At 57.6% G+C, this 431849-nt stretch carries 516 protein-coding genes, 6 tRNA genes, 1 other RNA gene, 1 pseudogene and 1 riboswitch (2 of these 525 cut by a window edge); of the genes and pseudogenes, 254 read left to right on the top strand and 270 right to left on the bottom strand.

Annotated elements, in window-relative coordinates:
• Both ccsB and FZZ92_RS03880 read left to right on the top strand, forming a co-directional pair.
• Positions 1-276, top strand: partial view of a c-type cytochrome biogenesis protein CcsB gene (gene ccsB / locus FZZ92_RS03885; protein ID WP_226422625.1) — the 3' end only. 645 nt of this gene lie to the left of the window's left edge; the window shows 276 of its 921 coding nt (coding positions 646-921); its start codon lies beyond the left edge, outside the window; its stop codon occupies positions 274-276.
• Positions 277-965: 689 nt separating this feature from the next.
• Complete coding sequence (locus FZZ92_RS03880) at positions 966-1211, top strand: hypothetical protein (RefSeq protein ID WP_226422624.1); 246 nt, start codon at positions 966-968, stop codon at positions 1209-1211.
• A gap of 2316 nt (positions 1212-3527) precedes the next feature.
• On the opposite strand, the gene rpe is transcribed toward FZZ92_RS03880, so the two are convergent.
• Entirely contained in the window at positions 3528-4211 is a 684-nt protein-coding gene (gene rpe, locus FZZ92_RS03875; protein ID WP_226422623.1) for a ribulose-phosphate 3-epimerase, read from the bottom strand.
• 150 nt (positions 4212-4361) lie between these two features.
• Between rpe and glpX the strand changes: the two genes are divergently transcribed.
• The 7 genes from glpX to FZZ92_RS03840 all read left to right on the top strand — a co-directional run bounded on the left by glpX (position 4362) and on the right by FZZ92_RS03840 (position 11320).
• Positions 4362-5366, top strand: coding sequence for a class II fructose-bisphosphatase (glpX, locus tag FZZ92_RS03870; protein WP_115023262.1), 1005 nt, complete (start codon positions 4362-4364; stop codon positions 5364-5366).
• A 31-nt stretch (positions 5367-5397) separates the two neighbouring features.
• A complete protein-coding gene (locus FZZ92_RS03865) occupies positions 5398-6696 on the top strand; it encodes a glutamyl-tRNA reductase (protein WP_226422622.1) in 1299 nt (432 codons plus the stop codon).
• A gap of 121 nt (positions 6697-6817) precedes the next feature.
• Positions 6818-8113: a glucose-1-phosphate adenylyltransferase gene (locus FZZ92_RS03860; protein WP_166018315.1), complete on the top strand. Its 1296-nt coding sequence runs from the start codon at positions 6818-6820 to the stop codon at positions 8111-8113.
• Positions 8114-8263: 150 nt separating this feature from the next.
• Entirely contained in the window at positions 8264-9682 is a 1419-nt protein-coding gene (gndA, locus tag FZZ92_RS03855) for an NADP-dependent phosphogluconate dehydrogenase (RefSeq protein ID WP_226422621.1), read from the top strand.
• A 10-nt stretch (positions 9683-9692) separates the two neighbouring features.
• Entirely contained in the window at positions 9693-10406 is a 714-nt protein-coding gene (gene pgl, locus FZZ92_RS03850) for a 6-phosphogluconolactonase (RefSeq protein ID WP_226422620.1), read from the top strand.
• A complete protein-coding gene (locus tag FZZ92_RS03845) occupies positions 10387-10947 on the top strand; it encodes a CIA30 family protein (protein WP_226422619.1) in 561 nt (186 codons plus the stop codon). Before pgl ends, FZZ92_RS03845 begins: the two co-directional genes overlap by 20 nt.
• Positions 10948-10951: 4 nt before the next feature.
• Positions 10952-11320, top strand: a complete 369-nt coding sequence (locus tag FZZ92_RS03840) for a hypothetical protein (RefSeq protein ID WP_226422618.1) — start codon at positions 10952-10954, stop codon at positions 11318-11320.
• 1 nt (position 11321) lies between these two features.
• On the opposite strand, the gene ilvD is transcribed toward FZZ92_RS03840, so the two are convergent.
• The 3 genes from ilvD to FZZ92_RS03825 are packed head-to-tail and all read right to left on the bottom strand — an operon-like array spanning position 11322 to position 13960.
• Complete coding sequence (gene ilvD, locus FZZ92_RS03835) at positions 11322-12995, bottom strand: dihydroxy-acid dehydratase (protein WP_226397706.1); 1674 nt, start codon at positions 12993-12995, stop codon at positions 11322-11324.
• 44 nt (positions 12996-13039) lie between these two features.
• Complete coding sequence (locus FZZ92_RS03830) at positions 13040-13318, bottom strand: hypothetical protein (RefSeq protein ID WP_115023247.1); 279 nt, start codon at positions 13316-13318, stop codon at positions 13040-13042.
• 36 nt (positions 13319-13354) lie between these two features.
• Complete coding sequence (locus FZZ92_RS03825; protein ID WP_226422617.1) at positions 13355-13960, bottom strand: uracil phosphoribosyltransferase; 606 nt, start codon at positions 13958-13960, stop codon at positions 13355-13357.
• Positions 13961-14015: 55 nt separating this feature from the next.
• Here FZZ92_RS03825 and FZZ92_RS03820 point away from each other — a divergent pair, with 55 nt between their 5' ends.
• Together FZZ92_RS03820 and cobW are read left to right on the top strand one after the other, a co-directional pair.
• Positions 14016-14525, top strand: coding sequence for a pentapeptide repeat-containing protein (locus FZZ92_RS03820; RefSeq protein WP_115023243.1), 510 nt, complete (start codon positions 14016-14018; stop codon positions 14523-14525).
• 6 nt (positions 14526-14531) lie between these two features.
• Complete coding sequence (cobW, locus tag FZZ92_RS03815) at positions 14532-15662, top strand: cobalamin biosynthesis protein CobW (protein ID WP_226422616.1); 1131 nt, start codon at positions 14532-14534, stop codon at positions 15660-15662.
• Here the strand turns inward: cobW and FZZ92_RS03810 are convergent.
• A complete protein-coding gene (locus FZZ92_RS03810) occupies positions 15599-16465 on the bottom strand; it encodes a DMT family transporter (protein WP_226422615.1) in 867 nt (288 codons plus the stop codon). The two genes, cobW and FZZ92_RS03810, sit on opposite strands and share 64 nt — an antisense overlap.
• 89 nt (positions 16466-16554) lie before the next feature.
• Here FZZ92_RS03810 and FZZ92_RS03805 point away from each other — a divergent pair.
• Positions 16555-16796: pseudogene (locus tag FZZ92_RS03805) on the top strand (DUF389 domain-containing protein); the annotation flags it as partial.
• 77 nt (positions 16797-16873) lie between these two features.
• Here FZZ92_RS03805 and FZZ92_RS03800 read toward each other — a convergent pair.
• Together FZZ92_RS03800 and FZZ92_RS03795 are read right to left on the bottom strand one after the other, a co-directional pair.
• Positions 16874-17821 (bottom strand): SDR family NAD(P)-dependent oxidoreductase, encoded by a 948-nt coding sequence (locus FZZ92_RS03800; protein WP_226422614.1) that lies wholly within the window; start codon positions 17819-17821, stop codon positions 16874-16876.
• The gene (locus tag FZZ92_RS03795) at positions 17808-18713 is read right to left on the bottom strand and encodes an SdiA-regulated domain-containing protein (protein WP_226422613.1); all 906 of its coding nucleotides are present in this window, start codon (positions 18711-18713) and stop codon (positions 17808-17810) included. The genes FZZ92_RS03800 and FZZ92_RS03795 overlap by 14 nt, the downstream gene beginning before the upstream one ends.
• On the opposite strand from FZZ92_RS03795, the gene FZZ92_RS03790 reads away from it, so the two are divergent.
• The 4 genes from FZZ92_RS03790 to FZZ92_RS03775 all read left to right on the top strand — a co-directional run bounded on the left by FZZ92_RS03790 (position 18708) and on the right by FZZ92_RS03775 (position 20782).
• Positions 18708-19250, top strand: coding sequence for a TIGR00730 family Rossman fold protein (locus FZZ92_RS03790; RefSeq protein ID WP_226422612.1), 543 nt, complete (start codon positions 18708-18710; stop codon positions 19248-19250). The two genes, FZZ92_RS03795 and FZZ92_RS03790, sit on opposite strands and share 6 nt — an antisense overlap.
• The gene (locus tag FZZ92_RS03785) at positions 19250-19945 is read left to right on the top strand and encodes an SDR family NAD(P)-dependent oxidoreductase (protein WP_226422611.1); all 696 of its coding nucleotides are present in this window, start codon (positions 19250-19252) and stop codon (positions 19943-19945) included. The genes FZZ92_RS03790 and FZZ92_RS03785 overlap by 1 nt, the downstream gene beginning before the upstream one ends.
• 67 nt (positions 19946-20012) lie before the next feature.
• Positions 20013-20300, top strand: a complete 288-nt coding sequence (locus FZZ92_RS03780) for a hypothetical protein (RefSeq protein WP_226422610.1) — start codon at positions 20013-20015, stop codon at positions 20298-20300.
• A complete protein-coding gene (locus FZZ92_RS03775; protein WP_226422609.1) occupies positions 20297-20782 on the top strand; it encodes an HIT family protein in 486 nt (161 codons plus the stop codon). Before FZZ92_RS03780 ends, FZZ92_RS03775 begins: the two co-directional genes overlap by 4 nt.
• Here the strand turns inward: FZZ92_RS03775 and FZZ92_RS03770 are convergent.
• Both FZZ92_RS03770 and FZZ92_RS03765 read right to left on the bottom strand, forming a co-directional pair.
• Complete coding sequence (locus FZZ92_RS03770; RefSeq protein ID WP_226422608.1) at positions 20766-21167, bottom strand: hypothetical protein; 402 nt, start codon at positions 21165-21167, stop codon at positions 20766-20768. The two genes, FZZ92_RS03775 and FZZ92_RS03770, sit on opposite strands and share 17 nt — an antisense overlap.
• Before the next feature lie 17 nt (positions 21168-21184).
• Positions 21185-21421, bottom strand: a complete 237-nt coding sequence (locus tag FZZ92_RS03765; RefSeq protein ID WP_226422607.1) for a hypothetical protein — start codon at positions 21419-21421, stop codon at positions 21185-21187.
• An 889-nt stretch (positions 21422-22310) separates the two neighbouring features.
• On the opposite strand from FZZ92_RS03765, the gene FZZ92_RS03760 reads away from it, so the two are divergent.
• Positions 22311-22565 (top strand): hypothetical protein, encoded by a 255-nt coding sequence (locus FZZ92_RS03760; protein ID WP_226422606.1) that lies wholly within the window; start codon positions 22311-22313, stop codon positions 22563-22565.
• A gap of 772 nt (positions 22566-23337) precedes the next feature.
• Here FZZ92_RS03760 and FZZ92_RS03755 read toward each other — a convergent pair.
• The 4 genes from FZZ92_RS03755 to nrdJ all read right to left on the bottom strand — a co-directional run bounded on the left by FZZ92_RS03755 (position 23338) and on the right by nrdJ (position 26696).
• Positions 23338-23577, bottom strand: a complete 240-nt coding sequence (locus FZZ92_RS03755; protein ID WP_226397692.1) for a hypothetical protein — start codon at positions 23575-23577, stop codon at positions 23338-23340.
• A gap of 137 nt (positions 23578-23714) precedes the next feature.
• Positions 23715-24011: a DUF3104 domain-containing protein gene (locus FZZ92_RS03750; protein WP_226397691.1), complete on the bottom strand. Its 297-nt coding sequence runs from the start codon at positions 24009-24011 to the stop codon at positions 23715-23717.
• A gap of 209 nt (positions 24012-24220) precedes the next feature.
• Positions 24221-24307, bottom strand: a tRNA-Ser gene (locus FZZ92_RS03745).
• A gap of 58 nt (positions 24308-24365) precedes the next feature.
• Entirely contained in the window at positions 24366-26696 is a 2331-nt protein-coding gene (gene nrdJ / locus FZZ92_RS03740; RefSeq protein WP_226422605.1) for a ribonucleoside-triphosphate reductase, adenosylcobalamin-dependent, read from the bottom strand.
• Between the two features lie 118 nt (positions 26697-26814).
• Here nrdJ and FZZ92_RS03735 point away from each other — a divergent pair, with 118 nt between their 5' ends.
• The 4 genes from FZZ92_RS03735 (at position 26815) to FZZ92_RS03720 (ending at position 30191) form a co-directional block, all read left to right on the top strand.
• The gene (locus FZZ92_RS03735) at positions 26815-27495 is read left to right on the top strand and encodes a class I SAM-dependent methyltransferase (RefSeq protein ID WP_226397769.1); all 681 of its coding nucleotides are present in this window, start codon (positions 26815-26817) and stop codon (positions 27493-27495) included.
• A gap of 6 nt (positions 27496-27501) precedes the next feature.
• Entirely contained in the window at positions 27502-29148 is a 1647-nt protein-coding gene (locus FZZ92_RS03730; protein WP_226422604.1) for a peptide chain release factor 3, read from the top strand.
• 84 nt (positions 29149-29232) lie between these two features.
• The gene (locus tag FZZ92_RS03725; RefSeq protein WP_166018412.1) at positions 29233-29454 is read left to right on the top strand and encodes a hypothetical protein; all 222 of its coding nucleotides are present in this window, start codon (positions 29233-29235) and stop codon (positions 29452-29454) included.
• Between the two features lie 41 nt (positions 29455-29495).
• On the top strand, positions 29496-30191 hold the full coding sequence (locus tag FZZ92_RS03720) for a CPP1-like family protein (protein ID WP_226397687.1): 696 nt from the start codon (positions 29496-29498) through the stop codon (positions 30189-30191).
• 3 nt (positions 30192-30194) lie between these two features.
• Here the strand turns inward: FZZ92_RS03720 and hslO are convergent, their stop codons facing one another.
• Positions 30195-31112, bottom strand: a complete 918-nt coding sequence (gene hslO, locus FZZ92_RS03715) for an Hsp33 family molecular chaperone HslO (RefSeq protein ID WP_226397686.1) — start codon at positions 31110-31112, stop codon at positions 30195-30197.
• A gap of 14 nt (positions 31113-31126) precedes the next feature.
• A complete protein-coding gene (locus FZZ92_RS03710; RefSeq protein ID WP_226422603.1) occupies positions 31127-31765 on the bottom strand; it encodes an ABC transporter ATP-binding protein in 639 nt (212 codons plus the stop codon).
• 41 nt (positions 31766-31806) lie between these two features.
• Between FZZ92_RS03710 and FZZ92_RS03705 the strand changes: the two genes are divergently transcribed.
• Positions 31807-32256: a DUF3531 family protein gene (locus FZZ92_RS03705; RefSeq protein ID WP_115023212.1), complete on the top strand. Its 450-nt coding sequence runs from the start codon at positions 31807-31809 to the stop codon at positions 32254-32256.
• Positions 32249-32980: a 16S rRNA (uracil(1498)-N(3))-methyltransferase gene (locus FZZ92_RS03700; RefSeq protein ID WP_226422602.1), complete on the top strand. Its 732-nt coding sequence runs from the start codon at positions 32249-32251 to the stop codon at positions 32978-32980. The genes FZZ92_RS03705 and FZZ92_RS03700 overlap by 8 nt, the downstream gene beginning before the upstream one ends.
• Here the strand turns inward: FZZ92_RS03700 and FZZ92_RS03695 are convergent.
• Complete coding sequence (locus FZZ92_RS03695) at positions 32970-33410, bottom strand: hypothetical protein (protein WP_226397683.1); 441 nt, start codon at positions 33408-33410, stop codon at positions 32970-32972. The two genes, FZZ92_RS03700 and FZZ92_RS03695, sit on opposite strands and share 11 nt — an antisense overlap.
• 86 nt (positions 33411-33496) lie before the next feature.
• On the opposite strand from FZZ92_RS03695, the gene FZZ92_RS03690 reads away from it, so the two are divergent.
• Positions 33497-34216, top strand: coding sequence for a TIGR00297 family protein (locus FZZ92_RS03690; RefSeq protein WP_226422601.1), 720 nt, complete (start codon positions 33497-33499; stop codon positions 34214-34216).
• Here the strand turns inward: FZZ92_RS03690 and FZZ92_RS03685 are convergent, their stop codons facing one another.
• Positions 34217-34942, bottom strand: a complete 726-nt coding sequence (locus FZZ92_RS03685) for a sigma-70 family RNA polymerase sigma factor (RefSeq protein WP_226397681.1) — start codon at positions 34940-34942, stop codon at positions 34217-34219. It abuts the gene before it with no gap.
• Positions 34943-34971: 29 nt separating this feature from the next.
• On the opposite strand from FZZ92_RS03685, the gene FZZ92_RS03680 reads away from it, so the two are divergent.
• Positions 34972-35220, top strand: coding sequence for a PCP reductase family protein (locus FZZ92_RS03680; RefSeq protein ID WP_370630769.1), 249 nt, complete (start codon positions 34972-34974; stop codon positions 35218-35220).
• 3 nt (positions 35221-35223) lie between these two features.
• Here the strand turns inward: FZZ92_RS03680 and FZZ92_RS03675 are convergent, their stop codons facing one another.
• From FZZ92_RS03675 to FZZ92_RS03650, 6 genes are read right to left on the bottom strand one after another with little or no spacing between them, the layout of a single operon-like run.
• Positions 35224-35391 carry a hypothetical protein gene (locus tag FZZ92_RS03675; protein WP_170952109.1) on the bottom strand — a complete coding sequence of 56 codons (168 nt, stop codon included), beginning with the start codon at positions 35389-35391 and terminating at the stop codon, positions 35224-35226.
• Between the two features lie 54 nt (positions 35392-35445).
• On the bottom strand, positions 35446-36132 hold the full coding sequence (locus FZZ92_RS03670) for a GDSL-type esterase/lipase family protein (protein ID WP_226422600.1): 687 nt from the start codon (positions 36130-36132) through the stop codon (positions 35446-35448).
• A complete protein-coding gene (locus FZZ92_RS03665; protein WP_226422599.1) occupies positions 36129-37655 on the bottom strand; it encodes an ABC transporter permease in 1527 nt (508 codons plus the stop codon). Before FZZ92_RS03665 ends, FZZ92_RS03670 begins: the two co-directional genes overlap by 4 nt.
• Complete coding sequence (locus tag FZZ92_RS03660; RefSeq protein ID WP_226397678.1) at positions 37634-38338, bottom strand: phosphonate ABC transporter ATP-binding protein; 705 nt, start codon at positions 38336-38338, stop codon at positions 37634-37636. Before FZZ92_RS03660 ends, FZZ92_RS03665 begins: the two co-directional genes overlap by 22 nt.
• Positions 38335-39258, bottom strand: a complete 924-nt coding sequence (locus tag FZZ92_RS03655) for a putative selenate ABC transporter substrate-binding protein (protein WP_226422598.1) — start codon at positions 39256-39258, stop codon at positions 38335-38337. The genes FZZ92_RS03660 and FZZ92_RS03655 overlap by 4 nt, the downstream gene beginning before the upstream one ends.
• 27 nt (positions 39259-39285) lie before the next feature.
• On the bottom strand, positions 39286-40464 hold the full coding sequence (locus FZZ92_RS03650; RefSeq protein ID WP_226397676.1) for a pyridoxal phosphate-dependent aminotransferase: 1179 nt from the start codon (positions 40462-40464) through the stop codon (positions 39286-39288).
• Between the two features lie 86 nt (positions 40465-40550).
• Between FZZ92_RS03650 and FZZ92_RS03645 the strand changes: the two genes are divergently transcribed.
• From FZZ92_RS03645 to FZZ92_RS03630, 4 genes are read left to right on the top strand one after another with little or no spacing between them, the layout of a single operon-like run.
• Positions 40551-40952 carry a VOC family protein gene (locus FZZ92_RS03645; RefSeq protein ID WP_226422597.1) on the top strand — a complete coding sequence of 134 codons (402 nt, stop codon included), beginning with the start codon at positions 40551-40553 and terminating at the stop codon, positions 40950-40952.
• Positions 40949-41536, top strand: a complete 588-nt coding sequence (locus tag FZZ92_RS03640; RefSeq protein WP_226422596.1) for a uracil-DNA glycosylase — start codon at positions 40949-40951, stop codon at positions 41534-41536. Before FZZ92_RS03645 ends, FZZ92_RS03640 begins: the two co-directional genes overlap by 4 nt.
• Positions 41533-42729 carry a (E)-4-hydroxy-3-methylbut-2-enyl-diphosphate synthase gene (ispG, locus tag FZZ92_RS03635; protein WP_226422595.1) on the top strand — a complete coding sequence of 399 codons (1197 nt, stop codon included), beginning with the start codon at positions 41533-41535 and terminating at the stop codon, positions 42727-42729. The genes FZZ92_RS03640 and ispG overlap by 4 nt, the downstream gene beginning before the upstream one ends.
• Positions 42730-42763: 34 nt before the next feature.
• Positions 42764-44113: a S41 family peptidase gene (locus FZZ92_RS03630; protein WP_226422594.1), complete on the top strand. Its 1350-nt coding sequence runs from the start codon at positions 42764-42766 to the stop codon at positions 44111-44113.
• A gap of 1 nt (position 44114) precedes the next feature.
• Here FZZ92_RS03630 and FZZ92_RS03625 read toward each other — a convergent pair whose 3' ends face one another.
• A complete protein-coding gene (locus tag FZZ92_RS03625) occupies positions 44115-44282 on the bottom strand; it encodes a hypothetical protein (protein ID WP_006849887.1) in 168 nt (55 codons plus the stop codon).
• Between the two features lie 79 nt (positions 44283-44361).
• Positions 44362-47940 (bottom strand): transcription-repair coupling factor, encoded by a 3579-nt coding sequence (gene mfd / locus FZZ92_RS03620; protein ID WP_226397672.1) that lies wholly within the window; start codon positions 47938-47940, stop codon positions 44362-44364.
• Between the two features lie 402 nt (positions 47941-48342).
• Here mfd and FZZ92_RS03615 point away from each other — a divergent pair, with 402 nt between their 5' ends.
• From FZZ92_RS03615 to FZZ92_RS13110, 3 genes are all read left to right on the top strand, one after another.
• A complete protein-coding gene (locus FZZ92_RS03615) occupies positions 48343-48594 on the top strand; it encodes a hypothetical protein (protein ID WP_226422593.1) in 252 nt (83 codons plus the stop codon).
• Positions 48595-48955: 361 nt separating this feature from the next.
• Positions 48956-49108, top strand: coding sequence for a hypothetical protein (locus FZZ92_RS03610; RefSeq protein WP_226422592.1), 153 nt, complete (start codon positions 48956-48958; stop codon positions 49106-49108).
• Between the two features lie 515 nt (positions 49109-49623).
• Positions 49624-49758 (top strand): hypothetical protein, encoded by a 135-nt coding sequence (locus FZZ92_RS13110; RefSeq protein ID WP_255613917.1) that lies wholly within the window; start codon positions 49624-49626, stop codon positions 49756-49758.
• 92 nt (positions 49759-49850) lie between these two features.
• Here the strand turns inward: FZZ92_RS13110 and FZZ92_RS03605 are convergent, their stop codons facing one another.
• Positions 49851-50357, bottom strand: a complete 507-nt coding sequence (locus FZZ92_RS03605; protein ID WP_226397670.1) for a hypothetical protein — start codon at positions 50355-50357, stop codon at positions 49851-49853.
• Between the two features lie 231 nt (positions 50358-50588).
• Here FZZ92_RS03605 and FZZ92_RS03600 point away from each other — a divergent pair, with 231 nt between their 5' ends.
• Together FZZ92_RS03600 and FZZ92_RS03595 are read left to right on the top strand one after the other, a co-directional pair.
• Positions 50589-50888: a hypothetical protein gene (locus FZZ92_RS03600; protein WP_226422591.1), complete on the top strand. Its 300-nt coding sequence runs from the start codon at positions 50589-50591 to the stop codon at positions 50886-50888.
• 272 nt (positions 50889-51160) lie between these two features.
• Complete coding sequence (locus FZZ92_RS03595) at positions 51161-51388, top strand: hypothetical protein (RefSeq protein WP_226397668.1); 228 nt, start codon at positions 51161-51163, stop codon at positions 51386-51388.
• An 80-nt stretch (positions 51389-51468) separates the two neighbouring features.
• On the opposite strand, the gene FZZ92_RS03590 is transcribed toward FZZ92_RS03595, so the two are convergent.
• Positions 51469-51657, bottom strand: a complete 189-nt coding sequence (locus tag FZZ92_RS03590; RefSeq protein WP_226397667.1) for a hypothetical protein — start codon at positions 51655-51657, stop codon at positions 51469-51471.
• Between the two features lie 111 nt (positions 51658-51768).
• Between FZZ92_RS03590 and FZZ92_RS03585 the strand changes: the two genes are divergently transcribed.
• Positions 51769-51933, top strand: a complete 165-nt coding sequence (locus FZZ92_RS03585; protein ID WP_226422590.1) for a hypothetical protein — start codon at positions 51769-51771, stop codon at positions 51931-51933.
• A gap of 2650 nt (positions 51934-54583) precedes the next feature.
• On the opposite strand, the gene FZZ92_RS03580 is transcribed toward FZZ92_RS03585, so the two are convergent.
• Positions 54584-55339: a hypothetical protein gene (locus tag FZZ92_RS03580; protein ID WP_226422589.1), complete on the bottom strand. Its 756-nt coding sequence runs from the start codon at positions 55337-55339 to the stop codon at positions 54584-54586.
• 38 nt (positions 55340-55377) lie between these two features.
• Here FZZ92_RS03580 and FZZ92_RS03575 point away from each other — a divergent pair, with 38 nt between their 5' ends.
• The 3 genes from FZZ92_RS03575 to FZZ92_RS03565 are packed head-to-tail and all read left to right on the top strand — an operon-like array spanning position 55378 to position 57097.
• On the top strand, positions 55378-56115 hold the full coding sequence (locus tag FZZ92_RS03575; RefSeq protein WP_226397664.1) for a DUF475 domain-containing protein: 738 nt from the start codon (positions 55378-55380) through the stop codon (positions 56113-56115).
• Complete coding sequence (locus tag FZZ92_RS03570; protein ID WP_115023158.1) at positions 56105-56443, top strand: DUF6464 family protein; 339 nt, start codon at positions 56105-56107, stop codon at positions 56441-56443. The genes FZZ92_RS03575 and FZZ92_RS03570 overlap by 11 nt, the downstream gene beginning before the upstream one ends.
• A gap of 3 nt (positions 56444-56446) precedes the next feature.
• Positions 56447-57097, top strand: a complete 651-nt coding sequence (locus tag FZZ92_RS03565; RefSeq protein WP_226422588.1) for a hypothetical protein — start codon at positions 56447-56449, stop codon at positions 57095-57097.
• Between the two features lies 1 nt (position 57098).
• Here the strand turns inward: FZZ92_RS03565 and fmt are convergent, their stop codons facing one another.
• The 11 genes from fmt to FZZ92_RS03510 form a co-directional block, all read right to left on the bottom strand.
• Positions 57099-58115 (bottom strand): methionyl-tRNA formyltransferase, encoded by a 1017-nt coding sequence (gene fmt, locus FZZ92_RS03560; protein WP_226422587.1) that lies wholly within the window; start codon positions 58113-58115, stop codon positions 57099-57101.
• A 2-nt stretch (positions 58116-58117) separates the two neighbouring features.
• Positions 58118-59485: a TldD/PmbA family protein gene (locus tag FZZ92_RS03555; protein WP_226397661.1), complete on the bottom strand. Its 1368-nt coding sequence runs from the start codon at positions 59483-59485 to the stop codon at positions 58118-58120.
• A 2-nt stretch (positions 59486-59487) separates the two neighbouring features.
• Positions 59488-60897: a TldD/PmbA family protein gene (locus tag FZZ92_RS03550; RefSeq protein WP_226422586.1), complete on the bottom strand. Its 1410-nt coding sequence runs from the start codon at positions 60895-60897 to the stop codon at positions 59488-59490.
• 31 nt (positions 60898-60928) lie between these two features.
• The gene (gene acsF / locus FZZ92_RS03545; RefSeq protein WP_226407095.1) at positions 60929-61999 is read right to left on the bottom strand and encodes a magnesium-protoporphyrin IX monomethyl ester (oxidative) cyclase; all 1071 of its coding nucleotides are present in this window, start codon (positions 61997-61999) and stop codon (positions 60929-60931) included.
• A 66-nt stretch (positions 62000-62065) separates the two neighbouring features.
• Positions 62066-62503: a DUF2996 domain-containing protein gene (locus FZZ92_RS03540; protein ID WP_226422585.1), complete on the bottom strand. Its 438-nt coding sequence runs from the start codon at positions 62501-62503 to the stop codon at positions 62066-62068.
• 45 nt (positions 62504-62548) lie between these two features.
• Positions 62549-63022: a hypothetical protein gene (locus FZZ92_RS03535; protein WP_226422584.1), complete on the bottom strand. Its 474-nt coding sequence runs from the start codon at positions 63020-63022 to the stop codon at positions 62549-62551.
• On the bottom strand, positions 63019-63627 hold the full coding sequence (locus FZZ92_RS03530; RefSeq protein WP_226397657.1) for a flavin prenyltransferase UbiX: 609 nt from the start codon (positions 63625-63627) through the stop codon (positions 63019-63021). The genes FZZ92_RS03535 and FZZ92_RS03530 overlap by 4 nt, the downstream gene beginning before the upstream one ends.
• 3 nt (positions 63628-63630) lie before the next feature.
• The gene (locus FZZ92_RS03525) at positions 63631-65952 is read right to left on the bottom strand and encodes an RNB domain-containing ribonuclease (RefSeq protein ID WP_226422583.1); all 2322 of its coding nucleotides are present in this window, start codon (positions 65950-65952) and stop codon (positions 63631-63633) included.
• Between the two features lie 100 nt (positions 65953-66052).
• Entirely contained in the window at positions 66053-66370 is a 318-nt protein-coding gene (locus FZZ92_RS03520) for a TMEM165/GDT1 family protein (RefSeq protein WP_226397655.1), read from the bottom strand.
• Between the two features lie 2 nt (positions 66371-66372).
• Positions 66373-66705, bottom strand: coding sequence for a TMEM165/GDT1 family protein (locus tag FZZ92_RS03515; protein WP_226397654.1), 333 nt, complete (start codon positions 66703-66705; stop codon positions 66373-66375).
• On the bottom strand, positions 66695-67069 hold the full coding sequence (locus FZZ92_RS03510) for a YkgJ family cysteine cluster protein (RefSeq protein ID WP_226397653.1): 375 nt from the start codon (positions 67067-67069) through the stop codon (positions 66695-66697). The genes FZZ92_RS03515 and FZZ92_RS03510 overlap by 11 nt, the downstream gene beginning before the upstream one ends.
• A gap of 108 nt (positions 67070-67177) precedes the next feature.
• Here FZZ92_RS03510 and psb30 point away from each other — a divergent pair, with 108 nt between their 5' ends.
• Positions 67178-67285: a photosystem II reaction center protein Ycf12/Psb30 gene (gene psb30, locus FZZ92_RS03505; RefSeq protein WP_115023138.1), complete on the top strand. Its 108-nt coding sequence runs from the start codon at positions 67178-67180 to the stop codon at positions 67283-67285.
• Positions 67286-67295: 10 nt separating this feature from the next.
• Here the strand turns inward: psb30 and recJ are convergent, their stop codons facing one another.
• Complete coding sequence (recJ, locus tag FZZ92_RS03500) at positions 67296-69194, bottom strand: single-stranded-DNA-specific exonuclease RecJ (RefSeq protein ID WP_226422582.1); 1899 nt, start codon at positions 69192-69194, stop codon at positions 67296-67298.
• A gap of 53 nt (positions 69195-69247) precedes the next feature.
• On the opposite strand from recJ, the gene FZZ92_RS03495 reads away from it, so the two are divergent.
• The 3 genes from FZZ92_RS03495 to FZZ92_RS03485 are packed head-to-tail and all read left to right on the top strand — an operon-like array spanning position 69248 to position 71281.
• Positions 69248-70006 (top strand): HAD-IA family hydrolase, encoded by a 759-nt coding sequence (locus FZZ92_RS03495; protein WP_370631231.1) that lies wholly within the window; start codon positions 69248-69250, stop codon positions 70004-70006.
• Positions 70003-70314 carry a DUF565 domain-containing protein gene (locus FZZ92_RS03490; RefSeq protein WP_226397650.1) on the top strand — a complete coding sequence of 104 codons (312 nt, stop codon included), beginning with the start codon at positions 70003-70005 and terminating at the stop codon, positions 70312-70314. The genes FZZ92_RS03495 and FZZ92_RS03490 overlap by 4 nt, the downstream gene beginning before the upstream one ends.
• Before the next feature lie 10 nt (positions 70315-70324).
• Positions 70325-71281 (top strand): phosphoribulokinase, encoded by a 957-nt coding sequence (locus FZZ92_RS03485; RefSeq protein WP_226422580.1) that lies wholly within the window; start codon positions 70325-70327, stop codon positions 71279-71281.
• On the opposite strand, the gene FZZ92_RS03480 is transcribed toward FZZ92_RS03485, so the two are convergent.
• Complete coding sequence (locus tag FZZ92_RS03480) at positions 71245-71421, bottom strand: 50S ribosomal protein L32 (RefSeq protein WP_226407118.1); 177 nt, start codon at positions 71419-71421, stop codon at positions 71245-71247. The two genes, FZZ92_RS03485 and FZZ92_RS03480, sit on opposite strands and share 37 nt — an antisense overlap.
• An 87-nt stretch (positions 71422-71508) precedes the next feature.
• On the opposite strand from FZZ92_RS03480, the gene ftsH (FZZ92_RS03475) reads away from it, so the two are divergent.
• Positions 71509-73308: an ATP-dependent zinc metalloprotease FtsH gene (gene ftsH / locus FZZ92_RS03475; protein ID WP_226422579.1), complete on the top strand. Its 1800-nt coding sequence runs from the start codon at positions 71509-71511 to the stop codon at positions 73306-73308.
• The gene (locus tag FZZ92_RS03470) at positions 73305-76052 is read left to right on the top strand and encodes a UPF0182 family protein (protein WP_226422578.1); all 2748 of its coding nucleotides are present in this window, start codon (positions 73305-73307) and stop codon (positions 76050-76052) included. Before ftsH (FZZ92_RS03475) ends, FZZ92_RS03470 begins: the two co-directional genes overlap by 4 nt.
• 44 nt (positions 76053-76096) lie before the next feature.
• On the opposite strand, the gene FZZ92_RS03465 is transcribed toward FZZ92_RS03470, so the two are convergent.
• Positions 76097-76699, bottom strand: a complete 603-nt coding sequence (locus FZZ92_RS03465) for a peroxiredoxin (RefSeq protein ID WP_226422577.1) — start codon at positions 76697-76699, stop codon at positions 76097-76099.
• Positions 76700-76820: 121 nt separating this feature from the next.
• On the opposite strand from FZZ92_RS03465, the gene FZZ92_RS03460 reads away from it, so the two are divergent.
• The gene (locus tag FZZ92_RS03460) at positions 76821-77123 is read left to right on the top strand and encodes a hypothetical protein (RefSeq protein ID WP_226407124.1); all 303 of its coding nucleotides are present in this window, start codon (positions 76821-76823) and stop codon (positions 77121-77123) included.
• A gap of 46 nt (positions 77124-77169) precedes the next feature.
• Positions 77170-77243: transfer RNA gene (locus FZZ92_RS03455), tRNA-Met, on the top strand.
• A gap of 62 nt (positions 77244-77305) precedes the next feature.
• Here the strand turns inward: FZZ92_RS03455 and FZZ92_RS03450 are convergent.
• From FZZ92_RS03450 to FZZ92_RS03425, 6 genes are all read right to left on the bottom strand, one after another.
• Positions 77306-78355 (bottom strand): M23 family metallopeptidase, encoded by a 1050-nt coding sequence (locus FZZ92_RS03450; protein WP_226422576.1) that lies wholly within the window; start codon positions 78353-78355, stop codon positions 77306-77308.
• A 72-nt stretch (positions 78356-78427) separates the two neighbouring features.
• Positions 78428-78919 (bottom strand): tRNA (cytidine(34)-2'-O)-methyltransferase, encoded by a 492-nt coding sequence (locus tag FZZ92_RS03445; protein WP_115093888.1) that lies wholly within the window; start codon positions 78917-78919, stop codon positions 78428-78430.
• On the bottom strand, positions 78916-79464 hold the full coding sequence (gene cobU / locus FZZ92_RS03440; RefSeq protein WP_226422575.1) for a bifunctional adenosylcobinamide kinase/adenosylcobinamide-phosphate guanylyltransferase: 549 nt from the start codon (positions 79462-79464) through the stop codon (positions 78916-78918). The genes FZZ92_RS03445 and cobU overlap by 4 nt, the downstream gene beginning before the upstream one ends.
• 22 nt (positions 79465-79486) lie before the next feature.
• Positions 79487-80635 (bottom strand): proton extrusion protein PcxA, encoded by a 1149-nt coding sequence (gene pxcA, locus FZZ92_RS03435; protein WP_226422574.1) that lies wholly within the window; start codon positions 80633-80635, stop codon positions 79487-79489.
• Positions 80636-80648: 13 nt separating this feature from the next.
• Entirely contained in the window at positions 80649-81320 is a 672-nt protein-coding gene (psb32, locus tag FZZ92_RS03430; protein ID WP_115023113.1) for a photosystem II repair protein Psb32, read from the bottom strand.
• A 33-nt stretch (positions 81321-81353) separates the two neighbouring features.
• Entirely contained in the window at positions 81354-81761 is a 408-nt protein-coding gene (locus FZZ92_RS03425; protein WP_226422573.1) for a hypothetical protein, read from the bottom strand.
• Positions 81762-81823: 62 nt separating this feature from the next.
• On the opposite strand from FZZ92_RS03425, the gene FZZ92_RS03420 reads away from it, so the two are divergent.
• On the top strand, positions 81824-82474 hold the full coding sequence (locus tag FZZ92_RS03420) for a cofactor assembly of complex C subunit B (protein WP_226422572.1): 651 nt from the start codon (positions 81824-81826) through the stop codon (positions 82472-82474).
• On the opposite strand, the gene lptC is transcribed toward FZZ92_RS03420, so the two are convergent.
• Together lptC and metG are read right to left on the bottom strand one after the other, a co-directional pair.
• Positions 82419-83588, bottom strand: coding sequence for an LPS export ABC transporter periplasmic protein LptC (gene lptC / locus FZZ92_RS03415; RefSeq protein ID WP_226422571.1), 1170 nt, complete (start codon positions 83586-83588; stop codon positions 82419-82421). The two genes, FZZ92_RS03420 and lptC, sit on opposite strands and share 56 nt — an antisense overlap.
• An 8-nt stretch (positions 83589-83596) precedes the next feature.
• Positions 83597-85141: a methionine--tRNA ligase gene (gene metG, locus FZZ92_RS03410; protein ID WP_226422570.1), complete on the bottom strand. Its 1545-nt coding sequence runs from the start codon at positions 85139-85141 to the stop codon at positions 83597-83599.
• Positions 85142-85227: 86 nt separating this feature from the next.
• On the opposite strand from metG, the gene FZZ92_RS03405 reads away from it, so the two are divergent.
• The gene (locus tag FZZ92_RS03405) at positions 85228-87006 is read left to right on the top strand and encodes an FAD-dependent oxidoreductase (RefSeq protein WP_226422569.1); all 1779 of its coding nucleotides are present in this window, start codon (positions 85228-85230) and stop codon (positions 87004-87006) included.
• On the opposite strand, the gene FZZ92_RS03400 is transcribed toward FZZ92_RS03405, so the two are convergent.
• Genes FZZ92_RS03400 through rpmG (FZZ92_RS03390) form a run of 3 tightly spaced genes read right to left on the bottom strand, consistent with a single transcriptional unit; the run spans position 87003 to position 89498 of the window.
• On the bottom strand, positions 87003-89033 hold the full coding sequence (locus FZZ92_RS03400; RefSeq protein WP_226422568.1) for a ribonuclease catalytic domain-containing protein: 2031 nt from the start codon (positions 89031-89033) through the stop codon (positions 87003-87005). The two genes, FZZ92_RS03405 and FZZ92_RS03400, sit on opposite strands and share 4 nt — an antisense overlap.
• A gap of 10 nt (positions 89034-89043) precedes the next feature.
• Positions 89044-89265: a 30S ribosomal protein S18 gene (rpsR, locus tag FZZ92_RS03395; protein WP_006041316.1), complete on the bottom strand. Its 222-nt coding sequence runs from the start codon at positions 89263-89265 to the stop codon at positions 89044-89046.
• A 38-nt stretch (positions 89266-89303) separates the two neighbouring features.
• On the bottom strand, positions 89304-89498 hold the full coding sequence (rpmG, locus tag FZZ92_RS03390; protein ID WP_006851071.1) for a 50S ribosomal protein L33: 195 nt from the start codon (positions 89496-89498) through the stop codon (positions 89304-89306).
• A 126-nt stretch (positions 89499-89624) separates the two neighbouring features.
• Between rpmG (FZZ92_RS03390) and pheT the strand changes: the two genes are divergently transcribed.
• Positions 89625-92048 (top strand): phenylalanine--tRNA ligase subunit beta, encoded by a 2424-nt coding sequence (gene pheT, locus FZZ92_RS03385; protein WP_226422567.1) that lies wholly within the window; start codon positions 89625-89627, stop codon positions 92046-92048.
• Here pheT and rlmD read toward each other — a convergent pair.
• Positions 92038-93435, bottom strand: coding sequence for a 23S rRNA (uracil(1939)-C(5))-methyltransferase RlmD (rlmD, locus tag FZZ92_RS03380; RefSeq protein ID WP_226422566.1), 1398 nt, complete (start codon positions 93433-93435; stop codon positions 92038-92040). The genes pheT and rlmD overlap by 11 nt on opposite strands.
• A gap of 100 nt (positions 93436-93535) precedes the next feature.
• Between rlmD and FZZ92_RS03375 the strand changes: the two genes are divergently transcribed.
• Together FZZ92_RS03375 and FZZ92_RS03370 are read left to right on the top strand one after the other, a co-directional pair.
• Positions 93536-94030 carry an allophycocyanin subunit alpha-B gene (locus FZZ92_RS03375; protein ID WP_115023095.1) on the top strand — a complete coding sequence of 165 codons (495 nt, stop codon included), beginning with the start codon at positions 93536-93538 and terminating at the stop codon, positions 94028-94030.
• Positions 94031-94564: 534 nt separating this feature from the next.
• Positions 94565-95098, top strand: coding sequence for a YqhA family protein (locus FZZ92_RS03370; protein ID WP_226422565.1), 534 nt, complete (start codon positions 94565-94567; stop codon positions 95096-95098).
• 63 nt (positions 95099-95161) lie between these two features.
• Here the strand turns inward: FZZ92_RS03370 and FZZ92_RS03365 are convergent, their stop codons facing one another.
• Together FZZ92_RS03365 and FZZ92_RS03360 are read right to left on the bottom strand one after the other, a co-directional pair.
• Entirely contained in the window at positions 95162-96109 is a 948-nt protein-coding gene (locus FZZ92_RS03365) for a molecular chaperone DnaJ (protein ID WP_170952104.1), read from the bottom strand.
• A 78-nt stretch (positions 96110-96187) separates the two neighbouring features.
• Positions 96188-97732, bottom strand: coding sequence for a DUF3370 domain-containing protein (locus tag FZZ92_RS03360; RefSeq protein WP_226422564.1), 1545 nt, complete (start codon positions 97730-97732; stop codon positions 96188-96190).
• Between the two features lie 155 nt (positions 97733-97887).
• Here FZZ92_RS03360 and FZZ92_RS03355 point away from each other — a divergent pair, with 155 nt between their 5' ends.
• Positions 97888-98073 (top strand): hypothetical protein, encoded by a 186-nt coding sequence (locus FZZ92_RS03355; protein ID WP_115023087.1) that lies wholly within the window; start codon positions 97888-97890, stop codon positions 98071-98073.
• Here the strand turns inward: FZZ92_RS03355 and FZZ92_RS03350 are convergent.
• Positions 98058-98816 (bottom strand): sigma-70 family RNA polymerase sigma factor, encoded by a 759-nt coding sequence (locus tag FZZ92_RS03350; RefSeq protein ID WP_226422563.1) that lies wholly within the window; start codon positions 98814-98816, stop codon positions 98058-98060. The two genes, FZZ92_RS03355 and FZZ92_RS03350, sit on opposite strands and share 16 nt — an antisense overlap.
• Positions 98817-98853: 37 nt before the next feature.
• On the opposite strand from FZZ92_RS03350, the gene FZZ92_RS03345 reads away from it, so the two are divergent.
• The gene (locus tag FZZ92_RS03345) at positions 98854-99327 is read left to right on the top strand and encodes a hypothetical protein (protein WP_226397629.1); all 474 of its coding nucleotides are present in this window, start codon (positions 98854-98856) and stop codon (positions 99325-99327) included.
• A 20-nt stretch (positions 99328-99347) separates the two neighbouring features.
• Here the strand turns inward: FZZ92_RS03345 and FZZ92_RS03340 are convergent, their stop codons facing one another.
• Both FZZ92_RS03340 and FZZ92_RS03335 read right to left on the bottom strand, forming a co-directional pair.
• The gene (locus tag FZZ92_RS03340; protein WP_226422562.1) at positions 99348-100190 is read right to left on the bottom strand and encodes a DUF4922 domain-containing protein; all 843 of its coding nucleotides are present in this window, start codon (positions 100188-100190) and stop codon (positions 99348-99350) included.
• The gene (locus tag FZZ92_RS03335) at positions 100180-101097 is read right to left on the bottom strand and encodes a SpoIID/LytB domain-containing protein (protein WP_226397627.1); all 918 of its coding nucleotides are present in this window, start codon (positions 101095-101097) and stop codon (positions 100180-100182) included. Before FZZ92_RS03335 ends, FZZ92_RS03340 begins: the two co-directional genes overlap by 11 nt.
• A gap of 76 nt (positions 101098-101173) precedes the next feature.
• On the opposite strand from FZZ92_RS03335, the gene FZZ92_RS03330 reads away from it, so the two are divergent.
• Positions 101174-101902, top strand: a complete 729-nt coding sequence (locus FZZ92_RS03330; RefSeq protein WP_226422561.1) for an SDR family NAD(P)-dependent oxidoreductase — start codon at positions 101174-101176, stop codon at positions 101900-101902.
• Here the strand turns inward: FZZ92_RS03330 and FZZ92_RS03325 are convergent.
• Complete coding sequence (locus FZZ92_RS03325) at positions 101884-102279, bottom strand: DUF2237 family protein (RefSeq protein ID WP_115023076.1); 396 nt, start codon at positions 102277-102279, stop codon at positions 101884-101886. The genes FZZ92_RS03330 and FZZ92_RS03325 overlap by 19 nt on opposite strands.
• 111 nt (positions 102280-102390) lie before the next feature.
• Between FZZ92_RS03325 and FZZ92_RS03320 the strand changes: the two genes are divergently transcribed.
• Positions 102391-102621, top strand: a complete 231-nt coding sequence (locus FZZ92_RS03320; protein WP_115023074.1) for a hypothetical protein — start codon at positions 102391-102393, stop codon at positions 102619-102621.
• A 34-nt stretch (positions 102622-102655) separates the two neighbouring features.
• On the opposite strand, the gene FZZ92_RS03315 is transcribed toward FZZ92_RS03320, so the two are convergent.
• The 3 genes from FZZ92_RS03315 to FZZ92_RS03305 are packed head-to-tail and all read right to left on the bottom strand — an operon-like array spanning position 102656 to position 107568.
• Positions 102656-102928, bottom strand: a complete 273-nt coding sequence (locus FZZ92_RS03315) for a DUF4090 family protein (RefSeq protein WP_115023072.1) — start codon at positions 102926-102928, stop codon at positions 102656-102658.
• A 46-nt stretch (positions 102929-102974) separates the two neighbouring features.
• Positions 102975-106601, bottom strand: coding sequence for a methionine synthase (gene metH / locus FZZ92_RS03310; RefSeq protein WP_226422684.1), 3627 nt, complete (start codon positions 106599-106601; stop codon positions 102975-102977).
• 52 nt (positions 106602-106653) lie between these two features.
• A complete protein-coding gene (locus FZZ92_RS03305) occupies positions 106654-107568 on the bottom strand; it encodes a branched-chain amino acid transaminase (RefSeq protein WP_226422560.1) in 915 nt (304 codons plus the stop codon).
• A 65-nt stretch (positions 107569-107633) separates the two neighbouring features.
• Between FZZ92_RS03305 and cobN the strand changes: the two genes are divergently transcribed.
• Positions 107634-111362: a cobaltochelatase subunit CobN gene (gene cobN / locus FZZ92_RS03300; protein ID WP_226397624.1), complete on the top strand. Its 3729-nt coding sequence runs from the start codon at positions 107634-107636 to the stop codon at positions 111360-111362.
• On the opposite strand, the gene FZZ92_RS03295 is transcribed toward cobN, so the two are convergent.
• From FZZ92_RS03295 to FZZ92_RS03265, 7 genes are read right to left on the bottom strand one after another with little or no spacing between them, the layout of a single operon-like run.
• Entirely contained in the window at positions 111352-111906 is a 555-nt protein-coding gene (locus FZZ92_RS03295; protein ID WP_226407188.1) for a hypothetical protein, read from the bottom strand. The two genes, cobN and FZZ92_RS03295, sit on opposite strands and share 11 nt — an antisense overlap.
• A 27-nt stretch (positions 111907-111933) precedes the next feature.
• Positions 111934-112581, bottom strand: coding sequence for a PHP domain-containing protein (locus FZZ92_RS03290; RefSeq protein ID WP_166016554.1), 648 nt, complete (start codon positions 112579-112581; stop codon positions 111934-111936).
• A 1-nt stretch (position 112582) separates the two neighbouring features.
• A complete protein-coding gene (gene hemJ / locus FZZ92_RS03285; RefSeq protein ID WP_166016555.1) occupies positions 112583-113155 on the bottom strand; it encodes a protoporphyrinogen oxidase HemJ in 573 nt (190 codons plus the stop codon).
• A gap of 35 nt (positions 113156-113190) precedes the next feature.
• Positions 113191-114678, bottom strand: a complete 1488-nt coding sequence (locus FZZ92_RS03280; protein WP_226422559.1) for a cryptochrome/photolyase family protein — start codon at positions 114676-114678, stop codon at positions 113191-113193.
• 2 nt (positions 114679-114680) lie between these two features.
• Positions 114681-114968, bottom strand: a complete 288-nt coding sequence (locus FZZ92_RS03275; protein WP_115023056.1) for a hypothetical protein — start codon at positions 114966-114968, stop codon at positions 114681-114683.
• Positions 114965-116956 carry an excinuclease ABC subunit UvrC gene (uvrC, locus tag FZZ92_RS03270; protein ID WP_226397621.1) on the bottom strand — a complete coding sequence of 664 codons (1992 nt, stop codon included), beginning with the start codon at positions 116954-116956 and terminating at the stop codon, positions 114965-114967. The genes FZZ92_RS03275 and uvrC overlap by 4 nt, the downstream gene beginning before the upstream one ends.
• A gap of 9 nt (positions 116957-116965) precedes the next feature.
• The gene (locus FZZ92_RS03265; protein WP_226397767.1) at positions 116966-117448 is read right to left on the bottom strand and encodes a flavin reductase family protein; all 483 of its coding nucleotides are present in this window, start codon (positions 117446-117448) and stop codon (positions 116966-116968) included.
• A gap of 69 nt (positions 117449-117517) precedes the next feature.
• Here FZZ92_RS03265 and coaD point away from each other — a divergent pair, with 69 nt between their 5' ends.
• Positions 117518-118009 carry a pantetheine-phosphate adenylyltransferase gene (gene coaD / locus FZZ92_RS03260; RefSeq protein ID WP_226397620.1) on the top strand — a complete coding sequence of 164 codons (492 nt, stop codon included), beginning with the start codon at positions 117518-117520 and terminating at the stop codon, positions 118007-118009.
• A 1-nt stretch (position 118010) separates the two neighbouring features.
• Entirely contained in the window at positions 118011-119117 is a 1107-nt protein-coding gene (locus tag FZZ92_RS03255) for a hypothetical protein (RefSeq protein ID WP_115023051.1), read from the top strand.
• Here the strand turns inward: FZZ92_RS03255 and dacB are convergent.
• The 5 genes from dacB to dapF all read right to left on the bottom strand — a co-directional run bounded on the left by dacB (position 119062) and on the right by dapF (position 123905).
• Positions 119062-120366, bottom strand: coding sequence for a D-alanyl-D-alanine carboxypeptidase/D-alanyl-D-alanine-endopeptidase (gene dacB, locus FZZ92_RS03250; RefSeq protein WP_226397619.1), 1305 nt, complete (start codon positions 120364-120366; stop codon positions 119062-119064). The two genes, FZZ92_RS03255 and dacB, sit on opposite strands and share 56 nt — an antisense overlap.
• Positions 120366-120872: a DUF4330 domain-containing protein gene (locus FZZ92_RS03245; protein ID WP_226422558.1), complete on the bottom strand. Its 507-nt coding sequence runs from the start codon at positions 120870-120872 to the stop codon at positions 120366-120368. Before FZZ92_RS03245 ends, dacB begins: the two co-directional genes overlap by 1 nt.
• Positions 120873-120934: 62 nt before the next feature.
• Positions 120935-121651 carry a DUF1995 family protein gene (locus tag FZZ92_RS03240; protein ID WP_115023046.1) on the bottom strand — a complete coding sequence of 239 codons (717 nt, stop codon included), beginning with the start codon at positions 121649-121651 and terminating at the stop codon, positions 120935-120937.
• Between the two features lie 12 nt (positions 121652-121663).
• A complete protein-coding gene (locus tag FZZ92_RS03235) occupies positions 121664-122836 on the bottom strand; it encodes an aminotransferase class V-fold PLP-dependent enzyme (RefSeq protein ID WP_226422557.1) in 1173 nt (390 codons plus the stop codon).
• Positions 122823-123905, bottom strand: a complete 1083-nt coding sequence (gene dapF, locus FZZ92_RS03230; protein WP_226422556.1) for a diaminopimelate epimerase — start codon at positions 123903-123905, stop codon at positions 122823-122825. The genes FZZ92_RS03235 and dapF overlap by 14 nt, the downstream gene beginning before the upstream one ends.
• A 27-nt stretch (positions 123906-123932) precedes the next feature.
• On the opposite strand from dapF, the gene FZZ92_RS03225 reads away from it, so the two are divergent.
• Together FZZ92_RS03225 and leuS are read left to right on the top strand one after the other, a co-directional pair.
• Positions 123933-124154, top strand: a complete 222-nt coding sequence (locus tag FZZ92_RS03225; protein WP_115022083.1) for a hypothetical protein — start codon at positions 123933-123935, stop codon at positions 124152-124154.
• Between the two features lie 46 nt (positions 124155-124200).
• On the top strand, positions 124201-126810 hold the full coding sequence (gene leuS / locus FZZ92_RS03220) for a leucine--tRNA ligase (protein ID WP_226397615.1): 2610 nt from the start codon (positions 124201-124203) through the stop codon (positions 126808-126810).
• A 12-nt stretch (positions 126811-126822) separates the two neighbouring features.
• Here the strand turns inward: leuS and FZZ92_RS03215 are convergent, their stop codons facing one another.
• Positions 126823-128421: a glucose-6-phosphate isomerase gene (locus FZZ92_RS03215; protein WP_226422555.1), complete on the bottom strand. Its 1599-nt coding sequence runs from the start codon at positions 128419-128421 to the stop codon at positions 126823-126825.
• A 115-nt stretch (positions 128422-128536) separates the two neighbouring features.
• Between FZZ92_RS03215 and FZZ92_RS03210 the strand changes: the two genes are divergently transcribed.
• A complete protein-coding gene (locus tag FZZ92_RS03210) occupies positions 128537-129307 on the top strand; it encodes a helicase DnaB (protein WP_226397613.1) in 771 nt (256 codons plus the stop codon).
• 475 nt (positions 129308-129782) lie between these two features.
• Here FZZ92_RS03210 and FZZ92_RS03205 read toward each other — a convergent pair whose 3' ends face one another.
• Genes FZZ92_RS03205 through FZZ92_RS03190 form a run of 4 tightly spaced genes read right to left on the bottom strand, consistent with a single transcriptional unit; the run spans position 129783 to position 133016 of the window.
• Positions 129783-130022, bottom strand: a complete 240-nt coding sequence (locus FZZ92_RS03205) for a TIGR03643 family protein (protein WP_226397612.1) — start codon at positions 130020-130022, stop codon at positions 129783-129785.
• Positions 130023-130058: 36 nt separating this feature from the next.
• Positions 130059-130985 carry an N-acetylmuramoyl-L-alanine amidase gene (locus tag FZZ92_RS03200; protein WP_226422554.1) on the bottom strand — a complete coding sequence of 309 codons (927 nt, stop codon included), beginning with the start codon at positions 130983-130985 and terminating at the stop codon, positions 130059-130061.
• The gene (locus tag FZZ92_RS03195) at positions 130967-132664 is read right to left on the bottom strand and encodes a PDZ domain-containing protein (RefSeq protein ID WP_226397610.1); all 1698 of its coding nucleotides are present in this window, start codon (positions 132662-132664) and stop codon (positions 130967-130969) included. Before FZZ92_RS03195 ends, FZZ92_RS03200 begins: the two co-directional genes overlap by 19 nt.
• 1 nt (position 132665) lies before the next feature.
• Positions 132666-133016 (bottom strand): DUF1257 domain-containing protein, encoded by a 351-nt coding sequence (locus FZZ92_RS03190; RefSeq protein WP_226422553.1) that lies wholly within the window; start codon positions 133014-133016, stop codon positions 132666-132668.
• Positions 133017-133088: 72 nt separating this feature from the next.
• Between FZZ92_RS03190 and purN the strand changes: the two genes are divergently transcribed.
• Positions 133089-133649 (top strand): phosphoribosylglycinamide formyltransferase, encoded by a 561-nt coding sequence (gene purN / locus FZZ92_RS03185; protein ID WP_370629797.1) that lies wholly within the window; start codon positions 133089-133091, stop codon positions 133647-133649.
• Here the strand turns inward: purN and argC are convergent.
• Positions 133640-134713, bottom strand: a complete 1074-nt coding sequence (gene argC, locus FZZ92_RS03180) for an N-acetyl-gamma-glutamyl-phosphate reductase (RefSeq protein WP_226422683.1) — start codon at positions 134711-134713, stop codon at positions 133640-133642. The genes purN and argC overlap by 10 nt on opposite strands.
• Positions 134714-134850: 137 nt before the next feature.
• Between argC and ribBA the strand changes: the two genes are divergently transcribed.
• Positions 134851-136446 (top strand): bifunctional 3,4-dihydroxy-2-butanone-4-phosphate synthase/GTP cyclohydrolase II, encoded by a 1596-nt coding sequence (gene ribBA, locus FZZ92_RS03175; protein WP_226422682.1) that lies wholly within the window; start codon positions 134851-134853, stop codon positions 136444-136446.
• On the opposite strand, the gene FZZ92_RS03170 is transcribed toward ribBA, so the two are convergent.
• Positions 136447-136890 (bottom strand): peptidylprolyl isomerase, encoded by a 444-nt coding sequence (locus tag FZZ92_RS03170; protein ID WP_115022066.1) that lies wholly within the window; start codon positions 136888-136890, stop codon positions 136447-136449. It abuts the gene before it with no gap.
• A 40-nt stretch (positions 136891-136930) separates the two neighbouring features.
• On the opposite strand from FZZ92_RS03170, the gene mtnP reads away from it, so the two are divergent.
• Entirely contained in the window at positions 136931-137839 is a 909-nt protein-coding gene (gene mtnP, locus FZZ92_RS03165) for an S-methyl-5'-thioadenosine phosphorylase (protein WP_226422552.1), read from the top strand.
• Here the strand turns inward: mtnP and murQ are convergent.
• From murQ to dnaK, 4 genes are read right to left on the bottom strand one after another with little or no spacing between them, the layout of a single operon-like run.
• Positions 137821-138771, bottom strand: coding sequence for an N-acetylmuramic acid 6-phosphate etherase (gene murQ / locus FZZ92_RS03160; protein ID WP_226422551.1), 951 nt, complete (start codon positions 138769-138771; stop codon positions 137821-137823). The genes mtnP and murQ overlap by 19 nt on opposite strands.
• A 3-nt stretch (positions 138772-138774) precedes the next feature.
• Complete coding sequence (locus tag FZZ92_RS03155) at positions 138775-139218, bottom strand: DUF3110 domain-containing protein (RefSeq protein ID WP_226422550.1); 444 nt, start codon at positions 139216-139218, stop codon at positions 138775-138777.
• Between the two features lie 42 nt (positions 139219-139260).
• Complete coding sequence (locus FZZ92_RS03150; protein WP_226422549.1) at positions 139261-140193, bottom strand: DnaJ domain-containing protein; 933 nt, start codon at positions 140191-140193, stop codon at positions 139261-139263.
• Complete coding sequence (gene dnaK / locus FZZ92_RS03145; protein WP_115022057.1) at positions 140177-142168, bottom strand: molecular chaperone DnaK; 1992 nt, start codon at positions 142166-142168, stop codon at positions 140177-140179. Before dnaK ends, FZZ92_RS03150 begins: the two co-directional genes overlap by 17 nt.
• 153 nt (positions 142169-142321) lie before the next feature.
• On the opposite strand from dnaK, the gene pstC reads away from it, so the two are divergent.
• Genes pstC through pstB form a run of 3 tightly spaced genes read left to right on the top strand, consistent with a single transcriptional unit; the run spans position 142322 to position 145030 of the window.
• On the top strand, positions 142322-143269 hold the full coding sequence (pstC, locus tag FZZ92_RS03140; protein ID WP_115022056.1) for a phosphate ABC transporter permease subunit PstC: 948 nt from the start codon (positions 142322-142324) through the stop codon (positions 143267-143269).
• Position 143270: 1 nt separating this feature from the next.
• Positions 143271-144188, top strand: a complete 918-nt coding sequence (gene pstA, locus FZZ92_RS03135) for a phosphate ABC transporter permease PstA (protein WP_115022054.1) — start codon at positions 143271-143273, stop codon at positions 144186-144188.
• A 20-nt stretch (positions 144189-144208) separates the two neighbouring features.
• Positions 144209-145030 carry a phosphate ABC transporter ATP-binding protein PstB gene (gene pstB / locus FZZ92_RS03130; protein WP_226397764.1) on the top strand — a complete coding sequence of 274 codons (822 nt, stop codon included), beginning with the start codon at positions 144209-144211 and terminating at the stop codon, positions 145028-145030.
• A gap of 135 nt (positions 145031-145165) precedes the next feature.
• On the opposite strand, the gene FZZ92_RS03125 is transcribed toward pstB, so the two are convergent.
• Positions 145166-145252: transfer RNA gene (locus tag FZZ92_RS03125), tRNA-Ser, on the bottom strand.
• 53 nt (positions 145253-145305) lie between these two features.
• On the opposite strand from FZZ92_RS03125, the gene FZZ92_RS03120 reads away from it, so the two are divergent.
• The 12 genes from FZZ92_RS03120 to FZZ92_RS03065 all read left to right on the top strand — a co-directional run bounded on the left by FZZ92_RS03120 (position 145306) and on the right by FZZ92_RS03065 (position 156363).
• Positions 145306-145674: a 2Fe-2S iron-sulfur cluster-binding protein gene (locus FZZ92_RS03120; protein WP_115022051.1), complete on the top strand. Its 369-nt coding sequence runs from the start codon at positions 145306-145308 to the stop codon at positions 145672-145674.
• Between the two features lie 2 nt (positions 145675-145676).
• Positions 145677-146564, top strand: coding sequence for an inositol monophosphatase family protein (locus FZZ92_RS03115; RefSeq protein ID WP_226397602.1), 888 nt, complete (start codon positions 145677-145679; stop codon positions 146562-146564).
• A gap of 22 nt (positions 146565-146586) precedes the next feature.
• The gene (locus FZZ92_RS03110) at positions 146587-147765 is read left to right on the top strand and encodes an ATP phosphoribosyltransferase regulatory subunit (RefSeq protein WP_226397601.1); all 1179 of its coding nucleotides are present in this window, start codon (positions 146587-146589) and stop codon (positions 147763-147765) included.
• Positions 147766-147790: 25 nt separating this feature from the next.
• Positions 147791-148015, top strand: a complete 225-nt coding sequence (locus FZZ92_RS03105) for a ferredoxin family protein (RefSeq protein WP_115022046.1) — start codon at positions 147791-147793, stop codon at positions 148013-148015.
• Positions 148016-148115: 100 nt separating this feature from the next.
• The gene (gene htpG / locus FZZ92_RS03100) at positions 148116-150020 is read left to right on the top strand and encodes a molecular chaperone HtpG (protein ID WP_226422548.1); all 1905 of its coding nucleotides are present in this window, start codon (positions 148116-148118) and stop codon (positions 150018-150020) included.
• Positions 150021-150099: 79 nt separating this feature from the next.
• Complete coding sequence (gene rpmB, locus FZZ92_RS03095; RefSeq protein WP_006850205.1) at positions 150100-150336, top strand: 50S ribosomal protein L28; 237 nt, start codon at positions 150100-150102, stop codon at positions 150334-150336.
• 12 nt (positions 150337-150348) lie between these two features.
• Positions 150349-150909, top strand: coding sequence for a peroxiredoxin (locus tag FZZ92_RS03090; RefSeq protein WP_226397598.1), 561 nt, complete (start codon positions 150349-150351; stop codon positions 150907-150909).
• Positions 150910-150961: 52 nt separating this feature from the next.
• Positions 150962-152452, top strand: coding sequence for a glucosylglycerol-phosphate synthase (gene ggpS, locus FZZ92_RS03085; protein ID WP_226422547.1), 1491 nt, complete (start codon positions 150962-150964; stop codon positions 152450-152452).
• Positions 152449-153714 (top strand): ABC transporter substrate-binding protein, encoded by a 1266-nt coding sequence (locus tag FZZ92_RS03080; RefSeq protein WP_226397596.1) that lies wholly within the window; start codon positions 152449-152451, stop codon positions 153712-153714. Before ggpS ends, FZZ92_RS03080 begins: the two co-directional genes overlap by 4 nt.
• Positions 153711-154577, top strand: coding sequence for a carbohydrate ABC transporter permease (locus tag FZZ92_RS03075; RefSeq protein WP_226397595.1), 867 nt, complete (start codon positions 153711-153713; stop codon positions 154575-154577). Before FZZ92_RS03080 ends, FZZ92_RS03075 begins: the two co-directional genes overlap by 4 nt.
• Positions 154574-155389, top strand: coding sequence for a carbohydrate ABC transporter permease (locus FZZ92_RS03070; protein WP_226422546.1), 816 nt, complete (start codon positions 154574-154576; stop codon positions 155387-155389). The genes FZZ92_RS03075 and FZZ92_RS03070 overlap by 4 nt, the downstream gene beginning before the upstream one ends.
• Positions 155386-156363, top strand: a complete 978-nt coding sequence (locus FZZ92_RS03065) for an ABC transporter ATP-binding protein (RefSeq protein WP_226422545.1) — start codon at positions 155386-155388, stop codon at positions 156361-156363. Before FZZ92_RS03070 ends, FZZ92_RS03065 begins: the two co-directional genes overlap by 4 nt.
• Here FZZ92_RS03065 and csaB read toward each other — a convergent pair.
• Positions 156296-157429 (bottom strand): polysaccharide pyruvyl transferase CsaB, encoded by a 1134-nt coding sequence (gene csaB, locus FZZ92_RS03060; protein ID WP_370631242.1) that lies wholly within the window; start codon positions 157427-157429, stop codon positions 156296-156298. The genes FZZ92_RS03065 and csaB overlap by 68 nt on opposite strands.
• 27 nt (positions 157430-157456) lie before the next feature.
• Here csaB and FZZ92_RS03055 point away from each other — a divergent pair, with 27 nt between their 5' ends.
• The 3 genes from FZZ92_RS03055 (at position 157457) to psaK (ending at position 158356) form a co-directional block, all read left to right on the top strand.
• Entirely contained in the window at positions 157457-157753 is a 297-nt protein-coding gene (locus FZZ92_RS03055) for a DUF2499 domain-containing protein (protein ID WP_226422544.1), read from the top strand.
• The gene (locus FZZ92_RS03050) at positions 157743-158030 is read left to right on the top strand and encodes a DUF3593 domain-containing protein (protein WP_226422543.1); all 288 of its coding nucleotides are present in this window, start codon (positions 157743-157745) and stop codon (positions 158028-158030) included. Before FZZ92_RS03055 ends, FZZ92_RS03050 begins: the two co-directional genes overlap by 11 nt.
• Positions 158031-158098: 68 nt before the next feature.
• Positions 158099-158356: a photosystem I reaction center subunit PsaK gene (gene psaK / locus FZZ92_RS03045; protein WP_115022027.1), complete on the top strand. Its 258-nt coding sequence runs from the start codon at positions 158099-158101 to the stop codon at positions 158354-158356.
• Positions 158357-158408: 52 nt separating this feature from the next.
• Here the strand turns inward: psaK and FZZ92_RS03040 are convergent, their stop codons facing one another.
• Together FZZ92_RS03040 and dxs are read right to left on the bottom strand one after the other, a co-directional pair.
• Positions 158409-159596, bottom strand: a complete 1188-nt coding sequence (locus FZZ92_RS03040; protein WP_226422542.1) for an NAD(P)/FAD-dependent oxidoreductase — start codon at positions 159594-159596, stop codon at positions 158409-158411.
• Positions 159597-159609: 13 nt separating this feature from the next.
• Positions 159610-161541: a 1-deoxy-D-xylulose-5-phosphate synthase gene (gene dxs / locus FZZ92_RS03035; protein ID WP_226422541.1), complete on the bottom strand. Its 1932-nt coding sequence runs from the start codon at positions 161539-161541 to the stop codon at positions 159610-159612.
• Between the two features lie 80 nt (positions 161542-161621).
• Between dxs and ilvA the strand changes: the two genes are divergently transcribed.
• From ilvA to FZZ92_RS03020, 3 genes are read left to right on the top strand one after another with little or no spacing between them, the layout of a single operon-like run.
• Entirely contained in the window at positions 161622-163151 is a 1530-nt protein-coding gene (ilvA, locus tag FZZ92_RS03030; RefSeq protein WP_226397590.1) for a threonine ammonia-lyase, biosynthetic, read from the top strand.
• A 39-nt stretch (positions 163152-163190) separates the two neighbouring features.
• A complete protein-coding gene (scpB, locus tag FZZ92_RS03025; RefSeq protein ID WP_226397589.1) occupies positions 163191-163688 on the top strand; it encodes an SMC-Scp complex subunit ScpB in 498 nt (165 codons plus the stop codon).
• Between the two features lie 24 nt (positions 163689-163712).
• On the top strand, positions 163713-164009 hold the full coding sequence (locus FZZ92_RS03020; RefSeq protein WP_115022017.1) for a YggT family protein: 297 nt from the start codon (positions 163713-163715) through the stop codon (positions 164007-164009).
• On the opposite strand, the gene FZZ92_RS03015 is transcribed toward FZZ92_RS03020, so the two are convergent.
• Together FZZ92_RS03015 and FZZ92_RS03010 are read right to left on the bottom strand one after the other, a co-directional pair.
• Complete coding sequence (locus tag FZZ92_RS03015) at positions 163998-164483, bottom strand: hypothetical protein (RefSeq protein ID WP_226422540.1); 486 nt, start codon at positions 164481-164483, stop codon at positions 163998-164000. The two genes, FZZ92_RS03020 and FZZ92_RS03015, sit on opposite strands and share 12 nt — an antisense overlap.
• An 8-nt stretch (positions 164484-164491) precedes the next feature.
• A complete protein-coding gene (locus FZZ92_RS03010) occupies positions 164492-164821 on the bottom strand; it encodes a nucleoside triphosphate pyrophosphohydrolase family protein (protein ID WP_115022009.1) in 330 nt (109 codons plus the stop codon).
• A gap of 56 nt (positions 164822-164877) precedes the next feature.
• Between FZZ92_RS03010 and pyk the strand changes: the two genes are divergently transcribed.
• From pyk to ftsH (FZZ92_RS02995), 3 genes are read left to right on the top strand one after another with little or no spacing between them, the layout of a single operon-like run.
• The gene (gene pyk, locus FZZ92_RS03005) at positions 164878-166329 is read left to right on the top strand and encodes a pyruvate kinase (RefSeq protein WP_226422539.1); all 1452 of its coding nucleotides are present in this window, start codon (positions 164878-164880) and stop codon (positions 166327-166329) included.
• 13 nt (positions 166330-166342) lie between these two features.
• A complete protein-coding gene (locus tag FZZ92_RS03000) occupies positions 166343-167572 on the top strand; it encodes an ABC transporter permease (protein WP_115022005.1) in 1230 nt (409 codons plus the stop codon).
• Between the two features lie 59 nt (positions 167573-167631).
• Entirely contained in the window at positions 167632-169551 is a 1920-nt protein-coding gene (gene ftsH, locus FZZ92_RS02995; protein WP_115094014.1) for an ATP-dependent zinc metalloprotease FtsH, read from the top strand.
• Positions 169552-169602: 51 nt separating this feature from the next.
• Here ftsH (FZZ92_RS02995) and FZZ92_RS02990 read toward each other — a convergent pair whose 3' ends face one another.
• A complete protein-coding gene (locus tag FZZ92_RS02990; RefSeq protein WP_115022000.1) occupies positions 169603-169773 on the bottom strand; it encodes a DUF2256 domain-containing protein in 171 nt (56 codons plus the stop codon).
• The gene (gene clpP, locus FZZ92_RS02985) at positions 169770-170363 is read right to left on the bottom strand and encodes an ATP-dependent Clp endopeptidase proteolytic subunit ClpP (protein ID WP_115021998.1); all 594 of its coding nucleotides are present in this window, start codon (positions 170361-170363) and stop codon (positions 169770-169772) included. The genes FZZ92_RS02990 and clpP overlap by 4 nt, the downstream gene beginning before the upstream one ends.
• 81 nt (positions 170364-170444) lie before the next feature.
• On the opposite strand from clpP, the gene psb29 reads away from it, so the two are divergent.
• A complete protein-coding gene (gene psb29 / locus FZZ92_RS02980; protein ID WP_226422680.1) occupies positions 170445-171092 on the top strand; it encodes a photosystem II biogenesis protein Psp29 in 648 nt (215 codons plus the stop codon).
• Here psb29 and FZZ92_RS02975 read toward each other — a convergent pair.
• On the bottom strand, positions 171074-172429 hold the full coding sequence (locus FZZ92_RS02975) for a hypothetical protein (protein ID WP_226422538.1): 1356 nt from the start codon (positions 172427-172429) through the stop codon (positions 171074-171076). The genes psb29 and FZZ92_RS02975 overlap by 19 nt on opposite strands.
• A gap of 109 nt (positions 172430-172538) precedes the next feature.
• Positions 172539-172640, bottom strand: a complete 102-nt coding sequence (petN, locus tag FZZ92_RS02970; RefSeq protein WP_011364412.1) for a cytochrome b6-f complex subunit PetN — start codon at positions 172638-172640, stop codon at positions 172539-172541.
• A 72-nt stretch (positions 172641-172712) separates the two neighbouring features.
• On the opposite strand from petN, the gene clpS reads away from it, so the two are divergent.
• A complete protein-coding gene (gene clpS / locus FZZ92_RS02965; protein ID WP_115094018.1) occupies positions 172713-173009 on the top strand; it encodes an ATP-dependent Clp protease adapter ClpS in 297 nt (98 codons plus the stop codon).
• A gap of 1 nt (position 173010) precedes the next feature.
• On the opposite strand, the gene FZZ92_RS02960 is transcribed toward clpS, so the two are convergent.
• Positions 173011-173238 (bottom strand): hypothetical protein, encoded by a 228-nt coding sequence (locus FZZ92_RS02960; RefSeq protein ID WP_226422537.1) that lies wholly within the window; start codon positions 173236-173238, stop codon positions 173011-173013.
• Positions 173239-173312: 74 nt separating this feature from the next.
• Between FZZ92_RS02960 and FZZ92_RS02955 the strand changes: the two genes are divergently transcribed.
• Positions 173313-173588, top strand: coding sequence for a DUF2103 domain-containing protein (locus FZZ92_RS02955; RefSeq protein ID WP_115094020.1), 276 nt, complete (start codon positions 173313-173315; stop codon positions 173586-173588).
• On the opposite strand, the gene FZZ92_RS02950 is transcribed toward FZZ92_RS02955, so the two are convergent.
• Together FZZ92_RS02950 and FZZ92_RS02945 are read right to left on the bottom strand one after the other, a co-directional pair.
• Positions 173576-173755, bottom strand: a complete 180-nt coding sequence (locus FZZ92_RS02950; protein ID WP_226397585.1) for a hypothetical protein — start codon at positions 173753-173755, stop codon at positions 173576-173578. The two genes, FZZ92_RS02955 and FZZ92_RS02950, sit on opposite strands and share 13 nt — an antisense overlap.
• 174 nt (positions 173756-173929) lie before the next feature.
• Positions 173930-174082 carry a hypothetical protein gene (locus tag FZZ92_RS02945; protein WP_226397584.1) on the bottom strand — a complete coding sequence of 51 codons (153 nt, stop codon included), beginning with the start codon at positions 174080-174082 and terminating at the stop codon, positions 173930-173932.
• A 127-nt stretch (positions 174083-174209) separates the two neighbouring features.
• Between FZZ92_RS02945 and FZZ92_RS02940 the strand changes: the two genes are divergently transcribed.
• Complete coding sequence (locus FZZ92_RS02940) at positions 174210-174422, top strand: hypothetical protein (protein WP_226422536.1); 213 nt, start codon at positions 174210-174212, stop codon at positions 174420-174422.
• A 399-nt stretch (positions 174423-174821) separates the two neighbouring features.
• On the opposite strand, the gene ssrS is transcribed toward FZZ92_RS02940, so the two are convergent.
• The 3 genes from ssrS to FZZ92_RS02925 form a co-directional block, all read right to left on the bottom strand.
• Positions 174822-175005, bottom strand: a non-coding RNA gene (ssrS, locus tag FZZ92_RS02935) — 6S RNA.
• A gap of 7 nt (positions 175006-175012) precedes the next feature.
• The gene (locus FZZ92_RS02930; RefSeq protein ID WP_226398508.1) at positions 175013-176173 is read right to left on the bottom strand and encodes a 5-(carboxyamino)imidazole ribonucleotide synthase; all 1161 of its coding nucleotides are present in this window, start codon (positions 176171-176173) and stop codon (positions 175013-175015) included.
• Positions 176174-176225: 52 nt separating this feature from the next.
• Positions 176226-177098: a carbohydrate ABC transporter permease gene (locus tag FZZ92_RS02925; RefSeq protein ID WP_226398593.1), complete on the bottom strand. Its 873-nt coding sequence runs from the start codon at positions 177096-177098 to the stop codon at positions 176226-176228.
• 76 nt (positions 177099-177174) lie between these two features.
• Here FZZ92_RS02925 and aroB point away from each other — a divergent pair, with 76 nt between their 5' ends.
• Positions 177175-178290, top strand: a complete 1116-nt coding sequence (gene aroB / locus FZZ92_RS02920) for a 3-dehydroquinate synthase (protein ID WP_226398509.1) — start codon at positions 177175-177177, stop codon at positions 178288-178290.
• Here the strand turns inward: aroB and FZZ92_RS02915 are convergent.
• Entirely contained in the window at positions 178244-179476 is a 1233-nt protein-coding gene (locus FZZ92_RS02915; protein WP_226398510.1) for a class I SAM-dependent methyltransferase, read from the bottom strand. The two genes, aroB and FZZ92_RS02915, sit on opposite strands and share 47 nt — an antisense overlap.
• Between FZZ92_RS02915 and FZZ92_RS02910 the strand changes: the two genes are divergently transcribed.
• The gene (locus FZZ92_RS02910; protein ID WP_115021980.1) at positions 179475-180284 is read left to right on the top strand and encodes a TPM domain-containing protein; all 810 of its coding nucleotides are present in this window, start codon (positions 179475-179477) and stop codon (positions 180282-180284) included. The genes FZZ92_RS02915 and FZZ92_RS02910 overlap by 2 nt on opposite strands.
• Positions 180285-180300: 16 nt before the next feature.
• Here FZZ92_RS02910 and FZZ92_RS02905 read toward each other — a convergent pair whose 3' ends face one another.
• From FZZ92_RS02905 to FZZ92_RS02895, 3 genes are all read right to left on the bottom strand, one after another.
• A complete protein-coding gene (locus tag FZZ92_RS02905) occupies positions 180301-181017 on the bottom strand; it encodes a glycoside hydrolase family 104 protein (RefSeq protein WP_115021978.1) in 717 nt (238 codons plus the stop codon).
• 194 nt (positions 181018-181211) lie between these two features.
• Positions 181212-182309 (bottom strand): hypothetical protein, encoded by a 1098-nt coding sequence (locus tag FZZ92_RS02900; protein ID WP_226422535.1) that lies wholly within the window; start codon positions 182307-182309, stop codon positions 181212-181214.
• Positions 182303-183091, bottom strand: a complete 789-nt coding sequence (locus FZZ92_RS02895) for a TIGR04168 family protein (protein WP_370629828.1) — start codon at positions 183089-183091, stop codon at positions 182303-182305. Before FZZ92_RS02895 ends, FZZ92_RS02900 begins: the two co-directional genes overlap by 7 nt.
• Positions 183092-183204: 113 nt before the next feature.
• On the opposite strand from FZZ92_RS02895, the gene nadA reads away from it, so the two are divergent.
• Genes nadA through FZZ92_RS02880 form a run of 3 tightly spaced genes read left to right on the top strand, consistent with a single transcriptional unit; the run spans position 183205 to position 184900 of the window.
• Positions 183205-184137, top strand: a complete 933-nt coding sequence (gene nadA / locus FZZ92_RS02890) for a quinolinate synthase NadA (RefSeq protein WP_250398587.1) — start codon at positions 183205-183207, stop codon at positions 184135-184137.
• Complete coding sequence (locus FZZ92_RS02885) at positions 184134-184439, top strand: hypothetical protein (protein WP_226398514.1); 306 nt, start codon at positions 184134-184136, stop codon at positions 184437-184439. The genes nadA and FZZ92_RS02885 overlap by 4 nt, the downstream gene beginning before the upstream one ends.
• Positions 184440-184477: 38 nt before the next feature.
• Positions 184478-184900: a hypothetical protein gene (locus tag FZZ92_RS02880; protein ID WP_226398515.1), complete on the top strand. Its 423-nt coding sequence runs from the start codon at positions 184478-184480 to the stop codon at positions 184898-184900.
• Here FZZ92_RS02880 and FZZ92_RS02875 read toward each other — a convergent pair whose 3' ends face one another.
• Complete coding sequence (locus tag FZZ92_RS02875) at positions 184901-185134, bottom strand: hypothetical protein (RefSeq protein WP_226398516.1); 234 nt, start codon at positions 185132-185134, stop codon at positions 184901-184903. It lies immediately after the preceding gene.
• Positions 185135-185201: 67 nt separating this feature from the next.
• Here FZZ92_RS02875 and FZZ92_RS02870 point away from each other — a divergent pair, with 67 nt between their 5' ends.
• A complete protein-coding gene (locus FZZ92_RS02870; RefSeq protein ID WP_226422534.1) occupies positions 185202-186188 on the top strand; it encodes a ligase-associated DNA damage response exonuclease in 987 nt (328 codons plus the stop codon).
• Here the strand turns inward: FZZ92_RS02870 and FZZ92_RS02865 are convergent.
• Complete coding sequence (locus tag FZZ92_RS02865) at positions 186185-186445, bottom strand: hypothetical protein (protein WP_226398518.1); 261 nt, start codon at positions 186443-186445, stop codon at positions 186185-186187. The two genes, FZZ92_RS02870 and FZZ92_RS02865, sit on opposite strands and share 4 nt — an antisense overlap.
• 119 nt (positions 186446-186564) lie before the next feature.
• Here FZZ92_RS02865 and FZZ92_RS02860 point away from each other — a divergent pair, with 119 nt between their 5' ends.
• The 3 genes from FZZ92_RS02860 (at position 186565) to FZZ92_RS02850 (ending at position 191519) form a co-directional block, all read left to right on the top strand.
• Complete coding sequence (locus FZZ92_RS02860) at positions 186565-188220, top strand: ATP-dependent DNA ligase (protein ID WP_226422533.1); 1656 nt, start codon at positions 186565-186567, stop codon at positions 188218-188220.
• Complete coding sequence (locus FZZ92_RS02855; protein ID WP_226422532.1) at positions 188220-190697, top strand: ligase-associated DNA damage response DEXH box helicase; 2478 nt, start codon at positions 188220-188222, stop codon at positions 190695-190697. The genes FZZ92_RS02860 and FZZ92_RS02855 overlap by 1 nt, the downstream gene beginning before the upstream one ends.
• 609 nt (positions 190698-191306) lie before the next feature.
• Positions 191307-191519: a hypothetical protein gene (locus FZZ92_RS02850; RefSeq protein ID WP_226422531.1), complete on the top strand. Its 213-nt coding sequence runs from the start codon at positions 191307-191309 to the stop codon at positions 191517-191519.
• Between the two features lie 409 nt (positions 191520-191928).
• On the opposite strand, the gene FZZ92_RS02845 is transcribed toward FZZ92_RS02850, so the two are convergent.
• Entirely contained in the window at positions 191929-192111 is a 183-nt protein-coding gene (locus FZZ92_RS02845; RefSeq protein ID WP_226398522.1) for a hypothetical protein, read from the bottom strand.
• A 596-nt stretch (positions 192112-192707) separates the two neighbouring features.
• On the opposite strand from FZZ92_RS02845, the gene FZZ92_RS02840 reads away from it, so the two are divergent.
• The 6 genes from FZZ92_RS02840 to FZZ92_RS02815 all read left to right on the top strand — a co-directional run bounded on the left by FZZ92_RS02840 (position 192708) and on the right by FZZ92_RS02815 (position 195456).
• Positions 192708-192908 carry a hypothetical protein gene (locus FZZ92_RS02840; protein ID WP_115021953.1) on the top strand — a complete coding sequence of 67 codons (201 nt, stop codon included), beginning with the start codon at positions 192708-192710 and terminating at the stop codon, positions 192906-192908.
• 404 nt (positions 192909-193312) lie between these two features.
• Positions 193313-193513: a hypothetical protein gene (locus tag FZZ92_RS02835; protein WP_226422530.1), complete on the top strand. Its 201-nt coding sequence runs from the start codon at positions 193313-193315 to the stop codon at positions 193511-193513.
• 40 nt (positions 193514-193553) lie between these two features.
• Positions 193554-193946, top strand: coding sequence for a hypothetical protein (locus FZZ92_RS02830; RefSeq protein WP_226422529.1), 393 nt, complete (start codon positions 193554-193556; stop codon positions 193944-193946).
• Positions 193946-194494 (top strand): DUF1543 domain-containing protein, encoded by a 549-nt coding sequence (locus tag FZZ92_RS02825; RefSeq protein WP_226422528.1) that lies wholly within the window; start codon positions 193946-193948, stop codon positions 194492-194494. Before FZZ92_RS02830 ends, FZZ92_RS02825 begins: the two co-directional genes overlap by 1 nt.
• Before the next feature lie 374 nt (positions 194495-194868).
• Positions 194869-195183 carry a hypothetical protein gene (locus FZZ92_RS02820; RefSeq protein WP_136987693.1) on the top strand — a complete coding sequence of 105 codons (315 nt, stop codon included), beginning with the start codon at positions 194869-194871 and terminating at the stop codon, positions 195181-195183.
• An 81-nt stretch (positions 195184-195264) separates the two neighbouring features.
• A complete protein-coding gene (locus tag FZZ92_RS02815; RefSeq protein WP_226422527.1) occupies positions 195265-195456 on the top strand; it encodes a hypothetical protein in 192 nt (63 codons plus the stop codon).
• 1 nt (position 195457) lies between these two features.
• On the opposite strand, the gene FZZ92_RS02810 is transcribed toward FZZ92_RS02815, so the two are convergent.
• Positions 195458-195607, bottom strand: coding sequence for a hypothetical protein (locus tag FZZ92_RS02810; RefSeq protein ID WP_226398526.1), 150 nt, complete (start codon positions 195605-195607; stop codon positions 195458-195460).
• A 163-nt stretch (positions 195608-195770) separates the two neighbouring features.
• Positions 195771-196034 (bottom strand): hypothetical protein, encoded by a 264-nt coding sequence (locus FZZ92_RS02805; RefSeq protein ID WP_226422526.1) that lies wholly within the window; start codon positions 196032-196034, stop codon positions 195771-195773.
• Positions 196035-196242: 208 nt separating this feature from the next.
• Between FZZ92_RS02805 and FZZ92_RS13105 the strand changes: the two genes are divergently transcribed.
• Positions 196243-196365, top strand: a complete 123-nt coding sequence (locus FZZ92_RS13105) for a hypothetical protein (RefSeq protein WP_255613912.1) — start codon at positions 196243-196245, stop codon at positions 196363-196365.
• 6 nt (positions 196366-196371) lie between these two features.
• Here the strand turns inward: FZZ92_RS13105 and FZZ92_RS02800 are convergent, their stop codons facing one another.
• From FZZ92_RS02800 to FZZ92_RS02775, 6 genes are all read right to left on the bottom strand, one after another.
• Positions 196372-196587, bottom strand: a complete 216-nt coding sequence (locus FZZ92_RS02800; protein WP_350223173.1) for a hypothetical protein — start codon at positions 196585-196587, stop codon at positions 196372-196374.
• 170 nt (positions 196588-196757) lie between these two features.
• Positions 196758-197465: a triacylglycerol lipase gene (locus FZZ92_RS02795; RefSeq protein ID WP_226398527.1), complete on the bottom strand. Its 708-nt coding sequence runs from the start codon at positions 197463-197465 to the stop codon at positions 196758-196760.
• A 16-nt stretch (positions 197466-197481) separates the two neighbouring features.
• Complete coding sequence (locus FZZ92_RS02790) at positions 197482-197664, bottom strand: hypothetical protein (protein ID WP_226422525.1); 183 nt, start codon at positions 197662-197664, stop codon at positions 197482-197484.
• A 77-nt stretch (positions 197665-197741) separates the two neighbouring features.
• A complete protein-coding gene (locus tag FZZ92_RS02785; protein WP_226422524.1) occupies positions 197742-198398 on the bottom strand; it encodes a methyltransferase domain-containing protein in 657 nt (218 codons plus the stop codon).
• 3 nt (positions 198399-198401) lie between these two features.
• Positions 198402-198623 (bottom strand): chlorophyll a/b-binding protein, encoded by a 222-nt coding sequence (locus FZZ92_RS02780; protein WP_115021942.1) that lies wholly within the window; start codon positions 198621-198623, stop codon positions 198402-198404.
• On the bottom strand, positions 198620-199033 hold the full coding sequence (locus FZZ92_RS02775) for a hypothetical protein (RefSeq protein ID WP_226422523.1): 414 nt from the start codon (positions 199031-199033) through the stop codon (positions 198620-198622). Before FZZ92_RS02775 ends, FZZ92_RS02780 begins: the two co-directional genes overlap by 4 nt.
• Positions 199034-199179: 146 nt before the next feature.
• Between FZZ92_RS02775 and FZZ92_RS02770 the strand changes: the two genes are divergently transcribed.
• Positions 199180-199365, top strand: coding sequence for a hypothetical protein (locus FZZ92_RS02770; RefSeq protein ID WP_114989374.1), 186 nt, complete (start codon positions 199180-199182; stop codon positions 199363-199365).
• Here the strand turns inward: FZZ92_RS02770 and FZZ92_RS02765 are convergent.
• On the bottom strand, positions 199349-199540 hold the full coding sequence (locus FZZ92_RS02765; RefSeq protein ID WP_226422522.1) for a hypothetical protein: 192 nt from the start codon (positions 199538-199540) through the stop codon (positions 199349-199351). The two genes, FZZ92_RS02770 and FZZ92_RS02765, sit on opposite strands and share 17 nt — an antisense overlap.
• A gap of 50 nt (positions 199541-199590) precedes the next feature.
• On the opposite strand from FZZ92_RS02765, the gene FZZ92_RS02760 reads away from it, so the two are divergent.
• The 5 genes from FZZ92_RS02760 to FZZ92_RS02740 are packed head-to-tail and all read left to right on the top strand — an operon-like array spanning position 199591 to position 201707.
• Positions 199591-200076, top strand: coding sequence for a hypothetical protein (locus FZZ92_RS02760; protein WP_226422521.1), 486 nt, complete (start codon positions 199591-199593; stop codon positions 200074-200076).
• Positions 200073-200504 carry an NUDIX hydrolase gene (locus FZZ92_RS02755; protein WP_226422520.1) on the top strand — a complete coding sequence of 144 codons (432 nt, stop codon included), beginning with the start codon at positions 200073-200075 and terminating at the stop codon, positions 200502-200504. Before FZZ92_RS02760 ends, FZZ92_RS02755 begins: the two co-directional genes overlap by 4 nt.
• A complete protein-coding gene (locus FZZ92_RS02750; RefSeq protein ID WP_226422519.1) occupies positions 200494-201282 on the top strand; it encodes an ABC transporter ATP-binding protein in 789 nt (262 codons plus the stop codon). Before FZZ92_RS02755 ends, FZZ92_RS02750 begins: the two co-directional genes overlap by 11 nt.
• Positions 201283-201337: 55 nt before the next feature.
• Positions 201338-201538 (top strand): hypothetical protein, encoded by a 201-nt coding sequence (locus FZZ92_RS02745; protein ID WP_115021918.1) that lies wholly within the window; start codon positions 201338-201340, stop codon positions 201536-201538.
• Positions 201519-201707, top strand: coding sequence for a hypothetical protein (locus tag FZZ92_RS02740; protein WP_226422689.1), 189 nt, complete (start codon positions 201519-201521; stop codon positions 201705-201707). The genes FZZ92_RS02745 and FZZ92_RS02740 overlap by 20 nt, the downstream gene beginning before the upstream one ends.
• An 8-nt stretch (positions 201708-201715) precedes the next feature.
• Here FZZ92_RS02740 and FZZ92_RS02735 read toward each other — a convergent pair whose 3' ends face one another.
• On the bottom strand, positions 201716-202540 hold the full coding sequence (locus FZZ92_RS02735; RefSeq protein WP_115021916.1) for a metal ABC transporter permease: 825 nt from the start codon (positions 202538-202540) through the stop codon (positions 201716-201718).
• 32 nt (positions 202541-202572) lie between these two features.
• On the opposite strand from FZZ92_RS02735, the gene FZZ92_RS02730 reads away from it, so the two are divergent.
• Positions 202573-203910, top strand: coding sequence for a 1-acyl-sn-glycerol-3-phosphate acyltransferase (locus FZZ92_RS02730; RefSeq protein WP_226422518.1), 1338 nt, complete (start codon positions 202573-202575; stop codon positions 203908-203910).
• A 45-nt stretch (positions 203911-203955) separates the two neighbouring features.
• Here the strand turns inward: FZZ92_RS02730 and FZZ92_RS02725 are convergent, their stop codons facing one another.
• Complete coding sequence (locus FZZ92_RS02725; protein WP_115021912.1) at positions 203956-204711, bottom strand: metal ABC transporter ATP-binding protein; 756 nt, start codon at positions 204709-204711, stop codon at positions 203956-203958.
• Positions 204711-205601 (bottom strand): metal ABC transporter substrate-binding protein, encoded by an 891-nt coding sequence (locus FZZ92_RS02720; RefSeq protein ID WP_226422679.1) that lies wholly within the window; start codon positions 205599-205601, stop codon positions 204711-204713. The genes FZZ92_RS02725 and FZZ92_RS02720 overlap by 1 nt, the downstream gene beginning before the upstream one ends.
• A gap of 199 nt (positions 205602-205800) precedes the next feature.
• On the opposite strand from FZZ92_RS02720, the gene nth reads away from it, so the two are divergent.
• A complete protein-coding gene (nth, locus tag FZZ92_RS02715) occupies positions 205801-206454 on the top strand; it encodes an endonuclease III (RefSeq protein WP_226422517.1) in 654 nt (217 codons plus the stop codon).
• Here nth and FZZ92_RS02710 read toward each other — a convergent pair whose 3' ends face one another.
• Positions 206455-206739 (bottom strand): 2Fe-2S iron-sulfur cluster-binding protein, encoded by a 285-nt coding sequence (locus FZZ92_RS02710; RefSeq protein ID WP_226422516.1) that lies wholly within the window; start codon positions 206737-206739, stop codon positions 206455-206457.
• Between the two features lie 178 nt (positions 206740-206917).
• Here FZZ92_RS02710 and FZZ92_RS02705 point away from each other — a divergent pair, with 178 nt between their 5' ends.
• From FZZ92_RS02705 to FZZ92_RS02675, 7 genes are all read left to right on the top strand, one after another.
• Positions 206918-207151 carry a DUF3104 domain-containing protein gene (locus tag FZZ92_RS02705; RefSeq protein WP_226422515.1) on the top strand — a complete coding sequence of 78 codons (234 nt, stop codon included), beginning with the start codon at positions 206918-206920 and terminating at the stop codon, positions 207149-207151.
• Between the two features lie 77 nt (positions 207152-207228).
• On the top strand, positions 207229-207489 hold the full coding sequence (locus tag FZZ92_RS02700; protein ID WP_166016998.1) for a hypothetical protein: 261 nt from the start codon (positions 207229-207231) through the stop codon (positions 207487-207489).
• A gap of 222 nt (positions 207490-207711) precedes the next feature.
• Positions 207712-207912 (top strand): hypothetical protein, encoded by a 201-nt coding sequence (locus tag FZZ92_RS02695; protein WP_115021901.1) that lies wholly within the window; start codon positions 207712-207714, stop codon positions 207910-207912.
• Positions 207913-208163: 251 nt separating this feature from the next.
• On the top strand, positions 208164-208412 hold the full coding sequence (locus FZZ92_RS02690) for a DUF1651 domain-containing protein (protein WP_115021900.1): 249 nt from the start codon (positions 208164-208166) through the stop codon (positions 208410-208412).
• A gap of 327 nt (positions 208413-208739) precedes the next feature.
• Positions 208740-209009, top strand: coding sequence for a hypothetical protein (locus FZZ92_RS02685; RefSeq protein ID WP_226398540.1), 270 nt, complete (start codon positions 208740-208742; stop codon positions 209007-209009).
• A gap of 54 nt (positions 209010-209063) precedes the next feature.
• The gene (locus FZZ92_RS02680; protein WP_226422514.1) at positions 209064-209210 is read left to right on the top strand and encodes a hypothetical protein; all 147 of its coding nucleotides are present in this window, start codon (positions 209064-209066) and stop codon (positions 209208-209210) included.
• Positions 209211-209392: 182 nt separating this feature from the next.
• A complete protein-coding gene (locus FZZ92_RS02675; protein ID WP_115022107.1) occupies positions 209393-209560 on the top strand; it encodes a DUF4278 domain-containing protein in 168 nt (55 codons plus the stop codon).
• Positions 209561-210578: 1018 nt separating this feature from the next.
• Here FZZ92_RS02675 and FZZ92_RS02670 read toward each other — a convergent pair.
• Positions 210579-211169 (bottom strand): uridine kinase, encoded by a 591-nt coding sequence (locus FZZ92_RS02670; protein ID WP_226422513.1) that lies wholly within the window; start codon positions 211167-211169, stop codon positions 210579-210581.
• Between the two features lie 169 nt (positions 211170-211338).
• On the opposite strand from FZZ92_RS02670, the gene FZZ92_RS02665 reads away from it, so the two are divergent.
• On the top strand, positions 211339-211581 hold the full coding sequence (locus FZZ92_RS02665; RefSeq protein ID WP_170951180.1) for a hypothetical protein: 243 nt from the start codon (positions 211339-211341) through the stop codon (positions 211579-211581).
• Positions 211582-211644: 63 nt separating this feature from the next.
• Complete coding sequence (locus FZZ92_RS02660) at positions 211645-213030, top strand: serine hydrolase (RefSeq protein ID WP_226422512.1); 1386 nt, start codon at positions 211645-211647, stop codon at positions 213028-213030.
• 16 nt (positions 213031-213046) lie between these two features.
• Here FZZ92_RS02660 and FZZ92_RS02655 read toward each other — a convergent pair whose 3' ends face one another.
• Together FZZ92_RS02655 and FZZ92_RS02650 are read right to left on the bottom strand one after the other, a co-directional pair.
• Positions 213047-213262 carry a hypothetical protein gene (locus tag FZZ92_RS02655; RefSeq protein ID WP_136987689.1) on the bottom strand — a complete coding sequence of 72 codons (216 nt, stop codon included), beginning with the start codon at positions 213260-213262 and terminating at the stop codon, positions 213047-213049.
• Positions 213259-213450, bottom strand: a complete 192-nt coding sequence (locus tag FZZ92_RS02650) for a hypothetical protein (protein ID WP_226398543.1) — start codon at positions 213448-213450, stop codon at positions 213259-213261. Before FZZ92_RS02650 ends, FZZ92_RS02655 begins: the two co-directional genes overlap by 4 nt.
• A 98-nt stretch (positions 213451-213548) precedes the next feature.
• Between FZZ92_RS02650 and FZZ92_RS02645 the strand changes: the two genes are divergently transcribed.
• Positions 213549-213836 carry a hypothetical protein gene (locus tag FZZ92_RS02645; RefSeq protein ID WP_226422511.1) on the top strand — a complete coding sequence of 96 codons (288 nt, stop codon included), beginning with the start codon at positions 213549-213551 and terminating at the stop codon, positions 213834-213836.
• 488 nt (positions 213837-214324) lie between these two features.
• On the opposite strand, the gene FZZ92_RS02640 is transcribed toward FZZ92_RS02645, so the two are convergent.
• Positions 214325-214693 carry a hypothetical protein gene (locus tag FZZ92_RS02640; protein ID WP_226398545.1) on the bottom strand — a complete coding sequence of 123 codons (369 nt, stop codon included), beginning with the start codon at positions 214691-214693 and terminating at the stop codon, positions 214325-214327.
• Here FZZ92_RS02640 and FZZ92_RS02635 point away from each other — a divergent pair.
• Entirely contained in the window at positions 214693-215079 is a 387-nt protein-coding gene (locus FZZ92_RS02635) for a DUF393 domain-containing protein (protein WP_226422510.1), read from the top strand. The two genes, FZZ92_RS02640 and FZZ92_RS02635, sit on opposite strands and share 1 nt — an antisense overlap.
• Before the next feature lie 4 nt (positions 215080-215083).
• Positions 215084-215449 (top strand): hypothetical protein, encoded by a 366-nt coding sequence (locus FZZ92_RS02630; RefSeq protein ID WP_226422509.1) that lies wholly within the window; start codon positions 215084-215086, stop codon positions 215447-215449.
• Here the strand turns inward: FZZ92_RS02630 and FZZ92_RS02625 are convergent.
• Positions 215434-215727, bottom strand: a complete 294-nt coding sequence (locus FZZ92_RS02625) for a hypothetical protein (protein ID WP_115021885.1) — start codon at positions 215725-215727, stop codon at positions 215434-215436. The two genes, FZZ92_RS02630 and FZZ92_RS02625, sit on opposite strands and share 16 nt — an antisense overlap.
• A 313-nt stretch (positions 215728-216040) precedes the next feature.
• Entirely contained in the window at positions 216041-216901 is an 861-nt protein-coding gene (locus FZZ92_RS02620; protein WP_226398548.1) for an SDR family oxidoreductase, read from the bottom strand.
• Positions 216902-216966: 65 nt separating this feature from the next.
• Here FZZ92_RS02620 and FZZ92_RS02615 point away from each other — a divergent pair, with 65 nt between their 5' ends.
• A complete protein-coding gene (locus tag FZZ92_RS02615) occupies positions 216967-217377 on the top strand; it encodes a YccF domain-containing protein (RefSeq protein WP_226422508.1) in 411 nt (136 codons plus the stop codon).
• Here FZZ92_RS02615 and FZZ92_RS02610 read toward each other — a convergent pair whose 3' ends face one another.
• Positions 217378-217731 (bottom strand): hypothetical protein, encoded by a 354-nt coding sequence (locus tag FZZ92_RS02610; protein WP_226422507.1) that lies wholly within the window; start codon positions 217729-217731, stop codon positions 217378-217380.
• 465 nt (positions 217732-218196) lie between these two features.
• A complete protein-coding gene (locus FZZ92_RS02605; RefSeq protein ID WP_115021878.1) occupies positions 218197-218433 on the bottom strand; it encodes a hypothetical protein in 237 nt (78 codons plus the stop codon).
• An 85-nt stretch (positions 218434-218518) separates the two neighbouring features.
• Here FZZ92_RS02605 and sodC point away from each other — a divergent pair, with 85 nt between their 5' ends.
• On the top strand, positions 218519-219055 hold the full coding sequence (gene sodC, locus FZZ92_RS02600; protein ID WP_226398551.1) for a superoxide dismutase family protein: 537 nt from the start codon (positions 218519-218521) through the stop codon (positions 219053-219055).
• A 221-nt stretch (positions 219056-219276) separates the two neighbouring features.
• Here sodC and FZZ92_RS02595 read toward each other — a convergent pair whose 3' ends face one another.
• Positions 219277-219447, bottom strand: coding sequence for a hypothetical protein (locus FZZ92_RS02595; RefSeq protein ID WP_226422506.1), 171 nt, complete (start codon positions 219445-219447; stop codon positions 219277-219279).
• Between the two features lie 111 nt (positions 219448-219558).
• Here FZZ92_RS02595 and FZZ92_RS02590 point away from each other — a divergent pair, with 111 nt between their 5' ends.
• Positions 219559-219816, top strand: a complete 258-nt coding sequence (locus FZZ92_RS02590; RefSeq protein WP_226422505.1) for a hypothetical protein — start codon at positions 219559-219561, stop codon at positions 219814-219816.
• A gap of 96 nt (positions 219817-219912) precedes the next feature.
• On the opposite strand, the gene FZZ92_RS02585 is transcribed toward FZZ92_RS02590, so the two are convergent.
• A complete protein-coding gene (locus FZZ92_RS02585) occupies positions 219913-220158 on the bottom strand; it encodes an RNA-binding protein (protein ID WP_115022097.1) in 246 nt (81 codons plus the stop codon).
• A 244-nt stretch (positions 220159-220402) separates the two neighbouring features.
• On the opposite strand from FZZ92_RS02585, the gene FZZ92_RS02580 reads away from it, so the two are divergent.
• Positions 220403-220576, top strand: coding sequence for a hypothetical protein (locus FZZ92_RS02580; RefSeq protein WP_170951182.1), 174 nt, complete (start codon positions 220403-220405; stop codon positions 220574-220576).
• 23 nt (positions 220577-220599) lie between these two features.
• On the opposite strand, the gene FZZ92_RS02575 is transcribed toward FZZ92_RS02580, so the two are convergent.
• Both FZZ92_RS02575 and FZZ92_RS02570 read right to left on the bottom strand, forming a co-directional pair.
• Positions 220600-221793: a glycosyltransferase family 2 protein gene (locus FZZ92_RS02575; RefSeq protein WP_226422504.1), complete on the bottom strand. Its 1194-nt coding sequence runs from the start codon at positions 221791-221793 to the stop codon at positions 220600-220602.
• A 30-nt stretch (positions 221794-221823) separates the two neighbouring features.
• Positions 221824-222141, bottom strand: a complete 318-nt coding sequence (locus FZZ92_RS02570) for a DUF3303 domain-containing protein (RefSeq protein ID WP_115022096.1) — start codon at positions 222139-222141, stop codon at positions 221824-221826.
• 141 nt (positions 222142-222282) lie between these two features.
• Between FZZ92_RS02570 and FZZ92_RS02565 the strand changes: the two genes are divergently transcribed.
• A complete protein-coding gene (locus tag FZZ92_RS02565; RefSeq protein ID WP_166017014.1) occupies positions 222283-222453 on the top strand; it encodes a hypothetical protein in 171 nt (56 codons plus the stop codon).
• A gap of 246 nt (positions 222454-222699) precedes the next feature.
• Here the strand turns inward: FZZ92_RS02565 and FZZ92_RS02560 are convergent, their stop codons facing one another.
• Both FZZ92_RS02560 and FZZ92_RS02555 read right to left on the bottom strand, forming a co-directional pair.
• Positions 222700-223227 (bottom strand): DUF924 family protein, encoded by a 528-nt coding sequence (locus FZZ92_RS02560; RefSeq protein ID WP_226422503.1) that lies wholly within the window; start codon positions 223225-223227, stop codon positions 222700-222702.
• Positions 223224-224897 (bottom strand): protein adenylyltransferase SelO family protein, encoded by a 1674-nt coding sequence (locus FZZ92_RS02555; protein ID WP_226422502.1) that lies wholly within the window; start codon positions 224895-224897, stop codon positions 223224-223226. The genes FZZ92_RS02560 and FZZ92_RS02555 overlap by 4 nt, the downstream gene beginning before the upstream one ends.
• Before the next feature lie 65 nt (positions 224898-224962).
• Between FZZ92_RS02555 and FZZ92_RS02550 the strand changes: the two genes are divergently transcribed.
• On the top strand, positions 224963-225151 hold the full coding sequence (locus FZZ92_RS02550; RefSeq protein ID WP_226422501.1) for a hypothetical protein: 189 nt from the start codon (positions 224963-224965) through the stop codon (positions 225149-225151).
• Between the two features lie 27 nt (positions 225152-225178).
• Here FZZ92_RS02550 and FZZ92_RS02545 read toward each other — a convergent pair whose 3' ends face one another.
• The 3 genes from FZZ92_RS02545 to FZZ92_RS02535 all read right to left on the bottom strand — a co-directional run bounded on the left by FZZ92_RS02545 (position 225179) and on the right by FZZ92_RS02535 (position 225754).
• Positions 225179-225355, bottom strand: a complete 177-nt coding sequence (locus tag FZZ92_RS02545; RefSeq protein WP_170951184.1) for a hypothetical protein — start codon at positions 225353-225355, stop codon at positions 225179-225181.
• Between the two features lie 3 nt (positions 225356-225358).
• Positions 225359-225520 (bottom strand): hypothetical protein, encoded by a 162-nt coding sequence (locus FZZ92_RS02540; protein WP_166017019.1) that lies wholly within the window; start codon positions 225518-225520, stop codon positions 225359-225361.
• Between the two features lie 81 nt (positions 225521-225601).
• Positions 225602-225754 (bottom strand): hypothetical protein, encoded by a 153-nt coding sequence (locus tag FZZ92_RS02535; RefSeq protein WP_226407441.1) that lies wholly within the window; start codon positions 225752-225754, stop codon positions 225602-225604.
• Between the two features lie 106 nt (positions 225755-225860).
• Between FZZ92_RS02535 and FZZ92_RS02530 the strand changes: the two genes are divergently transcribed.
• The gene (locus tag FZZ92_RS02530) at positions 225861-226022 is read left to right on the top strand and encodes a hypothetical protein (RefSeq protein WP_170951186.1); all 162 of its coding nucleotides are present in this window, start codon (positions 225861-225863) and stop codon (positions 226020-226022) included.
• 110 nt (positions 226023-226132) lie between these two features.
• Positions 226133-226576: a tellurite resistance TerB family protein gene (locus FZZ92_RS02525; protein WP_226422500.1), complete on the top strand. Its 444-nt coding sequence runs from the start codon at positions 226133-226135 to the stop codon at positions 226574-226576.
• Between the two features lie 57 nt (positions 226577-226633).
• Here the strand turns inward: FZZ92_RS02525 and FZZ92_RS02520 are convergent, their stop codons facing one another.
• The 5 genes from FZZ92_RS02520 to FZZ92_RS02500 all read right to left on the bottom strand — a co-directional run bounded on the left by FZZ92_RS02520 (position 226634) and on the right by FZZ92_RS02500 (position 228012).
• Positions 226634-226783: a hypothetical protein gene (locus FZZ92_RS02520; protein WP_166017022.1), complete on the bottom strand. Its 150-nt coding sequence runs from the start codon at positions 226781-226783 to the stop codon at positions 226634-226636.
• Between the two features lie 78 nt (positions 226784-226861).
• The gene (locus tag FZZ92_RS02515) at positions 226862-227101 is read right to left on the bottom strand and encodes a hypothetical protein (RefSeq protein WP_166017023.1); all 240 of its coding nucleotides are present in this window, start codon (positions 227099-227101) and stop codon (positions 226862-226864) included.
• A gap of 29 nt (positions 227102-227130) precedes the next feature.
• Positions 227131-227298: a hypothetical protein gene (locus FZZ92_RS02510; protein WP_170951187.1), complete on the bottom strand. Its 168-nt coding sequence runs from the start codon at positions 227296-227298 to the stop codon at positions 227131-227133.
• Positions 227299-227377: 79 nt separating this feature from the next.
• The gene (locus tag FZZ92_RS02505) at positions 227378-227569 is read right to left on the bottom strand and encodes a hypothetical protein (protein WP_115021857.1); all 192 of its coding nucleotides are present in this window, start codon (positions 227567-227569) and stop codon (positions 227378-227380) included.
• A 77-nt stretch (positions 227570-227646) separates the two neighbouring features.
• Positions 227647-228012 (bottom strand): AbrB family transcriptional regulator, encoded by a 366-nt coding sequence (locus tag FZZ92_RS02500; protein ID WP_115021855.1) that lies wholly within the window; start codon positions 228010-228012, stop codon positions 227647-227649.
• A gap of 592 nt (positions 228013-228604) precedes the next feature.
• On the opposite strand from FZZ92_RS02500, the gene FZZ92_RS02495 reads away from it, so the two are divergent.
• Positions 228605-229060, top strand: coding sequence for a lipocalin-like domain-containing protein (locus FZZ92_RS02495; RefSeq protein WP_226422499.1), 456 nt, complete (start codon positions 228605-228607; stop codon positions 229058-229060).
• A gap of 19 nt (positions 229061-229079) precedes the next feature.
• On the opposite strand, the gene FZZ92_RS02490 is transcribed toward FZZ92_RS02495, so the two are convergent.
• Positions 229080-229337 (bottom strand): hypothetical protein, encoded by a 258-nt coding sequence (locus FZZ92_RS02490; protein WP_226398559.1) that lies wholly within the window; start codon positions 229335-229337, stop codon positions 229080-229082.
• A gap of 82 nt (positions 229338-229419) precedes the next feature.
• Between FZZ92_RS02490 and FZZ92_RS02485 the strand changes: the two genes are divergently transcribed.
• Positions 229420-230658 carry a cytochrome P450 gene (locus tag FZZ92_RS02485; protein WP_226422498.1) on the top strand — a complete coding sequence of 413 codons (1239 nt, stop codon included), beginning with the start codon at positions 229420-229422 and terminating at the stop codon, positions 230656-230658.
• Here the strand turns inward: FZZ92_RS02485 and FZZ92_RS02480 are convergent.
• The 7 genes from FZZ92_RS02480 to FZZ92_RS02450 form a co-directional block, all read right to left on the bottom strand.
• The gene (locus FZZ92_RS02480) at positions 230640-230894 is read right to left on the bottom strand and encodes a hypothetical protein (protein WP_115094127.1); all 255 of its coding nucleotides are present in this window, start codon (positions 230892-230894) and stop codon (positions 230640-230642) included. The two genes, FZZ92_RS02485 and FZZ92_RS02480, sit on opposite strands and share 19 nt — an antisense overlap.
• Positions 230895-230959: 65 nt before the next feature.
• Positions 230960-231184, bottom strand: coding sequence for a hypothetical protein (locus FZZ92_RS02475; RefSeq protein WP_226422497.1), 225 nt, complete (start codon positions 231182-231184; stop codon positions 230960-230962).
• Positions 231185-231196: 12 nt separating this feature from the next.
• On the bottom strand, positions 231197-231805 hold the full coding sequence (locus FZZ92_RS02470) for a hypothetical protein (RefSeq protein ID WP_226422496.1): 609 nt from the start codon (positions 231803-231805) through the stop codon (positions 231197-231199).
• Positions 231806-232415: 610 nt separating this feature from the next.
• A complete protein-coding gene (locus FZZ92_RS02465; protein WP_226398562.1) occupies positions 232416-233288 on the bottom strand; it encodes a phycobilisome rod-core linker polypeptide in 873 nt (290 codons plus the stop codon).
• A 197-nt stretch (positions 233289-233485) separates the two neighbouring features.
• Complete coding sequence (locus FZZ92_RS02460; protein ID WP_226398563.1) at positions 233486-233719, bottom strand: hypothetical protein; 234 nt, start codon at positions 233717-233719, stop codon at positions 233486-233488.
• 106 nt (positions 233720-233825) lie between these two features.
• On the bottom strand, positions 233826-234536 hold the full coding sequence (locus FZZ92_RS02455) for a response regulator transcription factor (protein ID WP_166017031.1): 711 nt from the start codon (positions 234534-234536) through the stop codon (positions 233826-233828).
• Positions 234537-234561: 25 nt separating this feature from the next.
• Complete coding sequence (locus tag FZZ92_RS02450) at positions 234562-234747, bottom strand: hypothetical protein (protein ID WP_115094134.1); 186 nt, start codon at positions 234745-234747, stop codon at positions 234562-234564.
• A gap of 8 nt (positions 234748-234755) precedes the next feature.
• On the opposite strand from FZZ92_RS02450, the gene FZZ92_RS02445 reads away from it, so the two are divergent.
• A complete protein-coding gene (locus FZZ92_RS02445; RefSeq protein WP_226422495.1) occupies positions 234756-234959 on the top strand; it encodes a hypothetical protein in 204 nt (67 codons plus the stop codon).
• A 46-nt stretch (positions 234960-235005) separates the two neighbouring features.
• Positions 235006-235725, top strand: a complete 720-nt coding sequence (locus FZZ92_RS02440; RefSeq protein ID WP_226422494.1) for a class I SAM-dependent methyltransferase — start codon at positions 235006-235008, stop codon at positions 235723-235725.
• On the opposite strand, the gene FZZ92_RS02435 is transcribed toward FZZ92_RS02440, so the two are convergent.
• Positions 235719-235904: a hypothetical protein gene (locus FZZ92_RS02435; protein WP_206339137.1), complete on the bottom strand. Its 186-nt coding sequence runs from the start codon at positions 235902-235904 to the stop codon at positions 235719-235721. The genes FZZ92_RS02440 and FZZ92_RS02435 overlap by 7 nt on opposite strands.
• A gap of 97 nt (positions 235905-236001) precedes the next feature.
• Between FZZ92_RS02435 and FZZ92_RS02430 the strand changes: the two genes are divergently transcribed.
• From FZZ92_RS02430 to FZZ92_RS02420, 3 genes are all read left to right on the top strand, one after another.
• Positions 236002-236484: a hypothetical protein gene (locus FZZ92_RS02430; RefSeq protein WP_226422493.1), complete on the top strand. Its 483-nt coding sequence runs from the start codon at positions 236002-236004 to the stop codon at positions 236482-236484.
• The gene (locus tag FZZ92_RS02425; protein ID WP_226398568.1) at positions 236468-236836 is read left to right on the top strand and encodes a hypothetical protein; all 369 of its coding nucleotides are present in this window, start codon (positions 236468-236470) and stop codon (positions 236834-236836) included. Before FZZ92_RS02430 ends, FZZ92_RS02425 begins: the two co-directional genes overlap by 17 nt.
• Positions 236837-236973: 137 nt before the next feature.
• Positions 236974-237201, top strand: a complete 228-nt coding sequence (locus FZZ92_RS02420) for a hypothetical protein (RefSeq protein WP_166017043.1) — start codon at positions 236974-236976, stop codon at positions 237199-237201.
• Positions 237202-237518: 317 nt separating this feature from the next.
• Here FZZ92_RS02420 and FZZ92_RS02415 read toward each other — a convergent pair whose 3' ends face one another.
• Positions 237519-237689 (bottom strand): hypothetical protein, encoded by a 171-nt coding sequence (locus FZZ92_RS02415; protein WP_226422492.1) that lies wholly within the window; start codon positions 237687-237689, stop codon positions 237519-237521.
• A 146-nt stretch (positions 237690-237835) separates the two neighbouring features.
• On the opposite strand from FZZ92_RS02415, the gene FZZ92_RS02410 reads away from it, so the two are divergent.
• The 6 genes from FZZ92_RS02410 (at position 237836) to FZZ92_RS02385 (ending at position 240903) form a co-directional block, all read left to right on the top strand.
• On the top strand, positions 237836-238063 hold the full coding sequence (locus FZZ92_RS02410) for a hypothetical protein (RefSeq protein ID WP_226422491.1): 228 nt from the start codon (positions 237836-237838) through the stop codon (positions 238061-238063).
• 7 nt (positions 238064-238070) lie between these two features.
• Positions 238071-238280, top strand: a complete 210-nt coding sequence (locus FZZ92_RS02405; RefSeq protein WP_226422490.1) for a hypothetical protein — start codon at positions 238071-238073, stop codon at positions 238278-238280.
• 141 nt (positions 238281-238421) lie between these two features.
• Positions 238422-238577 carry a hypothetical protein gene (locus tag FZZ92_RS02400; RefSeq protein ID WP_166017047.1) on the top strand — a complete coding sequence of 52 codons (156 nt, stop codon included), beginning with the start codon at positions 238422-238424 and terminating at the stop codon, positions 238575-238577.
• A gap of 267 nt (positions 238578-238844) precedes the next feature.
• Positions 238845-239801: an orange carotenoid-binding protein gene (locus tag FZZ92_RS02395; RefSeq protein ID WP_166017048.1), complete on the top strand. Its 957-nt coding sequence runs from the start codon at positions 238845-238847 to the stop codon at positions 239799-239801.
• On the top strand, positions 239791-240534 hold the full coding sequence (locus tag FZZ92_RS02390; protein WP_226422678.1) for a fatty acid desaturase: 744 nt from the start codon (positions 239791-239793) through the stop codon (positions 240532-240534). The genes FZZ92_RS02395 and FZZ92_RS02390 overlap by 11 nt, the downstream gene beginning before the upstream one ends.
• A gap of 48 nt (positions 240535-240582) precedes the next feature.
• Positions 240583-240903 carry a hypothetical protein gene (locus tag FZZ92_RS02385; protein WP_226422489.1) on the top strand — a complete coding sequence of 107 codons (321 nt, stop codon included), beginning with the start codon at positions 240583-240585 and terminating at the stop codon, positions 240901-240903.
• Between the two features lie 196 nt (positions 240904-241099).
• Here the strand turns inward: FZZ92_RS02385 and FZZ92_RS02380 are convergent, their stop codons facing one another.
• Both FZZ92_RS02380 and FZZ92_RS02375 read right to left on the bottom strand, forming a co-directional pair.
• Positions 241100-241354, bottom strand: a complete 255-nt coding sequence (locus FZZ92_RS02380; RefSeq protein ID WP_226422488.1) for a hypothetical protein — start codon at positions 241352-241354, stop codon at positions 241100-241102.
• Positions 241347-241634 carry a hypothetical protein gene (locus FZZ92_RS02375; protein ID WP_186570062.1) on the bottom strand — a complete coding sequence of 96 codons (288 nt, stop codon included), beginning with the start codon at positions 241632-241634 and terminating at the stop codon, positions 241347-241349. Before FZZ92_RS02375 ends, FZZ92_RS02380 begins: the two co-directional genes overlap by 8 nt.
• Before the next feature lie 476 nt (positions 241635-242110).
• Here FZZ92_RS02375 and FZZ92_RS02370 point away from each other — a divergent pair, with 476 nt between their 5' ends.
• From FZZ92_RS02370 to FZZ92_RS02360, 3 genes are all read left to right on the top strand, one after another.
• On the top strand, positions 242111-242380 hold the full coding sequence (locus FZZ92_RS02370; RefSeq protein WP_226422487.1) for a DUF1651 domain-containing protein: 270 nt from the start codon (positions 242111-242113) through the stop codon (positions 242378-242380).
• A gap of 70 nt (positions 242381-242450) precedes the next feature.
• Positions 242451-242630 (top strand): hypothetical protein, encoded by a 180-nt coding sequence (locus FZZ92_RS02365; RefSeq protein WP_137006815.1) that lies wholly within the window; start codon positions 242451-242453, stop codon positions 242628-242630.
• 420 nt (positions 242631-243050) lie between these two features.
• Positions 243051-244802 (top strand): gamma-glutamyltransferase family protein, encoded by a 1752-nt coding sequence (locus FZZ92_RS02360; protein ID WP_370629829.1) that lies wholly within the window; start codon positions 243051-243053, stop codon positions 244800-244802.
• A 16-nt stretch (positions 244803-244818) separates the two neighbouring features.
• Here FZZ92_RS02360 and FZZ92_RS02355 read toward each other — a convergent pair whose 3' ends face one another.
• Positions 244819-245211: a DoxX family protein gene (locus FZZ92_RS02355; RefSeq protein WP_166017052.1), complete on the bottom strand. Its 393-nt coding sequence runs from the start codon at positions 245209-245211 to the stop codon at positions 244819-244821.
• Positions 245212-245676: 465 nt separating this feature from the next.
• Between FZZ92_RS02355 and FZZ92_RS02350 the strand changes: the two genes are divergently transcribed.
• Positions 245677-245850: a hypothetical protein gene (locus FZZ92_RS02350; protein ID WP_226422486.1), complete on the top strand. Its 174-nt coding sequence runs from the start codon at positions 245677-245679 to the stop codon at positions 245848-245850.
• A gap of 97 nt (positions 245851-245947) precedes the next feature.
• Positions 245948-246787: a GNAT family N-acetyltransferase gene (locus FZZ92_RS02345; RefSeq protein ID WP_370631228.1), complete on the top strand. Its 840-nt coding sequence runs from the start codon at positions 245948-245950 to the stop codon at positions 246785-246787.
• A 29-nt stretch (positions 246788-246816) separates the two neighbouring features.
• Here the strand turns inward: FZZ92_RS02345 and FZZ92_RS02340 are convergent, their stop codons facing one another.
• Together FZZ92_RS02340 and FZZ92_RS02335 are read right to left on the bottom strand one after the other, a co-directional pair.
• Entirely contained in the window at positions 246817-246981 is a 165-nt protein-coding gene (locus tag FZZ92_RS02340) for a hypothetical protein (RefSeq protein WP_226398580.1), read from the bottom strand.
• Between the two features lie 549 nt (positions 246982-247530).
• Complete coding sequence (locus tag FZZ92_RS02335) at positions 247531-247974, bottom strand: hypothetical protein (protein ID WP_226422485.1); 444 nt, start codon at positions 247972-247974, stop codon at positions 247531-247533.
• 155 nt (positions 247975-248129) lie between these two features.
• Here FZZ92_RS02335 and FZZ92_RS02330 point away from each other — a divergent pair, with 155 nt between their 5' ends.
• Positions 248130-248306: a hypothetical protein gene (locus FZZ92_RS02330; RefSeq protein WP_166017056.1), complete on the top strand. Its 177-nt coding sequence runs from the start codon at positions 248130-248132 to the stop codon at positions 248304-248306.
• 130 nt (positions 248307-248436) lie between these two features.
• Entirely contained in the window at positions 248437-248628 is a 192-nt protein-coding gene (locus FZZ92_RS02325) for a hypothetical protein (RefSeq protein WP_226422484.1), read from the top strand.
• A 604-nt stretch (positions 248629-249232) separates the two neighbouring features.
• On the opposite strand, the gene FZZ92_RS02320 is transcribed toward FZZ92_RS02325, so the two are convergent.
• Positions 249233-249502 carry a hypothetical protein gene (locus tag FZZ92_RS02320; RefSeq protein WP_115021808.1) on the bottom strand — a complete coding sequence of 90 codons (270 nt, stop codon included), beginning with the start codon at positions 249500-249502 and terminating at the stop codon, positions 249233-249235.
• A 151-nt stretch (positions 249503-249653) separates the two neighbouring features.
• Here FZZ92_RS02320 and FZZ92_RS02315 point away from each other — a divergent pair, with 151 nt between their 5' ends.
• The 6 genes from FZZ92_RS02315 (at position 249654) to FZZ92_RS02290 (ending at position 252800) form a co-directional block, all read left to right on the top strand.
• Positions 249654-250436 (top strand): GTP-binding protein, encoded by a 783-nt coding sequence (locus FZZ92_RS02315; RefSeq protein WP_226422483.1) that lies wholly within the window; start codon positions 249654-249656, stop codon positions 250434-250436.
• A gap of 5 nt (positions 250437-250441) precedes the next feature.
• Positions 250442-251257: a metallophosphoesterase gene (locus tag FZZ92_RS02310; RefSeq protein WP_226422482.1), complete on the top strand. Its 816-nt coding sequence runs from the start codon at positions 250442-250444 to the stop codon at positions 251255-251257.
• A complete protein-coding gene (locus FZZ92_RS02305) occupies positions 251257-251967 on the top strand; it encodes a phosphoesterase (protein WP_226398585.1) in 711 nt (236 codons plus the stop codon). The genes FZZ92_RS02310 and FZZ92_RS02305 overlap by 1 nt, the downstream gene beginning before the upstream one ends.
• 68 nt (positions 251968-252035) lie before the next feature.
• Positions 252036-252293, top strand: a complete 258-nt coding sequence (locus FZZ92_RS02300) for a hypothetical protein (protein ID WP_226422481.1) — start codon at positions 252036-252038, stop codon at positions 252291-252293.
• 4 nt (positions 252294-252297) lie between these two features.
• The gene (locus FZZ92_RS02295) at positions 252298-252519 is read left to right on the top strand and encodes a DUF3721 domain-containing protein (protein ID WP_226398587.1); all 222 of its coding nucleotides are present in this window, start codon (positions 252298-252300) and stop codon (positions 252517-252519) included.
• A complete protein-coding gene (locus tag FZZ92_RS02290) occupies positions 252516-252800 on the top strand; it encodes a hypothetical protein (RefSeq protein ID WP_226398588.1) in 285 nt (94 codons plus the stop codon). The genes FZZ92_RS02295 and FZZ92_RS02290 overlap by 4 nt, the downstream gene beginning before the upstream one ends.
• A 16-nt stretch (positions 252801-252816) precedes the next feature.
• Here FZZ92_RS02290 and FZZ92_RS02285 read toward each other — a convergent pair whose 3' ends face one another.
• Positions 252817-252990 (bottom strand): metallothionein, encoded by a 174-nt coding sequence (locus tag FZZ92_RS02285; RefSeq protein WP_226398589.1) that lies wholly within the window; start codon positions 252988-252990, stop codon positions 252817-252819.
• 735 nt (positions 252991-253725) lie between these two features.
• Here FZZ92_RS02285 and FZZ92_RS02280 point away from each other — a divergent pair.
• On the top strand, positions 253726-254340 hold the full coding sequence (locus tag FZZ92_RS02280; RefSeq protein ID WP_226422480.1) for a helix-turn-helix domain-containing protein: 615 nt from the start codon (positions 253726-253728) through the stop codon (positions 254338-254340).
• Between the two features lie 360 nt (positions 254341-254700).
• Entirely contained in the window at positions 254701-256281 is a 1581-nt protein-coding gene (locus FZZ92_RS02275; protein ID WP_226398591.1) for an iron uptake porin, read from the top strand.
• Between the two features lie 98 nt (positions 256282-256379).
• On the opposite strand, the gene FZZ92_RS02270 is transcribed toward FZZ92_RS02275, so the two are convergent.
• Positions 256380-256610 carry a hypothetical protein gene (locus FZZ92_RS02270; RefSeq protein ID WP_115092966.1) on the bottom strand — a complete coding sequence of 77 codons (231 nt, stop codon included), beginning with the start codon at positions 256608-256610 and terminating at the stop codon, positions 256380-256382.
• A gap of 83 nt (positions 256611-256693) precedes the next feature.
• Positions 256694-257362 (bottom strand): Fe2+-dependent dioxygenase, encoded by a 669-nt coding sequence (locus FZZ92_RS02265; RefSeq protein WP_115025450.1) that lies wholly within the window; start codon positions 257360-257362, stop codon positions 256694-256696.
• A gap of 115 nt (positions 257363-257477) precedes the next feature.
• Here FZZ92_RS02265 and FZZ92_RS02260 point away from each other — a divergent pair, with 115 nt between their 5' ends.
• From FZZ92_RS02260 to FZZ92_RS02235, 6 genes are all read left to right on the top strand, one after another.
• The gene (locus tag FZZ92_RS02260) at positions 257478-258482 is read left to right on the top strand and encodes an extracellular solute-binding protein (protein WP_226422479.1); all 1005 of its coding nucleotides are present in this window, start codon (positions 257478-257480) and stop codon (positions 258480-258482) included.
• A gap of 141 nt (positions 258483-258623) precedes the next feature.
• Positions 258624-259208 carry a ferritin gene (locus FZZ92_RS02255; RefSeq protein WP_226422478.1) on the top strand — a complete coding sequence of 195 codons (585 nt, stop codon included), beginning with the start codon at positions 258624-258626 and terminating at the stop codon, positions 259206-259208.
• Positions 259209-259672: 464 nt separating this feature from the next.
• Positions 259673-259966 (top strand): 2Fe-2S iron-sulfur cluster-binding protein, encoded by a 294-nt coding sequence (locus tag FZZ92_RS02250; protein WP_226422477.1) that lies wholly within the window; start codon positions 259673-259675, stop codon positions 259964-259966.
• A 32-nt stretch (positions 259967-259998) separates the two neighbouring features.
• Positions 259999-260208 carry a hypothetical protein gene (locus FZZ92_RS02245; RefSeq protein ID WP_115025447.1) on the top strand — a complete coding sequence of 70 codons (210 nt, stop codon included), beginning with the start codon at positions 259999-260001 and terminating at the stop codon, positions 260206-260208.
• Positions 260209-260299: 91 nt separating this feature from the next.
• Positions 260300-261067: an alpha/beta fold hydrolase gene (locus FZZ92_RS02240; RefSeq protein WP_226422476.1), complete on the top strand. Its 768-nt coding sequence runs from the start codon at positions 260300-260302 to the stop codon at positions 261065-261067.
• A complete protein-coding gene (locus FZZ92_RS02235) occupies positions 261064-262023 on the top strand; it encodes an NAD(P)/FAD-dependent oxidoreductase (RefSeq protein WP_226422475.1) in 960 nt (319 codons plus the stop codon). The genes FZZ92_RS02240 and FZZ92_RS02235 overlap by 4 nt, the downstream gene beginning before the upstream one ends.
• A 47-nt stretch (positions 262024-262070) precedes the next feature.
• Here the strand turns inward: FZZ92_RS02235 and fldA are convergent, their stop codons facing one another.
• From fldA to FZZ92_RS02210, 5 genes are all read right to left on the bottom strand, one after another.
• Positions 262071-262580, bottom strand: a complete 510-nt coding sequence (gene fldA / locus FZZ92_RS02230; RefSeq protein ID WP_115025444.1) for a flavodoxin FldA — start codon at positions 262578-262580, stop codon at positions 262071-262073.
• Between the two features lie 990 nt (positions 262581-263570).
• Positions 263571-264119, bottom strand: a complete 549-nt coding sequence (locus FZZ92_RS02225; protein WP_115025453.1) for a Crp/Fnr family transcriptional regulator — start codon at positions 264117-264119, stop codon at positions 263571-263573.
• A 346-nt stretch (positions 264120-264465) separates the two neighbouring features.
• A complete protein-coding gene (locus FZZ92_RS02220) occupies positions 264466-266037 on the bottom strand; it encodes an iron uptake porin (RefSeq protein WP_226422474.1) in 1572 nt (523 codons plus the stop codon).
• Between the two features lie 70 nt (positions 266038-266107).
• Positions 266108-266632, bottom strand: a complete 525-nt coding sequence (locus FZZ92_RS02215) for a HupE/UreJ family protein (RefSeq protein ID WP_255613910.1) — start codon at positions 266630-266632, stop codon at positions 266108-266110.
• Positions 266633-266747: 115 nt separating this feature from the next.
• Positions 266748-266895: riboswitch (cobalamin riboswitch) on the bottom strand.
• Positions 266896-266999: 104 nt separating this feature from the next.
• Positions 267000-267341: a c-type cytochrome gene (locus FZZ92_RS02210; protein ID WP_226398040.1), complete on the bottom strand. Its 342-nt coding sequence runs from the start codon at positions 267339-267341 to the stop codon at positions 267000-267002.
• A gap of 164 nt (positions 267342-267505) precedes the next feature.
• Between FZZ92_RS02210 and FZZ92_RS02205 the strand changes: the two genes are divergently transcribed.
• Positions 267506-267955, top strand: coding sequence for a hypothetical protein (locus FZZ92_RS02205; protein ID WP_226422472.1), 450 nt, complete (start codon positions 267506-267508; stop codon positions 267953-267955).
• An 8-nt stretch (positions 267956-267963) separates the two neighbouring features.
• On the opposite strand, the gene FZZ92_RS02200 is transcribed toward FZZ92_RS02205, so the two are convergent.
• The 4 genes from FZZ92_RS02200 to FZZ92_RS02185 all read right to left on the bottom strand — a co-directional run bounded on the left by FZZ92_RS02200 (position 267964) and on the right by FZZ92_RS02185 (position 269860).
• A complete protein-coding gene (locus FZZ92_RS02200; protein ID WP_226407564.1) occupies positions 267964-268194 on the bottom strand; it encodes a hypothetical protein in 231 nt (76 codons plus the stop codon).
• A complete protein-coding gene (locus FZZ92_RS02195) occupies positions 268191-268499 on the bottom strand; it encodes a hypothetical protein (RefSeq protein WP_226422471.1) in 309 nt (102 codons plus the stop codon). Before FZZ92_RS02195 ends, FZZ92_RS02200 begins: the two co-directional genes overlap by 4 nt.
• Positions 268500-268533: 34 nt before the next feature.
• Positions 268534-269238, bottom strand: coding sequence for a 16S rRNA (uracil(1498)-N(3))-methyltransferase (locus FZZ92_RS02190; protein ID WP_226422470.1), 705 nt, complete (start codon positions 269236-269238; stop codon positions 268534-268536).
• Positions 269239-269554: 316 nt separating this feature from the next.
• Positions 269555-269860, bottom strand: coding sequence for a hypothetical protein (locus FZZ92_RS02185; protein ID WP_226398044.1), 306 nt, complete (start codon positions 269858-269860; stop codon positions 269555-269557).
• A 109-nt stretch (positions 269861-269969) separates the two neighbouring features.
• Between FZZ92_RS02185 and FZZ92_RS02180 the strand changes: the two genes are divergently transcribed.
• A complete protein-coding gene (locus FZZ92_RS02180) occupies positions 269970-270473 on the top strand; it encodes an HdeD family acid-resistance protein (protein ID WP_115025072.1) in 504 nt (167 codons plus the stop codon).
• Positions 270474-270693: 220 nt separating this feature from the next.
• Here the strand turns inward: FZZ92_RS02180 and FZZ92_RS02175 are convergent, their stop codons facing one another.
• Together FZZ92_RS02175 and FZZ92_RS02170 are read right to left on the bottom strand one after the other, a co-directional pair.
• Positions 270694-270978, bottom strand: coding sequence for a hypothetical protein (locus FZZ92_RS02175; RefSeq protein ID WP_226422469.1), 285 nt, complete (start codon positions 270976-270978; stop codon positions 270694-270696).
• 24 nt (positions 270979-271002) lie between these two features.
• A complete protein-coding gene (locus tag FZZ92_RS02170; RefSeq protein ID WP_226422468.1) occupies positions 271003-274647 on the bottom strand; it encodes a hydantoinase B/oxoprolinase family protein in 3645 nt (1214 codons plus the stop codon).
• Between the two features lie 105 nt (positions 274648-274752).
• Between FZZ92_RS02170 and FZZ92_RS02165 the strand changes: the two genes are divergently transcribed.
• From FZZ92_RS02165 to FZZ92_RS02155, 3 genes are read left to right on the top strand one after another with little or no spacing between them, the layout of a single operon-like run.
• A complete protein-coding gene (locus FZZ92_RS02165; RefSeq protein WP_370520005.1) occupies positions 274753-275724 on the top strand; it encodes a permease in 972 nt (323 codons plus the stop codon).
• Between the two features lie 13 nt (positions 275725-275737).
• Entirely contained in the window at positions 275738-276391 is a 654-nt protein-coding gene (locus FZZ92_RS02160) for a TIGR03943 family protein (RefSeq protein ID WP_226422677.1), read from the top strand.
• Positions 276388-277710: a hypothetical protein gene (locus FZZ92_RS02155; RefSeq protein WP_166017081.1), complete on the top strand. Its 1323-nt coding sequence runs from the start codon at positions 276388-276390 to the stop codon at positions 277708-277710. Before FZZ92_RS02160 ends, FZZ92_RS02155 begins: the two co-directional genes overlap by 4 nt.
• A gap of 145 nt (positions 277711-277855) precedes the next feature.
• On the opposite strand, the gene FZZ92_RS02150 is transcribed toward FZZ92_RS02155, so the two are convergent.
• Complete coding sequence (locus tag FZZ92_RS02150; protein ID WP_226422467.1) at positions 277856-278956, bottom strand: hypothetical protein; 1101 nt, start codon at positions 278954-278956, stop codon at positions 277856-277858.
• A gap of 73 nt (positions 278957-279029) precedes the next feature.
• The gene (locus FZZ92_RS02145) at positions 279030-279935 is read right to left on the bottom strand and encodes a metal ABC transporter substrate-binding protein (protein WP_226422466.1); all 906 of its coding nucleotides are present in this window, start codon (positions 279933-279935) and stop codon (positions 279030-279032) included.
• A 118-nt stretch (positions 279936-280053) separates the two neighbouring features.
• Between FZZ92_RS02145 and FZZ92_RS02140 the strand changes: the two genes are divergently transcribed.
• Both FZZ92_RS02140 and FZZ92_RS02135 read left to right on the top strand, forming a co-directional pair.
• Positions 280054-280743, top strand: a complete 690-nt coding sequence (locus tag FZZ92_RS02140; protein ID WP_115025352.1) for a metal ABC transporter ATP-binding protein — start codon at positions 280054-280056, stop codon at positions 280741-280743.
• Positions 280736-281524, top strand: coding sequence for a metal ABC transporter permease (locus FZZ92_RS02135; RefSeq protein ID WP_166017083.1), 789 nt, complete (start codon positions 280736-280738; stop codon positions 281522-281524). The genes FZZ92_RS02140 and FZZ92_RS02135 overlap by 8 nt, the downstream gene beginning before the upstream one ends.
• 195 nt (positions 281525-281719) lie before the next feature.
• Here FZZ92_RS02135 and FZZ92_RS02130 read toward each other — a convergent pair whose 3' ends face one another.
• The 5 genes from FZZ92_RS02130 to FZZ92_RS02110 all read right to left on the bottom strand — a co-directional run bounded on the left by FZZ92_RS02130 (position 281720) and on the right by FZZ92_RS02110 (position 285945).
• Positions 281720-281953, bottom strand: a complete 234-nt coding sequence (locus FZZ92_RS02130; RefSeq protein WP_226422465.1) for a hypothetical protein — start codon at positions 281951-281953, stop codon at positions 281720-281722.
• A 296-nt stretch (positions 281954-282249) separates the two neighbouring features.
• Positions 282250-282903, bottom strand: coding sequence for an OmpA family protein (locus FZZ92_RS02125; protein WP_226422464.1), 654 nt, complete (start codon positions 282901-282903; stop codon positions 282250-282252).
• A gap of 4 nt (positions 282904-282907) precedes the next feature.
• On the bottom strand, positions 282908-283588 hold the full coding sequence (locus FZZ92_RS02120) for a hypothetical protein (RefSeq protein ID WP_226422463.1): 681 nt from the start codon (positions 283586-283588) through the stop codon (positions 282908-282910).
• Between the two features lie 102 nt (positions 283589-283690).
• Positions 283691-284797, bottom strand: coding sequence for a glycoside hydrolase family 10 protein (locus FZZ92_RS02115; RefSeq protein WP_226398151.1), 1107 nt, complete (start codon positions 284795-284797; stop codon positions 283691-283693).
• A 152-nt stretch (positions 284798-284949) separates the two neighbouring features.
• Positions 284950-285945 (bottom strand): ribose-phosphate pyrophosphokinase, encoded by a 996-nt coding sequence (locus FZZ92_RS02110; RefSeq protein WP_226422462.1) that lies wholly within the window; start codon positions 285943-285945, stop codon positions 284950-284952.
• 41 nt (positions 285946-285986) lie between these two features.
• On the opposite strand from FZZ92_RS02110, the gene FZZ92_RS02105 reads away from it, so the two are divergent.
• Positions 285987-286502, top strand: coding sequence for a hypothetical protein (locus FZZ92_RS02105; protein WP_370631226.1), 516 nt, complete (start codon positions 285987-285989; stop codon positions 286500-286502).
• Here the strand turns inward: FZZ92_RS02105 and FZZ92_RS02100 are convergent.
• Complete coding sequence (locus tag FZZ92_RS02100; RefSeq protein WP_226422460.1) at positions 286499-287431, bottom strand: LCP family protein; 933 nt, start codon at positions 287429-287431, stop codon at positions 286499-286501. The genes FZZ92_RS02105 and FZZ92_RS02100 overlap by 4 nt on opposite strands.
• Positions 287432-287510: 79 nt before the next feature.
• On the opposite strand from FZZ92_RS02100, the gene FZZ92_RS02095 reads away from it, so the two are divergent.
• Both FZZ92_RS02095 and malQ read left to right on the top strand, forming a co-directional pair.
• The gene (locus FZZ92_RS02095) at positions 287511-288539 is read left to right on the top strand and encodes an NAD(P)-dependent oxidoreductase (protein ID WP_226422459.1); all 1029 of its coding nucleotides are present in this window, start codon (positions 287511-287513) and stop codon (positions 288537-288539) included.
• A 32-nt stretch (positions 288540-288571) separates the two neighbouring features.
• Positions 288572-290140 (top strand): 4-alpha-glucanotransferase, encoded by a 1569-nt coding sequence (gene malQ / locus FZZ92_RS02090; RefSeq protein WP_226422458.1) that lies wholly within the window; start codon positions 288572-288574, stop codon positions 290138-290140.
• Here the strand turns inward: malQ and FZZ92_RS02085 are convergent.
• From FZZ92_RS02085 to FZZ92_RS02060, 6 genes are all read right to left on the bottom strand, one after another.
• The gene (locus FZZ92_RS02085; RefSeq protein WP_226398061.1) at positions 290074-290994 is read right to left on the bottom strand and encodes a RodZ family helix-turn-helix domain-containing protein; all 921 of its coding nucleotides are present in this window, start codon (positions 290992-290994) and stop codon (positions 290074-290076) included. The two genes, malQ and FZZ92_RS02085, sit on opposite strands and share 67 nt — an antisense overlap.
• Positions 290985-291734, bottom strand: a complete 750-nt coding sequence (locus tag FZZ92_RS02080; RefSeq protein WP_226398062.1) for a pseudouridine synthase — start codon at positions 291732-291734, stop codon at positions 290985-290987. Before FZZ92_RS02080 ends, FZZ92_RS02085 begins: the two co-directional genes overlap by 10 nt.
• Positions 291731-292861, bottom strand: coding sequence for a HAMP domain-containing sensor histidine kinase (locus FZZ92_RS02075; RefSeq protein ID WP_226398063.1), 1131 nt, complete (start codon positions 292859-292861; stop codon positions 291731-291733). The genes FZZ92_RS02080 and FZZ92_RS02075 overlap by 4 nt, the downstream gene beginning before the upstream one ends.
• Before the next feature lie 7 nt (positions 292862-292868).
• Positions 292869-293591 (bottom strand): response regulator transcription factor, encoded by a 723-nt coding sequence (locus tag FZZ92_RS02070; RefSeq protein WP_226422457.1) that lies wholly within the window; start codon positions 293589-293591, stop codon positions 292869-292871.
• A gap of 85 nt (positions 293592-293676) precedes the next feature.
• Complete coding sequence (locus FZZ92_RS02065; protein ID WP_115025092.1) at positions 293677-294096, bottom strand: hypothetical protein; 420 nt, start codon at positions 294094-294096, stop codon at positions 293677-293679.
• 41 nt (positions 294097-294137) lie between these two features.
• A complete protein-coding gene (locus FZZ92_RS02060) occupies positions 294138-295331 on the bottom strand; it encodes an ABC transporter substrate-binding protein (protein ID WP_226398065.1) in 1194 nt (397 codons plus the stop codon).
• On the opposite strand from FZZ92_RS02060, the gene FZZ92_RS02055 reads away from it, so the two are divergent.
• Positions 295308-296537, top strand: coding sequence for a hypothetical protein (locus FZZ92_RS02055; RefSeq protein ID WP_226398066.1), 1230 nt, complete (start codon positions 295308-295310; stop codon positions 296535-296537). The two genes, FZZ92_RS02060 and FZZ92_RS02055, sit on opposite strands and share 24 nt — an antisense overlap.
• Here the strand turns inward: FZZ92_RS02055 and FZZ92_RS02050 are convergent.
• Positions 296515-298164, bottom strand: a complete 1650-nt coding sequence (locus FZZ92_RS02050; RefSeq protein WP_226422456.1) for an AarF/ABC1/UbiB kinase family protein — start codon at positions 298162-298164, stop codon at positions 296515-296517. The genes FZZ92_RS02055 and FZZ92_RS02050 overlap by 23 nt on opposite strands.
• 50 nt (positions 298165-298214) lie before the next feature.
• Here FZZ92_RS02050 and FZZ92_RS02045 point away from each other — a divergent pair, with 50 nt between their 5' ends.
• From FZZ92_RS02045 to FZZ92_RS02035, 3 genes are all read left to right on the top strand, one after another.
• The gene (locus FZZ92_RS02045; protein WP_226398068.1) at positions 298215-299618 is read left to right on the top strand and encodes an aminotransferase class I/II-fold pyridoxal phosphate-dependent enzyme; all 1404 of its coding nucleotides are present in this window, start codon (positions 298215-298217) and stop codon (positions 299616-299618) included.
• A 46-nt stretch (positions 299619-299664) separates the two neighbouring features.
• Positions 299665-300177, top strand: coding sequence for a septal ring lytic transglycosylase RlpA family protein (locus tag FZZ92_RS02040; RefSeq protein ID WP_226398069.1), 513 nt, complete (start codon positions 299665-299667; stop codon positions 300175-300177).
• Positions 300178-300251: 74 nt separating this feature from the next.
• On the top strand, positions 300252-301118 hold the full coding sequence (locus FZZ92_RS02035; protein ID WP_226422455.1) for a phosphatidate cytidylyltransferase: 867 nt from the start codon (positions 300252-300254) through the stop codon (positions 301116-301118).
• A 24-nt stretch (positions 301119-301142) separates the two neighbouring features.
• Here FZZ92_RS02035 and FZZ92_RS02030 read toward each other — a convergent pair whose 3' ends face one another.
• The 5 genes from FZZ92_RS02030 to FZZ92_RS02010 form a co-directional block, all read right to left on the bottom strand.
• The gene (locus FZZ92_RS02030) at positions 301143-301763 is read right to left on the bottom strand and encodes an LmeA family phospholipid-binding protein (protein WP_226398071.1); all 621 of its coding nucleotides are present in this window, start codon (positions 301761-301763) and stop codon (positions 301143-301145) included.
• Complete coding sequence (locus FZZ92_RS02025; protein ID WP_115025100.1) at positions 301756-302622, bottom strand: alpha/beta fold hydrolase; 867 nt, start codon at positions 302620-302622, stop codon at positions 301756-301758. The genes FZZ92_RS02030 and FZZ92_RS02025 overlap by 8 nt, the downstream gene beginning before the upstream one ends.
• Positions 302619-303719, bottom strand: coding sequence for an iron-containing alcohol dehydrogenase family protein (locus FZZ92_RS02020; RefSeq protein ID WP_226422454.1), 1101 nt, complete (start codon positions 303717-303719; stop codon positions 302619-302621). Before FZZ92_RS02020 ends, FZZ92_RS02025 begins: the two co-directional genes overlap by 4 nt.
• Positions 303719-306256, bottom strand: coding sequence for an ATP-dependent Clp protease ATP-binding subunit (locus FZZ92_RS02015; RefSeq protein ID WP_226398074.1), 2538 nt, complete (start codon positions 306254-306256; stop codon positions 303719-303721). Before FZZ92_RS02015 ends, FZZ92_RS02020 begins: the two co-directional genes overlap by 1 nt.
• A gap of 177 nt (positions 306257-306433) precedes the next feature.
• Positions 306434-306958, bottom strand: coding sequence for a GNAT family N-acetyltransferase (locus tag FZZ92_RS02010; RefSeq protein WP_226398075.1), 525 nt, complete (start codon positions 306956-306958; stop codon positions 306434-306436).
• Positions 306959-306961: 3 nt separating this feature from the next.
• Between FZZ92_RS02010 and lysA the strand changes: the two genes are divergently transcribed.
• From lysA to FZZ92_RS01985, 5 genes are all read left to right on the top strand, one after another.
• Positions 306962-308341, top strand: coding sequence for a diaminopimelate decarboxylase (gene lysA, locus FZZ92_RS02005; RefSeq protein WP_226422453.1), 1380 nt, complete (start codon positions 306962-306964; stop codon positions 308339-308341).
• Positions 308342-308363: 22 nt separating this feature from the next.
• Positions 308364-309194 carry a diadenylate cyclase CdaA gene (cdaA, locus tag FZZ92_RS02000; protein ID WP_226398077.1) on the top strand — a complete coding sequence of 277 codons (831 nt, stop codon included), beginning with the start codon at positions 308364-308366 and terminating at the stop codon, positions 309192-309194.
• A complete protein-coding gene (locus FZZ92_RS01995) occupies positions 309191-309973 on the top strand; it encodes an isoprenyl transferase (protein WP_226398078.1) in 783 nt (260 codons plus the stop codon). The genes cdaA and FZZ92_RS01995 overlap by 4 nt, the downstream gene beginning before the upstream one ends.
• Positions 309970-310965: a biotin synthase BioB gene (bioB, locus tag FZZ92_RS01990; RefSeq protein WP_226398079.1), complete on the top strand. Its 996-nt coding sequence runs from the start codon at positions 309970-309972 to the stop codon at positions 310963-310965. The genes FZZ92_RS01995 and bioB overlap by 4 nt, the downstream gene beginning before the upstream one ends.
• 908 nt (positions 310966-311873) lie before the next feature.
• Positions 311874-312299: a cupin domain-containing protein gene (locus FZZ92_RS01985; RefSeq protein ID WP_226422452.1), complete on the top strand. Its 426-nt coding sequence runs from the start codon at positions 311874-311876 to the stop codon at positions 312297-312299.
• A 14-nt stretch (positions 312300-312313) separates the two neighbouring features.
• On the opposite strand, the gene FZZ92_RS01980 is transcribed toward FZZ92_RS01985, so the two are convergent.
• Positions 312314-312466 (bottom strand): hypothetical protein, encoded by a 153-nt coding sequence (locus tag FZZ92_RS01980; RefSeq protein WP_170951076.1) that lies wholly within the window; start codon positions 312464-312466, stop codon positions 312314-312316.
• Between the two features lie 1111 nt (positions 312467-313577).
• Here FZZ92_RS01980 and FZZ92_RS01975 point away from each other — a divergent pair.
• Genes FZZ92_RS01975 through FZZ92_RS01965 form a run of 3 tightly spaced genes read left to right on the top strand, consistent with a single transcriptional unit; the run spans position 313578 to position 316083 of the window.
• Entirely contained in the window at positions 313578-314531 is a 954-nt protein-coding gene (locus FZZ92_RS01975) for a rhodanese-related sulfurtransferase (protein WP_226422451.1), read from the top strand.
• A 48-nt stretch (positions 314532-314579) separates the two neighbouring features.
• Positions 314580-315551, top strand: coding sequence for a DUF952 domain-containing protein (locus FZZ92_RS01970; protein WP_226398082.1), 972 nt, complete (start codon positions 314580-314582; stop codon positions 315549-315551).
• 34 nt (positions 315552-315585) lie between these two features.
• A complete protein-coding gene (locus FZZ92_RS01965; protein ID WP_226398152.1) occupies positions 315586-316083 on the top strand; it encodes a hypothetical protein in 498 nt (165 codons plus the stop codon).
• Here the strand turns inward: FZZ92_RS01965 and lipA are convergent.
• The 3 genes from lipA to FZZ92_RS01950 all read right to left on the bottom strand — a co-directional run bounded on the left by lipA (position 316068) and on the right by FZZ92_RS01950 (position 318022).
• A complete protein-coding gene (gene lipA, locus FZZ92_RS01960) occupies positions 316068-316967 on the bottom strand; it encodes a lipoyl synthase (RefSeq protein ID WP_226398083.1) in 900 nt (299 codons plus the stop codon). The genes FZZ92_RS01965 and lipA overlap by 16 nt on opposite strands.
• Positions 316968-317028: 61 nt before the next feature.
• A complete protein-coding gene (recR, locus tag FZZ92_RS01955) occupies positions 317029-317607 on the bottom strand; it encodes a recombination mediator RecR (RefSeq protein ID WP_226398153.1) in 579 nt (192 codons plus the stop codon).
• A gap of 97 nt (positions 317608-317704) precedes the next feature.
• Entirely contained in the window at positions 317705-318022 is a 318-nt protein-coding gene (locus FZZ92_RS01950; RefSeq protein ID WP_226422450.1) for a hypothetical protein, read from the bottom strand.
• A gap of 82 nt (positions 318023-318104) precedes the next feature.
• Here FZZ92_RS01950 and psbP point away from each other — a divergent pair, with 82 nt between their 5' ends.
• The gene (psbP, locus tag FZZ92_RS01945; RefSeq protein ID WP_226422676.1) at positions 318105-318686 is read left to right on the top strand and encodes a photosystem II reaction center PsbP; all 582 of its coding nucleotides are present in this window, start codon (positions 318105-318107) and stop codon (positions 318684-318686) included.
• Here psbP and FZZ92_RS01940 read toward each other — a convergent pair whose 3' ends face one another.
• The 3 genes from FZZ92_RS01940 to FZZ92_RS01930 form a co-directional block, all read right to left on the bottom strand.
• The gene (locus FZZ92_RS01940) at positions 318687-319634 is read right to left on the bottom strand and encodes an LCP family protein (RefSeq protein ID WP_226422449.1); all 948 of its coding nucleotides are present in this window, start codon (positions 319632-319634) and stop codon (positions 318687-318689) included.
• A gap of 69 nt (positions 319635-319703) precedes the next feature.
• A complete protein-coding gene (locus FZZ92_RS01935; RefSeq protein ID WP_226422675.1) occupies positions 319704-321803 on the bottom strand; it encodes a cation:proton antiporter in 2100 nt (699 codons plus the stop codon).
• A gap of 62 nt (positions 321804-321865) precedes the next feature.
• Positions 321866-323671 carry an ABC transporter ATP-binding protein gene (locus FZZ92_RS01930; protein ID WP_226422674.1) on the bottom strand — a complete coding sequence of 602 codons (1806 nt, stop codon included), beginning with the start codon at positions 323669-323671 and terminating at the stop codon, positions 321866-321868.
• A 54-nt stretch (positions 323672-323725) separates the two neighbouring features.
• Between FZZ92_RS01930 and FZZ92_RS01925 the strand changes: the two genes are divergently transcribed.
• A complete protein-coding gene (locus tag FZZ92_RS01925; RefSeq protein ID WP_226422448.1) occupies positions 323726-323920 on the top strand; it encodes a hypothetical protein in 195 nt (64 codons plus the stop codon).
• Positions 323921-323923: 3 nt separating this feature from the next.
• Here FZZ92_RS01925 and FZZ92_RS01920 read toward each other — a convergent pair whose 3' ends face one another.
• Entirely contained in the window at positions 323924-324217 is a 294-nt protein-coding gene (locus FZZ92_RS01920; protein ID WP_166017116.1) for an RNA-binding protein, read from the bottom strand.
• Between the two features lie 197 nt (positions 324218-324414).
• On the opposite strand from FZZ92_RS01920, the gene FZZ92_RS01915 reads away from it, so the two are divergent.
• On the top strand, positions 324415-324609 hold the full coding sequence (locus tag FZZ92_RS01915) for a hypothetical protein (protein ID WP_226398089.1): 195 nt from the start codon (positions 324415-324417) through the stop codon (positions 324607-324609).
• A gap of 20 nt (positions 324610-324629) precedes the next feature.
• Here FZZ92_RS01915 and FZZ92_RS01910 read toward each other — a convergent pair whose 3' ends face one another.
• From FZZ92_RS01910 to FZZ92_RS01890, 5 genes are all read right to left on the bottom strand, one after another.
• The gene (locus tag FZZ92_RS01910) at positions 324630-324878 is read right to left on the bottom strand and encodes a hypothetical protein (RefSeq protein ID WP_226422447.1); all 249 of its coding nucleotides are present in this window, start codon (positions 324876-324878) and stop codon (positions 324630-324632) included.
• Positions 324878-326659: a DEAD/DEAH box helicase gene (locus FZZ92_RS01905; RefSeq protein ID WP_226422446.1), complete on the bottom strand. Its 1782-nt coding sequence runs from the start codon at positions 326657-326659 to the stop codon at positions 324878-324880. The genes FZZ92_RS01910 and FZZ92_RS01905 overlap by 1 nt, the downstream gene beginning before the upstream one ends.
• A gap of 105 nt (positions 326660-326764) precedes the next feature.
• Positions 326765-327106 (bottom strand): phosphomannose isomerase type II C-terminal cupin domain, encoded by a 342-nt coding sequence (locus FZZ92_RS01900; RefSeq protein WP_115093026.1) that lies wholly within the window; start codon positions 327104-327106, stop codon positions 326765-326767.
• A gap of 13 nt (positions 327107-327119) precedes the next feature.
• Positions 327120-328700 carry an AAA family ATPase gene (locus FZZ92_RS01895; protein ID WP_226422445.1) on the bottom strand — a complete coding sequence of 527 codons (1581 nt, stop codon included), beginning with the start codon at positions 328698-328700 and terminating at the stop codon, positions 327120-327122.
• A complete protein-coding gene (locus FZZ92_RS01890) occupies positions 328697-332305 on the bottom strand; it encodes a UvrD-helicase domain-containing protein (protein WP_226422444.1) in 3609 nt (1202 codons plus the stop codon). The genes FZZ92_RS01895 and FZZ92_RS01890 overlap by 4 nt, the downstream gene beginning before the upstream one ends.
• A 269-nt stretch (positions 332306-332574) precedes the next feature.
• Here FZZ92_RS01890 and FZZ92_RS01885 point away from each other — a divergent pair, with 269 nt between their 5' ends.
• Positions 332575-332721 carry a hypothetical protein gene (locus tag FZZ92_RS01885; protein WP_226422443.1) on the top strand — a complete coding sequence of 49 codons (147 nt, stop codon included), beginning with the start codon at positions 332575-332577 and terminating at the stop codon, positions 332719-332721.
• Here FZZ92_RS01885 and FZZ92_RS01880 read toward each other — a convergent pair.
• From FZZ92_RS01880 to FZZ92_RS01860, 5 genes are all read right to left on the bottom strand, one after another.
• On the bottom strand, positions 332718-335957 hold the full coding sequence (locus FZZ92_RS01880; protein ID WP_226422442.1) for an exodeoxyribonuclease V subunit gamma: 3240 nt from the start codon (positions 335955-335957) through the stop codon (positions 332718-332720). The genes FZZ92_RS01885 and FZZ92_RS01880 overlap by 4 nt on opposite strands.
• Complete coding sequence (locus FZZ92_RS01875; RefSeq protein WP_226422441.1) at positions 335951-336631, bottom strand: metallophosphoesterase; 681 nt, start codon at positions 336629-336631, stop codon at positions 335951-335953. Before FZZ92_RS01875 ends, FZZ92_RS01880 begins: the two co-directional genes overlap by 7 nt.
• A gap of 67 nt (positions 336632-336698) precedes the next feature.
• Complete coding sequence (locus FZZ92_RS01870) at positions 336699-337034, bottom strand: hypothetical protein (RefSeq protein WP_226398098.1); 336 nt, start codon at positions 337032-337034, stop codon at positions 336699-336701.
• On the bottom strand, positions 337034-337354 hold the full coding sequence (locus FZZ92_RS01865; RefSeq protein ID WP_115025126.1) for an MgPME-cyclase complex family protein: 321 nt from the start codon (positions 337352-337354) through the stop codon (positions 337034-337036). Before FZZ92_RS01865 ends, FZZ92_RS01870 begins: the two co-directional genes overlap by 1 nt.
• Positions 337351-338100: a pyridoxine 5'-phosphate synthase gene (locus FZZ92_RS01860; protein ID WP_226398099.1), complete on the bottom strand. Its 750-nt coding sequence runs from the start codon at positions 338098-338100 to the stop codon at positions 337351-337353. Before FZZ92_RS01860 ends, FZZ92_RS01865 begins: the two co-directional genes overlap by 4 nt.
• Before the next feature lie 80 nt (positions 338101-338180).
• Between FZZ92_RS01860 and FZZ92_RS01855 the strand changes: the two genes are divergently transcribed.
• Genes FZZ92_RS01855 through grxD form a run of 4 tightly spaced genes read left to right on the top strand, consistent with a single transcriptional unit; the run spans position 338181 to position 340079 of the window.
• Positions 338181-338882 (top strand): lysophospholipid acyltransferase family protein, encoded by a 702-nt coding sequence (locus FZZ92_RS01855; protein ID WP_226422440.1) that lies wholly within the window; start codon positions 338181-338183, stop codon positions 338880-338882.
• 28 nt (positions 338883-338910) lie between these two features.
• Positions 338911-339438, top strand: coding sequence for a hypothetical protein (locus FZZ92_RS01850; RefSeq protein WP_115025128.1), 528 nt, complete (start codon positions 338911-338913; stop codon positions 339436-339438).
• A 48-nt stretch (positions 339439-339486) separates the two neighbouring features.
• Entirely contained in the window at positions 339487-339735 is a 249-nt protein-coding gene (locus FZZ92_RS01845; protein ID WP_114987834.1) for a BolA family protein, read from the top strand.
• A 20-nt stretch (positions 339736-339755) separates the two neighbouring features.
• Entirely contained in the window at positions 339756-340079 is a 324-nt protein-coding gene (grxD, locus tag FZZ92_RS01840) for a Grx4 family monothiol glutaredoxin (protein ID WP_115093059.1), read from the top strand.
• A 1-nt stretch (position 340080) separates the two neighbouring features.
• On the opposite strand, the gene FZZ92_RS01835 is transcribed toward grxD, so the two are convergent.
• Positions 340081-340353 (bottom strand): DUF6761 family protein, encoded by a 273-nt coding sequence (locus FZZ92_RS01835; RefSeq protein WP_226422439.1) that lies wholly within the window; start codon positions 340351-340353, stop codon positions 340081-340083.
• 74 nt (positions 340354-340427) lie between these two features.
• Between FZZ92_RS01835 and FZZ92_RS01830 the strand changes: the two genes are divergently transcribed.
• Both FZZ92_RS01830 and FZZ92_RS01825 read left to right on the top strand, forming a co-directional pair.
• Positions 340428-341195, top strand: coding sequence for a response regulator transcription factor (locus FZZ92_RS01830; protein ID WP_226398101.1), 768 nt, complete (start codon positions 340428-340430; stop codon positions 341193-341195).
• Positions 341196-341794: 599 nt separating this feature from the next.
• Complete coding sequence (locus FZZ92_RS01825; protein ID WP_170952217.1) at positions 341795-341932, top strand: hypothetical protein; 138 nt, start codon at positions 341795-341797, stop codon at positions 341930-341932.
• 2 nt (positions 341933-341934) lie between these two features.
• Here FZZ92_RS01825 and FZZ92_RS01820 read toward each other — a convergent pair whose 3' ends face one another.
• Positions 341935-342114, bottom strand: a complete 180-nt coding sequence (locus tag FZZ92_RS01820) for a hypothetical protein (RefSeq protein ID WP_226422438.1) — start codon at positions 342112-342114, stop codon at positions 341935-341937.
• A 215-nt stretch (positions 342115-342329) separates the two neighbouring features.
• On the opposite strand from FZZ92_RS01820, the gene FZZ92_RS01815 reads away from it, so the two are divergent.
• The gene (locus tag FZZ92_RS01815) at positions 342330-342716 is read left to right on the top strand and encodes a hypothetical protein (RefSeq protein ID WP_226398102.1); all 387 of its coding nucleotides are present in this window, start codon (positions 342330-342332) and stop codon (positions 342714-342716) included.
• Between the two features lie 183 nt (positions 342717-342899).
• Here FZZ92_RS01815 and FZZ92_RS01810 read toward each other — a convergent pair whose 3' ends face one another.
• The 7 genes from FZZ92_RS01810 to FZZ92_RS01780 all read right to left on the bottom strand — a co-directional run bounded on the left by FZZ92_RS01810 (position 342900) and on the right by FZZ92_RS01780 (position 348555).
• Positions 342900-343454 carry a hypothetical protein gene (locus tag FZZ92_RS01810; RefSeq protein WP_226398103.1) on the bottom strand — a complete coding sequence of 185 codons (555 nt, stop codon included), beginning with the start codon at positions 343452-343454 and terminating at the stop codon, positions 342900-342902.
• Entirely contained in the window at positions 343451-343735 is a 285-nt protein-coding gene (locus FZZ92_RS01805) for a hypothetical protein (RefSeq protein WP_226422437.1), read from the bottom strand. Before FZZ92_RS01805 ends, FZZ92_RS01810 begins: the two co-directional genes overlap by 4 nt.
• Positions 343736-343770: 35 nt before the next feature.
• Positions 343771-345327: a carotenoid isomerase gene (gene crtH / locus FZZ92_RS01800; protein WP_226398105.1), complete on the bottom strand. Its 1557-nt coding sequence runs from the start codon at positions 345325-345327 to the stop codon at positions 343771-343773.
• Positions 345328-345350: 23 nt separating this feature from the next.
• Complete coding sequence (locus tag FZZ92_RS01795; RefSeq protein ID WP_226422436.1) at positions 345351-346316, bottom strand: cation transporter; 966 nt, start codon at positions 346314-346316, stop codon at positions 345351-345353.
• A complete protein-coding gene (gene trmFO / locus FZZ92_RS01790) occupies positions 346313-347683 on the bottom strand; it encodes an FADH(2)-oxidizing methylenetetrahydrofolate--tRNA-(uracil(54)-C(5))-methyltransferase TrmFO (protein ID WP_226422435.1) in 1371 nt (456 codons plus the stop codon). The genes FZZ92_RS01795 and trmFO overlap by 4 nt, the downstream gene beginning before the upstream one ends.
• 49 nt (positions 347684-347732) lie before the next feature.
• A complete protein-coding gene (locus tag FZZ92_RS01785; protein WP_025362202.1) occupies positions 347733-347855 on the bottom strand; it encodes a photosystem II protein Y in 123 nt (40 codons plus the stop codon).
• 193 nt (positions 347856-348048) lie between these two features.
• Complete coding sequence (locus FZZ92_RS01780) at positions 348049-348555, bottom strand: gamma carbonic anhydrase family protein (protein ID WP_370631225.1); 507 nt, start codon at positions 348553-348555, stop codon at positions 348049-348051.
• Between the two features lie 86 nt (positions 348556-348641).
• Between FZZ92_RS01780 and FZZ92_RS01775 the strand changes: the two genes are divergently transcribed.
• The 3 genes from FZZ92_RS01775 (at position 348642) to FZZ92_RS01765 (ending at position 350163) form a co-directional block, all read left to right on the top strand.
• Positions 348642-348713: transfer RNA gene (locus tag FZZ92_RS01775), tRNA-Lys, on the top strand.
• 196 nt (positions 348714-348909) lie between these two features.
• A complete protein-coding gene (locus FZZ92_RS01770) occupies positions 348910-350076 on the top strand; it encodes an NAD(P)-binding protein (RefSeq protein ID WP_226422433.1) in 1167 nt (388 codons plus the stop codon).
• 13 nt (positions 350077-350089) lie between these two features.
• Positions 350090-350163: transfer RNA gene (locus FZZ92_RS01765), tRNA-Pro, on the top strand.
• Positions 350164-350869: 706 nt separating this feature from the next.
• Here FZZ92_RS01765 and FZZ92_RS01760 read toward each other — a convergent pair.
• The gene (locus tag FZZ92_RS01760) at positions 350870-351601 is read right to left on the bottom strand and encodes a GAF domain-containing protein (RefSeq protein WP_226398110.1); all 732 of its coding nucleotides are present in this window, start codon (positions 351599-351601) and stop codon (positions 350870-350872) included.
• A gap of 598 nt (positions 351602-352199) precedes the next feature.
• On the opposite strand from FZZ92_RS01760, the gene FZZ92_RS01755 reads away from it, so the two are divergent.
• Positions 352200-352403 (top strand): DUF1651 domain-containing protein, encoded by a 204-nt coding sequence (locus tag FZZ92_RS01755; protein WP_370631224.1) that lies wholly within the window; start codon positions 352200-352202, stop codon positions 352401-352403.
• A 698-nt stretch (positions 352404-353101) separates the two neighbouring features.
• Here the strand turns inward: FZZ92_RS01755 and FZZ92_RS01750 are convergent.
• The 4 genes from FZZ92_RS01750 to FZZ92_RS01735 all read right to left on the bottom strand — a co-directional run bounded on the left by FZZ92_RS01750 (position 353102) and on the right by FZZ92_RS01735 (position 354359).
• Positions 353102-353473, bottom strand: a complete 372-nt coding sequence (locus FZZ92_RS01750; RefSeq protein ID WP_226422432.1) for an rSAM-associated Gly-rich repeat protein — start codon at positions 353471-353473, stop codon at positions 353102-353104.
• A 97-nt stretch (positions 353474-353570) separates the two neighbouring features.
• The gene (locus FZZ92_RS01745; protein WP_370631240.1) at positions 353571-353651 is read right to left on the bottom strand and encodes a DUF1651 domain-containing protein; all 81 of its coding nucleotides are present in this window, start codon (positions 353649-353651) and stop codon (positions 353571-353573) included.
• A 47-nt stretch (positions 353652-353698) separates the two neighbouring features.
• On the bottom strand, positions 353699-354121 hold the full coding sequence (locus FZZ92_RS01740) for a hypothetical protein (RefSeq protein WP_226422431.1): 423 nt from the start codon (positions 354119-354121) through the stop codon (positions 353699-353701).
• Complete coding sequence (locus tag FZZ92_RS01735) at positions 354084-354359, bottom strand: DUF1651 domain-containing protein (RefSeq protein WP_226422430.1); 276 nt, start codon at positions 354357-354359, stop codon at positions 354084-354086. Before FZZ92_RS01735 ends, FZZ92_RS01740 begins: the two co-directional genes overlap by 38 nt.
• Here FZZ92_RS01735 and FZZ92_RS01730 point away from each other — a divergent pair.
• The gene (locus FZZ92_RS01730; protein WP_226398162.1) at positions 354337-354483 is read left to right on the top strand and encodes a hypothetical protein; all 147 of its coding nucleotides are present in this window, start codon (positions 354337-354339) and stop codon (positions 354481-354483) included. The genes FZZ92_RS01735 and FZZ92_RS01730 overlap by 23 nt on opposite strands.
• 145 nt (positions 354484-354628) lie before the next feature.
• Here FZZ92_RS01730 and FZZ92_RS01725 read toward each other — a convergent pair whose 3' ends face one another.
• Both FZZ92_RS01725 and FZZ92_RS01720 read right to left on the bottom strand, forming a co-directional pair.
• Positions 354629-354823, bottom strand: a complete 195-nt coding sequence (locus FZZ92_RS01725) for a hypothetical protein (protein WP_226398114.1) — start codon at positions 354821-354823, stop codon at positions 354629-354631.
• A gap of 288 nt (positions 354824-355111) precedes the next feature.
• A complete protein-coding gene (locus FZZ92_RS01720; RefSeq protein WP_226422429.1) occupies positions 355112-355474 on the bottom strand; it encodes a hypothetical protein in 363 nt (120 codons plus the stop codon).
• Positions 355475-355601: 127 nt separating this feature from the next.
• Between FZZ92_RS01720 and FZZ92_RS01715 the strand changes: the two genes are divergently transcribed.
• Positions 355602-355943 (top strand): hypothetical protein, encoded by a 342-nt coding sequence (locus tag FZZ92_RS01715; RefSeq protein ID WP_226422428.1) that lies wholly within the window; start codon positions 355602-355604, stop codon positions 355941-355943.
• Position 355944: 1 nt separating this feature from the next.
• On the opposite strand, the gene FZZ92_RS01710 is transcribed toward FZZ92_RS01715, so the two are convergent.
• The 5 genes from FZZ92_RS01710 to FZZ92_RS01690 form a co-directional block, all read right to left on the bottom strand.
• Complete coding sequence (locus FZZ92_RS01710; protein WP_226398158.1) at positions 355945-356025, bottom strand: hypothetical protein; 81 nt, start codon at positions 356023-356025, stop codon at positions 355945-355947.
• Positions 356026-358167: 2142 nt separating this feature from the next.
• Positions 358168-358347 carry a hypothetical protein gene (locus tag FZZ92_RS01705; protein WP_226422427.1) on the bottom strand — a complete coding sequence of 60 codons (180 nt, stop codon included), beginning with the start codon at positions 358345-358347 and terminating at the stop codon, positions 358168-358170.
• A gap of 63 nt (positions 358348-358410) precedes the next feature.
• Positions 358411-358611, bottom strand: a complete 201-nt coding sequence (locus tag FZZ92_RS01700) for a hypothetical protein (protein ID WP_226422426.1) — start codon at positions 358609-358611, stop codon at positions 358411-358413.
• A 322-nt stretch (positions 358612-358933) separates the two neighbouring features.
• Positions 358934-359191, bottom strand: a complete 258-nt coding sequence (locus FZZ92_RS01695) for a hypothetical protein (RefSeq protein ID WP_226422425.1) — start codon at positions 359189-359191, stop codon at positions 358934-358936.
• Between the two features lie 755 nt (positions 359192-359946).
• Positions 359947-360162: a hypothetical protein gene (locus FZZ92_RS01690; RefSeq protein WP_115025151.1), complete on the bottom strand. Its 216-nt coding sequence runs from the start codon at positions 360160-360162 to the stop codon at positions 359947-359949.
• 178 nt (positions 360163-360340) lie between these two features.
• Between FZZ92_RS01690 and FZZ92_RS13100 the strand changes: the two genes are divergently transcribed.
• From FZZ92_RS13100 to FZZ92_RS01655, 8 genes are all read left to right on the top strand, one after another.
• Positions 360341-360466: a hypothetical protein gene (locus FZZ92_RS13100; RefSeq protein ID WP_255613907.1), complete on the top strand. Its 126-nt coding sequence runs from the start codon at positions 360341-360343 to the stop codon at positions 360464-360466.
• A gap of 1161 nt (positions 360467-361627) precedes the next feature.
• Positions 361628-361816, top strand: coding sequence for a hypothetical protein (locus FZZ92_RS01685; protein ID WP_226398119.1), 189 nt, complete (start codon positions 361628-361630; stop codon positions 361814-361816).
• Positions 361817-362206: 390 nt separating this feature from the next.
• On the top strand, positions 362207-362353 hold the full coding sequence (locus FZZ92_RS01680) for a hypothetical protein (RefSeq protein ID WP_226422424.1): 147 nt from the start codon (positions 362207-362209) through the stop codon (positions 362351-362353).
• A 285-nt stretch (positions 362354-362638) separates the two neighbouring features.
• Complete coding sequence (locus FZZ92_RS01675) at positions 362639-363634, top strand: pectate lyase (protein WP_226422423.1); 996 nt, start codon at positions 362639-362641, stop codon at positions 363632-363634.
• A gap of 1713 nt (positions 363635-365347) precedes the next feature.
• Complete coding sequence (locus FZZ92_RS01670; RefSeq protein ID WP_226422422.1) at positions 365348-366064, top strand: hypothetical protein; 717 nt, start codon at positions 365348-365350, stop codon at positions 366062-366064.
• Positions 366061-366207 (top strand): hypothetical protein, encoded by a 147-nt coding sequence (locus FZZ92_RS01665; RefSeq protein ID WP_226422421.1) that lies wholly within the window; start codon positions 366061-366063, stop codon positions 366205-366207. The genes FZZ92_RS01670 and FZZ92_RS01665 overlap by 4 nt, the downstream gene beginning before the upstream one ends.
• Positions 366208-366499: 292 nt before the next feature.
• A complete protein-coding gene (locus tag FZZ92_RS01660; RefSeq protein WP_226398122.1) occupies positions 366500-366697 on the top strand; it encodes a chlorophyll a/b-binding protein in 198 nt (65 codons plus the stop codon).
• Positions 366698-367167: 470 nt separating this feature from the next.
• The gene (locus FZZ92_RS01655; protein WP_226398123.1) at positions 367168-367635 is read left to right on the top strand and encodes a hypothetical protein; all 468 of its coding nucleotides are present in this window, start codon (positions 367168-367170) and stop codon (positions 367633-367635) included.
• A gap of 11 nt (positions 367636-367646) precedes the next feature.
• Here FZZ92_RS01655 and FZZ92_RS01650 read toward each other — a convergent pair whose 3' ends face one another.
• A complete protein-coding gene (locus FZZ92_RS01650; RefSeq protein ID WP_115025159.1) occupies positions 367647-368129 on the bottom strand; it encodes a DUF427 domain-containing protein in 483 nt (160 codons plus the stop codon).
• 120 nt (positions 368130-368249) lie between these two features.
• Positions 368250-368648, bottom strand: a complete 399-nt coding sequence (locus FZZ92_RS01645) for a hypothetical protein (RefSeq protein WP_226398124.1) — start codon at positions 368646-368648, stop codon at positions 368250-368252.
• Between the two features lie 244 nt (positions 368649-368892).
• Here FZZ92_RS01645 and FZZ92_RS01640 point away from each other — a divergent pair, with 244 nt between their 5' ends.
• From FZZ92_RS01640 to FZZ92_RS01620, 5 genes are all read left to right on the top strand, one after another.
• Positions 368893-369180 (top strand): hypothetical protein, encoded by a 288-nt coding sequence (locus tag FZZ92_RS01640; RefSeq protein ID WP_226398125.1) that lies wholly within the window; start codon positions 368893-368895, stop codon positions 369178-369180.
• A gap of 6 nt (positions 369181-369186) precedes the next feature.
• The gene (locus FZZ92_RS01635; RefSeq protein ID WP_226398126.1) at positions 369187-369627 is read left to right on the top strand and encodes a hypothetical protein; all 441 of its coding nucleotides are present in this window, start codon (positions 369187-369189) and stop codon (positions 369625-369627) included.
• 155 nt (positions 369628-369782) lie between these two features.
• Positions 369783-370034, top strand: coding sequence for a hypothetical protein (locus FZZ92_RS01630; RefSeq protein ID WP_226422420.1), 252 nt, complete (start codon positions 369783-369785; stop codon positions 370032-370034).
• 41 nt (positions 370035-370075) lie between these two features.
• Entirely contained in the window at positions 370076-370993 is a 918-nt protein-coding gene (locus FZZ92_RS01625) for a histone deacetylase (RefSeq protein ID WP_226398128.1), read from the top strand.
• Positions 370990-371556 (top strand): pyridoxamine 5'-phosphate oxidase family protein, encoded by a 567-nt coding sequence (locus FZZ92_RS01620; RefSeq protein ID WP_226398129.1) that lies wholly within the window; start codon positions 370990-370992, stop codon positions 371554-371556. The genes FZZ92_RS01625 and FZZ92_RS01620 overlap by 4 nt, the downstream gene beginning before the upstream one ends.
• On the opposite strand, the gene FZZ92_RS01615 is transcribed toward FZZ92_RS01620, so the two are convergent.
• From FZZ92_RS01615 to FZZ92_RS01585, 7 genes are all read right to left on the bottom strand, one after another.
• Positions 371557-371892, bottom strand: coding sequence for a hypothetical protein (locus tag FZZ92_RS01615; RefSeq protein ID WP_115025165.1), 336 nt, complete (start codon positions 371890-371892; stop codon positions 371557-371559).
• Between the two features lie 63 nt (positions 371893-371955).
• Positions 371956-372471: a hypothetical protein gene (locus FZZ92_RS01610; RefSeq protein WP_226422419.1), complete on the bottom strand. Its 516-nt coding sequence runs from the start codon at positions 372469-372471 to the stop codon at positions 371956-371958.
• A 12-nt stretch (positions 372472-372483) separates the two neighbouring features.
• Positions 372484-373485: a hypothetical protein gene (locus tag FZZ92_RS01605; RefSeq protein ID WP_226422418.1), complete on the bottom strand. Its 1002-nt coding sequence runs from the start codon at positions 373483-373485 to the stop codon at positions 372484-372486.
• A 697-nt stretch (positions 373486-374182) separates the two neighbouring features.
• Complete coding sequence (locus FZZ92_RS01600; RefSeq protein ID WP_226398159.1) at positions 374183-375220, bottom strand: chlorophyll a/b binding light-harvesting protein; 1038 nt, start codon at positions 375218-375220, stop codon at positions 374183-374185.
• A gap of 1562 nt (positions 375221-376782) precedes the next feature.
• The gene (locus tag FZZ92_RS01595) at positions 376783-376980 is read right to left on the bottom strand and encodes a hypothetical protein (protein ID WP_115093525.1); all 198 of its coding nucleotides are present in this window, start codon (positions 376978-376980) and stop codon (positions 376783-376785) included.
• Between the two features lie 377 nt (positions 376981-377357).
• Positions 377358-377558, bottom strand: a complete 201-nt coding sequence (gene rpmG / locus FZZ92_RS01590; protein ID WP_115025170.1) for a 50S ribosomal protein L33 — start codon at positions 377556-377558, stop codon at positions 377358-377360.
• A gap of 778 nt (positions 377559-378336) precedes the next feature.
• Positions 378337-378864 carry a hypothetical protein gene (locus FZZ92_RS01585; RefSeq protein WP_370629812.1) on the bottom strand — a complete coding sequence of 176 codons (528 nt, stop codon included), beginning with the start codon at positions 378862-378864 and terminating at the stop codon, positions 378337-378339.
• A gap of 40 nt (positions 378865-378904) precedes the next feature.
• Between FZZ92_RS01585 and FZZ92_RS01580 the strand changes: the two genes are divergently transcribed.
• Positions 378905-379615 (top strand): putative 2OG-Fe(II) oxygenase, encoded by a 711-nt coding sequence (locus FZZ92_RS01580; protein ID WP_226422417.1) that lies wholly within the window; start codon positions 378905-378907, stop codon positions 379613-379615.
• Positions 379616-379657: 42 nt separating this feature from the next.
• On the top strand, positions 379658-379909 hold the full coding sequence (locus FZZ92_RS01575) for a hypothetical protein (RefSeq protein ID WP_115025171.1): 252 nt from the start codon (positions 379658-379660) through the stop codon (positions 379907-379909).
• Here FZZ92_RS01575 and FZZ92_RS01570 read toward each other — a convergent pair.
• Genes FZZ92_RS01570 through FZZ92_RS01560 form a run of 3 tightly spaced genes read right to left on the bottom strand, consistent with a single transcriptional unit; the run spans position 379872 to position 381143 of the window.
• Positions 379872-380666: a metallophosphoesterase gene (locus tag FZZ92_RS01570; protein WP_226422416.1), complete on the bottom strand. Its 795-nt coding sequence runs from the start codon at positions 380664-380666 to the stop codon at positions 379872-379874. The genes FZZ92_RS01575 and FZZ92_RS01570 overlap by 38 nt on opposite strands.
• Positions 380644-380877 (bottom strand): TIGR02450 family Trp-rich protein, encoded by a 234-nt coding sequence (locus FZZ92_RS01565; RefSeq protein ID WP_115025173.1) that lies wholly within the window; start codon positions 380875-380877, stop codon positions 380644-380646. Before FZZ92_RS01565 ends, FZZ92_RS01570 begins: the two co-directional genes overlap by 23 nt.
• On the bottom strand, positions 380877-381143 hold the full coding sequence (locus FZZ92_RS01560) for a DUF3764 family protein (RefSeq protein ID WP_115025365.1): 267 nt from the start codon (positions 381141-381143) through the stop codon (positions 380877-380879). The genes FZZ92_RS01565 and FZZ92_RS01560 overlap by 1 nt, the downstream gene beginning before the upstream one ends.
• A 145-nt stretch (positions 381144-381288) precedes the next feature.
• On the opposite strand from FZZ92_RS01560, the gene FZZ92_RS01555 reads away from it, so the two are divergent.
• The gene (locus FZZ92_RS01555) at positions 381289-381744 is read left to right on the top strand and encodes a Fur family transcriptional regulator (RefSeq protein WP_226398135.1); all 456 of its coding nucleotides are present in this window, start codon (positions 381289-381291) and stop codon (positions 381742-381744) included.
• Positions 381745-381762: 18 nt separating this feature from the next.
• On the opposite strand, the gene FZZ92_RS01550 is transcribed toward FZZ92_RS01555, so the two are convergent.
• From FZZ92_RS01550 to stpA, 6 genes are all read right to left on the bottom strand, one after another.
• Complete coding sequence (locus FZZ92_RS01550) at positions 381763-381957, bottom strand: hypothetical protein (protein ID WP_115025175.1); 195 nt, start codon at positions 381955-381957, stop codon at positions 381763-381765.
• A 120-nt stretch (positions 381958-382077) separates the two neighbouring features.
• Positions 382078-382473 carry a hypothetical protein gene (locus FZZ92_RS01545; protein ID WP_115025176.1) on the bottom strand — a complete coding sequence of 132 codons (396 nt, stop codon included), beginning with the start codon at positions 382471-382473 and terminating at the stop codon, positions 382078-382080.
• A 3-nt stretch (positions 382474-382476) separates the two neighbouring features.
• The gene (locus FZZ92_RS01540; RefSeq protein ID WP_226422415.1) at positions 382477-382656 is read right to left on the bottom strand and encodes a DUF3721 domain-containing protein; all 180 of its coding nucleotides are present in this window, start codon (positions 382654-382656) and stop codon (positions 382477-382479) included.
• A gap of 84 nt (positions 382657-382740) precedes the next feature.
• Positions 382741-383685 carry an arsenosugar biosynthesis radical SAM (seleno)protein ArsS gene (arsS, locus tag FZZ92_RS01535; RefSeq protein WP_226398136.1) on the bottom strand — a complete coding sequence of 315 codons (945 nt, stop codon included), beginning with the start codon at positions 383683-383685 and terminating at the stop codon, positions 382741-382743.
• 89 nt (positions 383686-383774) lie between these two features.
• A complete protein-coding gene (locus tag FZZ92_RS01530; protein ID WP_226398137.1) occupies positions 383775-383987 on the bottom strand; it encodes a hypothetical protein in 213 nt (70 codons plus the stop codon).
• Between the two features lie 83 nt (positions 383988-384070).
• Positions 384071-385288 carry a glucosylglycerol 3-phosphatase gene (gene stpA / locus FZZ92_RS01525; protein ID WP_226407769.1) on the bottom strand — a complete coding sequence of 406 codons (1218 nt, stop codon included), beginning with the start codon at positions 385286-385288 and terminating at the stop codon, positions 384071-384073.
• Positions 385289-385466: 178 nt separating this feature from the next.
• On the opposite strand from stpA, the gene FZZ92_RS01520 reads away from it, so the two are divergent.
• On the top strand, positions 385467-386771 hold the full coding sequence (locus FZZ92_RS01520) for a Rieske 2Fe-2S domain-containing protein (protein WP_226422414.1): 1305 nt from the start codon (positions 385467-385469) through the stop codon (positions 386769-386771).
• Here the strand turns inward: FZZ92_RS01520 and FZZ92_RS01515 are convergent, their stop codons facing one another.
• Positions 386772-387230, bottom strand: a complete 459-nt coding sequence (locus tag FZZ92_RS01515) for a hypothetical protein (protein WP_226422413.1) — start codon at positions 387228-387230, stop codon at positions 386772-386774.
• Between the two features lie 302 nt (positions 387231-387532).
• Here FZZ92_RS01515 and FZZ92_RS01510 point away from each other — a divergent pair, with 302 nt between their 5' ends.
• The 8 genes from FZZ92_RS01510 to FZZ92_RS01475 all read left to right on the top strand — a co-directional run bounded on the left by FZZ92_RS01510 (position 387533) and on the right by FZZ92_RS01475 (position 395589).
• A complete protein-coding gene (locus tag FZZ92_RS01510; protein WP_226422412.1) occupies positions 387533-388096 on the top strand; it encodes a glutathione S-transferase family protein in 564 nt (187 codons plus the stop codon).
• A gap of 205 nt (positions 388097-388301) precedes the next feature.
• The gene (locus FZZ92_RS01505) at positions 388302-389816 is read left to right on the top strand and encodes a hypothetical protein (protein ID WP_226422411.1); all 1515 of its coding nucleotides are present in this window, start codon (positions 388302-388304) and stop codon (positions 389814-389816) included.
• Positions 389817-389886: 70 nt separating this feature from the next.
• Positions 389887-391017, top strand: coding sequence for a phosphotransferase enzyme family protein (locus FZZ92_RS01500; protein ID WP_226422410.1), 1131 nt, complete (start codon positions 389887-389889; stop codon positions 391015-391017).
• Position 391018: 1 nt separating this feature from the next.
• Positions 391019-391594: a DOMON-like domain-containing protein gene (locus FZZ92_RS01495; RefSeq protein ID WP_226422409.1), complete on the top strand. Its 576-nt coding sequence runs from the start codon at positions 391019-391021 to the stop codon at positions 391592-391594.
• Between the two features lie 39 nt (positions 391595-391633).
• Positions 391634-392608, top strand: a complete 975-nt coding sequence (locus FZZ92_RS01490) for a transglycosylase SLT domain-containing protein (protein ID WP_226422673.1) — start codon at positions 391634-391636, stop codon at positions 392606-392608.
• Between the two features lie 43 nt (positions 392609-392651).
• Positions 392652-393323 carry a hypothetical protein gene (locus tag FZZ92_RS01485; RefSeq protein ID WP_115093511.1) on the top strand — a complete coding sequence of 224 codons (672 nt, stop codon included), beginning with the start codon at positions 392652-392654 and terminating at the stop codon, positions 393321-393323.
• 29 nt (positions 393324-393352) lie between these two features.
• On the top strand, positions 393353-394678 hold the full coding sequence (locus tag FZZ92_RS01480) for an O-acetylhomoserine aminocarboxypropyltransferase/cysteine synthase family protein (RefSeq protein WP_226422408.1): 1326 nt from the start codon (positions 393353-393355) through the stop codon (positions 394676-394678).
• 17 nt (positions 394679-394695) lie between these two features.
• Positions 394696-395589, top strand: coding sequence for a homoserine O-succinyltransferase (locus FZZ92_RS01475; protein WP_226422407.1), 894 nt, complete (start codon positions 394696-394698; stop codon positions 395587-395589).
• A gap of 6 nt (positions 395590-395595) precedes the next feature.
• Here the strand turns inward: FZZ92_RS01475 and FZZ92_RS01470 are convergent, their stop codons facing one another.
• Entirely contained in the window at positions 395596-396699 is a 1104-nt protein-coding gene (locus FZZ92_RS01470; RefSeq protein WP_226422406.1) for a DUF819 family protein, read from the bottom strand.
• An 8-nt stretch (positions 396700-396707) separates the two neighbouring features.
• Positions 396708-397040 (bottom strand): hypothetical protein, encoded by a 333-nt coding sequence (locus FZZ92_RS01465; protein ID WP_226422405.1) that lies wholly within the window; start codon positions 397038-397040, stop codon positions 396708-396710.
• 59 nt (positions 397041-397099) lie between these two features.
• Between FZZ92_RS01465 and FZZ92_RS01460 the strand changes: the two genes are divergently transcribed.
• Complete coding sequence (locus tag FZZ92_RS01460) at positions 397100-397684, top strand: alpha-ketoglutarate-dependent dioxygenase AlkB (RefSeq protein ID WP_226422404.1); 585 nt, start codon at positions 397100-397102, stop codon at positions 397682-397684.
• On the opposite strand, the gene FZZ92_RS01455 is transcribed toward FZZ92_RS01460, so the two are convergent.
• Positions 397675-398577 carry an AEC family transporter gene (locus tag FZZ92_RS01455; protein ID WP_226422403.1) on the bottom strand — a complete coding sequence of 301 codons (903 nt, stop codon included), beginning with the start codon at positions 398575-398577 and terminating at the stop codon, positions 397675-397677. The two genes, FZZ92_RS01460 and FZZ92_RS01455, sit on opposite strands and share 10 nt — an antisense overlap.
• Positions 398578-398757: 180 nt before the next feature.
• Between FZZ92_RS01455 and FZZ92_RS01450 the strand changes: the two genes are divergently transcribed.
• The 3 genes from FZZ92_RS01450 (at position 398758) to FZZ92_RS01440 (ending at position 400005) form a co-directional block, all read left to right on the top strand.
• Entirely contained in the window at positions 398758-398973 is a 216-nt protein-coding gene (locus FZZ92_RS01450; protein WP_226422402.1) for a hypothetical protein, read from the top strand.
• Between the two features lie 203 nt (positions 398974-399176).
• Positions 399177-399566: an AbrB family transcriptional regulator gene (locus FZZ92_RS01445; protein ID WP_006849603.1), complete on the top strand. Its 390-nt coding sequence runs from the start codon at positions 399177-399179 to the stop codon at positions 399564-399566.
• 163 nt (positions 399567-399729) lie between these two features.
• Positions 399730-400005, top strand: a complete 276-nt coding sequence (locus FZZ92_RS01440; protein ID WP_226422401.1) for a hypothetical protein — start codon at positions 399730-399732, stop codon at positions 400003-400005.
• 27 nt (positions 400006-400032) lie between these two features.
• Here FZZ92_RS01440 and FZZ92_RS01435 read toward each other — a convergent pair whose 3' ends face one another.
• The 4 genes from FZZ92_RS01435 to FZZ92_RS01420 are packed head-to-tail and all read right to left on the bottom strand — an operon-like array spanning position 400033 to position 403698.
• Complete coding sequence (locus tag FZZ92_RS01435) at positions 400033-400776, bottom strand: amino acid ABC transporter ATP-binding protein (protein ID WP_226422400.1); 744 nt, start codon at positions 400774-400776, stop codon at positions 400033-400035.
• Positions 400773-401747 carry an amino acid ABC transporter permease gene (locus FZZ92_RS01430; RefSeq protein ID WP_226422399.1) on the bottom strand — a complete coding sequence of 325 codons (975 nt, stop codon included), beginning with the start codon at positions 401745-401747 and terminating at the stop codon, positions 400773-400775. The genes FZZ92_RS01435 and FZZ92_RS01430 overlap by 4 nt, the downstream gene beginning before the upstream one ends.
• Positions 401747-402637, bottom strand: a complete 891-nt coding sequence (locus FZZ92_RS01425; RefSeq protein ID WP_226422398.1) for an ABC transporter permease subunit — start codon at positions 402635-402637, stop codon at positions 401747-401749. The genes FZZ92_RS01430 and FZZ92_RS01425 overlap by 1 nt, the downstream gene beginning before the upstream one ends.
• Positions 402637-403698, bottom strand: a complete 1062-nt coding sequence (locus FZZ92_RS01420; RefSeq protein WP_226422397.1) for an amino acid ABC transporter substrate-binding protein — start codon at positions 403696-403698, stop codon at positions 402637-402639. Before FZZ92_RS01420 ends, FZZ92_RS01425 begins: the two co-directional genes overlap by 1 nt.
• A 90-nt stretch (positions 403699-403788) precedes the next feature.
• Between FZZ92_RS01420 and FZZ92_RS01415 the strand changes: the two genes are divergently transcribed.
• Entirely contained in the window at positions 403789-404112 is a 324-nt protein-coding gene (locus FZZ92_RS01415) for a hypothetical protein (RefSeq protein WP_226407829.1), read from the top strand.
• A 15-nt stretch (positions 404113-404127) separates the two neighbouring features.
• Here FZZ92_RS01415 and FZZ92_RS01410 read toward each other — a convergent pair whose 3' ends face one another.
• Both FZZ92_RS01410 and FZZ92_RS01405 read right to left on the bottom strand, forming a co-directional pair.
• Entirely contained in the window at positions 404128-405690 is a 1563-nt protein-coding gene (locus tag FZZ92_RS01410; protein WP_226422396.1) for a SulP family inorganic anion transporter, read from the bottom strand.
• 30 nt (positions 405691-405720) lie between these two features.
• Complete coding sequence (locus tag FZZ92_RS01405; protein WP_226422395.1) at positions 405721-407034, bottom strand: FAD-binding oxidoreductase; 1314 nt, start codon at positions 407032-407034, stop codon at positions 405721-405723.
• On the opposite strand from FZZ92_RS01405, the gene FZZ92_RS01400 reads away from it, so the two are divergent.
• Both FZZ92_RS01400 and FZZ92_RS01395 read left to right on the top strand, forming a co-directional pair.
• Positions 406975-408072, top strand: coding sequence for a sirohydrochlorin chelatase (locus FZZ92_RS01400; protein ID WP_226422394.1), 1098 nt, complete (start codon positions 406975-406977; stop codon positions 408070-408072). The two genes, FZZ92_RS01405 and FZZ92_RS01400, sit on opposite strands and share 60 nt — an antisense overlap.
• A gap of 402 nt (positions 408073-408474) precedes the next feature.
• Complete coding sequence (locus FZZ92_RS01395; protein ID WP_226422672.1) at positions 408475-408741, top strand: DUF2811 domain-containing protein; 267 nt, start codon at positions 408475-408477, stop codon at positions 408739-408741.
• Here FZZ92_RS01395 and FZZ92_RS01390 read toward each other — a convergent pair.
• From FZZ92_RS01390 to FZZ92_RS01365, 6 genes are all read right to left on the bottom strand, one after another.
• Positions 408722-410365, bottom strand: coding sequence for a GMC oxidoreductase (locus FZZ92_RS01390; RefSeq protein ID WP_226422393.1), 1644 nt, complete (start codon positions 410363-410365; stop codon positions 408722-408724). The genes FZZ92_RS01395 and FZZ92_RS01390 overlap by 20 nt on opposite strands.
• 59 nt (positions 410366-410424) lie before the next feature.
• Positions 410425-410501, bottom strand: a tRNA-Met gene (locus tag FZZ92_RS01385).
• 46 nt (positions 410502-410547) lie between these two features.
• On the bottom strand, positions 410548-411516 hold the full coding sequence (locus tag FZZ92_RS01380) for an asparaginase (protein WP_115025200.1): 969 nt from the start codon (positions 411514-411516) through the stop codon (positions 410548-410550).
• A 17-nt stretch (positions 411517-411533) separates the two neighbouring features.
• On the bottom strand, positions 411534-412028 hold the full coding sequence (locus FZZ92_RS01375; RefSeq protein ID WP_115025201.1) for a CGLD27 family protein: 495 nt from the start codon (positions 412026-412028) through the stop codon (positions 411534-411536).
• 11 nt (positions 412029-412039) lie between these two features.
• The gene (gene rsfS, locus FZZ92_RS01370) at positions 412040-412396 is read right to left on the bottom strand and encodes a ribosome silencing factor (RefSeq protein WP_115025202.1); all 357 of its coding nucleotides are present in this window, start codon (positions 412394-412396) and stop codon (positions 412040-412042) included.
• Complete coding sequence (locus tag FZZ92_RS01365; protein WP_226422392.1) at positions 412389-413024, bottom strand: DUF3318 domain-containing protein; 636 nt, start codon at positions 413022-413024, stop codon at positions 412389-412391. The genes rsfS and FZZ92_RS01365 overlap by 8 nt, the downstream gene beginning before the upstream one ends.
• Positions 413025-413128: 104 nt before the next feature.
• Between FZZ92_RS01365 and carB the strand changes: the two genes are divergently transcribed.
• Genes carB through FZZ92_RS01350 form a run of 3 tightly spaced genes read left to right on the top strand, consistent with a single transcriptional unit; the run spans position 413129 to position 418562 of the window.
• Positions 413129-416452, top strand: a complete 3324-nt coding sequence (gene carB / locus FZZ92_RS01360; protein WP_226422391.1) for a carbamoyl-phosphate synthase large subunit — start codon at positions 413129-413131, stop codon at positions 416450-416452.
• A gap of 35 nt (positions 416453-416487) precedes the next feature.
• On the top strand, positions 416488-417153 hold the full coding sequence (locus FZZ92_RS01355) for a DUF3386 domain-containing protein (protein ID WP_166017195.1): 666 nt from the start codon (positions 416488-416490) through the stop codon (positions 417151-417153).
• A gap of 56 nt (positions 417154-417209) precedes the next feature.
• Positions 417210-418562 carry a sodium:alanine symporter family protein gene (locus FZZ92_RS01350; RefSeq protein ID WP_115025206.1) on the top strand — a complete coding sequence of 451 codons (1353 nt, stop codon included), beginning with the start codon at positions 417210-417212 and terminating at the stop codon, positions 418560-418562.
• 58 nt (positions 418563-418620) lie between these two features.
• Here FZZ92_RS01350 and FZZ92_RS01345 read toward each other — a convergent pair whose 3' ends face one another.
• Together FZZ92_RS01345 and FZZ92_RS01340 are read right to left on the bottom strand one after the other, a co-directional pair.
• Positions 418621-418854, bottom strand: coding sequence for a DUF6447 family protein (locus FZZ92_RS01345; RefSeq protein WP_226422390.1), 234 nt, complete (start codon positions 418852-418854; stop codon positions 418621-418623).
• A 49-nt stretch (positions 418855-418903) separates the two neighbouring features.
• Complete coding sequence (locus FZZ92_RS01340; RefSeq protein ID WP_226422389.1) at positions 418904-420649, bottom strand: ABC transporter ATP-binding protein; 1746 nt, start codon at positions 420647-420649, stop codon at positions 418904-418906.
• Positions 420650-420688: 39 nt separating this feature from the next.
• Between FZZ92_RS01340 and FZZ92_RS01335 the strand changes: the two genes are divergently transcribed.
• The 6 genes from FZZ92_RS01335 to FZZ92_RS01310 all read left to right on the top strand — a co-directional run bounded on the left by FZZ92_RS01335 (position 420689) and on the right by FZZ92_RS01310 (position 425333).
• Positions 420689-420886, top strand: a complete 198-nt coding sequence (locus FZZ92_RS01335; RefSeq protein ID WP_226422388.1) for an RNA-binding S4 domain-containing protein — start codon at positions 420689-420691, stop codon at positions 420884-420886.
• Between the two features lie 30 nt (positions 420887-420916).
• Positions 420917-421648, top strand: a complete 732-nt coding sequence (gene tpiA, locus FZZ92_RS01330; protein WP_166017363.1) for a triose-phosphate isomerase — start codon at positions 420917-420919, stop codon at positions 421646-421648.
• Positions 421626-422471, top strand: coding sequence for a dihydropteroate synthase (gene folP / locus FZZ92_RS01325; RefSeq protein ID WP_226422671.1), 846 nt, complete (start codon positions 421626-421628; stop codon positions 422469-422471). Before tpiA ends, folP begins: the two co-directional genes overlap by 23 nt.
• Positions 422468-423451, top strand: coding sequence for a GlcNAc-transferase family protein (locus tag FZZ92_RS01320; RefSeq protein WP_226422387.1), 984 nt, complete (start codon positions 422468-422470; stop codon positions 423449-423451). Before folP ends, FZZ92_RS01320 begins: the two co-directional genes overlap by 4 nt.
• 136 nt (positions 423452-423587) lie before the next feature.
• Positions 423588-424409, top strand: coding sequence for a hypothetical protein (locus tag FZZ92_RS01315; protein ID WP_226422386.1), 822 nt, complete (start codon positions 423588-423590; stop codon positions 424407-424409).
• 159 nt (positions 424410-424568) lie between these two features.
• Positions 424569-425333, top strand: a complete 765-nt coding sequence (locus FZZ92_RS01310; protein WP_226422385.1) for a hypothetical protein — start codon at positions 424569-424571, stop codon at positions 425331-425333.
• Between the two features lie 181 nt (positions 425334-425514).
• On the opposite strand, the gene FZZ92_RS01305 is transcribed toward FZZ92_RS01310, so the two are convergent.
• Positions 425515-429525 carry a magnesium chelatase subunit H gene (locus FZZ92_RS01305; protein WP_226422384.1) on the bottom strand — a complete coding sequence of 1337 codons (4011 nt, stop codon included), beginning with the start codon at positions 429523-429525 and terminating at the stop codon, positions 425515-425517.
• Between the two features lie 114 nt (positions 429526-429639).
• On the opposite strand from FZZ92_RS01305, the gene dapB reads away from it, so the two are divergent.
• From dapB to FZZ92_RS01285, 4 genes are all read left to right on the top strand, one after another.
• Positions 429640-430473, top strand: coding sequence for a 4-hydroxy-tetrahydrodipicolinate reductase (dapB, locus tag FZZ92_RS01300; RefSeq protein ID WP_226422383.1), 834 nt, complete (start codon positions 429640-429642; stop codon positions 430471-430473).
• 10 nt (positions 430474-430483) lie between these two features.
• A complete protein-coding gene (locus FZZ92_RS01295) occupies positions 430484-431134 on the top strand; it encodes a hypothetical protein (protein WP_115025215.1) in 651 nt (216 codons plus the stop codon).
• Between the two features lie 76 nt (positions 431135-431210).
• Complete coding sequence (locus FZZ92_RS01290) at positions 431211-431465, top strand: high light inducible protein (protein ID WP_226407866.1); 255 nt, start codon at positions 431211-431213, stop codon at positions 431463-431465.
• Positions 431466-431506: 41 nt separating this feature from the next.
• Positions 431507-431849: the start of an FAD-dependent monooxygenase gene (locus FZZ92_RS01285; protein ID WP_226422382.1), read on the top strand. 803 nt of this gene lie beyond the right edge of the window; only the first 343 of its 1146 coding nucleotides appear in the window; it begins with the start codon at positions 431507-431509; its stop codon lies off the right edge, out of view.

Below are 431849 nucleotides of genomic sequence, written 5' to 3'. Positions count from 1 at the left end.
GGCTTTCTGATGCTCACCGTGGGCATTGTCAGTGGCGCGGTTTGGGCGAACGAAGCCTGGGGAAGTTACTGGAGCTGGGATCCGAAGGAGACCTGGGCCTTGATCTGCTGGTTGGTCTATGCGGCTTATCTGCACACGCGTCTGAGCCGCGGCTGGCAGGGCCGGCGTCCTGCTTTTGTGGCTGTGGTGGGACTGGTGGTGATTGCTGTTTGCTACATCGGCGTCAATCTTCTAGGCATTGGTTTGCATAGTTATGGCTGGTTCTTTGGCGCGTAGTCATGCCAATGATGGTGTTTGACATGGATTGTTTTTTCCTAAAGAGATTTCAACCTAAGGGATACTTATTTCGAAAATATTACTTCCTCATGTTCTGGCTTATTCATGTGTTTTTATGGTCAAGAAATGTCTAAATACGATTCGCCTTGGCGTGAGCTTTTGGCGATGTGTGATCTGCGTGAGTAATGTTGTTCTTGGACATTGATGATTTGCAGGCTTTTCCGGGGCGAATATTATCCTCGTTGTTTTGCTGTAGTGGTCGTTATCTTCTTAAACAAATCCTGTCAGTTCCGCGTTCAATGATCAAGTGATTCTTTGATGAGGATTATCCGGCTTGCCCTATTTTGACAGCGTTGTTGTTTGTGATGGCAATGGGGAGAAGTATTCCAGCGCGATATGACTTCCATTGGCTTTCGCCTTCCTGATGAGGACAAGCCTCTTGGTGTCTTTCGTTCCCCCGTGTGATCAGTTTGTTGATCCCCCTTCTTCTCCCATTTCTCCTGTGGTTCTGCTCCCGTAGCGAGAGCTAGAGGGATAGCCCCCATGGAAAGGAGGAATCTGATGGGGGATACGAGGACGAGGGTGCAATCAATGACACACCACTGCTTTATGGAAGATGTGGAGGGCCTGACGAAGTTGTTGAACAGAGCTTTCTACGACCACAATTATCGAGAATTTTTTTGCCATCAATGACTGCCGCCACGCGCTTGATCAAAAAACTCGACAAAGCCTTGGCCAACTACGACAGCTTTGGAGACAACCCCGGCGCTCACGTTGAAGAGGTTCTTGGCAAGCTTGAGAAATCTCTGGACAACCTGCGCTCCAAGTCGAATCCAGATCACATGGCGAGGATCTACGTGGAACGAGACCGCGCCATGATCAAGCAGGTCATCCTGAACCGCGTCATGGCAGGTGATCTATCTGAAAGGGCCTGAACACGCCTCAGATCCCGCCACCAGTAATGCTAGATGTCGCAGTGGATTTTGATGTCGATGAGCTGTTTTGACCGTCACGATGCACACAGGCACTCGCTCTCATCATGGTGAATAACGGGTGCTTATTCAATTCGGATCCCCTCCAGAGCGATGTTTAACGAGGATGTGATTTGGGCTCAGTGCTAACTGGGGTTAATTCCGCTCTTCTCTAAAAAAAGTCTGTTCCGTAACGGAATAGTCAATGTCTGTTGTCGAGTTGAGAGTGGGCAATCCACTCCCGATGCGTGCGGACCCCGGCTCCTTTTATCCCTCAGTCAGCCGCCATAGACATGCATCACTGCTTCTAGGGCACCAAGGCCAACGAGGAACGTGCCTGCGAGAAGGGCGAAGTCTTTTCTTGAGTTAGCCACAGAGACGACGGTTGCTCCGGCGAATGCCAACAGTAGAAACCTAAAGGCAATGGGAAGGCTCAACGTTGCGGAAGGTGTATTTCTCTGATGAGTTTTGTAAACCCACTGCGGTGCATGGTGTTATCCGCTTGATACCAACTTTGAGTTACTTAATTGCTCTCAAGGGAGATATTCATGGCTTCTCCAAAACGGCCAACATCTCTTTCAAGTAAGCCTGCGTCAAAAAGACACGATTGCTAACGATATTTTTTCTAGGGGGTGAGATGGATGGCATACCTGTTACCTCCAGAACGGTGGATTGCTGTCTGCGACAGGCGCGATCAACCTTGCATGTCGTCAGTCTGAAGAAAACCTGTGGTGTGGGCTAGCTCCTGCCGATGTTCACCATGGTGGACTTGTGGGTCTGGCAGCGAAAGCGGCCGCCACAAGGGGATCGAGGCCTAACGGACTCTCCCCACCTCTGAGGGGGATCGAGGCCCACGTGGACTCTCCCCCACACCCTTCTTGTCAGCCCACTTCCAGTTGCCTTTGGGAACAAAGGTCAAAGTGACGCGAGGAGACACCAATGAAAGTGTGATTGTCGTGATCAACGACCGTTAACCCTTCAAGAAGGGCACGGTTATCGACCTTGCCTATGGAGCTGCTGATGCATTGGAACTTGATGAAGATGGTGAAGCCGTCGTCAGCCTTAAGGCTTTGGACTCATCGAGCTAGGCATCAATCCAGCAGAGATGAGATGTCTCCTGGATTGGCTTGCGCTTCATTAGAGCGATTTCACCTCAATTAGATGAGCAATGTCTGAGAGTTGTGGTGGATTTCTCTGCTTCCTCCGCTTCTGATCGAAGATAACGTTTCCGCTGTGCCGACTCCAAACCAGATAGCTGGACGGGATGTCTGGAGGGTGCGATCCGTTGAGGCCGATCAAGACCCCTTAGAAGTGGATGGATTCCTCGTCTGCTCATTGTCTTCTCCTTGGTTATGTGTGAATCTCGCGCTGTGACCTGTGGGTCATCGCGTTATTTCATGCTTTCATAATATCGATTTCTGTTTTGTGTTCAATATCACTGATTGTGGTAATTGCCGTCCTCGAGTTGTTCGGGTGACCCGACGTCCACTTCCTTCTGGTGCCTTCTTCTTACTATCACACAATCTTTAGAGGCAAGACAAATACATTGTTCAATGTGCTGCCACTCTGCCATTGATTTCAGCAAGCTATGCACAAGTAAAATGTTCAAAAAGGAAGGCCAACCCTGCCAGCAGGGATGGCCTGAACCTTGTTGGCGTTCTTTGAAGCTGAACGAAGCGTCTGGCTGTGTGGCTAGTTAGGCCAGTCAGGCAGCTTCTAAATTCTGCTGAGTTGGACCGTCGTCAGGCATTGGACGCCTCCGACTTCGACAGTTTCACCATCGTTCAGGCGATTGGTTGAATCATCAGTATTCCAACTCAAGTGGATACGCCGGAGAGCTGGACGTTGTTTGTAGACCGGTGTTATCAACAAGAAGGCAGTGGTGGGCCACTGCCTTTTTTCATTTGGCTTATGAGCTCAAGTGTTGAAGCACGGCACTGATGTTCATGCCTCCCTTGGCATATCCAGCAACAGCAAGTGCAATCACACCAGCGTTGAGGGCTAGGAATGCTGCAACTAGCTTGACTTCAACGTTCATAAAACAATTATCGGTGTCTCTTTTGCTGCACCGTGGCTCCAAATCTTTGGAGATGATGAAACTGTGGATTCCTCGAACGTTGAATCTTTTTGGGGCCTCAAGCCACCACTGGGCCTTGTTCTCTATGGCGTCAAGCCACCATCCGTGCTGAGCCCTCGCTTGAGCTCATGGTGTCTGCCGGCAATAAAAAAGCCCGGCAATGGATGCCGGGCTTGGTGCTATTGACGCGAACGACCTGAGGATCAGGCGAGAACAGCTTCTTTGCTGCTGCTGTTCCGGATCCCTTTGATGGCTTCAGCGTAATCAGGTTGGTTGAACACCCCTGAGCCGGAAACAATTGCGTTGGCGCCAGCTTCAATGACTTTCCAGGCATTGGCACCCTTGATGCCGCCATCCACTTCGATCCAGGGATCAAGACCTTTTTCGTCGCACATGCGGCGCAGGTCGCGAATTTTCTGTACCTGGCTTTCGATGAAGCTTTGGCCGCCGAAACCGGGGTTGACACTCATGATCAACACCAGATCGCAAAGCTCAAGGCAGTACTCGAGGGTTTCGAGGGAAGTCGAGGGATTGAGCACCGCGCCTGCTTTTTTGCCCAGGTCTTTGATCTGAGCGAGGTTGCGATGCAGGTGCGGACATGCTTCAACCTGCACCGAAATGATGTCTGCACCGGCCTTGGCGAAGTCGGGGACGTACTTCTCCGGTTCAACAATCATGAGGTGAACATCAAGCGGCTTCTGGGTGACGGGACGAAGCGCTTCGACGATCAGGGGGCCAATGGTGATGTTTGGGACAAAGCGCCCGTCCATCACATCCACATGGATCCAATCCGCACCTGCTTCGTCCACGGCTTTCACTTCTTCGCCGAGGCGTGCGAAGTCAGCCGACAGGATCGACGGCGAGATCACCAGGGGCTTGGTGCTCATGGAAGTGGAGCGCGAAATGCCGAGTGATTTTAGGGACTCCTGCAACCACTGATACAGTGAGCCGCGCTCAGACGTCGAGATCCACTGCGGCGGCGGCAAACTGCCCGTCCAGGAGATCTCGCCAACCCGTACCACCCCATCCGGAGTCCCGTGGATCAGACCCTCATTCAGGAAATTCTCGAGATCGTCGAGCAAGCCGCCATCGCTTCCGCCACGCTCTCCGGCAAAGGTCTGAAGGATGAAGCGGATGCATTGGCTGTTGATGCCATGCGCAAGCGCATGAATCAAATTCAAATGCAAGGTCGCATCGTTATCGGTGAGGGCGAACGCGACGAAGCTCCCATGCTTTACATCGGAGAAGAGGTCGGTACTGGCAATGGTCCTGGCGTCGATTTCGCCGTTGACCCTTGCGAAGGCACCAATCTTTGTGCCTACAACCAGCGTGGCTCAATGGCCGTTCTTGCGGCATCCGACCGTGGCGGTCTGTTCAATGCTCCCGACTTCTATATGAAGAAGCTGGCTGCGCCCCCGGCAGCCAAGGGCAAAGTGGATATCCGCAAGTCGGCCACTGAAAACATCAAGATCCTCAGCGAATGCCTGGGGCTTGCCCCTGACGAACTGACCATCGTTGTGATGGATCGTGCTCGTCACAAGGATCTGATCGCTGAGATCCGCGCTACCGGTGCACGGATCCAACCCATCTCTGATGGTGACGTTCAGGCTGCGATCGCCTGTGGCTTTGCCGGCACTGGTACCCACTGCCTGATGGGCATTGGTGCAGCACCTGAGGGTGTGATCTCTGCTGCTGCCATGCGCGCTCTCGGTGGCCATTTCCAGGGCCAGCTGGTTTACGACCCGGCTGTGGCTCAAACTTCCGAATGGGCTGACATGACCAAAGAGGGCAACCTGGCGCGTCTGACTGAGATGGGCATCACAGATCCCGACAAGGTCTACGAAGCTGAGGAACTGGCCTGCGGTGAGCATGTTTGTTTCGCAGGAAGCGGCATCACTGATGGTCTGCTCTTCAATGGAGTTAAGTTCGAAACGGACTGCACACGCACCAGCAGCCTGGTGATTAGCAACCTGGACAACACCTGCCGCTTCACCAACACCGTGCACATCAAAGACGGTGCCCAGAGCATTGCTCTGAGCTGATCGTCACTAACTGGTTGAGAGGAACGTCTCCATGCATATTGCCGTCGTCGGCCTCAGTCATCGCACGGCACCGGTGGAAATCCGGGAACGGCTCAGCATCCCTGAGCAGACCATGGAGACGTCGCTCCAATCGCTACGCGGTAATGAGCAGGTGCTCGAGGCTTCGATCCTCAGCACCTGCAACCGTCTTGAGATTTACACCCTGGTTCGGAACCCCGACCTCGGCGTGTCTGCTGTCAGCGACTTCCTCAGCAGTCATTCCGGCCTTGAGACAGGTGAACTGACCCCTCACCTGTTCAGCTTTCACCACGAAGACGCTGTCGACCACCTGATGCGGGTGGCAGCAGGTCTCGACAGTCTTGTGCTTGGGGAAGGACAGATCCTCTCCCAAGTCAAGAAGATGATGCGGCTCGGGCAAGAGCACAAATCACTGGGCCCGATCCTCAATCGCTTGCTGACCCAGGCTGTCACTACAGGCAAGCGGGTCCGCAGTGAGACCAATCTTGGAACGGGAGCCGTTTCAATCAGTTCAGCGGCCGTTGAGCTTGCCCAGCTGAAGCTTGGGCAGTCCCGTGGTCTTGATCAACTGGTCACCCTGGAAAGTGAGCAGATCGCTGTAGTTGGTGCAGGGCGCATGAGCCGTCTGCTGCTTCAGCACTTGCAGGCCAAGGGTGCTTCAGGGGTGGTGCTGCTGAACCGCACTGTTGCCCGTGCCGAACAGCTGTCTGCCGATTTCCCTGATCTTCCGGTTCAGTGCAGGCCGCTCTCCGATCTGGATCAGTATCTGAGCACCTGTTCCCTGGTGTTTACCAGTACCGCTGCGGATGACCCGATCATTGATGCGTCCCGGCTGGCTCCACTGAACCGTCGCAGCAAGCTTCGCCTGATCGATATCGGGGTGCCCCGCAACATCGCTGCTGATGCTGCCGAGGTTGACGGCGTTGAATCCCACGATGTGGATGATCTTCAGGAGGTCGTCGCCCGCAATCAGGAAGCTCGCCAAGCCATCGCTCGAGAGGCAGAGCAGTTGCTTCAGCAGGAAGCGCAGCAGTTCCTGGAATGGTGGGACAGCCTTGAGGCAGTACCGACGATCAACCAGCTGCGTTCCTCCATGGAATCGATCCGTTCGGAGGAACTGCAGAAGGCCCTTAGCAGGATGGGTCCTGATTTTTCAGCCCGAGAGCGTAAGGTTGTTGAGGCCTTGAGCAAGGGGATCATCAATAAGATCCTCCATACCCCAGTCACTCAGCTGCGGGCTCCGCAGACACGGCAGGATCGTCAACAGGCTCTTCGGATCGTGGAAAGACTGTTCAATTTGGAGGCCTCTTGACCTGTCGAGCCGTTCAGTCGCGAACTGAATCCCAGTAATCTCGACTGATTCTTCTCCAAGACGGTTCTTAAGCCAAAAACTCCGGTAAGTTCTTGCGGCAACGCCGATTTGGGATAACGGCATGAAGCGGGTTTTGGCCATCATTCTGGGCGGAGGTGCTGGTACGCGCCTGTATCCACTCACCAAAATGCGTGCCAAGCCGGCTGTCCCTCTGGCTGGTAAATATCGTCTGATTGATATCCCTATCAGCAACTGCATCAATTCCGACATCAACAAGATGTACGTGATGACGCAGTTCAATAGCGCATCGCTCAACCGCCATCTGAGCCAGACGTACAACCTCAGTAATTCATTCGGTGGAGGATTCGTTGAGGTTCTCGCCGCCCAGCAGACCCCCGATAGCCCTACTTGGTTTGAGGGCACTGCAGATGCAGTTCGAAAATACCAATGGCTTTTTCAGGAGTGGGATGTTGATGAGTATTTGATCCTTTCCGGTGACCAGCTGTACCGGATGGATTACAGCCTTTTCATCGAGCATCACCGCCGCACTGGTGCTGATCTCACCGTTGCCGCCCTCCCTGTTGATCCCAAACAGGCTGAGGCCTTCGGCCTCATGCGTACGGATGAAAACGGCACTATCAAGGAGTTCCGCGAAAAGCCCAAGGGTGATTCACTGCTGGAGATGGCTGTTGACACCTCTCGCTTTGGCTTGAGTGCAGATTCTGCCAAGGAGAGGCCCTATCTGGCCTCGATGGGCATTTACGTCTTTAGCCGTGAGACCCTGTTTGATCTGCTTGATAAGCATCCCGGCCACAAGGATTTCGGCAAAGAGATCATTCCCGAGGCCCTTGCAAGGGGCGACAACCTTCAGAGCTATGTGTTCGACGACTATTGGGAAGACATTGGGACGATCGGTGCTTTCTACGAAGCCAACCTTGCGTTGACCCAACAGCCCACACCCCCTTTCAGCTTCTACGACGAAAAATTCCCGATTTACACCCGTCCCCGGTATTTGCCTCCCAGCAAACTTGTTGACGCTCAGATCATCAATTCGATCGTTGGAGAAGGCTCGATTTTGAAGTCCTGCAGCATCCACCACTGTGTTCTTGGCGTACGCAGCCGGATCGAAAGTGACGTCGTTCTTCAGGACACGCTGGTGATGGGCTCTGATTTCTTCGAATCGAGCGATGAGCGTGCAGTTCTCAAGGAACGCGGTGGCATCCCCCTTGGTGTCGGTAAGGGCACCACTGTGAAACGAGCCATCCTCGATAAGAACACTCGCATCGGTTCGGGTGTCTCGATCATCAACAAGGACAACGTCGAAGAAGCGGATCGCTCGGATCAGGGTTTCTATATCCGTAATGGAATCGTGGTTGTTCAGAAAAACGCAACCATTCCCGACGGCACGGTGATCTGATCGGTCATCTGATCGTTGATTTGAACCCTTGTCAGGAAGGCCGTCGGCCCCGAAATCTGATGGCCCATTCCTGACATAACTTGTGTGATTTGCGGTCGAAGCGGTCCGGCCTCAACACACTGAGCACAGTTGTCAGTGGTCCTCCAGACCATGTCCAAGTCTCACTTCGGCCTCATCGGTCTCGGCGTGATGGGGGAAAACCTCGTCCTCAACGCGGAGCGCAATGGCTTCTCCAGCGTTGTCTACAACCGCACCTATGCGAAGACTGAAGACTTCCTGAATGGGCGCGGCAGGGAGAAGAACATCCAGGGCGCCACGGATCTTGAAGACTTCGTCGGCAAACTTGAACGCCCCCGCCGGATTTTGATGATGGTGAAAGCGGGCCCCGCAGTTGATGCTGTGGTGGATCAGCTTTCTCCCTATCTGGAAGAAGGAGATCTGCTGATTGATGGTGGTAACTCCGATTATCACGACACCGAACGCCGCGTGAAGCAGCTCGAAAGTAAGAGTTTTGGCTTCATCGGTATGGGTGTCTCCGGTGGTGCAAAAGGCGCCTTGGAGGGGCCAAGCATGATGCCCGGGGGGACGAAAGCCTCATATGAGGCCATCGAGAGCCTCGTGAACAAGATGGCGGCACAGGTCGAGGATGGCCCCTGTGTCACCTATATCGGCCCCGGTGGATCAGGTCATCTGGTCAAGACGGTCCACAACGGCATCGAGTACGGCATCGAGCAGATCCTGGCCGAGGGCTACGACCTGATGAAGCGGGTCAAGGGAATGACCGGTGTGCAGATGGCTGATGTTCTTGGTCAGTGGAATGCCACTGAGGAGTTGTCGTCCTACCTGGTGGAGATCACGGAGGTGTGTCTGCGCACCAAGGATCCTGAAGATGGAACCGATCTGGTCGAGAAGATCACGGATCAGGCTGGCCAGAAGGGTACGGGCCTCTGGACTGTGGTGACTGCACTGCAGATGGGTGCCTCGGTTCCCACCATCTATGCATCGCTCAATGCGCGTGTGATGAGCTCCATGAGGCCCCAACGGATGGCGGCTGAATCCATCCTCAAGGGTCCCGCAATCAAGGACTTTGATCTGGGGACGCCTGAGGATGCCATGTCTCCGTTGATGGATGCCACGGTGCTGAGCTGCATCGCCAGTTATGCCCAGGGCATGGAACTGCTACGCATTGCGTCCCAGGATCTCGACTATGAGCTCCACATGCCTTCCATCGCTCAGATCTGGAAAGGTGGCTGCATCATTCGCGCGCGCCTGCTCAAGCGGATTCAGGATGCCTTTGACGCTGATCCCCAACTGCCCAACCTGATGGTGGATCCTTGGTTCGCCGAGCAGATCAACCGCCGTCTCCCTGGCCTGGCCAAGGTGGTTGCCGGTGCTGCCGAAGCCGGCATTCCGGTTCCCTGCTTCAGCAGCACCCTCGACTACATCAACAGCTACCGCTCAGGTCGCCTTCCCCAGAACCTGGTTCAGGCGATGCGCGACTGTTTCGGGTCCCACACCTATCAACGGGTCGACAAGGAGGGAACGTTCCACACCGAATGGCTCAGCTGAGCGGTCATCCATGACGAACTACCGCGTCGAGCGGGCGAGGGATCCTCAGGACCTTGCCCGCCGGGCTGCCGAAACAATCGCTGCCCAGATCGATCTGGCCTTGGATCAAAGAGACCGATGCCAGATCGCACTTTCTGGAGGCAGTACCCCTGCCAGTGCCTATTCACTGCTTGGTCAGGAGAGGCTGCCCTGGGATCGGGTGGATGTGGTGCTGGGTGACGAGCGATGGGTCGCTGCTGAGGATGAATCCAGCAACGCGGGCATGTTGCGGCGCACCCTGCTCGCCCCTGGGCCTGGAGCTTCTTCCTCCTTCCACCCTGTGCCCACGGTGGAACTTGAGAGCCCGGAGGCCAGCGCTCACGCCTTTGCTGAACAGGTCTCCCGGCTTTGTTCGGGTGTCCCTCCCGTGTTTGATGTGATGCTGCTTGGGCTGGGCGACGACGGTCACACCGCCTCCCTTTTTCCCGGTACGGATGCTCCAACGGTTGTGGATCGCTGGACAACCATTGGTCGTGGCAAGGGCTTGGATCGGATCACCTTGACGGCTCCTGTGCTCAGTGCCGCCCGACAAGTGATTTTTCTGGTGAGTGGGGTCGGCAAGCAAGAAGCCTTGCGGCGCCTGCTGGATCCTTCTGAGTCCACCGAGCGCACTCCCGCACGCCTGGTTCAGCCTGCTAGTGATGTGCTGATCCTTGCTGATCAGGATGCAGCCGCCGGTCTCTGAACAGATTCTTTTCCAGGGCAGCGATTTCGCTGACTGGGCCAGCCTCAATGACACCATCATGGGCGGCCGATCCCGTGCGGGTTGTCATGTTTCCCAAGAAGGACTCGTTCTGGAGGGAGATTTGGTGGAAACCGGTGGCGGTTTTGTCAGCTGTCGCTCGCCCCGCCTCCAACCCCCGCTCGACCTTTCTCCTTTCTCCGCTCTGCAGCTGGATGTGGAGGGGGAGGGTCGAACGCTGAAGATTGCCATCGGTTGCCGTGATGGGGCCATGGGACTCACCGAATTGATTCCTGGTGGTCTGCGCTGGGTGGTTGATGCCGTAACTGATCCCGATGGGGTGACCCGGGTGGTGGTGCCTTTCACTCAGCTCAGGCCCACGGTGCGTGCCAAGCCAGTTGGTTTGCCGTTGCGCTTCGATCCCAGTGGCATCACGCGAATTCAGGTGCTGCACTCCAAGTTCGGCGATGCGGGCGATCTCAATCCAGGCTTTCGCCCCGGCTCCATACGAATGCTGATTCGATCCATCCGCGCCTTGCCCTGAACCGATGGACCTTCTGGTGTTGATCGCCAAGGCGGCCGACGTTTGTCTCAAGCCATGGAGCCATGCAGTGGTCTTGATTGACCCCTCAGCTCCTGAGCAACTCGACGACCTTCATGTGCGGATTGAAAGCCGGGATGGCGATGGCAAGCGCCATCCCGATCGGGATCTTGAGCTGGAGATTTATCGGAGTGGTGATGAGATCAATCTGATGCTCAGCTGGTGGGATCAACCCGAACGCCCAATGCTCTGGCATGGGCGACATCCGGTTTGGATGGATGGGGCCTCGGGCCAACGTTGCTCGGCGCCGCAGGATGCCACTCCTTTGGAGGCGCTGGCTCGACGCTTAAGGGCTCTGGTGCAACCGGCCATTTGACTCAGTCGTCGTGATCGGTTGTTGCGCCTCGGCTCGAGCTGGAGACGAGCCGTGCGTATTTGCCGAGAATTCCGTTGCGATAGCGCGGTTGCGGTTTGGTCCACCCCGCACGACGACGCTCCAGTTCGGCCTCATCCACGTTCAGTTGAAGCAGCAGTTGGTCGGCATCGACGGTGATGCTGTCACCTTCCTGAACCAGGCCGATGGTTCCTCCGACGGCGGCTTCTGGAGCGACATGGCCCACAACGAGACCGTAGGTGCCACCGCTGAAGCGCCCATCGGTGATCAGAGCGACCTTGTCTCCAAGGCCTTGTCCCACGATCGCTGAGGTGGGAGCCAGCATTTCCCGCATGCCAGGTCCACCGACGGGACCCTCGTAGCGGACGACGACCACGTCACCGGCTTTGATCTGCTTGTCGAGGATGGCAGCCAGGCATTTTTCCTCGCTTTCGAAAACCCGGGCCGGTCCAGTGAGCACAGGCGTTTTCACACCGCTGATCTTGGCCACGCTGCCTTCTGTCGCCAGGTTGCCCTTGAGGATCGCCAGATGTCCCTTGGCGTACATGGGGTCGCTGAGTGGACGGATCACGTCTTGCCCGGTGGGTGGTTCTCCTGGAACGTCCGCCAGAAGCTCCTTCAGGCTTTTTCCTTCGACCGTGCGGCAGTCCCCGTGGAGCAATCCGGCATCAAGCAAAAGCTTCATCACCTGGGGGATACCGCCGGCATTGTGCAGATCAACGGTTACGTAGCGACCGCTGGGCTTGAGATCGCAGATCACCGGCACCCGCTGACGGATTCGCTCGAAGTCGTCGATGCTCAGGTCGACACCGGCTGTGCGGGCAATGGCTAGAAGGTGGAGCACCGCATTGGTGGAGCCACCTACCGCCATGATCACGCTGATGGCGTTCTCAAACGCTTCTTTGGTGAGCAGATCGAGGGGGCGAATATTGGCTTTCACCGCCTCGACCAGCACCTCAGCGGAGCGCGCTGCACTGTCGGCTTTTTCCTCGTCCTCCGCAGCCATCGTCGAGCTGTAGGGGAGGCTGAGACCCATTGTTTCGATGGCGGCACTCATCGTGTTGGCGGTGAACATCCCGCCGCAACTGCCAGCACCCGGGCAGGCATTTTTCTCAACCGCGGTGAGCTGCGCTTCATCGATTTTGCCGCTGGTCAGCTGGCCGACAGCTTCAAAAGCGCTCACCACCGTGAGATCACAGCCGCCAAGCTTGCCGGGCTTGATCGTGCCGCCGTAGACGAACACCGACGGAATATTCATCCGTGCCATGGCCAGCATCGCGCCGGGCATGTTCTTGTCGCAGCCGCCAACAGCCAGCACGCCGTCCATGCTCTGGCCGTTGCAGGCAGTTTCGATCGCATCGGCGATCACCTCCCGACTCACCAGGGAGTACTTCATCCCTTCTGTGCCCATGGAAATGCCATCACTCACAGTGATGGTTCCAAACATCTGAGGCATGCCTCCGGCCTGTCGGGCTGCTTCCTCAGCCCTTTTGGACAGGTCATTGAGCCCCACATTGCATGGAGTGATGGTGCTGTAGCCGTTGGCAATGCCCAGGATCGGCTTGCCAAAATCACTGTCTCCAAAACCGACGGCCCGCAGCATGGCCCGGTTGGGAGACCGCTGAATCCCCTTGGTGACGGCGTCAGAGCGAAGCATGTAACGGAGCGGACCAGTGGCGATTAAGCCAACCTACCGAGCGCTCATCCTTCGCTACCGAGACCTTCAAGTTGGGCGCGAACGCGGGCGATCTCAGCGTTCAGTTTTTCCACCCGTTCCTCGAGGTGACCGTTGGGTGAGCTGTCCAGCACTTCAGAGCCGTCTTGCATTCGCGGCGCATGCAACATCGACTTCTGCACTCCATAGCGCCTACGCCTGTCGGCTTCATTCAAGAGCCACCAGGCCAGACCAGCGGCACCGAGCACTGCTCCGGTGACCAGCGTTGCAAGGGTGCCTGAGCCCGTGTCGTGCTGCTGGGCCATGGGTGCAATCAACCTGACTGAAGGTTAGTCACGCTCTCAACGTCTGAGGTTGAGCCGTCGCACAGGGTCACCGATTCCCGGACGAATCTCGCCTTGTTCACCCAGACCTTCGTCGATGCAAGCAGTGTGCAGCGTCAGGTCGGGAACGGTTTCTCCCAATAGCTTCAGCCCCGGACTGGCACACAGCGAGGTGATTAAACGCAGACGTCGCCCATCAACACCCTTGTTTTGCAGCTCCTGCAGGAGCTTGAGTGTGGCCTGGCCATCGCGGATCTGATCAATAAACAGAATCACCCCAGCGTTCGCCTCAATCTCCTGCGGGCATGTCCCTAAACAAAGGGATGCATCAGGTAGTACGGATCGTCCTCCTTGCCACAGCTCGAGGCCACCAGGAAGAACTGGGATGGCGATCAGGGGCACAGAAGCCTCAACGATGGTTCCTTCGGTGTCTCCGTCCATCCCGGGCACCGTGTCGCGACGATGGGGCAACCAGTCCCGCAGGGCTTCGTAGGTGAGCCAGCGGCCCAGTTCCTGCAGTGCAGTGGCATAAAGGGCTGGAGGTGTTTCCCGGTGCCGCAGCATCGTCAGCCAATGACCGATTAGTGGATGGGGTGGAACCACCACCCGCAGGCTCATGGCCATAACGACTCGCTCCGCTGGTGTTTGCCATAACGTGATTGCTCAAATTACCGGTCTCATGGGCGCCCTTCGACGTACGGCCTCGCTGCTGGCGGTGATCCTGCTGGGTCTCAGCACCATCTTCTGGCCTGAGTCGGCCGAGGCCATCACGGCTCCGGAACTCCGCGGACAGTTTGCAGTTCAGGAGATCAGCTCCGACATGCACGGCCTCGATCTCAAGGAGAAAGAGTTCCTCAAGGCAGATCTGCGGGAGGTGAATCTGAGCGGCACAGATTTGCGGGGAGCTGTGATCAACACCTCTCAACTTCAGGGCGCCGATCTGCGTGACGCCAACCTCTCCGATGTCGTCGGCTTTGCCAGTCACTTCGAAGGCGCCGATCTTCGTGGTGCCAATTTCACCAACGCAATGATGATGCAGAGCCGTTTTACCGACGCGCAGATTGATGGTGCTGATTTCACCAACGCCGTGATCGATCTGCCTCAGCAGCGGGCCCTTTGCGCAAGGGCTGATGGCTCCAACCCGATCAGCGGGGTGTCAACCCGTGAGAGCCTGGGCTGTCGTCCTTAAGTTTCCATGCCAAAACGTCTGCCGGTGACCGTGTTCACTGGCTTCCTTGGGGCTGGTAAGACCACTGTGCTGCGCCATCTGCTCACCCGCGGCGGCCAGCGTTTGGCGGTGATGGTGAATGAATTTGGCAGTGTGGGCCTTGATGGTGATCTGATCCGCAGTTGTGGGTTTTGCCCTGAGGAGGATGTGGCCGGCCGCCTGGTGGAGCTGAACAACGGCTGCCTCTGTTGCACGGTTCAGGACGATTTCCTCCCGACGATGGAGACGTTGCTTGAACGGGCGGATCAGCTGGATGGGATTGTTGTTGAAACCAGCGGCCTGGCCTTGCCACGTCCCTTGCTTCAGGCCTTGGACTGGCCCGCCATTCGCAGCCGTGTTCATGTGAATGGTGTGGTGACGCTGGTGGATGGCGAGGCCCTTGCGCAGGGCAGCCCTGTGGCTGACGCCGATGCGCTTGAGCGTCAGCGCGCCGAGGATCCCAGCCTCGATCACCTCACAGCCATCGACGAGTTGTTTGAGGATCAACTCCAGGCCGCTGACCTGGTCTTGATCAGTCGTGCCGATCGTCTGGACGCTGCGGCGATGGCTGATGTGAAGGAGGGAATTAGCAACAAAGTCCGACCGGGAACTGCTCTGCTTCCGGTCTCTCAGGGACAGGTGGAGACGGCTGTTGTGCTGGGACTGGAGCACCAGGCCACGCATCAGAGCCATAAGCACGAGCACCACGACGATCACCACCACGACCATGACCATGACCACGACCACGATCATCACGACCACACCCACGTCGAGATGGTCGGTAGCAACGTTCGCGTGGAAGGCGCCCTGGATCGGCAGGCTTTCGAGCAGCTGCTGCCCAACCTCGTTCGTGATCAGCAGGTGCTTCGTCTAAAAGGGCGCGTCTGGTTGCAGGGCAAAGCGCTTCCGCTTCAAGTCCAGATGGTGGGCCCACGGCTGAACAGCTGGTTTGAAGCTGCCCCCAGCCATGCCTGGCGTCCTGAGGTTGGCTGCGGTGCTGATCTTGTGGTGCTGGCGTTGAACAACACTGCAGCTTCAGCCGTGGAAACCGCTCTTCAGAGGCTTGTGCAGGCCACACCGGCCAAGGCCAGCACTGCAGCAGCAGCTCCGGGGAGCTGAATCGGATCACCTTCCATTCGGCCAATAAAAAGAGCCATCACCGGAGCCGTAGCCATCAGCGTGACGCCTTGTCCAACGGGCATGGTCTGCAACACGACCTGTTGCAACAGGATGCCCCCGTTGGTTCCGATCAGGGTGGCGACCACAAGCTTCCACTGCTCCTGCCGTGTCAGTGCTGATCTTCTCCAGGCCCCCTTCATCACGGGGATCAGACCAAGCCATCCCCCCAGCAAGCGAATGGCTGCCGTCTGCAGTGGCGTCAGTTCTGAGCTGATCAAGACATGACGGGCAAGAAAGGCTCCGCTCAGACCACAGATCACAGCGATGAGGGCCAATATCAGACCGCTGCTCAGTTCGGTGCCGATTTCACCCTCTTGTCGATGGCTTGCTTCCTTGGCCTGTAACGCGATCAGCACAACCGCGCCCGACACCAGGATGGCGCCAAGCCAGTTCCTCGAACTCAAGCTGTCCCCCATCACAAGGACTCCAGCGATGCTTGCCAGAACCGGTCCACTTGCCTCGACAGTGAGGGTTCGACGGGTGCCGAGTCGACGTAAAGCACCGAGGTAAAAGCTGTCTCCTGCAGCAATACCGATCAATCCGCTGATCAGCAGCAGCAACACAGCTTCTCCCTCGGTACCCCGCGGAAGCATGAGCAGTACCGGCAGAAACACCAGGCTTGCCAGGCCGTTTTTCAAAGCATTGAGCCGGATTGCCGTCACCCGACCCGATAGCGAACGCCAAAGAGCACTGGCTCCAGTCCAGGCCATGGCTGCACCGAGGGCCGCCAGCACTCCCGTCATCTCTTGATGGTGATCGTCGTGAAGTCTGCTGTGTCGTTCAGAACTCTGTGCACCATTCAGGAACGTGAGTGCTTGAGAGGCGAAAGGCGCTGGGGCACTTGCTTGAGAGCTTGTCGGGGCATTGGGCGGTTCATCTTGAAAGTCGTGTCCCGCGTACTGAGCTGTACGAAGCACGGATCGCATCATCCAAGCCTTCGCTTGGCTGTTTCATTCTTCTGATCAGCCAGCGGTGATCGCAACCCTTGGGTTGATCTCCAACAGCACGGCTGTCGTCATTGGAGCCATGATCGTCGACCCGCTGATGGAACCCATCCTCAGCTTGGCTTTTGGTTGAGCCGTCAGTGACGGGAAATTGATCCGACGTTCTGCTGTCTGTGTGTCTTTTTTCTATGGGGCTGAACAACAGTTTTATGTTGAAAGCGTCGCCTTGATCAGATTGGACGACAGCGTCCAGAGAGTCGTCGCTTTGTTGCTGTCGGATGCTTCTTCGGAAGGTTCAGTTGGGCTGAATTGATGTCGTCCGGGCCCCAGCAGCCCGTTGCTCCAGTAGGTGAATCCAGGCTGGTTGAGCTCTTTGTCGATGAGTTGCACCAAAAGACCTCCGGCCTGTTCAACGCTTTCCGTCAATCTCAATAGATCTCGGGCGACAAATCCAAACAAGGCCTGCCCCATGGGATTGGCTTGGCGACTGTTTCTGAAAAAACCCCCTGATGTCCGTGGAATCACCAGTCCTGGACTCCATGCCACCACGGGTACTCCAGGACTTTGACGATGAATCTCCTGAGCCATCAGCAGATTGCAGAGCTTGCTGTCCTTGTAGGCCTTATCAGCATTGAAAGGGCTTATGCCGTCCACCATGGCCGCCCCTGGCCCCTGGTGAATGCCCTCCATCGTGCCGAGTCCTGCAGGTTGGCCAACCCTCCCACCTCCAGTGGATGGGTTGTGCACCTCAGAGGCGGTGATGACGATGGCTCGGGCGTGCTCCTTCAATCTTTCAACCAGGAGTTGATGGGCCAAATGGTTCACCGCAAAGGTGAGTTCAATGCCTTGTTGACTCCAACGGGGTGAACGATGTCCGGCGTATTGCAACCCCGCATTGAGCACCATCGCATCGAATGTTGTGTGGCTCTGACGGAGGTGGTCGATCGCCTTGGCGACGGACCCAAGGTCTGCCAGATCTGCAACACAGGTCTGAACAGATCCAGACAACGCTGCTTGGGTTTGACCGGCCCGTTCTGCATTACGACAAAGGATGGTGAGCTCATCTCCACGGGCCAGCAGGATCTTTGCCGCTTCAAGCCCGATCCCGCTGCTTGCACCAGTGATCAGGACTCTGCGCTGCTCAGCTGTCGTCATGGACTTTGAACACGTAGAGATCAGCGTCACGATCGCTCACCACATACATCCTGTTCCGTTGCGGATCGAAGGCAATGCCCTCGGGTTTGCGGATCTGCCTTTCCTTGGCTCCAGTGCTGATGGTGAGATCAAGGCGCTGAAGAACAACATCACGTGTCCAGTCGTATTGGAACAGGCACTGACCTTTGTCGCTGGCAATCCAGATCGTGTCATTCCTGCTGTCGTAACTCAGCCCGGAAAAATCAATTTTGTCGGACTTGAGCCTGGGGTGATTGAACCCCTGGTCTGTTTGCAGCACCCTCGTTGAAAGAATGGTTGTGAGGGCGGGGTCGAGTTCGATCAACAGACCTGGTCGTTGCTCCTTGAAGACAAACACGTGGTCGTTGCTGGTGTTTACGGTGATTCCCTCCAATCCATTGTTGTCTGGGGGATCTGGGAAATAGTCAGCGATGGTGTCGTAGTTGCGCATGGCTGACAGGGGGCGGCGAGAGCGTTCACGCCGGGTGTTGAGATCCACCACCACGAGTGAATTTGTCGCCTCTTGAACCACGAGCAGTTCACTTTCGTCGCGGCGGATAGCAATCCCCTCCAGGTCGTCGAGGCCGATGAAGAACGAGTCGGCGACCGAAACCCTGCCCTTGAGGTCAAGGCGGAAAATCGCCTTGGTGTCATCACTGACGGTGTAGAGCGCTGATCCATCAAGGTTCAATGTCAGCCCGGAAGGTTCATTGAGGCCGAGCCCTGGGTCACGAATCCGGTGACTGCTCAGCAGTTCAAGGCGAGACGAGGTCATGTTCACAAGGTGCCATTCGAAGCGATTGTCTGCATTGATGTCGCTTCTGCCAGCCACTGCAGGAGAAGATGGACGGATCACGGCAGGGGCGTCATGCATCGGATCGCTGTGTATTGCGGCTCTCGGAGTGGAGAGTCTCTCTTGTTCAAGGCTGCCGCGAATGAGTTGGGCGCCTTGCTTGCCTCCGATGACATCTCCCTGGTTTATGGCGGTGCCCGGATTGGTTTGATGGGCGCCGTTGCTGATGCCGCTCTGGCTTCTGGTGGTGAGGTGATCGGGGTAATCCCTGAGCCGTTGATGCTCGATGAGGTCGTGCATACCGGCTTGACCCGTCTGGATGTTGTGGGCTCGATGCATGAGCGCAAAGCGCGGATGATTGAGTTGGCTGATGCGGTAATTGCAATGCCCGGTGGTCTTGGAACGCTGGAGGAGTTGTTTGAGGCATTGACATGGGCTCAGCTTGGTTTTCATGCCAAACCGATCGGCATGCTCAACGTCAATGGCTACTTCGACGCTTTGCTGAGATTTCTGGATGAAAGCGTCTCGACAGGATTCATGACGATGCAAAATCGAGCTCTTCTGGTGGATGCATCGACACCACAATCTCTTCTCAATCAACTCTTGAACGTGACCTGATGCCACGCACTGTCTTGCTCACCGGAGCCAGTCGAGGCATCGGTCGGTCCATTGCGAAGCGGCTCCTTGACGACGGTCATCGTCTCAGCCTCGGCTTGCGAGATCCAGATTCACTCAGGGGAACGGAACTTGATGTCGACCGTGTTGCCCATCATCCCTACGACGCCAGGGAACCCGCGAGTGCTGAAGCCTGGGTGGAGGCCACCATTCACCAGTGGGGACAGATCGACACCCTCATCCACTGTGCTGGAATTTTGCATCGCACCCCGCTGCTGTTTGCCAATGGCGAAGAGCGCGACCTGGATGAACTCTGGTCCGTCAATGTGATGGGACCCTGGTGGCTGACTCGCGCGACCTGGCCATTCTTGGCGTCCTGTGGCCATGGGCGGATTCAGGTTCTGGTCTCGATGAGTGGCAAGCGCGTCAAGGGTCGGATGGCGGGATACCCCGTTAGCAAATACGCCTTGATGGCGCTTTGCCAGAGCATGCGCAATGAAGGCTGGGACCAGGGGATTCGCGTGACCGCGATCTGTCCCAGTTGGGTCAACACCGACATGGCTCGTGCGGTGACGGCGGTACAACCGGCAGAAATGACCCAACCCGGTGACCTGGCGATGCTTTCCAGCACCCTGCTGTCGCTGCCGGATGCTTCAGTTCCCTTCGAGTTAGCGATGAACTGTTCCTTCGAAACCTGAATCTTCTGGTGACGAGGCTTTCCTGCTCCGGTGACGGCGCTATGGATGACTCAACGTCTTTACCGCGATGTGTCTTCTGGCGGCCATTGGCTTGCTTGCCCCACGCCTTGTCTTGGTGTTGATGTGGTTGATCAACAGCAGCTTCGTTCTCCAGCCATTCACTGGCACCAGTGTTCCCAATCCAGTACTTCCCGTTCTTGGCCTGTTGTTTCTTCCCACAACAACTCTTGGGTATTGCTGGGCAGTGGCGTCGTTTGGAGGAGTCTCCTCCTTCAGTGGACTGTTGGTGGTTTTGATCGGACTCATCATTGACTTCGGCTTGATCGGCAACGGCCGTGGAGCCGCGCGCCGTTGAACCGTGTTCCGTTAAACAACACCATCTCCGTGGAAAGCTGTGCCATTTGTCAGCTGCATGCCGACCCTGCAGCCCGACAGCGTTATGAGATTCGGCGGTCTGAGCTCTGGGTGCTGCGCCATCACCCTGACCCAGCCCCACTCACCGGCTGGCTCTTGCTTGATTCACTACGCCACTGTTCTGGACCTGTGGATTTCTCTGAGGCGGAGGCCTCAGACTGGGGACGCGCAGTAAGAGATGCCAGTCATCTTGTGAAGCAGATCACCGGGTGCGAGCGCGTGTATGCGATCGCCTTCGGTGAAGGTGCCCAACACCTTCATCTGCATCTCATCCCTCGACACCTCGATGAACCGGCCTCCAAGGCCTGGGCCGTTGCAGACCTTTATCGAGCCATGGATTCAGGTGATCGAGCTGCATCAGATCCAGCTGCTGTGGCCTCGTTAGTTCAACGCAGTCGTTCCTTAATCACCGCTCAGAGTTGAACCGCTTGCGCGTTTTGCTGTTGTTGATCCTGTGCTTCAAGCGGCCAAGAGGCCAGCCGAGGTGTTTGAGATGAATCAAGGTGTGGGCTGAGGCTTTAAAGCAGTTCTCGCTATAGCTGCCAGTGATCCCTATTTCTTTGAGGGTAAGCAGAAGCAATCGTTGCTCACGACGGGTTCCCCGACGACTAGCGAGGACGACAAAATCGCGATCGCGGAACTGTTGATCAATCGCTTCGATGTTGTCGCAATATCCCAGGGTGAGAGTTTGATCAATGGCGCGATACGCGGTGTAGATCCGCCCCTCGGGATTGTCCTTCAGAGTTTGCACCCGTTCGCTTAGGGCAATCACTGCTTCCATGACCGGCGCCTGGAGAGCTTGTTCCATCCGTTCGATCTGCACGATCAAAGACCTCCCACAGCCAAGCGTTCATCACAGGCACCCTCGTAAGCACGGATGGCTGCGCCGGGAATAGAGCCATTGCTCTTGAGTTGGCGCACTGAATGCTCAACGCACTGGAGCACAACACTGGTGAGCTCTCGGCCTTCGCATAGCGCCCAGCTGCGAAGCAGCACATGAAGGCTCGGTGGAACCGAGACCGTGAGTTTGACCTGGGTTTCGCGGGTGGAGGTTCTGATCATGACCCGTGTGCTGCCGAAGCAACTCAAGAGTACCTTCAAAGTCACCCGAAAGCAACTGCTGAGATTCTATGGGGTTGCTTCTGGGTTACTCGATAGAGGCCCTGCGCTTTGATCTGCTTTTGCGGCCAAGGGCCCCTCTGAGGTGTTGTGTCGTCGGGTAGGGCCAGGTCCCCCTCCCCCCGAAGCGTCTCTGGGGCTATCAGGCATTAAACAAATGAGCTCTTGCTCTGGGTGGATGTCAAAAGGTCGAACAAATAAATTGTTAAGCGACATGATTATTTGCAATATTGATGATCAGAATCCCGCTTGGCTTGTTCGAATCACCTGTGCAACAGAATGGTTGGATTGTTGTCAAGAATTTAACAATTATCACGGTTGCCGGAGCAATGCGTTGCTGGAAGTTCGCTATTATTTTGTTCGTTAATCAAGTTATTTCTGCTGTGATTGTTTTTAATAGACATTGGTTAAAGTCTTGCTCTAGGGTTCATGCTCCTGCCATGAATAATGTTAACTGTTCTATTGCCAAGTTGTTTTGTTGATGGTGGAAAAGTGTTGTTCACCCTTTCAGGCTTACTGCCTTGGCTTAGGCTCGCCGCAGGACACTTTCTGTTGTCGATCGTTCAATTCGAAGCCAACTGTCTCAGACGTTTTGAGTCTGATGAGCGATCTCTGATTGTGGTTAGTTGGAACTATTTTTAAAAGAAAATTCAACACCCTTGCGGTGTCGTTACAATCTATTGATAGTCTTAGAGACGCTATGGGTGCGGCTGCAATTCAGGCTGACAAGGTGGTCAATGTCAAAATGGCCGAGTCAGAGCACACTTTGCTGAAAGCGTATTGCGCCTCGGTAAACCGCAGCATGCAAGATGTGCTGAGGGATTTCACGTTGATGGAAATCCAGAAGCAACATTTCTGTTGTCGTCTTGTGCGCTCCTTGATGGAAGAGCATTGCGTCGATCACGACCCCAGGGTCGAGAAACCCTGTGCTGGTTATGCCTGTTACTACTGCCGACATGCAGAAGCCTGCAAGGCCGGCGAGACAGAATTGCTTTACATCCCCCGTCAGGAAATACGCCAACTGGTGACGGAGGAGTCGGCTTACATCTTCGACTTCGACGGAAGCAGCATCGACCGTCCGTCCTAAGCAGGCCAAGCCCACTCAAGTCTCCAGCCACGATAGATGTTTAGCTCGGCCGGAATTTCGCAATCGTTGGCTTCACTCCCATGCTCAAGCCCACTCCTTCCTGATCGATTGCAAGAACCGGTTCCGGTCCATCATTCGGCATACATACTTTCTACTAAGTGCCAAAGCCTGAACGCTGTATCGCCTGCGATTTGGTTCCGCAGAGATTTTCCGTGCTGCTTTGGCCCGTCAGCGAAGCCTCGTCTGCTGACGGATTGAGTCTGACGAGCGTCTAGGCGTCCTATTTAGCCGACCATGGCTAGGCCATCTAGAGGGGAATCATTCCGAGACTCGAACGGAATTTGTGAATGTCGAAAAATTGTCGCTGGCTTCGACGAAATCCCGCACTTTTCGGCTCATAGTGGTCGTGCCAAAGCTGCTATAGGGGCTTGGAAGCCGGGCAGAGCGATGTCCGACGAGAGCTGAGATTTGACCCTTGCTTCGACTGGGGTCAAGTCCGTTCTTTGTTAAGAGATTTGGTGCTGAACTCCATATTGTCTCCATGCCTATCAAGGTATGAACGTGGTCGAATCGCTCCGGTGGTGCATCGCCGTCGACCACAAACATTTCTTTGATACTTCAACAGTATTTTCGATCTATCATGCTCCTGGAGCTTGGTTGTCTGTTGAGGCCGTCAATGCAATGCCTGTTGTGGTGGAAGGGAGTGCGTTACTGACGCCCTGATCGAATGTTCAACGGAGTGCTGATAGCGCTGGGCTGCCCAGCACTTCCATCAACGGTGCCAGCGTCGCCGGAGTGTCGGAATCACCAGAAAATCCATCACCGCATACGTGATTAGGCAGGGGACGAAGCCCTTCTCCACCAGATCGCAAACTCGCCTTTGCGGATCCCATTCACAGAACGCCAGCTCAATCAACCAGAAGACCGCCACCTTGGCCGTAAATGACGTGAGGGCGAACCGCCATTCCGCTGCACTGAGACGCGATTCACCCAGCACAACAAACCCATGCATCAGCAGGAGTCTGCAAGATCTCCTGAATTGCTGGTGATGCCAATCAGTGATCCGTCACCAGTGTGTGGATGTTCGGCAATGTCTCCCCCCTTGCAATCAGCCTCCAGCTGTTCGGAGAAGGCACGTTTCTCGTGACCTCATCCCTTGTGCTTTTCGTAAATGGGGGTGCTGGTAGGCCATCCATCCATTGACCAAATCACATCCGTCACCTCGTCGGCATTAATCCACTTGATCGCTCCTGTATCGACATCAGCCACCTGGAACAGGGACGGGATCTTGGGGTGACGAGCGCTTCCCTCGCAAAAAATCACCTGGCCCATCCACCAATCACCCTGTTCGATGTGGTCACCACCAACGATCACGAAGTGTCCAGGGCGGACAAACAGGTATGGGGCGTCAGCTTTGACGGTGAGGATGCTGTGATCAACGGACATCTCTTACCTGGCGTGCAGTACAAGTGTACTGATAGCTAGGGAGCTGCCTGGTGGCAATAGCGGCTAAGCGTCCAAATTCCTTAGATCCGTGAAGTCGTCCCGGTGGGTATGGATGCTGAGCAGAGGTCGTTCGTTCTGGCGATTAATGGAATGTTGCGGATGTCCGCCAAATGCTTTCCAGCACTCGCTGGGTGCTTTGTAGTTGAAAGCGGAGAGGGTGGGATTCGAACCCACGGTGCCCGTGAAGACACGCTGGTTTTCAAGACCAGAGCCATAAACCACTCGACCACCTCTCCAGAGGGTGTCAGGTGCCTCGGAAGACACCTAACAACTCTATCGGGACGTGATGAGGTGTCAGCTCTCAGGCTTGGCCAGTGGGAGCAGGCACTTGTCTGAATCACAACCGGCAGGGCCCGCTTCGGTTAGCTCGCCCTGGTCGTAACGCTGTAGCGCCTCGAAGAAATCAATGCTGACACGACGCTTCACTACAGCGGATTGCAGCTCCTCATATGTGGCCAAATCGATTGGCTCAAAAGGCAATCGGGGGAAGGTGGCATTGGCATCGAATCGGGCCAGGAGTGCCGCAGAGATGTAGCCCTCTCCGTTCTCCATCGCCTGATGCAGAGCGTCGGCCAAGGGTTCAATTTCGTGCTCCCTGAATTCGATCGTGGCTGAGGTGTTGTGAGCGGTGTAATGCCGTTGCACCTGCATGTAGAAATCGAATTGAGCCATGGCACTAAAGCCATTGATGTCCACGGCATCAGCTCCAGGCAGATTCGCCCAGCTCACCTCGGTCGGGATCTCCACCAACCATTCGGTGCAGCGGGGATCAAAGGGATCGTTCAGCAAACGACCGTCCTCGTCCTTGTCGGACTGTGACGGCACGACGGTGTAGCCGTAGTCCATGCACGCCATGGCCACAGGATCGTCCTTACGGAAGGTGATCCGACGGATGAAACGCTGAGCCTTGGGGGGATGCCAGCCAGGGGCTGCTCCGGTGAGCAGGCTCTTCGTGCCTGCAGGCTGAACGGTGGTGCAGCGGTTGGGACGCCGTAGGCCCTGGCGGTCGCAGTAGTCCCAAACCGTTTGATTAACGATCTCTTTCCAGCGGCTCAGGTATGCGGCTTCCTGCTCCTTGAAGCGAAGGCCTTCCTCGGTCTCAGGGCGTCCGGCTTCCCACCAGCGCAGCCATTCAGATCCGAAGGCATGTACAAAGAAGTCGAACAGACCCGTGAAGCTGACACCCACGATCGGGTCCCACTCACGGCTCTGGCGATAACGCTCAACCTCGAAGCGATGGTTGAGCAGACAGGCCACCGACAGGGCTCCAGCGCGGAAGGCGTCGGCCTGCCCTTCCTCATCGCTGGGGTCGATCTGGTTGAGATGCACCTCGGCGAGGTTGCAGTGGAAGTCGGCACCGAGGATTTCGCCACAGGGGTTCAGCCCATAACGGCTGAGGCGGTGCTCCAGCTCCTCGGTTCCGATGGGGCCATGGTTGTCGGCCAGCCAACGACCGGCCTCTTCGCGACCTTGGTCGCAGTAAATCTCGATGAACTCACTGCGCAGTTCAGGGGTGCTGAGCAGATCGGCATTGGAGCGTGCAATGGCTTCGGGGGCGAACTGGATGGCGCCTTCCCCCGATTGGAACTGCTTGGTCACCGCCGCGTGCACCACCTCTTTGGTGGGTCGTGTGTGATAAACGCGGGTGTGATTGGCCATTCGGAGCGCATCACGCTCGGGATCGATCCGCCAGTTGCCGTCCTCGTCTTGCTGCCAGAGGTTGTCCTTGGAGGAAGCCGCGGCCAAGTCATCGGCAGCGAACTGACGCATGCCAGCACTGCGACGAATGTTGCCGGCAACGATCGTGACAGCGGCTTCGTCGATGAGTAAGCAGCACTCCACCGAAGTCAGGCGGCGTCCTTTGGCCTTGTTGAGCAGTCGGGCCACACGACCGTAGAGATCCTTCAACTTCACAGGATTGGCCATGCCGCCGAAACCTTTCAGGGTTTCCCCGACGGGGCGCACATCGCTGAGGTCTACAACGATCTGAATCGGATCGCCGTTGAAGCGTTCATCGCTGCTGAGCTCCAACATGAGCTGATAACTGTCCACCCAGCCGCGGCGGGTGTCGCCCACCTTGATGCTCACCTTGTTGCCATCAATGCTGTGGCTGCAGGCATCCTGACGCTCGGCTGCTGGTGTAATGCCGATGTCGCTGACGCTGAGGACTTCAAGGGTGTTGCGCACCACAGGAAGCCGATCGATCAGGTGCGGCTCAATGATGGCGCCCGTACCGCAGCCCATCATCGCCAGGTCCATCATCAGACTGAAGGCCTTCCAGTCGACGAGGTTGGTGGAGGTGCAGTTGTATGAGCCGGAGAAGTTCTCGGGCTGTTCGATCCACCGGGTTCCACCGATCCACAGCCAGCGGCCTGAGGGAAGAGCTTTCTTCTCGGCTTGCATGCGTGCCAAGAGGGCAACTTCCTCGGTATTGAGGTTGCCCAACTGACGGAGACCTTCGAGGTTTCTGCTGCCGACCTGACTCCAGCTCTCACGGCCACCAGGGGTTTTCCGACTGTAGGTGCGGTAGAAGACCGGGTTGGCAGCTGGTGCCGTTGCGGGGAAGTCGCCGAACCCGGCGACAGGTCCCGCAGAGGTCTCCACACGGTTTGGGGTGAGAGTCACGTGCGGTGCTGGATCAAAGGACAAGTAGCGAAACCCTAACGCCACCAATGGTGGCGGCAAGGTCTCTTCACCACCATCAACAGTGTCCCGTTCAAACTGGCCTCTGAATCAGCAGCAAATGATGCAGCGGTGCTTAGAGCCTGAGTTGATGAATGGTGATGCGCAGGTTCAGGCCTATGCCGCCGCTGACTTCAGTTCAGGCGATCGCACCACTGTTGAGGGGGTCCAGCAGCTCATCGATCGCACATCACCTTTGCCGCCTGAGCCGCTGGTGGTTGATCTGGGTTGCGGACCGGGCAACATCACGCTTCGGCTTGCCGAACTCTTTCCCCATGCACGAATCATTGGCATTGATGGTGCAGAAGCCATGTTGGTCTTGGCCCGCCAACGGGCGCAGCGGCAAAGCCTGGAAATTTCGTTCCTTTGTCTGACCCTCCAGGAGGTTCTGCAAGGAACTCTTCTGGGGAAGGCTGATTTGGTTGTCAGCAACAGCCTCTTGCATCACTTGCATCAACCCGACCTTCTTTGGAAGGTCACCCGAGGTTTGGCTGCTCCTGGTTGCCGAGTTTTTCATCGAGATCTTCGGCGGCCGGCGTCGTCTGCTGAGGTCCAGCAACTGTTGTTGAAGCACCTTCCGTCTGCTCCACGGGTGTTGCAGCACGACTTCGCCGCCTCTCTAGCAGCGGCCTTCGAGCCTCAGGAGGTCACCGCGGAGCTCCGCACGGTGGGTCTCGACCAGTTGGCGGTTGCCGCGGAGGACGACCGTTATCTGGTGGTGTCAGGCTTAGTGGACTCCTGAAATCCGATGAGCGGCAGTCAAGTGACCACCGACGGCGATCTGACCGAAGTTCTGGCCTCGGCGGTGGATCGCCGTCGCAACTTTGCAATCATTTCCCACCCTGACGCGGGAAAAACGACACTCACCGAGAAATTGCTGCTCTATGGCGGTGCCATTCAGCAGGCCGGTGCCGTGAAAGCGCGGGGTGAACAGCGCAAGGTGACCTCCGACTGGATGGAACTGGAGAAACAACGCGGGATCTCCATCACCTCAACGGTGCTTCAGTTCGATTACGACTCCACCACCATCAATCTCCTGGATACCCCAGGTCACCAAGATTTTTCTGAAGACACTTATCGCACCCTGGCTGCGGCAGATAATGCCGTGATGCTTGAGGACGCCGCCAAAGGTCTCGAGCCTCAGACCCGGAAGTTGTTCGAGGTCTGCCGCATGCGTCAGATCCCGATTTTCACCTTCATCAACAAGATGGACCGACCGGGTCGGGAACCGCTCACCCTGCTCGATGAGATTGAGTCGGAGTTAGGTCTGACACCCTGGGCCGTGAACTGGCCCATCGGCAGTGGGGAGCAATTTCGCGGTGTGATCGACCGTCGCAGCCGTGAAGTGGTTCTGTTTACTCGCGCTGAGCGGGGTAAACAGGCCAGCGAGCAACGCCTTTCTTTGGAGGATCCAGAACTGCGGGAGCTGGTGGAAGCCGAGCTCCTGGACCTGGCCATTGAAGAGATGGAATTGCTGGATGTGGCTGGAGCCGAGCTTGATATCGAGATGGTTCATGCCGGTGAGCTCACTCCGGTGTTCTTTGGCTCAGCCATGACCAACTTTGGGGTTCGCCCTTTCCTCGATGCCTTTCTCGAGATGGCGCAACGACCCATCGCCCGATCCAGCAGCGACGGCCTGGTGGATCCGCTGCGGGAGGGTTTCAGCGGCTTCGTGTTCAAGCTCCAGGCCAACATGGACCCCAGGCATCGCGACCGTGTGGCCTTCGTCCGGGTCTGCAGTGGTCGTTTCGAAAAGGACATGACGGTGAAGCATGCCCGCACGGGCAAGGCCATTCGCCTTTCACGACCCCAAAAGCTCTTTGGTCAAGACCGAGCCGTTGTCGAGGATGCCTATCCGGGAGACGTGATCGGTCTCAACAATCCGGGCATGTTTTCCATTGGAGACACACTTTATGTGGGGTCAAAAGTCGAATATGAGGGCATTCCCTGTTTCAGTCCGGAGATTTTTAGCTGGCTGCGGAACCCCAACCCTTCGGCATTCAAAAATTTCCGTAAAGGGGTGAACGAGCTTCGGGAAGAGGGGGCGGTGCAGATCCTCTACGACACGGATGAGAGCAAGCGGGATCCGATTTTGGCCGCTGTCGGACAACTTCAACTCGAGGTTGTTCAGCACCGGCTCGAAAATGAATACGGCGTGGAAACTCGTCTGGAGCCAATGGCTTTCCAGGTCGCGCGTTGGATCAACGGCGGATGGACCGAACTCGACAAGGTGGGTCGGATTTTCAATTGCAAAGCCGTCCGCGATGCTTGGAATCGTCCTGTTCTGCTGTTCAAGAACGAGTGGAATCTCAACCAACTCAAGGAGGATCATCCCGATCTTGAACTCAGCAGTGTTGCCCCTGTGGTGAGTGGAGTGGAGCCGATCAGTCTTTGACCCTTGCGTCGTTGTCCGCAGTGGGTCGCCTCACCCACACCTGCGCGTCCCGCTCGCCAGAATCGTGCTGCGACGACAACTCTCGTGAGTACGTTCTGGCTGCTGAAGAACAACGCTGACGGTGGCACTGAATACGTGTGTTTTCGCGGCGATGACGAATCAGTGGAAATGCTCGAGGGGTACCACCTGCCTCCACAAATGCCGTTGATCAAGCGTCGTTCCTGGTTGAACCGCGTTGATGCCCTCAGTTGCCGCAGCCGGCTAGAGCGAAGCGAAGGTTTTCGTCACGGTGCGCCCCTGTTCTGAACGGTCCCCGATACGCTCATCTGAAGAACCGGATCGACTCGATGGCAGCCCTTGGTGAATCTGGTCCCGACGCAAGCTCGGATGATCCTTTCGTTCGTCTCGGCCTGAGTCGTGATGCTGGTTTTGAACAGGTTCAAGCAGCCAAGGTTCGATGTCTGGCCGAAGTCTCAGGAGATGATCAGGCCAGGGCAAAAATCGAGGCGGCTTATGACGCTGTTTTGATGGCCCGTCTCCGTGACCGTCAGCAGGGTCAAGTCAGCGCAGCAGCAGCGACAGCATCTGAGCGGGAGGCGTCCGCAGGATCGCTGCCTTCGCTGCCTGCCCAGGTTCCGATGACCAATGTCTTTGCGAACCTCCGCAACAAGTTGCCGGATCCCTCCCAATCTCTCTCCGGCCTCAAGCCGGACTGGGCCCTGGTGGAGGGGCAGGGGCGTTCAGTGCGAATCATCGCCGGGATCATCGCCGTCGTTCTTCTGGTGATCTCTGCCGCCAGCATTCAGCTTGTTCTTGCTCTGGCCACGATCGGTGTTTTCCTCAGTCAGATCCGCCGTGGTCGTCGCCCGCTGGCATCCCTGGGATGGACATTGCTCGTGCTGAGCATTGGTTTGGCTGCAGGCTCATTGTTGAATCTGGCGCTGTCTCCCACCGCTTTCGAGCAGCTGGCGCTTAGTCCTCTTCAGATCCAAGCACTGCCGGCTGGTCTCTTGCTATGGGCTGCTGCTCTTTTTCTGGCTTAAGCCTCAGGCGGCTTCCGGCAACGCATCAATCAACTCCTGCAGTTCCGCAGCACTGACGTCATAGCGGTTGCTGCAGAAATGGCAGGTCAGCTCGGCGCCTCCATCCTTGTCACGCATATCAGAGAGCTCCTGTCTGCCGAGCAGCAGTAGAGCAGCCTTGCTGCGTTCACGGCTGCAGGGGCAAAAGAAACGAAGTTCCTGACTTGCTTCGGCGTCGTCGAGGGGCTTGGGATCAAGGTCGGGAAAAACATCCCGAAGAAGGTCCTCAAGCTGGTCGCCACTTTCGGCAAGCCGCTGACTGAACCCTGAAATTTCGCGGCAACGCTGTTCAATCAGCTCAACCAACGCCGGCTCTTCGGCAGCTTTGGGAAGGATCTGAACCAGGAGCCCACCACTGGCATGGATGCCTTGGCTGTTGATCTGTTCCCCCACAAACACGGCGGAAGGGGTTTGTTCGGAGTGCAGCAGATAGGAGGCAACATCCTCGCCAATGCCACCACTCACCAGCTCAACCGTGCTGTTGAAGGGTTCACCCTTCCCGTCGTCACGCATGACATGGAGATAGCCGGTGCCAGCAGCCTCCTTGAAGTTGAAGCTGAAATGGCCTGTCTCGTCCTTGATGGGATCGAGTTCAAGAGCAGGCTCTCCGACGTAGCCGCGAACAGTTCCATTGCGACCGGCATCCACCATCAAGCCTTTGATCGGTCCGTCTGAGCCAAAACGAAGATTCACCCGTGCGTGGCGAACCTTCATCGAACTGGCCAGCATCAGGCCAGCAGTCATGGCTCGTCCGAGCATCACGCTGGTGAGGAACGACAGCCCATGGCGCTCCCTTGCCTCCCGCAGGATGTTTGTTGTTGAGACCGCGACCAACCGGATACCGCCTTCAGCGGCTGTTGCGCGTACCAGCCGGTCGGCCATGTCCTCTCGGAAGCTCAGGGCAATGTAGTCATCGGTTCGAGCCGACCGCCCTGCAAGCGCAGTCGCTGGCAGTCCCAGTCCTGGAAGAGCTCAGGTTCGTGGGTGACCACGATCAGCACTTGCTCATGGGCCAGGTTGGCGAGTAAATCGAGCACGTCGCGACGGACCGACCAATCCAAGCCTGCGGTGGGTTCGTCCAGCAGCAAAACTTCAGCTCCTCGGAGCATTTGAACGGCAAGGGCGAGCCGCCGTTGTTGACCGCCGCTCAGTCGTTCCGGAGCCGTCGTGGTTCCGATTTGGCTGAGTCCGACGCGTGCTAGCACGTTGTTTTCCTGCTCATGGCCGAGTCGGCGATGCCCTAGACGCAGTTCCTGAGTGACGCTCAGGCCGAGGAAATGGCGTTCCGGAAACTGGAAGACGATGCCGCAAAGCCAGCGAAGCTGCCGGCGTTTCATGGAACTGCCATTCCAGTGGATGCTGCCGGATGTTGGCGACGCCAGTCCGCTGATGATCTCCAACAGCGAGGTTTTGCCAGATCCACTGGCTCCAGCGATCAGAAGCGGTCGTCCCTTTTGCGTCTGAAAACTGACACCGTCCAGGATGCGAGCGTCAGCCGTCGCGGGTGCATAGGTGATGCCTGAGAGCTCGAGCATTTGATCAGCTTGAACGATGATGCAGCTGTCGCAATGGCCCCATGGACATTCGTTTTCGTGAAGTCGATCCCTTCAATTGCTGGTTGTGGATTCGATTCTCGGAACCACCCAGTCAAGGGGAGCGGAATTATGTCGATGGTGTGTTCGATAGCTGGTATGTCATCGGACGTCTCGGTGGCTTCAATGCCGAGAACCTTCAGGTCCATGACGCAGGGGCTGATCTGAGTTGGATGACCTATGACGATGCTGCTGCTGAGTCGGCGATGCCGGCCCTGATGCACAACATGGGGCAGCTGGAATACCAGCAGGAATGGGGACGTTGCTGGGTGGATCTCGGGACCTCGGATGGTGTCGCGATTGACGTGCTGATCAATGCGCTACGCCAGTTGGATTCCGACGTGGTGCAGCTCGAGGAGCTTGTCGTTGGCGGGATCAACGAAAATTGGCCCGTGGAAGAGCATCCCGACAGCGTTTTCCCTGCTGGTGGCTGAACGCCGCAGGCTGCTCCTGACGCCGGATCGTTTGATGGCCGGTGCCCCAGTGCTGCTCAACACCGAAGAGCAGCATTACCTCAGGCGGGTGTTGCGTTTGCGCTGTGGTGGACGGGTGGATGTCACCGATGGTTGCGGTCGTCTATCAGTCGCAACACTGCTGGAATCCAACCTGCTTGAGATCGACCCGACCGCGGTACACATTGAGGCGCCGCCTCAACCTCAGCTTGGTTTGGCCGTGGCCCTGATGCGGCGGGGGATGGATGAGGTGATCCGGATGGCTTGCGAGCTCGGCATTGATCGCATTCAGCCAATCCGTTGTGAGCGCTGTGTTCCCCAGGCCGAACATCGACCGGAGCGCTGGGCCTCCATCGTTCGTGAAGCTGTGGAACAGTGCGAGCGGTTGTGGATGCCACAGCTGCTTGCTGTGGAGGAGTTATCCCAATGGATGGGAGATGACCAAGGCCAGCGTCTGGTGGGTGTGACCCGTGAGATAGAACCTCCGGCGTTGAATCAATGGTTGGTCCAAAAGGGCGACCCCCTTCAACTCACCTGGTTGGTGATCGGTCCGGAAGGAGGTTGGACGACCGCGGAGAAAAGATTGCTTACCGAAGCAAGCGTTCATCCCATCCAGCTGGGATCGTCGATCCTGCGAAGTTCCACAGCGGCGGTTGCGGGTGCGGTGGAACTGGTGCGTTGGCGCGATGGGCTGATCAGCTCTTGAACAGATCCTGGGCAATTCCTCGGAAGGATTTCAGAGCGGCTCCGGGACGACGGCTGCGCTGGCGCAATCCGCCACCTGGGGCGAGGTTGCTCGGAGCGAAGGTTGTGTAAGTAACGGCAGGACGTGATGCGTCCGCTGCGGCGAGTTCCGCTGCGATGGCTTCCGCAGTGGTCATCCCAGATGAGGACTGCGGACGGTCTTCACCCTTGGGTTCAGCAACAGGAGCAGCCTTGGCAACAGGAGCAGCCTTGGGAGCAGCCGCAGGAGCAGTGGCTGTGGGCTTGGGAGCCTCCAGCTTGGTGGTGGCTACCGAGGGCTCAGGTGTTGCTTGCTTCTCCTGGGAAGCCTCTTTCTGAGGCACCTCAAGGGTGGCCGGAGCGGCGGCGTCATCCAGGGTGAGGAAAAAGCCCTTGTTTCTGTTGAACACCATCCGGTCGACCAGAGAACGAACGAAAACGATTCTCCCTCTGCTAAGCCCGAAGGCAGGAGATGCTTAGGGCACTGCAACACGGTGTGATGTCTGGACTCTGGATTCAGGCCCTGGTGGTGAACACGGTCTTGATTGCTTTGGCGCAGCGAACACCCTTGCTCACCCGTAGTGGCTGGGTTCATGCGGCAGCGCTAGGCACGATCCTTTGGGGTTGTCTTGGTTGGTCGGGCTGGCTTGCCGTTGTGGCATACCTCAGCCTGGGAACTCTGGTCACCAAGATCGGTTTTCAGAACAAGCAGAGCCGCGGCCTCGCCGAAGCCCGCGGTGGTCAGCGGGGCCCAGAAAATGTCTGGGGTTCGGCAGCGGTTGGAGCGTTGCTGGCGTTGCTCATCGGCGCCGGTGTCGAGCCCCGCGCACTGCTGATGGTTGGTTTTGCCGCAAGTTTTGCCGCCAAGCTCGCCGATACCTTTGGCAGCGAGATCGGCAAACGCTTCGGTCGCACCACGATTTTAATCACTAGCCTGCGCCCGGTTCCGCCGGGAACGGAGGGGGCCATCAGCCTTGAGGGAACGCTGGCGAGTGCCGTCGGCAGCATTGTGATGACCCTCGTGATGCTGGCGCTTCAGCTGCTTCCCTCTTGGCCCTTGGCTGGGCTGGTGATGGTGGTTGGTCTGCTGGCCACCCTTGCCGAAAGCCTGCTTGGCGCCCTGGTGCAGGATCGCGTGGCCTGGTTGAGCAATGAGCTGGTCAATGCTCTCCAGACCCTGCTGGCCGCTCTCCTGGCCATGTTGCTGATGGCGCTTTGATCAGCTTGTCTGGATGGGCATCAGACCATCGCGCTGGGCCCATTGCCTCAGGAGCTTTAGTCCCACTTTCAGATGAATCCGCAAGGAGACACGGCTGCAGTTCAAGGCTTCAGACAGGTCTTTGATGCTCTTGCGTTCGATCAAGTGGGCCTGCAACACCTTGCCCGGCATGCCGTCCACTTGGTGCAGAACGCTTTTCAACCAGCTCAGTTGCTCATCGTCCTCGCAAGGTTGTGTTGGTTCCATATGGCTGGCACTCAGGTCGAAGACCTGGCTAGCCCCATGGCTCTGAACGGCAGCGGCCCACCGTTCAGGGCGTACAGACAGTTCTGCGGCAAGAGCCTGATCACTGAGGGCAGGTTCCTGGTTCTGTTCGCGTTCACGTTGAATCTTCTTCCCTGCGGCGTACAGATCCCGCAACCTCCAGGGAATCCGAATGGTTCGGGCACGATCGCGGCGGTAATGAAGGATCTGACCTGTGGCTCGAGAAAGGAGATAGCTGCTGGGTCGGATGCCCCGTTGTGGATCAAACAGATCAAGACCTCGAATCAACCCAAACCGCGACTCCTGAATGAGGTCGTCAAATTCCTCAGGCCCGCGTTTCTGTTGGCGACGGGCCGCACAGTGGGCCAGACCGAGGTGTTCAAGCACCTGTTGATTGCGCCGCGCAATGCAGGGGGGCAGCACGCGGCGGGATTCCTGCCGCAGGTGACGTTGTGAAATCAAGGGATCAGTGCAACTGATCCAACGGTTCAATGCTTCGCTTTCAACCGGTCGCCCCTTTGGTGCCGCAATTCGGCACGTTCGTGCCGGATCATGGGTGCAACGGTTTTGGTCGGATGGACTGGCAACCAGATGCCCTGGCAGCCCTTAAAAAAGATGTTCCTTTCTTCGTGCGTCCTGCTGTACGCAAACGCGTTGAGGCGATGGCGAATTCAGAAGGACGCTCTGACATTGATCTGAGCTTCTACCAGTCCGCAAAGCAGGCGATGGCGCCAAGCTGAGTTTCAGGTCGGGTCCAGATCGCAACGTCGAAGCTCTGGCTGGGTGAGCCTGTCAATAATCCGTGCCATATCAACGGCAGTCAGTTCACCGTTGTCGTCCCACTTGAGTGTGGTTTTGCGCTGGGCAGGGTGATTGCCGGAAGCGCGTTCTGCAGAGCGGTCAGGTCCCAAGTCTGATCACCAATGTCAGGAGGCCCACACATTAGTCGTTCTCGTGGGGGTCGTTTACATGCTGATAGGTGTTGATGTGTTATGCAGAGCGAGTCCGGCCCATTGGCGTAACGGCGCCCACTGATCCAGGCGCTGGTCCAGCCAGCGGTGTCCTTCGGCGTTGAGATGAATCCCATCGGGTTCCATCCAGGTCAACCAGTTGGGCTCCTCCTGCATCTCCTGATGCACGGGCAGGAAGGGAACATCCGCCTCGCGACATTGTTCCGCCAAGGCTGCTTCTGTCGCTGCGATCTGCCGATTGGTGTACCAGAGGCAGCCGGCAAAAGGCATGACGTGCTCATCCACTGCGGTGAGGCCCAGAACAAAGACCTGAATCTCCCGCTTCATTTCACCGAGGAGCTGGCTGATGCCGAAGGCATAGGCATCTACCTCTAGCTGCGGTCTGCCGTCGATCCGACCAACTCTGGCTGTGTCATTGAGCCCAACACTGAGTAGTAACCCGCCAGGTGTCTGTCGGCGCAGTTCTCCGCGACAGGACCACTCGCTCCGCCAACGGGACGCGACGCGTTCCAAGCCGTCTCCGCGTACGCCCAGTGGATAGACGACTGGAGCAGCAGGCAGATTCATCCAGCGCATGCGAAGCCTCTGGCACCAGCCGCCCTCCTCTCGGTCCCCCCATCCATGCACCCCACTGTCCCCCAACACGATCAACTGACGGGGGGCTTCGTTTGAACTGCTCATAACGCCATGGCTCGGCTGTTCCAGCTCCCCTGAAGACGTTCGCCCAGGCTCTCACCCAGCAGCGTGAGCACAGCAGATGTCAGCACGATCCAAAACACCAACCACCAGTGAAAGGAACTGAGGGCTTCCATCAGTTGCCAGCCAAGGCCGGCTCCCCCGACTAGTCCGATGATTGCGGTGTCGCGCAGGATTACATCGATTCGATAAATCGCATAAGTGAGGTAGGGGCGGCTGACATCAGCCAGCGGTCCATAGAGCCAGCTAACCCGTGGGGAAGCGCCGCAGGACTTCAGCGTCTGGGCGGAACGCAACCCTGTGTTTCGAATGTCGTCCATCAACACCCGTCCCATCACACCGCTGTGGTGAAGCCCAAGGGCCAGCCCTGCAAGGGCCAGACTCGGTTTGGCCAACATCAGCAACAGCAGTGCTGTGAGCGGGGCCGGGAGTAGTCGCAACGCTCCCCACAGCAACTCCTGGATCCGGAGGTTGGTCTGACCAGGCCAAGCCAGAAGCAGCAGAGGAGGCAAGCCCGTGGCAATGCAACCGGCGATCAGAGTGATCCATAACGTTGATGCAATCACCGCGGGCCAAGAGATCTCAAGGGCAGCACTCAGGCCTTGCGACCCATCCATCACGTTGGCGAAGAGCACAGACCACTGGCCGACAGGCCATGACAGCTGCAGATCCAGGTGTGTGCCCCAGGCGATGGCGATCAAAGGGCTCAGCACTGGAATGATCAGCATCCGCGACCAGCCACGCAGCATTCGAAGGCAACGATCGAGAATCACCATGGCGATGGCCAGCAACCACAGGCCACTCCACATCTCCTGAAACTGGAGCGAGCGCAGGCTGAGGCTGAGGTCCGTACCCAAGCCACCGAGGCCGAACACGCCAAGAATGAGTGCTGAGCGAAGCGCGCAGTCGAGTCGGTGGCCAACGTGGTTGCAAAGCGGCTGCGCCAGGGGAGGAAAAAGCCCCGTGAAGATGACGGCCCATGGTGCGGCGCCGCTGCCCTTGAGCACGGGGAGGGCAGGGGAGACATGACAGTCCACCTGATCAGCAATCACACGCGCCATCAGCACCGTGTAGGGAATGGCGATAGCGCAGACAGCAACCCAGCCATTCAGCCCGAACACCTGGAGCAACAACAGCCCCCAAATCAGTTCATGAACAGCTCGCAGGGGGGCCAGGCAGCGACGCAGAAGCACTGCTGGCCAGCTCACACCCGTCACAATCTCCGAAACGGTGATGGAGCAGAGGAGACCGAGTCCCACGCCGAGAACACTGCTGATTCCCCACGACAGCAACGCGATGACCAGGGTGATTTGAAGTCCGTTCAGCAAGCTTCCCAACACAACGGGATCGAGTGACGGATGCACCGCTGCAGCCGCGAACTCCTGCAGAAGAGGCAGCCCTCCGCCATGACCGTCCCTGAACAGCACAGCCACGATGCCAAGCAGGCTCAGGCCAGGTAGCAGTGGGATAAGCGGCAGCGCCGGTTTCAGTGTGATGCGTACAGCCATTCCATCTGATCACGATGAATCGTCTCCGGGGCCGCATCGATCACCAAGGCACCATGACGAAGCCCCAAAACCCGATCAAATCGATGAATTAGATCGGGGCGATGCAGGCTGATCAGGCACGCCGGTAAAAGCAGAAGAGTGTTGAGGACATCGTCCGCAAGGGTGGGATCGAGAGCCGAAAGGGGCTCGTCAGCCAAAACCATTTCAGGCAGCTGACGCAGCAAGCGGGCCAGGGCTACCCGTTGGCGCTGACCTCCCGAAAGCTCTCGAACGGGCTGATTTAAGAGTGAGGCATCCAGATTGACCTGGTTCATCACCTCGAGACAGCAGTCCTGTTCGAGGGGACCCATCAAGTTTCGAAGAGCCCAGAGCAGACCATGGCGTCCGAGGGCTCCACTGTTGATGTTCTGGATGACACTCAGTTCCTCCACCAGGCGAAGGTCCTGCCAGAGCGTGCCGATGCGCCGCTGTTGCCGCCGCGACAGGTGTTGATGGGGTTGCCCACACCAGTGCACCGATCCAGCATCGGGTCTCAAGGCCCCGTTGCAGAGCTTCAAGAGAGTGGTTTTGCCGGCGCCACTGGCACCGAGCAAAACCACCCGCTCATCCGCGCGAAGCGTCAATGTGATTGTTTGGAGCCGTTGACCCAGACAGGCTTGGGTCAGCTCCAGCAGAGCCGTCAACGGATCTTGCCGAGCTGCCGACCCACAGTTTCGATCATCACGTAGTCGCCGTCCTCAGCAGGGATAAAGCGTTCAGCACCGAACAACTCCAGAATCGCGGCACCATTTTCTGTCTCTGCCGATAGCTCCAACAACGTGGATTGCAGGTTGTCGGTGAAGCCATCGCCAAAGCGAGCATCAAGATCGGGGCGCACAACCCAGTGGTAATCCACGTAGGGCGGTGTCCTCCAGATCACCTTCACCTTGTCTGGGTCAACACGACCGTCCTTCACATTGCTGCGCCAGACCTGCTCATTCAAGGCACCCACCTCATAGGCACCGCTCTGCACCACGGCGATCGTGGCGTCGTGGCTACCACTAAAGCCGGGAGCTCCTCCCGCGAGATCGTCAGGTTTTACGCCGTTTTCCCCCATGAAGTACTGGGGCATCAGGCGGCCTGAGGTGGAACTCTGTGAACCGAAAGCCAGGCGGCGTCCTTTCAGCTCAACCAGTTGGTCTGCACTGGTAAAGGGGCGTAAACCACTTGCACCATTGGCGATGAACACGCTGGTGAATTCGGCATCTATATCCCGTTGTGCCAGCACGCGAGCGCCAGGCGTCTGAAGCCTTGCTTGCACGCCGGTGAGTCCGCCGAACCACACCAGATCAAGGCTGCCGGTGCGGAAGGCGCTGACCGCCGCTGCGTAATTACTGACCGGTGCATAACGAACGGGAACCTCCAGCTTTTCGCTGAGTTCCTCTGAGAGCGCGCCGTAGAGGCGATTCAGTTTCTCCGGGTTCTGGTCTGGGATGGCTCCGATCTGCAAGACGGCCTGTTTGGCGTCTTTTTCAGGAGCACTACAGCTGATCAAACTGGCCGCGATGGCCAGGCCAGTGATCAGGCTGGTGGCGATCACGGCCCGCTGTTCTCGTACAGACATACAGAGGTCGTAGAGGATCAGAGTGGGTCAGATGGCACTGAGCAGTCGCTTCAGACGCTTCAGACCATCGTTGATCGTCTCATCCGATACGGCACACGACAGACGGATGCAACGGTCGTCGCCGAAGGCGAGGCCTGGGACGACAGCCAGGCCTTCCTGTTCGAGGGCTTGGCGACAAAACTCCATGGAATCTGGTGCCCCGTCGGGCAGGCGCGGGAAGGCATAAAAGGCACCCTGCGGAGGAGTCAATGTGATGCCATCCAGCGCTAGTAGTCCTTCTGTGAGCAACGTGCGCCGATGGTTGTAACTGATCGCCATCTCTCGAACGCAGTCCCTGGATCCCTCAATCGCAGCCAAGGCACCCCGTTGGGCAAAGCTGCACACATTGCTGGTGCTCTGGCTCTGAAGTGCTGAGGCGGCCTTGATGACGGCTGCATCACCGGCGAGGTATCCCAGGCGCCAGCCCGTCATGGCCCAGCCTTTGGCAAAACCATTCACGGTGAAACAACGATCGCGGATCTCCTCGGCAATCGCAGCAAAGCTGCAGTGCTGTTGGCCGTCAGCCAGGAGATATTCATAGATCTCATCGCTCATCACCATCAGCTGGGGGTGACGGGCCACAAGTTCGGCGAGAGCCTCGAGCTCGGCCCGTGGCATGACCTGACCGCTGGGGTTTCCGGGTGAATTGATCACCAGAAGACGGCTGCGAGTGGTGATTTGCTGCTCCAGCAAGTCGAGATCCAGGTGGAATCCCTCATCAGCTTTCGTGGGGATGATGGTTGTGCTGGCACCAGCCAGGGCAGCCATCTCCGGGTAGCTCAGCCAGTAAGGAGCAGAGAGCAGCACCTCATCGCCGGGATTGAGCAGAACCTGGAACAGGTTGTAGATCGCCTGCTTCCCGCCATTGGTAATCAGAACCTGCTCAGGTTGGGTTGGAATCTCGTTTTCAACAGTCAGTTTGTGTGCGAGCGCGGCACGTAGATCTGGATCGCCCGATGCGGGGCCGTACCGGGTGAAGCCTGATGCGAGTGCCCGCTGTGCTGCTTCAACAATGAATGGGGGTGTGTTGAAGTCCGGTTCTCCTGCACTAAGGCTGCAGATGTCTTTGCCGCTGTCGCGGAGCGCTTTGGCCTTGGCACTGATCTCCAGCGTCAAGGACGGTTTCAGGGCCACGGCCCGATCGGAAAGTTCTGGCGGGCGTGGCATCAGTAACGCACCTCCCCGCGGCGCGTTTAAAACGACATCATCCTGCCTCAAATGGTGTCGCAGACAACCTTGATGTCACCGCACAAATGAACGCGATGCAGATCAGTTGGGTTCTGGCCGCTGATGACACCGGCAACCTTGGCCGCTTTTACAGCGACTTGTTCCAGGCCAGGTTGATTCCTGGGATAGCAGACCACCACTGCGTCGTTGAGTTTGGCAATGGAACCCGGCTTGAGATCTACAGGCCCTCGCGCAAGCGCTCTTTTCCCACGCGTGGGCGTGCGTTGGCTCCTTGTTTACGTTTGGATCCATCGCTAGATCCGCTGCCGGAGCTTCAAAGTCTTCTCAGCACGGCCCTTGAGCGTGGTGGATCACTTCTGGAGGAAGCGCGGGTCGAAGCCTTTGGTGCCGAGGCCTGGATCAAGGATCCTGAGGGCAATCCACTGTTGCTGCTGGCTCCCTTGGCCTCTGCTGATTCGATGTCATGACCGGTTTAAGCCTGGAGGATTGCCACCTCTGCACGGCCTGTGAACTGGCCAGCACGCGCCAGACAGTCGTCATCAGTCGCGGCAATCCAAACGCTGATCTGATGCTGATTGGTGAAGCCCCAGGAGCTCAGGAAGATGACCAGGGCATCCCTTTTGTAGGTCGCTCCGGACGTGCGCTTGATCAATTGCTACGGGAGGTGGACCTTGACCCCTCCCGTGATTTGTACATCTGCAATGCCATCAAGTGCAGACCGCCGAATAACCGGCGACCGAAGAAAGCAGAGCTGGCCGCCTGCCGTCCGTGGCTGAATCTTCAACTTGAGGCCATGAACCCCAAAGTGATTGTGCTCACCGGAGCAACCGCTGTGGAAGCAATCCTCGGGATCAAAGGAGGCATGACCCAGTTACGCGGCCAGTGGCAGAGCTGGAATGGACGGGCTGTGATGCCGATTTTTCACCCTTCGTATCTTCTGCGGAATCCCTCTAAAGCTGCAGGTGCTCCCCTAGATCTGACCCGACAGGATCTCGCCGCGGTTCGTCATCGCCTGTGCGAGCCTTGGACTGCTTCCAACTCAGCTCCATGACTGCCCTGGATCGGCGTTACGACACCAAGATCCACCGCCGTGTAACCCGCACCGTGATGGTGGGGGATGTGCCTGTGGGAAGTGAGCACCCGATCGTGGTGCAGTCGATGATCAATGAGGACACTCTCGATATTGAGGGGTCGGTTGCCGGGATCTTGCGACTTGTAGAGGCCGGCTGCGAAATCGTTCGGGTGACCACCCCTTCCATTGGTCATGCCAAAGCCATGGCCAAGATCCGGGCTTCGCTGAGGGCGCAGGGTTGCACGGTTCCCCTTGTGGCCGATGTTCACCACAACGGCATCAAGATCGCCCTGGAAGTCGCCAAGCATGTCGACAAGGTTCGAATTAATCCAGGTCTTTTTGTTTTCGATAAACCCGATCCAGACCGGCAGGAGTTCACCAAGGAAGAGTTCGAGGCCATTGGTGCGCGCATCCGCGAGACCTTTGAACCCCTAGTCACCCTGCTGCGGGATCAGAACAAAGCCCTGAGAATTGGGGTCAATCACGGCTCGCTTGCCGAGCGGATGCTCTTCACCTACGGGGACACCCCTGAGGGAATGGTCGAATCAGCGATGGAATTCGTTCGGATCTGCCATGAGCTTGATTTCCACAACATCGTGATTTCGATGAAGGCCTCGCGAGCTCCAGTGATGCTTGCGGCCTATCGGCTGATGGCAGACACCATGGACAAGGAAGGCTTCAATTACCCATTGCATCTGGGTGTAACGGAAGCCGGAGATGGAGATTACGGAAGGATCAAGAGCACGGCGGGGATCGCCACTTTGTTGGCGGATGGTCTCGGCGACACCTTGCGGGTCTCGCTCACGGAATCACCAGAAAAGGAAATTCCTGTCTGTTACTCGATCCTCCAGTCCCTGGGACTGCGCAAAACCATGGTCGAGTACGTGGCCTGCCCCAGTTGTGGTCGCACCTTGTTCAATCTGGAGGAGGTGTTGCACAAAGTGAGGGATGCGACCCAGCATCTGCAGGGTCTTGATATCGCCGTGATGGGATGCATCGTCAACGGCCCTGGAGAAATGGCTGATGCGGACTATGGCTATGTCGGCAAAGGGCCCGGAACCATCGCTCTTTATCGCGGTCGCGAAGAAATCGGCAAGGTTCCGGAAGCTGATGGCGTTGAGGCTCTGATCCAGTTGATCAAAGAGGACGGTCGCTGGTTCGAGCCTGCCTGATCTCGTTAGGGTGAAGACTCAGCCCTGAGGGGACATGGTCCGGAGTCAGCGCCTGAGTTCCTTTGTTCGGTCGACTCCACTGCTCCTGATGCTCGGTGTCGGAGGAGTTGCCACAGCCATTGGCATCAGCTCTCCGGGGTTCTCCCTGCCATCGGCTTCCGGCGGGTCGATTCATGACAGCCCCAAGGAGGTGATTGATCAGGTCTGGCAGATCGTCTATCGCGATTATTTGGATTCCACGGGCTCCTACGACGAGACGACTTGGCGTCAACTGCGCAGCGATCTGTTGAGCAAGTCCTATGGAGGCAGTGCTGATTCCTACGAGGCAATTCGTGGCATGTTGGCGAGCCTCGATGATCCCTACACGCGTTTTCTTGATCCGAAGGAGTTCAAGGAAATGCAGATTGACACTTCGGGAGAGCTGTTGGGTGTTGGCATCCAGCTCAGTCTCGACAAGGTCACCAAGGAGTTAATCGTTGTTTCTCCAATTGAGGGAACGCCTGCATCCCGTGCCGGGGTTCAGCCCAAGGATGTCATCGTTTCGATTGACGGTGCCTCCACGAAGGGCATGACCACCGAAGACGCTGTCAAGTTGATCCGTGGCCCAGAGGGGACCGATGTGGTGTTGGGACTCAGGCGCCAGGGTCAGGTTCTGAATGTGCCGCTGAAACGGGCGCGCATCGAGATTCATGCCTTGAAGTCCACGCTCAACACGGCCCCTAACGGCCGCAAGGTGGGCTACATCAGGCTTAAGCAGTTCAATGCAAACGCATCTCGTGAGATGCGAGAGGCCATCAAGGATCTTGAGTCTCAGGGAGCAGAGGGCTATGTGCTTGATCTGCGCAGCAACCCTGGCGGATTGCTTGAGGCCAGCGTCGATATTGCACGGCAATGGTTGAACGAGGGCACCATCGTCAGCACCCGCACTCGTGAAGGAATTCGCGATGTCAGGCGTGCGACGGGCAGCGCGATCACCGACAAGCCCCTTGTGGTGCTGATCGATCAGGGATCTGCCAGTGCCAGTGAAATTCTTTCCGGCGCACTTCAAGACAATTCCCGCGCTCAGCTCGTTGGTCAGACAACCTTCGGCAAAGGTCTTGTCCAAGCCGTGCGTGGCCTGGCGGACGGATCGGGCCTGACGGTCACAATCGCGAAATATCTAACGCCCAAAGGAACGGATATTCATAAGAACGGGATCCAGCCTGATATCTCTGCAGCGATGTCTGAAAAAGAAATCAAAAATTTCTCGATTGATGATTTAGGAACTCAGAGGGACAGCCAATACAGAACTGCAGAAGGCACCCTGCTGAAGCAAATCAAAGCAATGAAGGCTGGCACTACATTCCAGCCAGGCAAAGCCAATCTGAGTTACGCGTTGCCGTAAATCAGGAGATTGGCTGCATTAAGCCACCACCGCCACCACCGTTGGAGTCGTCATCGTCGGACGCTCCAGGTTGGAACAGTGCGTAGACACCGAGTGCAGTGGCACAGAAAACGCCGCTGATCAGTTCCAGAGAGACGCCACCGGCACCGATTTCGACGAATTCACCCATGTCCAACGGTTTTCGTTGCAGCCATTGTAACGAAGAATTGCGTGGTTGGTAACGTTTTTCTCAGAATTGACTTGAGGCCTCAGACCTCAACCACTTCCGCGTTCTTGGCACTCAGCTCCTCTTGGCGCTGCGCCTCGGTTTTGCCATCGGCATCGGGAATCTGGGCCGCCATCAATCGAAGCCACTCCATCAGCTGTTCGAGTTGCTTCTCCATGGGCAGCACTCCGAGACCACGGGCCATCACTTTGTGTTGGATGCCACTGCCGGCCTGATAAACCAAACGGCCGTGCAGGTGCTGGGGTAATCCCTGGCGTAGCAAGCGGAATGCCGGTTCTTCCATGGGGGTCTCGAACAGCACGTTGGGTTTTTCCGGTTTGATCCTCGAGAAGCCGCAGCGCTTCGCCAGAAGCTTGAGTTCCATCAACTGGAGAAGAGATACAACTGCAGCGGGCAGTGCCCCATAGCGATCGGCCCAACCCGCGGCAAGTTCCACGAGAGCTTCGGCCGTTAGGCAATCAGCAGCAGCTCGGTAGGCAGCGATTTTCTCGTCGGGGTCGGTGATCCAGTCGGCAGGTACGAAGGCGGTCACCGGAAGATCCACCTGGGTGTCATCAACACTTGGAATGTCCTGCCCCTGAATTTCGGCCAGCGATTCCTGCAGCATTTCCATGTAGAGATCAAAGCCGATGGTTTCCATCTGGCCGCTTTGCTGCACACCGAGCAGATTGCCCACCCCACGGATCTCCATATCCCTCATGGCGAGCTGATAGCCACTGCCTAGCTGGGCAAACTCTTGGATGGCGCGCAGTCGTTGACGGGCGTTATCGCTCAGCGAGGCGTTTCCGGGATAAAACAGCCAAGCGTGGGCCTGAATTCCACTGCGACCAACGCGGCCCCGCAGTTGATACAGCTGGGCCAAGCCAAAACGGTGTGCGTCCTCAATCAGGATTGTGTTGACGCGAGGGATATCCAGGCCACTTTCAACAATGGTGGTGCAAAGCATCACATCGGCTTCGCCGGCATTGAAAGCCACCATGGCGCTTTCCAGCTCGCCTTCGGCCATCTGGCCATGGGCCACCAGCAGTTTCAGGCCCGGCAGCATGTCTCTTAGGCCAGCGGCCACCTCTTCGATTCCTTCCACACGGGGAACCACGTAAAACACCTGTCCCCCTCGATCCAATTCCTGGCGGATGGCGCTACGTACGGCTTCAGGATCGAGTGAGGCCAAGTGCGTTTTGATCGGGCGACGCAATGGTGGTGGCGTCGTGATCAGGCTCATCTCCCGAACCCCCGAAAGACTCATGTACAGCGTTCTGGGGATTGGCGTTGCCGACAACGTGAGAACGTCCACGTCCTTCCGCAACACTTTGATTTTTTCCTTCTGGTTGACCCCGAAACGCTGTTCTTCGTCCACCACAAGTAGGCCTAGTTGTTGGAAGGCGGCTCCTTTGCTCAACAACTGATGCGTTCCCACCACCGCATCGATGGTTCCTTGCTTGAGTCCGTCCAGAATGTTTTTTCGCTCCGATGCTGTGCGGAAGCGATTCAACAGCGCCACCTTGATCGGATAGGGCGCAAAGCGTTCCGACAACGTCCGCCAATGCTGTTGGGCTAACACCGTTGTCGGTGCCAGCATTGCCACCTGCTTCCCGGCGGTGATTGCCTTGAAGATTGCGCGGATAGCGACTTCCGTCTTGCCGAAGCCAACATCACCACACACAAGCCGGTCCATCGGCTCCTCTTTCTCCATGTCCCGTTTCACGTCGGATGTGGCTTTCAGCTGATCTGGCGTTGGTTCGTAGGGAAATGAGTCCTCCATCTCCACTTGCCAGGGGCCATCTGTTGGGAACGCAAAACCAGCTGCTTGCTGTCGTTCCGCGTACAGCTTCACCAGGTCAAGGGCAACCTTGCGAACCGCCTTCTTCGCCCGTTCCTTGGCTTTGTTCCAGGCACTGCCACCCATGCGGTTGAGCTGAGGCGGCGTTTCACTTGTGGCGCGATATCGACCAAGGCTCCCCAGTTGATCGGCTGCGACGCGGAGAATTCCGTCGGCGTACTGAACCACGAGGTAGTCGCGAATGTCACCGGACATCGCAAGTTTTTCCAGAGCTTTGAACCGTCCAATTCCATGGTTCCGGTGCACAACAAAATCCCCGGGTCGCATCTTGTTGGGGTCGACGGTGCGGCTGGCCGCCTTGCGTCGACGACGGACGTACCCACTCGAACTCAGACTTTGCTGCCCGAAGAATTCACGGTCTGTCACCAGTGCAATCCGCCAAGCCGGCAGTTGCAGCCCCTCCAGTTCTGCAGTCCCCCTCACTTTCAAAGCAACGGGTGTGTTCTGCTCAATCAGTCGCGAGATGGCGTTGGTATCTCCCGCGTTTGGAACAAACCGACTGATGCAGTCGTGCTCTTCCAGCAAGGCAACAGCTCGACTTGGCTGAGCGGAGATCAACCACACAGCTGTGCGTTCGGTCTGAAATCCCTTGATCAGTTCTCCGAGCTTCCCGAATTGGTTGGGATAGGCCGGGACAGGTCGGCTGGCCAGATCGAAGCTGTTGGGGTGCTGGTCGACCTCCAGCAGTTCTGCCATGTCGAAGCCATGGAAGACCTCGGTCAACCCATAGGCGGCGTCGATGTTGCGATGCAGAACTGCAGGCCAGATCTGTTCGCACTCGGATTGATCGAGACCTGCCTCAGCAGCCATTTCAAGGTGATGCTCTTCAACGTGGGCAAGCCACTGCTGGCCGTGGGCTACTCCATGGCGACGTTCATCAATGACGATTGTTGTGGTGTCGGGGATGTAGTCGAGCAGGGAGGCTGGTTGCTCCCAAGCCAGGCCCATCAGCCGACGCATGCCTTCCGGCGTGCCACCGTCAAGAAGTTGTTCTGTGGCTTGATCCCCGAGGAGTCGCTCCAATCCATCAGGCATCAACGTGCGCAGCTGATCGGCTACAAGTGGTCCGAACCCCGTTGGAGTCAGTCGAAGAGCATCGACTGAATCAAGTGACCGTTGGCTTGCTGGGTCAAATTCACGCAGCTTGTCGAGTTCTTCGCCGAAAAACTCAAGCCGAACAGGCAGCTCACTGCTAACCGGAAAGATATCGACAATGTCGCCCCGACGGCTCCAGCTTCCTTCCTGCTCGATTGTTGTGACTCTCTCGTAGCCGAGCTGGGCCAACGTTTCGCCCAGCTCTTCCAGATCGACTTCATCGCCCTTACGAAGCGTGCGAGTCGTGCTCTTCAACGCATCTGGAGGTGGGAGATGCGGCTGGAGACAGCGTTCCGTTGCCACGATGGCCCATGACGATGCATCGGGATCACCCAACAGATCACTGAGAACTTGGAGTTGTCCCCAGATGATTTCGCTTGTGGGATCAAAGGGTTCGTAGGGAGAACCTTCGCTGGTGGGATACAGGCTTGCCTGGTTCCAGCCCATCAACTCCAGCAGTGCCGTCCAACGCCCTGCTTCCTCCAGCGTCGGGACCACCACCAGTAGAGGCGTGCCTCGACGTTGGGCGAGAGCACTGGAGACCAGTGCACGGCTGCAACGGCCTGCTCCGCGCATCAACAGACGATCGGCGCGGCTGGAGCGCTCATCGAGCTCACCGGTGAGTGCAGTTTCCCGCAACTTGGTCACCAGAGAACGCAGCGGCATGGAGGAGATTTCGGCAATCACCGATTTTCGCAATCCACAGGTGTCAAGTGAGGTTCGAGCTGAAAGCCAACCAGCTGTCCCTACAACAACCCAGCAAGCGAACCGTTAGGTGCATTCCCGTTCCCCTCGTCTCGTCTCTAAACGAGAGCCTCCTGTCAGCCCTACTGATTATTTGCAATGAGTTCAGGCTTAGAAGCACAGAGGCGAGATCAGTCTTCTAGCGATTTGAGGCTTGAAATTAAAACTCAAATATCACCCTGAAGCTCTTGATTTCTTTTTAATGGGAACTCTTCAATAAACTCAAAAGATGCTTTGAGTGCGTCTAATGATCCCCGTAAAAGCAACGAAAGCTACATGCAGCGGCCTGTTCAAATCTAGTTTTTAATCGGTATACCTACAACAATGACCAAGCACACTGACCGCATCACTCGCGTCACGAGTGCTCACCCTGAGGTTGACATCAATACTTTTCGAAAGCTTTTGGTTTCAAAGTACTTATTGGCAGCTAAAGACATTGATAATAATGTCGAGGATCTAAATCTAATCATGGAAGAGTTTACTGAGCTGTTGATTAAATCGGACGACCAACAGATTGAAGCACTCGCTGGTTGGACGTGGGACCTTGAGCCAGGAAGCAGTTTTCGCGCCATGTAGTTGATCTATAAAGCCAGCCGTACTGGGCCGCCGATGAGGGATGCCTGTCGGGTACGGCGCTCCTGTTAAAAGCTGTACTGCTCCGTTCCTTCATGTCTGATCAGGTCACTTTGTGGTCTATGCAGAAGAACGGAGTAACAAGGGTGGGGACGAGAGGATGGGGCAACTTCGCTTTGGGAGGGTGGCACAGGTGAACCGAAGGAGAATTCTCTCCTTCAAGTGCTGACGTCGCCACCGGCATCATGCGATGGATCAATGCCGATGAGGTGACGGATCTGATCTGGTTAATGGGTGGGTGGCCTGAAAGCGTCACGGTTGAGGAGAAGTTTTGTCAGGCTGAATTGCCCACTAGCACCTGTTCATGGCGACTGACCTCACAGCCGTCCTGCTCTCGTCAGTGTTCCTTGGGGTTGGCTTTGTTATCGCTAAGTACTTTCCCGAAGCCTCCCTGTTGGCAGGCGTGTTCCTGGTAGGGCTAGCAGTTCTCAATGTCGCCTTGGCTATTGTGTCTTGATCGGTCCGACGGATGACACTCAATCACCACCAATGGCGCAGGCTTAGGCACAAGCGCACAGATCATCCATGGCCGATCAGAATTAATTGGTTGACTAGGTCGTCGCCATCTAGCTGAATACCAACCCAGTCGGCACTCACTAGTTTCACAATTTAGTGATTTTGCTGCAACTACAAAGTTTATGGCAAGTACTCCCTATTCAATCAATAAGATGCGATCAGCTACGTTCCACCGGTCGATGCCGCGCTATCGCTGCCCGTCTTGCTGTTGTGGTCCAGCGCTTGTGCTGCACCCTCCGAAGGGGGTTATTCCGTTTTGTTCCAGCTGCGCGACTCCTTTACAGCGTCAACCACTGGTACGTCCGATCCCTTTGTTTGTGCTGCTGACTGTGGGAGCAGTACTCGTCGCGTCATCCATACCCATCATGTTCAATCCCCAACCACCTCCGAGATCCAAATCAGAGAAGCTGGCCTAGCGCCTGGTTTTCGGTTCAATACGGAAGTAATGGTGCATTCATGACCCTCGGCCGTTTTCTGATCTTTTTTGTGGTCGGGCTTGTGTTCGCAATCACGATTCCCCAGCTGAGCTGGCTCTATTGGGTTCTGGGAGCTTCTGCACTGTTGGTTGTATTCCAACTGATCCGCTCCTGACTTGCAGGAGCCCTCTGGTCGTCTGAGAAACCGCGAGGCAGCGCTGGACGAAGCTTCGGAGCTCTGGCTTGAGTCCAGAGGTTCGATTTAGCTCAAGACAACCAGCAAGCGTCGACTGAGAAGGTCAGAACGTCATGGGCATCACGATCATGAGCCTTTGTAATCGCAATGCAGGCCAATTGGCCCTCGTCAAAGCAGGATTTCGACTTGAGCACAAATTTTGCGGCGTCACTGTGGGACCAAACCGCTAAGCCCTGTTGTTGTGTTTCATCGTTGTAAATGTCCCAAAGATCAGCGAACCGTTCTGCTTCTGAACCATGCATAAACTCATCAAGAGCTTCATCTGCACCAACCTCACGGAACCGCTCAAGAAATGAGCGCATCAATGGATCGTCGATGACGTTGCTTGTGGCTATCGCACCAGTAATGCCCCGAACAGATGTTCGGACGATTCGATGCGGTTTGGTACGGGCGTCGATGATGACGATAGGGCACTGCAGATCCCAAGCACTTCGATTCTTGAGTTCGCGCCCTGCTTCGGACATATCGTCCCGAAGCGCACTGATCAACTGCCGGACAAGATGGTCGTGGTCTTCCATGATTTACTGTATCGTCAAGTACTCCTTGAAACATGAATAAGGTAACGATTGAAAACATTGAGATCCTGAATGAAGACTTAGGGCCGAACATGAATTGACAAACTACTTCCAAAAGTGACTGCTGATACAGCTCTTGGCACTGATCACAACGAAAAGATTGTGATCAGCTTCATTGCAGCCTCGCAATAGCCTGCCATCACTGATTATCAGCTCCTTCGATTGTATTCCAATATGCGTGCTTCAGTTGGATTCAGACTCACCTTCTCGAATGTTATTGTTTTATCACTGATGTTGTTCAGTGATCAATCACTGGTCCATGCTGGACCCTGCCAAAGTTATGAAGCAGCTTACAATCTAGAGGTAAAATTGCGTGAAGGCTTTTCGTTAGAGCAAGCAAAAGAAAGTGTTATCGAGCAGGATTACTCAGATGGTTCTGCTGCATGTTTTTCGAAAATCAAGCAAGAAATTAAACAAATGCCTTACGCTTTTCCCCTCGTTCATCGCGCTCTGTATAAGACAACTCGTCGATAATGTCTCCTAGGCTTAAGCGCCCATCTTCATGTCCTGAATCAGATTCAATCAGTCAACAGAAAATGGTTAAAACAGTCCTGATCACTAGCCACGAAGATTTAAGGCATATGTGCTCTTATGCTTCGATCTTAAGTAGAGACAAAGCAATGAACGAACCACTTTAAATATTCTCTGCTGATGAGTTGCTTGCGAGGTGCTGAACGGGATTTGTTTTAGTCAACGCATGAGGTACAATAAGACCACACGTTGTAAAGACCATTACAGAGTCGACAGTGCCAAAAACGATTGACCAGAAATCCAAGCACCTCGAGAAGGCTGCCGAGTTCTATCTTCGGGCTAAAGAGTTGATTGAAGTGAATGAAGACTGGCAGTCTTGCGGGTCTATGATTCTCAAGGCTCTTGCTGAAGAAAGAAAGTCTGAAAATACCGGTCTTCAGGTTATGAACGTTATTAAGTATCAAAAACCCAAGACCAAGCTTGAGTTTAGCTTCCGCAGTTGACATCTTCTTTCCAACAGCTTTGTTGCGAGGAGCTTCCTCGGTAACTACATCCTAAAGACACTGCTTGCGATAGAACTTCTTCAGTGCCAGATCTGATCACTGAAGCTGGCTTCTGCCAAAGCACGAAAAACTTCTTGCTTTTTTTCCAAAAGGAACTGCTGTTCTGCAGGGTCACCGCCACGCCAGTACGTCAGGGCATCACATGTGGTTTTGTATTCCAATCGCAATGCGGTGAGGTCATAGGAGAAGTGCGCAATCGCATGATCCATAGGACTCAAGCTTTTTTATATGTTACAGAAGGAGTCAAATGCTTGACGTATCAACTGATGCCGTCGTAACGGGGCGCTTTGATGTAGGTTTGTCTTGGTTGTCGATCCGCCTTGACGCTTCCGCTTCACCAGCAATTTGAAAAGCAGAAATTTGCTGCGGCAATTGAATCAGCTTCCGATCTTGATGAGATCAAAGGAGTCCCTGCCATGCTGCTGAATCTTTATTACCAGCAGTTCTCCGCAACGATCGATATTGCTGAAGGAAAATTGGGCTGAGATTTCATGTACCGACAGGTTTTTCCTGTCTTCAGTCGTAGTCCTGACATGTAATATCGAATCAAGTAATGCTATTCAACATGCAAACTTTGCATGTTTTTATTGAGTCTCTCTTGTGGATCAGAAATACCTCTTGAGTTCGTCAAAGATAAGCTTCATATTTATGGTATGAATTCAAGCTCTGTGTTGTAGGCCACTGACAGGGGCCACAGACAGAAGCCACAGACAGGGGCCATCTCCCCCTTCAGGAACGAAGCAGGGGAAATGGCCGGAATGCGCAGAGTTTTAGACGATTCACTCTGCCGCAATCGGCATGGACGCCGTATCTGTCCCTGCCGAAAACCTGTTTTAAGTCAGTGAATTGGAACCTTCCTGAGTCCAATTGCTTGTTTTAAGTTGACGTAGCCTTGGTATTTGAGTGATCCAAGAGTGTGCTTGTCCAGAAGCATGTCGTTTTACATAAATCTCAGTAGAGGACTGACTTAGTGACGGCTTGAGCTGTTGTTTCGCTGAATCGCCGAGGCTCTATTAAGACAAGCAATGGCTTGCTCGCGCGCTTTAGCGCTACTACAAAGCGTTGCAGCGCAGCGGGTTGCCGACAAGCAGAGCTAGGCCTTCAACCTGTTTTGCAGTTGGTTTTGCGTTGATTGGCTGTGAAGACGCAATAAAAAACCCAGGCTTTGAGCGTTGGCCTGGGTCTGGGGTGGTTGAAACCTCTTAGTTTTAAAACCGCTCTGCATGTATTTCGTGAGCGATGGCTGAGAGTTCAGCTTTCGAATTTGATGCGGCTTTGGCCGAGAAACAGTGCATGTTGTGTGACCGACGGTGATGCATCACCGGAGCGATTCGGCCACCTGAGTAGCTTGATCGCCCAGGCAGTGTCTTGCGATACACCACCAAATTTCTTAAGGAAGAATGGACTTGACCTCGGTCGAAGCCGAGGCCAAATCGCTGCTCTCGTCGGGCATCGCTCTGCCCGGCTTTCGGGTCCATCTAGCGACCCGACGACTCGATGATGGGCCGAAAAGTGCGTGGGTGTAGTGCCGCAGTGAGCACTTTCCCGAGATCCACAAAATGTCGGCTTGTTCCGAGATTTATGATAGGCCTAGTTGGTATAGGCGTGCCAATGCTGCCGCTTATTTACCACGTCAACTGGATCTCTCCTCCGTGAGCCCCTGGAAGGAGACACTCCCTGACTTGTTCCGAGGTTCGTAGTAGGGGCCCCATTCGACGGGTCTGCGGCCTGTCCACCAGGTCCCATTCCTTACGCAGCGACCATTCCCTGCGAAGTGATAACCAATGGCACACACGTAGTGATCATGCTTGTGCTGTTGCTTGCAATAGCCAGCGCCAAGAGCTGGTCCTGTCTGAATCCAATGCCCCCCCCGAACCGCAATTTTGAGCGGCATGGGCAGGCTGAGCTCCGATTGAAACAGCTTGAACGGCTGCCGAGGCGGCCACGAATGCTGAACGTCGTCCAAGCATGAGGCTGGAATCAATTGTTCCCACCCTGCTCAGGTCTAACTCTCTTGCCAGTGACCAAACCAAGCCTGATCCAGCTTCTAGCTGAGTGAACACCTGTGCGATGCCAGCAGACCAACGCTTGACCCGTCGATCGGACCGTTCGTGATGAAGATCATCGCCCCAGTCACTGTCGATCAGTGCAGATAGGTATGGCGTTCACTCCGCAGATAACGACACCCACAACGGATGACGGAGGACGTCATCGACGTTGTTGGAGTAGATCGTCGAGGTCCACGTTGCGTGTTGGGTAGCGGTCATTACCGTCTGCTTCACGTCGGCGACACAGGGACGAACCAATCGTGGTTCATAAGCGTGCTTCTGTGTGATCTCGGAGGCTGATGAGTCAATTGTTTCGATGCGCTGAGCGTCGGTTTCCCCAGCAGCCTGTCGGTCCCTGTAAGTCGCTGTCGCTACACCTCCTAATCAATAAGTGCATCTATTGCGTCGCTATGTGTTAATCGTATGCTTTAAGTAAAGCCTGTGACTTGGCGGCTTTTTTCTGCTTCTCAAACAGAGTGCAATATCAGATGTCTATGCGTGCGAAGAAATTGGGGAGTTTCATCAAAGCGGCTTAGGAGAATTTAATCTTTAATCAAAACGTTGTTTGAACTTTGCTTTCATTCATTGGTCAGCCTGTTCATGCGGATTACGCATACTCCTCGCCAATGTTCTCTAAAAATGACTCTTGCCAGTCATTATTTGATGGTCAGGAGCACGTTGTCCTGAAAGCCGGGTAGAGCGAGGCCCGACGAGAAGTGTTGAACCGTCTAATTTCCCGTGTGGATTGGGCGGTTGCTTCTTTTGAGCTCATCGGCTGCCTAGACCGCTTCGCTGCTGCCAGTGCGTACGAACTAATGTCTTCGTGGCGTCGGCCGATAGTTTCGTTGTCAGGCTTCATTGTCTACAGCAAAAATTAGTATCCAATTCTTGTCTGTGAAAGCAGGAATGATGGACATCCGCGCCGATCTTTTCACCCACAGCGTTCCAAGCAGTTAGGGCTAAGCCGGGTGATCCACATCAACAGCGTGGAGTTCATAGCAACGTTCTACCCATGCCCAACACCGGTGCAGCAGAAGACCCTCAAAAGTCAGTCATAGGTAGCAGTCGAAGGCTGACAACTCGGTAATTACGATGACTTGAGTGTCTGCTCCTCCAAGAGCATGTTGAATTGAAGCAGCTGTTCATCACTGAGCTGTTGTCGACTTGTCGAGCCGAGATGTTGTTGAAGAAATGCACGGGCCTGATCTGAGTTCCAGCCAAGCTGCTTCAACATCGAATCTCCCTGGTTCAGCAAGTCTCCACGGCGGATTGGCGCCGGGGCGGTGGAGGCATCATCGTTAGCTTGAATCAACTTGAGCTGTCGCAAATAGGCCACCAAATCGGCGTAGCGCGTGAGTTTGTGGCGGCTGCCAAGGCCAAATGCTCGCGTGAGGTACGCCTGCTCTTGCTCTCGCGTCCAACCGATGCGTCTGATTTCGAGGTCGATGGCGGTGAGCTCGTCGCTCCAATCGTCAGGATCCGTCGGTGTTTCCGAAGGTGGATCTTGGGTGTTGGAAATCTGTGGAGCGGCAGAGGGGGCAGGAGCAACAGGCTCTTGCGCCTCAATCTTCCGTGGCCGCTCTACTGCAACATCCTCTACCGCGAGATGGTCTGCTGCCTTTGAGCTTGAGTTGTCTTGGGGACTGACAGCAACCTGTTCCAGCCGTTGTGGAGGACTGATCTGAAGCCTGGTGTTGAGACGTTGTAACGCCCTTTCCTCAGCTTCTTCAGCCGTGGTTGCTTCGCCTAGGGCGCTGCCCAAAACAGCCCCGTCAGTTGATGCCTCAACCCTCACGATGCATCGGAGGGTATCGACGTGACACAGCTCGGCCCGGATCTGCATCGCAATGGAACAGCGCTTGCACTTTCTAGGCTGCCGCCATGGACATCACTTCGCTCCCCTCGCTTTCGGATTTCTTTGAAGGTGCCGACCAATGGGGAGAGATTTTTGCTCTACTCCCTGTGCTGGTGCTCCTGGAGCTGATCCTTTCGGCTGACAATGCCGTTGCTCTTGCTGCCATTGCCCGTAGCAGTCGTCAGCCAGAGCAAGAGCGACTGGCGCTCAACCTGGGTATTGGCATGGCTCTGGTGTTGCGAATCGCCCTGATCGTTGTCGCCCAATGGGTTTTGCAAAATACGTGGGTTCAGCTCTTCGCCGCTGCGTATCTCGTTTGGCTTGTGGTGGATCACTTCAAAAGCCGGTCGGACGATTCGGCCTCTGCTTCGGATGCCAATGGATCTGATCGCAGTGAACGTCCCTTTCTCAAGACCGTTCTGCTTCTGGCCTTCACTGATCTTGCCTTCTCCATCGACAGTGTCGCCGCAGCGGTGGCAATCAGTGATCAAATCCTGCTGATCAGTGCAGGAGCCTTTATCGGGATCGTGGCTTTGCGCTTCACGTCCGCCCTATTCATTCGCTGGCTTGACCTGTACCCGCGCCTTGAAACAGCTGGTTTCCTTGCCGTTGCTTTCGTTGCCTTTAGGTTGATCGTTCACGTCATCGTTCCAGACTTGAATCAACCCGATTGGTTAACGCTTCTGGTTGTGTTGGTTTTGTTTGCTTGGGGAATGTCAATTCGAACCAGTGATCTCGATCAAGACGAAAGCCATGCTTGTTGAGCTTCGCCACGTCAGTGGTGATTATTTAATCAACCGCGTTGATCTTGCAGACCCACCACACCCTGGACGATGGCTCGTCGTCAAGGATGAATCATTCCTAGTGATGCAACGTCGCCACCGCTACGCCCTACGCAACGGGCGCTATGTCATGGCGTCAGTAGCCTTAATGGTCAAACCTCAGTCTCGGCCTGCTGATGCAACGCCCTGGCGACACGGCTGGGTCATCGGCGACCCAAACTGTCGTTTCAATGCCCGCAGCCCTTTGTTGCGCTGTGCTGTATGGCCCGAGGGACCCTGTGAAAGCTGCAGTCATCATGAACTTCGTTGACCAATGAACGCTGAATGGCTCACTGGGCGTCTCTGCGCTGGTCATGGTGTCGCTTCCGGAACAAGCAACGAATCTCCTTATCCGGATGGAACGATTCGAATGCAAACTCCTGTATTCATGGCATTGGGTCTCGACCTAACTAACTGTTACTTCGGCACGTTGAATGTTGACTTTTCACCCCTAGAAGTTTCACTTTCGAATCCAGATCACCTGTTCGAGAAAGTTCGGTGGACAGAGCTCCATCCTCCTGAAACGTTCTCGTTCTGGAGTGTGCAAATCAAGGCACGAGAAGCTGAGGTTGTCGGGGGATGGATTTATTACCCCCATCCCGAAACAAAACAACGCCACTGGCAACCTCCAACAACATTGGAGCTGATCGCACCTCGATTGACTGGCGTGAATGAAGGCTGCACAATTCATCTTCACGATGAACGCAGACGTATCAAACTCGTGAACACGATTCGGCTTCGTGCACGGTTGCTTGAATTTCTCAAATTTAGAGTTCTTGCGTCTCAGCAAACATTCTTTGAGGCCGACAGCCTTGTGAAACGGCAGCAATGGCTCTCCAGCATGTTCCCCGAAGCCCTTCAACTTTCCGAACAGGATCTTGATCAGGTCTGGACTCAAGCGCGTTCGTTGTACACGGAATCCTGAATCAATCCACGTCGAAGCGATCTCCTTTTGTTGCCTTGAGTTGCTGCAATAAAACTGGCGCTGTGCTGCGTGCCTTCCCTTCCAGCTGAGCTTCGCGAATCAAAAGAGGACAGCCGGAACTGCTGACCACCAGGCCCTGATCCTCAAGCACCGCCAGGATTGTCCCTGGTGCATGTCCACCGGTGGACCATTGGCCCACAAGTTGGCGGCTGTTTGTGCTGAGTTGATCCTTCAACCGTTCGATCAACGGTTCACAGCGCAACACTTTCAGCCGTTTGCCTTGCCAATGGGTGAAGGCTCCGGGATAGAGCCCCATCACTTTGCGGTGAATGCTTAGAGCAGGGGCTGACCAATCCAACCTGAAATCCTGCTTCTCCAGCATGCGTGCATAGCTCGACTCCTCTGCCTGAGCACGCACCTTCAGCCTTGCCAATCTCTCTTGCTCTCGTCCTGGACCTGCCGCTTCAATCAATGGCATGGCCTGCACCATCAGCTCTGCAGTGAGGGAACTCAGACGTTCAGCCAGATCGATGGAGGTATCCAGCAACTGGATCGGAATCCTCTGCTCGAGGAGCACAGGTCCGGTGTCGAGTCCTTCTTCCATGGCCATGATCCCCACACCTGTTTCCTCGTCACCCTCAAGCAGGGCCCATTGAATTGGACCAGCACCCCGCCAGCGGGGCAGAAGTGATCCGTGACCGTTCCAGCAACCCAGGGGAGGTTGCTGCAAAACATCCTTGGGGAGAATTTGTCCGAAGGCGACCACCACTGAGGCATCGGCTCCGAGAGCAGCAAGTTCCTCCTTGCAATCTTCATCCCCTCGGATCCGTACCGGTGTGAACACCGGAAGTGACAGCTGTTCAGCCCTCGCTTTCACCGGTGATGGAACCAGTTGCTTCCCGCGACCACGCCGCCGATCCGGCTGTGTCACGACTCCCACAATCGTGTGACCAGCCTTATGCAAGGCATCAAGGGTGGGCACCGCATAGGCCGGTGTTCCCCAGAACAGAATCCTCAACGTCAGGCTTCGCCGGTGATGGACAAACCATCCACCCAAACGTGAGGGCTCACGCCGCGGTGGGTCAATTCGGCTTCAGATTCAAGGTGGGCAATACCGTTGAGAACAGTGCGGATGTCACCAGCAACCGTTGCAGCTTCAACCGAAACCCTTTCGCCGTTCTTGACCAACCAACCATCAAACGGCAGAGAGAAGGATCCCTGGGTGGCCTTGACACCGGCATGCAGTGCAGAAAGATCTTCGATCAAAACGAATGGCCCGGATTCTGTGCGGTGATTCAGGCTGCTGCCGCTCATCACCTCTGGATCGGAGCCGACCACGAACCAGTCCGGACCTACCGAGACCTTGGCTCCGAGGCCCGCGTGGCCGGTGGGCTCAACGCCGAATGCTCGTGCCGTGGCTTCAGAGTGGAGGAAGTTCTTCAGTGTTCCTCCTTCAATCAAGGAAAGACGACGGGTTGGCGTACCTTCGCCATCGAAGGCGGCGGCACTGATATGGCCAGGATGAAGTCCGTCATCGTGCAGATTCAAGAACGGAACTGCCACGTTGGAACCGATCGAATCACGCTGGCTCAGGCTCACACCGTCGAGCACCGAACGAGCATTGAACATGCTGCTAAAGGCACCAAGCAGGGAAAGAAAAGCCTCCGGTGTAAAGCAGACCCGGTAACTGCCGGTGTCGATAGGCCGATAGTCGAGATGACTGATTGTTCGCTCAACCGCTTCGCTGATGCAGCCTTGAACATCGAGTTCGCTGCTGCCGAGCCCAAGACGAACGGCTCCTCCACTTCGCGGCTTGCGGCCGGCCTCTTCGGCTCGGGCAAAAAGATAGAGGCTGGCTTGGGTGCGCTCCATCTGGCGCAGAGCCCCATCACTGTTCAGATAGAGGCTCTGGGATAGAGATTCCGCCAGGCCGTTGTAAGGCACAGTTTCAATGGCCCGGTGGCGGCTCAAGAGGTCTGCTTCTGCGTCCCGAAGCGTGTCCAGCAGAGGGAGGATTCCCTGGCGGGGTTGCAGTGGTCGATCCAGTTCTGGCAGTGGTGCCGTGGCCAGAGGTGAAAACTGAGGAATTTCGTCGGGGTTGCCAAAACGACTGGCCGCATGAGCCCCGACCAGAGCTTGCTCTAGCCCTCCATCAGAGAGGTCGGTGGTGCTGGTGATGCCGACCAGGCCATCGCTGTTCCAGACGCGAACTGTGATGGAACTCCGCTGTGATGCTTTGAGTTGCTTAGCTTCACCCCGGTCAACCTGAACAGAGCAATCGTCGCTGCATGCAGCACCGAGGTCCCAACAGCGAATCCCTTCTCGCGAGGCGAGAGTCTGGAGTCGATCTCGTAGATGTGTGGCGTTGAGGCTGTTGTTACTGGTCATCCTCAGCGGCCCCCAACTGTGATCGAGTCAACCTTGATGTGGGGTTGTCCGACGGTGACAAACACACTGCCGCTTACGGAACCACAGAACCCTGCAGCCAGTTCAAGGTCATTGGCACACATCGAAATCCGTGGCATGACCTCTTTGGCATCACCAATCAGCGTTGCTCCTTTGACGGGTTTGGTGAGTTTGCCGTTCTCAATCAGATAGCCCTCTTCAACGGAGAAGTTGAACTGGCCAGTCGGACCAACGCTCCCGCCTCCCATGGCCTTGCAATAAAGACCCCTATCCACGGATTCAATCAGTTGTTCAGGCGAATGGGATCCAGCATCGATAAAGGTGTTTCGCATCCGGCTGGCAGCTGCAAACGCATGGCTCTGACGTCGACCGCTACCCGTGCGTTTGTGGCCGGTGCGCAGTTCACCAGCACGGTCACTGATGAAGCGCTGCAGCACACCGTCTTTGATCAAGACAGTGCGCTCAGGTTCCATGCCCTCATCGTCCATGGACAAAGAACCGAAGGATCCACCACTCAAGCCTTCGTCGATTGCGGTGACGGCCGGGTGAGCAATGAGTTCACCCACACGGTCAGCGAATGGGGTTGTGCCGCGTTCGATCTGAGTTGTTTCGAGAAGGTGTCCACAGGCCTCGTGGAAGATCACACCGCCGAAGCGATTGGCTAGCACAGCTGGCATTTGTCCAGCATCCACGTAATCGGCACGCAACATCGTGCCGGCACTGTTGCAGACCTCTGCTGCACTGGATTCGGAATCCCAGTCACGCAGGTCGTCTGGTCGATCGGAACTGCCGTAGCGGCGGCCAATGCTGGATCGGTGATCTCCGTCGGCAGCCAGGACTGATAAGCCCGACGACTGATGCAATCGAATGTCTCTCGCGAAGGTTCCGTCTGATGCAGCGACCAGGACTTCCTGCCAATCGCGGGCGTAACTGCCGCGGCGAACCTGTAGGTGCTGGCCCAAGCGCTCGAGATGAGCAGTTCCCTGCAGCAGGCATTGGCTGGCTTGATCCAGGGAAGGGCAGCGATCAAGCCAATCCGCCTTCGCCAAGCCGTGGTCCGTCAGGGCCTTCAATCCTTCAAAACCTGCGGACCTGCTGAGGTCTTGGGGCTCAAGTCCCAGCATGGCCAGGGCCTGGTCAAGAGCACGCTTCAGTCCCGCTTCGCTGAGGTCATTGGTGCTGACAAAGCCATCGCGTCCTTCACGGAACACCCGCAGTCCTGCCCCACGAGCAAAGGATGGATTGACACTGGTGATCCGATCCTGTTCAGCGAGCAAACCGATGTGATCTGTTCGCTCGAGGAATACTTCCACCAGATCGGCTCCTGCAGCACTGCCGCGATGCAAGAGGGACTCCATAAGTCCGCGCCACTGATTGGAAAAGGCGTTGGTCAAGGAAACTCCTGAATTTGGCTGGGGAATACCCTCAGCGCACGGCTGGTTGAAAACGCTCGCTGTCGATCGCTGGCATCAGAAATAGCTTTGCCATTTCGGCACCATTACCGATCCAGAACGGCAGCTTCCGCAGCAACTTGACGGGAGCAATGGAATCGCTGGCGTCGGCCTGCTCCAAGGCATTGTTGTTGGCAACAAGGCGCTCAAGGCGAGTCCAGAACTTTTCGTTCTTGACGTCGAGGACGACGGGGAAGACGCGAGCAGATGTCTCGTTGGTTTTCTCAATCACCATTTTGTCGTAGGTGCGCGCATCAAGGCCAAGGGCCTCGTAGAACTCCTTGCGGGCAACGTCACGCACGTACATGGTTGCGAATACCGCCAGAAGGAAGAAGCGACACCAAAGTTTGGCGATCGGACCGCGGACCGTATCGGGTTGTGCCTTCATGAGAGCATCGAAGAAATCGCCGTGGCGGTTTTCGTCCTGACACCAGTTCTCGAAGAAGTTAAAGATCGGGAAAATCTTGCTGTCGGGATTCTTTTCGAGATGCCTAAAAATGGCGATGTAGCGCCAGTAGCCGATTTTTTCAGAGAGATATGTCGCGTAAAAAATGAACTTTGGCTTGAAAAAGGTGTAATCCTTGTTGGCGGTGAGAAAACCAAGATCAAGTTGCATGCCGAAGTCGCTCATTGACTTGTTGAGGAAGCCTGCATGACGAGCTTCATCACGAGCCATGTGAGCAAAACACTCAGCAAGAAGAGGATTTTTGGCCTTAATCCGACGACTCAGTTCCTTATAAAGAAGGAATCCTGAAAATTCAGAAGTGCAGCTTTGCTCCAGGAATTCGATGAAGACCTTGCGGGTCTCCGGGTCGAGCTTGTCTGCGGCTCCCTCAAATTCCTCGTTGCGAACAAAGTGATGACGGTTGTAATCCTTCCTGAATTCTTCGCAGATGGCTTCTAGTTCAGCCTCGTTTGGCTGAAGATCCATCGCCGCCATCGCCTCAAAATCGGTGGTGTAGAAGCGTGGGGTGAGGATTGTGTCCTTGACAGGATCCTTGATGGCTACAGCGCTGCCTTCGGCCACGGTGGTGGGAGGGACCATCAGTTGCGTTTCACGATCCTGCCAATGTAGGCGTGTCAGGACGACCCCCGAGCTCAAAACGACCGGTTAGTTACCTCCCAACCACTTTTGGCCGTTGAGGCGTTGCAACAGGCGAGAGACCAAAAGGGGCAGAGACATCCGCTTTTCGTCGATCAGGAAGCTTTCCAACAGGGTGGGGTCACTGCCGGGGTCAGCCAAGGCAATCACCTTTGTGCTGTTGATATCTGCCTTGGAGAAGCAGAGCCAGAAGCGGCGTCCACCAGGGAGTTCGCCGATGACCATTGGGCAATCCCCTCCAACCACGGGACGCTGACCATCCACGCGCTCCAGTCGTTCTGCTGTGATGTTGTGATCAGCCAGTTGTTTGGCGACGGCCGGCACAAACAGCGAGTCGATGAACTCTGGGAAGGGTTTGTCCTCCGGTTTTGGAGGCTTTGCTTTCGCCGCAGGCTTGGCAGGGGTCTCTTGACCTGAAGGCTCCTTCTCGACAGGGATTTCGCTCACCGATCCAGGGTTACTGCGGCAACTGTAAGCAGCCTGGTGCGTTGCTTACCAGTTCGCTTCAGGATCATCCCCCCAGTCGCTGTACTGCTGTGAGGGAGGTGGTACGGCGGAGGCTTGTGGATGCCGGGGCTCAGACGAAGGGCGCTGAATCACGCGATAAGCCACAGAAACCGTGGGAGCCGGTTCGCGCACATCCCTTTCAGGGCCAGGGTTTGTAGTGGATCTGCGGGCCGAATCGTTGACGGCTGATTCCGTCTCTTGGACGTTGGGATGAACAGGGGAATAGCGCTTTCGACTGAGAGGACGTTGCGCTGGCAACATCAGGAACACTGTGAGTGCTGCACCTGCAGCGCCACCACCGGCAGCGAGCGCTGTCCACGCACCCAGGGGCATGGCTGGGGTCGTCCAAACCAGCAAGCGAAGCCGAGTCTTGTCTCCGACATTGGTCGCAGAAAAGGCGAGCAACGCCAGTAGAGGAGCCAGGCAGGGGATCAGCAGTAGCCGCTGAAACGTGCTCATTCCAGTGGACCGCTCCAGCGATTCAACGGAGCAAGATCATCTTCCAGCCCATCGAATAGGCGCACCACAAGAAAATCCACCATCTCGTTCAACGACTCTGGCCGGGTGTACCAAGCCGGAATGGGAGCGGCAATGGTTGCTCCTGCTTCCGCCAGACCAGTGAGGTTGCGGAGGTGAATCAGGTTGAAGGGCATCTCCCGTGGAGCGATCACCAGTGGACGGCGCTCCTTGAGGTGAACATCCGCACAGCGCTCGATCAGATCAGCGGCAATTCCGGCGTGGATCCGTCCAACGGTTCCCATGCTGCAAGGAACGATCACCATCGCCCGTGTCCGGTAGCTGCCACTCGCGATGCAGGCGGCTTGATCATTCCAGCGATGGCATCTCAAATCTCCGCTTTCCACCCCAAGCCTGTCTCTCCAGAACTCGCTTTGCTTCAGGGGATCCACGGGAATGGACAGCCCCTGTTCGGCACGGAAGACCTCATGGGCGCCGTGGCTGAGAACGAGATGGACAGAGCGCCCTCGCTGTAGAAGCAACTGCAGGGCACGCTCGGCAAGGGGTTGTGCCGACGCACCGGTGACGGCCAGAACGTAGGGATGCATCACTCAGCGCTCGCTGAGGGAAACAGGCAGCGGCTCAGACGGTTCAAGCTCGGTGGAGACTTCATCGCCCTGACTGATGACCTCGAGATCGATCTGGTTGCGTAGAACATCAACATTGATCACACGCACCTGAACTTGATCGCCGAGTTGATAGGTCTGACGGTTCTTGCGACCGACCAAACGATTCTGTCGTGATCTGTATTCGTACCAGTCATCGTTGAGGGAGCTCACATGAACCAGGCCCTCAACCCGACTCTCGCCCACTTCAACGAAGAAGCCATAACTCTGAACACCACTGATACGGCCTTCCACCTGCTCGCCGATCAGCGGTTGTGCTGATCGGGCCTGGATCATCGACAGCAGATCTTTTTCAAGCTCCAGCACCTGCCGGCGACACGAATTGAGCCGCTGCACCGTGCGGTCGTTGACCAACCCATTCAATTTGTCGTCCTGGGATGCCGTGAACAAGGGCCAAGTCAGATCAGCGCCTGCTCCCTTGCTGCCAAGCTTCAAACGCGTCTTGTGACGCACGGTCGGACGATCTTTGGCGTCCGTCAACAGTGCAACGAGCATCTGTTGATTGACAAGGTGTCCGTAATGCTGTGTGGCACAGGTCCAAGGGGTGAGTGATGCGTCATGGCTGGCTGGATCACCTCCCTCTGCTGGGGAAGGCTCCTGCTCTGCATGGGACGTCTCCGTGGACGCCGCAAAATTGAGTGGAGGGAGCGCGTGACTGAGCTGTTGTTCAAGCACCCGTCGTTGGCTGCTGTCTTTGAACACCTGGATCAGCTCAGACGCTGACGGACAACCCTCGTCATCGAGTTCAAGGGGGAGGTCCAAGGCGATGGCCGTCTTGGCAACATCGGTCAAGACGTTGCCATCGGGTTCCTCAGCCTGAATGCTGATCCCGGGCAATTGGAGATCAATCCGGTGTGCAGTCCAGGCACGATCGGCACACCTCAGCAGAGGTTGGAGGAATGCATGGGGATCCTCCGGGTTGAAGGCGTCAACCCAGCGATGACGAAGACCGGATGGATCCGCACTGCGTAGATCACCAAGCGCCTCCAGCTGGGGTGGGCGAAGGTCCAGTTGCACAGCACCGAGGCTGCGCTCGTAGTCCAGCAGGAGAGTGCTGCAGAAACGCAAGGTCTCCAGTTGAGCCAACTGATCTTTGATGGGCTTAAGTGGCGCCGGAATGCTTCGAGCCTTTGGTTTGCGTTCCGCCAGAGCGATCAATTGATCAGGGCTCACTTCGGCTGTGGGGCGAACCGTGCTGAGCATGAACTCCCAGTCGCAGAGTTCACCATTGGCTCCGATGTCCAGTCGCACGCTGATGGCCTCGACATCTGTGCCGGTGGAGAAGCTCGTCGCTTTGTGAAGCGCGGGTGTTAGCAGGGGGTGCCAGACCTCACCAAGGCAAAGCGCTTCACCGCGATCTCGCAGACAAACATCGAGGCTGCTGCCTAATCCGATTCGCTCGCCCACGCTGGGCACGTGGATCCAGAGACGGCATCCGCCATCCTTGGCTTCAACATGCACTGCCGGCAAGCCCGGTGCATCCTCCTGCTTCCAGCCTTTGAGAAGGAGGCAGGGTTGTCCGGTCAGATCGACACGGCCCTTCGCCGCAGGAGTTTTGCCAGAACTACGGGGTGCCGCAGGACGATCTTGAAGCCCAGCCTTGGTCAATAAGAGGTCACGATCCGCTGCAGGGCCGCCGTTGAGCGGGAGAGAGCGCACCACACGACCGGCAGCAGCGTTTTGGGCCACGGGATAGCGGTCAATGTGCACCTCGACAACGCTTGAGATCTCGTCTCCAGGTAGATGCTCGGAATCCTCCGGTGGCAGTTCGATGCCAGCCAGCACCCTGTCATCAAGGGGGGATGCCAGTAACTGCTCGCCCTGTTGCTCCACCTGGGCCAGCAGAGAGCGGGTTGCACGCTCAAGGATGCACTGAACGCCGCCTTCAGGAGAGCGTCGTCGTCCGCCCTCGCGCGTTACACGCACCAACACGCGATCACCATTCCAAGCATGGTTGAGCTGATGATCCCGGATGTAGATGTCCTCACCACCGTCATCACGAATGGCGAAGCAGAACCCTTTGCTACTGCACCTCAGTCGGGCATCAATCAGATCATTTTCAAGTGGGCGCTTGAGTCCACCCTCGTTTGATCGTTCAACGACCCCGAGCTTCACCAGTGATGCGATTGCAAGCTCCAGCGACGCTTGATCCGTCTTATTGAGCTTCAGGATCTTGGCCAGCTGGTCTTGTTCAGAAGGATGCTCTGTGGAGAGCTGATCCAGTAGATCGGCAACCGTGAATTTCATCGTGGCGTACGCAGGAACCGACCATCAGGACCGGGAGAGAAGGAAGGGGTGGCCGACGCCGAACAGCTGGCCGTGCTGAGTCAACCCTTCAAACTTCACTTTAAGGCTCTGAAGTCTGATCCCCGTCTGAGGAGTTTTCAGCATCGCTGAACAGAGGCAGCAGCAAGCGACCACCAATCACGAGAAAACCGATGGAAGCAACCAACTGGAGAAGGTCGCTGGGAATCACTGTGGCGACGGATCCTCCTGCAAAGGCTCCAAGAAAGCTCGCGAGAACAAGCGCTGATGATGATCCAAGAAACACCGCCAGGGGGCGATTTGAAGTGCCGCTGATGGCGACGGTGGCGAGTTGGGTCTTGTCACCGAGTTCGGCCAAGAACACGGTCAAGAAGGTGGAAATCAGAAGGGGAAAATCCATCGTCAACTTGCAGCACTAAGCCATAAAGATCGGGCGGCTTGCAGGCCCAGCCAGATGCCAAGGGCCACCATCAACACTCCAGCCATCAGCTCCAGTCGCTCAGGAGGAAGCGTTTTGGCCAACCATTGACCCACGAGGACCCCCACAAGGCTGGACGCAATCAAAGCCAGCGCGGCACCGATGAACACCAACACCGGTGAGCCGGACTGGGCGGAGAGCAGCAGCGTCGCCAGCTGCGTCTTGTCACCCAGTTCAGCTACAAAAACGGTTGTGAAGGTGCTGAACAGCACGGCAGCGAAGCTCCGCGACTCGCTGCTTGTTTGCTCACTGGTCAACAGGACCTCCCGCTATCTGCGCGCGGTTGAACCTACGCATCACGCCACTGCGGCCGCCATAGGTGCTGCGGATCTGCTGGTTGCAACAGGCAATGGCGAAGCCGTCGAGTGCATCATCTGGAACGTGAAACAACCGCCCCAGCTCGCTGACGCGGCAGAAATCAGGACGCTCGTCGTAGATCCTGCAGCGCTGCCTGCCCGTGTCGTAATTGATGCACCAGCCATCTGCCCCCACCATGGCCAGATAGGTGCGCTGTTGATCTTCGCTCAAAGCCGCTAGAGCATCAGCACGTTCCTCTGGAGCGAGTCGACAACAGGCACCGCAGTGCTTGATGCAGGTCCACTGAAGCTTCTCTCTGGTCATCGCTGAGGCTGTGACAAGCCATCACAGAGAGAGGAACGAATTCGTCGATCTCGGGACAGAGCCCCGTAGCCTGGGAGGTGAAAAGATTTCGGACAGCGCTGCATCGTCATGGGCTTTGACATTCACCTGATCGCCAACTTTGCCGCCCTGGCGTTGATCACCATTGCCGGCCCCGCTGTCATCTTCATCCTCTTCTACCGCCGCGGCGCGCTCTGATCGCCTCTGCTTAGGGACGAAGCCCCAATCCAAGACAGGCTTCTTCCATCAACTGAACGACACGTGTATCCCTCGCCAAGTCGTCGTCACTGGTGAGGGATTTTTCTTGTTCAATCTTTGCCTGCAAGGTTTTCCCATCACCATTGGTGAGCGTGAGACCTGACATTTCGGTCCAGCAAGCTGTGTACTGACGGGTCCCGCGGTCGATCAGCACTAGCTCCGTATGGGCTCGAATTGCTTTGAGCTCCAGTTGAAGACGCTGTTCGCCCTGCCAACGGTTGATCGAAATGCTGTAAGCCACGTCACAGGATTCGGGTACGACCGCCGATGGATCCCATCGCCAGGCAATGGCTCGGCGCTCGCTGTCTCCCTGGCGGAGCCTGAGGGCTAGGTGTCCTCCTTTGAGGTCACGGCGCTCCTCAACGGTGACGCCCCGTGACCAGAACAACGGTTTCGGATGACCGATTCCAAAGGGAGCCAAGGATTGCAAATGCCGCCAGAGCTCCCAGTTCACGTCGTCTAAATGCAGCAGAGCATCGGGTTGCACGGGTCGGCCGAGGGCCTGGGTCATCAGCCAACCATCCGCCTGTTCGCAGAGGCGTTCATGCAGGGCATGCACATGCTCCGCTTTCACGGTGAACCCACCGGCGGCGGGATGGCCTCCAAAACGGGACAACAGATCACTGCAACTGGAGAGGGCCTCATCCACAGCAAATCCGACGGGCCCACGCACCGAAGCCCGTAAACAGCCATCACCATCGCCGGCAAGGAGAGCGGTGGGTCGGTGATATCGCTCCATCAGACGCGCAGCAACAATGCCAATCACCCCGTGATGCCAGTGGCTTTGCGCCAATAAAAGAAATGACGGGAGAGCATCACTTGTCTCCGCTTCCACGAGGGCCACGGCCTCCGCTTCAATCGCATCGCACAGATCGCGCCGCTGGCGGTTGAAATCATCACAACGTCGCGCCAGCGCCATGGCCGAATGAGAGTCTTCCGCTGTGAGTAGATCCACAACGAGCTTCGGTTCTCCTAAGCGACCAACGGCATTGATGCGTGGTGCAAGTTGAAAGCCGATGTCTTCGGCCGTTAGCGGACGTTCCCCGAGACCAGCTAGACGTTGCAGCGCTTGTAATCCCCTGCACTCGGAACGATGCAGATGATTCAGTCCCTCCAGCAACCAGCTGCGGTTGGCGCCTACCAAGGGGGCCATATCGGCCACAGTTCCAATGCAGAACAGATCCCGAGCCACGCGGATGGCCTCAGGTTTGTTCAGGGCTTCGGCCACGGCATGGGCAAGCACATAAGCCAGTCCAACCCCAGCCAGACCCCGATAAGGAGAGCCGTCCGGTGTAGTCGCTGGGTGAATCAGGGCGGCCATGGGCGGCCGTTTCGCCGGGATGGTGTGGTGATCAGTCACGATCACTTGCATCTTCAAGCTGGCGGCGAGATCGAGTGCTTCCCTTGCGGCAACACCGTTATCGACGGTGACCAAAAGTCGCACTCCGTCGTCATAGAGCCGCTGAACCATGGCTGGGTTGAGGCCGTATCCCTCATCCATCCGTGACGGAATCGCTGGCTCTGGATCGGCGCCAAGCGGGCCCAAAGCTCTCAAAAGGAGAGCTGTGCTGGTCATTCCATCGGCATCGTAATCGCCACAGATGGCCACGCGTTCACTGGCACGGCAAGCCTTAACCAAGCGCGCACAGGCTTGGTCGAGATCAGGGAAGTGATCGCTGGTGGGCGGCAGATCACTAGGTGAGAGGAACGTTTCCGCCTCGGATCGTGACGTGAAGCCCCTGCGACGCAGAACACACCGCAACGCCAGCGGTAAATCAAGCCCCAGCAATGGCGATGGTTCCACTACAGCCGGAAGGGACCAGGACCAGTGGAGGGGGACAGCCGGCAAGGGAACTCAACAGGCGGTGATGTCCCAGCATTGTGCCGTTGCTGGTCATCAAGGTGAACAGGCTTTCAGCGGTTTTTTGGGATGTGGATGGAACCTTGGCCGACACGGAAATGGAGGGTCATCGGCCAGCCTTTAACAAGACTTTCGAGGAGCTGAATCTTCCGTTTCATTGGGATGAAGAGCTTTACAACACGCTTCTGGCAATTCCTGGAGGGCTACGCAGGCTGAAGGTCCACGCTGAAGACCGTGGGGTGATGCTCAGCCAGGATCAATTGGATCAAGTGCGTGATCGCAAAAGGCTGCATTACCTGGAGCGCGTCCATCAGGGCCATGTGAAGTTGCGCCCGGGTGTCAGGAGACTGCTGAAGGAGCTGAACCGCGCCGGGGTGCAGCAGTGGATTGTGACTTCAAGCGGATCCGCCTCCGTGATGGCCCTTCTCGAGCAGATTCAGAACGACATCCCTCACTTCGATGGCGTCGTGACATCCGACGACGTTTCAGCAGGCAAACCTGCACCGGATGGCTACCTGCTGGCCCTCAACCGCAGTGGCGCCGATGGCGCGGCAAGTCTCGCTGTGGAGGATTCAGCGGCTGGTCTGTCTGCTGCAACTGCAGCTGGTCTGTGTTGTCTGCTCACCCCCTCCCCCTGGGATGCGTCTGCCCTGCGTGATGCCAGTAAAAATGCAGCGGCCGTGCTGGATCACCTTGGGGAACCGGGGGAGCCGGCGACCGTACGTTCGGGTCCCACTTGCCAGGACGGAACAGTGACGCTGAAGTATTTGGAGACTCTGCTGTCGGTGCCTGATCGATGAGCTCAATCCAGCGCACACGCCTGGCGGGCCTGCAGAACAGTTGGGGAGCAGTCCTTCGACGCAATTGGTCTGGTCCCTGGTGGCGACGTAGTGCGTCGTTATTGATTCTTCTACTTGGCTTTTTTATCGGCAGCAATCTCACAGTGCATTTGGCGAATGCCGTAGGGGTCAGAACGTTCACAGCCCTCTATGCCCTGATTGCCTGCGAACTTCTGGTGCTCTGGCGCCGTCGACTCCCCTGGCTCGACAACCTGCGGCTTGGTTTTGTTTATGCCGTTGTTTTGGAGGCCTTCAAAGTTGGATCCTGAGGGCCAACGTTTGATTCCGAGCGACGACCAGCAACGGTTGCTCCAGCACCTTGATCTGGGTGATGCAGTGACCTGGTTCGCAGAACAGCGCAAAACTGAGCGCCATCAAGTTGCTCTCGACCATTGGCATCCCGAAGCAGCACCGGATTGGTTGTGGTCGGTTGGATTGCCCCTTCTGAGTCTGGCGAACCAATGGCGCGGGCAACGCCGTCTGCTGGGGCTCAGTGCTCTCCCAGGATGCGGTAAGACCACCCTTGGGCAATGGATTGAAGCCGCCGGAAAGGTCTTGGACCTATCGATTCAAGTGGTTTCACTGGATGATTTTTATTTCGAAGCCGATCAGCTTGACGCAGCAATGCGCGGTAACCCCTGGGGTGTGCCCCGCGCGCTTCCGGGCAGCCATGACCTGAACCTTCTGCAGGATTGCCTTCTGCAATGGCGAGAGGGCCAAGACCTGTCGATGCCTTGTTTTGACAAAGCGAAGAGAAATGGCCGTGGAGATCGCAACGGTTGGCGACGCTGTGACGCCGACTTCTTGATTCTTGAGGGTTGGTTTGTCGGCTGTGAATCGACGATGGACCTTGCAACAGCAGAATCCCATCTCGAAACTCCTCTAACACCGGAGGAACTGGCGTGGCGCACAAAACTGCAACCCGTACTTGCCGATTACGAAGCGATCTGGAGCAGCTTCGATCAGCTCTGGCAATTGCGTGCTCGAAATTTCAACGCTCCTTTGCTCTGGAAACGCCAACAGGAAGCCACGCTTCAGTCTGAACGAGGAGCATCACTCTCTCCTTCAGAACTGGAACGTTTCATCCGAATGATTCTCTGCGCGCTGCCCTCATGCTGTTTTCAACAGATGCGCGCTGATGTTGTTGTAGAGGTCGATTCGGATCGAAGCTTGCGGCGAATCCACCTCCCCAACGCGATTCAGGATTCGCCGTCTTCGGCTTCACTCACTGGGTAGACAAAACCCTGAGCCCGGCCACTCAACACAGATTTGCCGATAGACATTGCACGCTGGGCGGCGACGGCAGCCTTGGACTTCCAAGTGGCGCTGCGCTGGTTGCGCTTGGCCTTGGATGTTTTCTTCTTCGGGACGGCCATTGCGCCTGGTGAATTTCCAAACTGAGATTGTCTCGTTTGGAACCCCCTTGCGTCAAATCGCTAGGCTCAACAAAGCGCAGCGTTGACGTGGCACCAGGTTCGAACAGCTCTAGTGGTTCCGCTTCTCCTCAGAAGGTTCAACCTTCCTCGATTCAGGGGTTCTGGAAGAAACAGGACACTGTGAGTTATTCCACCCTGCTGCGGGATATCGACGCAAAACAGATCAAGCAGTTGGATCTCGTGCCGGGCCAGAGGGAGGTCAGGGTCCAATACAACGACGGGCGACGAATCACTGTTCCCGTCTTCGCGAACGACAATCAGATCCTGCGCGCTGCCGAGAGCTCTGGCACATCCCTGACGGTCGTGGATGTTCGACGCGAACAAGCAGGTCGAGAACTGGTGGGAACCCTGTTTCTGGTGCTCCTGGTGGTGGTCGGTTTGTCTTTTTTGTTGAAACGTTCAGCACAAATGGCGAATCGTGCCCTGGGTTTTGGGCGCAGTCAGCCCCGGTTGAAACCACAGGAAGATCTGCAGCTTCGTTTTGAGGATGTCGCCGGAATCAACGATGCACGGCTCGAACTGGAGGAGGTCGTCACCTTTCTCAAGCAGCCTGAGGCGTTCATTCGACTTGGCGCCAAGATCCCCCGAGGCGTGCTGCTGGTCGGCCCCCCTGGGACCGGGAAAACCCTTCTAGCCAAGGCGATTGCAGGAGAAGCAGAAGTGCCCTTCTTCTCCATGGCAGCGTCCGAATTTGTGGAACTTTTCGTTGGTGTCGGCGCGAGCAGAGTTCGCGATCTGTTCCGCCAAGCCAAGGATAAATCCCCCTGCATCGTCTTCATTGATGAGATCGATGCCGTCGGTCGGCAGCGTGGGGCTGGAATCGGCGGGGGTAACGATGAACGTGAGCAGACCCTCAACCAACTCCTGACGGAGATGGATGGATTCGAGGAGAACTCCGGCGTGATCCTTCTTGCGGCCACGAACCGCGCCGATGTGCTGGATGCCGCTCTCCTGAGGCCAGGACGATTCGACCGACGCATTGATGTGGGCCTACCTGATCGGCGTGGACGTGAGGCGATTCTTGCGGTGCACGCCAGAACACGACCCCTCGATGACTCCGTCTCTTTGTCGGATTGGGCGAGCAGGACCCCCGGATTCTCTGGTGCTGATCTTGCCAATCTTCTGAATGAGGCAGCCATCCTCACGGCACGTCAGAACATGCTCCGCATCGGCCAGTTTCAGCTGGAAGGTGCCTTGGAACGCATCACCATGGGGCTGAGCAACCGCCCCTTGCAGGACACCGCAAAAAAACGCCTCATCGCGTACCACGAGGTGGGCCACGCCCTTGTGGCGACCCTTCTGCCGGCCGCCAATGCGGTGGATAAGGTCACGATTCTTCCTCGGGGCGGAGCCGGTGGATACACCCGCTTCATGCCAGACGAAGAGGTGCTCGATTCCGGTTTGATCACCCGCGCGTCGTGCCTGGCGGATCTGGTTGTGGCACTCGGTGGAAGAGCAGCGGAGCAAGTGGTCTTCGGCTCCCTCGAGATCACCCAGGGGGCTAGTGGAGATCTCCAGATGGTGGCTCAACTGGCCCGCGAGATGGTGACACGCTTCGGCTTTTCCAATCTCGGACCGATGGCGCTGGAGGGTCCGGGAGCGGAGGTCTTCCTCGGTCGCGACTGGTTCAACCAACGGCCTTGCTATGCCGAATCCACTGGCCAGGCCATTGATGCTCAGATCCGTCAGCTCGCCAAGAATGCCTTGGCTCAGGCGATTGCTCTGCTGGAGCAGCGTCGTGAGTTGATGGACCACCTGGTTGAAGTTTTGATTGCGGAGGAAACGATCAACGGTGATCGATTCCGCGAGATCGCCGGACTGCCATGAGACGCCTCCTCCTTCTGCTGCCGTTGGTTGTTGTCGCAGCCCGGATGCAGATCGAGTGGCTCTGGTTTGAGCAGTTCGGCTGGACCGACGTTCTCCTGAAGCGCTGGCTTCTGCAGTTTCTCTTTGCGGGGTTGGCGCTGCTGCCACTGATGGCTGCACGGACCTGGTCAAGACAGTTCAAGCACCACAACCTGACGTCAGCTCAGGGATGGCACCTGACCGGTTGGTCCTACGGGACAGCACTCCTGCTCAGTGGCAGTGTGGTTCTGATCAGCACAATGCTGACCCTTGATCTGGTGGCACTGACCATCCGTGATCCGTTTCAGCTGGGGGAATGGGTGCCGAGCCTGTTGCCTGACAACGGAATCACGGCTGCTGTGATTCTCATCAAAGCAGTGCTCATCACCGTGGCGATGGCCTGGCGTCGAACAAGCCCCTGGCTGGCACGGATCGTTGCAGGTTCACTAGTTGTTGTCGTCGCGCGAGCGTGGGGAATCTGGTCATTAGCCCTTTGGATCCCGAACAGTTCCCTGCAAGATCCCAGGCTTGGTGCCGATGTCAGCTTCGGCCTGGGACGCTTCGTGGGCTTGCATTTGGGGCTGGAGCTGCTGGTGCTGAGCACCGCGTTCACCATCTGCTTTGAACTCTGGCGTTGTCTCGCTAACTCGCAAGCCATCTCTGACTGGGCCAGTCCGGCCTTTTCAACGCGACAGCTTCAGTTGCTCAGAGTCCTGTCAGCTGTTCTGGTTTTGCAAACGGCCGGGTTGGTCTGGTTATCAAGGCACCAATTGCTTTGGAGCCAACACGGACTGGTGGCTGGTGCCGGCTGGCTTCAGGCTCACATCACGCTTCCGCTACGGGCTGCTGCCACGCTGCTGCTCGTTTTGATTGCACTGGCACTGCTCTTGCCTTGTCGCCAACGCCTGCGTCAAGGACTAGTTCTCACGTTGGCTTCGCTAGTGGCGCTGGAAATGGTGGCCACGCCACTGACGCGTTGGCTCCTGGTCCGTCCGCAGGAGATCAATCTGCAAGCTCCTTATCTGGCAGACGCAATTAAGGCCACCCGATGGGGTTTCCAGCTGGACCACATTGAACGTCAGGTCTACGAACCGCAGACAAGGCTCAGTGCTATGGATTTGAAGCAAGGCGCCAGCACTCTGGGCAATGTGCGCCTGTGGGATAGCGCCCCCTTGCTGGAAGCCAATCGGCAACTGCAACAGCTTCGGGTCTACTACCGATTCTCGAATGCGGCGGTTGACCGTTATCCGCTCAATCAAGACAGCGATTCGGCTCAACAGGTGATTGTTTCTGCACGTGAATTGGATCAGTCAGCGTTACCGAGGCGATCAAGAACGTGGCAGAACCGCCATTTCATCTTTACCCACGGCTATGGATTTACCGTTAGCCCTGTGAACGAACGCAGCAACGATGGTCTGCCCTCATATTTCATCAGTGATCTCGGTACAGAAACACGAATCAAGGGAAATGAGGCACTTGGAATCGATCAATCCGAGGTTAGAGATGCGATCCCTGTTGGCGATGCTGCTCTCTACTACGGGATGCTCCCATCTCCCTATGCAGTTGCTCCAACAGAGATTCCGGAATTCGATTATCCCGAGGGAGACCTCAATGTTGAGACCCACTATCGAGGTTCAGGTGGTATCCCTATTGGATCCTGGCTTCAGCGTTGTGCAGCGGCGGTTTATCTCCATGAGCCGCGACTGCTGACGACAAAAGCAATCTCCGCTGATTCAAAAATATTGATCCGTCGTGAAGTGAGAAGCCGTGTTTCAGCAATTGCTCCATTCATTGATTTCCGTGGTGATCCTTATCTGATTTCGATCCCGGAGACTTATCCCGAATCGGCTGGAACGATCGAAGCACGATCCGCGCAACGTCAACAGCATCAGTATTGGGTCGTTGAAGGTTATACCCACAGTTCCACGCTTGCCTACAGTGCGGCGGTCTCTTCCGACGATTCTGATCGGTATTTAAGAAACTCGGTTAAGGCCATCGTTGATGCTTACAACGGCAGTGTTCATCTTTATATCTCAGAGAAGGATGATCCGATTGTGAACGGCTGGGATGTCGCATTTCCAGGCTTGTTTGAATCCATGCAATCCATGCCGCAGCTGGTTCGTGATCACCTCAGAGTGCCTGAGGATTTCTTCAATGTTCAGGTCAACCAGCTAAAGCGATATCACGTCGAAGATCCAAGAATCTTTTACAGCGGTGATGATGTCTGGCAGGTCCCCAGTGAGATTTATGGCGGCGAAAAAGTCAACGTGGAGCCCTATCACGTTACGGCTCAGGTTCAGGGCAATGACAACTCGGAATTTCTCCTGCTTCAGCCTCTAACACCACTGGCACGGCCTAATCTCACCGCCTGGCTGGCTGCCCGAAACGATGGCGAGCACTACGGTGAATTGGAGCTGATCGATTTCCCAAAAGACAAGAACATTCTGGGTCCTGAACAGGTGCAGGCTCTGATTCATCAGGATCCGGAGGTCAGCAAGGTCTTTGGCCTCTGGGATCAAGGGGATCTTGAACTCGTCCAGGGCAATCTCTTGGTGCTTCCCCTTGGCGACGGTCTTCTCTACGTCGAACCGGTTTATCTGCGCACCAGCAAGGTGGGCTTGCCCTCTCTGGCACGAATCGTTGTCAGTGATGGTCGCTCAATCGCCATGGATCAAAGCTTGTCCCTTGCCTTAGAGCAACTCATGAAAAAAGCCCCACCCGTTTGAGGGGTAGGGCCGAGGTAACAGGTGAAAGGGCCTGCTTAAAGCAATCAGCCGATGGCGGAGAAATACTCCTTGGAGCCCTTGGGATCAGGCTTCATGGTCTTTTCACCAGGAGTCCAGTTGGCAGGGCAAACCTCGTCAGGATTGGACTGCACGTATTGGAAGGCCTGCAGAACACGCAGGGTTTCATCAACGTTGCGGCCCACGGGCAGATTGTTGATCGTGGCGTGCATGATCACACCATCGGGATCGATGATGAACAGCCCGCGCAGAGCAACACCCTCAGCGTCATCAAGGACGTTGTAGGCGGCGGAGATTTCCTTCTTCAGGTCAGCGACGAGGGGATAGTTGATGTCGCCCAGGCCACCCTGATTGCGCGCTGTCTGAATCCAAGCCAGGTGGCTGAACTGGCTGTCGACGGAAACGCCGAGTACTTCGGTGTTCTTGCTGGAGAAATCGGAATAACGGTCACTGAAGGCCGTGATTTCAGTCGGGCAGACGAAGGTGAAATCCAGAGGGTAGAAGAACAACACCACGTACTTGCCCCGGTACTGGGACAGCGTGATTTCCTTGAACTCCTGGTCCACCACAGCGGTAGCTGTGAAATCAGGGGCCTGCTGGCCAACACGCAGGCAACCGTTGTCGGTCATGATTGGAGGGAGAATGAATGACCTGAAGGCCGCAACCGACTTAACACGTAGTCGATTCGACTTCCAGTTTCACTTTTCAACCTATCACGGCTATGGCCGTCCGTCGCCATAAACTCAGACGATGACTGATCAACTCACGAGCTGGGACCCTTCACTGCTTCGAAAGTTCAGCGCTACAGGACATTTTCGTCTGCTGAACCAGCTGAAGGGAGATCTGCGCAAAAAGCCCTTGGATCGTGACCAACGATCAGGTCGGCTCAGAAGTATGGGTGTCAATCGCGGTTCAACCCGTCGTTCGGCGCCAGCGCGAAACGTCGAGCCAGCAACGGCACCAGCACCGACGGTCCAGGTGGATGCTCTAGCGAACCTGGATGATCAGCCGAAGTCATTTCGCGATCGACTCAATGCCATCGACATGCGCTGAGCCAGAACCCCGAGATGTATGATGGCGACTGGCCTGAAGGGCCTGCGTCAGAGTAGCTCAGCTGGTTAGAGCACAGGATTCATAACCCTGAGGTCGGGAGTTCAAGTCTCCCCTCTGACATTTATTCGACAACACTGGGGACAAGCCAGATGCTTGTTATTTCCGACTGGAGCGTTATCTGCTCAAGCCTTACGGGCAGGCAGCTTGACTAAAGGATTGAGGGCTGCACCACCGGCACGACGGATTTCAAAGTGAAGGTGGGGCCCTGTGCTTCGACCGGTACTTCCCATGAGAGAAATACGCGCGCCACGGGGAACAACCTGGCCTTTTTTGACAAGAAGGCGACTGTTATGGGCGTAACGGGTGGATTCACCATCGCTATGGGCGATTTCAACCAAATAGCCATAGGCACCGCTCCAGCCGGAGAACGAGACAATGCCATCCCGTGCAGCGATAACCGGAGTTCCTGTGTTGTTGGCGATGTCAATCCCTTTGTGCATCCGACCCCAACGCCATCCATAACCGGAGGTGAACACACCCTTTGTCGGCCACTGGTAACCAACAATCGGCGGCTTCAGGCTGTCAGGCTGGTCAGCTGTCGACAATGGAGTTTGCTGAGGCCAGGCGGCCCCGCCGCTACGGAGCGGGCGAACAGCGAGAACAGACTGACCTGAGGATGCGTTAGAGATCTGAAGTTCTCGACCGACCGTCAAGGCATTGAGCTGAACACCGGGATTAAAGGTCTTCAACTGCGCTTGGGTCACGCCATGACGCTTGAGAAATGCAGCGAGTGAATCACCCTGCTGAATTTTCGCGATAGTGCTGACTGGAGGTGGGGCCGAAACAGGAAGCGTTTTGCGTTCACTGGCTCGATCGAGAGACGACAGTGTCACAGCAACCACCCGAGCTGAATCAGGAAGAGCAAGCCAACTGGTTGGCTCGAAAACATGATCCGGAGAAACGCTGTTCAACGTCGCAAGTTTCTGTGCGTCCAGCCGAAGCAAATCAGCGAATCTGTTCAGTGGGGTCGACGAGAGAACTTTGAACCAAAGCTGCGTTGTGGTGTCTGTTGTGCTGGCGAGAGAAACGGGCTCTGGAGACTCAACAACTGAGTGTGGGGGTAATTCAGCGAGATTGAAGGTGGCGTTATCAGCAATTCCAGGCAGAGAGCTCCACACTCCCAGCGTCACAAAAGGGGTTACAGCAGTTGCTACGGCAAGCAGTGCGCGCATGAAACCCAACAGACGCGTTGAAGGTAACGAGCCGAACATCACAGCGCAAGGGGGATTGGAGCAGTGGTGTGATCACCACAACCTCAACTGCTGACCAGCCACGTAGGTCACCAGTGCACAGGCCACAGAAAGATTGAGGCTGCGCACGCCACCCTGGCCAGCGTCATCGGCGGCACCGGGCATCGGAATCGTCAGAATGGTGTCGCAGGCCTCGCGAACCGGGTCCGGCAGACCGGTGTCTTCACGTCCAAACAGCAGAACATCACCTCGTTTGAATTCAAATGAGGAGAGTGATGCACCACCGCGACGACTACAGCCGATCAACCTCTGCTCTGGCAGAAGTTGTGACTGGAATGCCGGAAAATCTGAGGCGATGGAGAGTTGTACGTGCGGCCAGTAATCGAGACCGGCGCGGCGAACGCTGCGATCATCGACCTTGAAACCAAGGGGTTCGATCAGCGTCAGCGGCACTCTGAAGGCAGCAGAGGTACGCGCAATATTCCCCGTGTTTGGTGGGATCTGTGGCTCGAACAGTGCAATACGCAGCGGCTCCATCTCAGTCATGGCACCACACGTCCAAGGGCATGAAGGTCAAGAGCCCGTCCCTGGAGAACAAGCCAGGCAGCATCGGCAACACGATCCAACTGTTGAGCGAGAGCTCCCAAACGGTCTCGAAACAGCCCACCAATACGTGTTGGAGGAACAACGCCCCATCCTGTCTCTTCAATCACGAGCACAAAAGTGCAGCGCGATGACGTGACGGCAGCGATCAGTCGTTCACACAGCAGGTTCCAGGCGGATGCATCGAGCTCCAAATGATGTGCGACAAAACCACCAAGGGCATCGATCAGCACGGACTGACCTGGCGACAGGGTCTCAATGACCTCCACCAGCTCAGCACCGGATTCAGCAACAGCCCAGTGCTCAGGACGACGCTGTCGGTGAGCATCAAGACGTTTCTGCCACTCAAGGTCTTCTGGTCGGGCAGCTGCCGTCGCGATGTACGTCACATCAGGGTGGTTGTGCAGCAGATGCTCTGCCCACCGACTCTTGCCACTGCGCGCTGGTCCGCTGACCAGAATCAAACCGTTGTTGATACTTGAAACCATGGGCTCGTTAGGGGCCGTTGGATCAACCACTGCCATTCATACCTTTCAAGGTCGCAACGGACGACGGAGAGACGCGGTTGAGATACCTGAAAATCCAATACTTAAAGATCGTCGCTAACACGACAGGGAAGGTCGCAATGAAGAGATTGACGAAACTCTGGCTGGATGGAAGGCCGAAATGCTCTGCGATTCCATCCAGCAAGACAGACCAGCCTTCAGGGCTGTGATAACCCACAAAGATGTCGGTGAACAAAATAATGGCGAAGGCCTTGGCGGAATCACTCAGGCCGTATACAGCCTCATCAACAAATCCTCGGAGAACCCGCAGTTCGTCGCGACTGATCAAGCACACAACCGCAAAAGCGATCAGACCTGCGAGATCAGCAAAGACGTTTTTGATCGCCTTCAGACTCTCCTCATCAGCATCATGTTTGAGCTCCGTCGCCTTCTCGGTGAGCTGGTCGCGCAACTGGACATCATCCAAAGGTGGCACACCTTTTAAAAACGCATCAAATTCCAGCTCCTGTTTGTAGAGGCGAAGCTTCTCAGCCGCCTTTTCCTCGAGCTGCGGCTTGGGGTAACTGAGGAACGGAAGTTCAGGTGAAAAGTGATTCACCGCAGGTGAGATCAGATACGTGCCGGCGATCTGCTGAACCAGCAAGGGAACCAGAATCAGCAAGAGCAGAACACGCAGGGAGATCAGCGTGCTGTCACGACGGCGTCGATAGCCTGCAACAACGTTGTCCTCAGTTGAGGGATCCAACTGCAGTCGAATACTGTCAAAGACACCCAGAAGTGAACGGGGCAGCGCGTCCGGTGAACGACTAATAGAGGGTGAGCCACTCGAACGTCGGGGTCCATAGCGGCTGACAACGGTTTCAATCAGTTGGAGTTGCCGTAGCTCCTGAGAATCAAGTTGCGCCCGTTGTTCAGAAAGATTGACCGCTGAATTGCGGCAAATGGCCAGTGCAGTTTTAAACCGGCGCAGAATCGTGGCCTGAACAGCTCTCGGTACGGAAAGCTTGAGGTCAGGGCGGATCTGCCGGTCTCCGTAATACTCCAGTTCCAGGCTCTGAATGAGCAGAGCCGCCTCGTAACCACGCTCAAGATCACTGGAGAATTCAACGGATTGATTGGAGCTGAATAAATTGATCCAGTTACGGCGGCTCATCTCAATCGTTCAATCAGCGCGAGAACACCCACCAGGTCGCCATCGGAATGATGGTTCCAAGCACCAGAAGGATGATGACCCATTTGGTGGCATCGCTCTCTTCGGTTTCCGCCTTGGTTGGGATGTTGGTGGGCAGGGTGACGCGTTCAATTTGCTGCGGGGGGCCCGGGTCTTCTCCACCTGAGAGAACTGTCGAAAGACGCGTCAGACCATCCACGGAAGCCTGGCGGTAGCGGTCCCCTTCCCGCAGGGGCACAGTCATCGTTGTGCGGGCGGTACTGGAAAGAAGGCTGGCGGGAAGCTGAGCTTCCAGCTCCTGATCCGCAACCACGGCGGATTTCTTGTTCTGAGTTTCGATCAACATCAACAAGAGAGGATTGCCAGTCGGAGAACTCCAGCTTTCGAGAAGTTCCTCACCAAAGTTGTTCAAACTGATGCCGTAATCCAGGCGACGCAGGGTGATCAGACGGGCATCCACCCGTTGATCATCAAAACTGCGTAACTTCGCCTCCAATTCGCCACGACTGGCACGGCTGAGCACATCCGCTTCGTCGATCACCAGTGTCTCCGGCAGGCTTCCGCCTAAGGCAGCAGGAGCTATCGCGAAGCTGGCAGGGGCCAAGAGAAGCAGACAGATCCCGAAACTGAGCAGGCTGGCCAACAGGCGTCGGGCGGAAAGGGACATCCCATCAAGCGTTACAACCTCCTCAGTCTGCCGTTAGCTGTCCAGCATGTCGCGGTTGAGGGCCTCAATTGCTTGAACGACCATGCGGGCCTCGTTGACGGGCAGAGACATTTGAGAGGTGAGTTGATCCAGGAATTCGGTCTCCTCCGGAGTGACCTTGCGATCGGCATGGACAAGATGAGCCGCCACGGCAAGGGCAGACTGCTGCTGTCTTGCGTTGAGCTGGGGAAGGGCGGATGCAATCAGACCATCAACTCCCTGGTCCCTCAGCAGCAGCAGCAACCGATCAAACAATTGCCCCATCGCAGCTTCAGAACTGTCGATGTAAAGGGATCGGTACTCCAGTTGACAGCGGAGGGCGTGTGCTTCATCCCTCCCGAGTCTTCCATCACAGGCAACAGCGGCTAGCGCTATGGCGGCAAAGGCCTCTTGAGTCGTCATGGCAGGGACATACGTGTCCGTATTTGAGCAGGATGATTGCGTTCTGACAGCCCCCATCGTTGATGCCAGCCCCCGCCCGTGTCGTTCTGATCTGTGCGCTCTTGTTGCTGGGTCTGACCGTGACAAATGCGGGGTTAGCGGGAACGGTCACACCAGACCTCCAAAGGGCAGAGGTTCTGGCAGGTATGGCATCGGTGGGACTGATGTTGGTAGCCGTTCTCTGGACAAGGGCCAACCCGAAATCAGCTGAGAAGGTGTCGTTGAAGGGAGAGCAGGGACTGGTGTTGTTCGAGCAGCTCAACGATGTTCAGAAACAGGAGCTGGCCTGGGGAAGTCACATGCTTCTGACAGCGACTCCAGCTGCTTCGGTTCTGGTGCTTTGGCGTCAGCAGGTTGTGTTGCGAAGGGGCCTGATCAGTCAGGACCCCTTCCAACCAGGAGCCATCACCAAGCGAGCCATGGACCGTGAACAGACCATCTCTCTCGTGAACACCACACTCTTTCCCGGTCGGGCCGAATTTGACGGGATGCTGCAGTCGCTTCCAGCAATTCTCGTGTGCCCCATGGGACAGCAGGGGGTGGTGATTGTGGGGGGCTGGTCGCCCCGTTGTTTCAGCCGCTCAGATGAGCGTTGGCTGGAGGGATGGGCCCAGCGACTCAGAACGACACTGGAGACCGAGGACGTTTCGCATCGGTCTTGGGATTCAGCTTGATCGTTGATTCAACACGCTGACCCGGTTGGCCGAAACGGATCTCGCCATCGTCAGTGATCGTGGCCTCCATCCTTGAGGCCCGCGTGGTCTGCTCCGGTTTCTTTCGGCGCAACACCACATCTCCATCTGCCACGACCCGTTCACTGTTCCAGTTCCAACTGCAACGGCGAGCTGTGAGGGTCTCCTGCTTCTGCTGCAGACGACAGTCGCTGGGGATGATCACCGTGCCGCTGCGTTCATCAAGCCTGAAACCCTTGCCTTGAACTGTGCTGTTCTGCAATTCAGCCTGTACCGGTTGCACGGACTGGAGCTGCTGCGCAGAGAACAACCAGCGCGTTCGGCCGGCGGTGATGGTGCCACGGTCGTTCTCGAGAAGAAGCGTGACCGGCTCCTGCAGATCGAGAAATCCCTCGCGGGTGTTGCCACTTAACCCTGAAGCACTGAGCTTCCGGCCATCGCGTCGAACAGCCTCAACCTGGCCCGGAGCCTGCATCAGACCGCTCCGCAAATTCCAGGTGCCGCTGCCACCACGCACCACTGTTGAATCAGGATTGTCGTCTGTGGGGGTGCTGTCATCGCTTGCCTCGTCTCGACGTTTCAGCTCTGTTGGACCGTCGAAGACCAAGAGTTCCGTGTCCTGTTGAAAGGCCAGTTCACGGGAACGGATTTGCGTCTGGCCATCACTCGCCATCGGCCTTTGATTGATCACCATCCGTGACTGAGTTGGCGTCCAAATCAAGTTGTCCCCCTTGATCGTTAGCCCCCGTTGGTTCAACTGACGGAGATGAACCGAACCTTCAAGAATGACGAGTTCACCATCCCTCAACACCGTGGCCAGATCAGCGTTGATCCGGTAGTGCGGTTGATCGTCGCGATACAAGATCCCCTGGGGGCGCCGCGCGCGAATGGTTCGACTGCTCAGGTCGTAGCGCGCCTCTGGGCTGGTCAAATCCCAGTCTCGATCTCCATTGTCGGCTCGCTGACTCAAATCCAGAGATCGAAAGACGAACGAAGGCGTGGGTTCAATCTTGGGCTGCCGGCTGGAACTGCAGGCGGCCAGAAGAGAGGTGGCTACGAGGGCTGCTGTCAGACCACAGCGAGACAGGCAATGCATGCTTTCCCTCAAAGCGGTTCATCCAGTTCCAACCGCTGCATCACCGGGGTTGGTTTGGGCAGGTCGGAACCGCTGCTCAGCCTGCCCCATATCAGCTGATTCGACCAGTTATCGGAATCAAGACACTGCCCCAGCTGGGCCAGGATGCGCTGACTGAGGTCTGGCAGCAGCGGAGCGAGCAGAAGACCGACGATGCGAGTGGTCTCCAACACAGCGAAAAGATCTTCGCCCACGCTGGCCTCTTGGCCGGGTTCTTTCATTCGGCTCCAAGGAGCGGTGTCATTCAGATGGCCGTTCGCTGCAATCGCCAATTGAAGAATCGACTCGGCCGCGGTCTTGAAGGCGAGATTCGGCATGGCGTCCATCACCGTGCTGACGGTTACAGCGGCCTTCTGAGCCAGGGGATGGTCAGGGTCAGTGGCAGCCCCGGCAGGGGGAACGCTGTCGTTAAACCACTTACGCGCCATCGATGACGTGCGGTTCAGAAGATTGCCGATGGTGTTGGCCAGATCGTTGTTGACCAAATCGACGAAGCGCTGCTGTTGGAAATCACCGTCGTCCCCGAATTGGATATCGCGCAACAGGTACCAGCGAACGGCATCGGTGCCGCATCGCTCCAGCAGCAATTCTGGATCCAGCACGTTGCCGAGGGATTTCCCCATCTTTTGCCCCTCGCGGGTGAGAAAGCCATGACCGAAAACCTTTTGCGGTACCGGCAGACCCGCAGACATGCACATGGCAGGCCAGAAGACGGCATGAAAGCGGAGAATGTCCTTGCCAATCACGTGGACGGAAGCGGGCCAACCGCAGGAGCCGAGTCGATCGAGAGACACCGGTTCTCCGTCATCGAGAAGTGCGGTCAGATAGCCAAGAAGTGCATCAAACCAGACGTAGAAGGTGTGGCCGGGATGATCGGGCACGGGCAGCCCCCAGGACACATTCACTCGGGAAATGGAGAAGTCACGCAGCCCCTGGGCGACAAAATTTCGAACCTCCTGACGTCTGCTGGCGGGAGCGATGAAGTCGTCCCGAGCCACTAACTCTTCAATGGCGGACTGGTAACGGGAAAGCCGGAAGAAAAGGTTCTCCTCATCGCGCCATTCCAGAGGCTTGCGGTGGATCGCACATGACGGGGACTCCGCCTCAGCAGGATCATCCTTGTATTCCTCGCAATCGACGCAGTACCAGCCGGTCTGATTGCCGACAACGATGTCGCCTGATGCCTTGACCCGTTCGTAGAACTGCTCGACCAACTTCAAGTGGCGCGGGTTGGTGGTACGCACGAAGCGATCCTCTGAAATCCCCCACTGCTTCCAAAGGTCGCGGTAGCGGCTGCTAACGCGGTCGCAGTGGTCCTGAGGACTGAGCTGCTGTCGTTCAGCCGTGCGTTGAATCTTTTGCCCATGCTCGTCAACGCCGGTGACGAAGGTCACCTCCTGCAGGCATAGGCGCTCGAACCGCGCCAGTGCATCGCAGGCCAAGGTCGTATAGGTACTGCCCAGATGGGGCCGATCGTTGACGTAATAGAGCGGAGTCGTAAGGGTGTAAGGCATCAGAAAAACTCGAACTCCGCTGCACCGCAGCGACGCCAGACTCTAACGATCATGCCCATCGCGATCCACTCCAAAAGCCCGTTTCCATGACGCACCGCGACGTGGTGGTTTGGGGCGGCGGCTGCGGGGGTGTCGCAGCCGCTCTGCAAAGCGCGAGATCAGGGGCTGTAACGACGTTGCTCACCCCAGGGCCATGGCTGGGAGGCATGGTGAGCTCGGCTGGAGTCTGTGCTCCGGATGGCCATGAGTTGAGTTGCTGGCAGACCGGACTGTGGGGCGCTTTTCTTCGACAGCTGGAACTGGAGGAACCGACGGGCCTGGACCACAACTGGGTGAGCTGTTTCGGATACCGACCGCAGACAGCGGAACAGATCCTGCAAGGTTGGGTAGCGGCTGAGCCGAAGCTTGAGTGGCGGGCCAACTGCAGGCTGGAGCAAGTCCACTGCCGTCAAGGCCACATCCACTCAGTTCAGATCCTCAAAGCGGATGGCGTCGAGACGGTTGCAGCGGAGGTCTTTATTGATGGCAGTGACCTTGGTGATCTGCTGGCCCAGACTTCGGCCCCTTTCCGTTGGGGTTGGGAAGCCAAGGAGCTCTGGGATGAACCCAGCGCACCTGAGCAATCAAGGCTTGAGAACCAGACGTTCTTCCAACGCCAACCGGTTCAGTCACCGACGTGGGTGGTGATGGGGCAATTGCATGGGGAGCTCGCTCAGCAGCACCTCAATGCAATTCCACGGGCCCCCTTTCAGCGCAGCACTGCCAATTTTGGCCTTGAAAAAACTGTCACCTATGGCCGTCTGCCGGGCGGCCTGGTCATGGTGAACTGGCCCCTGAAGGGCAATGACTGGCACAACGGACTCGGTCGGGCCATCAGTGCCGATACCCAGGAACGCGAAGATCTGGCCCATGAGATGCAGCGTCACAGCAAGGATTTTCTCGCTGCGCTGTCGGAATGCAGCGGCGGTTGGATTGGCCCCGGCAACGCCTTTCCTGGAGAAGACCCCAGCCTGGCTTTGATGCCGTACTGGCGTGAAAGTCGGCGCTTGATCGGCAGAACAACGGTGACGGAACGCGACCTGTTGCCGATCTCCAAGGGCGCCCTTCGTGGACCGATCCCGATCGATGCCAAGGGACGCTGCACCAGCATCGCTGTGGGGACCTACGCCAATGACCATCACTATCCCGGTGAAGACTGGCCACTGGCTCCGAAAAGTGTGCGCTGGGGAGGGCGTTGGAGCGGTACCCCGTTCTGCATCCCATTCGATGCCCTGATCTGTGATTCCGTTGCCAACCTGGTGATGGCGGAGAAAGGAGTCAGCGTTAGCCACATGGCCAACGGGGCAACCCGGTTGCAGCCGTTGATTCTGAATCTGGGCCAGGTGGCTGGTCTTGCAGCGGCCCTGTCCGTTCGACAGGGATGTGCCATTGGCGATCTGGCGGTCGATGAGATCCAGTCAGCCCTGATTGAAGAGCCACAAGCCCCGGCTGCAGTGCTCCCGATCTGGGACTGGCCCCACTGGCATCCGCACTGGGCGGAGGCCCAGAAGCAGGGCTTGGCTCAGCCGGATCAACTGGATGCATGGGCCGAATTGGCAGGCCGGCCATCAAGAGATCTGAACCAGCCAGGGTTGAATCAAGCGCCGAACCAGCGGCATGAGATCGCCTTAAACGGCGTGCTCACTGGCAATGCCGCAGAGGGATACGAGTTGAAGAGCGCTGATGAAAGCTGGCCTCTCATCACCCTGGAACCAGCGATTCATCACTGGCTTGCCTCCACTGATCACTCAGGTCAGAGGCTGAACCTGCGCGGGATCAAAAATCCATGGGGACCCTGGGTTCGGATCACCGGAGTTCTGGATTAACCGATTAGAAGCTGCAACTCCCCACGCACGGGATCAGCACAACCCACCCTGAGCTCCAGAGTGTCGCCTGGCGCTGGGTCTGTTGAGGCGACACATCCCACCAGATCCATCGCCAGGTCGCTGACATGAACCAGGGCCAATCGATCCTGGGGGCGCAACCAACGCAGGAATTGTGCTGACCAAACGGTGCTTTGACGCTCGGCGAACCACACCTGCTGCCAGTGGCGTTGATCCTCTCGACTGATCTGAATGGATTGGCGCAGAGGGTCGTCGAGATCGTCGATCAGTTCACCAAGACGCTCCTCCCCCATCGGTTGAACAGCAGAGAGCTGCGCAAGAATCTGCCGGTGGGTCACGAGATCTGCGTAACGACGGATCGGTGATGTCGCCTGCACATAGGCGGCCAATCCGAGGCTGAAATGGGGCATCGGTCGCGTGCCCTGTACGCCGCGACTCAAGCAACGCTTGATCGCCGCATCGCGTGCTGGACCCTCTGGAATCCGATCGAGTTCATCGCTGGAGGGCAACTCCGCTGCAGGTTGACTGCGGTACGGGAGCGGGAGGTCGTGCTGTTGCCCAAAGCTGGCCACAACTGCCCCCATCAGAAGCATCGCTTCACTCACCATCAAGCGGGATGGTGACGGGTCAATCACCTGCAGTGACAACGATTCATCGCAGCGGCGAAAGCGTCCTTCCGGCCGGTCAAACATCACAGCCCCATTGGAACGACGCCAGCGCATTCGCTGCAGCAACAGTCGAGACAGATCCGAGAGAGCCTCATCGCCAGGGGGAGCTAAATCGATGAGCTCATCACCGTCGGCATAGGTCAGTCCGTAGCGGGGTCGAATCCAGCTGCGCGCAATGCGGTGCTCTACCACCGCACCATCATCCCCAAGCCTGACGGCGACACTCAGTGCTGCGCATCGCTGACCGGCACGAAGGCTGAGGGGGCCAGCTGCCAACACGAGGGGCAGCATCGGCATGACCCCATCGGCGAGGTAGAGACTGGTGGCCCGTCGTCGGGCCTCCAGATCGAGTGGAGAGTCGGCACCAATGAGACGACTGGGATCAGCGATATGGATCCAGATCCAATCGCATCCATCACGCCGCTCGAGTGACAGCGCATCATCAATTTCACGGGTGCCCGCATCGTCAAGGCTGTAGGTCGCCAGGTGAGTGAGGTCGATGCGTTGCTCATCCCCCGGTTGATCCTCATCAGAGAGCGCAACGAGACGTTCCGCTTCCGCCTCCAGGTCGTGGGGAAAGCTGCGGGACCAGACACTGCCTCTCAGGGCGATCGGTTGATTGGGATCGAGCAATCCACGCACGATCAACCAGTGCCGCAGATCGGCGGCGTCCGACCCGATCGACAACGGGGTAGACCATTGCTGAAGCTCGGGGTCTGAGCTGACTGACGCGGGATTGTCTTTCAGCAAATGAATCCAATGGCTGAAGCGCTCATCCCAAACCTGGCCCAGTTCGAGGCGTTCATCGTCGCTGAGGCCTCGCTCCGCCTGCAGCAACTCGAGCTGCCGTTCTTCCTTCCTTTGCGCTTGGCGCTCAGAACGGCGCTGGCGCCGCTGGCTGGCACGCTCCTCGAGGGTCAGCGGTTGGAGTAAGCGGTCTCGACGCCAGCGGAACAACTGCTGGGACCCCTGCACCCAGCTCCACAGTGCTGCCAAACCTTCGAGGTTGAGGGGTGTCAGTACAAGCTCTCCCAGTTCGCAGAGGCTGAGTCGAGCCATTCCGCCTGGTTGATCTGTTTCAAGCAGCTGCCAGGCCTCAACAACAGCCCGGGCTGATGGGGCGCTGTCCTGCACCTGCTCGGGGGCGGGCAGAACGCTGTTATCGAAAAGATGATCCGGATCGATAGCAATTAGGTCTCGCAGGGGGAGGCCCTGATCCCGACGTTGACCGCCAAAAGAAACAACCGCCTTGCTGCCCTTGATGGACAGAAGACGGCCGATGAGTGGGGAACCCTTGAGAACAACCGCGACGGTGTCTCCGGGTTGGATGGAGTTGCTCAACGCCCGAGGTTCAACCTTCGGGGTTCACGAACGGCAGAAGGGCAACGATGCGTGCACGCTTGACGGCGTTGGTGAGATCGCGCTGCTGTTTAGCGGTCAAACCGGTGAGGCGACGGGGAAGGATCTTGCCCCGCTCGGTGATGAACTTCTTGAGAAGATCCACATCTTTGTAATCGATGGGATCACCGGGCTTGATCGGCGAGAGACGCTTCTTGAAAAAGGAGCTGGACATGACTCAGGAACGGATGGAGGAAAGACGGACCTGCAAGGTCACTTGATCTCCTTGTGGAGCGTGGACTTGTTGCAGTGGGGACAGAACTTTTTGATCTCCAGCCGTTCGGTGGTGTTCCGGCGGTTCTTTTCCGTCGTGTAGCGAGACACGCCGGGTGAACGCTTGGCGGGATTGGACCGGCATTCGGTGCACTCGAGAGTGATCACGATCCGGACGCCCTTGTTCTTGGCCATAAAGGACGTTGCGCCGCAGGTGCGAAGCGAATTGACAAACATCGAGCTTACCCCCTGACCCGACAGGCACTGAGCAGCACTCCAAGGGGGACTTCCTAAGATCACTCGCTGTCTGGCTTTGATCCGATGCGGGTATCCATCTCCTGGCTGAAACAGCTGGTCCAGGTGAATGAATCCGTGGACGATCTGTCGGAGCGTCTCTCCATGGCGGGCTTTGAGGTGGACGACGTTGATGACCTCAGCGCGCGCGCCCAGGGCGTGGTGGTCGGCCATGTGCTCGAACGGGACAAACACCCCAATGCCGACAAGCTCAGCGTCTGCAGCGTCGATGTCGGTGCCCAGGAGCCGATCCAGATCGTCTGTGGTGCCAGCAACGTTCGCGCCGGCATTCATGTTCCAGTCGCCATGGTCGGAGCGACCCTCCCGGCCGTTGGCTTGACGATCAAGGCCGGAGAACTCCGCGGAGTTGCCAGCAACGGGATGATCTGCTCCCTGACGGAACTGGGCCTGACGGAGCAATCCAACGGCATTGCCATCCTTGATGAGCTCCAGGCAACGCTGCCTGCGACGGGTGCACCAGTGGCGCCACTGCTGGGCCTTGATGACACCGTCTTGGAGCTGGCGATCACCGCCAATCGCCCCGACGGCCTGTCCATGGTGGGTATTGCTCGCGAGGTGGCGGCCCTGACCGGTGGGAGCTTGAGCCTGCCCCAGCTGGATCTTGATCCCAGCACCACACCGCTGACCACGGACATGGATGGCTGTTTTTACTCGATCACCAGGATCGAGGGCGTGGATGGCTCCAAGCAGTCACCGACCTGGTTGCAGCAGCGGCTTGAGCGCGGTGGTGTGAACAGCGTGAATGCGGTGGTCGACGTCACCAATCTGGTGATGCTGGAGCAGGGGCAGCCCCTCCACGCCTTTGATGCCGATGCGCTGGAACAACTAACAGGGCAACCGGTGGATGCCCAGAGTTTTGCTGTCCGTCCCGCTCGTGATGGGGAAAACTTTGTGGGTCTGGATGATCAGAAGCGCAGCCTCGACAGCCGCGTTCAGGTCGTCACCTGTCATGACCGTCCTGTGGCCGTCGCGGGGGTGATGGGGAGTCTCGAGAGTGGCGTGACCGCCCAGACACGGAAGATCTGGCTGGAATCCGCCCTGTTTGCACCACCGCGGGTTCGCCAGTCGGCCCGGGCCCTCGGGTTGCGCACGGATGCCAGCAGCCGTTACGAAAAAGGCTTGCCCGTAGAGATGACCCTGGCTTGTTCAGCTCGGGCCTCTGCATTGTTAAAGGAGGAGTTCGCCTGCACCGAGACGGGTCGCTGGGTTGGTGGGGATGGTCCCGCTGAACCCGCACCAGTGATGTTGCGGCGCAATGCACTGCATCAACTGCTTGGCCCTCTCGTCGGGCCGGACGGCGCTGAAGATCTGGACGACCGCAGCATCGAGACCTGTTTGACAGCCCTGGGCTGTCAACTCTCAGCCCTTGACGAGGGGTGGCAGGTCATAGCGCCACCCTCAAGACGCCAAGACCTGCAGCGTGAAGTGGATCTGATTGAAGAAGTGGCGCGTCTGGTCGGCTTCGACCGTTTCGGAACTCATCTGCCTGATCCGCTGGAACCAGGTGTACTGACACCGCGCCAGCAGGCGGAACGGCGCTTACGGCAGCTGTTCTGTGCGACGGGCCTTCAGGAAGTGACCACCCTGTCGCTTGTTCCGAGTTCAGAGCAAGAACAGCGCATAGCCATCAGTAACCCTTTGTTGGCCGATACCAGCCATCTGCGCACCAATCTCTGGGAGGAACATCTTCAGATCTGCGTGCGCAACCTGAAGGCATCCCAGCGCGGGTGTTCCGTCTTCGAGATCGGCAACACCTACAGCGGATCAGCTGAAGCGGTGAACCAAACAGCTGTACTCGGTGGCGTGATTTGCGGAGATCGCCGCCTCTCCATCTGGAGAACCAGTGGGAAGCCACAGGCACCGGACTATTTCCAGGCCCGTGGTGTTCTGACCCGGGTGATGGAAACCCTGCAACTTGAGCTGTCTGATCGTCGCTTATCTGACGATCCACGACTGCATCCCGGCCGGGCCGCCACCCTGGTCCTGGAGGGTCGTCCCCTCGGCTGTTTCGGTCAACTCCACCCTGCCCTGGCTGAGGAGCTGGATCTTCCCGAAGCGACATATCTGTTTGAACTTGATCTGACGCGTCTGTTGGATGCCGCCACCCGCAGCAACCGCTGGACCCCGTCCTTCAAGGCATACCCAACCGTGCCCTTCAGTGAGCGGGATCTTGCCGTCGTCGTCGATCGTTCCAGTGCAGCTGCGGACCTGATTCAAGCCATCCGCAAAGCGGGCAAGCCTCTGCTGGAGCAGGTGGAGTTGGTGGATCGGTTTGAAGGTGCGCAACTCGGTGATAACAAGGTCAGCCAGGCCTTTCGTCTGCGCTATCGCGGCAAGAACGAAACCTTGACTGACGACAAAATCCAGCCGGTGCACGACAAGGTGCGGGCTGCTTTAAGCAAGCAGTTTCAGGCCGAGCTCAGGAGCTGATTCGCTTCATCAGCGCCAACGACTCAAGGTGAGTTGTTTGGGGGAAGAAATCAACGGGCTGAAGAGTTTCCAGCTCGTAGGGGCCTGATGGTGCAAGAAGTTCTTTGAGATCCCTTGCCTGGGTGGCGGGATCACAACTGAGGTAAGCCAGCACTGCGGGAGGTTGCTCAAGAATGCTGGCTACCACGCGGCGATCGAGGCCCCGTCGGGGTGGATCCAGAACGAGGGCTTGGCAGTTCTCAAGCTGAGAGGTGAGCAAATCCGCCACATCACCTGGATGAAATTCACAGCGTGAGGAAAGGCCGTTGTGCATGGCGTTCAGCCGAGCCTGCTCCACAGAGTCGGGATTCAATTCCAAACCCTGAACATGAAAGCCAGCCTTTGCCAGGGGTAGAGCAATGGTTCCGACACCGCAGTAGGCATCGACCACGGTTCCGCCATCACATTGAAACGACAGCCAGTCAGTCAGCCGCTGAACAATGCGTTCCGCTTGTGATGTGTTCACCTGAACAAAGGTGGTGCTGCTCAGGGAAAGCTTGATGCCGCAGAACTGTTCCTCGATGGTCGACGAACCGGCGAGGCAGTGGGTCGTTCGACCGAGAACGAGATTGTTGGCCTTCGGTTGAAGGTTCAGGCAGACACCCTTCACCTCAGGCCATCGCTGAACCCAAGTCTGGGCAAGGTCCTGGAGTCCAGGAAGTTGGCCATGGCTGCTGATCAGAGTGATCAACACATCGCCAGTGGCGCTGGCCAAACGAAGGCCGAGATGACGCAAACCTTGGGCATCGATGAGGTCATGGTCGGCCGGCCAACCCCCTGCATCAAGGTCTTTTTTAATGGGTTCCAACAGTGCATCCAGACGTGGATCAAGCACCGGACAGTGATTCAGATTGACAATCTTGTGGGACCTGGGACGGAAGTATCCAGCTTTCAGGCGTCCGTTCTGGTCTCGCTTCAAAGGAATCAGGGCTCGGTTGCGATAGCCGAAGCAACGGTCGGCATCAACCAAGGGAGCCGCGGGTGCAAGGTTGATTCCTCCAATCCGCTGCATGGTCTGCTGGATCTGCTGCTCTTTCCAACGGGTCTGAGCTGGATCATCGAGACGTTGAAGTGTGCAGCCACCACAGTCGTCAGCAAGGATGCAAGGGGGACGGCGCCGAACCTCGGAGACGGAGATCAGCTCAACGCGTCGGCTCAGCCAGCGGGAACGTTGGCGTTGCTGGAGTTGAACCGTGGCACGCTCCCCTGGCAGGAGATCAGGCACGACAATCACCCAGTTGTTCCAACGGGCCAGTCCTTTTCCGTCACGGTCGAGGTCAACAGATTCCACCTCGATGGTGAGCCCCGGCCGCGGTTCACTGCTGTTCGAGCTGTCGGCGTAGGTCATGCTCAAGGTTCCCTGCCATTGCAATGGCGTAACACCCGGGCGGAGTTGGGTCGGGTGAACGGGTCGAGACCACTAAACTCCACGAAGCCTGCCCAGTTCCATGAGCGTTGTCCGGGATCTCATCCTCCAGGCCGATGACGATCTGCGGTATCCCACCAGTGGCGAACTCCGCACGATGGTGGATTTCCTTGACCAAGGCGCCATGCGCGTGTCCGTGGTCAAGGTTCTGACCGAGAACGAAAAGAAGATCGTCGACGAATCTGCCAAGCAGTTGTTTGGTCGTAAGCCGGAGTACGTCGCCCCCGGCGGCAATGCCTACGGTCAACGTCAGCGCGCCCAGTGCCTGCGTGACTACAGCTGGTACCTGCGCTTGGTCACCTACGGAGTCCTTGCGGGTAGCACCGAAATGATCCAGGAGATCGGCTTGGTGGGCGCACGCGAGATGTACAACAGCCTGGGTGTTCCGATGCCAGGCATGGTGGAAGCCATCAAGTGCATGAAGGACGCCTCCCTGGCACTTTTGTCGGAACAGCAGGTGAAGCTCACGTCGCCTTATTTCGACTACCTGATTCAAGGGATGCAAACGTCAACCTAATCCAAGGATCCTCATCACTTAAAACCGGGCGTTTAAGCCCGGTTTTTTAATGCCCAGCGGTCTCTTTTAAGACAAAGCACAAGACTCACCACGAGACGTGGCTGAGATCAATAAGTCAGCAGAGCGGTCTCAGTTGTCTTGATCAAGCCGCAGCACGAGTCTTGCAATAATTCCAGTACGGGAATCGAGAGACACATGAATAGGCCCCAAAACTCGAAATTCAGGACAAAAAACTCGCGTACCTGTGTCTACAGCAGGTACGCGAGCCTCAAAACGGCTGCAATCAATGCTTCTAGCAACTTGCGCACAAGAGCTGGACTGGACATGGACGAACGACAAACGGAACTATTGTTCGCTGGAATGGTTTGCAATCCATCTCAGGGATGATCCAATAAAAAAACAGCTTTTTGGGATCTTATTAATTAGCAAGCCTCGCGCATAAGACATGAGGCGAGACTGGCAATGAGTCACGCGTGAGACAAGTGAGTTCGTTTTGTGTTCTGTGCTAGCCGTGGAGGCTGCTGCGAATTTCCCATGGTCGCCCGTTGGATTGAAAGGCGGTTTGAGCGGCTCATCTGGAAATTTCGTCTGATCAGCATTGTTCCCGTCGTGCTGAGCCTTCTCGGCAGCGTCGGCTGCTTCGTTATTGGTGCGATTGAAGTCTTTAACGCTTTTCTCGTGATCATGCGAATGCCCTTCAGCACACAAAGCTTCGCTGCCAAAACCATCGCTCAGATGGTGGGCGGTGTTGATTATTTCGTCATCGGCATTGCCTTGCTCATCTTTGGCTATGGCATCTATGAATTGGTGATTTCAGACCTTGATCCACGCCTTGAAGGAGGCTCTGAACAACACACCAACATCCTTTCGGTGAACAGCCTGCAAAGCCTTAAAAACAATCTCTCCAACGTGATTGTTGTCGGCCTGATTGTCGCAGCGTTCAAAAAGACAATTGGTTTTGAGGTGAAAAATGCCACCGATCTACTGGCACTCAGTGGATCGGTGGTGATGCTGGCTCTCAGTGCCTGGTTGATTGTTCGGAGCCATGGGGCGGAAGAAAAGGGGTAGCGCAAAGGTCTCAGACGCGACTCATTGAGGATCCAGGCTTGCGTCTCGCCTTGGACGATTGCGCTAGCGATTGCGGTACAGCTCGCGCAGCAGTCGGTAGGCCTCATTGAGTCGACGCATCGCATCGGTTGATCCGCCTGCATCGGGATGTTCTTCCAGGGCCCGCTGTTTATAGGCATCCCGAATGGAGCTCAAGGTCACCGCTGTGCCCGCTCGCGTGGACAGGCCTAAGAGCTTGAGCGCTCCGTGGACCGTCATCGTGGACTCAAGAGTTTCAAAGGAGGTGACCTGACGGCTGCGACGAAAACGATTGACAAACCGGCGGATCAACGTCGGCATGCGTTCCGCCAGGGATGAGGTGGCGAATGGATCCTCAAGCGCACCTGCAACGGCCATCACCCGGCCTAGGGAAGGGTCACGGGACTCCCAGCCAGCACAAAGCGTCTCAACAGCAGCATTGGCCGCAGACCAGGTGAACGGCCGGCCATCACTGGCGTCAGTGCTGGACCAGACGTCGCGGGCTAGCCATGTCATGGAGGCTTCGATCACTGTGGGGCCCGGTGGTTGTCCATACAGAGATCTCCAGTGATCTTCAGCCGCAGCACTGGCATCTCGTAAATCAGAAGGATCAACCGTCGAAACCAAGGGATCGTTCTGAGCGGAATCTCGTTGCTGCGGCGACCGGAGTGTCGCTTTGAGCTGACCGGTTCGCTTGCTCACGAAACCTGGAAGATCAATGCCCGAAGAAACGTTGGCGGAAGGTGCGCTGGAATCGGGAGGTTGGCTCGGTTCTGCATTGTGGAGAAGACTCCCGGAGCCAATCAATACCAGACTCGTTATCTCATCAGTGCTGGTTGTCGCCTCTGGTTCACCCTCGTCCTTGACGGATGTTTCCTCAGGGCCTGTGCTGCCATCGCCTGGATCGAGCAGATCCTGCAAAAGCATTTCGAGCACACGCCCCCGAGAGCGTGCTCCGTATTCACCCTTGAGCTGGTCAATCAACTCGACCATGGGCTCTGACATCTCGACAGAGATCCGTTGACGTTTTGAGTCCTCGCCGCTCAAAAGTTCAGTCCTGCTCAGCGAAGGTTATCGACCCTGCAGCTGAAGCAACCACTGCTGCTGCGATTGGATCACCTCGCTGTAACGAGGACTGGTGGCAGGCACGATCGCAGGCGTCGAAGGAAGGGGTGCGGTGTTGCGTTTCTGCCGCATGGGAGCTGGCTTCACAACAACAGGCGTAAGCGGGGGTTGTGGCGGTGCGGTTTTGGGACCCACCTTGCGAGATTTGGTTTCAGCGAGTTTGACCTGGGCGTCACGCTGTTGCTGCTGGCGCCGGTGAAGCATCGCCAGTTGCTGTACAGGAACAACACTCAGCAGGTGGCCAGGTGTGGCATCAGCTGGGTAGACCAAACTCACCTTGACAGCCTTTGTTGTTCCAGGAGCGAGGTTGAGATCTGCCAGGGCCAGGCTCTCGCCTGAGCGCATGCCGACGTGGACCTCCTGAAGCGTCTGATCCTGAACAATCTGCAGCGATCCACGGAAGGCAGTGAACGTTTTCTTTCCGGAAACAACCGGGTGACTGAGCACCAGTTGATGGGGGCCCGCACCTGAAAGGTTGAGTGTCACGTCGTAACGAACGCCGTAGGTGCCAACATTGTTCAAAGCGGAATCCACCATCCGCGTTGTTAATGGATTGACCTGAATGTCGCGCGTGCCGAAGTGATGCCGCTTCGTACTGGTAAGGGGAACATGGAGTGCCCCCTGACCGAGATCATGGTGGATCTGGGCCTTGTAGGCATCGCCGAGAGCCACTCCAGCCACGCGCGAGAAGACCCTGCCCAGCTGGATTTCACGAATACGGTTGAGATAAATCCGTCCAGGCGCCAAGCGACCTGACTGCAGCACCGCAAAGAGATCGGAATCCTGTGCTGATTGCTCAGCAGCGACGACAGCCATGGTGAAAGGACCATTGCTGCGTCCCCTCAACAGACCGTTGGCGATGCCACGGGCAGGCAGCACGGTACATACCACGACCCGTCGTCCTCCAGCGGGTATCTCAAGACGATCGGGCAGTTTGCGGTCTAATTCACCGCGAAGTAGTTGAACGGCAGTGGCATCACCCGGTCCTGTATTCCAGGGACGCTTCCCCAGGGGCTTCACCCCCATCAGGCGATTTGGGTGATACGGCGCCTCAAAACTGTTTTTGACGGAACCACGGTCGAATTGAAGCGTGATTGGCTTCGATCCAGGATTCGTTGCAATCAGAGCCAGGGTCATCAAGCCCCTGGATCGACGTCCACCAAGCTTTGACAGGTCCTGGGGGTAGTACTTGTGATGCATGTGAACGCCGAACTCACCGTTGAAGGAGTAAGCGGCGTTGCGAAGCGGCTGGTTGGACTCAGCAGCGATGGCCGATCCGGGCGCTGTGTTCACCAGAATCCCTGGACCAGTGACAATCTCCGGCTGGTTTGAATGCAGAACCGGGACGTTGTTAAACGTCCCGTTTAAGGGGCGTGCACGCTGACCAGCCATCAAGGCGACGTATGCCTCGCCCCTTCTCTGAGAACCAAACTCAAGTCCCGCAAACGAGACGCAGAGCAAGACCAATATTGGGACTCGTCTGAGACTCATGAAGCGTGGTGTTGTGGTGTTCGCTTGGACGTCGACACCACAGTGCAGATGTTGTGAATCCACACCGTAGGTCCACCTCCTGCGAGAGCCAAGTGATTGAGGAGTCGCATCACGTCTGAAAATCCGTCAGGATCTAAGGGATTGCTTTTGCTGACATGCTTCCTCCTTTCTGCTGCAGCGGCACCACTGATCACGCAACCTTGCGCCGGCACCATCAGGAGCGGAAGCTGTCGATGCTGCGTTTTTGGAGGGATAGTGCTGAACGGCAACTTTCGGCCCTGAACGCCGCCATCAAGACACTCCAGGAACAAATGGACCGCGACACTCAAACCCCAGCTTGATCTTCGTTCAATTGGCTCGCGAGGCTTTGCAGGCCGCGTTTGACGCGTCGTTGAACCGTCATCGCTGAAATCCCGAGTTGTCGCGCTGTCTGCCTAAGGCTCATTCCATCGATCACAACCATCTGCAGAACACGTTGTTCATCTGTTCCAATCCTCAGGAACATTGATCGAACCCGCTGCCACGCTTCTGAACGTGCGACCAATTCGATTCCCTGCGGGGTGTCGTCGACCAGGTCATCGATGAACTCCACCCAGTGATGCTTGCTGCGGTACTGGTGAACGACCAGAGCATCAGCAGCGTTTAAGCAGCCTTCAGGGCTTCGCAGCATCCTCATGGCCCGTTCCTCAACGGCTCTTGGAAGGCGGATTACACCAACCTTGTCCCGTAGAAAGTGAAGAATGGCTCCCCGGATATGCGGTTTAGCGAAGCTGGGGAATGTCGTTCCTCGCTTGGTTTCAAATCGGTTTGAAGCCTTGATCAGTCCGAGACAGCCCACCTGCAGCAGATCATCTTGCTCGAGGCCTGTTTGCAGGGCGTAATGACGCGCAATGGGACGGACCAGATGCAAGTTGTCCTGAATCTGACGGTTCCAACGCTGGAGGCATTTCTTGTTCAAAGGATGCGAGTCGATCTCATCTCCAGCCTTGGCAGAGCGGGGTAAGCCTTGGCATCCGTGCCACCACGGCACAAACTCCATTCGGGACTCCTTGAGACCTGTTCCACTCACTACAAAGCGGGGCACTGAGAACGGGTCTAATGGAGATCATTTCTTTGTGGTCTTGAATCAGCGCGCCATCTGTGAATTGCTGGTGACCCGCCTGGGTCAAGAATCCTTCGAAGCCGACGCGACGATCTCGAGAATTCGTGGCTTTGATGGCAAATCACCATCACAGAACAACAATTTCTGTTGTGTTGATGCCAGCGACAAGCTCTCAGAATTCAGAGGATTGGTAGAAATCAACGGAAATCAGTATCTTTTCATCGCACAGATCAATTCCAAAAATCAACACCGTGCTCGGTTCATACCTGCCGAGGAGGTTCTTGCCGACCCCTCAGGAAAACCACGCAAAATGCAATCGATCATTCAGAAGATGATCCTCGGTCGTAATCGTGGGGTGGTGCTGATTCCCGAGTGCGAAGACGAAGCCATCGACGTCATCGCCGGTTTGATTGAACAGGGATTTCACGACTTGGCTTCCGACTATCGCGACGTGATTATCAGTCAGTTGGAGAAAGCAAAGGCCAAGGCCTGAGCCTCTTTGACTCACTGACTTCAGACCGCTTCAACAACAGCGCGAAGCAGGGCTTCTGGCCCTGATCGATGAATCCATTCACGATCGGATTCATCGGTACTCAGCAAGGACCCAGCAAAACCGAGGGCATTGACGCTGAAACCGCGAATGCCTTCTGTTTGACGCCGAACAATGGCCATCCATTGGCGTGACAGCAGAAAGTTATAGGCACCCCTTGGACAGCTGTCGTTTGACGGGGATCCCAGCCCGAGTTCTCCCGCAAGCGAAAGATAGATCCGGTGGAGCTTTTCACCTGTCAGGGGTGAAGTGAGCGGTGCAACACGACTGCTCCGGAACAGAGGGTCATCCGCCAGGGCCGTTGGATCTGCAGCACAACGTCGGAACCAATCTTGCCTTGCGCAAATCGGTTCCCCTGCTGCTCGAGGTAACAACTGCAGATGGCGATGCGGCTGACTGGCGCCAGCATTGGGACCGCTATTGAAAAACCACAATCCAGTGGTTGTTGCATCGACCAAGGCGACGGCACGCCAATCGTCAAGGGACAACCAACCGGTTTGGGGTTGCCAGGTCTGGGTTATCAGCAGCATGTGGGCGGACTGAACCGGATATTTGTTCAGAATCACCACGTGCGAATCGCCGATCCGTTCCACCTCCAGCCGTTGATCCCAGGGGAGGAAAGGATTTGGCTTGGGGCCTGCGGCTCGCAAGTGTTTTGGTGTTGCGCTAAGGAGATGGCGCAGCTCAAAGCTGGTGCCTCCCTCTCCCATCAGGTGCGTTAGCGAGGTCTTGAGCGGAACCAAAGCTCCGGATGCTTTCGCCTCAGCCGCAACGCCATTCGCTTGTCGGAGCAGTTCACTGGTCATGCCGTTTCAACCGTGCCAGTGAGGCTCCTGTGTAGTACCTGCCAAGAATTGCATTGAAGGAGAGTCCTTGACGGGCGAGTTGCTGGGCCCCGGTTTGACTCATGCTTGCGCCGAGATGGCCATGGGCTTCAGCACTGACTTGCTCGTTAGATGCATACAGGCTTTCCACAATGCCACCGGCGTAACTGAGGATGATCCCTCGGGTTTCCCAAGTAGCTGATCGACTGGCCTGGGTGGTGCTTGTCTCACCCGAGTACACCTGCCAGCGAGTCGTGTCGCCCAAGTGATATGCCGTTGTTGCTGGTCTTGCAAGATGCGCCAGGGCATAGGAGCGTGCTGCCACAGCTTGTGCCTTCAAGGCCTCTCGGTGCCACTGGCTGGGCATTTCTGCACCGACAACCGAGGCCACATAGGTTTCCAAATCCAGGGAAATCACGGCGAGCCAATCACGTTGGCTTTTGAGCAGAGATACATCCCCCAGATAGCGCTGTTGATTGATCTGAACGTGCCCTCCGGAGCAGTGAATCTCCTGTTGGGTGGATGAAGCGATTGTGCTGCCCAACTGCTGGGCAGGGACCACGGAGCCCGCATGGTTGCGACACAGGACGTTGCGACCCGGCCAGAAAGCTGTGACCGGCGTCTGGCTGACCAGACCAACTCGGATGTCCAGTGGAACGGCTTCAGCCCCCAGTGGCACCTTGGGAACGACGTTTTTAGGTGTTTGAACGGCCGCCGTTCTGGATGGGGCTGCGCCAGCGTCGGTTGAATCATCCTCGAGCAGCTCAAGCAGGCTGAGAGGCTTCTGGTCGGCTTGCTGAGGGAGAGGTCGTGCAAGCCAGCCCACCAAGGCGGCCATGAACAGAGCTCCGAGCGCTGCAGGGGGCCAGTAACGACTTCGATTCGCCACCAAAGGTGCTCGACGGAGCTTGCAGCCGATGATGCCCGATTTCCGTTAGACGGTCTCCACTCCGCAGCAAGATCACATGGTCGAAGCGTCCTCGACCGATTGGGTTGGCCTGGCCTTGGTGGTCGGTCCTGGTGGCATCGGTTCGGCGGTCGCGGCGGAACTGAGGCGGTCCTGTCCTGGCCTCAAGGTTCTGACGGCTGGACGTCATGGGCCATCAGCCTGCTCGCTGCGTTTGGACATCGAGAACGACAGCGATCTGGACGGTCTGGCCGCAACGCTGCGTACACAGACGCTGCCCCTGAGGTTGGTCTTCAACTGCGCCGGCCGTCTGCACGGACCTGAGCTTCATCCAGAAAAACGTCTTCAACAGGTCGACCGCTTCCAGTTGGAGCAGCAATTCGGAATCAATGCCATTGCTCCGATCCTCCTGGCCAAAGCGATTGAACCTCTACTGGAGCGGGATCAACCATTCCATTTCGCCAGCCTGAGTGCCCGGGTGGGCAGCATTGGTGATAACCGCAGTGGCGGCTGGTACGGCTATAGGGCTGCTAAAGCGGCGCAGAACCAGCTTCTGCGCTCTCTGAGCATTGAATGGTCCCGCCGCTGGCCCCTGGCCACAGTCAGCCTGTTGCATCCGGGCACAACGGACACAGCGTTGTCTCGTCCGTTCCAGAGCTTTGTCGCCCCAGAGAAGTTGTTCACACCCGAGCGAGCTGCCCGGCAGTTGGTGGAGGTGCTGCTTCAACAGACCCCAGCCAAGTCAGGAAGCTTTCTCGCTTGGGATGGTCAGTCGATCGACTGGTGAGCGTGTTGCTTCAGCTGCTCGAGGCTGACCACGTTCAGAGCTGTGTCTTCTGTCGCCTCTAACCGGACTAGGGGCGCAACGCCGTCTTCATAGGCCTGTTTCCATCGCGGTGCACAAACACACCAGTGATCCCCAGGTTTCAACCCGGGGAATTGAAACGCTGGCACTGGGGTCATCAGGTCATTGCCCTGGGCCTTGCTGTAACGGAGAAACTGTTCGGTCATCACACAGCAGATGCTGTGCTGGCCGTGATCCGTTGGATCGGTTTGGCAGAGACCATTGCGATACCAGCCCGTCATCGGCTCGCAACTGCAACTCTGAAGCGGTTCCCCGAGAACGTTGCTGGCCGGTGAAAATTCGGGGCTATTGCTGGACATCTGACTGCTGGAGAGAAGGGGAGTCTGCCCAAGGACTGGCACATTTTGATTCCAGACGGTTGACGAACCCCTAGGGGAGCGGGTTAAAGGTCATTCAGTCATGTCCACTCGATGGATTGGGAGTTCACTGAAGACGCTGCGTTTCTGGCGCTCTGCGATGCATTTCGCGAGAGCGGCGAAAGCTCACCGATCGAGTTCCTTGCCAATGGAGAGGGAGCTTTTCATTTCCAGGACCTGGCCCAGAACGCCGCAGGGGAAGGCCTTGATCTGAGTGAGTCCAGCGCCCTGGAGTCGTTTCAGCAGGAGGTGATCGACACGATGGAGAAGCTCTGCCAGGACTGAGTCAGGCAGAGGCAGTCTCTCCATCAGTCCGGAATCATCCGTAGAAGAAGGCGATCTCTTTGTCCTTCAGACCCTCCCATCCGGCCTCCTGCAGCCTCTGATTCAGAGTCTCCTGGTCGAAATGCTTGGCTCCGGTCTTGACCACCCGGTTGCGCATCGACTTAACAACACCACTACGAGCACGCTGACTCTCAAGATCCATCACCTGGTTGTAGAGAGCGAGCATTGCTTCGGGAATTGGACTTCCATCCAGATCAACACCCGCCTTGATGGCGGCATCAACACCATCAGGTCCGGCAATGGCCATGGTGAACAGAACAGGGCGCCTCAGGTTATGGGACGTCCTGCTTGGCTCAGGCGCTGAAGTACCGAGCTTGCGAATGAAGAGCTACGAGTGCTGTGGTGCTCTGCTCCGGTTCGAGCTGGTCGCTGGCGTCCATCGTGAGGCCGATCCGTTCGGCATCGAGCCACGCCAACTGCTGCCTGGAATCGGCCACATTGGGGCAGGCGGGATATCCGAAGGAATAGCGACTTCCGCGATAACGCTGAGCCAGAACATCCCGCAGCACCATGCCGTCGGGATCAGCAAAGCCGAGTTCCGCACGCATCCGCGCGTGCACCCACTCCGCCATCGCCTCAGCCATCTGAACGGCAAGACCATGGAAGTACAGGTAGTCGCTGTAGCGATCGCCCTTGAACAAGTCTTGCGCCACGACAGACGCCTTCTGTCCCATGGTCACGGCCTGCATGGGCAGCACGTCGGTGGGGCGTCCATCAAAATCCAGATCATTGAAGAAATCGGCGATGCAGTAGCGGTTGCCGGACCGTTGACGGGGCAGATCAAATCGGCCTAGTTCCCTTGTGCCATCGGCATCGAACACCCTGAGGCTGTTCCCATCGCGCCCCACAGGGAAGTAGCCGTAAACCGCCCGCGGGGTCAAGAGTGACTCGTCGATGCAGCGCTGCATCCACTCCTGCAACACCGGCTCCGCCTTCTCAGCCAGCATCGCCTCGTAATCGTCCCGGCTCTGCTCCTTCGTTTTGCGTAGCATCCACTGACCGGCGAACAGGGCATTGCGGTCGAGGTAGTCAAAGACCTCGGCAATGTCGATGTCGTCTTCGGTGATCACAGCAGACCCCAGGAAGGGCGGCTTCGGTGCGGCTTCAGCGGGGACAGCGTCAGATCGATCTGAGGTGACGGGAGGCAAATCCGCTGCTGGAGCATCCGTAGCGGAGGCGGAAGGCTCGACAGCCTCCTCAGAGAGTTTTGATTCTTCATCCAAGCCAACGCCCTGAGGTGCGTCTGCCAGGAATCCCTTGGAGTTGGTCCAGTTGTCGTTCCGCTTGGCATCCATCAACGCGTCCATAAAGCGCAGATCAGCGAAGGCATCTCGTCCGTAGATCACCTTGCCGTCGTAAACCTCGCGGCAATCCTTCTGAACAAAGCGTGGCGTCAGCGCCGCACCGCCAAGGATCACAGGAACATCGATTTCTGCATCATTGAAGGCCTGGAGGTTGTCCTTCATGAAGGCCGTGGACTTCACCAGCAGTCCGCTCATAGCAATGCAATCGGCCTGGTGCTCGCGCTGGGCTTCAACGATGGCTTCACAGCTCTGCTTGATCCCCAGGTTGATCACCTCATAGCCGTTGTTGGTGAGGATGATGTCGACAAGGTTCTTGCCGATGTCGTGCACATCGCCTTTCACCGTGGCGATCAGAAACTTGCCCTTGCTGGTGCTCTCCCCTTCAATCTGTTCCATGTACGGCTCCAGATGAGCCACTGCGGATTTCATCGTCTCGGCGCTTTGCAGCACGAAGGGAAGCTGCATCTGGCCACTGCCAAACAGCTCACCCACCACCTTCATGCCATCAAGCAGGAAGGTGTTGATGATCTGCAGGGGGGGATAGGTCTGCAGCGCCTCATTGAGAGACGGTTCCAGGCCGATGCGTTCCCCATCAATGATGTGTTGCTTCAGCCGTTCCTCGATTGGAAGATCCGCCAATGAGGGGCCTGACGCCCGGGCTTCTTTGGTGCTGACGCCCTCAAACAGCGTGGTGAGCTCGGTGAGCGGGTCGTAAACGCAGATGCCGTCGTCAAAGCGCCGGTTGTCGTTGATCAGATCACGACAGACTTTCTGGTGGTCTTCGCTGATCTTGATCAGCGGAAGAATCTTGGCGGGGCTGACGATGGCCGCATCCATGCCGGCTTGGCAGCAGTCGTGCAAGAACACCGAGTTGAGGGTGATCCGTGCCGCCGGTGACAGGCCGAAACTCACATTGCTGACCCCCAGCACCACGTGAACGCCTGGGAGGTTCTCCCGGATCATTCGAATGGAATCGACGGTCGCCCGGCCATTCAGGCGATCTTCCTCAATGCCAGTGGAGATGGGCAGCGCCAGAGGGTCGTAGAAGATCTCGTGGGCCGGGATGCCGAATTCAAGGGCGTCGCGATAGGCCCGTTGGGCGATCGCGAACTTCTTCTCAGCCGTTCTGGCCATTCCGTCTTCATCGATCGTGCCGACGACCACGGCAGCGCCGTAGCGCCGGGCCAGTTCAAGCACCTTGAAGAAGCGCTCATCGCCGTCTTCGTAGTTGGTGGAATTGAGGATGCATTTACCACCAGCCACCTTCAGGCCAGCCTCCATCTTCTGCCACTCAGTGGAGTCGAGCATCAGGGGAAGGTTGACGTTGGTGACCAGACGACTCACCAGCGCATGCATGTCCCGTTCGCCATCGCGACCGACATAGTCGACGTTGACATCGAGCACGTGGGCGTTCTCCTTCACCTGGCCGCGGGCCACCGACACCAAACCGTCCCAGTCCTCCTCCGCCAGCAGTTCACGCACCTTGCGGCTGCCGCTGGCATTGAGCCGTTCGCCAATGATCAGAAAAGAGTTGTCCTGGTAATACGGCGTGACGCCGTAAATCGATGATGCGGCCGGTTCATAGTTGAGGCTGGGGCGAACGTCCTCAGCCGTGGCGCAGTTCCAGCGGGAGGGGCGTTCCGCTGGCTTGAGCTCCTGAGCAAGTTCTGCCAGGCTGCCGATGTGGGCGGGAGTGGTGCCGCAGCAGCCACCGATCACCTGCACCCCGAGATCTTCAACGAAGTGCATCAACTGCATCTTCAACTCCACAGGGGTCAGGCGGTAATGAGCCACACCACCAATGTTTTCCGGAAGACCAGCATTGGGAATACAGCTGACGGTGAAGGGGGAATGCTCCGAGAGGTAGCGAATGTGCTCCTTCATCTGCTCGGGCCCGGTGGCGCAGTTCAGACCGAGGATGTCGATTGGGAAGGGCTCCAGGATCGACACCACCGCTGCGATGTCCGTGCCGACGAGCATGGTCCCAGTGGTTTCCATGGTCACCGACACCATCAGCGCCCGCCGCTCACCGGTGGCCTCAAATGCCTCTTCAATGCCCTGCAGAGCTGCCTTGATCTGCAGCACGTCTTGACACGTCTCAACAATGAACAGGTCGACGTTGCCGGCAATCAGGCCCTCGGCTTGCTCGCGGAACGAGGCCCGCATCGTGTCGAAGTCGATGTGGCCCAGGGTGGGCAGCTTGGTGGTTGGTCCCATGGACCCAGCCACAAATCGGGGTTTGTCAGAGGTGCTGAATTCATCGGCGATCTCCCGGGCCAGCTCCGCCGCCCGTTTGTTCAGCTCAAAGGCCTTGTCCTCAAGGCCGTACTCCGCCAGAACGATGGATGCCGCACCAAAGGTGTCGGTCTCGATGACATCGCAGCCCACCTCCAGGAACTTGCGGTGCACAGCCTTGACCGCGTCCGGTTTGGTGACGGCGAGGTTTTCATTGCAACCCTCCAGGTCTGGCCCACCGAAATCGTCAGCCGTGAGACCTAGGTCCTGAAGGCTGGTGCCTGTTGCACCGTCGAACACCAGAACAGGCCTGTCGGGACCGTGTAGATGGTCCAGGAAGCGGGAGGTGGTGAGTTGCCGGGTTGCCTGCGCCACCACCATTCCGTTCACTCCCGGGAAGACACCTAATCTTAGGAAAAGCTCAGGACGAACTTCAGGCGATCGGAATACGGTTCACCCAGTGCTCATAGGCGGGGTCCAGACCTTCGGTGATGGCCACAAGCTTGGTCTTCAAAGCATTCATCACGGGACGCTCGGCGTTCAGAACCGTGGATTCGATCTGCCGAATCGGCGTCACCTTGGCGGCCGTGCCTGACAGAAACACTTCATCGGCGATGAACAACTCGGTTTTGTCGACCGGCCGCTCGATCACAGGGATCTCCATCGCTTTCGCCAGCTCAATCACGCTGGCGCGGGTGATCCCCTCGAGGATGTCCTGATCGACCCCAGGCGTAATCAGTTGGCCATCGCGCACCAGGAAAAGATTCATGCCGCTGGCTTCGCTGATCTTGCCGCGGCTGTTCAGCAGCAGGGCCTCGTCGAAACCGCTCTGTACGGCCTCCGTCTTGGCTAGCGAACTGGTGATGTAAGCGCCGGAGATTTTGCCGCGCAACGGCAGCGAGCGATCCTCCTGGCGGGTCCAGCTGCTGATCCTGCAGCTCACCCCTTCCGGGGAGAGGTAATCCCCCAGGGGGAGTCCGTAGATCAGGAAATCGGTCTCAATGTTGTGCAGTCGCGGAGCGATGCCCAGATCACTGGTGTAAACGAAGGGCCTCAGATAGATCGGCTGGTCAGGCTTGTTGGCCCTCAGCATTGCGGTGAGTGCGGAGAGGATTGTCTCCTCACTCAGATCAGTCAGCAGCAACCTGGCGCTCTGGCTCAAGCGGCGTGCATGCCGATCAGCGCGAAACAACAGCATCGTGTCGCTGTTCTGCGGATCGGGAATGGCCCGCATCCCGCCGAACGCTCCGGTGCCGTAGTGCAGGGCGTGGGTGGCGATGGAGATCCTGGCCTCCTCGAAGGGAACGCACTGGCCCTGGAACCAGGCATAGGGCAGGAACTGATGCATCACCTTGATGAATCCGATCGCTGAATCTTCTCACCACCGGGCACCACGAGACGGAGAATGGAGCCATGCATCGTCTTGCCACCTGTCCGGGTCTGGACCCACCCGAAGACGTGGTGCTCGTCGAGCAGCCAGGCGCAGATGTGCTGTTCTTGACCAGCGCCGGCACAGATATCAGTTGCCTCGACGCCTGCCTTCCACTCACCCCGGCCTGGAACGAGCGGATCCGCGCGTTGCCCCTGAGTTGTCTCGAACACCCAGCTCAGCTGGACCACTACCTCAATACCACTGCCCAGGCGGCTCGGTTGATTGTGGTTCGACTGCTGGGAAGCCGTGGGCACTGGAGCTACGGGTTCGAGCAGCTGCAGCGATGGTGCAGTGATGCACCGCAACGGGAATTGATCGTCCTGGCTGGAACCGCCGACCAAACCAACGAACTCCATGGACTTGGCTCCTGCAGCCCTGAACTAGCTGATCAGCTGTCGGCACTACTGCGGGAGGGAGGTATCGAGAACATGGGCCAACTGCTGCGATGCCTCGAGGCCCTGCTTGACGGCAGCCCACCGTCCCCAAAGAGCATTGCGGTGGTGCCATGCCCTGACCCCATGCCCTGGGACTGGCGGGATGAATCCGGTGCCACGGTGGGAGTGGTGCTCTACAGAGCCCAGTTTCAAGCAGGTGATCTCGCCCTGGCGGATGCCTTGAATGACGCCCTGCGGAGGCAGGGACTGCGACCCTGTCTGCTCTGGGTCAGCAGCTTGCGAGACCCCGCAGTCCAGGCCGGAGTGCATGACCTGCTCCTGCAGCAACGGGCAGAGCTCGTCATTGCAGGCACGTCTTTTGCCTCGGTCCAGGCGGAACAAGCCGGCTTGGGCAGTCCGCTCTGGGATCGCCTGGATCGACCGGTGTTGCAGCTGCTCAGCAGCAGCCGCAGCCGTGCCCAGTGGCTGGAGAGCAGCCAAGGGCTCAATCCGATGGATCTTTCGCTGCAGGTTGTGATGCCGGAACTGGATGCGCGGATCACCACGCGCCCGTGCGCTTTTCGTGACCACCGGAAGGCCACCGGACCTCTAGCCACAGCCATTCCCTGCCTAGAGCCCGATTCAAGGGGGATTGGATGGCTTGCAGAGCACAGCCGCCGCTGGATCGAGCTGCGCCAGACGCCATGCGCTGACCGTCGTATCGCCATGGTTCTGGCCAACTATCCCGTCCGGGATGGCCGTGTTGCCAATGGCGTCGGTCTCGACACTCCTGACAGCACGTGGCGGATGCTCACCTGGCTGGCGGAAGCGGGCTATGGCCTCGGGACGGAGTCTTTGCCAAGCACGGGCGATGCCTTGATGCAACAGCTGCTGGCCGGACGGACCAATGCACCGGAGGGGCAGAACCGACCGCCGCTGGATCATCTTCCCCTTGCCATCTATTTGGACTGGTGGAGCACAATTCCTGAGCCGGCACGACGCTTGATCGAATCCCGATGGGGACCGCCGGAGAGCGCCTGCGATCTGGACGGAAGCAAGGGTTTTGCGATTCACGGGCTGCGCTTCGGCCACGTGCTGGTGTTGATCCAACCGGATCGTGGTTACGACGCTGATCAGATCGCTGATCTTCATTCACCAGATCTTCCACCACCGCACCGTTATCTGGCCCAATACCTCTGGCTACGCCAGGTGCATCAGACCCAGGTGATGTTGCATGTGGGAAAACACGGCAGTGCCGAATGGTTGCCGGGCAAATCGGTGGGACTGAGCGAGAGCTGCGGCCCCGATCTGGCCCTGGGTCCCATCCCCCACCTCTATCCCTTCATCGTCAACGACCCCGGAGAAGGCTCCCAGGCCAAACGACGTGGTCACGCCGTCGTTCTGGACCACCTCACACCTCCTCTCGGCCGTGCTGGGCTGCATGGACCATTGCAGCGCTTAGAAGGGCTTCTCGATGAACTGGTGGAGGTTCGTCAGCTCGGGGGTGAACGGGCGCGGGTGCTGGAACAGTCGGTTCATGCCACCTTGCTGACCCTCAACTGGCCTGGAATTCCCAGCGGGGAGGAGCTTCGACGTCAACCGGAACTCCTGGAGACCTGCCTGGATCAGGCAGAGACCTATCTCTGCGAACTCAAGGAATCGCAGATCCGCACCGGGCTGCATCGGTTCGGCGTCGCTCCTTCTGCCGCCGCAGCCGATGAACTGCTGATCGCACTCGCCCGCCCGCCCCGGCAAGGGCAGCCAGGGTTGCTGCAGGCCATGGCCCAGCAAGCGAGCCTGGCGTTCGACCCCTGGCAACAGGATGAAGGTGAGCGGCTGTCTGAGACCGACCAGAACCGGCTAAGCAGGCTGGGCGGCTCGGATTGCCGTCGGGTCGGAGATGGCTGTGACTGGCTTGAGCAGCAGGCGCTTCTGTTGATTCGACAGGTTGTCCACGGAGAACGAAGCGACGGGCTGGCCGAACCCTTCAAGAACTGGGACCCGGATGATCGCTGCCTGTTCAACCTCCGCAACGAGCTCTGGCCCCGCTTGAACGGTTGTGCCGGCGCCGAAAAATCGGCCTTCTTGCGGGGCATTCAAGGCCACCGCATAGCAGCGGGACCCTCAGGAGCTCCGAGTCGTGGACGTCCCGATGTGCTTCCCACGGGCCGAAATTTTTATTCGGTCGACCTACGGGGTTTGCCCACGGAAGCGGCCTGGGATCTCGGGCGTCGGTCAGCGGAGCAGCTGCTGGACCTTCATCTGCTGGAGCAAGGGGAGCCATTGCGCCATATGGCTTTATCGGTCTGGGGAACTGCCACGATGCGCAATGGCGGAGAAGACATCGCCCAACTGCTGGCCCTGATCGGTGTTCGGCCGGTCTGGGATGGCCCCACCCGTCGGTTGGTGGATCTCGAGGTCATTCCGGCTCGATTGCTGGGTCGCCCGCGGGTGGATGTGGTGCTGCGCATCTCTGGACTGTTCCGCGATGCCTTTCCCCAGTTGGTGGGCTGGGTGCATCAAGCCCAGTCGATGGTCGCAGTGCTCGATGAACCGGACTCAGTCAATCCTCTGGCGGGTCTGACCCGTGAAGGGGGACCCCAGGGCCGCATCTATGGATCAGCCCCAGGTGCCTATGGAGCCGGTCTTCAGGCCCTGATCGACAGTGGCAGCTGGGAGTCACGCTCAGACCTCGCGCAGGCTTTCCTCAGCTGGAGTCAGTGGTCCTATGACGGCTCCGACGCTCCCAGCCTTGATCGCTCCGGACTCGAGCAGGCACTGGGCAGGGTGCAGGTGGTTCTGCACAACCAGGACAACCGCGAGCATGATCTGCTCGATTCAGACGACTATTACCAGTTCCAGGGTGGGCTGAGTGCAGCCGTGGAAGAGGTGTCCGGGGCGCGTCCGCAGCTGTGGTTTGGGGATCACTCACGCCATGAACGGCCTCGGATGCACCATCTCGAGAAAGAAATCGACAAGGTGATGCGCAGCCGGATGCTCAATCCCCGCTGGATCGAGGGAATGATGCAACACGGCTACAAGGGGGCCTTCGAGATGGGGGCCAGTCTTGATTACCTGTTCGCCTATGACGCCTCCACCGATCGTGTACCCGATTGGTGTTACGGAGCACTCTGTGACCAGTGGTTGAACCAGCCCAGGATCCAGGAGTTCCTAAGCACCAGCAATCCCTGGGTGCTTAGGGATATGGCGGAACGACTTTTGGAAGCCTCGAATCGAGGCCTCTGGGGTACCGCAACTGCTGAACAGTTGCAGCTGCTGCAACGGCTGGTGAACAGCAGCGAAGCCAAGATTGAACGGGGCAGCCCTATTTGTTGAGATCGCGGACCATCTGACGGAAGGGATCGATTGATCCAGGCTTGGACGATGGTGCCGCGGAGCCAACCTTGGCCGTCGGTTCCGCCGGGGCCTTCAGCTCTTCCTTGCGACCAACAGGAGCTGCATCAGCCGCAGCAGGGGTATTAACCCCGGTGATAGCCGTGCCCTTGAGGCGCTGGCTCATCTCCTTCGTGCTCACCTGTTCAGCAAAGGTTTTCTTCACCGGCTTGGGAATGCCGGCTGTGATGTTGACGGATTCTTCCTTCTTGACGACCCCGCCAAGGCCTTCGCTGCGCTTCTCAAGCTTCTCGGTTTCGGCAGCCACCTCCATGATCTGTTCCTTCGTTCCGGGGCTGGCAGCCGTGCCGGGGAAGGTGCGGCGAATCGTTTTCGACTCCCGCATGTAGTTCACATCCCCCAGTGAGGATGAGGAATCTGCATCGAGGAAGAACTCCGCCGGCTTCTCCTTCGCTGGCTTGCGAGGCTCAATCGAGGAGTCGGACTCTGCGGAATCCTTTTTCAGCAGACGATCCAAGAAGCCCATGTCGACCGGAACTGAGATGGACCGAACTTAGCGGCCACGAAGGTCAATTCCATGGGTATCAGTGCCACACGTACGCAAAAGGCCAAGGTTGCCGAGCTGACGATCGATGGAGTCGCAGATCAACGGGCTGGCAGACCAGGTCGTTTGCATGTCGTAGTCGTACCAGGCCTCACCCCCATCGAAACCCAGCCGAGCCGCCTCGTTGATCAGAACGTCATGGTCAAGGCGATACCGGGCGGGATGAGCAAGGATCGCCAATCCGCCGGCGGCATGAATGGCCTTGACCACCGCCTCGGCACGCAACGGTTCTCCAACGACGGCATCACCGCGGTTGTAAGGCTGAAGTGCTGGGTGGTGCAGCTCAAAGCCGAGAGCCAGCACATGTACAAGGCATCCCTTCAGCAAAGCACTGATTTCCATCCCGCTCCAGACCATGGGACACACAGCACCGGCGCCGCGTTGCTGATCTAACCAGGCACGGATCTCCCTGTGGGCCTGGGAGCTGTGGTGATCCGTCACCGCCAGGTGCTGGAGCCCCAGCTCGGTGGCCTGTTGGATGAGCTCGAGAGGTTCGAGGCTTCCGTCACTGCAGACGGTGTGGCAGTGAAAGTTGTGCGTGGTGGGGCAGCTCGACGGTCCCACCTGCTCGAGGACGGCCTTGAGGGGGTGGGTCATCTCAGGCTTTGGCAGAGGCTTCAGCCCGCAGACGCCGCCAGCGGGCATAGAACTGGATCGACGCGGCCATGAACACCACCAGGGCAACGATGAACCAGGTCGCCGCGCTTGTGGGGAATTGCGTCTTGAACACCACCAGCATCACCACGATCACCAGCAGCAGGGTGGGCAGCTCATTCAGAGCCCGAAGCTGCTTGCCCGACCAGGCGCAGGTGCCCGCGTGCAGTTGGCCCATAAGCCGATAACAAAACACGTGATAGGCCAGCAGGGCTGCCACAAAAGCAAGTTTGGCGTGCATCCAGCCCTGCTGAAGCCAAGACGGTTGAGCCAACAGCAGGCCGATGGCCATCGAGACAGCCACAACCATGCCGGGCGTGGTGATGATGTTGGCGAGACGTTTCTCCATCAAGGTGTACTGATCCCGGAACGGCTGTTGCAGTTCCGGCGCCAGCTCCTCGGTTTCGACGTGGTAGATGAACAGGCGCACCAGGTAAAAGAGGCCCGCAAACCACACCACAACCCCAACGATGTGCAGGGTCTTGAACCAGAGGTAGGCCTCGGGCGAGAACGTCATCAACACAGCCGATCTGAAGCGACCTTACGCAGGGTTCAGGTGAGCCCGTCAAGAAAATCGCTGGCCCGGCGCTGATGGGCCAAGAGAGCATCAGGGCCCATGCGGTCCAGGTTTCGGGCCATCATCGCCAGCCGATATTGGCGACGGAAGAAGTCCTGATGGCGGTGGATGAAGGTCCAGAACAATCCATCCCAAGTGTCGCACCACTCCCCCTTGCGGTAGTCCGACATCTTGCGCACGTAATTCGAACCCGACAGATAGGGCTTGGTCGTGAACAGCCCACCATCGGCGAACTGACTCATTCCATAAACGTTGGGCACCATCACCCAGTCGTAGGCATCGACGAAAAGCTCCATGAACCAGGTGTAGATCCGGGTTGGATGGAATCCGCAGAGGAGCATCACGTTGCCCAGGAGCATCAAGCGTTCGATGTGGTGGCAGTAGCCGGTCTCGAGCGCATGACGGATGGCGTCATCAATCGGGGGCAGGCCCGTTGATGCGGTGTAGAAGGCAGAGGGAATCGGTCGGTCTTCGAAACCCCAGAAATTGCCCTTTCGCATCTCCACTCCATGGCGCAGGTACATCGCGGCCATGAACTCCCGCCAGCCGACGATCTGACGCAGAAATCCTTCAAGTGAATTCAAGGGAACATCGCCGCTCGCAGCTCGCTCCAGCGTGCGATCCAGCACCTGTTGTGGCGTGAGCAGACCGATGTTCAGCATCGGTGTGAGCACGCTGTGCCACATCACCCGGTGCTGGGTGCTGATCGCATCTTCATAGGCCCCGAACTCTCGCAACCGTTGGTCGAGAAACCCATCCAGCCAGCGGGCAGCTTCGGAATGGGTCACGGGGTAATGAAACGAATCCCAGCTGCCGATACCAGCCACACCCTCCTCGATCAGCTGCTGCCGCGCTTGGTCAACGGCTGCCGTCGAGCGCTCCACTGGTGGATCAGGAACAACGATGCCTTTGGGCAGCTTCTTGCGGTTATCGGCATCAAAACTCCAACGCCCGCCAACGGGGCCACCCTCAGGTTCGATCAACAGATCCAGTCGCTTGCGCTGCATCTCGTAGAAGCGACCCATCAAGGGCTTTTTGCCAGCAGCGAAGTGTTCATTGATCACTGCAGCTGGGGTGAGCAGCATCGGTGTGGGGACGATCTCTAGGCCGCATTGATGCCGCGATGCAAAGGCTGAGATGCGTTTCGAGAGGACGTCGTCCACCGGATCTGCCAGATAAAAAGAGCGGTATCCCTGGGCCACTAGATCAGCCAGGATCTCAGCGGTGTCACCCACCTGCCCCTGCAGAACGCGCAGAACGGTGAGGCCCTTGGCTTGAAGCATCTCGGCGTAGGCCGTCATCGATGCTCGATGAAGGAGAAGACGCTGCCGATGCACTTGCATCGGCCAGGTGGGGTCGGAACCAAAGAAGAGCGGATCCTCGATCAGGGCAACGGGACGTCCTGGACGAATCGCAGGGTGGTGCTCAAACAGCTGATGGGGAAAAACAAGGCTGAGGTCCACCGTCAGCTGTCCTCACCCGCAAGACGGCAGGCACGACGACCCAGGGCGGTGGCATAGGCCCGGTCCACAGGACCGGACATGGGGCTCAGCTGGCCGGCCCGGCAATTCATCACCACCTTTTCGTGATGGCCCTGCTGGTCGTTGAGACGCAGCACCAACTGCCAATGATTCTTGGCACTGCGGGTGATGCCGTCGGCACACACAGGCCCTGTGCAGAGGCCGGGAGAGGCCCAAACCGGGGTGGCGAATAAAAGCACTCCTGCCAGGGCCATGCAGAGATGACGGATCATGCGGAGAGTTCCTGAGGCTGTTCTTCTAAAGCAGCCCCGTCATCACCGCCGTCCCCGTCCTCGGAAGGGTGGAAGAAGTCATGGATATCGCGGGCCAGCGCGGGGCCCACCCCAGGCGCTTTGGAGAGGGTCTCGATCGACGCCAACTGGATGGCATCGATCGAATGGAAATGGGCCAGAAGATCCTTCACCCGCTTCGGCCCAACCCCTGGGATGTCAGACAGGCGAGACCGCTTCATCCGTTCTCCCCGCTGCTGGCGATGGAAGGTGACGGCAAAACGATGAGCTTCGTCCCGCAACCGGCGCAGAAGCACAACACCGAGCTGGTCAGGTTCACTCTCCAGCGGTTGGCTTTCACCCGGGAGAAAAACCTCTTCGCGCTGTTTGGCGAGCGAGCAGACGTTCAGATCCTCATGTAGATCCAGTTCGCGCAGGGCCTCCATCACGGCGGAAAGCTGGCCCTTGCCCCCATCGATCATCACCACATCGGGCCAGTCGTTAAGGCCGTCGGTTTGCAGCGCACTGCCGCCTTTGTGTCGCAGCGCCCCCACATCCACGCCCTCAGCTTTTGCCCGAGCCCAACGTCGAAAACGGCGACGCATGATTTCCGCCATCGCCATGAAGTCGTCGCTGTGGCCAGCTCGGATGCTGCTGCTGCGGATTTTGTATTTGCGGTAGTGCTGCTTGGCGGGCAGTCCATCAATGAACACCACCTGCGAGGCCACGGCATCGCTGCCCTGGATGTGGCTGATGTCATACCCCTCAATCCGCCGCGGCGGGGTCGGTAACTCCAGCAGCTGCGCCAGATCCTCCGTCGCCAAAGACTGCTTCTCCTGCCCCTGCTTGGCGCGGAGCAACTCAAACTCAGCATTGCGCTGAACCAGTTCGATCAGGTCGGCCTTTTGCTGGCGCTGCGGGCAGTGGATCTGCACCCGACGTTCCCGTTGTTCCGACAACCAGTCCTCCATCAGCGTCTGCTGGGGCAAAGCGTGTTGAACCAAAAGTTCGGGCGGAACCTCAACGGAATCCACCTGGCTGTAGTGCTCTTCAATCACGCGCTGCAGGATCAGGCCAGGCTCCAAACCAGACGCATCGGCGGTGTAGCCGAGACGTCCCACCAGCTTCCCGGCCCGCATCTGAAACAGCTGGACGGCCGCCAGCCGCTCATCAAACGCAAGGGCAAGAACATCACGGCTCACGGAAGAGTCCGGCAGGCTCATCTTTTGGTCTGCGGTGAGCTGATCCAGACCCTGAAGTTGATCACGCACGCGGGCTGCCGATTCGTAATCCATCCGCTCGGCGTAACGCCCCATCTGCTCCTGAAGCAGCTGCTGCAACTCATCGCTGCGGCCCTGAAACACCATCGCCACCTTGCGGATAGTGCGGTGGTAGTCCTCGGAGCTGATTTTTTCCTGACAAACCCCCGGACAGCGTCCGATGTTGTAGTTGAGGCAGGTGCGGTCGGGATACATCGGTCGTGGCCGCTGCCGCAGCGGGAAGACGCGTTTCACCAGGAACAGCGTGCGACGCAACAGCCCAACATCGACATAGGGCCCATAGAAGCGATCCAGGGGGCTGCGGAAACGACGGCGACGGGTGATGAAAATCCTTGGATAGGCCTCACTCCAGGTGATGCAGAGGTAGGGGTATTTCTTGTCGTCCTTCAGCAGCACGTTGAAGTGCGGCTGATGGTTCTTGATCAGGTTGGATTCAAGAACGAGGGCTTCCGCCTCGCTGTCGGTCACGATGAACTCGATCTCGCAGACCTGGCGCGTCATCAGGCGGATCCGTGGCGACAGATCGTGCCGACTGCGGAAATAACTGCGCACCCGACTGCGCAAGGACTTCGACTTACCGACGTAGAGGATCCGGTCGTCGCCGTCCCGCATCAGATAGCAACCCGGTTCAGCGGGAATCTCCTTCAGGCGGTATTCAAGACGTTCAGGCTGCGTCAGCAGCGGTGAACCGGGAGCTGGAACTGGATCCACCTCGTCAGCTCAGCCGCCGTAATTCCAGCCGGTGCTGGCCAGATTCAGCGCATCACCATCAGCGATTAGACGCGCTGTTTTCACTTCTCCAACAAAGACCGTGTGGTCACCGTGCTTGATCGCCCCCACGAGTTCGCACTCCACACCACCGACGGCATCGGTGAGGAGAGGCAAGCCGAGTTCTCCCTCTTCAAAAGGTGCCGCCTCAAAACGACCACCAAGCGCCTTTTGGGGCTTGAAGAAAACGGCAGCCAGATCTTTTTGGTCGGCCCGCAGCACATTCAGGGAGAACTTGCCGGTGGCTTCGATGATGGCGTGACTGCTGCTGTCGGCTCGAACGCCCATCACCACCAGAGGTGGTTCGAAGGATCCCTGGGTCACCCAGCTAGCGGTGAAACCATTGACCTCATCGCCGTTGCGAACGCCGCAGATGAAGAGTCCATGCGGGATCTTGCGGAGCAAGACCTTTTTGGCGTCAGCGTCGAGGCTCATGGCACGGGTGCGATGGACGAAATCTAAACAGCAATCCGCTGCATAGGATCCGCCCATCGCTGATTCCCGATGCGGGCGCTTTACCCAGGCAGTTTCGACCCCCTCACCAACGGTCATATGGACGTGATTGAGCGGGCGGTAAGTCTCTTTGGAGAAGTGGTCGTTGCCGTGCTGAGCAATCCGAGCAAGCGACCTGCCTTCACGATCGAAGAACGAATCGAACAGATCCGCACATCGACGCGCCATTTGTCTGGCGTTGAGGTGATCAGTTTCGATGGCCTCACGGTGAACTGCGCTGTCACCCATCGCGCCGACTTAATCCTGCGGGGCCTGCGAGCGATGAGTGACTTCGAATATGAGCTACAGATCGCCCACACCAACCGGTCGTTAGCGGAGGATCTGGAGACCGTGTTCATGGCCACGACTGCTCGGCACAGCTTCCTCAGCAGCTCCGTGGTGAAGGAAGTGGCCCGCTTTGGCGGATCCATCGACCACATGGTGCCGCCAGAGGTGGCGAAGGACCTCAACAGGCTCTTTAATTCGGCTTTCCCAACCAGCTGAGATGAACGACGTCCGGTTCACCGTTCTCGATCAACTCGACCAGTTGGAGGAAGTTGTTCTGGAAGGCAGTCGACTCCCTTTCACCGGCGGACGTCTGGTGAATGAAACAGATGCCGTGGAGCTTCTCGATGCCGTACGGGAAGGACTGCCAACAGATCTTGAGCGTGCCGCCAAGCTGATTGATCGGCGCGACGAGTTCATCAACACCGCCCGCAAGAGCGCAGAGGAGATCGTTGATCAGGCCCAGCGCCAACGGGAACAGCTGGTGAACAATGCCGCCATCCGCCAGGAAGCGGAGCGGCAGGTGAATGAGATGCGTGATCAGACCCGCCAGCAGTGTGAGCAACTGCTTCAAACGACGCGTCAGCAGGGCGCCAAGCTCGAACAGGAGATGCAAAGCAAGCTGGCACAGATGGAGCAACAGTTCTCTGCCCGCCGTCAGCAGCTGGAGCAGGAGGCCCTGGAGCGTCGCCAGCAGCTGGATCAAGAGGCGATTGAACTGAAGCGTCAGCACGCCGAACAACACGAAGCGAGCCGCCAACAGGCCCAGAAACAAATCCAGCAGATTGAGAAAAACGCTGTTGAGCTCAAGCGGCAACACGCAGATCAGCATGAAGCGAACCGCCAGCAGGCCCAGCTTCAGCTTCAGTCGATGGAGAAAGAGATTGCCGAGCTCAAGCGTCAACACCTTGAGCAACACGAGAACACCCGCCAACAAGCACTGCAGGACCTTGAAACCATCCGCCGTGAAGCCCTTCGCCTTCAGAAGGAAGGCCGCGACGAAGCCGAGCGGATCCACAACGATGCGCTTCAGTTCCGCCAGCAGACCCAGCAGCAGTGCGAATCGCTGATCCAGCGCAGCCGTCAGGAGGCTGCCGGTGTTCAGGATGGCGCTAACCGTTACGCGGAACAGACGCTGGGTGAGCTGGAAGTGCGTTTGAAAGAAATGGCCCAGGTGGTTATGGCCGGCCGTCAGGAGCTATCCAAGATTCAGACAATCCGTTCAGCCACCCCTGCGGCCAACGGTGGCGAGGATTCCAAGACCGTGCCGATTAGTCGCGCACACCGTGCAGCGTCCCGCCTGCGTTCCATGAGGGGCAACGGCTGACCCGCTGGCTTGCCAGAAGGATTTGAACCATCACGCTGTTGGGTGCATAGGCCCCGTTGGAGATCATGCTCACGTATCGGGGCCCATCAGCGGTTTCAAGAATTCCCGAAATCGAGCGAACACCGGTCAGGGTTCCTGTTTTGCCCCAAAAACGCCCTTGGAGCGACGTACCCCGGAAGTAGTTGCGCAGCGTTCCCCTCTGCCCGGCGATCGCCATCGACGCCTGGTAGTAGGCCCCTAGGGGATGTTGCGCCATGCGCCACAGCAGAACGGAGAGGGAACGACTGGTGAGACGGTTGCCCCTGGAGAGTCCACTTCCATCCCTCACCCGCAGACCCGTCATGGGAAGTCCCTGCGCCTGCATCCAACGGGTGGTAGTCAGGGCCGCACGATTCACGTCCCAAGCGTCTGCGGCTTCGCGCATCAGTACCTCGGCGGTGAAGTTATGGCTCTCCGTGTTGGCAAGGCTGAGCAGAGCATGCATCGGCGCTGAATCCTCGCTGTGCAGCACCACACTCGCTTCATCACTCCGCGCAGTTACCGCTTCTCGGGTCTGCTGGTCAACCATCTGAAGACGGATCTGCCCCCCCTGCTGACGGATGGTGGAATTCAGAATCCGCTGCAACCGTGCCGCTGGATCCATCACCGCCATATGCAGTGCATTGCTGGTGAGAGCGAGGCGGGTGATCGGAGCGCCATAGGCATAGGAGCGATCCGCCGGGTCCCAGTCGGCGGGCCACCAGCGCTGCCGCGGTTCCTCTCGCACCATCAACTGCACAGGCACTGTTGAAAGGCTGGTCGGGGTGCGAGAGCCGCCCTGGCCGAGCGCCACCATGGCGAACTTCTGGATCTCCGCAATGCTGAGGTCGGGATCCCCTTCCCCAACAATTTCAAGCGTCCCATCGGCATGACGCAACAACTGCGTTTTCAGCCTGAAGTCGGGACCGAGGCGATCCAGAGCAAAGGCCGTGCTGACCAGTTTTTGATTGGATGCTGGAACACGGGGAACCCCCCCGTTCAGATCAGCCAGCAACTGGCCGCGTTGATCCACAACGCTGACGCTCCACACCCGCTTTTCCGGACCTACAGCGGTTTCCAGGGCCGATTGCAATGCGGGACAAAGCGCTCCACCGGTGAGCAACGCCTGGCCTTGGCGTTGAACCACCGGTGGTGGTGCCAGCAACGGAGTTGCTGCCCTCAGAGGCAACTGGGGCGCCAGCAAAAGCAGCGTGAATAGAGCAGAGCGCATCACAGAGGCGTCACTCCACTGACGACACCGTTTAAGCGGTAGAGACGTCCTTCAAGCTCAACGGGGACACCCACCTTGAGCTTGGTCCCGCCGATCACAACACCTGAAGGTTTGATCTCCGCATTGGCCTCCATCACAAAACGAGCGTGTCGGGGGAGGGCGGTGCTGGGGGCATCAGCAACAACCACCGAACCATCGGGCTGAACTGCCGTCAGGGAATTGGTGAGGTCATCCACCGAAACCAAAGTCACACGGCCAGCTGGTTGGTTCCGTATCACGATGTTGAGCGCCGCTTCTTCCCGGGCTGAATTCAGCAGTTGCTCAGGATTGGCGCTGTACAGATGACGCACATCCACGCTGACCTGCACAGGCTTCAAGGCACCAGTCGCTTTCGCGACTGCATTAGAGAGCTTGGGGGACCAGATCACTCCACCCAGAGCTGCCAGGGCGACAACAGCTGCCACTGCATCGATGGGAGAAAAGGATCGCAGCCTGTTGAGCACCATCGAAGGGGAGCTTGGGCACGAACCTTAAAGAGTGTCTGATCCTGGATCAAGCCAACCGCATCTCAATTGCGAAGACCATCAAGGAAGCGATCAACACCGGAGAGCTGTTGCTTGATGCTGTCAGGATCTTCCCCAGCCAGCAGAGCTGCGGTGGTGTCAGGGTCCGGACGTTCGGGAAGCACCTCCAATTGCCGGTACCCATCGGGATCCTGACGATAGAGACGCCAGTCATCGGGGAAGCAGCGCATCAACGCTCCTCCATCCAACGGCTGGAGCCAATAGGCCTGTTGCCAACTGGCCACGAAACCCTTGCGGCGCTCCCGGGCCACGCTTCCGATCCCGACAGCGGCGTCTTCAAGACGTCCATTCAGCATCAGGATCACTCCAGCATGGTTTTCGCACAAGGCCTGGAACTCCTCGTAATCAGCGGGCGAAGGATTCACCGCGAGGAGCAGGCGCGTATCGGGAGTTGTGCTGTCCGAGCGTTTCAGCTGATTGAAGTCGAGAATCACGTCTTTGAGATCCTCCGCATCACGCCGCGCCAGGGCTGCAGCGCCGGCGTCGGGCCAGACCATCACCAGCTGTTGACCGGTAGCGATGAGTGCACGGGCCAGACGCACCGCCACCGGCAGCAGTCGCAACCCCTCAAACCGGAGGCTTGCTGCCCAGCGTTGGCCATCGCCAGAACCCACCGCTGCCAGGGCGGCTTGCAACATGGCCTCCTCGGCTGCGAGCAGATCCGCGGGGAGGTCGAGACAGGGGGCGTCGGATTGAGTCATCGCCAAAGCATGTCAGGGAAAAGCCCTCAATACGGATTCAAAACGGCCTGGAACGGCGTCGAGTTCCTGATCAGAGAGCCATGGGCCAAGGGTCAGGCGCAGCCCTGACTGCCGTTCAGGCTCGGGAATCCCCATGGCCGTGAGAACGGCACTGTCTGAGCTGCTTCCACTGCTGCAGGCGCTGCCACTGCTGCAGGCCACACCCGCCGCTGCAAGCCGCCGCACGAGGTCGCGACCCGGCAGAGGCATGCCATCGGTCGACTTCACCAGCAGCGCGATGTGGTGGGGCAGACGGCCTGACAGCGGGGGGCCGCAAAGCCGGAGCTGAGGAAGCTCCAGTAGGCGCTCAAGCAGTTGATCGCGTTGGCGGCGGATCTTCACTGCGCTGCCAGGGGGAACGGGATGCGTAACGGGGTCAAAGCTTGGAAGCACCTTCAGAGCTTCTGCCATACCGCTGACAAGAGCGACGGGTTCAGTACCGGAGCGCAGGCCATGCTCCTGTCCACCACCGCCCTGGAGCGTTGAGAGGGCAACACCTGGGGCGCGAATCAGCAGGCCCACGCCGCGGGGACCACGGAACTTGTGGGCGGAGAGGGTCAGCAAGTCGACCCCGAGCCGCACGAACGGAAAACAGCCCTGCGGTACGAGTTGGGTGGCATCGCTGTGGATCAAGATGCCGCGCTCGCGGCAGGCCTGGGCAACCTCGATCAGAGGTTGAAGCGCACCCACCTCACCCTGGGCAGCGGTCAGGGACACCAACCGCGTCGGAGCAGACAACAGCTGATCGAGTTGGTCCAGTCGCACCACCCCCTGCCCATCGACAGGCCATTCAGCAACGCTCCACCCCTGGGCCTCGAGTTGGTAAGCCGCAGCGATCACCGCTGGATGCTCCACTGCAGAGATCACCACACGGCCGGGAGCAAGACCCGCGGCACTGCCGAGAAGGGCGAGATGGACGGATTCAGTCGCCCCCGAGGTGACGATCAACTGATCCGCGCCGACACCAAAACGCTCAGCCATACGCCAGCGGGCCCGCTCGAGGGCCTCCGCAGCTGCCAGCCCTGCTCCATGAAGACTGCTGGGGTTCGCCCAGGCCGTTTGCTGGAGCTGCTGCATGACTGCGATCACCTCCGGCAGCGGCGGTGTCGTGGCGGCAGCATCGAGATACAGCTCAGGGCGTGTCACGCTCGAACCGCGCCTTGGTGCGTTGCTCCAGTGACTCACTGGCGAGATTGAGCATCGAATCGAGAGAGGTGGAGTTCAGAAAGTTCTGCACTTGCTCCAGGGCGGCCGCTTCGTCCTCTGGACTCGCTGCAGGCGTCACCTCTTTGGCGGGTGAGGAATTGGTGCTGACCTGGTTAACGGGACTGTCCTGGGGAGCCACGGCAGACGGACCAGGAACCAACTCTGGCGTCAGTACACCATCAAACACTGCCTCCGCCGGTCCAGTCATCAGCACCGAACCGCTTCGATCGCGCCATTCGATCATCAGCGGACCGCCGGGAAGTAGAACCTCGGCACAGTCATCGGCGAGGCCCAACAACAATGCCGCCACGAGGGTGGCGCAGGCTCCGGTGCCGCAGGCCAGGGTCGGACCTGCACCCCGCTCCCATACCCGGATCTCCAGACGCTCACGGCTGTGAACCTGAAGGAAATGAACATTGGTTTTGGCCGGGAACGCTGGATGCACCTCCAGGGCAGCTCCCCAGGCCTCAAAGGGAATGCTGGCGAGATCCTCAACGGGAACCACCACGTGAGGGTTGCCCATACCAACAGCGGCCACCCTCAGTTGATCGTCCTCCAACATCAGCACCCCCTGGGGCAGCCCGTCCTCCGGCATCAGTGTTGTGGGAATGCCTTCCGGCGTGAGGAACGGAGGCCCCATATCCACCCGCAACTGGCGGTCCGCCATGAGTTCAGGGCGAATCATTCCCGCGAGGGTTTCGATGTCCCAACTTCGTCCTGGCGCATCTCCATCGGTATCGGCCAGATAACGCGCCAGGCAACGAATGCCGTTACCGCACATCTCGGCCTCACTTCCATCGGCATTGATGATCCGCATGCGCAGTTCACCCTCCGCCTGAGCTGGAAGCGCCAGGATCAGACCATCCGCGCCAACACCGAAACGCCGATCGCAGATATGGCGCACCCAGGCGGGATCGGGATCACTGATGGCATCGGGGAGTTGTCCCTGCCGGCCCTCCACAATCAGGAAGTCGTTGCCAAGTCCCTGATATTTGCTGAACTGCAGCATGCGTGGCCGGTATCGCCCCTGAATCCTATGGAGACAGCTCCACTTGATCCAAGTCTTCCGGGGGTTCGGCTGCTGCAGAGCTGGATTCGTGAACAGCTGCCGCTCAGCATCGGGCTGGTTGGTCAAGAGCCCATCGAGGGGCGTCTGATCTGGCAGGACCCTGAATTTCTGGCCATTGAACGCATGGCAGCCAGCCGGCCCGTGCTGATCAATCGACGCCAGATCACTGTGATCCGCTCCCTCGGCTGAACACCAGGCATGTGGCACGATCGCAACCTTGCCGAGCGCTGGTTCCGTGAACGCTGCCAACCCTGCCGTCGACGCCAGTACGCAGAACGATCGTTACGACCCCGTAGCGCTTGAACAGCGCTGGCAGGACAGCTGGAAAACCGATGAGGTGGATGCCACCGACGAGAACAGTGACAAACCTGGCTTCTTTGCCCTGTCGATGTTCCCGTACCCATCGGGAAGCTTGCACATGGGCCATGTGCGGAATTACGTCATCACCGATGTGATCGCCCGTGTTCAGCGCATGCGCGGACACTCTGTATTGCATCCCATGGGCTGGGATGCCTTCGGACTCCCCGCGGAAAATGCCGCGATCGAGAGGAATGTCGATCCTGGGGACTGGACCGACCGCAACATTGATCAGATGCGGGCGCAACTGGATCGTCTTGGCTTATCGATTGACTGGAGCCGCGAACAGGCGACCTGCCACAGCGACTACTACCGCTGGACCCAATGGCTGTTTCTTGAGCTGCTCGAAGGGGGCCTGGCCTATCGCAAAAATGCCACCGTCAACTGGGACCCCGTCGATCAGACCGTTCTGGCCAATGAGCAGGTGGATGGCGACGGCCGCTCCTGGCGCTCCGGGGCCCTGGTGGAACAACGCCAGCTGAACCAATGGTTCCTACGCATCACCGACTACGCCGAACCGCTTCTTAACGGCCTTGACGCGCTCCAGGGCTGGCCGGAACGGGTACGCACCATGCAGGCCAACTGGATTGGCCGCTCCGAAGGCGCGGAAATCACCTTCTGCGTTGAAGGGGCCCAGGACCAGACGATCACCGTGTTCACCACCCGGCCCGACACCCTCGCCGGGGCGAGCTACGTGGTGCTGGCTCCGGAAAACGAGCAAGTCGACGACCTGACAAGCGCTGAGCAGACGGCGACGGTCGAAGCCTTCAAAAAAGAAGTGGCTCGGCTCAGCACGATCGAACGCACCAGCGATGACCGACCCAAGCGGGGTGTGCCCATCGGCAGTCGTGTCGTCAACCCCCTGACGGGAGCTGTTCTTCCGGTCTGGATCGCCGACTACGTGCTCGCCGAATACGGCACCGGGGCCGTCATGGGCGTGCCGGCCCACGACCAACGTGACATCGCCTTTGCCCAATCGAATGATCTGCCGATTCAGCAGGTGATCGATGCCGAGGGGGCTGCGGAGGCGATCGCCGCTGGGCAGGCTTGGACGGATCCCGGAACACTGATCAATTCAGGATCCTTCGATGGCACAGCATCAGCCGAGGCCAAGACGTCCATCACCAGCCATGGAGCGGAACAGGGTTGGGCCCGCAGCAAGGTCACCTATCGATTACGCGACTGGCTGATCTCCCGCCAGCGCTACTGGGGCTGTCCGATTCCTGTTATTCACTGCGATGACTGCGGTTCTGTTCCTGTGCCCCGAGACGAGCTACCGGTGGAACTGCCCCGGGGCATTGATCTTTCTGGGAAGGGTGGCTCGCCCCTGAGTCAGCAGAGCGATTGGGTCAACGTGCCCTGCCCCAACTGTGGCAAGCCCGCCAAGCGCGAGACCGACACCATGGACACCTTCATGTGTTCCTCCTGGTATTTCCTCCGTTTTGCGGATCCCCACAACACCGAAAAGCCCTTCACCAAGGAGGCGGTGAACCGCTGGTTGCCGGTGAAGCAGTACGTGGGTGGGATCGAGCACGCGATCCTGCACCTGCTCTATGCCCGTTTCTTCACTAAGGCGCTCAAGGATCGCGGCCTGATTGACATCAATGAGCCCTTTGAACGCCTCCTTACCCAAGGGATGGTTCAGGCAATCACCTACAGAAATGCGACAACCGGCAAGTACATCGCTCCTGCGGATGTGGCGGATCCAGAGGATCCCCGCGACCCCAACACCAACGACAAGTTGGAGGTGTTGTTCGAGAAAATGTCGAAGTCGAAATACAACGGCGTCGACCCTGCAGCCGTAATCGATCGCTACGGCGCTGATACGGCCCGCATGTTCATCCTGTTCAAGGCACCTCCAGAGAAGGATCTGGAGTGGGATGACGCCGATGTGGAAGGTCAGTTCCGTTTCCTGCAACGGCTGTGGAGGCTTGTTGAGGCGGGTGCCGCACGCATCGATTCCATGGAGCCGATGCAACGGTCGGATTCGCTTCATGAAGCCGACAGCGCCGTGCGTCGTGCCCTGCATCTCGCCATCGAAGCCGTCAGCGAAGATCTCAGCGATGAGATTCAGCTGAATACGGCGATCTCCGAGCTGATGAAGCTCTCCAATGCCATCAGCGCAACAGGCGTCGACGCCCTGAGTGATTCTGTGTTGCAGGAGGCCCTCTCCGGCCTGGTTCGCCTCTTAGCCCCCTTTGCACCGCACTTAGCAGAAGAGTTCTGGAGCCGCCTCGGTGGAATCGGAAGTGTTCATCGCCAAACCTGGCCAGCCCTCGATCCGTCGGCTCTTATTCAAGACAGTGTTGAACTGGTGATCCAGGTGAAGGGCAAGGTGCGGGGCAAGATTCAGGTTCCCGCTTCTGCCGACAAGCAAGAGTTAGAACGGCTCGCCCTAGCCAGTGAAGTTGCCGAAAAATGGTTGGAGGGCGCCGCACCCCGGCGGGTGATTGTGGTTCCCGGGAAACTGGTGAACCTGGTGCCCTGATACCAGGCGCAATCAACTCTTGCTGAACCGCATGGAAGCTGGTTTGCCCCAGTCCCCCTGAGCATTGAAACCCCGCTTGTTGCTGGTGAGATGACGCAGGATCCAGAAAATGGATTCATCGGTGCCATCCCCTAGGACCAGGCGGATCTCGTCGGCGGAACGGGCCACACCGTCGGCCAAGATCGCTTCCACACGGCCTTGCAGGTCGAGAATCGCCGCCGCTGCTTTTTTGCCTGCCTCAACGCCGGGCTGGTGGTAGGCATTGATGTTGACGAGTTCGCCGTACAGGCCAACGGCGCGCTCGAACAAGGCAATCAAGGAACCAAGGCGCCGGGCATCAAAACACCGCATGCTGATCGTCATGCTCTGGCGCCCACCCTCAGTGAGGGCTGAGCGGGTGCCCTGTAGGAATCCGTCAAGGAAGTCGCCGGGGCATTCGCCACCAATCACGGGGATGTCGCTGACATCCTCCAGAACCTCGATGAAGGTGGCGAAGAAGTTGTCGACACCATCACGAAGTTGTTGCACGTAGGCGTGCTGATCGGTGGAGCCCTTGTTGCCGTAAACAGCAATGCCCTGGTGCACCACCTCACCGTTGCGATCGAGGCGCTTGCCCAGGGATTCCATCACCAGCTGCTGGAGGTAACGGCTGAACACCTCCAGGCGATCGCGATAAGGCAGAACGACCATGTCGCGCTGACCCCGACCGCCGCCGGCGACAAACCAGGAGGCCGCCATCAAGGCAGCCGGATTCCGACGCAGATCCGCCTCGCGGGTGGCGGCATCCATCTGAGAGGCACCAGCGAGAAAGTCGCGGGTGTCGCAACCGATCAGGGCCCCAGGCAGCAGGCCAACGGCACTGGTGATGCTGGTGCGGCCACCGACCCAATCGAACATGTCGAATCGTTTGAGCCAAGCCTCGGACTGAGCTTGCTGATCCAACTTGCTGTTCAGCATCGTCACAGCGACAGCCTGACCAGCCCACTGGCCTCCATCCGCTTCAAGCCGATGGCGGGCCTGCTCCAAGCCGATATGCGGTTCGGGGGTTCCTCCCGACTTACTCACAGTCACCACCAGCGTGCGATCCAAGCGACCATCAAGACCCGCCAGGACGTTGCTCATCCCATTGGGGTCAACGTTGTCGAAGAAGTGGAAGGGAAGTCCCTGACCGGGGTTCTGCAGAGCTCGAATCATCAATGCCGGACCCAGACCGCTGCCGCCAATGCCGATCCAGAGCACATCGGTGAAGGCTTCACCGTTGGGGGCCTTGATCGTTCCGTTGATCACATCGCGCCCGAAGGCGGCGATCAACTCGATTTCCCGGGAGATGTGCTGCTGCAGCTCTGAGCTTGGAGCAAGTTCGGGAGTGCGCAGCCAGTAGTGACCCACCTGACGCTGTTCATCCGGATTGGCGATCGCTCCGGCTTCCAACTCCTGCATCGCGGTGAAGGCCTTGTCCATCCGCGGCTGCAACTGCTGCAGGTCTGCGGCGTTGACGTGCATTCGGCTGATGTCCAACCAGACCCCAAGATCATCGTGGTACCAGCTGAGATCACAGAAACGCTGCCATTGAATCTGAGCGTCGGAAGCGCTGAAATCCGGGAAGCTCATGCCGGGCGGGCGATGCAGTCTTGCTGAACGTATCCAGGATCTGACGGGATGCCCACGCAAAAGGACACCACAGTTAGTTTCATGTCACCTTCCACTGACCGGTTTTCCAGCCCCCATGGCTGAGTCACTGCGATTAACGACTGCGCTTCTGGCGACAGCAGCAAGCTTTTGCTTGATCGGACAGTGGGTACAACCCGTCACTGATCGCGAGAATCAGGTGCCTGTGGTTGTCGGGGACAGACTCGAGCCAACAGACTTTTCACCGGAAGAACTGAAGCTGCTGCAACGGCGCTTCGGTGTGCATGGCCCCCAGACACAGCTTGCCCAGCTGTTCACCAACAGCGTGGATCAGCTCAAACCGCTGCGCTCGCAAACGTTGGATCGCCTGCGCGAGCTGAAACCGGTCATCCTGCGCGAATCGAAGACGCATCGTGTCAACCCGATGCTGATCACAGCGGTGCTGTTCGACGAGATCCAGCATTCCAAACCGGGGGAGAGCCTCCCGTTCATCGCCCATTCCGGTCTGGTGAAGACCCATGGACCGGCCCAGATCGGAGTTTCGGAACTCATCCATCAAAAGCGACTGCCTGCGAATCCGACGCAGGAGGAGATCACCTGGGCCCGCAAACAGCTGCTGGACCCCGAGATGAACATCACTTTTTTGGCAGCGAAGTTCCAACGGCTGAAGCTGGCCCTTGGCCTGCCGGAGAGCTTGATGCTGCAAGCGAGTCGCTCGTATCTGGATGCCAAGGCGATCGCCACCCTCACTTATCTCCACAACGGAAAGCTGGATTACCCCTCTCGCGTGCTGGGCTACATGCAAGATGCTGAGCTGCACGGGTTGATTTACGGCGGCCGCCAACCCAACCCCGACATCACGGTTTAAGGCCATTCACGGGAAGAACTTGGCTGTGGATGAGCCCCAATCCAATCCCTGAGTCCGCCAATCCCTAAGTAAGGGGAGAAAAAGATGCGACGACCATCACCCATTTGGGGGATGTGAAAGCCCCGTTTCTGTTTTTTCATCGATCCAGTACGGCAGATCGATGAAAAACTGTTCTTACCACTTGCTTTTGGCTTGCTTCTCCCAACAGCAGCAATCGCTCAGGTAGCCCCCGAGGTGGCTGACCAGTGCAAAGAAGCCAGGGATTTCTATGGCTGCGTGAGGGCCTTTACGATTCCTCCCCAATCCAGATCTGACCGGGTCCCTCTTGCGGGAGTGATGCGGCCGGTGGCTACAGCGCTGTTCTCAGGCCCGAACCTCCGTAACTCAGGCTCAAACTTCTCGCCGGGCGTCATCCCGGCTGACCTTGTCGAGGGGATCCTGCGAGGCGTCCTGCGGTGAAATGAGGCAGTGCTGATTACTTGTGACAACTGGCCCGAAAACGCTCTGATCGGCTGGTGGCGGCATGTTTGGTTTGGCGGCCGCTCACCCGCTTGCGCCAGAGCTTGAACGACGACGATTTCATGTGTTGCCGCATCACAGCAATCACCTGCGGCTCGGAGAGTCCGAATTGATATTCAATCGCCTCGAAGGGGGTGCGATCTTCCCAGGCCATTTCAATGACCCGATCGAGGTCCTCGCTGGGGAGTGTTGTCAACGCGGCGCTAACAGCAAGCAAGAAGCTAACGACGCTTCAGGTCACGCAGAGGTCGCCAAGAGCCGCCAGCCGCACCTGAAGTTTCGACCAGTCAAAACTGCGCGGATCACCCCGTTCTCCGCCCAGATCCACATGGCGATGGGTCGTGATCGCCGCTGGAGGGAGATTGAAAGAACGGATCCAACCCGACAACACCAAAGCCAACGCGTCGTATTGCTGGGTCGTGTAGCCGGCATGGGTGCCATTGGCGTTCGCCCCCGACGACGGTGTTTCCAGGCTTAGGTGCAACGCGAAGTTGTTCACAGAGCCCTTGAGCTTCTTATTGGTGATCGCCCACTCACCCAGAAAAGCTGAAAAACCGGCGCCATAGGCGCGACTTAACGGGTCCACCAGATCCAGAACACGCCCGTCCTGCCCCACAAGCGTGTGATAGCTCACCTGATCCTCATCCCGCGGGTGGGGAGTCATGAAGGTGTTCAAGGCGGAACCGAGTGAATACACCGTCTCGTGCAGCACCACCACCCTGGGAGTGGCATCAATCCGACGACCGAACGCGTCTTGGTCGTAGCGCTCACCGAAATTGGAGGGATCGATCTTCACGAATGCACGCCAGGAGCTCGACCGGGCATCGAGCTGGTTCAGACGGGACCGCAGCGCGGTATCGACATCAGAGCATTGGCGAGCCAATGGAGAGCGCCACGAGCGCGACTTCGGCGGTAAAGGCACCGAGGAGGAGGGGTTCTCTTCCAATTGGCGACCGCGTTCCCTCCCCACCTGGTCGAGCAGCTCCATCAGGGACGGGCGAACCCCTGCATGAGACAGCCCACCTTGATCCACCAACACCCAGCCCACCAGGCCCAGCGCCAACGACCCTGCTGCTGCTGCAGTAATCGAGAGACCACGATGCTCCTGAACGCGACTCCGAAGACCGCTCCAATAACGACTTAAACGATCTCGAACCATCGATCCCGCAATTGCCGTTGTTCCGTTGTGCACCCAGGATCCCAATCCAACGACCAATGGTCCACACCTTTGTCAGGAAACAACTGGGTCTCCTTCAAGAGACTGCGTCGCGCGTAGGTGACGCTCACGCAGTCCTGCTGCTCCAACAGAGACGGGAGATCGCTGCCGCGACGCACCCGATAGCCATTGATCGCAAGCAACTCATCGCCCACCACAAGCCCAGCCCGTTGGCCGGGACTCTGGCGCCGCACCCGCTGAATTAAGGCGGCACCGTCTCCATCCTTGAGCGTGAGTCCATGGTCGGGATGCTTTAGCGGAACTGGATCCATCCGCAGCCCAAGAGCCTCCACGCAATCGATCAAGGGAAGAGCCTCAGGTTGATCAAGCCATTGATCCAGATCGGCCGCCAGGTCGGCATCCCATTGAGCCAAGGCGGCTTTGATGTCGTGGCGGCTGTAACCGCGAGCCTGACGGCCAAGCCTCAACCACAGTTCCCGCAGGATGGCCGCCATGGATTGACCACGCTGCCGTAGACGCACATCCAGGCAGAAGGCCACCGCGGCACCCAATCGGTAGTAGCTGATCTGGGTATCCCGCGACGCTGGCGTGGCCTTGTACAGCTTGATCCAAGCCTCACGGGCACTGGCTGCCAGCGATTGAACGGAGCAACCAGGTGACATCAACACGCTGGAGAGCTCCTCCCCCAGATCCTTGAGCAGGGTCGGTCGATCCGAACGCCCCGCCAGCAGGGGCAGGCTCAGGTCGTAGTAACTGGTGATCCCCTCGGCAAACCAAAGGCCCTCAGTGATCACCGCCTGTCCGTAGTCGTAGGGACGAAGCTCAACAGGTCGCAGCCGGCGCACGTTCCATTGGTGCAGGTATTCGTGGCCGATCAACTGCAACAGCTGCCGGTAGCCCTTGGGCTTGGCCAAGGCTGACCAACTGAACTGCAACACGGCACTGTGATCGTGCTCGAGGCCGCCATAGCCCTGGTCGAGCAGTTGAAGAACCAACTGATAGCGATCCCCAGCCGGAGGAGGAGTTCCCATCAATCGACAGGTTGCGCTGCAAACGCGCTCGATGTCGCTGAGGAAGTTCGGCGGCCAACCCATGGGCGGAGTGCCGATTAACAGCAACTCATGGCTGCAGGCCTGCACCGTGAAGGGTTCCGCCTGAAAGGGACCGGCATGGAGCGGGCTGTCGACGAGGGCATCGAAATCCGCAGCGATCCACCCCTCAGGACTGGTTTCAAGCGGCAGATGCACACTCCAGTGCTCCGGAGCCTTCACCGCAACGCGGTGGGGCGACCAGCGGAAGCCATCGATATCCATCGCCACAGCGGCGAGGCAGAGCGAGGCAAAATCAGGGTCCAGCAACCCAGTGCGGACGGTCAGATCCCATGCTTCAAGCTGATAGTTGAGCGTGAGCGGGCTCAGATCAGGAAGATCACACAGCCACTGGTGGGGCGCCAAACGACGCACCGCGAGCTCTTCGCTGTTGGCGAGCAGCTCCAGGCTGTGGAGGTGCTGAGCGTGATCGCGCACCGTGTAGGACCCTGGGGTCCACACCGGCAGCTGAAAGGTCTGGCGCCTCGTCTGGGGTGTCCATTGGATGGACACACCAATGGTCTGCGTTTCGGGATGGCTCAGATCGAGCCTGATCTGAACCGGGTCTGGCACGTCAGAGGGACTGCACGATCAGGTCGGCCGATCCCATCGCACCGAAACGCACCTCGTCCATGGCATGAAGCAGGGCATAGCGACGCGTCACCCGCTGCAACCGCTGTTCAAGCCCCGGCTGGCGGCTGATCCGTTGAATGTCGCCATGCATCACGATCGTGCCGTCCTCCCGCTGGGTCCAGCCGAGGGGCAGGGCATCGCCATGAACAGCAAGCACATCAACGGTGTGGGAATCGTCAGCAAAACCCTGCAATTCGGTCGTTCGCTCAACACTGAAGCCCTCATCACGCAGGGCCCGCACAAGTCGCTCGAGATCGGTAAAGACAGTCGGCAGGATGGAGAGATGGGACATGGACCGGACCCCGCTTTGACTGACCCTAGCCACAACATTCGAGCTGACCAGGCCCCCTTGCAGCTGGGGGTGATGGCATCCGGAAACGGCAGCAACTTCGAAGCCTTGGCCCAAGCAATCCAGGCGGGGAAACTCAATGCACGAATTCAACGGCTGGTGGTGAACAATCCAGGCTGTGGAGCTCAGCAACGCGCCGAACGTCTCGGGATTCCTGTGTCGGTGCTCGACCATCGTCTGCTCAAGAACCGACGCGAGCTGGACGCCGAACTGGTGCACCTGTTCCGCGCCGACCAGGTGGAGCTGGTGGTGATGGCGGGTTGGATGCGGATCGTCACCGATGTCTTAATCAGCGGATTTTCAGAACGCTTGATCAACATCCACCCATCGCTGCTGCCCAGCTTCCGCGGCATGGACGCGGTGGGTCAGGCCTTAGAAGCCGGAGTGAAGCTCACCGGCTGCACGGTTCACATCGTCACCGAGGAGCTGGATGCCGGACCGATCTTGGCCCAGGCCGCCGTCCCCGTTCTCGATGGTGATGACCACGCCACGCTTGCCAAACGGATCCAAGAACAGGAACACCTGCTCTTGCCGGCTGCCCTCGCTGGCCTGAAGCCAACCTGGCGTCAGGGATAGAACGACTGCAGAGGCAGACCTGTCTCAGGCGCGAGGCCGGCCATGAGGTTCAGGCATTGCACGCCCTGCCCCGCCTGGCCCTTGATCAGGTTGTCGATCGCACTCATCAACACCAGCTGGCCCGTGCGGGTGTCCACCTGAACTGACAGCAGGGCGCGATTCGTGTGCCGCGCCCATTTGGTGGCGGGGTAGGTGCCCACTGGGAGCACCTCAACGCAGGGATGGTGCCTGTAGATGGCGTCCAGAACGGTGGTGCAATCCTCAGCGGTGAGGCCGGGGTCGCGCAGTCGGGCATACACCGTTGAAAGCAGACCTCGAACCATCGGCACGAGGTGCGGCGTGAACTGAAGACGCACCTCCTGCCCAGCCACCTCCGTTGCCATCTGTTCGATCTCTGAGGTGTGGCGATGACCGATCACGCCATAGGGCGCAATGGATTCCGAGGCTTCCGCCAGCAACATCGCTTCCTTTGGCACCCGTCCACCACCGGAGGTGCCGGTCTTGGCATCAATCACGATGCCGTTCGTCTCAATCAGACCTTGTTTGAGAAAAGGGAGCAAGGGGAGCAAACTCGCGGTGGGGAAACATCCGGGAGCCGCCACCAACTTCGCCTCGGCGATCGCAGGGCCGTTCCACTCAGGCAGGCCATAAACAGCATTGCTGCAGAGCTCGGCATCCTTTCGATTGAGAGACCCGGCCTCATTGGCATACACCTGAAGCCACTGGTCGAGGGAGCGGTAGCGGAAGTCGGCGGAAAGATCCACAACCCGCACACCACGCTCCAGCAGTTGTGGCGCCAATTGGCATGCCAGGCCGTTGGGAAGACTCAGAACCGCGAAGTCGGAGCAGGCCGCAATCCGGTCGGGGTCTGCCGATTCCACCATCGGGTCATCCGGCAGGGGCAGGAAGGCACAAACAGAACTCCAGCGTTGGCCGGCACTGCGTTCACCGCCGAGAAAACTGACGGAAAGACCCGGGTGTCCCTGCAGCAGGCGGATGGTCTGAAGGCCGCCATAGCCGGAGGCGCCAATGACAGCAACCCGTCCGCCCTTCAACGTTGCCATCGCTTCAACCGCCGACGCTTTGTTGCCTGCCATTGAATCAACCAACCAACGGCTGATCGTACAGAGATCAATAATGAGGTCATCAACCGGCGACCAGGCTCCTGAACCCCAGTTCCCTTGACCCCGCGAACGATCCCATCGCGTTTGATGCCATCAGCGATGCCCTCGCGGCGATCCGAAATGGTGAGTGCATTGTCGTGGTGGACGACGAACAGCGGGAGAACGAAGGTGATTTGATCTGCGCTGCCCAGTTCGCAACTCCAGAAGCGATCAACTTCATGGCCACCGAGGCGCGGGGCCTGATCTGTCTCGCCATGGAGGGACAACGGCTGGATGAACTCGATCTGCCGCTGATGGTGGATCGCAACACCGACGCCAACGAAACGGCCTTCACGGTGAGCATCGATGCCGGAATTGAGCATGGGGTGACCACTGGAATCTCCGCCGAAGACCGCGCCGCCACAATTCAGGTGGCGCTCAATCCGGCCACGCGGCCGGCTGAACTGCGCAGACCCGGGCACATCTTTCCCTTACGCGCCCGCCCTGGTGGCGTGCTGAAGCGCGCTGGCCACACTGAAGCCGCCGTCGATCTGTCACAGCTGGCAGGCCTCAGCCCTGCGGGGGTGATCTGCGAAATCCAAAACAGCGATGGCTCGATGGCCCGGCTGCCGGAGCTGCGCAGCTACGCCGATCGGTGGGGGCTGAAGCTGATCAGCATTGCGGATCTGATCCGTTACCGGCTGGAGAACGAGCGGTTTGTCCGCCGACTGGCCCAGGCACAGATGCCGAGCCGTTTCGGGACCTTCCAGGCGGTGGGTTATCGCAACGAACTGGATGGTTCCGAGCATGTTGCTCTGATCAAGGGCGAGCCGAATGCCCTGCGTGAGCCCGTACTGGTGCGCATGCATTCCGAATGCCTCACCGGTGATGCCTTTGGCTCGCTGCGTTGTGACTGCCGGCCCCAGCTGGAGGCGGCATTGCGCCAGATCGAAGCGGAAGGGGAGGGTGTAGTCGTCTACCTGCGGCAGGAAGGTCGTGGCATCGGCCTGATTAACAAACTGAAGGCCTACAGCCTTCAGGAAGCAGGTTTAGACACCGTTGAAGCCAATGAACGCCTCGGCTTCCCAGCGGATCTCCGCAACTACGGCGTCGGCGCCCAGATTCTCTCTGACCTGGGCATCCATCGGCTGCGCCTGCTCACAAACAACCCGCGCAAGATTGCCGGACTTGGTGGCTATGGCCTTCAGGTAGAAGAACGGGTGCCGCTGGTGATGGACCCAGGCATTCATAACGCCGACTACCTAGCGGCCAAGCGGGAGAAGCTCGGACATCTCTTCGAATCTGAGAGTCCTTGTGTGGTTCTGGCGCTGGCGGTGAACGTTGGCCCGGAAAGCTGGCCCACCGTTCGCTTGGAAGTGGAGGGAATCGCGCATCGCCATGGCTTCAGCCTCGAGGCCCTGCATGAGCCCCGTCTGTTGGCGCTCTGGGACCGTCCGCAATTCGTCTGGAAATTGTACCCAGATGGTAGGGATGCCAGCCCCCTGCTGCAAAGCCTGGCGGCCCTGGCAGCTACCGAACGGGTGGGACTTATGCGGGTTCCGACCGAGCGGATGGCACTCCACCCGCCCCAGAATCTTGAGCGGGTGGAGCATCAGCTGAATGAGCTGATCGACATGAGCAGTGACGGACTGATCGAAAACGGCCCGTCACTCCTGCACTGGACGCGGCGCTGATCAGCCCTCCTGGATCGTCACTTTGTTGATCCGTGAGCCGTTGGAGAGCTTCAACACCACATCCATGTTGCCGGTGTGGCCAAACACCGTATGGACACCGTCGAGGTGGGACTGGGCCTCATGGCAGATGTAGAACTGCGAACCACCGGTGTTGCGGCCGGCATGGGCCATGGCGAGGGTTCCGGCCTGGTGCTTTTGCGGGTTGATCTCGCAATCGATTTGGTAACCGGGACCTCCGGTTCCAGCCATACCGCGGGCGCCCTCACGGCTGTTGGGGCATCCTCCCTGGGCCATAAAACCTGGGATCACCCGGTGAAAGGCCAGGCCGTCGTAAAAGCCGTCTTTCACCAGCTTCACGAAGTTGGCGACAGTGTTCGGGGCATCGGCATCAAACAGCTCGAGCTCGATCAGGCCTGCTTCGGTGTCCATCAAGGCCTTAGTCATGATCGCGCGAGCAAAACTGGAGTGTAGTGAGAGTAGTGGCATGGCAGATCTCGAGGGAGCCCGGGTTGGCGTCATCGGCGGTAGCGGCCTGTATTCGATTCCCGGCTTGAGCCAGGTGGAAGAACGTGCGATACCAACACCGTTCGGGGCGCCATCCGATCAACTGCGATTGGGAGAGCTTGAGGGGGTCGAGACCGTCTTCCTGGCCCGCCATGGCCGGCATCACCAGCTGCTGCCCAGTGAAGTGCCCTACCGGGCCAACATCTGGGCGATGCGTTCGCTGGGGGTGCGCTGGTTGATCTCCCTCTCCGCGGTTGGATCACTCCAGGGCCATTTGCATCCGCGGGACATGGTCGTACCGGATCAGTTCATTGACCGCACGCGTCAAAGGCCATCCAGTTTTTTCGGGAACGGCTGTGTGGCTCACGTCAGCCTTGCCGAACCTTTCTGCCCGCAGTTAAGTGCCCTACTGGCCGATGCCGCCGAGAAGGGCTTGCCGAAGGGGCAAAAGCTGCATCGCGGAGGAACGTATCTCTGCATGGAGGGCCCAGCCTTTTCCACCCAGGCCGAAAGCAATCTCTACCGCTCCTGGAGTTGTTCAGTCATCGGGATGACCAATCACACCGAGGCCCGCCTGGCCCGGGAAGCCGAATTGGCCTATGCCTCCCTGAGCATGGTCACCGACTTTGACTGCTGGCATGAAGACCATGACGCGGTCTCTGTGGAGATGGTGATTAGCAACCTGCAGGCCAATGCCTCGGCCACCGAACCGATCCTGAGCGGTTTGATGCAGCAGCTGAAGCAAAAGCCTCCTGCTTCGACGGCCCACACAGCCCTCGCCAATGCCTTGATCACGCCCAAGGAGCAGGTGCCTGCCGAGACCCGATCAAAGCTCGATCTGTTCACCTCCCCTTACTGGGGATCGTTCGATCAGGCCTCCATCAGCTGAGCTCCGCAGGAGGCCAGTGCCGAGCGAAGCTGCTGGTCATGCTGCTGAAGCAGCGCACATGCCTGGTCGACAGGCAAGTCAGCAGCAGCCATCAACAAAGCGAGTTTGACCGATCCGCCGGCGTCCTCCAGCAGCGTCAGCCCACGCTCCCGCTCGACACCGGCCAGATCCCTCAGGATCCGCAGCGATCGGTCCACCAACTTGCTGTTGCTTGCGGCTACATCCACCATCCGATTCCCATAGACCTTGCCGAGCTTCACCATCACCGAGGTCGACAGCGTGTTTAAGGCAAGTTTTGTGGCCGTGCCGGCCTTCATCCGCGTGGATCCAGTCAGCAGCTCAGGGCCGGTGAGCAGACGAATGTCGATATCGCAGGGAAGGGGAGCCTGCTCCGTCGGAACACAGGCCATGGCAATCGCCAGAGCGCCAATGCTTGTCGCAAACGCCAGACCGCCGCGAACGTATGGCGTGGTGCCACCTGCGGCGATCCCCACAAGACAGTCCTTGGAGCAAAACCCCCGCTCCTCCAGGTCAGCCCGACCGGCAGCCTCAACATCCTCGAGCCCTTCGGAACTGCGCAACAGCGCTGCTGAACCACCAGCGAGAACCCCCTGCACCTGCTCGGGATCACTGCAAAAAGTGGGTGGGCACTCCGCGGCGTCCAAGACCCCCAGCCGGCCTGAGGTGCCAGCACCGAGATAGAAGAGACGACCGCCGACACGAAGTCGCTCAGAAACGGCATCAACGGCCTGAGCAAGGTCAGGAGCGGCCGCGGCGACAGCCTCTTGGGGACGCCGATCCTCGTCCGCAAACAGGGCGACGAGCTCGAGGGTGTCGAGTTGATCCAAGCGTGAACTGCGCTGATTGCTCTGCTCGGTCAGCAGATGGCCGCGGTCGCTGGAGGGCTGGAGATCAGGGTCAAACAGAGCCATGGTTCAGAGCAGCCCCTCCAGCCGCCGACGCAGTTCATCGAGTTCAGGATTTGACTCGGGCTCGGTCTCCAGTCCCTGGCGCGCAGGTTCAGCGGCGTGTTGTTCAGGGATTGGGTTGTCAGGGTTGGTGTCGTCCTTCCAGCTGCTCACATCGCGGTTGCTCTGCGGCGGCGCCATGAAAAGGCGCTCCTCGTCATTGCTCGGCACAAAACCCGACTCGATCACGCGGGCCTCATAGCCGGCCTCACGACAAAACAAATCCACGTCTTCACGGTCCAGGGCCTCCACCGTCGGAACCGGAAAGTCCTGCGCTTCCAGAAGACCGGCATAACGCTCGGCATCGTCGGGGTTCTCAAACAGAAGAACCACAGTGCGTCCGGCAATTTCAAGCGAGTGGATGCCTTCACTATCCGTACCGGCATCAAAGAGCAGGACGTGGACGCGCATCGAGAAAACGTCAGATCAATCGGACCGGAGTCTCACCCATCGTCATCCAACCTGCTCGGATTCGCTCGCCAGTTCCTGAAGGCGGCGATAAAGAGCCCGTTCCGCATCGCCCAGATCTGAAGGAATCACCACAACAATCTCCACCAGTTGGTCCCCCCGTTCGTTCTCCAGCTGCAGCCCACGACCACGAAGTCGCAACAAGCGTCCGCTCGATGAACCGGGAGGAACTTGCAGCGTCACGGGCCCATCCAGCGTGGGCACATCCACAGCGCAGCCCAGAGCAGCATCTGGCGGAAACAACAGCAGCTTGTAGAGCACGCGAAGTCCATCGATCCGAAGCCCGTCTTCGGTCACAACCCGGAGCTGCAGGAAATGATCACGCCCCCCCGGGGCAACGGCCTCAAGTCGAAGTCGCCAGCCATCACCAGCGAAGGGCGGAGTGTTCAACTCGATCACCGTGCCGTCGTCGAGCGTCAGTTCCACCTGGGTGCCCTGAAGAGCCTGATCAGCGGTGAGATGAACGACCGATTCGAGATCCTCCACAGCACGCACGGGCGGTGGCGGCGGCGGTGCCGACACCGGAGGTTCAGTTCTTCTGGTTTCACTTCTGACGTCATCACCCCGGAAGGGTGGATCCGGCTCCATGTCGGACTCAGCCGTTGATGGCCCTGCCCCCCCGCCAAAAATCACGTCGAGATAGTCCTCGAAATCGGGGAACCCATGCGCGAAGGGATCGGCAACGCCCACAGCTGTACCACCGCCCCGTTGCCAAGCATCGCGGCGGCGGGGATCACTGAGCACCGCATAGGCCTCATTGACCAGCTTGAAGCGATCCTCTGCAACGGGATCATTGCTGTTCAGATCCGGATGCCAACGGCGCGCCTCACGGCGAAAGGCACGTTTCAGCTGCTGATCCGTGCAGTCGGGATCAACCCCCAGCAGAGACCAATAATCAGGATCAGCGGTAGATGTCATCGTCCCAAGGTGCAGAGTCACGACGGCTCAGGCCTCGACCGCGTTCACCCGGACGACTGGGGGGACCCCAGGGGTCGTCATCCCAATCATCGGCAAACAGCTCATCCTTGAGGGAACCGAGGGTGTTGCGAATCCCCTGAAGCGGACTGCCATCGCCCTGACGTTCCGCCGAAAGACGACGGTTCAGACCGAAGAGGGCCTCCTCAAGACCGCTTACACACAGATCCAGCTCCTGGAGGTCGTCGTTGGCGAGGCAGTCCTGCACATCGCGCATGGCCATTTCAACAGCCCGTTGCTGCCGTTCAGCGCCGTAGGGCCCCAGCTCCAGCGAAGCGTCCCGCAGACGCCGTTCCGCCTGAGCAAGCAACGTTTGGGCACGGTTGCGACGCTCGATTTGATTGCGTTTGCGCCGATCCTCATCGGCCCGTGCCTCCGCTTCCGCCAACAGAGCGGTCACATCCTCCTCGTTGAGATTCGAACCGCCTTGAATCGAAACCGACTGCTTGCGCCCCGTGGTGCGGTCGGTGGCGCTGACCTGAAGCAGGCCATTGGCATCAATATCGAACGCCACTTGCACCTGAGGCACACCCCTCGGAGCCGGTGGAATGCCGGAGAGGCGGAAACGACCAAGTGATTTGTTGTCCGATGCCATCTGGCGCTCCCCTTGCCAGACATGGATTTCAACGGACGACTGATTGGCTTCCGAAGTGCTGAACACATCGGACTGGCGCACCGGGATCGGAGTGTTGCGAGGGATCAGCACCTTCATCAGTCCGCCAATCGTCTCCAGTCCGAGCGAGAGAGGTGTGACGTCGTTCAGCAGCAGGTCCCTGAGTTCCCCTGTGAGGATCCCCGCCTGAACGGCAGCACCGATCGCCACCACCTCATCGGGATTCACCGATTGGCAGGGATCGATGGGCACAAGGGTGCGAACCAATTGCTGCACCATGGGCATCCGGGTGGCGCCCCCCACCAGCACAACGTCATCAATGTCGTTTGCAGACCAACCCGAGTCGCGCAGTGCCGCTTGCACCGGACTCAGCAAACGGTCGAGAAGATCCGGGCAGAGACCCTCGAACGTGGCACGGTCCAGACGAGTTTCAATGTGCAGCGGACCATCACTGCCGGTAGCAATGAACGGCAGCGAAATCGGGGTGCTCAGCACACCGGAGAGTTCCTGCTTCGCTTTTTCAGCAGCCTCCGTCAATCGCTGAAGGGCCTGACGATCCCGCCGCAGATCAACGCCATGCTCCTCAGCGAACGCATCGGCCAGCCAGTTGACGATGCGTTGATCAAAATCGTTGCCACCGAGCTGGGTGTCTCCATTCGTCGCCTTGACGTCAAAGACGCCATTGGCGATGCGCAGCAGCGACACGTCAAATGTGCCTCCACCCAGGTCAAACACGAGCACCCGTTTGACCGCACTGCGATCAAATCCGTAAGCGAGAGCAGCGGCGGTGGGCTCATTAAGAATGCGTTCCACTGAAATGCCCGCCAACCGTCCGGCATCACGGGTGGCCTGACGCTGCGCATCATTGAAATAGGCCGGAACAGTCACAACAGCCGCTTCAACCGGCTCGCCTAGGTAAGTCGATGCATCGTCGACCAGTTTGCGGATGATGCTGGCGACAATCTCTTCGGGCGCATACTCCCGCTCCGTCACCGGGCAGGGGACGCGAACCTGACCCTGGTCGTTAGCACGAACTGTGTAGGGCACGGACAGGCTGCTGTCCTCCAACTCGTCCCAGTCACGACCAACAAACCGCTTCAAATTGGAAAAGGTGTTTCGGGGGCTGAGCACGAGTTGGCGTCGGGCCAGCTGCCCCACCAGCAGCTCCTGATCCTTGGTGTAACCCACTACGGATGGGGTGGTTCGTCCGCCCTCGGCATTGGCAATCACATGGGGACGACCCGCCTCCAGCACAGCGACAACCGAATTGGTGGTCCCCAGATCGATGCCGACGATCCGCCCCATATCCCTTAAAGCTTGATCTCCACGCTAACGGCAGCTTCCAACCTGCTCCAGCCCCAGTCGCGATAAATGGCAGAACAGAGCCCATCGCTTAAGGCGTTCTTAATCATGTCAAGAGGATCGGGACATACGTTGTACAGGCGCGCCTTTGGGTAAATGTCCGACCCGGACAAGCGATACCTGTTCCGAAGACGTCCACCGTTCGAAAAATTGGTGGACGTCGGTTTCAAGAATCTGGCCATTGCCATGGCCTCGGTGGTGGCGATCGTTCTGTTCTCCATCCTGATCGTCGTCTTCCAAGGAAGCTTGGAATCCATGGCCCGCTACGGCTGGCAATTTCTGATCACCTCGGATTGGAACCCTGTGGATGACGAGTACGGCGCCGGTGCAGCCATCTACGGCACCCTGATTACATCACTGCTGGCCTTGATGATCGCTGTGCCCTTGGGGGTTGGAACAGCCATCTTCATCACCGAAAACATCATCCCCAGCCGGATTCGCAGTCTGATCGGCTTGATGGTTGAACTTCTCGCCGCAATCCCATCCGTGGTACTCGGCCTGTGGGCCATCTTTGTGTTGGAACCATTCATCCGTCCGGGGCTTGAGCTTCTCTATGAGCTCTTCAATTGGTTCCCCCTCTTCAGCACACCGCCGATGGGTCCAGGCACCATCCCAGCAGTGTTGATCCTGGTGGTGATGATCCTTCCGATCATCACGGCTATTTCCCGTGATTGTCTGAATCAGGTACCGACACAACTCCGACAAGCGGCCTATGGCGTGGGGACAACACGTTGGGGAGCGATCATCAATGTGATTCTTCCGGCAGCGATTTCCGGAATCATTGGTGGCGTGATGCTGGCACTGGGCCGAGCCATGGGCGAGACCATGGCCGTCACGATGATCATCGGCAATTCCAACAATTTCAGCCTTTCGCTCTTGGCACCGGGCAACACCATCGCAGCGATGCTTGCTAACCAGTTTGGTGAAGCGGATGGTTCCCAAGTGTCATCGCTGATGTATGCAGCATTTGTGCTGATCATCCTGACGTTGTGCGTGAATATTTTTGCCCAGTGGATTGTGAAGCGCTTGAGCCTGAAGTACTGACATGACGCAAACGCTCACCCACACCCGATCCGACTCAGCTCCTGATCTGAGCTACAAGCCGTTTCTGCGCAGAAATATCCGCAGCGGTCTTCTCTCCTTCTTGGCGGGATTATTTGCAGTTATCGCTGTTCTGCCCCTTGTCCTGGTTTTGGGCTACGTGCTTGTACAAGGGGGCAGCAAGATCAGTCTGGCCCTGCTGACGGAACTTCCACCACCTCCGGGACTGGAGGAAGGCGGTATCGCTAACGCGATTATTGGAACCCTCGTCGTAACAGGCATCGCTGGATTGATTGCCATTCCAGTGGGCGTCGGAGGTGGGATCTTCCTTGCCGAATACTCCCGTTCAGGATGGTTCGCTCAGTTCATTCGATTCGGCACCAATGTGTTGGCTGGTGTGCCATCGATCATTGCTGGCGTGTTCATCTACGGAACCATCGTCACCAGCCGAATTCTCTTCGGGAACGCCTACAGCGCCGTTGCGGGGGGCATGGCCCTGGCTGTCTTGATGCTCCCCACAGTTATTAAAACGACCGACGAAGGTCTGAAGCTGGTTCCTGATGACCTGCGTCGTGGTGCTTTGGGAGTGGGGGCATCCAGATTTGTCACTGTTGTGCGAATCACACTCCCTGCAGCCTTAACCCCGATCGCTACAGGGGTGGTTCTTGGAATCGCAAGAGCCGCAGGGGAAACGGCTCCTTTGATCTTCACGGCACTCTTCTCACCGTTCTGGTCAGATCTGCTCACACCCGAGGGCATCTTCGCTCCCATCGCAACCCTCTCCGTGATGATCTACAACTTTGCGATCATGCCCTATGAGTTTCACAACGAATTGGCCTGGGCCGCATCGTTCGTACTAGTAATGATGATTTTGACGCTCAATCTTTTATCTCGATGGCTGGCGCGATTTGCAGCCAAATAAACCGCTTTTTACTTAAATCAATGACCACCATCACCCCAGTCGAAGACTCCGGCACGAAGAGCGCAGACACTGCACTTTCGCTGCAGAATGTCACGATCAGCTACGGCAACTTTGAAGCCGTAAAAAATGTTTTTTGCGACATTCCTCGCGGCAAGGTCACGGCTTTCATCGGTCCATCCGGCTGTGGAAAATCAACGGTTCTTCGAGCCTTGAACCGCATGAATGACCTGATCGATTCATGCTCCCTCAAGGGAAGCATTTTGTTTGGTGGGGTCGACTTGTACGGTTCCAGTGTTGATCCTGTAGAGGTGCGGCGTCGTATCGGGATGGTCTTCCAGCAACCCAACCCATTCCCGAAAAGCATCTACGAAAACATTGCCTTTGGCGCGCGCATCAATGGATATACGGGAAATATGGATGAACTCGTTGAGCAATCTCTACGGCAGGCAGCAGTTTGGGATGAATGCAAAGACAAACTGAATGAGAGCGGCTATTCACTCTCTGGCGGACAGCAACAACGTCTTTGTATCGCCCGAACCATCGCCATCCAGCCAGAAGTCATCTTGATGGATGAGCCCTGTTCAGCCCTGGATCCAATCTCGACGTTGAAGATCGAAGAGACGATGCATGAGCTCAAGAAGAGCTTCACCATCGTGATCGTGACCCACAACATGCAGCAGGCCGTCCGTGTCAGCGACATGACGGCTTTCTTCAACGCCGAAGCCGTCGAAGGTGGAACCGGAAAAGTGGGCTACCTCGTGGAATTTAACGACACAGACAAGATCTTCAACGCGCCGCAACAGCAAGCCACCCAGGACTACGTCTCCGGTCGGTTCGGCTGATCTCGACCCCTCAGCAACGACGCAGCTGTCAGGAACACTCAAGCCCCAGCCTCGCCAAGGTTTGACGGCCGTGCGTGGGTCTGACGCGCCGCCTCAGATGGACAAAAAAAATCCGGACCTTGCGGACCGGAGAAGCGGAGAGCGAGGGATTCGAACCCTCGATAGAGTTGCCCCTATACAGCATTTCCAGTGCTGCGCCTTCGACCACTCGGCCAGCTCTCCACCGGCTAAATGGGGCAGGTGAGAATGTAGCAGGGCACTGCCAGCAGAGCTTTATGCGTCCCAGCCACAGGATCACCATTCACTGGCGCCAGGAGGGTCGCACCATCACCCACGACGTCCCAGAGGGTGAGTACATCCTGCAGAGCTTTGAAGAGCAAGGAGACCCACTTCCCTTCTCCTGCAGAAATGGATGCTGCACCAGCTGTGCCGTTCGGGTGCAAAGCGGAACCCTCGACCAGCGCGAGGCCATGGGTCTTTCTCAGGAGCTGAGGTCCCAGGGTTACGGCCTGCTCTGTGTGGCCCGGGCAGTTGCCCCTCTTGAAGCAGAAACCCAAGACGAAGACGAGGTATACGAGCTGCAATTCGGGCGCCACTTTGGGAAAGGACGCGTCACCACCAGGATTCCCATCGAAGAGGAGTGACCATGCAGGAGTCCATCTGCAGCCGTGCCGCCCGCGATGGCGGGCTCAGCCCAAGCGATCTAGAGCGTTATCTGGCCGTGGCCCGCTCGGCGGCCGAGGCCGGTGGCCAGGAGCTCATGCGCCATTACGGACGCTTGTCATCGATCGAAAGTAAAGGGCGCATAGGCGACCTGGTGACGAATGCCGACGTTGCAGCTGAACGCATCGTCTTGGAGATGCTGGCGGACCAGACCCCTGAGATCGCCGTGCTGGCGGAAGAAAGCGGGGCAACAGGACAGCAGGACGGTCTGAGGTGGTGTGTTGACCCCCTGGATGGGACCACCAACTTCGCCCACGGTTATCCCTTCTTTGCTACCTCGATCGGGCTCACCCTGGAGCAACAACCCATCCTTGGTGCCATCGCCGTGCCCTTCCTCAAGGAGATCTACTGGGGAGCGCCGGGAATCGGAGCGTTCTGCAACGACACAGCACTTCAGGTGAGCAGCTGTGATCGTCTCGAGGATGCTCTCCTCGTTACCGGGTTTGCCTATGACCGCCACACCCGTCTCGACAACAACTACGCCGAGTTCTGCTGGTTCACCCACCGCACCCATGGCGTTCGTCGAGGCGGCGCTGCAGCGGTTGATCTGGCGTTCGTGGCCGCTGGCCGCCAGGACGGCTACTGGGAACGGGGCCTGTCTCCCTGGGACCTGGCTGCGGGCGTGGCCTTGGTGGATCTGGCGGGGGGAACCGTCACGGGATATGGGAATCAACCCTTTGATCTCACCAGCGGCCGAGTCGTAGCGGCTGGTCCTGGCTTGCATGACGCAATCAGGGATGGCTTGTCTCAGGTGAAACCGCTTCCTGGAGCCGCCTTCGGTGCCCCGGAGGTCACGGCCATGGGATCCTGAGTCGTGGCCGCGAGGACGTGAGATGGCGCTGCAACCTGCAGCTGGCGCAAAGGATCTGAATCCACGTCAGGTGGAGACCAATCGACAGCTGACGGAACGTCTTGCATCGGTTTTCCGTCTGTGGGGCTATGAGGAGGTGTCGCCACCGCGGGTGGAGCGTCTGGCAACGTTGATGGCCGGGGGTGCCATCGACAGTTCAGACATCGTTCGTCTCGTTGCAGATGACCCTCTCGGGCTACGGCCAGAGATGACGGCATCCATCGCCAGAGCGGCTTGCACACGATTCGCCGATCGCCAACGGCCGTTGCGTCTCTGGGCCTCCGGAACGGTGTTCCGCACCCGTTCCGCCGATGAAGGGGGGCAATCGATTGAAGAGAACCTGCAAAGCGGCGTTGAACTGTTCGGGGTTAGCGGCAGCGAAGCGGAGATGGAACTGCTCAGCCTGTTGATGGCAGCAATTCAGACCCTGGAGCTGCAGCCCAGCCAGAAACCAAGGCTGTTGCTCGGCCACACCGCTCTGATGGATCTGATTCTCAGCCCGTTCAACGGTGAGATGCGCGATCAGATCCGTACAGCCTTGATCGATTTCGACCGTCTGGCCATTGAGAATTTCGAGCTGACCAAGGACGCCAAGGCCAGGCTTCTTTCCCTCCTTGACTGCCGCGGAACCCCCGACCAGGTCCTGACCCAGCTCGCCAGCATGGGCGGGGATCAGCCGGTGTTCGACAAGCTTCGCCGCCTCTGCGCCCATCTCTCAAAAGCAGCTCAGGATCAGTCGGTAACGATTCAGCTCGACCCGACATTCCAGCCCCATTTCGAGCTGTACACCGGCTTGGTGTTCCAGCTGGTCTGTGATGGCCGCAGCTCTCCTGTGGTGATTGCCCGTGGCGGCCGTTACGACGACCTGGTGCAGCGTTGCGGCGCGACCGATCACCAGGCCTATGGCGCTGGGTTCAGCCTGGCGATCGACCCGATCCGGGAACTGATCTCGGAATTCGATACAGCAGACCAGCAACAGACCGATGTACTCGTGGCCTTTTCACCAGCCACAAGCCTGGAAGCGGCCATGGAGCATCAGCGGGGCTGGCATCAGCAAGGTCGCACCGCTGTGTTGGCCTTGGAACCGTTGGATTCCAAGGAGAAGGCTGAACAGCTGGCGAAGGCACAGGGCGGTCTACAGCTCGATTGGGTCGATCCTTAGGATCCGGCAGATCAGCAGGTCCTCCATGGCTCATTCCATCGTCACCGACGTTTGCGAGGGCATCGCTGACTGCGTCGATGCCTGCCCTGTGGCCTGCATTGACCAAGGCAATGGAAAAAACAAGAAAGGGACAGACTTTTACTGGATCAATTTCGACACCTGCATCGATTGCGGCATCTGCCTGCAGGTCTGTCCGGTTGAGGGCGCCATCGTTGCGGAAGAGCGTCCTGACCTTCAGAAGACGCCTTGAGCAGGCATGCGGGGCACATGAAGGTACGGAGAACCCCCTGAACAGGCCGTTGAGCCGGAGTGAAACCGGTCTCTAGTGTCTGGTTTTTCGGGACACAGGAATGGCGGTGCTGGAGGAACAGGGTCAGATTCAGATCCACACCGAAAACATTTTCCCGATCATCAAGAAGGCCGTGTACTCCGGCCACGAGGTGTTTCTCCGGGAACTTGTCAGCAATGGCGTTGATGCCATCAGCAAGCGCCGCATGGCTGCCATGGCGGGCGATTGCAGCGAAGGGGATGACGGTGCCATTCGCATCACGGTGGATCAGGAGGCCAAGACCGTCACCATCAGTGATAACGGCATCGGCATGACGGCCGATGAGGTGAAGCGCTACATCAACCAGGTGGCCTTCTCCAGTGCCGAGGATTTCCTGGAGAAATACAAGCAGGAAAACGACGCCATCATCGGCCACTTCGGCCTTGGTTTCTATTCCAGCTTCATGGTGGCCGAGAAGGTTGAACTGCTGACCCGTTCAGCTCGGCCCGACGCTGAAGCTGTGCGCTGGAGCTGTGATGGTTCCCCGAACTTCAGCCTCAGCGCCGCCGAGAAAGAGCAGCCGGGCACAGACGTGATCCTTCACCTAATGGAGGACGAGCTCGAATATCTGGAACCGGCACGGATCCGAACTCTGATCAACACCTACTGCGACTTCATGGCAGTGCCGGTGCAGCTCGAGGGTGAAACCATCAACAAGATGGACGCCCCCTGGCGCAAGAGCGCCAGAGATCTCAGTGATCAGGATTACATCGACCTCTACCACTATCTCTATCCCTTTCAAGGCGATCCCCTGCTCTGGGTTCACCTCAATACCGACTACCCCTACAACCTTCAGGGAATTCTCTTTTTCCCCAAGCAGACCGGTCGTGCCGACTGGGAGAAGGGCGAAATCAAGCTCTACTGCAACCAGGTGTTCGTCAGCGATTCGATCAAGGAAGTTGTGCCGCGCTACCTGCTGCCCTTGCGGGGAGTGATCGATTCACCCGACATTCCTCTCAATGTGAGCCGCAGTGCTCTGCAAACCGACCGACGCGTTCGCTCAATCGGAAATTTTGTCGCCAAGAAGGTGTCAGATCGGCTGCGGGGATTGAAAAAGGAGGACCCCAAGGCCTATGCCGAGGCGTGGGATGCCCTGGCACCCTTCGTGAAGATCGGCGCCATGGAAGACGAGAAGTTCGCCGAGCAGGTCGCCGAATTGATCCTGTTTGCCACCACCGCTGCCGCCGGGGAAGGCGACGACGCTGACCCGATCGCCTGCGATGGACGTGCTTTCACCACTCTGGAGGGATACCTCAGCCGACTGGCCGCAGATCAGAACAAGCGCGTGCTCTACAGCACCGATGACGTTTCCCAGGCTGGTGCGCTCAATCTCTGGACATCCCAAGGCGCGGAAGTGCTGAAGCTGGAAACGGTGATCGACACTCAGTTCATCCCCTGGCTCGAACATCGCCACGAGGAACTCACCTTCCAACGCGTCGACTCGGAACTGGACGAGAGCCTGAAAGACAACGATGCGGAACTCACCGATCAAGATGGAACAACGGAATCAGACCGACTGCGTGATCTGATCAAGGAATCCCTGGCCAATGAGAAGGTGACCGTTCAGGTACAGGCCCTGAAAGCGGAAGGGGCACCTCCGGCGATGATTCTTCTGCCTGAACAGATGCGCAGGCTGAACGACATGGGCGCCTTAATGGAACAGCGCCTGCCAGGCCTTCCTGAGCATCACGTACTTCTGGTGAACCGGCGCCATCCCCTGGTGGAAGGGATGCTCAAGCTGCGGGCCGGTGGCGTGCTGGTGGGATCGGCGGAAGCCTCACCCACAGCAAGCCTCGCCCAGGATGTGGCCCGTCATCTTTATGACATGGCTCGGCTAGGCGTGGGCGGTCTGGAGCCCAATGAACTTGGCGGATTCCAGACCCGCAGTGCTGAATTGATGGGTGCTCTGATGCAGAGAGGCCTTTGAGGTGAAGACCTTTTGCTAACTTGGTTGTTTGGAACTGTTAATTCAGCTCCAAACAACCTCTCAGTAGAAGGACATCGTCATGTCACGGGTGTGTCAGCTCACCGGTACTCGCGCCAACAACGGCATGGCCGTGAGCCATTCCCACATCCGCACCAAGAAGCTGCAGCAGGCCAACCTGCAGCAGCGTCGCCTCTGGTGGGCTGAAGGCAACCGCTGGGTGAAGCTGCGCGTGACCACCCGCGCCCTCAAAACCATCCAGAAGAAAGGCCTCGGCGCCTACGCCAAGTCTCTGGGCATTAACCTGGCCAAGATCTGAGATTTTGAACGGGTGAATCGGCGGGAATTACTAGTCAAGTCCGGCCTTTTCCTTGCAGCTCTAACGCTTTCACCCTCGCGGGCATCGGCTCTCGGGGGTGTTGTTTTGGAAACGGGCAGCACAGTGCCCGACTTCGATCTGCCCGGATCCAGCCAATCCGAACCCGACCGTAACCGTTGGAGCAGCGGAGATCTGCGCGGTCGTTGGTTGGCGGTTTATTTCTACCCAAGAGACTTCACCGGTGGGTGCACCATCGAAGCCAGGGGCTTCGAAAGCCTGCACGCGGAGTTTCTTCAGGCCGGTGCCGAGGTCATCGGCATCAGCGCCGACAGTGTCGACGAGCACGAATCCTTCTGTGAAAGCGAAGGGCTGAGTTTTCCCCTGCTCTCTGATCCTGACGGAACCGTGAGCAAGGCCTACGGCTCCTGGATGGCGCCCTATTCATTGCGCCACTCCTTCCTGATCGACCCCGATGGCGTTCTACGTGAGCGCTGGGTGGCAGTTCGACCAAACGGTCACGCCAGGGAAGTGCTGGATTCCTTGACGACACTTCAGAACAAAACCACCATTTGACAAAAAACAGCTTTTGCTGAATGGTGGAACGAACGAAGTGTTGTTCGAATAGATGGGTGCGGGTCAAAGTTCATTCATAATCCTCTACCACCGCCCCCCTTTTGACGAATCAAAAGACAACAACGGATCAAGAATTTGGGTCGACCAGAAAAGCCCTAACGGAATAATTCCTACCCTTCGCAATCTCTTTCGGAGCTGCGAGAAAGGTACTTGGATTGCCTGGAGACGCGTCGACGATCAGTCGAATGAAGGCACAGAACGGATTGAAATGGACAATCCGTCTCCTTTCACGCTCTGCCGAATCCCTCTAGAAGACGAGCAGATCTCCAGTTTCTATCACATCACGTCAAAAGAATGCTTTTGGCCGATCCTGCACACATTTCCCACATACTTCAACGTTAATAATGCGAACTGGAAGATCTTTGAAGAGGTCAACAAACGATTCGCCTCTGCGGCATGTGCCGAGGCTGCCGAGGGTGCAACGGTATGGGTTCACGATTACAACCTCTGGCTGGTTCCCGGTTACATCCGAGCTGAACGTCCCGACCTAAAGATTGCCTTTTTCCATCACACCCCCTTCCCCGGGAATGATGTCTTCGCCATCCTGCCTTGGCGTGAGCAAATTCTTGAAAGTTTGCTCTGTTGCGATGTCGTTGGTTTCCATATCCCGCGCTACACCGAAAACTTTGCCCGTGCCGCCAGCACACTTGTAGGAGCCAAGCGTGGTCCAAAAGTTTCAGTGGATCGCAAATTCATTGGAGTAGGAACAGCCCTTTCCGAAGGCACGGTCACCAGTCATCTCGAGCACAAAGGCCGCACCATTCAGTTACTCAGCTCACCGGTGGGCACATCTCCTGATCTAATTCAGGAGTTGTGCTGGAGCCCATCTGTTGAAAGCCATGGTGAATTGATCGTTCAAGACACCAAAAAGGGACGAAAACTGATCCTCTCCGCGAGTCGTGTTGATTACACGAAGGGCAATGAGGAGTTGCTGCTGGCCTTCGAACGCCTGCTGGAACGACGCAAGGATTTGCATGGGCAAGTTGTACTGATGCTCGCCTGCGTCGCCGCTGCCAGTGGGATGAAAATCTACGAAGACACGCAACGCTCGATTGAAGAAATGGCGGGGCGGATCAACGGACGCTTCAGCCAAATTGATTGGGTCCCGATCCGGTTTTCAACCCGTCGGATCCCCTACGACGAAATGATTGCCTGGTTCTGCCAAGCAGATGTCTGCTGGATCACACCGCTGCGCGATGGACTGAATCTGGTAGCCAAGGAATATGCGGCTGCTCGGCGAAACCGCGGCGGTGTTCTTGTTCTTTCCGAATTCACTGGTGCTTCGGTTGTCCTCGATGGCGCCGTTCTGACCAACCCCTATTCGAATCGCCGCATGGACGATGCAATCGAATCGGCGCTGGAAATGGACGAAGACGAGCAACGCGATCGAATGAGTCGTATGACCGATGCCGTGGAGAGCTACACCGTTCGTGACTGGGCCGATGAACAAATGTCTGGTCTGACGCCCTCAAACGCCCAGTGAAGCTGCGCCGCTGGCTGGCGAGCGGGGCCTTAGCGCTGGTCATGGCCCTCGGCTGCCTGGTGGGGTCAGCGTCCTTCCGGGCGGAAGAGGTGAGCATCCTCATGCCCTCCTCCTTCACCGACGCCAGCGCTGAGCTGGTGAAAACCTTCAACCGCGAGCATCGCGGCCGGATTCATCTGAATTTGATCCGAGGTCCGTTGAACACGGAATCGATTTCAGATCTTGCAATCAGCAGCCTTCTGCTCGGGGATGCACCCTTCGACGCGCTGTTGATGGATGTCACCTGGCTACCGAAATATGCAGCCGCGGGATGGCTGGAACCCCTGGATCCCTGGTTTGATCAGGCCGACCAGGAACAGCTGGTGGAGGGAGCACGGCTGGGCAACGACTACGACGGCCATCTCTACCGCTGGCCCTTGGTTGCCGATGTGGGACTGCTCTACTGGCGGACGGATCTCATGAAAGAGCCGCCGAAAACACCAGACGAGTTGATGTCCGTTGCAGGACAGCTGGTCCAAACCAACGCCGTTGCCAATGGTTTCGTCTGGCAGGGGCGTCAGTACGAAGGGCTGAGCTGCGACTTCCTAGAAGTGCTGCAGGGCTTCGGTGGCGAGTGGATGGACACCACCACCAACACCATGCAGCTGGATATGCCTGAGGCAACAAGGGCTGCAGCCTGGTTGAACGATTTGATCAGCGCAGGGGTCAGCCCCTATGCCGTCACCAATTACGCCGAATCGGAGTCGCTTCAAGCCTTCAAATCCGGAGATGCCGCACTGATGCGGAACTGGCCCTATGCCTGGGCTGAACTGCAGAAGGACGACAGCAATGTGAAAGGCAACGTGGGCATCAGCCTGATGGTGGCGCAACCGGGCGAACGACCCGGAGCGACCCTGGGCAGCTGGGGGTTGAGCTTGATGCGTCAGTCGCCCCATCAGGAGGCGGCGGTGGAAGCCATTCGATACCTCACCAATGAAGCCTCCCAGCGAACTCGCTTTCTCAACAACGGCTACTCACCCACCCAAGCGAATTTGTTCAGCGATCCGGAGATGTTGAAGAGTTCCCCTGTGCTTCCGGAGCTGCAGGTAGCGCTAAACCACGCGGTTGTGCGTCCGCCAACACCCCTCTACGCCCAACTCAGTGATGTGGTGCAGCGCGAACTCAACGGATTGTTCACCGAAACTGGATCCGCTGATGAAGCGATGGCGACCAGTCAGCAGCGAAGCCAGACCCTGCTTCGTGCAGCGGGAGCGACGCCATGACGGTTCTCCTGGCTGTTCCAGCCCTACTGCTGATCGCCGTCGTCTTCGGCTGGCCGATGCTTCGTTACGCCTGGCTGAGCTTCCACGCTGATTCCGTCCTCACCGGACTGGAACCGGTGGCCAACGGCGGAGCCAACTGGATACGGCTGGCGGTTGATCAGCGGTTCTGGCTGGATGCGGGGCAGACCGCGCGATTCGCCCTGATCTCCGTGGGAATGGAATTGCTATTGGCACTGGCCATCGCCCTCCTGCTTCATCAGAGCTGGCGTGGCCGAGGCGCCGTTCGAGCCCTGACCCTGCTCCCCTGGGCACTGCCCACAACAATGATGGCCCTTGGCTGGCGCTGGATCTTCAACACTCCTTACGGCCCAATCGAGGTGCTGGCCCGAACACTTGGACTCGACTCCCTGGATCTGTTGTCCACCCCATCGATCACCTGGTTGGTGACGGTTTTCGCCGATGTCTGGAAGACAACACCCTTCATCACGCTGATCCTTTTGGCTGGGCTCCAAAGCATTCCCGACGACCTTTACAGCGCCTTCCGTCTGGAAGGCGGAACCCCTCTGCAGGCCCTGCGCCGCGTCACCTTGCCGCTGCTCCTGCCCTACATCCTGCTGAGCCTTCTCTTCCGCTTGGCCCAGGCCTTCGGGGTGTTTGATCTGGTGCAGGTGTTGACCGGTGGTGGTCCTGCCGGCAGCACAGAAAGCATCGCCCTTTATGCCTATCTCAACGGCATGCGCTTCCTTGATTTCGGTTACAGCGCCACGGTGATGCTCGCAGGATTCCTGTTGCTCACAGCCCTGATCCTGGCGGGAACGCTGGTGCTTAAAACCTTCGGTGTGTTGAGGCCCCTGGATCGATGACGCGACGTTCCATCTGGATTGCACTGTTGCTGGTCTGGTCCCTCGCCCCGATGCTGTGGCAACTGGTGAGTTCATTCACCACGGCCGATGCCCTGGTCAACGAACAACTGAGCTTCTGGAACCGCTGGACGCTGAACAACTACAGGGATCTGCTGAGCACCGATCCGCCGTTCTGGAGATACCTGTTCAACAGCAGCCTGGTGGCCTCCCTCACAACGCTGCTCACCTTGGTGCTGGCGATCCCAGCCGCCTACGGACTGGCGAAACTCCCCATTCGATGGAGGGGAAGCCTCCGAGCCGCCGTGGTGGGAGCCGCCTTATTTCCCTATGTGCTGCTGTTTCTGGCACTGCTCGAACTGGCTCGCACGTTTTCGCTGGGCAACAACCTCATCGCCATTTCCATTCCCTATAGCGCTCTGTCGATGCCCCTGGCCCTGCTCCTGCTCACCGCTGCCTTCGAAGCCCTACCCAACGATCTCGAGGACGCGGCGAAGCTTGAGGGTTTGTCTCTCTGGCAACGGCTGCGCTGGGTGCTGCTTCCCTTGATTGCACCAGCCTCCGCCAGCACAGCGATCCTGGTGTTCCTGTTCGCCTGGAACGAGTATCCAGTGGCCCTCACCTGGCTAAGCCGCAGCGATCTGCTCACATTGCCGGTGGCGATGGCCCGGATTGCGGGATCATCCACCTATTCGGTCCCCTACGGCACCTACGCAGCAGCGACTGTGCTCGGTGCCCTACCTCTGCTGGTGCTGGTGCTGGTGTTCCAGCGGCAGATCGTCAGTGGACTCACCAACGGAGCAATTAAGGGATGACACTGGAACTACGGGCCATCAGCAAGAGCTTCGGCGAACGCCAGGTTCTCAAGCAGCTCGACCTCAACGTGGCCGATGGGGAATGCGTCGCTCTGCTGGGTGCCAGTGGCTGTGGGAAAAGCACGGCTTTGCGTCTAATCGCGGGGCTCGATCAACCGGATCAAGGCTCCATTCGCATTAATGATGCCGAGATGGTTGACGTTCCCGCTGAACGGCGCCGGGTGGGGATGGTCTTTCAAAGCTATGCCCTGTTTCCGCATCTCAACGTGTGGGAGAACCTCGAACTGGGTTTGAGGATTCGAGGTGGCACCACCAGCAGCCGCGATGCGCGGATCAGCAGCGTTCTGGAGGTGCTGCAACTCAGCGAATATGCCCAGCAACGGCCATCACAACTCTCCGGCGGACAGCGCCAACGGGTCGCCCTAGCTAGAGCGTTGCTGAGGGATCCACTGGTTTATCTGCTGGATGAGCCGATGAGCAATCTGGATGCGCAATTGCGTGAGGACCTGCGTCCCCAGTTGCGCCGTCTGATGATCGGTGGTGACCAACCCGTGGTCTACGTCACCCATGACCAGCAGGAGGCAATGGCGTTGGCGGATCGCATCGCCGTGATGCGCAATGGAAGCATCGAACAGATCGGAACACCTCGCGAGCTCTATCTGCAGCCGGCCAGCACGTACGTCGCCCAGTTCATCGGCCGCCCGCAGATGAATCTGTTGCCAGCTCAGAACGGCGTGACCATCGGCGTCCGACCGGACGACCTGCGGCTCGATTCCGATGGCTGGCCGTGCACAATCCTCAGCCGTGAATGGTTCGGTGCCAATCAGATGCTTCTGGTCCGCTGCGATCGCGGCGACCTACGGATGGTCTGCTCCGGAGAAACGACGATCGCGGCTGAACCGCGGATCAGTTGGTCGAGCGATTGTGAGCATCGCTTCGATGCGATCTCCGGTCGTCGACTGCCATCCGCTTGAGCAGGTCGCTGTGAGCCGATGCCTGGCATCGCAATTCTTCCGTTTGATTGGGATCCGCCGGGCGATCCACTTCAGCTCGCCACAGATTCAGCAATGCATCCACGGAAGGCAAGGAGGTCAATGGCGTGCAAGGCACGGACGCCATGGCAGCGGCGGCCTCAACCTTCGGGTCGTAGCTGAGAGCAGCCATCGGACTGTTGGAAAGACGGGCCAGGATCAAGGCATGCAGGCGCATGGGCAGAACAAGGCGTGCCCGTTGGACTACATCAGAAACAACCTCCAGCGACTGGGGCACCAGGGTTGTGCTGCACCCCCTCAGACGCTTTGGCAGCAGCCCCGCATCGCTCAGTTGCTGCAGCAACGGTGCATCCTGATGCTCATGGAACGCCAACCAGATCACCGGGGCTGCCAACTCGGCACTGAGAGCATCCAAAGCATCCGTCAACCGACCCCAGCCCGAGTGATCCAGGAGTGGTGTTGGACGCCAGCTCAGAACGATGGCGTCGCCACCGATCCATGGACGCGCTGGCATCTGCCAGACCGGATCTGCGGCCAGCACCATCGGTAACGATCGCGCCCAGCGCCGAGCCAATTCAAAGGAGCGCTGATCGCGCCAACTCGCCGCCTTGCAGAACGGCAACACAGCGCGCACCAGCATCCGACTGATCCGACGCTGCAATGGCCCCAGACCCTGACCCCAGAGAACCAGCTCGGCACCACCGATACGGGCGACCGCCATCAGAAGCAGGTAGTAAACAAGGCTGCTGAAGCTGGTGCTGTCCTGAAGCAGGCTGCCGCCCCCAAGAACCAGCACATCCGCGCGCAGAGCGGCACGAAGGCAGCTCACCAAGGAGCGGCGATTCACGGTGACGGCCGACGGTGCCAGGGCAAGGACCGGAACTGGATCACGCACTGTGATCAACAACTGCTGCGACTCGGGAAGCGCTGACACCAGCACCTGAAGCAGTGCATCGTCCCCGAGATTGTGTTCTCCGTAGTAGCCACAAAGCAGAAGGACAGGTGCAGCGGGGCGGACCACGGGCAGCAGCCTGTTCACTCCAAGCATTATCAACAGATTCCTAGGATTAGGTCCATGCACGCGTTGTCGCTCGGAACCTGGTGGATCCACGTCGCCTCAGTGATCGAGTGGTGTGTGGCGATCGTGTTGATGCATCGACGCGGACTGTCAGGCATGGCCTGGGCCATGCTTCCGGCCCTGGTGAGTGCGATGGCAGCCTGCACATGGCACTTGTTTGACAACAGCAACGCTCTGCGGGGCCTGGTCACCCTTCAGGCCCTATTCACCGTGATCGGGAACAGCACCCTGGCGTTTGCGGCATGGCAGCTCCAACGGCGTCGGGTGGCTGACGGGGTGGTCAATGAACTTTGATCCCGCACCCTTGTTTGCGGTCTCGCTAATCCCTTATTTGTTGTTTCTCTTCTGGCTCCAGAGGAGTAAGGCACTTCCGCAGATGGCGGAACGCGGCTTTCAACTCACACTGCTGTTCGTCGCCGTCACGATTGTTGCCGCCATCGCAGCTCTGCGCTGCTGCTCAGCGGAACTGGTGGAGATCGACTGGTTGCACGGTGGTGCAGAAGCCTTCCTAACGCTCGGCAACACCGTTCTGGTGATCGGACTGCTGCGACCGACCCCCAAGAAAGGGTGAACAACTCTTAAGAGACTCAGGCAAGAGGGCGGAAGCCCCGGATGATGAGGTGTCGCTCATTGGCTCGAATGCTGACCCACCTTTTCGCGATCGCTCCCGCCACAGTGTCCTGGTCTCCCAAGGTCGCCCTGGTGATGATCCTCTGCAATGTGGTTGCCATCATGGTCGGCAAGGCCACGATTAAGCACCCCAACGAAGGCGCTGCACTTCCCAACTCCACCTTCTTCGGTGGAATGGGACATGCAGCCATGCTTGGTACCACCAGCCTTGGCCACATCATCGGCATTGGTGCGATCCAGGGCTTGGCAGCCCGCGGTGTGCTCTGAAGCAACACCTTTCCGGGAAGGAGCCACGGCTCCTCCCCGGAAATAACATCGCTCAAAGCAGATAGGGCAACAGGCGTAAGCCGTAACGCTCGAATCTGTACTCAAACAGCAGCTCAGAGAGAGCAGTTGCTTGTGCTGTGGAAGAAAGTCCATTGATCAGACGTTCGAGTCGTTGATCAGCCCAGCAATTGTTGAGCCCCCACCAGGTGCGCCGCGCCAGACGGCCTGACACCGACCATCGCCAGCTCCGCTTGGCGTCAAGTTCCTGTCTGTAGCGTTGGGGAAGGGTTGCTGAGTCGCCGCGCATCCCATCGGCGATCAACAGATCGGCCAGTTGATCGGCATTGTCCATCGCATGGCGGATGCCTTCTCCACCGAGAAGATTGGCTGTACTTGCCGCATCTCCAACCGCCAACAGCGCATCGACACCCAGCGCTTCAGATCGGGAGATCGAGCTGGAAACAGGCCCACCATGGCGATCCAGAACGAGACAGTCGGACAAGCCGCAGCGTTGAATCAACCGCTGCAGGGGCTGCGCCAGGCTGCCGGGGTTCTGACGATGGGGCGGAGGAAGCTGACAGACACCCACCTTCAGCCGTTGTCCTTGCATAGGGAAGATCCAGCCGTATCCGTGGCTGATCCAGGGCGTCCCCAGAAAAAAACTGATCCGATCCCGCCAGGGTGCGGCGTGGCGATCATCGACTTGAAGCAGCCACTCGACACCGATCCCCTGCAGCAGCGGATCAGCTGGATTGGGCTTGACACCAGCCTGCTGAAGCAGATCGCGACGTGCACCCGTGGCGTCAATCAGCCACCGGACTGAGCGCAACGACTCCACACCATCGAGCGTCTGCAGCTGCACGGTGGCGTTCTCTGCGCTGAGACTTTTCAGAACTGCCCGACAGCCTTGAATCAACTCCACACCATGGCGACGCGCTTCCGACCAGAGAAAGGAACGGAGCCTGCCGAAGTCGAGCACCACCCCCAGATCGTCGTCAGACCACCACTGATGCACAAGACCGGAAGGATCGTGCAACTGCCAGCCCTGCCAGGTTGCGGCAATGGTTTCATCCGGCAGGCCAAGCCGACGAACAGCCTCAAGAGGAAGAGCTGCGCTGGAATAGGCATTGCGTTCCGGATCCATCAAGCGATCCACCAGGGTGACCTCAGCACCCCTGCGCGCCAGTTGAATCGCCAGGCGGGCACCGGAAGGCCCCGCACCAACGACTAGAACCGACACAGATCCTTCCGCTTCAGGCCTGCAGAGCCTTGATCGAAGCGCTGGATGGCAGATCACCAGCGGCCTTGCTGAAGCGCTCAAGGATGCGTTCAGCCATCTGTGCAGGGGTTAGGCCAAGAGCTTCCTTGCTCTGTTGAGGAGTGGCGTGATCGACCAGCTGATCGGGAATGCCGATCCGCAGCATTGAGACAGTGATGTCCTGATCGCTCAACGACTCGAGAATGGCGGCCCCAAATCCTCCGGGGAGGGCTCCCTCCTCCATGGTGACCACACGGGGGATGCGTCGGGCCAGAGGATGAATGAGGGCCTGATCCAGCGGCCGCAGGAACCGGGCATTGATCACCGTGGTCGAAAGACCTGCTTCCTCAAGCAGGGTGGCTGTGGCAAGAGCCGGCGCCACCATGGCGCCGTAGGCAACGATCATCAAGTCGTCACCTTCCCGCAGCAGTTCTCCACGGCCGATCGGCAGGGATTCCCAACCCTCTTCCATCAAGGGCACGCCTTCACCCGATCCCCGGGGAATGCGCAGGGCTGTCGGTCCGTCGTGACTGAGGCAGGTCACCAGCATTTGCTGCAGCTCAGCCTCATCCTTCGGAGCCATCACCGTGAAATTGGGAATGGCACGCATGTAGCTGATGTCGTATTGACCCTGGTGCGTCGGCCCATCGGCACCGACGATGCCCGCACGATCCAGCACGAAGGTGACCGGCAGCTTCTGGATTCCAACGTCGTGGATCAACTGGTCGTAGGCCCGCTGCAGAAAGGTGCTGTAGATCGCGCAGACAGGACGCAAGCCTTCACATGCCATCCCCGCTGCAAGGGTGACGGCATGCTGCTCGGCAATGCCGACGTCCACGTACTGGTTGGGGATGGCCTTCTGCAGCAGATCGAGCCCGGTACCGGTGGCCATCGCCGCAGTGATTCCCACCACCCGACTGTTTTGCTCGCACAGCTTGACGAGGGTTTGACCAAACACCTTGCTGTAGCTGGGGGGCTTGGGTTTCGATGAGGGGATCGCCTTACCGGTATTGAGATCGAAAGCTGATTGCGCGTGGTAGCCGACCTGATCAGCCTCGGCGTAGGGATATCCCTTGCCCTTAGTCGTGACCACATGCACCAGAACAGGACCACCCTCACGGTGGGCCGCCTGAAAAGTGCGCACCATCTCACCGATGTCGTGGCCGTCGATCGGACCCATGTAAGTGAAACCGAGTTCCTCGAACACGGCACCAACCTTGGGAACAGCGAGACGTCGCATGCTTCCCTTCAGGCGATTGAGTTCCGCAGGAAGTTCTCCACCCATGAACGGCAGGTGACGAACACTCTCTTCGACACTTCCCGAGATGAACTGCATCGGTGGGCTGAGCCGCGCACGGTTCAGAACACTCGATAGGGCTCCCACCGGTGGGGAGATCGACATGTCGTTGTCGTTCAGCACCACCAGGAGCGGGGTATTGGGAAGGTGCCCCGCGTGATTGATGGCTTCCAGGGCCATGCCGCCTGTCAGGGCACCATCACCGATGACAGCAACGCATTTGTACGACTCACCCTTGTTGTCCCGCGCCATCGCCATCCCCAGCGCAGCGGATATCGACGTGCTCGCGTGACCGGCTCCGAAGTGATCGAAGCCACTCTCCGAACGCTTGAGGTATCCAGCCACCCCACGCTGCTGGCGCAGGGAATCGAAATCGTTGAACCGCCCTGTGATCAATTTGTGGGGGTATGCCTGATGACCGACATCCCAGACCACGCGGTCATGATCGAGGTCGAGGGTCTGGTAAAGAGCGAGTGTGAGCTCCACAACACCCAGACCAGGACCAAGGTGTCCACCACTGGTCGACACAACCTGCAGATGCCTCTCACGGATCTGCCGTGCCACATCCTCGAGCTGAGCCGGGCTGAGTCCGTGCAGTTCATTCGGATGCTTGAGATCTCCGAGATGCATGCACTGCCAGTTCCAATACGAGCAATCTACGGGAACCAGCCCGGATGCTGTCTGGATCGAACCCTTGGAAGAATGGTGAGATGACCGACTACCTGCAGCGGATCCTGCGTGCACGCGTTTACGACGTGGCGCGTGAAACCCCCCTGGATCACGCCCCCAATCTGAGCCGCCGACTGAACAACACGGTCTGGTTGAAGCGTGAGGATCTCCAGCCGGTGTTCTCCTTCAAACTGCGCGGCGCTTACAACCGCATGGCACAGCTGAGCGCAGACGAGCTGAAGCGCGGTGTCATTGCATCCAGTGCCGGTAACCATGCCCAAGGAGTGGCGCTAAGTGCCAAGCGACTCGGCTGTCGAGCGGTGATTGTGATGCCAAGCACTACGCCGGAGGTCAAGGTGCGCGCCGTGCGCGCCCTGGGCGGTGAAGTCGTGCTCCATGGCGAGACCTACGACGAGTGTTCCGCAGAAGCACAGCGGCGCTGCAAAGCCGAAGGTCTCACCTTTATCCACCCCTTTGACGATCCCGAGGTGATCGCTGGTCAGGGGACGATCGGGATGGAGATCATGCGCCAGGCAGAGCAGCCACCCAACGCCATCTACGTGGCAGTTGGTGGAGGTGGCCTGATCGCCGGAATCGCCGCCTACGTCAAACGGCTCTGGCCTGAAACCGAGGTCATTGGTGTGGAACCGATCGATGCCGATGCCCTGACCCGCTCCTTGGAGCAGGGGCAGAGGGTGGAGCTGGAGCAGGTGGGCCTGTTTGCCGACGGTGTCGCCGTGAGGAAAGTGGGCGAACACACCTTTGAGTTGGCCCAACAATTTGTCGATCGGATGGTCCGGGTCGACACCGACGCCATCTGTGCCGCCATCAAAGACGTCTTCGAAGACACCCGCTCCATCCTGGAACCTGCGGGCGCATTGGCGATTGCCGGTCTCAAGCAGGACGTGGCAGATCGCAACCAAGCAGGGCGCAATCTCGTAGCGGTGGCCTGCGGCGCCAACATGAATTTCGACCGCCTGCGCTTCATCGCCGAACGGGCTGAGCTCGGTGAAGAGCGGGAAGCGATGTTGGCCGTGGAGATTCCCGAATCACCCGGCAGCCTCAGGCGCCTCTGCGAACTACTGCGGGAACGCAGCCTCACGGAATTCAGTTACCGCATGACCGATGGCGCCACGGCGCAGATCTTCATCGGTGTGCAGGTGAAGGATGAGGACGATCGGTCATCTCTACTGAACCAACTGGAGCAGGGTGGCTTTCCCTCTCTTGATCTCAGCGACAACGAATTCGCCAAGGTCCATTTGCGCCACATGGTGGGAGGTCGGCTGCCGTCTTCAGCGCGAACCGCCTGCGCCGGGGAATGCCGAGAGCTGCTGTATCGCTTCGAATTCCCCGAACGACCGGGTGCCCTGATGAGCTTCGTTGATGCCCTACACCCGGGATGGAGCATCAGCATCTTCCACTACAGGAACCACGGTGCCGACGTAGGGCGAATCGTGGTGGGAGTTCTGGTGCCGAAACAGGAGATGGAAGGGTGGACCGACTTTCTCAGTGCCCTGGGGTATCGCCACTGGGATGAAACAAACAACCCTGCCTATGCACTGTTCCTCTGAGTTTCAGGACGGTAACTTGAGTGCTCTTGAGGGGTTGTGATGACGTCTGCATCCCTGCCCAAACGGCTCGAGGCCGTTCTTTATCTGAAGGGCAGACCCGTCAGTGTCGGCGAACTAGCTGAGCTGGCAGGAACCGAGCGTCGCGACGTGGAGGAAGCGCTCGTAGCTCTCACCGCCTCCTACGCCCAGCGAGACAGTGCACTGGAGATAGTTGAGCAGAGCGGTCGCTACGGCCTGCAGCTGAGGCCGGGCATGGGCGATCTCGTGAAAGACCTGCTGCCGGTGAATCTCTCCACCGCAACGTTGCGAACCCTCGCCACCATTGCCCTGAAGAAGCGGATTCTCCAATCCGATCTCGTGGATCTGCGTGGATCGGGTGCCTATGACCACATCAAGGAACTGGTGGCGCAGGAGTTCATCGAACGCCGCCGTCAAAGTGAAGGCCGCTCCTACTGGATCACCCTCACCGAAAAATTCCATCGCACCTTCTCAGTGCTTCCTGATCTCGGTGCAACCGATCTGACAGAAGCTGCATAAAGTCGGAGTAGATCAGCCCTCGTCATGGAATCTCTTCCCGTCACCCTGCTGCAGGTGCTGTCCCAGACCCTGCAGATTTACTCCCTGGTCTTGATCGTTCGGGTTCTGCTGAGCTGGTTCCCCAACCTCGACTGGGGCAACCCGGTGCTGAGCAGCGTCAGTGCGATCACCGATCCCTACCTCAACGCTTTCCGGGGACTAATTCCGCCCCTGGGAGGAATCGATCTGTCCGCCATCTTGGCGTTCCTGGCCTTGAATCTGCTTCAGAGCCTGGTGGGGCAGTCCATCAGTGCTTTTTACATGTCGGGATCAACCTGGTAAGGAATCTAGATTGATACCCCGTTCAAGCGGCAGCAGATCGTCGTCGTCGACATCGACGCGGGTTCGAACTGGCGCCTTGAAACCACGCGCCCGGGCATTTTTAATCTCAAACGGTCCTGGCGTTCCAGCAGGAACCGAAATACGCAACGCAAACTGGGATTGACCGGGGTTCACGTCGCCGATCGATCCCACCCGGGTTCTATTTGGAAGCACAGGTTCACCACTGGCGTCCAGGATTCGTGCGTAAACGTCGGTGTCGACAACGCTGTTCCGGCTGCTGTTCTCAACGTCACCGGTCAGCACATAGCAGCTGGCACCCACCGGACGGCTCAAGTCGGGCTGATTACCAGGGTCCTGTTCACCGCAGGGATCCAAGCGAACCCCACTGAGTTGCAGTTCAGCGGCATCACAGGGCAGCGCCAGTCCCAGCAGCAGCGGCAGGCTCAAAAAAAGCGTAAAAAGACGACGAAACATCGGGCAGATCAACGTTGGTCACCGCTGCCGCCGATGCGCCCACGGGCAGCTCGGCTCGACAGTTTTTGAAGATTGGCTTCTGCCACATCGTTCAGGTCATAACCCATTTCGCTGGCCAGCTGAGCCACGTACCAGAGCACATCGCCCAGTTCCAACTTGATCGCTTCGCGGGTCTCAACATCAAAGACACCCTGACGATCGCGAATCACCTTCTTGACCTTGTCGGCAACCTCGCCAGCTTCTCCCGTCAAACCGAGGGTCGGATAGATCGGATTACAGCCCACATCCGGGTAGGCAGCCGTCTTTCGAGCGGCGTCCTGATAGGAATTCATCTCCATGGGGCCCGTTAGGAAACGCCCGGATGGTAGTTTCCGCAAGGATTTTCAGCCACGATATGGGCCAGTTCGACCTGAACCGACGGACCAAGATCGTGGCCACCATCGGACCAGCCACTGAGAGTCCAGAGCGCATCAAGGAACTTGTGAGGGCTGGCGCGACGACGTTCAGGCTGAATTTCTCCCACGGAGACCACAGCGAACACGCCGCACGCATCGCCACCATTCGTCAGGTGTCTGAAGAATTGGGGCAGACCATCGGCATCCTCCAGGACCTTCAGGGTCCAAAAATCAGGCTGGGGCGATTCGCTGAGGGGCCGATCACCCTGGCCAACGGGGATCCGTTCACGCTCACCTCACGACCGGTGAGCTGCGACAAAACCATCGCAACGGTGACCTACGACAAGCTGGCCGACGAAGTCACCGCCGGGAGCAGGATTCTTCTCGACGACGGCCGTGTCGAGATGAAGGTCGATGCCGTCGACAAAGCGGAGCAGACCCTGCATTGCACCGTCACCGTTGGCGGTGTTCTTTCGAACAACAAGGGCGTCAACTTCCCTGACGTTCAGCTTTCCGTCCGTGCCCTGACCGACAAGGACAAGACTGATCTGGCTTTCGGTCTCAGTCAGGGGGTGGACTGGGTTGCCCTCAGCTTCGTTCGCAACCCCTCCGACATGGAGGAAATCCGCGGGCTGATCCGTGAACACGGTCATGAAACCCCTGTCGTGGCAAAGATCGAGAAATTTGAGGCCATCGATCAGATCGATTCCATTCTTCCGCTCTGCGACGGCGTAATGGTGGCCCGTGGTGACCTGGGGGTGGAGATGCCGGCGGAGGAAGTTCCTTTGCTGCAGAAGGAACTCATCCGCAAGGCCAACAGCCTGGGCATTCCGATCATCACGGCGACCCAGATGCTGGATTCAATGGCCTCCAGCCCCCGGCCGACCCGTGCCGAAGTTAGCGATGTAGCGAACGCCATCCTTGATGGCACCGACGCTGTGATGCTGTCCAACGAGACCGCTGTGGGGGATTTCCCCGTGGAAGCCGTGCAGACCATGGCCACCATCGCCCAACGGATCGAGAAGGACTATCCCCAGCGCTCCATCGACAGCCACCTACCCAGCACAATTCCTAACGCGTTGAGTGGTGCGGTCAGCACAATCGCCAGCCAACTCAACGCATCGGCGATTGTTCCACTCACCAAAAGTGGCGCAACGGCACGCAACGTCAGTAAGTTCCGACCGGCGGCGCCGATCCTGGCCATCACACCTGATCGCACCGTTGCCTGTCGCCTTCAGCTGGTGTGGGGGGTGACCCCCCTTGTCATCCCTCAGGGAGAACGCACCACGCAGACCTTTCACGCGGCCATGGTTAAAGCCAGGGAGCTGAACCTGCTCAAGGAGGGAGATCTCGTCATTCAGTCCGCAGGCACCCATGCAGGGGTCTCTGGATCCACTGATCTGGTCAAAGTGAGCATCGTGAGCAACGAAGCTGAGGCGACACTGCTCTGAACGACAACACACCATGAACCGGCGCATGCCCGCCACTGAAACGGTGCGGATGGCCCTGTCCACCCTGCGGAGCAACAGACTTCGCAGCCTGCTCACCATGGTGGGCATCGTGATCGGAAACGCCTCGGTGATCACCCTGGTGGGCGTTGGACGTGGTGCTCAGGGGCTGGCTGAAGAGCAGCTGACCAATCTCGGCGCCAACGTCTTGTTTGTGGTTCCGGGCAACAACAACACCCGTCGCCAGGGAGTAACGCGTCCGAAGACCCTCGTGCTTGAAGACGCAGAAGCCATCGCGGAACAAGTCCCCAGCGTCAAGCGGGTGGCGCCCCAAATCAACAGCAACCAGGTGGTTCAGGCCGGGGCGCGCAGTGCCACAAGTTCGATCTACGGCGTCACACCGGAGTTTGTGCCGGTTCGCAGCTTTGAGGTAGCGAAGGGACGTTTCATTAGTTCCCAAGACGAATCAGGCGCTCGGGCTGTTGCGGTTTTGGGCTCTGATCTGCGGACAAAACTGTTTCCAACCGGTGCGGCGATCGGTCAGCAGGTTCGCATTGGCAATCAGGCCTTCAAGGTTGTCGGTGTGATGGCCCCGAAAGGAGCCGTGTTCGGGAGCAACCAGGATGAAAATGCTTATATCCCTCTCTCAACAATGGTGAGCCGGATCACCGGTCGGGATCCCATTTACGGCGTCAGCCTCACCTTCATCAGTGTTGAAGCAAGGGATGAACAAAGCACGGGCGCTGCCAAGTTCCAGATCACCAATCTGCTGAGGCAGCGTCACCGGATTCTTCGGGATGACGATTTCGCGGTGCGTTCCCAGAAGGATGCCCTCACCATCGTCGGCACCATCACCGGAGGCCTCACTCTGATGCTCGCTGCCATCGGAGGGATCTCTCTCCTGGTGGGCGGCATCGGGATCATGAACATCATGCTGGTCTCCGTGAGCGAGCGCACCGAGGAGATCGGTCTGCGCAAGGCCTTGGGAGCCCGCAGCAGCGATGTGCTGCAGCAGTTTCTTGTGGAGTCGCTGGTGCTCGCCAGCCTGGGCGGCGCCATCGGCACCTTGGTTGGTCTGGGAACAGTGAGCCTTGTGGCTGCATTCACTCCACTCCCGGCCGCAATCGGCGCGACAACAGTTGTTGTCACGGTGGGACTCTCAGGATCGATCGGACTGTTCTTCGGCGTCGTTCCGGCCCGTAGAGCCGCCAAGCTCGACCCGATTGTGGCCCTGAGAAGCCTCTAAACAAGGCCCCCGAAATCCAGTCCATCTCCTTTACACTAGTTAATTATTTCTTTCAGCTCATGAATCAGCGCTGGCGCCTTCTTGCTCTCTGGCTTCTGCCGATCGGCGTCGTGTTGCTGATTGGTTGGCAGGTGGTCAGCAACGGAGGCATCAATAGCCTCAGCCAAGACAGCAATGGCACCACTGTTGCTCCACGCAATGCAGCGGTGGCCCGCATGAGCTACGGCCGATTCCTCGACTACGTCGAAGCAGGTCGTGTGACCGCCGTTGATATCTATGACGGGGGCCGTAATGCAGTCGTGGAGGCTGTCGATCCAGACCTCGACAACAGAGTTCAGAGACTTCGCGTTGACCTCCCAGGTCTTGCTCCGGAGCTGATCAACACACTCAAAACTGAAGGCATCAGCTTCGATATCCATCCCCCTCGCACGGCACCACCTGCCCTTGGCGTGCTGGGCAATCTCCTGTTCCCACTTTTGCTGATTGGTGCGCTGATTTTTCTGGCCCGCCGCAACAGCAACATGCCTGGCGGCCCTGGTCAAGCCATGCAATTTGGCAAGAGCAAGGCGAAGTTCATGATGGAAGCCGAAACTGGCGTGATGTTTGACGACGTCGCAGGCGTCACAGAAGCCAAGCAGGAACTCGAAGAGGTCGTCACCTTCCTCAAGCAGCCCGAGCGATTTACTTCCGTGGGTGCTCAGATCCCGCGTGGCCTGCTGCTGGTCGGCCCTCCTGGAACAGGCAAAACACTTCTCGCAAAAGCCATTGCAGGTGAAGCAGGGGTTCCGTTCTTTGCTCTTTCGGGCTCTGAGTTTGTTGAGATGTTTGTTGGTGTTGGTGCCAGCCGTGTCCGCGACTTGTTCAAAAAGGCCAAAGAAAACAGCCCTTGCTTGATCTTTATCGATGAAATCGATGCCGTTGGCCGTCAGCGCGGTGCGGGAATCGGTGGAGGCAACGACGAGCGCGAGCAGACGCTGAACCAGCTCCTGACGGAGATGGATGGATTTGAAGGAAATAGCGGAATCATCATTATTGCGGCGACCAACCGTCCCGACGTACTCGATTCAGCGTTAATGCGACCCGGTCGTTTTGATCGCCAGGTGACCGTTGATGCTCCTGACATCAAAGGTCGTCTTGCCATCCTCGATGTTCACTGCCGCAACAAGAAGCTTGACGCAGAGCTTTCTCTAGAAAGCATTGCCCGCCGAACCCCTGGTTTCACCGGTGCGGACCTGGCCAACCTGATGAACGAGGCAGCCATCCTCACCGCCCGCCGAAGGAAGGACTCCATCGGTCTGAGTGAGATCGACGACGCGGTCGACCGCATCATCGCCGGCATGGAAGGACGTCCCCTTACCGACGGTCGCAGCAAGCGTCTGATCGCTTACCACGAGGTTGGTCACGCCCTGATCGGAACTCTGGTTAAGGATCACGACCCTGTTCAGAAGGTCACCCTGGTTCCTCGTGGTCAAGCTCAAGGTCTCACCTGGTTCTCGCCGGATGAGGAGCAAACCCTTGTCACCCGTGCACAGCTCAAGGCGCGAATCATGGGCGCTCTTGGCGGTCGGGCAGCCGAAGACGTTGTTTTCGGTCACCAAGAAGTCACCACTGGAGCTGGTGGCGACATCCAGCAGGTGGCTTCGATGGCCAGGAACATGGTGACCCGGCTAGGCATGAGTGATCTTGGACCTGTTGCCCTTGAGGGTGGTGGTCAGGAAGTCTTTCTAGGCAGGGATTTGATGTCTCGTAGCGAAATCTCCGAGTCGATTTCCCAGCAGATCGACATCCAGGTGCGCGACATGGTAAAGCGCTGTTATGACGAAACCGTGGAGATCGTGGCTTCCAATCGCGAAGCTATCGACCGCCTGGTGGAATTGCTGATTGAGAAGGAAACCATGAATGGTGATGAGTTCAAGGCTGTTGTCGCTGAATTCACCGCTGTTCCTGAAAAAGACCGCACCGTCGTCACCCTGGACTGAGTCCAAGGTCCAACAACCAAAAGCCCCCGCCTTAATCAGGCGGGGGCTTTTTTATGGGTTCGATTTGTTCTTACGTCGACGACAGCGATCGGAACAGTAGACAACGTCATCCCAACAATTTCTCCAGGCCTTGCGCCACTCAAATGGTCGGGCGCATACCGGGCAAATCTTGCTGGGACGGTTGTTTTTTAAACCTCCGTTTTTGGATCCACCCCGCTTCAAGCGACAGCCTGAACGGGGCGCTTGTCGATCACCGAATCAATCAAGCCGTAGTTCACCGCTTCGGTGGGGGACATGAAGAAATCACGGTCCGTGTCGTGCTGAATACGGTCCAGCGGTTGACCTGTGCGATCAGCAAGCTCCTGATTGAGTCGATCCTTCAGGAAGAGAATTTCATCAGCCTGGATCCGAATGTCACTCGCCTGTCCCTGTGCACCACCCAAAGGCTGGTGAATCATGATTCGGGAATGCTGAAGGCTGCTGCGCTTGCCCTTGGTGCCGGCACAGAGAAGAAAGGCACCCATGCTGGCGGCGAGGCCCACACAAACGGTGTGCACATCTGGTTTGATGTGCTGCATGGTGTCGAAGATGCCGAGGCCGTCGTAAACAGAGCCTCCAGGGGAGTTGATATAGAGGTAGATATCTTTTTCAGGATCCTCAGCTTCGAGGAACAACATCTGAGCAACGATCCGATTGGCAGAGTCACTCGTGACTGCTTCACCAAGGAAGATGATCCGCTCGCGCAAGAGTCGGGAATAAATGTCAAAGGCCCTTTCCCCCCGGCCGGACTCCTCAATCACAATCGGGATCATTTGAGCTTGAGCAGGGTCAAACAATCCTAACGGCGATGTCTGCGGCGCTAGGGTTCCGGCCATTCATTCATGGACTGCACGTTGGCCGAAAGTCAGACCATCGCAGACAGCAAACGGTCGTTTCATCAGTCCTTTCCCCACGTCATCGCGCCGCTGTATCGCCGGCTCGCTGACGAGTTGCTGGTGGAGCTACACCTGCTGAGCCATCAGAGTCGCTTTGAAGCCAATGAGCTCTTCAGCGTCGGACTCTGCACAGTGTTCGACACCTTTACGAAGGGATATCGGCCGGAAGCCCAGACAGAAGGGTTGTTCAGCGCCCTCTGTAGCAGCAATGGCTTTGACGCTGCAGGCCTGCGTAAGACCAGCACAATGCTGATTGATGAGGCCAAAGGCAAAGATCTAGACAGCATCAAGACCTGGCTGTCCTCCAAATGTCTCCCCGATGGCGGCCACTATTCGCGATTGATGGCAGTAGGCCTGATGCGCCTGCTTGAGGCTGCCGAAGTGGATGGCACCAGCCCTGACAGTCAGGCCCTGGGGGAAAAGTGCAAGGAACTCGCCGAAAGCCTCGGCTTACCCGCAGATCGTGTCGAGAAAGATCTGTCGCTGTTTGGCTCAAACAGGGAACGGATGGACCAGGCGGTTGACCTGGTGCAAGAAACCATTGCGGCCGAAAAGCGGAAAAAGGAGCGCCGTTTAGCGGAACAGGCTCAGGGCAGTGCCAGCTGAAGCCGCAGCCATCCGGGCTGTCGCTCTTTAGGCAGTGCTGTCATCTCAAGCTCCAGCTGAGATGCGTTGCGAATCACACTGGGCCAGCCCGGTCCAAGCCAGCCCAGCCGAACCAATTCATTTGGTCGGCCTCGGAGACGAAGACGTTGTTGACCATGGCGTTTCAGAGGGCCCTGATCAAGAGTCGGTGCTTCGCCCAAGGCAAGCAACATCTCAACCCGTCCCTGCGTCTCAGGACCAATCGACCATCCACCACTGGGATCACCCTGGGGATCAAGCCAGACATCGGCAAAACGGTTGGAGCTTGGCCCCTTGGGCATCAGCAGTGGGCGTTGCTCACGTTGGAATCCGCGCCGCAACAATGCTGTTGAAACAGCATCAAGGCTGGCCTTGAGTTGGCCGATTTGATCAGCTGGAACCATCAACCTGGCTTGAACGGAGGCGCGAAAGCGACCATCGTCGAGGCCATCCACGCGCAGAACGACAGGAGCAGCGAGCAGAACATCACGAAGCTCCTGAGGGAGTCCATAACGGCTGGTCAGCTGCTCAGCGATCAAAGGGTTGTTCAGAAAGGATCCGAGCAGTGGCTGTAAAGCAACGCTGTTCAGCTGGAGATAACTCAAGGAGGAATCGAACCGAACACGCTTGATTCGACCGCGAGCCAGTCCATCCTTTAGGGAGACAAAGGGTCTGGAGGCGACAGGCCCCTCAGCCATGAGCCGATCTCCCCGAAGCACAACCCGCAGGCAGCCGTGAGACACACTTGCCAAGGAGGGGAACAGGGGCCCACTGATCGACGCCAACCCCGATGGTTGCCACTGAACAGCCGTTGCGCTGGTGAGACGCTTCAGGCAGTTCTGCTCCAGTGGCGACGGTGTACGTGACTCAAGCGGGGGGAGTTGATCAAAGCTGATGCGATGCAGCTCATCAGCAAAAAGAAGATCCAGAGAAGACGGATCCGATGAGCTCGGGAGAGCAAGAACGGGTTCACCGTCATCCAGCCAGATCAGCCACCAAACTGCACGTCCGTGGCGTTTCCAACGATCAAGAGCAGCATCAGGAGAAAGCCGCTTCTGCCAGATCAGAGGTACAGGAGATGTTGGATCAGCTTCAAAACTCTGAACCAGCCGAGCGCTTCTTGTGATCTCGAACAGCTCTGCTGTTCCTCGGCGATTCAGAGTGGGCGTGAGGTTGGACGCGCTGAGCAGAAGGCTAGGAACAACAAGAATCAGACCCAGCAGGAGAGCCGTGCACGGATAGGCAACCAGCTGCCTCCGAATGGAACCAATCAGGATGAAGATTTGGTTGGACCCTTGCGGCGTCGCCGGTCTCTCCATTCGATCGTTGAGAGGTAGATCACCGCAACGCTGACGAAGCCAAGAAGCACTGCTGCCGTGACCGCCAGGGTCTGGCTAAGAAGTGGTGCGTCTTGAAGCACAGATTCGATCAGAAGTTCAGGGTTCCGTCACCGTTGCGTCCCCAGACGACCATGGCGATAGAGAAACTGAACATGGCGGCCAAGGAAGCCCAACCCAGAGTGAACAACATGCGCTTGACCGCTTGAATGTTGAGATCCTACCTAGGGTCAAGCATGATTTCGTACTGCGGGAGGCAACTGTCATGACCAGCTCCAGCCCCGGTTCCTCTGCAGTGATGGAGCGCCAGGAGACGACCCAGCGCTATCCCCAAGCTCGCGTCATCGTCTTGAACGACGATGTCAACACCTTCCAGCATGTGGTGGATTGCCTGCGCAAGATCATTCCTGGCATGAGTGAGGACAATGCCTGGAACCTTGCGAACAAGATTGATCGACAGGGTTCAGCTGAGGTTTGGTGTGGCCCCCTAGAGCAAGCCGAGCTGTACCACCAGCAGCTGCAGGCCGAGGGACTCACCATGGCCCCAATAGAACGCTGTTGATCTAGGCAGCTGGTTTGCGGCTGGCCTTGGTCAACCGGAGTCGATCATCAATCTGCAGACGCTGTAACCGTTCATCCATCACAAAACGAACCACACGACCAGGGCAGATGGCCAGACCCCGTACTTCTGTTCCGTGCACCTCTGCGGTGAGCATGCGGGCCTGAGGGCCGCACGCATCTTCCAGTGGGCCGCGAATCACGAGGCGAAGAGCGTCAACTGATTTCAGCATCACAGCTCCGGAGCTCTCTCTCTGGCATAGCCAAAGTGGCTAACTTTCACCAGTTCTCAGGTTTTCATTCAGCTTTGGGCCGGGTTGTCATCACCCACAGCACCTATGTGCAGGGATTGATCCCATGGCTGAAGGCGCTGGCTCAGGAGACGAATATTCAAACGATCACCCCTGCTGTGATCTGCAGGGTCCGTGGGAGAAGTCCCGATCTTCAGCTACGGGTGTCGACGCAAATCCATGGGGGGTACAAGCTGGTCGCTCGCAAAGGAAGCTCAGCCCAAGAGGTTTTTGTCGTGACATCCATGAGTCGACCTGACCTGGAGAGGGCTGTATTGCATCACCGCCCCTGAGGTGGTTCTTGCTCGAAGCCTGCAGCTCGACAGGACTCTGGATGGCCCTCCGCAAAGTCGGGATCACCAGCGCAGAGTGCAGCCCAGTCGGATCGCTTGAAACACTGGGGAAGAATCGCTCGGCAAGCGATTTCAGCGTCATCAGGCAGAAAGGTAACGGCGCTCACCCTGGGGCTGCTTGAAAGGTGGAAGCACGACATTCCGGCTGCCACCAAGAACACAGCAGCAAAAGCATGGATGCTTGACATTCAGACAACAGCGAAGACCTAATTAATAAAAAGAATCTGGATAAAAACAGACTAGATCTTAACTTTCACAATACTGACAAGATCAATCAAGCCTCAAGCATTTGATTCCGGGGACGTTAACTTGAATTCTAAAAACAAGGCTTCGGCACCCGCATAATCCTTCTTTTCCCGCAGATAAAAAACCTGAGCCTTCCACCAATCCCAGGTTTCCATTTGAATCAACTCATCGAGCCGAGGATCGCGCATCACAGCACTGCAACCATCCAGACCTTAAAGACGGCCAAGTGATTGACAAGACATGTTCACATAGCAGTAAGCATCATCGACTACACATCACCTCACGGGTAACCTTCGAAAGCTCCAAAGATCTCCCATGCCCCTTGAAATTGCAGTCAGGCAAGGACCACAAAGCACCGAGAGCATAGGAGTCTTCGACGATCTTGAAGAAGCGCTAACCGAATTCAACGAACTGATCAACCGTCGAAACTGGCATCAAAGCGTGACCACCATCTCGCTGACCGATACAGAAAAAAACAAATGCCTCGCCCAATATGCACTCCAAGAGTTCAACCACTCCGAAGGCTAGATCACGAGAAGCTTGATTGAATCAACCATTACACCTTCGCTCGAACATCGTTTAGTGCAGCCTCGACGCAAAGAATTTAGACTCCACAAGAGCTAACGATGACATAGTGAACGGCAAGACCCTGGTCATTTGCATCGGCACATTCTTCCTTTTGTTCTTTCTTGCAGAGTCTTGGATGATGAGAGGATTACCCCACTAACAAGAACAGCCCTCCTCACCGGAAGTCAGACCACAAAACCCACTAGATAATAAGTTAGAAGCCCAAAAACTCATTCACCAAACACAGCATTATGAAATACAGTTTTCAAAAACAAACGCATTCAAACTATTAATGAAATAGATAAGAGCCATTTTTCACAGCTTTTTAAAAAATTCCTCACGCCAGGCAGAGGTTGAAGAGGGTGAACCACCATGCCGTGCGAGCCCCAGTGATCGACCTGGAAGAACCAGAAGGGGCGACAAAGTGGGGCTTCGTTTCCGGCTGCATGGCCGGTCTACGTCACCGTCACGACAGTCTCCCCAAGTCGAAAGAGAGTCAGATCAGAGCACTAAAGAAAGGCCGTCACCAACACAGCAGTTCATCCACAACACTAATCGGGACTCTCGCTCTGGAGAGGCCAGATCCTGCGAATGGCCGCCAGTGCTAAGTCGGCCTCATCGCGCCGCTTCAGAACCGTGTCGCCCTCGAGAAGCAGCGTCACATGCCCCAACTTGCGACCCGGCGTCTCCGGCGACTTGCCGTACCAGTGCAGATGAAGACCCTGTATGGCCTCAAGCGCCTGAAGCCGCTGATCCAAAGGGGCATGGCGGGCTGGATCCAGGCCCAGCAGGTTGACCATCAAGGCACCGCAGCTGCTCAGCTCTGGCTCCGGCACGGGGAGTCCGGCCACGATGCAGAGCTGCTGATCAAACTGACTGCTGGTGCAAGCCTCGATGGAGAAATGGCCTGAATTGTGGGTGCGAGGGGCAATTTCATTCACTTGCAGACCTGCTGGCCCGTAAAAGAATTCCAAAGCCAGCACGCCGACGTAACTGAGCTTCGTCATCAGCGATGCCGCAACGTTGTAGGCCAAAGCCGCCACCGACGGGTCCACCGGCGCAGGTGCCAGAACCCAGTCACAGACTTGTTGATGCTGGTGGGTTTGCACCAGTGGGAAGTGGCGGATCCTTCCTTTTTGATCTCGGCTGACGACGAGAGCCAGCTCCAGCTCGTAATCCACCCACGATTCCAGGAGCCAGTCGTCTGCCGTGACGGCCCGCAACAACTGCGCAAGGGCATCTATATCGCGCAGCACCACAGTGCCCTTGCCGTCGTATCCCCCACGGGACGCCTTCGCCATCACAGGAAAGGTCCAACCCTGGGGAAGAGCAGGTTGGGCCGAAGAAATCAAACTGAGCGGACACCAGGGTGAACTGGGAATCGCCAGATCGTCGAGCAGCTGACGCTGCGAGAGTTTGTCGACAAGTGGCGACAGAGCGGCCAACGACGGGCGGAAGCGAACCCCCTGCTGCTCAAGCGGAAGAAGGGCGTCGATGTTGACCCACTCGTTCTCGAAGGTGACACCGTCACAACCCACCACCAGTTCACGGGTTCCAGCCACATCCCGGGGATCCGCCTCAACATGACGCGCCGCCAAGCCGGCGGCAGGATCCGCTGCATTGGAGGTTTGCACCGCGATCGGAACCTCTCGTTGCGTGGCGGCCTGCACAAGCATCCGTGCCAGCTGACCACCTCCCACAACACCGATCATCGTGTCCGAGCCGTCTCCCGCAGCTTGCCACCTAGCGGGGCCGATGACAGCGTCAAATCAACGGACGATCGCCGGCAAAGGCCAGACGAATCATCGTGAACAGAAGGACCACTAGGAACAGGGCCAAGCCCAAGGTGCAGGCGTAGCTGATCTCCAATTCAGCAAAGGCCTGGTCATAGACGTAATACACGATGGTTCGCGTGGCATCGGCCGGACCTCCCTGGGTCATCAGAAACACCTCCTCAAAAACCTTCGTGGCAGCAATCGACGACACGACAGCGACCAGGGTCACGTAGGGGCCCATCAAGGGCAAGGTGATGTCGACATGCTTTCTCCAGCCCTCGCTGCCATCCAACTCAGCTGCCTCGTAGAGCTCCTTGGGGATGCCCTGGAGACCCGCCAGAAAGATGACCATGTAGTAGCCGAGCCCCTTCCAGAGGGTCACCAACATCACCGCTGGAAGCGCCAGCTGCGGGGTTGTGAGAAAACCGATCGGGCTAAAGGCATCGCCGAGCAGCACGCTCAACCATCCGTTGATCAGACCGTTCTCGGCGTAAAGCCAGCGAAAGGCAATCGCAGCAACCACGATTGACACCAGCACGGGGGTGTAGAAGGCACCCCGCAGCAAGGAACGTCCTGGCAAACCCTGGTTGACCAGAACAGCTAGCGCCAATGCCCCCAGAACAATGGGAGGCACCACACCGATCAGATACAGAAATGTGGTGACCAGCACCTGCCGCGCCATGGGATCCGACACCAACCGCTGAAGATTGGCCAGGCCCACAAAGCGCAGGGGTTCACTGACGTCCAGCCCCGTGGCGGTGAAACTCATCACCAAGGCCATCAACGCCGGAACCAACACCGACAGACTGATCAGGATCACCGCCGGCAGGAGGAACGCCCAGGCTGAAAGGGAGTTGCGCACTGATTTGTCGAGCCCTGATCGGTCGAGCACTGGACCAGCGACACTGTTGCGAGAGTAGGTGGGTTCCAACGGTTTCATGACCACAATCACCCCGTTGCATCACATCCGCGTTGCGCTGGAGCGCAATCCCTACGACGTTGTGATCGGAGCAGGCGGCCTGGCCAGCCTCGGCCAGCAGATGCTGGGATCAGGAGTCCAGCAGGGTCGTCGTGTTCTTGTGGTCAGCAACCCGGATGTCGCCACCCCCTATGGCGACGTGTGCCTGACAAGCCTCAAGGACGCAGGCTTCAGCGTTGAACTCCTGGTGATTGACGCCGGCGAACATCAGAAGACGCCTGCCACCGTGGCAGCAATTCACGATGCGGCCTACAGCGCAAAGCTCGAACGCAGCTCGTTGATGGTGGCCCTGGGCGGTGGCGTTGTGGGAGACATGACTGGTTTTGCGGCAGCAACCTGGCTGCGGGGCATTCAGGTCGTCCAGGTGCCCACGACCCTTCTAGCCATGGTCGATGCGTCCATCGGTGGCAAGACCGGCGTCAACCATCCACACGGCAAGAACCTGATCGGAGCCTTTCACCAGCCTCGACTGGTGCTAATCGATCCATCGACCCTCGACACCCTTCCCGAACGGGAATTCCGTGCCGGCATGGCGGAGGTCATCAAATACGGAATTCTCGGAGATACGGAACTGTTTGATGAGCTGGAGGCCTGCAATGACCCGAGCACGCCCTCGGGGCTTGGAGCCGAGCGCTTGAACTCAATCCTGGGTCGATCCGCTGCTGCGAAGGCACGAGTGGTGGAGGCTGATGAACGGGAAGGAGGTTTGCGAGCAATCCTGAATTACGGCCATACCTTCGGCCACGTGGTTGAAACACTGTGCGGCTACGGCACCTGGCTGCATGGAGAAGCAGTCGCCATCGGCATGGTGGCGGTGGGCGAACTCGCCGTGCTGCGGAGTAGCTGGAGTCGCGAAGACGCGGATCGGCAACGCCGGGTAATCGAAAGAGCGGGCCTGCCAACTGCCTTGCCCGCTCTCTCAGCGGAGGCGGTTCTGGACAGCTTGCAGGGTGACAAGAAGGTTCGCGATGGTCGGTTGCGCTTCGTTCTCCCAACAGGAATCGGTTCCGTCGAAATTCGCGATGACGTCAGTCGCGAGGAGATTCTGAGTTGCCTGGAGCTGCTGCAAGGCTGAAGCCCCCCTCGGGCAATCCCCAGAGATAGGTGAGCCAGCGGAAGGCACCAAGACCCGAAGGGTCCACCAGCCGAAGCAGGGTTTCACGGCGCTGCAAGGCTTCCGCCAAACGTTGGCCAGGCAGCTGTTGAAGGTCATGGAGACGCTCCGCTAGTCCCAGTGCAAGCAGCGCCTCACCCTGCTTGGCCTGATCACCCTCCAACCAGCCGCTGCGCTTGGCGGCCTCAGCAACAAGATCGATGCAGAGATGTGCCGTGAGATCCTGCTCGCCGGGCTGATGCAACGGCGACAGGCCCGCCTCTTGGGCTCGAACAGCCATGAGGGTGCCCTCCGAGCGCCGAGCCGTGTAGTAGCGATGGGCTTCCAGGGCGTAATCAATCACGAGGAGCACTCCTGCATCCAAAGCGGCGGCCACCGTGGCGAACCAATCGGGCAGTGCACTGTTCCACTCCGTGGTCCAACCCTCCTCTGCATCGGGGGGAGGCAGCTGGATGCCGCGATTGATGCACACACGCTTGATCTCGTCCTGCAATGCAACTGGCAGGGGCCGATGGGTCGTCCGCAGCCCATGGGTTTGATCAAGTTCAACCCACTCCTGTTGGAGTGATCCATCACGCCACACCAATCGCTCTACCGGGAGGGCATCCAGCAACTCATGGGCGATCACCACCCCACGCACCGGATCACTCCGCAGCTGCTCAAGGGAGCACCACCGCACCGACAAACCATCCACCTGCTGAAGCAGGGCCTGCTGTCGCTGACGCATGCCGGGGTTGACCTCCACCAGCACCATCTCGATATGAGGCAGTAGCGCTGAGTCGGAACAGCGAAGTTGGGCGATTAGATCATGGGCAAGATGGCCTTCCCCAGGCCCGATTTCCACAATCGAAAGGCGCTGATCAGAATCCCTTCTGGACAGCGAAGCGAGCCAGGTCAGAAGTTGGGGCGCCAGCAGTGCAGCGAAGTCGCTGCCCAGGGATGGAGACGTGACGAAATCACCCTGGGTTCCGATGCGGGCACGGCCTGCTCCGTAGTAGCCATGCTCTTGCTCGTTGAGAGCCAGATCCATGAACCGGGAAAACGGAACGGCACCCCCCGCCTGTTGCAGATGCGTTGCCAACCAGTCGGGACAGGCCGCAGCCATCGGTTTCATTGGAGAGAATGCCGGTCGCTGCAGCAGTTCCATGGGAACACATCGCATCCAACATCTGTGGAGCTTCGTCGTGGTGGCTCTGGTCAGCCTGGGTGTTCTGGTGACTCCCGCTGATGCCTACGACAACCCCGAGCTACTGCCGGATCACCCCACCCCGGTGATCGACCTCGCCAAGGTTTTCAGTGATACCCAAAGGGCCCAGTTGGAGGCATCCCTTGGTGATGTGGAGGAACGCACTGGCTGGAAAATGCGGGTGTTGACGCAGTACGAACGCACGCCAGGACTAGCCATTCGCGAGTTCTGGGGGCTGGATGAAAGCAGCCTGCTGCTGGTGGCAGACCCACGGGGGGGGAATCTGCTGAACTTCAACGTCGGCGATGCCTACTTCGCGATGATGCCGCGCACCTACTGGGTCGAACTGCAGACCCGTTACGGCAACCAGTACTACGTAAAGGAGCACGGTGAAGACGGAGCTGTGCTCGATGCGCTCAATGCTGTGGAGATCTGTCTTGACCGGGGCGGCTGTCAGGTCGTGCCAGGACTTCCGCAAGAACAGTGGCTGTGGACGCTAACCACATCGGTTTTTGGAGGCTTAATTGCAGGCTTTGCGGCCTACCCCCGTAAGGACGATGAAACGATTGCCTGGGGCTGGATGCTTTTGCTGTCACCACTTTGGGTGATGTTGTTTGGCGTCTTCGGCATCGCGCCCGTCATCACGCGAACATCTGAGTATTTGCCCATTCTGAGAAACACCGTTGGCTTCCTCGGTGGGGGGATTGCTGCCTATCTGATCGCCCAGGTGACAGTGGGGCGTCGACTACAGAGCGACACAGAAGGTTGAGGAGAATTGATGCCCCTCAGAGCTGGGTTGCGCAAGCGATGCGCGACCCGGTGCAGATCGAAGGAGGAGCAACGAGGGCCTGACGCTTCAGATCGCGGAGGCGTCGGAGCTCAGCAAGATTCACGTCGTAAAACGAGCGCAGCCGCGCATATTTTTTGACGGGCTGGCCGTAGTAGCTCCGACCAGCAAGGGTGGGAAATGACGCCCACTCAGGAGCCAGCTTGGCAGCGAGGATTGGGCTGAGGACACCGCTGTCGGTCAGAACAAGTGCTTTACGGCGCTGAATCAAAAACAAAGCTCCCTGATCTTGAGCCTCAGGACCAAAGCCCCGTACACCGATGCTGCGTTGGACCAGATTCCAGGTGAACGGCATGAACTGGTAGGCCCCGGCAGCCGCACTGGCGTAGCGGGAGCTGTAGATCACGCGATTGGGATGACGGTCGAGAGAGGGCATCAAGCCACCACCGAACATCACCCGATAGCCAACATCCAGACCGCCTTTCCAGGTGCCTTCAGCGAAGCGAATCGTGTTGAGCATTGCCCGACGTTCGGGCGTAATCACATATGGAATTGCCAGGCTGGGCTGGACTTCGGGGGTGTGAACCAACTGCGCCCGCGAGGCAGGGGGCAGCAAGCTGGCTTGAGCGGGCAGAACGGAACAAACGGCAGGCAGAACTCCGACGATCACGGCCGCTGAAAGCGTCTGACGACCGATGAATGCAGAGATAGCCATAAAAAGCGTTCAAAGAGCATGCCCTCCGAAGAGGACGAGAAGCACATCAGAAGCGGATGAGGTGCTCAGGCGGAAAAATTTTCCACTCGCGGTGACTTTGTCGAACCAAAGGTTCAAAGCAATAGGTATATATGCCAGTCAAACAATTGGACAAGCCATCAGCGTGGGCGCGAATTGGCGCGAAAAAGATTGTTTTAAGGCTGAAAATTAAAAATGCCTTCAACCCAGCTCACCAGTGCCAAAGCGGCTTCTTGAGCCCCTAATGCAGAAAGAGGTGCCTCCGTGGGCGCCAACAAAGGCTGGTCCAACTGCCATGCCCCTGCGTCCAGCTCCAGCCGGCTGAGGAATCGGTGCTGACCGTGCCGTTGCAGGCCATCCATCAAGGCCGACGCTTCAGCAAATCCGCTGCGCTCAACCACGTGAAGCCCAACACCCTGGGCCATCGCCTCACAGAAGCTGCTAAATCCCGGCTTCCCCAGAGAACGGGAACAGCGGCCGAGCACATCGACAGGACGCACCCCCTCCGGCAGAACTGTGAGGTTGGGGAGTTCAGCCAGCTCAGGCTGTTGCGAGGCCGTGGCTGAGGCCGGAAGTAGGAAATGGTGGTTGGGCCAAAGCTGAAAAAGATCACTGCGAAGGGACAGACCGATGCCACCGAACCCAACGAGAACCACTGGAACGTGGAGAGCATCGAAGCAAGCCTCCAGATCCGCCGGGATCGCTTGCGGCGTACCGCAGACCAACCCGAGCCTCCGTTCAGGCAGGCCCCAGTTCATGGGTAGATCAAACGGACAACGAAGCAGCAGATCACCGCAGCGATAGGCCTCTGCTGCTGCTTCAGCAGCCCGTTGGAACGCAGGGCCCAAGGGTGCATAGATGTCATCCCATCCAAAATTGCTCATCCAGACAAGGGGGGCCCTCACCCGCTGCGCCAAAGCGGCTGCGGCCGGGGGAATGTCGCCGAAAATGAGCACTGGCTGCTCCTGTGCCGCCAACCAGCTGGCTTCGGCCTCAATCAAGGCCGGCAACCTCTGCTCGAGCAGATCCAAGGCGGTGAGCGTGGCCGCACGATCCACACCGAGAGCATCCGCTTGCACCATGCCCACATCCCAATGACAGGAACGTTGCTGAATGGACGAATCCCCCAGCAGACGCTTCAGCACAGGGGGTGGGAGACCCGAGCTCATGACCAGAGTCCACTCAGGCCGCAGGCGTCGAAGCGCCTGCAGCACTGCTGCATCCCGAGCCGCGTGGCCAAAGCCATGGCTGCTGCTGCAGGTGTAGATCAGCACGACGAGGGAGCATCCATCGGCAACTGCTCCTGATGGATCAACTCAGCGTCTGAGGTGTACCAACGATGGGCCAGCTGAGTCAGTTGGGAGCCCTGGAATTCAGCCCAGGAAAGATGCATAAGCGGCCGATCATGCCCATCAAGCCCGGAGCGCGGCACGCAGGCAGCATTGATCAGTGCCGTTCCGTGGCGGTGGCGCAGCAGGTTCTGCCGGAGCCCGGAGCCCCGTTTGAGGGCATGGTGCATGTGGCCGAAAATCACCAGATCTGCAGGTCGATTCCGCGCCATGCGATCCAAGGCGAGGGCAAGATCCTGATCACCCCAGTCAACAGCTGGCGTTTTCCAATCCCGACCACACGGACTGGCTGCATCCGAGCCCAGTCCCGTGGGACCGCAATGGGCCATCACGATCAAGGGCTGATCGGCGGGGACACCTGCCGCGGCCTGAACGATCCGATCGGCGGACGCCTCAAGCGACACCGGTCCGTAAACCGCCTCCACGGCATTTGAGAGATGAAAACCACCTCCAGCACTACAGGGACGTGCACCGACAATCGTCAAGGGGAGCTCCGGCCATTGGATGGCCCGCCAAGCACAGTGAAGATCACCGAGTACAGCTAGTTGCTGCTCAAGGATGCCGCCACTGCGATCCCGCCCACGATCGTGATTCCCCAGGATCACGGCCACGGGAAACGGAAGACGCGTGATCCTGCGCGTCAGACGCAGGTCGCCATCGGAGAGATCACCAACGAAGAGAACAGCATCGGGCTTGAGGATCTGCAGAAGCTGCTCATCCGCATCGCCCCAGGCGCCATGCAGATCACCAGCAATGGCAAGTCGCAGGTGCGTCAGAGCGGATGCCTAGGCTGTGTTCATCCTGCCCCGAACCGGTCCTGATGAGCGCTGACACCGCCCTTGTTGCGGCGATCAACCGGCTTCGCGAAGACCGCAATGCCGTGATCCTGGCGCATTACTACCAGGAACCGGAGATTCAAGACATCGCCGATTTCGTTGGCGACTCACTGGAACTATCACGACAAGCTGCCAGCACCAACGCAGATGTGATCGTGTTCTGCGGTGTGCATTTCATGGCAGAGACCGCCAAGATTCTCAGCCCAGAAAAAACGGTGGTTCTGCCGGATTTGGATGCTGGTTGCTCCCTGGCGGATGACTGCCCAGCAGACGACTTCGCCCGGTTTCGTTCGAATCACCCCGATCACTTCGTGGTGAGTTACATCAACTGCACGGCAGCAGTGAAAGCGCAGAGCGATCTGATCTGCACCAGCAGCAATGCCGTGGATCTGGTCAATCAACTACCAACGGATCAGCCGGTTCTGTTCGCACCAGATCAAAACCTGGGGCGCTGGGTGCAGCAACAGAGCGGTCGCGAGCTGACCCTCTGGCCGGGACGCTGCATCGTCCACGAAACATTCAGCGAAGAAGCCGTGCTTGCGCTCAAGCACGAACATCCCTCGGCTGAAGTCATCGCCCATCCCGAATGCCAGCAGAACCTGCTGGACCTGGCGGACTTCATTGGCTCCACCAGCAAACTCTTGAACTACACAGAACAAAGTGCCTCAGACAGTTTCATCGTTCTGACGGAACCGGGGATCCTGCATCAGATGCAGCAACGGGTGCCCGAGAAGACGCTGCTCGACGTCCCTGGGCTGGATGGCTGCAGCTGCAATGCCTGCCCTTACATGCGGCTCAACACCCTTGAGAAACTGAAGGCCTGCCTGGAGACCCTGACGCCTGCAATCGACATGGATGAAACCGTGCGCCTGAAGGCCCTGAAACCCATGCAGCGCATGCTTGAGATGAGCCGGTGAAACCGGATCAGGCGACCATCAAAGATTTTCAGCAATGGTGTGGACTGGGCATGGCGGTGCTCCTCGCAGCCTGCTCAACCATGAGCGAGCAAGAGAGAAAGGCGTTCCTCTGTGAGGAATGGGCACGAGGCACAAAAAATGTGGATCAACTCAAGGCGACCTACTCCATCGCCACAGGCAAGCAGTTGAAACTCCGATCGGGCGGACCTCGGACTGGAGTCAGCTACATCGACGGTGATCTCAAGCAGCTTGCCCGAGAGGTTGACACTGCTTGCGACGTCCAATCCATGGGATTGGAATAGATTTTCGAGCCCTAAAACATTGTTTTGAGGAGCGTCCTGTGAGCCGTGTATGGGGCATCGACGTCTTGGCCGGTCTGGCTCTCGTCGCGGGGGGTTCGAGCCTGAAGGTGGTTGCACAACCCTGGAATCAACCAATCCCTCAACCCGCTACGGAATCCACACCACAAACAATTAAATTGGCCGACCACCTCAATACGGTTGGCGCCAAGTTTTTTGGGGCGCATTGGTGCCCAGCCTGCAAGGAGCAGATGAAACTCTTCGGCAAACATGCCGGAGGACGACTGAATTACGTTGAGTGCGGTCTGCCCGACAAGTATCCAAAGCAGGTGAGCCAATGCCGGGATGCCGGAATTCAATCGATCCCTACCTGGACACGACCTGAATCAACGCGGCTCGAGGGTGTTCAGTCGATCAACACCCTCGAACGCTGGAGTGGTCTGAAACCACTCCAACAGAATTGATTACTTCTTACGGCAATAACCAGCGCCAACATTCATCCATCCGGAAGGGCAGGCTTCACCGTTGGTGGGCATCATCTCGTAATAGATCGGTGACACACAGGTGGTGCCCAAGGTGTTGACGTAACCCAGGGGGCATTGATTGTGACCTTGCGCTTTTGGAATCTTCTTTTGGGCCAGGGCGGAACTGGGAACAGCCAGGGCTGAGGCGAACAGAGCGGCAACGAAGAGCTTCATCGCAGTGCAAGAAAACGCGGTAAAGCTACGGGGCTTTCAGACTGTCTGCAGCGATCAGCAGCGGAGCTTGATCGAACGCACGCCTGAAGGGTTGTACTGCCGAGCAGCGAAGGCATGGGTCGACCCATGGCGCCCAGTCCCCAGGGCTCTGATCACCCACGCCCATGCCGATCATGCAAGGCCCGGATGCGGGGAGTACTGGGCTGTGGCGTCCAGTGAAGGGGTTCTTCGCCAGAGGCTCGGACAAGACATCACGCTTCACCCGGTGGCCTTCGGCGAAGAACTCTGGCTCGGCCAGTGCAAGGTGTCGTTTCACAGTGCCGGACACGTGCTCGGCTCAGCGCAGATCCGCCTGGAATCCGAGGGTGAAGTGTGGCTGGTCAGCGGTGATTACAAGCGCGATGACGACCCCAGCTGCGATCCCTTTGAACCGGTGCGCTGCGATGTGCTGATCACCGAAGCCACCTTCGGGATGCCGATCTATCGCTGGCAGAGCGGTGCCCAGGTGGCCCAGGCCATCCATGCCTGGTGGACCAGTGATCGCAGCAGGCCATCACTGCTGTTCTGCTACGCCTTCGGCAAGGCCCAACGCTTGCTGGCCGAACTCAAGGCCATTGGCGTGGAGGAGGAAGTGCTGCTGCACGGCGCCGTGGAGACCGTGACCCGTCACTACCGCGAGGCGGGGGTTCCGATGACCCCCAGTCGTCCCGTCAGTGAACTGCCCCGCAAGGATCCTCTCCATGGGCGATTGATCCTGGCGCCGCCATCGGCCCATCGCTCCAGCTGGATGCGCCGCTTCAAGTCACCCCAAACCGCCTTTGCCTCCGGTTGGATGGCCGTGCGCGGAACCCGGAGACGCCGGGGTTACGAGCGAGGGTTCGTGCTCAGTGACCATGCCGACTGGCCCGGATTGCTCCAGACCGTTCGCGACAGCGGCGCCCGCAAGGTTTACGTCACCCATGGGCAGAGCGACGTTCTGGCCCGTTACCTGCGAGAGGTGGAGGGTGTGGATGCGGAACCGCTGGAGACCTTGTTCGAAGGCGAGTCCGATTAGAACTTGGCGATGCCGTCAGGCAGCTCGGGAAGGTTCAGGTTCGCTTCACGGCCTTCGATGGCGGCATTGAGCGACTCGATCATCATTGCGTTGCCGCTGTCTTTGATCGCCTCAAGCGCCTTCTGCATCCGACGCCTGCGATCGGAAGGATCATCCGAAGTGCCAGAGCCGGGCACGGGGGTCACGACGGCCGTCGCTGAGGCGCTAGCGCGCACGTTGCTGAGTTGTTGCGCCAGGTTGTCCCAGAGGAGTGCCATCCGGCTGATCCAAAAAGCTGTCGCTCAGATCAACACAGGTCTCCACCGGATTTCCATCTCTGCTCACAAAATGTCTTGTCAGGATGGCGGGACTGTTGACGCACCCCGTTCAAGCGCGCATGCGTGCCTTTCAGGACCTGTTCAATCAGCTGGATCAGGTCACGGGCACCAAGGCCAAGGTGCAGGCGCTGGTGGATCACTTTCAGGAGGTCGATCCAGGGGAAGCGGCTTGGGCGTTAACGCTCCTGTTGGGCAAACGCCGCCGCCGCTTGATCACCGGTCGCCGCCTCCGCGACATCCTGCGCGACCGCGGCGGTCTTCCGGATTGGCTGATCGACGACTGCTACGGCCAAGTGGGCGACTCAGCTGAAACCATCAGCCTGCTCTGGCCCGCCGTGCAAGAGCGCATTGAAGCCACGGATCCAGGCCTTCCAAGCGGTGAGGGGGACATGCCCCTCAGCTGGTGGATGGAAACCCTGCTGCCGGCCATCAGCACCAGAAGCGACGACGATCAGGCCAATGCGGTGATTTGGCTCTGGCAAAGGATCCCGCTCGACCAGCACTTCATCGTCAATAAGTTGCTCACAGGGGGGTTCCGTGTCGGCGTGTCGACGGGACTGATCAGCCGCGCCATTGCCGAGGCGTTTGATCTCGAAGAAACACTGGTAGTGCAACGGCTGATGGGCGGGTTTGAGCCCTCCGCTGAACGATTCGTTCAACTCACCGCAACAGCGACGCCGGATGAGCACCGCTCCAGTGGCACGCCATACCCCTTTTATCTCGCCAGTCCCCTGGAGCCCGAACGGCTTCGGGAGACATCGGTGAACGATTGGAAACTGGAGTGGAAATGGGATGGAATCCGCGGTCAACTGATTCATCGCGGGGCAGGGATCTATCTCTGGAGTCGTGGGGAAGAGTTGGTTAACGACAGCTTCCCTGAACTAGTGGATGTCGCCCAGGCCTTGCCCTCCGGAAGCGTTCTGGACGGTGAACTGATCTGCTGGCAGCAGAACGAGGCAACACCGCTTGGCTTCGATCAGCTGCAACGACGTCTCGGCCGCAAAACCGTTGGAGCGGGGTTGAAAAGGGAATGTCCGATGCGATTCATCGCCTACGACCTACTGGAACATCAGGGCATCGACATTCGCCAGCAGGCATTGAGGCAGCGCCAGAATCAGCTGGCTGACTTGCTCGGCAACATCGAGCATCCCGAATCGTGGCGGTTGCAGCAGAGCCGGTCCTGGTCGATCGACACCTGGGAGGAGCTGGATCAACAACGCAACCAGGCCCGTCAGCACAACGCCGAAGGGCTGATGCTCAAACACGTGGAGGCGCCTTATCTGAGCGGACGAAAACGCGGCCATTGGTGGAAACACAAACTCGAGCCGATGACGCTCGACGCGGTGCTCATCTATGCCCAGGCAGGGAGTGGACGTCGGGCCAATCTGTTCACCGATTACACCTTCGGCCTCTGGACCAACACGGCTGAGCCGCAGCTGGTGACCTTCGCCAAGGCCTATTCCGGCCTGAACGATGCCGAAATCCTTGAGCTCGACCGGTGGATCCGTCGGAACACAGTGCAACGCTTCGGCCCGGCGCGATCGCTCAAAACAGAATTGGTGTTTGAAATCGGCTTTGAGGGCATCCACCCGTCAAAACGCCACAAATCGGGAATCGCTGTGCGGTTCCCGCGAATCCTGCGCTGGCGCCGCGACAAACCCGCAGAGGAAGCGGATTCGCTGCAAACCGCGATGGCTTTGATCCAGAACCGCTGATGGCACGTTCCGAGAGCAAGCCAAACGCCAGCGACCCACGGTTGAGCCCAATCAAGGCCTGGTTCGCCCACAAAAACTGGACCCCTCTCCCGTTCCAGCAAGAGACCTGGAGCGCCTATCTGGCGGGGCGGAATGGATTGATTCAAGTGCCCACAGGGTCCGGCAAAACCTTCGCCGCCGTCATGGGACCCATCGCGCGGATGTTGGCGGACGACCAGCCATTGAAGGGAATACGTCTGCTGTACATCACGCCCTTGCGCGCCTTAAGCCGCGACTTGTCTCTGGCGATCCGCGAACCGATCGAGGCGATGGGTTGGCCGATTCGAGTGGGCATCCGCAACGGCGACAGCAGCAGCAGCGAACGCACCAAACAACTCAAGGCACCACCACAGATTCTGGTCACAACACCGGAATCCCTGGCTCTCCTGCTCAGTAATGCCAAAGCTGAAGAGCTTTTCGGTCAGCTCCAGACGGTGATCCTCGACGAATGGCACGAATTAATGGGCAGCAAAAGGGGCAGCCAGACGGAGCTAAATCTGAGCTGGTTGCGGCAGCACCGCCCTCAGCTCCAGACCTGGGCGATCAGTGCCACCATCGGCAACATCGATCAGGCTGCTCGCCACGCTCTGGGAACGACAGCTGAACCGCAGCTGATCGGAGGAGCCCCGGCCCGCGGTACGGAGATTCAGAGCATCCTCCCGGAAACGATCGATGGCTTCCCCTGGGCCGGGCACCTCGGGTTGCGGATGTACGAAGAGCTGGTGGCCCGCCTCAATCCCGGGATCAGCACCTTGCTGTTCACCAACACCCGCAATCAGTCAGAACGTTGGCACCAGTGTCTGCTCTTTGCCTGTCCGGAAATGGAGGAGGGGTTGGCCCTTCACCACAGCGCCATCGATCGCAGCGAACGTGAAGCCATCGAGGCCGCCGTGAAAGCCGGCAGCATCCGTTGGGTGGTGTGCACCAGCTCTCTTGATCTGGGGGTGGACTTCCAACCCGTCGAACAGGTGGTGCAGATCGGAAGCCCCAAGAATCTGGCGCGACTGCTGCAGCGGGCGGGGCGATCAGCCCACTTGCCCGGCGGAACATCCCAGGTGCTGTTCATGCCCACCAATGCCCTGGAACTGCTCGAGCTCAGTGCTGTGCGTCGAGGACTCGCGGAAGGTCTAGTGGAACAACGCAAACCTCCCACAGCTCCTCTGGATGTGCTGCTGCAGCACCTCACAGGGTTGGCCTGCGGCCCTGGCTTCAATCCCGATCAGACCTTGCAAGCCGTGCGGAGCTGTGCGGCCTACGCCGATCTGAGCCAACACGACTGGGACTGGTGCATGTTGTTTCTGGAGCAGGGCGGGGAGTGCCTCGGGGCCTATCCCCGGTACCGCAAGCTTGAGTGGGAGGAGAGCAGCCAGCGATACCGGGTTCGAGAAAGTGCCATCGCACGCCTGCACCGTCTCAACGTCGGAACGATCACGGCTGCACCGGCGATCACGGTGCGGTTTGTGCGTGGTGCCGTGCTCGGCCATGTGGAGGAGACCTTCATCAGCCAGCTGAAACCGAAAGATGTGTTCTTCTTCTCCGGACGCCAGCTGGAATTTGTTCGCCTGCGGGACATGACCGCCTACGTGAAGGTGAGTACGAAGAAAACGCGCACGGTTCCCGCCTGGGCTGGGGGGCAGATGGCGCTCTCCGATCTGCTCACCCATCACCTGCGGCTGGAGGTGGACCGCGCCAGCCGCGGGGATCTCGACACCGCTGAACTACAGGCTTTAAAGCCACTGTTTGAACGGCAACAGGACCTCTCCGTGCTCCCAACGGTTGGACAACTATTGATCGAAACCTGTCGCACCCGGGAGGGAACGCATCTCTTCGCATACCCCTTTGAAGGTCGGTTCGTGCATGAAGGCATCGGCTTTCTCTGGGCTTCGCGGCTGACCCGTCTGGAACGCGGCACCATCACGGTGTCGGTCAACGACTACGGCTTTGAACTGTTGGCACCGAAGAGCTACCCCATGGCGGAGTTGCTGGAAGACCACATCGATCTGCTACTCGATCGACAAAAGCTGGAGCACGATCTGAAAAACGCCCTGAATCTTTCCGAGCTGCAACGGCGACGCTTCCGAGCCATTGCCCAGATCGCTGGCCTGATGAACCGAGGATTCCCCGGATCAAGCAAGAGCACGGGGCAGCTTCAAATCAGTGCGTCACTGCTCTTCGATGTGTTCACCCGCCATGAACCACAAAACAGGTTGCTGCTGCAGGCACAACAGGAGGTGCTCAACGACCAGTTAGAGATCTCTCGACTGGAGGCAGCCTTGGAGCGTGCTGCGAGCCAGGAATGGCTGCACGTTGAAACCCCGAGGCCCAGCCCGCTGGCATTTCCACTGCTTGTGGAACGCCTCAACAACAGGATGAGCAATGAATCCGTTTTGGAGCGGGTTCAGCGGATGCGAGATGAGGCACTCCGCAAGGAGGGATAGTGATCAACGAGCAATGCGCTAGGGGTGTCTGAATCGGTGCTTTGAAGACTGCTTCTGCAGTTGCAGTGAAGGGCTGTATCGATGGATCGCAGCACCTGGAAGCGGGCAGAACGAAGTCACTGCAGCTGTTCTGAGCGCCTGTGGCAACATCAGAGGTCGAGGCACCCCAAGGCATCGAGCCACCAACGTGCAGAGTGTAGGGATGAAACAGCCGAATGCTCGACAACTCCGATCACTTCGGCTCTCTGCTTTAGCGCGTGATAACAGGGCAGTGGCTGAATTAAATGCACGAATCTCAAACTCGCCTGACTACCTGGTTGAGGAGCTGATGAAACGCCATGGGTGGCCTGCTCACGAAGCCATCTGTGCAGTCCAACAACTGCAGGAGAAAGCTTTCCAAGAAACCGCAGACCACTCAGCGGCTTGATCGAAGGGTGACCAAGGGCAGGCATTTTGCGTACAAGTGAACGGGATGTGGAATAACCGGCATGTGGAATAACGATGAGCTGCAAACGATTACGGCTGCCTACGCCGTGAGGCTCAACCCATCAGCATGATCAAGCTGCAGCCCAATGCATTGGAAGAGCGAGCCCTGGCACTACAGAACTGATGACTGAACCAACGAAGCCCAGAGCCCTGACCTATACGGAAATGATGAACGGGGGCCGTCAGCACCTTGATGATGCTGAACATATCCGCGAGCAAGAGCTGGAGAAGAAAGTCGTCGCCCTAGAACGTCTTGTCGATCACTTGGAACGAGCCCTTAACGACAGCGCAACGCCAAAGAGGGACGCCTCCCTTCCTGAAGAAAAAAGGGCATAGCGCATTTGTTTGTTCATGCTTGAACCCTTGATGTGATGAAGGGTTGAGAGGCAAGCCCACCAGGACAGGAATGGGTTGAACACTCCTATGGCTCGCTTCCGTCACCCATGTCTCGATCACATCACCGGGTACGACATTCCCAGGGCTGTGCCTAGAGCGATCGTTCCCAGTACAAGCAGCAGCATCAGCTTCATTGTTCGTCCCTAAGAAAAAACCTCCCTGGAGGGGGAGGTTCAAATGAAGTGTCCACTCATGTTGTGCCTAAGGAGCGGTGATGAATCACGAGGTCAGTGAGCCCTCACCTGATGCTTTGAAAAATCGTTTGAAGCAACTCGTGCTGATCACAGGAGGGTCGCCAGATTGATGAACTTCACAGGCATTCATGGCCATGGGGCACAGGGGAGCTGACCTAACGAAAAGAGGCCAGCTTTTCCCTTGCAGCTTTTAAGGCTTCCTCGCAAGCAGCACGATCATCGTTATCGATGTCACCTTGGCTGCCGTTTAAACGCGACTCGAGAAAAGCGATCTCGTCAATCCAATAGTCCTTGTCCTTGTTCTGTTGTTCCATCACTCCCTGAGCAGAAAACTCCAAGCCATCATCAAGCACAAAGAGGAAGGCCGCCCTCCCCGATGGAAAGACGGCCTAGCTCGCTCGTTTATGCATTGCAATCGACCTAATCAGTGATGCTGGTTCCGTGAAGCGAGATGCTCAGTCGAACGACAGTGAACTGAAAAAAGAAGGTCGAAGCGTCTGGCTTGTAGCAACCCTGGGGCCATTTGAACCAGGTGTGAAGCGGAACTCCTACGGGGCACCTACGCACGGTGCAGAGGAGTGTCGACTGATCAGACGACCAACAGTGTCGTCACAGACGAAGTGCTCACGTTTGGGTTGAAAAGTTGGAGCAGGGGCCAAAAAAGTCAGGCTGCTTCTGCGGTTTGCTCAGGTGGAGTGTCGGCCGTCATGGGCTCCTCCGATCTCGATGCACATACTCTCGTCACTGGTGGAGCATCAGGCAATCAGCTGTCGTGCTCATTGCCTCCTGGGGCTATTTGTCCGATTGTGGAGGTGGCGTACCTAGCGCCTTATCTCAGGGCCAAGGCGGCAAGCGCTTGAAGGATCCGGCCTGGGGTGAGGCAGTGAAGCTTGAAGAAGGTCCCTAAAGTCCGCGTCAAACCGAATCACCAAAGGTGCAAAAGCTCGGGGAGATCAAACTCAAGCAAGTTCCGCAGCTGAACACTGCAAACAGCTCGCTTCTGATCCGGAAGCACAAAGAGGTTCTGAACCTGATGATGAGAACCTTCTCACTCGACACCTACGGCCTGACTTGGGCTCAGTTCTTCAAAGGGTTTGGTTTAGGAGGTTTGGCCGTTTGGCTACTGATGCGCTGAGATCAGCGGTGCCTTACGGGCCTACCTCCCTGTCGCATGGACTCGAGCATGCCTTTCTCGAGGGCCGTGAGTTTTGGTGCAGACTCATTCAGCGCAGCTTCCGCACGTGACTTGGCTGCTGCAATGAACCTGTCTGTCTTATCTCCAGAGTCAAAAGCCAAAGCTTCTTAGCAGAGTGCACTCAACCTATTGATCTGAAGGAGTTGATGCTCAGGACTTAAGAAAAAACCCTGGACAAGGGTGATGCAGGTGAGGGAACCCAAGCGTGGGCGGTGCAAAGCGTTGGCAGTGGTCCCTCTCATGCGTCGTGGAGGGGCGAGCTGAGGGGCCTGTTCCTTTGTTATTGGCTGAGACTCCCATCGCAAGATCGTTGCTATCGGTTGGAGGTTTCAAGCACCGAGCTGATGAGTCGTTTCCCCGTCTTTTATTGCTCTCCAGTGGGCGTTGGAGCTGGGTTCAAGCCTGTGGAAGCAAGAGATGCCTATGAGGCTGAACAGATTGTTCAGCGTGAATATCCAGGCGCTGTGACCGCCTCTCTGAGTGAGCGGGTAACGAACGAAGAGGAGATCAAGCGGTTGTTTATGGGCTGGCTTGAAAAGGTCTGAGCACCAGGAACGGCTGAGGGCTGGCATGAGGAGCCATCCGATGACTGTTTCACCACCCACCTGGCTCAACATCGACGCAGACACCTACAAGCGGCTGCTGAACCGCACAGCGGTAACAATCACCAAGCGCGCCAAGAAACGGGGAGCGACCTATCAGGTGAAGGAGGCTATTGATGCCATCCATGCAGCATTTCACCGTTGTGACGGAAGGGATCCCTACGACGGACTGCCCTTGGACGGTGAACGTCTGGAAGGCAACCGGTGTCCGACGGTCTGCCCAGTTGGCAACGAAACTATCGCCCAATTTGAGATCCTCAGCCACCAGACCAAAGAGGCCAAGGGCACGATGAACGCCGAGGAATTCATCACCCACTGCCGCGCCGTCGTCGCCCATGCAGAAACAACGTCAACAGCAACGTCAACAGCGAAGTGATGACCACCGGAAAGAAACTGTTTCTGGTGGTGTTGGGCGGGCGTTGCAAGGGGTGCCATATCGAGCAACACGATGTGCGCTGGGTGGTGGGTGAGACCATCGAGGCCACGCTGCCGACCCTGCGTCAGGAATGGATCGGTCTCCGCCGTGGCTTGCACATCGACAGCTATCGCTGCATCGACCACGTCGATGGACACTGCGTAGAGGTTGTTGAGCAGGCTCAGGATTCATCCACTGCTGATCAAGCACAGCGTCTGTGGTTCATCAACCTTGGGGCCTATAACCCCACGTCCATGGCGGAACAGCACTCGTTCGGAGTGATCGTGGCGCATTCATCCGCATCCGCAAAAGCGCGGGCTCGCCAGCATTGGCTAAGGGGTCTGGAACAGGTTCACAAGGATGATCTGCACGGTGTTCAGATGGACAGCGCACTGGATGATCTGCTGCCGATTCAAGGCAATGGTCAGTGGCATTTGAAACTGACAGCTGACCCAAATATCGAAGAAGCACCACCACATCCCGACTGGTATGGCTACTGGAAGATATGAACAAATGAGCCTTTAAACAACAACAAGATTGAGCCCTGAATCGGAGCTTTGAACCAACCCAGCAAAGGAAAACCGAGGTTGCCTCCGATGACATTCGAACTAGGTGGGAGTGGATTGAACTGCTACATCCACAGAACAAACGCAGTTCAGCTAAAACAATCCTCCAATGAGGATGCGACGTGTTGATTCTGATCCTCCTCCTCCTGACCGGCTCCTATGCCGGACTGTGGGCTTTGCGCTTTGTGCTGGAGCAACGCACGGACACGGAATAAGCATCGGGAAGCCCCGAGGAGCATTCAGTCATATTTGAACGGGATGCTGAAACGGTTTTCCAATTCAGGCTGGATAGGGTCGGCTTAGTCAATGGATTGACCGTGTCGCTCGAACGACGTCTCAGCACCGCAGCGCTCCTCGTTGTCGTCATGGGAATCAGCATGAGCCCCGCAGCGCAGGCCCATGACAATCACCATCACCACTCCCATAAAAAGCAGAAGGCTTACAACAAGGGGTACAGGAAGGGCTACACCAAGGCGGTTAAACAGACCTATCGCCCCTACTACCGCACTTACGCCCCGGTCTATGAACCCTTACGCCGAAGAGTCGTCGTTGCTCCAGCGCCCTGGCTTGCTCCTGTTCGTCCATACAACTACGGCACTCGCGTCAACGTCGGGCTTGGGTTCAATCTGTAGACAGGTTCCAATCCCCCCATGTCTGAGCGAGTCAGCAACAAAGCCAGCGAGGCTTGGCGCGACCATGTGCTGAAACAGGTCGTGGATTATCTGGAGACCAATCGCGATTCAATCATCGATCGATTCGAAGCCGACAATGCTCATCACCTGAAGCGTGAGGACATCGAAAACTCCGATCTGCTCAATTTCGATGTTGCGGTCACACTGCATCGCGATAAATCATCATCATTTGGGCTTGGATTCGGGTTTTTCAAGGCCAACATCATTCGATGAATCAGCTTGCAGGCTTCCAGAGAGCTTCAGGGTCCTGGCGCTGCAGTGCTTCCTCAGCAAGCTTGAGATAGTAGAAGTAGCTCTGCCTGTCTTCAGATTCAGCGGCTTTGTTCATCAGGTGCAAGTAGCTGAGTCGCTGGTCGCTGTTCATACGTGGTTAACAAGAGAGGGAACATTCTCTGCAAGACGCATTGATTTCGGTATCAGAGAGAACAACTGAAACAATTCCGAGCATCCAGGAGGGACTTTTTTATTTTTTCTTTTGAAGATTGTCCAGAGATCCTGCAGCAAGGATGGATTCAACAGGGCTGGAATCAACAGGGCTGGAATTCCTTCGTGACCGGCGGACCACCACCAGGAGGGACGACACAGTCGGATCCTTTGGGGCGGCTGTTTTCCGCAGGGAACGGCGCACCCTTCACCGCGGGCCTGATCTGTTGATCAGGCGACGCCCGATTCAGATCAATCTTGCCCGGCCTAATCATTTGCGACGTGACGCGATAAGCCAGGCCACCCAACAAACCAAAACCCATCGAAGCCAGGAAAACAACCAGAAGTTGACGCTGACGATTGTTCATCCCACTTCTCCATCGCGTTGAACGTTGGTTGGCCTCGAGCTCTGGCCTGAATCTCACTGAATGACAGAGATTTGACAGATCAAAACAGACGGCCGGATGATCCGCTTGCTGCAGCTTGAACGATCGAAACACAGTCTCTGCTGACTCTGCTCACCCCCTTCCTCGTCTTCGGTGCGTTATTTGTCGTGCTCCTGCTGGTCTGGGACAGATGACAGCCCCCGTTGCGGGACTGTTCTGGACGCCGTACGCCGATTGGATTTACACCGTTGTAAGCCTGAGTGGTCTCATGCTGATCACCTGGTTGGTTCTCGGCCGAAGCAGTAGCAACTGACCGGCCTCACGCAGCAAGCAGCTCCATCTCTGGCTGAAGCAACACATCGCGGGCTGTGTTGAAACGCGTCATCAGCGCGGGATCCCCCCCTTTGTCTGGGTGATGTTGAACGGCCAGCAGTTTGTGGGCCCGCTTCACCTGTGAAAGGGTCAAGCGACCGGTCAACGGCAAGGCAAGGCACTGTCGGGCCTGAATGGCTTCCAGACCGGGATCGCGCCCCATTGGGCATTGGTCACGTCGATGGTTCGACGTTCCTGGCTTGCGCTTCTTGCTTGATTTCCGCTTGGACGTGCTGGCCTGTCCCCCAAAGCCTTTCAATTCCTGCACAACTTGATCCCCGAAGCACGCCACAATGCCCGATCGCGTGACGCCGCGAAAAGGCCGCGGGGAGCTCAATCACCCAGCTGCGACCACCAATGGTCGATTCGATCCGGCGAGCCATACCAACTTTGACCAAACAAGCCTCCATGGGCCGTATCGGAAAGCTCGATCCAACGGGCATCCCGCAGCAGAGCCGATTGAACCGGAACCAGGCCATCGCCCTCCAAATCCGGGTCGCCCATGATCTGGCGATAGCTACGGGCAGAGGTGCGGGTTGAAAAGGTTGATGCATTTGATCCCAGAGGATCAAGCCGACCCGCAACAGCCACGTAATCCACCTGATCAGCTTCAGGGCAACCGGGGAACGCACGATCCACCTGCGCCCGTAGCGGTGTGGCACGCATAGCCTGATGGGGACTGCCCAGGGTGATCAGGCGGTTGCACCGGGTTGCGCCGTTGAAGCAGCGTCCCAGAAAGGTCTGATCGACCAAATACGGCCGCAACATCACCCCACCGGAACTGTGACCGATCAAGGTGACGCGCTCGGTCGGAGACTGGCTCTGAAGCTCGCGCACACAGGCATCGACACGGTCCAACAGGCGACACCAGCCGAAGCCCCAGCTCGTTGCCAGCCAATCCCACCTGGATGCAGGCACGATGCGCACTGGAACGCCGGTGGCTTGATGAATCCAATCGGCGAGGGGGCGATACGCCTCATCGGTAATCAGAAAGCCGCCGAAAATAACAACGGGCTGGGACAGGCGAGACGTGCCGGACAAGATCAGATCGTGCTGATCACTTGATCAACGCACATTGCGGGGCATTGATGAGGTCGTACCCACACCGGATGCGGCTTCCACCAGGTTCAAGAAACGTGCTCAGTTGTTGACCCTCTGCAGAAGCCTCAAGAACAATCTGCTGACCGATCAAAACGATCCTGAACCGCCAGGGGAGAAGACCCGGAAGGGTGAAGCTCATGGAGATTGTGGTTCTCGCCTCAAGCTGCCGCAATTCAGGCCAACGTCCATCACTCAATTCCGAGAAAAGTGAAGGGATTAGTGGAGAGGCTTCTGAGCCACGACAGCGAAAAAGGGATCACCCTTGCCACCGAACAAACCCATCATGCCTTCGGCTCGGGTGTCTTCGGCAATTATTTCCGGCTGGGGCCAGCCCTGTGCCATCAGCACATCAGCGATGTAACGCAGGTGATCGCCGTCATCACCATCGGTCCAAACCTGTGGAGCCTTAGTGAAGAACATCCGATTGGAAAACGCGACGATCACCTGACCACGGGGGCGGGTGATCCTCATCAGCTCAGCAGCGATCGGCTCCGGCTGCTGCAGGTACTGCCAACCGGCAACGATGAGGGTGGCATCGATCGAATCAGCCTCCACCGGAAGGGTCTGGTCCTGGTTCAGGTTCTGAACCCAGTGCTGATCCAAACGGGGATTGGCTTTCAGTTCATCTCCATTGAGGCCATGGCCGATGACCTTGTCGTAACTGACATCCTCCGGGAGATGGCTCACCCAACTGCTCATCAGATCCAACACCTGAGCGCAGGGGGGAATGCGCTCGCGATAGAGGGTCGTCAGTCGAGCCCGAAAACCGGCATCCAGATGATGAACAAAGCGGGGCTCGCTATAGAAGATCGCGTCATCCGAGGAATCCAACTTGAACCGTTGGGAGTCCTCAAGAACAGAAACAACCGCCATCGATCAACCCAACTGCAGGTACCAATGCAAAGCAGCACCGAGCTGACCTGAGATTCCCAATCCGGTCAGCTTTTCAAGCACCACCGCAGCGACGAAACCAAGCATGGCCACACGGCCGTTAAGGCGTTCCACATCGGTCAGAGCGGAACGGTTCCAGGGACGTGCTGTAGTCAGCGACTCGCCGAAGCGCTCATATTTTTCATAATGAAAAGCAGGCCGACTCATCGCAACGCACAAATCCAGCGGACCTTAACCACAGTTCCGTCGCGACCGGGGTAGACAGTCCACGCACCGTCGGAATCGCGTTGCTCAAGCTGACCGCTGGCGCAGTTGGCACGCATCGGCAGAACTCGGTGGGTCCACCGGTCTTGTCCTCCACGCTGGATCAACAATCCCGCCTCCACCTCGACAGCACCGTCCACGGCTTGGGGAGAGCGAATGTATTCAGCCGCTTTGAGAGATGGGGTCTCCAGCGCTTCCATGAAGATCCAACCGTTACCTGGCAGCAAGCGGCTCCGACGCGACTGCCAGACCGCCGGTTCCTCCACAGGTTGCCAATCGGCCAGCGCCGGAACGGTCCCCAAGGACAGCAGAAACGCCAGAGCGATTCTGAACGCCAGAGAGGAAGAGACCATGGGCAAAACCATGCGGACAGAGGGATCGGAACGACTGGCGAATGCTTCAAACAGCTTTACGAAGCGTTGAAACGCAAACATGAATGAATGGTTATGGAATTCCACATGGCAGGAGTGCCAGCTTGAAACCGTTGCTCGATTCATCCATGGCCAGCATTGCTCAGGGACGGGCTGCTTACACAGTGCGCCACAAGACTTCCAACGGAGAAAAGCTGGAATCGTGCTTTTACGCCACCGACGCCTTTGAGGCGCGCCTGCTGGCCATGGAGTTCAACGCTTACATCCGTCAACATCCGAACTGCATTGATTCGATTCTCAGGACGGAGGCTTGAGGGGGGCACGGCGCCGCTCCACCTGAACGAAGACCAGCCAGGCCAGGCTGGCTAGACCACCTCCAATCCAATCGCTGCGGAGCAGTTCGACAAGGGCGATAGTGCTGGAGCCGATGCGTAGACCCCGCAGAAGCAGGTCCGTTATGGGAGGTGTCCGGCGCTTGTCGCGCTCCATGGGTCGGCTCCGAAAAAATGGGGAGATTGCAGAGCCCCATGATCTCAGCCATGCCTGGTAAGCCTGCCGCAGCCCTCCTAGCCCGGGAGCGCGAGATTCGCCGTGGGGGCAGCGACATTCAGATCGAAGATTTACCAGGCTGCTGGATGCTGCAACAGACCTGGAGTCGCAGCGGCGATGCGCCGGCTCCTGGCACCGCAACACTGCTGCGTTGGCTGCAGGCCAGCCTGATTCTCAAACGCTGCGATCAAGACCTAACGATCATCAATCAGGTCTGTTTGGCCGGTTTTAAGTTGCAGTTCAGTGGCAGTGCCCATCTGAAAGGTTCAAGGCCACTGCTGGTGTTTAGCTTCGCGTCATTGGAGCTGTCCTGGTCTGGTCAGGTGCTGCATCGGCGAAGCCTGCCGCCACCGCCACCGCAACGTCTGCCCTTCTTTGCGCTGATCGAGCTGAACGAACAGCAGGGAACGCTGACGGCGCGTGGCCGGGGTGGGGGACTGGCTCAGTGGTCGCGCCTCAAACAGGACTCCCCATGAAGCCCGCCGTCGCCCTGGCCATGCTCCAGCGGGAGGGTCGATGGCTGCTCCAGCTGCGTGACGATATCGACTCGATCATCTATCCAGGTCACTGGGGGCTATTTGGCGGCCACCTCGAGCCGGGCGAAACAGCCATCGACGCCGTGCATCGGGAACTTCAAGAGGAGATCCACTGGTCCCCCAGCGTGGCGCTCGAGCCCTGGTTCAGCGATGACAGCGGCAACCGGGTGGCCCATGTGTTCCGCGGCTCCCTCAGCGTGCCGTTGAACAAGCTGCAGTTGAAGGAGGGTCAGGAGATGAAGCTGGTCTCCCTAAGCGAACTGCTGAGTGAATCCATTTGGAGTGAGCGGCAGCAGGAGCTGCGGCCCGTCGCGCCACGCCTATCGATCGTGATTGAACGGCTGCTTCAGGAGGGCCATGACCACTGAAACCTGGCTGGATCTCCGCAACATCGAGGCCTGGCTGGGCGGTCGCCCGGTCTTGCACAACCTCAATCTGCAACTGACGCTGCGGCAATCGACAACGGTGCTGGGCCCCAATGGTGCGGGCAAGAGCAGTCTGGTGAAACTGATTGACCGCAGCCTCTACCCGATCGTTCGACCAGACTCCCATCTGCGTCTGTTCGGCAGTGAAACGGTGAACCTCTGGTCGCTGCGCAGCCGCCTGGGTGTGGTGTCGAGCGAGCTGGAACAGCGGCTTCATCCAAAGACAGCTGTTGATGAGGTTGTGGTGAGCAGTTTCTTCGGTTCAACGCGGCTCGGTCGTGATCAGCAGCCAAACCCTGAGCAATGGGAGCAAGCGCGTGCTCTGCTCGATCAATTGCAGCTCAACGGCATCCGTGAACGCTGTTACGGAGAACTGTCGGACGGACAGCGGCGCCGCCTTCTGATCGCTCGAGCCCTGGTCCACCAACCGGAGGTGCTTGTGCTGGATGAGCCCAGCCGCGCCCTTGATCTAAGGGCCTGTCATCAACTGCTGGCGATTTTCCAAGGCTTGATCAAAGCGGGAACCACCGTGGTTCAAGTCACCCACCGGGTGGACACCATCGTTCCGGAGATGCAACGCGTGCTGTTTCTGACCCAGGGAACCATCGTGGGCGATGGCAGTCCCCGTGAAATGCTGCGGCCGACCGCGTTGAGTGAGCTGTTCAAGACCCCACTGAACGTGGCCGAAGCCAATGGGTTTCGCCAGGTCCTTCCCGGGTAGCCCCAAAAGCAGCCCCCTGCTCTGCTAGGGATGAGTGCCAGTACCTGCACCCGCCATGGCAACGGCAGAACAGAAAAAGACCATCACCAAAAAACGCCTCCAGGAGCTGCGCAACCAGTGCCGTGACCACTACAACGTGGTGGCCGATGGTGTCCTTCCCGACGGTGCCGATGTGCGCGTCACCATGGGCAGGCTGCAGGAGCTAATCGAACTGCTGGATGGCAAAGCCAAATGGGATGACGCCGAAGCCTCCTGAATCGTCCCGCACGATGCAGGACGATCAGGATTACCGCGAGCCGTGGGACCAGGCTGGTTCAACGGAAGCGACCTCCAGGCAGGGGCCTGCCATGGAGGAGTTTCACTTCCGTGAAGCCGGCGTCCAGCGTTTCAACGACATCTACGACTGGGACGACGACGACCACTGATCAACAGATCAGAGACGCCGGAGCACCCCCTGCCCAGGGGCCAGGAGGAAGGCAAGAATGAACTGTGCGGTCTGCACCAGCACGATGCAACCGGCGGTGGAACTGTCGGTCCAGTAGCTGATGAACACCCCCAGAACGCTGGAGAGAATGCTGCTGCTCACAGCCAGAAGCGTCATCCGGTCAAAGCGATCGGTGAGCAGGTAAGCCGTGGCACCGGGGGTCACCAGCATGGCCACCACCAAGATGATGCCTACGGTCTGTAAGCCGGCGACAGCGGCCAGGGAAAGAAGCCCCAACAGCATGTAGTGCAGGAGTCCGGTATTGATCCCAATGGATCGCGCATGGGTGGGGTCAAAGCAGAAGAGCATGAGATCCCGCCGGAACAGCAGCAATAACCCCAGAACTAGAGCGGAAATCACAAGGGTCTGGCGCACATCCCCGGCCGAGATGCCCAAGACATTGCCAAAAAGGATGTGGGTGAGATCGATGTTGCTGCGGGTCTTCGAAATGAGCACCAGACCCAGGGCGAAGAAACCGGTGAAAACAAGGCCGATGACGGTGTCTTCCTTCACCCGCGACTTTTGCTTAACAAAGCCAATGGCAGCAACAGAACCGACACCGAAGACGAACGCCCCCAGGGAAAAGGGCAGGCCAAGGGCGTAGGCAACCACAACGCCGGGAAGGACGGCATGGGAGACGGCATCGCCCATCAGCGCCCATCCCTTCAGAGTCATGAAGCAGGACAACAGCCCACAAACGCCCCCAACCAGGGCACTGATCATTAGCGCCTTGACCATGAAGGCGTGACTGAGGGGTTCCAGCAAGAGCTCCATCGGATCAGTATGGGCGCGCTGCAGCCGGTTCGATGCCCCGCGCCTCCACCCAGAACGCCCGTCCTGCTTTGCGCCGGCTGCCCACCCGCGCCAGCCGGATCGTTCAGGACGTGGTCAGCTGGGTGCTGCCCTTGCTCTTCCGCAGTCAAGGGCTGGAAATCAGCAGTAGCGATGCGTCAGAGGGTCTGGCAAGAGCCTTTGCAGCACAGCAGTCGGGAGCCTGCAATCTGCTGATTGCGTTCCGCCACCCCAGTACACGCGATCCGCTGGTGCTGGCGGATCTGTTCTGGAACCGTGCACCCAGAGCGGCACGGCAGCACCATCTGCAACTGGCACGCCCCATCCAGCTGCGGTTTCTCTACGACCGCGGCATTCCGATCTGGGCTGGCCCGGTGATCGGTTGGCTGCTGCAACGTAGTGGCGGCATCGCGATCCATCGCGGCCGGTTGGACCGCCCGGCCCTCGCCCAGGCGCGTGCGGCTCTCGTTCAGGGGCGCTACCCCCTGGTGGTGGCACCGGAAGGAGCGACGAACAATCTCTCCGGTGAGATGGCTCCCTTGGAACCGGGGGTCGCCCAACTGGCCTTCTGGGCTGCTGAGGATCTGGAGAAAGCAGGCGACTCAAGGCAACTGGAGGTGTTGCCTGTGGGGATTCAGTACAGCTGGAGGAAGCACAACTGGGGGGCCCTCGATGCTCGGTTGAATGCCCTGGAACGCCACCTGGGCATTCCCACCGCCGCCACCTACCAAGGGAATCCCGAGACAAACCGACGAGAACGGCTGATTCAGATCGGTATGAATCTGCTCAAAGCCCTTGAGCAGCTTGAGCGGCTGAAGCCAGATCCAGAAAAGTCTTTCAGCGAACGGATTGGGGGCTATCGCCTGCATGGCCTGGCCAAAGCCGAAGCCCATTTCGGCTTGCGTGCCGTTGGCAATCTGCAGGAGCGTTGCCGACGGATCGAACAAGCCGCATGGGATCGGATCTACAGGGACGGTGTTGATCAGCTCCCTCCCCTGGAGCGAAGTCTGGCGGACTGGGAGGCTCGGGAAGCCGATCTCCAACTCACACGCATGCGACTGGTGGAGCATTTCACCAGCGTGAGTGGTCACTACATCAGCGATCGCTCCGACTTTGACCGCTTTGCTGAAATGTTGCTTCTGGTGGAAGAGGCGATTGGCTGGATCGAAGACAAGCCTTGGAAAGGGCAGCCGAGCCTCGGACCACAGCGCGTGGAACTTCGTCTTGGGCGAGCCTTACCGGTCAGACCAAGACTGAACGGGTACCTCAGGAACCGACGCGAGTCCATGCAGCTGTTCATGCAGGACCTGGAGCAGGCTCTCATCGAGGTCATGCCCGACACTGCTCGCTGAAAGTGCTCGCCGTGCTCACCAGCGATTAAAACGCGAGGTCGTCAATCAGAAAGCCTCTTCGGGGGAGCTGTTTCCGGTGAGCAGATCCGGCGGCACTCCCCCGAAGGTCAAGGCGAGGTTCTCAGGAGTGAACACTTCCGAGGTTTCCCCATAGGCGAGGACGGTCTTATTGATCAAAACGACCAGGTCGCAAAAATCACGGACGTGGCCCAGGTCATGGGTGGAGATCAAAATCGTGCGGCCTTCATCCCGGAACTGAAGAAACAGCTGAGCCATCAGCTGCTCAGTTCGAACATCAACCCCATTGAACGGCTCGTCCAGCAGCAGCACATCAGCGCGCTGGGCGATCGCACGCGCCAGAAACGTGCGCTTGCGCTGTCCACCCGAAAGGGTGCCGAGAGGACGCTCCGCCAGATCGAGCAGATCGACCCGAGTCAGGGCATCCCGTACGGCCACGCGATCCGAGCTGCGGGGAATCCGCAGCAGATTCATCGAGCCGTAACGGCCCATCATCACCACGTCCCAAACCGACACGGGGAACTGGGCATCCACACCCTCACTCTGGGGGACGTAAGCCACCGATTGATGGCGCTGAGCGTCAGCGACACTGCTGCCGTTGATCCGAATCCGGCCACGCGAGGGACGCACAAACCCAGTCAGAGCCTTGAAGAACGTCGACTTCCCCGCACCATTCATCCCCACCAGACCACAGATGCAACCCGCGGGGAGATGCAGGCTGGCGTCGTACAGGGCAACAGTGCCGTTGTAGTCAACACACAGCTGGTCGGCCTCGATACGCATCAGCGGTTGCTCTCGGACAGGTCCAGGCCCTTGCGAATCAGACCCACATTGTGCCGTTGCAGGTCCAACAAAGTGGGCGCGGGCCCGTCCGGGGATGAGAGTGAATCCACATAGAAGGTGCCGCCGAATCGGGCACCTGCAGCAGCAGCCACTTCCCGTTGGGCTTTATCGCTCACGGTGCTTTCACAAAAGATGGTCGGAACCTGTCGCTCTCGCACGGTGTTGATCAACCGTGCCATGCGTTTTGGGGTGATCTGGCTTTCAGCATTCACCGGCCAGAGATACGCCTCCTCAAGCCCATAGTCCGCTGCCAGATACGTGAAGGCCCCTTCGCAACTCACCAGCAAACGTTGTTGTGAAGGAAGCGCAGCAATCACCGTCCGCAATTCGTCATCAAGAGCCTGAAGCTTGGCTTTGTAAGCGGTTGCATTGGCGGCGTAGACCTCGGCACCCGCTGGATCGAGTTGTGTAAAAGCCCGCTGCAGATGATCCACATAAAGCATGGCGCGCTGGGGTGACATCCAGGCATGGGGATTGGGTTTCCCCGCATAGGCATCTTCTGCAATGAGCAGAGGATTCATGCCGTCCGAGAGTGTGATCGTGGGCACATCCCCAGCTGCGGCGGTGAAGCGCCGGGCCCACAACTCCAGGCCCAGTCCGTTCTCCACAATCAGATCTGCGTTGCTGGCTCGCTCCATATCACTGGGGGTGGGTTGGTAGCCGTGAATTTCAGCGCCAGGCTTGACGATTGAGGCCACCTGCAACCGATCACCAGCCACATTCCTGGCCAGATCGGCCAGCACCGTGAAGGTGGTGAGCACCTGCGGCCGCGAATCGGTTGCGCGCTCCTGTTCTTGGTTGCGGCAGGACGCAAGCAGAACGCTCACCATCACCAGCAGCAACACCACCGAACGCTTCAAGTCGAACAGCTTCAACGAAGACTGACCTGGCTTGCTCAAGAATCGCATTGGCCGGTCCTAAAGCAGCTGGTGCAGTGGCCGTAAAACGCTGCAACGAAGCGATGCAATCGCCAAAGGGAACGCTGCAGGCAGAAAAACGCGCCAGGATCACAGAAACCACGGTGAAACCTTGCGCAGGCCCGAGCGAGTGGAGGTGATCTTGCGACGCCTCAACGAGCAGTACCCGGAAACACCGATTCCCCTGGATCACAGCGATCCATTCACGCTGCTGATTGCTGTGCTGCTGAGTGCACAGTGCACCGACAAGAAAGTGAATGAGGTCACACCGGCGCTTTTTGCCGCGGGCCCCACCCCAGCAGCCATGGCGGCACTTGAAGAGGCACAGATCCTCGGTTTCATCCGTCAGCTCGGGCTGGCCAAGACCAAGGCCAAAAATGTGCGTCGTCTCGCGCAGATTCTGGTCACGGCCTATGACGGCGATGTCCCCCGGAGTTTTGAGGAGCTTGAGGCATTACCTGGTGTGGGACATAAGACAGCCAGTGTGGTGATGGCCCAAGCCTTTGGCGTACCCGCATTCCCCGTCGACACCCACATACACCGGCTGGCCCAGCGATGGGGCTTAAGCGACGGAAGCAATGTGACTCGCACAGAACAGGATCTCAAGCGCCTCTTTCCGAAAGAGCACTGGAACCGCTTACACCTTCAGATCATCTTCTGGGGGCGCGAGTTCTGTACAGCACGGGGCTGCGACGGAACTGTCTGCTCGATGTGCTGTGAGCTCTATCCGAAGCGACGCCGTCCAGTGATCACCCGCAAACCTTGATCAAGACAGATGCTCTTCGGCGTTGGCCTTGATCACACAATCAGCGGTGGGATAGCTCACGCAAAGCAAGGCAAACCCTTGGCCGATCTGGTCATCATCCAGAAAACTCTGATCGGTCTGATCAACCGAGCCACTCACCAGGCGTCCGGCGCAGGTGGAACAGGCTCCGGCACGGCAGGAATAGGGCAGATCGACACCGGCTTCTTCAGCCGCATCGAGGATATAGACGTCATCAGGGCACGAAAAGCTTGTTCCACCCTCGATGCTGATGTTGTAAGTGGCCATGACTCTGAAGGTCCTAAAGGCTTGATAGCTGGATCAGACGATCCGTGCCAAAAAGACAGCGCCCCAGTTCAATTCGAGACGCTCCACGACGTGTTGCCTCAACCCAGACATCAGCACTATCGTGCTAGTACAAACAAACCAGTAAAGAACAGTGCCTGCTGAGGGCTCAATCTCTTCCATGCGCCACAGCTCCGCAGCCCAGGAGCCAATCTTTCTATCCGTCAGAGCAGGAATGACCGTGATCTGCGGCAGCACCGACTCCGACGACTGGTGGATGGCCGACGTGATTCACGTCGACGGCGGCGCCAGGGATCCAAGGATTCCGACCTTGTTCCAGGTGGCTGACGTGGATTCAGGGGCGATCCGCTGGGTCTGCGCCGACTTAGTCACCCACATCGTTCCGGACAGCTGAGCAAGGCCGAGAGCCTCAACGGGATCGAGTCCGTCGCGCGAATTCGCCTAGGGTCTCAACCCCGTCTCAGATGCCTCATGCTGAAAGCCTTGTTCTCACTGGTTTTTGCAGCCGTGATGTGGGTCCAGGTGCCGCAATGGCAACCAGATTGGTCCCAATGCTCTGTCGACACCCCGGACGTGAATTGCCACTGGTACATCACGGCGCCAGACAACACCTTCGGAGAAGGGTTTAGCTGGGAGAACGCACCTTGGTTCAGCGCCGAAGGCTTGCGGGATGTCGGGGAGCTGGACGGCACGATGATGGCCATCCACCAGCAGGAATCTTCGAAAAGCTAGGCAGCAGAGGCCTAAAGCCAGGGAGCAAAAACACTCATTCACAATCCGTTACAAAACTCCTAAAGTCGTTACATAAGCCGTCTGAGCTCCTGTGACTGATTACACGTCCGCCATTGCCGCAGTTGTTGTCGTAACAGCCGTCCTCTCGGCAGCTGTCATTTACGTCCTGGCCCAGCCAACAGACCTACCAGTCATCAAAAAGTCCCAGTCCCGGATCTGACGATGTCCATCGATGCCCGGTGCAAGGAACAGCAACAAACGGCCGATCGGATGTTTATGGACTTCAAATACACCGCACCTGGCTCGAAAGAGCAGGTGCGTGCTCTAACCACCCTGAGCTTCCTGGTCGGGATGTGGGCTGATTTTCTTTCGGCTGAAGAAAAAAGAATGGCCAGCGCACTGGCCCTGGAAGCAAGTCCATGAATTACGGACGAACCGCTTGAACTGAAGGCTGAGAAAAGAAAGGGAGCTTCGGGCACTGGAACCCGCGATCGTTCAACTTCCCTCAGTGCACCGCGATCACCAACAGCGCTTCACCAAAGTGGTTGTTCTATGCATCACCGAAGGGGTGAACTCAGGGGGCTCCCCCCCTTTTTTGAACTTTCCTTGAGACATTCGAGCACTTGACAACCACTTCCCAGCACGATTAGTACTGACGTACTAGCAAAACGGTGATGGGGGAAGGCTGGTTGATCGACAGCGACGGCTATTGGATCTGGCGCTTCCACCGTGATCAGAAGGCATGGATCAACGAGCCAAAGGTGTTCATCGACAGAGGTCGACGGATGCCGGAGGGTCCACCGCTGCTGAAGGAGCGCCGCCACCTTCGGAAGGCAGAGGCAGAACAGCTCTGGGCGTCATTGCAGACCCAGGGATGGAAACGGCTCGCATCGCCGGCCTGGGGCGACGCGTTTGAGCTCTGATTCGATCTCATCAAATCAGAGCGACAACCACACTCCACATGCACCAAAGGGAAGTCCCAGGCCCTCTCCTCCAAAACGCAACAGCCTCGAAGTAGATATCACCTAGATCCACTTGGGGCCAACCTTGAGGGTGTCCATTAGCGATCCCACTACACGCTTCCAGTTGGCATCTTTGTTGTGTGAGGAAAAACGCCTCACGGGGTGGAAACAAGGTCACACTCCCGAGAAGCGTTTCGAAACCCCTGCCTTCGGCGGGGGTTTCTTTTTGGCACGCTGAGCAGTTACCTCAAGCGTTTCGCCACTTCTGATCCCTGACAAAATTTGCGCATGGATCCGACCTCGCCGGAAAAGGAAATCAACCGCATCGAGAGGGAACTTGATGCGACCAACCCTCCAGGAGGACATCCCCCTGCGAAACCAGGCAACAAATCACTGGATGCAGTTCTTGTCACCGCTCTGTTGCTGTTCGTCGTCTCAGCAGCATTGGTGTTTGCAGGCCGGCTCAGCACAGACGAAAGAATGCAACTAACGGCTGGTTCCGTTGGAGCAGCCGTTGGTCTGTTGACTGGATATGGCGTCGGGCGACTCAGGCCTTAAAGCGATAAGGGCAACAAGGTGGATAGGGTTCGCGTGCTCTAAGCCACACCCCAGATGAAGCGCTCCCCGAACCTTGCTTTTATCGGTGGCACCATCGTTATCGCCGTGATGGTCATGGCGGCTTTTGCCAACGTCGCCAATGCTGACGGTTGCTCAAGAGACAAGTCTGCAGAGCCCACGCGAGGGCAGATTCACGAATAAGGCCTCCTGAAACTGGGGCCCCTGCCTGTGGCGGGGGTTTCTTTTTGCCAGCAGGTCTTGACAGCCGTCAAGGAGACGCCAATAATTTCTGTAGCAACAGCTACAAACGTTCACCCCGCTCCTGTGGGGCGCAGACACTCCAAGCCACGGAACGGGGACTTGGATTTCTTCGAGGAACATCCATGACTGCACTTCTCTATCGAGGTCACACCTACGCAGGAGCGGCATCTGCTCCCAAGGCCTGCGTGGAACTCACCTACCGCCGCGAGCACTACAACACTTGCCGGCAGGAAATCGTTCACGACAACCACCCCACTCTCACCTACCGAGGCGTTTCTTACACCAAGTAGTTCGAAATCTCTGAGACCTTGCCCCTGCCTTTGGCAGGGGTTTCTTTTTGCAATTTTGAATGGCCGACGGTGATGCACCACCGGAGCGATTCGACCACAAAAATAGATTGATAGGCCGACCCGGGACTTCCCAGACACGACCATATTTCTTAAGAGAGAACGGACTTGACCCCAGACGAAGTCGAGGTCAAATCACAGAGCTCGTCGGACATCGCTCTGCCCGACTTTCAGGCCCGCTTCGCGACCTGACTCCGCGATGATGGGGCGAAAGTTCCGAGTCTGTAGTGCCCTGGCGAGCACTATTCAGACATGAACAAATTCCCTGCAACTTCTATAGTTTCTGGTACCAGAAGTGAAGTCACACGTTCGCAGAGCTGAAGAGACCGGAAGCAAAACCGACTTCTAACAAACACCACTGTGTGGAATCAAAGAAACGATCCCGAAGCCACTCCGCATATTTACGGTGTTTGAACATTGCATGGCTTGTATGTGCTGAACGAGTTTCTCAGCATGTATTGCATTGAACGCCAAGACAATGACTGTAAATGGAGGCGTGAAATTTGCTTTAAGACTGAGTTCAAGGCTTTTGTCAACGCTCGCACCAAGTCAATGGCGACATTGGGGACATATCGCGTGGTCCATGCGAGTTGGGCCAATCAGGTGGTCGCCGAAGTGAATGGAATGGATTTGGTCAAAAAGAAAGAAAACCCAGAGTGACCACTCTGCAAATCCCCCCCGTAAGCCAAAACCACTGAATGCTCCACGGCGATGGGGTTTGGTCATATTCGAGAGAATCTTTTGCTTCTGCTCAGAGATGCAGGGTGCCGGCCCATCAGGAACAGTGAAATTGCACTTCAGGCCCGAACCATCCCCCCTAAACACCGGGGCTGCACAGAGCATGAGCTGAACAGAGAGGGGGCCGCTGCCCTTCACCTGCATCAGGCAACTTCAAAAAAGAAGTTGATTGAAACTGACCCTGCAGATCAGGTGCTCTCTCAGGTTGATGGGTGAAGAACGATCATTCAATTCTCTCCAGAACATCCTCCAAACCCTTGTTCATACCTTGAATAATGACGTCGGCACGGCGTTTCAAGGGATAGATGAAGCGCCGCTCAGCCGGGAGCATCTCCCGCAGCATCTGGCGAATCACATAAATCACTGGCCGATGGCGATCACGTACATCACGCCAAAGCCGCCTGATCAGCCTCTGCACAACTGGGGTCTCGATGTACACAACAAGCGAAATCGGCACAGACTCCAGAAGCAGTTGCGGTCCGTAGGAGCCTTCAACAAGAATCAGGTCGTAGGGCTGGTTCAACGGCCTGGAGCCAACCTTGCGGGCGCGCATGTCATAACTGCGCAGGGAATCAAGCTGTCGATAGCGAACAGCGCTCACCTGCAGTCGAAGCTGATCAGCATCGATGGCATCAACCGTGTCGAACCCATAGCGAGAGACGGGGGACCACCCACTGCGGTAGTAGTCATCGCAGGCGATCAGAAGTGGATGTCGCCCCCTAGCTCGCAGCTGCTCCGCAAGATGTGCAGCAAAGGTTGTCTTACCAGCCGCGGATGGACCGCAAATGCAAAACAGGGGAACTGCTGCGGACAAACGAAGTCCAAATCCACCACCATCCTGGCAACGAATCCCGCGAAGCAACGTCAGAACGGTAGCCGTTGTTACAGAACAGGCCTATAGTGAATTCACGTTGAGCCTCTTCGGCAGGCCGCAGTCAGATTCACGCCAGGCAACGGGGGCGTGGACACCGGGCAAGAGAGAGATGAACACACTTCAACTGATCAAGGCACGGACTGTGCGCAATCAGGCCATCGAGACGGCCAGAACACAGATGGCTAGGGCCTTTCGCCATCAGGGCCATATCGACCGGGTGCACACGCCAGTGGGAGTCAAAGCCAAGGTGCTGCGCTATCGCGGCGTGACCTACCAACCGATCGATCCACAGCAACACCCAAGCGGTGGGCGCGAACTGCGCTACCGCGGCGTCAGCTACGACGTGTACTGATGCCAACTTTCCACCCATGATTGAAGCGGGGGAGATCCCCCGCTTTTTTCATGGCGGTTCTGGGTGACGAAAAACCATTGGCGCTATGTGCTGATCTCCGCTGCGGCAGTGGCCTTCAGCACAGCGGCTGGCCTGGAACCACCCCTGCGGCACCTGATCATCTTTGCGAGAGCCGGAACAAGCTTCAGCGCGAAACAGCTGTGTAGTGGCGTGTTGATGGCTGGGATGGATCCGGATCGGATGCTCAGCGAAGACCTGGCTGCCAGCAAGGGGCTGATTCAAACCAAGATCGACCAGGCCGGTGGACGCGTTGAAGCCAGTGCCCTGTTCGGATTGGTTCGCGCTGAAGCGGTTCAAAACGATGGACATGGCTGCAGCCAACGGATCAACGGCAGGCCCATCCCCCAGCCACCAAGCCAAGCAGCTCCTGTTTCAAAGGATCCCACCGCAACCGGTGAGCCGTGGCCCCTCGTTTCCACGGCCAGTCCCGAGCCACCGGCGATCGACAGCAAGGCGCTGAGCAAGGCTCTGAATCGCGCATTTCGCGAAGACGATCCACTCACTCCAAAACGAACGCGAGCTGTGGTGGTGGTGCAGAACGGATGGGTGATCGCTGAGCGCTACGCCAGCGGGATCCCTCCCGAGATGCCGCTGATCGGCTGGTCGATGAGTAAAAGCATCACCCATGCCCTGATCGGACTGGCCATCCGAGAGGGACATCTGGATCTCAAACGCCCACCGACCGTGCCCGAGTGGAGCGACCCGCAGGACCCTCGACAAGACATCACCCTGGATCAGCTGCTGAGAATGAACAGCGGGCTGGCCTTCGAGGAATCGACGGGAGCGCTGAACTCGGATCTGGTGCGGATGCTGACCCAGGAAGCAGACATGGCACAGTTCGCCGCCAGCAAGCGGCTAGCAAAGACACCCGGCAGAAAGTGGAGGTATTCATCCGGAACAACAAACATTCTCAGCCGGATCCTGAGACACGCCATCGACGACGATCAGCGTTATTGGAGCTTTCCCTCAAAACAGTTGTTCCGCCCCCTCGGCATGACGACGGCGGTTCTCGAAACCGACAACAGTGGAACCCTGGTTGGCTCGTCGCTGGTCTGGGCCAGCGCACGAGATTGGGCGCGGTTTGGACAGCTCTACTTGGATGACGGGAACTGGAACGGTGAGCAGCTCTTACCCCAGAACTGGGTCAGGCACGCCCGAACAGCAACACGAGGATCCAAGAAGGGGTACGGAGCGCACTGGTGGCTCAGTCGGCGCAAATCTCGACATGATCTTCCCAATGACAGCTTTTCAGCGGAGGGCTATCAGGGACAGCTGCTCTTGATAGCCCCATCTCAGCAAGCTGTCGTCGTGCGCCTAGGTCAAACCCCTAAAAAGCCAGGATTTGATGCCAATGACTTTGGAGCTGACGTTCTCTCAGCCCTTCGCTGAGTGGAAACGCCAATGCTCAGTCCTGATCGCCGCCCTTGGGTACGAAAGCTTGTGATGCTGCGACGAGGAGACCGGTGATCAGCAAGGCCGGAAGGATGACAGTGGGACCGCCTTGAGCCGTCTGAGAGGCGAACAACAGCATGGTCTGGCAACAAAAACCAAAGAGCACACTGGCAGAACAGGAGACAAAGAGCGACTCCTGCAAACGTTTGTCGCAGAGACCTTCGTTCAACACATCACAACGGGGAAGAGAAACAGCTCTCCCTGGACGGCATCGCAGCAGCGAACAGAAGTGGAGGACCTTGCACGAGGTTGCGACATCCCTGACGCCGCTGTCGGGAACGCCTTGCGCGGACGGATCAAGGAGTGACGCATCCACTCATCAGCGCGAAATGTGGCGTAGGGGGAACTCGCAGACATGAGCAACAGAGCAGTACATCTGTTTTAGTGCGCATGTACTATTGCGTCAACCCTGGGGCTCTCCGCAACAATCACGGCTCCATCCGTTCCTCAGGGACATGACGCAAGAGGATGCCTCCCTCGACAACCGTCTGAGCCGCATCGAAGCGCGGCTTTCCAAAATCGAGGCGGTGCTGTTCAGCACCAGGGCAGACAAAGAACGGGAGACAATCGCCACCTTTCTTGCAGACGCTGATTCCATTACCGATCAGCGACAGAAGCAGTGTTACGACGAATGGATCCACTACCTGAACAACAACCCAGAGGCTGTCGAGGCTCACCTCAGCGTCCATGAAACGGCAGCCCTGAAAGCCTCCATCAACGCCCATGCGCCGAGCGATTCGTAGGGTTATACACAGCTTTTCCACAAGGACTCTGCAAACAATCCCGACCAGACCAATGGTTTCGGGAATCGGCGTGGAAAACAGCTCGCAGTGCCTTGCGAGCACAGACAGAATCCTCTGATCAGGTCTTGAGAATGCTGTGCTGGCAGTCCATTTGCCAGGTTTGCATTGTCAGAAATCCTGGAACCCCATCGATGCGAAGCCAACCGCTCTGTGCTGTGAACCAAGAGCAGAATCCTCAGCAGATCCAACGAGACGGTGATCAGACGCAACAATCACCTATCAAATTGTGGAAAAACCAACACTTTTGTTGTGACGACTGCAGACGGCCAGGACACGTGCATTTCCGCGTCACCACGTCTCTCCAGACGAGCTGGATCTTGGTGTGCGAAACCTGCTGGCCGAAATTTCAAAAACAGGCTGGTTACCGCTATGGAGGAACACGCAAGTCGAACCGGCGCAAACGTCGAAGGGACTAACTGAGTTCACGCTCAGACCGGCTCGCACTGATGGTGAATCACCGTGCCGCGACGTTCAAAGAATTCCGGCTCAGAAGCGTCAACCACACGCCACCACCAACGGCCATCGGTGTAACTGGGGGCTCCAGCATTGTTGGTGCGCGGAAGCTGCAAAACAAGATCCCCCCAGCGCACCAGAACACCATCCCCAGGGAGGGTTCCCGCAGCGGAATTGGGAATGCCATCCGCCAAACCGGTGACATCAACGGCTCCCCGGGTGATCTCGACGCTGAGGCGATCCCCGTCACACATCCAATCGGCCCACGACGGCTGGGGGGAAACCAACAACCAACAGGCCAGAAGCATCGCCAGACCAAGGCCCTTCGCGACAGAATTCAGCAATGCTGTTAACCCTCATCTACGACGGCGGATGCCCATTCTGTCGGCAATTCGCCTTACGCAGTGAACTCAAGGCTGGCATTCCAAACCTGCGGATTGTTGACGGGCGCGCTGATCACAGCATCCGCCATGAGCTCAACGCCCTCGGGCTGCCTCTCAGGGACGGCGCCGTTCTGATCGAAGGTGAGCATCGTTGGCATGGAAGTGAAGCCATTGCGGAACTCAGCCGTCGCATGAAGCCCAGTGATCCTTTGCTGAGGTTGCTGTCAACGCTGTTCTGCGATGGGCAACGCTCAGCACTGGCCTACCCGGCCCTTTTGGCCGCCCGGCGCATCGCTCTGGCGACACGCGGGCTGAGCGCTGACCCGGATCAAGGGCTCCATAACTGAAGGAATGGGTCAAAAAACGGGTATCGCCATCGACACCGCTGACCTACCGTCAAAGGACCGGCTAAAGGTTTTCTTAAGCATCGACTCTGATCCCTTCGTTCCTGACGCGTTAAGCCATCAGCAACTCAGTGCCTTGCTGAGAGCGGCGATGGACACATCCGTCCTCCCTGAGGGAAAGCTCAGCGATGACGAACTGCTTCGGGCAGCCCTCACAGCCTGGGCTGATCAAACCCAAGAATTACTGCGTTGGATTGAAGGCCAGGGGGATGCCGTCAGCGATACGAGGACGCCAAAGCAAGTGATGGCTCTTGGTAGCTTCCGAACCCATTTGGTGATGGGTCTCAAAGCACTGCGCTACTCCGAAGGCTGAGACAGCTCTTTTAGACGCCGGGCATCACAACATTCCTCAAGAACAGAAAGAAACTGCTCAGGATCCGGTTGATCATCGATGTCGAACTGTGTGGCCGTGATCACTGTGAAGTTGATCCATGCCTCCACTTCCGGACCACCTGACGCCATCACAAGGTCATAACAGGCTTGGAAATCTGAATCGGGCGCAAGGTCGCGGGCCGCATTGATCACGTCATAGAGCTGATCCAAACCTTCCACTTGTGCCTCAGCAAAGACGGCACGGATGCGGCTCAACATCAGCAGACGTTCTCAAGTTCAACAACGGAAGACTCAGCAATGATGCAGGACTCTTGTTCTGCAAGATCAAGCAATTCTGCATTGAGCTCAAGCATCATGAGTGCGAGAGACGAAGCGAATTGGATACAAAATGAGTCTTCTTTCACAACACATCAACTTGAATGAGCAAGGTCTAAACAATGCAACGAGCCGACCGTGGATCTCGCAATCTCGCTTTACACAAACACGCACAGTCGGTCGTCAAAGATCAACACGTCTCAAAAGATCAATACAGTCGCGGCGCTCAAGCGGAATCGCTAATTCTCGATGAGTTTCAGGCCGCCACTGGCTCAAGCATGGACGAAATGCTGGGCTGGAAACCGATTTCACGCAGACGTGCGTTGCTGACACGGGCATTGAAGATGCGAGCGCCCGGGCGGTCGTGGTTGTCCCAGATCACGGGGGGGAGGCCTTGGTCGTCACACAGTGCATTGGAAAGCTGACGACGGGTGAACTGGAGATCATCCACAAGGTTGTAAATCCCTTGAAGCCGTTTCCCGAAAGCGAAGTCAACGCCCCGGATGATGTCCTGCAGATGGACCCAGGCATTGATGTGATTGCCGTTTTTACGAACCGACTGGCCCGCAGCACTGCGGATGTAGGACGGGATGTCCTTCCCAGGACCATAAATGCCACCGAGCCGGAGAACACAGGCCTGGGTTGAAGCATCGTTCAAGGCGAGAACAGCTGTCTCGGCACTGGCAAGAAGAGCGTTGGCACTGTTGGAACAATCCAAGGGCGTCAGCTCATTGCAAACGGCACCGGACTGATCCCCATAAACCCCTGCACTGCTCAGATACGAGACATGCAGCGGCCTGCGACCTTGGCGCTGACGCAGGGATTCAACGAGGGCTGGAACAGCCTGGCCATAGACCTTTTCGTATTGATCCTCCTCAAAAGTGGAGGTGGTTGGGGCCATAGCGATCAGAACACCATCAAGACGATCCAGAAAGCTGGCATCGGCCATGGAGTCGCAAGCGTTGTAGATGCGGGGATGGTCGACCACATCGCAAAGTTCAGCCAACCGTCCGGGGTTGGTGGTGGTTCCAACGACCTCATGACCCTGACGTCCTAGATGGACGGCGACAGCAGATCCGACGTATCCACAACCGATAATTCCGAAACTGCCGGGCATGCCTGGTCAAACACCTTTTACAGAATTTAACGAACGGAGATCAGCTTTGCCGTGACAATGGAGACATGATTTCTATGGCCCTCAACCTTCTCTGGGTTGTTCTCGGCGGCCTACCCATGGCTCTGGCCTGGTGGGTTGCAGCATTGGTCTGCGCCATCACCATCGTGGGGCTGCCCTGGGCACGGTCGTGCTGGGTGATGGGGCTTTTCTCTCTGTGGCCCTTCGGTTCAGAAGCGGTCAACCGCCGTGATCTCAGGGGTAGAGACGACCTGGGAACGGGACCCCTCGGCCTGATCGGAAACGTGATTTGGTTCCTTGTGGCTGGGTGGTGGTTGGCCCTGGGTCACCTCAGCAGTGCATTGGCCTGCTTCGTTACGATCATCGGCATTCCCTTCGGCATTCAGCACATCAAACTGGCGTTGATTGCTCTGGCCCCCGTCGGCATGACAGTTGTGAAATCCAAGGGCTTGGACTGATCAGAACAACAATTGAACCAGCCAGACCATGGCTAAACCCAGCACGCCAGCCAGCAACAGTCCGCCGACCAGGAAAGCGATACCAGCGACCAGTCCGATCCTGGCCATGGTGTCTGGATAAAGAAGAAATAAGGTCAGCCCCAAAGCCAAAGGCCAGAGCGGCGGAATCAACAGACAGACGCCCGTCAAAATCACCAGCTTTCGATCACGCCGTTTCCTTGTTTCCACTCGCGTGGCCACGGCGTCAGCGGCACGATCAAGCTCAGCCTGCTCATCTTCACTGAGCCACCGCCCAAGAGCCTTGGCACGATCAAGCTCGTCCTCAAGCCGCTCAGTGGGATTCCGGTTGTTCATCCAATCACCTTAAACAGGCTGGACTGGCAATCACATCGACTTTGGATTCAAGGCGTGCCAACAAATCCATCAACATGGTTATAGGTAATCTTATCTAGGTATTTACCCGCCGAAATAAAATAATTGCCTTAAGAGAAAAACCAGCATAGTGTCGCCCAGCGAACCGATGAAAGACATGCTAAGTAGAACTCTTGAATCACCAAACGCAGCTCAAGCCTGTGTAACTGAATCTCAAGTCAATGCCTATTTTGAATGCCTAACCCTCTGCAATCTTGACGATGGCAGCTGCTACGAACAATGCATTCTTGTACATCTAAAAAGTGAGGATGAGTCATGAGAACCTTGAATCATCAAAGACAAATCGGCGTTGCATCCCTGGTTTCAACAATTGCTGTCGCCCTTCTCGTCATTGGTTTTATGGGAATGGCTCAACACATCAATGCCAGCGTGCTCTGAACGATCTGGTTACTTCTGACGCTTAAAGGTGTAGCAACCACCGTGGTATCCGGTGAAGGGTTGGGCATAGGTCACCAGCTCCCAACCCTGCTCACCCAACTCATTCATCAATCCCACCAGACTGACATCACGCTGCGGATGGTTTCTGGAAATCAGCTGGCGATCATCCAGCCAGAGCTCCTCAATTTCGCCGGTCCATGTCTTACCACGGGGTACGAAGCGCAACTGGGTGTATTCCCACCGCATTACCAAGCATCAACCGAACGATGCACCATCTTCGCCGCAGAAGGCACCGACTGGGGTGCACAATTCAAGAACATGCTGTTCTGTGATGCGTCGCCTGCTCGCTCAGCTCCTTGTACTCATCAGCCTGATCACCATCACACCCGGCTGGTGCGGAGCATTGGAGGTGACACTGCAACGCATTGATGGCAACGGCACTGGCGAGTCAATCGGCAGCATCACAGCGCAGGACACCGATCAAGGCCTGGTGATCTATCCCGATCTGTCGGGGCTGACACCAGGGGAGCATGGCTTTCACCTCCACAGCGTTGGCAGCTGTGATGCAGGCGAAACCGAGAATGGCACCGCAGTTGCCGGCCTTGCCGCGGGTGGGCATTGGGATCCTGACGGATCAGGCCAGCACCTCGGCCCCTTCGGCAACGGCCACCGAGGCGACCTGAGCAAGTTGATCGTGGATGACGACGGCAACACAAACACGAGCGTTGTTGCACCACGGCTCAGCACAGCCGATCTCCGGGGCAAGGCACTGATTGTTCACGCTGGTGGCGACACCTACAGAGACGAACCACCCCTCGGCGGAGGTGGAGCACGGGTTGCCTGCGGCGTGGTGCAGGACGATCGCTAAACGATCAGAGCGCTAGCCCCGCCCGATTAACGGTTCACCAACCTCGAGTGCAGGCGACAAACCCTGAGCGCCTGAACGGGAGGTTCCTGACAGAGGGCTCCGAGCTCACTGTTCAGCTGACGGAACAGGGAGAGATCTGCCCCGGGGATCGATGGAAACATGAGGAACAAACCTGAGGCGATCAAACCGATCACAGCACTGGTCCAACTCTTACGAGAATCTTAAGTCTGCGTTGATTGTGCATCGTCTTCGTTCCGACAGACCACGGCCATGAGGGAATCAATGTGCAACATCAGACCAACGCGCCAGGCAGCATCCTCATTGCAAGCCTCAATGGTCTCCACCAGAATCGAGCCTCCACTCTCAATGATCAGGTCATAGGCGGGTGGCATCGGATTCGTTGCATGGCCTCTCCATTCAGGTGCCAGAGCTCGTTTGGCACATCCCCCAGCTGAGGGATTTCAACGGAGTGAGCATGATGAAGACCCCGGCTTTCCAAATCGTTGTTCAAGTCCCCCCTATTTCGCCGCGTCGGGATTTACCTCGTGCTCAGCACAGCCGCCGTCACCGTCGTCAATCAGCTGCAGCTTGAGCAGCAGAGTGCCTACCAGATCTATATCCCCATGTTCATTGGGATTTATGTGCTCTCGCGTTGGATCGATAGCCGGTTCAACCAGGCCTCTCAAAACCAACAGATCAACACAAGCGCAGCACAAAAGGATGGATCACCCTCATCGACCGAGCGAGGCTTCGGAAGTTGAGCCAAGCAATCTCATCAAAAGAACGCCTTGGCGAACGAAAGAGTGGTGGGGCGGTGATCAATCACCGCCCCACCACCCGTTGATTGATCCCAAGGATCAGCGGCGAGGTTCGGCCTTACGAACCGAGATGGCACGCCCCATCCACTCGACGTTCTGAAGATCATCAATCGCCGATTGCTCATCGGCTTCATTGCTGAGATCCACAAAAGCGAAACCACGCTTGCGGCCTGTCTCCCGGTCCAGCGGTAAGGAGCATTTGCTCACTTCGCCGTACTGGCCGAACAGATGTACCAAATCCTCCCGCTCAGCGTCCCAGGAGAGATTTCCAATAAAGATCGTCAAAAAAAAGACTGGCTCAACACTGATTACCTTCGCACACAGCGAACCGAAGGCGTTGAACGTTCCTTTTTCGCATCGAACAGCATCGGCTCAGCGGGGCCCAAAAGGCGCTCTGGATGGGTCAGCGCAATGGCGTGGTCCAGAGAGACCAGAAAGCATCGTTCGAGCGTGAATTCCATAGAAGGCCTTTTATTCGAGCCAAGTTGAGCCTTAACGAAAGCAGGCTTGAGGCAGTTAGGGCCTTGAGATGACTGGACTCAGCGGCACAAAATCAGACGATTTCATCAACGCAGCCAAGGCACGCGGAGAGGCTGCTTTAAAAGACAAACAGCCCAGATTGACCAAGCTGGAAACGGCATTCCGGCATGCAGCGCTGCGGCGTCGGGCTGAAGATGCACGGAAACAGGCTCGCCACTCGTGATGGTCTGATCGGACCAAACTCCCTTAACCGAGAGCGCGTCCTTTCCAGGTCCAGCCACGACCCGTGCGTGTGCGCCAGATCGAAACAGGACCGATCGCACCCACCAGCAAACCACCCACACCCATCAGGTACCAGTACCTGATGGGCACATCAAAGGTGCTGCGCGTCCAGAGCCGCAGCAGCAGCAGCTGAACGATGGCTAGACCCGCCAAAGCCATGAGCCACAACCAAGCGACCGACAGCACGGGCTGAAGCCAAAGCAGAACAAGCGATGTCGGCAACAACAGCCACGGGGCTGTGAACATCAGGACCACCACCAAGGCGGCACCGATGGCTTTGCCTGGATCCCTGTCCAACCCGATGAACCAATTCTTGGTCCACCCCTCCCAGAGGGCAGCGAGGTCGGCATACATCCGAAGGTCGACCGCATCAAGACCCAGCAAATAGCTCAGTCGATAGCCGCCGGCCTTGATGGCCCGGGCGAGGGCGAGATCCTCCACCACTTCGCCCGCGAGAGCCCGGTGACCGCCGATGCACTCGTAGGTGGATGCCTTAAACAACATGAACGGACCTGCCGCAAACGCCACCGGCGATTGCGGATCGTTGGTTTCAAGGATGGGGAAGCCAAGGCCCAGCAGGCTGGCCATGATCGGCTGCACCATCCACTCCGCCAGGCATCCGCAGCTCAGTCGAGGGGCCAGGCTCAGCAGATCGGCATGCTCATCAACAGCTTGCGCCAGGGACCGCTGAAGAGCATCCGGCTTCAGTCGAACGTCTGCATCAATAAACAAGAGCCAATCGCTGGAGACCTGCTCGACGGCCCTGCTGCAGGCCCAGTTCTTGCCGACCCAGCGCTCGTCGGCAGGTCGGGGGCCCGCCTTGATCAGGCGGAACCGTGAAGCGGTGGAACCGGCCCGGATGGCGTTCTCGACGGTCGCGTCTGTTGACTCGTCGTCCACCACCACCACCGACCAATCCCGGCAAGGGGGCGCACTGGCCAGCACGCTGCCCAGGCAGTCAGCGATGTTGTGGGCTTCGTTGAAGGCGGGGATGACCACCGTCAGAGACGTGTCTGGGGCGGGAGCCTCCTGGGCCGGCTTTAATCGCGGTGCGACAGCAAACACCCGTCGCAGACCCAACTGAAGGATCAACAATCCCGCTGAAGCTGCTGTGGCCGTAACGAGGAGCAGCACAGGCTCAAGCAAGGCGAGCGTCACGGCCAGACAACGGTGTGAAGGAGAGCCGTCTCAGTCGACGGATGCTGCAGCTTCCACCATCGGCCACATGGCAGCAAATTCGGCATCCGAAACCACGGCGGTGACATCGAACTGAATACCGAAATCCTTGATCCAAGGGCCGAGGTGCGCCCAGACCTTGCCGATATCACTGGCAACGGCAATTGCCACCCCACTACCGCTGATCGGCTCGCAGACGCGATATTTGAGTGCGAAGCCATCAAAGACATCTCCAGGGGCTCCAGCATTGATGTACTCAGCAAAGCCTGGAGATGACTCCCAAGCCCCCTCCACAGTCGGGAACGTCCAGACAATCAGATAGTGCTGCAAGGTGAATGGTGCATCCAACTGATTCGTAGCCACGGAATGCAGCCATCAACGCTAAATCGCAACTGAATTCAGCAGTCATTCAGGAGGAGCTTCGCGAAGAGCTGGCAGCGGGCTACAGCTGAAATAGGTCTTAGCGCAGTCATGGCTCTCCACGTCGCCAATGAAATGGATGAAGTCGAAGTCGCTGTCTGGTGGGACCTGTCGCGCATCGTCCGTCACTTCGAACGTCAAGGATTGGAGCGACGGGAGGTAAAAGTTGCCGTCATGAATGCGGCGCTTCGATTGATGGCTGATGAAGGGGAACAGAAGTAAGCAGAGCTCTACAACAAAGCTGAGCTGTCATTAGGAGGAGAAATAATTGCGTTGGTTTGCATTCACCTCACTCCTTTGTCATTTTGGCCATCGGGAGACTGGATCAAGATTGGACTCCTTGATCTAGCGTATGAAACTGCAATAAATTCCTGAAAAACCGAGCTTTAACGAGATACCTTTTACGTTGAGACCATCGCTTGCTGAGAACCGATTGCGGAGATAGAGCGAGACACACGCGCAACGGGATCATCCTTCCAGAAACAAGACTTCTGCCCGTGAACTGTTGCGTCCGAGGGCAGCATTGCGCTGGGGATAACGACTGAAACGATGCAGCTGCATCAAATTGCGGCGGGCCACATCGGCTGTGGCGGCATCCGCCCATTGCTCCAGCAAGGGAATGGCCTTCGCCACCACGCCTTCCTCTTCGCTGTGCAGCAAAGGCATCAGCCAAAACTGACGTCGCGGTCGCTGCGGTTCAGCCGCAACCCATCCTTGTTGGAGGCCCATCAGGGCAACAGCCAACGCCTGTTGATCTCCTGAAAAGGCCTTGGCCTCCCCGCGCCAGATCTGACGGCTGAATTGATCCAGCAACAACACCAAAGCCAGAGCACTGGAGGGCCGATCGGCCCACTCCTGAAGATCACCGGCAAGGGCAAGCTCAACCAAAGCACCGAAACGATCCGACACGAGGGCATCGAAGCTGTCGCGGCGACGAAACCACTGCCAGGGACGGCACTGCTGGAACCAGAAGCGCAGAACGTCGTCAGCGGTCAAGACGAACAGCTGTAGTGGGACACCCCTCCAGCGCTGAAGAACTCCCGGGGCTTCAAGCGGTCGTAGCGGGCCGCCAGGTCGGGGGAAGGGGTGTCGTAGGGGGCACTGAACAGCTGCTGCAGTTCAGCCATCAGAGAGGTGTTGCCTTCGGCTGCCTGCTGGTAAGCCGGAGCGATCAGCCACTCACGCCAGGTGATCGCCGGATTGACCCGCCGCATGCCCGCGGAGATCAGGGCCGGATCGACGCCATGGGGCCACTGGGCACGCCAGCGTTGCAACCAGTCCTGCCACTGGGATTCAAGGGTCGCCGAGAGGGGCAGATAGAAACAGTCCCGCAGCGGATCGATCTGATCGGGCAGATCCGACAAGCGGCGGAAGAACATCGAATAATCGGCGCTCGACTCCACCAGGAGCTGCAGGAACTCCTGCACCAGTGTTTCAGCGGTGCAGGACAAGCCGAGTTTGCTGCTCCACATCCGTTGCATGGCGTCCTGCATGGCAACAGGGAAACCCTCCAGCAACTGATCGAGTTGGGCCTGGGCCTCCGCCTGGCCCTCCATCAGCGTGCGCAGGGATTTCCAGAACATGCGGTAGTTGGCCTCAGCGGCAACCGGCTGGTTGAAAAAGCAGAAATGAGCTCCGCCACCGGTCCAGGGCTGAAAGCGCGGATCGAACAGCTCACAGAATCCGAATGGCCCGTAATCGAGGGTGAAGCCACCGGCGGCGCAGTTGTCGCTGTTGAAGTTGCCCTGGCAGTAGCCAACGCGGATCCAGTTGGCGACCAAGGCCGTGAGGCGATCACGGAACAACTGGGCCAACAGCACAACCTGATCGCTGAAGGGCAGGCGGGGATCGATCTCCTGGCGATAATTTCGTTCGATCAGGTGCGCCACGATCAGGTGCAGCTCCTGGTGCGCCTTGGGATGGGCATCACTGCGGGCACGGCGGGCGAACAACTCCAGCTGACCCACCCGCAGAAACGATGGCGCCACCCGGGTGCTGATGGCCGCGGGGTTGTCGACCATCACGTCCGGGTCCATGGAGCGTGAGTTCTCGGAATACCAGGGGCGACGAACCGTCTCGGCATGGGAGACGTAGAGAGTCAACGAACGGGAGGTGGGCACACCAAGGGCGTGCATGAACTCCTGCGCGAGAAACTCACGAACACTGGAGCGGAGCACCGCTCGACCATCAGCACCACGGCAATAGGGCGTCGGACCACCCCCTTTGAGCTGCATCTCCCAGCGGCGGCCTTCAAACACCCCCTCAAACACCGACATGGCTCGGCCATCGCCGTAGCCATTGCCATTGCCAAAGGGGCACTGCTGGGTGTATTCCGTGCCGTAGATCGAAAGGGCATAGCCGGTGGCCCAGCCCCAGGGCCGCATTGGACCGGTGGCCACACGGAGATCGCCGGAGAACATCCGTCGGAATTGGCTGTCCTGGGCCAGGTCATCACTGAGACCAAGCTCGCCGAACAACGATCGGCTGTGCGCCAGGTATTCAGGATCGGGAATCGGGGTGGGGGTCACCGGCACGTAATGGCCGGAGAGAACCTGGCGTGGGCGGTGATCCTGCCCATCCGCTGTCGCCTCCGGATCAGGGGTGAGGGCTTCCAACAGGGAATAGTCGGCCCGCTCGGCGAACTCAGCAAACGTGGCGGTGCTCATCGGGCCTTGAAGCTGACTCCATCATCGCCAGGGCAGCGGCCGGGTGTTTTGACCGATGGCCAACTGTGAGCAGAGGTTCTAAACCGAAGGAAGAGCACGAGGGAATGATGGGCAAAGCGAAGAAACTGCGCTCCGATGACCGCCAGGAGGAGCTGATCACCAGCCTGATCGGCTTGGCCGCCATCTTCGTAGCGACGGCGATCTGGTGGAGCCTGGCTCCCCAGTGGCTGACCAGCAGCTGGCAAAACTTTTAGCCCGGCAGCTGCGTCGCAAAGGCGAAATCAGTAGTCAGGCATGGATGTTTCAGCCCGCAAGGTGCACCAAGGCTCAAGCAGAGTCGGGCGACCGCAGTGGGGGCAATCCTGCCCCCGACGCTCCACTTGTACGAAAGGGATCCAACGGGAGTTGTCCTTCCCCTCGTAGCCACAGTGCTTGCAGTGAATTCGGTACTCAGCCATGGCTCAAAGCGCGGACTTCTCCTGGCGTTGAACGGCTTCATGAGCCTGACGCAGGCCATGCACCATGAAGCAGTAAGCCGGATTGCAGACCAGATAACGCCCTTCACCGATGGCATCGATGGTGGAGCCTCGCGAGGTGGCAAAAATGCGGCTTTTGAACTCCATCCAATCTCCAGGTGCTGACCTCACTGTTGTGAGGACACAGAGCAACGGCAACCCGTGTAAAGGCGCATTTTTTTCAGTGGCTCAGTCGATCCGTTCGCAGTGGTCGCCATCGCACTGCAATCCGCATTGGGGCTGCTTGGCGCCGTACTGCCAAGGACGACGCATCGCCCAATACTCATCCACCAGACCGAGCAGGTAGGTGCCGATGCGCCGGAGCAGGGAGGGATGTTTCATCCCCTCAAGTTGGCAACAGCAGCACCAGCCTGCAACCGGACGCCACAGAATCGAAGTGGCAAAACGTGGCCTGGATGGGTTAGCCCCGAAGCAGTGCAATCGAGCCATGACCACCACGCAACACTCCAACCATCTGCTGGAAGAGCTCGTCGCCGAGGAAATCGTTTATCAGATTGATCAGATCGCTGAGGAGCTGCAGCGGGAAGGCTGGCCGATCGCCATGGTGAAACGGTTCATGCATGTGGCCGTGGAGCGTCTTCCGGAGTGAGGCCATCTCCCAGGTAGGCCAAACGACTCATCTCGGTCGCTCTGTGGCGCTTTAGACAATCACGAACCGGGGATTGCGTTGACAGTTGGGCAACACCTGCGTCATCCCCGATGAATGTCGTCACAGCCTTTGCGGCCGTTGGCCTCACAGCGGTGTCGTGGGACGACACCCTCAGCCGCGCCGGAGCAAGGGCATTCCGGCACGCCCTCGACTACCGCGAGCCCTACTGCCGGATGAGTGACAACGAGCTGGTGTTGCTGATGGATGCGGTGCTAGCCATGCGGCTGGAGCGGGGCACCAAAGCTCTGATGGTGGAGGCAACCAAGGTGCTCACGGCCGATCAGGCCCTCACGGCTTACGCCATGGCCTCGGAACTAATGCGCTCCGACGGGCCCTATTCAGCCGAGGAGCGGCGCCGGCTTGATCTGTTGGCCTTGATGCTCTCCATCTCGCAAGTGGAAGCTGAACGCATCGATTCGGTCTTTGAGTTGCTACACGCCCCCCTGGAGTCGGCCTGCAAGGCACCAGCCGCAAGACCGTCAGCCGTCAGCTGAGGGCGATCGCCCCAAGATCAAGCGGGATGTGCAGCCGCTCAGCACCGATACAGAGGATCAGGCAGCTCGCTTGTCATCACCGAACCAGATGCCCCGGCGGCTGTCGGGCAGACGAACGACGGCGCGCTCATAGCGTTGACGGCAGCTGCGGGAACGGAGATGGTCCTCAGCTTCCTGAAGCAGCAGTTGCAGCCTGACGTCATCCATGGAATTGCCTTGATGCCAACCCATTCAGGCCACGATCTGAGCAGCGTCAAGGGCCTGGGGGAAGGGCCAAGGCAGCAGTCAACCTGGGTAGGCCACGTTCAACTCCTCCGATCCATAGCGGAGCAGGAAGTCCGCCTCGGATTGCTCGGAGAGCAATAGACAGGTGTGATGGTTGTAGCCCGTTCGGTAGCAGTAGACATCAAGCCCCTCAGGGTTGCGATTGGAGAGAATGATTTCTCCCGTCCGAAGCACGTAGCGCGTCGACATCACGATCCACCAACTGATGTCTTCGAGATAGCGCTGATCAAGTGCAACCAATCACTTCTGTGCTGAGCTGCTCACCGGAATCATTCGGTGTCGACCCGGATGAAAAAACGACTTTCCACGTCCATCTCCCCCTGCTCATCCACCTCGGGATCGCCCTCCACCAATTCCACAGCGAAGTCCTTATCGTCCAATTCATGCACAACGCTCTGACCATGCACCAGGTTGTGGACGAGCAGGAGTCGTTTCATCGGTGAACTGAGGCGCCATTCCACCGGTTGGTAGCAACAGGTTGATTGGAAGAGGTTGATTGGAAGAGCCCTTCAACGTTCAGCGAAAGCCGAAACCATCACCAATTGGCTGCTTGGCTGAATATTCCCGCGACAAAGCATCAAGCATCAGAGCGATGTAACGGTCATCCATGCCGATGTCTTGCTTCAGCTGCCGCATCATGTTGTTGATGCTCTTGAAGGTGTCTGGAATGTGATGGTCCAAATGCTCCTTGGTGGGTTGGTAGGGCATTGGAGCAAAAAAAATTCCCCGTGGAACCTAAAGGGGCCACAGGGAGAAATGTTGTTTCTGCTGAACAAGAAAGGAAATCAATCCTCTTCTTCAGAACCACCCACGGGAATCAGGCGGATCTGCTTACGTCCCAGCTTGATCTCGTACTCATCACCAGGCTGCAGTTCAAGGATGGCGGTGTAGGCCTTACCGATCAGCAGATTGCCATTGCCCTGAACCACAGCTTTGTAAGACAACTTGCGACCACCCTTACCAACACCGGATCCACCGGTGGAAAAGGAGAGGCCCTTGGCTTCCAGCAGAGCCTCGTAGAACGCCGTGAATTTCACCTGTTCAGAGCCGTCTTTCTTGGTGACGACATAGCCACAACCTTTGGCCAGATCTGTTTTGGCGCAATCGCCAAGTTCCTTGACGCGGTTGAGCAATTCAGCTCCGGTAAGCATGGGACTGTGAGAACGAGACCTACGTATTAGACACCATATTTGCAAGATCACAAGGGGATAAAAAAGCTAATTTCAGTTGATTTGCTCGGAAGTCTTTCAACACCGCAGGCTCAATCGATAAACCCGATCGATGAACCCGACCGATGCAACGGATTGCGAGCAAGAATCAAGCGACAATCTCGATCGCCGTGGGTGGATGGTTTGACACAGCCATCAGATGCCAACAGATGGCATCGAAGATTGAACGAGCTGACAGACACCGACTCTCAGTTCCAATCAGATCCTGCTCAGGGGGGCGTCGGTTGGTTGGTCAACACGAACCGACATCAGGTTATGAGTTTCAGACCAGATCCAATCCCAGAAAATGCTTGCTGGCTGTTGATCAGGACGGATCACCATGAACCTCCAAGTCCGCTTGCACCAGTCAGCCATCGACGCGCACCGCAGGACGACGCCATCAAAACCCGAGCAGTTTCGTGGTTGTTGTTACTGGATCGGCATTCAATGGCTTCAATTTCACAGGAATCCCGAGATCCAAGCTGTAGAAGCTGGATGGCGATCGATAGGTTGCTCGTCAGGAACAGGTTCAGTTGTGAGCGTCAGTGAGATTCAACCCGCCGAAACCATCACTCCACCCACAGTTCATGGCGCCTGGCAGCTGTTGAGCTACTGCGTCGAAGAACAATCCAATGGCAACACCTTTGCGCCAATGGGCGATCACCCCAGCGGATATGTGATCTTCACACCGGAAGGACGTCTCTCCTTCATGCTCTCGGCCGAAGGACGGCAACCAGGCGCCAGCGCCGAGGAGCGCTCATCTCTACTGAGCAACATGATTGCCTACACCGGTATCTATTGCCTGGAGGGTGATCGCTGGATCACCAAGGTGGATGTGGCCTGGAACCCCGAGTGGGTTGGCACCGAACAGACCCGATTTTTCTCAATCGACGGTGATCTGCTCACGGTGCGCACCCCTTGGAGGGTGATGCCCAACTGGCCCGAAAAAGGGCTGACCCGCAGCATTGTTCGCTTTCAACGCTGCCGCTGAGGCCCTAAAGCCACAGCTTTCAAGTCTCCGTGTCACCCTTCTGCCCACCACAGGCATGGCGAGGTTGGTATCCCTGCTGTTCGGCCAGATAACGGAGATAGACGATCTGATGACGATCCGGCATCCCGACGGCGGCAATCAGACCCAACGGACCAAACAACAGGCCAGCCAACAACCAGCGGTTGCTGTTGCGTGCCTTCTGGGCGGCAACAGTTTTGGACAAACCAGCGCTGATCAAATGGGAGACCAGCACCATGACCAGGAACTTGAGATCCACGAAGTTGGCGCAGCACACACCTTCAGGTAGCCAGCACCTGCAGCACTGTCAGCCCTAAAACAGCCATTCCCCCACTGCTGCGATGACGACCATTCCCCTCCCAAGCACGGGCGCCGTGAGCGGACTGGGGGAAACCCTGGCGTTCTTCACTCAGGCCGACTTCGCCCAACGGCGGTTCCAGGCCTACGGCGATGTATTCGAAACCAAGCTGCTGGCCCAGCGCATGGTGTTCATCCGTGGTGAACGGGCCATCGGCGACTTGCTGGGTCAGGGCGATGCCCTGGAGGGTTGGTGGCCCGACAGTGTGCAGCAACTGCTGGGCAGCAAGTCGCTGGCCAACCGCAATGGCACAGGCCACAAAGCGCGCCGGCGGGTGGTGGGGCAACTGTTCTCCAGCGCTGCTCTGGCGCGCTACACCCCTTCGATTCAGCAGTTGGTTGAGGAGCTATGCCAGGAGCTGGTCACCGCCAAGAAACCTTTGCCGCTGGCGGCACGGATGCGCCGCTTCGCCTTTGCGGTGATTGCCACCACGGTGCTGGGGCTGGATGGCGCTAGCCGCGATGCCCTGTTCGCCGACTTCGAGATCTGGACTCGGGCCCTGTTCTCGATTCCGCTGGCGATCCCGGGAACACCCTTCGCCAAGGCGATGGCCGCACGTCAGCGGCTGTTGCAGCGGATCAAGGCTGAGCTGCAACGGGGCAGCAAGGCAGGGGGCCTTGATCTCCTGAGTGGCGGACTGGATGAAGCCGGCATCCCCCTGGACGACGACGACCTGGCCGAGCAACTGCTGCTGCTGCTGTTCGCCGGCTACGAAACCACCGCATCGTCACTGAGCTGCCTGTTTCGAGCGCTGCTGCTGAACCCGGAGATCGAGACCTGGTTACGGGAGGGACTGGCTGAAAGCGTGACGTCGCCGCGGCTGGATGCCACGGTGTTGGAAGTGATGCGGCTGACGCCTCCGGTGGGAGGGTTCTTCCGGCGCAGCCTGGCGCCGATCACCCTGGCGGGGGTCGCCATTCCGCAGGGCAGCGTGGTTCAGGTGGTGCTGAGCCCGGCATCCGACAACGACGACGCCGACCTTGCGGCATTCCGGCCGCAACGGCACCTGGATGGATCCTTCGGGCAAACGTTGTTGCCCTTCGGCGGCGGCGAGCGGGTCTGCCTTGGCAAGGCCCTCGCGGAACTGGAGATCCGCCTAATGGCGGTTGGCGTGCTCCAGGCGGTGGAGCTGCAGCTGCAGCCAGATCAAGACCTGGCGCTGCAGCTGATTCCCAGCCCCAGCCCGAAGGACGGCCTGCTGGTTCAGGCGGCTGCGCGGTGACGACGGCGGCCCAGAGGTTCGATCCAATCCACCAACACCTCCTGGTGGCGCAGCATCGGTTCCGGCAGACGGCAACCGAGGTTGATCTCTCCTTGGTCCATCAGGCGACCCAGCCGAATGGCAGCGGCCTCCTCCGGACGGTCAAAACTGCTCTGGTGCGAGGTCAGCCAGCTCACCTCATGCTCAGTGATCACTCCGGTGGAGAGGCTCTCGAGGAAAATTTCTCCGACAGTCATGAGAGTCGTGTAACGAATTCGTTACATCCTGGCGCGCCCGGCCAGGAGTCGCGACTCCGATCAGCTCAAGCCAGCCACTGGTCGGCATCCATCACCTTCTTGATCAGGAGACCGAGGCGCTTGAACTCAGCGAAGTTCACATCCTTCACCGCCTGATCGAGGCCGCAGTCGACCCAGGAACCATCGCGCTTCTCCTCAATGGTGAAGTCCTGCTCGAGGCTGTCGCGGCGGATCCGATAGGTGATGCCGTCCTCGTGGAGGAAGTCGGCAGAAACCAGCTGAAGGCCCATCAATCGCTCGCGTTAATCCAGCGATGGTGCCGCGAAAGTGTCAGCCACTGCAACAATCCAGCGGGCCGCCGCAGCTGTCACCTGCTCCTTGGTGACATTGAACTCCAGATCGTGCCCCTGCTCGAGCAGATCGGGAATGAGCGTTTGCCAGGCCATGCCGGCGGCACTGGCATTGAGATCGCCGATCAGCACAAAAGCCTTGGCTGCCCCGGTGACGGCATCGGTGTACTCAGGATTGGCACTCACCTTGCTCCGGTACCAGTCGCCCACCTGATCACGCTGGGCCTTGCTGAGGAACGGCGGAGCACCGACGAGATAGGCATCGAGCACGAGCATCGGGCTGGGCACACTTCTGCCGGGGTGCTTGAGCTCGAACCAGGCCTGGCCGATGGAAGCGGCATCGGGCCAATGGCAGAGGATCGCGGCGTCCTGACTGTCGAGAGTCCGCTGGGTTGCCAACTGATCAATGCGCTCAAGCAGGGCAGGCCCAGTGAGCGGCGGTTCACTTCGGGCGTGCTCGGCCCGCACTTCATTGATGGCCTCGGCCACCGCGACTTCATTGTCATTGAGCTGCTCAAGAGCCCGCTTGAGGTTGGCGTCGGCGTCGGCTGGGCTGGCCAAGGAGCATCAGTCAGGGGCACTAACCAAGATCTCATCTCCGCTTCACGCGCTGACGGAAACAAGAAAGGGAGCGACTGCCGAAAGCAAGCCTGGCCAAGAGATCAACTCAAGAATCAAGCAACAGCCAAACATCACTAACTCCGATGGCGAACGCATCCCATCGCAGCAAAATCAGATCCGCTACTGATAATTTTCTACTTGCAAGTTATATCCAGATACCAAAAGACTTTTATCAAGACAGGTCTCAAATGGAAATTTTGGCGACGAATACTTGATTAATCGCAGATGAACATCAACAGGCGCATAGCCATTCTGCAGGCATTGTTGAAAAAACTTAGTCACCGCAACTTCGAGCAATTGAGTTTCAAAGAGAGCAGTCACCTGGCCACTCTCGTGCACCAAGAGCCCGAAGTAATGCATCAAACGATTCAAGAGCGACGAGATCTTACGGAAGCGTGGATCATTTTCAATGAGTATTCATACCCAGGGGCGGCCCAAGGGGGTTGAGGGCCACGCCAGCAGATCAGCCGCGCCGCCATTAAAAAAGGGCAAGAGAGTTAGCTCTCCTGCCCTTCTTGTTTCTCAGCTCAGTGCTGCAAGCAGCAATGAATCAGAAGCGGCCGTAGTTGAACTTGCCGCCATACATCCGACGGTAAGCAGCGTTGCGGGGGTTGCTGACTGCATTCGTGTAGGAGAAGCCACCACGATCGCTGTCGTCTGAGTAGACGGCAGCAGCGGCAAAGGAACCGAGATCCATGCTGAAGCGCTTCACCAGAGAAGGACCGGTGTACATGGCGTTTTCAGAGCTGGCATTTGCCGGAGTGATTTCGGCCATGCCAACAAAGGTGGAGCAGGAAGCCCGTGCTTCCGACTTGAAACCACGCAGGTAGGGAACCGTGTCAGTTCCGAAGGTTTCGAGATACTCCTCGGAGCGGACGAGGCTGTCGACGAAAGCGTCGAATCCCTCTTCAGCGATCAGCTGAATGCCAGCACTCACTTCCTTCTGATCGATGGGAGGACGCCCCAGCAGGTGCTTGGTGGTGAGCTCGATGCCGCGCATGGGAGACACGGCGTGGAAAAACTTCTGCTTGTAGAGCTCAGATTTGACCAGGCCGGCCATGAAGCCCTGCACATTGATGCGGCCATCACAGAGGAAGGCCTCCAGTGAGACGAGACGCTGGTTGGAGGAGATGCCGATGTTGCCGAACACCTGCTTGTAACCCGCGTTGATGGCAGCTTCCAGAGCCTGGCTGCCCGTTGAGGCATAGGAGTGGTTGATCGCCGAGAAGGGGCACTCCTCATGGATCCGAGGGCCCATGCCAATGCCCATGGCGGCGCATTGGTTTTGCTTGTACTCAGCAGGTGTGGATGCCGCCTTGCGCTTGTTGGAGCTGGCACTTTTGGTTGCGTCCACGGAGTTCGCAAAGGCGAAGGACACCCGCTGTTCGTGGGTGAAATCCCGCTTGTACTTCAGGGCTGGCATCCGAGGAAACAGTGAAATCAGATCAAAGATATGGCGATCTCTTAATTGTTGGAGATGAACTTAGTAATAGTTAAAAGCTGGGTTGCTCGCCCAAATGGCGTTGGCTGACTCACCCCACAACGAAGGCCTGGTCTCGCTCAAAACGCAGCGTCGCCAAGGGCTCTTGATCAACCGCAGACAACGGTTGAGATTGAATCTCAACCGCCGTTGCAGTAACGAACAGCTTCGGACTGAGACCTGCCATCTGCCACGACAGCCTCAACGCAGCCATTGAACAAACGGCTTTCCTGCTTCACGGCACACAAACCGAAGGCAATGGCCGCCAACGACACGGCTGAAACAACGGTGGCGGAGATCTGAATCACGCCATAGGCGAGCATCGCCCGCTTCTTGCCGTTGCAAGACTGCGGGTTGGTGGTTTCCTCGGACATCACAAAAAAGCAACGCAGTGACCCTATGGATCAAGCGGCGGCGACCGAAGCGGGATGGCGACCGTGATCACCGAACAGGCTTGCCGAAGTGAGTGAAGCAAGTGAATCAGCCGAGGGGATCGATCAAGCCATAAAGCAGTGCCATCACCGCCAACTGAGTGCGATCAGCAGCACCAAGTTTGTCTTTGGCATTCATCACATGGGTCTTCACCGTTTCCACCGAGATGCCGAGGCTGCTGCCAACCCCCTGGTTGGTGAGACCTCGGGCCACCCCCGCCACCACCTCCAGCTCACGCTCGGTGAGGTCTTCAATCAACGCGGGCAGATTCGGGTTCGGCGCCTGGGCCGCGCCAAGGCTACGAATCTCCTCGGGGAAATACACGCCTCCTTCGGCGAGGGTGTGAAGGGCTTGAACGAAATCACCCTTTCCTGTGCCAAGGCTTGATTTGAAGATCACGGCGTCGGCATAGGCCTCCATCGCCTCCTGCACCACGGCCTGGGTTTCGCGCACCAGCACGATCAGGAGCTGACAGGTGGGCAGCTCCGCCTTCACCCGCCGCAGCAGGTTCATGCCGTAGCCGGTTTCGAGATCCGCACTGCAGATCAGCAGGCTCGGCCGGGTGCGCAGCACCAACTCGAAGCCCTCCTCCTCGGTGGTGGCGGCGCCCACCACGGCACGGCGAATCGGCTCCGCCAGGCAGAGACAGGTGAGGGTTAGACGGTCACCGCAGCAGACCACCACCCGCTGGTTCTGAAAGAACTGCGCCGTCGCTTCGATGGCTTCATGCAACGCACGCGACTCAAGCCGCAGCTCCATTCCAAGACCTTCAAATGCCTTCCTTTTAGCGGCGTTTGGATGGCTCAGCTGCAGAGCCATCACGGCAGCTATCCCGACGAACAACGCCACGAATGCAGTGGGGATAGCGCTCACGCCCCAATCGCCAGGCTTGGGCGGCATCGGCCACCTGCACCGTTTCGGTCTGCAGCTCGCCCTTGCGCTGAAGGATCAAGTCGTAAACCGGGGGCATAGGAAGCAATGGCGCGCTTCTTTATTGAGCCCCAACAGCAGAAGAATCACATCCCTCAGTTGGGGGAGTCATCGGGGCGAGACCATCCCTCAGACGAGGGATGGCGCCAGCAGGCACCGTTGCTGGCAGACACGAGGGCGCTGGCTGACAAGACTGCAGTCAGGTTGGTAGGGGATGGGGTGCACAACGGCATCGGCAACCTCCAGGGCTGAATCGCACAAAGCAACCATCATTGGGAAAGATCCATCGCGGTGGCCCATGCCCTCCCTTGATTTCGATGGCGAGTACGGCCGCACCTATCGCAAGAGCATTCAAGACTCCATTCCCGGCCACGACGTTCTGCACGAGATCGCCAGAGCAGCGATCAAGGCCACAGCAAGCGATGCGCAGCAGGTGCTGGTGGTGGGTCCCGGCCCCGGCGATGAACTTCCAAACCTTCTCAACGCCTGCTCTGATGCTGAGCTGACGGTGCTCGAGCCCAGTGAGCTGATGCTGGAGCAATGCCGCAAAACCCTTTCGGATCACCCCGGCAGCAGCCGCTGTCGGTTGCTGCCCTGCACCCTGAACGCGGCGCTCGAGGGCGAACTGAACGGCGCCCGGTTTGATCTGGTGGTGTGCCACAACGTGCTTCACCTGCTGCCCCATGACGAGCAGAACGCGATGTTGCGCGAACTGACGCAGTTCACGGCTGATGGCGGCGTGTTGTTGCTGAGTGCCTACAGCGAAGCGGAGGAGGGCGAGAGCCAACGCGAAGTGTTCAATGTGGCGTGGCAACGGCTTGTCGACCGGGGCGTTCCTGAAGACCGGCTTGAAAAAATCAGGGACAGCCGCAACAAGGTGGTGTTCTCCCTTGATGCCAGCCGGGTCGCGGCTGTGCTGGAGCAAGCCGGTTGGCGTTCACCTCTGCAGCTCTATCAGGGATTGTTCATCCGCCTCTGGCTATGCCGAGCTGAGGGTCAGGCTGAAGCCACTCAGTAGGAGACGTAGGCCTTCAGATGCCTCGCCAGGGTCTGCACCAAACGGCTGCGGGCCCGGCGGGAACTCCAGCCCATGTGGGGTCTGACCAACAGATTCGGGGTATCCAGCAAGGCCTCAATCCGGGCAACGAAAGCCGCGAAGGCCTTCTTCAGGTTTACCGAAGCCAATGCTTCTTCCATCCCTCAGTTGAGGGAGACACCCCAACCAAACCATCCCTGAGATGCGGGAGGTGATGCCAGAGCAATCGAAAGAAGGTTGTGGTGTTGCAAAGCATCGATGCCAGAACTCTTGCCAACAGGCCATTTCCTAGTTGATCCGGTTGCTCTGGATCGAGACGACCTGAACCAGACCTATTGCGAGCTAAGGAACAGCTACAAGTCGGTGATGATCAGCCGCGGCGTCTTCCGAAGCAAAGCCGATCAGAACCGTGCGGCGATGCGGGAACTGGAAAGCAAGCTGCGAGCAATTGCCGAACGCGAAGCCAGCGTCCGCCAAGAGGCCTATGAAATGCTCGAAATCGTGACCAATGTGGTGGGCGAACTGGAGGATGCAGGCGATTCTCTGGTGAATGAATTCGGCGCCTATCAACTCGGCCGCCGAAGTTATCAAGGGGGTGCCTTCATTGGCAGGTTGATCAAAGCAGTGATTCGGTTCATCAACCGCTGGACGTCGACCAAACAGCAACTGACGGCGATGGTCGATAAACAGCAAGCCATGCAAGCAACACTCACGGAAGGAGCCGATGGGACGGATCGCTGACGCCCTACGGGCCACCCTCAAGACCGTTGCCGAATCAGATGCTCGGGCGCTGCGCGACCTCGATCAAAAGTTGCGCCGTGTTTCTGATGCAGAGCAGCCAACGTCGGCGTCGCTTCCAGGACAGGTGGATGCCAAAGCGTTGCTCGGAGAAGGCAGCTTTCACCAACAAACAGTGGCGAGCCTCAAGCGCATCTGCAAAACCAATGGCATCAAGGGCTATTCCAAGCTGAAGAAGGCGGAGCTATGCCAAGCCCTGGAGGCCAAGGGCGTTCAAGCACCACCGCCACCCTTGGAGAGCTTCAGCAAGAAGCAACTGGTGGCCATGTTGAAAACGGTTCTAGGGATGAAGTGATGTCCATTACCTCCAGATACGGCTAAGCCCCGCCCCTGTGTTGGGGGTTTCCCATGCAGATGCCAACCCGCCTTCGTGTCAATTGGCACAACACTCTTGCAATGAAGCCAGCAGATTGATGCTGTTGCGTAAAAACTGTGGCCAGCCGGCTGCGTCGATCCCTGCTTCAACTCGGTGACCGAGTCACCCGTCGCGTGCCGCGATGGCCGGAAGGATCCTGGCCCGACGCCATGCAGCGCAGCCCGCGACGGGTACGAAGCTCAGCCAGGGATGTGATCAAAAGCAGCGCCAAAGCTGCGATTGATCTGGGCCGCCAGGCAGCACGCCTGGGGATGGAATCGATCAAAAGAACAAGCAACCGATGAATGGAAGCTTGTTGGTGCTGTCTGTTCTGCTGTTGATTGCTGGTGTGGCCTTGATCAGCCTGGGCTGAATAAGCACAATCACTCAACAAGACAAAACGGATCAATCGACGACCAAAATCAGAAAAAACGAGATCAGTTGATACAGATAACCAGCCAGTTTTGCTCGATCGTTAGTTCAGCGAAGCCAGGTTCAATGGAATTTCTGATTGCCAGTTGCTTCATCTTTCCGCTATCGGCGCTGTGGATCCAATCCCGGGAAGACGAGAACAACGAAGATGAAATGGACTTTCTTTGAGCCAACGACTTGGACTTCGGGCTCAAGACCTGGATGACGGCAGCGCTGAGCCATTAAGTTCATGGGCCAGGAGATCCTTGGCCAGCATGGTCAGAGCAACACCCATAAGTGCCAGAGCAGTACCCTGATTTTCGTCTGAAGCAACAGCTACATTCCGGGATAATTCAAGATGTTTTTCCCAGGAAAAATGCATCAGATCCAGAGCTGCAAATGCTTTCTAAGGCCATAAGCCTTTGCGATCCGATTGATTAGCCGCATTCAGAAATGTTCTGTAACGGTGGCAATGTATTGAGCTGATCATAGTTCTCTCTAATCGGTTGCAAACACTACGGTTTCAATTTGCAGAACCAAAAGTTCTGGGTTACTTTCCGGTCGCAAAGCCACAAGCCAATGGAACCGATTGCGTTGACTCTGGGCCAGAAATTTGAAATCGAGAAATTTTCACGCGAGATCGACAACTCAAAGGATCTTCAGGCCCTCCGCGGTATTGCGAAAGACCTTTTGGTGGCCTGGAAACAACAGCAAGCCGCCTCGGACTGGATCATGCGCCAACCGAGAGATCTCTGAAGACAGCTTGTTTCGTTCAAAGCAAATGGAGGGCAACCAAATGATCACAACGATCGCGGTGGAAAGAGACGCTCTGCGCCTTTTGCACAAGGCGATTGCTGAGGCCTACGTCAGCTGGCCTGGGGGTGATGCCAACGAACAAGCCCTCCTGTTGGATATGAAGACCAAACTCTATGCAGCCTTAATGGATCACCTGTTCGAGTCTGATTCCAATTAAGCCTTTCCCAGCTGAAGCTGTTCATCCAGTCGATGTTGAACCGGCCTGGACTGCAGTCACTTCTTTTCTACGAAGCGGTAAAAAAACTCATGTTGAACACGGCGCAATGGCAACAGACTGAAGCCGCCCGCGGAGCTCGACATGCAAACCGATCGCTCCCGCCTACGTGAACTCGAGATTCGTGTCGCCAACCCGCAGCACTGGAGTGCGGGCGAAAACGAGATCAATGTTGAAAATCTGAGGCAGTTGCGCTTTCAGATCGACGATCAACTCAAGAAACTGCGCCAGCATTCATAAACCTGCGCCTCAACGCAATCAGACAAGAGCCGATCAACACCCCAAAGCCAACGGAACCGGCAGGCCCGCTCTTGTTTCAGCGCCCCACCAAAAGGCGATCACCCTCACGGACTGGACGACGAATACTCGACTCCTGATCAGCGACCCTGATTCGGAGCAAAACCCTGCTAGGCCAATTGTTCACTAACGAACAGGAGGCCAAGCGGAGCGAATGTTTACACAAAGAAACATAGTGTTACAGTCTGTAAACACCTTGTTACGTCCTGGATGTTCACGCTCGATAAAGCTCGTCAGATCTTCCCGGACACTCTTACTGCTGATGCCGTTCCGGCCATCACAGCCCGCTTCCAACTGCTTTCCGCAGAAGACCAGCTGGCACTGATCTGGTTCGCCTACCTCGAGATGGGGCAGACCATCACCATCGCCGCCCCCGGCGCTGCACGCATGCAGTTGGCTCGTCCGACCCTTGACCAGATCTTGGCCATGAGTTTCGACGAACAGACAAAGGTCATGTGTGACCTCGCGGGCAAGATCAACAGCCCGATCTCCAATATCTATGCCTATTGGTCGGTGAACGTAAAGCTCTGCTTCTGGTACGAGCTGGGCGAATTCATGCGCCAGGGCAAAGTCGCCCCCATTCCCCAGGGCTACAAGCTTTCGGCCAACGCCAAGTCGGTGCTAGAAGCGGTGAAGAAGGTCGAGCAAGGCCAGCAGATCACCCTGCTACGCAACTTCGTTGTCGACATGGGATTTGATCCCAACATTGACGACACAAAGATCGTGACGGAGCCGATCGTCGCCCCCACACCGGTGGATGAGCGCGAAGAGATCTTCATTCCTGGCGTTCTCAACCAGACGATCCTCAGCTACATGCAGCTGTTGAACGCCAACGATTTCGATCAGCTCATTGATCTGTTCCTCGACGACGGCGCTCTCCAGCCCCCCTTCCAGCGTCCGATTGTGGGCCGTGAAGCGATCCTGAAATTCTTCAAGCGAGATTGTCAGAACCTGAAGCTGATGCCCCAAGGCGGCTTCGGTGAACCGACTGAAGGTGGTTTCAACCAGATCAAAGTCACCGGCAAGGTGCAAACCCCCTGGTTTGGCCGCGAAGTGGGCATGAACGTCGCCTGGCGCTTCCTGCTCGACGACAACGACAAGATCTACTTCGTTGCGATCGACCTTCTCGCCTCACCCGCTGAACTGCTGAAACTTGGTGCCAAATGACGGCCTGAAGTCCTCTGCTCAGCGAGGCCTACAACTAGGAGCACTGATTTCAGTCTCCTGGCTGATCACGCTGATCATTGGTCTGCGTATTGAGCTGAATCAGCTGCATCCCCTGCTGATCATCAGCTGGATTCTGTGTCGCAGCTTCCTGCACACCGGACTTTTCATCCTTGCCCACGACGCCATGCACAACAGCTTGGCGCCTGGTCATGCCCTGATCAATCAGAGAATTGGCCGGGTGTGTTTGTGGATGTACGCGGGTCTGAATTACGACGTCTGCAGATCGAATCACCGCCGGCATCACCTGATGCCGGAATCGGAAGCCGATCCAGACTTCTGCCCGACCAACAACCGCTCCGTTGTGGCCTGGCTGACTCGCTTTCTGAGGAGTTACCTCAATCCGGCGCAACTCAGCAGGCTAATCCTGGTTTTGATGGTTCTTTTGTTGGCAACCTCCAGCGATCAAAACCATCCATGGATCACAGTTTCCGTTACATATCTGCTTCCCTTGCTCATCAGCACCGGACAGCTTTTCTTTGTTGGCACCTACTTGCCCCATCGCAAAGAACACCCTAAAGAGAGCCATGAAGTTTCAATTAAAAGCCTGAATCTTCATCCTTTTGTATCTCTTCTCGCTTGTTACCATTTTGGTTATCATCGCGAGCATCACAACAACCCGAATGCTCCCTGGTTCCTGCTACCAGAACTGCGCACGGGTCAATTTGTTCACTGAGGTCTGGCCCAATCCAGACGCTCGACGCTATCCCTCCTCACCCACCATATGTCTGCGAACGACTGGACCTCCGAAGAAGAAGCGGTGGCGCGGCATGCCTTCGCATTGGGCAAGCAACGATCCGTGGTGACCTTGATTGAAACTCTCAAGGACCAGAGCGCCAAACTTGACACACCAGAATCGATCTGGAGCCTGCACGATTTTTTAAGCACCGAGCGCTATCAATACGAAGGAAGAATGGAATTTGATTTCAGCAATATTCTGTTCACACTGGCCGACATGATCAAGCAAGATTTGATCAAATATGATGATCTAAACGGACTCAATCAACTCAAATTGAGCAAGATCAAAGCCATGTCGATGTTCTGAAAAACTGCATACCTTTTCAGGATTGTTGCTCCTGAATAGATCAGAGAGTTTTTAGAAGTCTTCGCCGAAACTCCCCCACATGAGTACGGCTAGAAGTACAGTCGTCATCAGCGCTAAACCAGAGATATCGTCGCAAGCCTGATTAACCCAGCACTCAAGCCATTCCTCTGAGGTCGACTGAAACTGTGTATTGAGTTTAAGGATTGCTGTTGAGCTGGCTCTTCAGCTCGGCAAGACGATTCATAAGTTGCTCGTAGCGTCGAGTGGAAATTTTATCTTTGTAATCCTTCAGTGCCAATGCAAGTACGGCAATTTCCTTCTCAACTTTTCGCCTCCTGGTCTCCTTGATCGCTTCTTCCGCTAGGCCCATCAAAAAGTCTCCTCGCGGGGCATAGCCCGGAGGGTCGTCACTTGGCTGGCTTGGATCATGCAAACCGCGAGGATCAATCATCGTCGAGGGCTTTTTCGGCAACGTCAGCCGCAACTAGAAAAACATAAGAAAGTGCATTCATACGACTTGCAAGATCCCTGATCGACTCAATAATTTCTCTTCTCGACAGGCCACTTTCTCGCTGGAGGCGAATAATTTCATGGGTCAAACGAGTCTCATTATCTCGACCGTAGCTGTACGCAGTTCCAAAACAATCCTCACTTTTCTCATCATTCCTGCAGGCTTGCGCGAAGTCCGAGGCTATTTTTTGGGAAAAATCTTCAACCTGACGGCTTTCCATTATTGCCAAACGGATTTACTTGAATGTAAGCGATCAGAGCATGAAGTAGCATTAATTTATCAAGCCAATAATTCAAATTTCTCACTTTTGCTTATAGGTCGATACCAAAACTTTATGTTTTTTTGTTGAGAACCTAAAAGATCTTCATTGCCTGTCCGTTAAGTACAGGACAGCGCAAAAATCTCTTGCCTTAGTGGGACATTGGTCGTAATCCAGGCCTCCGGAAGCTTCTCTGATGCGTCTTCTTGACTGAGACGAGCTTCTTTTTTTGGAGCATCAAAAAGGTGTGAATCGATGTTTCTCAACTGAGATTGCCATCTCCATCCAGGACACTCTGTTCATTCCCTGGCAATCCCAACGGTTCGCGCTCGATTTGGCCCACCAGTCATGATCAGGCTCGCCACCATCACGTCGGGGCACCGCTCCGGCAGCACGCGCTTCGCAGAGCTGTCTTTTCTTGCCGTCGCCCCACCCCCTTGCCTCGATACCGCGCCACCCACGAACCAACGGAAAAGCCAGGCGGTGAAGGCTGGCTGGTGAGCCCTGAGCAGCAAAAGGTGGTGCAGTTCAAACCCGACTCAGCCACCGTCCATTCCCAGTGGGTTGCGGTGCACACCTACTGCTGGGTTCCGCCTCGGCCACCGATGCCACAGACCCGCCGGCGGATGCTCCGCCACAACGCCATCGAAGCGTGGAACACGATGCTCAAGACAGGCTGGCGGCGCTGCTCTCCCCCCGTGCGCTGATGAATGTCAATGACAAATACTGGACCAAAACAACAGCTTCCGCCAAGGTTGCAAAAGTCACAATGAATTGATGACCAACGGATCCGGCACGTGGGTTAACAATCAGCCCCCAGCAGCATTTGAGAAGCTCTGGAGAGGCTTGGCACTGGTGGGAGCCATCCACATTGGAGGGATGCTGATCAACGTCATCTTCCAAATGATGGGAAACAACAGCTTGGATGGCATTCCTGCAAAATTCCTTGGTCTTTGACCAATCCCAGCGCGACAACGCCACAGAAATGCAGCCCCCGCTTGGACGGGGGTTTCTTTTTGCCCAGTTGAAACGAGATGACAAAGGAAATAGCAATCATCAATGCCACGCAAAGACCCGGGCCCCTCACGCTGAGCAAATTTACTCATTGTTAAGAGAGATTGAGTAGCATTAAGTTATTCCCGCATGCACGAGTTGTTCCTGAGGAGTGGGCTCTTTAGGAACCTTTTTTTTCGGTAAGTTGTCCCACAGGATTGCGATGTATCCCGTAGGTGGGCCTGCGGATACATCTCTTCCTAGACAGGTTCAGCCCTTGGATTGAAATCCAAGGGGGGTGAGTGAGGGAATCTGATCACTTTTTCCTCCAAAAACCTTTGCAGTGAAGTTTTTATTGCCACAAGCAGGAGCGGGCTCCCGCGGATCAGAGCCTTGCTGCTGGCTCTGACGCTCTTGATCTGCCCCCCGATAACAGCGGCACCGATCAGCCGCGATGATCCGGAATCGGCCGAGCCCGGTAGCAAGGGCATCTCCAGCGCCAGCGGATCAGCCGTGGTGGTCACCGCCAATCCCCTGGCCAGTGAAGCTGCGCTGAGAATTCTCAGGGAGGGCGGCACCGCCGTCGATGCCCTGGTCACCGCGCAAGCGGTGCTGGCCGTGGTGGAGCCCCAGAGCTCCGGCCTCGCAGGCGGCGGATTCCTCCTCCACTGGGATGCAAAGCAACGCAGCTTGGAAGTGTTGGATGGCCGTGAAGTGGCCCCCGAGCGCAGCCAGCCCGACGACCTGCTCAACCCCTCGGGTAGTCCCCTCCCCTGGCGAGAGGCCACCGCCAAAGCCAACGCCATCGGCATTCCTGGCACCATTGCCCTGCTTTGGGAGGCGCACCAAAACCACGGTCGTCTGGCCTGGGCCCACACCTTCCAACCGGCGATCCGCCTGGCCAGCGTTGGCTTTCAACCGAGCCCCCGGCTGCGTCGCTCCATTCGTCTTGCCCAGCGTTTCGGTGTGGCCCACAGCCCCGGTTTTCAGGCGCTGTACCTGCCCGGTGGCCAGCCCCCGCCGGCGGATCAACCGTTCCGCAACAGCGCCCTATCCCAGACCCTGAGGCTGCTGGCCCGTGACGGTGGGCCGGCCTTCTATCAAGGGCCGTTAGCGCAGCGAATCCTCGACGGGATCAATGCCCTGCAGGCCAGCGAACCAGATTTCCGTGGCTGGAGCCCAGCCGATCTGAGCAGCTATGCCGTGCTGGATCGCGCCCCCCTCTGCCGCCAACAGCTTCAACATCAGATCTGCACGATGCCGCCCCCCAGCAGTGGTGGGTTGGCGCTGCTGCAGACCCTCGCCCTGCTGAGCCAGAGCAGCGATCTTCCAGGGTCCAGCGCAGCAGAGCCTGAAATCTGGAGGCAGCTGGGCCGAGCCCAAGCCTGGGCCGATGCCGACCGCCTTTATTGGGTGCGTGACCCGCGCGATGGAGCGGTTCCCACCGTTGGCTTGCTCGATCCGGGGTACATCGCAAAGCGAGCCAAGGCCATGCAGATCGCCGAGGCAACGCAACCCACTCCAGGGCTGCCACCGGGGACGGATCGCTACCCCTTCGGTCGGCCTGGTCAGGGGCAGGAGCAGGGGACCACCCAGATCACGATCGTGGATGCCGGAGGCAATATTGCCTCCTACACCTCCTCAGTGGAGACAATCTTTGGGAGTCGGCACCTGGTGGCCGGCATGGTGATGAACAATCAGCTCACCGACTTCGCCTTCAGACCCAGCCTTGGCGGCAAACCGGTAGCGAACCGTCGCCTGCCAGGACGGCGGCCGATGTCGTCGATGGCGCCCACCCTGGTGTTCCGTCATGGTCAACCGGTGCTGGCCCTCGGCAGCCCTGGCGGTCGGAGCATTCCGCATCTACTCAGCCGGGTGTTGGTGGCATCAATGGTCTGGAACGAGCCGCCAACGCGAGCGGTGGCCCTGCCCCATCTCTCCAGGCGGGGCGAGACGCTGGTGCTGGAAAACGATCCCCCGCTCGCCTGGCCGTTCCCGCTGGAGCAGCTGACAACAAAAGGGCCACTACGTCGTCAGCCCATTGGCAGCGGCACCGCCCTGGTGCAGAAAATCGATGGTGCTTGGCAAGGGGTGGCAGACCCGCGCCGTGAGGGAACTGCCCTGGCCCTGCCATGACCCAGCCAACGGGCGATCAACCCTTGGAGCGGATGTTCGTGAAGCTGGGCACTCCATTGCCCCATGCACGGGTGATGGCCAGGATCAACGCTCCGATCAAGGCCAGGTTCATCGCGAAACCACTGTCCACCGGGAAGGTGTGAAAGATCAGCGTGGTGGGCACCAGGAACAGCAGCAGCAGGGAAGCCCCCAGCACCGTATTACTACCGAACACCAGAAGAATCGATCCGGCGATCAACACCACAATTGCCGCCACCAGCAGAACCGATGCCAGCGGCTCAGGAATGCCCTTGGAGGCAATGAAGCCTGCCGTTTCAGCGAAGTTGCTGAACTTCCCCGGCAATGCATTCACAAACACGGCCGCCATCAGCACCCGGCCGAGAAAGTCGAACAGCTTCGAAGCAGTCATGGTCAGCAAAAGCCCGCAGGGGCAGGTGAGTCCTGGGAATCACCCTAGGGAGCAACTGTTCACTCTGAACAGCGATAAAAAACCCCTGAAGGTCGAGCCTCAGGGGTTGGTCCCCTCATGAACATCTGTCCGGGTCAAGCGTCGCTCAGGAGGCTGCAACACAGGGAGAGGAGAACCGCCCGCAACGGTTCGGATCTCCCCTTCCCCAAGCCGAAACAGACGGGCAAGAGCCCATCACGACAGGATCGGCGACCTACAGGTCGACGTATCCCCTGACAGGGGGATGGAGATCCGGTTGCAGAGGCAGTAAGACGGGTGCATTCACGGCAAAGCCATGAAGCTCGACCTGGCTCACGCGCAACCGATGGGACATCTCATCGTTGAGGGAAACCACAGACCATTTCACGCTCTTGCCTGTGCGCTACGGCCAGCAACACTGCGGATCGGACGGAAGGTCTCAGACCGATGACAGCCAATCCTCAACGTTTTCTCGTTCGCTACAAAACAAACGACGGCAGCCAACACACGCTGCAACTCCAGGCAGCTGATCGCCAAGAGGCGCGCATCGTCGCCATGGAAACCAATGCGTACGTCCGCCGTTATCCAACCAGTGTGGATTCAATTCTCCTGGCCGCCTGACGGCGCCTGAAAATTGTTCGAACACTCAGGTTGCTGCCCCCTCGCCTGACTGTCGATGTTGGAGATCAAACCATTCACGTCATCCGACCTTGACTTTGTGACAGGTCTGGCCCGTGAACAGGGTTTCGCTCCTGGTGTGGGCGATATCGAGATCTATGCCAACACCGATCGCCAGGGGATCTGGTTGGCTTGGCAAAACAACCAGCCGTTGGGATGCATCGCCGCGGTGACCTACAACCCCGGCTATGCCTTCATCGGCCTGTTTGTTGTGAAGCAGGACCATCGCGGCCAGGGCATCGGCCATCGCCTCTGGCGACATGCCCTGCAGACGCTGAAGAGCGTGGAGTGCATCGGTCTAGAAGCAGCGGTGCAGATGGTTGGCTTCTATGAAAAAGCCGGTTTTCAGAAGGATTGCGTCACCACTCGCCGGCAGATGTTGTGCCTGAGCGATCAATCGAACAACCCGAACACAACCCTTCTCCATCGCAGCGACATCAACGTCGTGTCATTGCGCGACATCTCACTCGAGGCCATCCAGCGTTACGACGAACGCCACGAAATCAGCCCGCGCCCCCATTTCCTTGAACTGTGGCTTCGCCACAAGGCCGGGGAGGTGTTCGTGGCCATGGATACAAAGGGTGAATGCCATGGCTATGTACGCATTCGACCCTGCCTCCTCCCGATTGGCGACGGTTGGCGGGTGGGGCCATGGCTTGCAGAAGACGCTGGGATGGCATCGCTATTGCTAAACAACGCCATGGACCGCCATAAGGGAGTCGTTTTGATCGACACCCCCGGGCACAACCACTCCGCCAAAACCCTTACAACGGCGAAGGGTTTCAAGCCCATGGGATCAACGGTGCGCATGTACAAAGGCGTGATGCCGAAAGGCCACGATCGCAACGTTTATGGCCTGGCCTGCCTCGAGCTGGGTTGATCTGCCTGAACAGACCTGAGCGGCACTGATCACTCCACAAGGAATTCGCTACGCAACGCCCGCGCATCCTGGATGCGTTGCCCCATGGCGAGCTGGCGAAGACGTGTGTTCAACCAGGCACGCAGTCGTGTGGATGAGACCGACTTGTTCAGCAGACCATCCGAAAACTCAGGCGTGCCGAAGGGAATGGTCATCAACCGCGGTCGGCGGCTCAGGTTAATCAGATCACGGCCGCGGCCTTCCCACTTTCAGCCGATTCAGCCCTGAAAGGCAATGCGTGTTCGTGCTGATTGCCGGGACTCGACCCACCCCCAAGAATGTGTCCATCGAGATCGGAGGCGTCCATGCGTGACGACGGTCCAACCGAGCAGACGTCAGAAGCAAACTGACTTTCAGGCCCCTGCTCCAACAGTTTTTCACACCTCTTGTCGGGTGCGCCCTTCGACGGGCCTTGTGCGAAAGGCCAGGCCGATCGGCACTCCATCTGCACCGTGTCAGGTGCCCTAAGGAGCCCCCTTCACCCGACCCCTTGGAACATGGCACCAGGCGCCACGAGCCAGACGCTTCGACTTTCCTTCAGCCGAAAACCTGATGGAGTGCGTCATGCACAAGCGAGCGATCTAGGCCGCCCGTTCATCGGAACGGGACGGCCACTTCAAGCCTGAACGACACCGTTCAGAACCAGACCTCCGGCCCCCTCCGTCAAAGGGGTCGGGGGTCTGCTGTTGCGAAGCTTGCTTGAGTCAGGCCTTCCGCTTTTGATCCGCCTGCCGCAACTGTTCCCGGAGGATGATCGGGTCGTCACAGTGGGATCGCCGGTACAGCGCCTTGATCTTCCGGGATTCCTCATCGAGCAATTCCAACTCGACCGCATCGGCCATACCCACGGTGAAATCTGCGATCTGGCGGTCTTCAAACTGATTCTCCAAAGCCATCAACTCCTTCAACGAATCACTCATATAGAGGCAACTGGACGCCATCAATTTGAGATTTTCCCGAATTTTTAGATCCGCCTGCTCCCGCACATCCCGCGCTTGTTCGAGCGTCGCAATCAAATCACTACTCGCCGACTCCTCGCTCATGGCAGCAAACACCGGTGAAGCTGTTGCGCAACCCAGCACCAACACCAACACCAACAGCAAAGCCAGAACGGATTGCAGAACCCTCATCCGAACCTCGAAAGACACGACACGATAAAGAAGCTGACCCTGGCAGCCACCCCTCGAATGGGGGAGACGTCGCCTGGGATCAGTGCAGACAACCACTCGAATGGGTGATGTGTTGCGATCACATGTTCGCGATGCTTTGGGGGACAAGACGAGACCAGGCGCAGCAAAAGACCATGACAAGCACAACGGCCAAAGCACAACTGCTGGAGCTGCTCACCGAACCCATCAAGGGTTGCAGGGGGCTTTACGCCCATCGGCAAGACCTGATGCAACGCGTGATGCGAATGCCAGACCTGGAAGTGCGGGATCACCTTGTTCGACTCAAGGCCAGTCACTTCCCAGGAACCTGAGGCCGACGAAGGCACAGGCCTGGATCCCTAAGAAACACTGAGGGAGGCAAAGAAAAGCAAACCCGTATCAGATGTCGCAGTCAAGTCCAATTTGAAATCCGTAGGACGGTTTTGCCTCAAGCGTCGTTCCATGGCCGAGCCTCTGCATCTGCCGTACTCCGTTCAAGGCAACGGAACAGTCGAATCCATTGGACATCACGTCTACCGGGTGTGCGGCCCGGCAGGATGCACCGTCGTGATGGGACTCAGCAATGCCCTATATCTGAGCCGAAACGTTCCGGCAGTTGGGCGTAACAGCGGCTCACGCAGGCGACTGAACTAGATCTTGCGCAAAGCGATACCACTCACAGCAGGGCCATAAGTTGCAACCGGATCCGCAGCATGAATAAGAAAGAAACACTGCATCCATTGGCAGTGGTCGTTATGTTGGGATCCCCCATCACCTGGCCCGCTGCTTTGGCGGGCTTTTTTGTGATTAGACCCCAGAGAAAGGCCTAGGTGAGCTGAACTGCAGGCCAGCCACAAAAAAGGGAGGGTTCCCTAGTCCCTCCCCTTGTTCGACGCAGATTCCCCCTGTTCTGAGCTGGGGGTCACCCTTTCATTGTGTATCGCCAAGAACCAATAAACATCGGTGCTTTCACCTAGGGGCAGACAAACGCATCACCCCCATCCATCGACACCGCCCCCACTGGCGACCCAAGACACAACGCCTGCTCAGGGATCCAGAACACCGGCATCGAGATTGCAATCGGGATTGAGCTTGATCAGCATCCAGAGCAACATGGCCGAACAATCACGATCACTGACGCCGTAATCGTATTTCCAGTCAGTCACCATAGAGGTGAGCTCATGTTGAGCCTGGGTAACAAATTCATCATTCCATTCCTGCACGAATTACCCCCAGAACTTCAGGTCAGGCTTTGCATTCACTCCTCTTCAAGATCTTCTTCTCTCACATAGAAGGGCTCATCCACACCGGGCTCATCGTTCTCCAGAACCAAAACCTTTAAGGAGTCATCACTTTCAAAAACAAAAAGGCCATCCTCGTCAGGATGCACCCCCTTCATTTCGGGATGCTGATTAACCAGGCGATCGAGACGACGGTTCTCCTTCCAGAATTTGAAGCCTTTTTCAAACAGATAAACCATCAGAGCCAAGTTCACCAGCGCGAGGGCGAGGAACTCCAAGGCCTGCATAGGTCAAAACCGAGTTCTGGTGACCCTAGCGAGAGATGCAAGCACAGCCCATAACAAGCGATACCAACCTCAATGCAATGGAGCCGAAGCGCGACAGGACAGCGACGAGCGACCATAATGAGAATGATTCTCGAGCTTTGTGGAGGCTGCGATGGGTCAGGTGTGCCTGATTTCAGGTCCTCCGGGGTGCGGAAAAACATCCTGGGCACTCAAAACGCTTCAAGATCACGGCGGCCCCTGCGCCTACCTGCGCCTGGAGGAAGAACCAGAAGCGGGGCTTGAGCAGGGAGCCGACAGCGGTATCGACCTGAACTGGCTCAAGGACCAGATCCCCAGGCTTGAGGAGGCGACTCCATCCAATGCAGCAGACCTGAAGGAGGAGGACGATGCGCTCACGTTGATCGAAGTTCAGAGGTTTCGTACTCCCACCCAGGAGGGCATCGATGGCTTCGGAATCAACGTCCGCTCAAAGCTGGACGCCTTGCAGCTGCAACCTGACCACGTGATGCACTTTGGGCGAGACCCAGAGTTGCCTTCGAATGACACCTTGGAGTTCAGCAAGCTTGAGGCTTGGCATACATCCCTTTCAGGTTGTGTTTGGGACCCAGACAGCCTCAGCAGCTTCTGGTTTGAACTCGTCAATGGTGCCTACGGCGATGTGTACCGCGCCAAAGGATTGATGAATCTCCCCGACGGGCGTGCATTTTTCTGCAATTGGATGGTGAGCCAACAGGGATCACAGTTTCTGCCCTTGGACGCCACGGCTCCCCCCACGGGGCGCCCCAGTCGAACTTCAGAACTGGTCGTTCAAGGCAAGGCACTCAATCCTGAAGGGATGCAGGCAACCATCAACGATTGCCTGCTCGCAGATGACGTGCTCACCGCGCAACAACAACAGCTCCAGCAACAACAACAACCCACATTGGAAAGCTGACTGACATGAAGCATGCCGTCATCTCCTGTTTGCACGCCAACCTGGCAGCCGCTGAGGCCGTCCTCGACGACATTGACTCCCACGGGATCAAAACCATCACCTGTCTGGGCGACCTTGTTGGTTACGGACCACAGCCCAATGAGGTGGTGGAGTTGGTGCGGCAGCGGCAAATTGACACGTGCCAGGGGTGCTGGGATGAGGACATCATTGATGGATTGAATGCCTGTGAATGCAGCTATCCCTCCCAGCTGGCGGAACGGCGAGGCCATCGTGCCCACCATTGGACAGCCGCAACGCTGACGGAGGCCAACAAAGCATTTCTGGCCGAACTGCCCATGACATTGCGCAGAGACAAGCTGCTGTTTGTGCATGGCAGTCCCAACAGTCAGCACGAGTATCTGTTGCCTGACATGAACGCATTTGCAGCCCTTGAGCGGGTTGAAACAGCGGGAGCGGAAACCTTGTTCTGCGGCCACACCCACCAGCCCTATGTGCGCGAACTACGGCAGGGGTCCATTCGGGTGAAGGTGCAACAAAGCGATCAAGGCACACCAACAGAACATGAGCTGGAACTGCCAATGCGGCGGATCGTCAACGCTGGTTCCGTGGGGGAACCACGTCATGGGAGCACGAAGGCGACCTATGTGATCCATGACGACAACACAGGAGACGTCACCATTCGAGAGGTCGACTACGACGTCGCCAAAACCTGTCAGGCCATTGTTGATGCGGGCTTACCGGAAGTGTTTGCCTGGAGGCTCAGCCACGGATTCGAATACGCCGAGCGGGCTGAAGATGCCAGCCACGTGTGTGAGCGCTGATGGAACGCTGGGCCCTGGTGAGTGGTCTCCAAGGAGACCTGGATCTGTACGAGCAGATCCAGAAGGAGTTAATGCAACAACGAGGAGTCGCCAATCTCTTTGTTCTTGGTGATTTGATCGGATCACAACGCGAGTGCAATGCACTGCTCGAGCGTCTGAGACAGCCGCATCGCGCTGATCTCCAGCCCGAATGCATCTATGGCTGGTGGGAAGAGCAGCTGCTTGCTGAGTCTGGCTACCGCGGGGAGCGCAAGGCTGAAGGTCTCAGACAAGAGCACGGCGAGGCTGGCGTCAACGCACTTCTTGCTTCCGTGGATGCAGACCATCTCAACTGGCTGGCATCGCTGCAGTTCGGTTTCATCGAACTCGACTGCGCCCTTATCCATGGCAGTTCAGCTGATGTTGGTGACCGGCTGACAGAAGACACTTCTGCCCTGGTGTTACTGGATCGCCTGACGCGGCTGGATGTCAATCGCCTCTTCACAGCACGCTGCCAGCGTCAGTTCCGGCTTGAACTCTCCGGTGGATCGATCCAATCGCATGTGAAGGACCATGCCGGAGAAGAGCAGAGCGAACAGGCCGTACCCAAGCGCAGCGTGATCGGTATTGGCGGAGGGAGGAACTACACCCTGTACGACCCCGCAACTGATCACATCGAGTTTCGGATTGCGGGAGAACCCGTCCACGCCTCGGGGCGGGGCTTTGGCTGACTGCCTCGTTCATTCAGACCAAACAAACGGAAAGGGCGTTCATACGCTGGGGCAATCGCCATCAGTAAATGGACGATCACACCCAACAACAGCTCACAGTGCGTGAAATGGTGAGAGCCCACGCCTATCCGGTGCTGGCTGCCGTCAGCAGCCTCAGCCTGCTCAGCATTGCTGTTCTGTTGATTCCGCAAGCCGTCAAAACCGATCGCTACAACCGCTGCGTCGATGCCCAGATCGCCATGCGGGTCGCGATCAACACCGACGGAAACACACACCCGGGCAAGATGAATTACTTGAAAGCCATCAAACACTGCGAAGGCTTCTGAACCAATGACCGCCATCCAACCTTTAACGGCTCTTGCCGTCGGTGTGGTGACCCTCTTGGTAAACCAAACGCCAGGATTGGCCCACGGCAAAGGGCTCTACGCCACCGAGGCGGAAGCTCAGCAGCGAGCTGCCGAAATCGGTTGCACCAGCGTTCACGAGAACAACGGACGCTGGATGCCTTGCGCTGATGAACGGAAACTCCATCAACAGCTGCGCAAGCAATGAAAACCTCCAGAACAACGAGCCGTCAGGCACGACGCATCCACCGCTGGCTGGTGCCAATCGCCGCAGCACCACTGCTGATTACAGCAGGCACTGGCTCCCTCTACAGCTTGCTCCTTGAGCGGAACATCGATGCCTTCTGGCTGCTCAAGCTGCACACGGGACAATTCGGCTGGCTGAACCTCCAACCGATTTATCCAATCCTGCTGGGAGGGCTGACCATTGTTGTCACCGTGTCTGGGCTGACGATGCTGCTGAGGCCGGCCCGATCGAAAGGGGGTTGAGCTCACCCCAACTCGCTCACTCCGCGCAGGTGCATCCACAGGAACCGCTGCCATGGCATGGCTCGTTGTTGGGGTGGCCGCTGGCACAGGCCTCTGAACAGAAGTTCAGACCATGCAGAATCACAGCTTTAGTCTCCTGAACCTCGCAGGTGCAACGCTCACAAGCACAACGAAGTAGGGCTGAAGGCATAACGGACGGATGATCTGCGGATATCTATAGAGGCTTGAAACATCAGAGGCAAATAAAAGAACAAACCAACACAAAGAGTGAAGAAAATAGCGAGAATGATTATCAGCAAAAAAACACCACCAAGGGCTACTAAGCACGTGCAGATAGGCGCCGCCAAAAAACGTTGAAGGCCAAAAGTGGGGTTAAAGTCAAAAAGCTTCAAATGGCAGGCCCAAAAGAGAAGAAAACCAATGGTTACAGGGGAGGCAACAATTGACTACGTTCAAACGTACACAAAAAAGAAAGCTATAAATACAACGCGAGAAAATAAGAGGACCATCAAGCGAAGACATGCCATCAGAAAATATCAACAAAAATCGCCATAGAGCCAAGACACTCAATGACATCAAAGACTGGTGCTTCGGACGAGCGTCGCACCTGTCTCTTGCAGGTCAACATCAGGCCGCTCAGGCACTAACCAACGAGCACATGGAAGCCCTGGAGACGATTAGGCCGGAAAAAATGCTGTGGTTGAAGCATTAACAGGCAGAGAACCGTTATCACGACGCCGCAATGTGTCATATCGAACCTCAAAAAGAGCAAATATCACAACAACGAACAAAGCCAACAATCCACAACGTGCTATAAAATCCATTCAACACAAAACCACGATGACTTGTTTATACAGAACAGTAAATAGATAGGCGGTAACGCAACTACATCAGGAAGTATCAAAAAGCACACGTCAGCACGTCAATGAATACGAGGGACGGGCATAACCCCAGGCAGAGCAGGCCAATATTCCTTAATGCCTCGGAAACAGTGCTTCTCGATAGGCCTATAGGCAGAGAAGACGTAGAAATAACAGTAGAAGATGGAATCGTAAGAATTGGCGCCTACCAAGAAGGCAAGACAATTGATTTGACTTTAGCTTTTGCATGCAAATCTGAACCATGCAGGTTCAATTACCCTGAAGAATTATGGATCAGGATAGAGGCGATAACAGAAACAAAATTCCAAGCAAGCTATGGCTATGATCCAGAACAAAGATCCAATGACAGCATCTTGGAATGGGTGTTACAACTACACATTGTCAGACTCGAAACAAACATAGAAAGTCGTCTCATGAAATTATTCCAACTATTAACGACAAGACTTGGTATACGTACAACAGATGGCTATTTGCTCGAGCACACTCTCACTCATGAGCGCATCGCTGAAATCATTGGAACTACAAGATCAACTGTTTCCAGAAGCATAAGCTCTCTCAGGAAATCTAATAAAATTTATATTGACGAACTAAAGAATCAACTGATATTGCCGGCAAATCAAATCAATGGCCACACCGACATGTTCCACCCTTCCATTTAGAACACTTTGACTTTTTACAGCCCTTTTTCTTGCTCTGCCGTAAATTGTCGTCGGATGAATTGGCCAAGATCCGATGGGAATCAACTTTTTAACTCTAATCGCTCCAACAGGCCCAAAACATGGAAGTGAGTAACAAATGACACAAGCCCGTCAGTCTTCTTATTGATGCCTGAAGAGACACAGCGAAGCCCCAAGCAGAGCACAGACATCTCCAAAAAGGGCTGTGATGAGGCTGATAACAGAAAAGAACAGGCAGACGTATAAAAAGCTACTTGGAAGTGCTCTATACGAGTAGCAGCAAATACAGCGCAACGGCAGTATGGGCGTGCCCAATTTGGGCTTTCCTGTGTGAGGAATTCAATGAAGCTTTTCCAGCAACTGCTGGTGGCTCCTGCTGCCCTTGGCCTTCTGGCCAGTGGCGCTAATGCCGCCGAGCTGAACATCAACGGCGTTTCTGATTACGCGGCTTCCGCTGATCAGGTGACCAGCGTCACCCAATTCTCTGACGTCTACCCCACCGACTGGGCCTATCAGGCTCTGGCGAACCTGGTGGAGCAGTACGGCTGCGTGGCCGGCTACCCCAACGGCACCTTCCGTGGCAACCGGGCCATGACCCGCTACGAAGCGGCTGCCCTGCTGAACGCTTGCCTCGACCGGATCACTGAAGTGACCGACGAGCTGCGTCGCCTGCTCAAGGAATTCGAAACCGAGCTGGCCATCCTCAAGGGTCGCGTTGACGGCCTCGAGGCTCGTGTTGGCGAACTGGAAGCAACCCAGTTCTCCACCACCACCAAACTGCGTGGTCAGGCTGACTTCTTCACTGGCGCAGTGAAGTATGCCGATCGCGACGAGTGCAACGAGAAATCGCCTGGTTCCTGCGAAAGCGATGGATTCAGCTTCTCCTATCGCTACACGCTGAACCTCGACACCTCCTTCACCGGCAAGGATCGCTTGTACACCCGTCTTCGCACGGGCAACATGAAGAACGTCTGGACCGAATCAGACTCTTATCTGGCTGATGCCAAGAGCGGTGACAACACCATCAAGGTTGACAAGCTCTGGTACAGCTTCCCGATCGGCAACGAGTTCAAGGTCACCGTTGGTGCGTTGATCGAGAACTACTACATGATCGAAACGCCAACCCGTTACAAGCCGATCCTCAAGGCATTCAAACTGGGTGGTTACGGCGCTGTTCTGGGTGCCAGCACAGGCCAAGGCTTTGGTGTGCAGTGGCGTCAGGATGTCGATCCTGGTGACGCAGCCTTCAACATTGCTGTGAACTACGTTGCCGACGGTGGTGACGGTGCGAAGAGCGGTTCTAAAAAGCAAATGTTCGGTGAAGACACCGATGCCTACCTGCTCAGCCAAGTTGGCTACGGCAACCGCAAGTGGCATGTTTCAGCGCTCTACGCACTGAAGAATGCTCAGCAGGACAAGGTTTGTGTCACTGACGAGCTGGGTGTGAAAACCTGCACGATCAAGACAGAAGCCAAGGCGGCTATGGGTTACTCCACACCCACGGCAAAGGATCTGGCTCACCCCATCCACGCCGTTGGCCTTCGCGGCTACTGGTCACCTGAAGACAGCGGATTCATTCCCACCATCAGTGCGGGCCTTGACTTCGGTTGGGCTGATAGTGAATACCGCGGCAACTCCGAAGCCGTTAAGGGCTGGATGGTTGGCCTGAACTGGAATGACGCCTTCATGGAAGGCAACAAGCTGGGACTTGGCTTTGGTTCCTACTCCAGCTACGCCACCGAAGTTCAGGGGCAAAAGGCTGACGACCAGAACTTTGCAATCGAAGGTTATTACGACTTCCGTGTGACCGACAACATCACCATCACACCTGCTGTGTTCTGGGTTGATGATGCAAAGGGCAAACATCAAGTGAATGGAGCCAACAAGTTTGGCGGTCTCGTCAAGACGACCTTCAAATTCTGATCCACATTTGATCAACAGACTGGCGCCCCGCGGGGCGCTTTTTTTTTTACATAAAAAAGAGGGGCGAATGCCCCTCAAATAATCTCACAAGATTAGATTCACCAGCAGTTCTCGCCCTCACCGATGGGAACACAGACATCCTCTTGTTCTGCCTTTTTCTTTAAGGCTGCTGCATCGGAGTCCATGACGCTTTCTTCATCAACACCTTGGTCGGTGTTCCATTCTTGAAGTCCACCAGCATTCTGAGCATGGACAACTGGAACAGCTGCAGAGGCAACGAGAAGCGAGGTGGCTGCTGCAAAAACAGAAATTGCGGATGGCTTGGCCATAAACAGACCTAAAATTCTATTATGCCAAATCTCAATCAGAAATAGTCATTAACGACGCAGCTGGCAAGGTCAAAAGCTACAAATCAGGAAGATAGGCGCCGGATAGCATTTGTATAACTTTGAAAAATCAAATCAAGTTCATCAGACCGACCATGACGGGCAAGCAATCCGCGAGCACCAGCATCGAGATTAAAAAGTAAGGAACGGTCTTCCGCAGACTTCACATAGCTTTCAATCCAACCAACACAAACGAATCGTGTTCCACCAATAACAGGTTGAACACAATGGAGAAGGGAGGAAGGATAGACAACAACTTGGCCAGGAGACAATCGAAATTCTGTAGTCTTATCTCCACCACTTTGAATTGACAAGGAGCCTCCCTGGTAGGAGTCTTCATCACTTAAAAAGACTGTAAAAGACAGGTCACGTCGACCATAACGAGAGAAAGGGTTATCGACATGCCAACCATAACCATCTCCAGAGTCAGATCTAGAAACCAGAAGGCTGTGAACCTTGCGAACAAGCGTAAAGCTCTTAATTAATGGATCGCTGGTAAGTGCTGTTGATATTCGGTTGGTAATTGAAAGAGTAAGCTCCGAATTTGGGTCAAGTTGATGATTCTTCTTGACTAACGACGCCTGATCACCCGCCGTTAGACGACCATCGCGCCAAGGGAGGTTAGGGGCCAGGAGTCGTTGTTGAATATCTTGTATTTCATCAAAAGGCAACAATGGATGGGTAATAAATTCCATCGATCAAAGAGAAAACGACATTGAGTTGCACAGAGCATTTGCTACATAAGCTGCGTTCATATAAGCTGACAATTCACGTGACCGAACTAATATAGAGGTGTATGTGATTCTAGACATGCTCAAATTCCTTGCCACCCTGCTAATAGTGGCCCCGTTCGCCGCCATACCTTCAGCAGAGTCGAAAGAAGTAAGAGTTTACTCAGGCCGTCACTACAATACTGATAGAAAAGCATTCAAACAATTTAGCCAGCAAACTGGAATCAAAGTAAGACTGATCGAAGCAACAGGGATTTCACTTGTTGAAAGGCTTAAGAGAGAAGGGGCCAATTCAAAAGCAGATGTAATTCTTCTGGTTGACTCGGCGAGAATCAACAACGCTGCTGAGGCAGGGCTGCTGCAACCCGTAAAGACGGATAAACTGCTATCGAACATCCCCGCACGTTATCGAGATCCTGCAAATCGATGGTTTGGTTTCACAAGACGCATAAGAGCAATTATTGTGAATCCAAATATCGTCAATCCAAATACAATTGAAACATATGCAGATTTATCAAATCCAAGCTTGAAAGGCAAACTGTGCCTACGCAAACGGAAGAACGTATATAACCAGTCGCTTGTGGCAGACCAAATTATTCTGAAGGGCCAAGCGAAAGCAAGTTCATGGGTCAAGCAAATGGTCAGCAATGTAAGCCAACCATACTTCTCCGGTGACGTTTCACTAATTCGCGCAGTGGGGCAAGGAAAATGTGGAGTCGCGCTAGTAAATCATTATTACCTGGCGAGAATGCAAGCAGGAGCAAGTGGAAAGAATGATCAGAAATTAACCTCAGGAATAAAATTAATCATGCCAAATCCAGCCCATGTGAATATCAGTGCAGCTGGAGTCGCAAAATCAGCTCAAAACAAAAAAGAGGCGATCGAGTTTATTGAGTTCCTTTCATCTCCACAAGGAACTCGATCGATCGCAGGCCCAACATTTGAGTACCCACTAAAAGGGTTTGGGACGTCAAAAGAATTGAAAAAGTTTGGTCGGTTCACTCCGGACAATGTCTCAATAAGCGCTCTTGGGTCAACACAAAAAGCTGCAATACAAGTAATGGCCAACGCTGGCTGGCGGTGATTCGGAAACCAAAAAATATCAAAAACATCAATCCAGTCATCATCTTTTGATAATGACTCTCATTTAACTTGGTGCATATAACACACGCTTTCTACAATTCGATTCGCAAGCACGTATCATTTGATCAATTGCTCAAGAGGAATGCTTTCAACATCCCGCTCGAATCCTGCGACTTCTATTGAAACTGGCCCTTCAGGTCGGGCAGTTGCGGAAGCAATAAGTCCTGAACTTTTGAATGCCATCCAAGACCACCTCAACATGGAAAGGCAGGCACACGCCTCATATTTCGCCGCAGCAATCTGGTTTGCTGAACGAACACTGAAGGGGTTTTCTCGATTCTTCCGAGACGAATCAAGCAGTGAGCATGAGCATGCTGCACAATTCGCCGAATACATCATCGCTCGCGGTCAGAGCGTTGAACTGAAGACCGTTGAGGCTCCGTTGCAGAACTGGGAATCGCCAGCCGATGTCATGGCATCTGCATTTCAAATGGAGGTTGATGTGACGGCCTCATTGCAACAGCTTTACTCCATGGCAGAGAGAGTGAGTGATACACGAACAACAGTATTCCTCGACCCCATGGTTGAGATGCAAACACAATCTGAATATGAATTCGGACATATGCTGGGACGCGTCAAATTCGCCGATAATCAAGCGGCAGCCTTATTGCTCATCGACAGCGAGCTGGATCAAGGGAATAACAAACCAGCCTCTCTTCAGGCATAAGAGAAAAATTACGCCTAGAGACAGTATCAATTACGGACATCTTTTTCACGAAGATGTCCGTAATCCCTGTGGATCGATAATAAAACATTTTATGTCGCGCATCAGTGATTTGGGTGAGACCTCTAAATACTCAGCAATTAGCTTGTGTGTCCATCCTTGATTTCTTAGGGCCATAGCAATCTTCAAGCGTTTTTTTCGCCAACCGCTTGCATGTCCTAAATAATGAGAAACCTTCTCTGGGAGTTGGTTGTCCATTTGTAAAATTTGCTTTTATAAAAAATACGCCATAGCCTTGCCTAAATTATTCCATAAAATTACCAACAAGAGTATTGCAATGCTCGTCCAATTAAACAAAAACGACACCACTCAGTAGAAGCTATACATGTAACCAATGAAACATAAACATGGTAAAATTTAATCGAGCGATAAGAATACTAAAGTTATACTTGATTTTATTTTGAAAAATGGCGTCGTTCAAAATTGAATTGAGACTCCCTGATGGAACAAGACATTTTGAATGTCCTGATGATGAATATGTACTTGAGGCAGCAGAGCAAGCTGGTATTGATATGAGTTATTCCTGTAGAGCGGGAGCATGCAGCACTTGCGTGGGAAAAATCATTAAAGGAACAATTGACCAATCAGATCAAAGTTTTCTCGACGACGACCAAATGGAAAATGGTTATACACTGCTTTGCGTAGCATATGCAACATCAGATTTAGTCGTAAAGACAGATTGTGAAGATGAGCTTTGGTGAAGATAGAGGTATTCATTTAATCGAGCAGACGAATGGGTGAAGTGCACAAAAACAAATCAAGTCTTGTGGAACAATATCTACACATCGCATGTTTCAACAAAATCAGCGACAGTATCTTTAGAGATATGCTGGACTACGAAGCTAAAGCCGATCCCATCGAAAAAAAATTAATTAAGAGAATAAGGCATCAAGTAGAGCAAGGGAAAGTTTTGCTTTCTTATCCCGATTCAAAAAAACTGTGACAACTCCACTTGTGATAAAGAATACAGTGATCTGTTTATTCTGAGGAGGGGATCAGGTCGATGTATAAGAGGATAACTAAAATAGAAACGCATGGAAAAAAGTAAAATAGTCTGGGTTGATCTTCAACCATCATTGTATTGTCTATTTAAACGTACGGCGCAGGCTTTAAGCCAACAATATGGTGTTAAGCGATGGTCATTCGAACATGACCCTGATGAATCATGTGATGTTGATATCATTCATGCCCTTTTAAAGCAAACGGTAGAGAATTCTTCTGAGCCAGTTCACCTTGTAGGCCATGGGATAAGTGGTTCAGTAGCCTATCTATACGCAAAAAAATATCCGAAGAATGTTTCCTCAGTTTCATTGTTATCTGTAGATACCCAATCAAGCAATCAATGGACATCCCACTATCAAGCGATGAGAAGTCAATTACCGTGCTCAAGATTTCATATATTGAGCCACTTAAGCCGTCTCCTCATAGACACCCATGCCGATCACGTACAAGTCATAATCGCAAGACTCTTGGCAAAATGCCTAGACAATGATTTCGTTAATGGATCAATTGTCGGACATACACAGATAGAAAATCTGGACCAAATCAAAATTCCAATTCTTGTCATCAATGGCAGCAAGGATTTCGTAATTGATCAATGCAGCTACAAACGTTGGCAGCAGCATTTAAAACCAGGTGACTGTTATCAACGGATTAATAGTGGTCGACATTTTTTCCCATTCACTGAATGGAATCAAACCGCTAAAATGATTGAGTCCTTTATTGACATGGTACCCAACAAAACTTCAGATATAGCTTCTGAAAATATTCAAGATCTGAGTATTATCAAAAGATTCTCATGACAGATATCAATAATGCAGATGTTGTAATCATCGGTGGGGGACCTGCAGGTTGTTCCTGTGCTTTGTATACAGCAAGATCAAATTTATCAACGATCATCCTGGATAAGAATCCAGCTGTTGGAGCACTAGCGATTACTCACAAAATTGCCAACTACCCTGGCGTTGCAGGTGATGCATCAGGAGAAAAGCTTCTGAAGACGATGAGAAATCAGGCAATCAGCTATGGGGCTGAATATAAACAAGCCCAAGTCTATGGAATCAGTATGTCGGATACTGAAAAGATCGTCTACACACCGGAGGGAACATTCGTCGGCAAGACCTTAGTTCTAGCGACGGGTGCGATGGGAAGAGCATCGACACTACCCGGGGAAAATGAGTTTCTTGGCAGAGGTGTAAGTTACTGCGCAACCTGTGATGGCGCATTCTACAAAAATCAAGAAGTTGTGGTCTATGGATCAAACCAAGAAGCAATCGATGAAGCACTTGTTCTAACAAAGTTCGCATCAACAGTACATTGGATAACCAACAACAAGCCAAACATAAATTCAGTTGAAGTTCAGATATTACTTGATTCCAGCAATGTCAAGCATTGGAAAAGAACACGATTAAGCTCGATTGAGGGGGACGAGAATGGTGTGTCAAGCGTCAAGGTGCAATCCTTTGGGCAGGATAATACGCAAGAAATATTGGTTCAAGGTGCATTTGTTTACTCCACTGGCTCATTACCGATCACCGACTACCTCCAAGAGCAAATACCAATCAATGCCAATGGAGGAGTTCGTGTCAACAATGACATGATGACCGATGTAGAAGGAGTTTGGGCAATCGGCGACATTCGCAACACTCCCTTCAAGCAGGCTGTTGTCGCTTGTTCAGATGGCTGCATTGCAGCGATGGCGATTGATAAGTATCTCAACCAGCGCAAGGACGTTCGTGTGGACTGGGTGCACCGTTAAAAAAAAGCGCCCTTAAGGGCGCTTTTGATTGAATTCAAATGCGGAACTTACGACTCTGCATTGATTTGCTGAACCCATGCTTGAAGACGTTGGTCTGTTAACTCCGACTCATTGTCTTCATCGATTGCGAGACCACAAAACTTACCATCAATCACACTTTTCGAATCATCATAGGTATAGCCTTCAGTAGGTACTTTACCAATCAATTTAGCTCCAGATTGAAGAAATGCTGTATACAGTTCTTCCATAGCATCACAGAAGAAATCTGAATAGCCAGAAGAGTCTCCCAAGCCGACAATGGCTACAGATTTCCCAGCAAAATCTTTGTCTGGGATTTCTTGAACCAAATCGTCCCAAGCCGTTCCAGAGCGTGCCTCGTCAGCACCAGTATTCCATGTCGGAACACAGCAAATCAACGACTCGGCAGAGACCAACTCATCAATTGAGTCAATGTTGTCGACATCCTTCGCTTCCGTTCCGGGGAGAAGCTCCTTCAGCCGATCAGCGACGTCTTCAGTTTTACCAGTTGACGTTGCAAAGAAGATTGTGAAAGCCATGCAATTCAAATCACCCCATAATTTTCTCAGAAGTTTTGCCAGCCAGTTTGAAGCTTGTTTCAGATCCAAGTGCTATCAGATACAACCAAGCAAATCATTGACCTTGATGTATCTGGAAAATGTTAGTCTCAAGCGTTTCTGAACAAATCAAACTTTCTCGATACTCTGAAAGTGCTTGATCAAAGCCTGACTCTCGGATGCGTTTAAGCCAACGCAAGCGAACGAAGTCATCTCGCTCAATGTGATCAATGAATTCTTCTAAAATCTGAGATCCAACAAGCATGATGGAAATAGCCTCGTTGTTCAAATTTAAAAAATCGTTCTAATGGTGAGCAAACAAATGATCGTTGATCATTGATCATTGATCATTGATCGAAAGGTGATGCACATCCACTCAAACGGATCCAAACCCAAAGAAAAGCCCAGCCTATAAGGCTGGGCATATCCAAAAAACCTCCCCAATTTTGTCGATTCACCAACGACAAATTGGATTTAAATGAGGCTGTCGATCCCGTCCAAGGAAGACCCATTTATTATGGCCATACCAGACAACTAATTATGAACATTGCATGCTTGTCGTGGTGTCAAATGTAGCTCAAGAGGCACACTATTTGCCATGATCAGAATTCTGAAAATTGCAGACAAAAAATTGAGGCCAACACTTTATGTAGGCCTCAAACAAGACAAGAGTTTTTATTCAATAGATTTGGTTCGCCGAGAGCCTATGGGATAAACATCGAAAGAGCAACTCCTCCAGTAAATGTTTTTGAGCTGATTGAGGATCAAGATAATTTTTGATCTTTGCCAAAGAACTCTGTATTGCCAGACATCGATTGCGATGTAGGGATATCTCTGCGATAAGGCGCTCCTTGAGGCGCGGATGCTGACAGCGTTGAATGGAGCGACTGGCTGACTGCATGCGCTGCCATATCCACTCAGTTTCTTTGCAGAGGTCTCCAAGAACTCCGAATGTATTCACATTCACGGCGTTCAAAATTGCAGGGGTGATGAGTTGATGAGTTCAGGAGAGAGTCGCATCGTGACATCACCAGGTGCCATAGCAACCAAATCAGCTTGACGCCACTTCGAAAGAAGACGCGTAGTGGTGACGCGTGTTGCTCCAATCAGCTCACCAAAGCGATCGTGGGTGAGGCGAAAGGGAAGCTGATAGGTGTCGCTGCAACGGAGTCCGAGTCGGTTCACCAGCAGGGCCAAAAGAGCATGAAGACGCTGCTCTGCTTGACCGAGATGACGCACACGCAGGAGCTGCAAGGTCCATTCATTCACTGCATCGATACCCATTTCGTCCGTGGAGACTGAATCACGACGAAACTTCAATGCCGTTAAGGCTTCGACGCAGGCACCTTCGCTGCACATGCGGTCGGTGCGGAGCCTGTCGCCAGACTGCAAAAACGCCAACGTCATCCCCTCGGTCTCTTCGCAAGGGCAATACACCCGACAGACACCTTCCAAGACTTCAAGAACAGTGGCCTGATCTCGGCCAGCAGGATCCAACAGGACGGTCTGCAGCCTTGGCATCGACAAGGGTGCCGCCGGATCGTCCGGAAGGAAGCGGTAAGCGGAGGTCGTCACGAACTAACGCGAATGAGAATTACTCGCAAGAGTACAGAGACCTTGTCGATATTGCAAGTCATTCTCAATAAGGGCCTCGGATTGAGAGCTTTTCTCAATACGCTCTGAGCAGGCCCTATCCGCATGAAGCAGCAATGAGCGGAGCAGCTGCGCATCCCCCTGAATCCGAAGCATTGGCGTGAGGTCTGGTCTGTGCACCAACTACAACGCGATCTTTGACCGGAGGTGAATCGGTTTCAACGGTGAGACGTCGTTATTGAGTGATTCCTCTGTATTTCCTTGTCATCACCGCTCAGAACACAAAGGTGGTTTTAATCAAGCCGCCCAGTTCTTGAAACGTTGAGCCATTGGGTGTGAGCTCACCGATGGGTCGTGAGAGATAGAACAGCGCAGGCGTGACGCTGATGTTGTCGGTGACCTGGAACTGATACCACCACTCCCAGATGAACTGACCATCGGCAGGGGTGTCACCTCCACGAAGATCCGTCGCGAAGACGGGTTGGCCTACCGCCATGCCGGCGTTATTACCCTCCATCAAGACGTCATTCCACTCCAGCCCCACCGTCCAGGACTGACTCGTGCTCACCTGGCCTTTGCGCTGGGTTTCGGATTGATTGATGCCCCAGCCCAGCGACAGCGAAGGAAGCCAGCCGCTCTGCAGCGGTTGCCAGAAACCACCAAGGGCATAGGCATGCGTCACGCCCCTGTCTGTGAGCTGATCCTTGACGAAGGGTGTGGCGTAAACGATCAGGTCTTGACCGTTCTGGACCTTGGAATAGAGCGCAGCCACACCCCAGTTATCACCCTCCCAACCCAGCTGCAGCGTGCCGGTGCCCCCTGCCTTGTCGGTGGCGAAACCGCCAGTGCGAGTGTTGCTCGATGCACCATTGGCAGCCACGTAATTGGCCGACGCACGGGCTCCGCTTTCCAGGGCCCAACTGATGCCAACACCCGCACCTTTGTTTTTGTTGTAGGCCCCCGGAGCTCCATTCACCGTGAGCACATCGAGAATTGGATCACTGGGATAGACGCTCGGCCAGACCGCGAGCATGTCTTCCTGGCCAACAATCGGGCCCGTTGTGATGGTGATGTCATCACCCAACGGGAAGGAATAAAAGAGTTTGTCAATCGCCACCAGATTGGGGCGATCGCCCTCCTGAAATGCTGTTTCCAGCGTTGCCAGACCCGACGGCCCACCACTGCCGAAGACGTTGTCGTCGCCGTCGAAATTGCCGCCACGCAAAACCGTGGTCAACAAATCCTTTCCGCTGAAAGAGGTCGCCAACCCCAGCTGAAGGTCGTAATTGAACGTCGTTCCGCCGAATGTCTTGGTGCTCTCGGAACGAAGCCGTGAGGCGGATCCCTTGAAGCGGTTGGCTCCAAACACCCAGGTGGCTTGGCCTTTCAGCTTGGTGGTGGTGGAGAACTGGGTTGCTTCCAGTTCGCCAACACGGGCCTCGAGGCCGTCAACGCGACCCTTGAGGATGGCCAGCTCGGTTTCGAATTCCTTGAGCAGGCGACGCAACTCGTCGGTCACTTCAGTGATCCGGTCGAGGCAAGCGTTCAGCAGGGCAGCCGCTTCGTAGCGGGTCATGGCCCGGTTGCCACGGAAGGTGCCGTTGGGGTAGCCGGCCACGCAGCCGTACTGCTCCACCAGGTTCGCCAGAGCCTGATAAGCCCAGTCGGTGGGGTAGACGTCGGAGAATTGGGTGACGCTGGTCACCTGATCAGCGGAAGAGGCGTAATCAGAAACGCCGTTGATGTTCAGCTCGGCGGCATTGGCTGCGGGGCTGTTAACAACAGCCAAAGGGGCCAGAAGGCCAAGGGCAGCAGGAGCCACCAGCAGTTGCTGGAGGAACTTCATCGAAAGGAAGAGACAAAAAAACCCCAGATGTGATCTCTGGGGTCAAACGTTGGAAGAGGAGTGCTTCCGATCAGTCGATCAGGGCCACCCAGGCAAAGGCCATGCCGATCCCCATCCAGATTCCGGCACCCAGCCGCTGGCCTTGGGAGCCAAGACGCTCCAGCAACCCTTTGGACCATGCCGCCACCAGCAGAAGCAACGCTCCCTGCCCTAACAGCAGGCCAAGGAAATACGTCAGTAGAGGCGTGGCTTCAGCCCCAACGATCGTGCTGCCCAGCAGAAAGCCATGGAGGGCGATCAACGGGCACAACCAGAACGGTGACAGCACGGTGAGGGCAATCAATCCCTCCGCAACAAGGCTGAGAGACACCAGAGCTTCTGCCCAAGGCGCAATCGCATCAGGCAGCGGAATGAACTGCGAAAGCACACTGCCACCGAGGCCAAGGGCCAGAAGCGGTACCACCCAGGCCAGAGGGCGTTTCAGCCCGATCAAGGCTATCGCCAACAGGAACAACAGATGGTCAGGACCCAGCAGCGGGTGCCCGATGCCACTGATCAAGCCCTGCCACGCAGTCAGTGCAGAGCTGTCACCCATGCCGAAAGGATGGTGTGCAAACGCCGGACTGGCGATCAAGATAACTGCTGTAAGTGACGTAGCAGCAATCTGAAATGGCCTACGAAAGGCCAAGGGCAAAAAATTCAAAGTCGATCCTCGTCGGTGTTGTCCTGGCGGGCGTTCTGACTGACGTCGGCAGAGCCGGCGTTTCACAGCTGCGGGACAGCGACGGATTTACACCGCTCTTTCCCCGTTTCCATCAGCGGCTGATCCCCGCTGATACCAGCATTTCACTATAGGAGTGAGATTCATGCTCAATACAAAAATCCCCTGACCGGTCACCCAGCCAGGGGATGGACTGGAGATGATCGTGCTCAGCTTTGCGAAGAGCTGAGCGTCAAGACCTTCAGGACCAGCCTTTTACCGACTGGGATTCGACATAAGCAGCAACATCAGCAATCTCAGCTGCGCTCAGATTTGGGCCAAAAGCAGGCATACCGTTTTTGCCATTGGTCACCTGATAGGCGATGGCCTCTTCATGACCCTCGTTGTAGTTGGCGAGATAAGCCTTGAGGTCATCTTGTTGGAGGGTGCGCTGACCATTCACAACGTTCCCGCCACCGATATGGCAAGCCGCGCAATTGGCGGAAAACACTTGCTCACCGTGGGCAGCATCTGCAGCTGATACCACGGATGGAGCGATCAATGCGATCAAAGCGGCCAGGGCCAAAGAAAGAAAGTGACGCATGGATGAGTATTTTGACTCAAGCACCTTGATTTAGAGGCCTCACCAGGGCCCAAGAAGAACACCATTCTTCACGTTTTGTTCGTAGAGATACACAGTTAGGCGATACAGAATGGCGAATGTGTCATGGGGCTCTTCAGCCATTGAGAGCACTCCTGATTGGCCTAATGGCAGTGTTTGTGGTGATTCTTCCTGGGCACCCGGCCTCAGCCTGTGTGGAGGGCTTGGCCTGGGGAATGCCTCTGGAGCAGGTGGATGCTCATTTGGGTCAGGCGAAACCCATCGGAGATCGTCCCCAGGAAAGATTTGAAGTTCAAGATGTGATGCTTGATCGGCTGCCTGTCTCCCGCGTCACGTTTGAGTTGAGCCAGTCCCAGGGCTTGCAATGGCTCGCCTACGAATTCGCGATCGATGACATGACGGAAGTGCTGGCCGGATTGCGGGCCCGCCATGGCTCACCACTCAGCACGAGCGTTGAAGAAGCGGACCACAACGATCAGATTTGGGTCTGGAACACAGGGGAAGACCTGATCACAGCTGTCAAACGGAAAGCCAATGAAGAGCAGAAATTCCTGCTCTCCTATCGCCCAAGTCGCCTGCATCCGCAGACGCTCTAAAGAACTCCTTACTGGACCACCTCTGCCGCATGAAAATTCCAGGAGTCACCGTCCTCGAGCCATAACTCCCAAGCCAATCGTCGGCCACGTTTCAGGCGAAGCTGACCACCAAAGCCAGCCGGGGAAGGCTGATACAACTCGGTGATGTCATCGACAGGATGACCATCCCGAGTGAACACCTCCTCCACCGCCTCTCCAAGCCGGGCCGTCAAGTCGCACCGCAGCTCATCAATCGTCACGATTGCTGGCTCGAAAAATCGAGCACCAGATCGCCGACGTCATCGCGACTGATCTGAAACCCGAACCCATCAACAGTTCCTGACCACAGGCCTGCATCGAGATCAGCCTCGACCCCCTGCAGCTGCTCCACCTTGTGATCGAAGAGGAGGCCGAAGCAATGGGCGGCGACCTGGGCGGCCTCGAACGCATCCATCTCATCGAGTTCATGGGCCTCCACCGGACACCCGTCGAGCAGCTCGGCATCGATCACGTTGCCAGAACCGACATCCTCAACAAGAGCTCGCAATCCAGCCAGGTCGTTCATTGCAGCCGCCGTTGAACCAACACATCGCCCACCATCATCCCTGGGCCAAAGCGGTGGTGAGGGCCGTGTCCACACTCAATGTGCGCGATCCCAAATGCACCGGCTGCGCAATCACCGCTTGAGCCAACTCCAATTCGAAGGGAACCAAACCACCCTCGGGACCCACCATCACAACGGCATCCCCAGCAGGCGTGTCGCGTAGAGCCAGGGAGGCCCCCATCTGTGCGATCCAGCAAGGCCGCCCTGCACAAAGGTGTTTCAGCTGGTCTTCCACAAAAGGGCGAAAGCGCCTGTGCTGATGCACCTGTGGAACCACGGTGTCGCTCGCGCGTTCCATCCCGGCCAGCAACGCGTCATGAACCTTGTCCGGTGCGAGTAAAGGGGACTGCCAATAGCTCTTTTCCACTCGGGCGCTGTGGATCAGATGAAGATTGGCCACCCCGTACTCCGCCACGGTGCGGAACAGACGGCGCAGCACCTTGGGCCTCGGCAACGACAGAACGACGTCGAACCGGTGTCGCGGCGGCGGTGGCTGACTCAATTCAACGCTTAATACCACTGAATCCGCATCGATCGCGCAGATGCGTCCCTGACCCAAATGGCCATTGAGCTCACCAACCCGAATGCTGTCGCCTACCGCAGCCCGCAGCACCGCACGAATGTGATCAGCCCGGCGATCAACAAGACGAACATGCTCTTCATCCCGCCAATCAGAACGATCTAAGACAACGATGTTCATATCTGAGGCAAGTCATATGAGCCACAGTCAGCTCCTGTTTAGGACGCCATGCCAAGAGGAGGGGCAACCGAACTGATGCTGACGGTGTTTACACCAAGGCAACAGTTGGAATCAGTCAGGAACTGCAGAACAATGCTGGTATGCAACAACCAACATCAAACTTCAGCAACAACAATCTCACACAACTTCTCGGCCAAAGACTAGATCTTTGGGATCAACAAGATGCCGCGCAACGGGATGGAGCATTCCATCGGGCGCTATCTCTGGAACAACAGATCCGGCAAATCAGCGCTGAGATCCACAAAGCGATAGCACTTCAGCAGTGTTCAAACACCCCGGGGATCAACTCCTGCTGGCGACGCGCCTGATAGTCGGCATCGGCAGCGCGCAACGCTGCCGCATCCTCCTGGAACCAACAGCCATAAAGCAGGTTCAGGATCCGATCAACATCCAGCTCTCGATCAGCCACGTCCTGCCAGAGGCGCTGGCTTAACTCAACGTCAGCGAACTGAAATTGGGCCTGAGCCAGACGTCGGGCTGCGTCGAAATGAGCCTGCTGAAGCTGACGTGACGGCGAGTCGTACTGGAGCAGTCGTCCTTGAATTGTCTGAAGCAAACCCATGCCACAAACCTGACTGCACTCAATTTGAATCCGCAGCTGCCCTTCGACAATGGGTTGTCATGCTGATTTTCATTAACAGACCTAGGGTCAATTCAGACGCGCTGCTGCAATGTCCTCCAACCGCCAGAGGCAACTCGCAGCAGCGCTGCTGATTCTTGGGGCCGTAGCGGCAATCCTTCTCCCCTTCATTTCAGCGACGCTGCTGACACTGGCCTTAGGAGGCATCGCCTTTTCGGCAGGGGTGAGTCAGCTCCTGCGGCTGGGGCAAGGCAATGCTCCGGGAAAGCTCTTCCGCGTGCTCTCGGCTCTTCTCTATATCGGTGGAGCGATCTTCATTTTGATCGACCCGATCGAAGGAGAGATCAGCCTGACCCTGTTCGCGGGAGTGGTTGTGCTGTTTGAGGGAATCATGGAGCTCGCTGCGGGCGCAACGTCGAAAGGCCCGATGGCTGGACTGGTGCTCCTCGATGGTCTGCTCTCCGCAGGCATCGGCCTGTTATTAGTGCTCGAGTGGCCGAGTGACAGTGTCTGGGCCTTGGGAACACTGTTCGGCATCACCCTGCTGTCCTCAGCATTCAAGCTCCTGCAACAGCCCGGCGGGGAAGTCGCTTAACCAGGCAAATCCCCAACCAGACCCTGGGGCAATCAGGGAACGTTGTAGAAAGCAGAAAAAACCACAACCCATGGATCTTGCTCCGTGGATCTAGGTCTTTCAATGGGATAAACAGCGATAACTTGTGAGCAAAAAACAAGCTTCTCGTCGCTTATTGATGACAAATCAAGCCCGAGATTTTTCCCATTATCGCAAATAAAAATACCGCAAGAGCGTGTGATCAGCAGACATCAAATCCCAACAGAATCGTGTCTTGTAAGGCGGCGTGATTGAGGCTCGGGCGTTGCCGTTGCAGGGCGGGAAGAATCTCCAATAACAGATTGTTAGCGCGGCGTGATTCAGTGCACACGCCGACGCGATCTCCAACGGAACGGGCGAGGCGGATCTGATCAATCACCAGCTGCAGCTGGAACACCTGCTGATCCAGGCTGTTGGCTTTGGCAACCCCCGTCAGGCTGCAGCTCAGCAGCAGTGCCAACAACCAGCCCTGTGATCGCATCGGCATCACAAACCCACCAGGCATCCCTCTTCAACCTCCCATGCCACCTCCCCCTGGAGTGAGCATGCGAATGGCCTCGCCAGCCTCGAGCTCCAGCTGAACAGAACCGGGTAGGGGATGCTCCGCCCCGTGACAGTCCAGGCGCAGATTCACACCACAAGCTCCGCTTGACCCACCGTTGAGCCCGAACGGAGGCACCTGCCGGGATCCACTGATCAACGACACACACATCGGTTCAAGGAAACGGATCGTGCGCTCCAGGCCGTCGCCCCCAGGCCAACGGCCGTTCCCACCACTGCCGCAGCGCACAGCGAAGGATTCCAGCCGCACGGGATAACGGCTTTCCAGCACTTCGGGATCCGTCAGCCTTGAGTTGGTCATGTGCGATTGCAGGCCCACGGAGCCGGCAAAGCCATCCCCAGCTCCACCGCCACCGGCCACCGTTTCGTAGTACTGACAGCGCCCATTGCCGAAGCTGAAATTGTTCATCGTTCCCTGGCCGGCCGCCTGGATACCAAAGGCACCGAACAACAGATTGCAAAGGGCCTGAGACACCTCCACATTGCCGGCCACCACAGCCGCTGGGTAACGCGGATTCAACAGACAGCCCGGTGGCACCACCAGATCGAGTGGTGCGAAACAGCCCTCGTTCAAGGGGATGTCGTTGTCGAGGAGGCAACGGATCACGTACAGCACGGCCGCGCGCGTCACCGCCAAGGGGGCATTGAAGTTGCCCGGCCGTTGGGGCGATGTTCCGGTGAAATCTAACCGCAGCCGTTGGCGTTGCCGATCAAGGCTGACCTCCACCACCAGGCATGAGCCGTCATCCATCACAAGCCGCTGACGGGCGTCCGTCAGGCGCGACAACAGGTGCTGAACACTGCTTGCTGCATCCCTCTGCAGAAGAGTCATCTGCCGTTGCACCACGACCTCCCCCTCCCGCTCCACGAGATGTTGCAGCGCCGCAATTCCGGCCTGATTGGCCGCCACCTGCGCCTGCAGGTCGGCCAGCAGTTCTGATGGGTTGCGTGGCGGCGTTGCCATTCCGCTCCACGCCGTTTCCAAATCAGCGTCGAGGACCCGGCCCTCGCGAACAAACAGCAGGTTGCGCAGCAGCAGGCCCTCATCAGCCATGGTGCAGCTGAAGGACGGCATCGACCCGGGGGCAATTCCGCCCACATCGGCGTGATGGCCACGACTGGCCACAAAGAAGCTGGGCTGATCCCCATTGCAGAACACCGGCGATATGGCGGTGATATCGGGCAGGTGGGTGCCGCCGTGGAAGGGGTCGTTGCTGAGCAGCGTGTCGCCCGGCTGCAGCGGTGCAACATCGCCAGCGGATACCTGAGCCAGCAGGTCACGCACGCTGTCTCCCATCGATCCCAGATGCACCGGGATGTGGGGGGCATTGGCCACCAGGGCACCCGAGGCATCGAACAACGCACAGGAGAAATCCAGGCGCTCGCGAATGTTCACGGATCGGCTGCTCTGCCGCAGTTGTTCCCCCATCTGTTCGGCGATCGCCATGAAGCGGTGGCGAAACAGTTCCGCCTGAAGCGGGTCGTCCGCATCACCCTCCGCCAGCGATGGCGAACCGGCCTGAGGCTGCCGGCGCTCCAACAACAACGTGTCCCCCAGAGCCACCCTTGCCTGCCAGCCCTCCTCCAGAACCGTGCATCCGGTGGATTCGGCGATCAGAGCTGGGCCTGAGATCCTTTGATCCAGCACCAAGGCGCTGCGCTCGTACAGGGGAACCTGGGTCCAGCCGCTCTGCTCGAGGTGCATCGGCACCAGCTGGAAACCCGCCAGTTCTGACGTTCGTTCGGCAATCCCATTCGGCCCATTCGGTGCTGTCGCATCGAACTGTTGCGGCGCTGTGACCTCAACATTGAGCTGTTCGACGATCAGAGCCTGATCGGCATCGATGCAGTAGCCGAAGCGCAATTGATGGCTCGTCTGAAAGGCCGAGACCAGGTCGTCAACAACTTGGTCCGGAGACCAGGTGAGCACCAACGTCTGTTCTGCAGCGGCATAACGCAGGGCAAGGTTGACCCAGACCTCCGGCGCCTCAGAGTCGAGGTCAGCACCATCGCCCTGGCGACGTAACTCCTCCTGAGCCTCATGGGTCAGCATCTCGACCTGATGAGGCATCTCAGCCAGCAGGGCGGAGGACAGCGGAACGCCGAGATGCACTTGTCGCCGGCAGCGCTGGCGGGCCTGCCCCATGCCAAAGGCGGAGAGAACACCGGCCATGGGGTGCAACAGCACGGTGTTGAGTCCGAGTTCATCCGCCAGACGACAGGCATGCTGACCACCGGCACCGCCGTAGGCCACCAACACCCCGCCACGGATGTCCTCACCCCGATGCAGCGAAACGCGGCGAATGGCTGCGGCCATGGTTTCCACCGCCAGTTGCAACGCCCCCGCCGCTAGCCGCTCCGAGGTCTGCCCCAGCGTTGCAGCAAGATCCGCGAACGCACGCCGCACCACGTCAACATCCGGGGGCAAATCAGCGCAAGCGCCGAACACCGCCGGGAAGCACGCCACCTGCAGACGCCCCAGCAGCAGGTTCGCGTCGGTGATGGTGAGCGGTCCCCCAGCGCGGTAGCAAGCGGGACCCGGTCGCGCCCCCGCGGAGCGGGGACCCACCCGCAGGCGCTCCCCCTGCAGCTCCAGCACCGATCCGCCTCCGGCAGCCACCGTTTCAATCGGCAAGCGGGAGGCCAGCAACTGCAAGCCGGCGATCTCGGTCTGCTCCTTGACCTGCCGCAACGCCTGCGCATCAGCGGAAGCCACGCAGAACACATCCGTCGACGTCCCCCCCATATCGAAGCCCAGCACCGGTACCCCTTCAAAACCGGCAAGCCGCGCCGCCGCGATCGCACCCACCATCCCGGCCGCCGGCCCCGAAAGGATGGTGTCTTTGGCCTGCAAGGTGACCGGAGCCTGCAACGCTCCGCTGGAAGTCATCACCCGCAGTGGCGTGGCAGATCCAAGCGCCCCTCGCACTTGCTGCAGGTAGCCATCCAGCACCGGATGCACGGCCCCCTCCACCAACGCCGTCTGCCCCCGCGGCACCAGGCGGGGCATCACGCTCACCTGATGGGAGCAGACCACTGTGCGAAAGCCAACCTCGCGCAGCATTGCCGCACAACGCTGCTCATGGACTGGATTGCACTGGGCATGCAGGAACGTCACCACGGCGACGTCGAGACCGGACCGGCGCAGCTCCTCCAAACGCCGCCGCAGCGGTTGATCCAGCACCAAAGGCTCCACCTCATCACCCCGCGCATCGAGCCGACCGGCCACCTCCAGCACCGTTTCCGCCAGAAAGGGACGCTTGGGTTGCTCAAGAGCGAACAGATCGTCGCGATGTTGATCGCCGATCCACAGCTGATCCCTCAGGCCTGCATTGGTGAGCAAAAGCAATGGCGCACCACAGCCCTCCAACAACGCATTGGTGGCGACAGTGGTGCCGAGGCGCACCTCATCGACGTCCCCCAGATCCACACCAGACGACGCCGAATCCAGCATCGCGACCATGGCCGACACCGCAGGGTCTCCAGAACTCGCCTGCTCAGACAGCACCTTGCGCACATGCAGCCGCCCCTCTGGATCGCGACCGATCAGATCGGTGAAGGTGCCGCCGCGATCAATCCAGAAGCACCAACCCATCGCAAGGCCCTGGCCAACATCGTTCCAGCCTGCCGGGCAGGCCGATCAACAAACCGTATCGGCGCCACCCGATTGGTGGCCTGAGCTGGGAACGTTGAAAGGCACATGCCGCTCGAACGCTTGGACAAGCTCGCCACCGCCTGGGCGATCTTTCAGGGGTTGCTGTTGGAAGCCATTCCGTTCCTGATGCTGGGCGTCGCCATCGCGGGGCTGGCCAGATGGGCGGTGCCGCCGGGCGCATGGATCGACAGGCTCCCGAAGAACCCCGTGCTGGCACCGATCATCGGCGCCTTAATGGGGTTTGCACTGCCGGCCTGCGAATGCGGCAATGTCCCGGTCGCCCGCCGTCTGCTGGCCAGCGGTGCCCCAATGGGCACCGCGTTTGGCTTTCTGTTTGCTGCGCCGGTGCTCAATCCCATCGTCCTGGCCAGCACCTGGGCGGCCTTTCCCGATCAGCCCTGGCTTCTGGTGGCCCGACCATTGGGGGCTTTTCTGTTGGCGATCCTGCTGAGTCTGTTGCTGGTGCAATTGCCCGAGACACAGCTGCTGGCAACAGCGCTTCTGGAGGAACGCCGCATGAGCCAGCCCCTGAGCAACGTGGGGCTGCTGCAGCGCAGCAGTGGCCTGATTGGAGCTTCATCCACAACAAAACGCCCAGCCACCAACCAACGGATCAAGGGCTGGCAGGTGTTGGATCAAAGCTGCCGCGAGTTTCTCGATCTCCTGGCCCTGCTGGTGCTGGGGTGTGTGATCGCAGCTCTGGTGCAGACCTGGCTGCCGCGCAGTTGGCTCTTGGCCGTTGGGGGCGCACCGACGGCGTCGATCCTGGCCTTGATGCTGCTGGCCGTCGTGGTGTCGGTCTGCTCCAGCGTGGATGCCTTTCTCGCCCTCGGATTTGCAGCTCAGATCACGCCAGGAGCCCTTCTGGCGTTTCTGTTGCTGGGCCCCGTCGTTGATCTCAAACTGGCGGGACTTTTCACGGTGCTGATGCGCCCACGGGCCATCGTGATCACTGCGATCAGTGCGAGTCTTGGGGTGCTGCTGATCGGTCAGTGGATCAACCTGTGGCAGCTGTGAGGGGCTGGTCGTGCTGAAGAGCGGATCCCTGATGGTGCTCTGGGGCCTCACACTTCTGTGGAGTTTCCACAGTGGCCGCCTCGACCTGCTGCTGCGGGGGGTCTTTCACAGCCTGGTGGGGGTCACCGGCCTGTTGTTGCTGATGGTGGGAGTGGCCCTTTTGCTGGAAAAGGGTGGCCGCCGGGAACGGTGGCGATGGCCCTGGCTGCTCAGCGGCTTGATGGGCGTGCTGGTTTTGATGGTGCCGCCGACCCCCTCCTTTAGTGACCTGGCCAGCAACCGCCCCCAGGGCCTTCCAGATCCACCGGAATTGGCGTTTGTGCTGCCGCCGGAACAACGCAGCCTCACGGAATGGGTGCGTTACCTGCGCAGCCAGCCAGACCCCTATCTTGTCGCTGACAACCCTGTGCGAATCAGCGGATTTGTCTGGAGGCAGCCGGAGGGTCCACCGCTGATCGCGAGGCTCACCGTTCGCTGTTGCCTTGCCGACGCCACACCCGCTGGCCTGGCAGTGGAGTGGCCTGAGTGGTTCACACCAAAAACCAACCAGTGGTTAGCCATAAGCGGGACGATGACAGTGCAAAGCCGGAAGGATCTGCGCATCCCTGTCGTCGTTCCATCAACCATCACACCGATTGAGAGGCCCGAGCGGCCCCTGGAGCCATGAGGCAACGGTTGTTGATGCTCATGCTGATGGCCTGCACTGCAGTCCTGGCGCAGCAACAACTGCTGCTGCGCCGAACTCCGCGACTGGTGCAGCTCAAGCCCCAGCAGGTGCAGAGCGGCACCGCGGCACTGGATTTGCAGTTCAGTCGACCGATGAATCGGACCAGCGTCAGCGACGCCACCCGACTGGAACCGAACGTGGCCCATCAGTGGCTGGGGGAGACAACACCCCTGCGGATGGTGATCGATTCAAAGGTCGTGCTTAAGGCCCCGATCGAACTATCCCTCTCCGGCCAAGACCAACGCGAGCTGCTGCTGAATCGGCAGCAATGGTGGTGGGATCCGAGACCCTGGCTGATCGCGACACGGCCAGTGCCAGGCGGCGAGCAGGTTCAACTGCAAACGCGATCAGGAGGCTGGATTCCCATCAGTCGGGTCTGGCCTGCCATCCCCAGCGTCGTGCCATTAGGCAACGGCCGAGGCATCGCCCTGGTGGGGCGTGATCAGAACGGCACCGAACAGGTGTGGTGGGAGCAACTGACTCCCCGCAGCACCGCCATCAGCGTGGCGGCCTTAGGGCCACCGACTGTTAGCAGCACGCAGCCACTCTTAAAGGGGGAAGTGCTCTTCGCTCATCTCAGCAGCAATCTCAATGGCGATCTGCTGGTGCAAAGCGGAGGGTTCCGTCCTGGGAGCGATCAAGCCCTGCTGGTGCAGGCCAATGGCAAACGGAAGCATTTGGCCTTGAAACCATCCGGGCCGATGCAGTTGCTTCCCGCCGGGGGTGGCGTCGTGATGCCCACCTATGACGGCCTGACCCTTCGAGCGCTGGAAACAACGAACCAAAAGCCTCAGATCCTGCCTGGGAGCAGGGAGCTAGGTGCCTTCTGCGGCGCCTCCGGACGGGCTGTGCTGATCCGACATTGGCCGGATTACAGACGCTCGATCGAGCTGGTGATTCCTGGAAAAGCACCGAAACAGCTTCACCTTGGCGATCAGGCCGTACTTGGGGTGGCCTGCGACAACCGCGGCGAAAGGGTCTGGGCAGTTCTTGGTCGCTGGGAACAGCAACGCGGGAATCACGAACTGGTGCTGATCAATCAAGAGGGAAAGGTGTCACAACGCCGGGCCCTGGCCCCCTGGACGCTTAAGGCAGGAAGCCCCATCCAATGGAACCCAGTGACAAACCAATTGTTGATGACCCTGACGCAACCCAACCGAACCAATGCTCATGCCGGCTTGATTAACTCCGACAGCTTGCAGATCATCAAGGTCATCAACGACAGCATCAGCGAAGCGCAATGGCTCAACGCAGGCTGACCAGCAGCCTCAACTGATCAACATCAAAAGGAAGCAATCAGTGAAGAGCACGCCCAAATAAGACGTCAGGAGTGACAGCCAAGAACAAAAAAAGGAGGGCAATTATGCCCTCCAGATCAACTAAAAATCCGCCGATCGCCGAAACCTAGAAGGCAAAGGTCACACCAGTACCGACATGGTGCTGCCACCCTTCACCCCAGCCCGGAGCATCTTCCCAACTGTAGGTTTGCTGCCAATGCAGGAACAAGGTTGCATCGCCGACGGGAACAGAGAGTTCGATTTCACCAGCAAAGTCTGTGCGCGGATCTAAGCCTGCATAGCTGCCAGGGACATAAAAACGAGGGCCAGCCTCAATCATCAACGAGATTTCATCACCGCCAAATTTGAATCCCAAACCAACACGAGGATCGGTGTAATTACCGACGTACATCCCATCAGACTCCCAACCCTGACGGTGATCCAGAGAAAGGTAAACACCGTTCACCAGATCTTCAATTCCATCGCCTAGGCCAAAGTTGACATCTCCATCACCAAGAGCCCAGGTCAGATTTGCCCCTAGTTCATTCTTAAGGCCCTGAATATCTTCGCCTTGATCCTGAGTGACGTAATAAGGGTTCCAGGAGAGAGCAACACTTAAACGGTCATTCGGCGCATAACGGGCCTGAAGAAAGCCTCTGATATCCGTGCGCTTGAAGTCGGTGTCATGACCATGATCATCGTGGCCATCATGATCGTGATCGTCATGATCATCGTGGTCGTCGTGATCATCATGGTCGTCGTGATCATCGTGGTCGTCGTGATCATCGTGGTCGTCGTGATCATCATGATGGTCATCGTGGTCATGATGATCGTGATCGTCATGATCATCGTGGTCATCATGATCGTCGTGGTCGTCGTGGTCGTCATCGTGATCATGGACATGCACTTTTCCATAAAAGTGCTCAGCTTCTCCCCACACAAGTGCGGGACCTACAGCAGCCTCAATGACGATAGAGCCACCATTTTCGAGTCCCCACTCAAAAACACCACCAAACATGCCATCAATGGCGTAGTGCTTGGGATCTCCCTCGAGGTTGATATCAAATCCGCCATGACCTTCGATGGTGACGATCGGCGTGAAGTTGAATTCACCAGCTTCTAGAGATTCTTCACCACCACCACCATGGGATCCATGGGCCTGGGCGGGTGAAATACCCGCCAAGGGACTCAACAGAAGAGCCAGAAGCAGAAGACGTGAACGGAACATGAGATGAGATGAGATGAGATGAGATGAGACGAGACGAGACGAAAGAGAGTTGAAGACGGAAGTAGGAGTTACATCACCGGATCGATGACCACTGGGAATTCAACGAATTGGCTCCTGACTGATCACAGGAACCACCCTGACCATTGACGATCGTGCAGACGTTGAGCGTCGCTGTCGAAACGGCATTGCGACCTGCCGCAATCCCTTCTCCATAAAGAGGTGTTGTCGCGATCGGCAACCCCGTGTTCTTGCTGATGCGCCTAAGGGTTTTGTTCGGAGTAGCCGAAGGTGAAAAGATCGTTTTGGCACCGGAAGATTTCACTTCCTGCGTGATCTTGCGAAGACTGGAAGGCCTCAAAACGCCACCGGTGGTGTGACTGTCCAACATCGAAATCTCAACAAGTCCAAAGCGATCGGCAAGATGGCTGTAAGTCTTGTGATCAGTTACAAGGACACGGTTCTGAGATGGCAGAGAACCGAACTGCTTGGCTTCCCAGACCTGAAGAGCCTCAAAAACAGCCACGGCGCGTGCGGTGCGCTGCTGCAAGGCAGAGCGCTCACTGGCCTGCAGAACAGGTGACAGAGAACTGGATACAACCCGCACCATCGCAGCGGAATTGGCAGGATCGTGCCAAACATGCGGGTCGCTGCCTCGATAAGACGGCAGGGCAACTTCACCAACAGCGACAACCGTGCCGGGGTTCTTGAGTTTTTTGGCGGAAGGCGTCAGGCCAAAACCGATGTGAAGAACAAGATCGCTCTTGGCAATCTGACTGCGATCACTGGGCTTCAATCGATAGGAGTGGGGATCCCCGCCGGGAGGGATCAGGCAAGTTACCGAGGCGGCAGCACCAGCCAAAGTTTTGGTGATGTCGCAAAGCGTGCCATCAACTGCAACCACTACAGGTTGAGCCGCATGGGCAGGAACAACAGCAGCGCCAAAGGCCAGGGCCACACCGACGCCAGCCGATCGAACCAAGACAGAACGCATGGACGACGGAATTGAGAATGATTATCATTTTGCTGAACACATGGTTCCGCGCCACCATGAGGTGTGCAAAACAACAAGAGGCCCAAGTCAGGTCGCTGAAGAGTTGATGAGCGATTCGTCGTGCGTACTGAGCACAACCGAACTGAGTTTCAGCTACGGGGGCCGCAAGACCGTTGACAGGGCCAACCTGCAGCTTCAGGCGGGAACACTGACCGCACTTGTGGGGCCAAATGGAGCAGGCAAGTCAACGTTGTTGCATCTTCTGGAGGGGCGGCTCAAGCCCAGCCAAGGATCAATCAATTGCAGCAAGCAAATCGGATTGATGCCCCAAAGAGCAGCCATTGACTGGTCGTTTCCAATCACCGCTCAGGACATGGTGCAGCTGGGCACGCCCAGCAACTGCAACACAACATCAGCAAACCACCCCAATCAACTTCTGGAACGCGTTGGCATGGGAGCCATGGGGTCCCGGCGCCTCAGCCATCTATCCGGCGGCCAGCAACAAAGAATTTTGCTGGCAAGAGCGTTGATGCAACAGACCGAGATCCTGCTGCTGGATGAACCCTGCAGCGCCATCGATCCGCCAACACGGGAACACTTGCTCAGAGTGATGCGAGAACAGGCCGAATCAGGCCAGACGCTTCTGGTCAGCAGCCACGACTGGGGCAGCGCCCTTAACGACTACGACCAGGTTGTTGTGATGGATGGACAAATCCTTGCCAACGGAACACCCGAAACAGTTCGCGAAAAACTGAGCGACATGACCTGCATGATGGGGAGCCATTGCTGTGGTTGAGCTGGACATCTGGTGGCTTCTGCCCTTGGTGATCTCGTTGTTGATTGGAGCCATCTGTCCAGCCACTGGAGCTCTGCTGATCACCCAACGACGGGTCCTTCTGGCCAATTTGATGGCCCATTCCGTTCTGCCCGGCCTGGTCATCGCCCTCGCCATCGGCATCGACCCAAGCATTGGCGGGCTGGTCAGTGGACTGCTGGGTGCCCTGTTAGCGGAACGCCTGAACCGACGTTTCAAAGGCCGGGAAGAAGGTGCGATGAACACTGTTCTGGCTGGCTTCACAGCACTAGGCGTTCTGCTGGTGCCACTACTGGAAGCACGCGTTGATCTCGAGACAATTTTGTTCGGCGATCTACTGGCAGCCAACACAGCCGATCTGGTTCGAACAGCAATCTCAGCCAGCGCACTGTTGGCCATGGTGGTGTGGGGCTACCGCGACCTGGTGTTCATCGGCATCGATCCCGAAGGTGCCGCAGTTGCCAGACGACCTGTGATCCTGATTCGGCTGATCTGCAGCCTGATCACAGCCCTGGTTGTGATTAGTGCGATCACAGCCGTTGGCGTGATTCTTGTGATTGGTTTGCTCTGTGCTCCTGTTCTGATGCACGTCGAGCGGAGCCGAAGCCTCAAAGAATTAATGCTCAGAAGCGCGAGTACAGGACTGCTGCTATGTGGCGGCGGAATGATGTTGGCTGTTGCCATTGATCTGCCGCCAGGACCACTCATTGGCACGCTGTGCTTAGGGCTCTTGTTCACCTACAAAATTGCAGATCAAAATTAATGTGATCATTCTCTCAAAGAACTTTCATTTGAGATCATCCGATCAAGGCGGAACCTCATTCTTTTCATCAATGTGCGCTCTCGCTCCGAACGAAAAGTGTGCTGAAACCCAAAAAATAAAACAGTAAGAGTACTTGCCATACCCACACTAAATAGCGAGATAACTGTTGCCTCATTCATCGCGTAATTCATCTACTCAACGAACAACAGCAAACCATGCGCCAGCCAAGGCCGCAATAAGCCCACATGCAAGAGCCTGAAGAACGAATTGGCCTGAATCGTTCTTCTCCCATCGATCGATGACCTTCGATGCCGTGACAAAGGGCTCTTTATTCCTCATCAACTTATCGATGTACAGCTCGATGAACTGATCGTCAAGATCAAGCCTACGCAGCTTGGAACGGATCTGATTTACTTCAAACTGATTCATCATTCAATACAAACAAAGTTTTTCGATTGCGAACAACCTGAAGGGGAGAATCGGATGAATCACTGTAGAAAACATTGACCGCATGGGAATGCAGCCATTTAAACAGCGTATTTATAGGACTTTAGCGAGCCTGCCGTAGCAAGTGCGATTCGCCCTAAAAATCAGAATCACTGAAAGCAGCTTTATCAAGCAAAGTGTGTTCAATCAGGCCCCAGCGAGCAACAAAATGAATGAGAGCTGAACAAGATCATCCCAATTTTGGATGAATTACTATATTTGAAAGTAGTGATATGGAATTATTCTGAAGTTTTGACAATTATTTCTACACGACGATTGCGCTGTCTGCCTGCAGGATTATCTTCCCCCTTATCAGTTTCATTCGGCTCTATAGGCTTGGTTTCTCCAAACCCACTAACAACAAAGTTAATATCAGTCAATCCACCATTATCAACGAGCCATTTACGAACAGATTCAGCTCTTGCTTCAGAAAGAGATTGATTGTACGCATCAGACCCCTTCGAATCTGTATGCCCTTCTATACGGACATCACCACGAGCCATTTCAGTAATTTGCTTTGAAGCAATTCGAAGCGATGGAAAAGCAGAGGGCTTAAGACTTGACTTGTCGAAATCGAAAAGGATATCGGATGAGATCTCGATTAGAAGTTCGTCTTGCGACTTGGTCGATGTATACAAATCAATGATCGGGTAATCAAGGTCCTGAACAAGAAACTCAAGTTCTTTAATTGATTCACTCTTTTCCTTATTACTTGGATCATAAGCGAGCCCTCTTTCAATCTTCATACCCTGAACAGGAGCCTGGCGTGCAGTAGCAACAACATTGTTGGATCCAGCAAAAAGTTTATTAGCACTCAAGCATGAAATACAAGCAACCATTAGAAGAGATAGTGACCCAATCATGCCATGACAAAGGGGAATATCTTTTTTCAAGAATCTACTCCGATATAGGGATATCTTCCATTGGCGCCACTCCGGGTATGTAAATAGAAACTTTTTTGACATCAAGCGGAGGGGACGGGAATTTTGCCCAGAGATTTATACTAGATCCAGGTTCAATCGACAGCGGTGTTATAGATGTACTTACTACAGGCCTCTTATCTGCTCTAACCACCAAGTGTTTTCTTTGATTCGCACTATCAATAATGTATATTCCATCACCCCAGTTACCTGCGGCTAATTGATACTTACAATACCAAGAAGCACTACACTTAACTAACTCCTGGGCAACAGAAGATTGATTTGACATCCTCCAGTACACATTCAATGTATCTCCGCTTGCTCGCTTAACATTAAGGAGGGATACTTCAATCCCCTCAATCCGATAAGGCTCTGTCGCAATGACACCTGTTTGGTCATCAATATCATCCATTTGAGCGATCTTATTCAGATCATCTTTCTCTGTAACAACACCTCGTGCATTATCTATATCATCTCTAATAGCAATCTTATTAGGGTCATCTTTCTCTGCGATGACAGGCGTCTCTTGAGTTGGTTTCTGGCTCTTTATTTCGTTCGACTGCTTAGCGCTATCGCCATCGTTACTGCATCCTATTAACAAACAGGCTATCAAAAAATTAGAAGCCAGTAGGCCCAGACCACCCTTAAAAAGATTCATGCAATTCAAAAGCAAACATTGCATACGCATATAGTATATTTAAACCAGTAGCATTGGCATGATTTATTAAGTTAATTCAAGTTCTATTCAGTCTAGCTCGAACTATCCTTCATATCCCAGTTTTGCAAAGGCGTTCCGCCGAATCTGTCGATACCGATCGGGAACATGTACACCCCACAATCCCTCCCAATAGAAAAAAATCACACCGTGACCTCGATCACGGGCCAGTCGTACTTTTTGTTCCAAAACGGCCATGGATGTCGTGCGTTTGCCGAATCCCGCCAACACACCGATCTGAGAAGGAATACCCCAGCTGCGGGCTTTGCGTAGGGCGGGTTGATCCAGGTCCTTCGCAAAGCCTTGGACGGAGTAGGAGTAGTTCTGCACCACCAACTCTTCAATCAGCCCCCCCAAAGCCCAGAGCTCCCAATCCTGAAGCCAGAGGTTGTATGCCTGACGAAAGGGGCCGGGAGACAGGCTGATCCGTGTGGAGAGTTGCTCCTTCTTGAGACGCTGCCGTAACTCACGCAGAAGAGACGTGAGTTGGTTCCGACGCCATTTCATCCACTGTCGATTGCTGTGATCCCGCGGTGGTGCCATTCCCGTCTCTTGTTTGTAGAGCGCCACGGTGGTGGGGTCGTAGCCGAATTGAACCGGCCAGGCGAAGTGGTCGTCCAGTTGCAGACCATCCAACGGACAGCGCTTTAAGGTCTCCACCACCAAACCAATGAAACGGGCACGAACCTCCGGATGGGCAGGGTTGAGCCAAGCCATCCGATGGTTCCCGTGCATGGTCATCCAGCGTTGGCCATTCGCTTTGGCCAACACCCAGCTGGGGTTCTTGCGGATAACAGCTGAATTCGCCGGCTCCATCAAGCCGTACTCAAACCAGGGCATCACCTTGATGCCGCGGCGCCGACCTTCAGCGGCCAAGGTGCAGATGGGATCAAGACCGAGCCCCGCCTTCTGAAGCGGTGGCTCTACTGGAGCGAAACGGCTGCGGTGAAAGGTGGTTCCTCGGCTCCAGACATTGGGCACCACACGATTGAATCCAGCCTCCTGGAGCTGCTGCATCGCTGCGCTGATGAGCTTCCTGTCGTAATAGAGCTTGCTGGGGCTGTTGGTCAGCCACACCCCCATGGTGCTCCGGTTCCGCAGAAGCCGGTCCAATCGGGACTCCGCCATCAAGGGAGCCGGAAGCGCTGCCATCAGGCTGGCCAGGGCAACGCAAGCCAGTGGCCTCCAGCTCTGATCCACTGCTGTTGAAGCACCGCACCGCACCGCAAGAGTCGCTCGAATCAATCGCGATGCAGCCGCAGCAAGCCCGCTCGTTGAACAGTCCATTCCACCGAACCCAACATTCAGCGGAACATCGAGCTCACGGAGCTCTCTTCGTGGATGCGCCAGATGGCTTCCCCCAGCATGTTGGCCACAGAGAGCACCTTCAGCTGGGGGAAGACCCGGTCTCGAGGGATCGGAATGCTGTTGGTGACCACCACCTGTTCAAACAGGCCCTCGACGGAAAGGCGTTCACTGGCAGGAGGTGAGAACACAGCGTGGGTGGCGCAGGCCAGCACCCGTTCGGCTCCTTGCTCCCGCAACAACCGTGCACCTGCACAGATCGTGCCGCCGGTGTCGATCATGTCGTCAATCAAGATCGCCGTTCGGCCGGCCACATCACCGATCACCGTGAGGCTCTCAGCCATGTTGTGACCGGTGCGGCGCTTGTCGATGATGGCCAGCGGGGCATCGTTCATCTGCTTGGCGAACGCCCGGGCACGCGCCACACCCCCCACATCCGGAGACACCACGACGACATCTCCCAGATCCTGAGTGGAGAGATAGTCCACCAGCACGGGTGATCCGTAGATGTGATCGCAGGGAATATCGAAATACCCCTGAATCTGGGCGGAGTGCAGATCCATGGCCAGCACACGATCAACGCCGGACTGCACCAGAAGGTTGGCCGTGAGCTTGGCCGTGATCGATTCACGACCGGCGGTTTTACGGTCCGCCCGGGCGTAGCCGTAATAAGGGACCACAGCAGTGATCTGCCGCGCTGATGCCCGTCGACAGGCGTCCACCATGATCAGCAGTTCCATCAGGTGGTCGTTCACCGGCGCGCAGGTGGGCTGGATCAGGAACACATCGCAGCCCCGAATCGACTCCTGGATCTGCACATACAGCTCACCGTCCGCAAACCGCTTGCAGACGCGGGGGCCATCTGGCACACCCAGATATGCAGAGATCTCCCGCGCCAGAGCGGGATTCGAGGTGCCGCTGAACAGACGCAGACGTCGGCTATCTGGAGCCATCTGCTCCTGTTCGGCACGGGCTGCTGTCAGGAAACTGGTCACGGCGCCCGCGTAACGAATTCTGCTGTAATCCGATGGTAGAGGTGAGCAGCACCCCCATGTCCAAAGGTTTCCCACTGCTCGTGGGTGCGGGCCCACTTCCAGAGCTCAAAATGCGCCAGGCCTGCGAGGCCCTTGCCAAGGCCTGCCAATGCCCGTTGACCACCGTGCCCAGCGGTGCAACACCCGCAGCAGTCCTGAAGAACAATCCAGCTGCAAAAGGGCTTGTGCGGCTAAGCGGTGACGCAGCACAGCCAACGCCGGAGGGTGATCTCAGCTGGTTGCATGCCCTGGCTGACTGGCGTCAGACGGTGCTGCTGCTGACGACAGCCGACAGTGATGGAACGATCCCTGGCACGGCCCCGGCCTACACCGCCCTCTGCCGAGAACTGCATGTCCCCCTTCTCGGCCTGGTTCAGCTCCAGGGCCCCTGGAACGGCCCAGCACGACGCAGAGACGGCCTCAGCTGGCTGGGGTGGATTCCCGATGAGAACCATCCAGATCAGGCCGAATGCATCGTGGCTCTCGCCCGGAGACTGCAGCTCCGCAGTCCGGGTTAAGGCTGGGGCCAGAGGGGACGGCTCGCCTCGGGCTTGATTTGGCGGAGGGTCTGCTCACCGGCTCGGTTGGCCAATGGCAGGCGGGTGATTGCGGCAGGTTCAGGGCTGGCAATGATTGCCGCGGCCAAGCTCAGTTGTTCCGAACGACTCAGGTTGGTCTCCACGTCAGCATCCAGTTGGTCCACCAAAGCAGGGATCAACGCAATGCCACTGGGAGCCTTGACCTGTTCGATTAAGGCCTCAACAAGAATGTCCTGGCGCTGGCGACGCTGGGAGACATCTTTGGGGTCTGGCAGGTGGCGCACCAGCTGTTCCGCCTGGACTCCGTTCAGGCTTTGGCGCCCAGCCTGGAGATTGACGCTGTAGCCCTGCGCCTTGTCTTGGCGTTGATAGGACTGCCCGAGCACCACTTCCACTTCACCCAGGCCATCCACAAGACGGCGTAAAGCCGCACGGGGCATCACCACATAGCGCTTGGGATCGCCATCTTCAAGGCCAACAATGTCGTGGATGGCATCGCTGACAAGACCGACGCCACCCCGTTGCCACAGCTGGGCCAGGCTGCCGAGATCCTTCTCGCCGGGAAGCTGAACGCCAAGCTCGGTAGGGATCTGGAGCACCTGAAGCGGCTCCCTCGATGCAATGCGAAGCATCAAAAGGGCATCGGCATTGGCAGGCCCCTTGGGCGCGGCCTGATTGGTGGGCGCACCCAGACGATTCGCATCCAGACCAATCACAAGCACCATGACAGGGCTCTCGGGGAGAGGAGCCAAGGTTTCAGGTTGATCTGCGCTGAGAGGAGCTCCCTGGGCAACACGATCGGGTTCAGGCCACAGCGTCGCCAGCAACCACCCGGTGACACCGAGACCCAGCAACGCTGAACCGACACGCAGCACGCCGCGAACTCGGGGTGGCGACAACCAGTTCATTTCGCTGGAGCAAGCGCAATGGCGCTTAGTTTCGCCCAGATCTCCAGTTCTTAGCCTGGGCCCCGTGAAGCCGTCCTCGATGTCCCTCCGCCACGACTACCGCAACCGACCTCCCGAACAGGTGCGCGTGGTCGTGTTCGGAGCCACGGGGTACATCGGCCGTTTTGTGGTGAAGGAGCTGGTGGAGCGGGGCTACCAGGTGATTGCCTTTGCCCGAGAGCGCAGTGGTGTGGGCGGCCGCCAGAGGAGAGACGAGGTCATCGCCGATTTCCCTGGGGCAGAAGTGCGCTTTGGGGATGTCAGCGATCCAGCCTCCATCACGGCCGAGGCCTTCGATCAACCGACGGATGTGGTGGTGAGCTGCCTGGCTTCTCGCACCGGCGGCCGCAAGGATTCCTGGGCCATCGACCACGCAGCGACCCTCAACACCTACGAACAGGGACGGGCTGCCGGGGTGGCCCATTACGTGCTCCTCTCGGCCATCTGCGTGCAGAAGCCACTGCTGGAGTTTCAGAAAGCCAAGCTGGCCTTTGAGGCCGTGCTGCAGGCGGATGAAGAGATGACCCATTCCATCGTTCGCCCCACCGCCTTCTTCAAGAGCCTGGGCGGACAGGTGGAAAGCTGCCGCAAAGGTGGCCCCTATGTGATGTTCGGCGGCGGCACCCTGGCCAGCTGCAAGCCGATCAGCGAAGCAGACCTGGCCCGGTTCATGGCGGACTGCATCCAGGACGATGCCAAATGCAACCAGGTGCTTCCCATCGGCGGTCCCGGTCCGGCGCTGAGCGCTCGGGAGCAGGGAGAAATGCTCTTCCGCGCCCTGAACCGCCCCCAGCGGATGCTCTCCGTCCCCATTGCTCTGATGGATGGTCCGATTGCCCTTCTGGACGGTTTGGCTCGGCTGTTCCCGGGCATTAAAGATACGGCGGAATTCGGGCGCATCGGTCGCTATTACGCCAGCGAATCGATGCTCGTCTGGGACGAGCAAAATCAGCGCTACGACGCCGACGCCACGCCCTCCTACGGAACCGACACCCTGGAACAGTTTTTCGAGCGCGTGGCACGTGACGGCATGGCCGGGCAGGACCTCGGGGATGCCGCACTGTTCTGAAATCGCCATCCTTGGGAGACCAAGGGGCTCCCATGGATCAATCCACTGTTGAACCAGCGAAGGCTGGACGGGGGCGCAGCACCGGGGTGCTGCTGCACCCGACAGCGTTGCCTGGCAGCCCCGTCTGCGGCAGCTTCGGTGAGCCATGCCGCCGGTGGCTCCAACTGCTGGCTAAACATGACATCGGGGTCTGGCAGATGTTGCCCCTGGCCCCGCCAGATCCAACGGGCTCGCCCTACAGCTCCCCCTCGTGCAATGCCTTGAACCCCTGGTTCCTGGATGGCCAGGACCTGGCCAACGAGGGGTTGATCCATGAGGCCGCCCTCAGGGCAACTCCAGGCGCTGATGCGCCGATGGAGGGAGGGGAACATGTTGATTTCAGCCTGGCCCAGCAACGGGCCGATGCCCTGGGGGATGCACTGCTCGAGGCCTGGAGTGACCAGGATCCAAAGCGACACGCCGACTTCGGCACCTGGGCGCAGCAGCAGCGCGCTTGGTTAGAGGACCATGCCCGTTTCCAGGTTCTGCATGATCAGCACGGCACAGCTTGGTGGGACTGGCCCCTCCCCCTCGCCCGTCATGACAAAAAAGCGCTGCGGGCCTGGGCGGAACAACACCAAGAGGCCCTGCTACGGGAACGGCTGATCCAGTGGCATCTCGACCGGCAATGGCAGGCGATTCGTCGACAAGCAGCAGACCTAGGCATCCAGCTGTTTGGAGATCTGCCCTTCTACGTCAGCAGTGACAGCGCTGATGTCTGGAGCAACCGTTCGCTGTTCACAGTCAAAGAGAACGGCCAACTCACCACCCAGAGCGGTGTGCCACCCGATTACTTCTCGGAAACAGGGCAACTGTGGGGCTCACCGGTTTACCGCTGGGGACAACATCGGATCACGCGATTCCACTGGTGGCGGCAAAGAATTGCTCGCCAGCTGGAGTTTGTTGATCTCCTACGCCTGGATCACTTCCGAGCTCTTGCCGCCTTCTGGGCCGTCCCCGGTACCGACTGCACCGCTGAAAACGGGCAGTGGCAGACCTCTCCAGGCCACGCCCTACTGCGCTACCTCCGCAAGGACGCTGGTGGCGCACTCCCCTTGATTGCCGAGGATCTTGGCGTGATCACACCGGATGTGGAGGCACTCCGTGATGCATTCCAGCTGCCGGGCATGAAGGTGCTGCAATTCGCTTTCGATGGTCAACGCGACAACCCCTATTTGCCTGAAAACACCGAGGGGCATCGCTGGGTCGTCTACACCGGCACCCACGACAACCCCACAACCTTGGGCTGGTGGAACAATTTGGATGCCGACAGCAGGACCCGCATTGCCACACGGGTGAATGGTGAGATCTCGGCCCCGGCCTGGCATCTGCTTGACATGGCCTTTGCCACGACCGCAGGACTGGTCGTCGCCCCACTGCAGGACCTCATGCATCTGGATGACCGGGCCAGATTCAACACACCCGGCACCAGTGAAGGCAACTGGAGCTGGAGGCTTCGCAGCTTTGATGCTGATCTGGAGAATGCCCTTGGCGGCTACGGCACGAGGGGAGCGGTCTGGGGACGGTCGCTGTCGGGAGCAGGCGGCTTGTTGACCCGGTAGATCCCCGGCCGAGCTTGATCCACAGCCAGGGGTTCTCCGTTCCAGAGCACCTGATCGCCAGCACCAGCGGGGGGATCCAGGCGGACCTCAATCGGGGCCTGCAACTGGAGCATCAACGTGCCGGCACTGGCCGTGAATTCAAACCGGTCTCCACCACCGCTCGAGAGCTGCAGCGCTCTGGGCTCAGCAACAACAACCTCGAGAACCCCCTGAGACTGCGTCAGAGCACCACCCACCAGCTCAAGCCACTCCTGAGGTGTGCGTTGCTGAACCTGTTCCAGGGGCCGCAAGGCGGCGATGCGATGATCTGCGCCGGCCAGGTTCGGGCGACGGTTGATCGCCTCCACATCAGCACGCACGGGCTCGAGGGTCAGGCTGTTGCGCAGGGCCAAATCCTGCTGTTGTCGGTTGATAGCAAGCAGGCTGAGCGCAATCACGACGGTGTAGACCACCGTGCCCTGCCAGGTGGTGAACACATCGATATTGCCGAGGGTGAAGCGCCGCAGACCCGCCTTGGCAGATCCGCGGCGGAGCAACACCGGTTGGGGAAGCAAGGGGTCGAGACATCCACTGGGAAGAGCTAAGCGGATCTCGATCTGAGGCAGCATCGAGGCGAGATAAGCCCGCTCGGGCAATCGATCACGCCAGCCACGCTCCAGCGCTTCGATGACGGGTGTTGTGATCCGGGTTTCATTGGCCAGGTCCCGTAGCGAAAGCCCAAGTTCTTCCCTCCTCCGCCGCAGCATCAGTCCCAGATCCTGACTTTGCTGATCCTGGGTCTCAACAGAACCAGCATCAGCGCTGGACCCATTGCGGGGACGGCGCCACCAGAATCCTGGACGCTTCAGTCGCATGGGCGATGCAAATCCAAGGGGACAGCCTGGTCGAGCATTGGCTTCCATTCTCCCTCGCTCAACCACATCCAGCACCCCTCAGCCAGATCACCAAGCGGCAACCCCGCAATCGCTGTGCGCTGGAGGTCGAGCACCGGATGGCCAAGGGCCTCCGCCATCCGGCGAATCTGTCGGTTGCGACCTTCCCGCAACTCGATCTCCAATAACGAGCGCGCGCCCCTGGTCTGCAGTCGGCGCACCTGTGCGGGGCGGGTCGGTCGTCCATCCAATGGAAAACCCCGACACCAGCGGTCGAGAACCGCTTCGGACGGCACACCCTCCACCCAAACCCTGTAGGTCTTGGCATGGCTGTAGCGCGGGTGGGTGAGTTTCAACGTGAGCTCACCCAGATCGGTAAGCAGCAGAGCCCCACGACTGTCGGCATCCAGACGGCCAACAGGATGCAGTCCTGCCCGATGCTCCGGTGGCAGCAGGTCGAGCACCGTTCGGCGGCCCTGAGGGTCATCGCAGCTGCAGATCACCCCCACGGGCTTGTTCAGCAACAGCACCCGCGCCGCGCCACGGCTGGGCAAGGCCCTGCCATCCACGCAAATCGTCTGCTGGTGCGGATCAGCCTGGTCCCCAACGCGGGCGACCTGGCCATCCACCGTGATACGGCCCGCCTGAATCCATTCCTCAGCCCGGCGCCTGGAACAGAGACCAGCAGCAGCAATCAGTTTCTGGAGACGCTGACGCGTCATCCAACCGGCTCCCGGGGGAGAAGGAGGTCCATGCAGGCGCCCCCAGCAGGGTGGTTGCGCGCTTCGATGCGACCACCATGATTCACGGAGATCTGCTGCACGATGGCCAGCCCAAGGCCACTGCCACTACGGCTGGAGCGTGCCCGCGAGGGATCCCCCCGGTAGAAGCGTTGAAACATGCGACTGAGATCGGTCTCACTCAACCCAGGGCCGTGATCACGGATGCTGAGCAGCCACCAGCCGCCGCTCTGGCGCACGGTCACATCGACGCTGCTGTCCTCTGGGGAGTAACGCAGAGCATTGTCGAGAAGATTCAGCACCGCGCGGTGCAGACGGCGTTGATCCCCAAGCAAGGGCCCGGATTCAGAGCGATCCAACTGCAGAGTGACCCGCCGTCCCTCCGCGATCGGGCGAATGGTTCCCCAAGCGCTGTCGACCAGATCCTCCAGGGTGAGGGGGACGTAATCGCTGTATTCCTGGGGCAGGCTGTTCTCCAGGCGTGAGAGCTCCAGCAGATCCTCCACAAGCAGCTGAAGACGCCGGAGTTCCTTCTGCAGCCGTTGCACCAGAGCCGTGTCCTCTGAACTCACGGCCAGCTCCAGCCGATCGCTCACCAGCATCAGGGCGGTCAAAGGGGTCTTGAGCTCATGGGCCACATCACTGACCCAGCGCTCCTGCTGCTGTTGCTGGGCTTCGAGGGACTGGCGGCTCTGGATCAACACCAACAAGCATTCATCGCTACCCGGCAGAACGATGGCCTCCAGCGGATCCCCCTGTTGCTCCCATTCACATCGCTGGGGGCGCTGCTGATAGCGGCTGCTGAAGATCACCTCCTCAAGTGCGGGAATGTCCAGGGCATCCCTGAGGTTCATGCCACGAACAAGACGATTGCGGGAAATGTGCAGCAAACGTTCGGCCCGACCGTTGAGGTAGGCGATGGAGTGATCCGGAGCCAGGATCATCCAGCCCTGGGTGGCCGCATCAATCCAGGCCAGAAGCTGAGGTGCGTTCAAGACAACAGGCCGCTCCTCCTCCTCTCGCAACGACTTCAGGAAGCGCCATCGTCGCTGCAAGAGAAGCGTGATCCAGATGCCGGCCGCAAAGCCAAGTACTCCAGAGATCAACACAACAAGATCAGCCGAAGCGGTAACCGAAGCCGCGGACCGTGCGGATCAACTGGGGAGATGAGGGCTCATCTTCAACCTTTTCCCGTAACCAACGGATGTGAACATCCACTGTTTTGGTGTCGCCGACGAAATCCACACCCCAGATTTTCTCCAGCAACTGATCGCGACTCCAGACGCGCTTGGGGTTCTGAATGAACAACTCCAGGATTTTGTATTCCTTCGGGGAGAGGGTCAGATCCGTGCCATCCCGGGTGACCCGGCACTCATTGGAGAACAGGCAAAGATTGGCGTAACTGTGTGATTCAGAGGGCGACGACTCGGTTTGACGGGATCGCCGCAGCAACGCCCTGCAGCGGGCCACCAACTCACGCAGCCCAAAGGGTTTGACCAGATAATCATCAGCGCCAACCTCCAGCCCAAGCACCCGATCGGTTTCACTCTCGCGGGCACTGATTACAAGAATCGGTGTGGTGTTCTTGAAGCGACGAAGCTCGCGACAGAAATCAAGCCCCCCCAGCCCCGGAAGCATCAGATCAAGAACAATCAAATCAACCGGATCAGAGGATCTGTCCACGACCAGTTCGAGAGCCTCTGAGCCATTTGAGCTGGTGAGCACTTCATAGCCCTCCAACCTCAAGGCCTCACCAACTGTCTCCCGGATGCTGTCGTCGTCTTCCACAACGAGCAAACGGCATGTGGAAACCGCCGCAGACAAGGTCGTCACATCCAACAGACTGGAAACGATTTAATTCTGACGGTGGCCTCAGCCAGAAGGATGAGATCAGCGGCTTCGCTTAAGAGGTCAGAAGACGAGATCAGAAGAATTCATCGAAATTGTCGAAATCAACCGCTTTGAAATTGCCCTCTTCCACCTGCACCATCAGGCGCTCGAGCTGAGCGAACAAGGCTCCACCCGTCAGCAGAGACAGCAAGAGAGCCACCAGAAGGGCAGCACCTGCCGCAAAACCGAAGATCTGAAGGCAGCAGCCAATAAACAAGGTCACACCGATCAGGGTGCCGCCGTAACTGAGGTTGATCTCAACTGTTCCCAGAGGCAACAGGGGGAGCCGGTCCTGCTTCCAGCCATCCAATTTGTTCTGGACCTGACGACCGAAAGTCAAGCCGCAGAGCACTGCCATCAACAGGCCGATACCTGCCAGCAGGTAAGGCGGCTGGGGCAGGGTCATCATCCGAAGCAGCTGCTCAAGCTCCTGGGCGCTGATCTCCTCAGGCATCGACGCCGATCTCAAAGAGCTGCGACCTTAGCGATCTCAGCTCAAGGTTCCCAGCTTTGGGAGCCGAGAAAGGTGAGTTCGACAAAGTCGCTGGCGTTGTGATCGTCCCTCCCCATCTGAATTCGGAAGCCCCCCAGATCAAGATCATTGATTGACTCAAGAGCCTGGACAAGGGATTGACGCGTTGGGTTCTTTCCAGCCCGTGCCAGCGCCTCGGTGATCATCCGCGCCGCGAGATACCCCTCAAAACTGGTGAAGCCAAAACCCGATGCCTCATCACTCAGCCGCAGGCAGCGCTGATAGTCAGCGACAACGGGGATCCAACGATTCCACGGGAACGGCACCACCTGGGCCACGCCGATGCCATTGGCTTTGCCCACCGGCATCGCCCTCTGCAGAGCTTGGGTGCCCACAAACGACACATTCATGATCTGAGCGCTGCTGCCTCGTTCGCGCAGCGCGGTGGCCAGGGCAGCCGAACTCACATAGGCAGAAACGAGCACGACTCCGTTGGGATTGACCGCCATAAGGTCGTCCAATGCATCCCCCACCTGAGCTGAATTGCGTTGCACCGTCGTGACCGCCACCGGTTTGAGCCCATGGCTGGTGAGGGCAGCCATGGCGCCGTCAAGGCCATCCTGACCAAAGGCGTCGTCTTGATAAACGATCGCAATGCGATGGTGCGCATCACGCACCAGCTCGTCGACCATCGCCGCAATCTCCCGGCGATAGCTGGTTCGCATGTTGAACACCATGCGCAGCTCCGGCCGTCGAAGCAGACTTGCCCCCGTCATCGGCGCCACCAGCGGCACCTCCGCAGCCTCGATTAACGGCAACGCCACTTTTGTGGTGGGCGTGCCCACATAACCGAACAACGCCAGAAGATCATTGCGTTTCAGCAATTGGCGCGTGTTGATCAGCGTCTGCGACGGCTCGTATTTGTCATCAAGACTGACCAACTCGATTCTGCGCCCGTGAATCCCGCCCTCACGGTTCACAGACTTAAACCAGGCCAAGGCCCCGCGTCGATAATCCAGACCGAGTTGTGCCGAAGGGCCCGAGAGCGGTAGGGACTGGCCAAGCACCAGAGCGTTGGGATCTTGCCCCCTGCCAGGGGGCTGAGAAGCAACAGGGCGAGGTTGAAGCAGCGTGAGCAGTCCACTGCTCAGTAAGGCCCAGCACGTCAGAGTGACTCCAGAGCTGCGCCGCAAATGGCCTCCAAGAAACAGAAGCACTGGAACTTACTTGCCGTTGTTTCAATTCTGCTTGCCGGTCTTCTGGCGTTCACCGGCATCAACAGGCTTGATGTCGGTCGTGTCCCTAGCCGTGATGCGCTGCGCTTGTCATCGGCATCACGAGCCCTGACAACAGACAGTCAACGGATACCCGGGGACGGCTGGACCTCCCTGCGGGGCGAAAAGCTGTCGGGCCAGGAGATGGTCCTTGATCAACAGGGGCTGGAGGACGCCTCCTACCAGGTTCAGGTAGGGATCTACGCCACCAGCACCTACGACCTGGATCTGAGCATCCCCAGTTACTCATCCAACGGTTACGTCTGGATGCGCTGGGGAGATGAGCTGCAGCGCTATCTGAGTGAACGGGACCAAACCATTGAACAGGGAATCACCCTGGTGAACGGATTGCTATCCGATGCCGATCCAGTGCTGACGCCGATGTCCTCAGCCCCAGTGCACAACGACGACGGAACGTACTACCAACTGTTCAGCTATATCGGCCGCTTCTACATCGACAAAGCCAGCTTCAGGCACTTTCCCTTTGTGACCGTGAGCCTGCCCCTTGTCCTTGAAATGGAGGATGTGAATGGTTCTCTCGACTATCCCCATTTCCGCTTCGAGCCCGACATCCAAAACAGTGGGATGGGCTTGTTCGCAGGAATCATCGGCTGGCTGAACCGAGGCTGGTCCATTGCCGAATACCGGCACAACTACGCCACAAATTTCGGGCTGGGGGGCAGCGCGGATGACTACAGCCTGGTCATCTTCGATATCACGTTCGGCACCTCATCCTGGTCTGCGTTCTGGCGGTTGATGCTGCCGCTGCTGGTGGTGATGGCCATGGTTCTGCTCGTCTTCAAAGTCCGAGCCGATGAACAGGACGCGCGCGCAGGAATTCCTGTCACCGTGCTGTTGACCCTGGTCTTCCTTCAACAGACCTACCGGGAGGAACTGCCCGACCTGCCCTATCTCACCTTTCTGGATCAGGTGTATGTAATTGCCTATGTGGTCACCTTGCTGGCCTTCATCCTGGTGATCTTCATCGGACGGCGTTACGGGGAGCTGGAGGCAATGCCGGAAGGCGACGCCAAAACTCGCAAAGAGCATCGGCTGGAGCAACTGGACGAAATCTGGCCGCTCACCGTTGTGGTCTTCAGTTCGATCAGCATCTTCGGCTGCTGGATCACGCTGCCGCCAGGGGGTTGAGACGTTGCAGCAGCCCACCGGCCAGCCGCCCGGGGCCGAAAGTTCGTCCAAGCAGGCCAACCAGGGCACGCACGTCGTCGGTGTGCAGGCGATCGTCACGGATCAGCGTCATCAGCAGACGCCGGCGCAGGTCGGCACCATCGCGGCTGAACAGCAACCGCAAGCCGGCACCGGCGACAGGAATCAGTTCCTTACCAGGCGCGGGTGCGTCCTGGCCGACCACCGCCAGAAGGCTTTCCAGCCGATCCAGGCGCAAGCGGCCTGACTCATCAAAAATCACCTCAAGCAACTTCTCGCGCATCTCGCTCGTGTCTCCCGCGAGCAGTCGACGGGCCACGTAGGGATAAGCGATGGCGATGATCTTGAAGTCGGGATCGAGACGCAGGGCCAGACCCTCCTGGCTGACGACCGCACGGATAATCAGCGCGAAGCGAGCCGGCACCCGGAAGGGGTAATCAAACATCAGCTCCGAGAAACGGTCGGTGATCGCCTTGAAGTTGAACGAACCGACCGAGTCACCAAGGCTGCCGCCGAGCACCTCCTCAAGAGCAGGAATGATCGGGGTGAGATCAGCGGTGGGGCTGAGAAAACCAAGGGATTGGAAATCCTTGGCCAAACCGGGGAAATCACGGTTGATCAGATGCACCACTGCACCCGTCAGGGTGAGACGGTCGCTGTCGCTGATGGAATCCATCATGCCGAAATCGACATAGCCCACATGGCCGAGGTCCCCCGTTCGCCCCCGCATGGCGAACAGGTTGCCGGGATGGGGATCGGCGTGGAAGTAGCCGAACTCCAGCAGTTGCTGAAGACCGCAGATCACACCCGTGCGGATCAATGCCGTTGGATCGAGTTGCTGTGAGCGCAGCTCTTCGCTGTCGCGCATCTTGGCTCCATCAATCCAGGTGGTGGTGAGCACACGGGTGGAGCTGAGCATCCGCTCCACCTTCGGGACATAGACGGCATCGTTTTGAGCAAAGAGAGCCGAGAACCTCTCAGCATTGGCCGCTTCAAGGCCGTAGTCGATCTCCTCGAAAAGGCTGCGGCCAAACTCATCGATGATTCCGCCCAGACCGAAGCCAAGATTGAGGGGCAGGAGAGGAGCCGTCATCACACCGAGCGCCCGGATCAGAACCAGATCCCGCCGCAGGATGAAGGTGAGATTGGGTCGCTGAACCTTCACCGCAACCCAGTGCTGGCCCTGTAAACGAGCTTTGTAGACCTGCCCGAGGCTGGCGGCGGCGATTGGAGTGTCGGGGAACTCCTCAAACAACTCTTCAGCTGGTGCACCCAGCTCTTCGCGGATGCACGCCAGGGCGACAGCATGGGAAAACGCCGGCAGGTCGTCCTGCAGGCGCGTCAATTCCTCGAGCCAATCCCGACGCACGAGATCGGGACGTGTTGACAGGGCCTGACCCAATTTGATGAAACAGGGACCCAGACCGGTGAGGGTGTTGAGGATGCGACGCGCCAAGCCCTGCTGCACAGCGGGGTTACTACTGCCTCCACGCAGCAGCAACACCAAGACCAGGCCAGCCAGGGACCAGAGCACCTGCACCAGCCGCGGGATAGCGACCCAGGGACGCAGCAGCAACCAGCCCAGATCCCGCCGGGGGTCGTAACGCATCGCATCGAGCTGAGTACAGAGGGAGACTTTAAGGAGATCAGGCGGATTCGATGGCGCTTCTGCCCCAGCTCACCCGTCGGCTCGGTGAGCCTCTGTTTCTGCCGGCCCATGGCCGGGGGGCCGCGCTTCCGGATGGACTGCGTCAATTGCTGCGACAACGCGCTGGCATCTGGGACCTACCGGAACTCCCTGAACTCGGCGGTCCACTGGAACCGGACGGCGCCATCGCCGAAAGCCAACGCTGCGCCGCAGCTCAGATGGGTGTGGCGCGGTGCTGGTACGGGGTGAACGGGGCCACGGGATTGCTTCAGGCCGCTCTACTGGCGATGGTCAGGCCTGGGGAGCGGGTGCTTCTCCCTCGCAATGTCCATCGCAGCCTGATTCAGGCCTGCATTCTCGGGGATCTGCAGCCGGTGCTGTTCGATCTTCCGTTTCAAAGCGACCGGGGCCAGCCTGCGCCGGTGGATTCCGCCTGGATCGAACGGGTGCTGGCGGCTTTGCCGTCCGATGGGGCACCCATCCGCGCCGCGGTTCTGGTGCATCCCACTTACCAGGGCTATGCCAACGACCCCACGGAGGTGATCAAACGATTACAGGAGCGAGGCTGTTGCGTGCTGGTGGATGAAGCCCACGGCTGTCATTTCGCCGCAGGCGTGAATCATCCTCTGCCTCCCAGTGCCGTGCACTGCGGCGCCGATCTCGTGGTGCATTCCCTGCAGAAATCAGCTGCAGCCCTCGCGCAAACGGCAGTGCTCTGGATGCAGGGGGAGCGTCTGGATCCAGTGCGTGTCGAACGAAGTCTGGGATTGCTGCAAACCACAAGCCCCAGTGCGCTGCTGCTGGCCTCCTGCGAAGAAGCCCTTCAACACTGGCAGCGCCGCAGGGGACGCCGACAACTGCTTCAGCGTCTGCAGGAGGCTGAAGAGCTCGCCGATGTCTTGCGCCGTAGCGGAGTCCCTCTGCTCAACAACCAGGACCCGCTGCGCCTGATCCTGCACACGGGCCAGGCGGGGATCACCGGCCTAGAGGCCGACGCCTGGTTCCTGCCCAAAGGCCTCGTGGGCGAACTGCCGGAACCGGCAACGCTGACCTTTTGCCTAGGCCTAGCCCGACACCGTGGGCTCGGGCGCCGGATCAGGCACCACTGGCAGGACCTCCGGCGGACCTATCCCGATCGCGATCCACTGCCGCCGTTCGAAGCTCCGCCTCTGCCACTAGTCACCACCACAGACCATTCACCGTCGCAGGCCTGGCACGCAGAACGTCTCCGCGTGTCGTTAGACGAAGCGGGCGGATGCTTGGCGGCTGAATTGCTGTGTCCGTACCCCCCTGGCATCCCACTGCTGATTCCCGGTGAGCGATTGGATCGCAACCGGCAAGCCTGGCTGAAACGCCAGCAGCTGTTCTGGGGTGAACAGATTCCCGACGGTCTGTTCGTCGTCAGCAGGGGGTGAAATCCAGCCCCACAGCCGCTTCAATCCATGCATTCGACAGTGGTGGATGCAACCTCTGACCTGGCTGGTGCTGGCACTGCTGATCTGCCCCTCCGTTGGGGCCAGCCCCAATGGCGAGGAATTCCTTTTGGAAGACATCCAGAAGAGCAAGGAGATCACAGAAATCAAGGGGATCAAGGATGTCGACACGATCAACGCTTTGCCACTCCCTCCCCCGAGCCCCCTGGCCGACAAGACTCCGGTACCAAGCAAGCTCATCCAGGTGGTTCAAGGAGCAGCAAGCTGGTACGGGCCAGGGTTCTACGGCCGAACAACCGCAAATGGTGAGCGCTTCCGCAAGGGCACGCTGTCGGCAGCCCATCGGACATTGCCCTTTGGAACCCAGGTGCGCGTCACCAATCTGAGCAATGGACGCAGCGTTGTGGTGCGAATCAATGACCGTGGGCCTTTCAAGGACCACCGGGTGATTGATCTCGCCCATGGCGCCGCATCACAACTCAAGATGATGCAGGCGGGTCAAGTACCAGTGAAACTCGAGATCCTCAAGTCGTCGCCATAAAGCAGCTTCAGGCTCGCCAGACGAAGCCAACCATGAGCGATTGATAGCCTGAACCAACGAAGCCTCCAATCAGCGTGATCCGTGAGGTTGTCTTCGATCAAAGCCAAGCGCCAGCCGCGCGTGCGGTGCTGCGCAAGCGGCTGATCAGTGGCCTCGCTGTCGGCGGATTTGGCCTACTGGTGGTTGGACTCGGGGGCTGGTGGTTCACCGCTGCGCTGGGGGGAATGGTGCACCTCGGCCTTCTGGAGTTCTTCCGAATGGCCCAGTTCAAGGGGATCCGCCCAGCCACCAAAACAACCCTGGTGGCCTGTCAACTGCTGTTATTCACCACCCAATGGTCGATGCAGGGAGGGCTGCCGGAAGCGGTGGCCTCCGCGGTGTTGCCCCTATCTGGAGCTGCCATCTGCGGCTGGCTGCTCCTACAACCGGTGACGGGCTCCATCGCCGATATCGCAGCATCGATTTTCGGCTTGTTCTACCTCGGGTTTCTACCCAGCCACTGGTTGAGTCTGCGTGGTCTTGAAGACGGGCTGGCGATCACCCTTTCCGCCTGTCTCATGATCGTGGCCACCGACATCGGCTCCTGGGCCGTAGGCCGGCGTTACGGCAAGCGCCCCCTCTCGCCGATCTCTCCTGGGAAAACCATCGAAGGCGCCATTGGCGGCTTCCTCTCGGCGATGTTGATGGGCCTGATCTGCGGTCAGCTGATGGGGTGGGTCCTGCATGGTCTGCCAGGCCTGCTGCTGGGAGCGCTGATCGCTCTGTTCGCGTTGGTGGGAGACCTAACGGAATCGATGATGAAACGAGATGCGGGCGTCAAGGATTCAGGTGATGTCCTACCGGGCCATGGCGGGATCCTGGACCGCATCGACAGCTATCTATTCACCCCAGCGGTGGTGTACTACGCGATCGCCCTGTGCCAACCGCTGCTTTCGAAGTAGCGCCGGTTCAACAACAGACCGGCACTAAGGGGTGACGATGGAATGGCCTTTCAGAACCAACTGGCCAGCAAACAGCTGGGCATGCTCGATCCGGATGGCCGGATCCATTGGAAGCAGGATGAAGGGTTCATCGTCTGTCTCAGGCCGGAAGCACAAGGTGCCTTGCTCAGCGTTAAGGCGGAAGCGACGGCGAGCCGGGTCTTGATGTGCAGCGACAACTGCATGCAACTCGATCAGATTCTCTTCAATGCTTAAGGCGCCCAAGGGGCTTAGACCCATCAGCTGCTCAGCCATCCAGTCACCGAGCCAGCGCCAGGGCTCGGCAAGCAAAGCGCTATTGAGCTGACGGCCGTTGAAGCTGACTTCACCCTCCACCTGAAATGGCTGCTGCAACGCCAGCATCTGGCCTGGAGTCAGCAGCTTCATGTCCACCGCAATCGGACCGCTGCACAACGCCACGCTCTGCAGAGGCAGCCCCTGAAAACAAACGTCCCGCGCATTAAGCGACACGCCGTCCAGACGTCCCCGCAGCAGAGACCAACTGGAACCGTTCAGATGCAGTTCGAGGCTTCCGAGGCGGTCGCAGCGGCTGCGAATCCAAAGACGCAGAGCCCCGGCGAGCACAGTGAGAAGGGGATCAGCCACAGGCCAAAAGCGAATAACAACGCTCAGCCACCCTGTGGGGCTGATCGATGTGCGGGAGGTGCCCGCAACAGGGGAACGTTTCTACAGGCCGATCCAGCAACGCCTGAAGCGCCTGTTTTTGCGGGGCGCGCAGAATGCGATCATCCGCACCCCAGATCACATGCAGTGACTGGGATGGCAGGGGTTCTCCACATCCTGCGAAACCACCACTGCGGGCAAATGCCGCCAAGGCTTCAGCCCAGCCGGGGCATTGCAGGTGCAAAGAGGCAATTTGTTCTTCCGGAGCTCCCACATCAGCATCGGGATCGGCGAAGGCCTGGCGACACAGCCCCCGCCGCACGCCGGGGCGACCCAGAAACCAGGCACCAAAACGATCCAGCAGGGGCGGCACAGGCATGGGACGCCCCGTCAAACCTGCTGGAGCGAGCAGCACAAGAGGACCCACCCGCTCGGGGTGACGCCGGGCCAACTCCACGGCCACGGAGCCACCCATCGAGGCACCGATCACCCCAACAGGAGCCTCAGCGGGAAGCCGCTCAAGCAGGGCATCGAGATGACGCAAAACAGCGTCCGGCCCGTAGGTCAGGCCCAAGGGACGAGGTGAAAAGCCAAAACCGAACAGGTCGGGGATGAACAGCTGAAAGCGATCGGCCAGGAGGGGAGCCAGGCGCCGGTATTCCAGAAAACTGCTGTCGAAACCATGCAGCAGTAGCAAAGGAGAGCCTTGGCCGAGCACCGCCACCGGGAAGGGATCATCCAGACCCAGGCCAGGCAAATTCCACCACTGCACATCAGCGGCCAGGGTCTCGGCCTGCGGGTCAAGCAGAGCCGGCCGCAATTGATCCAGAAGCGTCTTCAAAGGCTGATGGGGCTGAGTTCAGCGGCACCCACAAGGGCCTCCAGCAAAGCACCGGGCGTCACGGCGAAGGGCAAATGATGCAGATCGGAACCCTCGCGACAGGCGAAGCGACACACCTCCTGCAATTCACTGAGGCTGGCCTGCGCCAGACCCAGATCATCAAGGCTGACAGGCAGAGCCAGCTGCCGCAGCAGCGGCAGCAATTGGCGGTGCGCCTGCCCGGCGAGCCGGTTGCCGCCCAGACGTTCCTCCAATCGAAGCTGCACAAGGATTCCGAAACCCACCTTCTCGCCATGGAGAACGTGGTGACAGGCCTCCAGCTGGGTGAGGCCGTTGTGAACAGCATGGGCCGCGACGGTACGGCAACGGGCACCACCAAGTCCTCCCATCACTCCGGCAGTCAGCGCGCAGGCTTCGGCGGTGCGCACCCACGCCGCGCTGTCTGGATCCTCCAGCGCCGTGAGGCTGTCGATCAGCAGTTGATCGCGGAGAACCCGTGCCATCTGCACGGCCTGCTGCACCAGACCATCGCTGCTGTCGCCACTGCTCACGGAGGCTTCGTACCACTTGGCCAGGGCATCAGCGACACCACTGGCCAGAGTGCGAGGCGGAGCTTGGCGCACCAAGCCGTGATCAAAGACGAGAAGGTCAGGGCAGCGATCCAGCGCCACATCCCCTTCGAAGGCACCTTGAGGGGAATAGATGTTGGCCAGAGCCGTCCAACCCGCGCAAGTAGAGGCGCTCAGCGGAACGGTGATGCATGGAAGAGAAAGACGATGGGCCAGCAGCTTGCCGGCATCCAGAACCTTTCCGCCCCCGGCTGCCAGAATGGCATCACAGCTGTCGGCTTCAGAAGACACTCTCTGGAGGTCCTGCTCACAGCAGTCGAACTGAAGCTGAGCTTGAAGAGGCTTGAGTCCCTGGGCCTGCAAATCGGAGACGAAGCGCTGACGCTGCCTCGCGGTTGAGACACTGCGTCCGAGCACCAGCGGACGCGAACACAGCGTTTTGATCTGAGGCAGGGCCTCATCCCATGCTCCATCCCCCCGCAACACGCTTGCGGGGGCAATGGAGTGGGACGAGATGGATCGAACCATCAGAGGCTTGCACCTGCCAGTTGCGGTGCCGCTTCCACCTGACCTTTGTGACGCACAACCACCTTCTTGTTCTCGTCGACATCAACCTCGGCATGGTCGCCGTCCTTGATCCGACCGGACAGCACCTCTTCTGCGAGGGAGTCTTCGAGAAGACGCATGACGGCACGACGCAGGGGACGTGCGCCATAGGCAGGGTTGTATCCCTCCTCTACAAGGCGTTCCTTGAACGCGTCGGACACGGTGAGGGTGATGCCCTTCTCGCCCATGCGACCAAAGACTTCCTTAAGCATGATCTCGGCGATCTGCTTGACCTCCTCGCGGTTGAGCTGACGGAAGACGATGATCTCGTCGAGACGGTTGAGGAATTCAGGACGGAAGTACTGCTTGAGCTCCTCATTCACCAAGGAGCGAATCCGGGTGTACTGAGAATCTTCAGCGCTTTCACCGGAGAACTCGAAGCCAAGGCCGCCACCCCCCTTCTCGATGACCTTCGAACCGATGTTCGACGTCATGATGATCAGGGTGTTCTTGAAGTCAACTGTGCGGCCCTTGGAGTCGGTGAGACGACCATCTTCCAGGAGTTGCAGCAGCAGGTTGAACACATCGGGGTGCGCTTTTTCGATTTCATCGAAGAGCACCACGGTGTAAGGGCGGCGACGCACCGCCTCAGTGAGCTGTCCGCCTTCGTTGAAGCCCACGTAGCCAGGAGGCGAGCCGATCAGTTTGCTGACCGTGTGGCGCTCCATGAATTCCGACATGTCGAGGCGGATCATGGCCTCTTCGCTGCCGAAGAAATAGGTAGCCAGAGCTTTGGTGAGCTCGGTTTTACCGACACCTGTGGGGCCAGAGAAGATGAAACTTGCAATCGGTCGGTTGGGGTTCTTCAAACCAACCCGGGCCCGGCGGATGGCCTTGGACACCGCTTTCACCGCTTCGTCCTGACCGATTAGGCGTTTGTGGAGGGTTTCCTCCATGTTGAGCAGCTTGACCGACTCGCTCTCAGTGAGCTTCTGCACCGGGACACCGGTCCAGGAGGCAACGATCTGAGCGATGTCCTCCTCATTCACCATGGGGGAACTGTCTGGAGCAACCGACTCGACAGCCTTGGTTTCACCGGCCTCTGAAGAAGTGTCGGCCTTGACCTCGTCCTTGTTGGCTTGCAGCAGGGAACGAATCTGCTCGCGCAGCTCCACTTCCTTCTCACGCAACTCACCCGCTTTGGTGAAGTCCTGATCGCGGACAGCATCCTCTTTGTCCTTCTGGACGGAACGCAGTTCCTTATCAACCTCCTTTGCAGCAGGAGGCAACTTCGAATTGAGCAGGCGGACCCTGGAGCCAGCTTCATCGATCAGGTCGATGGCCTTGTCGGGCAGGAACCGATCAGAGATGTAGCGATCGCCAAGGGTTGCCGCCGCGACAAGCGCTTCATCGGTGATTTTGAGGCGGTGATGCTGCTCGTAACGCTCTCGAAGACCGCGAAGGATTTCGATGGTGTCATCGATGGACGGCTCGCCGACATTGACCGGCTGAAAACGCCGTTCCAACGCAGCATCCCGTTCGATGTGCTTGCGGTACTCGTCGAGGGTGGTGGCGCCAATGCACTGCAACTCACCACGAGCAAGTGCTGGCTTGAGAATGTTTGCAGCGTCGATGGCACCTTCAGCAGCACCGGCACCGATCAAGGTGTGAACTTCGTCGATCACGAGGATGACGTTTCCGGCCGACTTGATCTCCTCCATGATCTTTTTGAGACGCTCCTCAAACTCACCCCGGTACTTGGTACCAGCAACCAGCAAGCCGATATCAAGGGTCAGGACGCGCTTGTCTTCGAGGATGTCGGGAATATCTCCCTGCTGAATGCGCTGGGCCAGACCTTCAGCGATGGCCGTCTTACCGACGCCGGGCTCACCGATCAGAACTGGATTGTTCTTGGTGCGGCGCCCAAGGATTTGGATGACGCGATCGATTTCGTTGTGACGGCCCACAACTGGATCAAGTTTCGCCTCTGTCGCGAGCTGCGTGAGGTTGTTACCGAACTCATCGAGGGTGGGAGTCTTGGTGGAGCCCTTTCCACCACCGCCGCCACCGGCAGACACTTCGGCCGTTTCACCCAGCATGCGAATCACTTGGGTTCGCACTTTGGCCAGGTCGACACCGAGGTTTTCCAGAACCCGGGCCGCTACACCTTCGCCCTCTCGTATGAGACCGAGCAACAAGTGCTCAGTACCGATGTAGTTGTGTCCAAGCTGACGAGCCTCTTCAAGAGAGAGCTCCAGAACACGCTTGGCGCGGGGAGTGAATGGAATCTCAACGGCAACGAAACCGGACCCACGCCCGATGATTTTCTCCACTTCCACCCGGGCATCCTTGAGGTTGACGCCCATGGACTTGAGGACCTTGGCAGCTACACCCGTTCCTTCGCCAATGAGACCGAGGAGTATCTGTTCGGTTCCAACAAAGTTGTGACCAAGCCTGCGAGCCTCTTCTTGGGCCAGCATGATCACTTTGATGGCCTTCTCGGTGAAACGTTCGAACATCGCTGGGCCAATGCAGTGATGTCACCAAGCTATCAGGGTTGAGGGACCGCCGCGAGTGTTCGGTTTGTACGGTCACTTTCCAGTCTGAGACTGGCCTTGAGCGCACAAAAAATAACAATGAATCCCACAAGATTCACTGCTTATTTTTGTTTCCCAGGGACGGGAAACCGAACAACATCAATCCGACGTTGGAGATGTCGGTGGTGGGATGCGACACCACTGAATGAGGGCATCGCGACCATCGGAGTAGTACCCGGAACGGGTGCCTGCGGTGCGGAAACCGTTCCGGGCGTAAAGCGCCAGAGCGGCAACGTTGTCGCTGGCCACCTCGAGCGTGGCGTGCACCGCACCAACCCGACGTGCCCGTTGCAACAGTGCTTGTAAAAGGAGACCTCCATAGCCGCTGCGGCGACTGGCCGGATCCACAGCCACTGCCGTGATGTGGAGTTCATCGGCCACCAACCAGCCGCAGGCAACTCCTAACAATGTTTTGGAGCCAACAAGGGAGTCAACAAGACCGATGCAGAGGCGCCTGGGGTCGTCCAGCTCACGCCGCCATTGGTCAGCCGTCCACAGACCGTCGAGAGCAGTCTGATCCAGAACCAGACAGGCGTGCTGCCATGAGGGATCAAGACGCAGGATCTGCGGGGTCGATCCACCCACCGCAGGGTCGATTCCTAGATTGCCCTTCGACGCCGACACTCCGTGACCCAAACCATCACTAGTCAACGGCCCTTCGAGGCGAACCGGGATGCGGAGAGCCCCAATCGCAACCTGGCACCGCTCACCACCGAACTCGACGCCACAGACCGACTGGTGGTCGGAGGTTGTCGTCTCAGTGATCTGGCAGCGCGCTACGGCACACCTTTATATGTGCTGGATGAGGCGACCGTTCGCGCCACCTGCCGGGCCTACCGCGAGGCTCTGGCCAAGCACTACGCAGGTTCATCTCTTCCGATCTACGCCTCAAAAGCCAATAGCTCCCTGGTGATGAGCAGCCTTGCGGCCTCTGAGGGCTTGGGCCTGGATGCCGTTTCCGCCGGGGAACTGCTGACGGCGCTGCGGGGAGGGATGCCAGGGGAGCGCATGGTGCTCCACGGCAACAACAAATCCGACGAGGAGCTGCTGCTCGCCTACGCCAACAAGGTCACGATCGTTGTGGACAACCAACACGATCTGGACCGCCTGGCCGAACTGGTGCCCGCTGGATCAGAACCAGCGCGCCTGATGCTGCGCTTCACCCCCGGCATTGAGTGCCATACGCACGAATACATCCGCACAGGTCACCTAGACAGCAAGTTCGGCTTCGATCCCGATCAGGTGGAGCCCGTGCTGCGCAAACTTGTGGGACAACCCTGGGCCCAACTCACCGGCCTGCACGCCCACATCGGATCTCAGATCTTTGAACTCGAACCCCACCGTGATCTAGCCGCGGTGATGGCCGACAAACTGAAGCTCGCCCGCGACCTGGGCCATCCCGTCAACGACCTCAACGTTGGTGGCGGACTTGGGATCCGCTATGTGGAATCCGATGATCCGCCGAGCATTGAGCAATGGATCCAGGTGGTGGCCGAAGCCGTCACAGCGGCATGCCGTGAGCGTGGCCTCGAGCTGCCACGGTTGATGTGCGAGCCGGGCCGTTCGCTGGTGGCGACCGCCGGTGTGACCTTGTACACCGTGGGCTCCCGCAAAACGATCCCCAATGTCCGCACCTACGTGGCCATCGACGGTGGAATGAGCGACAACCCCCGCCCGATCACCTACCAATCGCTTTACACCTGTTACCTGGCTGACCGCCCTCTGGCCCAGGCTGACGAAAGCGTGAATCTGGTGGGCAAGCACTGTGAATCCGGCGATGTGCTGCTGAAGGACCTTCCCCTGCCCAGCACCGAGAGCGGAGACATCGTCGCCGTGTTCGCGACCGGTGCCTACAACGCCTCGATGAGCTCGAACTACAACCGGATCCCGAGGCCAGCAGCCGTCTTGGTGCACGACGGATCCGCGGAGCTGGTGCAAAAGCGAGAGCAGCCGGATGACCTGCTGCGCTACGACGTTTTGCCAGAACGATTCAACGCGTTACGTTGACGTCAGCGGTTCGTAGATCGGAGTGAACGTGTTGGCGGTGGTGGATCCGCGCCTGGTGCTCGACGTTCTCTTTGCATCTTCCATCGGCTTTCTTCTGTTCTCGCGCGTCAACGAGCAGCGCACCCTCTGGTTGCTGCGGGGCTGGTTGTTCCTGGTGGCCATGGCGTGGTTTGTCCAGCGCTTCGCCAACCTGCCTCTCACCACAAAACTGGTGGACGGGTTGGTGATGGCCTGCTCGCTATCGCTGGCCATTCTTTGGCAAGGGGAGCTGCGGCGCTTGATGGAGCTGCTGGGAACTGGTCGACTGGCGGTGTTGCTGGGGAATCCCCAGAAGGAGTTCCGGGCATCCGCCGGCACCGTGACCCAGATCACCGATGCCGCTGGCCGGCTGTCTCAGCTGCGTCGTGGGGCCTTGATCGTTGTTGACCTAGGGAGCGACCTCAGGCCCGAGGATTTTCTCAATCCCGGTGTTGCTATCGGCGCAGTGCTGAGTCGCGAGTTGATGCTGAATCTGTTTGCTGCCGACACACCACTCCACGATGGTGCCGTTCTGGTGCGTGGTAACCGGATCGAATCGGCCGGGGTCATTCTTCCGCTCTCGCGGCACAGCGTGAGTCGTTTCGGCACTCGGCATCTGGCGGCGCTTGGCATTACCGAACGCTTTGATCGCTGCATCTGCATCGTGGTGTCTGAGGAAACAGGAACGCTGTCCTTGGCCAACCAGGGCAAGCTGGAACGCCCAATCACGAGCTCTCGCCTTAAGGAACTGCTGCAGGAGCTGTTCAGCACCGCCGAATCGATGCCGCCGGCACGACGTACGGTGGGAAGCTCTCAGTCCGAATCGCTGTCTTGAGCCGCCCTCCGGCCACCAGCACTGACACGGCCGATCGTTCGCTTCTCCCTGCGGACCTCGACCCAGGCCGGCTCCCGCAGCACGTGGCCTTGATCATGGATGGCAACGGACGTTGGGCGAAATCGCGCGGGTTACCCCGGGTGATGGGGCACCGTGCCGGCGTGGAGGCACTGAAAACCAGCCTGCGGCTCTGCAGCGACTGGGGCATCCCAGCCTTGACCGCCTACGCCTTCTCCACGGAGAACTGGTCGCGTCCGGGGGAGGAAGTGAATTTCCTGATGACCCTGTTCGAACGGGTGTTGCAGGCCGAACTCCAGGCACTGGAATCCGAACAGGTGCGGATTCGCTTTCTCGGAGATCTGGAAGCCTTGCCCCAGAAACTGCAGCAGTTGATCGCTGACGCCACGACCCGTACAGCCTCCAACAACGGCATTCATTTCAACGTGTGCACGAATTACGGCGGGCGACGGGAACTGGTGCTGGCAGCCCAGCGCCTCGCCCGACGCGCTGCAGCGGGGGAGCTCGATCCGGACAGCATCGATGAGAACAGCATCGCCGCTGAATTGTTCACCGCTGGCGAGCAGGATCCCGATCTGTTGATCCGCACCAGCGGGGAACACCGCATCAGCAATTTTCTGCTCTGGCAGCTGGCCTACGCCGAAATCCACGTCACCGACGTGCTCTGGCCCGACTTCAATGCCGATGCGTTGAAAGAGGCCCTACTCGATTTCCAACGCCGCAACCGCCGCTTCGGCGGACTCGATCCGATCAGCCCATGACGCTCAGCATCCGCCACAACTGGACCACCGCGGAGATCCAGACCCTGCTGGAACTCCCCTTGATGGAGCTGCTTTGGCAGGCGCAAACCATTCATCGTGAGGCCAATCCTGGCTATCGGGTGCAGCTGGCCTCGCTGCTGAGTGTGAAAACAGGGGGCTGCGAAGAGGATTGCGCTTACTGCTCTCAGTCGATCCATAACAGCAGTGATGTGGCGGCCTTTGAGGCCCAAATGCAGGTGGAACCGGTGCTGCAGCGCGCCCGAGCTGCCAAGGAGGCCGGTGCCGATCGCTTCTGCATGGGCTGGGCCTGGCGGGAAATCCGCGACGGTGCACCCTTCGAAGCCATGCTTGAGATGGTGCGCGGAGTGCGCGGCATGGGGATGGAGGCCTGCGTGACCGCGGGGATGCTTACCGATCAACAGGCGGAACGATTAGCCGCAGCCGGGCTCACGGCCTACAACCACAACCTCGACACCAGCCCCGAGCACTACGACCAAATCATCTCCACACGCACGTATCAAGAGCGGCTGGAAACACTCCAACGCGTCCGCAACGCCGGTGTAACCCTCTGCTGTGGCGGCATCATCGGCATGGGAGAAACCCTGCGGGACCGAGCCTCGATGCTGCAGGTGCTCGCCAGCATGAACCCTCATCCCGAAAGCGTGCCGGTGAACGGATTGGTGGCCGTTGAAGGCACCCCTTTGGAAGAGCAAGCCCCCTTTGAACCCTTAGAGCTGGTGCGGATGGTGGCGACCGCCAGGATCCTGATGCCCCACGCCCGGGTGCGGTTGAGTGCCGGCCGTGAATCGATGAGCCGGGAAGCCCAGATTCTCTGCCTCCAGGCAGGTGCCGACTCAATCTTCTACGGCGATGTTCTGCTCACCACTGGAAACCCGGATGTGGAGGCCGATCGCCAGCTGCTCGCCGATGCCGGAGTAACCGCCAATTGGCAGGAGGAAGCGGCTGCTCCTGCCAATTGTGCTCCGCGCTAAACAGCACGCCCCCCACTCCGAACCCCCCGACAACATCTGCGGGACGCTTGCAGAACAAACCTCCGCAATCGTCAGGTCAAACTCCAGTAAGTGTTCGTTAGCCAGACAGATTTTTGAAAACCTTGTGGATGAAAAGCCATACCAATGGAATCGTCCGTCCTTTCAATGGAAAGGACGGACGATGTCATCAATTGATCGAGATCAATCTTCCACAAAAACGTTTTCTAAAGGAGCGTTGCATGCTCCACGGAGTGCGCCTTTTGTTTAGGCATCATAAATTTTGCACCCGGGTGCAGTTGGTGATGCATCGCAACGCTCTTCCCAGTACAGGTCGTGTTGCGACTGGATTGCTTGTCGAGGCTCTGAATCCTGTTTGGATTGCGATTTATCGACCAAACCGAGGGGGATGCAGATATCGAAGAAACCGGAGCAGATCGTGATCATCGCTATCCTTGCTACTAATTTCTGTCTACTCCTCTAAGCGATAAAAACAATAGGTACTTAACCCGAGAAGAGGAAGCGAAAGGATCACCTCACAAACATGAGGCGACCCTTTTGGCCACGGTTACATCAATCCAGGATGATCAAGACCAGAGATACACGAGCCACACGGCTCAACAACCATGCCCTCGCTTGTCGCGAAAACCTGTATAAGGTTGTCATCCGATTGAAGGAGGAATCGCTTTCTTCTCCTCCCAGTCCCAAGCACCCATTGCATGGGCAAACGCATCACCAAACCAAAAAGGGAAATCTTTCAAAGTCACCTCCGTTGAAGACGAGAAATCTGTAAAACAGATGTCTGATGGTTGACCATAGGCACTAATAATTCACCAACTTCAAACAACAAAAATCTGACCCGACAGCCACCAGCCGCCAAATCGGGTAAGAAGGTGCATCATCAAAAGACAATGCAGTTCAAACGTTTTGGCTTGACCGCCGGCATCTTGCTTCTGGCCAGCAGCGTGCAAGCTGCACCTCAGCCAAAGATTCAGGAGTTGTTCAGGGCGAGTCGAACACCAGGCGAACGGATCGTGGCCTATCCGCAGGGCAGGCCGGAGCTGAGGGTGGTACGGGTCAGGCTCCCCGTTGGAGCAACGATTCCACTCCACACCCATCCCTCACCAGTGGTCGTTGTGGTGACGAAGGGCGCGATGACCAACGTGCGCCTTGTCGACGGCAAAAAAGTTGTAAGCGTGGTCCGGCCTGGCAATGGCTTCCTGGAGGGCCACCCGGATGAACCTCACTACGTGACCAACAAGGGGCCAGAACCAGCAGAAGCGATGGTGACCTTTGCCAGCGTTGAAGGCCTCCCCAACATGATCCCCATGAAGTGAGCCATCAACCCAATTCACAACGAGCGTTGACCCATCTGCTTCAGCATTAATTTGGCATCCTGCTCCGTCAGCGGTGACACCATCCGCAGCACCTTGCGATGGATCTCCTGGGGTGCGGTGACATGGCCCTGCATCGATCCCCAAGACCTTTCCCAGAGTTCAGCCAATTGATTTTTATGTTGCATTGAAGGATGAAAATTCATGCGTCGTCTGTATGAATGATCCGAAGCGCATTGATATAGATGCCAATGCAGATTGCTACCAATACAAAAACCATTCATCGATTTCGTCTAGAGGTGTTCTAAGGGGAGAGAGGTAAAACCACCTCCCTCAACTGAGCGATTACCGGGTCCACTTGGCTCCACCGACTGGGGGATAGAGCGCATCCCCCAGGAACTCGTGTAACAATCTCTCTACTGGCACACAGCCTGGGCTGGAGCAGGGTTAAACCAGAGGTAGCCCTTCAACGAGGAGCCATGATTGACCCCATCGTCCTTCCATCACTATTTGGCCTCTTTGTTCTGTCCGTCATTCTTGATGCCGTAAAAGACGACCGCGAGCGTCACCACCATCGCCGTTATTGAGTGCTGGGCTAACGCTGCTTCCCCTTCACGAAGCCAGGGGCATTTGATCTGGACGACAGCTCCTTGATCAGGGTTGCTGTGATGATGAGCGCTACAAAGACAAGTTCCATCGCCAAAGCCAATCAGTACCTGTTGTGAAACACAGTTCCGATGGCTGTGGCTGTGAAGACAACAGCGATTAAAGCGAGTGCCATAGACGGAAGCGGAGCACCTTTCCGTGATGGCATTGAAGTCACTCAAGCGGCCGTATCGAAAAGCACCATCACAGTGGAATCGGCAGAAGTAACTAGGAACGAACCTGACTCGCCAGGATCAAAATCAAATACGCCGTCACCAAAGCCAGGAGTGCAACCACGATTCGTCTCTGACCCAGAACACCGTTCAAACCAAAGGATCGTCCGGGTGAAGCAGACCGGTTGAGCCTCTTGCTACCAAGCCTGACCTAAACACTGCAAGAAAGACTCATTGTTGGTGGCATCCATGTTGAGCTACACCGGATAGGTCAGAGGCTCAGCCATGAAGATCGACAGCGCAAACGCTCAACCCATGGGAAGCCTCATTTTTGAAAAGGGGCACAAGCCCTTTCATGCCCTGGCCTGTCCACTGCGGCCTGCCTCTGTGCGCATCAGCAGGAAAGCCTGAAGGGGACCCAGCGTCCTGATGCAGGCTGGAGGGACGTTGAACCTGGAGCACCGTGGACCCGATCCGCCAAGAGCCTGTGCTGGCGAAAGACAGCCGACTCCTGGTGGCTGCTTTTTATGCGTTCACACCCCTGAATGACAAGCGTCGCGAGACGTTGCTGACCAGCTTGCCAAGCCTGGCTCGCGAAGGCGATGTGCTCGGCTCGGTGCTGGTGGCCCTGGAAGGGGTGAACGGCACGATCAGCGGGCCAGAACCTGGCGTGAATGCCGTGCTGGACTACTTGCGCGCGTCTCTAGATCTCGGCAACGACCACTACGCGCGGCTCGAAGTGAAACGCAGCTGGGCCGACAAGCCGGTGTTCCGCCGCTTCAAGGCCCGGCGCAAAAAAGAGATCGTGACCATCGGCGTGAGCAGCGTGGACCCCCACGCCAGCGTCGGCACCTACGTGGAACCTGAACACTGGAATGCGCTGGTGGATGATCCCGACACGCTGGTGATCGACACCCGCAACAGCTACGAAACAGCCATCGGCACGTTTGACGGCGCCATCGAACCCGGCACCGAAAGCTTTCGCGATTTCCCGCAATGGGCGGAGACAACACTGAGGCCGCTGATGGAGGACAACGGCAACAAGCGCATCGCCATGTTCTGCACCGGAGGCATCCGCTGCGAAAAGGCCAGCAGCTACCTGCAGCAACAGGGCTTCGGGGAGGTGCACCACCTGCGCGGCGGCATCCTCAAATACCTGGAGCAAGTGCCGGAAGCCAAGAGCCGCTGGCAGGGGGAGTGCTTCGTGTTCGATCAGCGGGTGGCCCTGAACCACCGCCTTGAGCCCGGTGAATACAGCCTCTGCCATGCCTGCGGCCTGCCGGTTTCAGCCGAACAACGCGCACTGCCGAGCTACATCAAAGGCGTGCAATGTGTGCATTGCGTGGATCGCTACACCGACGCCGACCGGGAACGGTTTGCGATGCGGCAACGGCAAATTGATCAGATGCAGGCTTGAGGGATTCAGACCGCATCGGACAATCCTTGCAAGGACGACTCCGATGCCGTGCTGCCGATCCTCTACAGCTTCCGCCGCTGCCCCTACGCCATGCGCGCCCGCTGGGCCCTGCTGGAGGCCGGTCTTCTGGTGCAGTGGCGCGAAATCGCGCTGAAGGCCAAACCGGCTGAGATGTTGGCGGCTTCTCCCAAGGGCACCGTTCCGGTGCTGGTGTTGCCAAACGGTGAGGTCATCGAAGAAAGCCGTGCGGTGATGGACTGGGCCCTGAATCAGGCGGACCCACGGGAGCTGCTGTGGTCCAGCGACACGTCAGCGCTGATCGAGCAGAACGACGGACCGTTCAAGCACCACCTGGACCGGTTCAAATACACCGATCGCTATCCCGGCACCAACAAGGAAGAGCAGCGGAACGCCGGCCTCAAGATTCTGAAAAGCTGGAACCAGAGGATTGCCGAGCAGGGCTGGCTGCTTGGCGAGCGCATCTCACTGGCGGATGCAGCCATCTGGCCGTTCGTGCGGCAGTGGCGCATCGCCGATCCTGAGGGTTTCGACAACAACAACGCCCTGGAGGCGTTACGCCACTGGCTCCAGCGTTTCCTGGAGGATCCCCGCTTCGAGCGGCTGATGCAGCGGGCCGATCCCTGGACTGCCGGTGGGCAGCAGCACCACTTTCCCGCCGATGCCGTGGCGGTGCCCCTGGATCAACCCCTGTTTCATCTGGCCCTCAAGGACGACTGGCAAGCCGCGCAAACCAACGGCAGCTATCGCATCTCCACGCGAAGTATGGGACTCGATCAAGTGGGCTTCATCCACTGCTCCTGGCAGGAGCAGGTGAACGCCACATTTGAACGTTTTTATGCCGATGCCGGCGACGTGCTGCTGCTGGAGATTGATGCCGCTGCCGTCGATGCTCCCCTGCGCGCCGATGCGATTCCCAGCGGCGAACTGTTCCCCCACCTCTACGGTCCGTTGCGACTGGAGGCGGTGCGCTCGGTCGTCACCATGCCCGCATCAGCATGACCTCAGGACCATGACCACGGCCATCCCACTGTCGATGCTTGAACAACTGGAAGCCGAGGCCCGCGAACGGGGCCTGCTGCTGCGATTGCAGGTGGGCCGTCCCCTGGGACTGTGGAGCCTGCGGCTGGTGGTGGCCCAGCAAGCCCCCAGCGGCAGCCTGCTGCTGCTGGGGGAAATGAAGGGGTGGGCTTACCCCGCCGCCACGGGCCTTCAACTCGACACGATGCGGGTGATGCCAACGGCGCCTCCAGGGGTTGGTGATCTGATCTGGGCCGCCACCATGGCTTGGGCCCAGGAGGCCACGCCTTGTGCAAAAGCCCGGTTGCTGGCCATCCGTGACGACGAGCGTCAGCACCGACGGCTGGTCCGCTACTTCAACCAACGCGGTTTTGCCACGATGCGCGAGGTGGAAGCGGCGCTTTGGGATCTTCCCCTCCGGCTGGTCTGGGGCGGAGCCGGGGCCCTGATGAGCGGAGAGATCTCCACCGTTCTGGCACGCAGTCTGCGGGGATGGCGTCAGTCAGCAGCGTGATAGCTGCTGCGCACTAGGGGGCCGCTGCGCACCTGGGCAAAGCCCAGTTCACGGGCCACCGCCGCAAGCTCATCAAACTCCTCTGGCGTCCAGTAGCGGGCCACCGGAATGTGCTGCAGCGAAGGACGCAGATACTGCCCCAGGGTGAGCCGCTGGCAATCCACAGCGCGGAGATCGTTGAGGGTGGCAATCACCTCATCACGGGTCTCTCCCAAGCCGAGCATCAGGCCGCTCTTGGTGGGGATCTCAGGCGCCAGTTCACGGGCGGACGCCAAGAGCCCGAGCGACCGCATGTAGGTAGCCCCCCGGCGCACCTCGCCCTGGAGACGCTGCACCGTCTCCAGGTTGTGGTTGAAGCACACCGGTTGGGCTGATAACACCGTGGCCAGCCGATCACGCTGGGCCGTCACCGCCAGTGCCTGATCAGCTACGCCCCCCCAGAAATCGGGGGTGAGCACTTCAAGAGCGATGAGCGGATTTCGGGCCCGGATCGCCGCCATGGTGTTGGTGAACAGGCTGGCGCCGTGATCGATGAGATCGTCGCGAGCCACGGCCGTGAGCACCACATAGCGGAGCTGCATCGCTTCCACCGCATCAGCCACCCGTTCGGCTTCTGCAACATCCACCGGCATCGGTGCCTGCCCCTTGTCCACCTGGCAGAAAGCACAGCTGCGCGTACAGATCGAACCGCCCAGCAAAAAGGTTGCCGTCCCTGCGGCGTAGCACTCACCACGGTTGGGGCAGCGCCCTTCCTCACAGATGGTGTGCAGGCGGTTTTGCTTCACCAGCCCCTGCACCCGCTCCAATTCCGAGGCGTTACCAATCGGCCGACGCAGCCATTCGGGCAATCGCTCCGCAGGGGGAATGGCGCTGAACTTGCTCATACCGGCGGACGGCCTGTGTTGATTCTGCTCAAGAAACAACGAATCAGGGCACTGACATCAATCAATCAACCGGCCGGCGCCCCTCCAAGGCTCGGCTGAGGGTGACCTCATCGGCGTATTCGAGTTCACTCCCCATCGGCAGGCCGTATGCGATCCGGCTCACCGGACAGAAAGGCTTCAACAACCGTGCCAGATACAAGCTGGTGGTATCCCCCTCAACACTTGGGGTAAGGGCCAGGATCACCTCGGTGATCTCCTCCTTGCTGATCCGCTGCACCAATGAAGTCACATGGAGAAGCTCCGGACCAATGCCATCCATCGGCGAGATCAATCCACCGAGCACGTGATAGCGCCCTTGAAATTCGCGGGTGCGCTCCAACGCCAGAAGATCCCGGGAATCGGCCACCACGCAGATCACCCCATTGCGGCGCTCCGGGTTACGGCAGATCTCACACTCCGGCTCCGCGGAGAGGTGAAAGCAGGTCTGGCACTGGCCCACCTGGGTGCGGGCCGCTAAGAGGGCATCCGCGAACTGGTGGATCTGCTCCTCGGGCTGATTCAGAAGATGCAACGCAAGCCGCTGAGCCGTGCGCGGGCCGATGCCGGGCAGACGCTCGAACTGATCAATCAGTCGGGCCAACGGTTTGGTGAAGCCGCTCAGTGGTCTGCCGCCAATGCGAGGAATGTAGGAGTTGCGGAGATCATCTGCCGGAACAGACTTCCGAGGCGTATGAAGCTCAATGACTGACACCCCCCTTCAGCACAGCGAAGAAGCACCGGGGTTTGCGTTTCAGGTGGAGCACACCCTGCAGAGCGATTCGCAAGCGTTGGCCCTGCGGAAACTGAAGCGGCTGCTGGCAGCCGAACGCAATTGGACCGGCTGCCTGGGCACTGGGGTCGTTGTCCTGAATCACGCTGTTGCCTGCGGCTGCGATGACCGCACCGTCCTTGACGATCACTGCTCCAAAGGGGCCGCCGGTTTTGTTCACAACGCCGGCATCACGCATCACCTTGATCGCCTGTCGCATGAAGGCTTGATCCTGATCCGATGCCATGACGTCCACCTCAACAAGCCACCCAAGGCTGGCAAAGGTCGCGATTTTGGGCAGCTCACAGCGATCAGGCCAAAGCGGCAGAATGACCAATGGATTGATCACCCTGTTAATGCAGCTCTTCCGATCTCTGAGTCGCGTGATTCTTTGCGGCGTCCTGGCTCTTGTGCTGGGTGCCTGCGCAGCGGGACCGACGGCAGGGCTGCAGTCGTACCAGAGCCCGGATGGCCGTTTCGCCTTCCTATATCCCACCGGTTGGACCGAGGTTCAGGTGAGCAATGGGCCGCGGGTGGTGTTTCACGACCTGATCCACAGCGATGAGACCGTGAGCCTGATGATCAACAAGGTGAGCGAAGACAACGAACTCAATGAACTCGGCAGCGCCGTCGCGGTAGGTGAACGCTTGCGCCGAGAAGTGATCGCCACGGCTGGCAGCGGCCGCACCGCTGAGCTGGTGGAAGCGCAGGAGCGCGAGGTGAATGGCCACACGTTCTACGACCTGGAATACGCGGTGCACCTGGAAGACCGCGACCGTCATGAGCTAGCGACCGTGGTGGTCGACCGCGGCCGGCTTTACACCTTGGCAACAAGCGTCAACGAAGACCGTTGGAGCAAGGTTGGTGAAATCTGCGGCCGGGTGGTGCGCTCACTGACTCTGCTGATCTGATCAGAACAAAAATCTGAAGCGCTGACTGCTGGCCTCACTGGCATCTGCACCACTGCTCGACTTGGCCGGCCACTCCGTATCCAGGTAGCTGATGCCATCGGAGTTGAAAGGCACCGCATTCAAGCTGGAGGCATTGAGATCGGTGGTGCCCATCGCTGTGATTAAGCCACCCAATTCCATCGGCCCCAGATCCGTCTCCAACGCCTGACCCGCAGCAGCAATCAAGGCCGGCAGGCGAATCAAATTCTGCGGTTGTTTCATTTGTTCGAATAGGCCTTTGAGGGCCAACTGCTGCCGTTCCAGCCGGCCGAAATCGCCGCGGCCGTCATTGCGCCAACGCAGAAAACCCTCAAGATCCTTGCCCTTCAATAGCTGAGGGCCTGGCTGCAGATCGATCACCAAGTTCTGACTGCGATCGACGTAATACAGCCGCTTGGGAACATCCACCTCGATCCCTCCCACCAGGTTGGCCAGGGTTTCGATCGCATCCAGGCGCACCACGATGTGATGGCGGATCGGGCGATTCATCAGTCGAGACAACTCCCGCTCCACCGCCTCCACACCGCCGTATGCCATCAGCGCATTGAGCTTTATGCCCCCAAAGCCCTCAGCATCGATGTAGCTGTCGCGGGGAATCTGAGTAATCGTCGTGGTGGTGCCCTTCACCCGCACCGTGAAGATCACATCGGTGTTGTTACCAGTGCGGTCACGCCCCAGCACCACCACTTCCCTGGCACCGAAGCCAGTCCAGCCGGCGAATGGATTGGCCAGCGGCGCGGGCTGAGCTGCCGCCAAAGGTTGGTCTGCCGTGCTGGACGGTTCTGTGTTGATCAATCGGCTCAGCGGCACCGAAAGCATGAGGCCGCCGCTGAGACCCACCACCACAGCACAAACAACCGGCCACCTGGTGGCCTCAGAAGATGGCTTGGCAGGAGGGTCTTGTGCCATGGAATACCAGCTATCCAGCATCTTGGCGTGAAGATCCTGTCTCCGGTAGAGGGTCGGACGCCCTCCCGCTTAAACCAGAGGGTCGCTGATCACCATCGAAGCGCAGGGAAGCTGGCGGATCAATTTGCTGGTGCGATCACTGCCAGGAATCGGCAGACCCGCCACCCGTCGCCGCTGGGTGCGCAGGATCACCAGATCGTGCTCGCGGCTGAGTCGATGAATGGCCCCATCGATACCGGGTCCCCGCACGATCACGATGTGGAACCGCTCCGACGGAATCCCCGGTGGTCGCCAGCGAATCAGCTGCTGCTCCATCCACTGACGGTCCTGCCCGCTGAAGCGAGGGTCGTGCACATGCAGCAGGGTGATCCGGAGGCGCTGTTCCTCCGGGGCTGAATTGATCACCCGCAGCGCCAGTTCGAATTGCTCGCGAGCACTGGCGGAGAGGTCTTTGATCGGAACAAGGATCCGGCCCAGACCGCTGTCGGAGTCGCGGCCAAAGTTCACCACCACCACCGGACAGTGCGCTGTGCGGCAGACCCCATCAACAATGTCGCCCATCAGCCAAGCCCGCAGCTGATCCGTACGAGCAGCACCGATCAACAACAGGTCTGCGGCCTGTTCAAGCGCCGTGCGGCTCATGCCACCAGCAATATCCTCATCCAACCGCAGCAGACTGCGGGTGGGGACGGCCAACTGAGCGCCGATGGCCTCAGCCGTGCTGAGCCGGCCGCGAGCCGCTGCAACCGCCCGGTTCAAGCCGCCGCGCATCTCCTCGAGGCTGGGATTCACCATTGCCAGAGGAAGCAGCAGACCTTCAGCCCCCGAAGAGCCCTGCACCAAGCGAGCCGCCATGCTCAACAGCCCCTTCTCGGTGCTCGGGTTGGCCACGGGCACCACGATCCGCAAGGGGCGCTGAACAACCTCGTTGACGCCATCAAGAACTGCCGCCTCCTCCCCGAAGCTGACCGGCACCGCATCCGGACTGGGATCCTTGAGCCGGGTCACCGACTGCTCGGTCAGGATCGGCCCCAGGGTGGCCGTCACCACCATCACCGCCAGCACGCTGTTCAGCACGGTCTGATTGAGCAGACCCGCCTGATAGCCGATGAATGCGGTGGCCAGAGTCGCCGCCACCTTGGGCATCGTCAACGACCACATCATCAAAATCTGGGCGCGGCGATAGCCGAACAGCCGTCCGCTGAGCCACGACGCCAGCCCCTTGCCGCCGATCGCACCCACCAGCATCAACGCGGTGAACTGAAAATTGCTCAGGCTCTGCCCCAGGCTGCCCAGATCCAACAGCAATCCCAGATCAATGAAGAAGATCGGGATGAACAGCACCCCACCCACGAAGATCACCTGTTCCTTGACCCGGCCTTCGGGCAAGACGGAATTCACCGCCAGGCCGGCCAAGAAGGCGCCGACAATCTTCTCAACGCCAGCCAGCTCAGCGCCCAGGGAAGCCAGGAACAAGGCCACCAAAACGGCGAGCACCATCCTGTTTTCATCGCTGATGCCGCGCAGCACCAGGCGGCGGCCCAGCCAGCGGATGCCCAGCACCACAACCAAGGCAAAGATGCCGATTTTGAGCAGCAACAGGCTGAGGCCCATGCCGCTGAGGCTTCCCTGACCCAGACCAAGACCCACCGCCAACAGCAGCAGGGCCACGATGTCGGTGAAGATTGTGCTGCCCACACTAACCACCACCGACTCATCCTTCTGGGCGCCGTAGCTGCGCACGATCGGATAGCCAAGCGGGGTGTGGGTGGCCATCAAGGCACCGAGCAACAGGCACGACACCGAAGCAAAACCAGCGAAGAGACCGATCGACACGCCCGTTCCCACACCGATCAACAGGATCAGCAGGCCATAAATGAAAGATCGGCGTTTGACCCGGTTGAACTCCTCCAGGTCAATTTCCAGACCCATCGTGAACAGCAAATACACCGCCCCGAGATCTGAAAGCAGCCGAACCGTTTCGCTGGTGCTGTCGACCCAGTTCAAAGCGTGGGGCCCCACGACCACGCCGGCCGCCAGCAATCCCACCAGATCAGGCAGACCGAGCCGCCGGATCAACGGCGGCACCGCCGCACTGATGGCCACCAACAGCGAAAACACCCCGAGGGGGTGATGCATGACATGGCTGATCGAGGCCTGCATGGCCATGGCTGCACCGCCGGCTTGCGGACCCAGCATGGTCACCGCGCCGGCCGCCAACAACGCTTGCTTCAGGAAGAAATAACCCCTTCTCCGGCCTGCACCTGCCAGAGATTGGTGTAGATCCCGCCTTCGGCAACCAGATTGTCGTGGCAGCCCTGTTCCACAATCCGGCCTTGATCCATCACCACAATCCAGTCGGCATGGCGGACTGTGCTCAACCGATGGGCAATCACCAGGGTTGTGCGGTGCTGAGTGATCTGAGCCAACGATCGCTGGATGGCAGCTTCGGTGTCGTTGTCCACCGCTGCGGTGGCTTCGTCGAGCACCAGCACTGGAGCGTCCTTGAGAATGGCGCGGGCCAGAGCAATGCGCTGGCGCTGCCCGCCGGATAGACGCTGGCCCCGTTCGCCAACCAAGGTGTCATACCCCTGGGGCAAGGCATCGATGAATCCGGAGGCTTCCGCTAAGCGAGCGGCCTGCTCAATCGCCACCGGGTCGGGATCCGCCACCCCATAGGCGATGTTCTCGGCAACGGTGCCATGGAAGAGGTAGACGTCTTGACTAACCAGGGCGATGCAACGGCGCAGGTCCTGAAGCTGCAGGGTGTCGATGGGGACACCATCCAGGCAGATGCGTCCGCCATCGCGCTCATACAGACGCAACAAGAGTTTCACCACCGTGCTCTTGCCGGAACCTGTGGCCCCAACGATGCCCAGGGTCGAGCCTGCTGGAACTGTTAGATCAAAGCCCTGCAACAGCGCTGAACGCCCTGAATAGGCGAAATCAACCGCTTCAAAGCGAATCTCACCCCGCAGCCGCTGCGGATCCACAGGGACCATCCCTCCCTGAATCATCACCGGCGTATCGATCAGATCAAGCACCCGCTGCGTGGATGCCATCGAGCGCTGGTATTCATCCAGGGTTCGGCCAATGGCGGTCAACGGCCACAAAAGCCTCTGGGTAATGAACACCAGAACGCTGTAGGTGGCGACCGGCAGTTCACCGGCCAAGGCCTTGAAGCCACCGATCAACAGAATCGCCAAGAAGGCGAACAGGATCGCGAAGCGGATCAAGGGAATGAAGGCTGCCGAGAGTCGGATCGCACGGGCGTTGCTCTGGCGGTAGGCCAGGCTTTCAGCGCGCAGGCGCTCCAGTTCGAGAGTCTCTGCAGTGAAGCTCTTGATCGTGAGCATCCCCCCCAAGTTGTTGGCGAGCCGGGAGGCGAGATCACCAGCCCTTGCCCGCACTTCCCGATAACGCGGCGCCAGCTGGCGCTGAAAATGAAGTGATCCCCAGAGAATCACCGGGATCGGCAAATAGGCGAACAGGGCCACCTCCGGCGCCACCATCGCCATGCCAATGCCTACCACCAGAACGGTGGTGATCAACTGCAGGATCTGATTGGCACCTCGATCCAGAAAGCGTTCGAGCTGATTGATGTCGTCATTGAGCACCGACATCAGACGACCGGTGCTGTCCTGCTCGAAAAAGGCCAGCTCCAGCTTCTGTAGATGGTCGTAGGCCTCGAGCCGCAGGCTGTGTTGTGTGGTCTGCGCCAGGTTGCGCCAGAGCACGTCGTAGAGGTACTCGAACAGCGACTCCGCCGCCCAGATCACAAAGGTGAGCAGGGCCAGCATCCACAGTTGCTGTCCCGCCGTCTTCAGACCAAAGCCCGCCAACACAGATTGCTCACCACGCAACACCACATCCAGGGCAAGACCGATCAAGGCTGGTGGCGCCAGATCGAACAGCTTGTTGAGCAGAGAGCAGCTCACTGCAGCGAGCACCAAACGACGCTGCGGGGCGAGGTGACGCAGCAACCGCGTCAACGGTGAGCGGCTTGCTGAAGCTTTGCTGAGGGTTGGTTCCAACAGGGTTTTCTCCCTCTGAAGACGCACTACAACGGAAGAACAACCGAAGGAGGTGCCATGAGCCGATCAAGGTCGTTCAACCGCTTTCACCGTTACTTGGCACGGCAAAAACGCCGTGGACTGCGGGCTGTGTTGCCGCAGCTCCAGAATCACCAAGACAACCAACTAGGCCCAGTCGACGGCAGCGCGGATCGTCTGCATCAACTGAGCCAACGTGAAATGGAGTTGGACCTGTTGGACGCCGAGGCTTAAGCCTCAGCCGCGGTAACCACCGCCGCCGCCGCCGCCACGGGGGCCGCCGGAACGCTCCCGGGGGGTGGCTTTACTCACGCGAATCATGCGGCCCATCCACTCGACGTCCTGGAGGTCGTCGATGGCTTTCTGTTCATCGGCATCGTTGGCCATCTCGACGAAGGCGAAACCGCGTTTGCGACCTGTCTCCCGATCCAAGGGAAGGCTGCAGTTTTTGACCTCGCCGTACTCAGTGAAGAGATCAACGAGGTGCTCTTGCTCCGCCTGGAACGAAAGATTGCCGATGTAGATGGTCATGGACCGTGGAACCGTTGGACTTGATCGATCGCTTGAGCCGGTTCCGAAAGCTCGGAAAGTGCCAGTGCTCAAACGTGAACCCGATGACGTTACAGGGCAGTCGTATGAAACAACACAAAAAAAAGAAGCAATTCCGAAGACCTGCCCGTGATTCGCCGTTCCACACCATTGTCAGAAGACCCTGACAGAGAAGTAAGATGACATTCGACAGCCTTTACTGCCAAGCCCTGTGCTGGACCACTGACGGGGAACTGGATCCTGGTGACAAGCTTGTGCTGCTCAACAGCCTGATTCCTCAGTCCACACCAACTGAGCAAATCGAGCTGATTCAGGTCGTGGAGAAGCTGGCCCTGCTTCAGCCTGAAGTCACCGTTCAGGTGTGCAATCTCTAACCCAAATCGAGCCCCTGGGATCAGAAGGCGTAGGCCTCAGCCGCCTTGGCCTTGCAGGAGGCCTGGGCCCCCGTGATTCCAGCCCCGTTCTGCACCTCCGCCAGGAAACAGCGGCAGGTGTCTTGCACCATGCCTTCAGGAGGAACCTTCCCAGCGCTCTGCAACTCGGCCTTGACGGCCGTTCTGCAGAACTGGGTGATCAGGCTGTTGTCCGAAGCCACTACCGAAACAGGGGCAAAGACCAGGGCAACAGCCAGAAGCTTGCGCATCAGGAGGCCTGAGTGATCTGCAGTTCGCGGTTCATCACCCGCAAGCGACGCAGATTGTTGAACACATCCTCGGGCATGCCCTTAGGCAGGTCCACCAGGCTGTGGTTATCAAAGATCTGAATGCGACCGATCATCCGTCCCTGCAGACCGGTCTCGCCAGCAATAGCCCCTACCAAGTTGCCCGGCTTCACCCGATCGCGGTGGCCCACCTCAACCCGGTAACGCTGCATGTTCTCCTCGGGAGCCCGCGCCGGTCGGTCGCGCCGCTCTCGGCGTTCTCCCCCATTCCGATCGCGGTCACGGTCGTTGCGACGGGTGTTCTGAATCCAGTCATCGTCCCCTTTACGCAGAAGCGGATCAGGACCGATCGCCAAATTGAGAGCCGCCATGGCCAGTTGCTCAGGGTTCAATTCCAGCTCAGTTGCCACCCGCTGCATCAACTCCTGAAGCAGGGCCGCTTCGTCGGCATCGGATCGTTCCGACTGAGCCGCATCACTCAAGCGCTTGCGCAGACGGTCAAGACGTCCCTGGTTGATCGCCGTGTTGCCGGGTACTTCGATCGCTTCGATCGGCTGACCGGTAGCCCGCTCGAGGTTGCGAATGAAGCGTCGTTCCCGTGGGGTCACAAACAGAACGGCTTCACCGGTCCGACCGGCCCGGCCCGTCCGGCCGATGCGGTGCACATAGGCCTCGCTATCGAACGGCATGTCGTAGTTGATCACCAAACCGATGCGCTCAACATCGAGACCGCGGGCCGCAACGTCGGTGGCCACAAGGATGTCGACCGATCCACTGCGAAGCCGCTCCACCGTGCGTTCCCGCTGGTTCTGCGGAACGTCGCCGTTGAGAACCGCCACCTGATGGCCGCCTGCTTCGAGGGTTTCGGCCACCGTCAGGGTGATCGCTTTGGTTCTGGCGAAGATGATTACACCCTCACCACCACAGGCATCCAGAACCCGTTGCAGGGCCTCGAGCTTGTGCGGCATCGGCACCGTGATCGAACGCTGGCGGATTCGCTTGCCTTCCTGATCCTTGGTGCGGATCGTGACCTCAGCAGGGTCCTTGAGGTAACGCTTGGACAGGCGACGGATCTCCGGCGGCATCGTCGCCGAGAACAGCACCACCTGCCGCTGCTCAGGCAACTGGCCAAGGATCCACTCCACATCGTCGATGAAGCCCATGCGGAGCATTTCGTCCGCTTCATCAAGCACAAGGCTTCGCAGCCCACTGGTATCGAGCGTGCCCTGCCGCATGTGATCCATCACCCGTCCAGGGGTGCCCACCACCACATCAACCCCGCGCCTGAGGGCACTGATCTGAGAGCGGAAATCCGTGCCGCCGTAGACCGCAAGCACCTTCAGGTGGGGATGGCCGGCGGAATAGGCCTTGAAGGAATCGGCCACCTGCATCGCCAGCTCCCGGGTGGGGGCAAGCACCAGGGCCTGGGGGGTTTTCTGGCCGCTCTCCAGACGCTCAAGCAACGGCAACGCAAACGCTGCTGTTTTGCCGGTGCCGGTCTGGGCCTGACCCACCAGATCACGGCCAAGCATCAGCTCGGGGAATGCCGCCTTCTGAATTGGGGACGGCTCGCTGTATCCCTTATCAGCCAAGGTGCGCATCATGGCTTCGCTAAAGCCAAAACCAGCAAAACCGGACTCCGGTTCAGACGGCGTGATGGTGGTGGTGAACACCTCAGCATTCGGTTCAGATTCCGGAAGAGCCGATGCAGAAAGATCGACTGCGCAGGCGGAATCGTCGCGCTGCTGCTGCTGTTCAGTCATAGAAGGTGGCTTCGCCTGATTGATCTCTGAAATCAGGCTCACAACCTCCCTGCAACCGAAACAGTTGCGCTCTGGTTGTGTTGCCTACGCTTCAAAGGTTGAAGTTCAATTTATCACCCGGCCGTAATCATCCTGCAGGCGTTCGATGTCGTCTTCCCGCAGATCCTCACCATGCTGAACCTCGAGAATCAGCAAATCAGTGTCGTCTGCACGGGCGCGATGCACGGCGCCGCAAGGGATGGAGAGCATGACGCCAGTGCTGGCCGGTTGCGAGTGATCACCGCAGAGCAGAGCACCTGAACCAGACACCACGGTCCAACTTTCGCTGCGGTGATGATGCCGCTGCAGAGACAACTGCTGCCCGGCCCGTACAAGCAAGCGTTTAACCAAATAGTTCTCCCCCTGGACCAACGTTTCGTACCAGCCCCAGGGACGCTCAACACGCATCAGTTCACCCGAGTCAGATCACTGTCACCAGGTCAAGGCTGACACGGGCACGGGTAATGGCTGTGTACAGCAATCGGCGTTGATGATCAGCAGCCGGTCCATCCTCCAGGGGATCAGGCCAGAGCACGATCACCCGATCCGCCTCACTGCCCTGGGCCCGATGGATGGTGAGGGCGACAGCAGGCTCCAAGCGGCGCAAACGGGCTGGATGGAAGCGGCGCACCTCCAGCTGGCCATCAGGGTCCATCACCTGAAACAGCAAACGTCGTTCGGAACCGGCCCCGATGGCAACACCGAGGTCGCCATTGGCTAAACCGAGTTCCGGTTGGTTGCTGCCGCAGATCACCGGCAACCCGACCGGCCATCGCTCGACCTTGAGCAGGGCACTCGCCCCCAGCAGCGTGCGGTGAACATCCTCAAGGCTCCAGGGCCCCCGACGGCGTGGACACAGCAGCAGGTCCTGCTCAAGGGCCTCAAACAACGACCGGGAGGCTGCCATCAGCTCCTGGTCGCTACAGCGGTCAAGGTCACGCGCCAACACCTCCAATTGTTTGAGGCGCTGCATCCAGCGCTCACGCACTAACGCCGGAAAACGACGCAAGGGGCTGGGATGCACCTGAAGATTGGCCTGTTCGGGCAAAGCAGGCAGATCCGCTGCGAATGCCGTCAGTTCCCCTTGGCGCAGCTGCTGCGCCATCTCGGCCAGGGCACCTCGGTTGCGATAGGTGCGCTCCAAATGCACCGCACCGGCGCCGAAACGGTCGCGCACCTCGGGCTGCTGAAGCCGATGCCAGACCGCTCCACTTCCTACCGGAGGCAGCTGGGCTGGATCCCCCACCAACAGCAGCCGACAAGCGCTGGGCAACGCCTCCAGCAAGGCCTGGGTCAGGGCCAGATCCAACATCGACATTTCATCGATCACCAGGAGGTCCAACTCCAAAGGGCGATGACGGTGTCTGCCGAATCCACGGCTGCCAGCCTCGAGCCAGCGGTGAAGGGTGCTGCAGGGCAACGGAGCCCGCTCGGACAGCACCGCATCCCCCAGGCGCCGGGCTGCCTTACCGGTGGGTGCCGCCAATCCGATGCGTAAGCCGGGATCGCGTGCTTCCGCCCGGGCCAGGATCTCAACCACAGTGCTGGTTTTGCCCGTGCCGGGGCCACCGCTGAGCAGCACGACAGAGGCGAGATCCAGGGCGCGCACGGCGGCGCACTGTTCAGGATTGAGACGAGCCGACAGCCCTGGGTCGGCATCGTTGAAGGGCTCCCGGAAGGAAGCATGGGCCCGCTCCACCAGCTCGTCCACCACCTGCTCCATGGCCTGCAACCAGCGACGCCAGCCCAGCCGGTCGCCCTGACGAAGCAGGGGGGAGGTCTCCCCCTGCAGCCATCCACTGGCTTCAGCAACGACCAAACGTTCCGGTGTGAGAGCCACCGTCAACTCCCCCTGCTCCAACGCCAAGACAAGGTCGCGACTGAGCTCCTCCAACTCCGGACCATCGACTTGCGGCGGAATCCGACGCCGCAAAGCGGCATGCAGACCGGCCGTAAAGCCGGAAGGCCAACCACTGTTTCCCAGGGGCAGGAGCTCCGTCACGACATCACCTCAGACAGGGCACGATCAAGAGCTGCGATGCGATCAAGCGGCACGGATTCGACGATGCGGCCAGGGCCGACAGGACCCTCTGGAGAGGCACTCATCGATCCGGGCATCCCCCGCAAGAAGCAGTAGACATACCCCCCCAGATGCCGCTCGGGGGCGTAATCCGGCAGCCGCCAACGCAGATGTCGATGCAGGGCCACCAGGTAGAGGTGCGCCTGAAGGGGGTAGTGGTGATGAAGCATCTGATCCTCCATCGCGTCCTGGGAGTAGTGATGCGGACCGCACAGCCCGGGTTCAACACCGGTGCGCCGCTCACCGATCCAGTTGCTCTTCCAGTCGAGGACCCACCAGCGCTTGTGCTGGGGGTCCTGGAACACCAGATCGATCGACCCGGTGAGAAAGCCACGACTGTTGATCGACAACGACGCCAAAGCAGGGCTGTAGGACGCACCAAAACGGGCTTGGGCATCGAAGGCAAAGGCAGCGACCAGATCGGCTGTACGCACGTGCTGAACCGGCAGATCAAAGCTGAGTTCGGGCAGGCGCTGGTCCGGGCCCAGCTGATCCAGCGACAACGACCCCAACGGTCCGCCCAGGGGCGTCTGAAGCACCTGATCCAAGCCCGTCAACACATCGTTCTGCAGGCCTGGATCGAGGCCAGCCCGCCGTAACTCGGCGGCGATCAGCTCCAGTCGTTCGCTTGGCTCCGGCGCCTCTGCTGCGGTGAAGGGGAACTGTTCGAGAATCCGATGCAGGCAATCCCCCGCCGCGGCTCCACGGGGGAAGGCCGCCAAAGGCCCTGTCTCAGACCACTCTGGTTCCGCAACTGCCGAGACAACGTCCTCGGCCCCTGGGTCACGATCGCGCCCATGCTCATGGAGCCGAATCTCGTCGGATGAGGCAATCCAGGCTGAGTAACTGGCCCGTCCCCAACTCCGATCGATGCGCTTGGGAATCGGACCCAAGGCCAACATCTCCTCCCGCAGCGGAGGCCGCCAACGCGCCCCACTGGGCAGGCTCTCCGCCAGGGGAGAGATGCGGACAGAAACCTCTCGCTCGCCCAGGGCATCACTCAGCCGTTGATCGGTCAGGCTTTCGATCGCGTCTCCAGCCGCCTCAGCATCAAAGAGCCAGGCAGGCATGGGCGAGCCCTCCTGACCAAAGGCTCGAGCCCAGATCAGGATGAGCTGGGATTTGGCTCGGGTCACCGCGACATAGGCCAGCCGCTCGGCCTCGGCCATGGCCTCCTGCTGCGCCTGTTGCGCCGCTTGCCAGCCCTCACCCCAGTGGACATCCACACGAACCAGGCACTCACCAGAACTCAGATCACGCCAAAGCGGGCCAGCAACAGCTGGGGGTGACTCCCAGAGATACGGGCAAATCACCACCGGATATTCGAGACCCTTGCTGCGGTGAACAGTGACCACGGCGATGGCGCTGTCGGCCTGATCGCTGTGGGGCTGGCGCGCTTCCGGCACGGGCCGACTGGGGTGTAACCGCTCCCGCCGCAACCAATCCGCAGCAGTGGCCACGTCCAGTCCCTGGCGGTGCATCGCTTCCTGCACCAGCCGAGCTGCCTGCTGAAGATCCCCCAACATCCGCCCCCGTTCCGACAAACCCGCCAACTGTTCCCCCTTCAGCAGGTCGGCCAGCGCTCCGAGCAGGCCCAGCCGGGGCATCAATTCAGCCAGTCCACGCAATTGCAGAGCCAGCTGATCCAACCGGTCCTGGTCCAGGCCATTTGGCGGTATGCCCATCAATCCCGAGCAGGCCAGCAAGCGCAGGCGAACGTCATCGCCCGGTTCTGCCAGCGCATCGAGGAACCACTGCAAAAGCAGGGCGGCTTCACTCTCGAGCACATCCCCCTGCGTCACCAGCCGCGTAGGGAGACCAAAGGCACCTAAGGCGCGCCGCAGCGCTTCAGCCTGCTGATGGCGGCTCACCAACACACACAGGTCAGCGGGGTTGAGGTTGTCCTGTTGCTGCAGTTGCTCCAGCACCATTGCAGCGAGGCGCTGGGGCATCTCCTCCTCCAAGGCACTGCGGGTGGATGGCAACTCGGTGGAGATCAACTGCAGTTGCAACGCCGCGGCGTCCTGTGGTGGCATTGCAGAGCTGCGGGGCTGCACCGCGGGCACTGGGAGCCCAGAGCGGGAGAGACCAGGAGCCATCAACCGGTTCAACGCCTCCATCAACGGTGCCGTCGTGCGAAAGTTGTCGAGCAGGTGATCGATCCGCTCCACCTGCTGCCGGGCTGCCATATAGGTCGCTAGATCACCGCCGCGAAAGCGGTAGATCGCTTGCTTGGGATCCCCGACCATCAACAGCAGATGGCGTTCACCATCGCCGAAGGCCCGCTGCAAGAGGCGCCACTGCACAGGGTCGGTGTCCTGAAACTCATCCACCATCACGGCCCGATAGCGCTGTTGCAGCGACGCAAGCCAAGCGACGTCGCCATCACCGGGATCCATCGCCGCCAACAATCCGGCAAAGGTGATCACACCGCGACGGCGACGGCGGCGGTCCAGCTCCTGCAAGCCTCGCTCCAGCAAGTACTGCCAGGCGCGCTCCAACGGTGCATCCCAGAGCGCTGCGATGGCGGCCTGCAATCCCGTCATCACAAGGCTGGGGTCGGTTTCACCGCACTTCCGCGCGATACGGCACCAACTGGAGGGGTGGAAGTACTCCTTCAGTGGCTTCTCATGGGATGCAATCTCCAGCAGCGAGGGAACAGCCGTCTGGACACTGAGCCACTGATTGATCTGCGCACAGCGATCGCTCTTGGGCTTGGCGGAGTAGGGGGTGGTGGAACCACATCCCTGGGCTTTCCATTGTTCCGCGGCCTGGCGGAACCCGGCATCAAGGGCGGCATGGTCCCGGTGCCAGAGCGGGAGAAAGTCCTCCCAGAGTTGCGCCACCCAGTGGTCCAGCTGCGGTGCGAGGGAGCCGTCCACATCGATTGCCGCTTCGCTGGCTCTGAAGCGCGGCTGCTGTTCACCATCGAGTTGCGCCAACCCCCTGCGGAGAGCCTGCGGGGAGAGTCCACGCTGACGTAAACCCTTGAGCTGGTCCGGCGGCAGGCTCAACAGCTCCTGTTGCCAGAGGTCCTGCACCACTTCGGCCTGAAGCGCGGTGGCATCGGGGTCGAGCTGGGGCTCCATCGCAGCACCGTTGCTGAGGGCCAAACGGCGAAGACTGCGTCGGCAAAAGCCATGAATAGTGGTGATATCAGCCCGGTCCAGCTGCTCCAGAGCCACCAGCAAGCGGCGAATCCAAAGCTGACGCGCATCCCCTGAGTCCGTTCCTGCCAGCCAATCCTCAAGAACAGGATCTGGGGCGGAAGCATCTCGACCCTGCTCCAGTTGCTCCAGACCCTGCAACGCCTGCTGCAGGCGCTGGCCGATGCGGGAACGCAGCTCTTCAGCCGCCGCATCGGTGAACGTCACCACCAACAGACTGTCGAGAGCGTGATCGGCCTCCGTAATCAGACGGAGACAGAGATGGGCCAGGGCAAAGGTTTTGCCTGTCCCAGCACTTGCCTCGAGCAAGCGGACCCCGGGACTGAGGGGGTAAGAGTTGGCATCGAAGCGCTGAGCCATGGATGAAGTCTGATCGGCACAGACCTCAAGAGCAGTGTTAACTTCTATGAAGCAGCCGGCGAAAGCTGCGAACTGGACTGGGTGCTGTCACATCCCAGAACAGAAGACGACCTGAGCGAGGGCCTGAAGAACCCTCGCTTTTTTGTGGGCTTATGAAGCGATACGACTCAACCCTTGAGAGAACAGGGGCTTGTGTCGATGCGGTGCCAGCAGCGAACAGGTTGGTGAAAAGCACCTGCGTTGTTGTGTCTCCTGAACGTCGTCAGAAATTGGCTCAGCTGCTCGTGAGCAAGGCCGCCGCTGTCGAAAGCATCGGCCAGGAACATCGGGCTTACTTCTTTCGACGTCAGGCAGGAGATCCCGTGGTGATATCGAATGAACGCATGGGCGAGATGTTGGACGAGCTTTTCGCTTAGCGAAGTTGCGCCAGGAGGGGGCCATAGAGCAGCTGACAAGCCTCTTGGAATCCGTCCTGCTCCATCAGCTGCTCCGCGGAGATCTCCGTACCAAAGCAGAGCTGCATCACAGGGGTGGTTCCTTCCTCCTGCCAGGTGGCTCGAAATCCCAGTTCCCCCGAACCTGGCTTGCGCTGCTCTTTGGCCACCATCTGCCAGCCGCTCTTCGGGGGAACCGGCCAGCACCGCACCAGGCCCTGTTGCGCCAAATCCTGAAGCTGGTGCAGCCGATCCATGGCTTCAGCCTCCGGCAACGCAGCCCAACGCAGATGCACCTCAGCTCCGGCAACCCGTGTGCTGCGGGCCACCACCGCTGAACCACCAGCAGGTGCCAGACCCTCAGCACAAAGCAGCAGATGCTGCAACCAACCGCGCATCACGGCCGCGGCCGTAAGCATGCCGGGCTGCACCACCACCTGGGTGTCCCCGGCAAAAAGCAGGGGCCTTGGCAAGCCCGCGAGGACAGGTACCTCCCGCCGGCAGGGGCCGAGCGATGCCAGCTGACGCTGCAGGGCCTGCCAACGCTGCTGCAGATCCTCCTGCTCCAGAGCAGCGCCAGCACCCGCAGGAAGCACGCCCTGGCCCGCCAGCAACTCCGTCCAATCCGGAGCCGATCCAAGAATGAATTGCTCCTCAAGCTCGTGGTTGAGCAGCAGATAGCGCTGCAAACCGTCCAGCTCGAGGGCTTCAAGGTCTTCCACAGCCTCAATGCCTTCACCTGGACGCAACCCCCGCGCCTGTAACCAGGCCTTCTGGGGCTGCTGCATCCAGGTCAGTAACGCTTCAGGGTCCAACGCCGAGACCGAGGTCGGAACGTCACCGTCTCGAGCCAGCGGTTCCCGCCAAAGCGATGACCAGGCCAGCCCCAGGGAGTCCTGGGCCGATGCTGGGGCGCGATCGAGACAACGCCTGGCCTCCAGCTGGCGTCGATCACAACTCAGCGGCGCCTCGGGTCTGAAGTTTTCAGGGGAAAGGGGGTTGGTCGCCGGAGTGATCACCAACCCCTCTGTAGAAGCGCTGGCCCGATGCAACTGCTCCTGCAGGACGGCAAGCCACTGTTCCACGGGCGCTGCTGGCGGCTGGGGTTCACCCGTGCGCTCCAGCCGACCGCACCAGCTGATCAAAAGATGACGCCGAGCGGACATCAAGGCCTCCAGCAACACGTAGCGGTCTTGGTCGCTGCTACGGGGGTCCCCCAGACTCCGTTGCTGCTCCAGCAGATGGAAGCCAGGACGCCGGCTCGGGCGAGGGAATTCAGCGCTGTCGAGCCCCATCAACACAATCACCTTGTGGGGAATCGCTCGCATCGGCTCCAGGGCGCTGATGGTGAGAGCACCACTGCGGTGACCGAAGCGGCCGCTGTCCACCGACAACGCCTCCTGCAGCACCTCCAGCGCCACGGCAGCGTCGAGGTCCAAGGGGCAGTCTTCCGCCCGCAGCCGCCACTCCTCCAGCGCCGCAGCCCAGCTCTGTAACTCGTCGGCCCAGGCTCCACCATCAGCGAACAACTCCTCCAGCAGGGACTGCAGCATCTGCACCCAGCCATGACATGGCCGGGGCTGGCGCAAGCGATCCAGCATGCGCGCCAGACGATCCAGAAGACTCCACCAACGCACCAGGCGGTCGGGGTCAAGCCCCTGCTGAAACGGTGCCGCCCCCGCCGGCGCCAGGCCCGGCTCGACCGGCAGCACCAGCCCGAGCAGCCAGCGGTCCAGACACCAGCGCAGGCTGTGCACCTCATCACTCCCCCGCTCACGGGAATCGAGCCCCCAGCGAAAACCGCTGCGTTGAAGCGTTTGGGTCATCAGCACCGCGTCCTCCGCCGTGAGTCCCTGCTGGCCCTGAAGGGCCGGGTTGGCCAGGAGACGCTCCAGACCCGTGGCGGTGAGGCGCGTGGCCGCCAGCTCCAACAGCGTGAACATCGCCATCGACAACCCAGGACTGCTCTGCTGACTGCGGTCGGTGAGGCGCCAGGGCAAATCGATACCGATGGCAGCCGAGTCGTTGAACACAGAGCTAAGCAGCGGTGCATAGCGCTCAATCTGCGGCGTCATCACCAGCACGTCCCGCGGCGCAAGATCGGGATCGGCAGCCAGCCACTGAAGAATGCGATCACGCACCAATTGCACCTCCCGCCAAGGACCCGGCGCTGCCTGAAACAGCAGCGACTGGTCGTCGGTGGAACGGGTCAACTCGGAGATGCTTTCGGCATCCACCAGCTGCTGCTGAAGCTGATCGAGCAGGGTGGGCTGACGCTCTTCAGCAGCGGCGATCTGCAGGGACCCCGCAAACAGGTCACCCTCGCGTCGCTCCCCCAGCTGCGCTTCACCGGAGCCTTCCAACAACTGCTGAAATTCAGCACCCATCCGCCCGAGAACAGCCTCCAAACGAGGCGCTTCAGCCAACCAGCCACCATCGGGAGGGGAAAGCCAGTCCTCCCCAAGTGAGGCCCGCCGACTGCCGCAACGCTGCCAGAGGTCCGGGCAAGGCGTCAGCAGGTAGATCTCCACCTCCAGAAGCCCAGACAAGGCCTGAATGAGGTCAACCTGCACGGGCGCCAGAGCGCTGATGCCGAACAGCCTCAACCGCTCCGGCAGCACGGCAGGGTCGACGTCTCCTCGCCGCAGCGAATCAACAGCCTCACGCACCTGCAGGCCAAAGGGGGCGCGGGGCAGCCGTTGGGCCAGCAGTCTCCAGAGAACGGCTTGCCAGTCATCTTCTGGCCGCGGCCGTTTCCATCGCTCCAGTTGATCTGGGCGATAGAGGGCGTAATCGTCCATGGCATCGGCGATTGATCGTGCCAGCTGCCAGCGATCCCGCGTTAACCCCGAGGTGGTTCCCTCTCGCTGGGCTAACCACACCTGAAGAGGCTGGGCGACCGGTTGCTCCAACAGTTCGGGAAGCAGCTCAAGTACAGCCCAGACCAGCTGGCCCGCCCGCCAAGGATCATCTTCCTGAGCCGGGAGATGAAGCACCTGGCGCACCAGCTGCCGCAAGCGACTGCCCGGAAACGGGAAACGCACCAGAGAGCTGATGCCATTGGCCATGGCCAGCTGCTCCCCCAGCCATCGGCTGGTGGGCCAGGTGTTGACCATCACCTCAACCGTCTCCAAAGGCCCAAGCTGCTGCTCAATCAACTGCCGAGACAGCAAGCGAGCCAAAAATTCAGCCCTGTTGCTTCGGTAAACCGTCAGCAAGAGCCTGTATTTGCAGACAGCACAGACGGTCTTTGCTGGAGATCCGAAGGCCTGGGAAAGGATGTGTCCGTTGCAGCCCCCTGAACCTGCACAACAGCATCCGTTTCCGGGCAGAACGCCGACAGACAACCGCCGTAGACCGCCCCTGTATCGATCAGCACGATGCGCTCCAGGCGCTCCACCTGGGGACGGGGCGTGTGTCCCACAACAACGAGGCCAAAACGACCGTCATAGGTCTCCCAGAACGGGTCGCGAATGGAGAGATCCGGCTGGCCATCAGCATTGAATCCGGCGTGGGTGGCGCACCAGCCGTCACCTCGATACACGAGGGGGAGCTGTTGCAGTCGCGGGAGCCACTGTCTCGCGCTGCTCTCGCCCAACTGGCCGACGGTGGCGTGTTGGCTCAAGCCTTCCTGCGATGAAGCAACAACGTGGTTCTCCAAAGCATGGATGAGATCTTGCTCGTGGTTACCGCGCAACCACGTTGCACGGCCCGTCTGGATCAGATCCCAAACCAGATCCATCGTTGCAGGGATGGCCTCACCACGGTTGATCACATCCCCGCAGAACACCAGATGGTCGTTCGGCGGCAGAATCGCAAGCAGATTGAGCAAAGGCTGGTAGCAGCCGTGCACATCTCCAATCACCCAGTGCTTGCGTCTGCTCTGGTTCAAGACAAGGCCATGGAGATCTCCCAATTCTGTCTACCCCACTGACCCCAGCAATCAACCAAAAAGCAGATCAGAACAAACCGAGAAAACGCTTGCGTTCCGGCTGTTCTGCCGAGTCTGGCTTGGCTTTTTCTGGGGTTGCTCGTCGATAACGGGGCTTGGTATCACCGACGGTGACCAGAGGGTCATTGTTTTTGAACCAAATCCAGTCACGAATCGGGGGCGTCTCGGTGAGATCGCGACGGGTCAGCCTTAACCCCAGCTTGGCCGAAGCACCCAAAAGGATGTCCACCATTGCGTCTCCATCGGCACAGGTGGCCAACGCCTTATTGGTTTTCTCAGCACCATCGAGGGCTTTGACCAGAAGTGCGATGCGCTGCTGAACAGGAAGGGAACTGGGATTCATCAGACGGCATTGGCAAGAGCATCGGGAATCACCTCGGACGGTGCCTCGAAGGAGCCCACCACGACGTATTCGAGACGCAGTTTGAGGAAGGTGATGAAGGTGGGGTCGGTGGACACCACTGCAGCAGCTGGTTGAGGGACCTTCGCCTTGACGTCAGCCATCTCTGGCGCCTCAAGAAACACCGGTTGCTTCACCAACCAGAAATCGATCTCCTTTCCCGTCTCGGCGTAGTTGCGCTGACGCTCCCGAAGCACTTCCTCCAGCGGCTCCTCCACCGTGAGGAAGCGCTCGCTGGCTGCAATGAAGTGATAGGTGGTCATCCGGGCGCCTGTCCGAAAAGGGGATCAAGGCGGGGATTCTGAACCAAAACCTTCATATCCCGCACAGCCTGTTGCAGTCCGACGGCCACTGACCGCGCCACGATGGTGTGACCGATGTTGAGTTCCTCCATGCCGGGAATGGCTGCAATTGGCTCAACGTTCTGATAAGTCAGGCCATGGCCGGCGTTGACCCGTAGACCGAACTGCCGAGCGATGGCTGTGCCTTCCTGCAACCGCGCCAACTCCTGCGGCTGGGTGGTCCAGTCGGCATCGGCATACCGTCCCGTGTGCAATTCCACCCAGCAAGCACCCGTGCTTTTGCAGGCATCAAGCTGGTTGGACTCCGGATCCACAAACAGGCTGACCGGAATGTTGGCGGCCTGAAGGGTTTGCACAAAACCACGCAGGGTGTCTTTTTGTCCTGCCACATCCAGGCCTCCCTCGGTCGTGACCTCCTCACGCCGTTCCGGCACCAGCGTGACCATGTCGGGCTTGATCCTCAGCGCAATGGCCACCATCTCCTCGGTGGCTGCCATTTCCAGGTTGAGCCTGGAGCGCACGGTTTGTCTAAGCAACTCCACATCCCGATCCTGGATATGGCGGCGATCTTCCCTCAAGTGCACGGTGATCCCATCAGCACCGCCGAGTTCGGCGAGAAGAGCCATCGACACTGGGTCTGGCTCCACGGTTCGCCTCGCTTCTCGAATGTTGGCGATGTGGTCGATATTGACGCCGAGGCTGGCCATGACGAGGCAGTCGTTGGCCGGATCCTATGCAGCTTTGCCTGGGGGCCTTAAGTTCTCAAACGTCGAATTTGTAGAGCCCGTTGCAAGCGGCCCTGGCGACCCGAGAAAGCGCCCTAAGTGTCGGAATCGACCGTTTCTGGGCCCCCCTGGCGATGTTCACCACCCAGGACCTCGCTCTGCGTCTTCAGTTTCGTGAGCGGCTGGTGCTGCATCCAGAGCATCTGCCCCATCAAGGACCGGTGATCTTGGCGCCAACGCACCGCGCCCGCTGGGATGCACTCATGCTGCCGATGGCCGCAGGCCGACGGGTCAGTGGCCGCGACTGTCGCTTCATGGTGACAACCACTGAAATGCGTGGGCTGCAGGGATGGTTTCTCCAACGGCTGGGCTGCTTTCCGGTGGACCAGGGACGACCCTCGATGACCACCTTGCGCCTCGCCATCGATCTTTTGGCCGCCGGAGAGCAGCTGGTGATGTTCCCCGAAGGCAGGATCCATCGAACCGACCAGGCCATTCAGCTGTGGCCGGGTCTGGTGCGTCTGGCTCAGCTCGCCCAGAGCCGAGGCGTTTCCGTTCCTGTCGTTCCCGTCGGGCTCGGGTACAGCCAGGCCCCACCACGGCCCTTCAGCCGGGCTGCCATTTGTTTCGGTTCCGCCCTGACGGTGCCACCAAAAGGCGAGCGTGAGGCAACACGCCAGTTCAACATCCAATTGGCTGATGCGATGCATACGGCTGAACAAGCGGCCCGTACTGCCGTTGGCCGACCACTAAAAGGCTTCTAAAGTCCGCCAAACTTTTCTTGCTGTTCTCATGGGTTGTCGCGCATTGCTGACAGCTGCTGCACTGGTGGCGACCCTGGGTGTCACTGCGGCTCCTGGCATCGCACAAACGTCAGCAGGAAACCGCGTTCTTGCTCAAACCCAGGGTGGATTCAACCCTGCAGCTGTTCGATCCATGCTCGCCAGCGGCGACGCTGCCGCCAGCCGGGGAGACCTTGCAGCGGCACGGGCTGATTACGACAAGGCCCGTCAAGCGTCCAAGCAACTGCTGGCCTTCTACCGCGATCTAAGTGGTGCCTTCCGCGGGCTGGACGCGCGCATTCCCCGTGAGATGGACAACAAGGGCCGTGAAGCCCTGGAGCTGCTTGCCGAAACCAACCTGAGGCTTGCAGCCCTGTTCCGTCGCCAGAACCAGCCGGAAGTGGCTGTTCCAGTACTGGTCGAGGTGGTCAAGCTGATGACACCCGCCAAGCCCCAGGGTCAGCAGGCCTACCAAAGCCTTCTGGAACTGGGCTTTGTCGAAACGGAATTCCGAGGTGCATCTGCAGCCGGCCAATGAGCCGGTCTGTCAGCATCTGAGCCAGTTCCCACTTGTGCAACCACCGCCATGGTGCAGCCGGATGCCGTTGAAGCCGCGATCCAACAGGTCATTCCAGACGCCAACGTCACCGTTGAGGATCTGACCGGCGGCGGTGACCACCTCCAAGTGACGGTTGTGTCGTCCGCTTTTGCGGGCCTCTCACGCATCCGTCAGCATCAGATGGTCTACGGCGCTCTGCAGCAAGAATTGGCAAGCGAGGCGATTCATGCCCTCGCGCTCAACACCTCAACTCCTTCGGACGCTGCGTCCGCTTAACGCTCAACACACGATCAACGATGGACCCTTCCACCAAAGCTCGAATCGAAACTCTGGTCGCCTCCAGCCCGATCTTCGTGTTCATGAAGGGCTCCAAGTTGATGCCCCAGTGCGGTTTTTCAAACAACGTGGTCCAAATCCTGCACTCCCTCGGTGTGGCATTCGAGACATTCGATGTTCTTTCCGATATGGAAATTCGCCAGGGAATCAAGGACTTTTCCAGCTGGCCCACCATTCCCCAGGTTTACGTGAAAGGGGAATTCATGGGCGGCTCTGACATCCTGATCGAGATGTACAACTCCGGCGAACTCAGGGAAAAATTGGAAATTGCTCTGGCGAGCTAACTCAATAGCCCCGGGGATGCTGCATATACAAAGTGCTGACATCCCCGTCAGGGCCAATGAAGCTGGAGGGATCCATGATCCAGCGATCGATTAATTGCTCAAGGCGATGCTGAGAACGAGGGTCAAGACAACCTGATTTCCTCAAGGCATGCAGATAGCCATCGGAGTACAGCCGCAGCTCCGATGGGGTGTGATAGCGCGTGGTCAGCTCCTGGCAGGCATCGCACAGCGACTGGAAATGACGGATAGCTTCAGGGTCGTCGAGTGATGTCATGAGATGCAACAGCAGCCCCTGTTACCAGCCTGCCAGGAAATTCGGCTTAGCGTAGGCGCGCCCGGGCCGATCCAGTGACCTCCACTCCCCACGACCTTTCGGCTGAAACGTCTGCAGCCAGCTCCGATTCGGTTGTGATGCCAACCTCAAACACCGGTCAGGAGCCTTCTCGGGTCTTGGTTGTCGAGCCGCATCCAACCCTGCGCACGGTGCTGGTCCAGCGGCTCCGTCATGACGGACATCTCACGGCAGCTGTTGCCAATGCCGTTGAAGCTTTGGAGGTTTGTCAGGAACAGTCTCCCGATCTGTTGGTCAGCGCGGAACTGCTGGAGCGCAGCTCTGCACTCCGTCTGGCAGAACAGCTGCGTTGCCCTGTGATTGTGCTGACGGCACGCACCGGTGCAGAACCGGTGGTGGGATTGCTGGATGACGGCGCCGATGATGTGTTGCGCAAGCCTTTCGGTCTTGAAGAATTGGCTGCCCGTTGTCGCACCCTGCTCAAGCGGGGGCACAGCGGTCTGCAGGAACGGGTCACTGTCGGACCGCTCGAAGTGCATCTGCTGCTGCGCCAAGTGACGCTGAGGGAGCAGCCGGTGGAGCTCAGCCCTCGCGAATTCGCCCTGCTTTGTGCCCTTTTGATGCCCCCTGGGCTGGTGCGTAGCCGACAGGAACTGCTGCGGATGGCCTGGCCACCCTTCAGTGGCGGCCCCCGCTCCGTGGACACCCAGGTGCTGACCCTGCGCCGCAAGTTGGAGCAGGCAGGTCTAGGCGAGGGCGGTGGAATCACCACCGTTCGCCAGCGGGGCTATCGCTTCAGCCTGGACAACCTGCCGGCGAGCTAGATCAGGTGTCGTCATTCCAGTCAGAGACTGGAGTCTTACTGTCGCGGGATGAGTTGAAATCGACGTCCTCGCAAACCTGAGATGTTTGCTCACACCCCTTGGAGACCGTCTAAGGGCTCTGGCGTTGATGTACGGGTCCAATGATTCATGCAGCTTTCTTAGCTCGCTCTGGCTTCCAGACGCCAAAGGTCAGCGCAAGGCATCGCGCAAAACCAGCCATGAGGAGACAACAAAATCCCACTGCTCCATCACGAATCACCGCCAGTGCAGCATTCAGAGAGATTCGCTAGTGCCTTTTGAATGGATGCGAATTGATTGCTTCAGTTGAGCCTCTTTAGGCGGGACCAAATGGTGTGAGGTCACCCAACCCAATTCACAGACGTGGTTCAAACAGACTTTCACCTGAACCGTTCCACAGGGGAGATTTGTTAGTTCGGTTGTCATCCCGTAAGACCAACTGGTTCGATTTGAGCGTCTTGAAGCGACTTGGCAACCGCAAACATCTGAACGAAATCAAGAGTTGTTTCCAGCCCAGGCGCAGTTGATTTATCCGTTCACACGGGTAACCATGGCGGGGTCGACACCCGGGAGCCCCCGCCGTGATCGGATTAACCAGAATTTATTGCAACCAAGGAGAGAAGTTTCTCCTCATCGATGTCGTTTCTGAAGACGCCCCCAAGACTTCGGAAGAGCTTGCCAATGAAGGCTGGGAGATTGAAGCAGAAATACCTGTCTGAAATCAGTCGACGATCACAACGTCAGCCCCGGGGCGACCGTTACAGACGGCTACAGCACCAATGCCGTTCAGAGGCTTCCCGGTCACTGTCTCAATGGTTTCAACGCACTGGTTGAAGTGCCGGCGATCGGTGGGATCTGGATAGCTCCATCGATCACCACAAAGCTGATCAGTACAGGACAAAGGTGAGCATTGATGAGGCCTTTGACTTTGCTCATTGGCCTGGCCTGGCTGGATTCAGCATTGTCTCCACATCCTCGATGGACGGACTTATGCCTGGGTATCCCCAAGCGGTTCTACGGCATAGATGGCTGTAATGGTTCACAGTGAAGGGGTACTTCGGTCCGAGGACCCAGCGCGAACACTCAATAACGAAATCTCAGAGCTTCAGGCCCGAGTTGCATTCCCTCAACACTGGAGCAGCGGAGAACACGCGCAGCACATTGAGAAACTCCGCCAGCTCCAAAACCAAAAGCAGCAGCTGGCTTCCGAATCAAGGCAAGCTCATATGGAGCGAAACCATTACTGAAGATCTTTCCTACAAAACTGAAGGCGCTTGGCTAAGCAATGAGCCACAGCAGATGTTCTGCCAGTTCACAAGCCATCGGGATGGCTCTCGAAATGAATTAATTTGCCTGCGCAATTTTCATTGGCGACCACCTGATGACCCAATCCCCCAAGGCAGTCAGCTGATGACGCGCCAAGAGGCTTTGGAGAAATGGAACACGCTCAAGTCGATGGGCTGGAAAAAATGTGCTGGCCCCCTGCACCAAGGCACGCTCTGAGAATCAACTGCCGCTATATCTGCTTGAGCTGACAGACCAGTTGCAGTTCGGCGTTGACGAACCAGACGTTTTCGCCGGATTTCTGCACCGGAGGATGGGTAGGAATAGTCCTTGGGTTCCGTGGTGTTGAAGCCTGTATCAATCACAAAGCCACCGAGAAGCACGATCCGGGGCTTTCTTTCGTCAGCCTGGATAACCTGCAGGCAAGCCGATCCAGCCTTGAGCCAGGGCCAGGGAAGCAAGCAGTTCGCCGGCAATCATCATCACGGCTAAGCCCGCCAAGAGCTGATAGGTCCAGGGTGGGGTCAAACGCCCGATGCCCTTCGTCGACACATTGGTGTTGGCCGCCAGCAGAGCCAGGAATCGATCAAAGCGCTCGATGCGTTGCGGCAACAGCTGGTGGCGAAGATCGGCTGCCTTCACGTAATACACCGTTCCGCCCTGACTGGTACCGACAGGGACCAGGCCACGGATGTCCTGCCAACGCATGGTCCAGCCGCGGCGCAGCAACCAGCGAATCCAGGTGGGGTAACGCACCTGGATTCCCTCAGCATCAGTCTCCACCCGTTCACTCAACAAACCGATCACCAACACCAAGCCCAGCAGCAGCCCTGCCACCACAAGCCATCGAACCTCAGCAGGAGCGAGCAAGGGCAAGGGCAACACCAAAGCCCCATAGAGGCTGAGCAGGGTGAAGCGGATCAGGGGTGATAGGCCGAAGCGTTCGATGCCGGTCATCGGTCGTCCGGGGACCCCGGCAGCGGTTCGATCAGTTCGGAGGGTTGGTAGGTGCCACCAAACACCTCCTGTTCACGGCCTTTCCAAAACTGGCCCAGACGCATCAGATCGGCGTGGGCCTCCTGCACCTTCTCGAGATACAGCTGAGGGTCCATCGACGCCTTGGCTTCCTTGAGCTTTTTGAGCCGCAGCATCTGCAGATTCCAGGGCTTGCTGAGCTCACCCCTCTGGTCGAGGTAGCGGGCCAGATCTTCCGACGACGGCTGAAACTCAGGCGGCATCCCAACTCCTAGATGAAATTACGCTAAGCAAAAGATCAGGCCGGCAGCGCCCAGGGGTTCAGGCCCAGGTCGGCCCCAACCCGATGGGCACAGGCAAACCCACTGAAGGCCACAGCATTCAGACCCTGGCCGGGGAAACAGGAATCGCCCACGCAATAGAGGTTCTTCAGTCCGGTGCGGTTGAACGGCATCGGTAGAAGACCCGGGAGCTGCATCGCCGGGATCGGGCCGTAGCTGCCCTGAAAGCGCCCGAGAAAACGCCGGTGGCTGCGGGGCGTGCCGATCTCCTTGTGGGTGATGGCCTCCGCAAGGCCGGGCAGGACCGCCTCGAGTCGCTGGATCAATCGCGCGGCATCGGCTTCCTTTTTCTCCCGGTACTGACTGGGCGATAGCCCTTGCCAGGCCTCCATCGATGACGGCGTGAAGGTGTGGACGATGTGATGGCCAGCCGGGGCCAGATCCGGATCCAAAAGCGAAGGCATCGACACAAAGATGACCCCCTGCTCGTCTTCCATCCGGCTCCATTCTTCGAGAAGCAGGTGGTGGCAATGAGTGCCGGCCGGAATCAGATCGGACCGAACGCCCAGATGCAGTGAGAGGAAGGACGGCGAAGGCACATAGCGCTTGCGCCAGAACTGCTCCTTGTCAGGCGTGTGGGCAGCATCCACCAGGGCCTGGCCAGAGCGGCGCTTTTCATCACCTTCACCCGAGAAGGTGTCCCATCGGGTGGCATTGGAGATCACCCGCTTGGCATGGATGATCTCGCCATCGGCCAGTTTCACGCCCACCGCCTGATCGTTCTCGATCAATACCTCCGTGACCCGTGCCCGATAGCGAATGGCGCCACCGTGGCGTTCCAATCCCTGCACCAGCTTTTCGGCAATCACGCCAACCCCTCCCTTGGGGTAGTTGATCCCCCCTGCATGGCGATCGGAAAACACCATGCCTGCGTTGATCATCGGCGTGCGATCCGCCGGCATCACCGACCAGCAGAAGCACTCGATATCGATGAACTTCAACAGCTGCTCGTCCTTGATGTGCTGTCGAGCCACCGCTCCGACATTGAACGGCAGCCAGCGAGCTAGGCCTAAGCAGGCCAGTGGCGCTTTGAAGAACACCTTGGTGAGATAGGCCGGATCCTCCAGGGACAGCAGCGGCATGGCGTCCAAGCAGTTGAACACCTGCCAACAGGTGTCGTAAAAGCGGCGGATTCCCTCGGCCTCGTGGGGAAACCGTGCCGTGAGGTCAGCGATGAACTGCTCGTAGTCGCGATCCACCGCGATGCGCAGGCCACCGGGCATGTGGTATTCCAGCTGGGCGGAGTCGGGAATGGTGTCGCAGTGCTCGCCCACGTCCGCCAAGGCCCGAGTGAGCAGGTTGGTGTATCCCTTCGTCCCGAAGCCAAAGATCATCGAAGCTCCGACGTCGAAGGTGTAGCCCTCTCGCTTGAAGGCTCCCCCACTGCCTCCGGGGATCAGATACCGCTCCAAAACGAGGGTCTTGGCTCCTTTCGCCGCCAACTGGCTGGCGGTGACCAAGCCACCGATGCCGGAACCGATCACAACGGCATCCCACTGCTGCTTCTCGCTCATGGCATCGCTTCTTTGAAGTGACGCTAAGGGGCCGTCTGCGGCCTTGGATCCGGGCGATGAATCGGTGGCATCACCGTCAGGATCACTTCAGACCGCACCGGCCGGCCGAGTTCGGCACTGCAACGGGCATCAATGTGATGGCGAAGCGCATCAATCACCCGACTTTCCTGGGGCTGCAGAGGATTGATGTAGACCACGACAAAGGCTGTACGGCCCAGCTGCTGGACGGTGAAGTCCATCATTTGCAACTGAAGCCCCACCAGTTCCTGCATCAACACAATCCGCGTGCGCTGCAACACATCCGGGTCGGCGGCGCAGCCGGCGGCCTGGGCCATGGCATCACGCAGCGCCGCCAAGGGTTCGCGCAACAAGGCCAGGCTGACCGCAAGCACCAGCAGTGCATCGGTAATCGGCGCCAGAGCGGAAAGCGGCGTTGCCAGCAACAACGGAGAGGCCAGCAGGGCCAGGCCTGTGGCCAGGGTGATCACCGCATCAATCCGAGCATTACGGGCCTCCGTCAACAGCAGTAGGGACACCCCCCCGGTGCGGCGCCAATCCCGCCGATGCCGCCAGGCCAAAAGCCCGCACAGCGCTGTCATCAGAACGGTGTAAAGCCCCACCGGTTCCAGATGCAGAGGAGCAATGCTGGAGCCCCGCCACCAGTCGATCAGGGTGGAGCAGGCGCTGCCGACGCCAAAGCCGATCACCCCCAGCAGCACCAGGGAGCGGAACAACACATACAGGGCCTCCTGCCCCTCATAGCCATAGGGCCAGGCTCGATCCGGGGGACGCACAACATTCATGCTGATGCGGCTGGCAATCAACGATGAACCCACCAGCACACCGGAATAGAGACCGTCCAACAGCAGGGCCGAAGAACCGGTCAGCACATGGGCGGAAAACCCGGCGAGTGCCATAACTGCATTGGCTCCGACCCCAAAGCGCAGCGAGCGCTGTTCGATCCGGCGAGCCTCAGCAGGGGTGTTCATACCGTCAGAGTCTCGGGTTGAAGGGCCTGCACCGGCTCCAGATCATGCAGAGCGCGATCGCGGTAGGCGCCATAGCGGGCTCGCTTGTCGCGGATCCGCTCCGGTAGATCCGGCAGAAGCCCGAAATTGGGGGGCATCGGCTGAAATTTCGCGGTGGGCGCCTCGCTAACGAAATGGGTGAGGGCTCCACTCATGCAGGTCGACGGCAGATCAATGGGCTCAAGCCCCCGGGCCAAGCGAGCCGCATTGGTGCCGGCCAACCAGCCACCGGCAACGGCGGCGGCATAGCCCTCGGTGCCCGTGATCTGACCAGCAGCCAAGAGGTTGGGACGCTGGCGGAATTGCAGCGTGGGCTGCAGCAGCTGCGGCGATTCAAGAAAGGTGTTGCGGTGCATCACACCGAACCGCACGAATTCCGCCTGGCCCAACCCAGGAATCATCTGAAGAACACGCTTCTGCTCTCCCCATTTGAGATTCGTCTGGAAGCCCACCAGATTCCACAGACGACCATCCTTGTCTTCCTGCCGCAGCTGAACCACGGCGTAGGCGCGCTTGGCCCGGCGCACGTCGCGATCATTCACATCACCCCAACGAGGGTCCCAGAGCCCGATCGGCTTCAACGGGCCATAGCGCATGGTGTCTTCACCCCGACGGGCCAGCTCCTCAATCGGCAAACAGCCCTCAAAGAAGGTGGCGTCGTTCTGATCAAAGTCCTTGAGTTCGGCCTGTTCGGCGTCGAGCAAGGCCTGGCGGAAGGCCAGGTATTGCTCCTTGTCCATGGGGCAGTTGATGTAGTCCGCATCACCCTTGTCGTAGCGGCTGGCGCGAAAAGCCACCGACAGATCAATGCTGTCGCCATGGACGATTGGACTCGCCGCATCAAAGAAGTGGCAATCAGCTCGGCCGGTGAAACAGCGCAGATCCTCCGCGAGGGGTTCACTGGTGAGCGGCCCCGTCGCCAGCACCGTGATCGCATCAGCGGGCGGCAGGGTGTGCTGCTCGCGGCGTTGAATCGTGACCAGAGGGTGTTGATCCAGAATTTCAGTCAGCGCAGCGCTGTAGCGACCGCGATCGACGGCCAACGCCCCACCCGCCGGGACAGCGTGGGTGTCGGCCGTGCCGATCACGAGGGATCCCAGCCGACGCAGCTCCTCCTGCAGCAAACCCGCTGCACGGTCGCTGCTCAGGGCGCCGAAACTGTTGCTGCAGACCAACTCAGCGAAGTCGCTGCTGTGGTGGGCGGGAGATCGTCGAATCGGACGCATCTCCACCAGGGTGACTGCAACCCCAGCACGGGCGATCTGCCAAGCCGCTTCGGTACCGGCAAGACCGGCACCGAGCACAGTGACATGGGGAGATTGAGACAACCAGCTGCATCAAGCAGCCTTCAGCCTACGAAGCTTGCTCGCCTGTGAATCAAGCGCGGCTGCGCTTGAGCATCAGCTGCAACTGACCCACCGCAGCACGGCCGATGTTGAAGGCAGCCCAGCTGACGGCGGCGAGGATCGGAGCGACCACAAGGAACAGACGGGCATCAATACCCAGTACTTGGCCCGTGGTGATCACGCTGAAGGCCGAGTAACCGACGATCACCAGGATGAGGACCAGACCGATGGCAACTCGGACCATTCTTGAAAACGGAAATCAGTGTCGCCGATCTTACGGACTTCTACGTGGATCCCACGACCTTCCTTGAAAGCTGATCAAATTCGCAGCAATCAAGGGGTTGAGTTCAAGGAGTGATTTGAGCGTGGGATGCCGCCAGTCGCGCATAGCGCTGGGCATGGCGGCGCTGCTCTTCGATCGCTTCCGGAGGAAGATCCCGCTTCACGACGGCCGGGGCGCCCATCACCAGAGTCCCAGGGGGCACATCCCTGGTGACGACTGATCCGGCGGCGACCAGAGCACCTGCACCAATGGTGACGCCATTCAGAACGATGGCCCCAATCCCCACCAGGCACCCATCCTCCAGGGTGGCGCCATGGATCACGGCCCGGTGACCAATGGTGACGTTGATACCGATACGTACCGGCTGCCCCGGATCGCCATGGAGCACGGCGCCATCCTGAACATTGCTCCCCGCTCCGATGCTGATCTGTTCCAAATCACCGCGAGCCACTGCCGTAGGCCAGAGGCTGCTGCCCTCTGCCATCCGGACATTGCCAATGACGACGGCGGAATCGGCGACCCAAGCATCAGCGTCGATCTGAGGAGCGGGCCACGGCTTCGATCCAGTCATGACCATGGTTCGGCAGCCACCAGTCTCTCCGGCGACCTGAGTGATAACCTCAGCTGGTGCCAAAAACGGCATGCCCAAGCGGGCACGGGTCGCTAGCTCAGCGGTAGAGCATCCGGCTTTTAACCGGCTGGTCCTGAGTTCGAATCTCAGGCGACCCATATCAACGCTTTGATGTCGTCTCGTGACTCAGGCTGGCCATCACTGCGGCGGCTGTTAGAAAGCCGTGAATCCTTGATCAGGCCTACGGTTCAGATGGCGTATTTCGCGTTCTTTGGCGTCACGATTCTTCTGGCTCTGCTGGGCGGACTGTTTTCCAGGGTCGCTGCAGAACGTTATTGGATGTGATCAAGAGAGGTGGCTGCAGCGAACGTGGCTGAGGTTGATCTCGCCGTCGTCGGAGCTGGGCTGTCCGGATGCAGCCTGATCGGTCGATTCCACCAGTTGCAATCCAATCTGAACATTGCGCTGATTGAAGCCGGCCGGGGGCCGGGGGGCAGGGCTGCCAGCCGTCGCAGGAGAGACCAAAGCGGCTGGTTGCTCGACCATGGAGCCCCTGGTTTTGCTCTCAAAAACCCTCCATCCCTTGGGATGAAGGAACTGTTGTCACCGTTGCAGTCGGCAGGAGTCCTGGAGCGCAACAAGCGTCCTGTGCTTTCGCTGGACGCAGACGCAGCCTTGTCTGCCGCCACAAGCCCTGAGGCCTGCCCGGAGGGCGGGTGGTGGCATGGCGTTCCCTGCATGGCCCGCATCTGCGAAGAGCTGCTTGATGGTGTTGGCTCAGCGCAAGTGAGCCGTCATTTCGAAACCCGCGTGCGCTGGCTGGAACGACGCAGCGATCATTGGATTCTCGAAAACGAAGATCGGAGCTGGAGCCTTAAGGCCCAGAAACTGGTGCTTAGTGGAACCCTGCTGGCCCATCCCCGCTCCCTGAAGATGCTGGCGTGGGACGACGTCCCCTTGAGATCAGCCGTTGCAAAGGGCGTGGACGTCGACCTCGATGCCGTGCTGAGTCAGCTCCAACGCATGCGCGCCGAGGTGCGCTGGAACTTAATGGTGGACCTCGGTGTGCCCGACCTCAAGGGTGACGTCATCCCTGCTCAAATCTGGTTGAACGAAGCTGCGAAGGCGCGCTGGCAGGTGGAAAGACTCGTTTTTCAGCCTCAAAGCGATGGACGCTGGGGGCTGGTGGTGCATGGTTTGGATTCGGGAGAAGCGATCACGCCCCAAAGCCAGGCTCGCCTGCTCGCCCAAGAGCAACATCGTCTTGTGAACCTGTTGCCCGAACTGCTCAAGTCTTCATCGGGTCTATCAGCTGCGGTGAACCAGGCAAAACCCCTCGGCGTGATGCGCTGGGGAGCATCACGCCCCCTCAACCACCCTCTTCACCCAGAGCTTCAGTGGTGCCCCAAAAGCAGAGTGGGATTTTGCGGGGATTGGATCGAGGGCCCTGGCTTTGGAACAGCGGAAGGAGCGATTCGCAGCGGCGTCGACCTCGCTGAACAACTGCACGCTGACCGCTAACCTCTTAAGGCGCCGGGGAGTGGCGCAGTTTGGTAGCGCGCTTGCTTTGGGAGCAAGATGCCGCAGGTTCGAATCCTGTCTCCCCGATGCCCATCAAAGTCAGTCCCCAGCTGACATCTCCACCGCTCCGCAAGGGGCGGTTTTTTATTGCTTTCAAGCAAGCGTGCGCAAAACGTGCGTAAAACCAGCGAACAGGAAGGCTTTTGCGCACGACTTGTCGGAACACGTCTAGCCCTGCTGGATGAAATAATCGAAGCCAGTATTCGCTGCAAGCAACACAGCAATGCTGTTGGGGCTTTGAAGCTTCAGGCGCAATTAACAAGACTGCTGAAAGGCAGTTAGGTGCCAATAAAAATCCCCGCTCTTGCTGATGGGGTGAGAATTGCTCTTCGAATTGATGATTGTGTAAGCCAAAACTGTGGAGTCAGTGGAGAAGAGATCAACCCAATCGCCATAACGAGCTTGGCCTGTATCTCCCCAGCCTCCGCCAAGAGCAATCTTCACGCCGTTTGGATCGAGTCCATCAGGGTCTCCTGCAGCCTCAAAGCATTGACTTTTGTAAAGAGAATGGCCAAGGTGCTGAGTTATTAAGCCTATTTCATGAATTTGTGTAAATACGGAGTGCGACAATCAAAAGATGTAATTCATCTAAATGTTGGATCTGCAGATTCCCTTTAGGTTTTTTGGAGCGCTACTCGTGGGCTCTGCCCTTATGTCAATGGCTCAAAATCCCAAGGAGTTGATTTTACTGGGTGGCACCTTCCTTCTCGGCCTAGGGGCACTTGAGGCAGCGCTAAGGTTCGGAGGCTTTTAACTCGTCCTCTGATCGCCAAACGTCCAAGACCTCTGGGAAATGCTTCTCAATACAGGAATCGCAGATGCCATGTGTGAATTTCAGGCTTGATCTTTGTGAAAGATATTTATCAAGATGCATCCATTCTCCATTCTGGTCTTGAGCCTTCCTGCAATAAGAGCACGTAGAAATCATTCTATTTCCACCGCTATGCGTACAAAAGGATTCAATTAGGTTGATAGATTTTTTTCGCAACTCGAGAAAAGCAACGACTTGCCTTGCAAGAGCTTTCATGACATCGCATTCTCTATCGGTCAAATAACGAGGTCTTCGATCTATCACGCATAAAGTTCCTACTCTTAATGAAGCACTGTTTTCCAGCGGAAAACCTGCATAAAGTCTTATCTGAGGGTCGCCGCAAACAAGAGGATTGTCAGTAAAGCGTGAGTCCATCGTTGCATCGGGAACGATAAGAGGATCGGAGGAATGAATTGCGTGAGCGCAAAAAGACCAATCCCTTGGTGTCTCCTGAATATCAACGCCTACTTTTGACTTGAACCACTGCCTATCTACATCAACAAGGCTCATAAGAGCAATGGGTGCAGAGCATACAGTTGCAGCTATTTTCGTTATATCGTCATATGACTGCTCAGGGCTTGTACCTAAAATCCTGTATTCATTGAGCGCATTAATCCTTTCCGCTTCATTTTCAGGCAGCAGAGAGGAAGGCACGAGTAGGATGTGCTAATAGGGTTGAAGATTAATGCTCTAGGCTATTTAATCAAATTATCAATATAAAAATTATTCACTTTAGGAATGATGTTGAATGATTCACGGTTCACAAAAGGAAGGCCGCCCCTCCCGGTGGAGAGACGGCCTAGCTCGCTCGTTTGTGCATGGTTCAACCCATCACTGCTTAAGAGAGAAAGGGTCGAAGCTTCTGGCTCGAGGCGCCCTGGGGCCATTTGCTCTAGGTGTTGGGTCGTTTTCTCCGAGGGCACCTGAGACGGTGCAAGTGGAGCGTCGAATGGCGTGGCGTACAAAGTGCGTGCCTACCAAAGGACCAACCCAGGTCATTTTTGAGACTGTTGGAGCAGGGGCCAGAAAGTCAGTCTGCTTTTTGGATCTGCTCGGTTGGACCGTCGTCTCTCATGAACGCCTCCGATCTCGATGCACTCAGTTTTGTGCCTTGAAGGCACAAAGTCATCGGCATTAAGGCGCATTGCCTTGATGGTCTGAGCGACCGATTTTTGGGGTGGCGTGCCTGGCTGCCCTCACGCAGTTGAGGGCATTGCTTGACTGTTCATAGTGATGCCCAGCTAGTACATGGGTGCTTACATGGGTTGCCATGCGGGATGGCTGGCTCATCGACCGGGAGGGGTTCTGGATCTGCCGATTTCACCGTGATGAGAAGGCTTGGATCCGTGATCCACGGGTGTTCGTCGATCACGGGCGGGAGATGCCCAGCGGCCAGCCCGCCCTTCTTAAGCGGCGGGAATACCTGCGCCGGGATGCTTCAGGGCAACGCTGGTAAGAGCTTCTGCGGTTGGGCTGGTCAACCACTGACCCTGCGTGGGGTGCTGAGGTTGAGCCGTGATCGATCACGCAACCCAAGAGCAAGCAGCTCTCCGATTTTTGTCGCTTTGATAGTTCACTTCAGCCTGAGCCTTCGCCCAAAAGCGGGGGCTTTTGATTGGGAAAGCGCCGGGCACTCGTGAAGCCCAGTGCCAACCCTTTGGGTGCAGCTCTGCAGCCCCGGGGGACACTGCCTTCATCCTCTATATCGTCTAGCTCAAGTAGGCACTCTCATCCTTAAGTAATTGTGAACGGATTGCTCTTTTCGCTGTCACCCTCCGCACCGAAAGGAAAAGCGAGAATCATTACCTTTGCGATGCGAGCGTTTTGCTCGTGAGGGTCGGCCCCTCTATAGAGCTGCAGGGGCCTTCTTCTTGTGCCAAGCGAAGCCACACCTCCTCGAACAGGGTGACCTCGCCGCTCCGTGAAGTGCAAATCAAACAGAGCACCTATGTCGTAACTCTGGCCTCCGACAGCTTTACGCATCACCTGCTACTTAAGTGGCATCACCACTTGAACTTGATCTCACCGCTAGAAAGAGCTTCTGCGGTTGGGCTGGTCTGCCACTGCCCCGGATTGGGGTGCTGAGGTGGAGCCCTGACTCCCCGGCATAAATAAACCCCGCCATTGCTGACGGAGTGAAGTCAGCTCGCAGTTCTACCAATTCGCAAAGCCACGTCGCCCGCCACCGTTGCCCCAGGCACCTGAACCATTGCGCCAGCCACCACCACCGGCATTAGCGAAACCGCGACCGGCGTTAGCGAAACCGCCACCATTGCGCCAGCTACCGCCACCACCGTTAACCCAGCCACGCCGATAGCCACCGTTAGCCCACCCAGCGATCTCCAGCGGTTGGTGCAGCCTTGCCTTCAAAATGTGCGACCAGCTGTCGTCACCTTGTGCAGCTGCAATGCGTTGCTCAATGCTGTTGTCAGCTTTTTGAATGGAATATGTTCCGGCCTCAGTGGCGCCAACACTGCTCCAGGTGCTGAGCAGGATCAGTGTTCCAAGAAGGGTGGTTGGCTTCATTAGGGCCATTGAGCAGGTGAACTTCTGAAGTAGTAGCCGCGATGCAAGCGGCTGGTCATGGGTCAGATGTGACTGTCTTGAGTGTTCCCCGCTCTGTTCAGCGCACTGGCGGACGGCACCGCACCCAACCGGTCTTCAGCATCGATTTCCACACCTCGATGGCGTTGTGCCGAAGCATTCTTCTGCGGATTTGGGGCACTGGTGGCCTTCATGAAAGAGAGGCGATCACCAAAAAGAATGTGACCAGTACTGTTTATGCATCAAGCAAAAAGATCCTGCAATAAGCTTCGCTGCTTCGATTGCCTCTTCCAACTCAAAATAAAGGGCAGCAGAGAATGTGTCGGTCTTACAATTCATTACCATCGCGGTCGGCACGTCCAATCCGTTTTGATCTTTATTTTGCTCTTTGGTTGTAATCGCAAGGCCAAACAATGCTTTGTCTTCTGATGATCTTGAGTAGCTCACTGACATCAAGTAAGGCTTTGTAAACGCAAAGTTGCCATTGTCGATTGTTGGATCTGCGTCGGCTGCAGCAATTTGAGGGTGCATGGTCATGAGCAATACGACGAGAAGTTTTTTCATTTGCCAGATCCTTCTCCCTGTTTTGTAGCTACCCGCGCACAAGCGGGAGGCAGCGCCTCCAGCCAATTTTCAACAACTTGTCCCAATCATGAATTGCGTTATAGCGAAGCATCTGCCGGCGGGTTTGCGGGACTGGTGGGCTAGGCGGAACCCAGCGATAGGTGCGCACCGCAACCCACTGCGCATAGACCGTTGCTGAGTCGGGTTTGAACTGACAAAGCAGTTGCTGTTCAGGACTGACCAGCCAACCTTCACCGCCTGGTTTTTCTGGCGGGGGATTGGTGGCGCGGACCTTCTTCGGCATCGCCGGAGTCTGGAGAGCGGGGAACTCTCAAGACAGTCACGTCTCAACCATGACCCGCGACACCCGCATTGCCCTGTTCCTGCTGGGGGAACTCGTGGCAGCACTACGAGCCAACGACTTCTGACCTCTTCAAGCGTTGGCTGCCTGGTGGGGTGCCCCCCCATGCTGAAGGAGCTGCAACAGGGGCAGAACCTGAAGAAGCAATGCAAGCTTTGGGCACCGACCTGGCAGAAGGAGATGGGCTGGGCACATCAGGCTGGTTAGTTCAGTCAAGACTCAGTGTCCAGCAGCTCAATCTCCACTTCACGCCCTTTCAGCCTGTTGAGCATGTCGCGGCTGTGATCGATGGGCGATCCGTAGTACTCGAAATCCATCTGGAACTGCGGCAGGACGGAGCGCAGTCCACGGCGTTTCTGCCGAGCCAAATAACGATGAAAGCGGTTGAACGACCTTGATCGGCTCATGGCACCTCCTTCAGTTGTTACTCCTTTGTAAGGCGTCTTCAGGGGTGAGAACTGTGTTGAAACAAACCATCAGCAAAACTGCAGCTCGCATAAAAAAGAGCTGCAAGCTTTGGGCGCCCATCTGGCAGAAGGAAATGGGCTGGGAACCAGAAGCGGGCTAGGGCCCCAAGGTCTCGGTATACAGACAACGGCTTAGCCAGGCAAAAACCATCTAAAAATGACCGTTGGTTTCAAATGAACGTGGCGCGTTTTCTACTCAGAGACGGGAACAAGGTCGGGGCTGCCGTCTCACCAGAAGGGCTTGAGATCTTCACCTACCAAGACCCGAAAGGACAAGAGATCCACGCTTTGGCAACAGTCAAAGCGGAGAGGGAGTTTCTCAAGCAGGTCCCATCGAAACTTCTCCCGCTGTATGTGCGCATGGAGCATGCCCTTGCCAAGACAGTTGGTCGAGGCTGAGATCACATGAGAAACCTCAATCAAGCGGTCCTGATCATCCTGCTGATCATGGCGGTAGGAACTGGGATTTGGCTCAATAAGACGACATGGCGTAACCGGCGTCTTATCTGGCAGATGCAGGCTGCCGTCGTCGCTGGCGGCATCGGCTTCGTCGCCGGCCGAGTAACAGGAGGCAAAGGCTGAATCACCCAACTAATGAGAGCCGGCGGCACCGTGGCGGCCTGCACCTAACCAAGTAGTAGTCAGTTCCTGCAGAGTGCTGCAAGCCACAACGAAGGCTGAGTTCTCAACCCAGGATGTGCCGAAAGCCGTCCGCTTCATGGCATCCAAATTTTTCCACGTTCATCACGAGTTCCGCGCAGGCAAAGCACAACAGTGGTGGGAGACGGCCCAGGCAGCCATGACTCCAGGTGGTGGCTGGGATGAGGCCGTCGCCAAAAATTTAGAAGCGGGGTTCTACAACCATTCGTTCTGTCCCGTTGGCCCTGAAGGCCCTGCTTTCTGCATCTGGGAAGTCCGCGAAGGAATCACAGCGGAGGAGTTTCAGGAATTCATCGATGGCCCTAATGGCGTGAATTTTGGATTGGGGGCATGGATGAACATCTGCAGGGAGATCAACATTGAGATGGCAGGAAACCCCCCTTACCCAAGAAAGTTCTGAATCACTGCACTGGTAGCGAACACCTGAGCCAGCCTGTTCTGAGCATCTTGTCCCAGGCCTCAATGGCGTTGTACCTGAGCATCCGCCTGCGGGTTTACGGCATTGGTGGTATTCCGGTTGCTCAACCCAAGATCAAATTGGTATAGCGCTTTTTGTGCTTTCCCCTACATTCTTGTTTTACAAGGCGTATCCAATTCTTGACATTCACTTTGGCCATAATCCTTGCCTCGCTTTCAAGGCGTTGTTGCTTGGGGTGGTAATTATCAACGTTGAAAATATCTACATGACAAATCTGGGATGCGATTTGCTGCTGACTTAGAACAGGCGCCCCCTTTCGGCATTGTTGCTGAACAGCATGCCATCCTTCGTGTTTGAGGGTATCAACAATCTCATTAAAGTCTCCTTTGTGAAAACCTTGGCACATCACTACGAATCCTCTTGGGATGTTGTAGTACCCATACAGGCTTCGCCCTTTGCATCCGAAAGTCTTTGAATTGTTGGACCAGATGATTGAACGTGGTCCTAGAACATCTTGAATGGTTTGACCAAGTTCCTCTAGGCGAGGACTGTTGAGGAGGTGTGGGGTTAGCGATATAGATCGAATCTCGACAGCGTGTTCACGTGCTGTTCTTGCCTATCGACTGGCATCTGAGGTATATCCACTTATACAACTGAAAAAGTTAGCTTCAGCTTTGCATCGTTGAATACTACTCCCGGAAACCCGGAGTACTTTTTTGCCAAGTCTGACCAGCCCAGAAATGCAGCGCATCTTTATTTCTGGGTCTTCTGGTTCAGCTGTTTTTAGATAGGTCCCGCAAATCATATCCGCATAGCTTTTACTTGCACATTTGTCCAAGCCTGGCCTGGTATTAATGCCAATACTGGCAACAGATAGATGGATGTATTGATAAGGGATGACTTTCTCAATTGGGTCGTTACCACCTGCATCTTTCATCCATAGCCACACCTCTCACGGCTAGCCAATGGCTGTTTCTTTGTCTATGGCCGAATACCTCAGGACGTAGGCCAGTGCTTGACCCTCATCACCCGGTTTTTCTAGGGGTGGATTGGTAGCGCGGTCCTTATTCGGCATGGCGCGGAGTCTGACTAATCAATCAAACGTTGACCGCTGCCACTAGGTCTGCCGTTGCATTTGGCTTGAGCCTGGCGTAGCTCTTCAGGTGAGCCTCGATGGAGTGACCCATTGCCTCGCAGATGTTGGCGAAGGGATATTGGTGGCGTGCATCCCTTTGGCAAAGCGATGACGGACGGAATACGGGGCGAGCTATTCGTGCAATGTTCAGAAGAGTCTCAGAAGCTGTTCTGCCGTCTCGGCCCATGCTGAAGTAGAGGAATGCTCGAATCGCGATCAGTCAACGAATGGGAATCATGGCTGCAACGCCGTGATTCGAAAGATGTCCACTGGGATGACGCAGAAGAGCTGAGGTTCCTATCAAGCGTCCTGTTGATCTGCTTGCCGAAACGCTGGATGCACGAAATGCAAGTAGCAGGACGTAGAAACGTGAGTACCTAACCAGGCTCTGGAATCTTGTTCATAGGCATCTTCCAAACAGGAGGCCAGATTGTTGAATGGCATTCAAAATAGTTATGTAATGAGTCAATGCTCCTTCGTTGCTTCTGCACTCGATTGACGTCCAAAAGGCAATAATATAACTGGAAACTTTCATCAATTATCAATAAAATAGCCCGCACGATTATTATCTTATTACATCAAATTAGCGGCAGTATTATTTCCTGCTGTACCGATTCAACCCACTAATCCATCAACTGGTCTCGTAGAAGGCGTTTTTGATGCCTAACAGACAGGTGCTGGCCAATCCTGAACCCGCGCCAGAATCTTTTGAGCGGCGCAATCTGCTCATAAGTCAGACACGAGAGGTCTTGTAAGCGCCAAGCTGACCAAAGAAGGCGCATACGAAGGCACCTTCTTTCCAATGGTATTTCCGTTAACCATTGGGCGCTGGTCACTGCACTGACTCTCTTCTGGCGATGCGGGGAGTCAGACCAGCGTTTCTTCGCTTGGAGGGTTGCAACGCAGACGGCCTAACTTCTGCATCGTCGCTCCACCTTCGATGATGGTCTCACTGTGAATCAGCATCACACAGCCATAATCTCTATGTAGACCTGTCGCCTAGATGCGAGAGGAAAACCACATCGGGCGCGGTTGTTCGATGGATGCGTGGTTAACGAGCTGTCGGCCATTTCACTCCTTTTCTGGCGCCTCATCAACGGCAGCTGCGTTGAAAAGCAGCATTTGAGTGGAACACAGCGATACCCACTCAGCACCGACACCCGGGAAAGCATCAGCAGCAATCCTGAGAAGCAATAAAAAACCCTTGGAGTGGAAACACACCAAAGGCGCTTTTTCTTCTAGCGATAACACCCATCAGCCTTGGACCAATTCAGCAATGACCCAAAAAGGATCAACAGAGCAGAAACATTGTAATTATGCAGCCAAGGACTGTTGCTTAAGAGATAAGCGACCTGCAGCCATCGAGTTATGAACTAAATCTTGAGCATATTGGCGACCAGCTTTTTGTGCTTCACGGACACTTTTAAAATTACCGACAAAATCGTACTCTTTTCCATCAACCGTTGCTGCTACGGCATAGAGCTTGTCAGCGACCTTACTGACAGACCAGCGCAAGAAACACGCAGGGGAGTTCTTCTGGCTGTGCATACTATCCTCCATAAAATACAAGTGGACTTAAGCACTTACCCGCTTAACCAAGCCAAAGGCTTTATATTACGCAAATAGGTAATTATTTTCTTTTCATTATTTGACCGTCAAAGGCTCATTCTCTCAATTGCATACGTGGGGAACAATTGCCTATTTTTTTGTTCAGGTCAGGCGGGCATGGCATCGCCCACACCAGGATCTGAAGATCGCGATGGAGCAGCGAACCTTGACCTCCTGAGCTCAGCTGAGGAATGGGGAGGTCCCTCGAAACTGAGCCCCGCTTAAGAGCTCAGAGGATGCCGAGAGGCCCCTTTTTCTTCTTGCAGTAGCCAGCGCCAATATTCATCCATCCTGACGGGCAAGCTTCGCCGGCAGTAGGGGCCACCTCGTAATAGATGGGCGACACACATGTCGTACCAAGGGTATTGACGTAACCAAGCGGGCACTGGTCATGTCCCGGAGCTTTGGGGATCTCCTTTTGAGCCATTGCAGCAGGCATGGCTGAAGCAAGTGCCAAAGGCAGCAGCGCGAAGAGTGCTTTATTCATGGACGGATGGTTGCTTGGTTGAGCTCTAGCAACTCCAGTCGTCCAAGACAAGGTGATTCGGCCTTGAGTGAAGCCATCAGATCAGTTATGGCTTCCGCTTGAGCCGCCCATGAGTAGAGATATTCAGGTGCACCTCAATGGAGCACTCGATGGCCTCGCGGGTAGAAGCGATAAGGATCAACAAAAATGGAGTCAGTGGCTCCATCTAAAGCACTTGCTCAAAGCGACATCATCGGTTGCAAGGCCTAGACCAGCAAAGGATCGGAACAATTTAAATGTATTGCAACAATAAAGATGAATTGCTCTTCTTGGCTTGAGAAAAAACCACTTCAGAGCCTCTTCGTTCTGATTAGTTGTCGTTTCTATATTTTTATCGATGATGCCCATCAGCACGCTCGCTCAGCAGAGCGTGATGGGCACCTGTACCTGGACGAAAGGAAACTCACAGCCACGAAAGTAATCATGCACAATGCAGCAGTTCAACTCTGGTATCCTGACAATAACTACATAGAAAAAGAATTATGTTTTTGAGCCTTAAAGCTCCAGAGGTGGATACAAGCATTTTAATCAAATTGTTCAATTACATGGCGATTTAAACCCGAAGGTTAGTGGACAGACTTCATTCAGCCTGATTAGCGTTGAAGCCAGCAAAACGTTTAAGAAGCTTGAGTTCAACTCTGAGAATCCATAAAAGAGAATTGCCATCTACATCAATCAAGAGCTAGTCTTCAAACAGATGATCAGGAAAGAATTTATCAAGGTTGATCAAGGCCTCTCTCCTTCGCATAACTCTTGAAATGATTCGGGAATTCATCTGCAAGGAGAACAAGCGCATGGCTTGCGGAGCCCATTTGTTCGGTGACTTCATCAAAAACCGAAGCGAAGCAGCTTTCGCACCTGATTTCCAGGCAGAGCTCTTCCCATGTTGTTTGTTGTTGATTAAAACTGGCAACAAGCTCCTGGAACGTCATTGGAATCAGCTACTTTTAAACCTGCTTATCATAAGGGACGCTCAGAGAGGATTGGATGTCTCTCAGCCTGCATGAATTCATCATCGATGGCGTTAAACTCTCGGGGCGGACATCGATAGGCTCACCCTTCACCGTTATGGCCTGAGCAGAACTGAGTGTGATTGACCAAAATAGGAAAATGAAACGACTGCAGCGACTGCTTCAGCGATTGGTAGGCAAACGGGAAAAGCCTCCATTGCACACACCTGAAGAGCTGGAATGCTTTAAAGCAGATGCGATTGAGAACCGCAGCAAGCACTACTGATGCAGGGAGCAACAGAACTGGCACTGCTCACTCTTGCTTTTGTCGGTCTTCAGCTGTGGTGGCTCAGCAAGGTCTTTTTGAATCGCCCTCGACAGCCAAGACCCCTGGGCAAGCCGATGCGAGCTAATTCACTCCAGAATGAAAGAAACATCCTGCAAAAGATCTTTGATCAATCCTGATCACTCACATCTGATGCTCTTACCTCGATGGCCATGACCTAGGGAACAGGGCTATAGGTATGCATAGGGACAAACACCGATGCATTCCATGATCTGAACGATCAACGTGGTTCATCAGCAAAGACAAGGATGTCACTCATTTGTTGTGCTCACTGTGGTCACATGCACTCGAGCGTGAGAGTCGACTGCCCTCAGTGCAACGTAAAAGAGGACGATCTGAGCAGCCTTAGGGCAACTGCGCAGAGAGAAACATGGAGACCCAATCCATTTGCTGATCGTTTCAAAACAAGGAAGAGCCAGCCAAAACCAATCTGAAGACAGCGCGGACGATGACTCGCATGGGGTGTTTTGGCAAGGCATCCCGCTCCTCGGATGGGATGACCGCTCAGTGCAGTGCTTCAAAAGAGGCCGTTACTAGCCCATGGGTGCTCAAGCTGGGGTTAAAACTCTGGTGACAAACAGGTCGGTCATTTTTATTTCGGTCGATACCGTCAGCGACAGCAATGGGACGACGACTGTGAGTGTCCGACTTGTCGTAGATAGAAGAAGGATCTCCGATGTTGTCTCCCCTCAGGCCAACGGAGGCTGGCAGCAAAACTCCTCGAACTGATTCTCTGCAACTGAGCTCAGACACTGCGGGCTGCTACAGCTGCGTTTCAGTTGCTAAGTGTTGGGTGCGTGATGCAACAACCATGGCCTTTGAAGCTCCCCCTGCAGAGGGACGTCAGTGCACAAGCTGCAGTGACATCAAAATCCCGAATTTCTTTGGCTTGGACAGCAAAGAGTGCCGGAACTGTGAAGCGAAACGTCGCCGACATGCCTTGAAGCAAGAGGCCGATGGAGCAACCGAGGCTTGAATCCTCAACAACGATCAGGTGACTTAACCAAAATCGCGTATTGGCCCGGCCTGCAATAAGTATATGCACCAATGTTCAGGCAGTAGCAATGCGCTATCACCAGAGAAGAGTTGAAAAGAGTTGTCATGGGCAAGGTTCTTTCCGCAGCCAAATGGTCATTCGATCTTCTTGGTCAGCGCATCGCCGCTCTACGTCTGAAAAAAAGCTTTTCAGAGTCAACAATTTACGGCGAATTTGCCTACGACGAATCGCAGATGAGGGAAACAAATGCAATTAAGAGACAGCAGAAATCAACCCTCGAATACGACTGCTGAACCTGCCAAAACCATGGATGCGAAGTGGATGAAGAGGCCACTTCGGATATTCAAGTGATCCCACTGGAAGAACTCAGAGCGCCCCCGCGCCAAGAGCTCCCGATTCAATAGCAGGATCTCGGCCGAAATGCCATGGAGGTCTAAAAGCTCTAGGGGAGTTGGCGCTTTCAGCCCAAGTCCCCTAGAACGCAAGTCAACACTCTTGTCGTTATGGCCTTGATTCCCCGCTGGCAGTACATGACTGACAGCAGCAAAGCAATGGTCAAACGATCCGCGATCACGCTTGTGGTTGTCTTGATCGGTTTAACGCTTTTGCGGACGATTTTCCCGTGGATTCTGCTTGGGCTGGCCATCTACGGAGCTTGGTGTCTGCTGAACCGGCAATAATCCATGAAAGAAGAGACATCGCAAGCCAGACGAACGCTATTCATCTGGGCCCTTGCTCTCAATATCGTCGCTTGGGGCGCCTATTTTTATTTAACCAAGGTGATGGGATTCGACATTGAATCGATTCGTCAAGCCAGGATTGCTGGTTGAGTCTTGACGCACCATGTGAGGGATTTCCTCAGAACAAACCAGCGCACAGGTCGGATGAAATTCAACGATCGAATGGCTCGATCGACTTCGAAAGCCAGTGCGGCGTTACATCGGAACAACCGCTCCACGATGAACGAGAGGCTCAGCCCAGGCTGAGCAATGGCGGGGCTTCAGCATGGGTTGCACCATGCAAGCAGCAGCTGCATGATCACCCACTCTTCATCGGCCTGCACCAATGAAAGGCGTCGCGTCATAACCTCCTGTTAAACAGCAGAGCACTGCCGCATGAATCGCTCCCTGAAGCCGAGTCCTGAGGCTCAGCAATCCTCTGGAGATGGTCAATCGGAGAGCTTGGTGAGGCAAAAGACTGTGCAGAAGATATGTGGCCAAGCCTTTGTGTTTTTTGGAGTCGTTGTTCTGGGGGTTTCACTTTATAAATTTTTTAGCGCTTTTTGGCTCAATGTTTCTCCCTGGCCCGAGCTGCTGCTTGGAGCCGTTGGGTTGGTGTTGGTTATCTCAGGAAGCATTGTCCGCAACTCAGCTTTTTCAACGTCCTTGCTTTCGGAATTCAGCCCTTCAGCTCGAGCTCGACGTTCACTACTCATGCTTGCCCTTGCGTGCTTGATCATGGGCTGCCTGGTTCTGCTCAAGTTTTCCGTTCAGGATGTCTTGCGTTACAAGCGCCTGCTGGGTGAGGGAGGAATTCTTGAGTATTTGCAAGCCCTGATCTTGTTTACTTCGGCGTGGGTTTCTTGGCTGATTTCCAGGGATCTATGGAGACGTCTATTCATGCGCTTGCACGCTGTCATTTACGCCATCATTTCTTTTGGCATGTTCTTCGTTGGCCTAGAGGAGATTGCTTGGGGTCAAGTATTATTTGGATGGAAAACACCAGAGAATATTTCAGCTGTTAATGCTCAGAATCAAACCACATTTCACAACCTAAAGTTCTTCCAGAACCATCTCGATCTCAATCTTTTCTTGTTTTCAGCCTTGATCCTGATTTTGGTGCTATGGCGACCTTCTGTTGGCTTAATCCGATCAAGACTTCTTAGCGGTGGGGCAACTTTGCCCACAGCATTCTTTATGCCGAGATATTTCTGGCCGTTATTCTTCTGCGCCGCATTACTATCTTATTTCGTAGCTACGGAATCGGGGACTGATTTCGTAATTAATATCGATCAAGAGTGGGCAGAATTTTGCCTATACCTCGCTTTTGGATTGGGCTTATTAAGAACATATATTCTGCTTGGTGATGCTCCACGCCATCGGCCTGACTGATTAAGCCATATCAACACTTCACCCGATGCATCCGTGTCACTAAAAATCACTATTAAGCTGTAAAAATAAAGATGCAAGACCCATTAATCTCTGCACTGAGAGATCGATCTTGATTTCGAGATGTGCTGAGTTCTTTGACGCTTTCATGAAGTTGCTCCTCTTTCGTAATCGATGGCGTCATCCAGTCTCCGGATCAATTCATCAACACAGTGGCGATGGGAGTACCTCACTCCAATGGCGCCACCCGATCGGTCCTTTTCTCCGCAGCGTTGTTGCATTCAATCCGACTCGCCGGCTTTGGCATGGTGCTGACAAGCCTGGCGCCAAGAGAAAGGCCGTCACCACTGCAAGCGGCCTTAATCGGAGCCAACAAACAACCCAAGCCTGATCAGGCTCCACAAGCTCCTTGAGTGCGAACCATGGCTTGCCAAAGCAAGGGTTGCAGGTGCAGATCAACAGCTGACCGCATCCGGCTGCAACAGGCTTGCTCGAAGGGAGACCGAGGTTATAAATCGTTCGGTGCAGACAAAAAAACCGCCCCATCGCAGGAGCGGTTTCAAGAGCCGTAGCAATCCCCATCACCCGGCAATCTGCACCAGATTTTGATGCAATAGAAAAATAATACCCATTACCCCCCAGATGTAGTGGACGACAACAGTCACTTAAGACTCAAATGAATATGCGTAACGAAGCTCCATCAGGCAAGGGCAGCACTGCATCTAGTGCTAGCGGTAGTTAGGCATCCTCACCCACATCGACCATGCTTGTCGCGGCGACAAGCTAGTGATTGGCCAGACACTAGATCTGGTGGAGAGCGTCAACCCAGCGATGGAATCATGCTGCGCCATGATGAAGACATTCTTAAGGGAGCAGCCATGATTGCTGGCCCGTCCTGCCCATTGCACTTAGGACTTCTCGACAGTCCTGACTACTGGACTGATGACGCACTCATCTCTGCATTGCGTCCCTTGAATGCAGAGGAACTTCACCACTTGGCCATCGGATCCCAACAACAGAAGAAGCGGGAAGAACGTCACAGACGCTTCGCTTAAGCGCGAATGATCTGGCCTCAGGCCAATGCACAGAGGAAGACAGTGACGCAATTCATTCAACGCCACTGGCTCGACCTGAGCTCAACCCTGCTTGTGTGCATCACAGCGTTGTCGTTACATCCCCTCAACACGCTTCCTGAAGGTCCAGGTTCCGACAAAACCCATCATTTCGTTGCCTACGCAGCGCTGGCCTTTCCAACCGCACGGCGCCAGCCCAGACGAGGCTCATCATCCTCGGCTTTGCGCTCTACAGCGGCTTCATCGAACTGATCCAGCCCCGTGTGAATCGCCAAAGAGAATGCATGGATTTTCTAGCCAATACCTGCGGACTTTTAATTGGCGTTGTGTTGTCTTTTTAACCAATATGCTTGAAAGACATAAACCCGGCAAGCATTAATTGGCACCATAGCTTGCAAAAACATCTCTCTGCATGAACTAGAAATACTGTCATCTAACAAGAGCGGCGTGGAGACATTACACAAATAACATCGCAACTTGAGACAGACCAATTTTCATTCTTGTTGTGAAAAATGCAGTCTGCAAGCCCTCGTTGTCTCGGCCTCAACAATTACCCTGGCTTGTCATTTTACATCGATAAACTTGAACGAAGGATCCATGGCTGATGTTCGTGGACTGGGCCTCTCACGAAGATTTCTCCCTCATGAAATTAGATCGTGTCGTTTTCTACGGGAGACTTGGGGAGCAGGCCATGCAGATGTTCGGTCTCGCGGCTGAACTCGACCGCTGGCGGGGCTCCACAGTTCTCGACTGCCCTGGAGGTCCGGGGACCCTGGCGGCCCACCTGCGCGCCGAAGGCTGCGACGTCACGGCCATCGATCCTGTCTATGCGCTCCCCCGGGCGGACCTCGAGCGCCGCGCCCTGGCGGATCTGGAGCAGACCATGGCCATACAGGCCACCAGCCCCACACTGCGCAGCGACTTTGATCTTGAGGCCTGTCGACAGGAGCACCTAGTCGCCCTAAAAGAATTTCTCGACGACCACCGGGCCCATCCAGATCGCTATCTGAGTGCGGCCTTGCCCGATCTGCCCTTCAAGGATCAGAGCTTTGATCTGGTGCTCTGCGGTCACCTGCTGTTCTCCTATGCACCCCTGGCCGATGGGGGGCTGATGGCTGGTCAGGGGCTGGATCTGACCTGGCATCGCCTTGCTCTGGCGGAACTGTGCCGTGTCAGTCGCCGACAGGTTCGGCTTTATCCAGCCCACACCATCGCCCTCAACGCCCGCCGCCATCCCTATGCAGAGGCTCTGCTGGCCGAGCTGCCGGCCGGCTGGCGAGGCTGTTTCGTCCCAAGCATCTACGACCAGGGGCATCGAGGCTGCACAGATGCCCTGCAGTTGGTGCGCCTTGAACCATGACCGGCTCCGCCGTCGCGACCTGGCTCAGCGCAAAGCGCATGTTCAGATCCACCCCAGTTTTGGCGTTGAGCTTCAAGTCGGCAGGGGTGACCCCAGATGCTGCCAGCACGATGGAGGCCCGAGCAGGGCGCGCCTCTGCCTGAGGACAAAGCATGGGAACCAAGGTTGCCAGGGACTCGGGGCTGAACTCGTCAAGCAACAGGACATCCGCGCCGGCCACCACCGCAATTCCTGATCGATCCGGAGGGACGAAAAGCGCCTCTGGGCTCGGTTTCGCGAGGCTGACATGGCTGGGGGAGATGACATGCCTCCGGCCTGCATCCAAACCAATCCCTTTGCCAGCAGTCGGTGACGCTCCTTAGGGAGACAGCTCTTCAGCCCGTGCTTTACAAACCGTTACGCAGGGCTTAACATTTCGAAATCTACAGAACGGTTATGGCTTCTTCCACCCCCAATGACGACTGGTTCCAAAACGCTGCCGCTGCACAAATCCGCAACGAGCGCTTTGAGCGAGCCGAACTACTCAATGGCCGCACCGCAATGATTGGCTTTGTTGTGGGCGTCCTGACGGAGGCCCTGACGGGACACGGGATTATCAGTCAGATCACCTTCGGGGTTTTCGGCTGCAACTGATTGCCTCGGGGGCTTATTAGACACCTCAGCAGTGACTCCCAGGCCCCCACTCCATCGACATCTGCAGGCAATCCCCAAAAACCTTCGATGGGGACTGCAACTCGTCGCATCGCCACTACAAGAGAAGTCATGCAAAAGTCGCCCTTAAACCCTTTTGTTGCAATGACTCTTGAAGTTATGGACGTTTTGCGATAGAAGGTTATGAATTGGTTATGAAGCGATGAAGACAAGCACTGCTCACCTACGTCTCGAGTCCCTCCAGCTCGCTGCTGAAGAGTGCAAGACCCGCGACGAAGCCCAAAAGATCCTGAAGAAGGCTGACAAGGCTCACGCCAAGCTCGAGTCATCAGCAGCTCCGTTTCACCGCCCCAGCTCTTAGACGTCCAATCAGATGTCAAGGTCATACAGGGGCATGTTCGATACATGACAGCTCCTGCAAGATGAATCTGAAAAGCTGAGCACAACCGACTGTGGATCTTCGTTCTTCAGGTGCATTGCTTCGCATCTTGGTGCTGATGGCAAGTGCCGATGGTGTCCTTGCACCAGAAGAGCTTGTGATGTTGGAGAGATTGAGCAAGCAATACTTCAAGAAGTCAGAGTTCGATAGCTGGGATCAGGCTTTTGAAAACCCGATGGATCTGAAGCAACTCGCCCAGGAGATTGCAATTGCCGACCGCCCTCTGGCCGCGAAGCTCGCTTATATGGTGATTGGCTGCAGCCGAGAGGACTACGGGTTTGCTGTTAACTCGGCAGAACGCAAAGCATTCGATCAATTAACTCAGAGTCTTGATCTTACGGAGCTTCAAAAAGACTTAGCCATCCAAGAGGCAAGCCATGAACTCGCTCGCCGACCTGGTTTTTGGGAGATTCTGATGAACACCTTCAGCAACCAATTCATGTTGGATACAGATCCCAATCCCATGGCTCCATCGAACTGAACACGTCCTCTTCATATCAGTTCCGGATGGTTGGGATCCCCCTTAAACGGACCACGTGTCCAAGGTGTGATCCAGCCTCCGTAAAACAAACCTGGCTGAGCCAAAACCGTTTCCCCTTCCAACCTGCAACCATCAACACTTCTTGGATAAATGCTGATCCATCCGGCTAAGAGAGCAAACGATTGGGTTGGATCGGGATAGCTCCACCCCGCACGAACGCGACGACTGGTTCCATCATCAGCGCTTACATCCCAGTAGGAAGCAACTCCTTTCCATTCGCAAAACGACGGCCGCCCCGTTGAAGGGTGGAGCGTGCCAGGTTTAAAAGCCGAAGGATGAAGATAAATCGTAGGAGGGTGGAATGTCTCACAGACACGCACATAGCGCTGATCTTGTGCAATCAACTCTCCCAAAATCCAAATTTCGACAGAACCCGACACCAGCTCAACCAAGGGGGGACGAGGATATTCAGAAGCATTTTCAACGGGTCGCATGTGATCTATCCCTGTCTCAATCAGAAGCAATCTTAACGGCGATGATTGGCACAAGAAAGCGACACTGTTCGATCACAATTCCTGCATTGATGGCCAAATCAAATCCATCCGCTGTAGAGGTCAGCCCATGTCGAGCAGATAGTGCATCACCGCAACTCGATGGGCGACCCCAACTCCATCGGAGCAATCGGGACCGATCAAAGCATCCGGAACCCGATGAATACGAGTGATCGGCCTGATTTCATAGGCCGTGCCTTCGGGAGCACCGCCGCCTCGACTGCGGTCCCAGATCCCATTGGGGTCCCCCTTGTAATGCCCCACCACCTGCGAAAGGTGTGCGTAGAAATTCAGCCCCATTCGACATAAGACGATCGCCAAACAGGCATCAAAATCTTCGGAGGACAAAACATTGACGCCATCGCGAACAGCACGTTCGTCGACACCGAGAACCATGTCTTCAAGGGCTGTTTCACCCGTCAATTGCCAGCAACGGATGGTGACGGCTTCGTGTTGGCTCACTTTCTACGCGTGAGGTCTCCAAAATCATCGTCGTTTGGCTGAAGAAATTGCCAAACGACAGGAACTGTGATGATGACTGTTAAGCCGATGGTGACCCAGATCGCTGTTGCGTAGTCACCCATGTCCATGCATCAAATCCATCAAACCATAACCACTTCGATCTACGAGAGCTGATCGGAGAGTCAGGCCTGACGTTGACGGTGGAACCGACGCTTCTTAGCTTTGCCGCACCCACTTCAGCCGAATGCGCGGATTTCTGACGGCTGGATTCCTGCTTTACACGCTTCTCCCTGCAGGGCAAGCAGCTGTTTTCACTGTCAAACCCGGCACGTCGTTTTATTCCAAACCTCAAGCCAAGCAAGAGCTTCTGCTGCAGCTGCCGGAAGTACGTGTTCATGTTCCACCGAAGAAAGACGCCGCTGGCTTCTGCCAGTTCAAGCTGATCTACAAAATTGCTGACCGTGACAACCCCGAGCTGCCATCAACCGGCTGGGCCCGGTGTGTCTCTACCGACAAGCTTGTCCCGAACTGACCGCAAGTGATTCAGCTTCAGCGATCGATCCCAATGCTGTTCGCAGCACTTATCGCCGCATGTGCCATCGCACCAGAGGCAGCCAAGGGCACTGAGCTTGAACAGACGGTTTGCAGGAATGGCACCAGAGAAGCTGTCTGTAGCGTCAAGCTCGACGACAACAGCCTTGAACTGAAGCTTGAACCCGATCTCATGCTGCAAGCAAGGCGCCTGGGGCGCTGGCGGATGAGCCACCAAGACGGGATCACAACCTGCAGCTGCAATGCACGCATCGATCTCGGAAGCGAAGTTGTCTATGGGGTTTTACGGATCAGCTCCAGCACAGGGACCAGCCTGATCTGGCCCCAGCAGAAACTTGAAATCCCGGATTTGCACTTCAGCTCAACCCACTCCATGCCGAGGGAGTCACACTTGGACACTCCCTCGGCACAGCCTGGTCATCCTTAATCCGCTCGCTGAGACCACACTCAGCTCGGGGGCGAGACACCCCTCACACGCGGACCAAAGGCTTCCGTTCAATCCGGTGGCCTTTTTATTGAGCCCATGGAAGAGACCGGCGAGTCTCATCGTGAAATAATTAAGCGATCCTTAAGGGGTGCTGCATGGGTTACTTCGCAAAGCAGCTGAGCGCGCAAGAGGTCAAGCAGGGATACGCACTGCTCAACCTGATGGAGCATCTGGATCGCGAAATGGACCTGCTCAACCAACAGCGAATCCGCGTCGGAGCATCATCCGAAGAGGGCCAACGGCTCACCCAGATCAAACAGAGTCATCTGCGCAAAATACAGAGCTGCATCAGCGAGCTCAACACCAGTGGCTTCAACGACTGGTTGCTGAACCAGCAGCCTGCATAATCCTTGAATGGGCCTGAGACCTCTTGGGTGAGAACAACCCCTTGACGCTTTCGGTTGTCTACCACCCTCGCTACTCCGCTCCGCTGCCGAGCACCCATCGCTTTCCGATGGCGAAGTTCCGGCTGCTGCATCAACTTCTGCTGGAGCAGGGGGTGATCCAGGCCAACCAGGTCCATCGGCCCTTGAGCATCGCCCGCAAGGATCTGGAACATGTGCATCCCCGCGGTTATCACGAAGCCTTCAGCCGCGACCGCCTGCCCCATCCGGCGCAACGCCGCATTGGGCTCCCTGCCACACGCCCGTTGGTGCAGCGCACCTGGCTCGCCGTGGGAGGCACCTTGTTAACGGCACGCCTGGCTCTACAGCGAGGCCTGGCTTGTCATCTCGCTGGCGGCACCCACCATGCCCACCCCGACTTCGGGAGCGGATTCTGCATTTTTAACGACTGTGCTGTCGCCGCACGGGTGTTGCTGACAACAGGGGAGGTGCAGCGGATTCTGATCATTGATCTCGACGTGCACCAGGGCGATGGTTCAGCAGCCTGTTTTCAACACGACCCCAGGGTGACCACCCTCTCGGTGCACGCCGGCAGCAATTTCCCCTTGCGCAAAGTGCAGGGGGATATCGACATTGCCCTCGCCGATCACACCAGCGATGACGACTATCTCGCCGCCATTGCCGATCGATTGCCAGACGCCTTGGACAACATCGCGCCGGAACTGGTTCTCTTCAACGCCGGCGTCGATCCCCATCGCGATGATCGACTCGGCCGACTTGCACTCAGCGATGCGGGACTGATGATGCGGGATCGACTCGTGCTCGATGCCTGTCTGCGCCGCAGGATTCCAACCGCGACCGTGATCGGTGGTGGTTATGACGCCCTCACCCCGCTGGTGCAGCGCCACGCCATCGTTGTGCGTGCCGCTGCCGAGCAAGCTCGCTTGTTCGATCTGCCATGACTGAGGCCTTGCCCCCCTGGAGACCTCTGCTTCGCGCTGCCTTGCAGCGGGAGGGGCGCTCCATTAGCGCCCGCTGGGTGCAACTGGCCACGAACGGGCGCGATCGAACGCCCCGGGTGCGGACGTTGGTGTTCCGAGGCTGGTCCGGTGTGGACCAGCTGGAACTATTCACTGATCAACGCAGCGAGAAGGTGAAGGAACTCTCTGGCGATGGGGCTGCAGAACTGTGCTGGCTGTTCCCCAAAGCCCGCCAGCAGTTCAGGCTTCGCGGCATGGTGCAGCTGATCACACCGGCCGAACAAGCTGAACTCTGTCGGCAGCGCTGGCAACAGCTCTCCAATACCGGACGTGCTGTCTGGGGCTGGCCCACACCGGCCGATCCACTGGATCCCTCAGCAACTTTCCCCGAGCAACTCAGTGAAACGTCACCGCTACCAAACCATTTCGTGGTGCTGCAGTTGCAGATAGAGACCGTCGAGCGGCTCCACCTGGGGCCTCATCCCCATGAACGCACGCGTTGGAGCGCGACAACGCACTGGCAGGAGCAATCGCTCAACCCCTAATCACCACCAACGATCGACGCGACCAACAGAAGGGCGGCCCGGTTTACTGGGTACTGTCACCACCGACAACCGCTGCAGATCACGTCGGTAATCAAAACGGCAGAAGCCGACGCCTGTGCCGGAACAAGCAGAGAGACTTTTGAGTGCAACCGACGACCAGCGCCGCTCTTCCGGCGTTGGCATTTGTTCAGGGGCAGGACGCCAACCATCGGCGATCAGATGGCGGTTCGCCTCGAGGATGGTCTGTCTGGCACTGAGCTGCGGCTCAGGCTTGGCAAGCACCGACCCTCCCATCAACCAGGGGAGCAAAAGCGATAGGAGAACACAACGTCCCATGCAGGGCCTCATCCCTCTCTGCCATAGCCATGGATTCATCGGCTGACCACAGGATCAGGCGACTCAGGCCACACCCTCTGGGACAAGCAAATACTCCGCATAACGGATCGTTAATCCCAGCTGACCGTCCCAGGCCACGGCGTAACTCCAATGGCCTTCACCGCGCATTCCGGTGGAAGATGGCCCCGGCTCGACCCAAAGAAGGGGCTCATCAGCAATCACACCGCAACGGCCGCTGGCCTTGTTGCACACACGATCACCCACATGAAAACAAGGCATCGGCGTCAACGCCTGCCCCTGTTCATGTTGTGAATGATCAGGCTCGTTGCCACCTGCAGCAACAGGCTCAGCTCCCTCCAGCAAATCAATCACCGGGGGCAACCAGTTGGGGTCAGGCAGAGCACCCTGCAGGAGGTGGCCAATGGCCCGACCACGACCGACGCCGTAAAAGGCGCAGTAGGTGTCGAGCCGTTGCAGGACATCAGGCTTCAACCAAACCTGCACCGGCTTGGCCTTGGGTTCCTTGCTGGCCTGAAAGCGACCACCAGAATCTCTGGACGTGGATCGGGGAGCTGCCATGAGATCAAGCGGTCAACCTGCAGTGAACTGAGCGAGAGGCTGGATGCTGAGGGCAATCACCAGACTCACCACCACGCCGATGGCGGCTTTCCAAAGATCACTACCAATGATCTTGGCGAGCGTGCCGCTTTCCTGGTTGGTGAACACGTACTCGAATTCCCTTTCCTTGATCCTCAGGGCAATCTCTCGACCGCCGAGCAGCCCCAAAAACACCCAGGTGGTGCTCAAAGGGAACGTCGAAAGAAACGCCTTATAGAGCAGACAAAGGCCAAAAAAGAAGTCGATCACCGTGGCCGACCGAAGATCGGACGTATTGGTCTTGGAGCGGAGCACAGCCTGTATAGGACCACCCCCGGTGGCTACCAGAACACATAGGCCCACGCAGAGCACCAGCGTGCAGATCAGCATGGGGAAGAACCCAAGCTGACGGGGCAGGAACACGAAGATATTGGCCAAGTCCTGCACCAACCACATGCTCCAAAGGAAACCGGTGGAGCACCACTGCAGTAGGTACCAGATTTTGCTGGGATCCTTACCCTCCTCAGAGCAGCAGAACACCCAGCGCTCCAGCAACCACATGCCCAGGCCATAGGCGGCGAGGCCCACGGCGAGGGCGAGGACGTAGCCCGTTAGAGAACTGTTCAGCAGCTTGCCGATGTTGGCCGGCTGGAACGAGGACAACACCAAGAACGAGGTGCTCACCGGCGCCCCCCATTGGGTTAACGCCAGAACAGCGAGCGGGGGAAGGACATAAACCCAGGTAAAAGGTTCAGGTAAAGGGAACTCTTTACCAGGAACACTGAGCCTTCCCCAGGCGGGATCACCATTGGACAGAACCCAGCCCAACATCAACACCACGCTCGTTACCGAGCAGATGAAAAGCATCTGCACCGGCTTTGGCGTGCGTTTTTTGTTGGACGAGATGTAGGTGCCGAGGGTCTGAAGAGAGTCGTTCGCGACGACGGAGTACGCCGCCAGGAGGAAACCGACAATCATCCAGAGGCTGACGTCCATGAAACCGGTCAAGGTGCTGGATTGACTCCGTTGTAGTGCTCTGCCGAGGGAACGTCGGTGCTACAGACCACCCAGTCATCAGATGGCATCTGATCCGTCCGCTGCAATCTGCGCGTCGACGATGAATGTTGTGTGGTCGACGGCGATGCACCACCGGAGCGATTCGACCACGGAATTACGTTGACGGACAAATCCGTGTCTACCGATACACCACCGAATTTCTTAAGAGACGAAGAGGCTTGACACAAGCCAAAACCAAGGTGAATCACAGCGCCTGGCAGGCATCACTGAAAGCAGCGATCAAAGGCTTGAAGCAACCAAAACGAGACACAAAGAACAAAATCGCAGACGATAGGTCGACTTTTTGTCGACACATACAAAGACAAAAGTCTTCATTTAGAGAATCCATCCAATACAAAATAGGCCGTTCAGGAGCTCGACAAGCCCTTGCAATACTCTTGTAGCCCTTGAGATGTTTGACGCGAGACGGCCCATAGGTCTCATGACAACGAAGTGGGAACTGCACCGCAGCCTGAAAAAATACGGCTAAGAGGTTACCGACAAGACGAAATAATCCAGGAAAAGGATGGTGTGGTTTCAGAAAGAATCAAAAAAGGCGGACTTCCGGCCGAATCACGAAACAAAAAAATCCCCCCATCTCACTGAGATGAGGGGTACATCAGAAACGGCAGATCAATCAGGCACTGATCTTGGAATTCCCCATGTTGTCAAGCGCCTCAGAAACGCGCTTGAAGTTAAAGCCCATGCCGCGCAAGGCATGCCAAAAATGCCCCTGCAGGAAGAAGAATGCAAGGTAGAAGTGCGTATTGGCCAGCCAAGCCCGGGCTGAGTGGACACCACCTTCAAGAGTAGTTGCGTCGCTGAAGTAGGGAGAGAAGGCGAAATTCAATTTCAATGGATCGCCATACAGCTCAACGGGATAAATTGTTGTGTTTTGAGCACACCAAATGGCGGTCACAAATCCCATCAGAGCTATACCTGCAAGCGAGTAAGACAAAATTGACTCGCCGTTGTAGATCAAGACCTTTTTGAAGGGACCGAAAGGGCTGGAGATGATATGCCAAACACCACCAATCGTGAGAATGAAGGCCAAAACAGCATGGCCACCCATCACGTCCTCAAGACTGCTGATGGAAAGAAAATTAGCCTGATAACCCCACACCATGCCGAGGTCAATGTTTGGTTCCACCCGTCGAACAGCTCCGATAGCGCTGTCGTAAATTCCATGGCGCTTTGCCCATTCAACGAAGGCGATGACTCCGAGGCCGAGAAAAATCAGGTGATGACCCAGGATGAAAGTGAGCTTTTTGCCATCACTCCATTCAAAATGAAACTTTTGGGCGCGGCCCTCAGCTTCTGAAAGGTCTTTGGGAGCTCGAAGCGTATGCCAGATTCCAGCTGCTCCAAGTACAGCAGATGAAACCAGATGGAATGCTGCGATCGCGATGAGGGGTTGCTGGTCAATGATTACAGCACCTTCTCCTACGCCGAAGCCAAGGCCGGCGAGATGTGGAATCAAAATCAGCCCTTGTTCTCCCATTGGCAGTGTTCCGTCATAACGGGCCAACTCAAACAAGGTGAAGGCACCAGCCCAAAACATGATCAAGCCTGCATGGGCTGCATGGGCTGCAATAAAAGAGCCGCTGCGTTTAGCCACGCCTGAGTTTCCAGCCCACCAGTCATAACTGACTGATGAACTTCCATAAGACTGCATTTTCAAAAAAATGTGGCATTCGCAACTTAAGAATCGGCCCGATCCAATTCGCCTTATTTTTACATTACTTTTTAGGGGTAGATCTTATTTAACCAGAAAAAGAATCATTTGCACAAATTAAACCTTGACCGCATCAATGGAGACAACAGGAAAGACTAATTGTAGCAAGCAGTGGATCAATCAAGAACATGCTGAATCGTGCTAGCTACAAAAACCCACCGGCATCCACAACAAAGCACAAAAGCAATTGAGAGCATTCGAAGTATCAAATGAATGCGCAGGCATAGAAGAACAGTCTTTAGATTTCGCCTGAGCCTGCAGGGGTTTTGCAGGCTCAGGCGAGCCATGGTTCATCCACCCATGGCTTGTCTTTTAAATACAGAATAAAAAAGAGATCTACCCCTCGAAATTATTGACGAGGAGTAAATCACTTATGTTTTTGCCGAACCCCGTCCAAGGGCGACCTAACTATTATCAAGACTTGACAGCACAGCCACGTAATTAAGGCATCAAGAGGGTGTTAAATCTAAAACGTTGATCGAGTCAATTGATCGAAAGGAAGAGCGACACCTTTAGTGATGCCCATCCAGAAGGCAATGCATATGCGATGACTTCGAGCCATCCTTACCACCAGATTGAAGAATATGGGCAATTCCACCAACGTTCATATCAAAGCCAAAAAGAGGCGTCAAAACAATGGAACAATATTTTGACTATTATTTTTTGCTACTGAGACCTAGCAAAACATCAGCATTACGAATTACTGGTGGAGTGTGGATTATAGGGATCATGCCAAACGGTGGGACGCAACACTCGACGCCGCTCAGTAACGCATCGAACTGTGGTCTGATGGGCTTGTGCAATCGCATCAATAAGACCAATCGGCCATTCAGTTCCACAACGCATCTCTGCTTCTAAAACTGATGCATCAAGGTTGGTGAGACGAGTTGTCTTACGGGACATCAGAGTGCAGGGCCAGAGTGGTAAAGACTCATGCAGGCGATTGATTAGAGCAAAAAAGCAACCCAATCAGCACCGACATTAATACTGTTTTTAGTGCACGCCTGACTGACCCTTGAACCTGGAGGGGAAAAGGGCCAGACGACGCACAATGAATTCGACAGCAGCGAATCCATTGCAGGAACAGCTCCGGCTGGAATGAACTGTTCAAACAAATATTCGCTGGCTCTCTGGAAAGATGTGCTTCCAATGCCGCTACAGCGAGATTCCTTTGAGCAATGACAACGTGACCAATGCAACCCCAGACTGAGGGAGCAACTCTCTCGATCTTCCATGAATAAGTGCTGGTGGCGTGGCAAGGCTTGAGAACGGTGTGACAAACCACAAGTAGGTTCTCAGGCTGGTTCCCCTGGAATCCACAAGTCATTCTCGGCTAGCGCCTAAACATGAAGCCTGACCGGCTGGTCTGCCAAGAACAGGATTGACGAGTCAGTGCCAAGCCGAAGCAACAACAGTTCCCTCACAATGCGCTTCAGTGACTGCCAGTAGCTTCACCCAACCATATCCACCCTTGCCGCAATCCCTTTTTGGTTAGGTCAACATTAGTCAATCTTTAGCCTTTGCGATTCATTTTCAAGCCGCTCTTTAACCAACTCCGCAAAATCACAATAGCTTATATCTTCTGTCTCTTTATCTCTCATGATCTCCTGAGCCTCCTGCATTAAATAGTCATAGGTAGTCTTATCAGTGGTTCGGTTTGCCAAGTCAATGATATGAGCAAATGCTTCGATGTTTGTCATAACTAGAATGCAGTTGCTTAGAAACTAGCCTGAATGCCGCTCAAGGGTCGTCTTAAATTCTACCAATGGCCAATCGTATTGATACGCAAAAAATATTCAAATACCCAAGAGCCGATCAATCAATAATTCGCAAATCATTGACAATGAGCATTGCCATGGTACTCACTTAGAACCAAGAGAGGAGAGTCACGCTGGCATAAATCGAATCCACTATCCCCTCATCGCCAATTGTGCTCATGGGAGCTCATCAGCGACACCTAGGTAAAGATACAGCAGGAAGATAAAACTGCTCATAAGAATGCATCTTCCTATCTCACATTAGAGCTTTTGAGTAAATCAATGATTCTAAAACCAGCACAGACAAACTCTTGCTCTTATTACTTGATTTCACGATGCAATGTCATTCTGTTGAGCTGCGGGCAGAATTTCATGAGCTCAAGCCTATCGGGAGTATTTCTCCGATTTTTTGTGGTCGTATAACGGGATACACCTGGCGAGCGTTTTTCGGAAGTTGCAGCTGTTCTGCACTCTGTACATTCAAGAGTGACAACAATTCGAACACCTTTGCTCTTAGCCATGAAAATAAAATTGCAATCAAAACAAAATTGGCTGGACTGACTCTCCGTCGCTCATGAAGAAGAGTCAGCTGTAACCCCAGCTTGATGACCCGGATAAGTCATCGAATTGAAGGTGCCTCGCGAGAACCTTCAATTTTCATCTTGCCTCCGGCTCACGCAGGCGTTGCATGAAAATGAGAAGTTGGCATCACTCAAATGAAACCAGGTCTCGTTTCAAAGCTGTCTAAGGCAAATGCGGTAACGCTGGACTGACTCTCCATCGCTCATGAAGAAGAGTCAGTTCTGCTCCAGCGCCCGATGGCTCGCCAGAATCATCGGGTGAAGAGGCGCCGTCAAGCTGCCCTTCAAAGCAACGATGACCTTGAAAAGTGGCAATTACCGTTCCGATGAAGCAGTGACTTTGACCAAATGAGACGGGAGCAAGTTTCAAGACGACTCATCAGGGTGAGATAACGCTGGACCGACTCCCCCTACGACGAAGAAGTCAGTTGGTGTACCAGCGCCCGATGACACGATCAATCATCGATTTGGATGCTTCTCCAAGCGTCCATTACGAAGATCTCTCAGTGAAATGTTCGATGGCGTTCCGATGAGTCAACGACATTGTTCAAATGAGCCAAAGCCCTGTGACAATGAATTCAATACGTCTGCTGGTTTCAAGAAGCAGTCCGTATTGCTCAACAATCTCGCTGAAAACCGAGTTGACCCGTCAAGAGTTGATTTTTGATTCTTGCTTAACGGTGCTGGCGTCACCTGGTGCATGACAGGCCGCAAAAAGTCAGTTCACCACCTTCAGCGTACGAATTCCCGAGGCCTTAACCCAACTTGCGAGTGCATCGATGTCAGCCCTCTTTGGTATGCAGATGCACCCTGTGCCGGGGTAACAGCGGTGGATTCCCAGAGCACTGCGAGTGGTGTCGAAGCGAGGGGTCAGATCAAACCAAAGATCGTTACCCCAAGGTTCGGGGCGTCCCAAGCTGTACTCGCCGGCGGGTAAGGGGGCAGCATTGCCGGGACTCCAGCGGCGATCAGCGGTTTGGCGCCCGGCAACACCACTGGCTGCTGGCCAACTGGCCAGGAGCCGAGCGCCTCGATGCAGCTCAACCTTCCAGATGCGGTTGCCGTCAGGGAACCGCTCAGCAGTTCGGCGGGTACTGAGCTGCAGTGCCCCGCCCTGCAGCAAGGCTGTCGTGGGCCCCTGTTGCCCCAGTAGATCAGGAGCCGCCACAGCAACGGAGCCCACAAACACCAAAGGCAGCAGGAGTGCGTGGCGCAGCATCACGATCGGCATGAACAGTCCACCCACTTTGGGGCTGCCACGATGACCTGCAGCAGACCAGTCATTGGTGGACGTTCTCGATCTGTTTCCACGCTCCATCCTTCGGGGCACCCTGCCGGACCCTTTGCTCCAGCTGCTGATTGATCTAAGTGAAAGCGTTCTCGCCAATCCTGATTCCAGCCCCGATGCATCAGCGAAGCTGGCCGGTCAACTGCGTCAGCAACGCGAACTGCGGCCGGACCAACCCGGCGTGCAGGACCTCAGCAACAACCACCTGCTGCCTGCCTGTGATCGCTGGATCCGCCATGTGATGGACCGTCAGCCTCCCCAAGGTCGCGGCCCCTGGGTTCCCGGTCGATATCGCTTGCAGATGATTGATCTCTGGCTCAATTGCCAGACCGCAGGCGATTACAACCCCACCCACACCCATGGCGGCAGCTTTTCCGGGGTGATCTTTCTAAAGGTGCCACCCCAGATCAATGCCGATAGTTTTGATGGCCAACTCTGCTTCCACGGTCCGGAAGACTGGCATCTGCAATCGTTCCGCACCGGAATGGCGCACTACGTGCTGCCCGTCCCTGGAGAGTTCTATGTGTTCCCGGCCTGGCAACCCCATTCGGTGATGCCCTTCCGTGGTGAAGGGGAGCGCTGGTCCCTCGCTTTCAATGCCATGGCAGCACCTGGTGCTGCACCAACCGCAATGCAACAGCCCGCCCAGCAGCAGCCCCTTGGCAACGTTTCCCTCTCGAGTCAGCGCCCCACCGCCAAGGGATTCTGAGGAGAGCTGCCAGAGTCAACTGGTTGCATCTGTTCAGGATTCATGAGTCAAACAGAGCCACTCGAGCAGGCCAAAGCGATCGCATCGGCGTTGGAGCAGTTGGCCGATCAGTTGCGCCCTGAAGTGATTCGCTCAGCGAGGCTGGATCAAGAGGGACGTCGGGATCTCGACCGGATCGAGTACGCCCTGGGCACCATTGGCAAGGCCTTGATCCTGACGGACTATTCCATCGACGAAGAAAAAGACATCGACAAGCTCAAGGCCTTCCGCGAATCCCAGAAAGGGATGGGCTGACGTCAGACCAACGCAGCACTTGATGCTGAAGATCTCCATCAGACGTCAGGTCGAGAAGCCTTCCGCCTGGATCACCAGCTCGGTCGAGGGGACAAGCCTGCACTGCCTTGAAACTGCAAAGCGTGGAAGGGCAGCCCAGAAGTGACACATCAGGACGCGTCGCCCAGTGGCCTTGCCAATGCTGATGAATATGGCCAAACAAAACCGACCGCAGAGCGAGATGGGGACGCAACACAGCCTCAAGAGAATCTTGATCAAGCAACCGGATCGCATCCATGCCGTCATCACCGATGGCGATCGGAGGATGATGAAGAGCAACCACAAGGGGCAGATCACGGCGCTCTGAACACTGCAAACGCCGTTCCAGCCACTGGAGCTGAGCCAAGCCGAGCTGACCGGCTGCAGAAGAAACCTTGTGGCTGTTCAGCAGTACCAAGCGCACTCCTCTGACCACAAAATCAGCGGGGCCTGTCACGCACGCACGCCCCAAAACCGCATCCAGCAACAGCGGGTGATCGTGGTTACCGGGCACCAGAGCAACCTTGCAGCGCACGTGGTTGGTCAGGGCTGTTCGCAGCCGGACATAGCCACCCCAGCTTTCGTCCTGGCAAAGATCACCCGTGACCAGAACCAGATCGGGGTCCATGGCGCAGCCAACCCGCAGAGCTTGCTCCACATGTGCGAGGGCCAGCCTTCCACGCACCAAACCTTGATCAGCTGCCACCAGGTGTGGATCACTCAGTTGGAGAATTCGCATCGTCCTCAGGAATGGACTGCCAGCCGCTGCTCCAGCGATTTGGATCTTTGAGCTCGCTCCAGAGCACCCGTTCCCGATGGGATGGCTTCAGGACAGCGGCCAATTCCACCCAGCGCTGATCACCGCTCCCACCCTGCGTGATCAACTCGAAATGGCGATAACCGGCAACCGGGCTCTGGCTGGTCCAGGCCCGCGCAGGACGCCAAACCATCAGCTGGCGACGAACACCTGGCTGATGGTGCTCTCAATCACATGCCCTGAAGCCTCGATCATGTCGGTGTTGTCGGCAATGAATTGCTCCATCACACCGGGAGAGGCTTGCATCACGGCGCAGACCTTGGTGGGGTCCTCCTTGCTGACTCCCCGGTAGAGGGAAGTAATACCAGCGATTTTCTGAAGCGGCAGAGATGCGTCATAGGTGGCGACCCATTCAGCAAATGACTTGGTGATCGTGAAGGTGAGGACGTGGGTTTCCATCGACCAGAACGACATCGCTGGCGGACGTTATCACCAGAATTCGTCTTGCTTCTCGGCAACCGAGGGGATTAGATCACGACAATGAAATAGAGGCGAGACGGCACTCTCATTAAGGACTACTATTGAGAACAAGCGAGGAGAAGCTGTGACATCGTCCTCCGCGCCTGCCTCAACTGACACAACTTTGCAGCGGGGCCTGCATCAGGACGGGCGTCGACTCACCCCGCAGCGCAAACGTGTTCTTGAACTGTTTGAACACTGTGGATCCGGTTGCCACCTCAGTGCCGAGGAGGTGCACCAGCAGCTGGCGGCACTCGACATGAAGGTGTCCCTGGCCACGGTGTATCGCACCCTGCGCCTCCTGGCCGACATGGGATTGCTCCAAGAACTGGAACTCAGTGAGGGTGGACGACGCTTCGAGCTAGCCGTCGAAGATCATCGTCAACATCACCATGTGGTCTGCATCCGCTGCGGACGGACAGAAGAATTTGAAAGCGAATCCGTTCTTGCAGCAGGGGCTGCTGCCGCAGAACATGTTGGCTTTCAACTCATTGAATCCAGCCTGAATGTGCGCGCGATCTGCCCCAAGTGCCAGGGATAAGCACTTAACAGCTGATCATTAAGCGCGAAATTCCCTGTCGTAGAGATCTGTCACAAGGAGGTCAATGAGCTGCACGGAAACAAGCTCTTTTTCGCGCCTCAAGGTGTTCAACAAGACTTGAACCTGGCGGTGATGCATCAACGACACCTCACCCATCTCCAGCCATCGGGCACTGAGTAGGGATTGAAGACGCTCACGTGGAGACGATGACATCGGGTACGCCCCTCTTTCTCACACTGAAGCCAGCAGAACGACCTCTGAGAAGGTGCCTGCAACAGAAGTCTTCCGAAGCTTTTGTGAAGCGAACCCCCTGGAGACCTTCCTGTGGCGGCCTTACTGAGGGTGCTCGTTACAAGGCATCCAGTAGCGATCGCCCATGCGGTGCACTCCTTTGCAGCCCAACTTGCGTGCCTGCTCCTCCGCCTCCTCTCGACTTGGATAGGCCAGATAGCGCGGGTTGGTCGTGGAGCGAATCTGAATCAAGCCCATGCTCATCGGGCCTGCGGTGATCACCCCCATGGTGTTGACACCCACCGCCACCAATCCCATCCCAACGATGGCTGCATTGATCACGCCCATCGCCACCACACCGATCGAGACCACCCCCATCGGCACCACCCCAATGCAGATGACCCCCATCGGCACGATGCCGATGGAGATGGTGCCCAGAGGAGCTACCCCGATCGCAATTCGCTTCGGCTTGCTGCCGCAGTGCCCACCTTCACTCATGAATCAGTGCGCTCCATGGTGATCCGCCTCACCGTGCTTGTCGCAGACCATCCACATCTCACCCATCTGATGCGCACCCTTGCAACCAAATCCCGGGGCAGCCGCTTCGGCTTCAGCTTTGGTGCTGAACATCGCCTGTTTGGGTTGGCCATGCGCCTCAGCCATGGCTCCCGTCGCAGACATCAGAAGAACAACAGCAGAGGAAAAAATGCGATTCAGCGGCATGGCCTCGACACAGATCTCCCCACTATGCCCATGAAGAGAGAATCAGCCCTGAAGTGCTCCACCACAACTTGACCCTGCGCCAGCGGTACAGCCGAAACAATGCTGAGCCGTGTGGATCGACTGATCCGCAGGAACGGTTGAGAGGCGCATCAGATCACGAAGGTGACGGAGCTCCCCGGAACAGGGGAGTCCAAGCTGCTGGTTGAAATCGCAGTCATAAAGATGGCCTTGCCAGTCCACACTGATCAGCTGGCGGCACATCACAGACTCCAGATTTTCGGGGTTGTGCGCTTCCTCCAGAAGGGCTTGATATGACTGCAATTCGCTGTTGAGTTCCAATTGCCTGGCGAACCGTTGGATGGGCATGTTGGCCAGCGTCAGTAGACGATCAAACCGGATCCCCAACCCAGCCAATGCGGTCTTGTAATCAGCTTCCAAGGCCTGCTGGGGGGGAGGCAAAACCGGGCCAAGGGGGTTGTAAACGAGATCCAGCTGCCGGTTGGGATCGCCCGTTCCGTAGCCCAGAGCATTGAGCTGCCGTAGGCCGCTGATGCTGCGTTCAAACACGCCATCACCTCTCTGGCGATCGACATTCTCAGCGCTGTAACAGGGCAAGGAGGCTGTGATGCAAACACCCTGATCCGCCAGGAATTCAGCCAGGTCCTCCTGATCCGGTTCACTCAGGATTGTGAGATTGCAGCGGTCAATCACCGCGGTTCCGCGTGATCGTGCCTGCCGCACCAAATCACGAAAGCCCGGATGCAGCTCCGGTGCTCCCCCCGTGAGATCGAGGCAGGCGATCCCATGGCGCTCAAGAATCTGAGGAATCAACGCCAGAAGATCCGCAGCCATCATCTCGGTGCGGGTCGGCCCAGCATTCACATGGCAATGGGCGCAGCTTTGGTTGCAGCGGTACCCAAGATTGACCTGCAACGTTGTGAGCAGTCCGCGCTTCAGTGGCGGGAAAACCCTCTCAACGACAGTCACCGGCACCTAACAGATAACGCCGATTCTTCCAGACAGCAGATCGAAGTGGAGTTGGTTCTTGTCGACACAATCAACGGGTCTTCTCTTGATCAGCTGCGTTCACCGGCGGAGGCGAACATTCCACTGCGGCGAAACTGATGGTCGAACTTGAGGCCGGTAACCGCATCCGTACAGATAGGTTCTGAAGCCGGCAAATCAATCGTGCAGTGGGGAATCTGAGCTTCCATCACCGCATGAATCGACAAGGCGGCGATCGGAAGGGCAATCGCTGAGGACAGCGAGAACAGCGACGGTTTGGGCAAACATGAGAACTGGGTTGGTGCTGAAGCAACCCTCCTCAATTCAGCGCTGATTCCCGATGACACCGGTCAAGCACGGTTGTGACTTAGCGCACAGGGTCCGCAGAGCGCCGCGCGGAAAGCTGGCGGAACCAGGCGATGTATTGGTCCGGACCGTCGGGCATCAGCACGTCAATCCGCAGGGAATCCTCTGGATCGGTGATTCCTTGCAAGCTCCCATCGGCGTGGCTGGGCCGATCCACTTCGCCATGGCTGCTGTCGACGAGAACAACGCGGTTGGGTTGACCAGACCAGGCCCCGAGGTCCTGCAACAGGTTGAGGAAGCCTCGATCACTGCCGCCTCGCAGCCACCCCGCGCCATCAGCTGATGCCGTGGAGGTAACGGTGTCGCCCACCCCCACCAACAACGGCATCCGTTCCGCGGGGATCCGCTCCTTCACCAAGGCCAACAGCGCATCGGGTGCGTGGGGAGCCGTTCTCACATTGAAGGCATCACCCAAGGGGGATTCACCCCAACGGCGCTTGATGTGCTGATTGAGCAGCACCAAAAGGCCAGCCTCCTTGATGGAACCTGTGAGCATGAATTGAATGTCGGTGGTTCCGACATCCCCGAAAGCAGCGGGTTTGATCCGTTCATCCCCTTGTGCATCGCGGCCCAGGTTGGGAGCCACATGCAAAAAGAAAGACCCCTCCAACCCCTGATCTGCAGCTTCGGCAAGCAACTGATGCATCAGCTCAGACAGCATCGTCTGAAGAGCCTGCTGACAAGTCACATCACCGGGGACAAAAGCAAAAATCCCATTGAGATTGATCGTCGGTGAGACCTGGGTGTCCAACACGGCAGCTTTGGCAACCTGAGCCAGATCGTCACCATGCAGCTGCGGAAGCAGGGCCGGCAGCCGCTCCATCAGCAAGGCTTCCATCCTGCTGGGGGCTTGAGCAAGGAAGGTCATTTCCTCCTGCGAGACGCCGGGATGGCTCAGGTCGCCAAAGCGATCCTGCAACTGCACCCCTCCAGCCGCCAGACCCGGCAGATAACGGCCCTCACGTTTGGGTAAATCGGGATCCGCCAGGGCCTGTTCCACGAGACGGTTCACCCCGCGACGGCCCTCATGTTCACCATTGGTCAACACAGCGAATTGGCCATCCAGGGCAGCGACTGCTTCCACATAGGCAGGATCCATGCACCGTGTCAGTGGATCCTTGACGAGTTGCATGCAGACGCCATCGAGGTCCTGCACGATCAACAGGTCTTCAGCACCTGTGAGCTCTTGCAGGAACTGGTCGGGCGTCAGACGGGGCATGGAGATTCAGAGATGTCGCTTCAGACGAATGCACAACAGTGCAATTTCTTCGCGCAACTCCTTAGTTCCAAACGAGTGAGAAGTCCAGTAGCGGAGGCACGGAGCAGCGCTGATGGCAAGCGAAACACCGCGGTCAAGCCATCCGGCTAGCGAACATGGCGGCCTTGATGCTCCTGCCATGCACCCCACCTGGACCGAACAGTGGTGGCCCATCAGCTATGTGCAGGACCTCGACCCTAAAAAGCCGAGTCGATTCACCCTGCTAGAGCGGGATCTGGTGATCTGGTGGGATAAGAGCAAGGAACGCTGGCGAGTGTTCCCCGATGTCTGCCCCCACCGTTTGGTTCCCCTCAGCGAAGGTCGGATCAACGACGAAGGGCTCCTTGAATGTCCGTATCACGGCTGGAGTTTCGATGGCAGCGGCCAGTGCCAGCGCGTGCCGCAAGCGCTCGAGAACACTCAGCCCAACAACCGACGGTCCCGCTGCGCCAGCTTGCCGACAGCGACGGGGCAGGGACTGCTGTTCGTCTGGATGGGTGCCCCCGATGCCGCAGACCCAAGTCAGCTCCCCCTGGTCCCAGCTCTTGAAGACAATCCCGAAAGCTGGACGGTGCAAGACACCTTCCGAGATCTACCGATGGATGCGGTGACCCTGCTGGAAAACGTGCTCGACGTCAGTCACGTTCCTTTCACCCACCACAAAACCGTGGGCAAGCGGGACAACGCTGCCCCCGTTGAAGCCAAAGTCACCCTTGAAGACGCTGATGGCTTCGAAGCGTTCTGGGAGGAGGGGCCTCGCCGAGGCAAGCTCGGCGCCCAGTCCACCTGCTTTCGGGCGCCCCAACTGATGTGGCACGACCTCACCGCCAAGGGGTTTGGCCGCATCCTCACCGTTGTGTATGCCGTCCCGATCCGACGCGGCGAGTGCCGCCTGTTCGCCCGCTTCCCCTTCCAGTTCCAATCCGCGTTACCTCGCCTCCTGATCGGATTGCGTCCCCGCTGGTTGCAGCACATCGGGAACCACAAGGTGCTGGAGGACGATCAGGTGTTTCTGCACTGGCAGGAACGGGTACTGGAGCAGGCCGGCGGTAGTTCCGCCGTGGAGCGCAGCTTTTTTATGCCCACAACGTCAGACGTCTACGTCGTTGCCCTGCATCGCTGGTTGAACGCCAACGGCGGCGAGCCCTTTGCAGGGCAACGCCTACCACCCAGGCAAACAACAACAGAGCTCATGGATCGGTACCAAAGCCACACCATCCATTGCCGCAGCTGCTCTGCAGCTCTGGCGAACATTCAAAAGGCTCGTCCATGGACCTGGGCGTTGCTCTGGGGATCCGCAGCTCTCGTGGGCATCGAACAAGGCAGCGCCTGGAGCAGCGTCGGATTGGTCACCGCCGCAGTGACGGGCCTAGTACTGCGACAGCTCAACCGTTGGGAGCAGGGCCTGACCGTCGGCAACGGCCAGGCCCCCCGCAACCGCTGATCAGAGCCCTGGAACAGGAAGCAAGGTCGGCTTCACCTTGCCCTGAATATCGACCTTGCCGCCGATGGTGACTTTGTTGTCGACAGACACATCGGCTCGCACAGGGAGCGGTTGATCCGCCTTGACGGACACCTCGCCGTCAAGACCACTGACCCGTGCATCGGCATTTACCGTCACCGCCCCCGCAATCGATTTCACCGACACGGGACCTTCAATCGCAAGGGGGGCATCTCCGGAGATGGTCACCTGCTCCTGCACCACCACCGGTAAAGGCATATCAGCGCGGATGGTGACACTGGGAGGAAGCACCAGCTTGTCCACCTGCAATCCACCCTCAATCGCAATGGGGATAGGCCGACTGAGCAGCTTTATTGCCGTGGCCGCCAAAACCAGGCTGGACAAGACGACCGCCGCAGGCCAGCGGTACGCCATCAGCAGATCACGGCTGGACACAGGCATGTGAACAATGACTTGAGCGCATTACAACGTGTTTGGAGCGAACACGCCCGCCCAGACGCCATCACCACCTCTCGATCGATGACTCCAGGAACATCAGGGAACAAAGAAATTCAAAAACAATCCAACAAGAGAAATTACTGAAGACATCGAAGTACCAGGTAAGAACAAAAAATCGAATCCTTTATAAACACAATCCTGCCCCGCAAACCCATCATAACTCCCGAAACAAACCCACCCTCTCAGACAATCTAAATGTCAGGGAGCTTCATGAGAACTATCATAGCTTTGATCGCTAACCAGTGATGACGCTTTATCTCTACGGCGGCCCCAAGACCCGTGTATCGATGCCGAAATGGTACGCGGCAGAAAAAGGTATTTCTTACAATTACGTTAACGTTGACCTGGCAGCTCGTCAAAATCTTGAACCGAGTTATTTAGAGGTGAATCCTTTCGGCAAGTTACCTGCCCTTAAAGACGACAGCAATGGATTAGTGCTGTTTGAGTCAGGCGCCATTCTTCAGTATCTCTCCGAGAACTACACCAACGAAGTCAAAGACCCGGCAACACGCGCCTCCATCAGCCAGTGGATTCTTTTCGCCAACTCCACACTCGCGATCGCTTTATTCGTTCCCTCCAATAAGGAGCGGGAGTTTCCAAGACTGATGGCGAAACTGAATGACCTCTACAGCAAGAAAAAGTTTTTGGTGGGTGATCGCTGGACGGCTGCCGATTGTGCAGTCAACGCATATCTCGGCTACCTCCCCATTTTTTATCCCAACGAAGATCTCTCAGCCTATCCAGAAATCCAGTCCCTCAATGAGCAAACACGCTCCAACCAAAACTACAGACAGATCATGGGCCTTTAATCTATTCATCTGCTATTCATCTCCTGTTTATTCCCTCATTCAATTTTCCACATTGCAGACATCTTCATAGGTCTTCGAAGCGATCAGCATCGATCAAGTAAATCGGCTCGTAGCTTGCGGGATAGCGAAACTCCGCATCACGAAAGGAAATCGTGTCTGTCTGTTGTGAGCAGTCCCACCAGGGACGCTGCTTAGGCTTGCCAGCATGCGCAACTCCTTCTTCGACCAAAGCCTGGACGCCGGAGCAATACGACGGCGCGTGCAGGAGCTGTCGAACGGCAAGGTGGGGTTCTACAGCGTCGGGCTTTACCCCGCGTCGCTGGCATACAACTGCGCCATGCAGAACGCAGAAGGGCGTCTGCTACTAGCCCCTCGTCCTGGCCGGGACCTGCTGGGAGCCTTCCCCAGAGAAACGATTGAAAACATGGACGACGAGCACGTGGAGACCGTGCTCGAGATGGGTTGCCATCGCAGCGGCGGTGAGCTTGTGGCCAACACCCTCAGCGATCTCATCCAGCGCTGCGACCTGGTTGTGCTCAGCGCCAACAGCAATCACATCGAAGAAGATCTCCACGAAGCCTGTCGTTTGCGGCAAGAGCTCAATCGAGACCAAGTGGTGCTGGCCTGCCTGGCGGGGTCCTTCAGCCATGACCCGATCAACAACAGCGCCTATGTGCTCTGTGAGCAACAACCGGAGCTCGCTTTCTTCTCCGGCTTTCACCGCCATGGAGCTCTACGCAATCCCTTCGACAGCTTCACAGCCAACTTCTGCCATCCGAACGCCTTAACAGCGATGTTGGGTGCCCAGCTGATGGATCAACTGTCCCCCAACATCCAGGTCTCCGCTGGTGTTCACAACGTGGAGGGGCAGTTCATCAAAGCCGCCAAAAACATGGCGTCGGTGTTTGCCGGTTTCGGCTATGGCTTCCATCAGGACAACCCAGGTGTGTTGCCAACGCTCCTAACCCTGCTTCTGAACCAGTGCCTGGATCAGGCGGCCACCGTGTCCATGGCACGACCCGACCGTCAACGGCTGTACCACCGTCAGCCCTTCCCTCTTACAGAACTGGGCTACGCCGTACCAAGAATTGAATCCACCCTGGTGCGCGACGGCGACTTCGAGCGGGTACGGGACCACACCTTCAGCCAGCTCACGGCCATGGTGGCTGATGTGCGCGGCAGCATGATGCTGCCCGTCTCCGGTAGCCCAACCCGTAATTTCCAGGCCGGCCAAGTGATGGCACAGGAGATGTGCGATCAGGGCCGCTGTCCTCATTCCATGGAGGAGTTGGAACAGTGGTGTGAAGCCGCAGGCCTGCGCAAAGGCGGACTAGAGGGTTTGAAATCTCTGCGGTATTGGCCTCAAATCGCCCGCAAATACGCGATCCCAGCCCACGACGCTTCCATGGTGAATCTGCTGTACATGGCGATTTACGGGCGTGCTGGCGTCAAGGACACCGCCTACCGGGTGATGACGGAAAGCCGGGAACTCTCCAGCTACTGCCAGGAATCAGTACGACCTAGCCACAGCCGTCGGTATGCCGAGGCTCTGCAAAACCTGGAGGTGCCTAAAGCTCTCGACCTTGTGGTGAATGCCGTCATTGCGGACAATGCCAATCAGGCCATGCGCAAAAAGATGGCCCTCGACGAGAACGGTGAGACCGGAACACCGGCCTACCTGCAATTGATGGACGTCATCGAAAGCCAGCTCGAAGCCTGAGTCGGCTCCTGTTCTGCACACCTGAACGGGGCAGAACGCAGGAAGCGCGGCAAGGTGCGGCCTGAGACCCATGCGACCGTTCATGACCGAGGCCCTGGAAGCCATCGCCGATCGCTTCCATCCTCGCGAGGGGATCAAAGCCATTCGCTCCCTTGGCTCAGGCAACGTCAACGAAACCTTCCTCGTGACCCATGAGGGACAAGACGGCGCCTTCGTCATGCAGCGGCTGAACACGAGCGTTTTCGATCGTCCCGACCTGGTGATGCAGAACCTGCAGGCCCTGGGCGACCACATGGAGCGCCGTCTCGCCTCTCCACCTCCACAACTGAAGGGACGCCGCTGGGAAGTACCCAGAGTGGTTCCCTGTCGTCGGGAAGCCTCCCCCTGGATCGAACAAAACGGAGAGTTTTGGCGCTCGATCACCTACATCGGTGCAGCGACCACCAGTGATGTCATCAGGGACAGTGCCCACGCCCAGGAAGTGGGTTATGGGCTGGGAATGTTCCACCACCTGATCAGTGACCTGCCCACCGATCAGCTGGCTGACACCCTGGAAAATTTCCATGTCACACCGACCTACCTCCAACGCTTCGATGAGATCGCCGCGGCCACGGGCCGCATGGGCCCTGCCGAGCGTGACGCCTGCGCGTTTGTAGAGCAGCGCCGCCAGGGCGTGGATGTTCTTGAAGCAGCTCTTGCACGCGGCGAACTCCATCACCGTCCCATCCACGGGGACCCGAAGATCAACAACGTGATGATTGACGAGGCCAGCGGTCAGGCCATCGGTCTGATTGACCTGGACACGGTCAAACCGGGACTCGTTCACTACGACATCGGCGACTGTTTGCGGTCCTGCTGCAATCCAGCCGGAGAAGAAACACTCTCCCTGGACGATGTGGACTTCGACATGAACCTCTGTGAGGCCATTCTCAAGGGCTATCTGTCAGTTGCTGGTGGATTTCTGAGTGACTGGGACCTGCACTATCTGCCCCACTGCATCCGTCTGATCCCGATGGAACTGGGACTGAGGTTCCTCACGGATCATCTTGAGGGCGACGTGTATTTCCGCTGCGATCGACCTGGGCACAATCTGCAACGCGCCCTGGTTCAATTCCGACTCACAGAAGCGGTGGAACAACAGTTCAGCGACTTGGAACACCTGGTCAAGCGACTGCAGCGTCAGCAGGGACCAAGCCACTGAGATGGGTCGTTCTGCAGTGATGCTGCGTCAGGCATGCCGCCTGATCCCCTTTGAACGGTCCATGCCTCCAGGGTTCCAGATCAGCGCCGAGCTCGTCTGGACGCGCGATGGATGGCTGGAACTCAGCTATGGAGTCCTGGCCCGCGCGGCCACAGGCATCAATGCGTTGCGTCTGCCGACGGATCTGAATGATGGGCCACAACAGGGACAACGCAGTGATGATCTCTGGACCACCACGTGCTTCGAGGCGTTTCTCGCCGCCCCTGGCGAGCAACATTATTGGGAAGTAAATCTTGCTCCCAATGGGGATTGGGCGGTTTATCGCTTTGATCACTACCGCAGTGGCCAGACCCAGCAAGAGCTCAGCACACCCCCAACGGTGCGGCTGAAACGCGGGGCGCATCAACTGCGGCTGGACGCCAGGATTGCTTTGGAACCCTGGTGGACGCCAGGGGGCTGCCCAGACCTGGCATTGACGGCTGTGATCGATCGCGGTCAGGACGGTCTGAGCCATTGGGCTCTCTGCCACGGACGCAAGCCGGACTTTCACGACCGCAGCACCTTCCTTACGGCCTGAACCGCACCGGTAGTGTCAGCACAGCGCCCCTGCCTCACCATGCGCAGCCGCAACGTGCTGATTGTCTCGGCTCTCACGGCAACCCTGCTGGGGGGGCTGTGGCTTAAACCGAAACAGCCACGGGCCGAAGCAGAAGCGTTCGTGACCGCACCGGTGGTGACCGCACCTGTAACACTTCCTGCCCAAGCGACCCAACCCAAAACACGAGACGGCAGGCAATACCCCCTTGTGCCAGCCGACACAACCGAACTGACAATGCTGCTGGCAGCTGTTGAACAGGCGTTACGGGACCCAGCCACGCCGGCCGATGAACTGCCCGATCTTGGGCATCAACAACAGGTGATCTACCGGGTGCTGTCCACGGACCAGCCCAGAGCCCAAGCGGTCATCAACGGCCTGCCTCCGCGCTGGCGCAGCGTGGCAGAAAGGCACCTCGCAGCACGGCGCGAATTCGTGCGGATGAGCCGTGGCCGTGGACCATCCATGCTCCCCGGCTGGCGGATCATTCAGCCCGAAGCAGCGGACAAGCTGCTTAGCTACTACCGCAAGGCCGAGGCGGCGACGGGGATTGAATGGGAGGTTCTAGCTGCAGTGAACCTCGTGGAAACCGGCATGGGGCGCATCGATGGCGTCTCCGTGGCCAATGCCCAGGGGCCCATGCAGTTTCTGCCCACCACCTGGGCAGAACCAGGGATTGGCGCCGGGAGCATCCGCGATCCCCACGACGCCATCCAGGCTGCGGCGCGATATCTGGTCCGTCGGGGCGGACTTCAGGACATTCGCCGCGGCCTTTGGGGCTACAACAACAGCGATTACTACGGCCGCGCGGTGCTCCTCTATGCCTCCCTGATGAAGGAGGATCCCGCGGCCTACACCGGTTTGTATCACTGGGAAATCCACTTCAACGCTGCAGCCGGTGATCTTTGGTTGCCGGTGGGCTACAACCAGCCGCAGCGCATCAGTGTTCAGGAGTATCTGCAGACCAACCCCACCAGCAGATCACCAAACCGGTGAGCATCGACACCTACGCTGAGAACTGGCGTGATCCAGGAAGCGGGTGTCCAAGGAAACCTCCCATCGCGGTGATGAACTGAAAGGGCTCGGATGGTCCGAGATTGATGTGGCTCGCTACATCGAGCTCTGGGAATACCGGCAGCGCTGGGGGGCCATGAATTTGGAACGGGAGGATCGTCTCTTCCTGCGTAAGGCCGAGAAAGCTCTCCCGGCGATTGTGTCTGGAAGGGCTGCGGCCAAGAAACCCATCAAAGAGAAGACCTACTACCGATGGCTGCGCTTCCATCTAGAGGCAATGACCGAGGCCGAGGCGGCGATGGGCCTGACCGAAGGCGAACGCGGTGCTTGGCCCGTGCTGCTGGAGGCCGAACTCCGTCTTCTCGACCATTACGAGCCTGTGCTTGGCTTGCCGGACACGCTGAAGGCCAAAGCCCTCAGCCCAGTGCGTGAAAAGCTCACCGCCCAGGTGGCCGCCCTCGGCAACACCAAGGCCTACGACTTCCAGGCGCCCCTCATCGCACTCAAAGCGGAAGACAGCAGCAACCGGTGGAAGCACCTACGCGAGGTGGATGCCAGTGATCGCACCTACCCCCTGCTGAGTGCCGACGGCGTGGCTGGATTCCGCAGCGAAGCCCACCGCGACATCCAGGCTGTCATTCGCAGCACGTTCCCTTCTCTGGCGGAAACCGACAAACCTGAGCTCGCTGACGACTAGAACAGGGGCAGTGCCCAACGCCAAGGACGATGTCTCACCGCTTCGAGACCCTGCAGCTTCATGCCGGGCAATCGCCCGACAGTGCAACCAACGCGCGGGCGGTTCCCATTTATCAGACCAGTTCGTACGTCTTCAATGACGCCGAACATGGGGCCAACCTCTTCGGTCTAAAGGAATTCGGGAACATCTACACCCGACTGATGAATCCGACCACAGACGTGTTTGAGAAGCGCGTTGCCGCCCTCGAAGGCGGAGTGGCAGCTCTAGCAACCGCCTCAGGGCAGTCGGCTCAGTTTCTTGCGATCACCAACTGCATGCAGGCGGGAGACAACTTCGTCTCAACGTCGTACCTCTACGGCGGCACGTACAACCAGTTCAAGGTGCAGTTCCCGCGGCTGGGAATCAACGTGCGATTTGCAGAAGGCGACGACGTCGCAAGCTTTGCCGCACAAATCGACGACAACACCAAAGCGCTTTATGTCGAAGCGATGGGCAATCCCCGCTTCAACATCCCCGATTTCGAGGGCCTTTCAGCGCTCGCCAAAGAGAAAGGCATCCCCTTGATCGTTGACAACACATTGGGAGCCTGTGGTGCTCTGCTGCGACCGATTGAGCATGGCGCCGATGTGGTGGTGGAGAGTGCCACCAAATGGATCGGGGGCCACGGCACCAGCCTCGGGGGCGTGATCGTGGATGCCGGCACCTTCAATTGGGGCAACGGCAAGTTCCCGCTGATGAGCCAGCCCAGCGCGGCATATCACGGCTTGGTGCACTGGGATGCGTTTGGCTTCGGCAGTGACGTCTGCAAGATGCTTGGCCTGCCGGAAGACCGCAACATCGCCTTCGCGCTGCGGGCCCGGGTGGAAGGTCTGCGGGATTGGGGTCCGGCCGTCAGTCCGTTCAACAGCTTCCTGCTATTGCAGGGTCTAGAAACCCTGAGCCTGCGCGTGGAGCGCCACACCGAAAACGCCATGGCTCTGGCCACTTGGCTGGATTCGCATCCCGCCATCACCCATGTGAGCTATCCCGGCCTGGCGCACGATCCTTACAACGCTGCCGCCAAGAAATACCTGACAGGACGGGGCATGGGATGCATGCTGATGTTCTCCCTCAACGGCGGCTATGACGATGCCGTGCGCTTCATCGACAGCCTCAAGCTGGCCAGCCACCTCGCCAACGTGGGCGATGCGAAAACGCTGGTGATTCATCCCGCTTCCACAACCCACCAGCAACTCAGTGAGGCTGAACAGGCCTCTGCTGGCGTCACTCCCACGATGGTGCGGGTCTCCGTCGGACTCGAACACATCGACGACATCAAGGCCGACTTCGAGCAGGCCCTCGCCGTTCTCAGCTGAATGCCGACACAGCCCCCATGGCGCTGATCCTTCCTCGCAGCTACCACAAAATCGCGGAGGTTGAACGCAACCGGATCTCCTGGATTGAGCCTGAACAGGCCGAACGCCAGGACATCCGGCCCCTGCGTATTGGCATTCTCAACATCATGCCGCTGGGCAAGCAGTACGAGTTCAACCTGCTGCATCCGCTGGGCCTCTCGGTGCTGCAGATCGAACCGATTTGGATTCGACTCAACTCCCATGCCTACAAGAGTTGGGATCAAAACCATCTCAACCAGCTGTATGTGAGCTGGGATGAGGCCTTGTCCCAGGGTCCCCTTGATGGCCTGATCATCACCGGTGCCCCCGTGGAGCACCTGCCCTTTGAACAGGTCAGTTACTGGACAGAGCTGGTCAAATTGATCGAGGAAGCGCGACAAACCTGCGCCAGCACCCTTGGCCTTTGCTGGGCCGGTTTCGCCCTCGCCTACCTGGCTGGCGTCGACAAGGTTTCGTTCCCGCAGAAACTGTTCGGGATCTACCCCATGCGCAGCCTGGTTCCTGGTCATTCCTTAATGGGCACCCAAGACGATGATTTCGTCTGTCCCCAGAGCCGTCATGCAGGGCTGACGGACGCTGCCATGGAAGCCGCGCAACGGGATGGACGTCTCCGTCTGCTCGCCCACGGCGAGCAGGTGGGCTACACCATTTTCGAGACCCCGGATCAACGCCAGCTGATGCACTTGGGCCACCCCGAATACAACGTCGGGCGCATCGTCGGAGAAATGGAACGTGACCTGGCCCGGGGTGATGTTCCCCCGCCCGAGAATTTTGATCCCGCCCGTCCCCAGACTCTCTGGCGGTCCCATCGGAACCTTCTGTTCCAACAATGGCTGTGGTTCTGCTACCAGCGGGTCAGCCTTAAGGCCTGAGCTGCACTAGGTCAAACCCAACAGAAACGCAGACAACAATCCGAGGTAGGTGCCGATTAAGTAGCCCAGCAGACCGATGGCTACCCCAGGCATGGCAAGCGCTGGGCGGTTGAGGGATGTTGCCAGGGCCAAAGCAGTGCTGGGGCCACCGATGGCTGCCTGGGATGCCACCAGAGATTCGACCAGAGGCCAACGTTGCCAGGAACGCAGCACCAACAACAGAACCCCCTGAACAGCAACAATCCAGACGGCATACAAAAAGACAGGCCATCCAGAACCAAACAACCCGGTCAAGGGAGAGCTGAGTCCAATCACAGTGAAGAAAGGTTGGATCAACAGCAAGCCAAGCCCGTAGCAACCCGAGCGCAAAGATGCACCAGGGAGCTGGGCAGCAATCAACGCCGTCGTGGTCAGCACCAGGATGGATGGACAGTCACTCCAACCCCGCTGAATCAGAGCCGTCATCAACTCCGCTGTGCACAGAACGGCACCGCCCCAGAGCAGTGACCACAGGACCCGGGGACCATCAGATCCCGATGGCGCATCAAGCTCGTCTCGATGCAACTGGGGGGCAACGGACTCCACCTCTTTACCCCAACGACGGCCGATCAGGATGCTGAGGCCGAACCAAGTGGCAAAGACCACATGATCCGCGGCCGTGGCCAAGAGGAGTAGTGGCTCCGGCGGCTGAAGGGTGCGGGCGACGGATACAAAGTTGAGGCTTCCTCCCGTGAAGGTGGCGGTGTAAATGCCTGCAAGAACAGTGCTGTTGCCCAAAAGCCAGGGCTTGAGCAAAACAGCCCCGAGCAGAACGGCGAGCAGCGTCGCCACCACAGCCACAACAAAAGGAGCGAAAAGACGCTGAGCCTCCGGCCAGATCCGTCGCAGATCAACAGCGAGCAGGAGCTGGGTGATGGCCAAGGACGTCAGCGGACCGCTCACCCAATTCGCTGCAGCTGTTTGCGGCTGCCAACCGGTGACATTCGTCACCAGAAATCCGATCAGCAGAACCACCATCGTGGTTCCGAGCTGGCGTCCAATGCGTGTCGAGCGACTGATCCACCATCCCGTCAGGGTGAGCCCCAGAACTCCAACCAGCGACACCACCATCGCGAGCTTTAAACCGTACGGTTAGGGGTTTTTTCGAGGGTTATTGAAGACTCAACAGGAGAAGACTCAACAGGAACGGAATCAGGACGCTGAGCGGACTTGCGGTTGAGTTCCCGTTCCAGCGAGGCAATGCGCCTTTCACGAAGACAGTGGCGGCATCCGCCCAAGGTTTGGAGATGCTTTTCCGGCGTGATTGTGATCAATTGAACCGGATGTTCTTTGCAGCGGATTTGAACAGGGCTCTTGTAACTCCGCCAGCGGATCAGGCTGTAGTCGAATTGATCACCAAAACGCTGAACAGCGCGCTTGAGGAATTCTTCTTCAGTGATTCGGGCTCCCATGCATTCGAATGTATGGGACAGTCTCGAGATGGAACCGACCTCGTCATCCGACGTCACGAATGAACGTCAATCCGGCCGCTCCCGAAACGGAATGGTCCCTGCAAGAGGGGTGGCTCCAGGCAAACGAAGCAAGGCGCTGGCAAACGCTGCTTGAACAACAGCTCCTCTGGCAACAGCCAGTCGTGCAGGTCTATGGCAAGCGTCATCCAGTCCCCAGGATGACGGTGTTTCTTGCCAACGAAGGCATTCAATATCGCTATAGCGGTGCCGTTCACAAGGGCTGTGGTTGGCCCGAATGGTTCAAGCCATTGCTGATTCAGGTCAATGCAGCCTGTGAGACCGAGTTCAACGGATGTCTGCTCAATCTGTATCGCCACGGGGACGACCGCATGGGATGGCACGCTGATGACGAACCGGAGATTGATCAACGTGCTCCGATTGCCTCCCTTTCACTCGGGGCGACACGCGATTTTCAGCTCCGCCATCGCAGCACTCCCCAACGCCGGATATCGCTGCCTTTGGCCGATGGTGATCTGCTCGTGATGCACCCGGGGTGTCAGAGCCAATGGATGCACAGTGTTCCGCAACGGCGAAAAGTACAAACCACGCGCATCAATCTCACCTTTCGCCGTTTTCAAAACTGAGATCGCAGCAGCACACCCCAAGCAGGCGCCGTGACCAACGCCAGCAGCGTGCTCCAAAACACCAGACCTGCAGCCCGCTCCTGATCAGCCCCCACAGACTCCGCAATCAACAGCAGTGAGATCGCCGTCGGCGCGGCCCCCTGCAACGCAACCGCCTGAACCATCAGCGGATCGAACCGCAGCAGAGATGCAAGCAGAAGCAGCAGCAACGGATAAAGCAGGAGTTTGGCTACCAGTGGCCTCAGCAGTTGCAACGGTCGGGCCGATGGAGTGATTCCCTTGCGATGGATGCTGCCCAGGCGCATGCCCACCACCATCAGAGCCAGCAAGATCACCAAGCGGGAAGGCCACCACAAAGCGTCGGTCACCAGTTCAGACCAGGGGGTCGCCTGAATCAGCAATGCACCGATCAGCCCGCGGGTCGCTGGGCTCGCCGCAACGCTGCTCATGAGACCGTGCAGCCTCTTAGAGCCGTTGCCCCGCTCACCGATCAGCAGCGGACCAAGACTCCAAGTCAGCAGTGTCGCCCCAAGGTCGTAGCCAATGCTGATAGGGAGGGCCTCATTAGGCAGAAAGGCCAAGGCCAGAGGCACTCCGAAATAGGCCGTATTTCCAGTGCAGCTGCCCAACCGCAGCGTTGGAGAGACCAGCTCAGCCAATCCCGGTAAACGCGACGCCCCCACAAGCACAAGGCCCATGGCCAGCACCGCAAGACCCGCTGCCTGCAACATGTCGCCGCTCAGGCCACCCTTCAACAGCAGGCCCATCACACTGATCGGTACCCCGAACCTCACCAACGGTGTGGCCAAGCGGGCGGCGAGGGTTTCATGGCGTCCTCCAGCCCAAAACCCGATCAGCAGGGAAGGCGCAAGCTCCAGCAAAAACCGAAGCATCGGCACATCCAGCTCAGATCACGACCCTAGAAAGCTGAGCCGGCTGACGCATCAGACCAAAACCGTTCAATCGCGCAACAACGACAGCTTGAACGACAAGCAGATTCCATGAAGACGCCGTCCTAATTCATCCACGGACGCGCTTAATCTGCGCTCCGGCATGTCGCGTGAAACCAGCTGATGAATCCAGCTTCACGCCATCGCATCGTGCGTAGCGACAGTACGGAGGACCGCCTGACGCGGCAACGTTTTGACAGCTACGACGCTGCATACGATGAACTTGAGCGGTACTACGGCGATTTCTGCTGTTCTGACGATGATCGTGTCGACTACACGATCATCTGTGATGGTTCAGACAGTCTCCACGACTCGAGCATGAAACGGCCGGTTGAATGATCGTGACGTAAAACCGCTGCACAGGGCTCAATATCACCCAGTCAAGGTTCATAACAAGAGAGCAGTCTCAAGGGTCAGACCACAGAGACGCATCCCTAGATGCCAAAAATCAGGCCACTAAGTCACGAAAATGTTGGGTCGATTGATTGACACCCAGCCAACCAATCAGTTATGAACTAATCATCCAATGAGATGCATTCACAATGCTGACCGGTTCCGAGCTGCTTGCAAAGGTCAAAGAACTAGGGGATGTTTCCAAATCCGATCTAGTGAGAGCTTGTGGCTACGTCTCTGACAAGAAAGACGGCGGCGATCGCCTGAATTTCACTGCCTTCTACGAGGCCCTGCTTGAGGCCAAAGGCGTTAATCTGAGCAGCGGCGGTGCTGCAATTGGCAAAGGTGGCCGCAAGTTGAGCTACATCGCCAAAGTGCAGGGCAACGGCAACCTGCTGATCGGCAAGGCCTACACGGCCATGCTGAATCTCGAGCCAGGTGATGAGTTTGAAATCAAACTGGGCAAAAAAGCCATCCGTCTGATCCCCACAGGTGCAGCTGCAGAGCACAGCGAAGCCGCTGACCAGGTAGACGAGTGATCTGCAGAACCATCTTCTGAAGTTTCACAACCTCTTCCAACCCCTCCCATCCATGGGAGGGGTTTTTTATTGAGGACTGAACAACCAATACGCTCCTGCAGAGATCAGGGGGCTGGCACAGCAATTCTTGCTCGGTATGGTGAGCCGGAATGGAGCGACAGCGTTGAAATCCTTCAAGGCAGCTGTCGCTTCGGTCTTGAGCAATACGTTTCTATTTGGTGGTTCAGTTGCCCTCTCTATCCATATTGTTCTGACCTTTTTTCGGATGCATGGTCTGGTGCTGACCCTCGCTTTTGTGATGTTTTGGCTGGTCAGCGTCACCGCTTACTTCCATTGGAAGGGGCAGCAGTCGAAGCGAACCACATCCAGCAAAGCTCCATTGCCTCAAGCCAACAGCAGAAAGGCCGCTGAACCGTGGAGGGAACGACAGTCAGCCTGATGGCTGAAACCAAGCCGCTCAGCTCTTTCAGTGCTGCATCTGGTTCAGGAATCTGCGGCTGCGTTCTTCTCTGGCATTGGTGAAGAACGTCTGTGGGTCGGAGGTCTCCACCACCTGGCCCTGGTCCATAAACATCACCCGATCCGCCACCTCACGGGCAAAGCCCAGTTCGTGGGTCACCACCACCATCGTCATGCCGCCCTGGGCTAATTGGCGCATCGCATCAAGCACTTCCTTCACCCGCTCCGGATCCAAAGCGCTCGTGGGCTCGTCGAACAGCATCACCTCCGGATCCAAGGCCAAAGCCCGGGCGATCGCCACCCGCTGTTGTTGACCACCACTGAGTTGCGCCGGGTACTTCAGTGCCTGCTCCCGAATTCCCATCTGGTCGAGAAGCTCGATGGCGCGCTGCTCCGCATCAGCCTTTGCTCGCTTTTGCACCTTGATCGGAGCAAGGGTGATGTTGTCGAGAATCGAGAGATGGGGGAACAGGTTGAACTGCTGAAACACCATGCCCACACGTTTGCGAATCGCCCGCACCTGACGTTCCCCATGGGTGGCATCCAAGCGTTCCCCCAGCACATCCAAGGCACCGCCATCCAGCGATTCCAAACCATTGAAAGTACGGATCAAAGTGCTCTTTCCGGATCCCGAAGGACCCATCACCACCAGAACTTCGCCGCTGTTCACTTCCAAAGTGACGCCATCAAGAGCTCTCACCCCTTGGGAGTAGCTCTTGACCAACTCAGTGGCACGAATGGCAACGGTCATGGGGCAGAGCGGGCAGGATCGAGCTGAACTTCCAGGTGCCGGGCCAGCAGAGCCATCGCCGTACACGCCAGCCAGTAAACCGCAGCAAGCCAGAGATACACCTCCAGATAGCGACCGATGAAAGCGGGATTCGCCAACAGGCTGCGGCTGATGCCCAACAATTCGACCAAACCGAGAATGGCCATCAGGCTGGTGTTTTGCAGCAGACCCACCGCCTGATTGGTGAGCGACGGCAGTGCGACCCGCAGCGCCTGGGGCAGCACCACCAGTTGCAGCGATTGACGTGGTGAAAGGCCAAGCACGGCTGCCGCTTCCCGCTGGGTGGGCGGAATCGCCTGCAATCCACCGCGCACATCCTCAGCGATATAAGCCGCTGCAAACAAGGCGAAGGCCACGACCGCCCGTACAACCCTGTTGATCTCAAGCCCTGGCGGAAGGAACAGCGGAATCAGCAGTTGTCCGAAAAACAAAACGGCAATCAGCGGGACAGCCCGCATCAATTCGATGTAAGTAGCGCTGCTCCAGCGCAACACCGGAAGGTCACTGCGGCGGCCCAAAGCCAGCAGGATTCCCAGCGGCAGCGCCAAAGCGCCGCTGCCTCCCGTGAGCAGCAGTGTGAGTGTCAGCCCACCCCAACGACGCGATCCCACCGGCAAAAGGCCAAGGCCTCCTGCCAACAGCCAAAGCCCCAGCGGTGCCATTGCGATCCAGAGGAGCGGCAGCCAACGGCGCACGGGACCACGCTTCGGGCCGCAGAGGGTCAGCAACGTGAGGGTGATCAATCCAGCCATCCACAGCAGCGGGCGCCAACGTTGATCCGCTGGGAAACTGCCCACCGCATAAAGCGGCAGATTCGTTGTCACCACAGACCAGTCGGCGGTGTACAGCAACCAATGCAGCAGCGACCAGCCGGCCCAACCGAGCAGGGCCACCAGGAGGAGGGTGATCGAGCGATCCAACCAACGGTTCATCAGCGGCTCCTGTTCAAACGGCCCAGCACCGCACTGTTGAAGGCGGCCATGCCACCGCTGATCAGCAAATTCAGCAGCAGAAAGCTGAGCAACAGCAGCAGGAATCCTTCAATCGCGCGGCCGGTTTGCGTGATGGTGGTGTCACTTACGGCGTAGAGATCGGCATAACCCACCGCAATCGCCAACGTGCTGTTCTTGGCGAGATTGAGGTACTGGCTTGTTAGCGCAGGAAGAATCGCCGGCAGCGCCTGGGGCAGCACAATGCGACGCAACCCGAGACCTTCTCCGAGTCCAAGACTGCGGAAGGCCTCCCATTGGCCCCTTGGCACTGCATTGATGCCACCGCGCACAATCTCGGCAATCGATGCACCGGTAAACACGGTGAGTCCGACGAGAACAGCGCAAAATTCAACGCTGAGGTTCAAGCCCAACAACTGAATACCCTGATTCGAGAGCCTGATCAAGCCGCCGATCGGTGCTGCAGGAAGACCGAGGAAGGCAACGAAATACCAGAACAGCAACTGCAGGAGCAGGGGAACCTGACGAATCAGCGCCACGTACCCCCCGGCCAGGCTGCGAAGCAGACGGTTGCCGCTGCTGCGGGCTGCACCGGCAGCCACACCCAAGATGGTGGCCAGCACTAGACCAGCCACGATCACCTTGAGGCTGTTGAGCCAACCGATGGTCAGCGCCCAGAGGTAGCTGTCGGATGGGGCATAAGGGAGAGCGGTTTCCGCCAGAGCGAAGCCTGCCGGTCGGCCAAGCCAGCCAAAACCCAGCCCCAACCCCGTGCGAATCAAATTGACGGCCAGATTATTGACCAACAGGGCCAGCAAGCCGAACAGAACCCCGGCAACACCAACCTGAAGCAGAAGACGACGATGCCGCATCAGGTGAAGGGTGGAGCAATCATCAAACCACCCTCACCGGCCAGGCGATTGGCACCCCTTGGGATGGCCACCGCACTCTCCGGACCCAGATGACGGTTGTAGATCTCGCCGTAATTGCCGGTCGAACGAATCACCTGAACGACAAAGTCATCGGGGAGCCCGAGTTTGCGACCCAGGCCTGCATCCACACCCAGGAATCGCCGCAGAGCCGTCTGGGAAGGGTCGGCTTCAACTTGCTTCACCACGGCGTCGACATTGGCCTGAGTGATGCCCCGCTCCTCCGCCTCGATCAGGGCATAAACCACCCATGCCATGGCATCGCCCAAGGGCTGATCACCACCCACCACGGCCGGAGCCAAAGGCTCTTTGCTGATCCTGTCGTCGAGAATTAAATGCTGCTGTGGATCGCTAAAGCCGGAACGTGCAGCCGCCAGTTGAGACCGATCCGAGGTCATGGCTTCACATCGCCCCTGGAGGTAGCCACCGACCACCTGATTGAGATCCTGATATTTGATCGGGGTATAGGGCAGCTCTTGAGATGCGAAGGCGTCGTTGAGGTTCTGTTCCGTGGTGGTGCCTGATCCCACGCAAATGGACTTGCCGCTCAAATCAGCCAGAGAGCGCACACCGCTGGCTGCATTCACCATCAATCCCTGGCCATCGTGGAACACCACTGGAGCAAAGCGCAGACCGTTCCCCCCCACTGCATCGCGACTGAGGGTATGGGTCGTGTTGCGGGATAAGAGATCAATCTCTCCCGATCGCAATGCAGTGAATCGCTCGGGCGCGGTCAAAGGCCGGTATTGAACCTTCTCAGCGTCCCCCACAAAAGCAGCTGCCATGGCACGGCAGACATCGACATCCAATCCGGTGTAACGCCCATCAGGACTAAGAAAACTGAAACCTGGAATTTTGCCGCTCACCCCGCAGAGCAACTCGCCTCGCGCTTTAACGAGATCCAGGCGCGAACCACCCGCACTATCCAGTGAGGCGCAAGAGCTGAGCAGGGCAGACAGACCTGCCAATGCAGCGATCAGAGCACGCGAATGGGATCGGAACATCAGCGTTGGTACGGATCGGGTGGGATTGTCCCAGATCCCGGGCAAATCGACTGGAACCGATTTAATTTCGCCTTAATTAAATTCACCGCAATGAAAGTCTTGGCCGGGCTTTTGGCCGGACTGATCGCTGGAACCACAGCCCCCCCCGCTCTCTCATGGGAGGGCAGCGATCGGGGGGCTTACAACAACAAAATGGCTCTGTTGGGGGTTCTTTTAGAGAGTGCTCAGCAACGCGCTGGTGGTGACCTTCAGACGCTTTGCCTGTTGCTGAGCATCAGCAACGACGTAACCGAAAGGTACGTGGAGACCAACCCTGAAGATGCGCAGGTTCAGCAACGCCTCCTGGCCATGCACCAAGACCTCAGTGTCTGTCTCGCCACGATGGGGGCTCCCAATTCAGCCTCAAGATTCTGAAATCAAAGCTCAAGATCAGGCATGCACTGATTCCTGCCCCCCGATCCGCTCGAACAGATCAAGGCTTTCTTCGTTGAGGCCTACAACGCTGACGACCGAACCACCGTTGCGATATTTGCGGATGACCTGATCCAGTGCAGCCACGCCGCTCTGGTCCCAGATATGGGCCTGGGACAGATCAAGAGTGATGCGCTCGGGATGGTCGTGAAGATCAAATGCCTGAAGGAAGTAGACCTTGCTCACAAAAAACAGCTGCCCCTCAACCCGGTACAGACGCTCCTGATCGCTGATCTCGATGGTCTCCACCTGAATCACCTTGGCAACTTTGCGACTGAACAGAATTCCTGCCAAGGCCACGCCGGCCAAAACACCAAGGGCAAGGTTGTGAGGGGTCGTGAGCATGGTGACGGCGAAGGTCATCAGCATCACCGACGTGTCGCTCTTCGGAATGCGACGCAAGTTGAGGAGGCCATTGATGTCAGCCGTGCTGACGGCAATGCTGATCATCACGGCCACCAAAGCCGCCATCGGAATTTGCTTCAGCCAAGGTCCAGCCAGAAGGATCATCGCCAGCAGGCTGACTCCAGAAAACAAGGTTGAGAGGCGCGTGCGACCACCGTTGTCCACGTTCATCACGGACTGACCCACAAGGGCACAGCCAGCCATGCCACCAAACAGGGACGCAACAATGTTGGCAATGCCCTGACCGCGGGCCTCAACATTTTTGTTGGTGGTGGTGTCGGTCTTGTCGTCGAGGATGTCCTGGGTCAGGAAGGTTTCCATTAGGCCCACGAGCGAAATGGCCAGGGCGGTGGGCAGCACCAGCCCCAGAGTGTCCAGGCTGAAGGGAACACCTCCGGCGCCGAAGGGAAGACTGAAGGAGGGGAGGCCAGAGGGAAGGGTGCCCAGGCTGCTGACCGTAGGGATGTCGAAGCTGAAACCCACGCTGATCGCCGTCAGCACAACGATGGCGACCAGCTGCGATGGCACCACACGGGTCAGCCTTGGAAGGCCATAGATGATGACCAGACCGAGCAGGACCAACCCCCAGACGACTGGGATCTGCCCGCCATGGGGCAACAGAGAGGAGGCTCCGTGATCGGCTTCTCCAGCATGGAGATTCAAACCGAGCTGAGGCAACTGGGCCTGAAAGATGAGCAAGGCCAGCGCGTTCACAAACCCGCTTAGCACCCCTTGGGGCACAAAGCGCATCTGATACGCCAACCGCAGATACCCCCAAAGGATCTGGAGCAGACCCGTCACCAGACCAGCCACCATCAGATATTGCACCCCAAGGCCTGGCCCCCGAGCCTCACCCGTCGCCACCAGGCCTGTCATCAAGAGCGCCGTGGAGCCGGTGGCCGACGTAATCATCGCCATCCGGCCCCCAACCACTGCGATGGTTAGCGACAGGCAAAACGCTCCGAACAGACCGACCTTGGGATCCACCCCAGCGATCCCAGAAAAAGCGATGGCCTCCGGGATCATGGCGAAAGCCACCACAAGTCCGGAAAGAAGGTCTTTGCTGGGGTTAGCAAACCACTGATTCACCAGGGTTGGGTTGGATCGCTTGGCCATCAGCGGATGCCGGTTAGGGGCGACCGTAAATCAGAGCGCCGGCAGGATGCCTGCCGGATCCAAGCGCTGTTTCAGCTTTCGCAACTCCAGCAACCAGGGTCCAAACGCTGCCTCCAACTCCCTTTGATGAAACGGCAGGTGGTCATGGAACTGCGCCAGATGCACTCCAGGGCAGACCGGTTGGAGGATCTGCCAAACCGCTTCCAGCCAAGCGAGGCTGCGGCATCGGCCATCGGCATCCCCTGGCGTCCAAGCCGCCGTGATCCAAGGTTTCCACTCGGCATCGCGGTGGACAAACGAGGTAGCCGTGACTGGAACCTTTTTTGTCACCACACCAAGCTGCTGACAGGCCAGATTGCAGCCCGGATGCGGACGATGCTGCAGCAGATGGCGTAGCTCCGGCATCAAATGTCCCCAGGCCTCAGCAGCTGCAGGGCCCAACAAACCAACGACCTCCGAATGACAACGGGGAGGCAGCGGGGCTGATCCTCTCAACGATGGGAGCTGATGCAACCCCTCGATCCGCTGCGCTCCGGCCCATGCAACATGACCAACCCAAAGCGACTGCACCGCGTCGGCGCTCTCCCAATGCCATTGCAGGCTGGCACTGGAGTCCGATGCTTCCGCCTGGAGCATGAGTGCAGGGAGTTGATCCGGAGAAACCGAACGCTGTTCCACCCACAGCGGCTGAACGGGATGGGTGGTCATGCGCACCTCGCTCACCACACCCAGAAACGGTGCAGCTCCACAGAGGCCGCGCCACTCCAACGAGCCACCATCAGCTGCTCGTGACAGCGCAAAGGGGGTGCCATCACCCCACACACCATGAATCTCCAGCAATTGGTCGACAGCCAGCCCCACTTCTCGACTCAGCGGCCCCATGCCGCCGGTGAGCACATACCCAAGCCCGGGCAGCCCCGACAAACCGGCAGCCATCGTTCGGCCGTAGGGAAGCAACGCATCGAGCACCTCTCCCATTCGGCACCCTGCACCGATCAACACCGTCTGATCGGCAGGCTCCCAATCAAGACGTTTGAAGTGGGTTTGAACATCCACCGTCCAGTTGTCGGCAGCGGCGGCGCGAGATGTGGTGCCACCCCCACAGAGCCGTAATGGCCGCGGACCACTCCAATCCCGAATGCAATCACTCAAGGTTTCCGGCCGTGGAGATACCAGGCCGGAGCACCTCGCATCAGCCGCCTGCGCATTGATGAAAACGGGACGGTCTGAATCCATCGCGATGCGACCGATATCGTCAATCCATTGGAACAGCAGAGCGACCTTTTGGCCGAACAGCACGCGGAAAGCAGCAAGGAGCAACTTGGCGTTCTGATCTGCGGCCATGGCAGCCGAAACCGATTGGCCGTTGAAGAGTTCGCGCAGATGGTGGAGGCCCTGCGACCACGGCTCGCTCCGATGCCGGTCGAGCACGGTTATCTCGAATTTGCCCGTCCCATCCTTCGGGATGGCCTTGACTCGCTTCGGCAACAGGGCGTCACCAGGGTGCTGGCCATTCCAGCCATGCTTTTCGCCGCGGGGCATGCCAAGAACGACATCCCCTCCGTTCTCAACACCTACACCGCCGAAACTGGTCTGACGATCGATTACGGCCGTGAACTGGGCGTGGATCGCCTGATGGTGTCGGCTGCAGGAGCACGGGTTCAGGAATGTCTCGACGCCGCCACGAGCAGCGTTCCGCTGACCGAAACCCTCCTGGTGGTGGTGGGTCGAGGTTCATCCGATCCAGACGCCAACTCCAACGTGGCCAAGGTGACGCGCCTCCTGGTGGAAGGGTTTGGCTTCGGATGGGGAGAAACGGTGTATTCGGGCGTGACCTTCCCGCTGGTGGAACCAGGGCTACGCCATGCGGTGAAGCTGGGTTTCAAACGTGTTGTGGTGGTGCCCTACTTCCTCTTTTCAGGGGTTTTGGTGAGCCGAATCCGCCAACACACCGCTTTGGTAGAAGCGGACCACCCTGAGGTGGAGTTTCTCTCGGCGGGGTACCTGGGCGACCACACACTGGTGGTGGACACCTTCAAAGAGCGGGTCGAGGAAGTGTTGCGAGGCGACACTGCCATGAACTGCTCGCTCTGCAAGTACAGAGCCCAGGTGCTGGGCTTCGAACAGGACGTGGGGCGTGCGCAGGAAAGCCACCACCATCACGTGGAAGGACTTGCAGAAAGCTGCACGCTCTGCGAACTGGAGTGCACAGGAGCTTGCCAACCCGACGGCCTACCGATTGCCCATGACCACAGCCATGGGGCAGACCACAGCCATGGGGCAGACCACAGCCATGACCACCATCACCCCCCTTATCCCCATGCCGATCACCCCTTGGGGCCCACCACTCTGAAGCGCACCAGCGACGCTCCTAAAGATTGAATCCATAACCCTTAAGCAAAACCGCTCCTTGGTCACCAATGACACGGTTCTTGAAAGCGACAGGAGCGACGGGGCAAAGATCAGATTTGCTTATCGAACATCCTTTACAGGGGTTCGCCCGCTTTCTCCACAGGAAACACAGCCCTTTTCCACAGGCTGAAGGTTGATTGCCGGACGTGACGGTCAACCTGTGAATTTCCACGGGAAGGGCGCCATCGGGTTGACAGTCCGCTCTAACTCCCTAGGGCAAGCCATCTTCGTCGCCCTTCATGCATCCAACCCCAGTCTCAGACTGCTGTCTCATCTCGTCTCATTCGTAATTCAGCAAATGGAGACGGCTTTGACGCAAATGGCGGTTGTGTGGCTTTCTTAGTGGCGTTGGACATGGGCGAGCTAGACAACATGGATCGAAATCATCTCGAGCGATGCCATGAGATGGGGATAACGGAACACGGAACATCTGCAAAAGCCAGCTACGTGAGCCTGGAGACTGAAATTCCCGAAGTGCTCTATCGAGGCATGAAGGATTTCATCGGTGAGAACCCCACCTGGGATCAATACCGCGTCATGAGTTCCGCCCTTGCCCACTTTCTGTTTCAGAACGGCAGTGACGACCGCGCCGTAACCGAGCGCTATCTCGACGATTTGTTTATCCGCCCCGACCACTAAGGGCCAGCAGACACGCCCGACGGCTCAGGGCCATCATGGTGAGCGTTGGGCTCTGCCAGGCCGAGGAGGGCCAACAGGCACCGTCAACCACCAGCACATTGGGGACGCGCCAGAGCCGGTTGAAGGAATCGAGAACGCTGCTTGTCTCGTTCGAGCCCATCGCAGCCCCTCCAACCTCATGGATGTAATAGCCCGGTGGTGCTGCGCCGTCAGACAGAGCAACCGCCCCATCCAAGAAAGGCTCAACGAAGGGGAGATGGAAAAGGTCCTTAATCGGCTGGGCCTCACCTCCGGCAGCGTCGATACAGGCCTTGATGGAGGCGCGCATGTGCGTCACCATCGCCAGCTCATTGGGACTCCAGCGACACGCAATCAAGGGAACACGCACGCCCCAGCGATCCCGGCGCTCACTCAGCGTCACTTTGTTCTCAACTCTCGGGAGGACTTCACCGTGGCCAATGAGGAACCCGGTGATGCAGGACGGGCGACGCCTCAACCATCGAGGTGGGTCAAACCGCCCAATACCTCCCCAGAGTCCATAGCCGCCCTGAAATTCAGCAGATGACAGGTGCCGCCCAAAGGGCACAAAGAAACTTCCGGCCCCCGTGAGAGGTGGCTGCGCTGCATGGACTTGCTCGGGGAAAGCAAAAAACTGCGACGTAGAGACGTGATCCATCAGGCGTGTACCGAGACGTCCTGAAGGGTCGTCAAAACCGTTGCTCTGCTCTCCACGACGGGAACGCAGCAGGATGGAAACGGTCTGAATCGTCGAAGCAGCCAAGACCACGAGATCCGCCTTCAACTCCTTTCTGTTGCCATTGGCTTGATCAACGGCAACCACACCAGTGGCTTTGTCGCCACCTGCATCCACCAGTAGACGCTCCACCAGATGCTCAGACAGCAGCTGTGTGCGTCCTGTGGCCATGGCACGAGGAAGGCTGCTGCCGCGGCTGCTTGAGCGAGGCCATGCGGGATCCCGCCCCTGCGGCGCCGGACCAAAGCCCCTTGAGGGAATCACGGGGTAACCCAACCGATGCCGCACAACCTCGGCAAAGCGCTGCTCTGCCGGCGTCGCCGCCAGAGCCGGTTGCGTGTCTCCATCCGGCAGATAATCCAAACCATCGCGCCCACCATGAACGCCGAGCCAGCGCTCCAGTTCGGCGTAATGCGGCATCAGGTCACGGCTACGCAGGGGCCAACCAACCTGTTCGCCGTCAACGTTGACACCGGCCAGATCCTCATCGGAAAGACGCAGGGTGATGCCACCCCAGGTCAGGCTGCGACCGCCAACCTGCAAACCTCGCGTCCAGAGAAAAGGCTGGTCCGTCGGGTGGTCGTAAGGGTGGATTCTCTCGTCGGCGTACAGCCGAGGGTTTGCTTTCCAGTAGCCAGGATGCTGGGACTGCCGGCGATGACTGCCGCTGGTCAGTCCCACGATCCGCCGCAACAGATTGCCCGGCTCAGACCCGAAGGCTTCCGTGCTGGTGAGGTCAGGGCCAGCCTCCACCACAAGCACCCGCGCGCCGCCCTCAGCCAGCGTCATGGCTGCCACACCTCCACTCGCTCCCGAGCCAACGACGATGGCGTCCCAGGGGCCATCGCAGTTCATAGAGCGACTGCTCATGGAACGACCACAGACAAAAAAAGATCCCCCCTGAGGGAGATCTTTCATTCAATCAGAGTTGGTGGCGGGGGGGAGATTTGAACTCCCGACCTTCGGGTTATGAGCCCGACGAGCTACCAGACTGCTCTACCCCGCGGCGACCTGAAAATCATACATGTCGGTGTCACGCATGACTGCAGAGGTCAGGTGTGCAAGGCGCCATTCACGGTGAGCTTGACGCTCGGGTTCACGACCAGCACCTGCTCGTCCAGCTCGTCGAGCCCCATGGGCGTGAGCCAATCCAGTTGACGCAACACATGCAATGCAACCGCCTGCTTGGCACGACGGGAGCCGTCTTCAACCTTGATGGCTACCCCAAGACCTTCACCAATGCGGCTCAGACATTGAATGCCCTCAGCTCCACCTTTGCTCAAGACCTGACCATGGCTGCGGCGCATCAGCTCGGTGTCGAAACGCCCCTCGCCTGCCACCAGGTCGGGATGACTCAGCATGGCCCGACTGATCTGTTCAAGTTCAGCATGCTGTGAGGCCCCGAGATGGGCATACAGAAGCGCCATCTGGGCCAACTGCAGCACCAAGGTCGGAGCGCCGCAATCATCCCGTTCTGCAACCAATTCGTCGGCAGGCAGGCCTATCAGTTCAGCAACCCGACGGTTCACTTCAACCTGCAGCGGATGGTCGTTCTGCAGATACGACTCGAGCGGCCATCCCATCTTCCGACTGGTGGCCAGAAAAGCAGCGTGTTTGCCGGAACAATTGTGCTGAAGCGGACTGTCAGCACCATCCGGAACCGGACATTGAAGTGAAGCGCTGTCCAACTCCGCTTTCCACAGCAACCGGAAGGCTTCCCGCGCATGGGCATTGGTGCCCGCATGGGACGCGCAACTGATGGCGATGCCCCGGTCATCGACATCCATCTGGCCGGCGGTGCCACTGCTGAGAAAGGGCAGAGCCTGAAACGGCTTGAGCGCCGAGCGCATGAAACTTTCCAAGCCAGGATTCCCAGCCGACATCAGCACCCGACCACGTCCATCGCAGACCACCGCATGGACACGATGCACCGACTCCGTGATGGATCCCCGCCGAAGACAAACCTCAAGGGGCGCTGACCCGGACCGGGCTGCAGGGCTGAAGCCCGAGGGCAAAGTCATCGGTCACCCCGAGTGATTCAAAGAGCCTGACAGAGACTGGCACCAGCAAGCATCAAACCGGCCGAGGTGGCCATTGCACGGCCTAAACGCCCAAGGATTGGTCGAACCTCATGCCGAGCTACAAGCAAATCTCGTTCTCGCCATGACAAGGGTTTTTCCCAGGTCTGCCCGTCGTACCAGCCGGATTCCTCGTAGTCGACGGATTCACGCAGCAGACGCTGCATGACGTAGGTCCATCCCAGCCATTGGCGCACAAGGAGCAGCAAAGGCAGAACGAGAGCCGCAACTGCGGCTGCAGCCACGAGCCTGGGCGGATCCTGCTTGAGAGTCCAACTGCCACTGGCGATCAAACTGCACACCGGCAGCATCAACAGCCAGCTGCCGGCAAGGTGTTGCATCAAACGAGGATCCTGGCCTGCCGGCCAAGAAAAAAACCACGACTCACAGAGCTGCTGAAACTCCTCAAGAGGCCGCTGCTCCGGAGGAACGGGGCAGGACACCGCTTCTGGCATAGGGAAAGCGGCTAGTGAGCTGACGGTAAGAAGGTTCTACTTTCACCGTGACTCCAGAAAGCCTCAAGGTCGTAGTAACCGCGCTCATCGGGCATCAGCACATGAACGATGACATCGCCATAATCCAGAAGAGCCCAGCGCCCTTCATTGAGACCTTCCTTACGCAAGGGCAAGAGATCTGCCTCAGCCTCCAGCCTGTCTTCAACAGACCGTGCAATGGCACGAACCTGGACGTCGGATTGACCACCGGCGATCACCATCCAATCGGCCAGGCTGGAGACCTCATCAACGCGAATCAGACGGATGTCGGTGGCCTTGCGGTCATCGCAAGCGTCGGCGACCAGCTCGGCAAGCTTTTGACTATCCATAGACATTTTCGCTAGTGACTGAGCTGCGCGAGCCCTCTTGCTGAGCCATTTCGGCTCTGGCCTTGGTGGCGCTTTTCCGCAGGGCTTCCAGACGGTCCTCGTAGTAGCTGCGACGACTCTTCTTGCGGGTCTTTTCGACCAACTCTTTCAGTGCTCCCCCCAGACTCCGATAGGCGTTCGGAACGCTGTAACCAAACCGGCAGGCCAGATCAATCGCACGCTCATCGGCACTGATGGCGTCCTGAAGACGCTTTTCCGAATTGTTCTTCAGGTAGAGCCTGTATCCCGCGAAGCCAGAAAGGCCAAGGGCCATGAGCAGCAGCAGGCCGTCCTGAACCCACAATTCACCGATGGCACCGCCGAGGCCGATGGCCAGGGCGGCCATCTCCCACCCATCCCTGGGAATGGTGTCGTTCTGAATGCGACCAACCTCGTGCCAGAACAGCAAATTGCGGTGGTCCAACGCGAGGGAATCCCATTCGTCGAGATCCACCTGGATCTCCACTTCATCCCGACCGATCTCTTCAAGGGTGATTAAGGGAGGATCAACTGCAGCAGCTGATTCCACAAACACCCAGCTCTGCATTTCCGGTGGCAGCACCCCCTTCAGGCGCTGGAGCTCACTCATCGCAAATCTGGTGCTGATATTCCATCACCGTAGCGAGGCCAAGCTCGGGGCTCAGGGCTTGGCCGCGTGAGAGGCTTGAACTGTTTGGCCTAGGACGATTTCCCATGCCCAGGCGGTCTGACCTGAGTCGCATTCTCCTGGTGGGGTCAGGTCCGATTGTGATCGGCCAGGCCTGCGAGTTCGACTACTCCGGAACCCAGGCCTGCAAAGCCCTCAGAGCCGAGGGATATGAGGTCATTCTGATCAATTCCAATCCGGCGTCGATCATGACCGACCCGGAGATGGCGGATCGCACCTACATCGAACCGCTCACGCCGGACATCGTCACCCGGGTGATCGAACAGGAGCGACCGGATGCTCTTCTCCCCACCATGGGCGGTCAGACCGCTCTGAACCTGGCAGTCACCCTGGCTGAAAACGGCACCTTGGAGCGCTTCGGCGTCGAATTGATCGGTGCCGACCTCAAGGCGATCCAAAAGGCGGAGGACCGTCTGCTGTTCAAGCAGGCCATGGAGCGCATCGGTGTGAAGGTCTGCCCATCAGGGATTGCCTCATCTCAGGAGGAAGCCGAAGCCGTTGGGGCCGCAATCGGCAGTTTCCCCCGGATCATCCGGCCTGCCTTCACCCTCGGCGGAAGTGGCGGGGGAATTGCCTACAACCCCGAGGAATACGCAGCGATCTGCAAGAGCGGGCTTGAGGCGAGTCCGGTCTCCCAAATCTTGATCGAGCAATCGCTACTGGGCTGGAAGGAATTCGAGCTCGAGGTGATGCGTGATCTGGCGGACAACGTGGTGATCGTCTGCAGCATCGAAAACCTGGACCCGATGGGGGTGCATACAGGGGATTCGATCACGGTGGCCCCAGCCCAAACCCTCACGGATCGGGAATACCAACGGCTGCGCGACCAATCGATCGCCATCATTCGCGAGATTGGTGTTGCCACAGGCGGCAGCAACATCCAGTTCGCCATCAACCCGGACAACGGCGACGTTGTGGTGATCGAGATGAATCCCAGGGTGAGTCGATCCTCTGCTTTGGCGAGTAAGGCCACCGGCTTCCCGATCGCGAAGATCGCCGCACGTCTCGCCGTTGGCTACACCCTCGACGAAATCCTCAACGACATCACCGGCAAGACGCCAGCCTGCTTTGAGCCGACGATCGATTACGTCGTCACCAAAATCCCGCGCTTCGCCTTCGAAAAATTCCGGGGCAGTCCGGCGGTGCTCACCACGTCGATGAAGTCGGTGGGCGAAGCCATGGCCATCGGCCGCTGTTTCGAAGAGTCGTTCCAGAAAGCCATGCGTTCCTTGGAGACAGGGCTCTCGGGCTGGGGAGGCGACCGGGAGGAACCGAACCACAGCGACGGTGAGCTCGATCGTCGGCTGAGGACCCCCTCACCAGAGCGCATCCTCAGCGTGCGAACGGCGATGGTGCGCGGACGCAGCGATGAAGAGATTCATCGAATCAGCAAGATTGACCCGTGGTTCCTGGCAAAACTGCGGCGGATTATCGAGGCGGAAACAAGGCTCATCAAGGGCAAAAGCCTCGAGCAGCTCAATGCCGAGAGCCTGTTTGAAGCCAAGCAGCTGGGCTTTTCAGACCGACAGATCGCCTGGCAGACCAAAAGCGATGAATTGTTGGTGCGTCAGAGACGTCATCAGCTCGATGTTCGCGCCATCTTCAAAACCGTCGACACCTGCGCTGCGGAGTTCGCCTCATCCACCCCGTACCACTACTCGACCTATGAACGTCCGCTACAGAACCTGCAGGCGGATGGGTCCCTCAAGACCCTTCCAGCCTCTTCTGAAGTGACGCGTCGCCAGGACGGTCGCAAGATGATGATCCTGGGCGGAGGCCCCAACAGGATCGGGCAGGGCATCGAATTCGACTACTGCTGCTGTCATGCCTCCTTTGCCGGGCAGGAGCAAGGGATCACCACAGTGATGGTGAACAGCAATCCCGAAACGGTGTCCACCGACTACGACACCAGTGACAGCCTTTACTTCGAACCACTCACGTTGGAGGACGTTCTCAATGTGATCGAAGCGGAACGTCCCGATGGAGTGGTGGTGCAGTTCGGTGGACAAACCCCCCTGAAACTTGCCATTCCCCTGCTGCGCTGGCTCGAGAGTGAGGAGGGACGCGCGACAGGCACCAGCATCTGGGGCACCTCCCCTGAATCGATCGACCGCGCCGAAGACCGCGAGCAGTTCGAGGCCATCCTCCGCGATCTGAACATCCGGCAACCCCGCAATGGCCTGGCGCGCAGTGAGGAGGAAGCGCGGGCCGTGGCCACCAGAGTGGGCTATCCAGTCGTCGTTCGGCCGTCCTACGTCTTAGGTGGACGTGCCATGGAGGTGGTCTTCGACGAAGAAGAACTCAACCGCTACATGCGCGAGGCCGTTCAGGTGGAGCCCGACCATCCGGTTCTGATTGACCAATATCTGGAAAATGCCGTTGAAGTAGACGTTGACGCCCTCTGCGATCACAACGGCGCCGTCATCGTTGGGGGTCTGATGGAGCACATCGAACCGGCTGGGATCCATTCCGGTGACTCAGCCTGCTGTTTGCCCTCGGTCTCCCTTGGTGAAGCGGCGCTGAACACCATTCGCGACTGGAGTCGCTCCTTGGCACAAACCCTGGAGGTTCGTGGACTGATCAACCTCCAGTTCGCCGTTCAACGCAACACCGATGGTTCGGAAGTCGTCTACATCATTGAAGCCAACCCCCGCGCTTCCAGGACGGTCCCCTTCGTCGCCAAAGCCACAGGACAACCTCTGGCACGATTAGCGACCCGTCTGATGGCGGGCGAAACCCTCAGCGACATTGGCTTGACCCGCGAACCGAAGCCGCCGCTGCAGGCGATCAAGGAGGCCGTGCTTCCCTTCAGGCGATTCCCTGGAGCTGACACGGTGCTGGGGCCAGAAATGCGCTCCACTGGTGAGGTGATGGGATGTGCTGACAGCTTCGGAATGGCCTACGCCAAAGCCGAACTCGGCGCGGGTGAAGCGCTGCCCACCCAAGGAACAGTGTTCCTCTCGACCCACGACCGCGACAAGCAAGCGTTGGTGCCCATCGCCGCTCGGCTGATCGAACTCGGGTTTGATGTGACAGCGACCTCAGGAACCGCTCAAGCGCTCGCCAACGCTGGACTGAAAGTCCAATCCGTGCTCAAGGTGCACGAGGGCCGACCCAATATCGAGGACCAGATCCGCTCCAATCAGGTCCAGCTGGTGATCAACACACCGATTGGCCGTCAAGCAGCCCATGACGACAAATATCTACGCCGGGCAGCGCTTGATTACGCCGTACCAACCGTGACAACCCTCGCAGGCGCACGGGCTGCGGTGGAAGCAATCTCCGCGCTCCAGCAACAGCCAAGGCTCAGCATCCATGCACTGCAAGACATCCACGCCATGCAGCGTTAAACCACCGGTAGGGTTGCAGAAGCCACCTCACTGCTGTGACAGCCTCCGTTCCCGTCAAGCCTGGATGCGACCTGCGTGATGTTTTTCGTCGCGCCTACGAGAACCGCTACACCTGGGCCCCCGGTTTTTCCGGCTATCACGGACGCTGCATCTGGCAGCAGGACGATCAACGGGTCGAAGGCCAATTCGAAATTGGCGCTGATCTGAAGGCCAAGGTTGAGGGAATTGAGAACGAAGACATCCTGAAGGCGGTGAATTCACAGCTTTGGGAGGTGGCGATCCATCGCGTTCGTCGCAGCTTCGATCAGACCCACGGGGAGAACACCTTCACGGCCGGTGACACCAACGAGGTGGGAACCGAAGTTCTGATCGGCGGCAAGGGAGCAGGTGACAAATACCGCATCAAAGATGACGTGGTGACCATGGTTCACCGACACATCCACGGCACCGTCGTGACGATCTTCACCACCGATGTCACCCACACGGGCTCGGGATACCTCAGCCATACCTACACAAGTCAATACGCCGACCCCGCAACGGGAGAAGCCCGGGGCGGCCGCAGCAGCTTCAAAGACACCTTCGCTCCTCTTCCGGGGGATGGTCCCTGGGTGCTGACCGAGCGGGTCGTGACCACCGAAGCCCACGGCGACACCCCAGCCGGACGTCAGACCTTCCGCTTTGAAGATCTCGAATCACTCTGAGTTGATTGCCGGTACCAGCCGGCTATGAGACCATCCGCCCAAACTTGTTGAAAGGCATGGGCGGAGTCGAGTCGACCATTCAGGCCATCAATGGCCCGATCAACAGTGTCGTTTGGGGATGGCCCACCGTCATTTTGATTGCCGCGACGGGCATTCTCTTGATGGTGGGGTTGCGGTTCATGCCGCTGCAAAGGCTGGGATATGGCATCTCGATGATGCTCCGCCCTGCTGCATCACAAACCGAAGGGGAGATCACGCCCTTTCAGGCACTGATGACATCCTTGTCCGCCACGATCGGCACAGGGAACATCGCCGGTGTTGCAGGGGCGATCGCCGTTGGCGGGCCTGGAGCCGTCTTCTGGATGTGGATCATCGCGATCTTCGGTATCGCAACCAAATACGCCGAAGCGGTGCTCGCGGTTCAATTCCGTGAAACCGATGGGGAAGGCAACCATGTCGGTGGCCCGATGTATTACATCCGCAATGGGCTCGGCAGCGGCTGGAGCTGGATGGCGGGCCTGTTTGCTCTCTTCGGCATGTTGGCTGGGTTTGGCATCGGCAATGGGGTTCAGGCCTTTGAGGTTTCGTCTGCCTTGAGCCTGATTGGCATTCCGAAGCTGGTCACCGGAATCGTTCTGGCAGCACTTGTTTTTGCTGTTGTGATCGGAGGCATCAAGCGCATCGCCCAAGCGGCTTCAGCCATAGTTCCCCTGATGTCGATCCTCTACGTAGCGGCATGCTTATTGGTGCTGCTTCTCAATCTGGGGGGCGTACCTGAAGCCTTCGCCACGATTTTCTCCAACGCCTTCTCCGGCAAAGCAGCTGCCGGTGGTGCTCTTGGTCAGGTGGTGCTGATGGGTTTCAAACGGGGCATCTTCTCCAATGAAGCAGGCCTCGGCAGCGCACCGATCGCTCACGCTGCCGCAAGAACCGATGACCCCGTTCGACAGGGAACGGTGGCCATGCTGGGCACCTTCATCGACACCCTGATCATCTGCACGATGACCGCTCTGGTGATCATCACCACCAAAGCCAATCTGATCCTCGATGCAGCTGGCGAAAAACTAAGCGGCGCAGACCTCTCCATCGCTGCCTTCAACACCGGAATCTCCGGCAGTGGCGTGGTGGTCACGCTGGGGTTGGTGGTCTTTGCCTTCACCACCATTCTGGGCTGGAGCTTCTATGGCGAACGCTGCACCACGTACTTGTTCGGTGAGTCTGCCGTGATGCCGTTCCGTCTGGTTTGGGTGGCTGTTGTTGTGATCGGCGCTGTGGCCGGTGACCGTGGAGTGATCTGGTCGATTGCCGACACGCTGAACGGGCTGATGGCCCTCCCCAACCTTGTTGCCCTTCTGCTCCTCTCGGGAACAGTGTTCAAACTCACCAAGGCTTACAAGTTCAGCGACTGATGCCGCAAAGATTCATCCCAAAAGGGGGCTCCTAGCCCCCTTTTTTATTGGCAGGCAATCAGCCCTGACCATCAGGCAGCGGGGTAACGGACTGAAGCTTGTCATTCAGCTGCATGGCGAGGCTCTGACGTCCTACAGCCAGAACCTTGAGGGTGTCTTCATGCATCCGCAGCTGAGCATCGGCAACCTGCATGCCACGCACAAGCTCCTTGAGCTCATCAGGGAGTGTATTGAGGTCGTAGCGCTTTCCCTCAAACGTCAGGACAGGGTTGTTGGCTGCAGAGTCAGTCATCGTTCATCGCCGGGATGGCGTGGAACCGGCGGCCAGATCGTAGATGGATTCAGGACGTCTGCCGATCCCTAATGAACTGGCGTTCGCACAACTCGCGGTAACGCCCACCTCGCTGCATCAGCTCATCGTGGGTTCCTCGATCAACAACAGCACCTTTCTCAAGAACCACAATTCGATCCGCCTCCTGCACCGTTGCCAGACGATGGGCGATGACCAACACCGTTCGTCCTTTCATCGCCTGCTTGAGACCGAGTTGAACCGCAGCCTCCGCCTCAGCATCAAGAGCACTGGTGGCCTCATCAAGCAGCAACAGCGCTGGATTGCCTAAGACCGCACGAGCAATGGCGATTCTCTGCAGTTGTCCACCAGAAACGTTGGTCCCTCTTTCTTCCAACTGGGTGTCGTAACCACGAGGCAAGGCACGGATGAACTCATCTGCATTGGCCAAACGCGCGGCATGACGAACCTCGTCGTCCGTCGCGCGACGTCCAAACCGGATGGCTTCCGAAATCGTTCCAGAGAACACAGTTGTTCTCTGGGGAACCAGGGCCACCTGCTGCCGCAGCTCACGGGCGCGCATCAGGCTGATGTCGGTGCCATCGAGACGAATCTGGCCCTGTTGCACTGTGTTGAAGCGCAGCAGGAGCGACAGCAGGGTGCTTTTGCCAGCACCTGAGGGCCCAACGATGGCCAACACCTGGCCCGCATCGACCCACAGATCCAGCTGTTGCAGCACCGGCTCGGCAGGGTCATAGCCAAAGCTCACCTGGTCAAAGACCAGATCCCCCTTGAGAGTGCCGATGGATTGCGCCTCCGCTGGATCAGCGGCCTCTTGAGGTTCTCTTTCGATCTGACGCAGACGTCGCAGCGAAGCCTGTCCCTGCTGGAATTCATTGAAGTTATTGGTGACGTGCGCAATGGGATCGATCAGCACGATCAGTCCCGTCAAATAACTGCTCAGCCCGGCAATGCTCAGATCACCGGTCTGGATTCGCCAGGCGCCGAGCGCCAACACCGCAAACAGGCCCAACACCTCGATGATGCCGACCACCGGATGCTGGAGAGCCACAAGGCTGTAGGTGCGGTGACGGGCCTGCCGGTGCTGGTCAATCTCCGTCTCGAAACGGTCCTGCAGCCAGGGCTCAGCCGCGAAAGCTCGCACCAAAGGCAAGCCCTCAATCGCCTCACCCAGCAACCCGGCCAATTCGCTCACCTTTTGCTGACTGCGTTCGGTGGCTGCCATGACGCGAGCACCAAACAGGCTGATCAGCCAGACGATCACAGGCGCAAGCAACAGGATGGCAAGCGTCAGCTTCCAGTCGAGCCAGAGCATCATCCCCAGCACCGCGAGGAGCTGCAGCACGCTTGGGACTGTGTCGTGGATGGTCTTGTAGAGGACTTCACTGACGCGATCAGCGTCTTCCGTAAAGCGGTAGGTGAGATCACCGGCCGAGAGCTTCTCAAGCGCACCGAGCTCAACGGTCTGCAAGCGACGGAACAGATCCCGACGTAACCCCTGGCTCACCAGCAGAGCAGGACCGGCCAGCAGAGAGTCCTGGCCGAACTGAGCGATTTTCTGAACAGCAAAGATCAGCAACGCCAAGCCAATCAGCTGAAGCACTCGGGCGAGATCACCCGACCCCAATGCGGGAAACAGATCTCCTGCCAGCTGAACAAGGAGCGGAAAACTACCGACGTAGACGACCATGCAGCAGCCCCCCCAGAGCAGTTCACGCAGGTGGGGGCGGAGCAGCGGCAGCAGTCGGCGGAAACCGGCCTGGGATGGTGTCAGCATCGCGGCACAGTATCAATGGTGGGCTTAAAACTCTCTCCGATGAAGCTGGATCAGTTCCTGAAATGGAAGGGTTGGGTGTCCACAGGTGGTGAAGCGAAACAACGCATTCAGATGGGTGAGGTGGAAGTCAATGGAAGCGTTGAAACCCGGCGAGGACGCCAACTTTCCTCGGGAGATCGGGTTGTGCTTGCTGGGGAGGAGTCCGTTGTGGGGCGCGAAAACGCGGCCGGGCCGTAAGTTGGCTGCCATTCCATGGGGAAGCAAGGCGTGCGAAGACCGGTGATCGCTGGCAACTGGAAAATGCACATGACGTGTGCCCAGTCGCGGGAGTTCATGGCGGCCTTCCTGCCGTTGATCGCTGACACCCCTGACGACCGCGACCTGGTCTTGGCACCACCGTTCACGGCGCTGTCCACAATGGCGGATCTCAGCCAAGGCTCCCGCCTTTGTCTCTCCAGCCAGAACGTGCACTGGGAAGGCCAAGGAGCTTTTACTGGCGAGATCTCCCCTGCAATGCTCAAGGAGCATGGGGTCACCCACACGATCGTGGGCCACAGCGAACCAAGAAAATATTTCAGTGAAAGCGACGAGCAAATCAACCACCGAGCCAGGTCATCCCAATCGAACGGTTTAATTCCGATCGTTTGTGTCGGTGAAAGTGATGAGCAACGCGAACGCGGCGAAGCAGAACGTGTGATTCGACGCCAAATCGAGCAGGGTCTGGAGGGACTCGACGCCGAGAAGTTAGTCGTGGCCTACGAACCGATCTGGGCGATCGGAACAGGCAAAACCTGCGAAGCCGAGGAAGCAAACCGTATCTGCGGTCTGATCCGGAGCTGGGTCGGCTCCCCTGATCTCGTGATCCAGTACGGAGGGTCCGTCAAACCCACCAACATTGATCAGTTGATGGGCATGAGCGATATCGATGGGGTGCTTGTGGGGGGCGCTTCACTGGAACCCGAAAGCTTTGCCCGCATTGCGAATTACCAAACCGCTTGACTCAGGGGTCTGGCCCCAGGGCTGGCGCCAACGCACAACGGTGATGGGGGTGATCAACATCACCCCCGACTCCTTCAGTGATGGAGGACGGTTCCTTGCAAGCGAACGTGCCCTCGCTGAAGCCCAGCGGCAACTGAACAACGGGGCCGACGTGTTGGATCTGGGCGCCCAAAGCACTCGACCTGGCGCGGAGGAGGTGGGTGAAGAGGAGGAATTGCGCAGGCTCCTGCCAGCACTGAAAGCCATCAGGGAAAGTAACCCAGACGCCCTGATCTCCGTGGACACGTTTCTGGCACCGGTTGCCGCCAGGGCACTGGAGGCAGGTGCAAGCTGGATCAATGATGTGAGCGGTGGCAGACACGACCCCGATCTGCTGCGGGTGGTCGCCGATGCAGGGTGTCCAGTGGTGCTGATGCACAGCCGCGGCAACAGTCAAAGCATGGATCAACTCACGAGCTACTCCGATGTCGTAGCGGATGTGAAAGGGGCGTTAGTGGAGCGCAGTGAAGCCGCCATCAAGGCGGGCGTCCAAGAAAGCCAGATCATCTGGGACCCAGGCCTCGGGTTCGCCAAGACTCACGAGCAGAACCTGCAGCTTCTGCGAGATCTGGAACAACTGACCCGGGGGCCGCGACCGGTGTTGATCGGCCCTTCACGCAAACGCTTCATTGGTGCCGTGCTCGACGAACCGCGACCGAAGGCGCGGCTCTGGGGAACCGCTGCGGTGGCCTGCCGCTGCGCTCAGGCCGGTGCAGCCGTGCTGAGGGTGCACGATGTGGGGCCAATCAGCCAGACACTACGCATGGCTGCCGCACTCTGGTGACAGCCACGATTTTCGTGCAGATCGCGGCTTACCGAGACCCAGATCTTCCAGCCACACTTCACAACCTGATCGAGAGGGCAGCCCAGCCAGAACGCCTGCAATTCGGCATCTGCCTGCAACTTGGCGATAACGATCCGAACCATTGGGGAACCAATGCGTTTCCAGATCATCCTCAGATCAGCGTCTGCTCGTTTCGTGCCTCTGACAGCCTGGGAGCCTGCTGGGCGCGACGACAGGCTCAGAGTTTTTACGGCGGGGAAGATTTCCTACTCCAGATCGACAGTCACATGCGCGCTGTGGAGCGCTGGGATGAGCTGCTTCAGAAGACCTGGGCGGAATGCAGCGATCCAGGCGCAGTTCTGAGTGTTTACCCCAATGGCTTCCAGCAACCGTGCTTCCTACAGACGTCAACACTGCCGGTCATGAGAGCCGACGGCTTTGACGACAACGGCATTCTCAGGTTCCAAGGCATCAGTCGGTTCCAACTGCCAGAACAACAGCCTGAGCGTCCAATCCCCGGGGCCTTTATCGCCGGAGGATTCCTTTTCGGGCCTGGGTCGATCGCCAGCGGAGTGCCCTACGACCCAGGGCTCTATTTCTATGGGGAGGAAGTGGCCATGTCGGCACGGCTGTGGACCTCAGGCTTCAATATTTACGTGCCTAATCGTCTGCTGCTTTTCCATCTCTACAAGACGGAAGCCACACCGGTCGAGCAATCAGCAAACCATTGGAGCGATCACGACAACTGGTTTGAGCTGAACCGGAAATCCTTGGTGCGGGTGCACACGCTCCTGCAAAGCCTTGATCGCGCTCCTCAGCAACTCAGACCGACGGCCAGTGACGTGACTGACATCCACGACTACTGGCTCGGAGAGCAACGCTCCCTGCATGACTATGAGCGATGGGCGGGGGTGAATTTCAAGACATCAGAGATCAGCGAAAGTGCTGAGCGTGGTCATTTCGGCACAACGCAAAACTGAAGACGCATAAAAACTGACCACTCCCAATCAGCACACAGAAGTGAAGACCTGAGGAGCAAGCAAAAGCGCAGAACCGCTCTAAACTAGACATTAAGAGGAAATTAAGCTAGGGTTAGATTGAGGTTTAGATAGCTAGATGCAAATAGCAGAAACGGCTGAGCAAAAAAGAGCAAAAAAGAAAGGGCACAACGAAAAAGATTTAAAAACCTGCTTCATCATCGCGGGCTGTTCTGGAGCAGGAAAATCAACCATCGTCAAACATTCCCATGCTCTTGACGTAAAGCTCTTCGGGAAAGAATTCCATGAGGATTTCAAGAAAACAAGGAGTGGTAGCCCCCATCAAGAATTTGATAAATATTCCGATGCAATCAGAAATGGGGCAACCTTCGAAGGAAGGCACATTAAAAATCTAAAGGATGAAAAAGACCCACCAAAGCATATCCTTATGCATGTCGATCTTAAATCTTTAATCCGCACTCTTGGTCACCGTGCTGCATCAGAAAACGATAAAAGAAAAATCAAATCGATCACCAAATTCCCCACACCCCACGAAGACAGAGTGAATCCGAAGGTCTGTGACTTATTAGTATCTAGCTTTCTCAAGCATCAATTTTTTTCAAGGTTTGACGCTATTGTTATCAACACAGTCTACACCGATTGCGATAAAAATTACGTGCAAAAAATGAAAAGAGATCGACCAAACGAAAAAATCAAAAGCAACAAAAAAAGTGAAATATTTTCTAGGGAGCATCACGCCATGTACGAGGCGTGGGAACGAAATATTTACCTGCTTAAACCTTCCAGAATATTCTTTACCACAGTCTGTGAAGACGGAGGGCTTTACTCTAACAATAAATGCATCTGCCCAGACTGGACTTCAAAAGCAAGCCCGAACAATGATCTAAATTATTTGAACAAAATTCTCGCCTATTTCAGGAAATCCGAAAGCAAAAACTAATTCTTTAATGTGAGCTGCAATTGTTGCTATCCAGGCTGACCACTAGCACATTCAAAACACAAAGCACATACCAGAGGAGCAAGCAAAGGCATAGAGCCCATCAAAACTAGACATTAAGAAGAAATTAAGCTAAGATTAGAATTAGATCTGGTTTGCTAGATGCAAATATCAGAACCGATAAATCAGAAGAATAAAATTGAGTACAGTTCAACTGCAAAAGATTTAAAAACCTGTCTGATTATTGCTGGATGCTCAGGGGCAGGGAAATCAACAATAATCAAACATTCTCACACTCTTGACGTAAATCTCTACGGCCAGAAATTCCACGAAGATTTCAAGAAAACAAGGAGTGGCATCCCCCATCAAGAATATGATGATTACATCGAAGCAATTAAAAATGGATCAACCTTTGAAGGCAGATTTATTAATAAATTAAACAACCAGAAGCAGCTCACGAAGCATATTCTCATGCACATAGATCTAAAACTTTTAACCGCTATTCTTGGACATCATGCCTCAGGCGAAAGCGACAGAAGGAAAATTGCATCGCTTACAAAAATTCCAGTACCTCGCAAAAAAAGAGCAGATCAAAAAATTTGCGATTTAATGGTGTCCAGCTTTCTCAAGCATCAATTTTTTTCAAGGTTTGAAAATATCATTGTCAACACAATATACACCAATTCAAGCAAGGCTTACATTCAAAAAATGAAGCGAGATTGCCCTGAGAAAAACATCAAATCCCAAAAAGAGTTGAAAATATATGCAAGAGAGCATCGTGCGATGTATAGAGCATGGGAAAAAAATATTTACCTTCTCAAGCCTTCAAAAATATTTTTTACCACAGTTGGCGAAGACGGAAACCTTTACTCTAATAACAAGTGCATTTGCTCTAATTGGACAATCAAAACAGGATTGAACCATTAACACTTAACAGCAGACAAAAGACTAACAATTACAGGAATTAGTCAATAAATAGACATTCTATCGCATTTTTATGCATTTTAGTCATTCAACTATCATGCAAAGTCGCGCTAAAAAATAGCGCAAAGCCATTCAAGCAAATATATTGATCTAAGTTTGGCTTAATTACATTAAAACAACGCGATTAGTCTGTAACAACACCCTCAATACGATCCTCAACCTCTTGATAAAGCTCCTGCAACTGCTCGATGTTTTCGTCTGAGGTCTCCCAATAACCCCGACCATGCACCTCGAGAAGCGTGCCCACAATTTGGCGGAAACTATTGGGGTTCAGTTCCAGCAGACGCTTGCGCATCTCCGGATCATTGATGAAGGTTTCATTGGCTTCCTCGTAGACAAAATTGTCGACGGCGCCACTGGTAGCACTCCAGCCCAGAGTGAAGTTGAGCCGTTTTGAAACCTCACGCACACCCTCATATCCGGAATTAAGCATGCCCTCATACCACTTGGGGTTCAGCAACTTTGTGCGTGAATCCAATCGAATGGTTTCGCTCAACGAGCGAACCTGGGCGTTGGCCGTGGTGGTATCAGCGATATAGCTGGTTGGAGCTTTGCCGTCGTCACGGAGTCCAGCGATCAACTTTGTGGGGTCGGAATCGAAGTAGTGGCTCACATCGGTGAGGGAGATCTCAGCAGAGTCCAAGTTCTGGAAGGTGACATCCGCTGTCTTCATCACGTTCTCGAACACCTCCCGCTTCTGGTTCATCTCGCCAGGATTGTCGGCATTGAAGGCAAAAGTCTTACGAGAGAGATACATCTCCTGAAGTTCGCCCTCCTCTTCCCAGGTGCTGTTTTCAACAGCCAGATTCACGTTGGAGCTATAGCTGCCGCTGGCATTGGAAAACACCCGGCAGGCTGCATCCCGAAGACTGGTTCCTTCCTTCTCCGCCTGCTCCAGGGCATGCTTGCGCACGAAGTTCTGCTCCAGGGGCTCATCGGCCTCGGCCGCCATTTTCACGGCCTGATCAATCAGGGCCATCTGGTTGATGAACAGATCACGGAACACACCGGAGCAGTTCACCACCACATCAACACGGGGGCGTCCGAGTTCTTCCAGAGGAATCAGCTCGAGTTTGTTGACTCGACCAACGGAATCCGGCATCGGCTTGACACCAACGAACCAGAGGATCTGAGCCAGGGATTCGCCGTAGGTCTTGATGTTGTCAGTTCCCCAGAGCACGCAGGCAATGGTCTCGGGCCATGTGCCCTGCTCCTCGCGCTGACGGTCAATCAGCTTGTCAACAACACCCTTGGCTGCTGCGACCGCAGCGCGGGTAGGAATCGCCTGCGGGTCCAGTGCATGGATGTTCTTGCCACTGGGCAGCACGCCAGGATTACGAATCGGGTCGCCACCAGGACCCGGAAGAATGTATTCGCCATCAAGAGCCTTCAACAGACTCTCCATCTCCATGTCGGCACACACCTGCTCGAGACAGAAGCGCAGGTAAGCAAAGAGCTTGTCGAGCTCGGTGGCGTCGATCTGAACAAATCCAGCGGTGCAGCAGGCCCGCAGCCAGGGGGAGGGCAGCTTGAAACCAAACTTGGCCAGGAGGTCGTAGAACCAGCCGAAGCTGTTGCGCAAGCTGACCCGGCCGTCACGACCGGTGAGCGTACGGACCATGGCTCCGATCGCAGCTCGGGATGTCTCCGTGATCGTGCGATTGAGCTCAACGTCGGCGAGCACACCCTCGTCATTGCCTTTGTAGACATCCTCGATGGAACGACCTATCGCTTCAGCCAAGAGGCCGGGAAGCGAACGGAGGCCATCCTCCTCACGCTCCAGAGCAGCGATGTTCACCAATGTGGCAATGGCTTCCTCTGCAGTGGGAGGTTTACCGATGGTGTGGAGACCACAGGGCAGAAGACGGCTCTCGATCTCCATCAACTGTCGGTAGACGGCACCGACCAAGGCATCGCGCCCTTCCAGGTCGATGGAAGAGGCGTCGTCTTCGGGCAGGTCGACATCCTTATCGAGGTTGCACTGACGCGCCGTCTCAATGATGGTGTTGACGATTTGAACGCCGCGGCCACCTTCACGCAGCTGTTGGTAGGAACCAACAAGCTCACCCAACTCCTTCAGACCCCGGTAGAGGCCTGCATTTTCAGCCGGTGGGGTGAGGTAGCTGATGGTCGAGGCGTAGCCACGACGCTTGGCGATGGTGGCTTCCGAGGGGTTATTGGCGGCGTAGTAATAGAGGTTTGGGAGGGCACCGATCAATGAATCGGGGTAGCAGGTTTCACTCATGCCCATCTGCTTGCCGGGCATGAACTCCAGGGAGCCATGGGTGCCGAAGTGGAGCACCGCATCGGCCTTCCAGATCTTCTGCAGATAGGTGTAGTAGGCAGCAAATCCATGGTGGGGGCTTGCACTACGGGAGTAGAGCAAGCGCATGGGGTCGCCTTCGTAGCCGAAGGTGGGCTGAACGCCGACAAAGACATTGCCGAAGTGGCGACCGAAGACCAGCAAATTTTGGCCATCGCTGTTGAGATTGCCGGGAGGCTTGCCCCAGTTCTCTTCAAGCCTCTGGGAGTAAGGGGTCAGGCGTTCGTATTCCTCAACGCTCATCCGATGGGCAATGGAAAGCTCCGGCGAGCCCTGCATGGCATCGGCGTCGTTGATCACCGCCTCCAGCAGATCACGAGGCGTCGAAGGCAAGCCCTGCACGTCGTAGCCCTTCGCCTTCATCTCCTGCATCACCCGATGGATGGAACCGAAGACGTCGAGATAGGCCGCCGTTCCGACATTGCCCTTGTCGGGAGGGAAGCTGAACACCGTGATCGCCAGCTTCTTGTCGATGCGGGGCTTGATCCGTAGCGACGACCAACGAATCGCGCGCTCAGCGATGGCATCAACACGATCTTGGAGGGTATGGGCCTTGCCGGTGGCATCGTCGCGGCCGGAGAGAACGATCGGCTCGATCGCGCCATCCAATTCAGGGATGGCGATTTGCAGGGCCACCTGCACAGGGTGAAGGCCGAGGTCGCTCTGTTCCCACTCCTGGGTGGTTTGGAACACAAGAGGAAGCGCGACCATATATGGACGATTGAGCTTCTTCAGGGACTCAATGGCTTTCGGGTGGTCCTGGCGAGCAGGCCCTCCGACCAGTGCAAAGCCCGTCAGGGAGACGATCCCATCCACCAAGGGCTGCTCGGGATTCAGGGGGTCGAAGAAGAAGGCGTTGACCGGCTTGGAGAAATCGAGACCACCGCAGAAGATCGGGAGGACTCGCGCACCGCGAAACTCCAGTTCCTGAATGATGGCGACGTAGTGGGCATCGTCACCGGTGACGATGTGGCTGCGCTGCAACACCAGACCAATCATGGGCCCCTTAAGGGCTTTCTCAGAAAGATCCGTACGACTTGACGTCCAGTTCAGATACTCCTTGAGGTCCTCAAACATCGAAGGGGCAAGGGGGTGCCAAATGCCAAGGTCAGGGAAGACCTCGGGCTCCGCCACCTCCATCGCTGGACGTTCATCTCCTTCCGCTGCAGGAAAGACGTACTTGTCCGCCAGCATCAGCAGGAAATTGCGCAGGTTGTCGGGCGTCCCCCCCAACCAGTACTGAAAGCTCAGCATGAAGCTGCGGGCATCCTGCGCTTTTTCAACCGGCAGGTACTTGAGAACGGTGGGCAGCGTGTTCAGCAGCTTGAGCATGGCGTCTTGGAAACCAGCGCCTCCGGCTTCCTTCCGCTTCTTCATGAAGCCAGCAATGGCGCTCTTGCTCTGACCAAGCTGCGCCATGGAGAAGCTGCCCAGCTTGTTGAGCCGCATCACCTCGGGCATGGACGGGAAGACCACCGCTGCTTTCAGGCGATCTCGGTGAGGCGCCACTGCATCAACAACCTTTTGTGCCAGGTCCTCGATGAAGATCAGCGAGGCGATAAACACATCCGCCTCGGCCACGTCTGCGCAGAACCCGGCGTAGTTGTCCTCGTCTCGCAGTTCCTCGATCAAGTAGCCGCTCAGCTCGATTCCGAGATCACCACCAGAGGCGTTAAGCGCAGTAGCTGCCTGGGTTAGGGCGTTTTGATACTGGGGCTCAAGCACCACATAAACCGCCTTCATCACGGATTTGTGGTTCTGACCCTCCACAGGAGCAACGCGGCGATCGGCGGAGCGGACCTGTGTGAACATCAGCGCTTTGAGCAATGTGAAGAACCTTACGGTGACCGCCCCTTGGGCGCGAGGATTTTGGATCGGCCGTTACACGAGCCGCCCCATAGGCTTTGAAGCGTCTGCTGCGCTTTCATGACCGCTCCTATTCCCGTTGTTGTCGCCGGTGCCCTGGGGCGCATGGGAGCTGAAGTCATCAAGGCTGTGGTGGGAGCCGAGGACTGCAGCCTGGCTGGAGCGATCGACAACACTCCTGGCAAAGAAGGCGTGGATGTTGGGCTGGAATTGGGGTTGGGCGAGCTGGAGGTGGCCGTCACAGCCGATTTCGAAGGTTGTCTTTGTGCTGTGAGCCAGTCGGTACGTGACAGCGGCAGCGGTGCCGTCCTGGTGGACTTCACGCACCCCTCGGTTGTGTACGAGCACACCAGGGCAGCGATTGCCTATGGCGTTCATCCCGTGATCGGCACAACCGGGTTATCCCCTGAGCAACTCAACGACCTCACCGAGTTTTCCTCGAAAGCGTCCGTGGGTGGAGCCGTGATTCCCAACTTTTCTGTGGGCATGGTGCTGTTGCAGCAAGCGGCGGCAGCCGCGGCGCGGTTTTACGACCACGCAGAACTGACGGAGTTGCATCACAACCGCAAGGCGGATGCACCCAGCGGCACTTGCATCAAAACCGCTGAGCTGATGGAAGAACTCGGCAAGACGTTCAATCCGGACGAGGTGGAGGAGCACGAGTCCCTGACGGGTTGCCGCGGCGGGCAACGGGATAGTGGCCTGCGGCTTCACTCCGTACGCCTGCCGGGGCTAGTGGCGCATCAGGAGGTCATGTTCGGCGCCCCCGGGGAGACCTACACCCTCCGTCACGACACGATCGATCGTTCTGCCTACATGCCAGGCGTGCTGCTCACGGTGCGCAAAGTGGGGAGCCTGAGCAGCCTTGTTTATGGCCTCGAGCGTCTGATCTGAGGGCGACACCATGCTCATTCCCCTCCGCCCTGGTGAACTGCAACGCCTGATTCCAGCCGTTGCAACCGGCAACCAATTCCGCGTCTCCCTCGGCAAGCCCCAGGAGGTGCTGCAACGCCTGATGGTCGCCGCCATCGGCGGGGTGATCACCCTGCTGATCAGTCAGAGCCAGATGTCCAGCCGCTGGGGCCCCTTCTGGCTGGTGACAGGCGTGGTGTTTCTGCTTTACGTGCTCTGGGGACCGATCCTTCAGGCAGGTCAACGCAATGCCACCCTGCGTCGCTATCCGGCGGCAGCCCTCTTCGAAGGAGAGGTGGCAGACGTGATCACCCGAGAGCGCATCGAGAACCGCCACGAACAGGCCGATAGCCGCGGCCGGCTTGAACTTGTGGAGAACCGACGCACCTGGATGCTTCTTGAACTCGAGGACGAGGAGGGTTACCTCGGTCGGGTGGCTTTTCCGATGGACAAAAAACATCAATCGATTCGCCGCGGCAGCCTGATCCGCTGTCTGGTGCTGAGTGAGCGCAAGGATTTCTCAAAAATCGGTGCTCTCAGCGATGCCTGGCTGCCTGGCTTGAAGATGTGGGTGGGTGAATACCCCTTCTTGTTGAGACCCGCCTTTGAAGAGCTGTGCCAGCTCCGCATCAACCGCCGTTAAAACGGCCGACAAGCAACCATCCGTGAATATTTCTTAAAGTTGGTTTACACTTCGTAGCAATTCAAGAGCGGCTCCCATGTCTCAGACCCCCTCCTCCAACGCTGCGGTCATCCGCGGAGCAACGGTCACAACGGAAGACGGTGGCCGTCTCAACGCCTTTGCATCCGAACCCCGCATGGAAGTGGTTGAAGCTGAACAAGGCTGGGGGTTCCATGACCGCGCCGAGAAGCTGAACGGCCGCATGGCCATGCTCGGCTTCATTTCTCTGCTGGCCACTGAGTTGGCACTGGGCGGCGAATCCTTCGTTCACGGGCTGCTCGGCCTGGGTTGATCCTCTCGCGCTCCGGAGGGATGGCTGGCCAGACTTGATGAATGGCTCCATCCCTTCCTGAAATACGTGTTCTGGGTGCTGGTCCAACCGGTGCCCTCACAGCACTTGCCCTCGGCCTCAATGGTCAGCGTGTGGTCCTGTTTGACCCGTTGACAGCTTCCGAACTTCAGGCAAGAAGCCGGGCCTACGCAATCACACATTCCAGTCGTCGGCTACTGACGACCCTCGGGCTCTGGGAGGACCTCTCCGATGCCTTGGTGCCCTTCCGAGAACTGGATTTACGGGACGGTGCCACGAATTCTCGGGTCCTGTTCGGCCAGGCCGATCTCGCTGCCGCCAACAGGAACCACGACGGAATTGGTTGGATCCTGGATCACCGTCCAT

The organism is Synechococcus sp. MU1611, assembly GCF_020514255.1.
In the GTDB taxonomy this organism is placed as follows: Bacteria; Cyanobacteriota; Cyanobacteriia; order PCC-6307; family Cyanobiaceae; genus Parasynechococcus.
The sequence above is the reverse complement of the archived record's forward strand: the minus strand, read 5'-3'. Positions and strand labels throughout refer to the sequence as shown.

What these genes read in the sequence shown, in the direction of transcription:
- FZZ92_RS03880 (WP_226422624.1), top strand. Translation starts at nt 966, where the DNA reads ATGACTGCCGCCACGCGCTTGATCAAAAAACTCGACAAAGCCTTGGCC.
- rpe (WP_226422623.1), bottom strand. Translation starts at nt 4,211, where the DNA reads ATGAGCACCAAGCCCCTGGTGATCTCGCCGTCGATCCTGTCGGCTGAC.
- FZZ92_RS03865 (WP_226422622.1), top strand. Translation starts at nt 5,398, where the DNA reads ATGCATATTGCCGTCGTCGGCCTCAGTCATCGCACGGCACCGGTGGAA.
- FZZ92_RS03860 (WP_166018315.1), top strand. Translation starts at nt 6,818, where the DNA reads ATGAAGCGGGTTTTGGCCATCATTCTGGGCGGAGGTGCTGGTACGCGC.
- gndA (WP_226422621.1), top strand. Translation starts at nt 8,264, where the DNA reads ATGTCCAAGTCTCACTTCGGCCTCATCGGTCTCGGCGTGATGGGGGAA.
- pgl (WP_226422620.1), top strand. Translation starts at nt 9,693, where the DNA reads ATGACGAACTACCGCGTCGAGCGGGCGAGGGATCCTCAGGACCTTGCC.
- FZZ92_RS03845 (WP_226422619.1), top strand. Translation starts at nt 10,387, where the DNA reads ATGCAGCCGCCGGTCTCTGAACAGATTCTTTTCCAGGGCAGCGATTTC.
- FZZ92_RS03840 (WP_226422618.1), top strand. Translation starts at nt 10,952, where the DNA reads ATGGACCTTCTGGTGTTGATCGCCAAGGCGGCCGACGTTTGTCTCAAG.
- ilvD (WP_226397706.1), bottom strand. Translation starts at nt 12,995, where the DNA reads ATGCTTCGCTCTGACGCCGTCACCAAGGGGATTCAGCGGTCTCCCAAC.
- FZZ92_RS03830 (WP_115023247.1), bottom strand. Translation starts at nt 13,318, where the DNA reads ATGGCCCAGCAGCACGACACGGGCTCAGGCACCCTTGCAACGCTGGTC.
- FZZ92_RS03825 (WP_226422617.1), bottom strand. Translation starts at nt 13,960, where the DNA reads ATGGCCATGAGCCTGCGGGTGGTGGTTCCACCCCATCCACTAATCGGT.
- FZZ92_RS03820 (WP_115023243.1), top strand. Translation starts at nt 14,016, where the DNA reads ATGGGCGCCCTTCGACGTACGGCCTCGCTGCTGGCGGTGATCCTGCTG.
- cobW (WP_226422616.1), top strand. Translation starts at nt 14,532, where the DNA reads ATGCCAAAACGTCTGCCGGTGACCGTGTTCACTGGCTTCCTTGGGGCT.
- FZZ92_RS03810 (WP_226422615.1), bottom strand. Translation starts at nt 16,465, where the DNA reads ATGACGGGAGTGCTGGCGGCCCTCGGTGCAGCCATGGCCTGGACTGGA.
- FZZ92_RS03800 (WP_226422614.1), bottom strand. Translation starts at nt 17,821, where the DNA reads ATGACGACAGCTGAGCAGCGCAGAGTCCTGATCACTGGTGCAAGCAGC.
- FZZ92_RS03790 (WP_226422612.1), top strand. Translation starts at nt 18,708, where the DNA reads ATGCATCGGATCGCTGTGTATTGCGGCTCTCGGAGTGGAGAGTCTCTC.
- FZZ92_RS03795 (WP_226422613.1), bottom strand. Translation starts at nt 18,713, where the DNA reads ATGCATGACGCCCCTGCCGTGATCCGTCCATCTTCTCCTGCAGTGGCT.
- FZZ92_RS03785 (WP_226422611.1), top strand. Translation starts at nt 19,250, where the DNA reads ATGCCACGCACTGTCTTGCTCACCGGAGCCAGTCGAGGCATCGGTCGG.
- FZZ92_RS03780 (WP_226422610.1), top strand. Translation starts at nt 20,013, where the DNA reads ATGTGTCTTCTGGCGGCCATTGGCTTGCTTGCCCCACGCCTTGTCTTG.
- FZZ92_RS03770 (WP_226422608.1), bottom strand. Translation starts at nt 21,167, where the DNA reads ATGGAACAAGCTCTCCAGGCGCCGGTCATGGAAGCAGTGATTGCCCTA.
- FZZ92_RS03765 (WP_226422607.1), bottom strand. Translation starts at nt 21,421, where the DNA reads ATGATCAGAACCTCCACCCGCGAAACCCAGGTCAAACTCACGGTCTCG.
- FZZ92_RS03760 (WP_226422606.1), top strand. Translation starts at nt 22,311, where the DNA reads ATGGAAATCCAGAAGCAACATTTCTGTTGTCGTCTTGTGCGCTCCTTG.
- FZZ92_RS03755 (WP_226397692.1), bottom strand. Translation starts at nt 23,577, where the DNA reads ATGCATGGGTTTGTTGTGCTGGGTGAATCGCGTCTCAGTGCAGCGGAA.
- FZZ92_RS03750 (WP_226397691.1), bottom strand. Translation starts at nt 24,011, where the DNA reads ATGTCCGTTGATCACAGCATCCTCACCGTCAAAGCTGACGCCCCATAC.
- FZZ92_RS03735 (WP_226397769.1), top strand. Translation starts at nt 26,815, where the DNA reads ATGATGCAGCGGTGCTTAGAGCCTGAGTTGATGAATGGTGATGCGCAG.
- FZZ92_RS03730 (WP_226422604.1), top strand. Translation starts at nt 27,502, where the DNA reads ATGAGCGGCAGTCAAGTGACCACCGACGGCGATCTGACCGAAGTTCTG.
- FZZ92_RS03720 (WP_226397687.1), top strand. Translation starts at nt 29,496, where the DNA reads ATGGCAGCCCTTGGTGAATCTGGTCCCGACGCAAGCTCGGATGATCCT.
- hslO (WP_226397686.1), bottom strand. Translation starts at nt 31,112, where the DNA reads ATGGCCGACCGGCTGGTACGCGCAACAGCCGCTGAAGGCGGTATCCGG.
- FZZ92_RS03710 (WP_226422603.1), bottom strand. Translation starts at nt 31,765, where the DNA reads ATGCTCGAGCTCTCAGGCATCACCTATGCACCCGCGACGGCTGACGCT.
- FZZ92_RS03705 (WP_115023212.1), top strand. Translation starts at nt 31,807, where the DNA reads ATGGACATTCGTTTTCGTGAAGTCGATCCCTTCAATTGCTGGTTGTGG.
- FZZ92_RS03695 (WP_226397683.1), bottom strand. Translation starts at nt 33,410, where the DNA reads ATGGTGTTCAACAGAAACAAGGGCTTTTTCCTCACCCTGGATGACGCC.
- FZZ92_RS03690 (WP_226422601.1), top strand. Translation starts at nt 33,497, where the DNA reads ATGTCTGGACTCTGGATTCAGGCCCTGGTGGTGAACACGGTCTTGATT.
- FZZ92_RS03680 (WP_370630769.1), top strand. Translation starts at nt 34,972, where the DNA reads ATGCTTCGCTTTCAACCGGTCGCCCCTTTGGTGCCGCAATTCGGCACG.
- FZZ92_RS03670 (WP_226422600.1), bottom strand. Translation starts at nt 36,132, where the DNA reads ATGAGCAGTTCAAACGAAGCCCCCCGTCAGTTGATCGTGTTGGGGGAC.
- FZZ92_RS03665 (WP_226422599.1), bottom strand. Translation starts at nt 37,655, where the DNA reads ATGGCTGTACGCATCACACTGAAACCGGCGCTGCCGCTTATCCCACTG.
- FZZ92_RS03655 (WP_226422598.1), bottom strand. Translation starts at nt 39,258, where the DNA reads ATGTCTGTACGAGAACAGCGGGCCGTGATCGCCACCAGCCTGATCACT.
- FZZ92_RS03650 (WP_226397676.1), bottom strand. Translation starts at nt 40,464, where the DNA reads ATGCCACGCCCGCCAGAACTTTCCGATCGGGCCGTGGCCCTGAAACCG.
- FZZ92_RS03645 (WP_226422597.1), top strand. Translation starts at nt 40,551, where the DNA reads ATGAACGCGATGCAGATCAGTTGGGTTCTGGCCGCTGATGACACCGGC.
- FZZ92_RS03640 (WP_226422596.1), top strand. Translation starts at nt 40,949, where the DNA reads ATGACCGGTTTAAGCCTGGAGGATTGCCACCTCTGCACGGCCTGTGAA.
- ispG (WP_226422595.1), top strand. Translation starts at nt 41,533, where the DNA reads ATGACTGCCCTGGATCGGCGTTACGACACCAAGATCCACCGCCGTGTA.
- FZZ92_RS03630 (WP_226422594.1), top strand. Translation starts at nt 42,764, where the DNA reads ATGGTCCGGAGTCAGCGCCTGAGTTCCTTTGTTCGGTCGACTCCACTG.
- FZZ92_RS03625 (WP_006849887.1), bottom strand. Translation starts at nt 44,282, where the DNA reads ATGGGTGAATTCGTCGAAATCGGTGCCGGTGGCGTCTCTCTGGAACTG.
- mfd (WP_226397672.1), bottom strand. Translation starts at nt 47,940, where the DNA reads ATGCCGCTGCGTTCTCTGGTGACCAAGTTGCGGGAAACTGCACTCACC.
- FZZ92_RS03615 (WP_226422593.1), top strand. Translation starts at nt 48,343, where the DNA reads ATGACCAAGCACACTGACCGCATCACTCGCGTCACGAGTGCTCACCCT.
- FZZ92_RS03610 (WP_226422592.1), top strand. Translation starts at nt 48,956, where the DNA reads ATGGCGACTGACCTCACAGCCGTCCTGCTCTCGTCAGTGTTCCTTGGG.
- FZZ92_RS13110 (WP_255613917.1), top strand. Translation starts at nt 49,624, where the DNA reads ATGACCCTCGGCCGTTTTCTGATCTTTTTTGTGGTCGGGCTTGTGTTC.
- FZZ92_RS03605 (WP_226397670.1), bottom strand. Translation starts at nt 50,357, where the DNA reads ATGGAAGACCACGACCATCTTGTCCGGCAGTTGATCAGTGCGCTTCGG.
- FZZ92_RS03600 (WP_226422591.1), top strand. Translation starts at nt 50,589, where the DNA reads ATGCGTGCTTCAGTTGGATTCAGACTCACCTTCTCGAATGTTATTGTT.
- FZZ92_RS03590 (WP_226397667.1), bottom strand. Translation starts at nt 51,657, where the DNA reads ATGGATCATGCGATTGCGCACTTCTCCTATGACCTCACCGCATTGCGA.
- FZZ92_RS03580 (WP_226422589.1), bottom strand. Translation starts at nt 55,339, where the DNA reads ATGCAGATCCGGGCCGAGCTGTGTCACGTCGATACCCTCCGATGCATC.
- FZZ92_RS03575 (WP_226397664.1), top strand. Translation starts at nt 55,378, where the DNA reads ATGGACATCACTTCGCTCCCCTCGCTTTCGGATTTCTTTGAAGGTGCC.
- FZZ92_RS03570 (WP_115023158.1), top strand. Translation starts at nt 56,105, where the DNA reads ATGCTTGTTGAGCTTCGCCACGTCAGTGGTGATTATTTAATCAACCGC.
- FZZ92_RS03565 (WP_226422588.1), top strand. Translation starts at nt 56,447, where the DNA reads ATGAACGCTGAATGGCTCACTGGGCGTCTCTGCGCTGGTCATGGTGTC.
- FZZ92_RS03555 (WP_226397661.1), bottom strand. Translation starts at nt 59,485, where the DNA reads ATGACCAGTAACAACAGCCTCAACGCCACACATCTACGAGATCGACTC.
- acsF (WP_226407095.1), bottom strand. Translation starts at nt 61,999, where the DNA reads ATGGTCCCTCCCACCACCGTGGCCGAAGGCAGCGCTGTAGCCATCAAG.
- FZZ92_RS03535 (WP_226422584.1), bottom strand. Translation starts at nt 63,022, where the DNA reads ATGAGCACGTTTCAGCGGCTACTGCTGATCCCCTGCCTGGCTCCTCTA.
- FZZ92_RS03530 (WP_226397657.1), bottom strand. Translation starts at nt 63,627, where the DNA reads ATGCATCCCTACGTTCTGGCCGTCACCGGTGCGTCGGCACAACCCCTT.
- FZZ92_RS03525 (WP_226422583.1), bottom strand. Translation starts at nt 65,952, where the DNA reads ATGAAATTCACGGTTGCCGATCTACTGGATCAGCTCTCCACAGAGCAT.
- FZZ92_RS03520 (WP_226397655.1), bottom strand. Translation starts at nt 66,370, where the DNA reads ATGGATTTTCCCCTTCTGATTTCCACCTTCTTGACCGTGTTCTTGGCC.
- FZZ92_RS03510 (WP_226397653.1), bottom strand. Translation starts at nt 67,069, where the DNA reads ATGACCAGAGAGAAGCTTCAGTGGACCTGCATCAAGCACTGCGGTGCC.
- psb30 (WP_115023138.1), top strand. Translation starts at nt 67,178, where the DNA reads ATGGGCTTTGACATTCACCTGATCGCCAACTTTGCCGCCCTGGCGTTG.
- FZZ92_RS03490 (WP_226397650.1), top strand. Translation starts at nt 70,003, where the DNA reads ATGAGCTCAATCCAGCGCACACGCCTGGCGGGCCTGCAGAACAGTTGG.
- FZZ92_RS03480 (WP_226407118.1), bottom strand. Translation starts at nt 71,421, where the DNA reads ATGGCCGTCCCGAAGAAGAAAACATCCAAGGCCAAGCGCAACCAGCGC.
- FZZ92_RS03470 (WP_226422578.1), top strand. Translation starts at nt 73,305, where the DNA reads ATGAGACGCCTCCTCCTTCTGCTGCCGTTGGTTGTTGTCGCAGCCCGG.
- FZZ92_RS03465 (WP_226422577.1), bottom strand. Translation starts at nt 76,699, where the DNA reads ATGACCGACAACGGTTGCCTGCGTGTTGGCCAGCAGGCCCCTGATTTC.
- FZZ92_RS03460 (WP_226407124.1), top strand. Translation starts at nt 76,821, where the DNA reads ATGACTGATCAACTCACGAGCTGGGACCCTTCACTGCTTCGAAAGTTC.
- FZZ92_RS03450 (WP_226422576.1), bottom strand. Translation starts at nt 78,355, where the DNA reads ATGCGCGCACTGCTTGCCGTAGCAACTGCTGTAACCCCTTTTGTGACG.
- FZZ92_RS03445 (WP_115093888.1), bottom strand. Translation starts at nt 78,919, where the DNA reads ATGACTGAGATGGAGCCGCTGCGTATTGCACTGTTCGAGCCACAGATC.
- cobU (WP_226422575.1), bottom strand. Translation starts at nt 79,464, where the DNA reads ATGGTTTCAAGTATCAACAACGGTTTGATTCTGGTCAGCGGACCAGCG.
- pxcA (WP_226422574.1), bottom strand. Translation starts at nt 80,635, where the DNA reads ATGAGCCGCCGTAACTGGATCAATTTATTCAGCTCCAATCAATCCGTT.
- psb32 (WP_115023113.1), bottom strand. Translation starts at nt 81,320, where the DNA reads ATGTCCCTTTCCGCCCGACGCCTGTTGGCCAGCCTGCTCAGTTTCGGG.
- FZZ92_RS03425 (WP_226422573.1), bottom strand. Translation starts at nt 81,761, where the DNA reads ATGACGACTCAAGAGGCCTTTGCCGCCATAGCGCTAGCCGCTGTTGCC.
- FZZ92_RS03420 (WP_226422572.1), top strand. Translation starts at nt 81,824, where the DNA reads ATGCCAGCCCCCGCCCGTGTCGTTCTGATCTGTGCGCTCTTGTTGCTG.
- lptC (WP_226422571.1), bottom strand. Translation starts at nt 83,588, where the DNA reads ATGCATTGCCTGTCTCGCTGTGGTCTGACAGCAGCCCTCGTAGCCACC.
- metG (WP_226422570.1), bottom strand. Translation starts at nt 85,141, where the DNA reads ATGCCTTACACCCTTACGACTCCGCTCTATTACGTCAACGATCGGCCC.
- FZZ92_RS03405 (WP_226422569.1), top strand. Translation starts at nt 85,228, where the DNA reads ATGACGCACCGCGACGTGGTGGTTTGGGGCGGCGGCTGCGGGGGTGTC.
- rpsR (WP_006041316.1), bottom strand. Translation starts at nt 89,265, where the DNA reads ATGTCCAGCTCCTTTTTCAAGAAGCGTCTCTCGCCGATCAAGCCCGGT.
- rpmG (WP_006851071.1), bottom strand. Translation starts at nt 89,498, where the DNA reads ATGGCCAAGAACAAGGGCGTCCGGATCGTGATCACTCTCGAGTGCACC.
- pheT (WP_226422567.1), top strand. Translation starts at nt 89,625, where the DNA reads ATGCGGGTATCCATCTCCTGGCTGAAACAGCTGGTCCAGGTGAATGAA.
- rlmD (WP_226422566.1), bottom strand. Translation starts at nt 93,435, where the DNA reads ATGACCTACGCCGACAGCTCGAACAGCAGTGAACCGCGGCCGGGGCTC.
- FZZ92_RS03375 (WP_115023095.1), top strand. Translation starts at nt 93,536, where the DNA reads ATGAGCGTTGTCCGGGATCTCATCCTCCAGGCCGATGACGATCTGCGG.
- FZZ92_RS03370 (WP_226422565.1), top strand. Translation starts at nt 94,565, where the DNA reads ATGGTCGCCCGTTGGATTGAAAGGCGGTTTGAGCGGCTCATCTGGAAA.
- FZZ92_RS03365 (WP_170952104.1), bottom strand. Translation starts at nt 96,109, where the DNA reads ATGGTCGAGTTGATTGACCAGCTCAAGGGTGAATACGGAGCACGCTCT.
- FZZ92_RS03360 (WP_226422564.1), bottom strand. Translation starts at nt 97,732, where the DNA reads ATGAGTCTCAGACGAGTCCCAATATTGGTCTTGCTCTGCGTCTCGTTT.
- FZZ92_RS03355 (WP_115023087.1), top strand. Translation starts at nt 97,888, where the DNA reads ATGCTTCCTCCTTTCTGCTGCAGCGGCACCACTGATCACGCAACCTTG.
- FZZ92_RS03340 (WP_226422562.1), bottom strand. Translation starts at nt 100,190, where the DNA reads ATGACCAGTGAACTGCTCCGACAAGCGAATGGCGTTGCGGCTGAGGCG.
- FZZ92_RS03330 (WP_226422561.1), top strand. Translation starts at nt 101,174, where the DNA reads ATGGTCGAAGCGTCCTCGACCGATTGGGTTGGCCTGGCCTTGGTGGTC.
- FZZ92_RS03325 (WP_115023076.1), bottom strand. Translation starts at nt 102,279, where the DNA reads ATGTCCAGCAATAGCCCCGAATTTTCACCGGCCAGCAACGTTCTCGGG.
- FZZ92_RS03320 (WP_115023074.1), top strand. Translation starts at nt 102,391, where the DNA reads ATGGATTGGGAGTTCACTGAAGACGCTGCGTTTCTGGCGCTCTGCGAT.
- FZZ92_RS03315 (WP_115023072.1), bottom strand. Translation starts at nt 102,928, where the DNA reads ATGGCCATTGCCGGACCTGATGGTGTTGATGCCGCCATCAAGGCGGGT.
- metH (WP_226422684.1), bottom strand. Translation starts at nt 106,601, where the DNA reads ATGGTGGTGGCGCAGGCAACCCGGCAACTCACCACCTCCCGCTTCCTG.
- FZZ92_RS03305 (WP_226422560.1), bottom strand. Translation starts at nt 107,568, where the DNA reads ATGCATCAGTTCCTGCCCTATGCCTGGTTCCAGGGCCAGTGCGTTCCC.
- cobN (WP_226397624.1), top strand. Translation starts at nt 107,634, where the DNA reads ATGCATCGTCTTGCCACCTGTCCGGGTCTGGACCCACCCGAAGACGTG.
- FZZ92_RS03295 (WP_226407188.1), bottom strand. Translation starts at nt 111,906, where the DNA reads ATGGGCTTCTTGGATCGTCTGCTGAAAAAGGATTCCGCAGAGTCCGAC.
- FZZ92_RS03290 (WP_166016554.1), bottom strand. Translation starts at nt 112,581, where the DNA reads ATGACCCACCCCCTCAAGGCCGTCCTCGAGCAGGTGGGACCGTCGAGC.
- hemJ (WP_166016555.1), bottom strand. Translation starts at nt 113,155, where the DNA reads ATGACGTTCTCGCCCGAGGCCTACCTCTGGTTCAAGACCCTGCACATC.
- FZZ92_RS03275 (WP_115023056.1), bottom strand. Translation starts at nt 114,968, where the DNA reads ATGATCCGTCATCTCTGCATGGCCCTGGCAGGAGTGCTTTTATTCGCC.
- FZZ92_RS03265 (WP_226397767.1), bottom strand. Translation starts at nt 117,448, where the DNA reads ATGAGCCTCGACGCTGACGCCAAAAAGGTCTTGCTCCGCAAGATCCCG.
- coaD (WP_226397620.1), top strand. Translation starts at nt 117,518, where the DNA reads ATGCGGGCGCTTTACCCAGGCAGTTTCGACCCCCTCACCAACGGTCAT.
- FZZ92_RS03255 (WP_115023051.1), top strand. Translation starts at nt 118,011, where the DNA reads ATGAACGACGTCCGGTTCACCGTTCTCGATCAACTCGACCAGTTGGAG.
- dacB (WP_226397619.1), bottom strand. Translation starts at nt 120,366, where the DNA reads ATGCGCTCTGCTCTATTCACGCTGCTTTTGCTGGCGCCCCAGTTGCCT.
- FZZ92_RS03245 (WP_226422558.1), bottom strand. Translation starts at nt 120,872, where the DNA reads ATGGTGCTCAACAGGCTGCGATCCTTTTCTCCCATCGATGCAGTGGCA.
- FZZ92_RS03240 (WP_115023046.1), bottom strand. Translation starts at nt 121,651, where the DNA reads ATGACTCAATCCGACGCCCCCTGTCTCGACCTCCCCGCGGATCTGCTC.
- dapF (WP_226422556.1), bottom strand. Translation starts at nt 123,905, where the DNA reads ATGCTGCAGTTCAGCAAATATCAGGGACTTGGCAACGACTTCCTGATT.
- FZZ92_RS03225 (WP_115022083.1), top strand. Translation starts at nt 123,933, where the DNA reads ATGGAGACAGCTCCACTTGATCCAAGTCTTCCGGGGGTTCGGCTGCTG.
- FZZ92_RS03215 (WP_226422555.1), bottom strand. Translation starts at nt 128,421, where the DNA reads ATGAGCTTCCCGGATTTCAGCGCTTCCGACGCTCAGATTCAATGGCAG.
- FZZ92_RS03210 (WP_226397613.1), top strand. Translation starts at nt 128,537, where the DNA reads ATGGCTGAGTCACTGCGATTAACGACTGCGCTTCTGGCGACAGCAGCA.
- FZZ92_RS03200 (WP_226422554.1), bottom strand. Translation starts at nt 130,985, where the DNA reads ATGGTTCGAGATCGTTTAAGTCGTTATTGGAGCGGTCTTCGGAGTCGC.
- FZZ92_RS03190 (WP_226422553.1), bottom strand. Translation starts at nt 133,016, where the DNA reads ATGTCCCATCTCTCCATCCTGCCGACTGTCTTTACCGATCTCGAGCGA.
- purN (WP_370629797.1), top strand. Translation starts at nt 133,089, where the DNA reads ATGGCATCCGGAAACGGCAGCAACTTCGAAGCCTTGGCCCAAGCAATC.
- argC (WP_226422683.1), bottom strand. Translation starts at nt 134,713, where the DNA reads ATGGCAACGTTGAAGGGCGGACGGGTTGCTGTCATTGGCGCCTCCGGC.
- FZZ92_RS03170 (WP_115022066.1), bottom strand. Translation starts at nt 136,890, where the DNA reads ATGACTAAGGCCTTGATGGACACCGAAGCAGGCCTGATCGAGCTCGAG.
- mtnP (WP_226422552.1), top strand. Translation starts at nt 136,931, where the DNA reads ATGGCAGATCTCGAGGGAGCCCGGGTTGGCGTCATCGGCGGTAGCGGC.
- murQ (WP_226422551.1), bottom strand. Translation starts at nt 138,771, where the DNA reads ATGGCTCTGTTTGACCCTGATCTCCAGCCCTCCAGCGACCGCGGCCAT.
- FZZ92_RS03155 (WP_226422550.1), bottom strand. Translation starts at nt 139,218, where the DNA reads ATGCGCGTCCACGTCCTGCTCTTTGATGCCGGTACGGATAGTGAAGGC.
- FZZ92_RS03150 (WP_226422549.1), bottom strand. Translation starts at nt 140,193, where the DNA reads ATGACATCTACCGCTGATCCTGATTATTGGTCTCTGCTGGGGGTTGAT.
- dnaK (WP_115022057.1), bottom strand. Translation starts at nt 142,168, where the DNA reads ATGGGGCGGATCGTCGGCATCGATCTGGGGACCACCAATTCGGTTGTC.
- pstC (WP_115022056.1), top strand. Translation starts at nt 142,322, where the DNA reads ATGTCCGACCCGGACAAGCGATACCTGTTCCGAAGACGTCCACCGTTC.
- pstA (WP_115022054.1), top strand. Translation starts at nt 143,271, where the DNA reads ATGACGCAAACGCTCACCCACACCCGATCCGACTCAGCTCCTGATCTG.
- pstB (WP_226397764.1), top strand. Translation starts at nt 144,209, where the DNA reads ATGACCACCATCACCCCAGTCGAAGACTCCGGCACGAAGAGCGCAGAC.
- FZZ92_RS03120 (WP_115022051.1), top strand. Translation starts at nt 145,306, where the DNA reads ATGCGTCCCAGCCACAGGATCACCATTCACTGGCGCCAGGAGGGTCGC.
- FZZ92_RS03115 (WP_226397602.1), top strand. Translation starts at nt 145,677, where the DNA reads ATGCAGGAGTCCATCTGCAGCCGTGCCGCCCGCGATGGCGGGCTCAGC.
- FZZ92_RS03110 (WP_226397601.1), top strand. Translation starts at nt 146,587, where the DNA reads ATGGCGCTGCAACCTGCAGCTGGCGCAAAGGATCTGAATCCACGTCAG.
- FZZ92_RS03105 (WP_115022046.1), top strand. Translation starts at nt 147,791, where the DNA reads ATGGCTCATTCCATCGTCACCGACGTTTGCGAGGGCATCGCTGACTGC.
- htpG (WP_226422548.1), top strand. Translation starts at nt 148,116, where the DNA reads ATGGCGGTGCTGGAGGAACAGGGTCAGATTCAGATCCACACCGAAAAC.
- rpmB (WP_006850205.1), top strand. Translation starts at nt 150,100, where the DNA reads ATGTCACGGGTGTGTCAGCTCACCGGTACTCGCGCCAACAACGGCATG.
- ggpS (WP_226422547.1), top strand. Translation starts at nt 150,962, where the DNA reads ATGGGTGCGGGTCAAAGTTCATTCATAATCCTCTACCACCGCCCCCCT.
- FZZ92_RS03075 (WP_226397595.1), top strand. Translation starts at nt 153,711, where the DNA reads ATGACGGTTCTCCTGGCTGTTCCAGCCCTACTGCTGATCGCCGTCGTC.
- FZZ92_RS03070 (WP_226422546.1), top strand. Translation starts at nt 154,574, where the DNA reads ATGACGCGACGTTCCATCTGGATTGCACTGTTGCTGGTCTGGTCCCTC.
- FZZ92_RS03065 (WP_226422545.1), top strand. Translation starts at nt 155,386, where the DNA reads ATGACACTGGAACTACGGGCCATCAGCAAGAGCTTCGGCGAACGCCAG.
- csaB (WP_370631242.1), bottom strand. Translation starts at nt 157,429, where the DNA reads ATGCTTGGAGTGAACAGGCTGCTGCCCGTGGTCCGCCCCGCTGCACCT.
- FZZ92_RS03055 (WP_226422544.1), top strand. Translation starts at nt 157,457, where the DNA reads ATGCACGCGTTGTCGCTCGGAACCTGGTGGATCCACGTCGCCTCAGTG.
- FZZ92_RS03050 (WP_226422543.1), top strand. Translation starts at nt 157,743, where the DNA reads ATGAACTTTGATCCCGCACCCTTGTTTGCGGTCTCGCTAATCCCTTAT.
- psaK (WP_115022027.1), top strand. Translation starts at nt 158,099, where the DNA reads ATGCTGACCCACCTTTTCGCGATCGCTCCCGCCACAGTGTCCTGGTCT.
- dxs (WP_226422541.1), bottom strand. Translation starts at nt 161,541, where the DNA reads ATGCATCTCGGAGATCTCAAGCATCCGAATGAACTGCACGGACTCAGC.
- ilvA (WP_226397590.1), top strand. Translation starts at nt 161,622, where the DNA reads ATGACCGACTACCTGCAGCGGATCCTGCGTGCACGCGTTTACGACGTG.
- scpB (WP_226397589.1), top strand. Translation starts at nt 163,191, where the DNA reads ATGACGTCTGCATCCCTGCCCAAACGGCTCGAGGCCGTTCTTTATCTG.
- FZZ92_RS03020 (WP_115022017.1), top strand. Translation starts at nt 163,713, where the DNA reads ATGGAATCTCTTCCCGTCACCCTGCTGCAGGTGCTGTCCCAGACCCTG.
- FZZ92_RS03015 (WP_226422540.1), bottom strand. Translation starts at nt 164,483, where the DNA reads ATGTTTCGTCGTCTTTTTACGCTTTTTTTGAGCCTGCCGCTGCTGCTG.
- FZZ92_RS03010 (WP_115022009.1), bottom strand. Translation starts at nt 164,821, where the DNA reads ATGGAGATGAATTCCTATCAGGACGCCGCTCGAAAGACGGCTGCCTAC.
- pyk (WP_226422539.1), top strand. Translation starts at nt 164,878, where the DNA reads ATGGGCCAGTTCGACCTGAACCGACGGACCAAGATCGTGGCCACCATC.
- FZZ92_RS03000 (WP_115022005.1), top strand. Translation starts at nt 166,343, where the DNA reads ATGAACCGGCGCATGCCCGCCACTGAAACGGTGCGGATGGCCCTGTCC.
- ftsH (WP_115094014.1), top strand. Translation starts at nt 167,632, where the DNA reads ATGAATCAGCGCTGGCGCCTTCTTGCTCTCTGGCTTCTGCCGATCGGC.
- clpP (WP_115021998.1), bottom strand. Translation starts at nt 170,363, where the DNA reads ATGATCCCGATTGTGATTGAGGAGTCCGGCCGGGGGGAAAGGGCCTTT.
- FZZ92_RS02975 (WP_226422538.1), bottom strand. Translation starts at nt 172,429, where the DNA reads ATGGAGAGACCGGCGACGCCGCAAGGGTCCAACCAAATCTTCATCCTG.
- petN (WP_011364412.1), bottom strand. Translation starts at nt 172,640, where the DNA reads ATGTTGTTCACTCTGGGTTGGGCTTCCTTGGCCGCCATGTTCAGTTTC.
- clpS (WP_115094018.1), top strand. Translation starts at nt 172,713, where the DNA reads ATGACCAGCTCCAGCCCCGGTTCCTCTGCAGTGATGGAGCGCCAGGAG.
- FZZ92_RS02960 (WP_226422537.1), bottom strand. Translation starts at nt 173,238, where the DNA reads ATGCTGAAATCAGTTGACGCTCTTCGCCTCGTGATTCGCGGCCCACTG.
- FZZ92_RS02945 (WP_226397584.1), bottom strand. Translation starts at nt 174,082, where the DNA reads ATGCGCGATCCTCGGCTCGATGAGTTGATTCAAATGGAAACCTGGGAT.
- FZZ92_RS02940 (WP_226422536.1), top strand. Translation starts at nt 174,210, where the DNA reads ATGCCCCTTGAAATTGCAGTCAGGCAAGGACCACAAAGCACCGAGAGC.
- FZZ92_RS02930 (WP_226398508.1), bottom strand. Translation starts at nt 176,173, where the DNA reads ATGATCGGTGTTGTGGGAGGTGGTCAGCTGGCACGGATGCTTGTGCAG.
- aroB (WP_226398509.1), top strand. Translation starts at nt 177,175, where the DNA reads ATGACCACAATCACCCCGTTGCATCACATCCGCGTTGCGCTGGAGCGC.
- FZZ92_RS02910 (WP_115021980.1), top strand. Translation starts at nt 179,475, where the DNA reads ATGGGAACACATCGCATCCAACATCTGTGGAGCTTCGTCGTGGTGGCT.
- FZZ92_RS02915 (WP_226398510.1), bottom strand. Translation starts at nt 179,476, where the DNA reads ATGGAACTGCTGCAGCGACCGGCATTCTCTCCAATGAAACCGATGGCT.
- FZZ92_RS02905 (WP_115021978.1), bottom strand. Translation starts at nt 181,017, where the DNA reads ATGGCTATCTCTGCATTCATCGGTCGTCAGACGCTTTCAGCGGCCGTG.
- nadA (WP_250398587.1), top strand. Translation starts at nt 183,205, where the DNA reads ATGAGCGCTGACACCGCCCTTGTTGCGGCGATCAACCGGCTTCGCGAA.
- FZZ92_RS02875 (WP_226398516.1), bottom strand. Translation starts at nt 185,134, where the DNA reads ATGAAGCTCTTCGTTGCCGCTCTGTTCGCCTCAGCCCTGGCTGTTCCC.
- FZZ92_RS02865 (WP_226398518.1), bottom strand. Translation starts at nt 186,445, where the DNA reads ATGGCACTCCTCTGGGACAACCTGGCGCAACAACTCAGCAACGTGCGC.
- FZZ92_RS02860 (WP_226422533.1), top strand. Translation starts at nt 186,565, where the DNA reads ATGCGTGCCTTTCAGGACCTGTTCAATCAGCTGGATCAGGTCACGGGC.
- FZZ92_RS02855 (WP_226422532.1), top strand. Translation starts at nt 188,220, where the DNA reads ATGGCACGTTCCGAGAGCAAGCCAAACGCCAGCGACCCACGGTTGAGC.
- FZZ92_RS02850 (WP_226422531.1), top strand. Translation starts at nt 191,307, where the DNA reads ATGACTGAACCAACGAAGCCCAGAGCCCTGACCTATACGGAAATGATG.
- FZZ92_RS02835 (WP_226422530.1), top strand. Translation starts at nt 193,313, where the DNA reads ATGAGTCGTTTCCCCGTCTTTTATTGCTCTCCAGTGGGCGTTGGAGCT.
- FZZ92_RS02830 (WP_226422529.1), top strand. Translation starts at nt 193,554, where the DNA reads ATGACTGTTTCACCACCCACCTGGCTCAACATCGACGCAGACACCTAC.
- FZZ92_RS02825 (WP_226422528.1), top strand. Translation starts at nt 193,946, where the DNA reads ATGACCACCGGAAAGAAACTGTTTCTGGTGGTGTTGGGCGGGCGTTGC.
- FZZ92_RS02810 (WP_226398526.1), bottom strand. Translation starts at nt 195,607, where the DNA reads ATGAACAGCGACCAGCGACTCAGCTACTTGCACCTGATGAACAAAGCC.
- FZZ92_RS02805 (WP_226422526.1), bottom strand. Translation starts at nt 196,034, where the DNA reads ATGAACAATCGTCAGCGTCAACTTCTGGTTGTTTTCCTGGCTTCGATG.
- FZZ92_RS13105 (WP_255613912.1), top strand. Translation starts at nt 196,243, where the DNA reads ATGACAGCCCCCGTTGCGGGACTGTTCTGGACGCCGTACGCCGATTGG.
- FZZ92_RS02800 (WP_350223173.1), bottom strand. Translation starts at nt 196,587, where the DNA reads ATGGGGCGCGATCCCGGTCTGGAAGCCATTCAGGCCCGACAGTGCCTT.
- FZZ92_RS02790 (WP_226422525.1), bottom strand. Translation starts at nt 197,664, where the DNA reads ATGAGCTTCACCCTTCCGGGTCTTCTCCCCTGGCGGTTCAGGATCGTT.
- FZZ92_RS02785 (WP_226422524.1), bottom strand. Translation starts at nt 198,398, where the DNA reads ATGGCGGTTGTTTCTGTTCTTGAGGACTCCCAACGGTTCAAGTTGGAT.
- FZZ92_RS02780 (WP_115021942.1), bottom strand. Translation starts at nt 198,623, where the DNA reads ATGAGTCGGCCTGCTTTTCATTATGAAAAATATGAGCGCTTCGGCGAG.
- FZZ92_RS02775 (WP_226422523.1), bottom strand. Translation starts at nt 199,033, where the DNA reads ATGGTCTCTTCCTCTCTGGCGTTCAGAATCGCTCTGGCGTTTCTGCTG.
- FZZ92_RS02770 (WP_114989374.1), top strand. Translation starts at nt 199,180, where the DNA reads ATGGCCAGCATTGCTCAGGGACGGGCTGCTTACACAGTGCGCCACAAG.
- FZZ92_RS02765 (WP_226422522.1), bottom strand. Translation starts at nt 199,540, where the DNA reads ATGGAGCGCGACAAGCGCCGGACACCTCCCATAACGGACCTGCTTCTG.
- FZZ92_RS02760 (WP_226422521.1), top strand. Translation starts at nt 199,591, where the DNA reads ATGCCTGGTAAGCCTGCCGCAGCCCTCCTAGCCCGGGAGCGCGAGATT.
- FZZ92_RS02755 (WP_226422520.1), top strand. Translation starts at nt 200,073, where the DNA reads ATGAAGCCCGCCGTCGCCCTGGCCATGCTCCAGCGGGAGGGTCGATGG.
- FZZ92_RS02750 (WP_226422519.1), top strand. Translation starts at nt 200,494, where the DNA reads ATGACCACTGAAACCTGGCTGGATCTCCGCAACATCGAGGCCTGGCTG.
- FZZ92_RS02745 (WP_115021918.1), top strand. Translation starts at nt 201,338, where the DNA reads ATGGCAACGGCAGAACAGAAAAAGACCATCACCAAAAAACGCCTCCAG.
- FZZ92_RS02740 (WP_226422689.1), top strand. Translation starts at nt 201,519, where the DNA reads ATGACGCCGAAGCCTCCTGAATCGTCCCGCACGATGCAGGACGATCAG.
- FZZ92_RS02735 (WP_115021916.1), bottom strand. Translation starts at nt 202,540, where the DNA reads ATGGAGCTCTTGCTGGAACCCCTCAGTCACGCCTTCATGGTCAAGGCG.
- FZZ92_RS02730 (WP_226422518.1), top strand. Translation starts at nt 202,573, where the DNA reads ATGCCCCGCGCCTCCACCCAGAACGCCCGTCCTGCTTTGCGCCGGCTG.
- FZZ92_RS02725 (WP_115021912.1), bottom strand. Translation starts at nt 204,711, where the DNA reads ATGCGTATCGAGGCCGACCAGCTGTGTGTTGACTACAACGGCACTGTT.
- FZZ92_RS02720 (WP_226422679.1), bottom strand. Translation starts at nt 205,601, where the DNA reads ATGGTGAGCGTTCTGCTTGCGTCCTGCCGCAACCAAGAACAGGAGCGC.
- FZZ92_RS02710 (WP_226422516.1), bottom strand. Translation starts at nt 206,739, where the DNA reads ATGGCCACTTACAACATCAGCATCGAGGGTGGAACAAGCTTTTCGTGC.
- FZZ92_RS02705 (WP_226422515.1), top strand. Translation starts at nt 206,918, where the DNA reads ATGCGCCACAGCTCCGCAGCCCAGGAGCCAATCTTTCTATCCGTCAGA.
- FZZ92_RS02700 (WP_166016998.1), top strand. Translation starts at nt 207,229, where the DNA reads ATGCTGAAAGCCTTGTTCTCACTGGTTTTTGCAGCCGTGATGTGGGTC.
- FZZ92_RS02695 (WP_115021901.1), top strand. Translation starts at nt 207,712, where the DNA reads ATGTCCATCGATGCCCGGTGCAAGGAACAGCAACAAACGGCCGATCGG.
- FZZ92_RS02690 (WP_115021900.1), top strand. Translation starts at nt 208,164, where the DNA reads ATGGGGGAAGGCTGGTTGATCGACAGCGACGGCTATTGGATCTGGCGC.
- FZZ92_RS02685 (WP_226398540.1), top strand. Translation starts at nt 208,740, where the DNA reads ATGGATCCGACCTCGCCGGAAAAGGAAATCAACCGCATCGAGAGGGAA.
- FZZ92_RS02680 (WP_226422514.1), top strand. Translation starts at nt 209,064, where the DNA reads ATGAAGCGCTCCCCGAACCTTGCTTTTATCGGTGGCACCATCGTTATC.
- FZZ92_RS02675 (WP_115022107.1), top strand. Translation starts at nt 209,393, where the DNA reads ATGACTGCACTTCTCTATCGAGGTCACACCTACGCAGGAGCGGCATCT.
- FZZ92_RS02665 (WP_170951180.1), top strand. Translation starts at nt 211,339, where the DNA reads ATGAACACACTTCAACTGATCAAGGCACGGACTGTGCGCAATCAGGCC.
- FZZ92_RS02650 (WP_226398543.1), bottom strand. Translation starts at nt 213,450, where the DNA reads ATGTCTGCGAGTTCCCCCTACGCCACATTTCGCGCTGATGAGTGGATG.
- FZZ92_RS02645 (WP_226422511.1), top strand. Translation starts at nt 213,549, where the DNA reads ATGACGCAAGAGGATGCCTCCCTCGACAACCGTCTGAGCCGCATCGAA.
- FZZ92_RS02635 (WP_226422510.1), top strand. Translation starts at nt 214,693, where the DNA reads ATGCTGTTAACCCTCATCTACGACGGCGGATGCCCATTCTGTCGGCAA.
- FZZ92_RS02630 (WP_226422509.1), top strand. Translation starts at nt 215,084, where the DNA reads ATGGGTCAAAAAACGGGTATCGCCATCGACACCGCTGACCTACCGTCA.
- FZZ92_RS02625 (WP_115021885.1), bottom strand. Translation starts at nt 215,727, where the DNA reads ATGTTGAGCCGCATCCGTGCCGTCTTTGCTGAGGCACAAGTGGAAGGT.
- FZZ92_RS02620 (WP_226398548.1), bottom strand. Translation starts at nt 216,901, where the DNA reads ATGCCCGGCAGTTTCGGAATTATCGGTTGTGGATACGTCGGATCTGCT.
- FZZ92_RS02615 (WP_226422508.1), top strand. Translation starts at nt 216,967, where the DNA reads ATGATTTCTATGGCCCTCAACCTTCTCTGGGTTGTTCTCGGCGGCCTA.
- FZZ92_RS02610 (WP_226422507.1), bottom strand. Translation starts at nt 217,731, where the DNA reads ATGAACAACCGGAATCCCACTGAGCGGCTTGAGGACGAGCTTGATCGT.
- FZZ92_RS02605 (WP_115021878.1), bottom strand. Translation starts at nt 218,433, where the DNA reads ATGCGGTGGGAATACACCCAGTTGCGCTTCGTACCCCGTGGTAAGACA.
- sodC (WP_226398551.1), top strand. Translation starts at nt 218,519, where the DNA reads ATGCGTCGCCTGCTCGCTCAGCTCCTTGTACTCATCAGCCTGATCACC.
- FZZ92_RS02595 (WP_226422506.1), bottom strand. Translation starts at nt 219,447, where the DNA reads ATGCCACCCGCCTATGACCTGATCATTGAGAGTGGAGGCTCGATTCTG.
- FZZ92_RS02580 (WP_170951182.1), top strand. Translation starts at nt 220,403, where the DNA reads ATGACTGGACTCAGCGGCACAAAATCAGACGATTTCATCAACGCAGCC.
- FZZ92_RS02565 (WP_166017014.1), top strand. Translation starts at nt 222,283, where the DNA reads ATGGCTCTCCACGTCGCCAATGAAATGGATGAAGTCGAAGTCGCTGTC.
- FZZ92_RS02555 (WP_226422502.1), bottom strand. Translation starts at nt 224,897, where the DNA reads ATGAGCACCGCCACGTTTGCTGAGTTCGCCGAGCGGGCCGACTATTCC.
- FZZ92_RS02545 (WP_170951184.1), bottom strand. Translation starts at nt 225,355, where the DNA reads ATGGCTGAGTACCGAATTCACTGCAAGCACTGTGGCTACGAGGGGAAG.
- FZZ92_RS02540 (WP_166017019.1), bottom strand. Translation starts at nt 225,520, where the DNA reads ATGGAGTTCAAAAGCCGCATTTTTGCCACCTCGCGAGGCTCCACCATC.
- FZZ92_RS02535 (WP_226407441.1), bottom strand. Translation starts at nt 225,754, where the DNA reads ATGAAACATCCCTCCCTGCTCCGGCGCATCGGCACCTACCTGCTCGGT.
- FZZ92_RS02530 (WP_170951186.1), top strand. Translation starts at nt 225,861, where the DNA reads ATGACCACCACGCAACACTCCAACCATCTGCTGGAAGAGCTCGTCGCC.
- FZZ92_RS02525 (WP_226422500.1), top strand. Translation starts at nt 226,133, where the DNA reads ATGAATGTCGTCACAGCCTTTGCGGCCGTTGGCCTCACAGCGGTGTCG.
- FZZ92_RS02520 (WP_166017022.1), bottom strand. Translation starts at nt 226,783, where the DNA reads ATGGATGACGTCAGGCTGCAACTGCTGCTTCAGGAAGCTGAGGACCAT.
- FZZ92_RS02510 (WP_170951187.1), bottom strand. Translation starts at nt 227,298, where the DNA reads ATGAAACGACTCCTGCTCGTCCACAACCTGGTGCATGGTCAGAGCGTT.
- FZZ92_RS02505 (WP_115021857.1), bottom strand. Translation starts at nt 227,569, where the DNA reads ATGCCCTACCAACCCACCAAGGAGCATTTGGACCATCACATTCCAGAC.
- FZZ92_RS02500 (WP_115021855.1), bottom strand. Translation starts at nt 228,012, where the DNA reads ATGCTTACCGGAGCTGAATTGCTCAACCGCGTCAAGGAACTTGGCGAT.
- FZZ92_RS02485 (WP_226422498.1), top strand. Translation starts at nt 229,420, where the DNA reads ATGACGACCATTCCCCTCCCAAGCACGGGCGCCGTGAGCGGACTGGGG.
- FZZ92_RS02480 (WP_115094127.1), bottom strand. Translation starts at nt 230,894, where the DNA reads ATGACTGTCGGAGAAATTTTCCTCGAGAGCCTCTCCACCGGAGTGATC.
- FZZ92_RS02475 (WP_226422497.1), bottom strand. Translation starts at nt 231,184, where the DNA reads ATGGGCCTTCAGCTGGTTTCTGCCGACTTCCTCCACGAGGACGGCATC.
- FZZ92_RS02465 (WP_226398562.1), bottom strand. Translation starts at nt 233,288, where the DNA reads ATGCCAGCCCTGAAGTACAAGCGGGATTTCACCCACGAACAGCGGGTG.
- FZZ92_RS02460 (WP_226398563.1), bottom strand. Translation starts at nt 233,719, where the DNA reads ATGTCCGAGGAAACCACCAACCCGCAGTCTTGCAACGGCAAGAAGCGG.
- FZZ92_RS02455 (WP_166017031.1), bottom strand. Translation starts at nt 234,536, where the DNA reads ATGGAGCTGCGGCTTGAGTCGCGTGCGTTGCATGAAGCCATCGAAGCG.
- FZZ92_RS02450 (WP_115094134.1), bottom strand. Translation starts at nt 234,747, where the DNA reads ATGCCCCCGGTTTACGACTTGATCCTTCAGCGCAAGGGCGAGCTGCAG.
- FZZ92_RS02445 (WP_226422495.1), top strand. Translation starts at nt 234,756, where the DNA reads ATGGCGCGCTTCTTTATTGAGCCCCAACAGCAGAAGAATCACATCCCT.
- FZZ92_RS02440 (WP_226422494.1), top strand. Translation starts at nt 235,006, where the DNA reads ATGCCCTCCCTTGATTTCGATGGCGAGTACGGCCGCACCTATCGCAAG.
- FZZ92_RS02435 (WP_206339137.1), bottom strand. Translation starts at nt 235,904, where the DNA reads ATGGAAGAAGCATTGGCTTCGGTAAACCTGAAGAAGGCCTTCGCGGCT.
- FZZ92_RS02430 (WP_226422493.1), top strand. Translation starts at nt 236,002, where the DNA reads ATGCCAGAACTCTTGCCAACAGGCCATTTCCTAGTTGATCCGGTTGCT.
- FZZ92_RS02425 (WP_226398568.1), top strand. Translation starts at nt 236,468, where the DNA reads ATGGGACGGATCGCTGACGCCCTACGGGCCACCCTCAAGACCGTTGCC.
- FZZ92_RS02415 (WP_226422492.1), bottom strand. Translation starts at nt 237,689, where the DNA reads ATGCATTTTTCCTGGGAAAAACATCTTGAATTATCCCGGAATGTAGCT.
- FZZ92_RS02400 (WP_166017047.1), top strand. Translation starts at nt 238,422, where the DNA reads ATGCAAACCGATCGCTCCCGCCTACGTGAACTCGAGATTCGTGTCGCC.
- FZZ92_RS02395 (WP_166017048.1), top strand. Translation starts at nt 238,845, where the DNA reads ATGTTCACGCTCGATAAAGCTCGTCAGATCTTCCCGGACACTCTTACT.
- FZZ92_RS02385 (WP_226422489.1), top strand. Translation starts at nt 240,583, where the DNA reads ATGTCTGCGAACGACTGGACCTCCGAAGAAGAAGCGGTGGCGCGGCAT.
- FZZ92_RS02380 (WP_226422488.1), bottom strand. Translation starts at nt 241,354, where the DNA reads ATGATTGATCCTCGCGGTTTGCATGATCCAAGCCAGCCAAGTGACGAC.
- FZZ92_RS02375 (WP_186570062.1), bottom strand. Translation starts at nt 241,634, where the DNA reads ATGGAAAGCCGTCAGGTTGAAGATTTTTCCCAAAAAATAGCCTCGGAC.
- FZZ92_RS02365 (WP_137006815.1), top strand. Translation starts at nt 242,451, where the DNA reads ATGACCAACGGATCCGGCACGTGGGTTAACAATCAGCCCCCAGCAGCA.
- FZZ92_RS02355 (WP_166017052.1), bottom strand. Translation starts at nt 245,211, where the DNA reads ATGACTGCTTCGAAGCTGTTCGACTTTCTCGGCCGGGTGCTGATGGCG.
- FZZ92_RS02350 (WP_226422486.1), top strand. Translation starts at nt 245,677, where the DNA reads ATGACAGCCAATCCTCAACGTTTTCTCGTTCGCTACAAAACAAACGAC.
- FZZ92_RS02340 (WP_226398580.1), bottom strand. Translation starts at nt 246,981, where the DNA reads ATGACCATTCCCTTCGGCACGCCTGAGTTTTCGGATGGTCTGCTGAAC.
- FZZ92_RS02330 (WP_166017056.1), top strand. Translation starts at nt 248,130, where the DNA reads ATGACAAGCACAACGGCCAAAGCACAACTGCTGGAGCTGCTCACCGAA.
- FZZ92_RS02325 (WP_226422484.1), top strand. Translation starts at nt 248,437, where the DNA reads ATGGCCGAGCCTCTGCATCTGCCGTACTCCGTTCAAGGCAACGGAACA.
- FZZ92_RS02320 (WP_115021808.1), bottom strand. Translation starts at nt 249,502, where the DNA reads ATGCAGGCCTTGGAGTTCCTCGCCCTCGCGCTGGTGAACTTGGCTCTG.
- FZZ92_RS02315 (WP_226422483.1), top strand. Translation starts at nt 249,654, where the DNA reads ATGGGTCAGGTGTGCCTGATTTCAGGTCCTCCGGGGTGCGGAAAAACA.
- FZZ92_RS02310 (WP_226422482.1), top strand. Translation starts at nt 250,442, where the DNA reads ATGAAGCATGCCGTCATCTCCTGTTTGCACGCCAACCTGGCAGCCGCT.
- FZZ92_RS02305 (WP_226398585.1), top strand. Translation starts at nt 251,257, where the DNA reads ATGGAACGCTGGGCCCTGGTGAGTGGTCTCCAAGGAGACCTGGATCTG.
- FZZ92_RS02300 (WP_226422481.1), top strand. Translation starts at nt 252,036, where the DNA reads ATGGACGATCACACCCAACAACAGCTCACAGTGCGTGAAATGGTGAGA.
- FZZ92_RS02295 (WP_226398587.1), top strand. Translation starts at nt 252,298, where the DNA reads ATGACCGCCATCCAACCTTTAACGGCTCTTGCCGTCGGTGTGGTGACC.
- FZZ92_RS02290 (WP_226398588.1), top strand. Translation starts at nt 252,516, where the DNA reads ATGAAAACCTCCAGAACAACGAGCCGTCAGGCACGACGCATCCACCGC.
- FZZ92_RS02285 (WP_226398589.1), bottom strand. Translation starts at nt 252,990, where the DNA reads ATGCCTTCAGCCCTACTTCGTTGTGCTTGTGAGCGTTGCACCTGCGAG.
- FZZ92_RS02280 (WP_226422480.1), top strand. Translation starts at nt 253,726, where the DNA reads ATGAATACGAGGGACGGGCATAACCCCAGGCAGAGCAGGCCAATATTC.
- FZZ92_RS02275 (WP_226398591.1), top strand. Translation starts at nt 254,701, where the DNA reads ATGAAGCTTTTCCAGCAACTGCTGGTGGCTCCTGCTGCCCTTGGCCTT.
- FZZ92_RS02270 (WP_115092966.1), bottom strand. Translation starts at nt 256,610, where the DNA reads ATGGCCAAGCCATCCGCAATTTCTGTTTTTGCAGCAGCCACCTCGCTT.
- FZZ92_RS02265 (WP_115025450.1), bottom strand. Translation starts at nt 257,362, where the DNA reads ATGGAATTTATTACCCATCCATTGTTGCCTTTTGATGAAATACAAGAT.
- FZZ92_RS02260 (WP_226422479.1), top strand. Translation starts at nt 257,478, where the DNA reads ATGCTCAAATTCCTTGCCACCCTGCTAATAGTGGCCCCGTTCGCCGCC.
- FZZ92_RS02255 (WP_226422478.1), top strand. Translation starts at nt 258,624, where the DNA reads ATGCTTTCAACATCCCGCTCGAATCCTGCGACTTCTATTGAAACTGGC.
- FZZ92_RS02250 (WP_226422477.1), top strand. Translation starts at nt 259,673, where the DNA reads ATGGCGTCGTTCAAAATTGAATTGAGACTCCCTGATGGAACAAGACAT.
- FZZ92_RS02245 (WP_115025447.1), top strand. Translation starts at nt 259,999, where the DNA reads ATGGGTGAAGTGCACAAAAACAAATCAAGTCTTGTGGAACAATATCTA.
- FZZ92_RS02240 (WP_226422476.1), top strand. Translation starts at nt 260,300, where the DNA reads ATGGAAAAAAGTAAAATAGTCTGGGTTGATCTTCAACCATCATTGTAT.
- FZZ92_RS02235 (WP_226422475.1), top strand. Translation starts at nt 261,064, where the DNA reads ATGACAGATATCAATAATGCAGATGTTGTAATCATCGGTGGGGGACCT.
- fldA (WP_115025444.1), bottom strand. Translation starts at nt 262,580, where the DNA reads ATGGCTTTCACAATCTTCTTTGCAACGTCAACTGGTAAAACTGAAGAC.
- FZZ92_RS02225 (WP_115025453.1), bottom strand. Translation starts at nt 264,119, where the DNA reads ATGCCAAGGCTGCAGACCGTCCTGTTGGATCCTGCTGGCCGAGATCAG.
- FZZ92_RS02220 (WP_226422474.1), bottom strand. Translation starts at nt 266,037, where the DNA reads ATGAAGTTCCTCCAGCAACTGCTGGTGGCTCCTGCTGCCCTTGGCCTT.
- FZZ92_RS02215 (WP_255613910.1), bottom strand. Translation starts at nt 266,632, where the DNA reads ATGGGTGACAGCTCTGCACTGACTGCGTGGCAGGGCTTGATCAGTGGC.
- FZZ92_RS02210 (WP_226398040.1), bottom strand. Translation starts at nt 267,341, where the DNA reads ATGCGTCACTTTCTTTCTTTGGCCCTGGCCGCTTTGATCGCATTGATC.
- FZZ92_RS02205 (WP_226422472.1), top strand. Translation starts at nt 267,506, where the DNA reads ATGGCAGTGTTTGTGGTGATTCTTCCTGGGCACCCGGCCTCAGCCTGT.
- FZZ92_RS02195 (WP_226422471.1), bottom strand. Translation starts at nt 268,499, where the DNA reads ATGAACGACCTGGCTGGATTGCGAGCTCTTGTTGAGGATGTCGGTTCT.
- FZZ92_RS02190 (WP_226422470.1), bottom strand. Translation starts at nt 269,238, where the DNA reads ATGAACATCGTTGTCTTAGATCGTTCTGATTGGCGGGATGAAGAGCAT.
- FZZ92_RS02185 (WP_226398044.1), bottom strand. Translation starts at nt 269,860, where the DNA reads ATGGGTTTGCTTCAGACAATTCAAGGACGACTGCTCCAGTACGACTCG.
- FZZ92_RS02180 (WP_115025072.1), top strand. Translation starts at nt 269,970, where the DNA reads ATGTCCTCCAACCGCCAGAGGCAACTCGCAGCAGCGCTGCTGATTCTT.
- FZZ92_RS02175 (WP_226422469.1), bottom strand. Translation starts at nt 270,978, where the DNA reads ATGCCGATGCGATCACAGGGCTGGTTGTTGGCACTGCTGCTGAGCTGC.
- FZZ92_RS02170 (WP_226422468.1), bottom strand. Translation starts at nt 274,647, where the DNA reads ATGGGTTGGTGCTTCTGGATTGATCGCGGCGGCACCTTCACCGATCTG.
- FZZ92_RS02165 (WP_370520005.1), top strand. Translation starts at nt 274,753, where the DNA reads ATGCCGCTCGAACGCTTGGACAAGCTCGCCACCGCCTGGGCGATCTTT.
- FZZ92_RS02155 (WP_166017081.1), top strand. Translation starts at nt 276,388, where the DNA reads ATGAGGCAACGGTTGTTGATGCTCATGCTGATGGCCTGCACTGCAGTC.
- FZZ92_RS02150 (WP_226422467.1), bottom strand. Translation starts at nt 278,956, where the DNA reads ATGTTCCGTTCACGTCTTCTGCTTCTGGCTCTTCTGTTGAGTCCCTTG.
- FZZ92_RS02140 (WP_115025352.1), top strand. Translation starts at nt 280,054, where the DNA reads ATGAGCGATTCGTCGTGCGTACTGAGCACAACCGAACTGAGTTTCAGC.
- FZZ92_RS02130 (WP_226422465.1), bottom strand. Translation starts at nt 281,953, where the DNA reads ATGAATCAGTTTGAAGTAAATCAGATCCGTTCCAAGCTGCGTAGGCTT.
- FZZ92_RS02120 (WP_226422463.1), bottom strand. Translation starts at nt 283,588, where the DNA reads ATGAATCTTTTTAAGGGTGGTCTGGGCCTACTGGCTTCTAATTTTTTG.
- FZZ92_RS02115 (WP_226398151.1), bottom strand. Translation starts at nt 284,797, where the DNA reads ATGGCAGCGCTTCCGGCTCCCTTGATGGCGGAGTCCCGATTGGACCGG.
- FZZ92_RS02100 (WP_226422460.1), bottom strand. Translation starts at nt 287,431, where the DNA reads ATGAACTGGTTGTCGCCACCCCGAGTTCGCGGCGTGCTGCGTGTCGGT.
- FZZ92_RS02095 (WP_226422459.1), top strand. Translation starts at nt 287,511, where the DNA reads ATGTCCCTCCGCCACGACTACCGCAACCGACCTCCCGAACAGGTGCGC.
- malQ (WP_226422458.1), top strand. Translation starts at nt 288,572, where the DNA reads ATGGATCAATCCACTGTTGAACCAGCGAAGGCTGGACGGGGGCGCAGC.
- FZZ92_RS02085 (WP_226398061.1), bottom strand. Translation starts at nt 290,994, where the DNA reads ATGCGACTGAAGCGTCCAGGATTCTGGTGGCGCCGTCCCCGCAATGGG.
- FZZ92_RS02080 (WP_226398062.1), bottom strand. Translation starts at nt 291,734, where the DNA reads ATGACGCGTCAGCGTCTCCAGAAACTGATTGCTGCTGCTGGTCTCTGT.
- FZZ92_RS02065 (WP_115025092.1), bottom strand. Translation starts at nt 294,096, where the DNA reads ATGCCTGAGGAGATCAGCGCCCAGGAGCTTGAGCAGCTGCTTCGGATG.
- FZZ92_RS02055 (WP_226398066.1), top strand. Translation starts at nt 295,308, where the DNA reads ATGGCCTCCAAGAAACAGAAGCACTGGAACTTACTTGCCGTTGTTTCA.
- FZZ92_RS02050 (WP_226422456.1), bottom strand. Translation starts at nt 298,164, where the DNA reads ATGCGTTACGACCCCCGGCGGGATCTGGGCTGGTTGCTGCTGCGTCCC.
- FZZ92_RS02045 (WP_226398068.1), top strand. Translation starts at nt 298,215, where the DNA reads ATGGCGCTTCTGCCCCAGCTCACCCGTCGGCTCGGTGAGCCTCTGTTT.
- FZZ92_RS02040 (WP_226398069.1), top strand. Translation starts at nt 299,665, where the DNA reads ATGCAACCTCTGACCTGGCTGGTGCTGGCACTGCTGATCTGCCCCTCC.
- FZZ92_RS02020 (WP_226422454.1), bottom strand. Translation starts at nt 303,719, where the DNA reads ATGGTTCGATCCATCTCGTCCCACTCCATTGCCCCCGCAAGCGTGTTG.
- FZZ92_RS02015 (WP_226398074.1), bottom strand. Translation starts at nt 306,256, where the DNA reads ATGTTCGAACGTTTCACCGAGAAGGCCATCAAAGTGATCATGCTGGCC.
- bioB (WP_226398079.1), top strand. Translation starts at nt 309,970, where the DNA reads ATGACGCTCAGCATCCGCCACAACTGGACCACCGCGGAGATCCAGACC.
- FZZ92_RS01985 (WP_226422452.1), top strand. Translation starts at nt 311,874, where the DNA reads ATGCAGTTCAAACGTTTTGGCTTGACCGCCGGCATCTTGCTTCTGGCC.
- FZZ92_RS01965 (WP_226398152.1), top strand. Translation starts at nt 315,586, where the DNA reads ATGCTTGAACAACTGGAAGCCGAGGCCCGCGAACGGGGCCTGCTGCTG.
- lipA (WP_226398083.1), bottom strand. Translation starts at nt 316,967, where the DNA reads ATGAGCAAGTTCAGCGCCATTCCCCCTGCGGAGCGATTGCCCGAATGG.
- FZZ92_RS01950 (WP_226422450.1), bottom strand. Translation starts at nt 318,022, where the DNA reads ATGGCATCGGATCAGGATCAAGCCTTCATGCGACAGGCGATCAAGGTG.
- psbP (WP_226422676.1), top strand. Translation starts at nt 318,105, where the DNA reads ATGACCAATGGATTGATCACCCTGTTAATGCAGCTCTTCCGATCTCTG.
- FZZ92_RS01940 (WP_226422449.1), bottom strand. Translation starts at nt 319,634, where the DNA reads ATGGCACAAGACCCTCCTGCCAAGCCATCTTCTGAGGCCACCAGGTGG.
- FZZ92_RS01935 (WP_226422675.1), bottom strand. Translation starts at nt 321,803, where the DNA reads ATGGCCATGCAGGCCTCGATCAGCCATGTCATGCATCACCCCCTCGGG.
- FZZ92_RS01925 (WP_226422448.1), top strand. Translation starts at nt 323,726, where the DNA reads ATGAGCCGATCAAGGTCGTTCAACCGCTTTCACCGTTACTTGGCACGG.
- FZZ92_RS01920 (WP_166017116.1), bottom strand. Translation starts at nt 324,217, where the DNA reads ATGACCATCTACATCGGCAATCTTTCGTTCCAGGCGGAGCAAGAGCAC.
- FZZ92_RS01915 (WP_226398089.1), top strand. Translation starts at nt 324,415, where the DNA reads ATGACATTCGACAGCCTTTACTGCCAAGCCCTGTGCTGGACCACTGAC.
- FZZ92_RS01910 (WP_226422447.1), bottom strand. Translation starts at nt 324,878, where the DNA reads ATGCGCAAGCTTCTGGCTGTTGCCCTGGTCTTTGCCCCTGTTTCGGTA.
- FZZ92_RS01905 (WP_226422446.1), bottom strand. Translation starts at nt 326,659, where the DNA reads ATGACTGAACAGCAGCAGCAGCGCGACGATTCCGCCTGCGCAGTCGAT.
- FZZ92_RS01900 (WP_115093026.1), bottom strand. Translation starts at nt 327,106, where the DNA reads ATGCGTGTTGAGCGTCCCTGGGGCTGGTACGAAACGTTGGTCCAGGGG.
- FZZ92_RS01890 (WP_226422444.1), bottom strand. Translation starts at nt 332,305, where the DNA reads ATGGCTCAGCGCTTCGATGCCAACTCTTACCCCCTCAGTCCCGGGGTC.
- FZZ92_RS01870 (WP_226398098.1), bottom strand. Translation starts at nt 337,034, where the DNA reads ATGAATCCCAGTTCCCTTCCTGTTCAGCAGCGCATCGCACTTCTGGTC.
- FZZ92_RS01865 (WP_115025126.1), bottom strand. Translation starts at nt 337,354, where the DNA reads ATGACCACCTATCACTTCATTGCAGCCAGCGAGCGCTTCCTCACGGTG.
- FZZ92_RS01860 (WP_226398099.1), bottom strand. Translation starts at nt 338,100, where the DNA reads ATGGCCAGCCTCGGCGTCAATATCGACCACATCGCCAACATTCGAGAA.
- FZZ92_RS01850 (WP_115025128.1), top strand. Translation starts at nt 338,911, where the DNA reads ATGGGTTGTCGCGCATTGCTGACAGCTGCTGCACTGGTGGCGACCCTG.
- FZZ92_RS01845 (WP_114987834.1), top strand. Translation starts at nt 339,487, where the DNA reads ATGGTGCAGCCGGATGCCGTTGAAGCCGCGATCCAACAGGTCATTCCA.
- grxD (WP_115093059.1), top strand. Translation starts at nt 339,756, where the DNA reads ATGGACCCTTCCACCAAAGCTCGAATCGAAACTCTGGTCGCCTCCAGC.
- FZZ92_RS01835 (WP_226422439.1), bottom strand. Translation starts at nt 340,353, where the DNA reads ATGACATCACTCGACGACCCTGAAGCTATCCGTCATTTCCAGTCGCTG.
- FZZ92_RS01810 (WP_226398103.1), bottom strand. Translation starts at nt 343,454, where the DNA reads ATGACCGGCATCGAACGCTTCGGCCTATCACCCCTGATCCGCTTCACC.
- FZZ92_RS01805 (WP_226422437.1), bottom strand. Translation starts at nt 343,735, where the DNA reads ATGCCGCCTGAGTTTCAGCCGTCGTCGGAAGATCTGGCCCGCTACCTC.
- crtH (WP_226398105.1), bottom strand. Translation starts at nt 345,327, where the DNA reads ATGAGCGAGAAGCAGCAGTGGGATGCCGTTGTGATCGGTTCCGGCATC.
- FZZ92_RS01795 (WP_226422436.1), bottom strand. Translation starts at nt 346,316, where the DNA reads ATGAACACCCCTGCTGAGGCTCGCCGGATCGAACAGCGCTCGCTGCGC.
- FZZ92_RS01780 (WP_370631225.1), bottom strand. Translation starts at nt 348,555, where the DNA reads ATGACTGGATCGAAGCCGTGGCCCGCTCCTCAGATCGACGCTGATGCT.
- FZZ92_RS01750 (WP_226422432.1), bottom strand. Translation starts at nt 353,473, where the DNA reads ATGAAGCCAACCACCCTTCTTGGAACACTGATCCTGCTCAGCACCTGG.
- FZZ92_RS01745 (WP_370631240.1), bottom strand. Translation starts at nt 353,651, where the DNA reads ATGCTTCGGCACAACGCCATCGAGGTGTGGAAATCGATGCTGAAGACC.
- FZZ92_RS01735 (WP_226422430.1), bottom strand. Translation starts at nt 354,359, where the DNA reads ATGCCGAAGAAGGTCCGCGCCACCAATCCCCCGCCAGAAAAACCAGGC.
- FZZ92_RS01725 (WP_226398114.1), bottom strand. Translation starts at nt 354,823, where the DNA reads ATGAGCCGATCAAGGTCGTTCAACCGCTTTCATCGTTATTTGGCTCGG.
- FZZ92_RS01715 (WP_226422428.1), top strand. Translation starts at nt 355,602, where the DNA reads ATGGCATCCAAATTTTTCCACGTTCATCACGAGTTCCGCGCAGGCAAA.
- FZZ92_RS01710 (WP_226398158.1), bottom strand. Translation starts at nt 356,025, where the DNA reads ATGCTCAGGTACAACGCCATTGAGGCCTGGGACAAGATGCTCAGAACA.
- FZZ92_RS01695 (WP_226422425.1), bottom strand. Translation starts at nt 359,191, where the DNA reads ATGAATAAAGCACTCTTCGCGCTGCTGCCTTTGGCACTTGCTTCAGCC.
- FZZ92_RS01690 (WP_115025151.1), bottom strand. Translation starts at nt 360,162, where the DNA reads ATGACGTTCCAGGAGCTTGTTGCCAGTTTTAATCAACAACAAACAACA.
- FZZ92_RS13100 (WP_255613907.1), top strand. Translation starts at nt 360,341, where the DNA reads ATGAAACGACTGCAGCGACTGCTTCAGCGATTGGTAGGCAAACGGGAA.
- FZZ92_RS01685 (WP_226398119.1), top strand. Translation starts at nt 361,628, where the DNA reads ATGGGCAAGGTTCTTTCCGCAGCCAAATGGTCATTCGATCTTCTTGGT.
- FZZ92_RS01680 (WP_226422424.1), top strand. Translation starts at nt 362,207, where the DNA reads ATGAAAGAAGAGACATCGCAAGCCAGACGAACGCTATTCATCTGGGCC.
- FZZ92_RS01675 (WP_226422423.1), top strand. Translation starts at nt 362,639, where the DNA reads ATGAATCGCTCCCTGAAGCCGAGTCCTGAGGCTCAGCAATCCTCTGGA.
- FZZ92_RS01670 (WP_226422422.1), top strand. Translation starts at nt 365,348, where the DNA reads ATGAAATTAGATCGTGTCGTTTTCTACGGGAGACTTGGGGAGCAGGCC.
- FZZ92_RS01665 (WP_226422421.1), top strand. Translation starts at nt 366,061, where the DNA reads ATGACCGGCTCCGCCGTCGCGACCTGGCTCAGCGCAAAGCGCATGTTC.
- FZZ92_RS01660 (WP_226398122.1), top strand. Translation starts at nt 366,500, where the DNA reads ATGGCTTCTTCCACCCCCAATGACGACTGGTTCCAAAACGCTGCCGCT.
- FZZ92_RS01650 (WP_115025159.1), bottom strand. Translation starts at nt 368,129, where the DNA reads ATGCGACCCGTTGAAAATGCTTCTGAATATCCTCGTCCCCCCTTGGTT.
- FZZ92_RS01640 (WP_226398125.1), top strand. Translation starts at nt 368,893, where the DNA reads ATGCGCGGATTTCTGACGGCTGGATTCCTGCTTTACACGCTTCTCCCT.
- FZZ92_RS01630 (WP_226422420.1), top strand. Translation starts at nt 369,783, where the DNA reads ATGGGTTACTTCGCAAAGCAGCTGAGCGCGCAAGAGGTCAAGCAGGGA.
- FZZ92_RS01620 (WP_226398129.1), top strand. Translation starts at nt 370,990, where the DNA reads ATGACTGAGGCCTTGCCCCCCTGGAGACCTCTGCTTCGCGCTGCCTTG.
- FZZ92_RS01615 (WP_115025165.1), bottom strand. Translation starts at nt 371,892, where the DNA reads ATGGGACGTTGTGTTCTCCTATCGCTTTTGCTCCCCTGGTTGATGGGA.
- FZZ92_RS01610 (WP_226422419.1), bottom strand. Translation starts at nt 372,471, where the DNA reads ATGGCAGCTCCCCGATCCACGTCCAGAGATTCTGGTGGTCGCTTTCAG.
- FZZ92_RS01605 (WP_226422418.1), bottom strand. Translation starts at nt 373,485, where the DNA reads ATGGACGTCAGCCTCTGGATGATTGTCGGTTTCCTCCTGGCGGCGTAC.
- FZZ92_RS01600 (WP_226398159.1), bottom strand. Translation starts at nt 375,220, where the DNA reads ATGCAGTCTTATGGAAGTTCATCAGTCAGTTATGACTGGTGGGCTGGA.
- FZZ92_RS01595 (WP_115093525.1), bottom strand. Translation starts at nt 376,980, where the DNA reads ATGACAAACATCGAAGCATTTGCTCATATCATTGACTTGGCAAACCGA.
- rpmG (WP_115025170.1), bottom strand. Translation starts at nt 377,558, where the DNA reads ATGGCTAAGAGCAAAGGTGTTCGAATTGTTGTCACTCTTGAATGTACA.
- FZZ92_RS01575 (WP_115025171.1), top strand. Translation starts at nt 379,658, where the DNA reads ATGAGTCAAACAGAGCCACTCGAGCAGGCCAAAGCGATCGCATCGGCG.
- FZZ92_RS01570 (WP_226422416.1), bottom strand. Translation starts at nt 380,666, where the DNA reads ATGCGAATTCTCCAACTGAGTGATCCACACCTGGTGGCAGCTGATCAA.
- FZZ92_RS01565 (WP_115025173.1), bottom strand. Translation starts at nt 380,877, where the DNA reads ATGGTTTGGCGTCCTGCGCGGGCCTGGACCAGCCAGAGCCCGGTTGCC.
- FZZ92_RS01560 (WP_115025365.1), bottom strand. Translation starts at nt 381,143, where the DNA reads ATGGAAACCCACGTCCTCACCTTCACGATCACCAAGTCATTTGCTGAA.
- FZZ92_RS01550 (WP_115025175.1), bottom strand. Translation starts at nt 381,957, where the DNA reads ATGTCATCGTCTCCACGTGAGCGTCTTCAATCCCTACTCAGTGCCCGA.
- FZZ92_RS01545 (WP_115025176.1), bottom strand. Translation starts at nt 382,473, where the DNA reads ATGAGTGAAGGTGGGCACTGCGGCAGCAAGCCGAAGCGAATTGCGATC.
- FZZ92_RS01540 (WP_226422415.1), bottom strand. Translation starts at nt 382,656, where the DNA reads ATGTCTGCGACGGGAGCCATGGCTGAGGCGCATGGCCAACCCAAACAG.
- stpA (WP_226407769.1), bottom strand. Translation starts at nt 385,288, where the DNA reads ATGCCCCGTCTGACGCCCGACCAGTTCCTGCAAGAGCTCACAGGTGCT.
- FZZ92_RS01520 (WP_226422414.1), top strand. Translation starts at nt 385,467, where the DNA reads ATGCACCCCACCTGGACCGAACAGTGGTGGCCCATCAGCTATGTGCAG.
- FZZ92_RS01515 (WP_226422413.1), bottom strand. Translation starts at nt 387,230, where the DNA reads ATGCCTGTGTCCAGCCGTGATCTGCTGATGGCGTACCGCTGGCCTGCG.
- FZZ92_RS01510 (WP_226422412.1), top strand. Translation starts at nt 387,533, where the DNA reads ATGACGCTTTATCTCTACGGCGGCCCCAAGACCCGTGTATCGATGCCG.
- FZZ92_RS01505 (WP_226422411.1), top strand. Translation starts at nt 388,302, where the DNA reads ATGCGCAACTCCTTCTTCGACCAAAGCCTGGACGCCGGAGCAATACGA.
- FZZ92_RS01500 (WP_226422410.1), top strand. Translation starts at nt 389,887, where the DNA reads ATGCGACCGTTCATGACCGAGGCCCTGGAAGCCATCGCCGATCGCTTC.
- FZZ92_RS01495 (WP_226422409.1), top strand. Translation starts at nt 391,019, where the DNA reads ATGGGTCGTTCTGCAGTGATGCTGCGTCAGGCATGCCGCCTGATCCCC.
- FZZ92_RS01490 (WP_226422673.1), top strand. Translation starts at nt 391,634, where the DNA reads ATGCGCAGCCGCAACGTGCTGATTGTCTCGGCTCTCACGGCAACCCTG.
- FZZ92_RS01480 (WP_226422408.1), top strand. Translation starts at nt 393,353, where the DNA reads ATGTCTCACCGCTTCGAGACCCTGCAGCTTCATGCCGGGCAATCGCCC.
- FZZ92_RS01475 (WP_226422407.1), top strand. Translation starts at nt 394,696, where the DNA reads ATGGCGCTGATCCTTCCTCGCAGCTACCACAAAATCGCGGAGGTTGAA.
- FZZ92_RS01470 (WP_226422406.1), bottom strand. Translation starts at nt 396,699, where the DNA reads ATGGTGGTGTCGCTGGTTGGAGTTCTGGGGCTCACCCTGACGGGATGG.
- FZZ92_RS01465 (WP_226422405.1), bottom strand. Translation starts at nt 397,040, where the DNA reads ATGGGAGCCCGAATCACTGAAGAAGAATTCCTCAAGCGCGCTGTTCAG.
- FZZ92_RS01460 (WP_226422404.1), top strand. Translation starts at nt 397,100, where the DNA reads ATGAACGTCAATCCGGCCGCTCCCGAAACGGAATGGTCCCTGCAAGAG.
- FZZ92_RS01455 (WP_226422403.1), bottom strand. Translation starts at nt 398,577, where the DNA reads ATGCTTCGGTTTTTGCTGGAGCTTGCGCCTTCCCTGCTGATCGGGTTT.
- FZZ92_RS01450 (WP_226422402.1), top strand. Translation starts at nt 398,758, where the DNA reads ATGAATCCAGCTTCACGCCATCGCATCGTGCGTAGCGACAGTACGGAG.
- FZZ92_RS01445 (WP_006849603.1), top strand. Translation starts at nt 399,177, where the DNA reads ATGCTGACCGGTTCCGAGCTGCTTGCAAAGGTCAAAGAACTAGGGGAT.
- FZZ92_RS01435 (WP_226422400.1), bottom strand. Translation starts at nt 400,776, where the DNA reads ATGACCGTTGCCATTCGTGCCACTGAGTTGGTCAAGAGCTACTCCCAA.
- FZZ92_RS01430 (WP_226422399.1), bottom strand. Translation starts at nt 401,747, where the DNA reads ATGAACCGTTGGTTGGATCGCTCGATCACCCTCCTCCTGGTGGCCCTG.
- FZZ92_RS01425 (WP_226422398.1), bottom strand. Translation starts at nt 402,637, where the DNA reads ATGCGGCATCGTCGTCTTCTGCTTCAGGTTGGTGTTGCCGGGGTTCTG.
- FZZ92_RS01420 (WP_226422397.1), bottom strand. Translation starts at nt 403,698, where the DNA reads ATGTTCCGATCCCATTCGCGTGCTCTGATCGCTGCATTGGCAGGTCTG.
- FZZ92_RS01415 (WP_226407829.1), top strand. Translation starts at nt 403,789, where the DNA reads ATGAAAGTCTTGGCCGGGCTTTTGGCCGGACTGATCGCTGGAACCACA.
- FZZ92_RS01410 (WP_226422396.1), bottom strand. Translation starts at nt 405,690, where the DNA reads ATGGCCAAGCGATCCAACCCAACCCTGGTGAATCAGTGGTTTGCTAAC.
- FZZ92_RS01405 (WP_226422395.1), bottom strand. Translation starts at nt 407,034, where the DNA reads ATGGCCGCAGATCAGAACGCCAAGTTGCTCCTTGCTGCTTTCCGCGTG.
- FZZ92_RS01395 (WP_226422672.1), top strand. Translation starts at nt 408,475, where the DNA reads ATGGATCGAAATCATCTCGAGCGATGCCATGAGATGGGGATAACGGAA.
- FZZ92_RS01390 (WP_226422393.1), bottom strand. Translation starts at nt 410,365, where the DNA reads ATGAGCAGTCGCTCTATGAACTGCGATGGCCCCTGGGACGCCATCGTC.
- FZZ92_RS01380 (WP_115025200.1), bottom strand. Translation starts at nt 411,516, where the DNA reads ATGACTTTGCCCTCGGGCTTCAGCCCTGCAGCCCGGTCCGGGTCAGCG.
- FZZ92_RS01375 (WP_115025201.1), bottom strand. Translation starts at nt 412,028, where the DNA reads ATGCCAGAAGCGGTGTCCTGCCCCGTTCCTCCGGAGCAGCGGCCTCTT.
- rsfS (WP_115025202.1), bottom strand. Translation starts at nt 412,396, where the DNA reads ATGGATAGTCAAAAGCTTGCCGAGCTGGTCGCCGACGCTTGCGATGAC.
- FZZ92_RS01365 (WP_226422392.1), bottom strand. Translation starts at nt 413,024, where the DNA reads ATGAGTGAGCTCCAGCGCCTGAAGGGGGTGCTGCCACCGGAAATGCAG.
- carB (WP_226422391.1), top strand. Translation starts at nt 413,129, where the DNA reads ATGCCCAGGCGGTCTGACCTGAGTCGCATTCTCCTGGTGGGGTCAGGT.
- FZZ92_RS01350 (WP_115025206.1), top strand. Translation starts at nt 417,210, where the DNA reads ATGGGCGGAGTCGAGTCGACCATTCAGGCCATCAATGGCCCGATCAAC.
- FZZ92_RS01345 (WP_226422390.1), bottom strand. Translation starts at nt 418,854, where the DNA reads ATGACTGACTCTGCAGCCAACAACCCTGTCCTGACGTTTGAGGGAAAG.
- FZZ92_RS01340 (WP_226422389.1), bottom strand. Translation starts at nt 420,649, where the DNA reads ATGCTGACACCATCCCAGGCCGGTTTCCGCCGACTGCTGCCGCTGCTC.
- FZZ92_RS01335 (WP_226422388.1), top strand. Translation starts at nt 420,689, where the DNA reads ATGAAGCTGGATCAGTTCCTGAAATGGAAGGGTTGGGTGTCCACAGGT.
- FZZ92_RS01315 (WP_226422386.1), top strand. Translation starts at nt 423,588, where the DNA reads ATGCAAATAGCAGAAACGGCTGAGCAAAAAAGAGCAAAAAAGAAAGGG.
- FZZ92_RS01310 (WP_226422385.1), top strand. Translation starts at nt 424,569, where the DNA reads ATGCAAATATCAGAACCGATAAATCAGAAGAATAAAATTGAGTACAGT.
- FZZ92_RS01305 (WP_226422384.1), bottom strand. Translation starts at nt 429,525, where the DNA reads ATGTTCACACAGGTCCGCTCCGCCGATCGCCGCGTTGCTCCTGTGGAG.
- dapB (WP_226422383.1), top strand. Translation starts at nt 429,640, where the DNA reads ATGACCGCTCCTATTCCCGTTGTTGTCGCCGGTGCCCTGGGGCGCATG.
- FZZ92_RS01295 (WP_115025215.1), top strand. Translation starts at nt 430,484, where the DNA reads ATGCTCATTCCCCTCCGCCCTGGTGAACTGCAACGCCTGATTCCAGCC.
- FZZ92_RS01290 (WP_226407866.1), top strand. Translation starts at nt 431,211, where the DNA reads ATGTCTCAGACCCCCTCCTCCAACGCTGCGGTCATCCGCGGAGCAACG.